This is a genomic window from Pseudarthrobacter sp. NS4, assembly GCF_024758005.1.
Classification (GTDB): Bacteria; Actinomycetota; Actinomycetes; order Actinomycetales; family Micrococcaceae; genus Arthrobacter.
On the sequence record NZ_CP103288.1, the window covers coordinates 2,452,108 to 2,909,782 of the forward strand.

Below are 457,675 nucleotides of genomic sequence, written 5' to 3' on the forward strand. Positions count from 1 at the left end.
GAGGTTGACCCGGATGATGCACTCGTCGGCAGATCCACGCGGCACGGCGTCCAACGCGTCCTCGAACAGGGGCCGGGCCGCTGCATAGTCCCCGGCGAGGACCTGGGCGTCGCCCGCGGCGAACGGAGCCTTGTGAGGTTCGACGACGTTGGCCAGGCCCAGTCCTTCAGCTGCCGTTTTGGCCTCAGCGGCGTCCCCGGCAGCAAACGCACTGGCCGCCTGCCCGGCGAGGAGTCCCACACTCAGCAGCTTTCCGGCCAAGCAGAGCAGAAGCAGCACCGGCAACGCAGACCAGAGCAGGAGACGCCGGCGCCGTGGCGTTTCCCTGCTGTTCACGCCTGCTTTCGTTCGGCCGCGCTTCGTGCGGATCATCTGGCCTCCTCCGTTGCGGTACCAGAGGGGGACGCAGAACGGGAGTCAAGTCGAGGCGCGGTACGAGGGGCGGCACCCGGCAGTTCACGGAGCCGCCGAAAGACCACGCCCGCCTCCACCAGGCCCAGGGCGAAGGCGCCGGCAGCGAAGATCAAGTAGAGCTCTGCCCGGCCCGGCAGGGATCCGGCGTCCTGGATGTGTTCCAGCGCACCGGGGCGGGCCTGCTGCATCATCGCCGCCACCGGATCACCGGCTGACCGGTGGACGTACGGCACACCCAGCTGCCCCGCAATGTCCCGGAGCCGTGCTTCGTCGATCCTGGACACCGCGTCCCTGGTGGTTCCCCCGCTCCCGTCCCGGACGTACGGCGCGTCCGGGGCGCCGTCGTCGGACTCGAGGCCCGTGTTCTCCTTCATCCGGCCGCCTGCCGCAGTGCCATAGCCCAGCACGGCTCCCCCGGCCACCAGGCCGTTGTCCAGTTCCAGGGGTTGGGGCTCCCTGGCACTTGTCTGTTCGCCGTCGCCCAGGTAGTAGACGAGGCGTGGCCGTTCCGGGTAGCTGTCCCGTGCTCCGGCGAGGCGTTCGGCCAGCACCTGCCGGGCAGCGGTGATGCTGCTTCCCTTGGCATAGGCGGTCACCTCCGGCTCAAGGACTGACGTGATGGTTTCCAGGGCGAGGGTATCGGTGGTCAGCGGCATCCGGACGTGTCCCTTGGTGTCAAAGGTGATCAGCGAAAACCGCGCCCCTGGCAGCTCTTCGGCGATGGCCATAATGTCCTGCCGCACGCCTTCCATGCGGGGCGCCCCGTTGTCATAATCCTCGGCCACCATGCTGGTGGTGGTATCCACCACGAAGAACACGTTGAGGTCTGCGGTGGCCGCCTGCACCGAGCCGCCGGGCAGTCCCGGCCGAACTACGGCGACGGCAAGGAGCACCACCAGCAGGCCCCGCCGGAGCCAGCGGGCTTTCACCATCCGGGGCCGGATTCTGCGCAGGATCATCATTCTGCGACCGGTCATAGCCGCAACCGCCACAGCGCTGCGCACAGGGCGAGGCCGGACAGGAGGGCAAGGATCAGGGGCAGAGCGGGCTCGTCCGAAACGACGGCACGGGGCGCACCCTCCAACACTGCTGTTTCGGTTTCCTCCACCGCCGCCACAATGCCCGGGATGGCCTCCGGGTTGTCCAGCGCGTAGTAGGCGCCGCCGGTGGACTCGGCGGCCGCCCTCAGCTGTGCTCCCGGCTGCTCCGGACCGGAACCATAGTCGAGGTCGCCCGGGTTGAGGGCGTAAACGTGAACCGCCCTGTCCTTCGCCACAGCCGCCGCCTCCGCGAGGCTCATGATCGGTTCACCCGACAGGAAATTGTCTGTGGCCAGCACCACCGACCGCGAGCGCTGTGGGGCCTCTCCATCCTTGGCTTTGCCTTCGCCAGTGCGCTGTGCCGGGAAGCTGTTGAGGCATGAGGCCAGGCCATCCCCGATCAAGGATGAGCCGCGGCCGCTCCAGGTCCCGTCGAGGAACCCGGAACTGCCGGGTTTTCCGCTGAAAGCGTCCCGTGCCAGCTTCAGCTGTTCCTGGGCGTAGCCGTAGTCGTCGGTGAGCGGAAAGACCTGGATGGCCGTACTGTCGAAAATCGTCAGGCCGATCCGTTCGCCGTCGAACCCGGCGGCCAGCCCGGCAAAGACGTCAACCACCGCCGCATCGGTGTTGCTCATCGAGCCCGACGCGTCCAGGCACAGCATGATGTCCCGGTTGTGCTGCTCCGGCCGGGTTGTGGTGACTTCCACCGGCCGCGCCGCGGCCACCGCCGTGGACACCAGCAGCGAGGCGCAGGCGAGGGCGGCAACCGCAAGCCACCGCCGGTGCCGCCGCAGCGCCGCCTGGTATTCCGGCAGCATGGTGAGCCGGTCACCATGCGCTGCGGGCCGCCGTCGGGCGTTGGCGTTTCCGCCGGCGCGGAACGCAGCCCAGGCGCATCCGGCCGTGGCCAGGACAGCCGGCGGAAGAACCCACCAGAACATCAGCTCCATGTCCGCACCGCCTGCCGGGCACTGGCGGCCGATGCGGAAACGGGAGGCAACGGCTCCGTGCCGAACTCGGCCGGGTACAGCAGCCCGACGGCGGCTGCGGCCGCAGGAAGGGGGTGCCGTTCCAGGTCCTGGCGGGTCATCCGGAGCGCGTCCACACCGGTGGCGTCGCGGACGAACCTGCGGAGCAGCAGGCTGATTTCCTGGTGGGAGGCCCGGAGGCCGAGGTGCCCGGCAGCTGCGTCCCGCTCGACGTCGTCAATGCGTTGCAGGTAGGCGGCTCTGAGTGCGGAGAGATCCGTCAGGGCGGCCGGTCGCTGGACCGGCTCCACCGTAACCGGTTGCCGTGTGGAAACGAGGACGAAGACGTACCAGCCTGCCACCAGGGCCAGGAGCGCGGCGCCCGCCCACATCCAGAGCGGGTTGTACTGGAGTGGGCCGTAAAAAGCGGGATCAGCCTGCACGGCGGTGCCTTTCCAGGAGGGCGAACAGTGCGGTGACCACCTCGTGGCTGCCGTCCACCTCGCCCATGGTGATGCCTGCCTGGCGCAGCATGGCGTGGCGCGCGGCCTCGCGTTCCGCGTTTGCCTTCGTATATGCAGCCGCCACAGCTGCGGACTGCGCCAGGTTTCCGGGGAGGAGGGCAAAATCGGCCACGCTGTAGAAGTCTCCCGCGGTGCCGGCTGCGTGGTCATCCGGTGAGGAGGCCAGCTCCGCGTCGCGGACGGTGAGCCAGAGAATTTCGTGCTGGGCGCGAAGCCGGCGAAGCAGCCGGCTCATTTCGGAACTTGCGGCTACCTCGTCGGCCACGACAAAGAGCAGGTTGCGTCCCTTGACGGTCCTGGCCACGTGCTCCAGCTGGTCCTCAAGCCTGCTGGCGGGAGCTTCCAGGCGGACACCCTCATTGACGTGCCGCAGGAGCCGCTCCAGGTGGGCTTCGCCGGCCTTGGCCGGAATGGTCCGGGTACCGGCAGAGTCACCACTGACCAGCCCCACCACATCCCCGTGCCGGTGGGCCAGGTACCCCATCACCCCCAGCGCCATGACGGCGATGTCCTTCTTGGGCTCCCCCGCCCGGGAAACGGCCGCCATGTTTCGCCCGGTGTCGGCCACGAGGATGAGCGTCTGGCGGCGGACTGCCACGTACCGCCTGATGAGCGGGGAACCGTGGCGCGCCGTGGCCTTCCAGTCGATGTCGCGCACTTCGTCACCGGGCACATAGGCGCGGAGATCATCGAAGTCCAGGCTGCGGCCCCGGAAAACGGAACCGTACTCGCCGTCGAGCATACCGCGGGCTTTGCGGTGGGCGAAGATGGCCATCTTCGACTTCACGCGCAGGAGGAGGCTGGTCACGCCGGCCTCAGGGGGTCTGGACCGCGGCCACGACGGCGTCGATCACCGACTCCACCGGCACCTGTTCGGCCACCGCGTCAAAGTTGAGGATAAGCCGGTGGCGCAGCACCCGGTGGGCCAGCGCCTTGACGTCCTCCGGGAGGACATGGTCCCGGCCGTCCAGGAGGGCCACCGCGCGGGCGGCCTGGCTGAAGGCGATGCTGGCGCGCGGGCTGGCGCCGAACTCAACGAAGCTGGCCAGCCGCGGATCGATGTACTGGCGGGCATTCCGGGTGACGCCGACCAGCCCAACGATGTAGTTGATGATGGACGGGTCGATATAGATGCGTCGGACAATCTCCTGGACCCCGGCGACCGCATCCAGGGACGCGGCGGCGGCGGGCGCCTGTTCAGGGGTGAACACTCCCGCGTCGATGCGGCGGATGACCTCCGCTTCCTCAGCCGGCGACGGGTAGTCCAGTACGTCCTTGAGCATGAACCGGTCCATCTGGGCTTCCGGGAGCTGGTAGGTGCCCTCCTGCTCGATGGGGTTCTGGGTAGCCAGCACCAGGAACGGCGACGGCAGCCGATAGTCCTGGCCGCCGATGGACGTCTGCCGTTCCTGCATTGCCTCCAGCATGGCGCTCTGGGTCTTGGCGCTGGAGCGGTTGATCTCGTCCAGCAGCACGATGTTGGCGTGGACGGGGCCCAGCTGGGTGACGAAGGTTCCCTTGGCGGCGTCGTAGATCTGGGTGCCCACAATGTCGCTCGGCAGCAGGTCCGGCGTGCACTGGATCCGGCGGAACTCGGCACTGACCGCTTCAGCCACCGCCTGGGCCGCTGTGGTTTTGGCCAGGCCCGGCACGCTCTCCAGGAGGATATGGCCCCCGGTCAGCAGGCCCACCAGCAGGGATTCCCGCAGCCGGGCCTGCCCTACCACCTTGGCCTCAAAACTCCGGCTGATACTGGCCACCACCTGTTGTGCCCGGGCCAGCTCCGCCGGTTCGATCCTCGCGGACGCGCTGGTCTGGAGCACTGTCATTCCCCCTGATGGCTGTTCGTGGCTGTGCGGGCCGGCCGGCTGCACCCCGCCCGCCATCCTATCCAAGACCAGGCCTGCCAGTCCGGCAATGGGGACCCCTCCCCTTCAACGGCGGGCAGGTCTATTCTTTTGACATGAGCGAGCTTCCAGCCAGTTACAAGGAGTTTCTCGCCGACAAAAGCGAGATGTTTATCAGCACGGTCAAGCCTGTCCTGCAGCAGTCCGCAGCGGAGAGGCTTCACGGGGTCCGGGTTGTCTACAACCCCGGCTCCACCGGCCACCAGGCCCACCTTGACGACAGCATCCCCTTCGGTGTGGTGGTCGAAGACATCGACTAGCCCCTGACGGCTCCGGACAGCGCAAAAGATCCGCCTGCGCCCTTGGCCACAATGACGTAAAGGGCCAGCACAGGCAGTGAATACAGGACCGAGAACGCGGCCAGCTGGCCGTACGCCACTGCACCGTGCTGTCCGAAGAAGCTGTAGATGGATACGGCCGCGGGCTGCCGGGCCTCGGACAGGAGCAGCACGAACGGAACGAAGAAGTTTCCCCAGGCCTGGATGAACACGAAGATGAACACCACGCCCAGGCCCTGCCGCATGAGCGGCAGCACGATGGTCCGCAGGGCGGTCATCCTCGACGCTCCGTCCACCCATGCGGCTTCCTCAAGGGCGGCCGGGACGCCGTCCATGAAGTTCTTTGTCATCCAGATGGCCATGGGCAGTGTTGTGGTGGCCATAAAGAAGATGGTGGCCGGCATGGAGTCCAGCAGCTCCAACTGGACGAACAGGCCGTATACGGGAACCATGATGGCGGTGATGGGCAGGCAGGTCCCGAAGAGCACCGCGTACAGGAACGGCGTGTTGAACCGCGAGCGGTACCGGGAGAGCGGGTAGGCGGCCAGCACGGCGGCTACGAGTGTGACCGCACCGGTACCGGCCGACAGCACCATGCTGTTCCACAACGGCTGCAGCAGCAGTTCGGGGGTCAGGATCGCGGCGAAGTTCTGCAGGCCGGGCTGCCGCGGCACTTTCGTTTCATGGCCGGCTTCGGGGTCCAGGGAACCCAGCACGAGCCACAGCAGGGGCAGCAGGAAACAGGCGCCCACCAGCAGCAGGACCAGGTCCGCCGGGGCGGTGCTGCGCCGGAGCGGTACTGCCGGCCGGACCGGGGCCGGCCACCGTGTCCTGACGGGGGCGGTCATGGCCGGGGCTCCCGGAGCATCCGGATATAGGCCCCGCCGAACGCGGCGCCGATGAGGATCAGCACCGTAGCCACGGCGGTGCCGTATCCGATGTCGCCGAACTTGAAGGCCTCCTGATAGGCCAGGATGGGCAGGGTGGCGCTTGCGTTGGCGGGGCCGCCCGCCGTCATCACCCAGATGAGCGTGAACACGGCCAGTGTCTGCAGCGTGATGAGCATCAGGTTTGTGGCGATGCTCCCACGGATCATGGGTAGCGTAATAAAGACCAGCCGTTGCCAGCCGCCGGCACCGTCCATCTGCGCCGCTTCGGCCACCTCCGCGGGAACGTCATTCAACGCCGCCCGGTACACCAGCATGGAAAACGCGGTGCCGCGCCATACGTTTGCCAGCATCACCGCCACCATCGGGAACGTGTACAGCCAGTCCGTCTGGCCAAGGCCCAGCCCGCGCAGCAGCTGGTTCAGGGTTCCGTCCCTGCTGAAGTAGGCGTAGGCGGCAAAAGCGGCCACGATTTCCGGAAGTACCCAGGCGGCCACCACGGCAATCCCCACAAGGGAGGACACTGCCGGACGCGCCCGGCGCATCAGCACGGCGATGGCAAGGCCCAGCAGGTTCTGGCCCAGCACTGCCGACCCTCCCACAAACAGCACGGTGAGCACCAGGGAGAGCGGAAAGGCGGGATCTGCAAGCAGCCGCTGGTAGTTTTCCAGCCCCACCCACTCGGGGTTCCTGGCGCTGCGGCCGGTCAGCCCGGCGTTGGTGAGCGAGGCCTGGAACGCCCAGAGCACTGGGCCTGCGAGGAACACCAGCAGGAGCAGGACGGCAGGGAGGACCGGCAGGTAGCGGACCAGCTGCCGCGCCCGGTGGCTAAGCAGCACAGGTTACTTTCGGACGGTCTCGTCGCCGCCCACAATTTCGGTGACCGCTGCGTCGTAGTCGGCGGCAGCCTCCTCCGGTGTCCTGCTGCCGGTGATCACCGCCTCCGTTGCCTCCTGGACTGCAGCCGAGATCCGGGGATAGTCGGAGGTTGCGGGCCGGTAGCGGGTCACGGAGACGAGGTCCGAGACGTCTTTCACGAACGGGTTGGCATCCAGGTAGCCGGGCTCGGCAGCGACATCAGTCCGGACGGCAATCTGCGAACTCTCAACAGTGAACGCGAGGGAATTCTTCTGGTTGAGCGCTGTGGTGAGGAACTTGAACGCCAGGTCAGGCTCTTTCGTCTCCGCGCCCACTGCCAGGGTCCAGCCACCGGACATGCTCACGGCACCGGGATCCCCGCCGTCACGGGTGGGAAACGGTGCCACACCCATGTCCTCTTCGTAGCCCGGCCACTCGTAGCTCCCGCCTTCCTGCCAGAACGACGGCGCGTAGGAACCTTCCACGGTGGCGCCCAGCTTCCCGTTGGGGAACCATTCGCCGAACACCTTCTTCCAGACGTTGGCGTCCAGGGCCTCAGCCGGTGACACAGCGAGTTGCTCGTCGTACAGAGTCTTGAGGAAGGCCAGTGAATCCGTGAACCCGGCCGAGCCCACAACCCACTTCTTCGAATCCTCGTCATAGAGCCTGGACCCCGTGCCGTACAGCAGTTCATAGAAGCCCTGCATCACGGTGCCCTCGCCGGTGCCCTTGCCCGCGTACATGTTGAATGGGACCACGGTGGGATCGTTGGCTTTGATTTTCCTGGCTGTGTCCAGGATGTCCTGCCAGCTGCGCGGCTGCCAGGGGTCACTGATCCCGGCGGCGGCGAGGACTTTCTTGTTGTACCAGATGGCCCTGGTATCGGTGCCCAGCGGCACTGCGTACGTACCGCCGTCGTCCGCTTTTCCTGCTGCCTTGGCGGCGTCATTGAATTTGTTCCAGTCCTCCCAGCCCTCAAGATGGCTGTCCAGCTTCAGGAGGTACCCGGCGTCAACGTCGGATCGGACTTTGAAGGTGTCCTCGTAAAACACATCCGGCGCCGTGGATGGGGAACGCAGGGCGAGGGCCAGCCTGGTTCCATAATCGTCGTCGTTGCCCTGGATGGGCTGCAGCTCAACGGAGACTCCCTGGTTTGCCGCCTCGAACTCCTGCTTGGCGGCCTGGAACATGGTGTCCAGGGCAGTGAAGGAATCGGTCTTCTGGTAGGCCACCTTCAAAATCTTGGAACCACCGTCGTCGGGGCTTCCGGGGGTGCAGGCCGTCAGCGCAACAACAGCCGAGGCAATCAGGGACATGGTCTTGAGGGCCCGGCGACGCATGGTGCTCCATTCGGTCTAGAGCTGCGGACCCCTTTGTCAGCGGATCCCCAGCCGCGGCAATATGCACATGCTAGATGGCTGCGCTGCGGCAAGCAAGGCACCCGTCCAATGCGTCAGGTCAGCTCTCCAGCAGGAGCCGTTGGGCCCGGGGGGCAAGCGCGTGTTCAAGGACCAGCGAGGCAGCACCAATGGCGCCCACGTCCTCCCCCACTCCGGTGCCCACCACCTCGATGGGGTGGATCAACCGGGCAGCACTGTGGGCATCCAGCAGCGGCGGCACCTTCTCGAGGAAGCGTTCCGCCATGCCGCTCCAGAACGGTCCGCCGAAGACCACCCGTTCAACGTCCAGCGTGTTGGTGACCACTGATACCGCCCGGGCAACCAGCACGGCAGACTTGTCCATGATGGCGGCGGCGCGTTCGTCCCCGCCGTCCGCCAGTTCGCACAGCCGGGCAAAACTTTGCTGGATTTCGGCTCCGCTGTTTCCGGAACGTGAGCCGTCCAGGATTCCCGCCGCCTCGGCTTCCGCCACCAGCACCTGTGGAATGCAGGAGGATTTCACGCAGCCGCGCAGTCCGCAGTCGCACGCTGGCCCGTCCGGGTCCACCACGATGTGGCCGATTTCGCCGGCGTTGCCGGACGTTCCACGCACCACTTCGTCGTTGAGCACGATGCCGCAGCCGATGCCGGTCCCCATGTACATAAAGACGAAGCTGCCGGCGCCGCTGGGGCCACCGGCCCAGGTTTCGGCGACGGCGGCGCTGGTGACGTCCTTGTCCACCAGGACTGAGTAACCGGTTGCCTCGGACAGCGCGTTGCGCAGCTCCACCCGGTCCCAGCCGGGAAGCAGCGGAGGATCCACCACCGTGCCGTTGTCCAGGTCGATGGGGCCCGGGGCTGCGACCCCCAGTCCGGCGATCCTCTCCAGGTCCACCCCCGAGTCCGCCACGAGCTGGGAGATCTCGTCGGCGATGGTGCTGATGACGGCGGAGGGATCGTTTCCGCCAGGAGTCCTGATCTGCGAATGCTGCACCACCGCGCCCACGAGGTCCAGGACCACGAAAGTGCTCACCGCGGGGTCGAGATGGACGCCCAGGGCGAACATGCCTCCGGGGTTGAGGCGAAGGATGGTGCGGGGTTTGCCGGGGCCGCTGCCTTCCTTCCCGGCTTCGACGATGAGGTTCTGGTCCAGGAGGCGGCGGGAGATATTCGAGATGGTCTGCGGCGACAGGCCCACGATCTGTGCGAGTTCCACCCGGCTCAGCCCGCCTGAGGACCTGCGGATCGCATCGAGGATCACAGTGAGGTTGAAGTCCCCCATCCGGGGCAGGTTGGTTCCGCGCCTCGGTGAGGACTGGCGGATCTCAGTCACGGTCTCCCCTAAACATCTTGGGCCACGTGGTTGTGGTGATGCTTGAATCGTACGTTACGCATGGGCCCAGACACATAGGTACGGCGCCGTGGCGCGGTGTGGCACAGACCGGCGTTTATCCGGGGCCGCGCCGGACGCTGCACGTCACAGTGAACTTGGGATTCTGGCCTTTCACGGCGGTGGGTCCCACGTACCGCTCCAGTGCGGGCAGGTAGGGCAGGTGCCGGTTGAAGACAGTCCACAGCTCCCCGTTTGGCTCGAGCACCCGGCCCGCGGCTTCGATCATTTTCAGCCCGGCCCCTGCGTGAACGCCGGCGCCGACATGGAACGGCGGATTGAGCAGCACCAGGTCCGCGCTGCCGGCCTCCACGGTGCTGAGGGCATCGTCCTGCAGGACCGTAATGCTGTCCTGCAGTCCGTTGACGCGGGCAGTTGCCTGCGCAGAGGCCACGGCAGCAGCCGATTGGTCCGTGGCCGTGACAGCGGATCCCGGAGAGTGCCGGGCATACATCGCCGCGAGGATCCCGGTGCCGCAGCCCAGGTCGATCGCGTGGCGGGCCGGCTTCATCGACGGCAGGAAGGTCAGCAGGAACCTGGTGCCGATGTCGAGTTTCGGGCCGGCAAAGACCGCCCCGTGCGCGGCCACATCGAGGTCCAGTTCGGCAAGATGTTCGACGACGGGAAACCGCTCCGGTCCGGTGCCCGCTTTTGCGCCGCTGGCAAGGATGACGCGGGACTTTCGCCGGGCCAGCTGGGGCTGCAACGAGTGGAAGAACCGTTCAAGGACAGTGTTCATGCCGAGCGACATGTGCTTCACCCTGCCGCCCGCCAGAAGGACAACATCGTCAGGCGCGTACCGGGCTACGGCCGCCGCGGTCTGCTCCAGCTCGGCCAGGGTCTTGGGCAGCTGCAGGAGCACCGTTTGTGCTTCCGCCAGGAGTCCGGGACCGAGCGGCAACTGCTCAAAGCCTGCCAGGCCCGCCGTCGCGCCGTCGCCTGCCCCGGGGGCGCTCCCCTTCGTGGCCGCAGTCCGTAGTTCTTCCGCGTTGAGGCGCAGGGCCCGTTCTCCGGTGATCAGGTCCTGGTGCACGCGCACGGTGCCGGGGCTGAGCACCGCGAGCGCACCCAGGGTCAGCGCGCCGTAGCGGTCGCCGATGACCGCCACCGTGCTGCCGGCCTCCACATGTTCCGCTGCCGTTTCAAGGAGCAGCCGGTCGGTGGCGTCCCACGCCTGGAGGTTGGGCGCTTCCACGTCGGGCCGCCGCCGAAGGGTCCGGAAGACGTCCTCAAGACTGTTTGATGCCACCTGTTGCCTGCCGCTTTCTTCCGTATCCATTGCTCCCGCGCTGCGTGGCGCGTTCCCGCGGCGGGTCAGCCCCACGTTACCGTTTCCGCGGCGGGGGCGATCCCCGGCAGCTTCAGGACCGCCGCCACCGCCGCACGGCCGGCCCGGTTGGCGCCGATGGTGGACGACGACGGGCCGTAACCCACCAGGTGAACCCGCGGTTCGGCTGCGACCTGCGTCCCGTCCATCACGATGCCCCCGCCCGGCCGGCGCAGGTGAAGCGGCGCAAGATGTTCGAGCTCCGCCCGGAACCCCGTGGCCCACAGGATGACCTCCGCCTTCAGGAGCCGCCCGTCGGTGAGCCGGACGCCGTCGGGCTCTATGGCGGTGAACATGGGCTGCCGGTCCAGCGCGCCGCGTGCTGCCGCCGCCCGGAGGGCAGGCGTCCAGACCAGTCCCGTCGCAGAAACCACGCTCTGCGGCGGAAGTCCCTTGCGGACCCGTTCCTCAACGAGTGCCACAGCATCGTGGCCGGCGCGGGAGTCGAACTCCGCGTCGCGCCACACCGGCTCACGCCGGGTGAACCAGCTGGTGGAAGTGACCTGGGAAATCTCGTCCAGGAGTCCGACGGCGGAGATCCCGCCGCCCACCACGATGACGTGCAGGCCCGCAAACTCTTCGGCTGCCACGTAGTCGGCAACGTGGAGTTGCCTGCCGCGGAAGGTGGACTGGCCCGGGTAGATGGGCCAGAAGGGCCGCGTCCAGGTTCCGGTGGCGTTGATGACAGCCTTGGCGGCCCACTTCCCGCGTGAAGTGGTGATCCCCAGCCTCCCTGCCGGGTCGCTGTCCTCCCGGCTGACAAACTGCACCTTCACGGGGCGCAGGACGGACAGGCCCAGCTCCTCCTCGTACTCCCGGAAATAGCGTGTGAGGAACTCCGAGCTGGGCTCCCTCGGATCAACGGCAGGCTTCGCAATGCCGGGAAGATCACTGATGCCGTTGACGGTAGCCATCCGCAGGCTCTTCCAGCGGTGCCGCCACGCACCCCCGGGGCCTACTTCGGCGTCGAACACCACATAGCCCAGGCCGCGGCGCTGGAGATGGTAGGCGGCCGACAGGCCAGCCTGGCCGGCGCCAATCACGGCCACGTCAACGTCAGTTGGTTCCATGGGAGCGGGCCCGTCCAGGCCGTTCTTACGATTCGGAGGAAAGGGCGGCAGTCACTCCCCCATGATAATCGCGCCGGGAAGGCCGGCCGCCGGCACGGCCTTTCCCCGGGCTTGGGCCATTTGCCGGGCGGTGACGGCTTGGCGCCGGCACCTTCAGGCAAATTTGTGCATGCTGATGCCTGACAGCAGGGCGCGCCGGCCTTAGGGTGGGGCCATGGGACCGGCCCGGGAGGGCAACGGATCCAGGGTGCCCCGCATGGGGCGGCCTGGGTGGGAGAAAGGCAGCCATCATGACCACAGAACGCGGCGCAGCAGCCAAACTCGCCACTGCCCTGGGCATTGTCCTGGGCACGGAACAGATACCCCTGCGCCTGCGCGCCTGGGACGGCTCGGAAGCCGGACCGGAAGGGGCTCCGGTCCTGGAGTTCCGTTCCCGCCGGGCCCTGCGCCGGATGATCTGGTCCCCGGGACAGATGGGGCTAAGCCGGGCATATGTTGCAGGAGAGATCGATGCCCCCGGTGACATCTTCGAGGCCTTCTCTGCGTTGAGTTCCGCCGGGAAGCTTGCGGAGCCGGGTCCCTTCCTGCCGCCCACCCTGGCTGAGTTCTGGACCCTGGTGCGTATTGCGATCCGGTTGGGAGCCGTGGGGCCCAACCCGGCTCCGCCCCCGGAAGAGGCGCGGATCGGCAAAACTGGCAGGCTGCATTCCCGCCGCCGCGACTCGGCCGCCATCTCCCACCATTACGACGTTGGCAACGACTTCTACGGACTGGTACTGGGACCGTCCATGGTCTACTCCTGCGCGGTGTGGCCGGAAAACGGCTTCGAAACGCAGGGTCCCGGCTCAAGCAGCCGGCTCGTGGAAGGGCTGGATGCGGCGCAGGAAACGAAGCTCGACCTGGTCTGCCGCAAACTGGGGCTTAAGCCGGGGATGCGTGTACTGGACGTGGGCTGTGGCTGGGGCAGCTTCGCCCTCCACGCCGCGGGGACATACGGCGTCACGGTGGTGGGCGTGACGCTTTCCTCCGAGCAGGCCAACCTGGCACGCAAGCGCGCCGCCGAAGCGGGGTTAACCGAGAAGGTGGACATCCGGGTCCAGGATTACCGGGACGTCGCCGACGGACCCTTCGATGCCATCAGTTCGATCGGAATGTCCGAACACGTGGGCCGGGATCAGACCCCCGGGTACGCCGCGGCCCTGTTCGCGCTTCTCCGCCCGGGTGGCCGCCTGCTCAACCACGCCATCTCCTGGAACGCCGGCCCCGCCAAACCGGATCCCGATTCTTTTATCCCCCGCTATGTCTTTCCCGACGGCGAGATGATCAGCCTGGGTGAGATCGTCACGGCTTTGGAGCGTGCCGGCTTCGAGATCCTTGACGTTGAAGCATTGCGGCGGCACTACGCCCTGACCCTGCGTGCCTGGGTCAGGCGGCTGGAGGACAGCTGGGACCACGCCGCCAGCCTGACCAGCCTGGGCCGGGCACGGGTGTGGCGGCTGTACATGGCATCCAGTGCGCTGGGTTTCGAGAATGGCCTGACGGGCGTCAACCAGGTTTTGGTACAGCGCCCGGGCGGGGAAGAGCCTCCGCTGCGCCGTACGGCCTGGGTCTAGCAGGCCCTCCGGCGCTCAAGCGGGCCCCGACCCTGCACGATGCAGCTTCGGGGCCCTTAAACAAGAAGAGGAACCATCCTTGGCGGATGGTTCCTCTTCTGCTCTCCCGCTGGAGATACCCGTGGAGCTGAGGGGACTCGAACCCCTGACCCCCTGCATGCCATGCAGGTGCGCTACCAGCTGCGCCACAGCCCCGGACTTTCGCTGTTCCGGGCGATTCCCCCGGAGCAACCTGATCAGCTTAATGCACTTTGGCCCGATACGCCAATCGGAGAGGAACCCCTGGTTGCGGGTGGAGGCCCTGTGCTGGATGGCTCCCTGCAGTGTGGGTACGGGCACGCAGGAAAAACAAAATCCGCCGGAATCACATGATTCCGGCGGATTGTCCGGTGGAGCTGAGGGGACTCGAACCCCTGACCCCCTGCATGCCATGCAGGTGCGCTACCAGCTGCGCCACAGCCCCGAATTATTGCTGCTCCTCAGAGCTTTTCCGGGCTTCCCCGAAGCAACTCAAATATCTTAGAACAGCAATTCCGAAAATTCCAAATCGGGAATATTCGGGATGTTTCCGTGGATTTACTCGCTCTCGGACGACGCCGTGGCCTTCGCCGAGGCGTCGTCCCCCAACTGGAGGTCCACTACCGGGCAGTCCTTCCAGAGGCGTTCGAGGGCGTAGAACACCCGGTCTTCTTCATGCTGGACGTGGATGACAATGTCCGAGTAATCGAGCAGGACCCAGCGGCCGCCGGAGCGTCCTTCGCGGCGGACGGGCCGCAGGTCCTGCTTGGCGAGCTCTTCCTCAATGCCGTCCACAATGGCGTTGACCTGGCGTTCGCTGGGTGCGGACGCAATGAGGAAGACGTCGGCCAGAGCGAGGCGTTCACTGACATCGAGGGCAACGATGTCCTGGGCAATCTTGTCCGCAGCTGCCTTTGCGGCTGTGCGGGCAATGGTGATGGATGAATCTGATGCAGTCACGGGACTCCTTGTTGGGTTAAAAAGTATTGCTGCTGACCGGTCAGCTGGACATGCCGCTGATGATCAGGAAAACGCCGGCGACGAGCGCCGCTATGCCGAAGATCAGGATGCAGAGCTGCAGGACCTGGTTCCGCTGTGCCCTGGCGAGTCCGGCGGTCGCCGCATCCAGGGGGTCGAGCCCATAGGCCGAGCTTGCCGGAACCCTGGGAAGCTCCTCGAAGAGGTCCTCCGACTGGTTCTCCGGAAATACCACGGGTTTAGGACGGGCAGCTGCCCTCGCGGCAGCCTCAGCACGCGCGATAACCTGGGAACGGCCCGGCGCAGCGTCCGCAGCATCAGGGCTGGTCCCCCTGGTGGGGCGCCGCTTGCCGGAACCTGCCGGCTTGACCTTTGTACCGGGCCGCGTGGCCACGGGAACATGGGAGGTTGCGGGCGGTTTCATCACCGGACGGTCAACGCCAGGAACCTGCACAAACTCCAGCGGGGTCACCATGGCCAGATTGTTGGCCGTAGAGGGGGCTGGCCGGTCCTTGGCCTCCTGTTCCTTGCCTGGTGAAGCGGGAGACCCGGCCTGCTCCGCCAGCTTCTGTTTGGCCATCGCCCGGCGGTTCATGACAGCAGCGCGTTCTGCCAGGGCGATCTGTTCGGCGAGGATGTCCGGATCAACTGCCTCCGGGTCCATGGAAGCTATGTGCTCCATCTTGGCGATCTGGTTCTTCGCCTGCTCCGCAATCAAAGACCGGGCGGCCAGGGCCTGTTCAACAGTAATCCCCTCGGGGACAGCGGGACGGTGACCGGCCGCGGACTCATTTTTGGCATCAGCGGTCCTGGCCTTGGGGCCGGCAGGGTCCTTGGCAGCCTTGTTTTCGGATTTCGCCGGGGCGGATGGCCGGGGATCAGCAGCTGACGGTCCGGCTGCCGGCCCGACTTTTACGGTGGGATCGGCTGCGGGCGGCACAATGGCGGTGGCCGCTGTCAGGGTCTGTTCCTTGAGCTGCTGCAGGCGCAGCTGGCGACGGGTGGGGGCACCGCCGCTGGCGAGCTGGCCCTCTTTTTCTTCCAGTTCCTTGATGGTGCGCAGGGCTGCACGGTCGCGGGCGCGGATCTGTGAGGACCGCTGGGTGTGGGTCTGCTCGGGGGCGGGGCTGGAGCCGCGGCCCGGCTGGCTGGGTGCCGCCTGGCTTGCCGGTGTCGGTTTGGCAGCCTCACGATTGATGGCAGGGGAAAGCTGGTCCGTGCCTGTGGACACGGACGCCTGTTGAGCATCCCTGGCCTTCCGGAGTTCCCGGCGGCTGCGGATGGGGGGCTGTTCCTGACTCATTGAGAACTCATTCAGTACTGGCTGGTTCACGTGCTTCGGAAGATGACTGGTTCCCGCCTGCCGGCGCGTGGGCGTAGAGACCGTACTTGGCGATGTACTGGACCACGCCGTCCGGTACCAGGTACCAGACGGGGTTGTTCGCGGCCACGCGGGTCCGGCAATCCGTGGAAGAGATGGCCATGGCCGGAACCTCGAGGAGGCTGACGTCGTCCCGTCCCATCCCGTCGAGGATGTGGCCGGGCCGTGTCACGCCAACGAAATGGGCCAGCGACCACAGCTCGTCAATGTCCTTCCACGACAGGATTTGCGCCAGGGCATCCGCCCCCGTGATGAAGAACAGGTCCGCGTCCGGGCGCTGCACCCGCAGGTCCCGGAGCGTGTCAATGGTGTACGTCGGTCCGGGGCGGTCCACGTCCACCCGGCTCACGGTAAAGCGCGGATTGGAGGCCGTGGCGATAACTGTCATGAGGTACCGGTGTTCGGGCTCACTGACCTGCTTGTGGGACTTTTGCCACGGCTGGCCAGTGGGTACGAAAACCACCTCGTCCAGGTCGAACTCGGCAGCCACTTCACTGGCGGCGACCAGGTGGCCGTGATGGATGGGATCGAACGTCCCGCCCATCACGCCCAGCCTCAGCCTGCCATTGGCACCGCTGTGGTGCAGAACGCGGGAAATGTTAGTGGCCCTGCCCGTGATCGTGCTTGTTGGGGTGCTGGCGGTGCGGGTCCGCGTGCTCCTCAGTGGCAACGTGGCGGTTGCCCAGGTTGGAGTAGGACAGCGTGATGAACATCAGCACCAGCAGGACGGCGAAAATGACCACGCCGAAGACCCACGGCTCAGCCCACAGCGGCGCGAGTTCGTGTTCTTCGCCTTCGGCGATGGTCGTGGCGATCTGCTGGAACAGCATGTTCTCCCCTAGGGTTCAAAGGTTTTTGGCAGCGGAAGTTCCCGCTGCTTTCTGGCGTCTGGTCTATGTTACCGCGTTGCTACCCGCGGACCTGGCCCTCGCCCTGCACGATCCATTTGGTGGTGGTGAGTTCGGTCAGGCCCATGGGGCCGCGGGCGTGCAGTTTTTGCGTGGAGATGCCCACCTCAGCACCGAGGCCCAGTTCCCCGCCGTCCGTGAACCGGGTGGACGCGTTGACGATGACGGCAGCGGAATCCACTTCCGCTATGAACCGCTCGGCGTTGGACAGGTCGTTGGTAAGGATCGCCTCGGTGTGGCCTGTGGACCAGGTGCGGATGTGCTTGACGGCCTCGTCCAGGCTGTCCACCATGGCCACCGCGAGGTCAAGGTTCATGTACTCGGTACCCCAGTCCTCGTCCGTGGCCGGTTGGGACTCAATGGAGGCCGGCAGGGCGGCACGGATGCGCTCATCGGCGTGCAGCCGGACCCCGGCCTTGCTCAGGGCTGCGGCGACGGCCGGAAGCACGGAGGATCCCGAGTGGACCAGGAGCGTCTCCACCGTATTGCATACGCTGGGCCGCTGGGTCTTGGCGTTGAGCAGGATTTCCACGGCCATGTCCTCGTTCGCGGACTCGTCGATGAAGATATGGACGTTCCCCTCCCCCGTTTCAATGACCGGCACGGCGGAATTGGTGACCACTGTCTGGATGAGGTCGCGGCCGCCGCGGGGAATCAGCACGTCCACCCTGCCCCGGGCACGCATCAGCACGTTGGCGCCGGCCCGGCCGTACTGGTCAACGGTCTGCACGGCGTCGGCAGGCAGGCCTACAGACTCCAGCGCTTCACGGAGCACTTGTACAAGGACTTCATTGGTGGCCTCGGCCGCACTTCCGCCGCGCAGGATCACGGCGTTGCCGCTCTTGAGCGCCAGCCCGGCAATGTCCACCGTCACGTTGGGGCGGGCTTCGTAGATGGCGGCCACCACGCCCATGGGGACGTTGACCTGGCGCAGGCGCAAGCCATTGGGGAGGGTTTGGCCGCGGACCACGTTGCCGACGGGGTCCGGCAGGTTTGCCAGGTTTTCCAGCGCAGCCACCAGCCCGGCGATGCGGGTTTCATTAAGAGTGAGCCTGTCCAGCAGGGCGGTTGAGGTGCCGTTGGCCTTTCCGGTGGCCACGTCCCTGGCGTTGGCAGCGAGAATCGCCTTGCTGTTCTCCTGCAGGGCCACCCCCACCGCGCGCAGTGCTCTGTCTTTCCAGGCCCGGTTGGCCATGGCTATCCGGCGGGCCGCATGGCGGGAACGGTCGGCAATAGCGTGGACGGCAGCTTCAACGTCAGCCCCGGACAAGGGGACGTTGGCTGATTCCGGCGCTGCTGCGGGCGCTGGCTGCTGCGCCCCGGGCGCGGCAGCAGTATCTCCGGAGTTTTCAGCAGTCTGGTGAATCAGGGCCTCAGTCATGTTCCAAGTTTAGGCGAGGCTGGAGCTCAGACCAGCACCAGGTCATCTACATGAACAACTTCGCGGTCGTAGCCGGTGCCGAGTTCCTCACCCAGGTCCCGGGTGGACCGGCCCAGCATGCGGGGAAGCTCCTCCGACGAGTAGTTCACCAGTCCGCGGGCTACCACGGTTCCGTCGGCACTGACGATCTCGACGGGGTCGCCCGCCTCGAAAACGCCGTGTACCGCTGATATGCCGGCAGGCAGCAGCGACGTGCGATGATGACGCACAGCCCTTACGGCGCCGTCGTCCAGGACCAGGCGGCCCTGCACCGAGGCGACGTGGGCAAGCCAGAGGAGGCGGACCGGTTTCCGGGCCCCGTTGACCGTGAACCAGGTGCCCACGTCCTCGCCGTTCAGTGCCGCGGCAGCGTTGGGCGTGGACGTGACCAGGGCGTGGATGCCGGAGCCGGCGGCCATGGTGGCGGCCTCCACCTTGGTGAGCATGCCGCCGGTGCCGACGCCCGCCTTGCCGGTTTTTCCGATGGACACGCCCTCGAGGTCGTGGGGGCCGGCAACCAGCGGGATCCGCTTGGCGCCAAGGGCGGGCGGGCCGTCATAAAGGGAGTCCACGTCGGACAGCAGCACGAGCGCATCGGCCCGCACCAGGTGTGCCACCAGGGCCGCAAGGCGGTCATTGTCGCCAAAACGGATCTCGTGCGTGGCCACCGTGTCGTTTTCGTTCACGACAGGGACCACGCCGAGGTTCAGCAGCCGGTTAAGGGCGCGGAAAGCGTTGGTGTGCTGGCTCCGCCGCATCAGGTCATCAGCCGTGAGCAGCACTTGGCTGACTGTTACACCGTGGGCGCCGAATGCATGGGTGTACCGGGCCATCAGCAGGCCCTGCCCCACACTCGCGGCGGCCTGCTGTGTGGCCAGGTCGCGGGGCCGCTTGGCCAGGCCAAGCGGCGCCAGGCCGGCGGCGATCGCACCGGAGGAGACCAGGATGATCTCCGTCCCGGTGTTCCGCTTGGCGGCCAGGGCGTCCGCGAGGCCGGTCAGGGATTCTTCCGAGATGCCGCCCTTGATGCTGGTCAGCGACGAGGAGCCTACCTTCACCACGATCCGGCGGGCGTTGGCGAGCACGCTTCTGTCCACGGTCCGGGGCAGCGGCTCCGCGGCCATGGCCCTAGAACTCATCGTCTGCGCCCAGTCCACTCTCCTTGAGCGGCTTGGCAACGCGGCGGCTGCTCACGGACTCGGTCCAGATGCCGGCCTTCCGCTCCGCTTCGAGTTCGGCACGTGCGGCGGCCTTTGCGTCCTTGCGTTCCTGCTGTTCGTCGCGCTTCTGGCCACGCGTGGGGCGGTCGCCGATATCGGCGAAACGGACGTCGGTGCCGCGCGGCGACGCCAGGAGTTCGGCGCCGGCCATCATGGTGGGCTCCCAGTCGAAGACGACGCCGTCGTCCTCGCCGATCACCACGGTGTCACCGGGCTTGGCGCCCTGCTTGAACAGTTCGGTCTCCACGCCCAGCTTGGCCAGGCGGTCAGCCAGGTAGCCGATGGCTTCCTCATTGGTGAAGTCGGTCTGCTTGACCCAGCGCACCGGCTTTTCACCAAGCACGCGGAACAGCGGCTCGAGACCTTTTTCCTCCCGGCGGATCTTGAACCCGGCTTCGTTGACCGCGCGGGGCTTGATGACAACGGGCTGGACCTTGGGCGGGGCAGCAGCTACAGCATCACGGGCGGCTTTGACGATCTCGGCCATGGCGAAGCCCAGCTGGCGCAGGCCTTCGTGGCTGGTGGCGGAAATTTCGAAGACGCGGTAGCCGCGGGATTCAAGTTCAGGGCGGACGAACTCCGCCATGTCCTTGCCGTCGGGCAGGTCCACCTTGTTCAGTGCCACCAAGCGGGGGCGGTGGTTCAGCGGAACCACTTCGCCGTCCTGGCCGGCGTAGCTCATGTCCACAGCGTACTTCTCCAGCTCGGCCTCGATGACGGCGAGGTCCGAAAGCGGGTCCCGTTCCGATTCCAGTGTTCCGCAGTCCAGGACGTGCACCAGTGCAGCGCACCGTTCCACGTGGCGCAGGAAGTGGTGGCCCAGGCCCTTGCCCTCGCTGGCGCCCTCGATCAGACCGGGGACATCGGCGATGGTGAAGCGGACGTCGCCGGCCTGGACCACACCAAGGTTGGGGATCAGCGTGGTGAACGGGTAGTCGGCGATCTTGGGCCGGGCCGCTGACATGGCGGCGATGAGGCTCGACTTTCCGGCGGACGGGAAGCCCACCAGTGCAATGTCGGCGATGGACTTCAGTTCCAGGACGATGTCGCTGGATTCGCCCTCGATGCCGAGCAGGGCGAATCCGGGAGCGCGGCGCTTCTGGGAGGAGAGTGCCGCATTGCCAAGTCCGCCGATGCCACCGGCGGCCGCGACGTATTCGGTGCCTTCCCCCACGAGGTCCGCCAGGACTTTTCCGTCCTTGGACTTGACCACTGTGCCGTCGGGAACGGGCAGGATCAGGGTCTCGCCGTTTTTGCCGCCGCGCCAGTCACCCATGCCGGGGCCGCCGTTGGTGGCGTGGCGGTGGGGGGCGTGGTGGTAGTCAAGGAGGGTGGTGGTCTGGTGGTCGACGCGCAGGATGACGTCGCCGCCATTGCCGCCGTTGCCGCCGTCGGGACCGCCCAGCGGCTTGAACTTCTCGCGGTGGACGGAGACGCACCCATGGCCGCCGGTACCGCCGGCTACGTGCAGTACTACCCGGTCTACAAAGCTGGCCACGTGGATCTCCTCAGTGCTGTTTTTCGAGACGCCCAAGGGCGTCAAGTCGATTGTAATGCTGTTAAAAGAACAGTGGAGCGGGCCATCAGGCCCGCTCCACCGCTTTAAGACTTGTTGTTACTCTGCAGCTGCAGCAGCAACGATGTTGACGACGCGGCGACCGCGGCGGGTACCGAATTCAACGGCTCCCGGGGTCAGTGCGAACAGGGTGTCGTCGCCGCCACGGCCAACGCCGGCGCCCGGGTGGAAGTGGGTGCCACGCTGGCGGACGATGATTTCGCCTGCGGAAACTACCTGGCCGCCGAAGCGCTTAACGCCGAGGTACTGAGCGTTGGAATCACGACCGTTGCGAGTGGAGCTCGCGCCCTTTTTATGTGCCATCTGATGTGCCTGCCTCTAAATTCTGGGGAATCTGCTGAAAAACCTGAACAGTAACCGGTGGTTACTGAATGCCAGTGATCTTGACCTTGGTCAGTTCCTGGCGGTGACCCTGGCGCTTCTTGTAACCGGTCTTGTTCTTGAACTTCTGGATGACAATCTTAGGACCGCGGAGGTCCTGGAGGATCTCAGCCGTGACAGTCACCTTGGCCAGGTCGGCAGCGGCGGAGGTGACCTTGTCACCGTCTACCAGGAGCAGCGCGGGCAGCTCAATGGTGCTGCCAGCTCCACCGGCGACGCGGTTGAGGGTAACGAAGTCTCCAACGGAAACCTTCTCTTGGCGGCCGCCTGCGCGGACAATCGCGTACACCACTTGGGAACTCACTTCTCTCGACGTTTATTACAAAATTTGCGTGCGGCGCCCGGCTCTGTAGTGGCTGGGCTTCCGCTGTGCCTCAACGCCGTGGGTTCGCGGGGGAACCCGTGAGCTATCCCCGAAGGGGTCATAACCCAAGTGTTGGCGTAAGCACCGAAGAACTAGACTACGCTAATTTCGTCTTCGGCCGCAAATGAGGCTGGTTCCGGCGCGTTGGCTGTGATAGTAACCACAGGACAACCCGGCGGCGGGACCGCGCCTCACCATACTACCGGCGGAACGGCCCGCAGCCGCTCAGGAGTGGAGCCGCGGCGCGTCGAAGAAGTCCACTTCCAGGCGGCAGGACTGTTTGAAGGCAGTCACCATCTCGGCCCGCTCATCATCCGACGCCTTGCGGCCGGCTCCGTCCACGATGGCGATGGCCTTGCGCGTGGCTTCGGCAAAGTCTGCGTCAGCGTAGGTGCGGAGCCACTCGGCATAGGGGTGGCCCGCCGGTTCGCCAGCGGCAACGAACTGGGCGTGGAGGGTTTTGCCCACTTCGGCATAGAGCCAGAAGCACGGCAGGACCGCGGCCGCCAGCACCGCGTAACTGCCCGATGAGGATGCCGCCAGCAGGTGGTCCACGTAGGACTTGGTAACCGGGCCCAGTTCGGGCCGGACGGGGCGGGTGCTCAGCCAGGACCGGTGCAGCTCAGACTCCACTTCGAGGCACTGCCGGGCGGAGGCAGCCCAGAACAGCTGCTCTGCCTCCGTGGGTGCCAGGGCGCTTGCCCGCGCCAGCACCCGCGAGTACCCGTTGAGGTAGATGGCGTCCTGGGCGAGGTAGTAGGCGAACTCCTGCTCGGGCAGGCTGCCCGAGGCGAGTCCGCGGATGAACTCCAGCGCGTAGATCGCGTTGAGGTCCTCGTCGGCTTCGGCCCGCAGCCGTGCAGCGAAACCTCCGGAATGCGGAACCGGGCGCAGGTGGTGGAAGTGGTGGACGGGCCCGTTGCCTGTTCCCACCTCCAGACCTTCGGAAGCTTCGAGCGCGGCTGCCAGCCATGGCTTCACTTCCCGCAGCGACGCCTCCCAGTCCCCCAGCCGCGCCTGCACCGTTGCCATCGCCGATGAGAGGGAACAGCCGGTGCCGTGGCTGTTGCGCGTTGCCACCCGCTCCCCCGGCACCTCGACTACTTCGGCGCCCAGCATGCCGGTGGTGTTGACCAGCGCATCCGGGCATTCCGTCCCGTCCAGGTGGCCTCCCTTGACCAGCACTGTAGTTCCGGTGGCTGCAGCGAGGCGCCTCCCCTGCTCGAGCGCCCCTGCCCAGGAGTCCTGCAGGTCTTCGCCTACCAGCATGGCGAGTTCGGCCAGGTTGGGGGTAATGAGGTGGGCGAGCGGCAGCAGGTCGCGCAGCGCCGCTTCGGCGGACTCCTGCAGCAGCCGGTCACCGCTGGTGGCGACCATCACCGGGTCGAGGACCACGACGGCGGGGCGCACCTTTTCGAGCCACTTGCGGACAGCTGCGATGACATCGGCGTCGCCCAGCATGCCAATTTTTACCGCGTCGATGCTGATGTCATCACTGATGGCGTCCAGCTGTCCTGTGAGGAAGGACGCCGGCGGGACGTGGACCGCCGTCACGCCGCGGGTGTTCTGGGCCGTGAGGGCGGTAATGGCGGCCATGCCGTATCCCCCGTGCGCGGCAATGCTTTTCAGGTCCGCCTGGATACCGGCGCCGCCGGACGGGTCCGATCCCGCAATGGAAAGGACACGGGGCACGTCCCGGCCCGTTCCCGGTTGGGCAGGCGTGGCCTGGAGAGCTTCCACGGGCATAACAAGAGTTGTAGACAAGAGACATCCCTTCGCCGGTACTAGCCGGACAGGTTCAACGGGTGTGGATCTCAGCCGGCCCTTCGCGCGGCACCCCGTGTCGGTTCCCCAGCCTAGCTTTTTTCGCGGTGGCAGGCGCAAGGTGACACATTGCGACCGGATGCCCTGCCCTTAAGTCCCGATGCCGTTTGACCCTTTGTTGCCGTTTAACGCAGGATGCCCGGCCTGCCACTGCTTGTGGCTGGCCGGGCATCGACGGGTTCCCCTAAAGCTCGGAGGCAGGAACTCCAACCCCCAGGATGATGGGCGCCTCGGCCGGCTTGGCGGCAGCGGCCTTGTCGGCACCCGAGGCGGTGGCCGGTTCCGGCGCCTTGGCAGCGTGCGAGTGTCCTGTGCTTGGTGCCGGTGCCTTCTCGTGCTGCTGGACGGACGTCTCGTTGGCGGCACCCTGCGCCCGGCTTGCGCTGCGGTTGCGCCGCGGCCTGCGCTGACGGGACTGCTCAACAGTGTGGTCGGACCAGTCCTTCTCCACTGCTGCGGGGACGGACTGCTGCTGGGCCTTGGCCGGTTCCGGTGTGGAAACCTGGGATTCCGGCTGTTCTGCCGGGGTTCCGACGGCGGGAGCAGGCTCGCCCAGATGGGCAAACGCTTCTGCCAGCCGGTCCAAAGTGAGGGCCGGTTCCGCCTGCTGCCCTTCCGCGTGCTCGACGAACGGCAGGACTACCTTCTCTCCGCCAAACGTCAGGACAGCAGCGGGCCGTGAGGAGGCATCGGCGTCGTGCTTCTCCGCTTCAGCCGGCGTGGCAGGCTGGACAGGCTGCACCTGCCGGGCAGCCGCCACCTCGTCGTCGTGCAGGTGCGCCGCGTGGGCAGCGGCAGCAATGTTGGCCAGCGCCAGCCTGGTGGCTTCCGCTTTTGCATGGCGTTCGGCGTCTGACGGGTCCGGGTGGACGGTGTGCACGTGCACGGCGGCGGCAGCCGGGGCAGCATCAGGCTGCTGGCCGCCGCGTCCGCGCCGGCGCTTGCGGTCCTGACGGACACCGGGCTGGTTGCTGTCGGTCCGCTGGCCCTCGCTGCGGTGTCCTTCAGCACGGGCATCAGGGCGGCTGTCGGTACGCTGCACGTGGTGCTCGGCTGCAACGATGTTGGCGCGGCGGTGCTCCACCGGATCATCGTGGGTGACCACGCCGCGCCCGGCGCAGGCCTCGCACTGCTCCCCGAAAACCTCCAGGAGCCCGGTACCCATGCGCTTGCGGGTCATCTGGACCAGGCCCAGGGACGTGACTTCGGCAACCTGGTGCTTGGTGCGGTCGCGGCCCAGGCATTCGACCATGCGGCGCAGGACCAGGTCCCGGTTGGATTCAAGGACCATGTCGATGAAGTCGATCACGATGATGCCGCCGATGTCGCGGAGGCGGAGCTGGCGCACCACTTCCTCGGCAGCTTCGAGGTTGTTCTTGGTGACTGTTTCCTCGAGGTTGCCGCCGCTGCCGGTGAACTTGCCGGTGTTCACGTCCACCACTGTCATGGCTTCGGTCCGGTCGATGACCAGCGAACCGCCGGAAGGCAGGAAGACCTTGCGTTCCAGAGCCTTGTGGATCTGCTCGTCAATCCGCCAGGCCGCGAAGATGTCCTGGTCCTTGGTCCACTTCTCGAGGCGGCCCACGAGGTCCGGGGCCACGTAGGTGACGTAGGCCTCGATGGTGTCCCAGGCTTCTTCGCCGGAAACGATCAGCTTGGAGAAATCCTCGTTAAAGACGTCACGGACCACCTTGATGGTGAGGTCGGGTTCGCCGTACAACAGTTCCGGGGCCAGGACCTTGGTGGAGGTGGACTGGCTTTCGATGCCTTCCCACTGGGCACGCAGCCGGTTGATGTCGTGCGTCAGCTCTTCCTCGGACGCTCCCTCGGCGGCGGTGCGGACAATGACGCCTGCCTGCTCCGGGAGACGGTCCTTGAGGATGCGCTTGAGGCGGTTGCGTTCGACGTCGGGCAGCTTCCGGGAGATGCCCGTCATGGAACCGCCGGGAACATACACGAGGTAGCGGCCCGGCAGCGAGATCTGGCTGGTGAGGCGGGCGCCCTTGTGGCCGACGGGGTCCTTGGTTACCTGGACCAGGACGGTATCGCCGGATTTGAGGGCGTTTTCGATGCGGCGCTGCTTACCTTCGAGGTTGACGGCCTCCCAGTTCACCTCGCCGGCGTACAGGACGGCGTTGCGGCCACGTCCGATGTCAACGAAGGCTGCCTCCATGGAGGGCAGCACGTTCTGGACCTTGCCCAGGTAAACGTTGCCGATCAGCGAATCCTGCTGGGTCTTGGACACGAAGTGTTCGGCCAGGACGCCGTCCTCAAGGACGGCAATCTGGATTCTGTCGTCGCGCTGCCGGACGATCATCTGGCGGTCAACCGATTCGCGGCGGGCCAGGAACTCTGCCTCGGTGATGACGGTGCGGCGGCGTCCGGTGTCGCGGGACTCGCGCCGGCGCTGCTTCTTCGCCTCCAGGCGGGTTGAACCCTTGACGCTGGTGACCCGGTTGCTGACGGCAGGTTCGCTGACCGCGCGCGGCGCGCGGACACGGGTCACGGTGTTGGGCGGGTCGTCATTCCCGCCGCCGGTCAGCTCAAGGTCCTGGTCGCCACGACGGCGGCGGCGACGGCGGCGGGACGTGACGCCTTCTTCCAGCTGCCCGGCCTGCTCTTCGTCGGCCTCGTCAGCGGAAATGTCTTCAGTATCGCTGTCGGTTCCAGCCTCCACGTCACGCTCGTCGGCGCGGCCGCGGTTCCGGCGGCCACGGCCCCGGCGCCTGCGGCGGCTGGCGGAATCCTCGGCGTCGCCGTCTTCGGCGTCGTCCTCTTCAGGCTCTTCGGCGGCGGCTGCCGCGGGGCGCACCACGGTACTGAGGTCCGGGGCCTGGAACAGTACGGAGGTGGGGGAAGCAGGTTCCATGAACAGGGAGCCGAACGGGCTGGCGGCCGCGGGCGCCGCTGCGGCAGGTGCGGTTTCCTCTTCGGCCCCGGGATCTTCTTCGGCCCCGGCTTCCGGGGCGCCGGCCTCGGGGGCAACGGCTTCCGGGGCAGTCTTCGACGGCGCCTGGCCGGCTTCAGGGGCTGCAGAGGCCCCGGACGGCACCTCCACTGCCGGAGCGGCATCCGGGGCTTCCGTCACCGCGTCCGCCACGACGGGCGTTTCCTGCTCCGCGGGAACGGCATCAGCCGCTGCCGTGTCAGCTTCCCGGGCCGGTGCGGAGGTTTTGCGGGTGGCAACACGACGGCGGCGGACCGCCTTGGTTTCGGCTTCCGCCTCGGGGGCAGCCACGGGCGGCGCGCTCTCTTCGGCTCCGGCGGCAGTATCTGCAGGGCCGCCGGTTCCTGCTGCTTCGTCTCCTGCTCCTTCGTCGGCGAAGGCCGGGAGCGGCACGGCGTCCGCTTTCTTGCGCGAGCGGGTGCGGCGGGCGGGTGCCTTGGTTTCGGCGGCGGCAGCTTCCACGTTTTCGGCGGTCGCGTCGTCGGCAGGTCCGTTCTCCGCAGCGTTCTCTGCGTCCGTGTTCCCGGTTTCTCCGGTCAGGCCGTCGTCGGCCTTCGGTGCTGCTTTGCGGCGGCTCCTGGCAGCCCTCTTGGGTGCAACAGCGGCGTCCGCAGCCGCAGCATCATCATTAACGGCCAATTCTTGTTCATTTTCCATATGCAGCAGCGCTCCTGCCCCTGATGTACCGCCACATCCGGCACCCATTGGGCACATATTGTCAAAACCCGCAGGCGTTGACAGAAGTCAAGTGGATACTCCCAGGTTCGCACCGGCGTTGGGGTGCGGCAGCCCGTGGGAGCCGGCGGGATGTCCTGAAACCCGTTGTTCTGCGTGCTACAACCAGGTGCCGCCCAATGGAGTCGCGGGAGTCTGGATCGGAAGCATCCGAAGCCTGCCCTGCTCGTCATTGGCGGTCTTGAGAACAAGCCACCGGACCGGAGTCCGAATGTGGATCGGCTTCCAGCCACGTTTATTCTCTCATACCCCGGCTAAATCCCGGCGGAAGCGGGAGCTGTAGTCGCCTGCCTGGGGATGGCTTCCAGCCGCCGGCGTTACAATCGGGCAAGGAGCACCGGACGAAAAGGACGCCATACCAATGCCCAGCATCTCCCCCGCCAGCAGCACCCATGCCGCGGACCGGACCCTCGGCCCGGACAGCACCACAGCAGCTGTCCCCACGATGACCCGCGACCGTCCTTTCGGCTGGCTGCTGGTGATCACCGGCGCCATCGGCTGGCTGGCCTCCGGAACCCTTGTCCTGGAAAAACTCGCGGTGCTCCAGGATCCCAACCACAGCACAGTGTGCGACGTTAATCCGTGGATCTCCTGCGGCGATGTCATGAAGACCTGGCAGAGTTCGCTGTTCGGCTTCCCCAATATGTTCATCGGGATCGTGGCGTTCGCCGTCGTCATCACCGTGGGCATGGCGCTGCTTTCCGGGGCTGCCTTTGCCCGGTGGTTCTGGGTGGGCCTGCAGACAGGCGTCACGCTCGGTTTCATCTTCGTTGTGTGGCTGTGGTCCCAGGCCCTCTACGACATCCGCATCCTCTGCCCGTTCTGCATGATTGTTTGGGCGGCCATGATCCCCCTCTTCGTCTGGGTGACCATCCGGAACATCACCGCCGGCGTCATCCCCGTCCCGTCCGGCGCCGCCCGTGTCCTGGGCGACTCCGGCTGGATCATCACCGCGCTGCTGTACGTTGCCGTCATCGCCACCATCTTCTTCGCATTCATCCAGGTGTTCGCAGGAACATCAGGGTACTAATCTTCGCTGCAAAGATGAGTACTCATTACTCGTGCCGCAGCAACCCTCTCAAGATCTAATGGAAGCGTGGACTGTGGAAAGACCGGTCCAGAGCGGACGGCAGTCCCTCTAAAGAAATGCCTTCAGAGAGAGGATCAGTTGCAATGAGGAAATATGGTCTTGGGGCAGCACTACCGATGGCGCTCGGGCTCTGCCTGGCCGGTGCGATCGGTACGCCCGCCGTCGCCGCAACTCCGCCGGCCGCGGAACAGTCACCAGTGGGCGGAACCAATGCCCACCCGCACTTCGTCATGACAGGCAGTGGCTGCGTGGACATTGACCAGGTCCGGTTTGAACCCGGCGCAAGGGGACTGCATCGTGGCGCGCAGGAATCGGGACCGTCCCAGGGACCCTGGCACGGTGCCTGCCCTAATCCTTAGTTGGAACAACACCACAGCAACACTGCCGGCTAACACCCTCCAGGCCGGACCACCGTCAAAGGAGAACAGTGAGGCCCCGGTTGCCCGGGGCCTCAACTGTCCGTTCACGCCATTGTGGGAGCACCAGGGGCACGCCCGTGCCTGATTGATTACAGGCTGTCCTGGAACCAGATCTTGATCTCGCGTTCGGCGGAGTCAGTGGAGTCCGAGCCGTGCACCAGGTTCTGCTGGACCTTCACGCCCCAGTCACGGCCGAAGTCGCCGCGGATGGTGCCCGGTGCCGCCGTCGTCGGATCCGTGGTGCCGGCCAGCGAGCGGAAGCCCTCGATGACGCGCTGGCCTTCAAAGATGGCCGCCACGACGGGGCCGCTGAGCATGAACTCCACCAGGGGCTCGTAGAACGGCTTGCCCACGTGCTCTTCGTAGTGCTGCTCCAGCAGGTCGCGGGTGGCCTCCACCTTCTTCAGCTCAACCAGGGTGTATCCCTTGGCTTCGATCCGGGCCAGGATGGCCCCGGTGAGGTTACGGGCGACGCCGTCGGGCTTGATCAGGACGAGGGTGCGCTCAGTGGTCACAACTGCTCCAATGCGTTGGTGTGGGTTTCGGGACAAGTCTACGGGGGCTGTGTGTCAGGGTGTCTGCAGCTGCCCGGGGCCGGCCGGGTCATCGGGGTGGGCGGCTTCCCATTCGGTCTGTTCGCGGGCGCGCTGGGCAGCTTCACGGTCCAGCCGGATGCCGGTGCGGATGCCGTACCACCAGGCCACGGCGAACAGGCCCCCCACCAGGAACATGGCAGGCTCGAAGATGCCCGTCAGGACCAGGACGATCTGCAGGATCCAGCCGAGCCCGATGCCCCAGGGTTTGCTGAGGAACGCGCAGGCAACGATCATCACGACACTGAGCGCGATCCCCACGCCCAGGATGAGCGCCGGCGGGAACTCTCCCCGGCGGAGCCCGAAGACGGTCAGGGTGGCGAAGAACATCACGAAGGCCTCAAGGAGCAGCACGGTGGAGGCAAACATGACTTTGGTGGAACGGCGCTTTTTGGGCATGCCCGGACGCCACTCGCGCTGGGCTTTGGTCAGTCTGGCCATCCCCTACGCCTCCGTCTTTCCGAGCAGGATGCGGGCTTCGGCCACAAGGGTGATGGAACCGGTCACCAGCACGCCGCCGGAAAGGTCCTCGTTTGCTTCGGCCCGTTCCACCGCCCATTCCAGGGCGTCGTCGAGCTTCTCGGCGATGTGGACGTTGTCCTCGCCGAAGCCCAGGTCAACGGCAAGCTCGGCGAGTTCGGCCGCAGGGACCGCGCGCGGCGAGTTCGACTGGGTGAAGCAGTATTCCTCGGCCATGCCGCCCAGGGATTCCTTGAGCTGGCGGAGGATGTCCTCGGCGTCTTTCTCCTTCAGCACGCCCACCACGGGAACAAGCCGGGTGAAGGTGAACGCCTCCTGCAGTGCGGCGGCTGAGGCCTTGATGCCGTCGGGGTTGTGGGCGGCATCCACCACGATGGTGGGCGCGGTCCGGACAACCTCCAGCCGGCCCGGCGACGTCACAGCGGCGAAGCCTTCCTGCAGCACCTCGAAATCGAGTTCCTTTTCGCCGCCGAAGAAGGCCTCGAGCGCGGCCACTGCCACGGCGGCGTTCTGCGCCTGGTGGGCGCCGTGCAGCGGCACCAGCAGCTCCGGGTAGCGGCCGGCGATGCCCTGGATGGTGACCACCTGGCCGCCCACGGCCACTGTCCGGGATTCGACGCCGAACTCCACTCCTTCGAAGCGGAAGGGCACGCCAACGTCCTTGGCCTTCTCCAGCAGGACCTGTGCGGCGTCCAGGGGCTGGGCAGCGCTGACGAGGTAGCCGCCCGGCTTGATGATGCCGGCCTTTTCGTAGGCGATCTCCTCGGTGGTGTCCCCCAGCAGGTCGGTGTGGTCCAGCGAGATCGGCGTGATGACCGATACCTGCCCGTCACCCACGTTGGTGGCGTCCGTAATGCCGCCCAGGCCAACCTCGATAACTGCCACGTTGACGGGCTGGTCCGCGAAGATGGCGAAGCCCAGGATGGTGATGCACTCGAAGTACGTCAGGCGGGGCTGCCCGTCCGCTTCCAGTTCCGAATCCACAATCTGCAGGTACGGGCGGATCTCGTCCCAGATCCGGACAAACGTCTCATCGGGGACGGGGTGCCCGTCAATGCTGATCCGCTCGGTGACCTTGGACAGGTGCGGGCTTGTGTACCGGCCTGTGCTGAGACCGTGGGCGCGCAGGACGGACTCGATCATGCGGGATGTGGACGTCTTACCGTTGGTCCCGGTGACGTGGATGATCGGGAACGCCTTGTTGGGTTCACCCAGGACGTCCATGGCCCGGAACAGCGGTGCGAGCCGGGGCTCCATCTTGTTTTCCGGCGCCCGTCCCAGCAGCTCGGCGTAGACACTCTCCACGGAAAATGCGTCGGTCATGTCTAGGCCTCAACTTTCTCAACGGCAACGGCCGGTTCGGCAACGTCTGCCGGTTCTGCCGCAAGGTGCATGGTGAGTGTCTCACCTTTGACCAGGTCGGCGTTTGCCAGCAGCGCGTCAACGACATCCTGCCTGGCGCTGACGGAGGTCCGGATCCGGTCGCTGACGTTGAGTCCGGCGTCCTTGCGTGCCTGCTGGATGGCACGGACCATGTCGCGGGCCAGCCCTTCGGCTTCAAGCTCCGGAGTCACCTCGGTATTGAGGACCACGAAGCCGCCGCCGGGCAGCACGGCCACGGAGGCGGACCCGCCCGCGGATTCCGCCACCACGGTCTCCAGGGTGTATTCCTGCGGTTCCAGCTGGAGCCCGCCCGCGGTGACCACTCCGTCGTCGTCCACTGACCACTCACCGGATTTGGAGCCCTTGATGGCGGCCTGGACGTTCTTGCCCAGGCGCGGCCCGGCTGCGCGGGCGTTCACCACCAGCTTCTGCTGGATGCCGAACTCCTCGGGGGCCGCGGTGGCAGCGTCGAGCAGCCGGACGGAGCGGAGGTTGAGTTCGTCCGCGACGACGGCGGCGAAGCCTTCCAGCGCGTCGGCGCCGGGTGCCACAACGGTGAGCTCCTGCAGCGGCAGGCGGACGCGCAGGTTTGCGGCCTTGCGGAGGGAGGAACCGGTGGAGCAGATCTGCTGGACCCGGTCCATGGCCTGGACCAGGCCCGGGTTGGCCGGGAACAGCCCGGCGTCAGGCCAGTCGGCCAGGTGCACGGAACGGCCGCCGGTGAGCCCGCGCCAGATCTCCTCGGACACCAGTGGCAGCAGCGACGCCGCGGCCCGTGAAACTGTCTCCAGCGCGGTGAACAGTGCGTCGAAGGCGTCCTGGTCTTCGTCGAAGAAGCGCTGGCGGCTGCGGCGGACGTACCAGTTGGTGAGCATGTCCAGGTAGCTGCGGAGCTCGTCACAGGCACCGGAGATGTCGTAGGTGTCCAGCTGCGTGGTCATGTTCCGGACCAGGTCGCCGGTGTTGGCCAGCAGGTACTGGTCCAGCGTGTCCGTGTACCCGTCGTAGCGCAGCTTGGCGTCGTAGCCGGCACCGCCGTTCGCGGCGTTGGTGTACAGGGTGAAGAAGCTGTACACGTTCCAGAGCGGCAGGATGACCTGGCGGACGCCGTCGCGGATTCCCTGCTCGGTGACCACCAGGTTGCCGCCGCGGAGGATGGGGCTGGACATCAGGAACCAGCGCATGGCATCGGAACCGTCACGGTCCAGTACCTCGGACACGTCCGGGTAGTTCCGCAGGCTCTTGGACATCTTCTGCCCGTCGGAACCCAGCACGATGCCGTGGCTGATGACGTTGCGGAACGCCGGCCGGTCGAACAGTGCCGTGGAAAGGATGTGCAGCATGTAGAACCAGCCACGGGTCTGGCCAATGTACTCAACGATGAAGTCTGCCGGGTTGTGGGTGTCGAACCAGGCCTCGTTCTGGAACGGGTAATGAACCTGGCCGTAGGGCATGGAGCCGGAGTCGAACCAGACGTCCAGGACGTCCTCCACGCGGCGCATCACCGACTGCCCCTCTTCCGGCGTGCGGGGATCGTCCGGGTTGGGCCTGGTCAGCTCGTCGATGAACGGGCGGTGCAGGTCAACCTGGCCGTCCTTGTTCAACGGCAGGCGGCCGAAATCCGCCTCGATCCCGGCCAGGGAACCGTAGACGTCCGTGCGGGGGTATTCCGGGTCGCTGGACTGCCACACCGGGATGGGGCTGCCCCAGTAGCGGTTGCGGCTGATGGACCAGTCGCGGGCGTTTTCCAGCCACTTGCCGAACTGTCCGTCCTTGACATTGCCGGGGATCCAGTTGATCTCCTGGTTCAGCTCGGACATGCGGTCCTTGAACTTCGTTACCTCCACGTACCAGGACGAGACCGCGCGGTAGATCAGCGGGTTGCGGCACCGCCAGCAGTGCGGGTAGCTGTGCTCGTAGCTGGCTTGGCGGACCAGGCGGCCCTGGGCGCGGAGGACCTGGGTGATGGGCTTGTTGGCTTCGAACACCTGCAGTCCCACGATGTCGTGAAGGTCGCCGTGCTTGAAGAGCGGCAGGAATTTAGCGCCCTCGTCAACGGAGAGGATCACCGGGATTCCGGCCTCTTCGCAGATCTTCTGGTCATCCTCACCGTAGGCGGGTGCCTGGTGCACGATGCCGGTGCCGTCGGTCGTGGTGACGTAGTCCGCCACCAGGATCCGCCAGGCATTTTCCATGCCGTACTTTTCGTTGTCGCTGAAGTCCCGCCACAGCGGCTGGTAGGCCAGTCCCTCCAGTTCAGCGCCGGTATGGGTGGACACCACCGCGGCCTGGGCAGCCTCGAAGCTGTCGTAGCCCAGGTCCTTGGCGTAGCCGCCTACCAGATCCGCTGCCAGCAGGAAGCTTCCGGTGACGGGGGCTTCGGCCGAAGCGGCTTTGATGCCGTTGGGTCCCGCGGGGAGCACGGCATAGGTGATGGAAGGCCCGACGGCGAGCGCGGCGTTCGTGGGCAGCGTCCACGGGGTGGTGGTCCAGGCAAGCGCCTGGACACCGGCGAGCTGCCTGGACAGTTCGGATTCCCCTGCGGTGATGGGGAACGTGACGGTGACGGTCTGGTCCTGGCGGTTCTTGTAGACGTCGTCATCCATGCGCAGCTCATGGTTGGACAGCGGCGTCTCGTCCTTCCAGCAGTAGGGCAGCACGCGGTAGCCGTTGTAGGTCAGGCCTTTTTCGTGCAACTGCTTGAATGCCCAGAGGACAGACTCCATGTACTCCACGTTGAGTGTTTTGTAGTCGTTGTCGAAGTCCACCCAGCGGGCCTGGCGGGTGACGTAGTTTCGCCATTCATCGGCGTACTTCATCACGGACGCCCGGCAGGCGTCATTGAATTTATCGATGCCCATGGCTTCGATCTGGGTCTTGTCCGTCATGCCCAGCTGCTTCATCGCTTCCAGTTCAGCGGGCAGCCCGTGGGTGTCCCAACCGAAGCGGCGTTCTACGCGCTTGCCGCGCTGGGTCTGGTAGCGGCCCACCAGGTCCTTGGCGTAGCCCGTGAGCAGGTGGCCGTAGTGCGGCAGGCCGTTGGCGAAGGGCGGGCCGTCGTAGAACACGAACTCGTTGCTGCCGGGTTCACCGCCGGGGGCATCGGCGCTGCGCTGGTCGATGCTGGCCTGGAAGGTGCCGTCCTGGTCCCAGTACTTCAGGATGCGCTCTTCGATCTCCGGGAACCTCACGGAGGCGGAAACGCCTGCCCCGCCGTTGGAGGAGGCGCCGTTGATGGAGGCTGAGGCCTTGGGGTAATACGTCATTCTCGACATCCTGGGTTGAGCGTGGCGAATAGCCGGCAGGTGCCGGACATATTCCGTTCAGGATGCGAGGACGGCTTCCGTGCCGTCCAAGGACTGCACGCTCACCGCGGTACCACCTCACTTACCGGCGCTGCGCGTTCCTGGGGAACGGGCGCTGCCCCGGCCTCTCATTACTGCTGTGACGGGCTTACCCGTCCGGTTCTACTGGCGCTGGCCGCCACGGTTGGCAGTTTGCGTGTTCTTCCGGAAGCTCACCGGTGATTGCCGGGTCATAGCCACTTTCGAGTCTACTATCGCCGGAGCCTCCATTGCCATTCCCGGTCCGGGGCTCCTGATAATGGTCCATGCAGAAGTACGGACGGGCCGTTGCCGTAATGCTTGCACTGCCTGGCACGGCCCTGCTGGTGCTGCGCCTCCTTCCGTGGGACGTCGGTACGCCATGGGTGCAGCTGCTGGCCTTCTTCCCGGTGACGCTGATGCTTACGGCTGCTGCCCTGGCCTGCGCGGTCCTGGCCATGTGCTTTAGTCCCAGCGGGAGCAGGATCCTCCTCGCCGGTTCAATGACTGCGCTCCTGGCGGTTCAGGCAGGCATGGTCCTGCCCCGCGCCCTCCACGTGTCGGGGCCGGTCCCGGCAGCGGCTGCCGGCGCCGATGGACAATCCGGCCGGATGCTGACCGTCATGGCACTTAACGTCGGTTCCACCGGCGTCGACGCCGAAGCCCTGCTGGCGGAAGTCCGGAATCGGAGCGTGGATGTCCTCGCCCTGCCTGAGCTGGCACCCGAAGGCCTTGAAGACCTCGACGCCGCGGGGTTGGCAGGCCTGCTGCCCGGCAGGTCTTTGAACGTGGAGCGGACCGGAACGGGCAGCGCGCTGTTCTCGCGGTTTCCTCTCCAGGCCCAAAAACACGTTCCGGGCTCAAGATTTTCCCAGAGCCGGGCCGAAGCGACTGTTCCGGGGCCCAACCAACCGGTGCAGCTGACGGCCGTCCACGTGGACTCGCCGCGTCGCGGCGAGATACCGAGGTGGCGCGCTGAGTTGGCGCAGCTTGGCAGCCTGACGGCAGACCTGCCCGCAGGCACTTCCTGCTGGGCGACTTCAATGCAAGCATGGACCACCGCGAATTCCGGGAGCTTCTCGGGACGGGACTGACAGACGCTGCCGGGGCCGCGGGAAAGGCGCTCACCCCCACGTGGCCGGTCAACTCGCCTGTCCCGCCGTTTGTCGCCCTTGACCACGTGCTGGTCAGCGGGGGTATCACGGTGGCCGGGTTTGAGCGGGTCCTGGTTCCCGGCAGCGACCATGCTGCCGTCGTGGCCCGCCTTGTGCTGCCTTAGCCGGAGTCAGCCTTTCCTGATCAGCTTGTGGTTGGCTGCCTGGGCCACCGGCCGGATGACGATCTGGTCAAGGTTGACGTGGTGCGGGGCGGTCACCGCGTAGCGGACCACGTCTGCGACATCTTCGGCCGTGAGGGGTTTCTCCACCCCTTGGTAAACCTTCTCCGCGGCCTGCCGGTCGCCAAGCCGGTTCAGGGCAAATTCCTCGGTGTAAACCAGCCCGGGCGCAACCTCGATGACGCGGACGTTGTGTTCGGCCTCCTCCAGCCGTAGAGCGCCGGTCATGGCGTGCTGGGCGAACTTCGCCGCGTTGTAGCCGCCGCCTCCCTCGTAGGCAGCCAGGGCCGCGGTGGACGTCAGGTTGAGTACCGTCCCTTCTCCGGTGGCACGCAGCATGGGCAGGAATGCCCGCGTCAGTTTCATGGTCCCCAGGACGTTGACGCGGTACATCCATTCCCAGTCTTCGGTACTGGCCGTGCCGATCCTGTCGGCGCCCCTGGCGCCGCCGGCGATGTTGATGAGCGTATCGACGCCACCGGCTTCGGTGACCTGGGAGAGCAGCCGGGACACGTCGTCGTCCTCGGAAATGTCGGCAGGAATGGCAACGGCGCCGGTCGCCGCTGCCAGCGCTGCCAAGCGGTCCGCCCGGCGTGCCACCGCGAAAACGGTCCATCCCCCGGCCCGCAGCGCCCGTACCGTTGCCTCCCCGATGCCGCTGCTCGCACCGGTCACCAAAGCTGCCTTCTTCTGCACGTGATCAGTCATGGCACCACCCTAACCGGGGCCGGGGTAAGCCAAAGGTTCCGCGGGACCCGCCCGCACGGCGCATGCTAGTCGCGCCCGCGTTCTCTGCAATGGAACAGAGCATGAAAGAATTGCCGAATGGCTGAAGACAATCAGGGTACAGACACGCCCACCACCGCCCCCATCAACGTTCCGGACAAGCCGGCCCTCGAGGGCCTTGAAGCTGCCCTCACGCAGCGCTGGCTCGCCGAAGGGACCTACAAGTTCAACCCGGACACCAGCCGGGAGCAGGTCTACTCGATCGACACTCCCCCGCCCACGGCGTCGGGCTCCCTGCACGTGGGGCACATGTTTTCCTACACCCAGACCGACGTGCTGGCCCGCTACCAGCGGATGACCGGCAAGAACGTCTTCTACCCCATGGGCTGGGACGACAACGGTTTGCCCACCGAGCGCCGGGTGCAGAACTACTACGGTGTGCGCTGCGACCCCGCCATCCCCTACAACGCCGACTACCAGCCGCCCGCCCAGCCGGCGAAGAACCAGCGCGACTTCGACGTTGTCTCCCGCCGGAACTTCATCGAGCTGTGCGAGGAACTCGCGGTCGAGGACGAGAAGGTTTTCGAGAACCTTTTCCAGACCCTTGGACTCTCCGTGGACTGGGAGCTTACCTACCGGACCATCGACGACAACTCGCGGGCAGTCTCGCAGCGGGCGTTCCTAGCCAACCTGGCTGCCGGAGACGCGTACATGGCCGAAGCGCCCACCCTGTGGGACGTGACGTTCCGTACCGCGGTGGCCCAGGCGGAGCTTGAGGACCGCGACGTGGCCGGCGCGTACTACCGCTACCCGTTCTTCACTGAGGACGGGGACAACGTCTACATCGAGACCACCCGCCCCGAGCTGCTGGCCGCCTGCGCCGCGCTGGTGGCGAACCCCGACGACGAACGGTACCAGCCGCTGTTCGGCAAGAAGGTCACGTCCCCCGTGTTCGGCGTCGAGGTTGAGGTTAAGGCCCACCCGCTCGCCAAGGCGGACAAGGGCTCCGGCATCGCCATGGTGTGCACCTTCGGTGACCTCACCGACGTGACCTGGTGGCGCGAACTTCAGCTTCCCACCCGTGCGATCGTGGGCCGCGACGGCCGTATTGTCAGTGAGACTCCCGAGTGGATCACCACTGACATCGGCCGCGAGGGCTTCGCCGCAATTGCCGGCAAGACCGTTTTCAGCGCCAAGGAAGCGGTGGTGAAACTCCTGGAAGCCGCTGACCTGCTCGAGGGCGAGCCCAAGAAGATCATGCACCCGGTGAACTTTTACGAAAAGGGCGACAAGCCCCTTGAGGTTGTCACCTCACGCCAGTGGTACATCCGTAACGGCGGCCGGGACGAGGACCGCCGCGAACGCCTGATCGCACGCGGGCATGAGATCGACTTCCACCCCGCCTTCATGCGCTCACGCTACGAGAACTGGATTTCCGGCCTGAACGGCGACTGGCTGGTGTCCCGGCAGCGCTTCTTCGGCGTGCCCATCCCCGTCTGGTACCCGCTGGACGCCGACGGCAACCCGGACTACGACGCGCCCATCGTGCCCTCCGACGAGCAACTGCCCGTGGACCCCGCCGCCGATGCCGCACCCGGCTACGATGAAGCCCAGCGTAATGCCCCGGGCGGCTTCACCGGTGACACCGACATCCTCGACACCTGGGCCACGTCTTCCCTGACCCCCAAGATCGTTGGCGGCTGGAAGCGTGACGAGGAACTGTTCGCCAAGGTCTTCCCGTTTGACCTCCGTCCGCAGGGCCACGACATCATCCGGACCTGGCTCTTCTCCTCAGTGGTGCGCGCGGATGCCCTGGAAAGCAGTGCACCGTGGAAGCACGCCGCTATTTCCGGCTGGATTCTGGACCCGGACCGCAAGAAGATGTCCAAGTCCAAGGGCAACGTGGTGGTACCCACGGACGTGCTGGAGGAATACGGCTCGGATGCTGTCCGTTACTGGGCGGCGTCGGCCCGGTTGGGGGCAGACACGGCCTACGAGATTGCCCAGATGAAGATCGGGCGGCGCCTGGCCATCAAGCTCCTGAACGCGTCCAAGTTCGTGCTCAACCTCGGCGCCACCGAGGCGTCGGTGCTTTCCAGCGACCTCTCCGTCCTGACCAACCCGCTGGACCGGGCGGTCCTGGCCCAGCTGGCCGAAGTTGTGGCCCAGTCCACCAAGGCGTTCGAGAACTACGATTACGCCCGCGCACTGCAGATTACGGAGAGCTTCTTCTGGCAGTTCACCGACGACTATGTGGAGCTCATCAAGGACCGCGCCTACGGTGCTGCCGGTGACGCCGGGCAGGCCTCGGTACTGGCGGCACTGGCCACCACCCTTGACACCCTGCTCCGGCTGTTCGCCCCGTTCCTGCCCTTCGCCACCGAAGAGGTCTGGAGCTGGTGGCGCAACGGCTCGGTCCACCGCGCCGAGTGGCCCGCGGGACTGGAGGTTCCCGGCGGGGACACCACCATGCTGGCAACCGTGGGGGTTGCACTCAGCGGGGTCCGGAAGGCGAAGTCCGAGGCGAAGGTCAAGCAGCGCACGGAGGTGCTGTCCGCGACCATCACCGCTCCTGCGGCACTGACCGCGCAGCTTCAGGCTGGCCTGTCCGATCTGAAGACCGCTTCCAATGCCAGGGAGATCACCCTGGTGGCCGGCGAGGGCGACCTTTCCGTGAGCGATGTGGCACTGGCGGCTTCGGATGAGCCTGCAAAGGCCTAATCCAAACCGGCTTGGGCCGGCCGTTTCCTGGCAGCCCCGGTTTTAGGGCAAAGGGGAAGCCCCATCAGCGTTTTGCCGTTGGTGGGGCTTCGACTTTTCGGCCATCTGGTGACGTCTTGATGGTCTGGCAGGATCCTCGGATTTTCAGGTCTTCCTACCTCGTCACTGGTAGCTTGTATCCGGCTTTGCCGATGGCTGCGTCAGATACATATCACTGAATCTTTGGTTCCTGCGTCCCTCTTCTTTCGAAGTGGGTAAGAACCATTGTTGTCCCGTGCAGGGTGAAGCGCAAGGGCCCTTGGCGAACTACAAGCAAGTAGTTCGCCAGGGGCCCTTTCCCGTTGAAGCAGGAGGGTTCAGCTGAATTCCGGGCGCTCCGTGCGGCTGCGCTTCAGCTCAAAGAAGTGCGGGTAGGCGGCAAGCGCCGTGGTGGCGTCCCACAGCTTGCCGGCTTCCTCGCCACGGGGAATCCGGGTGAGGACGGGACCGAAAAACGCTGTTCCGTTGAAGGCCACGACCGGGGTGCCGACGTCCTGGCCCACCAGGGAAATGCCTTCCCCGTGGCTTGCCCGGAGCTCGGCATCATAGGCGTCGCTGGTGGCGGCTTCAGCCAGGGACTCGGGAAGGCCGCATTCAGCCAGTGCCTTGGTGATTACGAGGTCGCGGTCCTTCTCGCCGCCGTCGTGGATCAGTGTGCCCATGGCGTCATACAGTGCCTTGACCGTCTCCGGGCCGTGCTCCTGCTGCGCGGCGATGATGACCCGGACAATGCCCCAGGCGTTGTCCATGGATTCGCGGTAGGAGGGTTCCAGGTCGCGTCCCTCATTGAGGACAGCGAGGCTCATGACGTGCCAGACAGTTTCGATGTCGCGGACGCCTTCCACCTCGCCGATCCAGCGCGAGGTGATCCAGGCGAAGGGGCACAGCGGATCAAACCAGAAGTCGGCCTTGTTCTTGACGGTTTCAGACATAGCGGATCCTTCAGGTGTTGGCGGCTGCGCAGGGGGCAGCCACGGCTGACAGGGAGAAGCGGCAGGTTGCTAAGCGGACTTCTTGCGCTTGGCGGCGTGCGGGATCATGGTGGGCTCCGCGCCCCTCAGGACGACGTCCTCGGTAATGACAACGCTCGCCACATCCTCGCGGCTGGGAAGGTCGAACATCACCGGAAGGAGCACTTCCTCAAGGATTGCCCGGAGGCCACGGGCACCGGTGCCGCGTTCCAGGGCCTGCTCGGCGATGGCGTCGAGAGCGGCCTCATCGAACACGAGTTCCACACCGTCGATCTGGAACATCTTCTGGTACTGCTTGACCAGCGCATTCTTGGGAGTGGACAGGATCTGGATCAGGGCTTCGCGGTCAAGGTTGGAGACCGTCGTGATCACGGGAAGCCGGCCAATGAACTCGGGGATCAGGCCGAACTTGAGCAGGTCTTCCGGCATGACTTCGCCGTAGGAATCCACCTTCTTGCTGGCTTCGTTGAGCGGGGCACCAAAGCCGATCCCCTTCCGGCCGGAACGGGATCCGATGATCTCTTCCAGGCCGGCGAAGGCGCCTGCCACGATGAACAGGACGTTGGTGGTGTCGATCTGGATGAATTCCTGGTGCGGGTGCTTCCGGCCGCCCTGGGGCGGTACCGAGGCAACGGTCCCCTCCAGGATCTTCAGGAGCGCCTGCTGGACACCTTCCCCGGAGACGTCACGGGTGATGGAGGGGTTTTCGCTCTTGCGCGAGATCTTGTCGATTTCGTCGATGTAGATGATGCCCTGTTCGGCCTTTTTGACGTCGTAGTCTGCAGCCTGGATGAGCTTGAGGAGGATGTTCTCCACGTCCTCGCCCACGTAGCCGGCCTCGGTCAGCGCGGTTGCGTCCGCAACGGCGAAGGGTACGTTAAGGCGGCGCGCCAGGGTCTGGGCCAGGTAGGTCTTGCCGCAGCCGGTAGGACCGATCAGGAGGATGTTCGACTTGGCGATTTCGACGTCGTCATGGTGGCCGCCATCAGCGAGGCTGCCGGACTTGGGTGCGTGGCCTGCCTGGATCCGCTTGTAATGGTTGTAGACGGCGACGGCGAGGGAACGCTTGGCCGGTTCCTGGCCGATCACGTATTCCTGCAGGAAGTCGAAAATTTCGCGGGGCTTGGGCAGTTCAAAGCTCCCCAGATCGGCGACTTCCGCGAGCTCCTCTTCGATGATTTCGTTGCACAGCTCAATGCACTCATCACAGATGTAGACGCCGGGCCCGGCAATGAGCTTGCGCACCTGCTTCTGGCTCTTTCCGCAGAAAGAGCACTTCAGCAGATCCGTGCTCTCGCCAATCCGAGCCATATGTGAACCCCTTAGTATCTTGCTGCCAGGCAGCCTTGCGCCGTTGCTGGAATCTCCACCAGCCTGCGAGGACCGGTTGTGACAACATCCACTCTAGGTCACATTGGCGCCCAAGGGTGGAAGGAAAAGGCCGGTGGGGCCAAATGAACTGGCCCGCACCGGCGCTTTACGTATTGCTACCTCGTAATTGCCTGAGGCTTGATCTTGCGTGAATCCAGGACCTGGTCGATCAGCCCGTATGCCTGGGCCTCGTCCGCAGTCAGGATCTTGTCGCGCTCGATATCGTTGTTGACCTGCTCCGACGTGCGACCCGAGTGGTGGGCCAGCGTGTCCTCAAGCCATGACCGCATCCGCATGACTTCCGCAGCCTGGATTTCCAGGTCGGAAGCCTGGCCGCCCTGGCCGCCGGACAGGGCCGGCTGGTGGATCAGGACGCGGGCGTTCGGGAGTGCCAGGCGCTTGCCCGGGGTGCCGGCCGCGAGGAGTACGGCGGCGGCGCTTGCAGCCTGTCCCAGGCAGACGGTCTGGATCTCCGGCCGGATGTACTGCATGGTGTCGTAGATAGCCGTCATGGCGGTGAAGGAACCGCCGGGTGAGTTGATGTAGAGGGTGATGTCGCGGTCCGGGTCGGTGGACTCGAGGACCAGCAGCTGGGCCATGACGTCATCAGCCGAGGCGTCATCCACCTGCACGCCGAGGAAGATGATGCGGTCCTCGAACAGCTTGGTGTAGGGGTCCTGGCGCTTGAAGCCATACGGCGTGCGCTCTTCAAACTGGGGCAGTACGTAACGGCTGGTCGGAAGATTACCGGCAGTCGATCCGAAGTTGTAGTTCATGTTCATTGCTCCTGATCTAAGTGTTTTTGTGCCGGTTTAGTTCTGCGAGGCAGTCTCGCCGGAGGTGCCGTTGGCGGTGCCGCCGCCGCCGGCCACGGAACCGGCGTGCGCGGCGATCTTGTCAAAGAAGCCGTACTCCAGAGCCTCCGAGGCAGTAAACCACTTGTCGCGGTCGTTGTCCTTGAGGATGGTGTCAACGGACTGGCCGGTCTGCTCGGCGGTCAGCTCCGCCATGACCTTCTTCATGTGGAGGATGAGTTCGGCCTGGATCTTGATGTCCGAGGCTGTTCCGCCAATGCCGCCGGAAGGCTGGTGCATCAGGACGCGGGCGTTGGGGGTGGCGTAGCGCTTGCCCTTGGTGCCGGAGGACAGCAGGAACTGTCCCATGGAGGCCGCCAGGCCGGTTGCCACGGTGACGACGTCATTGGGGATGAACTGCATGGTGTCGTAAATGGCCATGCCGGCCGTCACAGAGCCGCCCGGGGAGTTGATGTAGAGGTAGATGTCTTTGTCCGGGTTCTCAGCGGAGAGGAGGAGCAGCTGCGAGCAGATGGCGTTGGCGTTATCGTCGCGCACCTCCGAACCCAGCCAGATGATCCGCTCCTTCAGCAGGCGGTTGTAAATGTAGTTGTCCTGGGCTGCAGGATCGACGGTCGCCATCCGGGGGGCCTCTGGGTGCTGTGACATGGTTACTTACCTCTCGCTGGTGACGGTGACATCACTGAAAATCACTACTTGGACACTAACCGGTTTCACCGACATTTTCTTCGCGCCCCGACGGCTGTTCGCTGACGGCGCACGATCGGCGAACCAGGCGCACCACAGGCCCGCTCTAACGCAAACGGCCCCCGGATCCTGCGATCCGGGGGCCGTTCAGTGCGTGTCAGGGACTAGGCCTTTGCCTCGGCCTTGTCGTCCTCGGCAGCGGTGTCAGCGGCTTCGGCGTCGACGGCCTCGGCGTCAGCTGCTTCTGCTTCCGCAGCCGGAGCTTCCTCTTCGCCGCCGGGGCGGACGAAGTCGCTCAGGTCCACAGCCTTGCCCTCGGTGTCGGTCACCGTGGCCTGGCCCAGGACGACCGCCAGCGCCTTGCGGCGGCGGACCTCGGAAACCATCATGGGGACCTGGCCGCTCTGGTCGATGATCTGGGCGAACTGGTTCGGGTCCATGCCGTACTGGCCGGCCGTGGTGACGATGTAGTCGATCAGCTCGTTCTGGCTGACGTTGACTTCTTCCTTTTCCGCAATGGCGTCGAGGATGATTTCGTTCTGGAAGGCGCGGGCGGTGTTGGCCCGGACCTCCTCACGGTGCTCCTCGGTGTCGTGCTCGCCCTCGCCGTGGCCGTTGCCCTCCTTGAAGTGGGCTTCGAGCTGCTCTTCGACGACGGAGTCCGGCACGGGAACCTCGACCAGCTCAACGAGCTTGTCCAGGACCTTGTCGCGGGCCTCCACGCCCTGCTCCACAACCTTGGAGTCTGCAGCCTGCTTGGCCAGGTCCTCGCGGAGTTCCGCGAGAGTGTCGAACTCGGAAGCCAGCTGGGCGAAGTCGTCGTTCGCTTCGGGCAGCTCGCGCTCCTTGACGGCCTTCACAACGACCTTGACCTGTGCTTCTTCGCCGGCGTGGTCGCCGCCCACCAGGGTGGTGTTGAAGATGGCGTCCTCGTCCGTGGTGAGGCCGGTCACGGCTTCGTCGAGGCCTTCGAGCATGGTGCCCGAGCCGACCTGGTAGGAGAGGCCGGACGCGGAGTCCACCTCTTCGCCGTCGATGGTGGCGGTGATGTCGATGGTGAGGAAGTCACCATCAGCAGCCGGGCGTTCCACGGACTTAAGCGTGCCGAAGCGTCCGCGCAGTTCGTCGAGGGCCTTGTCCACGTCTTCGTCAGACGACTCGGCGGCGGCAACTTCGACCTCGATGCCTGCGTAGTCGGGCAGTTCGATCTCGGGGCGGACGTCAACCTCGGCGGCGAACTTCAGGCCGCCGTCGGTGGCGGAGGGGTCCGGAACCTCGGTGATCTCGACCTCGGGACGGCTCAGGGGGCGGATGCCGGATTCCTGCACGGCAGCCTGGTACCAGCCGTTGAGGCCTTCGTTGATAGCCGTCTCCAGCACGTAGCCGCGGCCGACGCGCTGGTCGATGAGCTTTGCGGGCACCTTGCCCTTACGAAACCCAGGAACCTGGATCTGCGAAGCAACAGTCTTGTAAGCCGAGTCGATGCTGGGCTTCAGTTCCTCAAAGGGAACCTCAACGTTGAGCTTGACCCGCGTGGGGGTGAGGTTCTCGACAGCGCTCTTCACGGTCTAAGTACTCCTGGGTTTGTGGGATGGGTTTCTGCAAACGCAATGTTTTGTCCAGGCCGAGTGGTCCGGGCCGCAGAGTCGGGGTGACAGGATTTGAACCTGCGACTTCCTGCTCCCAAAGCAGGCGCTCTAGCCAAGCTGAGCTACACCCCGTTAGTGCACAGGCAAGTCTACGGTGATACGCGCCAAGTTTGCACATTTGACACGTGGCACTTCGATTAGGTTTAGTTGTATCCGGCTTGAACAGCCAGCCCGAAGTTTCCAGCTGCTAGTGTTGCAAATGGATCCTTTTCGGGGACGTAGCTTAATGGTAAAGCCTCAGTCTTCCAAACTGATTACGCGGGTTCGATTCCCGTCGTCCCCTCCACGGAACACATGGAAAAGGCCCCTCATCGAGGGGCCTTTTCCATTTTTCCCAGACCGGCTGCCAGGCAGTAAGGACTGCCGGGTCGTCAGGACTGCTGGCAGTAGGGGCACCAGTAGAGCTTGCGCGCCACCAGTTCGGCCATCAGCACCGTGTTGCCGCAAACCCTGCACGGCAGCCCGTTGCGCTTGTACACAAAATGGGCATCCTCCCGGGCGGGGAAATTATCGGTCTTGATGGCGGAGGCCGCCGTGCCGTTGCCCGCCTTGGGGTTGCCCACCTTCCCGTTGCCTGTCCAGTACTTCGGCGGGGTGGTGATGATCCGGCCGTCGGTCACGCCGTCGTTCATGAGGGCCACGACGTCGCGCCACAGTTTCCGGGCAGCAGTGTCTGTCACGGCCGATCCCGGCAGCCACGGGTCCAGGCGCAGGCGGAAGAGGACCTCGGCGCGGTAGACGTTGCCCACGCCGGCAATGATTTTCTGGTCCATCAGCAGGGCGGCCACCGGCGTTTTCCGGCTTTGCAGGTTGGCGGCAAAGCGGCCGGCATCGCCCCGGCGGTTACGCAGCGGGTCTGGGCCCAGCCGGTCCAGTACTGCGTCCGCTTCGGCGGCCGTGATGGTTTCGCAGGTTGTTGCGCCGCGCAGGTCCGCCCAGCCATGACGGCCGGCCAGCCTTACCCGGACCGCGCCCACAGGGGCCGGCGGCCCGGCGTAGGGGGCATCGGCGTCGTCGTCCCCGTCAGCGGAGGACTCCTGCTCGCCTATCCGGCGCGGCGCACCGATACTGGAGGACCCGGTGAAGGTGCGGTCGCCGCCGAAGCTCCAGGCACCGTACAGCCCAAGGTGGACGTGCAGCACCAGCGAGTTATCGAAGTGCAGGAAAAGATGCTTCCCGTGGGCTTCGGCAGCGAGCAGCGTGTGGCCGTCCAGCAGCGCCGCTCCCCCACTGAACCTGCCCTGGGGGCTGGACACGGCCAGCCTCCCGCCGGCGAAAACGTCCCCGAACTGGCGTGCCAGGCGCCGGAGTGTATGCCCTTCCGGCACTACTCGATGACCTCGCCGGTGGCCTCGTAGGCAGCGACCTTGCCGATCCTGCGGACGTGCCGCTCGTCGTTGCTGAAGGGCTGGGAAAGGAAGGCTTCTATGAGCTCCGTTGCTTCCTCCACCGTGTGCTGGCGCCCGCCTACGGCCACCACGTTGGCGTCGTTGTGCTCGCGGGCCAGGGTTGCCGTGGAGTGGTTCCAGGCGAGGGCTGCCCTGACGCCCTTGACCTTGTTGGCAGCAATCTGCTCACCGTTGCCCGAACCGCCCAGCACGATGCCCAGCGCGTGAACTCCTGCCTGCTGGTCAGCCACCACCGCAAGGGCGGCGTTGATGCAGAAGGACGGGTAGTCGTCCTGGGCGTCGTAGACCTTGGGTCCGTGGTCCACCACTTCATAGCCCTTGGCGGTCAGGTGGGACACCAGGTGGGCGCTGAGCTCCATGCCTGCGTGGTCGGTGGCGATGTGGACCCGCGGGAAGGCAGGGGAAGAGGTCACGAGCAGAATCCGTTCGGTTGGAGGCGCTGGCGGCCGGTCCGGAAGGCGCCGGCCAGGGGAACAACACGGACAAGAATACTAGGACTCCGGATGGCCGCCGGCCGCTGGTGCCGGTCCTCCGCCGCGCCGTGCCCTGGCTGCCACCCGCGTGAGGACTTCGGCCAGCCGGGCGGCCGAGGCCGGGCTCCCGCTGCTCACCGCGAGGCGCTGGCCGTCGGTCTTGCTGACGACGACGGCGGGGCCGCTGCTGACGAGCATGGCGGCGGTACCGCCGTGGTTCCGGTAGCCCCACCCGCCATAGTCGGCGGCCCGGACGTCCGCAGGGCTGGCGGCCGAGATGCTTCCTGCCGGAATGTCCATGACAGGCACGACGCCGGCCAGCAGGACTTTCAGGCCGGCCCGGTCCGCCTTGATGCGCGCGAACAGGAAGGCTGCGCCAAAGAAGGCCAGGACTACGAGCAGTATGCCCAGCCAGGGCACGGCAATGGCAATGAGTGACGCCGGGAACACCGAAGCGATGGCGATCATGATGAAGACGGAGCTCCTTGCGTGGACCCAAAGGCGCATGCTGTCCCGGGTCAGGTCCGGGTCGAGTTCTTTGGCAATAGCGACCTGGAGTGCCCTGTCGTCCTCCATGGACCACTGCTGGTCCGCCTTGTAGACGAAGGCCATGACCACGCCAAGGGACAGCGCAGCACCGCTCCCGAGCGCGAGGACGGTCACGTCTACCCTGGACTCGCGGGCGTCGGCAACACCTGCCTGCCCGACGAGGCCGGCGGCCAGGGCACTGGTGATGAAGAGGTCCAGGGATAGGCCGGCGCCCATCATGATCCGCCGCATCAGGACCGGCCTGCCCAACGGCACAGCCTGGTAGAGGAACAGCCAGCCGAAAACCATGATGACCAGCGCTCCCCCGCCCACGTAGGCACCGAAGGGTGCGAAGGCGGCACCGCCGTCGTCCGTCCAGCGGATGGCGAGCGGCTCGGGGAGGTCCCGGCGCAGCAACGACGCGCCGAAGACAAAAGCGCCGGCCAGGACGACGGGAAAACCGATGGCAAAGCGCAGTGCCTTGGCATCCACCGAATCCAAAAACTTTCCCATGACTTAACGCTACCCCTGGGGGGGCGGCCGTAACCCGGATACCCATGCCAGGCGGCGGCCGTGAGCCGCGCAACTTGCCACGGGGTCAGGCAATGCAAGAATTATCAGTGCCGGGGCTGGGTACCGCCAGCCCGGCAGCCGCAACTTCTCTGGAGGTCCACTTGCCAGGCATGAACCTGACGCGCGCCGAGGCCCGCGAACGCGCCGAACTGATCACCGTCGAGTCCTACGACGTCAACCTGGACCTCACCAGGGGCGGGGAGGTTTTCGGGAGCACCACCACAGTGAAGTTCAGCGCCAGGCCCGGTTCCTCCACGTTCATCGACGCCGTGACCCGCACCGTGCACAGCATCACGTTGAACGGCCGCAGCCTCGATCCTGGCGCGGTGGCGGACGGCGTGCGCATCCAGCTGCCCGGCCTGGAGGAAACCAACGAGCTCACGATCGTTGCCGATGCACCGTACATGAACACCGGCGAAGGCCTGCACCGCTTCGTGGATCCGGTGGACAACGAGGTCTACCTTTACACGCAGTTCGAAGTACCTGATGCACGCAGGATGTTCGCCGTCTTTGAGCAGCCGGACCTGAAGGCAACGTTCGCGTTTACCGTGACCGCCCCGTCCCACTGGGACGTCATCTCCAACTCCCCCACGCCCCAGCCGGCCGGGGCTCCGCCGGCTGAGGACGGCGGAGCCCGCTCCGTCTGGAAGTTCGCCGCCACGCCGCGGCTGTCCTCCTACGTCACCGCTTTGATTGCGGGCCCTTACCAGTCCGTCCGCAGCGAGGTGACCAGTTCCGACGGGCGGGTGGTTCCGCTGGGCGTCTTCGCCCGGAAGTCCCTGATGCAGTACCTGGATGCGGAGAACATTTTCGAACTGACCCGCCAGGGCTTCACGTTCTTCGAGGCGCAGTTCGGCTGCCCCTACCCGTTCGGGAAATACGACCAGCTGTTCGTCCCGGAATTCAACGCCGGTGCCATGGAAAACGCCGGGGCAGTGACAATCCTGGAAGGCTACGTCTTCCGCAGCAAGGTCACCGGTGCCCAGATTGAGCGCCGTGCCATAACCGTCCTCCACGAGCTGGCACATATGTGGTTCGGGGACCTGGTCACCATGCGGTGGTGGAACGACCTCTGGCTCAACGAGTCATTCGCCGAGTACATGTCCCACCTGGCCGCGGTGGAAGCCACGTCCTTCACCAGCGCCTGGACCACCTTCGCCTCGGTGGAAAAGTCCTGGGCCTACCGCCAGGACCAGCTGCCCACCACCCATCCGATCTTCGCCGAGATCAACGACCTGCAGGACGTTGAGGTGAATTTCGACGGCATCACCTACGCCAAGGGCGCGTCCGTTCTCCGCCAGCTGGTGGCCTGGGTGGGCCCGGAGCAGTTCATGGCTGGTGTCCGGGAGTACTTCGCAAAGCATTCATGGCAGAACACGGAGCTGAGCGATCTCCTGGTGGAACTGGAGAAGGCGAGCGGGCGGGACCTGGACGACTGGGGCCGGCAATGGCTTGAAACCGCCGGTGTGAACACCCTGAGGCCGGAACTGGAGGCCGACGCCGACGGCACCCTGCGCTCCTTCACGATTGTGCAGTCGGCCGTGGAGGAATGGCCCACCATCCGCCCGCACCGGCTTGCAGTGGGCTTCTACAACCTCAACAGCACGGGAAAACTGGAGCGGGTGCACCGCGAGGAACTCGACGTCGACGGCGAAAGGACCGAAGTTCCCGCGCTGGTGGGCCTGGCGCAGCCGGACCTCATCCTGGTCAACGATGACGACCTGGCGTACGCGAAAGTTCGGCTGGACCAGAAGTCACTGGATACGGCGACGGCGCACCTGAAGGACTTTGGGCAGAGCCTGCCGCGGACCCTCGTCTGGAATTCCGCGTGGGATGCGGCCCGCGACGGAGAAACGCCGGCACGGAAGTACGTGGAGCTGATCCTGGCCAACGTCGCGGCGGAAACCGACTCCTCCGTGATCCTGGTGCAGCTCCGCCAGCTGGCCACCACCCTGAACTTCTACGTGGCCGAGGAGCACCGGGAAGCAACGGCGGTTGCTGCCGTGGACAGGCTCTGGGACCTTGCCTCCGAGGTTCCCGGCGGGTCCGACGCGCAGCTGCAGTTCGTGAAGTCCTTCGCGCTGCTTGCCCGCAGCGAATCCCAGCTGGACCGGGTGGCAGGGCTGCTGGATGGCTCATCACCCTTGGATGGGGTGACAGTGGACCAGGACCTGCGCTGGGAGCTGGTGGCTGCACTCGTTGCCGGCGGCCGGATGGGCCAGGACGGGATCGATGCCGAACTCAGCCGCGACAACACCTCCAGCGGCCAGAACGCCGCGGCACTGGCGAAGGCCGCCATTCCCACCCCGGAGGCGAAGGCCGCGGCATGGGACTCGATCGTGGTCAAGGGCGAGCTGTCCAACGCGCTCCAGGGATCCGCCGTGACCGGCTTTATGCGGGTCCTGGACCGGTCGCTCCTGGAACCCTACGCGGAGAAGTACTTCGAGGCGGTGCCGGGGATCGTCGAGAACCGCACGCACGCGCTCGCCCAGCAGATCGTCGTCGGACTTTACCCTGCGCTGCTGACCACGCAGGCCACCGTTGACCGTACGGACGGCTTCCTGGCGGCCCTCCCGCCGCAGAGCGCCGCCCTGCGGCGCATGATGCTGGAAAACCGCGACGGCGTTGCGCGGGCACTGCGGGCGAGGGCCGCCGATGTATAGCAGCAAGGATGCCAGGGGGAACGGATGAGCCTTTCTGAACACCGCTACGCCCTGGCCGTGCACTGGACCGGCAACCTGGGCGAGGGGACAACGTCCTACCGCGGCTATTCGCGGGACCATGACGTGATCATTCCGGGACTGCCGGTCCTGCAGGGATCGGCTGATCCGACGTTCCACGGTGACCGTGAGCGCTACAACCCCGAGCAGTTGCTCCTGGCGGCCCTGGCACAGTGCCATCTGCTGTCCTACCTGCACGTGGCGGTCAAGCATGGAGTGGTGGTTACGGCCTACCGGGACGAGGCGTCCGGGCTGATGCGGCTCAACCGGGACGGCAGCGGACAGTTCGAGCGGGTGACGCTGAGGCCCAGGGTCACAGTTGCCGACGCCGGGCACGTGGAGCTGGCAGCACGGCTCCACCACGAAGCGAACCAAGTGTGCTTCATTGCCCGCAGCGTTAACTTTCCAGTTGAGCATGAACCGGAAACGGTGCTGGCTTAGGCGCCCAGTTGCTGACCAGGGGCGCCTCGGCAGCAACTGCCTGGCGGACGGTTGCTGCTGACGGGAAGGCGCTTCCGCCAAGGACGAGGATGCGCGTTGGTCCACGCTGCGGCGCTAGGGTTAAAGCAGAACAGAGACTTCCGCGCCGGGCATAACCGGCGCGGAGGCACATCCTCCCGGCTGAGGCCGAAACCCCAAGGAGCATTTCTTCCCGATGATCAGCATGTTGTCAGTCCTCCCTTCCGCCGCCACTGACCCCGACGGGATCAGCGTCCCGGGGATCGTGATCAGCCTGGGCGTCGGGGTTACGGTCTGGCTCGTGGCAACGTTCATCATTTCCCGCATCACGGGGCGTGTAGCGGCGGGCAGCAATTTCTTCAAGAAACCCACCTTCAAGTGGGCAGCCCCTGCCTTCAGGGCGCTGGATCATGAACGGCGTGTGCAGCGCGCGGAAACCATAGGTTCATTGCTGAACAGCATCGTCGGAGTACTGGTGGTGGTCATCACCGGCATGTACGTCCTCCAGAACCTGGACATCAACATTGCACCCCTCCTGACCAGCGTGGGCATACTGGGTGTGGCCATCGGTTTCGGTGCGCAGCAGCTGATCCGCGACTTCCTGGCAGGTATCTTCATTACCATTGAAGACCAGTTCGGCATCGGCGACGTGATCGAAACCAGCGAGGTGGTTGGCGTGGTTGAATCCATGGGGCTGCGGATTACCCGGGTGCGGTCCGACGACGGCGCCATCTGGTATCTCCGCAACGGAGAGATCCTGCGGGTGGGAAACCGCTCCCAGGGCAACTACGTGCCGCTGCACGAGACGGCAGACGGCACCACGGACCAGAGCTCGGATCACGGCGCCGAGAATACGAAAACCGAGCAGAAAGCCGGAGAATAGCGATGACGATTCCCGTAGAGCCGCAACGGCCACGCCAGCTGATGCAGAACGATCCCTTCAGCCAGCCCGGCTACACGGATAACTTTTACGACGCAGTGGGCGGGCACGAAACGTTCGTCAAACTTATCGATGTCTTTTACGACGGCGTGGCGACCGATCCCCTGCTGCGTCCCATGTACCCGGAAGAGGACCTGGAGCCCGCGAAGCGCCGTTTCCTGATGTTCCTGGAGCAGTACTGGGGCGGACCAACAACCTACGGCGAAGAGCGCGGCCATCCCCGCCTCCGGATGCGGCACATACCGTTCAAGGTCACACCGGAGGCCAAAGACCGCTGGCTGTTCCACATGCGCAAGGCTGTGGACTCCCTGGAGCTTCCGCCCCTCCACGAGGCGACGCTGTGGGACTACATGGAGCGCGCGGCGTTGTCCATGGTCAACAGCCCGTCAGGCGCCTGAAACAAGCAGCTTCCACCCCCGGCCGTTGCTAGGACAGCCCGCTTCCAGTCCGCACGAGGACGTGGCCGCGGCTGCCTGAAAGGCGGAACCACCGGCCGGCGCGGTACAGCTTCTGGTCACCGTCTGCGAGGAAACCCAGGGCAAGGGCGGCGAAGGCAGCGCCGGCAGGCAGCCCGGAACCGTCCAACTCCCGGCCCCAGACCGCGGCCCGTGCATTGTTCACGATCAGCGCACCGGGCTTGTCCGGCACGATCCCGGCCACTTCGGTGATGCCGGCCTCGGCTGCCTGCCGCAGCCCGGTATCGCTGAGCGGCCCCACGAGGTCCCAGCCGCTCCTGGGCGCACCAACTCCCGTCCAGGACTCGGTGACGGTGGTGGGCGGAACCGGCAATTCGACGTCGCCCTCCCCTGACCGGGCGAGGCGGTCGAGGACCGCCGACAACGGGACTGTAACGTCCGTTTCCGAGGGTGCCGCCAGCGCCATGGTGCGCAGGCCGAGGATGGTAGGGGTGGATTCCCCCAACAGCCGGGGCCGCAGCACGCACACGTACGCGGCGAGGACGGAACCTGCCGCCTGCAGCCGGATGGCGCCGTCGTCGATAGCCTTGGCGCGCGTGGCGTAGGTCTTAAGATCAGCGAGATCGCGCGGATCGGCGAAACGGAAGGACGAAGTGAGAAGATCAGACACACCAAGAACACTACCGGTTGCACGCCCGTGGGGCGGTGCCGGGCCGGTTGAGCAGTGCCGGGGCGCCGTCTAGAGTCAAACCATGACTGAAGCCGAAGCCGGACTCCTGGCACCTCCCAGCGGTGACCCCACCGCATCGCTGATCAAACTTTTGGACCTCGGCCAGTTGGAGGGAGCCCGCACGGACGAGGACATCTTCCTCGGACCCTCGCAGCAGCAGCCCCACCACCGGGTTTTCGGCGGCCAGGTGCTCGCCCAGTCTCTCATCGCCTCCATCCGGACTGTGGACGCGGAACGTTTTGTCCACTCCATGCACGGCTATTTCCTGCGGCCGGGCGACGCGAACAAACCCATTACCTTCGGCGTCCAGCGCCTCCGCGACGGCCGGTCCTTTTCCGCCCGGCGCGTCCACGCCTACCAGGATGGGGTGCCCATCCTGTCCATGATCGCGTCCTTCCAGGGCGGGGATGAAGGCATCGAACACGGGTCCGAAATGCCGGCAGGGATTCCCGACCCGGAATCCCTGCCCAGCACGGCGGACCTGCTGGGGAAGTTTGACCACCCGGTGGCCCGGCACTGGGCCTACGAGCGGCCCTTCGACATCCGGCACGTTGACCCGCCGCTGTACGTTTCTGCGAGGGGCAGGAAGGAAGCCCGGAATGCCGTCTGGATGAAGACGTTCGGGCCGATGCCGGACAACGCCAACCTGCACCGCGCAGCCCTGGCCTACGCAAGCGACTACACCCTGCTCGAATCCATCCTGCGGCGGCACGGGCTGAGCTGGATCACGCCGGGCATGAATGTTGCCAGCCTGGATCACGCGATGTGGTGGCACCGCCCGGCGCGGGTGGATGAGTGGCTGTTGTACGTCCAGGAGTCTCCGAGCGCGCAGGGTGCCCGGGGGTTGGCGACGGGCAAGATCTTCAACCAGGCGGGGCAGCATGTGGCCTCGGTTGCCCAGGAGGGCATGGTCCGTGTGCCCACTGACCTGAAGAACAAGGTGGTGGGCGCCTTCCAGTCCAAGGTCATGGAGCACCAGATCCGCAAGGCTGTCCGGGACTAGCTGAAACAGCAGGCACGAAAGAGGCAGGCACCCGTTTGGGTGCCTGCCTCTTTGCTGCCTGATAGGTCGACGCTCGGCTGGTGCTGCGAACCTAGTCGCGGGTCAGGCGGCGGTGGGTTACCCGGTGCGGCTTGGCAGCATCAGGGCCCAGGCGCTCGATCTTGTTCTCCTCGTAGGATTCGAAGTTGCCCTCGAACCAGTACCACTTGGAGGGGTTCTCTTCGTCACCTTCGTAGGCCAGGATGTGGGTGGCTACCCGGTCCAGGAACCAGCGGTCGTGCGAGACCACCACGGCGCAGCCGGGGAATTCAAGGAGCGCGTTTTCCAGGCTGCTGAGGGTCTCGACGTCGAGGTCGTTGGTGGGCTCGTCAAGGAGCAGCAGGTTTCCGCCCTGTTTGAGGGTCAGGGCGAGGTTCAGGCGGTTGCGCTCACCACCGGAGAGCACACCGGCCTTCTTCTGCTGGTCCGGGCCCTTGAAGCCGAAGGCCGCAACATAGGCGCGGGACGGCATTTCAACGTGCCCCACCTGGATGAAGTCGAGCCCATCGGAGACGACTTCCCACAGGGTCTTGTTGGGGTCGATGCCGCCGCGGCTCTGGTCGGCGTAGGAGATCTTGACGGAGTCGCCGATTTTCAGGTCGCCGCCGTCCAGGGGCTCCAGGCCGACTATCGTCTTGAACAGCGTGGTCTTGCCGACGCCGTTGGGGCCGATGACGCCGACGATGCCGTTCCTGGGCAGGCTGAAGGAGAGCCCGTCGATCAGGGTCCGGTCTTCAAAGCCCTTTTGGAGGTTCTTCGCCTCCAGCACCAGGCCGCCCAGGCGGGGTCCCGGCGGGATCTGGATTTCTTCGAAGTCCAGCTTCCGGGTGCGGTCCGCTTCGGCGGCCATTTCCTCGTAGCGGGCCAGACGGGCCTTTGACTTCGTCTGGCGGCCCTTGGCGTTGGAGCGTACCCACTCGAGTTCCTCGGTGAGGCGCTTGGCCTGCTTGGCGTCCTTCTTGCCCTGGATCTCCAGGCGGGCGCGCTTCTTCTCCAGGTAAGTGGAGTAGTTGCCTTCGTAGGGGTACAGGTGGCCCCGGTCCACCTCGGCAATCCACTCGGCCACGTGGTCGAGGAAGTACCGGTCGTGGGTTACGGCCAGGACTGCGCCGGGGTAGTTGGACAGGTGCTGCTCAAGCCACAGCACGCTTTCCGCGTCAAGGTGGTTGGTGGGCTCGTCAAGGAGCAGCAGGTCCGGCTTCTGCAGGAGGAGCTTGCAGAGTGCGACACGGCGGCGTTCACCACCGGAAAGGTTGGTGACGTCCGCGTCGGCCGGCGGGCAGCGGAGGGCGTCCATGGCCTGTTCCAGCTGGGAGTCGAGGTCCCAGGCGTCGGCGGCGTCGATGGCTTCCTGGAGCTTGCCCATTTCCTCAAGGAGGGTGTCGTAGTCAGCGTCGGGGCTGGCCATTTCCTCGGAGATGTCGTTGAACCGCTGGATCTTGCCGTAGATCTCGCCGACGCCTTCCTGGACGTTGCCCAGGACGGTCTTCTCTTCGTTAAGCGGGGGCTCCTGCAGCAGAATCCCGACGCTGTATCCGGGGCTGAGCCGCGCCTCGCCGTTCGAGGGGGTGTCCAGTCCGGCCATGATCTTGAGGATGGTGGACTTACCGGCACCGTTCGGGCCCACAACACCAATCTTGGCACCGGGGAAGAAGGACATGCTTACGTCGTCAAGAATGAGTTTTTCGCCAACGGCTTTACGGGCCTTGGTCATTGTGTAGATAAATTCCGCCATGGTTCCAAATCTAGTGGGTTGGCGGGCATATCTCACATTTGCGGCGTACTCAGGACCCTACAAAGCACTTGCCGCTATCCAGCACTGGGAGGACCGTGACGGCCACGGCTCCTTCCCGGACCTGGCCGATGATGCAGTCCTTACCTTGCAGCACTGCCGCTTCGATGGCGTCTGCTTCAAGGCCTGTGGGGGTGCGGCTTTGCGAGACCTGCAGGACTGCAGGTGCAATCCCGGCGCCGGTCAGCGCATCGGTCACCTGGGCGGTGGCGGGCTTCGGAGCGGCCGCAGCCAGCTGGGTCAGTGCGGTTGTGACGGTCTGTTTGACCGTTTCAGTGGCAGCCGCGTCAGGGTTTGCGGACGGCGTGGCCGCAGTATTTGCCGGCTCTTCCCCGCTTCGGGCGCCGCTGTCCCGGGTGGGCGCCTGCGTTCCGGTTGGGGCTTCGGTTGCCTGGGTTTCAGTTGCCGGCGCCGGCGAAACAGTGGCGCCCGGGGTGCAGCCGGCCAGGACGGCAGCGAAGGCTGCACCTATGGTCAATCGAAGCAGTAAGGAGCGGCATTTCGTGGCTGCCGAAGAATCGTCCGATGAGGCACCGGCCCGATGATTCTGCCGATGGTCAGGGAGGTGCCTCATGCTGTCATTCTGCCATGGGTCCCGGCGACGGCTTTGCAGCCTGGACGGGCAGGTCGCGGCCGGGGGGGTGCCAGTGCCCTGCCCGCCCAGGAACTTGAGGGGGCGTTGAGAACAGCTCTTAGACTTCGGACTTGGCGAGTTCCCCTGTTTCCAGGTCCAGCACCACCAGGTCGCCATCGCTGTCCTCAATGAACACGGAACCATGTGCTTCATCGCCCTCGGGCCGTTCATCGTCATTGTCCTCCGGCTCGTCGAATGCCCTGTCCATGCCGGCCTGGGGCTCTCCTTCGGCAGGAGGATCCTGCTCGACGAGGGACAGGACCGGTTTGGAGGACGTGCGGATGAAGTTTGCCGAACCCCACATCAGGTCGTGCCCCACAGACTCGGCATCGATGACGGTGGAATAGTAGATCCGGCCTTCCTTTTCCCAGCTGCGGATCTTCAGCTTGCCCACCACAATGACGGGCTGGCCTTTCCGGATGCTGCAGCCCATGCTTCCCGCAAGCTGGCGGTAGCCCTGAACCGTGAACCAGTTTGTGTGGCCATCCACCCAGGTGCGGGACTCTTTGTCGAACCGGCGGGAGGTGGAACCCATGCGGAAGGAGGCTGTGGCCACTCCCCCTGGTGTGGTGGCGCTCTTGATCTCGGTTGCAACGAAGCCCCGGATCGTAATGGTGTCGCTCATCTTTACGTCCTGTCTCAGTAGTGATGCCCTAGCAGGCATGACCAGCATCGTCCGGCCGGACAGCAGTGAGGAGGGCAGGCCAGTGCTATGTGGACAACCTGCGGCCCCGGTCCCTTGTTGAGGAGAAGTCAGGCGTTGCCCGGCTGTGGCACCACAAGCAGTCCGGCAATGTAAACTTTTTGAGGCGTCGGGCTTCAGGCCCGGGTGCACCCGCCTCAGTAGCTCAGGGGATAGAGCAGCGGCCTTCTAATCCGCCGGTCGGGGGTTCGATTCCCTCCTGGGGCACCGGAAGAAAGGGCTCTGGCCTGCGGAAACGCAGTTCAGAGCCCTTTTTGCTTTGCCTTGCGGTGAGCTGATGCACGGCTTTCGCCCGGCAGCGGCCGTGTGAGCCGGCGCAACGCCTTCAGCCTCTGCGCGGAATGAGGCCATAACAAATGGCGGTGGCCCGTTCCGCCCCCAAAGAAGCGGAGCGGGCCACCTACCGCCGCCATAGATCCCGTGAGGGCCGTTACAGCACCGGTTCCCGGACGATACTCCCGGCACGTTAACAACCGACAAACGTCTTGCAACGACTCATCGTCGGCAGCGAATCCGCTTGCGGCCCTCAAGGGCTGCATGCATAACAGAGGGGATCCCTGTGCCAGTCGGTTGCTTCGTCAGTCAAGGCCTCGTGATCATCAGGAGCACGCTCTTCTGCGGCCTGATCGCTATGGACCTTCCTGGGAAATTTGCCATCAACGCCAGCAGGCACAGGCGGGTTCTTCTCATCATCGGTGGACATGGCCCGAGCATAAGCTGACGGCATTTGATGTCCTTTGTTGCTATGACTGCAACAGGTATGGCGCTTCGACAAGCGAGCGGACCACGCTGCCAGCCGCGCCCAGCAGCGCTCCGGCTTGCCCCACAGCCGAGAGGGACACCTGCTCCGGCGCGATTCTGCCCGGTGCGTACTTCTCAAGGCCCGCCAACAGGGGCACCCGGAGCCAGCGGTCAAGGACGGCGAAGTGGCCGCCGAGCACTACCGAGTTGATGTTCGACACCCTGGCGGCAGATGCAAGGGCAACACCGAGATACCGGCCGGCCCGGTCAACAGCGAGCAGTGCGCCAGGTTCCCCAGCTGCGAGGGAATGAACCAGCGCGGACATGTTGGCGGAGCGCGTCCCGCGGTCTGTTATCCCTGCGGCAGCAAATATGGCGTCCTGGCCGGCCAGGGTTTCCAGGCATCCGGTTCCACCGCAGGAACAGGGACTGCCGTCAGGGTCCACCACCACGTGTCCGACTTCCCCGGCGTGGCCTTCAGGGCCGGTGAACAGTTCGGCTCCGATGACCAGCCCACCGCCGACCCCCACCTCGCCGGAAACAAAGAGAAAGTCGGAGCCACCACTGGACCGGTGGCGCAGTTCGGCCAGGGCGGCGGCGTTGGCTTCATTGAAGAGGGAAACACCCAAGGCCGCGCCGGGCAGCAGTCCGGCCAGGTCAAGATCAACGTCCGTCCAGCCCAGGTTGGGGGCGGTGATGACCCGTGCCGCGGCAGCGTCCACGAGCCCGGGCACGGCCAAGCCGCCCCCAACGATCTGCACACCGCGCTCCCCCGCCGCACCGCTTACCTTGGCCGCCAACAGGGCAAGGGCCGCCATGACAGGGCCGCTGCTGCTGTCCCGGTTATCGCGCTCCAGGGTTTCCTGCAGCAGAAGGGCTCCCGACAGGTCGGTGACTCCGGCCGCAATGTAGTCGACGTTGATTTCCATGCCCATGACAGCGCGATGCGGGTTGAGTTCCAGCCCGACACCGGGCCTGCCACGCTCACCCTGCGGGTTCAGCCCTATCTCACGGACAACTCCGGCTTCCAGGAGTTCCAGTACCAGACTCGAGACGGATGCCTTGGTCAGGCCCGTGGCTGCGGCAACCTGCGCGCGGGTCAGGTGCCTGTCAGCAGGGGCCTTCGCGATCTTCCCCAGAACCAGTGCGAGGTTACTCCTTCGAACGTCGCCCATGCTGCCGGGCGCAGCGGTTTCGGTTGGGGCAGCAGCCGGCACCGGCATCACCATCGGGAGGCTCCTTGCTGAAAATATCGCCGGCAGCAGGCCGGAATTGTTGACCCCAGCCTACGTCCGCCCATATAGTTTAGGCAATAAACTAAAAGCCGCGCCACAGCGGCCCTGACTGCGAGGACGCATGATGACTCTCTCCCCCACCCCCGCTGATAAGTTCACTTTTGGCCTCTGGACCGTGGGCTGGACCGGTGCGGATCCCTTCGGCGTCGCTACCCGTGCAGCGCTTGATCCGGTGGAGGCGGTACATCGGCTGGCTGAGCTGGGCGCCTACGGCATTACCTTCCACGACAACGACCTGGTCCCCTTCGATGCCACTGCCTCGGAGCGCGACCTTATCCTGAAGAACTTCCGGGCGGCGCTGGCCGAGACGGGGCTGAAGGTACCAATGGTGACCACCAACCTGTTCAGCCACCCGGTATTCAAGGACGGCGGCTTCACCTCCAACGACCGCTCCGTCCGCCGCTTCGCCTTGAGCAAGGTGCTGCGGAACATCGATTCCGCAGCAGAGTTCGGCGCCGAAACCTTTGTGATGTGGGGCGGACGCGAAGGCAGTGAATACGACGGCTCCAAGGACCTGTCCGCCGCCCTGGACCGGATGAAGGAAGGCGTTGACACGGCCGCCGCCTACATCAAGGACAAGGGCTACAACCTGCGGATCGCACTCGAGCCCAAGCCGAACGAACCCCGCGGCGACATCTTCCTGCCCACCGTCGGGCACGGCCTGGCCTTCATCGCCCAGCTCGAACACGGCGACATCGTGGGCCTGAACCCCGAAACCGGCCACGAGCAGATGGCCGGGTTGAACTTCACCCACGGCATCGCCCAGGCCCTCTGGTCCGGCAAGCTCTTCCACATCGACCTCAACGGCCAGCGCGGCATCAAGTACGACCAGGACCTCGTCTTTGGCCACGGCGACCTCACCAGCGCCTTCTTCACCGTCGACCTGCTCGAAAACGGCTTCCCCAACGGCGGCCCCCGCTACGAGGGTCCCCGGCACTTTGACTACAAGCCCTCCCGCACCGACGGCTACGACGGCGTCTGGGAATCGGCCAAAGCCAACATGGCCATGTACATGCTGCTCAAGGAACGCGCCACCGCGTTCCGCGCCGACCCCCAGGTCCAGGAAGCCCTCGCCGCCTCCGGCGTCTTCGAACTCGGCGAACCCACGCTGGCTGCGGGCGAGAACGCCGCCGACCTGCTCGCCGACACCGCCGCATTCGATGACTTCGATGCCGACAAGGCCGCCGAACGCTCCTTCGCATTCGTCCGGCTCAACCAGCTCGCCATCGAACACCTCCTCAACGCCCGCTAGGCCATGGCTCTCGTAGCAGGCATCGACAGCTCCACCCAGTCCTGCAAAGTAGTCATCCGCGACGCGGACACAGGAGCACTCATCCGCCACGGCCGTGCCGCCCACCCCGCGGGCACCGAAATCCACCCCGACCACTGGTGGACCGCGCTGCAGGAAGCCATCACCCAGGCAGGAGGCCTGGACGACGTCGCCGCAATTTCCGTGGCCGGCCAGCAGCACGGCATGGTCTGCCTTGACCGGAACGGCAACATCATCAGGCCGGCGCTGCTCTGGAACGACACCCGGAGCGCCGGTGCCGCTGCGGACCTGATCAAGACCGCCGGTGCCGGCGACGCTGTAGCCGGGGCACGCTACTGGGCCGGTGCAACCGGCACCGTCCCGGTGGCCTCACTGACCATCACCAAGCTGCACTGGCTGGTCAGGGAGGAACCGGAGAACGCCGCACGCGTGGCTGCCGTCTGCCTCCCGCACGACTGGCTGACGTGGCGGCTGATGGGCTATGGCCCGGGAAGCGGCACCGCTGGGCTGAAGGCCCTGGTCACTGACCGCTCGGATGCCTCAGGCACCGGGTACTACTCGGCGGCGGGCGGACAGTACCTCCCCGAGGTACTCTCCGCCTCGCTCGGCCATGTGCCGTTGCTGCCAAGGGTGGTGGGTCCCCTTGAAGCGGCAGGGAGGACTCCGCAGGGCTGCCTGGTGGCGGCCGGCGCCGGGGACAACGCTGCCGCGGCGCTGGGGGCCGGCGCCGGGCTGGGCGACGTTATTATGTCGCTTGGCACGTCCGGCACGGTTTTTGCCGTCTCGGACACACCGGCCGCCGACGCCTCCGGGCTCGTTGCCGGCTTTGCTGATGCTGCCGGACACTATCTGCCCCTGGTCTGCACCCTGAACGCAACCCGCGTTTTCGATGCCACCTCGGCGCTGCTGGGGGTGGACCTGCAGGAGTTCAACGAGCTGGCCCGTTCCTCGGAGCCCGGCGCGGGCGGCCTGACCCTGGTGCCCTACTTCGACGGCGAGCGGACTCCGAACCTGCCCGACGCCACCGGCTCCCTGCACGGCATTACCCGGGCGAACTACACGCCTGCCAATTTGGCGCGGGCCGCCGTCGAGGGCGTCCTGTGTTCGCTGGCCGACGGCCTGGCGGCACTGCAGGATCAGGGCGTGGCGGCGGAGCGCATCGTCCTGGTGGGTGGCGGCGCCCAGTCGGCGGCGGTTCAGGAGGCCGCGGCACAACTGCTGGGTATCGATGTCACCGTGCCGCAGCCGGGCGAATACGTGGCCGACGGCGCCGCACGCCAGGCGGCAGCGGTCCTGACCGGCCGCTTCCCCGGCTGGGCGATGGACGCCGTCGAACTTCCCGCACAGGCGTCCGACGGCGGGGTGCTGGCCCGGTACCGGCGCTCGGCCGCCCTGCACGGCTAGTCAGGCGAAAAAACAGGACCCGGACCGCATGCGGTCCGGGTCCTGTCATGTGGGGCGCAGGCTCCTGCCGTGACGTAGCAGGAGCCCGCGGTCTGCACCAGGTCAGGCGTACGGGAGGACAAGCTCCGCGTAGCGCTCCTTCACCGTGGCCAGGACGGTGTTGCCGTCCGTGTCCCAGATTCCCTGGTTGAAAATTTCCACTTCGATGTCACCGGTGTAGCCGGCGTCGCGCACCCAGGTGCCGATGGTGGCGAAGTCCACCACGCCATCGCCCATGTAGCCGCGTGAGAGCAGCGGATCAGCGGCGATGGGCATGTTGAAGTCGCAGACCTGGTACGAGGCGATCCGGTTTTCCCGGCCGGCGCGTTCGATCTGGGACTTCAGTTCCGGGTCCCACCAGACGTGGAAGGTATCGACGGCGACGCCCACAGTCGATGCATCGAACGGTGCCGCAAGGTCCAGCGCCTGCCCCAGGGTGGAGATCAGGGCGCGGTCCGCGGCGTACATCGGGTGCAGCGGCTCCAGCACCAGGCGGACGCCGTTTTCCTGCGCGAAGGGAACGAGGTCGGCGAGGCGGTCGGCAACGCGCTGGCGGGCCGCGACCACGTCCTTCTCCCCCAGCGCCAGCCCGCCCACGACAAGGAACAGGTCCCTGGTGTCCAGGGCAACGGCCTCCAGGATGGCTGCCCGGTTGTCCGCGAGCGCCGCGGCCTGGCCCCCGGCGTCGGCTGCCGTGAGGAAGCCGCCGCGGCAAAGGGACGACACACGGAGGCCGGCGTCCTTGATCAGGCGTGCCGCCTTATCCAGTCCGGCTTCCTCCACGCGGTCCCGCCAGGGGCCGATGGCGGGAATGCCTGCGTTGACGCAGCCCTCGACAACCTGCGCGAGCGTCCACTTCTTGGTGGTGGCGCTGTTGATCGAGAGGCGGGAGAAGTCGCTCATACTCCCACCCCATTGATGCGCAGGTAGTCGGACATCCGGAATGCAGCCAGTGCCGGGTCCTTCAGCAGGCCGGCCTGGTCGGCCAGTTCGAAGGTTTTGGCAAGGTGGCATACCGAGCGTCCCGAGTGCAGGCCGCCCACCATCTGGAAGCCGGGCTGCTTGCCGTTGAGCCAGGACATAAACGCGATGCCCGTTTTGTAGTAGAACGTGGGGGCGCTGAAGATGTGCTTGCCCAGTTCGCGGGTGGAGTCCAGGATTTCCCGTGCCTTTGCGGCGTTGCCGGCGTCGTAGTTCTGCAGGGCCACCGAGGCGGCCGGGTAGATCGCCGCGAAAATCCCCAGCAGGGCGTCGGAGTGGTGGCTGCCGTCGCCGTCAATAAGCTCCGGGTAGTTGAAGTCATCGCCGGTGTAGAGCCGCACGCCTTCAGGCAGCGCCGCACGCAGGGCCACCTCGTGGCTGGCATCGAGCAGCGAGACCTTGACGCCGTCGACCTTGTCCGCGTTGTCCTTGATGAGGTTCAGGAACGTCTCGGTGGCGGCCGCGACGTCATCGGAACCCCAGTAGCCTGCGAGGGCGGGATCGAACATAGTGCCCAGCCAGTGCAGGATGACCGGCTGGTCCACTTCCTGCAGCAGGGTGGAGTACACGTTCAGGTAGTCCTCGGGGCCACTGGCAACTTTGGCCAGGGCACGTGATGCCATGAGGATGACTTTGGGTCCGGCTTCGGTGATGACGGCGATCTGCTCGCGGTAGGCCTCAAGGACAGCCTTGATGCCCGCCTCGCCGACGGGCAGGGAGTCGATGTCCAGCTGGTCCGTGCCTGCGCCGCAGGACACGAGGTCACGCACGGATTTTCCGGCCGTGGCCGCGTTTCCGGCGGAAACCACCGAGGCTGCTTCGACACCGGTCCGCTTGATGAGCTGCTGGGTTGCTGCCCAGTCAAGGCCCATGCCGCGCTGTGCGGTGTCCATTGCATCGGCAACGCCGAGGCCGTAGGACCACAGCTCGTGGCGGTAGGCCATGGTGGCGTCCCAGTCGAGCCTTGCAGGCGCCCCGGGGGTGTTGTCAGCCAGGACTTCGGGGATGACATGTGCCGCGGCGTAGGCGCGCCGGGCGGTCAGCGGGGCGGTGGGGCGCGCCCAGGTGGTGCCGCCCTGCAGGCGGTACTCCCTGGTTCCGCCGTCGTGGGAAGGAAGGATAAGAGAGGTCATTAGAGGGTGATCTCCGGGATGTCGATGGTGCGGCGTTCGTCGTTGGACTGCAGGCCGAGTTCGGCAAGCTGGACGCCACGGGCGGCTGACAGCAGGCCAAAGCGGTGTTCCCGGCCGGCGACGACGTCGCGGAGGAATTCTTCCCACTGCAGCTTGAAGCCGTTGTCCAGTTCCGCGTTGGCGGGAACTTCCTGCCACTGGTCACGGAAGGATTCGGTAACGGGAAGGTCCGGGTTCCAGACGGGCTTGGGGGTGTGGGCGCGCTGCTGCGCAACGCACTTGTTCAGGCCGGCGACGGCGGAGCCGTGGGTACCGTCCACCTGGAACTCAACCAGTTCGTCACGGTATACGCGGACGGCCCAGGAGGAGTTGATCTGGCCAATGACTTCGTCCCCGCCGGGTGTCTCGAGCTCGAAGATGCCGTAGGAGGCGTCATCAGCGGTGGCCTTGTATTCCTTGCCGGCCTCGTCCCAACGGGCGGGGATGTGGGTGGCGGTCTTGGCGTTGACGCTCTTGACCTTGCCGATGATGCCTTCAAGGACGTAGTTCCAGTGGCAGAACATGTCCGTGGTCATTCCGCCGCCGTCTTCCTTGCGGTAGTTCCAGGACGGGCGCTGCGCGGCCTGGATGTCGCCTTCGAAGACCCAGTAGCCGAACTCGCCGCGGATGGAGAGGATGCGGCCAAAGAAGCCTTCGTCCACCAGGCGGCGCAGCTTGACGAGGCCGGGGAGGTACAGCTTGTCGTGGACAACGCCTGCGGTGACGCCGGCTTCCTTGCCGATGCTGGCCAGTTCGATGGCCTCCTCGAGCGTTTCCGCAGTGGGCTTCTCAGTGAAGATGTGCTTGCCTGCCTGCATTGCCTTCTTCAGGGTGGCCGCGCGGAGGCTGGTCATGGAAGCATCGAAAATGACATCCACGGTGGGGTCGTTGATGACCGAGTCCAGGTCCGTGGTCCATTCCGCAACCTTGTGCTTTTCGGCGAGCTCCCGGATCTTGGCCTCGTTGCGTCCCACCAGGATGGGCTCCACCTGGACGCGGGTGCCGTCCTCCAACGTGAAGCCGCCGGCATCGCGGATGGGGAGGATGGACCGCAGCAGGTGCTGGCGGTAGCCCATCCGGCCGGTGATGCCGTTCATGGCGATGCGGATTGTTTTCGTTTCGAAGCCCATGTGTCCTCCACGGTGAGTGAGCAGTATTACTCAAGCTGACTGGGAAAGCGCATTCCCACTCCTTCAATAATGCACCTCCCGCGCTTACTTGGCAAGCGCTTTCCGAAAGGAACTTTCAACTGCCATAATGTGATGACCGCTTTATTGGCCTTCGACGCCCAGGAGATGCTGTGGCTGCAAGTACCCTTACCGAGGTTGCCCGGCTGGCCGGGGTATCTCCCGCCACGGCCTCCCGCGTGCTAAATGGCTCCGCGCGCAAGCCCGGAAAGGACATCGCAGAGCGGGTCCGGCAGGCGGCCGATTCACTGGGCTACATTCCCAATGCCCAGGCCCAGGGGCTGGCAAAGTCCAGTTCCGGGCTGATCGGCCTGATTGTCCACGACATCGCAGACCCCTACTTCTCCGCCATCGCCCGCGGAGTCCAGGAAGCAGCAAGGGAGCAGCGCAAGATGGTCCTGCTGGCCACGACGGGAGGCTCCCCCGCAGACGAGAAGGAGGCGGTGGCAGCGTTTGCTGCCCGCCGCGCCGACTCGATCGTCATTGCCGGTTCCCGTTCAGCCAGGACTGAGGACCAGGAGGGAAATGCGGAACTGGCGGCGGAACTGGACCGGTACTGCCGCAACGGCGGGCAGGTTGCCGTAGTGGGACACCCCGTAGTGGGTGCTTCGGCTCCCGAGGGTTACCACGTGGTGGCCGTCCCCAACCAGGAACTTGCCGATGCCCTGGCAACCCAACTCGCCGGCGGCTGGGATGGCGAATTCGTGATCATCGGTGGCCCGGAAGGGCTCTTTACGTCCGATGACCGGATCCGCGGTTTCCAGGAGGGGCTGGCCCGTGCCGCACGCCCGCCTGCGGAGATCCTCCGCAGCTCCTTCAACCGCTCCGGCGGATACGAGGCGGGCCTGAAGCTGGCAGCCCGGATCAAGGCTGCAAGGGATGCAAACGGGGAACCGAACGGCCTCCGGCTGTGCATCTTCGCCGTCAATGATGTGATGGCCATCGGGGCCGCCGCGGCATTGCGTGCGGAGGGGCTGCGGATCCCCCGGGATGCAACGATTGCGGGTTTTGACGATATCGAGACACTGCGTGACTTCCGCCCCGCACTCTCCACGGTGCGCCTGCCGTTGGAGGACATCGGCCGGCTCGCTACACGGGCCACGGTGCCCGCTGCGGACGACAACGAGGACGCCGATGGCGGCCAGCCGCAGCCGATAACCGGTGAGGTCGCGCTGCGCCGCAGCACCCAGGTGGTGGTCTGATGCCTGCCATCAACCTGACAACTGTGCCCGCGCGTTCCGGATCCCCCGACTCCCGACCGGCAGTGCTGGTCCTGCCGGGAGGTGGCTACGCCAGGCAGGCAGACCACGAAGCTGAGCCGGTAGCGGAGTGGCTTGCCGCGGAGGGCATCCACGCCTTCGTGCTCAGGTACCGCGTTGCCCCGGACCGGCACCCGGCGCCGTTGGAGGACGCCAAGGAAGCCATGCTGTACATCCGCAGCGGTGAACACGGCCTCGCCGTTGACCCCGACCGCGTCGGCGTGCTGGGATTTTCCGCCGGCGGACACCTCGCGGCAACCCTCTCCACGGCCGCCGCGACCGGCAGCACGCGCCTGGACGTCCGCGAAGCCGTCCCGGATCTCACCGTGCTCTGCTACCCGGTGGTGTCCTGCACAGAGGCAGTGCACCAGGGTTCGGTTGACAACCTCCTCGGCGACGCGCCGTCGTCGGACCTCCTGGCCGCACTGTCAGCGGACCGGCAGGTCAGCTCCGACACGCCCCCGGCGTTTCTGTGGCACACTGCGGACGACGCCGCCGTCCCGGTCAGCCACAGCCTGCGTTACGCCGGTGCCCTGCTGGAAGCCGGGGTGCCGGCTGAGCTGCATGTTTTCCCGCATGGCCGCCACGGGCTGGGCCTGGCCGGCGGGGAGCCCGGGGCTGAACAGTGGCCTGCCCTCTGCGCCGATTGGCTCGGGCGTGCGGGCTGGACATTCCCATCCGGTCCGGTTCCCCTGGCCGGTGCGGCGGCCGTCAGCGCCGGCTAGAACCCACACAGGGGCACGGGCGTGGTTTCATACGGACTGCCCACGGGGCCGGTCTAAGCAGGCTGGCCCAGCGCCCGGATGGTCCAGGAGGCTGTATGTGATTCGCCCGGCTGAAGGTGGATCAGGTCCTTGCCTGAATTGAAGGCATCCGGCGGACAGGTCATCGGCTCGACGGCCAGTCCCAGACGGTCCGGACCGATGGGTTTGTCTGCTGTGTGGATCTGGACCCAGGGCCACTCTGCGCCCCATTCCAGTTCAACCCCCGTTCCGGCCGGGTCCTTCACCCGGACCCGGGCCAACCCGTCAGGGTCCCTCGAGATGCGGGTGAATGCATGGTCGACTTTCAGCGGCCCCACACGGCGCGGGCTGCGGAAATCGAAGGCGTGGCCCTCAACACTGCGCATACCTACCGGAAGCAACCGGTCCGGTGTCACCTCAAGGAACTCCCCTGCCGGAACCTCAACGGACCAGTCGTCCAGCGGTGACGGGCCGGCCACCAGGTAGGGATGGGGGCACACGCCGTAAGGGGCCACGTTGCCGCCGGTGTTAATGGCGCGCACCGTGCTGTGCAGGCCATCGGACGACAGGGAGTAGCTGACCGTAAGCTCCAAGTCCCCGGGGTATGCCTCGCCCGCCTCGACGCGGCAGCCCAGCACCACAGTGTTGCCCGTTTCCTGCCGCACCTCCCAGGTTTTCCCGGTTGCAAGGCCATGGAGTGCCGAGCCACGTTCCGGCTCGTTGAGGGGTGCGGCATGGGAATTGCCCGCATAGGTATAAGTTCCGTCCGCAAGCCGGTTGGGCCACGGAGCGCAGATCACGCCGCGGTAATCGGGGATCCTGCCGTCCGCGCCAAAGGGGACCACGAGATCGCGGCCGTTGTAGCGCAGTTCCCGAAGTGCTCCGCCGCGTGGCGTCACCACGGCAGAGTAGGGACCATAGGTGATGCTGGGTTCCGTGGCTGTCATGGGTGCTCCGCGTGTTGATGTTGTTTTTACTGGATCTTTGTTAGCGCTAACCACCCTACCGGAATACGGCAAGAGGAGCGCCACCTGATGAAGCGGGGTACAGCTGCCGTACAACCCATGCCGCCGCTGGCCAGAGTTGCCCCATGCATCCTGCCCCGGTCAACGATGAGATAGTCAGGGCCGACGGCGTGGCCGGCCGCATCTGCGGCCTGCTGCAGGCCATCGCCAGCACATGACGGCGGTGCTCCTTAATTGGAGCACGGATGCCGACCTCTGGGTCAGGCGGGCGTCCATTACCGTCCAGCTGAAGGCGAAAAAGGCTACCGACACCGCCCTCCTGGGCCGGGTGATCGAGGCGAACCCGGCAGACCCGGAATTCTCCATCCGGAAGGCGATCGGCTGGGCCCTGCGGGAGTATGCCAAGACCGACCCGCACTGGGTGGTCGCATTCGTGGCGCAGCATGCGACCGCCATCAGCCCTCTCTCCCGCAGGAGGCACTGCGGCGGGTTTCGCCCGGCAGGTCCGGACAGCTAAATGACCGGACGTTCGACGACGGTTTCGTCGGTCTTTCGGAACAGGCTCCGGGTCTGGGGGTCCCAGAAAATCAGGTACAGGCCGAACAGCAGGCCGGTGACCGCCGCCGCAACCCTGGCCATTGCCAGCGCGAAGCCAAGGTCATCCGTCAGGAGGTAGGGAAAGACCTCCAGCTGGTCCGAAATGGCATAGATCATGAAGAAGGAAACCACGAAGTAGAGCGCCTTCACCTGCCAGTCGTTCCGGATGCCGGTGACGGCGAAAAGCGGAATGAGCCACACCACGTACCACGACTGGATGATGGGAGCCAGCAGGACCACGGCCGCGAGCCCCAGCGACAGGCGCCGCATCAGCCGGTCATAATCACCCCGGAAAATCTGCCACGCGACGACCCCCAGCGCCAGCAGTTTTCCGGCGTCGAACACCCAGCCGGCGAGGACTGATCCTTCCAGCCCGAACGCGTTGGCCAGCGACGCAACCACCATGCCTATCAGGCCCACGGGCGCGTACCAGATGGAGATGCTGCCCGGGGCAGAGAGCCCGTTGATCCAGCCAAAGCCGAAGCCATTCACCAGGCTCATCAGGATGAGGATGCCCAGGCTCAGCCCTCCTGTCATGGCCCAGAATGCAAACTTCCGTGCCCAGCCCGCGTCCCTGCCCGCCCATAGCAGCCCGATGAACGGAAGGAAGAGAATCGTAATGGGTTTCACCGCGATGGAAAGCGTCACCAGGACCACGCCGCGGACCACCCGCCGGGTGGCAGAGTAATACAACCCGGCCAGCGCCAGCCCGATCATCAGCGCATCGTTGTGGACACTGGCGATGAAGTTTGTCAGGAACAGCGGGTTCGCCGCCGTGAGCCAGAGGGCCCGGTGCGGGTTGACGCCGTGCAGTTCCGCAAGCTTGGGCACATAGATCACACACAGGAGAATGCCGGCCAGAGCCACAAGCCGGAACAGCATCACGCTGGCCTCCGGCTGGACGTCGGTGACCCACACCACGAACTGCTCAATCCACAGGAAGAGCTGCCCGTACGGAACAGGCGCCTCGGTCCACATTTTGTCCGCGCCGAGCTGGAAGTAGTTGGACAGTGCGGAGATGCCATTCTCGTAAGGATTGAAGCCTTCCACCATGAGGCGGCCCTGGCCTATGTACGCGTAAACATCACGGCTGAACAGCGGAACGCTGAACATCATCGGCAGGCCCCAGGACACCACAGCCATCAGGGTGACATTGCGCGCCTGGTCGCCCCAAACCCGCACTTTTTGGCCCAGGCGAAGCCAGGCACGGACCAGGAGCATGCCGCCCACTGCCAGGAGGACGATGGACAGGGCAACACCGATGGCTTCGGTGCGCATCCAGATGAACAGGGGCATCCGGCGCAGTTCCGAGACGGGAGCAAGCCAGCCCACGCCCAGCGAACCGATGAGCATAAACATGGAGCCCACAAAGCCGGCAATAAGCGGCGAGCGGGGATCGTCCACCTGGGCACCGCCTGCTGCGGCAGTGGCGGCGTCCGCCATCTCCCGAGTCGCGGGCAAAGGCGCCGTCATGTCAGGATCGTCCAATCTTTTGCGTTTGCGCGGCTTATGCCGGCGGGCCGCACAGCCGGCCGGGGGCGCGATTCCTCGACAGCAGGGGGACCCGCCGCACACCCGAAATCCTAACACCGGCCGGTTGCCGGGACGTGTAACGGTAGGCTGGTCCGGTGCCTATATCTAACGAACGAATCGTCTGGATCGACTGCGAAATGACCGGCCTGGACATCAAAAATGACGCCCTGATCGAAGTCGCAGCCCTGGTCACGGACTCCGAGCTGAACATCCTTGGCGACGGGGTGGACGTAGTGATCAAGCCAGATGATGCCGCCGTGGCCCAAATGAACGACTTCGTCCGGGACATGCACACCAAGTCGGGGCTCCTGAAGGAACTTCCCGCGGGAAAAACCATGGCAGAGGCAGAGGCAGCTGTCATGGAGTACATCGCCGAATGGGTGCCGGACCCGCGGAAGGCCCCGCTGGGCGGCAACTCGGTGGGCACGGACCGGGTCTTCCTCTCACGGGACATGCCCGCAGTCGTGGAGCACCTGCATTACCGGGTGATTGACGTGAGCACCATCAAGGAGTTGTCCCGCCGCTGGTTTGCCCGGGCCTACTTCCAGTCGCCGGCGAAAAAGGGCGGTCACCGCGCACTCGGTGACATCAAGGATTCCATTGACGAACTCCGTTACTACCGGGAAGCAGTGTTTGTGCCCTCCCCCGGACCGGACAGCGTGACGGCGCAGAGAATTGCCCGGCGCATTACCTTCGGCGAAACAGCCGGCCTGCAGGAAGCGTAATCTGCGCCACGTTCCGCAGGAATTTTTCCTGAAAAGGCCGAAAGTGGACAAAGCACACCTGAAGAGCAGGTAAGCTATTTGAGTTGCCTTTCCAGAGAGCCGGTTAGCCGGTAAATCTGCAGGGCACATGGTGGGCTTAGCTCAGTTGGCAGAGCGCCTGGTTGTGGTCCAGGAGGTCGCGGGTTCAACCCCCGTAGCTCACCCTCACAGGATGGTATTGCCGCCGTCCAGCAAGGAGGCCGCACCGGATATCCGGTGCGGCCTCCTTTGTTTTGCCCTGTTGCTGTTGCACGAGACACCGCCGAAGGACCGTGACATGACTGTTCTGCCAATCACCATCTGGGGAGAGCCTGTGCTGCACCACAGAGCATCCGAAGTGGAAGTGTTCGACGACGAACTCCGGACCCTGATTGCCGACATGTTTGAAACGAACGACGCCGCCAACGGCGTTGGCCTGGCGGCCCCCCAGATCGGGGTGGGCAAGAGGATCTTCGTCTACAAGTACGCCAATGACGACGGCGCTCCCCCCACCGGCGTGCTGGTCAATCCTGTCCTGACTCTGTCCAAGATTTCCGGTGCCGTGCCTGATCCGGATGAGGAGGAAGAGGGCTGCCTGTCCTTTCCCGGGGAAGTGTATCCACTAAAGCGTGCCGACTGGGCGCGCGTTGAAGGCTTTGACGAATTTGGGGAGCCGGTGAAATTCGAGGCCACGGGCTGGTTCGCAAGGGTCATCCAGCACGAGTACGACCATCTTGACGGCAAGCTGTACGTCAACCGGCTGCTGGACCGCTACGCCCGCAAGGCCATGAAGCAGGCGAAAAAGAACGGCTGGGGGGTGCCGGGGCTGACCTGGATGCCGGGAGTTGATCCAGACCCCTTCGGGCATTAGCCGGCCGGCAGCTGCCCGTCAGCGCGCCATGACCGTCTGCTGGTCCGGACAGGACCCAAGCACGCGCCTCATGGCATCCTTCTCAGCCTCCGTTACCCAAAGGCTGTAGGCGGCCTTGACGGAAATTTGTCGTGCGACGTAGTGGCACCTGATTGTCTTGTTCTTCGGAAGCCAGGTGGCGGCGTCGGCGGCGCCTTTCTGCTGGTTGGCGGGACCGTCCGCCGCAATAAGGTTTAACGGATCATTGGCGAGGCTTTGGCGCTGGCTGGGAGTCAAGTGCTGGGCGCCCTTCTGCCAGGCATCGGCCAGGGCCACTACATGGTCGATCTGCACTGCCCGGCTGCTTTCGGAGCCGCGGCGGAAATCGACATGCTGTGCTGTGTACGGTTCGTGGAAGCGCCCGGCTGCAATCCCGCAGTTGGAGCCCTCCGTGAACACCACGCCGGCCAGGTCCCGCCGCAGGATGTCGTTGCGGGTATCGCAGCCGTTCCGGTCCACGTCCAGCCAGGCCTGGCCGAAGGCCTCGCGGTGGTAGTTGTCCTTGCCTGCCCGCCCCTTGACGGCGAGGAGCTCCAGCGCGTCGAGCGCGCGGCCTTCAGGGATGTGGTTTACGGCAACCACGGGCTTCATCCAGGCAGGATCAAAAACAGGGGCCTCGCTGGGGCCGGCCGCAGTTGGTTCTGCTGCCGCAAACTGGCCTGCCGTGAAGAACCAGAGCAGGCCTGCGACGACGGAAACAGCGGCAAGTGCCAGCAGCGTCCACGCCTGGCGGGACCGGCGGCGCGCCCGCCGGTAAGCGGACCAGCTGACGGTCACCCGGCACCTGCCCCGGGGCTGAATTCATGCACCCAAAGAGCCTAGGACACGCGCCGGAGCCCTTCGCTGTTTTCCACAGTGTGGAGGGCGGGTGGCAGGTCACGCGGGGGCAGTCACTGCTCCCGCATCACTCTCCGGAGGTCTTCCTCCGCTATTGCCAAGAGGCCCTCAAGCTGGCGGACCCGGTCCTCCCCCACATCCCCCGATGCGTAGCCGGCGCGGGCGTGTTCAACCAGCCGGAGGGCTTCCTTGTGATTGGCCTTGGCGACGTCGAGGGCGTGTTCCAGGGTGGTGTCGTGCTGGAGCGTCGAATCTTTATCCATGCCACCAGTGTGGTCCCGTTTCCCGGCTGATTCCAGAGAATCAGCCGGGAAATCATAGACCGGCGGCACGGGACTAGACGGCGATTGCCGCCAGGGCCGCGGCGGTTTCCTTTGCGGGGAACGACGGCGGGTTCACGCCGGCCATCTCCTCCATGACGCGGACCACCTGGCAGCTGTAGCCAAACTCGTTGTCGTACCAGACGTAGAGGACCAAGTTCTTCTCGTTGGAGATCGTGGCCAGGCCGTCCACAATGCCGGCGCGCCGGGAACCGACGAAGTCGGTGGATACCACCTCGGGTGAGTCGATGTAGTCGATCTGCTTGCGCAGGTCCGAGTGCAGCGACATCTCCCGCAGGTAGTTATTGACCTCGTCCTTGGTGGTCCCGCTTTCCAGGCTCAGGTTCAGGATGGCCAGGGAAACATCCGGGGTGGGGACGCGGATGGAACTGCCGGTGAGCTTACCCAGCAGCTCGGGCAGGGCCTTGGCAACGGCCTTGGCAGCGCCGGTTTCGGTGATCACCATGTTCAGTGCCGCGGAGCGGCCGCGGCGGTCGCCCTTGTGGAAGTTGTCGATCAGGTTCTGGTCATTGGTGAAGGAGTGGACGGTTTCCACGTGTCCGTGGACCACGCCGAACTTGTCGTTGATGGCCTTCAGCACCGGGGTGATGGCGTTGGTGGTGCATGATGCCGCGGACACGATCTGGTCGGTGTCTTCGATGGTGCCGTGGTTGATGCCGTGGACGATGTTCTTCAGGTTGCCCTTGCCCGGAGCGGTCAGGAGGACGCGCGCGACACCCTTGCTCTGCAGGTGCTGGGACAGTCCTTCGGCGTCACGCCAGCGGCCGGTGTTGTCCACCACCAGGGCGTTGTTGATGCAATAAGCGGTGTAGTCGATGGTGGCGGGGTTGTCCGAGTAGATGACCTGGATCTCAACGCCGTTGGCAGTGATGGTGTTGGCTTCCTCGTTCACCCTAATGGTGCCTTCGAAGGAACCGTGGACCGAATCGCGGCGCAGGAGGCTGGCGCGCTTGGACAGGTCGTTATCGGAGCCGCGTCGGACCACGATGGCGCGCAGGCGCAGGCCGTGGCCGCCGCCGGCCTTTTCGATCAGGAGGCGGGCCAGGAGCCGGCCGATCCGGCCGAAGCCGTAGAGCACCACGTCGGTGCTGGTGCGGTCATCGCCGCCATGCTTTCCCACTACATCGGCCAGTTCCGCCCGGAGGAATTCCTCCAGGGTGGCGCCATTGCCCTCTTCCTTGAACTTCTGGTTCAGCCGGGCGATGTCGATCGCTGCCGCGCCGAGCTCCAGCTGCGCCAGGGTGTTCAGCAGCGGGGCTGTTTCCTCCAGGAGCAGTTCGTCCTTGCTCATGCGGCGCGCGAAGCGGTGCGCCTTCAGGATGTTCATGGTGGACTTATTGATCAAACTCCGGCCATGGATGCTGGTGACCACGTTGTTTTCGCGGTACAGCCGGCCGATCACCGGAATCATGGCCTCGGCGAGGGCCTCCCGGCCCATCCACGTATCAAGACAAGAATCTGACGTCTGGCTCACAGAAATACCTTCCTCGGTTCAGCCGCATACGTCGTCGTACGCGGATGTCGGCCACCTGATGATGTCCAGGGGCACCGCGCCTGCAGGGGTCGGCCCCCAGGCGCCTGGATCGCGTGCAAAGAAAAACCGCCGGCTGCGAACGCAACTCCGGCGGAAGAACTCCCGCGTCCGGATCCATTCTAAGTTGGCTGGCCTCCGGAAGACGGCCCCAGCTGAGTGAAATCACTCACAGGGACCTTTGTTACTTCATATTTGTCAGTCAGTTGTGGATGGCCGAATAGACATTGAGGCTGGCGGAGAACACCACCCATGAAAAATACGGGAGCACCAGCAGTCCGGCGGCCGTGCTTACCGGCCCGAACCGCAGGACGAGGAGGACCAGGACAACTGCCAGTGCCCCGATCACCGCGAGGGCAATCCATAAAGCGGCCACCCCGAGCATTGGATACATTCCAAAGAACGTGAAGGGCCAGGCCAGGTTGAGCAGCAGTTGTGCCGCGTACATCCAGGCGAGGCGTCCTGCCAGCGCTCCCCTGCGCCAGACCAGCCAGGCGGCTACTGCGATGCCGCCGTACAGCGAGAGCCACGCCGTGCGGAACATCCATCCTGCCGGCATCCACGGCGCCTGGACGGAATCGGCAAACCAGCCGCCCCTGTTCAGGATGATCGGAACCGACGCCAGCATGCATAGGGCATAGGAGAGTGCCAGGAATCCGGCCAGGGCAACCACCTGCCGCTGTTTGCTCCGCACCGGTACGCGCAGATGTGCGGCCAACCCGGAGCGGGAGCGGTCATCAGGAATTGCAGGCACGCTACAGCATCTACACCATGGCTTCCAAAGGTCAAACCAGGCTCTTAATGATACGGACGGGACAGCCGATACGCCGGGTTCTGTGCCTCCCCTCCCGTTGCCGGAAAGGGAGCGGCGGCCATCCATCTACGAGTACCGTTGCCGGCACCCTCCAGCGGCCTACCCGGACACTCGGGCGGGCAGCCCTCAAACGTGTCCTGTCTGGCCTTGCTCCGGGTGGGGTTTACCTAGCCTTCCCGGTCACCCGGGAAGCTGGTGGTCTCTTACACCACCGTTTCACCCTTACCTGTTTCGTGCCGCTTTCAAACCGGCGCGACCCAGGCGGTCTGTTTTCTGTGGCACTGGCCTGCGGGTTACCCCGAGTGGGCGTTACCCACCACCCTGCCCTGTGGAGCCCGGACGTTCCTCGAGCCACTTGCGTGACGCGCGGCCGCCTGGCTGTCCCATCCGCATCCAGTCTACCGGCGCGGGGCGCCCTGCCTCACCGCCGGTAGGATCGGACGGTGCTGATTCTCCTTCCCCCTTCCGAAGGCAAGACACCGGCGGTCCGTGGATCCGCCGTCGACTGGCCTTCCCTGAGCTTCCCGCTGCTGAACACCTACCGCGCCAAGGTCCTGGATGCGCTGGGTACGGTAAGCGCCCATGAGGATGCCCTCGCTTTGCTGGGGGTCGGTGCGTCACTGAAGGACGACGTCGACCGCAACACCCGGCTGCACGCTGAACCGGCGGCTCCGGCGCACCAGATTTATTCAGGAGTGCTCTACGACGCCCTGGGCTACAAAACACTTACTGCCGGCCAACGCCGCAAGGCAGACGAGTCCGTACTCGTCATTTCGGCACTCTGGGGCGCCATCCGCTTCGGAGACAGCGTGCCTGCCTACCGGCTGTCCATGGGAACTGCCCTGCCCGACGTCGGACGGCTCGCCTCATTCTGGAAACCGCAACTCTCCGATGCGCTGGCCGGGGCCGTCGCCGGGCACCTGCTGGTGGACTGCAGGTCCAGCACCTACGCAGCCGCGTGGGCGCCGCCGTCGGACCAGACTGTCGCGGTGAATGTGTTGACCGAAGCCGCCGGCGTGCGGAAGGTGGTCAGCCATTTCGCAAAGCACACCCGCGGTGAGCTTGCACGCCACCTGCTGGTGCGCCGCGGGAAAGCCCCCACCACGCCTGAACAGCTCCTCAAGGCCGCCCGGGAGAAATGGGAGGCCGAGCTCGTGCCCGGCTCAACGCGGAAGCCTCACGCACTGAACATCATCCTGCCGGGCTGATTACCAGGGCGTCAGGCCCACTCTTCGGAGCGGACCAGGATGGCGCCGGAATCGGGGCAGAAGACGACGTCCTCGGCAGAAGCGGCCTTGATCACGGCGAGGTCGCCGGGGCTGAGCTTCATCCCCGAGGCTTCGGATGTGCCATGGAACAGCCGCGCAGCACCCACTCCCCGTTTGGCCAGCGTTTTTTCGTAGACGGCAAGCAGCCCGGCGTCCAGCCCCTGTGCAAATTCTGCCCGTTTTGCCCCGACCTCGGCCGCCTCCGCGTCAACCGCGGCAAGGGCTTCGTCAAGTTCAGCGCGGATGGTGCCGAAGGACCCCTGGATATCGTCCACAATCTGCTGCTGGGCAGCCTGCCGGGCCCTGAGGGTGTCCAGCCGTTCCAGGATTTCCAGCTCCACGTCCTCCAGGTCCGAGCGCCGCCTGTTCAGCGACGCGATGTCCTTCTGGAGGGCAACCAGGTCCTTGGAAAGGCCCGTGCCGCTGTTGAGCCGGGCCTCATCGCGTTCGATGCGCGTGGCAACCTGTTCCACGTCCGCTTCCGCGCGCTTCAGTTCGCCCTCGGCATCGTGGACGGCAATCTTAGCTGAGCCCAGCTCTCCGTTGGCGACCGAAAGGGCGGCCTCCAGGTCCTTGATCCGGGGGTCGTTTTCCAGCGAGCGGCGGCGGTTGGCGAGGGACTTCAGCTTGGCGTCCAGCCCCTGCAGTTCGAGCAACTTCAACTGTTCCGCGGGTGCTGCCTTCGCCACTGTTACCTCCGTTTGATCCCTGCCGGCCGGAGCCGGGCACCTGAAAGGCGCTCCCTCGACTCTAGCGCCTGGCCTGCTCCCAAACCTCGCTCCGCTCGGCTTAGCCAGGGGTGAGTATGAAGTCCCACGGGTCGCTGTTGGTGGCACTGACCTGGATTTCGACGTCGTGGCCCTGGTCGGTGAGGACGTTGCCCAGGGCCGCCGCCGCGGCAGGCAGCCACAGCCACTCACTGGCAAAGTGGGAAACGTCCACCAGGTACGGCCGGCCGTTCAGGGCTGCCTCCCTGGCCTCGGACGCCGGGTGGTGGCGGAGGTCGGCCGTTACGTAGACGTCGGCGTTGCTGGCCCGGACCTCATTGAGGAGCGAGTCCCCGGCGCCGCCGCAGACCGCGATCCGCCGGACCAGGCCGTCCTTGTCACCGGACACCCGGACTCCCCCGGCCACCGACGGCAGGATCCCGAATACACGGGCGGCAAAATCCCCAAGGCTCATGGCGTCCGCGAGGTCCCCGACGCGTCCGATCCCTTCTTCCGGCAGCCCGTTGGCGGCGACCGTGAGGGGAGCGACGTCCTGGAGCCCCAGCGCATCCGCCAGGACATCGGAGACGCCCCCGACGGCGGAATCGCCGTTGGTGTGCACGGTGAGGAGAGCCGTACCGGACTCGATGAGCCGGTGAACGGCGCGGCCCTTCGCCGTAGTGGCAGCAACCGATGTGACACCCTTGAGGAGCAGCGGATGGTGCGTAATGAGAAGCTCGGCACCCCACTCCACAGCCTCTTCGATGACCTCGAGGGTCGGGTCCACCGCAAACATCACCCGCCTGACCGGAGCGGAAGGGTGGCCTGCCACCAGCCCCACCTCGTCCCAGTTTTCGGCAAGGGATTCGGGCCAGAGTTCCTCGACGGCGAGAAGCAGCTCACCCAGCGTGGGAGCATCCGCGGGGCCCGCCCCGGCCGGCCCGCCCGAGGGGGCATCGCCGTCGTGATTCTTAGGGCCGGTAACGTCGGTGTCCACAGGTTCCATAGTCTTAGTTTTACCCCATCGTCCGGTGGCAGCTGCCATAACCGGGCTGGGCCGCCGATGCCCGGGGAATCATCCGGAGCCCTCAACCATTGAAGAGGTCATGAAAACTTTTGTTCTTGGCGGAGGCTGCTTCTGGTGCCTTGACGCCGTCTACCAGAAGACCAAGGGCGTCACCTCGGTGATTTCCGGCTACACCGGCGGGCATGACCCGCATCCGGACTACTACTCGGTCTGCAGCGGAACCACCGGTCACGCGGAGGTGGTGGCCGTGACGTTCGACGAGGAAATCATCCCGGCGGAGGTCATCCTTGATATGTTCTTCGCCCTGCACGACCCCACGACACTGAACCGGCAGGGGTACGACGTCGGCACGCAGTACCGCTCGTCGATGTTCTACGAAACCACGGAAGAAAAGATCCTGTTCGAAGATGCGATCGACCGGAACCAGGCTCTGTGGGCGAATCCCATCGTCACAGAGGTCAGCCGCCTCCCCCGGTTTTATGTTGCCGAGGAAGCCCACCAGAACTTCTACGCCAAGCATCCCGAGCAGGGGTATTGCCAGGTGATCATCAATCCCAAGCTCGCAAAGGCCAGGAAATATTACTCTGCATGGCTTAACGCTTAGCCACCGTTACGCCGCCTCGTTAGGCTGACCTCAGTATTCACCCCTCATCAGAGATAGGCGTATGTACATGGCACGGATTTATGACGACGTAACGCAGCTGGTCGGCGGAACCCCGCTGGTCAAGCTCAACCGGCTCAGCGAGGGGCTGGACGCCACCGTTGCCGTGAAGCTTGAGTTCTACAACCCGGCCAACAGCGTCAAGGACCGCATCGGCGTGGCCATCGTGGACGCCGCCGAAAAGTCCGGGGCCCTGAAGCCCGGCGGCACCATCGTCGAAGGCACCTCCGGCAACACCGGAATCGCCCTGGCCATGGTGGGTGCGGCCCGCGGCTACAAGGTCATCCTCACCATGCCCGAGACCATGTCCACCGAACGCCGGGTCATGCTGCGCGCCTTCGGTGCCGAGATCGTCCTGACCCCCGGTTCCGAGGGCATGCGCGGCGCCGTGGAGAAGGCCCAGGAGATCGTGGCCAACACCGAGAACTCCATCTGGGCCCAGCAGTTCGCCAACGAGGCAAACCCCGAAATCCACCGCAACACCACGGCCGAGGAAATCTGGACCGACACCGACGGCGCCGTGGACATCTTCGTCGCGGGCGTGGGCACCGGCGGCACGGTCACCGGCGTCGGGCAGGTCCTGAAGGAGCGCAAGCCGGGCGTCCAGATCGTCGCCGTCGAACCCAAGGATTCCGCAATCCTCAACGGCGGCGCACCCGGTCCGCACAAGATCCAGGGCATCGGCGCGAACTTCGTGCCCGAGATCCTGGACACCAATGTGTACGACGAGGTCCTGGACGCCACCCTGGAGGATTCAGTGCGCGTGGCACGCGAGCTCGGTGTCAAGGAAGGCATCCTGGGCGGCATCTCCTCGGGCGCCATCGTCTGGGGCGCCCTGGAACTGGCGAAGCGTCCCGAAAACGCGGGCAAGTTGATCGTCGCTGTGGTCTGCGACTTCGGCGAGCGTTACATCTCCACCGTGCTCTATGACGACATCCGCGGCTGATTAGAACCGCCATCCGCCCGTTTCCTGTAGAAAGAACTTTGTGGGCTTTTTCGCAAGACTAAAGGAAGACCTCGACGCCGCCCGGTCCCACGACCCGGCGGCTCGAGGTTCTATCGAGAACTTTTTTGCCTATTCCGGCCTGCATGCCATCTGGATCCACCGGTTGACGCACCGTCTCTGGCAGAACCCGGGCCTGCGTTTCCCGGCACGGCTGATCTCCCAGCTGGGCAGGTTCGTGACCGGCATCGAAATCCATCCCGGCGCCACGATCGGCCGCCGGTTCTTTATTGACCACGGCATGGGCGTGGTGATCGGGGAAACCGCGGAGATTGGCGAGGACGTGATGATTTACCACGGCGTCACTCTCGGGGGCCGCTCCCTCGCGAGGATCAAGCGGCACCCCACCATCGGTGACCGGGTGACAATCGGCGCCGGCGCCAAGATCCTGGGACCGATCACCATCGGCCGGGACAGTGCCGTGGGCGCCAACGCGGTGGTGGTGAAGGACGCGCCGCCGGAATCCATCGTCACCGGGGTTCCTGCAAAGTGGCGACACCGGGACGCGCAGCGGGAGACCAAGCCCGCTGTGGACCCTGCTGAGTACGAGATCGAATACCATCTCTGACCCCGGGATCATGGCCCCGGGCCGTTACATCAAGCACTGAAGTGAAAAGGCGGGCAGTCCCGGTTATCCGGGAACTGCCCGCCTTTTCGCGTCTTTGCAGCAGGATCAGTGCGTGTCTACCGCTTCGATCTCTGACTTGTCCTCGCCCCAGAGGGTGTGGAAGGTGCCTTCAGCGTCAACACGGCCGTACGTGTGGGCGCCAAAGAGGTCGCGCTGGCCCTGGATCAGGGCGGCCGCAACACGCTTGCGGCGCAGGCCGTCATAGTAAGCCAGCGAGGAGGAGAACACCGGCACCGGGATGCCGAGCTGCACGGCAGTGGCAACCACGCGCCGCCACGCCGGAAGCGCGTCCCCAATGGCTTTGGTGAACGCAGGTGCGAAGAGCAGGTTGGCCGGCTTCTCATCTGCGGCGTAGGCCTTGGTGATGTCCTTCAGCAGTTCAGCCCGGATGATGCAGCCTGCGCGCCACAGTGATGCGATTTCGTCCAGTTTCAGGTCCCAGCCGTATTCCTTGGCCGCCGAGGTCAGCATGTCCAGGCCCTGCGCGTAGGACACGAGCTTGGAGGCGTAAAGTGCCTGCCGGACGTCCTCGACGAAAGTCTCGGGGATCTCAACGGATGCCTCGTTGCCGGCCAGCAGTTCCTGGCCCAGCTTCCGCTGCCCCGCCTGCGAGGACAGTGCACGGGCGAAGACGGACTCGGCGATGCCGGAGACCGGCGAGCCCAGTTCCAGGGCCGAGATGACCGTCCAGCGGCCGGTGCCCTTCTGGCCGGCGGCATCGACCACAACGTCAACGAACGGCTTGCCGGTCTTGGCGTCGACGTGGCCCAGGACCTCTGCGGAGATTTCGATCAGGAACGAGGACAGCTCGCCCTTGTTCCACTCGGAGAAGATCCTGGACTGTTCAGCGGGCTCGATGCCCGCACCGGAGCGCAGCAGGTCGAAGGCCTCGCCGATGACCTGCATGTCAGCGTATTCGATGCCGTTGTGGACCATCTTGACGAAGTGTCCGGCGCCGTCGGTGCCCACCCAGGCGCAGCACGGTTCGCCGTCCACCTTCGCGGAGATCTTTTCCAGCAGCGGGCCCAGGGCCTCGTAGGACTCCTTGGAACCGCCGGGCATGATGGAGGGGCCGTTCAGGGCGCCTTCCTCGCCGCCGGAAACGCCGACGCCCACAAAGTGCAGGTCCTTCTTCGCCAGCGCGGCCTCGCGGCGGCGGGTGTCCTCATAGTGCGAGTTGCCGGCGTCAATGATGATGTCTCCTGCTTCCAGGAGCGGTTCGAGCTGCTCGATCACAGAGTCAACCGGCTTGCCGGCCTTGACCATGATCAGCACCCGGCGGGGCTTCTCCAGCGAGTCCACGAGTTCCTGCAGGGTTTCGGTCCGGACAAAGTCGCCCTCCGAACCGTACTTTTCCAGCAGTGTGTCCGTCTTCTCCACGGACCTGTTGTGCAGGGCGACCGTGAAGCCGTTCCGCGCGAGGTTGCGGGCCAGGTTGGCGCCCATCACGGCGAGGCCGGTGACACCGATGTGTGCAGTCATCAAAACTCCAATTCATTTCTGTGCGACGGATGCGCAGCGGCGTTCCCGTGCAGGAGACGCTGTGGCATTTTTCAGGGTCGGAATAAAGCATATATATTCAGAGCGGTCACAGGAAAGTAACGCCCACCTGATGGGACCATTTGTGTCGCTGCCCTCCCGGGACGGCAGCCAGTCCACGTCCACCTTCGCACTAGGCTTAGCTGCATGACCAGCAGCCTGCACCACCGTGCCATAGAAAATCTTGGCACCCGCATCATCTCCGGGGACCTGCCTGCTGGCCATGTGATGCTTGCCGAACAGCTCGAGGACGAGCTCAAGGTTTCCCGTTCGGTGATCCGCGAAGCGGTCCGGGTGCTGCAGTCGCTTGGCCTCGTGGAGACCACAAAGCGGGTGGGCATCCGGGTGCTGCCGGCCAGCCGCTGGAACCCCTTCGACCCGCAGGTCATCCGGTGGAGGCTGGCCAGCGACGCCCGCGGAGCCCAGCTGCGGTCCCTGGCCGAACTGCGTGCAGCGGTGGAGCCAGCCGCCGCCGAGCTGGCGGCCCAGAACGCGCCGGCTCCCTTGCGGCTGGAGTTGGTGGATGTCGCCTATGCCTTGCGCGAGGCCGGGCACAACGGCGAAGTGCCCCGCTTCCTGGACCTGGACATCCAATTCCATTCCCTGCTCCTGTCCGGCTCGGGCAACGAGATGTTCGCAAACCTCATGGGCCAGGTGGCCGAAACGCTCACCGGCCGTACCGTGCACGGCTTGATGCCTGACCATCCGCACGAGGCTGCCCTCCAGTGGCACGTTGATGTGGCGGAAGCCATCGCAAGGGGTGACGCGGTGTCCGCCCGGGACGCTTCGGACCGGATCATGCGTCGGACCATGTCCCGGATGTCGGATACCTGGACCGAGCAGCCGCGGGTTTTTATCCCCGTGCACCGCTGACTTCCGTTCCCGGACGAATGTCCAGCAGCACCTTGCCGGATTGATTACCCCGCCAGTTCAAGGCTTGCTAAAAGCGCCCGTCATAGAGTGGCGGCGACTTTTTGTTTCCTGGAGTTCACGGTATATTCATTTCAGGCCCTCCACCGCGGCATCCCCCAATAGTCGCGGTGGAGGGTTTTCCAATGCCCTGGCAAAGCCCGGTGGCCCCCCCGATGACACTCAGCCGGGCCTTTTCACGCCGCGTCGGCAGCCGATACCCTCAGGCGCCAGCCGCCACCCAGCCCGTCCCGCTCAAGGAGCATGGTGGTCAGGGCAGAGTTCCTGTTGCGTCCCAGCCTCACCTGAACCTGCAGGATCTCGACATCCACCCGGCTGCTGCCCTTCGGCATCCTCCGGTGGGTCTCCCACCAGTTGACCCGCTCGAACCATCTGACCGGCTCGGCACCCACCGCCCATTCCCTCCCGCGGCTAACCACCGCCGTCGGCATTCCGTTCTTGCCCGTGCGGACTATTACGTGTTCCATTCCTGAAAGCTATGGCAGGGGTACGACATTTACGGCCTTGGCCGGGGACAACAAAAAACCCCGCAATTCCTGCCGTTGCCGGACAAAAATTGCGGGGTTTTACTGGTGGGTCCTACCGGGATCGAACCGATGACATCCACGGTGTAAACGTGGCGCTCTACCAGCTGAGCTAAAGACCCAAGACGCTGAATCCGGCGTTCACGCCGCAACCAACGAACATAGACTCTACCCGACCACGGGCCTCAAACGCGAATCGGCCCGGAAAGCCCTCAGGCAGATCCCTGCAGGTCACAGCGGCGGCAGCTCAGCCGCAAGCCAAGTGAGTGATTCGGAGACACCGGCTTCAAGCTTGATGGTGGCCTTGTCGTCCCCACGGGTGACTCCCCTGTTGATGATGACAACGGGCTTGCCGTCCTTCGCGGCATGGCGCACGAAGCGCAATCCGCTCATAACGGTCAGCGATGAACCGGCCACCACCAAGGCGGCGGCTTCGTCAACCATGGCATAGGACCTCTCCACCCTGTCCTTTGGCACGTTTTCGCCGAAGTACACGAAATCCGGCTTCAGGGTGCCGCCGCAGGCCGGGCAAACGGCAACAACAAAGGTGGCGATCAGAACCTTGTCCTCCACGGTGGAATCAGCATCAGGCGCCATTTCCACCAGCCCAGTCTCCTCCGCCCGTTTCAGGAAATCCGGGTTCAGCTCCTCCAGCATTCCGGCCAGCAGACGGCGAGAGTAGGTACGGCCGCAGCCGAGGCAGATCACCTGGTCATACCTGCCGTGGAGATCGATGACCTTGCGGCTTCCCGCATCCTCGTGCAGGCGGTCCACGTTCTGCGTTATCAACCCTGTGAGATAACCCCGCCGTTCGAGTTCAGCGGCTGCGTAGTGTCCCTGGTTGGGGTCAGCATGGCGGAGGTGGGACCAGCCAATATGGTTTCTGGCCCAATAGCGCTGCCGGTTTGCGGCGTCCCGGACGAACTCCTGGTAAGTCATGGGCGTCCGCGGGGGCGAACCCGGGCCACGGTAATCCGGGATGCCCGAATCGGTGCTGAGTCCCGCACCGGTCAGAAGGGCGAAAGGGGCCCCGGCCAAAGTGTCCCGAATTCTGGCCAGGGCCTCAAGGTCGCGGTTGGAAGGATGCGCCCGGGGCGTGGGCGGCATGCTGGCAAACCCTGTCAGGCCTACCCCGTGCCGCTGCCCTTCCATGGCACGTCAGCCCTGCTCCAGGCCGGCAATTGCGGCGCGGTATTCCTGAAAGTCCCTGGCCTGGCCCCGCGGATTTACTACCTTGTAACGAACCTGCCCGGTGGCATCGATGATGAACGTCCCGCGCTTGGCCATTCCGGTATCCGGATCGAAAACACCATACGCGCTGGCTGCGGCCCCGTGGGGCCAGAAGTCCGACAGCAAATCGAAACTGTACCCTTCCTGCACCGCATAGGCACGGAGGCTGAACTTGCTGTCAACGGAAACGGCCAGCACCGTGGCGCTTGCGTCCTCGAACACAGCCAGGTTGTCCCGTATCTCGCAGAGTTCCCCGGTGCAGATGCCGGAGAAGGCAAATGGATAAAACACCAGGACAACGTTCTGGCCCCGGAATGAGGACAACCGGACCGGCTCGCCAAACTGGTTGGGGAGTTCAAAGTCAGGTGCTGTTTCGCCTACTTCGGGGACATGAACGGAGGCAGCGGCAAGCGCTGCCGTCACTTGTTCTTCCTGCTCACCAGCCGGGCAGCGCTCCAGTCCTTGGAGACGCCGGCTGATGTGGTGACGTGCAGTCCGGCCGTGGGTGCAGCCTCCTGGATATCGGCCGGTGAGACGTACCCGGCCCTTCCGGACTTCGGGGTGAGGACCCAGACGACGCCGTTTTCACTCAGGGTTGTCAGCGAGTCCATCAGGCTGTCCACCAGGTCGCCATCGCCGTCGCGCCACCAAAGGATCACGGCGTCCGCAACGTCATGGTCGTCCTCATCCAGCAGCTCTGAACCGGTGAGGTCCTCAATATCGTCACGCAAGTCGAAATCGACATCGTCGTCGTAACCGAACTCCTGAATCAGATCCCCGTTCTTGAAACCCAATTTTTCCGCCACATTTACCGAAGTGGCGGCGTCGGCCTCGCTCACGTGTTCCTCCAATGCCTCATACATGCGTTGCGCATAGTGATTTCCATTACTCCCAGCCAACACCCTTTGTGCCTGCGCTTCAAGCTGCCGCCCCCATGGAACGGCATATTCTGCGTCACATCGGGTGAGGCCAGCCCGCTTCGCAGCGGCTTTTCGTCACACAACCAGTATGACTGCGAAATACAACTGAGGTGCCCACGGTGCGGCTACGCATCGTCTTGTTGTGAGGGCTAGAGTGGCTGGTGACAACTATGCCTGCGGGACAACAACCTTGTAACTCCATGCAGACATAGGAGCGCTAGGACCCTGCCCGGCACACATGCCCGGGCTGTTGTAACCGATACGTCGCACACGGCGTATATACGCCGGGCAGTCACCCTGCCTGGCCTGAGTGCGCCGATTCATGCGCGCAAAGAGAGGTTGGACGTGGCTGCAGGAGAAGATACCTCCCATATCCTCAGCGGGTTGACTAACCAGCTGCCTGATCGTGATCCGGAAGAGACTGCCGAGTGGGTTGAGTCCCTGGATTCGTTGATCAGGGAACAGGGCACCGAGCGTGCCCAATACATCATGCGGAGCCTGCTGCAGCGTGCGGGTGCGCAGAGTGTCGGGGTGCCGATGGTGACCACTACCGATTACGTGAACACGATCCCGGTGGACCAGGAAGCGGAGTTCCCGGGCAATGAGGAGTACGAGCGCCGGTACCGGGCGTACATGCGGTGGAACGCCGCGGTGATGGTGCACCGGGCGCAGCGGGCCAACATCGGGGTCGGCGGGCACATTTCCACTTACGCCGGCGCGGCGACGCTGTACGAGGTGGGTTTCAACCACTTCTTCCGCGGCAAGGACCATCCCGGCGGCGGGGACCAGGTGTTTTTCCAGGGCCACGCGTCCCCGGGCATGTACGCCAGGGCGTTCATGGAAGGCCGCCTGTCCGAGGAGGACCTGGACGGGTTCCGGCAGGAAAAGTCCCGGGAAGGCCATGCCCTCTCCTCCTACCCGCACCCACGGTTGATGCCGGAGTTCTGGGAATTCCCCACGGTCTCGATGGGTATCGGGCCGATGAACGCGATCTACCAGGCCCAGTCCAACCGGTACCTGCACAACCGGGGCCTGAAAGACACCTCGGACCAGCAGGTCTGGGCGTTTTTGGGTGACGGGGAAATGGATGAGCCCGAGTCCCGCGGCCTGCTCCAGCTCGCCGCGAACGAGAACCTGGACAACCTGAACTTCGTGATCAACTGCAACCTCCAGCGCCTGGACGGGCCGGTGCGCGGCAACGGCAAGATCATGCAGGAACTCGAAGCGTTCTTCCGCGGCGCGGGCTGGAACGTGATCAAGGTCGTCTGGGGCCGGGAATGGGACGAACTGCTCTCCCGCGACGCCGACGGGTCGCTGGTGAAGATCATGAACGAAACCCCCGACGGGGACTACCAGACCTACAAGGCCGAATCCGGCGGGTTCGTCCGCGAACACTTCTTCGGCAAGGACCCGGCCACCAAGGACCTGGTCGCTGACCTGACCGATGACCAGATCTGGAACCTCAAACGCGGCGGCCACGACTACCGCAAGGTCTACGCCGCGTACAAGGCAGCCACCGAATTCAAGGGCAAACCCACCGTCATCCTCGCCAAAACCGTCAAGGGCTACGGACTCGGACCCCACTTCGAAGGCCGCAACGCCACCCACCAGATGAAAAAACTCACCCTGGATGACCTGAAGAAGTTCCGGGATCACCTGCGGATCCCCATCACGGACGAGCAGCTCGAAAAAGACCTGTACCAGCCGCCGTACTACCACCCCGGCACCGACGCTCCGGAAATCAAGTACATGATGGAACGCCGCGCCGCGCTCGGCGGGTCGGTTCCGGAGCGCCGCTCCAAGCACCAGTCCATCGAGCTGCCCGATGCCAAGTCCTACGAGGTCGCCAAGCGGGGCTCCGGGAAGCAGCAGGCTGCCACCACCATGGCCTTCGTCCGCCTGCTCAAGGACCTGATGCGGGATAAGAACTTCGGCAAGCACATCGCTCCGATCATCCCGGACGAGGCGCGCACGTTTGGTATGGACGCGTTCTTCCCGACGGCGAAGATCTACAACCCCAAGGGCCAGAACTACCTGTCCGTGGACCGGGACCTGGTCCTGGCCTACAAGGAATCCGCCCAGGGCCAACTGATCCACCCCGGCATCAACGAAGCCGGCGCCGTGGCAGCGTTCACCGCCGCCGGAACCGCGTACGCCACCCACGGCGTGCCCCTGGTCCCGGTCTACGTGTTCTACTCCATGTTCGGCTTCCAGCGCACCGGCGACGCCTTCTGGGCAGCCGCGGACCAAATGACCCGCGGCTTCATCATCGGCGCCACCGCAGGCCGGACCACCCTCACCGGCGAAGGCCTCCAGCACGCCGACGGCCACTCCCCCCTGCTGGCCTCCACCAACCCCGCCGTGGTCACCTACGACCCCGCCTACGGCTACGAAATGGGCCACATCATCCGCGACGGCCTGGAACGGATGTACGGGCCCGACTCCACCGACCGGAACCTCATGTACTACCTCACCGTGTACAACGAACCGATCACCCAACCCGCCGAACCCGAAGAACTGGACACCGAAGGCGTCATCAAGGGCATCTACCTGCTCGCCCCCGCCAAAATCGACGGCCCCCGCACCCAGATCCTGGCCTCCGGCGTCTCCGTCCCCTGGGCCCTCGAAGCCCAGCGGATCCTCGCCGAAGACTGGTCCGTCTCCGCCGACGTCTGGTCCGTCACCTCCTGGAACGAACTCCGACGCGACGGCCTCGCCGCCGAAGAAGAAGCCTTCCTCAACCCCGGCGAACCCGCACGCGTACCCTTCGTCACCCAACAACTCGAAGGCGCCACCGGACCCGTCGTCGCCGTGTCCGACTACATGAAAGCCGTCCCCGACCAAATCCGCCAATTCGTCCCCAACGAATTCGCCACCCTCGGCGCCGACGGCTTCGGCTTCTCCGACACCCGCGCCGCAGCCCGCCGCTACTTCAAAAACGACACCCACTCCATCGTGGTGCGTTCCCTGGAGATGCTGGCCCGCCGCGGTGAGGTGGACGCACAGGCTCCCATCAAGGCGATCGAGAAGTACCGGCTGCACAACGTCAATGCCGGGACCACCGGCAACGCCGGAGGAGAGGCTTAACAACCTGTCCCGGAATTTGTCCGGTCACGGATCTCGAAAGCATTTCGAGGGCGGATCCGGATAAATTTTCGAAAAGCAGCATCAGCGACGGCGGCTCCCTCCGAAAGGTGGGGGCCGCCGTCGTTTATTCCAAGGAGCCTTGGTTGTGACGCAGGACAAGGCGGATTGTAGCCTTTGCACAAATGGAGGTTGGAGGGCGCTGCCCGTATGCTCAAAGAATGCCAGCACCAGCCACCCCGTCCGCGAAGCGCAATCCGACCCAGACCAGGGTTACTCCGGAGAAGTCCGAAACCCTCAAGAAGCTGCGCGCAAATGTGGGACAGCTCTCCACCACCACCATGCGTGAGCTGGAAAAGAACCTCCCCTGGTACAGCCGGCTCAGCTCCGATGAACGGTCAGCCCTTGGCATGGTGGCGCAGAACGGAATTGCAGCATTCGTCACCTGGTACGAGAGGCCGAGCTCGCCGTCCTGGATACTGACGGACGTCTTCGGCACCGCACCCACCGAACTGACCCGCTCGATCAGCCTGCAGAAAGCCCTGCAGCTCATCCGGATCGTGGTGGAGGTTGTCGAGGACCAGGTCCCCGTTATCGCGCCGGAAGCCGACCAGCCGTCGCTTCGGGAAGCTGTCCTGCGGTATTCGCGGGAGGTGGCGTTCGCCGCTGCCGATGTTTATGCGCGCGCCGCAGAATCCCGCGGTTCCTGGGACACGCGCCTTGAGGCACTGATCGTGGATGCCATACTCCGCGGCGAAAACACCGACGCCCTCCGCTCCAGGATCGCTGCGCTCGGCTGGAAAGCACAGGAACGGTTCACGGTCATGGTGGGCAATTCGCCCTCCGAGCCCAGCGCCAGCTATGTCAGCGAGCTCCGCCGGATGGCCGGACGCTATGCGGAAGACGCGCTCGTGGGCATCCAGGGTGACCGGCTGATCCTTATTCTCGGAGGGCTCCAGGACCGGGAAACAGCCTATGTGAAGCTCAGCGAAATGTTTGCGCCAGGGCCCGTAGTGTACGGCCCCGAGGCAGGCTCCCTGCTGGAGGCCAGCGGATCGGCGCAGTCTGCCTTCGCGGGCCTCACCGCGGCCAAGGCGTGGCCCTCCGCTCCGCGGCCCGTGGCCGCCGACGACCTGCTCCCGGAGCGTGTCATCTCCGGGGACGATGCCGCCCGCCGCTCCCTGGTCAAGAACATCTACCGCCCCCTCCTGGCGGCCTCCAACGGCCTGGTGGAGACCCTTGGCACCTACCTCGAACTGGGTCACTCGCTCGAGGCCACAGCCCGGGAACTCTTCGTCCATGCCAACACTGTCCGCTACCGGTTGAAGCGGGTCTGCGACGTCACGGGCTGGGATCCGCTCCTCCCCCGGGAGGCGTTCGTCCTGCAGGCAGCGCTCGTTGTGGGCCGCCTTTCCGCCCCTCCCAAAGCCGCCACGGAGCGTCAACCGTCGCGGAATCAGTCCTGAGGCGTTGTAGACTTCCTACAACCTGACCCCGTGAGCTTGGTGCGGACAAACACCGCTGGATCACACAGTAATTTGGAAAGCTGGATACGTGCTTGCAATAGTCTGCCCTGGACAGGGCTCACAAACCCCGGGTTTTCTGGCCCCTTGGCTGGAACTGCCCCCGGTGGCAGGCCAACTGGCCTCCCTGAGCGACATCGCCGGGATTGACCTGATCGCCCACGGAACCACCTCCGATGAGGAAACCATCAAGGACACTGCCGTAGCGCAGCCCCTGATCGTTGCCGCCGGGCTCGTCGCCGCGGCTTCCCTCTTCGACGTCGAACTCAACTCCCTGCCGGTGATCCTGGCCGGCCACTCTGTCGGTGAAATCACCGCCTCCGCCCTTGCCGGCGTCCTGACCGAGCAGGAGGCCATGACGTTCGTCCGCGAACGTGCCAACAGCATGGCAGCCGCTGCCTCCGCCACGCCCACCGGCATGAGCGCCGTGGTTGGCGGCGACCCGGCCGAAGTCCTTGCAGCCATCGAAGCGTCCGGCGCTACGCCCGCAAACGTCAACGGAGCGGGGCAGACCGTGGCTGCCGGAACCTTCGATCAGCTGAAAGCCCTCGCCGACAACCCGCCCGCAAAAGCACGGGTTATCCCGCTCAAGGTTGCCGGCGCCTTCCACACCTCCCACATGTCCCCCGCAGTCAGCGCCCTAAAGGCACTTGAGCCGCAGCTGAAGCCGCAGGCCCCTGCCGTTCCCCTGCTGTCCAACCACGACGGCGGCGAAGTCACCGACGGCCCTGCCGCCGTCGGCAGCCTGATTGCCCAGGTGTCCCGCCCGGTCCGCTGGGACCTGTGCATGGAAACCATGGTCCAGCGCGGCGTCACCGGCGTCATTGAACTCGCTCCCGCGGGTACCCTCGCAGGCCTGGCAAAGCGCGGCATGCCAGGCGTCAAGACCGTCGCAGTGAAGACCCCCGATGATCTGTCCGCCGCCCTGGCGCTCTTCGCAGAACTGGAGGGCAACGCATGAGCGTTCCCACACTGAAACAGGCTCCCCTCCAGGAGCACACCCGGATCCTCGGACTGGGCGCGTACCGGCCGGACGTCATCGTCACGAACGAGGACGTCTGCCAATGGATCGACTCCTCGGACGAGTGGATCCGGCAGCGGACGGGCATCGTGACCCGCCACCGCGCCACCGCCGATGTGAGTGTCATTGACATGGCCGAGGGCGCCGCCCGTGAGGCGATGGAGAAAGCCGGCATCCAGGCCTCCGACCTTGGCGCCGTCATCGTCTCCACGGTGACCCACCCGTACGCCACGCCGTCCGCCGCAGCCAGCCTGGCCGACCGGCTGGGAGCCACCCCGGCCCCCGCCTTCGATATTTCTGCCGCCTGCGCCGGCTACTGCTACGGCATCGCCCAGGGTGACTCGTTGGTCCGGTCCGGAACGGCCAAGTACGTACTGGTGGTTGGCGCTGAGAAACTCTCCGACGTCATTGATAACCGCGAACGCACCATCTCCTTCCTGCTTGGTGACGGTGCCGGCGCCGTCGTCATCGGCCCGTCCGACGCTCCGGGCATTTCACCGTCGGTGTGGGGTTCGGACGGCAGCAAGTGGGACGCGATCGGCATGACACGCTCCATGCTGGACGTCCGCGATCTCGGCATGGCTGCCCGCCAGTCCGACTCAACAGGCGACCTGGCACTGCTCGAAGAAGCCCAGGACCTGTACCCCACGCTCCGCCAGGACGGCCAGACGGTTTTCCGCTGGGCCGTCTGGGAAATGGCCAAGGTGGCGCAGCAGGCCCTGGAGGCTGCCGGCGTCGAGGCCGAAGACCTGGTCGCCTTCATTCCGCACCAGGCGAACATGCGCATCATCGACGAGATGGTGAAGAAGCTCAAGCTGCCGGAGACGGTTACAGTGGCACGGGACATTGCCGATGCCGGCAACACGTCCGCCGCGTCCATCCCGCTGGCAACACACCGCCTGCTGCAGGAAAACCCGGAGTTGAGCGGCGGCCTGGCCCTGCAGATCGGTTTCGGTGCCGGGCTCGTTTTCGGCGCGCAAGTAGTTGTCCTCCCCTAGCAACGCCCATGGGCCGCATCCGCGGTCTGAACCATTGCCGGCAGCCCCTGCCGGCAAACACAAGAAAAGGAGCCACTAATGGCTAGCAACGAAGATATCCTGGCCGGCTTGGCTGAAATCGTCAACGAAGAAACCGGCCTGGCCCCGGAGGCCGTCGAGCTGGACAAGTCCTTCACCGAGGACCTGGACATCGATTCCATTTCGATGATGACCATCGTTGTCAACGCTGAAGAGAAGTTCGGCGTGCGCATCCCGGACGAAGAGGTCAAGAACCTCAAGACCGTTGGCGACGCTGTCAGCTTCATCGCCGGAGCACAGGCCTAGCCAAGGCTTCCGCCGTTCCGACGGCTTGGCAGGGCTGCCGGTCCGGATGACCGGACCGGCAGCCCGCCGCATTCTCCGCCCTATTGCTTCATCCGGCACAGCGCCGGTATCAACACGCGGGACCCTCCGGCAGACGGAGACGGATTCCCACCGACAGAGAGTGATCCCATGACACGCAAAGTAGTCATTACCGGTCTGGGTGCCACCACGCCCATCGGCGGCGATGTACCCACGATGTGGAACAACGCGCTCAAGGGGGTCTCCGGTGCCCGCACCTTGGAAGACGACTGGGTTGCCAAATATGAGCTTCCCGTCCACTTCGCTGCCCGCTGCAGCACCCCGGCCACGGACGTGCTCAGCCGCGTCGAGGCCAAGCGGATGGACCCCTCCACCCAGTTCGGCGTCATCGCAGCCCGCGAGGCCTGGGCCGACTCCGGCATCATCGAATTCGACAAGGACCGCCTGGCCGTTGCCTTCGCCACCGGCATCGGCGGCGTATGGACCCTGCTGGACGCCTGGGACACGCTGAAGGAAAAGGGTCCCCGCAGGGTCCTTCCCATGACTGTTCCCATGCTCATGCCCAACGGTGTTGCCGCAGCCGTCAGCCTGGATCTTGGCGCCCGTGCCGGTGCCCACACGCCTGTGTCTGCCTGCGCATCCGGCACCGAAGCCATGCACCTGGGACTGGACCTGATCCGCTCGGGCAAGGCAGACGTGGTGATGTGCGGCGGTGCAGAGGCCGCCATCCACCCCATGCCCCTGGCAGCCTTCGCCTCCATGCAGGCCCTCTCCCGGCGCAACGATGACCCCGAGCGCGCTTCCCGTCCCTACGACACTGCCCGCGACGGCTTTGTGATGGGCGAAGGCGCGGGCGCCCTTGTCCTTGAGGCCGAAGAGCACGCCCTGGCCCGCGGAGCACGGATCTACGGTGAACTCGCCGGCACGTCAGTGACCGCCGACGCCTACCACATCACCGCGCCGGACCCGGAGGGCCTCGGCGCAACCCGTGCCCTGAAGGCTGCGATGTTCGACGGCCGGATCCAGGCGGAGGACGTGGTGCACGTGAACGCCCATGCCACCTCCACCCCCGTGGGTGACAAGCCCGAGTACACCGCCCTCCGTGCTGCGCTCGGCAACCACGTGGACAGCGTGGCCGTCTCCGCCACCAAGTCCCAGATGGGCCACCTCCTGGGTGCGTCCGGTGCGGTTGAAGCCGTGCTCACCGTGCTGGCGGTTTACGACCGCAAGGCACCGGTCACCATCAACCTCGAGAACCAGGACCCTGAGATTCCGCTGGACGTAGTCACCTCCGCACGGGACCTGCCCGCGGGCAACATTGTCGCGCTGAGCAACTCCTTCGGATTCGGCGGCCACAACGCCGTCATCGCTGTCCGCAGCGTCTAGCACCCCCGGGCATTGCCCCGGAGCACAAAGAGGAGGCCCCGCCGGCTGGCGGGGCCTCCTCTTTGCTATGGAGTAGTTACTGCAGAAAAAACGTACGACGGCGGTCAGCCCACCTGGTGGAGCCAGCGCACGGGAGCGCCTTCGGCGGCGTGCCGGAAAGGCTCAAGTTCCTCGTCCCAGGCCTCACCGAGGGCAAGGGACAGCTCATGGTAGACCGCTGCGGGATCGCCGGCGCCGGACTCGTAGGCGTAGCGGATCCTGTCCTCGGACACCATGATGTTGCCGTGGACGTCGGTGACGGCATGGAAAATACCCAGTTCGGGGGTGTGGGACCAGCGTCCGCCGTCCACGCCCTGGCTGGGTTCTTCCGTGACCTCGAACCGGAGATGCGCCCAGCCGCGCAGTGATGATGCCAGCTTGGCTCCCGTGCCGGGGGTCCCGGTCCAGGACAGCTCGGCACGGAACATTCCGGGCGCGGCAGGTTGCGGGGTCCACTCAAGGTCCGTCCGCTTGTCCACCACGGAGCCAATGGCCCACTCAACATGTGGGCACAGCGCCGTAGGGGCCGAGTGAACGAACAGCACACCACGGGTCATTGCAACAGACATTCCATCCTCCATAGCTCTAGGTACGTCTTCCCCAACGACCTGTGCCTGGATGGAACTGCTGTGCACGTCCTGCGGCAGTTTCCTGCCTGATTATTCAGATGTATCAGATAAAGCTCTGTCCGGACTTGCCGCGCCGCATCAAGCTCTGGAGCTTCAAGCGGTACTTGAAAGTTGCCGGACGTGACTCTTATTGTGCCGTACCCCGTCGAATTACGCCAGTGCGATTCGCCACACTGCGTCTTAGGCCCGGGGATGCGCCTGCTGGTAGCTTGCGCGGAGCCGGTCCACGGAAACATGGGTGTAGATCTGTGTGGTGGCAAGGCTGCTGTGGCCCAGGATTTCCTGCACCGCACGGAGGTCAGCCCCACCGTCCAGCAGGTGTGTTGCTGCTGAGTGGCGGAGGGCGTGGGGTCCTGACGCTGACGTATCCCCCAGCGCCTCGAAGAGACCACTGACAAGGGACCGCACCTGCCGCTGGTCCACCCGGCCGCCGCGGATCCCCAGGAACAGCGCCGGCCCGCTGGTGTCATTGGCAAGCAGCGGGCGGCCACGGCGCAGCCAGTCGTCCAGCGCCAGGGCCGCCGGAACGCCGTAAGGAACTGTGCGTTCCTTGTTCCCCTTTCCGATGACGCGCAGCGTCCGCCGGTCCGGGTCCAGGTCATCGATGTCCATGCCAGCAAGTTCGCCGACCCGCATGCCTGTGGCGTAGAGGAGTTCAACAATGGCACGGTTGCGGACAGCTACGGGTTCGCCGGTGCCTGCCGCTTCCTCCATTCCTGTCAGCAGCCGCGTCAGCTGGGAAGTTTGCAGGACACCGGGCAGGGACTGCTCGCGTTTCGGCGCCTTCAGCCGGAGGGCGGGGTCGGCTGCAATGCGCTCCTCCCGCAGCGCCCATGCTGTGAAGGCCCTTACGGTGGCGGCCCGGCGTGCCAGCGTTGCCCGCGCAGCACCTGACTGGCTCTGTACCCCGAGCCAGCGGCGAAGCGTTCCCAGCTCGAGATCCTGGAGTCCTGCCGCGCCTTCGGAAGCAGCGTGGGCCAGGAGGCTGCGCAGATCGCCCAGGTACGCGCGGCGGGTGTGGTCGGATACGGCCCGCTCCCCTGACAGATAACCGGCGAACGCGTCCAGGGCTTCCTTGAGCCCCTTAGGCAATCCGTCATTTTCCACTCCTCTACTGTCTCAGTTGTGGCCCGGGAACCGCTCGATGACACACGGCGATGCCGGGTGTCCTGTGACCTCGTCGCCGGTGCTGTGGTCACACCGATGCCTTGCCGCGTTTCCATCCGCCCCGTTCCGATACCGCAAGCCCGAGCAATCCCAGCCGACCGAGCCCGGCACGCACCGATTCCTGCCCCAGGCCGGCGACGGCGGAGAGTTTCTCGACTGAGGTGGTGGAGCGCAGCGGCAGCGCATCCAGGAGGATCAGGTCCTCCAGGGTCAGCCCGTCCTGGACCTGGGCAGTGCCATGGCGTTGTTCGGGCAGGGACGAACCACTCGGTGATGCCAGTTCCGCTACTTCCGCCGCGTCGGTGACGCAGACTGCTCCCCCATCCCGCAGCAGCCGGTGGCAGCCCGCCGAGTTGGCGCTGTGCACCGATCCGGGAACCGCGCCGACGGCACGGCCCAGGGTCTCGGCGTGGTGGGCGGTGTTGAGGGCGCCGGACCGCCACCTCGCCTCCACCACCACGGTGACCGCGGAGAGGGCGGCAATCAGGCGGTTCCGCTGCAGGAACCGGTAACGGGTAGGCGCAGAACCCGGAGGAACTTCGGCAAGCACCGCACCCTGGTTGCAGACTGCCCGCAGGAGGTCCTCGTTTCCGGACGGATAGAAGCGGTCCACGCCGCCTGCCATGACGGCGATAGTGGGAACGGCACCGGAGCCTCCGGCCAACGCGGCCCGGTGGGCGTGGGCATCTATTCCGTACGCACCACCGGACACCACCGTGAACCCGCGCTGCGCGAGAGAGTACGCGAGATCACCCGTAACAGCGGCACCGTAGCTGGTGCTGTCCCGGGAGCCCACCAGGGCAACGCAGGTTTCCGCGGAGGGCAGCGGCTGCTCCTGGCCGCGCCACCAGAGGCAGATGGGTTCCTGGATCCCAAGGTCGGCCAGCTGCCCCGGCCACAGCTCGTCCGACGGAATAATGAGCCGCCCGCCCAGACGGGCCATGGTGGCGAGGTCTCGTTCCGGAGCCAGGTCCGGGATCCGTGGCTGCCAGCGTTTCAGCGCAGCGGCCAGTCCGGCCCAGCTGGTGGCCGGGCCGCTGCCGGCAAGCAGTACGGTGATGTCCTGCTCCACCTCAGGCCCGGCCGTCAGCTTGCCGGTGGCGATCCTGAGGGCATCCACTGCACCCGTCACCTGGACGAGGGCGAGTCCTGCAGCGTCCTGCGGCTCCATCAGCCGGGAAAGCGCCGCGCGCGCCAGCCGTTCTGTATCCATGGCCGCTTCCCTCATGCCACTGCCGCGGCAGCCTGCCGCAGGCCCAGCGCCTGCCCAATGTCGTTGGTATCGGGAGTACCCCGGTGCCCCAGGTCCGCCAGGGTCCACGCCAAACGCAGGACCCGGTCGTAGCCGCGGGCGGTGAGGACGCCGCGTTCCAATGAATGGTCGAGGATGCGGGTGGCGGCCGATGGAAGCCGCAGCTCGCCCCGCAGGATGCGGCCGGGGACTTGGGAATTCGTTTCCAGTCCAAAAGTGTTCAACCGCTCGGACTGCCGTGAGCGCGCGTCCCGCACCCGTTGGGCAACCGATGCCGTGTCCTCCTCTTCCCCGGCCTGTCCGAACTCGGCCAGGGAAACCCGTTCCACCTGCAGCTGGATGTCCACCCGGTCCAGCAACGGCCCTGACATCCGGGCGAGGTACCGCCGCCGCATCATGGGGGTGCACGTGCAATCAAGTCCTTTGCCGGAGGCCTTGCCGCAGGGGCACGGGTTGGCAGCAAGCACCAGTTGAAAACGTGCGGGGTAGGCGGCAGTTCCTGCCGACCGGTGGATTACCAGCTCGCCACTTTCCAGCGGCTGCCGGAGGGCGTCCAGCACCCGGCGTTCGTACTCGGGAGCCTCGTCCAGAAACAACACCCCGCGGTGTGCACGCGATGCTGCGCCCGGCCGGGGCAGCCCCGAACCGCCGCCGATGATTGCAGCGGCGGTGGCCGAATGGTGTGGGTTTTCGAACGGCGGCCGGCGCAGGAGCTGGACAGAGGAGGAAGGCAGACCGCACAACGAGTGGATGGCTGTTACTTCCATGGATTCATGGTCCCCAAGATCGGGCAGCAGGCCGGGGAGGCGTTCTGCCAGCATGGTTTTACCGGCGCCGGGTGGGCCGGTGAGCAGCAGGTGGTGGGCTCCGGCGGCTGCGACCTCCAGGGCGCGGCGGGCGTCCCCCTGGCCTGAAACATCCGCCATGTCGGGACAACTGGCGGCATCGGATGGAGCGTCGCCGCGATCCCCGGTGTCGTCCGGTTCGAAATCCAGCGCCAGCTCCTGCGGATCTGCGCCGAAATCGAGTGCCAGCCTGGCAAGTGTGCTGTACCCGCGGACGTTGGCGCCGGGAACCAGGGCTGCCTCAGCGAGATTGGCCTGCGCCACCACGATCTCCGGGTACCCGGCCTGCACCGAGGCCATTACGGCTGGAAGGATTCCCCGGACGGGCCTGAGCCTCCCATCCAGCCCAAGCTCGGAGATAAAGACTGTGCGCCCGGTGGGCCTGATGTCATTGGCAGCGCGGAGCACAGCCATGGTGACTGCGAGGTCGAAGCCGGAGCCTCTCTTGGGAAGCGAGGCCGGAATGAGATTGGCCGTGATCTTCCTGCGGCTGAGCGGGATCCCGGAGTTCTTCGCCGCGGACCTGATGCGCTCTTTGGCCTCATTCAAGGAGGCGTCCGGCAGCCCGAGGATCACAAAAGCCGGGAGGGTCTGGCCGATATCGGCCTCAACCTCCACCATGTACCCGTTCAGCCCCACCAGGGCGATGGAGTAGGTGCGGCCCAGCGCCATTCACCCCACCCCCTTGAGGTGTTCGACGATGGGGTGGCCGCCGCCGTCATCGACCACGGCGACCACGTCCACCCGCCGCAGCGGCATCCGCAGTTCCCGGTCACGGCACCACGCCGAAGCCAGCCGGTGCAGCCGGGCGAGCTTTTCAGGGCCTACGGCCTCGAAGGGATGGCCGTAGTCAAGGGAACGGCGGGTTTTTACTTCTGCGATGACCAGGGCGTCACCGTCAAGGGCCACAATGTCGATTTCGCCCTCGATACAGCGCCAGTTGCGCTCCACCACCAGCATGCCCAGGGATTCCAGGTAACCGGCGGCGAGTTCCTCACCGTGCCGGCCCAACAGGTCTTTGGATTTCATTTTCTACCTCCGCAACCAGCCTGTGGCCGGGAGTTGGCGGAGGTAAGGCGGTTTCTTCCCTATGTGCACCCGGGGGTGCTGTGGAGGAGAAGTGCGTTGCGGGCCCTGCTAGTTGCCCAGGTCCACATCCTTGGGCATGGCCAGCTCCTCGTTGCGGGGAAGTTCTTCCACGTTGACGTCCTTGAACGTGAGGACCCTGACGCTCTTGACGAACCGCGCCGAGCGGTACACGTCCCACACCCAGGCGTCATGCAGTGTCAGGTCGAAGTAGACCTCCCCGTCGGCGCTGCGGGCCTGAAGATCAACGTGGTTGGCCAGGTAGAAGCGCCGCTCGGTCTCGACAACGTAGCTGAACAGACCGACGACGTCGCGGTATTCACGGTAGAGCTGCAGCTCCATGTCGGTTTCATAGTTTTCAAGATCCTCAGCACTCATGCTTCCATCTTGCACCATCTCCACTGCCGCGGGAGCCGCGGCATGGAAGGAGTCAGTCCTTGGCGGATTCTTCCCCGCCGGGCAGTTCTCCGCCCGGCTCCCCCTCCACCGGTTCCGCGTCCAGCAGTTGCCCGTCCAACTCTTGCCCGTCCAACAGTTCCCCGCCGAGGAGGCGCCAGCTCACCCGGTGGTAGGGAGTGGGTCCGGCCGCGCGGAGCACGTCACGGTGCAGCGCCGTGGCATAGCCCTTATTGATGTCCCAGCCGAAGTCCGGGTACTCGGCATGCAGCTCCCGCATGGTCCGGTCCCGCTCCACTTTGGCGATGACGCTGGCAGCGGCGACGCTCAGGCACTGCATGTCGGCCTTGACTTTGGTGTGCACCGGGGCGTCACACGCCTCTTCGAGCACTGGCGCGTCGAACAGCGAGGGCTGCCCGGCCGGGGAGAGCCAATTGTGGCTTCCATCCAGGAGCACCATGTCCGGGGTAACGCCTCCGGCCAGGACGTCACGCCAGGCGCGCGTTCCGGCGAGGCGCAGCGCGGCAATGATGCCCAGCGCGTCAATCTCCTGTGCCGCGGCATGGCCTACCGCGGACGCCACGCTCCACCGCCGCACCAGGGGCTCCAGCCGCTCCCGCTCCGCAGGCGCCAGGAGTTTGCTGTCCCGCACCCCGGCCAACGGCTTCTGGCGCTCGAGGTCAACGACGGCGATGCCCACACTCACCGGACCGGCCAGTGCACCGCGCCCCACCTCGTCCACCCCTGCGAGGTAACGGACGCCCTGCGCCTTGAACGAGCGCTCGTGGCGCAACGTCGGTGCTTTGGCGCGGCCGGAGGGCACCTTAGTGGATCCGGACCGGGCCTTTGCAGGAGCTGCTTTTGCCGGGCTGGTCTTTACTGCAGGGGACATGTCAGGGTGCCGCCGGAACTTTCCGGAACACGTCGGGATAGTTGTCCAGGGTGGTGATCCGGTTCAAAGGCCAGGCGATGACTGCCGCCTTGCCTTCAAGGTCGTCGAGGTCGATGAAGCCGCCGTCGGCGTCCATGTGGGCGCGGGAATCGGCGGAATGGTTCCGGTTGTCACCCATCACCCACACCTTCCCCTCGGGGACAATCACATCGAAGTTCCGGACCTGCGGGACCTCGGCGGGATTGACATAGGTTTCGTCGAGGGCGGTCCCGTTGAGAGTAATTTTACCGCTGGCGTCACAACACACCACATGGTCACCAGGCAGCCCAATGACCCTCTTGACGAGGTGCTGCTCCGAGTTGTCCGGCAGCAGGCCAACGAACGTCAGCCCGTCCTGCACCCAGGTAAACGGCCCCTCGGTCTTCGCCGGCGCCGGAGGAAGCCAGCCCTTGGTATCCCGGAAGACCACGACGTCACCGCGGTTGAGCGAGAAGGGTTCCGGCACCAGGAGGTTGACGAAGATCCGGTCGTCGACATCAAGCGTGTGGACCATGGATTCGGACGGAATGAAGAAGGCGCGGAAAAGAAAAGTCTTGATGAGGAAGGACAGCACCACGGCGATCACCACCACGGTGGCTACTTCCTTGAGCCAGGCAAACACCGGACTGGCCGCCGACTTGTCGGCAGCCTTGGCCGAGGAACGGCTTTGCAGCGGCGCGGGAGGCGGCGCGTCCGGGACCGGGACCGCTCCACCGGAGGCCGCACCGGCCGGAGTATCCGGAGTGCCGTCGTGGCCCGGGTCCGGTGTCCGCGCATGGTTCTCGGGCATCTACTGTCCGTTCTCTGTGGTGGGTTCCGCCGCAGGCGGCCCTGGTATTGGACCAAATCTATCAAGCGGCCAGATGATCTGGACGGGCCGGCCGATAACCCGGTCCAAAGGAACCATTCCGCCGCCGGGAGCGCCCAGCAGGCTGCGGGAGTCGGCAGATAGCGAGCGGTGGTCGCCCAGCAGCCATACCCGTCCGTCCGGAACCATCGCGCTGAATTTTTGGATGCTGGGGGCGTCGCCCTCAAAGATGTAGGGCTCGTCCAGCGCATCGCCGTTGACGGTGATCTTCCCGCCGGCATCGCAGCAGACCACGGAGTCGCCGGGGAGTCCGATGACCCGCTTGACGTAAGTGGTGTCGCTGCCGGTGAGGCCGAGCCATTGGGTGATGCCGGACGCGGCATCCACGACTGGGCCTTTGCCGCTGTTCAGCGGTGCAAAGGTTCCCCGGCCGTCGAACACAACAATGTCGCCCCGCCGTATGGGTTCGGCCTGGAAGCTGGTCCGGGACACCAGGATCCTGTCCCCGCCCTGCAGCAGAGGTTCCATGGATTCGGACGGGATGTAGTACACATCAATCCAGAGCGACCGGACCAGGCCACTGACCGCAACGGCCAGCAGAAGCGCCAGGAAAACAAAACGCCAGCCCGTTTTTGGGGGCTGGCGTTTTGTCTGGTCCATGGTCCGTATCCTGGGCGCTGGTGCTGAAATGGCTCCGGCGCTGGCCGGCTACGGCGGCGGCCCAGCCTTCGCAGGTCCGAAAAGGACTTACTTGCCGGTGCTGAAGTCGCGCTTTTCCTTGATCTTTGCAGCCTTACCGCGCAGTGCACGCATGTAGTAAAGCTTGGCGCGGCGAACGTCGCCCTTGGTGACAACTTCGATCTTTTCGATGATCGGGGAGTGTACCGGGAAGGTACGCTCAACGCCGACACCGAAGGAGACCTTGCGGACCGTGAAGGTCTCGCGGACACCGTCACCCTGGCGGCCCAGGACGAAGCCCTGGAATACCTGGACACGGGTGTTCTTGCCTTCGATGATGTTCACGTGAACCTTGAGGTTGTCACCCGCGCGGAACTCGGGAACATCGGTGCGCAGCGAGGCTGCATCTAAGGAATCGAGAATATGCATTATTGCACTCCTGGTGAACGCCACAGGTCATTCACTTTGGGTCACGGCAGGAGAGCCCGGCGCCCGGCAGGGCACTGGAAATTGCTGCCGAAAGTTAAGTGGTCCGGCCGCCTCAATGGTTGACGAGGCCGGTTGTCAGGCTGTTGGTTGCGCTCCCCCTGTGGCAGGTGCGGACCCAGCAGACACAATGTCTAATTTTGCCACAGCGGAGCGGTTACGGCCAATCCTCAGCGGCAGCTGCGGGCAGGACCCGTGGAGCAAGGTACATCCCGCGCTTGCGTTACGTCGCCTCCGGCCGGCGGACGAGCTTCCCGTCGACGACGTCGTACCCCAGGTTGTGCAGTTCGGTGCGGTCGGCGCGGGGGAGGCTTCCGGCGTCGAACCCTTCCAGCAGGTCCGGGCGGCGTGACGCCGTCCGGCGGAACTGCTCGTGCCGGCGCCATTGGGCGATCTTGCCGTGATTGCCGCTGAGCAGCACGGCAGGCACTTCCCGTTCCCGCCAGACAGCAGGCTTGGTGTAGACCGGGTATTCCAGGAGCCCGTCGGAATGGGACTCCTCCACAAGCGACTCCGGGTTGCCCACTACGCCGGGCAGCAGCCGGCCAATCGCCTCCACCATGGCCAGGACGGCCACTTCCCCGCCATTAAGGACATAGTCCCCCAGGCTCACCGGCCGCACGTCGAAGTGCTCGCGGGACCACTCAATCACCCGCTCATCGATGCCCTCGTAGCGCCCGCACGCAAAGGCCAGATGACTTTCTTCCGCGAGCTCGTAGGCAAGCGCCTGGGTAAACCGCTCCCCTGCCGGCGACGGGACAATCAGGACAGGCTTGCCCGCTCCTTCGGGCCGCTCTTCGGCAATTGAGGCCAGGGCCTGCGCCCAGGGTTCCGGCTTCATCACCATGCCCGCGCCGCCGCCGTAGGGGGTGTCATCCACGGAACGGTGCTTGTCAGTGGTGAAGCTGCGGAGGTCGTGGACATGGAGGTCCAGGATCCCGTCCTGCCGGGCCTTGCCGATCAGCGAGAGTTCAAGCGGTGCCAGGTACTCGGGAAAGATGCTGACGACATCGATCCGCATTTAGGGCTTGCCTTCCGGTTCGGCATCGGCGGCATCGTCGGAATTCAGTTCGAAGAGTCCGTCCGGCGGGGTGAGGAGGATGTACCCCTGCTCGACGTTCACCTCCGGCACGATCTGTTCCACAAAAGGAACGAGGATCTCTTCACCGTCCGGGGTGGTCACCATCAGCAGGTCCTGGACGGGCATGGTGGTAAGGGCAGTGACCTTACCCACCACCGTGCCGCCGACGCGGGCCTCGAGTCCGACGAGCTCGTGTTCGTACCAGCCTTCATCGTCGTCCTCATCCAGCTCTTCGGTTTCGATGAAGAGCTTGACGCCCCGAAGGGTTTCCGCCTCATTGCGCGTTTCAATCTCTTCAAAGCCGAGCAGGAGGATGTCCTTGTTCCAGCGGGCACTGCTCACGGTCAGGGGCCCCGCGGCCGCGGGTTCGACCACGAACTCGGTGCCGGGGACGAACCGGTCCTCAGGGGCGTCGGTCAGGACCTGGACCGTGACTTCCCCGCGGATGCCGTGGGGCTTGCCAATGCGGGCCACCTGAAGCTGCATGTGTTCCTCTGTTCCAATGTGTGGATTGCGGTTGTTCGGGAAAAGCACTCCGGCCCCTCCACCTGGTGGTGGAGGGGCCGGAGCAAAAACTGATGTTGCCGAGCGCTCAGCGGCGGCGGTCGGTGTCGACGACGTCGACCCTTACCGGCTCACCACCGGCCAGGGCAGCCACCACGGTGCGCAGCGCGCGTGCCGTACGGCCCTGGCGGCCAATCACCCGTCCCAGGTCATCCTGATGAACACGCACCTCGAGGGTATCCCCGCGGCGGTTGCTCTTCGAGCTGACCTTGACATCATCCGGGGAATCAACGATTCCCCGGACCAGGTGCTCCAGCGCGTCTGCCAGCAATCTACTCAGCCTCGGTAGTCTCTGCTTCGGCCTGGGCGGCGTCAGTCTTGGATGCCTTCTTGGTGATGGCTTCCGGAATGATCACGGAACCCTTTTCGGGGGCCACGAAGGCTTCCTTCCCGGCTTTGGTCTTCAGGGTGCCTTCCTGACCCGGCAGGCCCTTGAACTTCTGCCAGTCACCGGTGATCTTCAGGATCGCGGCAACCTGCTCGGACGGCTGGGCGCCGACGGACAGCCAGTACTGTGCACGCTCGGAGTTAACCTCGATGTATGAGGGCTCTTCGGTGGGGTGGTACTTGCCGATTTCTTCGATGGCGCGGCCGTCACGCTTGGTGCGTGAGTCGGCGACAACGATGCGGTAGTACGGTGCGCGCATTTTGCCAAAGCGCTTAAGGCGAATCTTTACGGCCACTTTTGTGGTCACTCCTGTTTCAGAAAAGGGGGTGAACCCGGCTTTCTGCACCCGTGGGGCGGGCCGTACTTGCGGGTTCGAAGGACAGGATCCGGACGCGGAGAGAGGGGCCACGCAGATCGAGTACCTGTTTATTGTGCCAGATCAGCGTCGGGATTTCGACTTGACACGGCGGCGGCCCAGGGACGGCCGGCCCCGAACGCTCAGGCCGACCAGACGTAGAGGCCGGTCCGTTCAGAATCATCGACGCCGCCGGCCAGTTCAGCGACCTGTTGGACATAAGTCCGCGCCTGGACCGCATCGAAGGGCATGTCGTCCTGTGCGGCCCACTGCTCGGCAACGTCGTCAAGGACATTGCCTTCACCTTCGGTTTCATAGGTCAGAAGGTCGGCAAGCGCGCGGACCATGGCCGGCGGTACCGCCAGCAGGGAATCGCTTGCCACGTCCACCATGGTCAGCTCGTAGTCGGCGCCGCCGGCGTGCACCGCAGTGCCTGCAAGGTCCCCTAGCTGTTCAACTTCGAAATCGCTGATGCCCGGGATCCGTACCGCCTGCCCGGCTGGCGCACTGCCGCCTTCGTCAAGGACGCCGGCGCGCTTAAGCGCGGCATCATGGGTGGCGACAAAGATCTCGGTGAAGCCCATGGGAAGTACCCTTCTTCCGTTGACGGTGCGGCCGGGAGCAGTGCCTGCCGCCCGGCCGTTCGGCTTCAGCCTAGTACGGGAATGCCGGGGTCAGCGCACTGCCACCCGGATGCTGTTGCGCCAGGGGTCCTCAAACCGCAGCTCGGCCCCGGTGTGGCGGGCCGGCACCCCGGCGACTTTGAGGCGGTCTGCCAGCGCGCCGACGTCGTCCCCCGCGGGCACCTCGATGAGGACCTCGCCGAGGCCCAATGTGTCCTTTCGGGGCCCGGCGCCGCGGCTGTTCCAGACGTTCATGGCCATGTGGTGGTGGTAGCGGCCCGCGGAGACGAACAGTGCCTGCCCGTGCCAGCCGGCGGTCTTTTCGAACCCGAGGATTCCCACGTAGAAATCGCGCGCGGACTGCACGTCACCTACCTGGAGGTGGACGTGGCCCACTCCTGCCGCGGTCTGTCGCTGCCCCTCGAGGGACTTCTCAGTGAGGTGCTGCTCGAGGTACCTCTGCGGAGGCAGGGCCAGGCTGTCCATCACAACGTCGGTGCCGTTCCAGGACCAGTTGCTGCGCGGCCGGTCCCAGTACAATTCGATGCCGTTGCCTTCGGGGTCGTTGAAGTAGAAGGCTTCGCTGACCAGGTGGTCGGCGCTGCCGGTGAAGGACCTGGGTTCATATTGGGCAGCGGTGGCGATGGTTGCGGCGAGGGAAGCCTGGTCTTCGAAGAGCAGTGCCGTGTGGAACAGGCCCGCTTCCCCCCTGCCCGGAAGGTTCAGTCCGGGCGCAGGTGCCAGGTGGACCAGCGGCTTCTGCAGGCGTCCGAGGTACAGCCCGCCGTCCTGCTCGGCCACAACCTCAAGGCCGAGGGCACGCTGGTAGTAATCGGTCATGAGCTTCATGTCGCCAACCTTGAGCATCACTGTGCCCATGGTGAGGTCGGCCGGAAGAAGATCCTGGCTGGTGGCTTCTGCAGTCATCGAACGCTCCCTGTGCTGGAGGCCGTCCGGAATAAGGCGGCCTGTCACTATTAAAATTACTTGAAGCTTCAATTTATTCCAAGTGCTTTCGCCAAGTGCATGAGGTCAGCGGATGACGCGGCCTCCCAGCACCACGTGGGCGGGTTCGCTGATGGTCATCGGAGTCGTCCGGGGATCCTCGGCAAACAGGACGACGTCGGCGCGCGCCCCCTCCTGCAGGCTGTCGGCGCCAAGCCACTCCCGGGCGGACCAGCAGGCGGCGTCCAGGGCTGCAGTCATCGGCAGTCCAGCCGTATGCAGGGCCAGGATCTCGTCCGCGATCCTGCCGTGGCTGATAACGCTGCCGGCATCCGTACCTGCAAAAATTCTCACGCCGGCGTCGTAGGCCTCTGCCACGCGCTCCATGCGCCGCTCCCAAAGCGCCAGCATGTGGGCCGCGTAGCGCGGAAACCTGGGCTGTGCCTGCGCGGCGATGGCCGGAAACGTGGCGATGTTGATAAGCGTCGGGACAATTGGCACTCCCTGCTCAGCGAACCGGGGAAGGTGCCGTGGCAGAAGCCCGGTGGCGTGCTCGATGCAGTCGATGCCCGCATCCAGCATCTGGTCCAGCGTGTCCTCCGCGAAGCAGTGGGCTGTCACGCGGGCGCCTTCGTCGTGCGCCGCCTGGACCGCGTCCCGGACGACGGCGGCAGGGAACGAGGGTGCCAGGTCACCGGCGCCACGGTCGATCCAGTCCCCCACGAGCTTGACCCAACCGTCGCCGTCACGGGCCTGCTTCCGCACGGCCTCCACGAGGTTTTCCGGTTCCACCTCGTCCGCGAAACCGCGCAGGTACCGGCGTGTCCGGGCTATGTGCCGTCCGGCGCGGATCAGGACGGGGAAATCCCGTCCGCCCTGCATCCAGCGGGTGTCGGCCGGGGAGCCGGCGTCCCGGATGAGCAGGGTGCCCGAGTCCAGGTCGGCCCGGGCCTGGTCTTCTGCGGCAGCGGCGTCCACCGGGCCGCCCGGCCCGAGTCCGATATGGCAGTGCGCGTCCACGAATCCGGGCAGGACCCAGCCATCCAGCACTCGGTCCGGCGCCTGCTGCGGGCGGGTAAACGTCAGCAGCCCGCCAACGGACCACAGGCCCCGCCGCTCGCTTCCCGGCCCGGTCAGCACGGGGCCGCTGAGTTCTATAATCTCCGGCATTCGACTCCCTCTTCCTCGCCAGTCAGGCTAGCACCGGCTATGTGACAAGGCCCTCACGGAAGGCTGTGGTAGCTTTCTTCCTGACCACACGGGTGCCCCTGCAGGGGCTGAGATCGGGCTGATGCAGCCTGCGACCGTTGAACCTGTCCGGGTAATGCCGGCGAAGGAAGTGAGTATTCCTTGAGTACACCAAAAGAACAGCTGAGCCCTGCCCAAGATGAGCCCGGGAAAGGGCTGCCCGGTGAAAGCCCGGCAGCTCCGGTCACCCGGTCGCTGAAGTCGCACTCATTGGCCTTTATCGAAGATGCGGCGTCAGGGATCCGGGTCCCTGTGACCGAAATAGCCCTTGAGCCCTCCCCCAATGGGGAAGCCAACGCCCCTTTCCGGACGTACCGGACCGCCGGACCCGGCAGCGACCCGGTGCGCGGCCTGAGCCCCTTCCGGTCGGAATGGATTCTGGGACGGGGAGACACGGAAGCCTACAGCGGCAGGGAGCGGAACCTGCTCGACGACGGCCGGTCGGCTGTCCGCCGCGGCGCCGCCTCCGCGGAATGGGAGGGCGCCCGGCCGGTGCCCCGCCGCGCCCTCGAAGGCAAAACCGTGACCCAGATGCACTACGCCAGGCAAGGCATCATCACGCCGGAAATGCGGTTCGTCGCGTTGCGCGAGAGCTGCGACGTGGAGTTGGTCCGCAGTGAGGTGGCCGCCGGCCGCGCGATTATTCCCAACAACATCAACCACCCGGAGTCCGAACCGATGATCATCGGGAAGGCGTTCCTGGTGAAAATCAACGCCAACATCGGCAATTCAGCCGTGACCAGTTCGATTGCCGAGGAAGTGGACAAGCTGCAGTGGGCAACCCAGTGGGGCGCCGACACCGTAATGGACCTGTCCACCGGCGATGACATCCACACCACCAGGGAATGGATCATCCGCAACTCCCCGGTTCCGATCGGCACGGTGCCGATTTACCAGGCGTTGGAAAAGGTCAACGGGGAAGCCAACGCGCTGACTTGGGAAATTTTCCGCGACACCGTCATTGAGCAATGTGAGCAGGGCGTCGACTACATGACAGTCCACGCAGGAGTCCTGCTCCGGTATGTTCCGCTGACCGCCAACCGCGTGACGGGAATCGTATCGCGTGGAGGTTCCATCATGGCTGGCTGGTGCCTGGCGCACCATGAGGAAAACTTCCTGTACACACACTTCGACGAGCTGTGTGAAATCTTCGCCAAGTACGACGTCGCGTTTTCCCTCGGCGACGGGCTGCGGCCGGGGGCGACGGCGGATGCCAACGACGCCGCGCAGTTCGCAGAGCTGGACACCCTCGCCGAGCTCACGCAGCGGGCCTGGAAATACGATGTCCAGGTGATGGTGGAGGGTCCCGGCCACATTCCCTTCCACCTGGTGCGGGAAAACGTGGAGCGGCAGCAGGAGCTGTGCAAGGGAGCACCCTTCTACACGCTGGGGCCACTGGTCACCGATGTGGCTCCGGGATATGACCACATCACGTCAGCGATCGGGGCCACGGAGATCGCCCGGTACGGTACCGCCATGCTGTGCTACGTCACACCCAAGGAACACCTTGGCCTGCCCAACAAGGACGACGTGAAGACAGGCGTGATCACCTACAAGATCGCCGCGCATGCGGCAGACCTCGCCAAGGGCCACCCTGGTGCGCACGAACGGGATGACGCGTTGTCCAAGGCACGGTTCGAGTTCCGCTGGCGGGACCAGTTCGCCCTGTCCCTGGACCCGGTAACGGCCGAGGCTTTCCATGACGAGACGCTCCCCGCCGAGCCGGCCAAGACCGCCCATTTCTGCTCGATGTGCGGACCAAAGTTCTGCTCCATGCGAATCAGCCAGGATATCCGTGACGAATACGGGTCCGCGGAGTCGCAGGCAGCACTGGCAGAGATGGCGGCCGGGATGCGCGAAAAGAGCCAGGAGTTCATGGCCGCGGGCGCCAAGGTGTATCTGCCGGAACCGGCCGTGCCGTCAGCCGGAGGCCGTTAGCCGCCATCAGTTTCCCGTCCGGCCGGCTATTGGGGGCCGTCCGGACGGGGGAAACTCCGCATTGGCCGGGTTCAGGAGGCCCTGGCAGGCTGGCTCCTGCTGACCTCACTGATGAACGCCCGGATGGCGCGGTCGCCGTCCGGGGAATCGTGGGGGCGGTGTCCTCCCGCGGCAACGCGGTGCAGGGCGCCGGTCTCACGCAGGTAACCGGCAATCTCCTCATAGAGTGGCTCCCATCCCCCGGTCAGGACCAGGGTGGGGACGCCCGGAACGATGTGCAGCGGAGCCTCCCACGTGGGCGACTGGAGCCGCAGTCGCCTGGCGGAGCGCCTCTCCTCGACGGTGGCCGGCTCCTGCAGGTCCGTGGCGTAGACCCGCCGTACAAACTCCCGCTGGAAGTCCTCGTCGCTGAGCTGGTGCCGGACATCGAACAACGGCTGCATGAGCCCGATATGCGCCGCCGTGGCCGGCAGCTCCGCAGTCAGGGAGAGGCACGCCGGCTCCACGAGTGTCAGCGAATAGACGAGGTCGGGGCGTTCGACGGCAGCCATCATGGCGGCGATGGCTCCCTGGGAGTGAGCCACAATGTGTCCGCCGGCGGCGCCGCGGCCGTCGTCGGCCAGGGACCGCAGCACGATGGAGGTGTCCTCTGCAAAGGAGGATTCAACCGGTTCGGCGATGGGATCGTAACCGTGGCGGCGCAGGAACAGTGCGTCGTAGGCCAGTGCCATGCCGTGCTGGCGCGGCCAGGCCGCGGCGCCGAAGCTTCCGGCGCCGTGCACGAACACTACCCTCTGCTTGAACATGTCCCAACCCTATTCCACGGTACCGACAACCCAAGTAAGCAGCAGCAGGTGTCGTTTTGAGGCTTCAAAACGACACCTGCTGCTACTGGGTTGGGGATGCTGTTACTTGCCGAGGAACTTGTCGAAGCCCTTGGGCAGGTTCAGCTGCGACGGATCAAAATCGCCCGACTGCTGGCCGAAGGCGGCGCCGGTGGGCAGCGCCTTCGCAGCGTTGGCACGGCGTGCCTCGGCTTCCTTGCGCTCCTGTGCTGCCTTGGCCGGGTTGCCCGACTTTGCCTTCTTCTTCGGGGCGTTCTTGGCGTTCTTCCGGGCCCCGCCGCCCGCACCGGGCATTCCTGGCATCCCGGGCATTCCCGGCATGCCTCCCTGGGCCATCTTCTTCATCATCTTCTGGGCCTGGGCGAAGCGCTCCAGCAGGCCATTGACCTCGGAAACATGCACGCCCGAACCGCGGGCGATGCGGGCGCGGCGCGAACCGTTGATGATCTTGGGCGCAACGCGCTCGTGCGGCGTCATGGATCGGACAATCGCTTCGACGCGGTCGATCTCGCGTTCGTCGAACTGCTCCAGCTGCTGGCGGATGTTCTGCGCACCCGGCATCATCATGAGCATCTTCTTCATGGACCCCATGTTGCGGATCTGCTGCATCTGGGCCAGGAAGTCATCGAGGGTGAACTCCTCCTGGTCGGCGAACTTCTTCGCCATCCGGGCGGCTTCGTCCTTGTCCCACGACTTTTCCGCCTGCTCAATGAGCGTGAGGACGTCACCCATGTCCAGGATGCGCGAGGCCATCCGGTCAGGGTGGAACAGCTCGAAGTCGTCCACGCCTTCACCGGTGGACGCGAACATGACCGGTTTGCCGGTGACCGACGCGACGGAAAGCGCGGCACCGCCGCGGGCGTCGCCGTCGAGCTTTGACAGGACGATGCCGGTGAAGTTGACGCCTTCATCAAAAGCATGCGCCGTGTTCACAGCGTCCTGGCCGATCATGGCGTCGATGACGAACAGGACTTCGTTGGGCACGATGGCGCGGCGGATCTGGCGCGCCTGCTCCATCATCTCGGCGTCGACGCCAAGGCGGCCGGCGGTGTCAACGATGACGACGTCGTGCAGCTTCTGGCGCGCTTCCTCGACGCCTGCCCGGGCCACTGCGACGGGGTCGCCGGCCGGCTGGTCAAGTTCGGACGAAGTGGCTCCGGGATGCGGCGCGAACACCGGCACGTTCGCCCGCTGGCCCACCACCTGCAGCTGGTTGACGGCGTTGGGGCGCTGGAGGTCACAGGCCACCAGGATGGGGCTGTGCCCCTGCCCTTTGAGCCACTTGGACAGCTTGCCGGCCAGGGTGGTCTTGCCGGCACCCTGCAGGCCGGCCAGCATGATGATCGTGGGGCCGTTCTTGGCGAGCCGGATGCGGCGGGTTTCGCCGCCGAGGATCTCCACGAGCTCCTCGTTGACGATCTTGACGATCTGCTGGCTCGGGTTAAGTGCTGCCGATACCTCGGCACCCAGGGCGCGTTCCCGGACCCGCCCGGTGAATTCACGGACTACGGGAACGGCAACGTCCGCGTCCAAAAGGGCACGGCGGATCTCGCGGACTGTTGCATCGACATCGGCCTCGGTGAGGCGGCCCTTGCCGCGGAGATTCTTGAAGGTTGCTGTCAACCGGTCAGAGAGTGAATTGAACACGCGCCGTGCACTTCTTTCAGTGGATGATCGGGACTCGACTATCTAGGGTACCAAGTCGGGCACCCAAGATGGCATGCTGGCAAAATGACGAGCCAAACAACTGTAAGAACCCTGCTCATCCTCGGCGCCTCCGGCGACCTCACCGGCCGTCTCCTCCTGCCCGGGCTGGCCCGGCTGGTGGCGAAGGGCCGGGCGGCGGGCCTCCGGCTCGTCGGCGCCGGTTCTGATCCCTGGACCCCGGAACAGTGGCGCGAGCGGGTGCAGTCGTCTTTCGCGGCAGCTGCTGAAGCGGCGGACGCCGAAGGGAAAGAAGCGCTCGAGGCCCTGGAAAAGGAAACGGTCTACCATCAGCTGGACGTCACCGCCGCCGGCGCCCTCGCTACCCTGCTGGGCAGCCTCGAAGGGCCGGTCGCCGCCTACTTTGCCCTCCCGCCGAAAATCAGCCAGCTCGCCTGCGAGGCCCTGCGGCCCGAGGACGTCCCGCAGGGCACCCGGCTGGTAATGGAGAAGCCTTTCGGGTCCAGTGAAGCGTCGGCGCGGTCGCTGAACCAGACGCTGGTCCGCCTGGTTCCGGAGGAACATATCCACCGGGTTGACCACTTCCTGGGCAAGGCCACCGTACTGAACATCCTGGGCCTGCGCTTTGCCAACAACTTCCTTGAGCCCGTCTGGAACCGGCACCACATCGAAAAGGTGGAAATCATCTTCGACGAGGATCTGGCCCTGGAAGGGCGTGCCCGCTATTACGACGCCGCCGGAGCCCTCCGCGACATGATCCAGAGCCATTTGCTCCAGATCATGGCACTTATGGCCATCGAACCTCCGGCCACCGTGGGTGAGCGGGACCTGCGGGACGCCATCTCCGCCGTCCTTCGTGCCAGCAGCGTCCCCGAGCCCCTGGCAGCCTCCACCCGCCGGGCACGCTACACCGCCGGTTCGGTGGCGGGGAAAGCGGTACCCGATTATGCCGGGGAGGAGGGAGTGGACGCCGACCGCGCGACGGAAACCCTTGCGGAGATCCAGGTCGGAATCGACAACTGGCGCTGGAAAGGCGTCCCTTTCATCCTGCGTTCAGGCAAGGCCCTCGGCGCCAAGCGCAAGGAAGCCGTGGTCACCTTCCGTCCCGTCCCCCATCTGCCTACAGGCTTCACCGGTGTGGACTCACCGAACCAGCTCCGGATCGGCTTCGGCCCGGACACCCTGGAATTCGACGTCGATGTCAACGGCCCGGGAGACCTCCTCAGCCTGAGCCGGACCACCCTCCAGGCAGAGCTGAGTGCCTCCGAGCTCCTCCCCTACGGAGAAGTCCTCGAGGGCGTGCTCGCGGGAGACCCGCTGCTTTCGGTCCGCGGTGATACGGCTGAGGACTGCTGGCGGATTGTGGAGCCCGTGCTGATGGCCTGGCAGCGCGGTGAGGTTCCGTTGGAGGAGTACGACGCCGGTTCGGCCGGGCCCGCTTCCTGGCCCGCCGCGCGTCCCGGCGGCCGGTCATAGGAGCCAGGCAGCCGTCTTCCGGGGGCTTCTGCAGCAACAACAGAGCAGAGCGGGCAGGATACCTTCCGGTTTCCTGCCCGCTCTGCTCTTGCTGTGTCTTCACCTTCCCCCTGGGGGACGGCATGCCCTAAATGGCGGCGACGCCCCGTTCGCCGGTCCGGACCCGGACGGCTTCGAAGACATCCACGGTCCACACCTTGCCGTCGCCCGCCCGGCCGGTGTTGGAGCTGGCGATGATGACATCCAGGATGTCGTCAGCCTGCTCATCCGTGGCCAGGACCTCCACCCGGATCTTCGGCAGGAGATCCACGTTGTACTCCGCGCCGCGGTAGACCTCGGTATAGCCGCGCTGCCTGCCGTAGCCGCTGGCCGCGCTGACCGTCAGGCCCTGCACGCCGTAGGCCTCCAGCCCTTCCCGGATGGCCTCGAGCTTTTCCGGCCTGACGATTGCCGTGATCAGTTTCATGCCCCCACGCTTTCCTTGCCTGTTGCTGATTCGCTCTTCTGGTCAGCCGGTGTTGCGTCCGAAGCCTGGGCGGCTTCCGGCTGGGTCTTGCCGGTGATCATGTCGTGCAGGGGATGGAAGCTTCCGCCGTGTCCCCCAACACCGAACTCGTAGGCGGTCTCGGCGTGCAGGCTGAGGTCAACACCCACCGTTTCCTGTTCCTGCGAGACCCGGAAGCCCATGGTCTTGTGGATGGCCAGGGCGATGATCGTCGTCAGGATTGCGGAGTAGGCGATCGCAATGCCCGCCGCCGCCAGCTGCGCCCACATCTGGGCCATGCCGCCGCCGTAGAAGAGCCCGCCGCCTGCACCGTCTTCGGGAAGGGCGATCAAGCCCAGGGCCACGGTGCCGATGATGCCGGAGACAAGGTGGACACCCACGACGTCGAGCGAGTCATCGAAGCCCCAGCGGAACTTCAGTCCCACTGCCAGGGCGGAGGCCACACCCGCCACGATGCCCAGGCCGAGGGCCCCGACCGGGCTGACATTGGCGCAGGCGGGGGTGATGGCAACGAGGCCTGCAACGACGCCGGAGGCCGCACCCAGTGAGGTGGGATGCCCGTCGCGGATCCGTTCGGTGACGAGCCAGCCCAGCATTGCAGCTGCCGGTGCAGCGAGGGTGTTGACCCAGATGAGCCCGCCCTGTTCCGCGGTGGTGGCGGCGCCGCCATTGAAGCCGAACCAGCCGAACCACAGGATGGCTGCACCGAGCATGACGAAGGGGATGTTATGGGGCCGGTGGTTGGGGTCCTTGCCGAATCCCTTGCGGTTGCCCACGATAAAGACGAGGATCAGCGCGGCGACGCCGGCGTTGATGTGGACCACGGTGCCACCGGCGAAGTCAATGGCTTCGCCGAGGGCCGAGCCCACAGCCCCCTCTTCGCTGAAGAGCCCGCCACCCCACACCATGTAGGCGAGGGGACAGTAAACCAGGGTGACCCACACTGGGACGAACACGCTCCAGGCACCGAACTTGGCCCTGTCTGCAATGGCGCCGCTGATGAGGGCCACCGTGATGATGGCGAAGGTGGCGCCGAAGCCCACCATGATGAGCCCGTCAGGGGTGTCGATGCCTTCAAGGCCGAAGTGTGCGAACGGGTTTCCCACCATCTGCAGGAAGCCCTCGCCCGAGGACATCGAGTAGCCCCACAGTATCCACACGACCCCGACCATGGCGACGGAGATGAAGCTCATCATCATCATGTTCAGTGCAGCTTTGGCCCGTGTCATGCCGCCATAGAAAAATGCCAGACCAGGTGTCATCAGCAGCACGAGCGCTGCGGACACCATGACCCAAACGTGACCTGCGGTAAGTTCCATGGTGCACGTCCTCTCTGATCGAAACTGCGGAGATGATCCGCCTGCCAACGCCCTTTGCGTCCTGTAACGAGTTTGTCGGCGGTGTGTTTCGCCCGCGGAGGATTTAGATTGCCGGCCTGTTACAACAACCTCCAGGAAGTAAATGGTGCATATCCGCCTTGTTACGGTTATGTTTCAGCACTCCCGCCGGTACCCGGCGCCCCATTCAGCAAGGAACTTCCCCTCATGACTGCAGGACCCCGCGTGAGCGGCGCCACTTCAAGGATCCTGGCGCGGCTGCGGCCAAAACGGGACAGGTTCCCGCGGGACATCAAGGTGATGATCGCCGCCGCGTTCCTGATTGCGCTCGGCTTCGGGCTTGTTGCGCCTGTTTTGCCGCAGTTCGCCACAACCTTCGGAGTGGGAAACACAGAGGCAGCGGTGATCGTGGCGATCTTCGCCTTTATGCGGCTCATCTTCGCTCCGGCCGGCGGGACCCTGATCGGCCGGCTGGGGGAACGGCCCGTCTACGTTGCGGGGCTCCTGATCGTGGCACTCTCCACGGCGGCCTGCGCCTTTGCCCAGGATTACTGGCAGTTGCTGCTCTTTCGCGGGCTGGGCGGTGCCGGCTCTGTGATGTTTACTGTCGCGTCCATGGCGCTGGTGGTCCGGCTGGCACCGCCGGAGAGCCGCGGCCGCGTTTCCGGCGCCTATGCGTCCGCATTCCTCATCGGCAACGTCTGCGGTCCGATCGTGGGCGGACTGCTGGCCGGATTCGGCCTGCGGATCCCGTTTCTGGCCTACGCCGCGGCCCTGATTATTGCCGCGCTGGTGGTCCAGACCCAGCTGAGCCACCAGCGCCGGAGCCCTGCTGAGTCGCGGGAGCGGGCGCCCGACATGGGTTTGGGGGAGGCTCTGGGTATCGGAGCCTACCGATCGGCGCTGGTTTCCAGCTTTGCGAACGGATGGGCTACCTTCGGGGTCCGGATGGCCACCGTGCCCTTGTTCGCTGCGGCTGCCTTCGGCTCCGGTCCCGAAGCCGCGGGGCTGGCCTTGGCCGTTTTCGCCGCGGGTAATGCTGCCGCGCTGACGTTTTCGGGCCGGCTGGCTGACAGCATGGGGCGCAAACCGATGATGATCTGGGGCCTGCTGGTGGCGGGTTTGGCGACGGCCGGCATCGGCTTCACCGATGGTCTCGCCTGGTTCCTGGCAGCCGCGGCGCTTGCCGGCGTCGGATCGGGACTTTTTGGACCTGCCCAGCAGGCCGCCGTCGCCGACGTGATCGGCAACGGGCGGTCCGGCGGCAAGGTGCTGGCCGTCTACCAGATGACGTCCGACGTCGGCGCGATTGTGGGGCCGGTCCTGGCCGGCATTCTTGCTGACCGGCTTGGCTTCGGCTGGGCTTTCGGAGTGACCGGCGGAGTCATGGTGGTGGCGGCGTGCGCCTGGCTTGCCACCCGTGAGACCCTTCAGTCCGCCAGGCCGCAGGACCTGCCAGGCCCGGGTCCCCGCTAGAAGGCCTGCATCAGTTCAGCAGCGCGTCAACGAAGCCCTCTGCCTCGAACGGGGCAAGGTCGTCAGCGCCCTCTCCCAGCCCGATCAGCTTCACGGGGACGCCCAGGCTCTTCTGGATGGCGACCACTATTCCACCCTTGGCCGTACCGTCCAGCTTGGTCAGGACGATGCCGGTGATGTTGACAACCTCAGCGAAAACACGGGCCTGGTTCAGGCCGTTCTGGCCCGTGGTGGCGTCCAGGACGAGCAGGACCTCGTCCACTTCGGCCAGCTTCTCCACGACGCGCTTGACCTTGCCCAACTCGTCCATCAGGCCCACCTTGTTCTGGAGCCTGCCGGCGGTGTCGATCATGACCACATCGACTTCCTGGTCAATGCCGGCCTTGACAGCTTCATAGGCCACTGAGGCGGGGTCGGCGCCGTCGATGTCCGACTTCACTGTGGGGACGCCGACACGCTGGCCCCAGGTTGCCAGCTGCTCGGCGGCGGCGGCGCGGAACGTATCAGCGGCGCCCAGCAGGACGTCCTTGTCCTCGGCGACCAGTACGCGGGCCAGCTTGCCCACTGTGGTTGTCTTACCCACGCCATTCACTCCCACCACCATCACGACGGCGGGCTTGTCGGCATGGCGCTGGACATTGAGGCTGCGGTCCATCGTGGGGTCAACGAGCTTGATGAGTTCCTCGCGGAGCAGCTTCTTGACCTCCTCCGGGGTCCGGGTGCCCAGTACCTTGACCCGCTCGCGCAGGGCGTCCACGAGCTGCATGGTGGGCTCGGTGCCAAGGTCCGCGAGAAGGAGCGTTTCCTCTACCTCGTCCCAGACGTTTTCGTCGATCCTGTCGCTGGAGAGCAGCGCCAGGAGGCCCTTGCCCATGATGTTGTTGGAGCGGATAAGCCGCTCCCGCAGGCGCATGAGCCGGCCTTCCACGGGCAGCGGGGTTTCCACCGGGATGACTTCCAGCCCCGCGGCATCGTCGGGAACCGTGGCGGTGTCGAGGTCCTCGACGTCAACGCCGGCGGGCACTTTCCGGTCCGTCACCGCCGCCGACCCGTCAGCGACCAGCGTGCTGCCGCCGGACCGGATTTCCGGATCGTTGGCGTCGCGCGTGTCCGGGTACTGGGTGATGTTCTTCCGAGTCTTCAGCAGGACGGGAATCAGCCCGCCGATAATCGCCAGGGCAGCAACAATGGACAGAATAATGGGAAGGATGTCATTCACTCCCCTAGCTTCTCACAAACGCAGCAGCCGTTTTCGGCGGCCGGCGCGCCCTTGACCTGCCGTGACGCCGCATGGATTGCTGCGCCTATACCTGGGCACCGAGGCGTTGGCTGATGACGGTGGAGACGCCGTCGCCCCGCATTGTGACGCCGTAGAGGGCGTCCGCCACTTCCATGGTGCGCTTCTGGTGGGTGATCACGATGAGCTGGCTGGATTCCCGCAGTTCCTCAAAGATGGTGAGGAGCCTGCCCAGGTTCGTGTCATCCAGGGCGGCCTCCACCTCGTCCATCACATAGAACGGGGACGGACGCGCTTTGAAGATGGCGACCAGCAGGGCCACGGCGGTCAGTGACCGTTCGCCGCCGGACAGCAGTGAAAGCCGCTTGATTTTCTTGCCGGCGGGTCGGGCCTCCACTTCGATGCCCGTGGTGAGCATGTCTGTGGGGTCCGTAAGGACGAGGCGTCCTTCACCGCCGGGGAACAGGCGTTCGAAGACCCTGACGAACTGCGCCTGGGTGTCTTCGAAGGCCTCTGTGAAGACGCGCTGGACCCTGTGGTCCACTTCCTTGATGATGTCCAGCAGGTCCTTGCGGCTCGCCTTGAGGTCCTCAAGCTGGGTGCTGAGGAACTGGTGGCGCTCCTCCAAAGCGGCGAATTCCTCCAGGGCCAGCGGGTTCACTTTCCCGAGGCTGGCAAGGTCCCGCTCGGCTTTCCGCAGCCGCTTCTCCTGCTCCTGGCGCACGTACGGCTTTCCCTCCAGGAGTTCTTCCCCGCCGGCATCCACGGGCGCACGAAGGGCGGCCCATTTGTCGCCGCTTTCCTCCGCGGGCACCGGAACAGGAAGATGGGGCCCGTACTCGCTGACCAGCGCGTCAGGGGTGATCCCCAGTTCATCAATGGACCGGCTCTCCAGGGCCTCGATCCGGGCGCGCTGCTGGGCGCGGGCCAGCTCGTCGCGGTGGACGTTATCCGTAAGGTCGGCAAGCTCCCGAGCGAACGCCTCATTGGCGTCCCGGATGTCCCTCAGGCCCCGGTCCCGCAGCTCGCGGTTTTCTTCGGCGAGGTCACGCTCATGCCTGGCCAGGTCAACTGACACGTCAACATGGCGGAGGGCCAGGTCCACGGCTGCCGAAACTGCCGCTGCCCGCCGGGCCTGGATACGCCGGCGGCGGGCACGTTCGGCCGCTTCCTCGCGGGCCCGGCGTTCCGTGGCGGCAGCACGTTCCAACGACGCCACGCGGTTCCGGATGGCCGAGAGCTGCTCCTCGGCGCTTCGCAGGGACAGCCGGGCTTCCACCTCGGCAGCACGGGCCTGTGATGCGGCCCGGGCCAGGGCGTCACGCTGTTCAGTGGACGGCTCCTGCTCCAGGGGCACCTCCTGGGCTGCGGCCAGACGCGCGGCAACAGCGGCCAGCGCTTCTTCCTCCGCCACCACATTTGCCTCGGCCCGGACCAGCGACGCCGCCAACCTGTCGCTTTCGCCGACGGCGCTGCGGAGTACCGAGTTGAGATGGCCGAGGCGTTCAGCCACTGCCGCCAGCCGGGCGTCGGACTCGTGCAGCCTGTCCAGGGCCGCGTCGGCCCGCTCCTGTGCCTCGCTGCGCCTGGCTTCGGCGCCGGCAAGGGCAAACCTGTTCTGCTCCAGCGCGGCGGTAACGGCGGAAAGCTGCTGATCGGCGTCGTCCACGGCGGCCTGCACCTCAAGCAGTGACGGCGCCTTTGCCGAACCTCCCGTGGCTGACACCGCGGTGAAGATATCCCCCGCGCGGGTAACGGCCGTGAGGCCGGGCCGGCTCGCCACCAGGGCTGCTGCACTGTCAATGCCAGGAACGACGGCGGTTCCGGACAGCAGGTGCCGGACCAGTGCAACGGATGTGCCGTCGCCGGACACCAGCGCCCCGGCCCAGCGGGCATCGGCGGGCAGGTTTCCCGCGTCCGTGTCCTGCAGGCCGTCGGCCGCTGCGGACCCAACGAGAACGGAAGCCCGGCCGGCGTCGTCGTCCTTCAGCCGTTGCAGTACAGCTGCCGCCGCGGCCGGGTCCTGTACCAGGACCGCCTCGGATGCCTCCCCCAGGGCGGCAGCGATGGCTGCTTCGAAGCCGGATTCCACCGTGAGTTCCCCGGCGAGGCTTCCCTGTACACCGGAAATGCCGGATTGCAGGACATGCCGGGCTCCGTCCTTGCGGTCCAGGCCAAGCTTCAGCGCGTCCCGCCGTGCTGCCAGGGCATCGCGCTTGCGGATTCCTTCGTTGACGGCTGCCTTGAGGTCGGCGATCTCCCCGAGCACGCCGTCCAGGACGGCACTCGCGGCCTCGTAGTCGGCGTCGAGCGATTCTTCGCCCTCTTCCACTCCTGCCACCTGGTTTTCCAAGGCTGTGAATTCGGCCTGGGCGCGGGCACGGCGCTCGGTGCCGGCGGTAACCGACTCCCGAAGCCTGCCCAGCTCGGCCTGCGCGGATTCAACCCGCGACCTGGCCGCCGCCACCTGGCCGGCAAGGCGGGCCAGGCCCTCGCGCCGGTCGGCCACAGCCCGAAGCTGCGCGGTGAGCCGCTGGTCCTCGGCGTGGGCGGCCCGTTCGGCCTCTGCCTTGGCAGCCGTGGCGGATTCGAGGGCGCTGCGCCTGTCCAGGATGGAGCGTTCGAGTTCGGCCAGTTCCTCGCGGACACGGGCCGCCTGCCGTTCCAGCTGCTCCGGATCCCGCCCTGATGATGGTGCGGAATCAACGGAACCGAGGAGGCGGCTTCGCTCCTGGGCCAGCGATCCCAGGGAACGAAGGCGTTCCCTGGCGGCCGTCAACCGGTACCAGGCGTCCCTTGCGGCGTTCAGTTTTGGCGTGGCCTCTGCCGCCAGTTGTTCAAGACCTGCCTGCTGCCGGCGTCCTTCTTCCAGCTGTTGGCTGACTACAGCCTTCCTGGCCTTAAGGGCGGCTTCGTCTGCCACGTCCTGTTCAAGGGCAAGCTGCAGCTGGACGAGGTCGTCAGCCAACAACCGGGCGCGGGCGTCCCGGACGTCGAACTGGACGCGCTGGGCCCGCCGGGCCACCTCGGCCTGCTTCCCCAGAGGAGTGAGCTGGCGCCGGATTTCACCGGTGAGGTCGGTGAGGCGCTGCAGGTTGGCCTGCATCGCCTCAAGCTTGCGGACAGTCCGTTCCTTGCGCCGGCGGTGCTTGAGGATGCCGGCAGCTTCCTCAATGAAGCCGCGCCGGTCCTCGGGTGTGGCGTGCAGGACGCGGTCCAGCTGCCCCTGGCCAATGATGACGTGCATCTCCCGGCCAAGGCCCGAATCGGAAAGCAGTTCCTGGATGTCAAGCAGGCGGCAGCCGGCGCCGTTGATGGCGTACTCGGACCCGCCGGTGCGGAACAGGGTCCGTGAGATCGTGACTTCGCTGTATTCAATGGGCAGGGCGCCGTCGGTGTTGTCGATGGTCAGCGAAACATGCGCCCGGCCCAGGGGCGGCCGGCCGGACGTCCCGGCGAAGATGACGTCCTCCATCTTGCCGCCGCGGAGCGTTTTGGCGCCCTGCTCACCCATGACCCAGGCCAGTGCGTCCACGACGTTGGATTTGCCGGAGCCGTTCGGACCCACGACGGCGGTGACGCCGGGCTCGAAGTCGAAGGTGGTGGCAGACGCAAAAGACTTGAACCCCCGGACGGTGAGGCTTTTGAGGTGCAAGGCTTTTGGATCTCCTGCTCGGCGGACGCGGATGGTGGGGACAGCCACGGGTACCTACAATCTACTGCGGGGCAGGGACAATTTTGTGCAGAACCCCGGCAGGGCCGGCGCGGATGTACTGATCTGCAGATGCAGGAATGGATCGGCGCCGGGCATAGTTAGCATTTGGACTTGTGCATGAAGGGGCGGTTAACGGCCGAACCGCAGGACGGACACGAACAGAGGCTTGAATTTGATAGGGAATGCAACGTTCCGCCACCGCAACACGGCTCTGCTTTCGGTGATCGGCGTCCAGGCTCCAAGGATCATCAGTTCCACGGAATTCGACCACAGGTTGGCCTCGACCCTTCGCCGGTTGAAATTCCCGCCGAAGCTGCTCGAGCGGGTGGCCGGCGTCACGCACCGGCGGTGGTGGGCCCCCGGGACCTCGTTCGACGACGCCGCCATCGAAGCGGGAGCAAAGGCATTGGCCGATTCCGGCATAGAAGCGTCCGAGGTGGGCCTGCTGATCAACACGTCTGTGACGCGGCGGAACCTCGAACCGTCTGTTGCGGTGAAGATCCACCACGGGCTGGCACTGCCATCGTCCGCCATGAACTTCGACCTCGCCAACGCCTGCCTCGGATTCGTAAACGGCATGACGCTGGCTGCCAACATGATCGACTCCGGCCAGATTAAGTACGCGGTGATCGTTAACGGCGAGGATGCGCAGGCCACGCAGGAGGCCACCCTGGCCCGGCTGCAGAGGCCGGAGACAACCCGTGAGGACTTCAACCGCGAATTCGCCACGCTTACCCTCGGTTCCGGTGCGGCTGCGGCCGTCCTGGGACCGGCTGACGAGCACCCGGGGGCGCACCGGATTCTTGGCGGCGTGATGCGCGCCGGGACGGAGCACCACGAGCTGTGCGTGGGCGGCATTGACGGCATGGACACGGACACGAAGGGCCTTCTCGACGGCGGCCTGCAGCTCGTCGTCGACGCCTGGCATGAGGCCCAGCCGGAGTGGGATTGGGGCTCGATGGACCGCTATGTCACGCACCAGGTGAGCACGGCATACACCCAGGCGATCGTCGACGCCATCGACCTGGACCCGGAGAAAGTTCCCATCACGTTTCCGCACTGGGGCAATGTGGGCCCGGCTTCCCTCCCCATGACCCTGGCCGCCGAAGCGCAGACCCTCGGAAGCGGGGACCGGGTGCTGTGCATGGGGGTCGGTTCCGGCCTCAACACAGCCATGGTGGAAATCGTTTGGTAGCCGCCGACTGGCCCGGCGTCGACCGGGAATGGTCACGCACGGTTGATGTGCCGTCCACCTCAGCCGCGGATGCACCCGGAACCGTCCGCCGCTGGCATCTGCTCGACAACGGCGCCCAGCTGTCCCGCCGCAGCCTGGCTCCTGCCGGCACCCTGCTGTGCGTGCACGGCAACCCCACCTGGTCCTACCTGTGGCGAACCCTGCTGGCCGCAGGCTCCGACCCCGCCCGGCCGTGGCGGGTGGTGGCCGTGGACCAGCTGGACATGGGCTTCTCCGAGCGGACCGGCACGTTCCGGCGCCTGGCGGACCGTATCAACGACCTGGGCGACCTCACGGCCGCACTGGGACTGGACGGCCCGGTGGTTACCGTGGGTCACGACTGGGGCGGCGTGATCAGCCTTGGTTGGGCCCTGGCACATCCGGAGCAGCTCGCCGGGGTGGTGCTGACCAACACGGCCGTGCACCAGCCTCCCGGCTCCCCCATCCCCGCGGCGCTGCGGCTTGCCCTGCACCCGGCCGTGCACCGCTGGGGCACCACGACGTCGGATGCTTTCCTGCGGGTGACGCATTCCCTGGCCCACCCGCCGCTGTCCCGCGCGGTCCGCCGTGCGTTTATGGCCCCCTACGTGGGCCCCGGCCGCCGCGAGGGCGTCGGTAACTTCGTGGCGGACATCCCCGCCGACGCGTCCCACCCCAGCTTCCCCGCGCTCAGCCGTGTCGCCGAAGGGCTGGCAGGGCTGCAGGTCCCGGCGTTGCTGCTCTGGGGACCAAGGGACCCGATCTTTTCGGACCGGTATCTGAAGGACCTCATCGGCAAGCTGCCGTCCGCGAAAGTGCACCGCTTCGAGGGTGCCGGCCACCTGGTCGCCGAAGACCGGGATATCGCCGCGCCCGTTTTCGATTGGCTCGCCTTGTGCGGCCGCGGCAGTGGACCGGCCGGCGCCCGGCCTGTTTCGGCGGCTGCTTCCCCGACGCCGGAGCCCGGCAGTGAGTTTCCGCCCCTCTGGGCGCCGCTCACGGAACTCGCGGCAGGACCGGCCGGCGGGGACACCGCCGTCGCGGAAATGGCCTCCGACGGGAACGTCGCACGCTCGCTCAGCTGGCTGGAGCTGGAGCAGGACATCGCCGCCCTCGCCGTGGGACTCCGGCAAGCCGGTGTCCGGAAAGGCAGCCGGGTAAGCCTGATGGTTCCACCAGGCGTGGACCTGACCGTGGTCCTCTACGCCTGCCTGCGGCTGGGCGCAGTGGTGGTCGTCGCCGATGCCGGCCTCGGCACCCGCGGCCTGAGCCGCGCAGTCAAGGGCGCCACCCCGGATTTCCTCATCGGCATCGACAAAGCCCTCGCCGCCGCAGCGCTGCTCGGTTGGCCGGGACAGCGCATCAGCGTACGGGACCTGCCGCCCGCCCGCCGCCGGGTCCTCGCCGTCGAGACCTCCCTCCCTGCCCTGGTTCGCTGGGGAAAGCTGCAGGCAGGGGCTGCACCGTCCCCGCAGGACCCGGACCCGGACGCGCCCGCTGCAGTGCTCTTCACCTCCGGCTCCACCGGCCCTGCCAAGGGCGTGGTGTATACCCAGCGGCGGCTGGCTGCAATGCGGGACGCCGTTGCCGGGACGCTGGGGATCCGTCCGGGCGCCCGCCTGGTGGCGGGGTTCGCGCCATTCGCCCTGCTGGGACCAGCCCTGGGGGCCGTCTCCGTGACGCCCGCCATGGACGTAACGGCTCCGCGCACCCTGACGGCCCGCGCCCTGGCAGAGGCCGCCGCGGCCATCGGCGCCACCGTGGTCTTCGCCTCCCCCGCCGCGCTCCGCAACGTCCTGGCGACCCGGAAGGGTCTTGGCCCCGCCGGTCACCAGGCCCTGGGACGCGTGGAGCTGCTCCTCTCGGCCGGCGCGCCCGTCGCCGAATCCCTCCTGGCGGACGTGCAGCGGCTGCTGCCGGGGGCCTCCTTGCATACCCCGTACGGGATGACCGAGGCGCTGCCGGTCACTGACATCAGCCTCGGGCAGATCCAGGCCGCCAGGGCCGACGCGGCCACCGGAAGCATGGCAGGGGCCGGCAACGGAGTGTGCGTGGGCCAGCCGGTGCACGGCGCCAGTGTCGCCGTCATCCCCCTCGCCGCAGATGGCACCGCCCCCGGGAACCACCCCGTCACGGCGCCGGGAGTCACCGGCGAGATCCTGGTGAGCGCTCCGCACGTGAAGGAAACCTACGACAGGCTCTGGTTGACCCAGCATGAGAGCGCCCGCACTGCCGGCTGGCACCGCACCGGAGACGTGGGACACTTCGACGCGGCCGGCCGGCTCTGGGTGGAAGGACGCCTCGCGCACCTCGTGACCGCACCGGATGGCGTGGTCACGCCGGTTGGCGCCGAACAGGCCATCGAATGCCTGGACGGCGTCGGCCTGCCCGCCGTCGTCGGTGTCGGCCCTTCCGGCACGCAGGCCGTCGTCGCCGTCGTCGAGACGGTACCGCCCGCGCGCCGGGCGGGCCCCGCCGCGCCCGAACTCGCTGCCCGGGTACGGGAGGCGGCCCGGAAGGCAGGTGTCAGCGTTTCCGCCGTCCTGGTTGTTTCCGCCCAGCCGACCGACATCCGGCATAACGCCAAGATCGACCGGTCCCGCCTGTCCTCGTGGGCGTCAGCGGTGCTGGCCGGCGGACGGGCACGCACGCCATGAGGGTCCTCGTCACCGGTGCGAGCGGCCTGCTTGGCCGTGAGGTAGCCAAGCTGCTGGTGCGCCACGGCCACGACGTCACCACCTTCCAGCGCCGTCCCGCCGGCGTTGACGGCGCCAGTGACCTGACCGGGACCATCACGGACGGCGACGCCGTCCACCGTGCCGTCGCAGGCGCAGAGGGCGTGCTCCACCTGGCCGCCAAGGTCTCTTTTACCGGCCGGGCGGCGGAATTCCACGCGGTGAATGTGGAAGGCACGCGCCGCCTGCTCCGTGCGGCCCGCGAGGCAGGCGTGCGGGACGTCGTGTTCGTTTCCTCGCCATCGGTGGCCAACTCCGGGGCCGCGATCGCCGGGCTGGGCGCCGAGCCCGCGGACCCGTGCCGAGCACATGGGAACTATTCGCGCACCAAGGCCCAGGCCGAACTGTTTGCGCTGGCTGCGGACTCGCCGGAACTCCGGGTCACGGCGGTGCGCCCGCACATCGTCTGGGGTCCCGGGGATGCGCAACTGGTGGAACGGGTACTGGACCGTGCCCGCCGCCGCAGGTTGCCGGTGCTGGACGACGGGGCTGCCCTGATCGACACCACCTACGTGGACAACGCAGCCTCGGCCATCGTCGCCGCGCTGCACCGCATGGAGCACATCCACGGCCGGGCGCTCGTGGTCAGCAACGGCGAACCACGCCCGGTGGGCGAACTGCTGGCGGGCATCTGCGCCGCGGGCGGCGTCCCGGCACCGTCCTGGTCTGTGCCGGGCGGGCTGGCACGGGCGGCAGGATCCTTGGTCGAAAACCTGTGGACCTGGGCCGGGCGGGCGGAGGAACCGCCAATGACCAGGTTCCTCGCCGAACAGCTCTCCACCGCCCATTGGTTCGACCAGCGCGAAACCCGCGAACTCCTCGACTGGGTTCCCGCGGTATCCCTCGATGAGGGCCTGGCGAGGCTGGCCAGGCACTATCGCGTCGCGTAGGCCCCCGGATGTGCCGGCGCCGCGCCGCACATGGCCTCCCCTACCAGCGGCCGTTCCGCGGCCGGGGCTGGCAGACCGGGCAGGTGTGCGATGAGCGGTTCATGAACTGTTCACGGCGGATCGTGGCGTGGACTCCCGCTGCGGCACACCGCTTGCAGGGCTGTCCATCGCGCCCGTAGGCGTTGAGGGACCGGTCGAAGTAGCCGGACGCGCCGTTGACGTTGACGTACAGCGAGTCGAAGCTGGTGCCACCTGCCGCAAGTGCGTCGAGCATGACCTCACGGGCGCTGTCGATGACCCGTTCGGCTTCGCCCCTGCGCAGGGTCTCAGTGGGCCTCGCATAGTGCAGCCGCGCACGCCACAGGGCCTCGTCAGCGTAGATGTTGCCGATGCCCGATACCAGGCCCTGGTCCAGCAAGGCGCGCTTCAGCCCGGTTTTACGCTTCCGGAGGCGGCGGTAGAAAAGGTCGAAGGAGAATGCCGGATCCAGCGGATCCCGGGCAATGTGGGAGGCCTCTTCCGCAATCAGCGGCAGCGGCGACTCGGCCAGGCCGCCGGGACCGCCGTCGTCCGTCGGCACCATGGCCGTCACGAAGAGACCTCCAAAGATCCGCTGGTCCACGAACCGCAGCTGTTCGGGCTTACCGTCCGCCGGGCTCAGGCGGATCCGGACTTTGAGGTGTTTCTCGTCCGGCACGTCCCGGTCCTGCATCAGGAGCTGTCCGCTCATGCCAAGGTGTGCCATCAGCGCCACCGCAGGACGTACCGGTGTACCCGACGTTCCCGGGTCCTGACTAAGGTACGCGTCCAAAAGCGGCAGCCAGAGGAATTTACCCCGGCGCACCACGTCAGTCACCGTGGCACCTTCGAGGTTACCGATGAAATCCGCGGCTCCGAGGGCGTGACGGCGGACAGAGCGCGGGTCCACGACCTCAACGCCCTGGATGGTCCGGCCGCGGACCCAGCTCACCAGGCCGCGGCGGACCACTTCCACCTCGGGGAGTTCTGGCATGCCGCCTACTTGGCTGCTACGGAACCGGTGGACTTCCCGGACGCGTCCGAGGGGCCGGTTCCGGAAAGGACGCGCCAGGCATCGGCTGCGGCTTCCTGCTCGGCTTCCTTCTTGGAATGGCCGGAGCCCTTGCCGTAAGCCGTGCCGCCAATGTTCAGGACAGCCGTGAACGTACGCGCGTGGTCCGGGCCTGCGCCGTCCACCGCGTAGTGGATGGTGCCCAGCTGGCGGCTGGCGGCAAGCTCCTGGATGCTGGTTTTCCAGTCCGTCCCGGCGCCCAGCACGGCCGCATCCTTCAGCATTGGTCCAATCAGCCTCATGACCAGCTGGCGGGCGGTCTCGATGTCGTTCGAGACGTACGTGGCACCGATCAGGGCCTCCATCGTGTCAGCCAGGATGGACGCCTTGTTCTTGCCCTCGGTGAGCTTTTCGCCCTGTCCGAGGTAGATGTAGTCGCCAATGCCGAGGCTGCGTCCGATGTTCGCCAGCGCGCGCGTGCTGACCACTGCTGAACGGCGCTTCGCCAGATCTCCCTCAGGAAGGTCCGGGTTGTCGCGGTAAAGGGCATCAGTCACGGAGAAACCCAGGATGGAGTCGCCGAGGAATTCCAGCCGCTCATTCGTGGGAATGCCGCCGTTTTCGTAGGCGTAGGAACGGTGTGTGAGCGCAAGACGAAGCGTCCCGGCGTCAATATTGACACCGAGACGCTTCAAAAGCTCTTCAGTTGAAGACATCATGTCAGCCTGAGGGGCCGATTAGACGTCCGCGACCTTGCGGCCCTTGTACTCAAGGAACAGCGCGGTGCCGGCCGAGTCGGTGACGACCTTTGCCTGGTGCGGCAGGCTGTAAGTGACCTGGCCGTTCTCCACGGTCTTCACCAGGTGGGGGGCGGTCGCCTTCCACTGCGAGCGGCGGGCGCGGGTATTCGAGCGAGACATTTTCCGCTTGGGAACAGCCACGGCTAACTCATTTCTCTCTAGACAAACACGTACAAATCAATTTTGCCGGTCAGGCTTAGCCATATCAGCTAGGGCAGCCCAGCGAGGATCCAAGACCTCGTGGTGGTGCCCCGGCTCGTCTTCCAGGCGAACTCCGCATTCGGAGCAAAGGCCCTGGCAGTCTTCCCGGCACACCGGCTGGAACGGCAGATTGGTGACAACCGCGTCCCGCAACACCGGTTCAAGATCGATTACATCGTGCTCGACTCGACGTTGCTCTTCATCATCTTCTCCGTCCGAAAGCTCTGCGCCCTCATAGAAGAAAAGTTCCTGCACATTGACCTCAAGGTCATACGCAAGGGGATCCAGGCATCGTCCGCATTCGCCGGTTACTTCGGCGACCGCGGTTCCAGATACCAGAATTCCTTCGTGTACGGCCTCAAGCCTCAGATCCAGCTCGATCTCCGAGCCTTCCTGAACACCAATAAGCGCCACACCGAGATCACCCGGTGCGGGTACATGTTCCGTCAGTGTCCGCATGCTTCCCGGACTGCGTCCGAGGTCCTTGACGTCGAACGCCAAGGGCGAACCAGCATCTCGTTTAATGAGAACTCCTGTTGAACATATGACCGACGTACCATCTTAGCCTGAAGAGCCACAGGGACTCAAACCAGGCAGCCGGCGGCGCCGAAGTACCTGACTACCCTACCCTCTTGGCTGCTGTTCGGGCGCCAACTCGCCGGCAACCATCCTCCGATGCACCGACCGGGGAACGTAGTCCGAGACGCTGCCGCCCAGGCCCGCAACTTCCTTGATCAACGTGGAGGACAGATGCACGTAGTGTGCCTCGGCCGGCAGGAACACTGTTTCCACGCCGCTCAGCTGGCGGTTCATGGTGGCCATGGGAAGCTCGTAGTCGAAGTCCGAGGAGGACCTCAGGCCTTTGACGATGGCTGAAACGCCCCGCTGGCGGCAATATTCGGCGAGAAGTCCTTCCCCCACAGGTTCCACTACGATTCCCTTCAGCAAGGCCAGGGTTTCACGGGCCATTTCGAGGCGCTCATCCACGGTGAACCTGTACTTCTTGGCCGGGTTGGTGGATACCGCAACGATCACCTCATCAAAGAGGCCGGCAGCCCGCGCAATAACCTCAAGATGGCCGTTGTGGATGGGGTCATAGGATCCGGGGCAGACAGCTCGTCTCATGCTCCGAACCTACCCCATGAAAAGGCCGGGATACCATGACTGGATGCATCCACGACGGGAAGTTTCCACCCCCATGGCCACTGCCCCCTGGCAGCGGGCCGCGCTCGGAGCCAACCTCCTGGGGTCCGACGGCGGGCTTGGAGTCACCATCTTCGAGGAAATGACCGCCCTTGCGGTCCAGACCGGCGCCATCAACCTTGGCCAGGGATTTCCGGATGAGGACGGTCCGCTGGAGATCCGTGAGGCAGCCCGTGCTGCCATTTCCGCCGGGGCGAACCAGTACGCCCCGGGCAAGGGCATTCCGGAGCTTCGGGAAGCAGTGGCTGCCCACCAGGAAAGGTTCTACGGCCTCACCCCTGACCCTCAGACCGAGGTCATCGTAACGACCGGCGCCACCGAAGGCATCGCCGCTTCCCTGCTGGCCTTTGCAGGACCCGGGGACGAGGTACTGACCTTTGAGCCTTTTTACGATTCCTACGGTGCGGTGATTGGCCTCTCGGGAGCCACCCACGTGACGGCCCCGCTGCTGGCTCCTGATTTCCTGCCGGATATGGCCGCCCTTGAGGCCGTCTTCAATGAGCGGACCCGCGTGGTGCTGCTGAACAATCCGCACAATCCAACCGGCGCCGTCTTTCCACGGAACGTGCTGCAGCGCGTCGTTGACCTCGCCCGGAAACACGACAGCATCATCGTTACCGACGAGGTCTATGAGCACCTCACCTTCGGTGTTTCCCATATACCCGTGGCGTCCCTGCCGGGGGCAGCGGAGCGCACCATCACCATTTCCTCCGCCGGGAAGACATTCTCCCTCACCGGCTGGAAGATCGGCTGGCTCTCTGGCCCCGAAGACCTTGTTTCTGCTGCCCGCACCGTAAAGCAGTTCCTCACCTACAGCTCCGGCACCCCCTTCCAGTCAGCCATCGCCACGGGGCTGTCACTGCCGGATGCCTTCTACGAAGGCATCGCCGCGGACCTGGAGCACAAACGGGACATTCTCAGCCAGGGACTCCGTGCGGCCGGGTTCGACGTCTTTTCCCCGCAGGGAACCTACTTCGTCAACGTGGACACCGCACCGCTGGGTATCAGCGACGCCGTTGACCTGGCCAGGCGGCTTCCCGCCCTGGTCGGGGTGGCCGCGATCCCCGTTCCAGTGTTCTGCCATCCGGAAGGGGCCGCCCGGACGCGCAGCCTGCTCCGTTTCGCATTCTGCAAGAAAACCGGGGTCCTCGAAGAAGCTGCGGAACGGCTTGCCACGCTCAGCGGAAGGCTCTGATGCCCGCCGGAAGCAAGGGGCAGGCCGCACGGTTCCTGCGGACCACCGGCCAGCACGCCTCGATCGAACCGGATGCCTTCACCGAGGGCAGCTACGTGCTCAGCATCGGCGGCTCTGAGCAGTCGCACGTGAACCTTGCCCACCCTGAAGAGATTTTCTACGAGTATCTCCGGAGGATCGGGCACCTGGTAGACCTTGCAGCCCCTCCCGGTGCCCCCATCAGGGCGTTGCACCTCGGTGCCGGGGCACTGACGCTGGCGCGCTACATCCAGGCGACCCGGCCGGGATCGGAGCAGCACGCCGTGGAGCTGGAGCGGGAACTGCTGGACTTTGTCCTGCGGCAGCTCCCGCTTCCGGAGGGAACGGACCTGCACACCATCACCGGTGATGCCCGGGAGGCACTGGGTGACCTTGATCCCGGCGTCACGTTCGACGTCGTCATTTTGGACATCTTTTCCGGGCCGGAAGCGCCGGCCCATATTGCCAATCCCGGGTTCTACCGGGAAGTGCGGGAGCGGCTTGGCCCGCAGGGCGTACTGATCGTCAACGTGGGCGACGAGCCGGGGCTGACGCTTGTCCGGAGCCAGGTGGCGGCGATGCGGCAAGCGATGGCCGATGTGGCAGCTTTCGGCGAAGCAGGAATGTTCAAGGGCCGCTATCCGGGGAACATCATCCTGATTGGAACGCAGGTGCCCTGGACGGAAAAGTGGTCGGCCGAACTCGAAGCCCGCGGCCCGCACCCGGCAAAGGTGGTTGCCGGAGTGGATCTTGACCCGCTGGCAGGATGACCGGCTGGAGTGACGGCCGGGCTCCCCCGCCTCCCGCGTTAGTACCCGGAGCCGTCCGGCTCTGCCACCGCTGGGACGTCATCGCCGTCAATGGCATCCGGTACGAACGGCTCAGCGAACCAGAGCCTGGTTTCGCCATATTTCTTCTCCGCGAACCGTGCCAGGCTGCCGGGCCACTGCGGTTCCGGCGAACGGGACGAGCGTTCCACCACCACCACCGCCGCCGGTGCCAGGTGGGCGGTGAGCTTATTGAGGACGGCCGCCAGTGCCGCTTCCTCCAGTGGATACGGCGGGTCCAGGAAAACGAGGTCCCAAACGTCTGTTAAGGCCGCGCGGTCCAGGAACGGCTCAACCTTGGAGCGGTGCACCGTGACCACCTTGCGGCCGACGACGCCGTTGATGAGGTCTGCGTTCCGCTGGCACACTGCGCTTGCCTTGGCGTCGAACTCCACGAGGTCCACTGTCTGGGCTCCCCTGCTGCCGCTCTCCACGCCCAGTGAACCGGAACCCGCGTAGAGATCCAGCACGCGCGCCCCGGCAATGACGTCAAAGGCATCAAGGCGGGAGAACAGGGCTTCCTTCACCCGGTCGGTGGTGGGCCTCGTCAGGGAACCGGGGACCGCTGACAGCGGCGTACCGCCGGCGGCACCGGCAATGATCCGGCTCATCCGCTGCACCCGAATCCACGGCCGCACACTGCGGCGTCCTTCTTAACCGCGTTCAAGGAACGCCTCCTTTTCGGGGTTGAGGTACTTGTCGATGGCGTCCGCGAGTTCCGGGTGGCCGGACAGGAAAGGATCCCGTCCAACAATGTCCTGCGCATCCTCCCGGGCCCGCGCGATAACCTCTTCGTGCTCCAGGACGCGCAGCAGCTTCAGGGTGGAACGCCCGCCGGACTGGGAGGCTCCCAGGATGTCACCCTCCCGTCGCAGCTTCAGGTCCTCCTGCGAGAGGACGAACCCGTCGGTGGTCGCGGCCACCGCCTCCAGCCTGCGGCGGCTGGGATGCTCCGGCTCGAGTGCCGTAACAAGCAGGCACGTTCCGGGCAACCCGCCGCGGCCCACCCTTCCCCGGAGCTGGTGCAGCTGGGAGATGCCAAACCGATCGGCATCCAGGATCACCATGAGCGTTGCGTTGTGCACGTCCACCCCCACCTCGATCACGGTGGTGGAGACCAGCAGCTTGATGGTGTTGGCCACGAACCCTGCCATGGTGGCTGCTTTCAGCTCGGTTTCCTGGCGCCCGTGGAGGGGAGCGAGCGGGACGCCGGAGAGGGATGGCTCACCCATCAAATGCTCGACGACGGACGTCACCGATGCGAGTTCGCGTGCGGCGTCGTCTGACTCGAGTCCCGGCGGTTCCGCTTCCCCCGGACTGAAGTCGCCGTCGTCGTCCGTGCCGATTTTCGGGCAGACGACGTACACCTGGTGGCCGGCGTCAACCTCCTCGCGCGCGCGGGCCCAGATGCGCCCGGCCCAGGCCGGGTTCTCCGAGAGCCCCACGAGGTGCGTGGTGATGGGCGCCCTGCCTTTCGGCAGCTCGTCGAGAGTGGACGTTTCAAGGTCACCGAACACGGTCATGGCGACGGTGCGGGGAATGGGCGTGGCGGTCATGACCAGCAGGTGCGGCGGTTTCCGGGCTTTGGCGCGAAGCGCGTCGCGCTGCTCAACGCCGAACCGGTGCTGCTCGTCCACAACAATCAGGCCGAGATCGTAAAACGACACATTGTCGCTGAGCAGTGCATGGGTGCCGATGACAATGCCGGCGGTCCCGGACGCGGCGTCCAGCATGGCTTGCCTGCGCGCCGCCGTGGGCATGGATCCGGTCAGCAGCGTGACCTGGACGGACGCGCCGTCCGACCCGCCAAGCCCGCCGAGCAGTCCATCCCGGGACAGTGGTCCGAGGGTGCGGCGGATGGAATCGTAGTGCTGCGCGGCAAGGACTTCCGTGGGAGCCAGGAGTGCGGCCTGTCCCCCGGCATCAACCACCTGCAACATGGCCCGCAGCGCCACTACCGTCTTGCCGGAGCCCACTTCGCCCTGCAGCAGCCGGTTCATGGGAGTGTCCCGGGCCAGCTCCGCAGCGAGTGTTTTCCCGATGGCGGCCTGCCCGTCCGTGAGCGTGAAGGGGAGGCTTTTGTCGAAAGCGGCCTGGACGCCGCCGGCTGCGGGACGCCGCGCCGTGGCTTCTTCCGCAGCAAGCTGGGCCCGGCGCCGGGCCAAGGCGGACTGGAGCACCAGGGCTTCGTGGTAGCGGAGGCGGTCCCGGGACCGCTTCCAGTCCACAGCGGTTTCCGGTGCATGGATAAGCCGGTATGCCTCGGCGAGCGGCAGGAACTTTTCGCGTTGGGCTACTGATGGCGGGACCGGGTCCGGCAGCGAGGCGAGGTCCACCGTTTCGAGCAGGGTTGCAATGACCTGCTGGATTTTCCAGCTGGGAAGCTTAGCGGTGGCCGGGTACACCGGGATGGGCATGGCGGCCAGCTTTTCCGGATCCTGGCCCCCGTCGCTGAACGGATCATCGTCCAGGACGTGGTAGTCGGGGTTCGTTAAGCCCAGTGCTCCGTTGAAGGTGGTGACTTTGCCTGAGAAGAGGGCGCGGCGTCCCGGCAGCAGTTCGGCTTTCGCCCGGTACCCGTTGAAAAAGCTGATCTTGAGCGTACCGGGGACCTTGCCGCGGTAGTCCGTGCCGCCGACTACGCGGAGGCCCGTCTTTCCGTCGTCGTCCGAAACCACGACGTCGGTGATGCTGCCTCGGCGTGCCCGCATGGTGCGGGTGCTGCTGGACAGCACGCGCGCGATCAGGGTGACCTCCTCATCGCGCGGGATTTCGCTGATCGGCGTCAGTTCCCCACGGGTCAGGTAGCGCCGGGGAAAGTAATTAAGGAGCCCTTCCACCGTGGTGATGCCCAGATGCTTTTCGATGACGGCGGCGGAACGCTTGCCGATCCTGCGTTCCAGCCCCAGATCCAGCTCAGCGTTCATGCCCACTGGAGTTCACTGCATCCGTGCCCGGATCCCGGGGCAGCGCCAGTTCGCTGATGCTGATCTGGGAGGGCTCACCCAGGGACCGTATGATGGCGACGGCAGGATCCGGATCGGGAACATGGACGTGCACCCGCCATCGGTAGTTGCCGTCCCCATCGGGCCCGCTCCCCACCTGGCTCATGATGACGGATTCACCGATCTCATCCAGCCGTTGCCGGAGCGTTGCGGCGTTCAGTGGGGAAAGGTTGATGGTGCACATGACCTCCACGCCGTCGTCATCCGGCATGTCGGTGTGGATGTGCGGATCGGCGACGTCATAGCCGTGGAGACCGTCGAGAAGTTCGCTCTGCAGTTCTTCGCCCAGGACAGCGGAGCGGAGGCAGTCAAGGATCAGGAGCATCCCCACGCCGCCCGCGTCCACCACATGCGCGTTGGTCAGGGCAGCAAGCTGGTCCTCTGTGTGGATGACGGCGGTAAGCGCCGCCTCAACGGCGGCGTCCAGGGCAAGCCCAAGGGCGTGGTTGCTGTCGTCGCCGTTCTGCCCCGCGTCCACAGCCGCCGCTGCACGTGCTGCAGCTTCCATGACCGAAAGCATGGTGCCCGGCACAGGATCGCTAAGGGCAGACCAGGCACGGATCTGGGCCCGGTTCAGCGCCGCGGCCAACAGTGTTGACGTCAGCCGGGTATGGCCCGCCAGCGGCTCGGCTGCGGCGCACAGGAACACGGAGAACAGGGTCCCGGAATTTCCCCTTGCTTCTTCAAGGGCGGCCTGCCCGGCAGTGGCCAGCACGGCGCCGACGTCCATCTGGACGGGCTGGTCTCCGTTCGCGGCCAGGGAGCGGGCTGCCGCGCGCACAGTCAGGTAAAGGTTCGTTCCTGTGTCCCCATCCGCCACCGGGAAGATATTGATGGCATTCAGGCGGTCGCTGTGGTTCCCCAGGGCCGTTTCAGCCTTGCCCAACCACCTCTTCATCGCTTGCGCGTTGGCGGCAACCTTAGTGTGCAAAGTGATCCCATCCCCCGGTGTCCGCGGACCGGCCCGCAATCTTGACGCCCGGGCTTTCGTCGATTCCCAGTGCTTGTATCGAGCCTATCGCAGTGAATCCGGGAGGCAGCTGAAAGCCGGACGGGAAAGTGGCGAGCAGCCCATGGTCCTCTCCGCCGCCCAGCACCCACCCTGCTGCATCAACCCCGAGCAACTCCGCGGCCGGCCGCAGGACCGCCGCCGCCCGCGCCAACTGCGCGGGGTCGAGATCAATGGCTGCATTGCTGGCAACTGCCAGCCGCTTGCCGTCGCGAAGCAGGCCGTCCGAAACGTCCAGCATGGCCGTGGCGCCGCCTGCCCTCGCTGCGGGACCCGCCCCAAGCGGCGGCCGCGGCCTGCATTGCAGGTCCAGGAATACGCGCTGCTCCGGGCTGAGGAGGTCCACGTCCACCTGGGATTCGAGAAGGGCCAGGCCTGCGGCGGCATGGCCGGCAGTGCCGGCCAGCGCCAGGACGTCACCCGGCCGGGCACCGGAGCGCAGGACCGCTTCTCCGCCGTCGAGGGTGCCCAACACGGCCACTGTGACAGAGATTTCGCGGCCGCGGCCCAGGTCGCCTCCGGCCACCGAGCAGCCATCCGCGCCCAGCTCCCTGATGCCCGCGGTCAGGCCGTCGGCCAGTTCTTCAACCCAGCCGACAGTGGTGTCCGGCGGCAGGGTGAGGCTTACAACCATGGACGTTGCAGTGGCACCCATGGCGTTGATGTCACTGAGGTTTTGGGCGGCTGCTTTCCATCCCACGTCAAAGCCGGTGGTGCGGTAGCCGTTGGACCATTGGAGGCGGAAGTCCTGGTCCTGGACCTGGGTATCAATGCTGATGACGGTTTTCCCGTCCGGGGCAGCCACCACGGCAGCGTCGTCCCCGGGCCCCAGGAGCGTAGCTGCGGAGTGGGCACCTCCCATGGAAAGCCGCGGAAAGATCCGGGCCAGCAGTTCCGCTTCGGAGAGGGCAGCCACGGCTTGCTGACCGCCGCCGCGAAGACGGTCGGCGCTGGTCCCGCCAGGGCCGGACCTGACGGATTGGATCTCGTCGGCGCGGGTCGGCTCGCTGCTGTTTATGGGCTTTTCTGGCACGGCTCTACGCTACAGCGCGGCACCGACATTGGGGATTTCGGGTTGCGGGCTGGTCCGGCAGCCGGCAACGACGGCGATAGGCTTGAGTGATGCACCGTCCCCAGCTTTCCCTGCCCGCCCATGCCGCCAGGATGGCGCTGATCGGGGCCCTGGGCGTTCTTCCCCTGGCCGCATGCTCTCCCCCCGTGGACGTGACGGCTGCCAGGGACGCGGCGAATCCTGCCTGTGCACCCATGATGGTGGCACTGCCGGATGCCATCGGAGATGCCCGCCTGCGGAAGACAAACAGCCAGGCCACCGCCGCCTGGGGTGATCCGTCCCTGGTCATCCTTCGCTGCGGCGTGAACGTGCCGGGACCGACGACGGACCGCTGCGTGACAGTCAACGGGATCGACTGGGTCATCAAGGAAGGTGACCCCGTATGGACCCTCACCACCTACGGGCGGGAACCGGCGACAGAGATCCTGATGGACCCGAACAAGATCAGTTCAGCTACTGTGCTGGCTGACCTCGCTGTGGCAGCCGGCAAAGTACCGGCTGCCCGGAATTGCGTGGGCCAGGAAGAGCTCCAGAACCTGCCCCAGAGCCAGTAAGTGCCGGTGGTGGGCCCACGCCGGCAGGGTTCCCTGACCGAAGCGGAGCGAGGTCAGGGTGCCGGTGGGGACTAGCGCAGTCCGGTCTTCCGGTGCAGTGCGAGGTAGATGAGCTCATCGATCAGGTCGGCGTAGTCCAGCCCGGACGCGGCCCACATCTGCGGATACATGCTCTTGGGGGTGAAACCGGGCATGGTGTTGATCTCGTTAATGATGAGTTCGCCGTCGGGCGTGTAGAAGAAGTCCACCCTGCTCAGGCCTTCGGCACCCACGGCATCAAAGGCGGCCGCCGCCAGCTCACGGACCCTGGCGATGGCTTCCTCCGGGATGTCCGCAGGGCAGCTCAGGGCTGCGGCGTCATCCTCGACGTACTTTGCGTTGAAGTCGTAGAACTCGTGGCTGCCCCCGGCCACGGAAATTTCGCCCGGCATGGATGTCCTGGGAGCGTCGGTACCCCGGCCTTCCAGCACTGCGCATTCGATCTCGCGGCCCACGATTCCGGCTTCGATGACCAGCTTGAGGTCGTGCCGGCGCGCTTCCTCGATGGCGGCGTCCAGTTGTTCGAGGGAGTCCACCTTGGAGATTCCCATCGACGATCCGGCCCGTGCCGGCTTGACGAAAACGGGGAATCCGAGCAGGTCCACGTGCTTCCGGACGGCTTCCGGATCCTTGCGCCACTGCCGGTCGGTGACTGCAATGTATGGACCAACGTGGAGTCCGGCAGCCTCAAAAACCACCTTCATGAAGTGCTTATCCATGCCCACTGCGGAGGCCAGGACCCCGGCTCCCACATATCGCGTGTCCGAAAGCTCCAGGAGCCCCTGGATGGTGCCGTCTTCACCGAACGGTCCGTGAAGCAGCGGGAAGACCACGTCCACGGTTCCCAGTTCCCGCGGGACTTCATTCGGTGACGCCACGATCAGCTGGTGTTGCCCGCTGATTTCGGCCAGGGTCACGGTGTCGGATGACGGTGCCACTTCCGGGAGGGATGATGCAGCGAGGGACCACTGTGCGGTGTCGGTGGAGGCGAGCACCCACTGTCCTGATTTGGCAATCCCGATGGGAATCACGTCGTATTTGTCTTTGTTGATGGCGCCGAGCACCCCGGCCGCGGTCACGCAGCTCACGGCGTGTTCACTGGAACGGCCCCCGAAAAGTATGGCTACCCGGGGCTTCGCCGGGGCTCCTGCAGTCAGGTTGTCGTGGGACATCGTCAGTAATCGCCTTCAGGTTTCAGTTCCCGGGACAGCAGGACTGGTCCCAGTTGGTCAACGGACAGCTTGCCTGCCAGCACCGCCACGACGGCGGCCGTGATGGGCATGTCCACGCCCAGCTTGCCTGCCAGTTCGTGCACGGCCTGCCCGGACTTGATGCCTTCGGCAGTCTGGGTCATTTTCTGGCCCACTTCCTCCAGCGTAAGGCCTTGGCCAAGCAGGCGCCCGGCGGTGTGGTTCCGGGACAGCGGCGAGGAGCACGTTGCCACCAGGTCGCCGAGGCCGGCGAGCCCGGCCATGGTTTTCACGTTTCCGCCCAGCGCCAGCGCAAGACGGGAGGTTTCCGCGAGTCCGCGGGTGATAACGGAGGCCTTGGTGTTATCGCCCATCTGCTTGCCCTCGCAGATGCCGACTGCCAGCGCAATAACGTTCTTGACAATTCCGCCGATTTCGACGCCCACTACGTCTGAGGTGGTGTACGGCCGGAAATACGGTGCCGTGCAGCTCCTTGCGAGCCAGCCGGCAACGGCTGAATCCGCGCACGCCACCACGGAGGCTGTGGGCTCTTCCCTGGCGATTTCCATCGCCAGGTTTGGGCCGGAGACGACGGCGATCCGTTCAGCAGGAAGGTGGAGTTCCTCGCTGATGACCTCGCTCATGCGGGCATCAGTGCCGAGTTCCAGTCCCTTCATCAGGGACACGACGACGGCACCGGGAGCGATCATGTCCTTCCACTCCCGCAGTTGCGGCCGCAGCGATTGGGCCGGTACCGCCAGGACCACCAGGTCAGCGCCGTTGAGTACCTCGTGGACGTCAGTGGACGCCGTGATGTTCTCCGGGAGCGCTATGTCTTTCAGGTACTGCACGTTGCGGTGGATGCTGTTGATTTGCTCCACTACTTCACCACGCCGGCCCCACACCCTGATGGCGCGCGGGGAATCGGCGGCGATGGCGGCGTCAGCAAGGATCTTTGCGAAGGTGGTGCCCCAGGACCCCGCGCCGAGCACGGCGACGGAACGGGCGGAACCCGTCATGTTTCCGTCAGAGGTCACAGAGCATCCGCTCCGTTGCCGGGCTGCTGCTTTTTCGGTCCGCGCTCCACGACGCGCCCGTGTTTTGCCTGCTGCTTCCGCGCAGGATCCCAACGTTCCGCCGGCGGCTGCTCTCCCCTGATCTCCGAAAGGAGGTTGGTGATGGCATCCATGATCGCGTCGGTGGCCCCGCTCAGCGTGGCCTTGTCCAGGGGGCGGCCCCTGAACTCGCTGAGATCAACAGGCTCACCGACCACTACCCTTGATTTCTTGCGCGGGAACAGGTGGAACCGCTTGCCGTAACGCGGGAAGACCTCGTGGGCTCCCCAGTGTGCGATGGGAACCACCGGAATCCCGCCCTCAAGGGCAAGCCGTGCTGCCCCGGTGTGTCCCTTCATGGGCCACATATCGGGGTCACGCGTCAGCGTGCCCTCCGGATAGATGATGATTGCCCCGCCCTCGGCCACGATTTCCTGGGCGAGCTGGAGGGAGCGGTTCGCTCCCGCCGTCGAACGCTCCACGGGGATCTGCTTGGTGGCCCGCAGGACCCAGCCCAGGACCGGAACCTTGAAGAGCCCTGATTTTGCCAGGAAGTGCGGAGCACGCTTGTGGTTGTAGAGGATGTGGCCGATGATCAGGGGGTCGATCTCGGTGCAGTGGTTGGGTGCGGCGATGAAGCCTCCGGCAGGCAGCTTTTCAGTGCCTTCCCACTTTTTGTCCATCATCAGGTTAAACAGTGGGCGAACTATCGCGGCGACCACTGCCAGGGTTGCGCGGCTCTTGGCCGATTCCTTCACGGTCCGTCCCGCTACTTTGCAGTGGTGATGTCGAAGTCGGCACCGAGTCCGGCAAGCTTTTCGGTGAAACGCTCGTATCCGCGGTTGATGATGTCGATGCCCGTCACGCGTGACGTTCCGGTGGCTGCCAGGGCGGCGATCAGGTGGCTGAATCCGCCGCGGAGGTCAGGCACGTCGATATCGGTTCCCTTGAGCTGGGTGGGTCCGGAAATCACTGCCGAATGCAGGAAGTTCCGCTGGCCGAACCGGCACGGGACGCTGCCCAGGCATTCGCGGTGGACCTGGATGCTGGCACCCATCCGGATCAGGGCGTCGGTAAAGCCGAAGCGGTTTTCGTAGACCGTTTCATGGACGATCGAGACGCCTTCAGCCTGGGTGAGCGCCACGACGAGCGGCTGCTGCCAGTCCGTCATGAAGCCGGGGTGCACGTCCGTTTCCAGGACCAGCGGGTTGAGCTTTCCGCCGCGGTGGTAGAAGCGGATGCCGTCCTCACCGATATCCATCCCGCCGCCCACCTTGCGGTAGGTGTTGAGGAAAGTCATCATGTCCCGCTGCGAAGCACCCTCGACGAAAATGTCGCCACGGGTGACCAGGGCAGCGGACGCCCACGACGCCGATTCGTTGCGGTCCGAGAGAGCCCTGTGGTTGTAGCCGCCGAGGTCGCGGACACCTTCGATCCGGATGGTGCGGTCCGTCTGGACGCTGATGATGGCGCCCATCTTCTGCAGCACAGCGATGAGGTCGATGATCTCCGGTTCGGTGGCGGCACCGGAGAGTTCGGTGATGCCCTCGGCGCGGGTGGCGCTCAGCAGCACCTGCTCGGTGGCCCCAACGGACGGGTATGGCAGGGAGATCTTGGCGCCATGAAGTCCCTTGGGTGCGGAGATGTGGATTCCACCGGGGCGCTTTTCCACGACTGCGCCGAACTGGCGCAGGACGTCCAGGTGGTAGTCGATGGGGCGGTCGCCGATCTTGCAGCCGCCAAGGTCGGGGATGAACGCCTCCCCGATAGCGTGGATCAACGGCCCGCAGAGAAGGATGGGAATCCGCGAGTCACCCGCGTGTGCATCGATGGCGGTACTCGGCGCCGTCTTGGCAGCCTTGGGATCGAGCGTGAGGTCACCATTGACCGGGTCCTTGACCACGGTGACGCCGTGCAGCTGCAGGAGGGAGGTGACCACCTCCACGTCCTTGATCTCCGGAACGTTCCGCAACACCGACGGTTCGTTGCCCAGCAACGCTGCCACCATGGCCTTGGGGACCAGATTCTTTGCCCCGCGGACGCTGACGCGGCCTGTAAGCGGGACTCCGCCGCGGATTGTCAGAACACTACTCATATACCGGTTTCCTCACGATTACTCGCCCCCAAATCCTTGCAGAGGCTCCAACCAAGCATAGGAGGTCGTGTTACCGAACCGAAATACGCGGGCCCGGCAGGCAGGGTGTGGCGGGCCCGCGCCGGCCGGAATGCTGCTTGAACGGGGGCTAGGAAAGCCGTGCCGGCAGGGTTTTCGGCTTGAAAGCAGGGCGCGTGGCTTCGTAGGCCGTGATATCCGCCTCGTGCTGCAGGGTGAGGCCGATGTCATCCAGGCCTTCCAGCAGGCGCCACCGCGTGTAGTCGTCGATTTCGAACGGTGCAACGATATTGCCGCACACCACCGTCTTGGATTCCAGGTCCACCGTGACTTCGGTGCCGGGAGCGTTTTCGAGCTCTTTCCAGATCAGTTCGATGTCATCCTGTGCAACCTGGGCCGCAAGGAGTCCCTGCTTGCCGGAGTTGCCGCGGAAGATATCGGCAAAGCGCGATGAAAGGACGGCTTTGAAGCCGTAGTCCTTCAGCGCCCACACCGCGTGTTCCCGCGACGAGCCGGTGCCGAAGTCCGGTCCTGCCACCAGGACAGAACCGGTGTTGTAGGGTTCCTGGTTCAGGATGAAGGAAGGGTCCTTGCGCCAGGCGGAGAACAGTGCGTCTTCGAAGCCGGTGCGGGTGATCCGCTTGAGGTAGACCGCGGGGATGATCTGGTCCGTGTCAACGTTGCTCTGGCGAAGCGGGACGCCGATGCCTGTGTGCTTGGTGAACTTTTCCATGGTGTGTCCTAGGCTGCGTCGGTGCGGATGGCTGCGGGTTCGGGCGCCGGCTCAAGGTCGGACGGCGAGCTGAGCGTGCCGCGGACGGCCGTGGCCGCTGCCACCACCGGGGAGACCAGGTGGGTGCGGCCGCCCTTGCCCTGGCGTCCTTCAAAGTTGCGGTTGGAGGTGGAGGCGCAGCGCTCCCCCACGTCCAGCTGGTCCGGGTTCATGCCCAGGCACATGGAACAGCCGGCGAAACGCCACTCCGCGCCGAAATCCTTGAAGACCTTGTCCAGGCCCTCGGCCTCGGCTTCGAGGCGGACGCGCGCGGAGCCGGGGACCACCAGCATCCGGATGTTCGGGTCCTTTTGGCGCCCGCGGACAATATCCGCAGCGGCGCGCAGGTCTTCCATGCGGGAGTTGGTGCAGGAACCCAGGAAGACGGTGTCCACGCGGATGTCCTTCATGGGGGTCCCTGCCTCAAGTCCCATGTACTGCAGGGCCCGCTCAGCGGCGGCCTTGGCGTTCTCGTCGCCGAAGTCCTCCGGTGACGGCACGGACTGGGACAGCGAGACACCCTGGCCGGGGTTGGTGCCCCAGGTGACGAACGGCTCCAGGGTGTTGGCGTCGAGGTCCACTTCGGCGTCGAAGGTGGCGTCGTCGTCGGTGCGCAGGGTGTTCCAGTACTCGACGGCGGCATCCCACTCAGCACCCTCGGGGGCATGCGGGCGGCCCTGCATGTACGCGTAGGTGGTGTCGTCGGGTGCAACCATTCCCGCGCGGGCGCCGGCCTCGATGGACATGTTGCAGATGGTCATCCGGGCTTCCATCGACAAAGCACGGATCGCCGAGCCGCGGTATTCGAGCACGTAGCCCTGGCCGCCGCCGGTGCCGATCTTGGCAATGACGGCCAGGATGATGTCCTTGGCCGTGACGCCGGGACGAAGCGTCCCCTCGACGTTGATGGCCATGGTCTTAAACGGCTTCAGCGACAGCGTCTGGGTAGCCATGACGTGCTCCACCTCAGAGGTACCGATCCCCATGGCCAACGCCCCGAAGGCTCCGTGCGTGGACGTGTGGGAGTCGCCGCAGACCACTGTCATGCCCGGTTGGGTGAGTCCCAGCTGCGGACCGACGACGTGCACGATGCCCTGTTCGGCGTCGCCCAGGCTGTGCAGCCGGACGCCGAACTCGGCGCAGTTGTTGCGCAGCGTCTGGATCTGGGTTCGGCTGGTCAGGTCGGCGATAGGCTTATCGATGTCCAGCGTCGGAGTGTTGTGGTCCTCCGTGGCGATGGTCAGGTCAGGACGGCGGAGCTTGCGCCCCGCCAGGCGCAGCCCTTCGAATGCCTGCGGGGACGTGACCTCGTGGACCAGGTGAAGGTCGATGAAAAGAAGGTCGGGCTGGGCATTGGCACCTTCGCCATCGCCTTTGCGCACCACATGTGCGTCCCAGACTTTCTCGGCCAATGTCTTTGCCATGGCCATCTCCCTTCACTGCTGTTTGGCTGATTGGTTTAACTGAATCAGGATGGCTCCATCCTGCGCCAGCGGAAAGATTTGCATCTCAGATAATGAGACGGCAATATCATTACATGGACAATTCTAGTGGAGTCGGTGTCATTGATAAAGCGGCCCAGGTGCTTGATGCACTTGAGGCCGGCCCCACCACCCTGGCGCAGCTGGTGGCGGCAACCGGCCTGGCCCGGCCCACTGTCCATCGCCTCGCACTGGCATTGGTTCATCACCGCCTGGTCAGCCGCGATATCCAGGGGCGGTTCGTGCTGGGCAGCCGGCTGGTGGAGCTGGCATCGGCCGCCGGCGAGGACCGTTTGATTGCCTCCGCAGGACCGGTCCTTATGCAGTTGCGCGACGCTACAGGCGAGAGCGCACAGATCTTCCGCCGCCAGGGCGACTGGCGCGTCTGCGTGGCATCCGCCGAGCGTCCCATCGGCCTGCGCGACACAATTCCCGTAGGCACCCAGCTGTCCATGAAGGCAGGTTCGGCGGCGCAGGTACTGCTCGCGTGGGAGGACCACGACCGCCTGCTTGAAGGCCTGCAGTCCGCGCGCTTCACGCCCACTGTCCTGGCAGGCGTACGACGGCGGGGCTGGGGCCAGAGCCTCGGCGAACGCGAGCCGGGGGTCGCCTCCGTCTCGGCACCGGTGCGCGGCCCGTCCGGCCGCGTGATCGCCGCCGTCTCGATTTCCGGGCCCATCGAGCGCCTCACCCGCCAGCCCGGCAGGCTGCACGCCGAGGTGGTCTGCAACGCCGGCCGGATCCTTACCGAAGCCCTCCGCAAGAACAACGACTGACGGCATCAGCCGACGGCCCGGGAACTAAGCTGTGGCCATGGGCAGCTACGCAGTGTTTCTTCGCGGCATCAACGTGGGCGGCATCAATATCAGGATGGCGGACCTCAAGGAAGCGCTGAAGGCCTGCGGTTTTGCGGATGCCAGGACTCTCCTTGCCAGCGGAAACGTGGTGCTTACCAGCACCCTTGACGCCGCTGCCGTCAAACAGGAATGTGAACAGTGCCTCCGAAGCGCCTTTGGCTACGAAGCCTGGGTAGTGGTCCTGGACGCCGGCAGGGTGGCGGAGCTGGTGGCCGCATGCCCGTATCCGGAAGACAACAAGTCCACCCACACCTACATCACACTGTCCTCGGACGCAGCGGTGCTTGATGAGCTGGATGCGGCCGGGGCAGCCCTCGAGGGCGCTGCACAAAAGCGGCTGGGACCCGAGGCACTGGCATGGCTGGCACCGGCCGGCGGAACACTGGACAGCCCTTTCAGCAGGGTTTCCGCCAAGGCAAAGTTCAAGGCAGCCACCACAACCCGCAATCTGCGGACCCTGATCAAAGTCCGTGACGCCGCTGCTGCCCCCTAAGCAGGCGGCACGCAGGCACCCGTAGCCGGTGCCGTGGTGCTACCCGGCCGCTGCCTTCTTCAGCGCGGCATTGAAGGCGGCAAGCCTGCTGACTTCCACCTCAACGGGTTCCACCACCAACTCCTCAGCCACGGCGGCCACGGCAGCATTGAGCCGCTTCCGCGCCCTGCCCGCGCGGGCGTTCGCTGCAGCCGCCGCGATGAAGCGGCCGGTTATGGCAAGGAAGATTCCCAACACCACTCCCAGGGCGATCATCAGCGTAGGCACCGGCCAGCCCTCAACCCGAGGCACCTCGGGCACCGGCATCTGGAAATAGCCCAGGGCCGCCAGGACACCGAGCCAGCCAAGGCCGCCCACCACCGTGAGCAGCGCCAGCCACTGCACCACATTGAAGACTCCCCACCACCAGGATTTGCGGTTCGCGGAAAGGTCCGTTCCGGCGATAGCCTGGTCAAGAGCGTCAGGCAATCTTTCCCTGCCTTCCTTGGCCGCGCCCCGAATGGCAGCCCGCCAGGGACCAGGTGCTCCCTCGCTGGCGGCGTCGGCAAATTCCCGCACCGCAGCGTCCGTGCGGGCGCGTTCCGCTGCTCCGGCAGGAGGCAGGGAGGTCCGACTCAGCTCCGATGGGGCCGTGCTGCGCAGGTTAAGCCGGCGCAGCGGATCCGCCCGGAACCTGGAGAGCCAACGGGTCACTGGCCAGCCGGTACGCCTGACAGCCTCCAGCCGGTAGGACTGGCCTACCGCCCGAACTACAACCGGCACATTGGCAGCCACCGCGAGTTCGTTGGTCAACCGGGTTTTTGCCCCCGCCCGGACGCCGGCGGCCTCTCCCTCACCGGAAGCCCCGCCCAGTTCCGCAGAAGCCTTGGTGACGTCGGCAGCGAGCCGCTGCGACTGGGCCTTGCGTTGGGAGGCGACGGTGCGGATGGCAGCCCGGACGTTCTCGACGCCTGTCCCGGTCAGTGCCGACGCCGCAAGTACCTGGACCTTGCCGAGTCCGTCGCGGGCCAGGATGCTCCGCAAGGATTCAAGCACAGGCTGCACGTCACGCTCAGGGAGCCTGTCCACCTGGTTGAGGACCACCAGTGTCACCGCACCGTGGGACGCCAGGCGCGACAGGAAGTCGTTGTGGACTGCTGCGTCCGCATACTTTTGTGGGTCAAGCACCCACACCAGTACATCAACGAGGCCAACCATCCGCTGAACGACTTCCCGGTTGGCTGCCTTGGTGGAGTCGAAGTCCGGCAGGTCCAGCAGGATCAGGCCGGTGTCCTCATCGGCGAATCCGTTCACGGCTCCGGCGTGGTGCCGGTTACGGACCTCCAGCCAGTCAAGCAGGGGGTCGCTGCCCTCGGCCCCCCACACCCCCGCCAAAGGTTCGGACGTCGTCGGGCGGCGGGCGGCCGCCGTCGCGATTTCAGCTCCGCTGACCGCGTTGAAGAGGGAGGACTTGCCGCTGCCGGTAGCGCCGAAGAATCCAACCACCGTGTGGTCGCCGGACAGCGACCTTCGCGAGCTGGCACGCTCCAGGACAGTGAACACTTCCTGAAGGGACTCATCCGGAAGGACACCTTCGCCGAGCTGCCGGGCGTCATCAAGGGCGGAAAGCCGGCGGTCAAGCCGGGAAGAATCCCGGGTGTCGCTGTGGCGGCTCATGCGTTGTCCGCCAGCCGTGCCAGCGCAGCTGCGTGGGTGGCCAGGGTCCGCTCGGTGTCATCATTGCGTTCCGGCAGCCGGTCCAGGAACTTTTGCCGCTCGGTTTGCAAGAGCAATTGGCAGCGGGCATGGAGGTCCTGCCGGGCTTTTTCAGCCATCCGCCGGACGGCGTCCTCACCGAAGACTGCTTCGAGCACCCGCTGGCCCACAATGGCCGTCCCGCCGGCTACCCCGACCTCGAGCCCGGTCAGTCCTGCGGTCATCGAGAACACGACGATCATCAATGCCGCGCCCAGCCCGTTAATCCCGAAGGACAACCAGCGCGCCTGGGTTCGCTTTCCCTGGCCCTCGGTGCGAATCAGATCCATGAGGGCTTCCTGCCATGCCCGGATTTCAGCGGCTGCCCGGTTCTCAAAGCCCGGAGTGGTTCCGGACAGGTCGTCCGTTCCCAGGAGGTGGCGTCCCGCGGGGTCTGAGCGCCAGCGCTGGTCGGTCTCCTCGGACGCGTTCGCCGCTTCGTCAACGATTACTGCCTGCAAACCTGTTTCGATGGCTGCTTCGACACTAACGGCGGGGGCCGGTTCACCTCGGAAGAAGGCTCCCACGCGGTCACGGAACCGCCCCACGTTCTGCTCCAGCGTCCGGAAAAACTCGCCTGTGCCCACAAAGTCCTGCCAGCGGGCCAGCACCTCTCCCCGCAGGAGCGCGCCATCTTTTGTCGCGTCCAGAATACGGTGTGCCGCATCCCGGTAGGCGGCAACGGCAGCCGCTTCAAGATGGTCCGCTGCCCGCTGCTGCTCCCGGGCAGCCTGGGCTACAGCGGAAACACGGCCCGCCAGGGCCCTGACAGTCCCATTCAGCGTGCGGCGGGCGATGTCCGAACGGCCTGCGGCATCGGCAGCCAACTCCCCCAGCCAGGTGCGCAGCGGGAGGACCGCACCGGGAGGCAGCATGCCCAGCTCATCCAGGGCGACCTCCGGGATGATGAACAGCTGGGCGCTTCCCAGGCCTTCCCGGTCAAGGAGGCTGCGAAGATCATCGCTCACCTCAATTTCCGCCCCGGGCGGGACACGGTCCAGTACCACCGCCACCATGATGTCCCGTGAAGCCGCATTTAAGAGCAGCTTCCAGGGAACGGCGTCGGCATACCGATTCGCGGTGGTGACAAATACCCAAAGGTCCGCAGCTGCAAGGAGCTGCGCTGCCAGCGCGCGGTTATCGTCTGAGATGGAGTCGACGTCGGGCGCGTCCAGGACGGCGATTCCCGCGGGGACCGCCGGATCTGCAACCAAGACCAGGGAGTTCATTGCGCCGGCGTCCGGGAGCGCCCCTGCCCGGCTGGCGGGAACCGGACTGCTGGAAACGGTTCCCCTGATCCGGCTCAGATTCGGCAGGACCCGCTGGCCCTCAAACCATGCTGCCTCCGACGGATGGTGCAGGAGGATTGGTTGGCGGGTGGTGGGACGGATAGCCCCCGAACGGGTCACCGGGTGGCCTACAAGGCCGTTCACCAGCGTGGACTTTCCAGCACCGGTCGAGCCGCCGACGACGGCCAGGAGCGGGGCATCGAGGCTGCGGTAGCGCGGGAGGATGTAGTCATCGAGCTGGGCTACGGCACTCCTGGCCTCCAGCCGTGCCTGCTCCACCTGCGGCAAGGCAAGCGGCAGCTCGGCGCCGGCCAGATCAGCGCGCACCTCTTCGAGCAACGTCACTGCTGCCAAGGCCGGCGGCACCGATTGTGAATCTTGCGGGAATTCCTGCTCGTTCCGGGAGGTCACAGAAACATCATGCCAGTTGGGGCCGGCCGTCAGGCGCTGTTCAGACCGGTTCCCCCTAAATCAGCACAGCATTTGCCGGCTCAACAAAAAAGGTCCCGGGCGTTTGCCCGGGACCTTTTCCTTGGTGACCCCAGCGGGATTCGAACCCGCGTTACCGCCGTGAGAGGGCGGCGTACTAGGCCGCTATACGATGGGGCCGTGTACTTCCAGACCGCGTTTCCGCTGGTCAAGCTCAGTGATTGTTTCACACACTTCGCTGCGGTTTCAAATCGGCGGACCGCCTGAAACCTTCCTGCCTTGAGGCGATACAGGCCCTCAAACCAGAGCTGGGATACCAGGACTCGAACCTAGAATGACGGTACCAGAAACCGTAGTGTTGCCAATTACACCATATCCCAATGATACTTTCGGGCCGGTTTTCAGGGCTTTTGCCCCGCTCCGTGCCCCTCAGCACGAGAAATTACTTTACCCGAGACTTTCGGCTCGCACAAATCGGCGCGGTGTGACCTAGCTGACCAGTTGGTCCAGGGAGGTGACCATGCCGCCGTCGAACCCCTCCCCCGGCTCGCCCGTCCGGTTGAGCCAGACACCCAGGAGCCCCGCCGCCGTAGAGCCTTCAGCATCAAGAAGCCGGTTGTCGCCCACGTAGAGGGTCTGGGACGGGAGGGTCCCCAGGAGGCGGACACCTTCAAGGTAGATCGCAGGATTAGGCTTGGCCACGCCGAGGGTGTCCGTGCCAACCAGCCGCGAAATACGGTCCAGCCCGGCGCTGTCGAGCTTGGCCCGCTGGTAGTCGTGGACATTGTTGCTGACCGCCCCGTAGGGGATGCCTGCGCGGTCCAGGACATCGAGCAGGGGCAGCACGTCGGGGAAGGGCTTGACGTAGGCAGGCTGCTTCTCTATGTACGCATTGAGCCACTGGTGCGATTCAGGGCCCTCGCCAAGTTCAACACCGAAGTGCCCCAGGGCAGCACGGCCCCGGAGCAGGCGCTGTTCGTTGAAGGTCAGTTCACCGGCAAGGTACTGGTCGTAGTAGTGCGTGGTCTCGTGCGTGAAGATGCGGCCAAACCGCTCCCACCCGGTCTGGTCAAGGCCGGGCAGGAGGTGCTCACTGACTTCCCGCAAGGCGGTTGTCATCGAATATTCGAGGTCCACCAGGGTGTCATCGATGTCGAAAAGGATGCCCCGGACGGTCCCGAAGGGCGTTTCCAGGAAACCAGTGCGTGCCTTACTGGGAGCAGTCATCAGCCGCGGAAGGTCCGGAGCCGGCGCAGGGATGATTCCTTGCCCAGGATCACCATTGACTCAAACAGCGGCGGCGAGATCCGGCGTCCGGAAACCGCTGTGCGGACGGGGCCGAAGGCGAGCCGCGGCTTGATCCCGAGGTCCTCCACCAGCGCCTGCTTGAGTGCCGTCTGGATATTGTCCGGGGTCCACTCATCAACTGGCTCGAGCGCCGTGATTGCCGCATCGAGTACTTCGGCCAGGTTCTCCGGCAGTCCCTTGCGGGCGTCATCGGCGATGTCGATGGCGTCGTCGGACTTGAAGAGGAACGCAAGCATTTCCGGGGCCTCGCCGAGCAGCGTGATGCGCTCCTGGATCAGTGGAGCGGCCTCGGTGAGTATCTCTTCCTCTCGGTCAGTCAGAATCTCGCCCACCAGATCCGCGGCGCGCAGGTAGGGTGCCAGCCGTTGACGGAACACCTCCGGAGCGAGCATCCGTACGTGGGTTCCGTTGATCGCCTCGGCCTTCTTCAGGTCGAAGCGCGCCGGGTTGCCCAGGACGTCGTGGATGTCGAAGTGCTCCACGAGCTGGTCCACGGTGAAGATGTCCTCATCAGCGCTGAGTGACCAGCCCAGCAGGGAAAGGTAGTTGAGAAGGCCCTCGGGGATGAAGCCGCGTTCGCGGTGCAGGAACAGGCTGGACTCGGGGTCGCGCTTGGAAAGCTTCTTGTTGCCCTGGCCCATTACATAGGGAAGATGGCCGAATTCAGGCATGTACCGGGCAACTCCCACCGCGTGGAGGGCCCGGTAGAGGGCAATCTGCCGGGGGGTGGAGCTGAGCAGGTCCTCACCGCGCAGTACGTGGGTGATGCCCATGAGTGCATCGTCCACGGGGTTGACCAGCGTGTACAGCGGAGCGCCGTTGGCCCGCACTACTGCGAAGTCGGGCACGGAGCCGGCGCGGAAGGTGATGTCGCCGCGGACCAGGTCGTTGAACGTAATGTCCTCGTCAGGCATCCGGAAGCGCAGGACGGCCTCACGGCCCTGGGCCTTGAACTCCGCGATCTGCTCGTCTGTCAGCGTCCGGTCAAAAGCGTCGTAGCCAAGCTTCGGGTCCCGTCCCGCGGCGCGGTGGCGGGCCTCGATCTCCTCCGGCGTGGAGAAGGACTCGTAGATGAACCCGCCGTCACGAAGCCGCTTGATGACGTCCTGGTAGATATCGCTGCGCTGCGACTGCCGGTACGGCTCATGCGGGCCGCCCACCTCCACGCCCTCGTCCCAGTCAATCCCCAGCCACTTCAGCGCGTCCAGCAGCTGGTGGTAGCTTTCCTCGCTGTCACGCGCCGAATCGGTGTCCTCGATCCGGAACACCATGGTGCCTTTGGTGTGCCGGGCGTAGGCCCAGTTGAAAAGGGCCGTACGGATCAATCCAACGTGCGGGGTTCCCGTGGGCGAAGGGCAGAAGCGGACGCGAACGGGGGTGTCCGGGGTGACGGGCGGGATGGAGGCAGCAGGCGACGCAGAAGCAGTAGTCATAGTGGCTTCAACTTTACCGCCTGGCGCCAAACCGTCAGGGCGCGGCCAGGGGTCAGCGGCGGACGACCGGGTTGGACAACCGCCCGATGCCTTCGATCTCCACTTCAAAACGGTCACCGGCATTGACCAGGCCGACGCCCGCCGGGGTGCCGGTCATAATGACGTCACCGGGAAGCAGGGTGAAGGCCTGCGAGACAACGGACACGAGTTCCCTGACCCCGCGGATCATCTGGCTGGTGCTGCCGTCCTGGCGCAGTTCGCCGTTGAGGCGGCCCTGGATCTGGAGGTCCTCGGTGTCCAGCTCAGTCTCGATCCATGGACCGAGCGGCGCGGAGGTGTCAAAGCCCTTGGCGCGCGTCCACTGCAGATCGGTCTTCTGGACGTCCCGGGCGGTGAGGTCGTTGCCGCAGGTGTACCCGAAGATAACGTCGTCCACGCGTTCCTCGGGGACGTCCTTGCAGATCCGGCCGATCACCACGCACAGTTCCGCCTCAAACGAGACTTCTTCGGAGAATTCCGGCAGCACAACCGGATCGTTGGGGCCAACGACGGCGGTGTTGGGCTTCAGGAAGAGGAGCGGCTGCGCGGGCACTTCGTTGCCGAGTTCATGCGCGTGCTCCACGAAGTTGCGGCCGACGCCGATGACCTTGCTGCGCGGGATGATGGGCGCAAGCAACCGCACGTCTTCCAGCTTGTGGCGGACGGACGTGCGCTCCACGCCATTGAAGAAGGGATCTCCGTGGATGACAGTGATTTCCTCACTGCCCGTTTCACCTTCGACAACGCCGTAGAGGGGATCAGAATCGACGACAAACCTGACAATACGCATGGTTCCTACCCTACCGTCCCGTCTGCTGCTGCCGATTCCGGCCTCCCGGGTCCGTGCCACCGGAAGGGTCAGCCCTGCCCGCCTTCTTCGCGCAGGTAGTGAAGCTGGGCGGCCACTGACGTTTCAGCCGCCCGCCGGACGGAAGGGTCGACGTCGGCATACACCACGTCAGCCACCTCACCCGCGGTGGCGTCCCGGCCGAGCTGGTCCAGCGCCGCCCGGATCTGGCCGAGCCGCTCCTGCCGGTGCAGGCGGTAATCCCGGGCAATGGACTCCACAGAGGGCAGCACCGGCCCGTGTGCCGGCAGGACGGTGGCCGCACCGAGCGCCTCAAGCCTGTCCAGGGTGGCGAGGTAGTCCCCCAGGGTGCCGTCCGGGTAGTCAAGCATGGTGGTGCCCCTCCCCAGGATGGTGTCGCCGGTCAGCACTGATCCGTGGGGGCCGTCGTCGGGAAGGAGGAAGCACAGCGAATCGGACGTGTGGCCGGGCGCGGCCAGCACGGTGATGCCCACTCCGGCAGCATGGATCACCACACCGTCCTGCAGGGGTTCGCCGCCGCCGTGGCAGTGCTCGGGATCGGCAGCACGGACCGGGGCAGCTGTCAGTTCATGAAGGCGGGCAGCACCTGCAGTGTGGTCCGCGTGGCGGTGGGTAATGAGAATCAACTCCACCGGGCCGGCGGCAAGTGCCCGCAGGTGGGCGTCGTCCAGAGGTCCCGGATCCACTACGACAGCACCGGGATAACCCGCCGCGCGAAGCACGTACGAATTTGTTCCCTCCAGACTCATCGGTCCGGGGTTGGGGGCCAGGATGAACTGCGTCAGGTCTGAGCTGCGTTGCAGGATGGGGCCGGAAGCTGGGGTCACCGGTCCATCTTTGCATTGACCCCTGCGTCGGCAGCAAGACAGGCTTTGGACTAACGCTCACGCAAACGGCGCCTGCCGGGCAAAAGCCCGGCAGGCGCCGTCGTTCTTCGTGGATGTGAAGCCCGGCTAGGCCAGGCGCGTCAGCCACCCGTGGGTGTCCGGGACCGCGCCTGTCTGGATGCCCAGCAGCCGTTGGCGGATGGCCATGGTGGTCTCCCCTGCCGTGGCGTCTTCGGAGCCGATGAATTCAGTGGCGTCCTTCAGCACCCCGATGGGCGTGATGACGGCAGCCGTACCGCACGCAAAAACCTCTGCGATCTCACCCGAGGCAACGCCTTCACGCCACTCATCAAGGGTGATCTTGCGCTCGGTGACGTCGCGGCCCATGTCCTTGGCCACCTGAATGACGGACATCCGGGTAATGCCTTCGAGGATGGTGCCGGTCAGCGCAGGGGTGACCAGCGAGCCGTCCTTCATCACGAAGAAGACGTTCATGCCGCCCAGTTCCTCGACGGCATTGTCGTTGAACTGGTCAAGGAAGAGAACCTGCTTGCAGCCGTTGGCTTCGGCCTCCTGCTGCGCGATGAGCGAAGCGGCATAGTTGCCGCCGCACTTGGCATCGCCGGTCCCGCCGCGGCCGGCCCGGGCGTACTCGCGCGAGATCCAAATGGACACCGGCTTGAGTTCGCCGCCGAAGTAGTTGCCGGCGGGCGAGGCGATCACGCGGAAAGAAACTTCGCGGGCGGCACGGACGCCCAGGAAGGCCTCGGTAGCGATCATGAACGGCCGCAGGTACAGGGCTTCGCCGTCGCCGGCCGGAACCCATTCCTTGTCTGCGGCCACCAGTTCGCGGATGGCTCCAAGGAAGTACTCTGCCGGCAGTTCCGGAAGGGCCAGCCGCCGGGCGGACTTGTTGAGGCGGGCGGCGTTGGCTTCCGGGCGGAAACTCCAGATGGAGCCGTCGGCGTGGCGGTAGGCCTTGAGTCCTTCGAAGATCTCCTGGCCGTAGTGCAGCACAGCAGCGGATGGGTCAAGGGTGATGGGGCCATAGGCCTCAACCCGGGGATTGTGCCATCCGCCGTTGCCGTTCGCGTCCACGCTGTAGTCGACGATGGCGGTGTGGTCGGTGAAGTGGTCGCCGAATCCCGGGTTTGCCAGGATGGCTGCACGCTCTTCAGCAGACTTCGGGTTGGCCGAAAGCTGCTGGCTGAATTCGACGCCATGGGCGGTCTGAGTCATGGTTCCTCCACGATCGGCCGCCCCGGGTTCAGCGCTGAACGGCAAGGCGGCATTTGGTGATTCGACACAAGCTTACGCCCGTTGCCCGCGGCCCTAGCGCGGGTTAGAGCCCAGCTGCGATGGCATCTCCCACGGCACTCGTGGTGCGGGGGCCGCCGTCGCGCTTTTCGACGTCGGCCACCACTGCCGCTTCGATCCTGCGGGCCGCCGTGGTGTAGCCGAGGTGGTCCAGGAGGAGGGCAGCGGACAGGATGGCGGCTGTGGGGTCCGCCTTGCCCTGGCCGGCAATGTCCGGCGCCGAACCGTGGACCGGCTCAAACATGGAGGGCGCTGTGCGGTCCATGTTGATGTTCCCTGAAGCTGCCAGTCCAATGCCGCCGGTGATGGCTGCGGCGAGGTCGGTGAGGATATCGCCGAAAAGGTTGTCGGTGACGATCACATCGAAGCGGGACGGATCCGTGACCATAAAGATGGTGGCGGCGTCCACGTGCAGGTAGTCGTGGGTGACGTCCGGGAATTCGGTGGCCACGGCCTCCACCGTGCGCTTCCACAGCTGTCCTGCGAAGACCAGGACGTTGTGCTTGTGGACCAGGGTGACGTGCTTGCGCTCCCTTGCGCTGGCACGGCGGAACGCGTCCCGCACTACCCGCTCCACGCCGTGGGCCGTGTTTAGTGACACTTCGGTGGCAACTTCGTGGGGAGTGCCGGCACGCAGGGTGCCGCCGTTGCCCACGTAGGGGCCTTCGGTGCCTTCCCGGACCACGATGAAGTCGATGACACCCGGATTGGCAAGGGGGCTGCCCACCGTTCCGTAAAGCCGGGAGGGCCGCAGGTTGACGTAGTGGTCCAGGCTGAAGCGGAGCTTGAGCAGCATCTCGCGTTCGATGATGCCGGAGGGGATCCTGGTGTCTCCCGGGGCTGCACCTACTGCACCGAACAGGATCGCGTCGCGGGTCCGCAGGTCCGCCAGGACTTCGTCCGGCAGGGTCTCCCCGGTGGCCAGCCAATGCTCGGCACCGAGCTTGTAGTGCGTCTGCTTGAGCTCGACGCCCTGCGCCACCACGGCTTTCGCGAGGACCTTGACTGCCTCGGCAATCACCTCGGGGCCAATGCCGTCGCCGGGAATAACTGCCAGATCGATGGAAGATGCGCTCATGGTTTCAGGGTAGCCAAGTCATCCATATGCTGGTCAAGCCGTCTCAAGATGCGAACGCCTCGGGGACGCCCTCTCACTTCCTGCAGGAAAACAGCGAATGCTCTCTCACCATCGGTCCAGGGGTGAGAGAGCGTTCGCGAAAAACCTACAGAAAGTGAGAGAGGGTCAAGGGCTAAGCCTCCGCGGGCTCCTCATACTTGGGGAACACCGGTGACGGTGCCGGCAGCGTTGTCCCGGCCACGATGGGCGTCGCGATTGCCGGGAACTGGCGTGCTTCCCCTTCAGGCTGGCCCAGGCTGTCCAGGAGCGCGGCCGTGGCGGTGGGCATTACCGGCTGGGCCAGGATGGCCACGATCCGCAGCACCTCAAGCGTCACGTACAGCACGGTGTTCATGCGTTCGACGTCGGTCTTCCGCAGCACCCAGGGCGCCTGTTCCGCGAAGTAGGCGTTGGTGTCACCCAGGACGCCCCAGATGGCTTCGAGGGCACGGCTGAATTCCTGCTTCCCGAATGCCGACCGTGCGGCCTCCAGCAGCCCGCCGGCCTGCGCCAGAATGGCGTGGTCCGCTGCGGTGAATGCCCCGGGCGTGGGAACCATGCCGCCGCAGTTCTTGGCCACCATGGACAGGGAACGCTGGGCGAGGTTGCCGAAGTTGTTGGCGAGGTCCGCGTTCATCCGGCCTACGATTGCGTCATGGTTGTAGCTGCCATCGGCACCGAAGGGAACTTCGCGGAGGAAGAAGAAGCGCACCTGGTCCAGGCCGTACTGCGCCACGAAGTCCGCCGGGGACACCACGTTGCCAAGTGATTTGGACATCTTCACGCCGGCGTTGTGGAGGAAGCCGTGGATCATCACCCGCTTGGGCAGGTCCAGCCCGGCACTCATGAGGAACGCCGGCCAGTAGATGGCGTGGAAGCGCGAAATGTCCTTGCCGATGATGTGGACGTCGGCCGGCCAGTACTTCCGGAACTTCTCCGATTCAACGTCCGGGTAGCCGACGCCGGTGAGGTAGTTGGTCAGCGCGTCAACCCAGACATACATTACGTGCTTGTCGTTGCCGGGGACGGGCACGCCCCAGTCAAAGCTGGTGCGGCTGATGGACAGGTCCTCCAGCCCGCGCTTGACGAAGCTGATCACTTCGTTGAACCGGTAATGGGGGGCACCAAATTCAGGCTGTGTCTCGTAGAGGGCCAGGAGCTTGTCCTGGTAGGCGGAGAGCCGGAAGAAGTAGCTCTCCTCCGCCGTCCAGGTAACCTCGGTGTCGCTCTCTTTCGTGTAGCGCACGCCGTCGTCCTTGACCACGGTGTCGTCCTCGCCGTAGAACGCTTCGTCCCGGACGGAGTACCAGCCCTCGTACTTCGACAGGTAGATGTCGCCGTTGGCTTCCATCTTCTTCCAGATGGCCTGCGACGCGGCGTAGTGATCCTCATCAGTGGTCCGGATGAAGCGGTCATAAGTGATCCCCAGGGCGGCATGTGCTGCCTTGTAGACCTCCGCGTTCCTGTCCACCAGCTCCTTGGGCGTGATGCCTTCCTTCTCGGCCGTCTGGGCGATCTTCATGCCGTGCTCGTCCGTGCCGGTCAGGAACATCACGTCATAGCCGTCGAGCCGCTTGAAGCGCGCCATGGCGTCGGTGGCAATGTACTCGTAGGCGTGCCCGATGTGCGGCACGCCGTTGGGGTAGGTGATGGCCGTGGTGATGTAGTACGGCGTTTTCTCTGAAGCAGTCACGTGCGGACAGTTACCTTCGGTGCGGAGGGACGGGCTAGATCAGTTCAGTCAGGGTATCGCTGAGCCGGACAAGTTCGTGGTCGTGTGACGCCACCAGCACGGCAATTCCGTCGGACGTGGTGTCTTTCAGGATGCTGATGATGCGGTTGGCGGAAGCGCGGTCCAGGCTGGCGGTCGGCTCGTCCACCACCAGCACCCTGGTGCCCAGGATCAGGGCACGTGCGATGGCGACCCGTTGGCGTTCACCGCCGGACAGCTGGGCGGGACGGTGCCGCATCCGGCGGCCGAGGCCCACCAGGTCCAGCAGGTCCTTGGCCATGTCCCGCCGCTGGTCCACTTCGCCGTCGGGAACGGCCGGCAGGAGCACATTCTCGAGGGCGCTCATGCCGTCAATCAGGGCGCCGCCCTGGTCCACATAACCGATCAGGGCACGACGGCGGTCGGCGATTTCGTCGTCGCCCATGCTTTCAAGGGAATCGCCTTCCCAGAAGACGCGCCCCGAGGTCGGCAGCGTGAGGCCTGCGCCGACGGTCAGGATGCTTGTCTTGCCGGAGCCGCTCCGCCCGGCGACGCAGTGCATTTCGCCGGCGTGCAGGGTGAGGTCGAAATCCTCAACAACGCTGACTGCTTCAGCACCGCCCTTGCCGCCGCCATAGCGGATGGTGATGCCGCTCAGTTCCAGCGGGGTGGCGTGGTCGGCCGCCTTGACGATGGTGTTGGCGCGGGTCTGCAGGGGAACCTCACCGGAGCCGCCCCGGCGGCTCCGGTGGACATTGGTCGGGTTTGTCATTGGACCACTTTCGTTGCAATCGGTATCCAGCAAAGTACAGCCACGAGGCCGGCGACGGCTGCCCACAGGGCGGCATAGGGGGCGAGCAGGAGGCCGATGCCGAGGGCGCCCAGCACGCCCAGCGGCAGGGCCACGGTTCCCACCAGCGCGTTTTCAAAGAGCCGGACCTGGCGGAGCATGTCCGGGTTCCATCCCATGGCTTCAAGGATGCTCAGGTACTGCCGCTTGGCATTCAGTTCAAACCGGCCGGTCACGAGTGTCAGGACCAGGCCCACCACAACCCCGGCCAATGCCAGCAGGATGCTCGGCAATGCCACGCTGGCGGCGGCCAGGCCGCTCAGCGCGCTGGCACCTGCTGCGCGCGGGATGTCGATCAGCAGGGCGATCAGCCCGCCCACGGCGGCACCGAAGACGCCGACGGCGACGGCCAGGGACAGCGTGTTGAACTTGTTGGTGCCCAGCTGGCGGTTGGCGAAGGTCAGCGGCGAGTCCACCGGAATAAGCCGCTCGTCGTGCTGCGGCTCCTGGTCAATGACGTCGCGGTGGCGAAGCTGCTGTGCCGCGAAGAGGGCCGCGCCTGCGTAGAGCACCAGCACGGCGACAGACACCAGGGCCGTTGAAAGGCTCCAGCTGACCAGGCTGAGTACAATGCCCGCCACTGCCAGCAGTACTGCTCCGACGCCGAATTCCTCCAGCACCCAGCTGCGGATGCGCCGCTGCGTCCAGCCCATGGCCCGCAGGGTGCCCGCCTCGCTTCGGCGCTTGCGGATGTAGCTCACCGTTGACGCTCCGGTCAGCAGTGCTGCGCCGCACAGGGTCAGGAAGAGCAGGGTGACGTTGGTTCCGGACAGCGATCCCGTGACCGCCTCCGCCGCGTTCTGCCGGACCCAGGACTGCTGAACAGTACCCAGGGCGGATTCCTTGCCGGCGTCGTCCTTGGAGTAGCCGGGGACGAAGATGCTGGCGTCCTCACGCGCCGAGCCGGCCACGATGGTGGCTTCCAGGCCCATCGCGCGGATGTCGTTGGCGAGCTTCTCCACGTCCGGCTGCGCCTGCTTCCAGCTGCCCGGCGCCTTGGCCCGGACACGGACGGCGTCGATGACGTCCGCGTTCTCGGTGTATCCGCGTGCAGCGGCCAGTCCGTAGTAGTCGGTGATGGCGCCGGCGGACTGGCTGGCGAGGCCGGTGGCGCTCAGGGAGGGCTCCAGTTCCGTGGCGGGTACGTCCTTGCCGTCAGCATCCTTGACCAGCGTGAAGGGAGTGGGATCGTAGCCGCCGAGGGGCAGCTTGTTGACGTCACCGGCGGCCTCGGCCACGGCGGCGGGATCAAAGGTTCCGTAGACCATGGCAAGCGGAGCTGCCGCCTGCTCCCCCGTGGACAGGTTTTCGCGGTAGGACCGCTCGTCCACGGGTTCGCGCTGGGTCTGGTCAACAGGGGCGCCGTTGGCGCTCTTTTCGGGCAGCCGGTTTACGGTGACCCACTCGCCGGGAACAGCAGTCTTGTCCACGGCGCCGTTGGCTGCGGTCTCCCCGTCGGTGTATTTTGGGGCGGCAGCAAAGTCGGTGCTCCACTTGGCAGGGGTGTAGAGGCCCTGGTTGAAGTTGCCGCTGCTGCCCAGGAGGGACGAGTGGTCGGTGGAGCCGGGCCAGGACAGCACGAACGGATCCTTGGACACGAACGGCAGGTAGTCCTTGTCCAGCGACCGGGACACCGTTCCGACCTCTTTGACCACCTTGCCGGCGTCGTCGATCTCTTCGATCTTGACGTTGTATTTCAGGTCCAGGGAAGTGCCCGAGCGGACGATGAGCGGAATCGCCTGCGAGTCGGCCGTCAGCTGGCCGGTTCGCTTTGCCTGCTGGTACTGGGTCATCAAAGGTGCCCAGTACTTGAGCTTGACGCCCAGGAAGTCCGGCCCCTCCTCCAGTTGGTCGAGGCCGATGCCGTTGGTGAACAGGCCTTCGAAGTAGCGGCCAATGGCTCCTGCATCCCGGGCATCGGCGGGCGGGGCCTTTTCCAGCGGGGCCAGGAAGTCACCGGCCGAACCCAGCAGGGCACGCTCGGCGGCGGGGTCCACGGCCACCACCGATTCGGTCACCTCGGGGGCAAGCGGCAGGGACACGGACAGGTTGAAGAGGTTGTGTTCCGAGCCGCCGGCCGGGGCGGGGAACTTGATGCCTGTTTCCCCAGCGGGCGCGGCGATCCGGATGCTGCTGCCGCCTACGGCCTTTTCCTCCACAAGCTTTGCCTTGCCGAGGCTCCCTTCGGCAGTGGACTTGAACAGCGTCTGTTCGGAGACGCCGTCGGAGCTCACGGCGCTGGCAGTGAGGCGGTACGTCTTGGTTTCGTCGCTCAACACGGATTCGGCTGCGGGCCATTTGTCCGGAGCAGTGGCGCCGGCGGACTGGTCTGCCGTTGCGGTCCCGGCCAGCCCGGCGTTGTAGCCGAGGTAGTCCATGGCGTCAAGGCGGGGGGCCTCGAGGTTCTGGGTTACGCGGGAGACCAGGCTGATCGGGGCGGCCACCGACGTTCCGGAAAGCTTCCTGATCGAGTCCAGCTGCTCGAAGCTGATGCCGCCGGTGCCGTTGGCGATTTCGGGCTGCAGCAGTGCCGCGGAGGGCGCCTTCGCCTGGACCAGGACGTCATAGAGTCCCCGTGAATTTTCATCCACTGTCCGGTTGAGTGCAGCCTGCGACTGGCTTTGGACGAGGACCGACAAGCACATGGCTGCGATCAAGATGGCCGCGGTCAACAGCAGCACTTTGCTTCTGATGAACCTCTGGACGGCGTTCATTGAACTCCCTGAAACCTGGATTGCGTGCGCACATTCGTGTCCGGCGGGGGCGGACATGGGCGATTAGCTAACGGATGTGCAAAAGGTATTGGCCGGCCTGCCGGCACTGTCCTGAACCAGGACGAAGCCATTGTAAGCAGACCGGCCAATCATACGTGGCCCCGGCGGGGCGCGCCGAGCGGAGGCCGTTGGTACGGCGTTTCCCGGACCTGGGGCTAGTCCTCCAGGTCCACTTCCCGGACCAGCTCGGCACCGATGCCTGCCTTGATGGCGTCGAGTACCTGCTGCGGCACGGAGCTGTCGATGGTCAGCAGAGCGAGCACCTGGCCGCCCTGGTCCGTGCGCGCCACCTGCATGCCGGCGATGTTGATGTTGTTCATGCCCAGGATGTGGCCAATGGTTCCGATGACGCCGGGACGGTCGGTGTAGCCAACCACCACGAGGTGCTCGCTGATGGGGATTTCAACTTCGAAGCCGTTGATGCCCACCAGTTTCTGGATCTGCTTGGGCCCGGTCAGGGTGCCGGCCACGGAGATCTGGCTGCCGTCGCTCAGGGCGCCGCGCAGGGTCAGGACGTTGCGGTAGGACTCGGTTTCCGGCGTGGTGATCAGGCGGACGTTGATGCCGCGCTGTTCGGCGATGACCGGGGCGTTGACGTAGGAGACCTGCTCGGTCACGACGTCGGCGAAGATGCCCTTCAGTGCGGCCAGTTCCAGGACTTTGACGTCGAGCGAGGAAATTTCACCGGCTACCTCGACGTCGAACTGGGTCAGGGAGTCGTGGGTCAGTGCAGTGAAGATGCGGCCCAGCTTTTCGATCAGCGGGATGCCCGGGCGGACATCGGGGGCAATGACGCCGCCGGCGACGTTGACAGCATCAGGTACCAGTTCCCCTGCCAGGGCGAGCCGGACTGACTTGGCCACGGATACGCCGGCCTTTTCCTGCGCTTCGTCGGTGGAGGCACCGAGGTGCGGGGTCACCACTACGTTGTCCAGCTTGAAGAACGGCAGGTCGGTGCTGGGCTCCTTGGCGAAAACGTCAACGCCGGCGCCGGCAATTTCACCGGCCTGCAGGGCCGTGTAAAGGTCTTCCTCGTCAACGAGGCCACCGCGGGCAACGTTGACCACGTAGGCGGTGCTCTTCATCTTCCTGAAAGCATCGGCGCCGAGCATGCCCACCGTCTCCGGCGTCTTTGGCATGTGGATGGTGATGAAGTCGGACTGGGCCAGGAGTTCGTCCAGGGTGACCAGCTGCACGCCGAGCTGCGCTGCGCGGGCGGAGGTGATGTAGGGGTCGTAAGCAAGGATCTTGGTGTCGAAACCCTTGAGGCGGGCCGCAACGAGCGCACCGATCCGGCCGAGGCCGATGATGCCGATCTTCTTTTCGAACAGTTCGATGCCGGTGTACTTGGAGCGCTTCCATTCGCCGTCCTTGAGGGCGGCGCTGGCCTGCGGAATGTGGCGGGCCAGGCTAAGGATGTGGCCCACGGTCAGTTCGGCCGCAGAGACGATGTTGGACGTGGGGGCGTTGACCACCATGACGCCGGCCTGGGTGGCGGCTTTGATGTCCACGTTGTCCAGTCCCACGCCGGCGCGGGCAATGACCTTGAGGTTCTTGGCGGCGGCGATGGCTTCAGCATCGACCTGGGTCGCGGAACGGACCAGGATGGCGTCAACGTCAGTGATCGCCGAGAGCAGCTGTGAACGGTCGGAACCGTCGGTCTGGCGGATTTCGAAATCCGGGCCGAGGGCATCGACGGTGGCGGGGGAAAGTTCTTCGGCGAGCAGTACTACGGGTTTTGACACGGCTGATCCTCTGCGTTGCAGTCCTGGGGATGGAAACAAGTCTAGGCCGACGGAAAGGCCGGGCTCACATTGTTAAGTGTGAACCCGGCCTCACGTTGCCCTTTATCGGGGGAAGGAACCTGCAGCCTTAGCGGGCTGCTGACCCTTCAACGTAGTCCACGTCCTGCTGCTGCCAGGAGAACAGGGAGCGCAGCTCGCGGCCGACTCCCTCGATGGGGTGCTGCTCGGCCTTGGCACGCAGCTCCTTGAACTCCACGCCGCCGTTGTCCTGGTCCTCGATGAAGCGCTTGGCGAAGGCACCGGACTGGATGTCAGCCAGGACTGCCTTCATGTTTTCCTTCACCTCGGGGGTGATGACGCGGGGGCCGGAGACGTAGTCGCCGTATTCCGCGGTGTCGGATACGCTCCAGCGCTGCTTGGCAATGCCGCCTTCCCACATGAGGTCAACGATGAGCTTGAGCTCGTGGAGCACCTCGAAGTAGGCGATCTGCGGCTGGTAACCGGCTTCGGTCAGGGTTTCGAAGCCGTACTGGACCAGCTGGGACACGCCGCCGCAGAGGACAGCCTGCTCGCCGAAGAGGTCGGTTTCGGTCTCTTCGGTGAAGGTGGTCTTGATGACCCCGGCGCGGGTACCGCCGATGGCCTTGGCGTAGGACTTGGCCAGGTCCCAGGCGGAGCCCGAAGCGTCCTGCTCGACGGCGATGATGTCGGGGATGCCGCGGCCGGCCTCGAATTCGCGGCGCACGGTGTGGCCCGGAGCCTTCGGGGCGACCAGGATGACGTCAACGCCTTCCGGTGCCTGGATGTAGCCGAAACGGATGTTGAAGCCGTGGGCGAAGGCCAGGGCCTTGCCGGGGGTCAGCTTGTCCTTGATGGAGTCGTTGAAGATCGAGCGCTGGTGCTGGTCCGGCGCCAGGATCATGATGACGTCGGCCCATTCGGCGGCGTCGGCAACGTTCTTGACCGTGAAGCCTGCGTCCTCGGCCTTGGCGGTCGACGTTGAGCCCTCCTTGAGGGCGATGGCAACCTCGACGCCGGAATCGCGCAGGTTGAGCGCGTGGGCATGGCCCTGTGAGCCATAGCCAACGATGGCGACCTTGCGGCCCTGGATGATCGACAGGTCGGCGTCGTCGTCGTAGAACATTTCAGTCACTTGCGTAACTCCTCTTGAGTGGTTTCTAGATAGGTGTGTTGGTGGTGCGGTTGCGGGCGCGGAGGTTCCGCCAGGTGATGTTCCTAGGCGGAACGCAGCGCCCGGTCACTCATGGAGCGGGATCCCCGTCCAACGGCCAGGGTGCCGGACTGCACGATTTCGCGGATGCCGAAGGGCTCCAGCACTGAGAGCAGTGCCGTGAGCTTTTCGGGGTGGCCGGTTGCTTCAATGACGACGGAATCGGTGGATACGTCGACCACTGAGGCGCGGAACAGGTCTGCAGCCTGGGTCACCTGCAGGCGTGTTGCGGCATCCGCACGTACTTTAACCAGGATGTGGTCGCGTTGTACGGAAGATTCGGGGGTCAGCTCAACGATCTTGATGACGTTGATCAGTTTGTTGAGCTGCTTGGTGACCTGTTCGATGAGGTCGCCGTCTGCGTCGACCACCACGGTCATCCGGGAGATGCCCGGGACTTCGGTGGGGCCAACGGCCAGGGAGTTGATGTTGAAGGCGCGGCGGGCGAAGAGGCTCGCAACCCGGGTCAGGACGCCGGGCTTGTCTTCAACCAGAACGGAAAGTGTGTGGCGGCTCATGGTCAGTCCTCTTCTTCCCATTCCGGGGTCATGTTGCGGGCAACCTGGATCTGGTCGTTGCTCACGCCGGCGGGCACCATCGGCCACACCATGGAGTTGGGGCTCACCACGAAATCGATGACCACGGGGCGGTCGTTGATTTCCAGGGCCTTCTGGATGGTGGCGTCGATGTCCTCGTCGCGTTCGCAGCGGAACGAGGCGCATCCGTAGGCCTCGCCCAGCTTGACGAAATCCGGAATGCGGACGGTGTCGTGGCCGGTGTTGAGATCGGTGTTTGAGTAGCGGCCCTCGTAGAAGAGGGTCTGCCACTGGCGCACCATGCCCAGGGAGGAGTTGTTGATGACTGCAACCTTGATGGGAATGTTGTTGATGGCGCAGGTGGCCAGTTCCTGGTTGGTCATCTGGAAGCAGCCGTCGCCGTCGATGGCCCAGACCACGCGGTCCGGCTCGCCCACCTTGGCGCCCATGGCTGCCGGTACGGCGTAGCCCATGGTCCCGGCGCCGCCCGAGTTCAGCCAGGCGTGGGGGCGCTCGTACTTGATGAACTGCGCCGCCCACATCTGGTGCTGGCCAACGCCGGCAACGTAGACGCCTTCCGGCCCGGTGAGCGCACCGATGCGCTCGATGACCTTCTGCGGCGCGGTCAGTCCGTCGTCCGGCTCGGTCCAGCCCAGCGGGTACGTTTCCTTGAGGTTGTTAAGGAAGGCCCACCATGTGGTGAGGTCCGGCGTGCCGGAGGCCTCAAACTGCGTGCGTACTGCCTCTGTCAGTTCCGGAATGATTTCCTTGACCGATCCCACGATGGGAACGTCGGCGGTGCGGTTCTTGGAGATCTCCGCGGGGTCGATGTCAGCGTGAATGACCTTGGCCAGCGGCGCGAACGTCTTGAGCACGCCGGTCACGCGGTCATCGAAGCGTGCTCCCAGGGTGATCAGGAGGTCGGCCTGCTGCAGGGCGGTTACGGCGGAGACGGTGCCATGCATGCCGGGCATCCCGACATGCTGCGGATGGGAATCAGGGAAGACGCCCTTCGCCATCAGGGTTGTCACCACGGGGGCGCCGGTGGCTTCAGCGAGGGCCCGCAGCTCTGCGCTTGCATGCGCCTTAACCACGCCGCCCCCGACGTACAGGACAGGTTTGGTGGACGCGGCGATGAGCTTCGCGGCCTCACGAACCTGCTTGTTGTGGCCGCGGGTGACAGGACGGTAGCCCGGCAGGTCCACCTTCGGCGGCCAGGAGAACGTCATCTGCCCCATCTGTGCATCCTTGGCAACATCCACCAGGACGGGACCGGGACGGCCAGTGGAAGCGAGGTGGAACGCCTCAGCCATGACATGCGGAATGTCGTTGGGGTCTGTCACCAGGAAGGAGTGCTTGGTGATGGGCATGGTGATGCCCACGATGTCGGCTTCCTGGAAGGCATCGGTGCCGATCACGCCGCTGGATACCTGGCCGGTGATGGCCACCAGCGGAACGGAGTCCATGTGGGCGTCCATGATGGCGGTGACGAGGTTGGTGGCACCCGGGCCCGAAGTGGCGATGCAGACACCAACCCGTCCGGTGACCATGGCATAGCCTTGCGCGGCGTGGCCGGCTCCCTGTTCATGACGGACCAGCACGTGATTCATGCTGGAGGCCATCAAGGGGTCGTAGGTGGGCAGGATCGCGCCACCAGGCAAACCGAAAATATCGTCCACGCCGAGTTCTTCGAGCGAACGGACAATAGCTTGCGAGCCGCTCATCACCGTTGGGGGTACAACGTTGTTCGGCCCAAGGACAGGAGAGGCGGCAGCAAGGTCGGCGACGACGGCGGCCTGCTCAGCCGTCCTGTCGGCGCGTTCCGGAGCCTTGGTGGCTCCAGCGGACTTAGTAGCCATCAGCGAGGGGCTGATCGGCGATCCTTTGCTCATCGGACTCTTCCTTGTGGATCATCTGTGGTTCATGGAAACTGCGGGAAATAAAAAAACCCCTCAGCCTGGCGGCTCTTCGAGGGGTTTGCGCGTGACGGTTCGTTACCAGAGGAGGCTAATGTGCCACGCGCTTGGTAAGGACGACGACGGTGCCGGCGGTAACGAAAGTCATGCGTTCAGTTTTCCCTCTGGTGAGATACGTGTCAACGAGCCGCTAGCCGATCTCACCATGTGGACGCCATTGTCCACTTTTTGATCCTTCCAGCGGAAGGGATCAAACCTTCAGCTAATCACCCGGGCCGGAAGGGCTTAATAAGGGTGACGCCGAGGGTCCCCTTGCGTGGGGCGCTCAGCGCCCCACGCAAGGGGAAGGTATCACCCGCAGTATGCGCCCGTGGAGGCGCTGTGCACCAGCTTGGCGTACTTGGCCAGGACGCCCTTGGTGTACCTGGCCGGCAGCGGCTCCCACCCCACCTTGCGGGCCTCGAGCTCCGCCTCGTCCACCAGCAGGTCGAAGCTGCGGGCTGCGATGTCCACGCGGATCCGGTCGCCGTCCTTGACGAACGCGATGGGGCCGCCGTCGACTGCTTCCGGGGCCACGTGGCCGATGCACAGGCCGGTGGTGCCGCCGGAGAAGCGTCCGTCGGTGAGGAGCAGGACGTCCTTGCCCAGGCCGGCGCCCTTGATGGCGCCTGTGATGGCGAGCATTTCGCGCATGCCGGGACCGCCCTTGGGGCCTTCATAGCGGATAACAACAACGTCGCCTGCATGGATCTGGCCGTTGTCCAGCGCATCCAGGGCACCCTGTTCGCGTTCAAAGACGCGGGCGGTACCTTCGAACACGTCGGCGTCGAAGCCGGCGCTCTTGACGACGGCACCTTCGGGAGCCATGGAGCCGTGGAGGATGGTGATGCCGCCGGTCTTGTGGATGGGGTTGTCCAGCGCGCGCAGGATCTTGCCGTCCACGTCCGGAGGGTTGATCGCCTCGAGGTTCTCCGCCACGGTCTTGCCGGTCACGGTGAGGCAATCGCCGTGCAGCAGGCCGGCGTCGAGCAGTGCCTTCATGATCACCGGAACACCGCCGATCTTGTCGACGTCGGTCATCACGTAGCGGCCGAAGGGCTTCAGGTCGCCAAGGTGCGGGATCTTGTCGCCGATGCGGTTGAAGTCGTCCAGGGTCAGCTCAACTTCGGCCTCGCGGGCAATGGCCAGCAGGTGCAGCACGGCGTTGGTGGATCCGCCGAACGCCATGGTGACGGCGATGGCGTTCTCGAAAGCCTTTTTGGTCATGATGTCCCGGGCGGTGATGCCCTGGCGAAGCAGGTTAACCACGGCTTCGCCGGACTTGCGCGCGAACTCATCACGACGGCGGTCTGCCGAGGGCGGGGCGGCCGAACCGGGCAGGGACATGCCCAGCGCCTCACCGATGCAGGCCATGGTGTTGGCCGTGTACATGCCGCCGCAGGCGCCTTCGCCCGGGCAGATGGCCTTTTCGATGCGCGTCAAGTCTTCCAAGCTCATCTTGCCGGCAGCACAGGCACCCACAGCCTCGAAAGCGTCAATAAGGGTGACTTCCTTTTCGGAGCCGTCCTCAAGCTTGACCCAGCCCGGCATGATGGAACCGGCGTACAGGAAGACGCTGGAAAGGTCCAGGCGGGCAGCGGCCATGAGCATGCCGGGCAGGGACTTGTCACAGCCGGCAAGCAGCACCGAACCGTCGATGCGCTCGGCCTGCATCACGGTTTCCACGGAGTCGGCAATGACTTCGCGGGAAACCAGCGAGAAGTGCATGCCCTCATGGCCCATGGAGATGCCGTCGGAGACCGAGATGGTGCCGAACTGCATGGGGAACCCGCCGCCGGCGTGGACGCCTTCCTTGGCACCCTGGGCAAGCCGGTTCAGGGAAAGGTTGCAGGGAGTGATTTCGTTCCATGAACTCGCGACACCAACCTGGGGCTTTGCGAAGTCGTCGTCCCCCATGCCGACCGCCCGGAACATGCCACGTGCCGGTGCAGCGTGGATTCCGTCGGTAACGACCCGGCTCCGGGGTTTAATGTCAGGCTTGTTCTCAGTTGCGATCTGGCTGTCACTCATAAGGGAAAGTCTATGGCTCCGCGCGGGGGCGGAACGACCGCGAGGCTGCTGTTATGGGCAAAATCGGCATAATTTCCATCAGCTAATGGACTGCCGTCTCGCATTTTGAGACGGACGGCGGCACCCCAACCGTCCACCGGGCTGTACGCCGCATTCCCGGCTGCTTGGCGCCGCCCCCCTGCTTCCCCTTCCAGCATCCGCCGCACTCCCGGTTGGATCCCTGACAGGGCCGCAATGCGCCGCGGTGCCGATGGCGGTGCAGCACGGCATGAACGACCCGGGCCACTGCTGCCGGCAATGCTGGACAGCAGTAGGGACCCGACGTAGCGTCGGTGGCAGGACACCTTGCCATCCTGACTGAAGGGTTTGCCATGGATACAGTTTTCTGGATCATTCTGATCGTTGCCATCGTGGGTGTTGTCTGGTGGTTGCTGAACCGCAAAAGCACCGCCAAGTCCCCCGGAAGGCCGGCAGGGACAGATGCTCCCCGATCTGACGGGGCACTTTCCGGCGGCAGTGCTGCGGCTTCCGCTGAAGCAGCCGGCACTACCGGCATTGCCACTGCCGCGGGCTTTGGGCGGCCGGCCGAGCCCGCCGTGCCCACGACAGCAGACGAGCCTGCCGAATCATCGGCTTCGGTGGAGGCCCCCCGTCCGGAACGTACCGGATCAGGCTCCTCCGTGGCGTCTTCCGCTGATGCAGCGGGACCGGACGTGGACACACCGACTGGCTCTTCCGGAGACGATCGGCGGCGCCAGGACCAGACTGAATGGGAAACGCAGTGGTCCGAGGCGGGCGGCGGCTCCTCCGCGCGGCCAAGCGAAGCTCCGGCGGCGCCGCGAGAGCAGGTTGCACAAGCTGCAGGGGTGCAGGCACCGGACACTGCGGCTGACGCAGCCCCCGTCCATCACCCCGAGTACACCGCACCGCAGGCCCCTACGCTTCCCGGCGCCGAGACGGCCGCAGTGGAAGAAGGGGACGACGACGGCACGGCCGCCCCTTCCGCCACGCCGGCCACGCCCGCCACGAGCCAAACCCCCGCCCGGGCACAGGCTGCCGGCGCCGCCGGTGGCCCGGTCCCGTCCGGAGCGGCCGCAGTTGAAACCCAGGACCGGGCACAGTCCTCCGCCCTCGTGGAGGCAGGGGCCGACCATCGCACGGAGGGCGGGGCGGGCACCGGCCGGCACCCGGCGGAGGCTTCAGGCCACCTCGCGGCTGACGAACCGTACGGCGCAGGTTCAGCAGCCGCCGGGGCGGATGGCAGCGGCCCGGCGGATTACGGCGTCAAGGGCGACGCCGGCGGCATGGTCTACTACGAGGAAGGGCATCCGGACTACGGGCAGACCAGGGCCGACGTCTGGTTTGAATCGCCGGCCCATGCGGAAGCCGCCGGCTTCCAGGCACCGCGGCGCAAACGCCTGTAGCAGGAAATCCTGTGGCCCATTTCACACGCGAACACGGGCGGAGCAGGGGCGGGATCCGGGCCCTGGAGGGCGGACTTTGACTGCTTACCACCACGGAAAACCCTGATTCCGCGCTGGTTTTGCCCACGCCGGACTTAGCCCCCGCCCTACCGGCCGCCCGATTTCACATGCACCTAAAGTTCGTGTAGAGTTTCATGTCGTTGCGGAGATCAACGGGGAAAGAAAAGCCCCGGAAGATTGAAACAAAAAGATGCACCTCTAGCTCAATTGGCAGAGCAATTGACTCTTAATCAATGGGTTCCGGGTTCAAGTCCCGGGGGGTGCACCACTGGGAAAACAGCCTCTGGCTTGCGGAAACGCAGGCCGGGGGCTGTTTTGTTATGCCCCTGTTCCACGCTGCATAAAAGCGTGGGCAACCGCGGACAACAAAAAAGCGTGACCCGGCTTCGGGTCACGCTTTTCGCCACCGGCAATGCCGGCCCTGGGTTTCAGCTTTGCGAGTTTTCCACGAACGCGGCAGCATTACCCGGGGTGGTGGCGAACTGGCTTGCGAGCTCACGGACAACAGCCTGCAGCTCCTGGCGGAGCACTTCAGGGTCTATGGACGCAGAAGCGAGGACGGAACGTTCCATCTCCACTGCAGCGGCCACAGCTTCCTTGCCCCGTTCCGTGAGAGACACCACGTGGCTCCTGCGGTCGGACGTGCTGCGGACACGGGCAATGTGCCCGTGCGATTCCAGGCGGCTGAGTGTCTTGCCCATGGTTTGGGCCTGCACGCGTACAAATTGGGCAAGTTGCGCTTGGGTCATGGGGCCCTGCGCGTCCAGAACCTCGATGGCGATCACGCCGGCGTGGGTCAAACCGATGGCACCAAGTTTTTCGTTCCAGGAGTGTTCTACGAGGCGCGCAGCAGTGGACAAGAGGCGCCCCGTGGGCCAGTGATCCATATCAGGCATAGCAGCAAGTATAGCCAAGTAGCGATTAGCACTGGTCCCTCCCCCTTACTAGGCTGTTGTGACCCGCCTGCAACAAGGAGAAAAACATTGGCCAACAGACTCGTTACCGGCGACCCGGCGCCCGCGTTCACCCTGAAGGACTCAACCGGCGGGGACATCAGCCTGTCCCCGGGCAACGGCCGCCACACCATCGTCTACTTCTATCCCGCCGCTTCCACTCCCGGCTGCACCAAGGAGGCCTGTGACTTCCGTGACAGCCTGGCTTCGCTGCAGGCGGCCGGGTACGACGTCCTGGGAATCTCACCGGATCCTGTGGACAAACTGGCAAAGTTCGCCGCCAATGAGGAGCTGAGCTTCCCCCTGCTCTCGGATGAGGACCACGCCGTATCAGAGGCCTACGGCGCCTGGGGTGAAAAGAAGAACTACGGCAAGACCTACGAGGGCCTGATCCGGTCAACCATCGTGGTGGATCCCGAGGGCAAGGTTTCGCTGGCCCAGTACAACGTCCGCGCCACCGGCCACGTAGCCAAGCTGCGCCGCGACTTGAAGCTGGATGCCTGACCGTTCCACCGCTGCCCCGGGTCCTGCCGCGGCGACGCTACAATAAAGACTGGCATCCGCCGTCGTACGTTTTTGCGTTACTGCGGCAGGACGCCCTGCGCGAGTGGTGAAATTGGCAGACACGCAGGATTTAGGTTCCTGTGCCTTCGGGCGTGGGGGTTCAAGTCCCCCCTTGCGCACAAGTAAACACAGAGATCCCCCGGTTCCTGGCCGGGGGATTTCTGTGTTTAAAAGGGATTGTCCATGCCCACGTGGCGAGCGGGTAACGGCCCCGGAAAGCCGCCGGTTTCGTACGCCGCCGAAAAACTCCTTGGAATCCACCCATCCGGACACGTGGACCGGCCGAATACCCATTGAGACACCAGCCAAGGCAGGTGGCCACCAGCCAGACAAGAAATACGCCGTGAACATCAGTCCCCGGCGGGCACAACGCCACAATCCAAGGAGAACTGAAATGCAGACCATCAAGCGCACAACCTTCACCGTCGCAGGCGTTGCAGCCGCAGCTCTGCTGAGCCTGACCGCATGTGGCGGATCCGCCAGCACGTCGGGGACCTCTGCGCCGGCTGAATCCCCTTCCGCCTCCACCATGGCCCCGTCGGCCAGTCCCTCCGCGGCAGCCATGGACCCGGCGGCCAACCTGGTCGGCCCCGGCTGCGCCGCCTACGCAGAGCAGGTCCCTACGGGTGCCGGTTCCGTTGAGGGCATGGCCCTCGACCCGGTGGCCGTTGCGGCCTCCAACAACCCGATCCTGACCACCCTCACCGCCGCGGTTTCGGGAAAGCTGAACCCCAAGGTTGACCTGGTGGACACGCTCAACGGCGGCGAGTTCACCGTCTTCGCCCCGGTGGATGATGCCTTCGCCAAGATCGACGCCGCAACCATCGAAACGCTGAAGACCGATGATGCCCTGCTCAGCAAGATCCTGACCTACCACGTTGTTCCGGGCCAGATCACCCCTGACAAGATCGCCGGCACGCACGCAACCGTCCAGGGTGGCTCGGTGACAGTAACGGGCAGCGGCGACGAACTCAAGGTTGACGACGCCAGCGTCATCTGCGGCGGCGTGCAGACCAAGAACGCCACGGTCTACCTGATCGACTCGGTGCTGATGCCCAAGTAAGCCAGGGAACCCCGAAATTCCGGACAAATACTGAAGCCGGGCCCGCGCAAGCGTGCCGGGCTTCAGTACTGTCCACCGGGAACCGCCTCCCGGGGACGCCGGCGCTAGTCAACTAGACTGGGTCCCGGCCCGCATGCGGCGGAGCCGGCAGAACCCAGAGGTGATCAACGAGTGCCCAGCAGTACATCGCGGCGGGCGGTCCTTAAGACCGGCGCCGTCCTCCTGGCGTTGGGGGCGACCTCGTGCACAGCCGCACCGTCCCCCTCGCCGTCGTCGGATTCGCCCAGCGCCACCATCCCTGCCGAGCCAACAGCCACCTTCAACTTCGGCACCGCAGCCCAGCCACTGGGGCTGGATCCAGCCCTCTCGAATGACGTGGAGTCCCAGCGCATCACCCGCCAGATCCTCGAAGGACTGGTGGGCGTGGACCAGACCACAGGCAAACCCACGCCACTGCTGGCCACGGAATGGACCGAGTCCAACGAGGGCCGCTCCTACACCTTCAAACTCCGCACCGGCGTCATGTTCCATGACGGCACGCCGTTCAACGCCGAGGCCGTCTGCGCCAACTTCAACCGTTGGTTCGCCTTCTCTCCGGACCTGCGCCGGCAAGCACCCGGCATCTCCTTTAAGGGAGTCTTCAAGGCCCACTCGGACGAACCCGGGCTGTCCATCTTCAAGAGCTGTACCGCCCTCGCTGAAGACACCGTGCGCATCGACCTCACCCAACGGTTCACTGCGTTCCTCCAGGCGCTGACCCTGCCCGCCTTCGCCATGGCTTCTCCTGCGGCCTTGGCGTCCGGCACCGCGGACGTCCTCGACCAAAACAGGGGCGGTCCCCCGGTCTCCGCCTTCGCCACAAACCCTGTAGGCACTGGCCCCTTCAGCTTCAAGTCATGGGATGAACAGAGCGTTACCCTGGTCAGCAACAACGCCTATTGGGGTGACCGGGGCCAGATAGCGACCATCAACTTCCTGGCCTACAACCATCCGCAGACCCGTCTCCAGGCCCTGCTCGACGGCAAAATCGACGGCTATGACGCCGTGACGGTGGGCAATTTTGATCAATTGGTCAAACGCGGCAAGCAGATCGTCCAGCGCGACCCGTTCTCGGTGATGTACGTGGGCATTAACCAGGACATCCCGGTGCTGCAGAACCTGAAGGTCCGGCAGGCGATCGAAATGGCGATCGATAAGGAAACCCTGATCCGCAGATTCTTCATCGACAACACCGCCAAGGCCACCCAGTTTGTCCCTCCGAAAATCAGCGGCTTCAACAACGACGCCCCGGAACTGGGCCATGATCCTGTAAAGGCCAAGGAGTACCTCAAGGAAGGCGCATACGCGGGCGAGGAACTGAAGTTCTACTACCCGCTGAACGTCACGCGGCCCTACCTGCCAACTCCTGAGAAGGTCTATGCCGAGATCAGCCGGCAGCTCACAGCCGTCGGGCTCAACATCCGGCCTGTCCCGGTGGATTGGTCGGATGGCTACCTCCAGAAGGTCCAGTCCCCCGGTGACCACGCACTGCACCTCCTCGGCTGGAACGGTTCGTACTCCGACGCCGACAACTTCGTGGGCCCCCTCTTCGGTGAAAAGAACGGCGAGTTCGGCTACCAGGACCCGCAGGTCTTTTCGAAGATCAACCGTGCCCGCGGCCTGCCCGAGGGCCAGGAACGCGACGAGCAGTACCACACCATCAATGCCCAGATTGCGGCCACTGTTCCTGCGGTTCCCATCGCCTTTCCCATCTCGGCGCTGGCCCTGTCCGACCGCGTCGTGAACTATCCCGCATCACCGGTCTTAAATGAAGTTTTCACGAAGGTGCAATTAAAGCCTTGACGGACCCGTCCAATTTCAGTATGTCGGCTGCCCGGGGATATTCTGTGACAGCCAGAGCCGCTGCAATCGGAGACTGATCGTGACCTTCATTTCCAAGACCCCACATGCCGACGTCGTCCTGATTGGCGGCGGCATCATGAGCGCCACGCTGGGGGCATTTCTCAAGCAGCTGGAGCCGAACTGGACCATCTCCCTGTTCGAGCGGCTGGACCAGCCCGGACTGGAGAGCTCCGGCCCGTGGAACAACGCCGGAACCGGCCACGCTGCCCTCTGTGAACTCAACTACTCCCCTGCAGCCAAAGACGGCTCAGTGGACCCCTCCAAAGCACTGCTCATCAACGAACAGTTCCAACTCTCCCGCCAGTTCTGGTCCCACCTGGTGGACCGGAACCTGATCGGTTCTCCCAAGCGCTTCATCAACACCGTGCCGCACATGAGCTTCGTGATCGGCGAGGACCACACCAGGTTCCTGAAGACCCGGCATGAGGCGCTGAAGCCCCACACCCTGTTCCGCAGCATGGAATACTCCGAGGACCGCGGCCAGATCGGCAAGTGGGCACCGCTCATCGTCAAGGGCCGCGACCCGAAACAGCGCATTGCCGCCACCCGCGCCGCCGAGGGCACCGACGTCGACTTCGGGGCACTCACCCGTGAACTGACCACGTACCTGGGGAACAACGGCGTCGAAATCAACTACGGCCATGACGTCACGGGAATTTCCCGGGCTTCCGACGGCGGCTGGAACCTCTCCCTGAAGTACCCGAAGTCCGGAGAACACGGCAAGATCCACGCCAAGTTCGTCTTCGTCGGCGCCGGCGGTGGGGCCCTGCACCTGCTCCAGGCCTCCGGCATCCCCGAGAGCAAGGGTTACGGCGGCTTCCCCGTTTCCGGCCAGTTCTTCCGCTGCACTGACGAAACCATCGCCGCCCAGCACAGCGCCAAAGTCTATGGCCAGGCGTCCGTGGGTGCCCCGCCCATGTCCGTGCCGCACCTTGATACGCGGTATGTCAACGGCAAGCGTTCGCTGTTGTTCGGCCCCTACGCCGGATTCTCCACCAATTTCCTGAAGAACGGCTCCTACCTGGACCTCCCGCTGTCCATCCGCCCGGGCAACATCATCCCGATGCTGGCAGTGGCCAAGGACAACATGGACCTCACCGCTTACCTGATCAAGGAAGTGGCCAAGCGCCACGGGGACAAGGTCGAGGCGCTGCGTGAGTACTACCCGGAGGCAAAGGACGGCGACTGGGAACTGATCACCGCCGGCCAGCGTGTACAGATCATCAAGAAAGACCCACACAAGGGCGGCATCCTCCAGTTTGGAACTGAAGTGATCGCCGGCCGTGACGGCTCCATCGGTGCGCTCCTTGGCGCCTCCCCTGGAGCTTCAACCGCTGTCCCCATCATGATCGAACTGCTGCAGAAGACGTTCCCGAAGAACTTCAAGGGCTGGCAGTCAAAGCTCAAGGACATGATGCCCGGCTACGGGGTGAAGCTGGATGAGAATCCGGACCTCGCCATCGAGCTCGAGCAGGCTACGGCCAAGTCCCTCCAGCTGGAGAGCGTTTCCGCCAGCCGCTGACCCTGCGGGGGCCGGCGGCCGGCACCAGCGGGTCCGCACCAGTTCCTCAACCGCACAGGAGACCGCGCGATGTTCCGGCTGGCAAACCTTTCACTGGCAAACCGGGCGCTGATCGCACTGATCACTGTTTTCGCTTCCGTTTTCGGTGTGATCACCATGTCGTCGCTGAAGCAGGAACTCATTCCCTCGATTGAGTTCCCGCGGATCACGGTGCTGACTGCCATGCCGGGCGCCTCTCCGGAGGTAGTGGACAAGCAGGTCAGCGGGCCGCTTGAGACAGCGCTGAATGGCGTGGAGGGGCTGGAATCCACCTCCTCCACGTCCCGCAACGGCGTCTCCCAGATCACCATGGTGTTCACGTACGGGTCGAACCTTGACCGTGCGCGGAACCAGATTGACCGGGCCATCTCCAACGCCAAGAGGTCCCTGCCGGAGGACGTGCAGCCGCAGGCCATCGCCGGCAGCATCAGCGACTTTCCCATCGTGTTCCTTGCCGTGTCATCGGACAAGACGCTCAGCGAGTTGAACGCGGACCTCCAGCGGCTGAGTGTGCCCCGGCTGCAGAAGATCGACGGCGTCCGGGGCGCCGATGTCACCGGCGGCGCCTCCCAGCACATCGAGATCCTCCCCCGGAGCGACGCCATGGCTGCGGCAGGTGCCAGTGTCACGTCCATCCGTGATGCGCTGGCGAACAACGGCGCGCTGGTGCCGGCCGGAACGCTGGAGGAACAGGGCAGGACGCTCTCCCTGCAGATCGGCAGCCCGGTGGATTCGCTCGACGCCATCAAGGCCCTCCCGCTGTCCGGAGCGAAGAATGCTGCCACCATCGGCTCGGTGGCAGACGTGTCCCTTCAGGATGACGAGCGCACCTCCATCACCCGCACCAACGGCACCGAAACCCTTGCCGTGTCCGTCACCAAGAAACCCGAGGGCGACACGGTGGGCATTTCGCACGCGGTGCGGGACACCCTGGATGAACTGGAGGCCGAACTCGGCTCGAACGCGAAGTTCACCCCTGTGTTTGACCAGGCACCCTTCATCGAAAAGTCCATCAAGGACCTCACCGTCGAAGGGCTTCTGGGACTGGGCTTTGCCGTCGCCGTCATCCTGGTCTTCCTGATGTCCGCCCGCTCCACCCTGGTGACCGCGGTGTCCATCCCGCTGTCCCTCCTGATTACCTTCATCGGACTTTCCGCCACCGGCTACTCGCTCAACATCCTGACCCTGGGCGCACTCACCATTGCCATTGGCCGCGTGGTGGACGACTCGATCGTCGTCATCGAAAACATCAAGCGCCACTTGACCTACGGGGAGGACAAGGTCACCGCCATCCTCACCGCAATCCGGGAAGTCGCCGGGGCCATCACCGCGTCCACCCTGACAACTGTTGCGGTGTTCCTCCCCATCGCCTTCGTGGGTGAGCTGGCCGGTGAACTGTTCCGGCCGTTCGCCCTGACTGTCACCATTGCCCTGCTGGCCTCCCTGCTGGTCTCGCTGACCATCGTTCCTGTCCTCGCCTACTGGTTCCTTCGAAACCCCGGTGCCACCGCCGAACGTCTCCAGGCGGATTCCGCCGCGGCCCGGGCCTTCGCCGCCGAAGCACGTGCCAAGGCACAGGAAGCCGAACAGCGCAGCAGGCTGCAGCGGGGTTACCTGCCCATTCTTAACAAGACACAGAAACACCCCGTCATTACCCTGGTGGCCGCAGTCCTGGTACTCGGCGCCACCGCTGCCATGACTCCACTGCTGGCCACCAACCTCCTGGGCAACTCCGGCCAGAACAGCCTGACGGTCCGCCAGGTGCTCCCGGCCGGAACCAGCCTGGCGGACACGAGCGCCGCGGCCATCCGCCTCGAAGAGGTGCTCCGCGGGATCGACGGCGTCAAGGACGTCCAGGTGACGTCCGGCAACGCGCAGGCCGGCTTCGCCGCCCTCACTTCCACCGGCTCGTCCAATTCGACGTTCACCGTGGTGACGGATGAAAAGGCTGACCAGGAGCAGCTGCAGGACACGGTTCGCTCAGAACTGGCCAGTGTGCCTGGTTCCGGCAAGGTCACCGTGGGTACCCAGCAGGGCGGCTTTGGTACGTCCTCCACCGTGGACATCACCCTCAAGGCCGCCACCACGGCCGACCTCCAGTCAGCCAGCGACACAATGGTCTCCGCCATGACCGGCGTACCAGGCACCAGTGAGGTGGAAACCAACCTCGCCGCCACCCAGCCGGTGGTGCAGGTCAGGGTGGACAGGGCCAAGGCCGTCGCCGCCGGCCTCAACGAAGAACAGGTGGCCGGAGTCCTCGCCGCCACCATCAGCCCCATCCCGGCGGGGGAAGTACGGATTGACGCCGACGACTTCCCCGTCCGGATTGGCCAGGGCACCAGGTTCACCAGCATCGAGGCAGTCCGCAGCATTCCGCTGCCTGCAGGTGGTGTCCCTGTCACCCTGGGCAGCATCGCCTCCGTGGAGCAGGTGGACGTGCCTGTCTCGATTACCGCCAGCAATGGCCAGCGCACCGCCCGGGTGTCCGTCACGCCGTCGGGCTCCAACCTGGGAGCTGTCAGCGCAGAAGTCCAGAGGCGACTGGCCGAAGTGCAGCTCCCGCCAAGGGTCACAGCCGAAATCGGCGGCGCGACAACCCAGCAGGCAGAATCCTTCCGGCAGCTTGGCCTGGCCCTGCTGGCGGCCATCGCCATTGTGTACGTGATCATGGTGGCCACCTTCAAATCCCTCATCCAGCCGCTGATCCTGCTGGTCTCCGTACCGTTCGCTGCCACAGGAGCCGTGGCGCTGCTGCTTGTGACTGGCGTCCCCCTGGGCCTGCCGTCCCTGATTGGCATGCTGATGCTCGTGGGCATTGTTGTGACCAACGCGATTGTGCTCATCGACCTCGTTAACCAGTACCGGCAGCCGCGGGACGGGCGGCCGGGCATGAACGTAGCTGATGCCATCACCCACGGAGCACGGCAGCGCCTGCGGCCCATCCTGATGACCGCCCTGGCAACCGTTTTTGCCCTCACGCCCATGGCCATGGGTCTCACCGGCGGGGGCGGCTTCATCTCGCAGCCGCTGGCGGTGGTGGTCATCGGCGGGCTCATTTCGTCCACCGCCCTGACGTTGGTCCTGGTCCCCGTCCTGTACCGGCTCGTGGAGGGCCGGCGCGAGAAGAAGGCGCTGCTCCGGGAGCTTCAGGAGCGTCCCGAGTTCGCGCCGGCCACCGATATGGATGAGGAATTCCAGGACTGGACCACCGGCATGGTCCCAAAGGTCAGCGGACGCCGGGCTGCTCCCGACGCCGAATAGGAAACTGGGGAATATTTCCGTACTGGGTGCGTTTTAGCCCACGATAGATGCACATGCATCTAGATTGGTTTAGACTGGAACCAAGCCAGCAACTCCAGGAAACGGAAGGCACACCATGCAGATCGGTGTTTTCAGCGTCAGCGACATCACCACGGACCCCACCACAGGCCGGACCCCCACCGAGAATGAACGCATCAAGGCTTCAATTGCCATCGCCAAAAAGGTCGAAGAGATCGGCATGGACGTCTACGCCCTGGGTGAGCACCACAACCGGCCCTTCTTCTCATCCTCCCCCACCACCACCCTCGCCTACATTGCAGCGCAGACCGAACGGATCACGCTGTCGACGGCCACCACGCTGATCACCACAAATGACCCGGTGAAAATCGCCGAGGACTACGCGATGCTCCAGCACCTTGCCGACGGACGGGTGGACCTGGTGCTGGGCCGCGGCAACACCGCGCCGGTCTACCCGTGGTTCGGAAAGAACATCCAGGACGGGGTGGAGCTGGCCATCGAAAATTACAGCCTGCTGCGCCGGCTCTGGGACGAGGACACCGTGAACTGGTCCGGGAAGTTCCGCACCCCGCTGCAGAACTTCACCTCCACGCCGCGCCCGCTCGACGGCGTCGCCCCCTTCGTCTGGCATGGTTCCATCCGCACCCCGCAGATCGCGGAAGTGGCCGCCTACTACGGCGACGGCTTCTTCGCGAACAACATCTTCTGGCCCAAGGAGCACTACCAGCAGCTGATCGGCCTCTACCGCGAACGCTACGAGCACTACGGTCACGGCAAGGCGGACCAGGCGATCGTCGGCCTGGGCGGCCAGTTCTTCATGCGGAAGAACTCGCAGGATGCGGTCAAGGAGTTCCGTCCCTACTTCGACAACGCTCCGGTCTACGGCCACGGTCCGTCGCTGGAAGACTTCACCTCGCAGACGCCGCTGACGGTGGGCAGCCCCCAGGAGGTCATCGAAAAGACCCTCACGTTCCGTGAGTACTTCGGCGACTACCAGCGGCAGCTGTTCCTGATCGACCACGCCGGCCTTCCGCTGAAGACCGTGCTGGAACAGCTGGACCTGTTCGGCGAGGAAGTCCTCCCCGTCCTGCGCAAGGAGTACGCTGCCCGCAAGCCGGCACACGTCCCCGACCCGCCGACGCACGCAGCCCGGGTGGCCACACTGCTGGCCTCGCAGGACGCCGAGAAGACCTCCGCGGAGGCATGATGGCTGCCGGAGGATCGGAATCGCCCGTCCGCCTCGCCGCGGAGACCTGGGAGTCGCTGTTCCGGGCGCAGGTGGCCGTCATGCGCAAGCTGCAGTCGGGCCCGGCCTTCCGGAAGCTCGCGGTGAATGAGTATGACGTCCTGTTCACGCTCTCCCGCTGCCCGTCCGGTTGGCTCCGGCTCAACGAACTCAACGACAATGTCCTCTTGAGCCAGTCAAGCCTGAGCCGGCTGGTGGAGCGGCTGGAGAAGCGCGGACTGGTAGCCAGGATGCCGGCCCCGGACGACGGCCGCGGCGTTTTGCTCAAACTGACCGACGAGGGACGGGAACTCCAAAAGGAGATTGGCCGCGAGCACGTCAGGGACATCTCCGCGCTGGTGGGCCCGGCGCTGACCCCGGCCGAGCAGAAGGAACTCCGGCGGCTGACCGACAAGCTCCGGAGCTCCCTCGGCCCGCGCCCGCCCCGCTAGCGGGGTTCCAGCACGTTAGCCCAGCTGCATCGGCCGGGCAGCATCTTCGCCGGGCAAGTCGCCGTTCACCACGGCGGTGACCCGGAGCTGGTGCAGGACCAGGCTTCCGCCCACGGTGGAGAGGAAGGCGGTATCGGAGGAGTCCCTGCCGGCCGTAATGCGCAGCATCGACTCCCGCGGGGCGAGCCCGGTGGGGTCGATGACATGCCAGGCTCCGTCCACATAGGCCTCGACCACGGCATGGAAGTCCATGGGACTCAGGCCGGGAGCATAAACAGCCGCCAGGCGCGCCGGGATGTCCTTGGAACGGAGCAGGGCGATGGCCAGGTGGGCGAAGTCCCGGCACACGCCGCGCCGGCTAAGGAGGGTCTCCACGGCGCCGTCAGTACCCCTGGATGATCCGCTGAGGTAGCGCAGTTCCCCGTGCACCCAGTTCCTTACCGCCTGCAGCAGGTCGCTGCCGTGGACCTGGTCGAATTCTGCGTAGGCGGTGGGCAGCAACCGGTCCGATTCGGCGTACCTGCTGGGGCGCACGTACCGGATGCGGTCGGCCAGGGCGGCCTCCTCCGGCTCTGCCCTGCCGGCTACGGTGGCGGAGTATTCCACGGTCACCTCGGCGGGCTCGGTGAACTCCATGTAGTGGAGCCGGCCTCCGTGGTGGTCCGGGACTTCGGTCAGCGGGACCTGTTCTCCGCCCGCCACCACGGACAGCGACTCTTCGAACGATGAGTAGCCGCTGTCCCTGGCTACGGCAATGGCCATGGCCACCTTGGTATTGGCTATGGTTCGAAAGGCCAGGCGTGCGGAAACAGAGCGTTCCATGAATCTCCGTGGGTATCGGCGTCGGAAGGAAAGCCGCCGTCAGTCCCGGCTCCTGTGGGGGCCGGCGACGCGACTAGTTCTTGATCTCCAGAGACATTAGCATCCGCTGGACGTTGGCGAATTCCGGGCTCTCATCAACGTACTGTGCGGCCTGGCCAAGGGTGTCAAAGGCCTTGGCGGGAGCCACCTTCTCGTCGGGCGCGAAAGCCTTGAGGGAGACCAGGTCTCCGAAGGACCAGTCACCTTTGCCGGCCAATCCGCGGACGATGTTCCGGAGTTCGCAGGCCTGGTTGTCTGCGCCGCCCACCACGTTGGTAATGCCGTAGGACCCGAAATACCGGTAGCCCTGGATCACCCGGAAGACCACGCGCGGCGGGATGGTTCCCTCTCCGCCCTGGGCGGAGACCTCCACGGGGAGGCTGCTGATCACCGTATAAGCCCGGCGTGAGCCTTCCGGACATTCAGTAGACGACGGCGGCAGTCCCGTGCGCAGGGCGGCCATGAATGTGCCGTCGGGCTTCTTCACTTCAATCTTCAGTGCGCCCGGCAGGGTGCCTTCCTCGGGCGCCACGGACTGGGCAATCCAGTCCTGCGGCAGCTCGAAATTTACGGTCTTGCCGGGGTCCGAGAAAGTCTTCCAGGCCGTTGCGGTGGCAGCAGGCTGCGGCCCGGACGGTTCGGTGGAGGCAGTGGCGGAAGCATCACCGGCAGCCGGTGCAGCCGGGCTCCCGGTACCGGATGTGTCCGGCTGCACTGTTGCACTGGGCTCTGCGGTTGTACCCGGCTGTGCGGTCCAGCCTGGACCGCTGTCCTGCTGGCCGGAGCAGCCCGCCAGGAGGATGGCGGCCGCCAGCAGTGATGCCCCGGACTGGAGTGTCGTCGATGCCTTGCCTCTCATGCAGCCAGCCTAGCGGCGCGGCCGGGCGGGGCCGGTGATCCGGCGGGTGTTTCCTGTCCCGCCCGGCGGGGACGAAACGGCGCACCGCGTGTGACGCCGTCGGACGGCTATACCTGCGCCGGGGACTAGGCTGGTGGCTATGGCGGAACAGTACGGCACGGCCGAAGAAAACCCTGCGGACATCTCCGCCGTCGATATTGCTGACTGGCGGCTGCGGACGTTTGCCCTGTATGACAACGTCCGGAAGCTTTCGCTGGAGGACCCGGCGGAGGCGCATTCCTACTGGCGGCACCAGCGGGACCTGATGTTCGCCACGCACCCGGCCTCCGCGCTCACCAGCGCAGACAAGGCACGCTTTTCGGGATTGAAGACGGCTGACTACGATCCCATTTACCGTTTCCATGTGCCGCTCACCAAGGAGGGTGCCGGCCGGGAAATGTCCGTGGACACGGGCACCGACGGCGTGGTCCATTTTGTCCGGCTGGGGACGTTCGACCTGCCGGAAATGGGACAGCTCGCGGTCTGGAAGCTCCACGGGTACGGCGGCGGGATCTTTGTGCCGTTCCGTGATGCGACCGCCGGCCAGCCGGGCGGAACCTACGGAGCCGGCAGGTATTTGCTCGACACCATCAAGGGCGCCTTCCACGGTGTCCAGGGCACCGGCCCCGGGTCCACCTTCGTCCTGGACTTCAACTTTGCCTACAACCCCTCGTGCGCCTACAACGAGGCCTGGGCCTGTCCGCTGCCGGGCCCGTCCAACAGGCTGGCCGTGGACATTCCGGTAGGCGAGCTTTACTGACCTCATGGCTGGCCTCCCCCGGCGACGAGGTAGCGTGCCGGGTCCATGCCATTGGCGGGCTGGTAAATCCGGTCAGGGAGTCGCCGTGGCCGGGGTGCCGGGCAGGACCCGGCCTGCCGTTGGAACCGGGTGAGGGACGGGCGGGTCCACACTAGCCCGTTCCCAGTGTCCTGACGCTTGCGACAGCCGTTGTGACGGCGCGGGCGGCCGACTCCAGGTCCTCGTTCGTCACCGACGTGTCGAAGCTGAACCGCACTGCTGTCTGCGCAACTTCAGCGGGAATCCCGAGGGCCGTCAGTACGGGTGACGGCGCATCGGAGCCCGCGGCGCAGGCCGAACCGCTTGAGCACACCACCCCCTGGCGCTCCAGTTCCAGGAGCACGGATTCGCCGCTCGTACCGGGGAAGCAGAACGATGCCACGGAAGGAAGCCGGTCCGCGGGGTGGCCCGTGAGGATGGCCCCGGGCACAGTGGACAGCACCGTGCTGATGAACGTGTCCCGGAGGGCCGCTACCCTCGCCTGCTGATCCCGCTGCCGGGCCTGGGCAAGCGCCAGGGCCGTGGCCAGGCCAACGGCGCCGGCCACGTTTTCCGTCCCGGACCGCCGGCCCCGTTCCTGGCCGCCCCCGTGAATGACCGGCTCAAGCCTGACCCGGCTGCGGACATACAGCAGGCCGCAACCCTTGGGCGCACCGAGCTTGTGGCCTGAAATACTCATGGCATCGACGCCAAGTGACTTGGTGTCGAGCGGCAGCCAGCCTGCAGCCTGGACTGCATCCGTGTGGAAGGCGATGCCCCGCTCCCGTGCCACGGCGGCCAACCGGGCGATGGGCTGGATGGTGCCCACCTCGTTGTTGGCATACATCACGCTGACCAGTGCCGTTTCCGGCCGAAGGACTTCGGCGAGCGCCTCCGGCGTGACCTGGGCGGTGCTGTCCACCGGAACCACGTCAACGGTGAAACCGTGGAAGCGCTCCAGGTACCGGGCTGATTCCTCCACCGCAGGATGTTCGACGGCGCTGATCACCACCCTGTTGAGTTTCGGATCCGCAGCCTGCCGCGCCAGGGCAACACCCTTGACGGCCAGGTTGTCCGCTTCCGTACCACCAGAGGTGAACGTCACCTCGCCGGGCCGGCAGCCCAGGACGGCAGCTGCCGAGGCCCGGGCATCCGCGAGCGCCCGCGCGGCCGACTCGCCAAGGCTGTGGTGGCTTGAGGGGTTTCCAAATTCGCCCGTGAGATAGGGCCACATGGCATCCAGCACCTCACGGCGGACGGGGGTGGTGGCGGCGGCATCAAGGAAGATCACGGTGCTTCACCCCACGGTCAATTCGACATCCAGGCCAAGGTCCAGGGCGGCCACCGTGTGCGTGAGGGCGCCGATGGAGATGACGTCCACCCCTGTGGCGGCTATCGCTGCGACGGTTTCCAGGTTGACGTTACCGCTCGCTTCCACCCGTGCCCGTCCTGCAACCAGGGCTACACCGGCTTTCAGCTCCTCCACCGTGAAATTGTCCAGCATGATGGTGTCCACGCCGGCCGCCAGGACGTGTTCGATCTGGTCCATGCTGTCCACTTCCACTTCGAAGTGTGTGGTGTGCCCCAACTGGGCCTTGGCCGCCAGCAGGAGTTCCGTGAGTCTGGCCGGATCTCCGCCGGTCATCACGGCCAGGTGGTTGTCCTTGGCGAGCACGGCGTCGGAGAGGCTGTAGCGGTGGTTGGCCCCGCCCCCGCAGCGCACGGCGAACCGTTCCAGGACGCGCAGTCCGGGGGTTGTCTTGCGGGTGTCGGTAATCCGCGCGGGGGTTCCCTCGGTGAGCTGCACGAACGCGGCTGTTTTGGTGGCGATGGCGGACATCCGCTGGACCAGGTTGAGCGCAACCCGTTCGGCAAGCAGCACCGACCGCGCCCGTCCGCTGACCCGTGCAAGGCGAGTGCCGGCGCCGAACCTCCCGCCGTCCGCCACCAGCAACTCGACGGAGGTGCCGGGGTCCACCAGCTGCATGGCGTCCCGGAACACTGTTGCCCCGCTCAGGACGCCGGGGACACGCGCGTTCAGCACAGCGTTGGCGCGGGCGTCCGCCGGGATCAGCAGCTGCGAGGTGATGTCGCCGGCAGGCGCGTCCTCGGCGAAGGCGCGTTCGAGGATCTCCCGGACGGGCGCTGACGGCAGCGTCAGATCGAGTCCCGGGCCTTTGCCGGTCACTGGTTCGATCAAGGAGTGTTCAGTCACGGACAAGGCTCGCTTTCGGGGTGGTCGGGCAGGAATCTTCCAGTACTTCGACGTCAGTATCGGCAGGGTTTCCGGGCAGGTCATTATCGCTGCGGTAGTGGGCGCCAAGGGAACCGCGGCGCCGGCGGGCGGCAGATACCAGCAGCTGCGCGGCGAGCAACAGATTCCGGTCCTCATGCGCGAACAGGTCCGCTTTCCCGTTGCCTGCAACAGTTTCAGGGCGTACGACGGCGGCCCACCCCTCCAGGGTGTCAGCCGCCGCAGCCAACAGTTCCCCGCTGCGCAGTACCCCGGCGTGGGACGTCATCAACCGGCGAAGGGCATCCCGGGAGAACGGCTCCCCCGTCCCCCGGAAGTTGGCAAACGGACTCCCATCCGAAGCACCTGATGTGGCCGCCGCGCCTTCTAAAGCAGCAGGGAAGGTGACGTACGTACGGTCGGCCGAGGGTGTTCCGGAAGCGAGCGTCAAGGGGAGGCCGTCCGCGGCCGAGACAGCGAGCGGAGGAACAGCGTCGGACGACGCCCAACCAGGGGCACCAGAGAGGAAGTTTTCAACAGCGCGGCGGCCGAAGACAAGTCCTTCGAGGAGGGAGTTGCTGGCCAGCCGGTTAGCCCCCTGGACGCCCGTGCACGCGGCTTCGCCGGCTGCATAGAGGCCAGGGATGCTGGTGCGGGCGTGGAGATCGGTGGTGATGCCGCCCATCCAGTAGTGGGCCGCGGGTGCTACGGGAACCAGTTCACGGGTCCAGTCAATGCCGGCATCGCGCGTTTTCCGCGTGAGGGTGGGGAAGCGGCTCTCGAGGAATCCTGCGCCACGGGTTTCCTCGATCACCCGTGCGTCCAGGTAGACGTGGCCGTTGGGGTCGCCGAGCTTGGCCAGGTGCAGGGCGATGCTGCGCGACACCACATCGCGCGGGGCGAGTTCGGCGTCCGGGTGGTAGGCACGCATGAACCGGCGGCCGCCTGCGTCCACCAGGATTGCTCCTTCCCCACGGACTGCTTCGGAAATCAGCAGGGGCCCGTCGAGCCGGCCCGGGTGGGCAGTGGCCGCGTTCACCAGGCAGGTGGGGTGGAACTGGAAGAATTCGAGGTCTGCCACGGCGGCGCCTGCACGGACCGCGAGCGCCAGTCCGTCGGCGGTGGCGACGGCGGGGTTGGTGGTTTGGGCAAACAGCTGGCCTGCTCCCCCTGTTGCCAGTAGGACGGCGTCCCCCTCGATGCTGGCGGCAAGGCCGTCCCGCAGGTACTCCAGGCCGGTGACTTTGCGGCCCTGTTGCCGCAGGGCGGTGGCGTGGGCCCCCGCCAGGACGGTGAGCCTTCCCTCAGCCTCCCGTGCCAGCACCGATCGGATCAGCGCTTCAGCTACCCTTGCCCCGGTGGCATCGCCCCCGGCATGCAGGATGCGGGGGGCACTGTGTGCCGCTTCCAGGCCCAGGGCCGGGGCGCCGTCGTGCCCCAGGTCGAAGCGCACGCCGAAGCGCTGCAGTCCTGCGATGTCCTGGCGGGATTCCGTGCACATCAGGCGGACGGCATACTCGTTGCAGTGCCCGGCCCCGGCCTGGAGGGTGTCGGCGATGTGAGCGGCCACGGTGTCCCCGGGTGAGGGGTCGGTGAGTACCGCCGAGATGCCGCCCTGCGCGTACCAGGTGTTGCTTTCGCCCAACTGGCCCTTGGTCAGCAGGACAACCTCAGCATCGGCTTCTGCTGCCAGCAGTGCGGCGTACAGGCCGGCGATGCCGCTTCCGACGACGATCAGCCGCCGCCGTGCAGTGCCGCCCCCGTTCCCCGGTGGCAGGGTTGCCGTCCCCTGCGCGGGCATGTCCGGCTGCCTCTTCATTACGGCCTTGCGGCGAGCATGCGCTCGAGTGCGGTCCGGGCGTTGGCCTGCACGGCATCGTCAACGGTGATCCTGTTGACCACCCGCCCGGCAACCAGTTCCTCGAGCACCCAGGCGAGGTAGCCGGGGTGGATCCGGTACATGGTGGAGCAGGGGCAGATGACGGGGTCCAGGCAGAAGATGGTGTGCTGCGGGTACTCCGCCGCCAGCCGGTTCACCATGTTGATCTCGGTGCCGATGGCGAACGTGGTGGGCTCCGTGGCTCCGGCGATGGCCTTCTTGATGAAGTCCGTGGAGCCGGCCGAGTCCGCTGCGTCCACGACTTCCATGGGGCACTCGGGGTGGACGATTACCTGGACGCCGGGGTAGTCGGCGCGGGCCTTGTCGATCTGCGCCGTGGTGAAGCGCTTGTGCACGGAGCAGAATCCGTGCCACAGGATGACCCGGGAATCCAGCAGCGCCTGCTCGTCATTGCCGCCGAGGTCCTTGCGCGGATTCCACATGGGCATCTGCTCCAGCGGGACGCCCAGGGCCTTCGCAGTGTTGCGTCCCAGGTGCTGGTCCGGGAAGAACAGCACGCGCCGGGCCCGCTGGAAGGCCCACTCCAGGACGGTCCTGGCATTGGACGACGTGCACACAATCCCGCCATGCTCGCCGCAGAAAGCCTTGAGCGCTGCGGAGGAGTTCATGTAGGTCACGGGGATGACCGGGACCCGGCCGTCGGCGTCGGGCTCGGTGCCGAAGATCTCCTCAAGCTGTTCCCAGCACTCGGCCACCGAATCAGCGTCAGCCATGTCCGCCATGGAGCATCCGGCCGCAAGGTTGGGCAGGATGACGGCCTGCTCCGGTGTGGAGAGGATGTCCGCGGTTTCGGCCATGAAGTGGACGCCGCAGAAGATGATCGCCTCCGCGTCCGGCTTGGTCAGCGCCGCGTTGGCCAACTGGAAGGAGTCACCTACGAAGTCCGCGTACTGGATCACTTCGTCCCGCTGGTAGAAGTGCCCCAGGATGACGGCGCGGTCGCCCAGTGCAGCCTTCGCCGCGAGGATACGTTCGGCAAGCCCGGCATCGCTGGCCAGCTTGTATTCCTCGGGCAGCTGGCCCTGGCGGGGAGTGGCTGCCGGGGCAACGTCGGCGCTGGAGGCTCCGGGGCCATAAGCGGGAATGCCGGCAAGGGCCTCGGCCAGGTCATAGTCCCATGGGCCTTTGGCGAGGGCCGGGCTGCAGGTGCTGCCCTTCGCGGCTGCGCCTTTTTCTGCCTGTTCGCGCGTGATCAGCTGAATTGCTGTGTTGACGCTGCTCATTCTGTGCTCCTGTTGTCTGGGTCAAGGCCGGGCCGGCCGGTAAAGCGGTAGAGGCGTGGCGGACGGTGTTTGCCGCCCTGGAGGAATTCGTCCGTTTCTTCGATTTCAGGGGTGGCCTTGAGCTGCCGCCGGAAGTTTGCGGGATCCAGTTCCCGGTCCAGCACGGCCTCGTAGACTTCCCGGACCTGCGCCAGGGTGAAGTACTCCCCCAGCAGGTGGTAGGCCACCGAACCGTAGGCCAGTTTGTTGCGCAGGCGCCAGAGGGCGTAGTCCACGATGGCGTTGTGGTCGAACGCGAGGTCCCCGAGCCGGTCCGCCCGGAACCAGCTCACGTTTTCCGAGACATCGGCCAGGGCCGCTTCCGTCGGCTTCACCAGGGCCCAATAGACGATTGAGACCACGCGCTGGGTGGGTGACCGGTGCAGCCCCCCGAAGGCGTACAGCTGTTCCAGGTAGCTGGGGGCCAGGCCGGTTGTCTCCCGGAGGTTCCTCGAGGCCGCATCCTGCAGGGACTCGCTGTGGCTGAGCGGTCCCCCGGGCAGCGCCCAGAGTCCCTTGAAGGGTTCCCGGATGCGCCTCACCAGCGGCAGCCACAAGGTGGGCCGGCCGGACGTTTCGCTGGGCCGGAGCGCGAAAATGACGGTGGAGATGGCAAGGGACGGCGGCGCGGCCTGGCGCTCCGAGACATTTGCCGAGCTGTAGTACACGTTCCACCGCCTTCCGGCCCGTCCGGCCCCGAAGGGCGCCCGTCCTAGTTATAGTCATAATGACCAAAACTAATTCTACGGGCAGGTGTCCGGGAAATGGAAATGTTCCGGCTTTGCCGGGTCTGCGGGGGTGTGGGTGCCGGGTTCGGCGGCGGCATTTCACACGGTAAATTCAGATGGTCCCACGAGGATCAGATCCCCTAGACCCCAAGAAGGTTTGTCCAGCATGACAACGAAGTCCGCCATCGCACCACCGCAGCCCCACCTTGGCCACAGCATGAAGCCCCGCCAGCTCACCATGATGGGGCTGGGCAGTGCCATCGGCGCCGGGCTGTTCCTGGGTTCGGGCGCCGGCGTCCGGCGGCTGGCCCGGCCGTGCTGGTCTCCTACCTCGTGGCCGGAACGCTCATCATCCTGGTGATGTGGGCACTTGGCGAGATGGCTGCGGCGAACCCGAACAGCGGCGCCTTCTCCGTCTACGCCGAACGGGCCCTGGGCAAGACCGCGGGCGCCACCATCGGCTGGCTTTGGTGGCTGCAGCTGGTGGTGGTTATCGCCGCCGAAGCCCTTGGAGCGGCAGGGCTTCTCGTCTCCGTGTGGCCGGTGGTTCCCGTCTGGGCGCTGGCACTTGTGTTCATGCTGGTGTTTACGGGCATCAACCTGGCCGGCGTGCGGAACTTCGGCGAATTTGAGTTCTGGTTCGCCATCCTTAAAGTCGCGGCAATCGTGCTGTTCCTGGCGGTGGGCGCCGCCCTGCTCCTGGGCATCCTGCCGGATGTCGCATCCCCGGGCCTGACCAACCTCACCGCAGACTTCGCACCGCAGGGCCTGGGGGGCATCGCTTCGGCACTCTTCGTGGTGATCTTCGCTTTCGGCGGTACGGAGATCGTCTCGGTGGCGGCCGCTGAGACCGAGGACCCTGAACACAGCGTGGGGAAGGCCATCCGCACCGTGGTGTGGCGCATCCTCGTTTTCTACATCGGTTCCGTCTTTGTCATTGCCGCCGTGCTTCCCGCCACCTCGGAAGGCCTGGCCTCACCCTTCGCCGGCGTCCTTGACGCAGCCCGGATCCCGGGGGCCGCAACCGCCATTACCCTGGTTGCCGTCGTCGCCCTCCTGTCTGCGCTGAGCGCCAACCTGTATGGCGCGTCCCGCATGGTGTACTCCCTGGCGGAACGGGCGGAGGCGCCGCGTTTCCTGTCCCGGCTAAGTGGTGCGAGCGTCCCGATGCTGGCGGTCGGAGTGTCCGTGGCCTTCGGCTTCATCGCCACGGTCCTGGAACTGCTGTTCCCGGGACGGATCCTGCCGGCCCTCTTCCAGCTGGTGGGGTCCACCTGCCTGGTGGTGTGGGGCAGCGCACTGGTGTCCCAGCTGATCCTGCGGCGGCGGGCCGACCGGGACGGCACTCCCCTGCCGCTGCGGATGAAGGGGTTCCCGGGCCTGACCGTCCTGGGCCTGGTCCTGCTGGGCCTGATTTTCGCGGTTGGCTTCAGCGCTGACAGCAGCCGCGTGCAGCTCTTCAGCACGTTCGCGCTGATTGCGGGCATCGCGCTGGCCTGTTCAGTGGGAGCCCGGGTGACCAACGCAGCGCGAGCCCACGCGGGCCGCGAATAACAACCCCGAAAGGCGGTTTTTCGCAGCGCTGACCCGGAGCAGGTTGGGCGGCTTCCTGTTGTACAAGGGGCCGGTCTTGGTGCCCCCTGCCCCCTCCCGCGTGAGGTTGATTTTCCCGGTCCGCCGGCAGGTAGAGTGGTGCGTACCTTCGGCGGGAACGGCGGCAGGGGTACTGCCGGTGGACCGCTGGCCGTGTTCGGATTCGCGGTAACCCGCCGGGACCGCGGGCACGTCACCGAAGAATGAGGCACCGAAGCGCCGGGTCCGCCTGGGCGCCGTACTGATGAGGACTGACACCATGAGCGGCAGGCACACCGGGCAACAGCAGATGCACACCGTGGAGGGCACCGACCCGCAGCTGTACGTGGCGGTGCACGATCCTGCGGTGGACGCCGGGCTCCGGCCTGTCCTGCTGCTCCACGGCTTCTCCTCGTCCTCCAAGCTCAACTGGGAGGACACTGGCTGGGTGTCGGCCCTGCTTGAGGCCGGACGGCGCGTCATTACCGTGGACCTGCCGGGCCACGGCCGCAGCGGCGCCCCCGAGGACCGCGATTCCTACTCCCCCAGCAGGATCCGCGCGGACCTCCTGCAGACAGCGTTCGACGCCGGCGTGCGGCCCCTGCAGGACGGTGACCCTTCCAGCGGACTGGACGTTGTGGGTTACTCGCTGGGTTCCCGGCTCGCCTGGGAGTTCGGTGCAACCCAGCCGGAAATCGTCCACCGCCTGGTCCTGGGCGGGCCGAACCTCGCCGACCCGCTGGCTGACTTCGACCTTGTGGCTGCCCAGGATTACCTGGCCGATGGCACGCCGATCGCCGATGAGTCCACGGCAGGGCTGCTGAAAATGGCCCTGCTGCTGCCCAGCAACAACATCTTCGCGTTGCTCTCTTTGGTGGAGGCGATCAAGGCCGAGCCCTACGACCCCTCCGAAGCCGTCCCCCACGTGCCGATGCTCCTGGTGGCCGGTGACAAGGATGAACGCCTCGGCAGCCTGCCGCAGCTGGCGGAGCTGGCACGAAGCGCCGGTTCAATGGCCGAGCAGCTGGTCCTGCCGGGGCGGAACCACACCAACGCCGTCACCAGCAGGGCCTTCAAACAGGCCGCCATCTCGTTCCTGTCGGTTTGAGGGCCCGGTTTTCCCGAGCGGCCAAAGCGCGCACCGATGCTTCCTCAGCCAGGCCAAGGGCGATACCCCGGGCTCCCTGGCGGTAGGCTGAAAGCAGGTGCCGGGAAAGCCTGGAGGAGCAGATGGGTACGCTTTTTGAAGACCGCACGGAGGCCGGTGAGCGCCTCGCCGCGGTGCTTCCGCAGTTCCGGGAGCGGCGGGACACCCTGGTTCTGGGGCTGGCCCGCGGCGGTATCCCCGTGGCCGCGGCCGCTGCCAAGGCCCTCTACCTTCCCTTCGGAACCGTGCTGGTCCGCAAACTGGGAATCCCCGGCCATGAAGAAACGGCCTACGGAGCGTTGGCGTGGGCACGGGGCCGCACAGTACGCCTGATCAACAAGCCACTCCTTGACCGCGTCCTGGAACACGGCGTCCGCCGGGAGTGGCTGGATGAGGTGGAGAAGCGCGAGCGCGCTGAACTGCTCCGCCGTGTGGACCTTTATCCCGGAACCGATCATGATCTCGCGGGTAAGACTGTCCTGCTGATGGACGACGGCCTTGCAACCGGCGCCACCATGAGGGCCGCCGTCGAGGCCGTCCGCGAGGGGGGGGCGGCCGCAGTGGTTGCCGCCGCCCCCGTGGCCTCCATTGACGCCGAAGCTTCCGTGGAGCGGGTCTGCGATGGCGTGCTGTGCCTCCACATACCGGGCAAGTTCCGCGCGGTGGGCAGCTTTTACCGGCATTTTGAACAGCTGTCCGACGACGATGCCATCAGTTTCCTGAAGCAGTAGCGGCGCCGGAGACGCGACTCCCAATGCCACGACGGCGGGCCGGACCGAGTGGTCCGGGCCCGCCGTCGCCGCGGAATGGTGGGCCCACGCCGTCAGGGGGACGGGTGGGGACTAGTGGTGGCTGACGCCCAGCGGCCGGCCCTTGGTTTCCTTGGCCAGCACCACGCCGATGGCCGAAATGACGCACAGGACCATGATGTAGATGCCGATGGACCCGGTCCACTTGGTGGCCTGCAGCAGCGTTTCGGCGATGGTCGCCGCGAACGCTCCGCCCAGGATGGCGCCAAAGGCGTACCCGATGGAGATGCCGGAATACCGGACGTTGGCCGGGAACATCTCGGCGTACATGGCCGACATGGGGCCGTAGGACAGGCCCAGGCCGATGGTGAGGACAAACAGCGCCAGACCGTAGAGCCAGATGTTCCTGGTGTCGATGAGGGCGAACATGGGAATCATCCACACGAAAATAATGGCGTAACCGGTAAGGAACGTCTTGACCCGGCCGATGTGGTCCGAGAGCCAGCCGCCCGTCAGGGTGAAAATCAGCCAGCCGAAGGATGCCAGGGTGGTGGCCAGGAGGACCTGGGAAGTGGGCATCTGCAGCGTCCTGGTGGCGTAGGCGATGAAGAAGGCGATCAGCAGGTAGCCGGCGGCGTTGTTGGCAATGAAGATCATGGTGGAATACAGGACCGGCTTCTTGTGGCTGCGGATAAGTTCCCCCAGTGGGGCCTTGCTTTCCTTCTTCCTTGCAGCCATTTCCTGGAAGACCGGGCTTTCGGCTACGGCCCGGCGGATGAGGTAACCGACAATGATCAGCACGATGGACAGCAGGAACGGCACGCGCCAGCCCCATGACGTGAAATCTTCCCGTGACATGCCGGCGTTCAGCAGGAAGAGCAGCCCGGTTGCCAGGATCATGCCGATCGGCACCCCGATCTGCGGGTAGGCGCCGAACAGGCCGCGCTTGTTCAGGGGTGCGTGTTCTACCGCCATGAGCGCCGCGCCGCCCCACTCGCCTCCGGCCGAGAAACCCTGGAGGATGCGGAGGATGATCAGCAGAACCGGCGCCCAGGCGCCGATCTGGGCATAGGTTGGCAGCAGGCCGATCAAGGATGTGGCGGCACCCATCATGACCAAGGTCATAACCAGCACTGCCTTGCGTCCCAGGCGATCGCCGAGGTGGCCGGCAACCACTGCGCCGAGCGGGCGGAAGAGGAAACTGATGCCGATCAGCGCAAAGGCGAGGATCTGCGCCAGGCCGGGGTCGGACTCGTTCAACGGCGCCAGGAAAAGGGGTGACAGCAGCGTTGCTGTCAGCTGGGCAAAGATGAAGAAGTCGTACCACTCGATGGTGGTTCCGACGAGGGTGCCGGCGAGGACTTTGCGTTCCTCCTGGCGGGTGCTGGGACCGGCAAGGGTGTCCACCTTGGAAGGTGTGGTCATTGAAACTCCATTGTTTATCGGCAGCAGTACCGCCGGGACGCCTTCAGGATTACCGACAGAACGGTCAGTTAGTTAGTAGGGTACTACGAAAATGTGAGGCGGAACACGTCTTCGGAAAACTTTCGCGGCTATGGACCGACCGCGCACGGAAATTCTATATTTGAACTGTCAGTTCGGAATCAGGAACAACACTGCGAAACGGCCAAACAAGAGCCGCGGCCCCGTGTCGGACAGCAATCTAGGATGGACATCATGACTCTCCCCGCCGCAGCCCCGGCCGGAGCAGCACCGGCACAGGCTTCTCCGTCCCAGACCCTCTCCCGCGGGATCCGCGCCCTGGAAATCCTTGCCGCCGCGCCCGGACCGCTGACCATCGCAGAGCTCGCGGATGCCATGGGCGTGCACCGTTCGGTGGCCTACCGGATCCTGCGAACCCTTGAGGACCACTCCCTGCTGGTACGGGACGACGCCGGCCGGGTCCAGCCTGGACCGGGGCTTGCGGTGCTCGCACGGGGAGTTTCCCGTAACCTCCAGACGGCCGCTCTTCCCGAGCTGACACATCTGGCGAACACCCTGGACATGACAGCGTTCGTGGCGGTCTGGGACCATCACGACTGCATCACCCTTGTCACCGTGGAGCCCCGCCATTCAGGAGCAACGGTTGCCCAGCATCCCGGCACCCGGCATCCCATCAACGCCGGAGCACCGGGGATCGCCATCCAGTCCGCGCTCACGGAAGCCGAATGGGACCGGCTGAACACCGGTGTCCCATACCGCACGGAGGCAGGCGAGGCCCGCCGGAAGGGATATTCCGCCAGCCATGACGAAGTGATCGCGGGGGTATCCTCGCTGGCGGCCCCGGTCAGGGTGCCGGGTGGACGGCCGGCAGCGCTCGCGGTGGTCTACATCCGCTCTTCCCACGCTCCGGAAACAGTGGGCGCGGCACTGGCCGAAAGTGCGGCCCGCATCGAGCGTCAACTGGCCTAGCGGCAGCGTCCGCAGCCCTGTTGGAGTGGCTGCGCGGGTCAGGCCCGGGCGGTGTGGTGAAGTTGGCGGCGGAGGACGACGGCGGCCGCGCCTCCCAGCAGCGCCAGCGCCAAGGCGGCACAGACAGGAACCAGGAACGCCTCATGGTGGCCACCGGTTTCTGCCAGGTGGCCGCCGATGGACGAGCCGAGCGCCGTGCCCGCCACGATGCCGCTGGCCAGTCCCGTCATGACCGTCCCGAGACGGCCTGCAGGGGCAACTGCACCGCCGACGGCGAAGACAGTGACCATAACCGGCCCTACCGGGAGCCCCAGGATCAGCAGCACCGCCACCATGGAACCCAGCGACGACGGCACCAGCAGGAGCCCTGCGAGCGCCGCCATCAGCCCGGCAGAGAGGATCCATCGCCAGGACAGGCTGAACCGCCGGGGCCAGTAAGCTACCGAAAGTGCTGCCGCAGCTGAGCTCAGGCCCATGGCGGCATACAGCAGCCCGGCGATTTCAGAACCGGCGAAGCCGGCCGAGAAGGAACTCAGGGCGGCCTGCGTTGAGCCGAAGAACGTCCCCATGCAGACCATGGCAAACACGGGCAGCGCCACCGCCGGCGGGATTTTGCCTAAAGCCTTGGTGCGCGGTCCGTCGCCTGCCGGCCTTCGGCTGGGCCGTACAGCCCGGTGGGTAGGGTGGGCGGCGAAGGCCGGTACCAGCGTAATGGTCATGGCGGCTGCCAGCGCCAGCGGAAGCCATGGTGCCAGGAGGCTGGCCAGGATCCCTACCAGTGCCGGGCCCAGGACAAATGTCACCTCATCGGCTGTCCTTTCATAGGAGAGCGCTGTGTCCAGGTCCCGCTCCCTGTCCATGGCTTGGCTCCGCGATGTCAGGGCCATCCACCGGACGCGGGCCAGCGGGCCCACCTGCGGGCAGCTGGCACCGGCGGTGAAGGCGACGGCCAGGACCGTGGCCTGGATGCCGCCCGACGTTCCCATACCGGTCGCTGCGAGGATCAAGCCCAGCACCGCTGCGGCGTTGATGATGGCGGCGGTGATCAGTACGGGCCGCTGCCCCTGCCGGTCGGCCAGGGCGCCCAGCAGCGGAGCGCCCAGTGCGGAGCCGATACCGACCGCTCCGGCCGCTGCCCCGCCCGCGGCGTAGGATCCGCTGACGGAGGTGACCATGGTGAGGGTTCCCACTGTCAGCATTGCCAGCGGAAGCCGGGCAAAGAGACCAATGGGGATGAAGCTGCGGCCGGCAAGTGCCGGAAGCCGGGTGAAACGCCCGCGCCGGGCAGTATCCCCTGCGGCGGAAGACCCGGGGCGAGTCCCGTTGCCGGCGGGAGTGGCCAAAGACGTGGTGCCCGGGCTGTCGGGGTTTGATGCGCCGGGGCCGGTGACGCGGTGGTGATGGAAGGGGAGGTTGATGATGTCAATTCCGGGCTCGTTCAGTCATGCGCACCGTCCCTCCTCCCGATGCGCGCAACCCGGTAACTGCACAAGTATATCGCCTGTCGCAGGACAGTCTCATCGTCACACCAGCACATCCAGGGCCTCGGAAATCCGCAGCGTGGATCCGCTGCGGCCTTTCAGCACCTGAAGCTGGGTGCCGATGCGCTGCTTCATTTCGCCAACGTGGCTGACCAGTCCCACCACGCGGCCGCCGTCGCGCAGCCCTTCGAGGGCGTCCATGACCTGTTCCAGCGATTGCTCGTCCAGGCTCCCGAACCCTTCGTCCACAAAAAGGGTTTCGATTTCCACCCCGCCCGACTCCTGCTGCACGACGTCCGCCAACCCGAGTGCCAGGGACAGTGAAGCCATAAACGACTCACCGCCGGACAGGGTGGACGTGTCTCGCCGGTAGCCCGTCCACTGGTCCACCACTTCCAGGCCAAGCCCCGACTTCGCACCACGCGCGGCTTTGGCATCCGTGTGCTGCAGCAGGTAGCGGCCATCGCTCATGGCCACAAGGCGTTCGGACGCCGCGAGGGCAACCTGCTCCAGCCGCGCCGCCAGGACGTAGGTGTTCAGACTCATCCGGTAGTTGTTCTCACCGCGGCCGGCAGCGGCATCCGCCAGTCCTGCCAGCATCCGGGCCCTCTCAGCCGGTTCCCGCGAGGACCCCGCGAGTGCCTCGTACTCTTCGCTGATGGCAGTGAGTGAGGACAGGCACCGCCTGGCCAGGCTGGCAGCGAGGTCTGCTTCACGCGCTTCGTCCCTGGCCGCCGCAGCATGGTCGCGCAACAGCGCCAGCCTCTGCCCGTCCACCTCAAATCCGGCGGATTTCTCCTCGAGGGCGTGCACGATGTCTTCCGAGGCAAACAGTTCGGCGACACGGGCGGCCTCGTCCTGGGCGGCACGCAGCTCACTTTGCAGCCCGGCTACCTCCGCGCTGCCAAGCAGTTGGAGGCGGGCTTCATCGGCAGAAGTGAACCCGGCCTTGGGCAACGCCAGCGCCAGCTGTTCCCGGGCCTCGGCCGCCCGGGCGTGCGCAGCTTCCAGGGATGCCTGCGCTTCCACCGCCTTGTCCAGCACAGCCACCGCGTTTTCCAGGGCACGCAACCGCTGCGCCAGGCTGCGGTGGCTTCCCCTGAGCCCGGACAATGACTGGTCCAGCGCGGCTGACTGGTCGGACACATCCTCGAGCGTGGCCACGGCCTGTGCCAGCTCCGCTTCCGTACCTGCTTTGGCGGCCTGGGCGGCAGTGATGGCGGCGTCCAGCTTCTCAAGCCGAAACCGGACCGAGGTAAGTTCCTTGACGGCCTGTTGTGCGTTGGCGGCTGCAGCACGCGCCTGTTCGGCAGTAGCGGCGGCCTCTACTTCGGGGGTGTTTCCGCCCTGGCCAGCGAGGACCGCCACCAACTGGTCGGCGTTGGCCAGTTCGCCGCTGATCCGGCTGAAGGTGTCTTCGGCTGCTTCAAAAAGTGAATGTGCTGCTTCCTCCTCCTGGGCAAGCCCGGGACCTCCGGTGCCGGCGGCGGCAGGGGCAGGATGGTCTCCACTTCCGCAGACAGGGCACGGCTCCCCCTGCTCCAGCTGCGCGGCGAGTTCGGCGGCAGCATTGGCCAGCCGCTCCTCCCGGAGGTCCAGCCAGCGGCGCTTGGCCTCCAGCTGGTCTTCCCGGGCCCCGTCGTAGCGCAGCTTTACGGTGTCGCGGTCTGCAACCGCCGAAGCATAGCGCCGCACGACGTCCAGCAGCTCCCCGGCTGCTACGGCTTCCTTGCTGAGCAGGGCGGCGGTACCAGCGCGCTGCTCCAGCTGCTCCAGCCCCGCCTCGATGCCCGTTTTCTCCTCCTGGAGCAAACCTGCACGGCTGTTCAGCTCCACGAGGGCCGCAGCCAGGTCCTCCCGCTTTTTCACGAGCCCGCCGTGCCGTTTCCGGAGCGCCTGCAGCCTGTCCTCGTCCGGCAACCTTGCCTCAACGACGGCCAGGAGCGAACGGAGCCGGCCCAGTTCGTCGGCGGCAGCGCCGGCCGTCCCGGAACGGTCCTGCCCCAACCCCACGTCAAGACGGGCCGGATCAAGACCGGCCGCGTCAAGACCGGACAGGTCCAGTTGGTCCAGCTCGGCGTCCTCAGCGGCGGCAAGGCGAAGCAACGTGAAGGCAGACTCCGCGGCGCCGGCCGCGCTGCGGACCTTGGCTGCAGCAGCGTCGACGCTTCGCAACTGCCCGTCCAGGACCTCCGCCTGCCGGTGGCGGGCAAGGCGTCCGGTCAGTTCCTCAAGGCGGGGGGCTGCTTCCGCGACCGCATTCTGCCTTGCCGTTGCTGCCTCAAGTTTGCGGCGCCTGTCCTGGCGGGCTGTTTCTTCCTCGACCTCTTCATCACGCCGGCGGCTTGCGGACAGGGCAGTCTTCGCGTGCTCCGTCAGCTCTCCCAGCCGTTCAGCCACTGCACTCCGCAACCACTCAAGCCGGGCGGGGACGTGCTCCACGGAAGGGGCACCGGTTTCATCAAGCCCGATTGCGGACGCTTCAGACTCTGCCCGCGCTGCCAGAAGCTCCAGCTGCCCGGCCAAAAGGGATACATTGTCCCCGGCGTCCTGCGCCTGGCGGGAAAGCTCCTGCTCGAGTGCTTCGAAACGCTGGGTACCGAAAAGCTTCTGCAGCAGTTCCAGCCGGTCCGGAGCCTTCGACCGCAGGAACGCAGCAAAGTCCCCCTGCGGCAGCATCACCACGCGGGTGAACTGCTCGCGGTCCATCCCCAGCAGGGCCATGATTTCGGCTCCGGCTTCATCGTTCCGGGCAGACTTCTCCAGCCACGTGCCATCCACCCGCTCGCGCAGGAGCGTCTTGGCCTGCTGGGTGGTGAAGCCGTTCCTGCCGCGGGCGCTGGGCTTGTCCCAGGCAGGCGACCGGGTCACTTCGAACCGCCGCCCCTGCGCGGAGAATTCACAGGTCACGGACGGTTCCTGCGCCGGCTCCGCATGGTCGCTGCGGAGCCGCTTGCCGTCCTGGCGGGCACCGGGAACGGATCCGTACAAGGCGAAGCAGATAGCGTCCAGAACGCTGGTCTTGCCCGCACCGGTGGGCCCGTTGAGGAGGAAGAGTCCGTGGGCGCTCAGCCGGTCAAAGTCGATGTCCTCAGTACCGGCGAAGGGGCCGAACCCGGAAATCCGCAGATGGTGGATCCTCATCGCGAGGCCTCCAGGAGGCGGACGTTCTCCAGGGCTGCGGCGAAGGCCGCCCTTTCGGCGTCGTCAGGCATGCGGCCGCGGACGTGCTCCAGGAAGCCGCAGCACACGGAGAGGTCGTCCGGGGCCTCGGCCAGCCTGCTGCTGTAAGTGGCAGCCGTGGAGGCAGACCCACCCTGCGGATCGAATCCAAGGACCAGCGTGTTGGGGAACCGCGTACGAAGCCGTTCCATGGCCCGGGCCGGGCGCTGGGCATCCGTCAGCGTGATCTGGCAGTATGCGGCTTCAGCCCATTCGTGCAGCGGCGACTCCAGGAGGTCTGACAGTGAACCCCGCAGCACCGCCAGGGAGCGGGGGGCATCCCACAGGATTTCCTCCACTCGGGTGATTCCGTCTCCGCCGATGTCCACCAGCCATGCGCCCTTCCGGTGCTTGGCTTCCGAGAAGGAGTAGGCCAGCGGCGACCCTGAATACCTGACCTGCGGCGACAACGACTGCCGGCCATGCAGGTGGCCGAGTGCCGTGTAGCTGAAGCCGTCGAAGAGGTCCAGGGGGACTGCCCCCACGCCGCCGATGCTGAGATCGCGTTCGCTGTCCGAACTGATGCCGCCGCTGGCGAAGGTGTGGGCCAGGACCACCGAGTGGATCCTGGACGAGGCAGCCCGCCGTTCGATGTCCCGCCGGATCAGGGCTGTCGCGGCCCGGGTCACTTCGAAGTGGCTGGCGGTCGGAACGCCCAGCTGCTCGGCGACGAGCCGGGGTTCGAGCCATGGGATGCCGTAGATGGCAGCCACTGCTTCTTTCCCGGCCTGATCCTTGCCCAATGGCAGCAGCAGCGGCTGGTCCAGGCTCTCCACCCTGGTCCGGAGGTGCACTCCCCCGCGCTCCAGCAAACGGGCGGCGAAGCCCAGGCGGATGGCCGAGTCATGGTTTCCGCTGGTCAGCACCACTGTGGCCCCGGCCGAGGTCAACCGGACCAGGGCGTCGTCGAGCAGGTGAACCACGTCCACCCCCGGCAATGCGCGGTCATAGACATCACCGGCAATCAGGACTACGTCAACGTGGTGTTCTGCCACCGCATCCACGAGCTGGTCGACGAAGGCGCGCTGGGCGTCCAGCATGCCCACGCCGTGGAAGGAACGGCCCAGGTGCCAGTCCGATGTGTGAAGTAACCGCATATTTCTAAGCTATCGGCTGCCACTGACAGTTTGCGTAACCGCCGCAGTTGCCGGAATCAGCCCCGCTTGCCTTCGAAAAACTCCTGCGCCTCGTTGGCCGTGCCATCGCCCACTCCGCGGACGCTGTCTTTCCGCCCTTCGCCGCCGGCGTTGCCGGTAAGCATTTCCGGCGCCGGTTCGAGGTCAACGCCTGTGCCGCCATGCGCGGGAGACACGGCAAGGAAGCTGCGGGACAGCAACCCGGCGATGGCTGCACCCACCAGCGGCGCGGCAAGGAAGACCCATACCTGCTCCATCGCCCAGCCGGAGCTGAACAGGGCGGAGGCAGCGGCCCGTGCCGGATTGAACGGCAGGTTGCCCACTGACTGTCCCAACTGCAGAAGGGCAGCGAACGCCAATCCGACGGCAACCGGCGCGGCGATGCCGCCGGTGCGGTCCCTGGCGGCCGCACCAAGGAAGACGGCCACAATTATGGCTGCACCCAGCACCTCGAGGAGCAGAACAGCGGTCAGGGGTGCCTGGATAATGGAGTGTTCACCGAAGCCGGCCGTGACGGTATCAAATGCAGTCCGGCTGTCGGCGATGCCGGGAAGCGTGCGCAACACCGCATAAAGGACCAGGGCGCCCGCCGCCGCCCCTGCCAGCTGTACAGCCGCGTAGGCGGCTGCCGCGCCGGCATGGATGCGGCCGGCCAGGAGGTGGCCCAGGGTGATGGCGGGGTTGAAGTGGCCGCCCGAAACGTGGCCGAAGGCAAGCATCGCGGCGGTCACGGCAAGGCCTGCGGCGAGCGCCGCAGGCAGCGGGCTGGACTGCGGGATGCTGAAAAGGGGCACGCCCAGTCCGGCAACTGCCAGGAACATGCTCCCGACCCCCTCGGCAGCCAGCCGGGGCAGAAGTCCGGGGCGGACAGCTGCCGGACCTCCCGGCAGCAGGGCGTCGCGTCGGGCTGGATTGGGGGTGCTCATGGTGGAACCTTCAGGTAGGTATGGGTACAGGCGCAGCGGCCCGGCAACCAGGACATCATTCCAGCCCAGGCTGTGCGTTTGCTGGACTGTCGTTGACTGGTAAGCGCATGCGGCGGGCCGCACTCATCGACGCGTGGCCTGTCCTGCGCATGCCGGGCAGGCCGGCGCTGCTCCCCCGCCACGGTAAATTTACTGCATGAGCATCGAGACCGGCGTTTCCGCGCCCACCCTGAAGTCCCGCATCCACGGCTGCCTGCTGGGTGGCGCGCTGGGAGACTCGCTGGGCTACGAGGTGGAGTTTGATGCGATCGACGTGATTCGTCGCCGCTTCGGCCCGGACGGCCTGACCGGCTTTGCTGCGTTTTCCGGCGGCAGCCATTTCTCCGACGATACACAGTTGACCCTCTACACCGTGGACGGGCTTGTGGAAGCACTGGAATGGGCGAACTCGGGTGTAGGCGCGGACGTCAACGCCTGCCTCTGGCTGGCATACCTGCGGTGGCTCAGCACCCAGGGCGAGGCTGCGGGACCCTCTGCGCCGACGCCGCAGGCCCGCTGGATCGACGGGAACACGGTGCTCCACCAGCGGCGCCATCCCGGGAAAGCCTGCATCTCCGGCCTGGCAACCGGCGAAATGGGTACCTCCGTGCGCCCCGTGAATCCGGCGTCGAAGGGTTGCGGGACGGTGATGCGTTCCGCCCCGTTCGGGCTGATCCCGCACATCACGCCCGACGCCGTCTACAAGTTGAGTGCCGATGCGGCCTCGTTGACGCACGGCCACCCGTCGGCCCGCCAAAGCGCTGGGATCTTCAGCCTCCTGATCCACCGCCTGGCCTCAGGCGAAGGACTGCGTGAAGCGGCCGCCGGCGTGACGGCCCACGCGGCCAATATCACTGACGTGGCGCCGGAACTGCCGGAGCGGCTCCAGGCAGCCCTCGCACTGGCTGACAAGGGCGTTGTGCCGCCGGAGGAACTGGTGCGGACGCTGGGTGAGGGCTGGGTTGCCGAGGAGGCGCTCGCCGTCGCGCTTTATGCGGTACTCGCCACCCTCCCGGACGATTCCGCCGCAACCGGCCCGGACACCCTTCCCGTCCAGCACTTCCGCGCAGCCGTGGCCCTGGCCGTCAACCACAGCGGTGACAGCGACTCCACCGGCTCGGTGGCCGGCAACATCCTGGGGGCCCACTACGGGGAGGACTGCCTGCCCGGCGATTGGCTTAAAGCATTGGAAGCTCCTGAGGTCATCCGGGGCATGGCGGACCAGTTGGTGGGGGTCACTACCGGCGAAGGCTGATGTTGTTGCAGGCCTCGCAGACTTCTTCCGGAATAAGCCCGCGCCGCTGCAGGAACCCAAAAATCACGCAGCCCAGGCAGAAACCGAGAAATGCTTCCAGCGAGGCCGCGACGATGAGGATGCCCAGAACCGTCCAGGCCGCCGGTACGGCACCGGCGATGAACAGCAGCAGGGCTGCGGTGGAGACGAAGGCTCCCATCCCCTGGGCAAAGCGCTTGGGCGGACCCGGCACCAGCTTCACCTTTCCCAGCCTGGGCGTGATGACTTTAACGGACAGCAGGGCCAGAGGTGAGATCCGCGGGCCGAACAGCACGCGCAGCCAGAATCCGACGGCGATGGCCAGCAGTCCCCATCCAGAGCCGGTCGCAGCCGTGACCAGCGCCAGGAGCACAACGAGCCCTGCCGTCACGCGGGCGGCATATTCATTGACGGGATTAGGGAACGCAAACAGGGACATGCTGCAAGGCTAGGAGCGGGCGGATGCGCAGGAAAGCTTTATTGCGTCCCATGAACTTCGCGCAGCTTCCCGGCGTGGTTTGCCTTGGCGCTTTAACCTGGCGTAAGCGTCGCCCGGGTGACCCTGCCCGCGCTTGCCAGTGGCGGGGGGACTACGCGCTTCCCACCATCTGCAGGAACTCGCCCTCGGACAGTACCTCAATCCCCTGTCCGCGTTCATGCAGTTCCAGCACACGGCGGGCCTTGCCTGTCAGCCTGCCCGAGCGAAGGTCGGAAGCCACAAACCCGTCGCCCACCACCAGGACGGTGGTGCGGCCGGTCACCCGGCTTTCGGTACGGGCTCCAACCTCGGCGGACCGCACTTTGGCTTCCGGCCGCCCGATGGTCAGCTGTCCGGTGAAGACAAGGGTTTGCCCATACAGCGGATGGCCCGGCTCAGCGAGCGGATTGGGATCGGGATTGATGCCTTCCTCCGGCCAGCCGGACTGGAAGGGACGGACAAGCGCCGCGCCGTTGCCGGAAGCACCGGCGACGGCCGCCAGGCTGGGTTTGGACAGCGTGTCCACGGCCGGGTCGAATGCCTGCTGGCGGGGCATCACCAGGCCGAGCGAGAGGTAGAGCTCGGCAAGGCTGTTGGCACCGTTACGCCTGGCGATGTCCATCAGGATCCCGGCGCATGCCCGGGCGTCCTCGGCGGCGTCGTGATGATTGACCAGCGGCACACCGGCTTCCTCGGCGGCAAACGGCAGGGAGTTGGACACCAGCGAATAGCAGCGCCGGGACAGCATCACGGTGCACACGTAGTCGTAGGCGGGGCCCGGAAGCCCGGAGACCTCGAGGGCGGAACGGATCACGCCGAGATCAAACGCCGCGTTGTGTGCGGCCAGGACGTCGTCACCGATAAAGGCGCCGATTTCGGCGAAGAGTTCCCCAAAACGGGGCTGCCCGGCCACCTGCGCGGCGCTGATGCCGTGGATCCGGACGTTGTGGTAATCGAAGTGGTCGTAGTTGGGTGGTGGCCTCATCAGCCACGAGGCTTCCTCCACGATGCGTCCGTTCCGGACCTTGGTGAGCCCTACCGCACAGGGCGAGCCCCGGAAGCCGTTCGCCGTCTCAAAGTCGATCGCAGTAAAGTCCAAACCCACGGGCCAACCTTACCGCCGGAAGCCGCCCAAACCTGTCAAGTACCCTTGAGGGGTGAACTTTCCTGTGATGAACGACTTCGCTGTGTCCATGCTGGGGGGTGCAGGACCGGTCCAGCCGCACATGGCATCCTTCCTGCCCGACTGGCTGAACCCCCAGATTTTCCTGGCCGATCCCGCCCTGGCCCCGTGGGTGGTCCTGCTTGTATGCGGCATCGTCTTCGCGGAAACCGGCCTGCTGGTGGGTTTTTTCCTGCCCGGCGACTCCATGCTGTTCACCGCGGGCCTGCTCGTGGCCACGGACACCATCAAGTTCAACATATGGCTGTTTGCGCTGCTGATCATGATCTCTGCCATCGTTGGCAACCAGACGGGCTACCTGATCGGTTCGAAGGCCGGCCCGGCGATCTTCAACAAGCCCAATTCCCGCCTCTTCAAGCGCGAAAACGTCGAAAACGCCCATGCCTTCTTCGAAAAGCACGGCGGCAAGGCCCTGATCCTGGCCCGCTTCGTCCCCATCATCAGGACTTTTGTTCCGGTGATCGTGGGCGTTGCCCAGATGAACAAAAAGAAGTTCTTCCTGTTCAATGTGATCGGGGCCGTCCTGTGGGGCGGCGGCGTGACGCTGCTCGGCTACCTCCTGGGCGACCGTATCCCGTGGGTCCGCGAGAACCTGGACATCATCTTCATCGTTATCGTGCTGGTTTCGGTCCTGCCAATCGGTGTGGAGGTCCTCCGCGGCCTGTCCGCGAAGCGCCAGGCCGCCGCTTATGGCACCGATCCGGTGGATGAATTCATCGAGGAACACGCTCCGGAGGAAGAACACAAGACGCCCCGCGACATCCCGGATACAACGCAGGATGATTCCGCCCGGCCAGTCCGGCCCTCCACGAGGGTCGAAGAATAGTCAAACACGTGTGGCTCCCCGCTTCGGCGGGGAGCCACCTTTTTTGCCCAATCGGCAAACGCGGCAGTGGCGTTAAGCGTCTGCTGCCTGCAGCGCTTCCACGATCGCCGGCAGGAGGGCCCGGAACGCTTTGCCCCGATGGCTGATGGCGTTCTTTTCCTCGGCGGACAGTTCCGCGCAGCTGCGGTGGTCCCCTGCTGGCTGCAGGACTGGATCGTAGCCAAATCCGCCCTCACCGCGGGGCTCGCGCAGCAGGACGCCCTCCAGCTGCCCGTACTCCACCACTTCCCGCCCGGGGGCGCCGTCCGTCCCGGGCACGGCGAGGGCTGCGGCACACACGAACGCCGCCCCACGGTGCTGGTCCGGAACGTCCGAAAGCTGGTTGAGGAGCAGCGCCAGGTTGGCCGCGTCATCACCGTGACTGCCGGACCACCGGGCGGAGAAGATACCGGGCGCCCCGCCCATCACGTCGACGGCAAGCCCGGAATCGTCGGCAATGGCCACCAGGCCGGTGGCATCGGCCACGGCCCGCGCCTTCAGCAGCGAGTTCTCGGCGAACGTCACACCTGTCTCGACAACGTCGGGGGCACCTGCCGCCGCCGCATCCACCACCTGCGTGTCGACGTCGAGCCCTGGGAGCTGTCCACGCAGCAGCTCGCGCAACTCGCGGAGTTTGCCCTTGTTGTGGGTGGCGAGGACCAGCCGTGGGGAGGCACCTGCGGGAGTCACAGGGTGTCAGCCAGGGTTTCGCGCTGGATGGCAGCGAGCTGGGTGGTGCCGAGCAGTGCGAGGTCAAGGAGCTGGTCCAGTTCGGCGCGGTCGAACGGCGCGCCCTCGGCGGTCCCCTGTACCTCCACGAACTTGCCCGCACCGGTGACCACCACGTTCATGTCGGTTTCAGCCCGGACGTCCTCGATGTAGGGCAGGTCCAGCATGGGGACGCCGTCGATGATTCCCACCGAAACTGCTGCGATGGTGTCGATGAGGGGCTGGGCGTTTTTGGCGATCAGCTTGTTGTCGCGGGCAAACCGGATGGAGTCGGCCAGGGCTACGTAGGCGCCGGTGATGGCGGCCGTGCGGGTTCCGCCGTCAGCCTGGAGGACGTCGCAGTCCAGCACGATGGTGTTTTCGCCCAGGGCCCTGGTGTCGATGATTGAGCGCAGCGACCGGCCGATGAGCCGGGAGATCTCGTGCGTGCGGCCGCCGATCTTGCCCTTGACCGATTCACGGTCCGAGCGGGTGTTTGTTGCACGCGGCAGCATTGCGTACTCGGCAGTGACCCAGCCCCTGCCCTCGCCCTTCAGCCAGCGGGGAACGCCGGGTGTCAGGGAGGCGGTGCACAGGACCCTGGTGTTGCCGAACTCGATCAGTGCAGATCCCTCGGCCTGGTTGGACCATCCGCGGGTGATGCTGATGGGCCGGAGCTGATCCGGGGCACGGCCGTCGGCACGCACAATGGGCACTGCAGTTGCTTCAGAAGTCATGCCTTTAGCTTATCCATTGCGCGGCGGCCCTGACGGTGCCCGGTCACGGGCGCCGGCGTGCGGGCTAGATGGTGTAGTGCACTCCGGCAACGGCCACTGCGACGTCGCCGCCGAACGCGGGACGGGCCTCTGCCATCACGGTGGTCTGGGACGTCCACACTGGGATGTGCGTGAGCAGCAGGCGGCGGGCTCCCGCCGCCGCGGCAGCCTCCCCGGCGCGCTTGCCCGTCAGGTGGACATCCTTGATGCCGTCGTCGCGGCCTTCCTCGAAGGCCGCTTCGCACAGGAAAAGGTCAGCGTCCTTGGCCGCTTCCTCGAGCCCGGCGCAGGAATCCGTGTCGCCGGAGTAGGTCAGGGTGCGGGCGATCCTGTTGCCGTCCTTGTCCGGCTCCACCACCTCCACGCGGAGCGCATAGGCCTCCTCCACAGGGTGGTTGACGGCGAACGGCGTGACCGTGAACGGTCCTACAGTCACGGGTTGGCGCTCGGCCCAGTTGGTGAAGTCGAACTCCTCGTGCATACCGGGATCGAGGTCCAGTCCGTAGGCGGTGGCCATCCGGTCTGCCGTTGCCGCAGGCCCCCACACCGGGATTCTGCCTCGGCCCCAGCCGCCAGGCTTCCACCGGACGGCGACGTGCAGGCCGCAGAGGTCCATGCAGTGGTCCGGGTGGAGGTGCGTGAGGAAGATCGCATCAATGTCCTCAAGGTCCGTGTACCGCTGGATGGCGCCCAGGGCTCCGCTGCCCAGGTCCATGACCACTTTCCAGGTCCGTTCGCCGTCGGTGGCGGTCAGGAGGTAGCACGACGCCGGGGAGCCGGGACCGGGAAACGAACCGGTGCAGCCTACGATGGTCAGCTTCACAGGGCGGGACCTCCGCCCCGGCCGGCGTCCGCGAACCCGCTGCCCACAAAATTGGAAATCCGCGGACGGTTCCGGGCACTTTGCGCCGCGGCGATCATTTCAGGCGTGATGCGCGCCAGGCTTCCGGTGGGGTACTGCGCCGCCACATGGTCCACGTGGCGGACGGAGAGCACCTCGGGGCCCAGGAACCTCCTGGCCAGGGCCTCGAACTGGCCGGCGTCGCCAGTGGCCACAAAGTGGTGTTCCGGGGGCGTGCCCGCCCGGCGCTGGAGATCGTGGGTGGCCAGCGCCCGGTACACGTCCTTGGCGGTTTCCTCGGCGCTGGACACCAGTGTGACGTCGGCGCCCATGACGTAGGAGATGACTCCGGTCAGCAGCGGGTAGTGCGTGCAGCCCAGCACCACCGTGTCCACGCCGGCGGCCTTAAGCGGTGCCAGGTATTCCTCGGCAACGGCCAGCAGGGCCGTGCCGGTGGTAATCCCTGCTTCGACATAGCTCACGAATTCGGGACAGGCCACCGAGGTGATCTCGAGGTCCGGCGCGGCAGCGAAGGTGTCTTCGTAGGCCCGTGAGCCAATCGTCGCGGACGTGCCGATGACGCCCACCCGTCCCGTGCGCGTTGCCGCCACGGCCCGGCGCACGGCCGGCTGGATGACTTCAATCACCGGGATGCCGTACTTGGCCGTGTACCGTTCGCGGGCATCCCGCAGCACTGCGGCCGACGCCGAGTTGCACGCAATGGTGAGCAGCTTCACGCCGGAGTCCACCAGTTCGTCCATCACCCCCAGGGCGTTTGCCCGGACTTCCGCGATGGGCAGGGGGCCGTACGGCCCGTGGGCGGTGTCCCCCACATAAAGGATGGACTCGTTGGGAAGCTGGTCGATGATGGAGCGGGCAACGGTAAGGCCGCCAACACCGGAATCGAAGACGCCGATGGGGCGTGCTTCCAGGGCGGCGGCCGGCAGGTCGCTGGCTGTGGCGGCCTGTTCAGCTGCCGCTGACGGGTCCATGCTCGAGGCTGTTGTCATGATTATTCGAGGATAGGTGGTCCCTGAAGCGTCAGCCATCATCTTGTGTCCTGCGACTCATGTCTAATTTGTCACAGGGCACGCAGGTACGCTTGCGGGCACCTCTCAACGTCGGGTTTCCAGCGACTGCAGCATGGCCTGGACCAGGGACTCCTGCAGCCAGGTCGCGAAGTTGTAGACCAGGGCCAGGTAGCTTTCCACGTCCTCGGCCTGGGACCAGTCCTGCATGAGGTGGACGTGTTCGGCATCCTCCTCATCCCTGATGTCCAGGCGCTCGGCCAGGACCAGCCGGACGTCGTTCAACGCCATGGACCAATGCTTTGCACCCTCCGGCGTCAGCACAATCTCATCCTTGTCCAGGTCCAGCGCGGCGGCCCGCAGTGCCCCGATCTTGGTCTCGCGGAGGGACCGCTCGGTGAGCTGGCGGAACTCCAGGGACCCGGCGCCGTCGTCCTTCATGACGTTGGGCAGCAGCCGCTTGACGGCGCGGTCCGAAGGCTCTGCCACGTCCATGTCCAGGCCGACGAGGGCCGCCAGTGGATCCTGTCCGGTACGGTCCTCAGGCTGGAGCATGGATATCACATCGTCAATGAGGCTGCGCAGGAGTTCCCGCTCGGCCGGTTCGAGGTAGCCGGTGATTCCCTTGAGCCCGTATTTGAATGCCTTAGCCACGTTTCCCCTTGCCCTGGCCCGGTCCGCCGGACTTCCCTGAGTTCCCGCCGGGACCGCCGCTGGCCTTTTCCACCGTGGCCCACAGCCCGAAGCCGTGCATGGCCACGGCATGGCGCTCCACCTGTTCCTTGCTGCCGTGCGCAACGATGGATCGGCCCTTCTTATGGACCTCCATCATGAGCTTGTTCGCTTTGCTCTCCGAGTAGCCGAAGTAGCTTTGGAATACATAGCTGACGTAGCTCATGAGGTTGACGGGATCGTTCCAGATCACCAGGTTCCAGGGGATGTCCGGTGCGGTCAGTAAGTCTGTGGACTCCGCTGTTCCGGTCCGGGTGCCCTCCTGTGTATCAGGGCCGAGCGCAACGCTTAAGGTCATCTGTCCATTCTATGGGGAGGATGGGCCCACGCCGGGGCGGGGGCCCCGCGGCGAAGCGAAGCGAGACGTGGGAGCCGGTGGATGGGCCCACGCCGGCGAGGGCCCCGCGGCGAAGCGAAGCGAGACGTGGGAGCCGGTGGATGGGCCCACGCCGGCGAGGGCCCCGCGGCGAAGCGAAGCGAGACGTGGGAGCCGGTGGGGACTAGAGTGACTTTCGTGAGTACCTCTGCCGGCTGGGACCATCCCCGCACGTCCTTTTACACTGACCACTACGAGCTGACCATGCTGCAGGCGTCGCTTCATTCGGGCGCCGCGCACCGCAAATCGGTGTTCGAGGCGTTCGCCCGGCGGCTGCCGGACGGCCGGCGCTACGGCATTGTGGCAGGTACCGGCAGGTTGCTGGAAGGCATCGCGAATTTCCGCTTCGGTGAGGCCGAACTGGACTTCCTGGCCCGTACCAAGGTCGTCAATGAACAGACGCTGGAGTACCTGTCGTCCTACCGTTTTTCCGGGGATATCTGGGGCTATCCAGAGGGTGAAGCGTACTTTCCGCACTCCCCCATCCTGATTGTCGAGGCAACGTTCGCCGAGGCCTGCATGCTGGAGACGTACCTCCTGTCCGTCCTGAACCATGACAGCGCCATCGCCTCCGCCGCCTCCCGTATGGTAAGCGCCGCGGGCGGGCGCCCCTGCATCGAGATGGGCTCCCGGCGCACGCACGAGGAAGCGGCCGCTTCCGCCGCACGCGCTGCCGTCATTGCAGGATTCGACAGCACCTCGAACCTTGAGGCGGGTGTCCGCTACGGCATCAAGACTGTGGGTACCGCCGCCCACTCCTTCACGCTGTTGCACGACAGCGAGCGTGACGCCTTCGAAGCCCAGATTGCGTCGCTCGGGGAGGGCACGTCCCTCCTGGTGGACACGTACGACGTCGAAACGGCCGTGCGTGCGGCCGTGGACCTTGCCGGTTCCCGGCTGGGGGCTGTGCGGCTGGACTCAGGTGACCTGGTCACGCAGGCCCAGTGGGTACGCCGGCTCCTGGACGATTTGGGCAACGAGAACACCAAGATCGTGGTCACGTCCGACCTCGACGAGTACGCGATTGCAGCGCTGCAGTCGGCTCCGGTTGATTCCTATGGCGTGGGCACTTCCCTGGTGACCGGTTCCGGTGCGCCCACCGCGAGCATGGTGTACAAACTGGTGAGCCGCACAGACGACGACGGAAACTTCATCTCCGTCGCAAAGGCCGCCAAGAACAAGGCCAGCGTGGGCGGACGCAAGTACGCGTTGCGGAAGCTGGATGAACGGGGCACGGCCACCGCCGAGATCGTGGGCGTGGGGCACCGGCCTGAGGACGACGGCAATGACCGGCCGCTGCTGCAGCAGTTCATGAAAAACGGCGAGCTGCTGCCGGGGTGGACCGGGCACGAAGGAGTGCTCCGGGCGCGCCAGCGCCACGCCGATTCCATGGCCGAGCTGCCGCCCGTGGTCAACCGCCTGCAGCGCGGCGAGGCCGCCATCCCCACCATCTATGAGGAGAACTGATGTCGCGTGCTCTGATCATCGTCGATGTCCAGAACGATTTCTGCGAGGGGGGTTCGCTCGCCGTCCAGGGCGGCGCCAAGGTGGCCGGCGCCATCAGCGACTATGTGGATGCCCACCACAACGAGTTCGACCACATTGTCGCCACCCAGGACTGGCATATCGATCCCGGTGACCATTTCTCGGACACCCCTGACTTCAAGGACAGCTGGCCGCCGCACTGCGTGGCGGGCACCCGCGGCGCGGAGCTCCATCCGGACCTGGACACCGAGTACATCCAGGCGTACTTCCAGAAGGGCCAGTACGCTGCTGCCTACTCAGGCTTCGAAGGGCTCCTGGCCCCTGAGGATGCCGTGCCCACCGGTGAGCGCCAGCCCGGGGCACTGCCGGGCGGGGACCCTGACAGGTTCGCCCCGGACGAGGACGCCATCGGGCTGGACGACTGGCTGCAGAGCCACGATGTGGAAGACGTCGTGGTGGTGGGAATCGCCACCGACTACTGCGTGATGGCCACGTCCCTCGACGCTGTCCAGGCAGGCTACTCAGTCACCGTCCTCCGCTCCCTGACCGCGGGCATCGCCGAGGACCTCGAAGAGGCCATTGCGGAGATGGAGCTTGGCGGAGTGGATGTCGCGTAAGGCCTGACGAGTGCAGCAGGCAGGCAAACCAGTGGCCCGGGTGCTGTGCACCCGGGCCACTGGTTGCTGGAGCACGTCCGCTTATTTGCGGCCGATGAACCAGTCCTGAAGCTTCCGCAGGCGGGACTGCAGCTGTTCCTCGTTGGCCTGGGCCACGGGCGGCCCGCCACACACGGTCCGGAGCTTTGTGTGCACCACGCCGTGGGGTGTGCCGGTCCGGGCGGACCACGCGGCGACGTTCTTTGCCAGCTCGTTCCGCAGGTCCATCAACATGCGGTGGTCGGGGACGGCCGGAGCCTGGCTTTCAGCCGGCGCCGGTGCCTTCCGGTTCTTCCGGTTCAGCTGCTCGTGCTGCCGCTGCCGAAGGAGCGTACCCACCTGCTCTGCGTCCAGCAGCCCGGGGATGCCCAGGAAGTCCATCTCGTCGTCGGACCCCACTTCGCCGCCCGTGCCGAACTCGCCGCCGTCAAAAAGCACCCGGTCGAACGATGCCTGCGAATCCAGGGCCTCGAACTTGCCCTTGGTGAGGCTGTCCGAGGCTTTATCCTCGCGGTTGGCCTCCTCCATCAGCGAGTCTTCCGGATTGAAGAGGCCGTCGCCGTCCTCCTTCTCCGGACGGTCCAGCGCGTGGTCCCGTTCCGCTTCCATGGAGTTGGCCAGCGCCATCAGCTGGGGAACCGACGGCAGGAAGACCGACGCCGTCTCGCCCCTTTTGCGCGCACGCACGAAGCGGCCCACGGCTTGGGCGAAGAACAGCGGAGTGGACGTGGAGGTGGCGTACACCCCGACGGACAGCCGGGGAACGTCGACGCCCTCGGACACCATGCGGACGGCCACCATCCAGCGGGTTTCTCCTGCCGAGAACTCCTCGATCTTGCTCGAGGCCTTGGCGTCGTCGGAGAGGATGACAGTGGGTGACTGCCCCGTAATCCTCTTCAGCTGGCCGGCGTAGGCGCGGGCGTCCTCGTGGTCGGTGGCAATCACGAGGCCCCCGGCGTCGGGCACCGTACGGCGCACTTCGCTGAGCCGTTTGTCCGCCCCGGCCAGGACGGCAGGAATCCATTCGCCCGCCGGGTTCAGGGCTGTCCGCCAGGCGTGGGAGGTGATGTCCTTGGTGACTGCTGCCTCACCAAGCGACGCGGCCATTTCCTCCCCCGCGCTGGTGCGCCAGCGCATCTGGCCGGAGTAGGCCATAAACATCACTGGCCGGACCACGTGGTCCCGCAGGGCATTTCCATAACCGTACGTGTAGTCGGCCTTCGAACGGCGAATGCCGTCGCGGTCCTCGGCGTATTCAACGAACGGGATGGGCGAGGTATCCGAGCGGAACGGCGTACCTGTCAGGGACAACCGCCGGACGGCAGGATCGAAGGCCTCCCGGAGGCCGTCGCCCCAGGACAGGGCTTCACCGCCGTGGTGGATTTCATCAAGGATGACCAGGGTCCGCGCAGCTTCTGTCTTGGCCCGGTGCAGCAGGGGCTTGCTGGCCACCTGGGCATACGTGACGGCGACACCGATGAAGCCGCGGCCGTGCTGGCCGTCGGAGTTCTTGAAGTTGGGGTCGATGGCGATGCCCACCTTCGCCGCCGCGTCCGCCCACTGCCGCTTGAGGTGGTCCGTGGGCGCCACGATGGTTACCCTGTTGACGGCGCCTGAGTCGATGAGCGTGGACGCCACCCGCAGCGCGAACGTGGTCTTACCGGCACCCGGAGTTGCTACCGCCAGGAAATCCCGGGGACTCTTGCGCAAATACAGGTCAAGTGCTTCCTGCTGCCAGGCACGGAGTTTCGGGGCGGTTCCCCAGGCTGCGCGTTCCGGATAAGCCGGAGGCAGGGTGGGGCCGCCAAAAAGCGTCTCCGTCACTATTTGTTGTTGCCCGAGTCCCCTCCGGGACCCTTGCCGCCGTCGTTGCCCGGGCGGAGGCCCTCATAGACCTCTTTGCACATCGGGCACACCGGGAACTTCTGCGGATCCCGGCCCGGCGTCCAGACCTTGCCGCACAGTGCGATGACGGGGTCGCCGGTCAGCGCGGACTCCATGATCTTTTCCTTGCGCACGTAGTGGGAAAAGCGCTCCCGGTCGCCCGGCTCCACCTCCTGGCGCAGTTCCTCGCGCTCGATGGTGGCTGTGGACGAGCCAGCCCCGGAAAGCTCGCGCATCGGGTCGTTTTCGAGAGGGTCCGTCATGCTAGTCATGCCAACCATCTTAGCTGTTACGGTGGCGGGACGTTCGACGGCGGCACGTCCGGCACCGCCCGCCGTCGGCCCTTTTCGCGGTGCTTCAGCACGGATTCCGCAGGCTAAAGGCCTTGCCAGGCAGGCTTGTTGTCATACGTATGCCGGTAAAAATCGGCGAGCTTCAGCGCCGAGGCCGCCGCCTCGTCCACCAAGACGGTGGCGTGCGGATGAAACTGCAGCAGCGAGGCAGGGCAGATGGCCGAGACAGGTCCCTCCACGAAGTCGCGCACGGCCTGTGCCTTCTGCGCCCCGGTGGCGAGCAGGATCACATGCCGGGCCTCCATGATGGTGCCCAATCCCTGGGTCAGGACATGATGCGGAACCTCGGCCAGGCTGTTGAAGAACCGGGCGTTGTCACGGCGTGTCTGTTCGATCAGGCTCTTGATCCGGGTGCGCGACGCGAAGGAGGAGCCGGGCTCATTGAAGGCGAGATGGCCATCGGTCCCCACTCCCAGGAGCTGCAGGTCTACACCGCCGGCTGCCGAGATGGCTTCCTCGTAGGCCTGGCACGTCGCGGGGATGTCCCCGGCGGAGCCGTCCGGGCCATGGACGTTGTCCGGCGCTATATTCACACGGCTGGTGAACTCCCGGCGGATCACTTCCCGGTATGACTCGGGATGCCCGGCGGGCAGCCCTACATATTCGTCCAGGGCAAAGCCGCTGGCCTGGCTGAAGTCCAGCCCCTGCCCGCACCGCTCCGCCAGCTGGTCATAGACAGGCAGCGGCGAGGATCCCGTGGCAAGTCCCAGCACGGCGTTCGGCTTCCGCCGCAACAGGTCCTCGATGGCGTCCGCCGCCAGTTTTCCGATCTGCCTGCTGCCGCCAAGGATGACTACTTCCATTGCTGTTCCCTCCTGCCGTGCCCGCTTCCGTCAGCGGTTGACTGCCACCTGGGCCAGTAGCTCAGGACCGCGCGCGTCCAGCCATTTTCCGCCCAGCCGCACACCCACCACAAACAGGGCAAGGCCCAGGACGGTTCCCACGGCGAGGTTGATCCAGCCGAAGAGGCTGTTGCCGGTCACCAGTTGCGCGATCAGCAGGGCAGCCTCGGGCAGGACAAGGAGCAGGAGTACCAGCATCCCGCCGAACTGCACCGCCAGGGTCTGCCCGACGTTGCCCGGCGGCTTCTTGAAGGGGCTGTCTCCGGGCAGCGGTACGGCAACGGTGTACCGGGCTGACACTACGGAGGCCAGACCCAGACCGGTGAAGAGGGTTCCCAGGCTCAGCCCCAGCTGGCCCGGCAGGGCTTGCCAGTCGCCCGTGAATGCGGAATGGCCCACGGCGAACACGAGCACCACGGGAAGGGCGAATGCAAGGCACGCCAGGGCGCGGCCCAGCCTGTCGGCCACTCCCGGGACGCCTGTGGCAAGGTGCAGGGCAAATGCCGTGTTGTCGTATGAGACGTCGGCGGAGATGGACCAGGCAAGGATGAAGGCGGACAGCGGGGCCAGCACGGCAAGGCTGGAGTAGTCCCCCATTTGAGCGCCCTGGAATGCCAGCACCACGGGCAGCAGCGGAATGACCACCAGGGAACCCGAGTACCGCGGGTCGCGGAACCAGTACGTCAGTGACCTGGCCATGACTGCTCCGGCCGGTAGTGAAGGCAGGAGCCCCAGCAGTCCCAGGCTGCTGCCCTTGCGTTTGCCGCTGCCGGCGAAGGGCGGCGTGACGAGAGCCCGTTCCAGCAGGAGTTTCCAGCACCACGCCATGGCAGCAAGCGTGCCAACGGAAACAAGGAGCTTCAGTGCGGCCTCATCATACTGGCCGGCATGGACGTCGCCGGCCAGGGACCAGGGTGCACCAAGCGGGGTCCAGGACATTACCCGCGCGAAATCCGGCAGGAAGCCCGTCGAAGCGGAGATTCCCTGGCCAACCCCCGCCACGATCGGCCCCATCAGGACCAGGGGCACCATGAACGCGATTGCACTGATGTCCTTGAAGCGCCGGGAGGCCGCCAGGCTTGCAGTCGCCGTGGTCACCACCTTGGCGAGCACAACACAGGTCATGACGCCCAGTGCCGCACCCAGCAGGGCCGCGAGCGCGGGCAGCACGCCGCGGAACCACGTCACCACGGTGGACAGCGCCACAAGGGCAGTAGCCACGCCTGGAATGCCGATCAATCCGCCGAGTGCCAGGCCCGCGAGCATCTGTTTCATCGGTATGGCGAAGGTGGTGAAGCGGGCAGGATCCAGGGTCATGTCCGTAGCTGAGGCCACCACGGGGATGATCCCCCAGCCGAGGACAGCGGCAGCGCCCCCCAGCACCAGAGCCGTCTGCGCGAGTTCGGGTTCGGCAGTGCGCAGCAGGATCAGGGCCACCACAAGTGTGCCGACAAGGCCCAGCGCGTAGATCCCCGCGAAAGCCAACCCCACCAGCTGCCAGGGGCTGCGGCGGAGCCCGTTGCGCAGCAGCGTCAGCTTCAGCCTCAGAAGGTGCGCAACCATTCCAGCCCTTCCGTGTGGCTCCGGCCGCCCACAAGCTGGACGAACCGGTCTTCCAGGGATGCGCCGCCGCGGACCTCGTCCACCGTCCCGGCGGCCAGCAGCCGGCCGCCCGCCACCACGGCCACGTGGTCGCACATCCGCTGGACGAGGTCCATCACATGGCTGGATACGATCACCGTGCCGCCGGATGCCACATAGGTGTCCAAAATGGAGCGGATGTTGGCCGCAGACACGGGATCCACCGCTTCGAAGGGTTCATCCAGGACGAGGAGGCGCGGTGCGTGGATCAGGGCGGAGGCGAGCGCAATCTTCTTGGTCATGCCGGCCGAATAGTCAACCACCAGCGTTCCGGCGTCCTGCGACAGGTCCATGGCTGCCAGCAACTCCCCCACCCGCGACGCCACAACGTCTTTCTGCATGCCCCTCAGGAGGCCGGAATACGTGATCAGCTGCTCGCCCGTCAGCCGGTCGAACAGCCGCACGCCGTCGGGCAGGATGCCCATCAGCTTCTTGGCTTCCAGCGGCCGGGTCCAGACATCCACGCCGTGCACCACCGCCGTGCCGAAGTCCGGACGCAGAAGCCCGGTTGCCATGGACAGCGTGGTGGTCTTGCCGGCACCGTTCGGGCCGACAATTCCGAAGAAGGAGCCCGCGGGAACGTCGAGGCTGATTCCGTCCACCGCGATCTTGTCGCCGAACCGTTTGGCAAGGCCTCGGATGGACAGCGCCGGCACAGGTCCTGCATGGGGTGCCGGGTCTGGTTGCTGAGCAGTCATGAAGCCAGACTAGCCCTCTGGTTGCGGCAGCGGGGTCCTCCTGCAGGAGTAGCAAAAAAGGCGTACGAAGGCATTCCTGCCAACGGCAGGACCGCTGGCTCCTACCGCACCTTCCGGATGCGGATCGGGCCCTTGGCATTGGAGGGATCAACCACAGAACCGCGCTGGGTGATCTGGACTTCCCCCGCATCTACCAACCGCCGCGCAGCCCGCCGGGCCGGCTCCATGAGGTCGCGCCAGTTGTCACCGCCCACGGCACGTGCTGCCTCCGAGGGGCAGATGGTGGACGCCGCGGCCCTGGCGGCCAAAAGCTCCAGGATGGTGGCTTCCAACTGCTGGTCGATCCTGTTACCAGGGACTTGCGCCTTTTGGCGCTGGGGACCGGTCATCACTGATGCGGCGGTCAGAAGGTGCGCCGCGGCAGGGCCCGCTCGTACTGGGGCGCCCAGCTGACCTCGTGGCCAAGTTCGAATGCGGCGCGCAACCACCAATGCGGGTCCCGCAGGGCTGCCCTGGCAATGAACACGGCATCGGCCTGCCCTGTGGCGATGGCGTGCTCGGCCTGTCCTGCCGAGGTCAGCAGGCCAACAGTTCCGGTGGGAACACCCGATTCCTTCCGGATGGCGGCAGAAAATCCGGTCTGGTATCCGGGGCCTGCCTTGATCTGCTGATGGGCCACGGCTCCGCCGCTGGACACGTCGATCAGGTCCACCCCGTGCCCCGCGGCCTCGCGGGCAAGGCGGACCGAGGCCGGCAGGTCGATTCCGCCTTCGGCCCAGTCGCTGGCGGAGATCCTCAGCAGCAGCGGCATGGAGTCCGGGATGACGGCCCGCACAGCATCGATAACGGCAAGCATCAGGCGGTTCCTGCCCGCCTCATCCCCGCCCCATGCGTCGGTCCGGGTGTTGATCAGCGGGCTCTGGAACTGGTGCAGGAGGTAGCCGTGCGCCCCGTGGATTTCGACAGTGTCGAAGCCGGCGTCAACTGCCCGGACGGCGGCGGCCGCGAAGTCCCTGATGACCCCCGCGATCTGTTCCTCATCCATCGCGGCGGGCGCGGCATAACCGTCAAACGGCGCCGGCGAGGGCCCCACCGTGGTCCAGCCGCCGTCGGACTCCGGAACGCTGCCGTGCTTGGCGGAAAAGGGCCAGTACGTCGATGCCTTCCGGCCCGCATGGGCCAGCTGGACGCCAATTTTGGTGTCCGCCGCCCCGTGGCGGTGCACGAAGTTGGTGATCCGCTGCCAGCCTTCGGCCTGGACGTCATTGTAGAGGCCGGCATCGCGGGGGCTGATCATGCCTTCGTGGTTGACGGCTGCGGCCTCAGTGAGAATCAGCGCGGCGCCGCCGGCGGCGAAGGAACCCAGGTGCATCAGGTGCCAGTCGTGCGGAACGCCGGGCGCGTCGCCGGGGTCACAGCTGTACTGGCACATGGGCGACACCCAGCCACGGTGCTGGAGCTCCAGGGAGCGCAGCTTCAGCGGCTCGAAAAGCGCCGGCACTAGAAGAGGACCCTCGCAAGGGCCTGCCGCGCCTTGCCAACGCGCTCGTCCGATGCGCCCACCACGTCGAAGAGTTCCAGGAGCCGGACCCGTGCGGTCTCACGTTCCGGACCGAAATTCCTGCCGATGAATGTCACCAGGCGGTTCAGGGCGTCTTCCACGTGCCCGCCCGCAACATCCAGGTCCGCAACGCCCAGCTGGGCCTCCAGGTTGTCCGGCTCGTTGGCGGCGAGCGTACGGAGGGCTTCGCTGTCCTGCTCAGACAGCGGCTGCAGCCTCGCCATGAGCTCCACCTGGGCAAGCCCGGCCTTGGCTTCGTGGTCGGCTGGCATTTCCTTCAGTGCCTGCCGGTAGGCATCAGCGGCAGCTTCGTAGTCGCCGGCCTCGATGGCATCGAAAGCGGCCTGGTGCAGCGGCGGAAGTGGTGCGGGCTCCGGTTCTTCACCGGCCCCGCCGTTCAGGCTGCCGGTCACGCCGTTGGCGGCAGCCACTTTCAACAGTTCGTCAAAGAGGCTGCGCACCTGCTGCTCCTCCGCGCTGCCTTGGAACAGCGGCACGGGCTGGCCCTTGAGGACCGCGACGGCGGTGGGAACGGCCTGCACCTGGAATGCCTGCGCAAGTTGCGGGAAGGCGTCGATGTCTGCGGCACCGAGGACCAGCCGGCCGCCATAGCTGGCCACCACCCGGTCAAGGGTGTCCACCATGCCGGTCGATTCCGGAGAGTACGGGGCCCACAGCGCGAAGACCACGGGCACCTGCATGGACAGTTCCACGAGCTGCTGGAAGTTGGCCTCGGTCACGTCGACCCTCAACTCGGGCCCGCCGCCGGACTGCGCCCCTTCCGGTGCTTTGGCCGACGGTGCTGCCGTCCCGGCCGGTGTACCTGTCCCGGGCGGCGTACCTGTCCCGGCGGGTGTTCCTGTCCCGGCGGGTGTTCCTGTCCCGGCGGGCGCCGCCGGCCTTTGCTTCAGGGTGGACAGGTCGACGGCGCCACGCAGGTTAAGCAGGTTGGCAGCGGCTGGAGGGACTGGGCGGGAAGCTGGCGAACTCATGCTTTCCACTTTAGCCACTCCGGCCGCTGCCGGAAGTACTGGGGTAACCGGGTTACTTGAAGCTGGCACCCACCAGGCCACGGGTTGCCGCCACAAGCTTCATCGGATCGGTTGATCCTGCGGGCGGGACGTACACCGCCATGGATTCGACGAAGCTGAGTACCATGCCGGTGGTTGTTTCCTTGCCGCCGGCAAGGGCCGCGGCGTCGTCTCCAATGCTGAGCTTGTCGCCCGCGGCCTTCGGCGTGCCTTCAAAGCCGAAGTTGATCCGGCCCAGGACCAGCGCGCCGCCGTCTTCGGTCCGGAAGACAACAGTGCTTTCCGGAACCACCTTGTGGGTGAAGGAGAAGTTGCCGTTTTCGCCGGCCTTCACCACTTCAGCCTGGTAGGACAGCGTGTCCGCGATGTACGGCGAGGACTCGCCCTCCACCAGCTTGTCCTTGAATGCGGATTCCGGAGTGGTGAGGCGGTCAGCGAGCCCGGACAGGGCTTCTTCACCGCTGTACAGCAGGCCGGTCTTGTCCCCCGGCGCGAGCGTGTCGGTGCCTTCACGGCTGATGGTCGGGAAAGTGGTGCCGGGCTGAAGCGGAGTGGTCTCCACCAGCTTGTAGTTCTCGCGCGGCGACTGCTGCACAAGGGTCAGCAGCTGCGGGACCACATTGCCGTCGCCCTGCGTCACTGCCAGGACCGAGCGCGGCCAGTCGCGGTCACTGGTGACAACAGTCGTGAGCAGCTTGGTGGACCGTACGGGCATCCTTGGCTCGTAGGAGCCCACCTGCGAGCGGATCTTGTAGTTCTGCGTCCGGACTTCGAGTTCGGTGCCGCCTACCCGCTCGGCAAGCAGGGCTGCGTCCTTTGCCGCGTCGCCGGCGTCCGTGGCGCTGGAAACCTGCTCCAGGACGCGGCGGAACTGGGCATCCAGCAGCACGGGCAATGCCGCCTCTTCCTGGGCAGCCGGTGCCGATGAGGAACCGGACGGCTCGGGGGCGGGGGTGGCGGCGTTCGCGGCTGTACCGGAACCGAGCAGGGCAGCTGCGGTAATGCCGGCGGCAACCATGTTGACACGCGAGGACGCCCGGGCCTCGCTGTTGGCACGCGCACGCTGGGCAAAGCCGCTGCCCTGGCCGTCGCCCTTTCCGTTGCGCTTACGGGCTGAAAGCAGTGCCAGCAGGATGCCGCCAAGGATCAGCAGTGCACCCAGGACCATCAGTGGGATGGCCCAGGGGGTGGACGTGTCATTGGGGAACGTCATGGAGACGGAAGCGGGTGCGGGCTTGGTTCCGTCGGACGCGAGCAGGAGGGCCCAAGCACCGTCAGCCGGGGGCGTCCAGGAGTACTCAAGTTCGCCGCTGGCGTTCTCTGTGGAGACCCAGAGATCGGAACCTGCGGGGTTGGGTGCGGCGGCTTCGCCGTCGGCATGTTCGACCTGCAGCGACTTGCCGTCTTCCGAAACGCCGCTGATGGTGTTGTGTGCCGCCTGGCCCACCCACGCGTCCACATCATCCGGGCGGCCGGCGGCGAGCAGGAAGTTCCCGTCACCCTCGATGTTGATCTTGACGGTGCCGCCGTGCAACGTGCGCAGGTTCTGGTCAATGACGGTCAGCGGCGCCTCCGCGGCATCGGACGGCGCGGAGGCCGTGAAAGTCTCGGAAGGGGCCCAGATGGTTCTCTGGCCGATGCCGGCCAAAAGTGTCAGGAGGCCGAGCAGCACAAGTGCGACTGCAGTCTTTAAACGCAAGGGAACACCAATCATCAGCGGGGGTTTACCTTCAATAGTAACGGTTGCGTTACCACGCACCCGGATCGGGGGCCTGCGCAGCCCCGGCAGCGGGTCCGGATTCGGGCTGCTCCACGGCTGTTGACAAGGCTGCTGATAGTGTTTGCGATGATCATCACACCGGCCCGCCGACGCGGTGCCACGCACGGAACAGGCCCGAAAAACCAGTGACAGACAAGACGGACGAGTCCTCCACGGCCTCCGGGAATTCTCGAAGCCAGGAGCCTTCGCCAGCCGTTCCGCCGGGACCGGCAACTGTCCGACGGAGAGGCTCCGCGGCGGCCGCCCTTGGCCTGGTGGCACGCCGGCTGCGCCAGCCGCTGCCCGGCGCCCAGCCGAGGCTCCGGTTCGAAATGCCGCCGGAGTACGTGCATGAGGACCAGTCCGGGGCTGACGCGGACCGGGACCGCGAGGTGCGGCCGCAGTTCGGCAGTCCCGGCCCCCGGATGTCTCCGCAGCATCCCCTGTATATGGGGTTCATGGGAACCGTGGGCGTAGGGCTTGCCCTGCTGGTTTACTGGATCGGTTCCAACACCACCCAGTTGCTGCTGTGGATCGTGGCGGCACTGTTCATCGCCCTGGGCCTGGAACCGGTGGTGGGCTGGCTGGAGAACCGCAAGATCCCCCGTCCCGCGGGAATCCTGGTCTCTGTCACGGTCCTGGTGAGCGCCGTCGTCGGCTTTTTCGCCACCCTCATTCCCACCATCGTCGGGCAGGTGACGGAGATCGTGGAACAGGCACCCGTGTGGATCCGGGATTTTATCAACTCCGAGTTTTTCCGCAGCCTCGATGACCAGTTCGGCGTGCGGGACCGGATTGCGGAGGAACTGGACAAGTTCGTCAACGACCCCGCAGCGGTGGGCGGGATCTTCGGCGGCGTGGTGGGCTTTGGTTCCACCATTGCCAACGGGTTGTTCGGGACCCTCATTGTCCTGGTGCTGAGCCTGTACTTCCTGGCCGCCCTTCCGGCCATGAAGAAGTGGGGGTACCGGCTGGCGCCGCGCTCCCGCCGGAGCAGGGTGGAAGCCCTGTCCGAGGAGATTACCCGTTCGGTGGGCAACTACGTGATCGGCCAGGCCTGCGTGGCGCTGCTCAATGCCACCTTTGCCTTCATCGTGATGTCCATCCTGGGCATCCCGTTCGCCCTGCTGCTGGCATTCGTCGTGGCCCTGCTGGCCTTCATCCCGCTGGTGGGCGGAATGATCGCAGGCATCGTGGTGCTGCTCGTCTCCCTGACCGAGGGCTGGCAGACCGCCGCAATCTACGGAATCTGCTATTTCGCCTACCTGCAGTTCGAGGCCTACTTCATCTCACCGCGCATTATGCAGAAGGCCGTGGCGGTTCCCGGCGCCGTTGCGGTCATTTCCGTCATAGCCGGCGGCAGCCTGCTGGGGGTCCTCGGCGCCCTGATCGCCATTCCCACCGCTGCCGCCGTCCTGCTGCTGGTCCGGGAGATCTACATCGTGAGGCAGGACCAGCACTAACGGCGCGCCTGCCTAGGCCGGTGCTGCAGCCGACGGGCCGTCCCACTCCTGCGCCAGTCCGGCGGCACCCGAGCCAGATTCGGTGACTTCATCGACGATCTCGTTCAGGACCCTGGCGGCGTACTTTTCTCCCACCCACAGGTGTTTGGCGCCATCCACTCCCACCACCCTCGCCTGGGGCACCAGGCTGAACCGCGCTGCTGCTTCCGCAGGCTGCAGGAAATCGTCGTGCTCGGGAACCAGGACCGTGAGCGGCTTGCCTGATTCCGCCCACTGCAGCAGGTGTTTGTCAGTGGCACGGTGCAGCGGCGGCGACAGCAGGACCGCCCCCTCCACCTGGGACGCCACCGGTTCCACTGCCCCGTACATTAGAGCCAGTTCGGTGCCAAAAGACCATCCCACGAGCCACCGGTTGGGCAGGCCCCGCTCGACGGCGAAACGGACGGCGGCCTCGACGTCGTACCTCTCGCCGATGCCCTCCTCAAAGGCACCGCTGCTGGTACCGCGCGGGGAGGCAGTCCCGCGTGTGTTGAAGCGCAGGACAGCGATGCCCGCCAGGGCCGGCAGACGGTAGGAGGCTTTGCGGTAGACGTGCGAGTCCATGAATCCGCCGTGGGTGGGCAGCGGATGCAGGGTGATCAGCGTGGCATTGACAGGCCCCGATTCCGGCAGCGCCAGTTCGCCCACCAGCGTATGTCCGTCATCCGTCTGCAGCTCCACGTTTTCGCGCCGCGCGGGCAGGACCGTAGAGGCGCGGATGGGAACAGGGCCTTCGGAGGAGGTGAAGTGGTACGACGCCGGATCAAAAGTCATGCCTGCCAGCTTAGCGACAGCAGGGGTCCTGGCGCCCACGGAAGTCAGCGGTAACGGTAACTGCGCGACATCCAGCAGTTGGTGTGCCAGTGGCGCCGTTCCGCCAGGCCCGCTGCGGCCCCGAAGAGGTGGTCATCTTTCCAGACCACAAGATGTGCGACGCCGGGTAACACAGCCGTGGAGCATTCCGGGCAGATATAGGTCTTTTCAGCGTTCTTCGCGGTCATGGTGCGGACCATCCATTCGCCGTCCGGCGCGCTTTCCCGCCGGGCAATCCCGGTGCGGGCCCGTTCCAGATCAAGCTCGGGAACATCCCCGTTTCCTTTTCTTGCGGCACCGCGGCCGGAAGAAGCACCTTTCCCGGAAACAGGACGGCGGGGACGGTTGGAGCGCGGCATGCATCCATTCTGCCCCAGCCGCCTGCCCGACGCCGCACGGCGGGCATGGCTTGCAGGGCGGCGCCCGGGGTCAGCGGTGGCAGCGGCACGGGGTAGTCTGTACGGCGTGCGACTTGTCATAGCCCGATGCTCCGTTGATTATGTTGGCCGGCTCAAAGCCCATCTCCCCCTCGCCACCAGGCTCCTGCTGGTTAAGGCGGACGGCTCCGTGCTCGTCCACTCGGACGGCGGCTCCTACAAACCGCTCAACTGGATGAGCCCGCCGGCCACCCTCCGGGTTTCATCCCCCGAGGACGTCGACCTTGAACTCGGCGTTGTGGAGCAATGGACCGTCCAGTCAGCCAAGACCGACGACCGGCTCATCATTAACATCCACGACAAACTCAGCGAGTCCTCGCATGACCTCGGGGTGGATCCGGGCCTGATCAAGGACGGTGTCGAGGCGGACCTCCAGCGGCTCCTGGCGGAACAGATCGAAACCCTGGGCGCGGGATATTCACTGATCCGCCGCGAGTACTTCACGGCTATCGGGCCGGTGGACATCCTGGCGCGCGACGCTGACGGAGCCACCGTGGCCATCGAGCTCAAACGCCGGGGCGATATCGACGGCGTGGAGCAGCTGACACGCTACCTGGAGCTGTTGAACCGCGATCCGCTCCTGGCCCCCGTCCGCGGGATCTTTGCAGCCCAGCAGATCAAGCCGCAGGCAAAGGTGCTGGCTGCCGACCGCGGGATCGACTGCATCACCCTCGACTATGACGCGATGCGCGGCGTTGACGACAGTGAATCCCGGCTCTTCTAATCGGTACGTTTCCGGCCGGGTTTTAGGGAATTGTCCTCTGACAAGGCATTTAACCCTGTCTTTACCTAAATTTTGTCTCTTTCGCCGTCCAAACCGTTGACCTGCGGGAACGGGCATGAAATTCTTATCTCAGTCTTTGTGTAGGTGTTTTTCATGCTCGCAAGACGTGTTGCGAGCGTGAAGCTCCTGCGACGCCGGGCCCTAATTCGGGCAGGCAATTCAGGATTCTTCTCGCGGAGTAACCAAGGCCGGCACGAAGTGTGCCGATCTTAAAAAGTTCCATAATGAGGAGAAATAAATGGCACAGGGAACCGTCAAGTGGTTCAACGCTGAAAAGGGCTTCGGCTTCATTACCCCGGATGACTCCGACGGTGATGTCTTCGTTCACTACTCGGAAATCCAGACCGGTGGCTTCAAGACCCTCGACGAGAACCAGCGCGTTCAGTTCGAGATCGGCCAGGGTGCCAAGGGCCCCCAGGCTACCGGCGTAACGCTGGTCTAGTCCCCCGCCGTTGAGCCGTACGCGGCTCTCAGCGAAAGAATGATCCCCGGCAATTTTGCCGGGGATCATTCTTTTTTAGGTTATTCCCGGGTCGGCGGGGGCGCTGCCCGGTTACGCATCGCTTCACGGACACTTCCGCCGTCCCCAGGCAGGCCTAGTTGACCAATTTCCGGACCAGGCGGGCTCCCTGCGGCAGGGAAAGGCCGGGCAGGTAGGCGCGGGTCAGGGCACGGCCTATTGCCGGCAGGTGCAGCGGGTCCTGGTAGTAGAGGTACAGCGCGCGGTACTCCGGCTTGAACCGCGACTTGAACGCGGCCAGGGAACGGAAACCGTACACCGGCTCCAATGCATGCCCCACCAGATCCAATATGCGGACCAGGTTCTCGGCCCCATCCTCCGCACTGTTGTCGCGTGGTTCTGCCGGTGCCCCCGGAGGCTGACCATCCCGGTCCTCCGGGCGGCTGGCAAGCGGAGAGCCGGACAGGGAGATAACTTCGACCGACCCGCGCAGCTCCAGCACGGCGGAGGCGATCAGGAACTCCATCACGCCCGGGAAACCGTCGGCGCCACGCCGCATGACGTCCAGCGTCCTGCTGACCAGCCGCCCGTCGTCGTACACCGGAAGCCAGCTGGTCACCCCGTGGACTGATCCGTTGCCGTCCACGGCCAGGCAGCACAGCACTTCCTCGTCGTCGAGTTCGTCCACCCCGCCCAGGGTGAAGCCCATTTCAGGAACGGACTTGTTGGCCGCCCATTCCTCCGACACCTCGTTCAGCCGGGACCGCAACGACGCCGGCAACGCGTGGTAGGGGCCCCAGACCGCCTTCACCCCCAGCTTCGCCGCACGGTTCAGCGCCGTCCGGACGTTCTGCCATTCCTTGCCCTTGAACTCAAGCTCCCGGACTGCCAGCCGTGTTTCCTGTGCCACGGCCACCCGGGCGAACCCACGGTCCCGCAGCTCCGGCCACATGGAGTCGTCGCAGGAATACAGCGCCGGAACCAGCGCATGGCTGCGGCAGTACGCCAGGAACCCATCGGTGACCGCCTGCTGCGCCTGCCGGGGCCCGAAGGCTCCCCCCAGGGTCAGCGCCACGCTGCCGTGCTGCTGGTAAGCCACAGCTCCCTGCCCATCCGGGCTGAACCAGTAGGTGTTCGGTTCCCAGAGCGCCATCCAGGAGAGCGGGCCGCCGCCCTGGTACAGCAGTTCCCGCGCCCTCGAGCGGTCCTGCCGGCCGGAATCGTGGCCATAGTGGCCCCCGATCAGCACCCACCACACGGCAACAAGTGCGATCACCCAGAAAACGGGTCCGGAGTAGGCAAAGAGGACAGCTTCCACGCTGTTCCGGTCTGCAAACACGCGGTGGTAATGCTGCGGGATGGGTACCGGGACGTACTGGCGTGCCAGTTCGGCGAAGAGTCCCAGCAGCCCGCCGTCGCGTTGCAGTCCGCCGGACCAGAACCATGCGGCAGCGTAGGCGCTTGCCAGGACCGCCCAGGAACCACACACCACCACCCCCAGCGTCCGCCGGGCGACGGGCATCGTCTGCACACGGAATTGCCGCCGGTTGAGCCAGAGGACCACCGCGAGCAGCAGCGGTACGACGACGAGGGGAAGCACATGTGCGAAGGCTGACCCCATCGGTGCCGCGTCCGGACCCTGCGGACGTGAAGGAACCAGTGCGAACAGTGCAAGGTATACGGCCGCCAGTGCCATGACGGCAAGCTGGATTGCGATGGCGATGTTCAAGGCCAGCCTCCGGCCGCGGCGCATCCCGTCCGCACAGATCAGCAGCAGGACCACCGGTACCACCGCCAGGGCAAGCCCGAACGGACCGGCAAATCCCGCGCGTCCCGCTTCAAGGCATGACGCTTCGACGGTTGCGCCGCAGTTAAAGGCCAACTGGCTCAGGGTGGGCATTGGGTTGAGGACCATGTCGCGCAGCAGTGCCAGCGGTCCGGTGGGAGCCCGTGCGATCCCGGTGAGGATGGGTCCCACTGCGAAGACGGCAACGGTAAGGGCCAGGAGGTTCCTGGTTTCCCGCCCCGTGGAACGGTGCCGGTGCAGGTGACCCTGGTCACCCTGGATCCACCACCCCACCAGGAGGCCAAGGAGGGCGCCCAGCACCCCGATGACGGTTTCGGCGTGCCCCACGTACAGAACCAGCAGGAGCGAGATGGAAACTGCTGCTGTCCGGAGCCGGCGCTGCCACAGCACCGGCAGCCGGGCGCTTCCGGCCAGGCCCGCGGCCAGGACCGGGCCATAGGGGCCGATCAGGATGTCATCTGCCATCCGGTCCAGCCAGCCGTCACCGGCGTACCCGGCCAGCTGGGTGATGAGCAGGAACAGAGTGACGGCTGCGAACTGGCCGCCACAGAACAGCGCCGCGGCGGCCCGTGGCCCCAGCTTCCGCTCTGCAAGCCCCAGCAGCACGATGATCATGAGCGACGCTGCCAGGTAGGCCAGGGGGTTGGTGGCGAAAAAGAGGCTCGTGAACAGCGACCACCAGCGGCCCTCGCGGAGCCCCTGGCCACTCACACCGGCCAGCTCCAACAGGTGTTCCGGCGGCCCGGCCAGGAAGCTGCCGGTAACAGCGCCGGTTCCCAGGAACAGGGCCAGAACCGCCAGCGTGAAGGGCACCGACTTCAGCTCGGCCATGATCCGGACCAGCGCCGGGCGGGCCACGGTGTCCCACGCGAGGGCGGCCGTCCGGACCTGCCTTTCGGAGCTCACTGCTGCAGCCCCCATCTGTCGGCCAGGAAGTGCAGTGCATCTGAAATCCGGCGGGAGGACGTATCCCAGGAATGGCCTGTGTGTTCCACCTCGTAAGACCGCACCGTGAAGCCGGCATCTTTCGCCGCTGCCGCCAGTGTCCGCAGATACCCCACGAACTCGGGATCGTCCTGCCCGGCGGTCAGGTACAGCCCGCTGCCGTCAAACCTTTGCTGTTTCATGATGGCCAGCGGGGTTTGCCGGTTAAAGGCTTCGGGATCTCCGGGAAAGGACGCTTCAATGGTTTTCTGGCGTTCCTTGGCGATGGCTGGTTCGGCCTCGGCAGAGAAGGCGAGAGCGGCCGGAAACAGCTCCGGATGCCTGGTGGCCAGCTGCACGGCGCAGGTACCGCCGAAGGAGAAGCCGCCGGCCGCCCAGCGGCTGTGGTTGGTGTCCACCGTGAGTGTGGTGCTGATCCACTGGGCGACATCCTGGGACAGGTAGGTGTCAGCCCGCGCTATCCGGCTGTCCATGCACATCGTGTTGGCGGATTGGGAACCGTTAGGGTCGGGGACAACCACCACAGGCGCCACCCCGCCGTGCGATGCGGCGAAGGAATCCAGGTGTTCCTGAAGCGAACCGCCGGTGAGCCAGTCCGCCGGCCCGCCGGGTTGCCCGGCGATGAGGACCAGTACCGGAAGCGCGGGACGGTTGGGGGCAAAGTAGGCGGGCGGGAGGTAGATGTAGGCTTCGCGGCTGTCCATCCCCGAAGCGGTGCCCGGAATCGCGGACTTGCGCAGGACTCCCCCTGCCGGCAGTTCGCCCTGCGGGCTCCATCCCAGGAGGGGAGCGCCGTCGGACCCGCCTGCCTGGCGCATCAGCGCCGGCTCCAGCGTTGGAATCCGGGACAAGGCCGTGCCCAGCAGGTCGCTCACCGTTCGGTTGAGCCCGAAGTAGGCATTGATTTGGACTGAGGACAGAGCCACCACCAGGAGGGCTGCAATGATGCCGGTTCCGCGGCTCCGCCAACTGCTCCGTGGCAGGCGCATCAGCCCCAGGAGCACAGCGCCGACGGCGGGGACCACCCAGAGCAGGACGGTGTCGGGAATGTTTTCCGGGAACACCGAAAAGACGTTGATGAGGGCCCAGTGAATGCCGGCCACCAGTGCGAAGGCGGCAGCAGAGGCGGCCGTGACCCGGAAGATCCAGCGCCTCCCGCCGCTCTTGGGAGGAGGCAGCAGGAGATAGGCGGCGCCCGCCAAACCCAGGACAAGGGCTGTCCAGTACAGCGGGCCGTCGGTCAGCCGGACGTCAAGAAACCAGTCCACGCCGGCTAGCGCCAGGTCCCCACGCCGATGACCGGGCCGGCTTCCAGCCAGGACGACAGGCCTGTATAGGCGTCGAACTTCATGGCGAGCCGCAAGTCCTGGCCTTCGTAGCGGAGTTCCACAATCACGACGTCGGGCTGGACCTTGACTGCCTCAGCTTCGGTTGGCTTGCGCCGGCCGAGAAGCTCAAGGGAATGCCGCTTGAACGTGTGTTTGGGACGGACACTGAGCGAGATCAGCCGGAACCACTCAAGGTCGTTGTCCTGATAACGACAAACCCCCATCTGCCAGCTGTTTCCAGCCATGCAAATGGAGGCGTCCACCGTGCCGAGGGCACGCCGCAGGTTGAAGCGGCGCACCCCCGAAAGGCACAGTGCAAATATCAGCAATCCAAAGAGGATTGCCAAGGCGATGAACGGAAGACTCGGTGCGTCCATCAAGGTAGTGCTAGCGGATCCCAGCGGTAGCCGAGCCGCCCAGCTGGGCGTTGTCAGCAACAATCACCACGCGGTTGTTGTCAACGGAGAAGAATCCGCCGTCAACGTCCACGGCAATACGGTCACCGGACACCGGCTGGATAGCCAGTTCACCTTCGGCCAGGATCGCCAGCAGGGGCGAGTGGCCGGGCAGGATTCCGATTTCACCATCGCTGGTGCGGGCCTTGACCATCTTGGCCGCTCCGGACCAGATGAACCGGTCCGCTGCGACAATCTCAACCTCAAGCTCAGCCATATTACTTGGTCTGTTCCTGGATCTTGGCCCACTGGCGCTCAACGTCATCGAGGCCGCCGACGTTGAAGAACGCCTGCTCAGCGATGTGGTCGAGCTCGCCGTCGCAGATGGCCGAGAAGCCTTCAACGGTGTCCTTGATGGAAACCGTGGAGCCCTCCACGCCGGTGAACTGCTTGGCGGTGTAGGTGTTCTGCGAGAGGAACTGCTGGATACGGCGTGCACGCGACACGACGATCTTGTCCTCTTCGGAGAGCTCGTCAACACCGAGGATGGCGATGATGTCCTGGAGTTCCTTGTTCTTCTGCAGGATCTGCTTCACACGGACAGCCGTGCTGTAGTGATCCTTGCCGATGTACTGGGGATCCAGGATTCGGGACGTGGACGTCAGCGGGTCAACGGCCGGGTACAGACCACGGGAGGCGATTTCACGGGAAAGTTCCGTGGTCGCGTCGAGGTGTGCGAAGGTGGTGGCCGGTGCCGGGTCGGTGTAGTCATCTGCGGGGACGTAGATGGCCTGCATCGAGGTGATGGAGTGGCCCTTGGTGGACGTAATGCGCTCCTGCAGGAGGCCCATCTCGTCAGCCAGGTTCGGCTGGTAGCCCACGGCTGAAGGCATACGGCCGAGAAGGGTGGAAACCTCGGAACCTGCCTGCGTGAAGCGGAAGATGTTGTCGATGAAGAGCAGCACGTCCTGGTTCTGCACATCGCGGAAGTACTCCGCCATGGTCAGTGCGGACAGGGCCACGCGCAGACGCGTTCCCGGCGGCTCGTCCATCTGGCCGAACACAAGGGCGGTGTCCTTGAGGACGCCTGCCTCTTCCATTTCAACCCAGAGGTCGTTACCTTCACGGGTACGCTCGCCAACACCGGCGAATACCGAGGTACCACCGAAGTTGCGGGCAACACGGGTGATCATTTCCTGGATCAGGACGGTCTTGCCCACGCCGGCGCCGCCGAACAGGCCAATCTTTCCACCCTTGATGTACGGGGTGAGAAGGTCGATGACCTTGATGCCGGTTTCCAGCATCTCGGTGGAGCCTTCGAGCGACGCGAAGCTCGGAGCCTTGCGGTGGATGGGCCAGCGTTCGCTGATGTCCAGTTCCGACTCGGTAACGTCCAGGGGCTGGCCCAGGACGTTGAAGATGTGGCCCTTGACGCCGTCGCCGACGGGCACGGAGATCGGGGCACCGCTGTCCACCACGGACGTACCGCGGACGAGTCCGTCGGTAGCCTGCAGGGAGATGGCGCGGACGAGGTTGTCACCCAGGTGCTGGGAGGTCTCGAACGTGATGGTCTTGGTTACACCGTTGAGAGTGATCTCGGTGGTGAGGGCGTTGTAAATCGAGGGGATTGCGTCAGCCGGGAATTCGACGTCGACAACCGGGCCGATAACACGTGCAATACGGCCGGTGGCACCGGACGTTGCGGCTACGTGTTCGGTAGCAGTGGCAGTCATCTCTCTCACTTCACTCAGTAGATGGCGTGGGTTTAAGTTTATCTGTGGTGGTGCAGGTCCAGCGGAATCCGAAAGCGGTGCGGTCTAGGACGCAAGGGCGTCGGCGCCGGCAACAATCTCGGAAAGCTCCTGCGTAATCTCAGCCTGGCGGGCCGTGTTGCGCAGACGCGTGTACTTCTTGATGAGGTCCGTGGCATTGTCGCCCGCGGACTTCATGGCCCGCTGGCGTGCAGCGAGCTCGGAAGCCGCCGCCTGCAGCATGGCCGCGAAGATGCGTGATTCGATGTAGCGCGGGAGCAGCGCGTCAAGAACGCGCTCCGTTTCCGGCTCGAACTCATACAGCGGCAACAGGTCCGATTCAGAAGCTGCCTGCTCTTCCACTACTTCCAGGGGAAGAAGGCGGATGACCGTGGGCTCCTGGGTGACCATGGACTTGAAGCGGGTGTACACCACGTGGATTTCGTCCACGCCGCCCTCTTCGTAGTCGGTAGCGAAATCTGCCAGCAGCGCATCGCCGACTTCGCGTGCGGTTGCGAACTCGGGTGCGTCGGTCCCTCCGGTCCAGACCCGCGCGTATCCACGGTTCCGGAATTCGAAGTAGGCCTGCGCCTTGCGTCCGACGAGGTACGTCTTGACTTCCTTGCCTTCAGCGTGGAGCAGCTCGTTGAGACCCTCCACCTGCTTGAGCACGCTTGCCGAGTAGGAACCAGCCAGGCCGCGGTCCGAGGTGATTACCAGGACGGCGGCACGGCGGATCTGCTCCGGCTCAGTGGTCAGCGGGTGGTCGACTTCGGTTTGGCTGGCGACAGCAGAAACGGCGCGCGTGATCGCGTTCGCGTAAGGCAGTGAAGCTGCTACGCGCGCACGGGCCTTGCCGATGCGCGAGGTAGCGATCAGTTCCATCGCCTTGAAGATCTTGCGCATCGACGTGGTCGAGCTGATCTTCTGGCGGTAGACCCGAATCTGGGCTCCCATACTTATCCTTTCCTAACATTCCGTAAACCGGGTGGCCGGGCCCTTTCAGGCCCGGCCCACCCGGTCAGTGGAATTAGCGCTTCTGCTTGACGATTTTTTCCTGGTCAACGTCGCCCTCGGAGATGGCGTCGTGTTCCTCGTGGCCGGCGCCTACCAGGTGGTTGTCGCCTTCGCCGAAGAAGCCCTTCTTGAAGTCAACAATTGCCGACTTCAGAGCAGCTGCGGTGTCATCGTCCAGCACGTTGGTCTGCGCCAGCGTGGTGAGGATCGAAGACTTCCGGCTCAGGTGGTCCAGGAAGTCGCTTTCGAAGCGGCTGATGTCCTCGACCGGAACGTCGTCCAGGTAACCGTTGGTGCCGGCCCAGATGGAAACAACCTGGTTCTCGACCGGGAACGGCGAGTACTGGCCCTGCTTCAGCAGTTCCATCAGGCGGGCGCCACGGGTCAGCTGCTGGCGGGATGCGGCGTCCAGGTCCGAGGCAAACATGGCGAAAGCCTGCATGTCGCGGTACTGCGCCAGGTCCAGCTTCAACGTACCGGAGACCTTCTTCATGGACTTCACCTGTGCGGCACCGCCCACGCGGGATACGGAGACACCCACGTCAACCGCGGGACGCTGGTTGGCGTTGAAGAGGTCCGACTGGAGGAAGATCTGGCCGTCGGTGATGGAGATGACGTTGGTCGGGATGTAGGCGGAAACGTCGTTCGCCTTGGTCTCGATCAGCGGCAGGCCCGTCATGGAACCGGCACCCAGCTCGTCGGACAGCTTTGCACAACGCTCCAGCAGGCGGGAGTGCAGGTAGAAGACGTCGCCCGGGTACGCTTCACGTCCCGGCGGGCGGCGCAGCAGCAGCGACACTGCACGGTAGGCCTCGGCCTGCTTGGACAGATCATCAAACACAATGAGGACGTGCTTGCCGCCGTACATCCAGTGCTGGCCGATGGCCGAACCGGCGTAGGGTGCCAGGTACTTGAAGCCTGCGGGGTCGGAAGCCGGAGACGCCACGATGGTGGTGTACTCCAGTGCGCCGTTGTCCTCGAGGGTCTGGCGGATGGCGGCGATGGTGGACGCCTTCTGGCCGATTGCCACGTAGATGCAGCGGACCTGCTTGGTCACATCGCCTGAAGCCCAGTTGGCCTTCTGGTTGATGATGGTGTCGATCGCAATGGCGGACTTGCCGGTCTGGCGGTCGCCAATGATCAGCTGGCGCTGGCCGCGGCCGATCGGAATCATGGCGTCGATTGCCTTGAGTCCGGTCTGCATCGGCTCGTGCACCGACTTGCGCTGGGTCACGCCGGGAGCCTGGAGCTCCAGTGCGCGTGTGGTCTCGGCCTTGATGTCGCCGAGGTCGTCGATGGGCACGCCCAGCGGGTCAACAACGCGGCCAAGGAAGGCGTCACCCACGGGTACAGACAGAACCTGTCCCGTGCGGTGGACTTCCTGGCCTTCTTCGATGCCGGTGAAGTCGCCGAGGATGATAACGCCGATTTCGCGGACGTCGAGGTTCTGGGCCAGGCCCAGGGTACCGTCCTCGAAGCGCAGCAGCTCGTTCGCCATGACCGAGGGAAGGCCCTCAACACGGGCGATGCCGTCACTAGCGGTGGTTACGCGGCCGACCTCTACGCGCTCTGCGTTTCCGGGTTCGTAGGACGCCGCGAACTCGTTCAGCGCATTACGGACGTCGTCGGCGTTGATGGTCAATTCGGCCATCTGCAGTCCCTGCTCTCCTGTTTTGTGATCACCGTAACGGTGACCGGGGTTTCTATCAGTTGTGGTGTGCTTGTCCGGCTAGCCGGCCAGCTGGCGTTGCAGCGAGCCCAGCCTGGTGAGAACCGAAGCGTCAAGCACTTCGTCACCAACCTGGACGCGGATGCCGCCAATGAGTGCCGGGTCAACGTTGACGTTGACCTTCAGTTCCCGCCCATACATTGCATTCAGGCCCGCCTGGAGGCGTTCAAGCTGCGTTTGTGTGAGAGGACGGGTCACGCTGACCGTTGCAATCCAGCGCTGCTGCCTTTTTGCCGCCAGTTCGGCGAACCGTTCCACAAGCCGCGTGGGCTTGATGCCGCGGGGCTGGGTGACTGCCTGCGTGATGAGGACCTTTGCTTCCTCGCTCGCGCCGGGCAAAAGCCTCTCGGCAAGTGTTGCCTTTGCGGCAGCACTGGCCTGCGGTTCGGACAGAGCACGTTGTACCTCGTGGCTGGAGGCAACAGCCTGGTTGAAGGAGAACAGATCGTTCTCCAGCTCTTCCAGGCCAGAGATTCCGGAGGCAGAAACGGCCGACTTGTTTTCAGCAACGGAAATGACCACCGTTGCGGCAAGGGTCTCGAGTGCATCGCCGATATCCCGGGCGTTTGCCCAGCGTGAGCTGGCCAGTCCGCCCGCGATCTCTGCAGCATCAGCGGAGACTTTCCCGCCAACCAGCTGCCTGACCAGCGCCGCCTTCTCGTCACCGGAGCGGGACGGGTCAGTCAGGGCGCGGCGCAAGCCAGCCGAGCTGTCCACCATTCCCAGAATTCCGAAGAGTTCCTTTGCCAGCTGCAGCGACGCCGTCGGAAGTTTTGCTTCCAACTCGGCCAGGGCTGTTGCCAGCGATTCGCTCGATACGCCTGCCATTACTTAGCTGCACCTGCGTTCTGGGTCTCCAGATCTGCCAGGAAGCGGTCCACAACACGCGCTGAACGCTCGTCATCGTTGAGCGATTCGCCCACGATGCGGCCGGCGAGAGTGGTGGCCAGGGTGCCCACTTCCGAACGCAGGGACACAACGGCCGCCTGGCGCTCGGATTCAATCTGTGCGTGAGCCTGCGCGGAGATGCGGGCAGACTCTGCAGCTGCCTTCTCCTTGAGATCCGCGAGGATCTGGGCACCTTCGGCGCGGGCTTCCTCACGGATGCGGTTGGCTTCGGCGCGGGCGTCGGTCAGCTGCTGCTTGTACTCTTCGAGTGCAGCAGACGCCTCAGCCTGGGCCTTTTCAGCCTTTGCAATGCCGCCTTCGATTGCCTCGGACCGCTCGGCGAAGGTCTTTTCGAACATCGGGACAACGAACTTGTACACGATGAACATGAGGATGGCAAAGCCCACGAGGACAACGCCCATTTCCCAGAGGTTGGGAACCAGGGGGTTGACGTCGCCCTCAGTGGCGGCTGAGATGATCAGCTGATTCATATTTCACCCGTCCTTTTCTACTCGGTTCTGTAAGTTCGCTTCGCTCTAGGACTAGAGAACGAAGGCGAAGACCAGGCCGAGGATGGCGAGGGCTTCGGTCAGCGCAAGGCCGAGGAATGCGATCGGCTGCAGCACGCGCTGTGCTTCAGGCTGGCGTGCTACGCCGTTGATGTAAGCAGCGAATACGAGGCCAACACCGATACCACCGCCGATTGCGGACAGACCGTAACCTACGAGGTTGAGATTGCCTTCCATTTTTCTTCCTTTCAAGATGCCACCCATGTGGCAGGTTGTTTGGGTTGCTTCATCCCCGCGAGGGGAAGTCTCTTTGTGCCTGCCGGCGCTGCGTCCGGCGGCGGTGCCTAGTGGCTGTCGGCGTGCAGTGCGCCTTCGATGTAGATCGCAGTCAGCAGGGTAAAGACGTAAGCCTGCAGGACCATGATCAGGGCCTCAAGCATGTACATGGCGATGGCGCCTGCGAGGACCAGGAGCGACGTTCCCTTGAGCAGGATGTTCTCCTGCATGATGAGGAACTCGATGCCGTAGCCGGCGATCATCACGATGAGGTGTCCTGCGAGCATGGTGGCGAACAGACGGAGGCTGTGCGTCACGGGCCGGACCAGGAAGTTGGAGATGATCTCGATCGGAATCACGATCGGAAGGATGAACCACGGAACACCCGAGGGCACGGTGGCCAGCTTGAAGTAACGGAGTCCGTTCTTCTTTACGCCGATGGCGATCCAGGTGAAGTAGACGATGCCCGCCAGCACGTAAGCGCCGCCAACGTGCGAGAACGTGGGGAGCTGGAAGAACGGGATGGCGCCGTAGATGTTGTTCACCAGGATGAAGAAGAACAGGCTGAACAGCAGCGGGACGTACTTGATGAAGTCCCTGCCGCCGATGATGTCCTTGGCGATTCCGTTGCGGACAAAGCCGTAGGCGGCTTCGCCGGCGAACTGGAGCTTGCCTGGTACCAGCTGCTGCTTGCGTGCGGCGAGCACGAAGAAGACGGCGATAAAGACAACAGAGAGGAGGACCAGCAGCATCTGCTTGGAGAATCCTTCTGCGGCACCCCACGGCAGGATTGCCGGCAAATGCATTTCGTTAATACCAGGAGGAGTGAACTCTCCTGAATCTTGGGCCGGGAGCGCAAGCGCGATCAACGCGTTTCCTCTCTGCAGTGTCCATCATTGGGCGTTGGGCGGGGACCGGCGGCCTGACGGCCTGCTGCTCCCCCTGTGAAATTATTTGGCATTAGTGTCGCCGTCCGTGGACGGCCCGCTGGCAGCATGACGCTCCCCAGCATTTTTTCGAGAACTGGTGAGGCCATGCATGTGGGAAAGGTAAAAACCTCCGACGGCTCCAAGCAGAGCGCCTGCGAGCACAATCCAGCGCGTTCCCCACAAATAATCCAGTCCCCACCCTATCAAACTCCAGACGATGATTCCGCCAATGATGTAGCTGAAGACGGCCATTCCGGCGTTGTATCCGCCGTCGGTCCTGTCCCCTGATTCACCGGCAGCAGAACCGTTTGATCCACGGCTGCCGCTGGGGCCTTTTCCGGGCTTCTTCGGGTCACTCATCAGGATTGTTCCTTGTTTTCTGGATCGTTGTAGATCTGCAGGCGGGCTTTGCTGAAACCGAAGATTTCTGCAGCCTGCCATAAGACCACGGCGGTGACGGCCCCGGCCACGAACCAGTGCGCGTGCAGCCACTGGGGAGCACCCAGGACGAACAGGACGGCAGCGAATCCCACAACTTTGATGAAGTAGGTGGCCACGAACACGCCGATCGCCCCGGAGGGATTGCTCCGCCCCACGAAGTGGCCAACCAGGAGGCTGATTCCGAAGAAGACCATCACCAGCAGTCCGCCCGCCAAAGCGGAGAAGGCGCCGCCTGCTCCGTCCAGCAGTCCTGCCGCAACTGCGCACAGCACAAGGCCTGCAGCCGCGGCTGCGGAACTGAATTTCAGGAGGTGCAGCCAGAGGGACCGCGTGGGACCGGAAGCACCAACCTGTCCGTTGCCGGACACGCGTCCGGACTCGGCGTTGGAGGTCATTCGATCCCAATCGTCGGCGCCAAAAGGCAGGGTGTGAGGGGCAGCTTGGGCTGCCCCTAAATTCTACATGAGATAGAAATAATTCTGTACGGCATTACGCCCGCGTTTCCCCGCCCCTGCGGGCCAGGTAGGGCCAGGCTGTGACCAGCCCCATGACCAAGGTGGCGAAGAGGTCCACCGAGAGGACAATCTGCCAGGGGAAAATCGCGAACGCGAGGCCCCCGAAGGACAGGATGGCGGTCCAGAGGTACATCAGGATCACTGCGGTCCGGTGCGAGTAGCCGATGTCCAGGAGCTTGTGGTGCAGGTGGCCGCGGTCGGCGGACCAGGGCGACCGGCCCCGGGCTGTCCTCCGGACCACCGCGAGGCCAAGGTCAAGCAGTGGGAGGAACAGCACGGCAAACGGAAGCAGAATGGGGATCACCGTGGAGATACCGTTTGCACGGTCGTACAGCCCGGAAGTGATCTGCCCGGTCGAGACCACACCGGCTGACGCCATCAGCAGTCCGATCAGCATGGCGCCGGAGTCCCCCATAAAGATCTTCGAGGGGAACCAGTTGTGCGGCAGGAAGCCCAGGCAGCTTCCCACGAGCACAGCCGTGATGAGGGTGGCCAGGTCCGAGTAGTCGAGAAGGACGGCGTTCCGGTGCACCCAGTACGCCGTGAAGAAGAACGCGGTGCCGCCGATAATGGCCACGCCGGCGGCCAGTCCATCCAGTCCGTCGATGAAGTTGAAGGCGTTCATCGTAGTGACGATCAGCCCCGCGGTCAGCACCACGCGGATTGTCTCGTTTTCCAGGTGGATGGGTTCAGGCACCCAGGGCACGATGGTCATCTGGACTCCCCAGAGAGCCACCGTCAGGGCGGCGACGCTCTGCCCGATGAGCTTGACCCACCAGCGGATGTCCAGCAGGTCGTCCGCCACACCGACCAGGACGATTACGGCCGCGCCCGCAAGGACGCCCCACGGCGAAAAGTTGTTCCGGTAGATGTCCTTGACGAAGAAGGACTGGCTCGCCACGATCAGCGCCGTCATCACGCCGAGGAAGATGGCCACGCCGCCCAGCCGGGAAACGGGCGTGGAGTGCATGTCGCGGCTTCGGATGGGCAGGTGAAGCTCGAGCCGGTGGCCCACCACACGGGCGCCCCAGGTGGCGGCATAGGACACGACGGCAGCCGTCATGCCCATGAGCAGGTACATAATCATGGGGTTTTGGCCATTGGGACAGTGTTGGGGGTGATGCAGGGCAGCCTGGCCGGCAGGTGCTCCGTGGTTTGTGGGCTCACTGGCCGGGAATCTGTTCTTCGATAAATGAAACTTCTCCGTCGCCGAGCGCGCAGCAGGCAGTGCTTGGTGCCTTACAGGGCTGTATTACAGTGGACTCTAGTCAAAGATACTAGCGCCACCGGCTTCATGGCTTCGCGCCACACGGGCGCATTACGAGCGGGGAAATCCCTCACAGCCATGCTGAAAGGACCCCCATGACACCCCGCATTGCAGTTGCCGCCGTGACTTTTAACCGGCCCAAAGAACTGGCCGTGCTGCTGGATTCCATCAACGCCCAGACCGCAGCGGTGGACACTATTTGCCTTGTCGACAGCGGCACAACGCCGGCAGAAGACGTCGCGGGTCACCATGCCAACGTTGATTACGTCCGCTCGGAGGCCAACCTGGGCGGAGCGGGTGGATTCGCCCTCGCTGCCCTGAAGGCAGTAGCCAGCGGCGCCAGATGGATCTGGATGATGGACGACGACGCCGAGCCGGCTGATCCCGAATGCCTTGCCACGCTGCTGCGGGAGGCTGAGGCACGCGACCTCGAAGCCGTGGTCCCGCTGGTGACGGCGCCGGGCCATCCGGACCGGCTGTCCTTTTTCTTCCGCCTGGACGGCAAGGTCACGCACGACCGGGCGGAGGTGGAGAAGCTTGGCTTCCTGCCGAACGACGGGCACTTCTTCAACGGCGCGCTGATCCGCTCCGATGTCTTCTTCAAGGTCGGCTTGCCCGACATGCGCCTTTTCATCCGCGGCGATGAAGTGGACTTCACCATCCGCCTCCGCAAGGCGGGAATCCGGTTCGGGACCGTAACCACGACGGCCATTACCCACCCGCATGCATTTTCCGAGACACAGCACGTTTTTGGTGCCCGCTGGCACGTCATTGTTCCGGAGTCGGCATTCAAGCGGTACTACTACTACCGCAACCGCGGCTACCTGATCCGCCGCTACTTCCGGGTACGTTCCCTTGTGGCCGACGTCGGCGGCTACCTGGGCTATTTCCTCCAGCGCCGCGACCTTGCCGGGCTCCTGGGCTGGGCCAAATCCTTCAGCGCAGGCCTTCGGGGCAAGGGCTTTGCGCCGCTGGAGGACCAGAAGTTCTAGCTCCGGGCAGCAGGGCCCGTGTCAGGCCCGGCGGTTTAACCGCCGGGCGGCAAGGAGCCACAGCAGGACCCACGGCTCGCCGAACACCCGGTACGCCACGCGCCGGGGATGCAGGAGCAGCCGCCAGGCCCACTCGAGGCCGAGCCGGCCCAGCCAGCGGGGGGCGAGCTTCTGGATTCCTGCCAACTGCTCGATGGCACCGCCCACTGCGCAGTAGACGGCAGGCGGCATGGACCCAAGCCTGCGCAGCAGCACTTCCTCCTGCAGGGGCATGCCAAGGCCCAGCAGGACCAGTTGAGGCTGTTCCCGGTGAAGCCATTCAACCGCGGCTTCCTCGAGCCCCGCATCCCAGCCTTCGCCCGGGAATCCCGTGACACGGGCACCGGGAACAATAGCCTTCAGCCTGCTGACGGCTCCTGCGTTGGCTTCTGCGCCTGCTCCGACCACGGCAATCCGCTCCAGGCCCTGCACCTGCTCGAGTGCCGGGAGCCAGTCGGTGGAACCCAGGCGGTAATCCATGACCGGGCCTTCGGCGTTGCCGGTCCTCCCCCACAGCCAGAGCACCGGGGCCCCGTCCAGGAGCACCACGTCGCTGCGCTCGTACAGTCTCCGGAAGCCGTCGTCGGACAGGGCGAGGGTGACGCTGTGCAGGTTGTGGCCGAGCACGGTCCGGGTGGATCCTTCCCGGATGTAGCGGCTCAGTTCCGCCACCAGCTCGGGAACCCGCAGCGGAGTGGCATCAACCTCCAGTACGGGAATCCGCTGGCGCTCCAGTGTCATCAAGGCTGCGGATTCCGGGCCGGGGTGCCGGGTTCCGGTGCTGCCGGCTGCACTGCAGAAGATCCGGAGGCGGCAGGTTCAGCGGGCAGCGCCCCAGCCGGCGTGGCCTCGTCAGCGCTCTCCCCTGCGGCAGGTTGCGCCTGGACTGGTTCCTCCTCCGCGGGTTCTTCCTCCGCCATGGGAATTTCCCCCAACCCCAGCACACCGGGCACGTGTTCGCGCAGCTGGTCGAGGCTGACGGCGCCATTGCGCACCACGCGGAGCCGCGGCCCGGTGGCATCCACAATCGTGGACGGAACCGCGGCCTCACCTTCGGCCGGGCGGAAGCCGCCTTCGAGGTAGACCTCCACGGAGTCGGCCAGCTGCTCCCGGGCCGCTGCGGCGGTCTGCGCAGGAGCATGTCCGGTACGGTTTGCGGAGGAGACGGCCAGGGGACCCGTGAGGGTCAGGAGCTCCTGGGCAATTTCGTCCGCGGGCATCCGCAGCGCAACGGTTCCCTTGGTTTCACCGAGGTCCCAGTCCAGCGAGGGCTGGGCATGCAGGATCAGGGTCAGGCCGCCGGGCCAGAAGGCCTCGGCCAGCTTCCGCGCGTCCGCCGAGACGTCCGTGGCCAGGCCGTCCAGGGCATTGATGCGTGGAATCAGCACCGGCGGCGGCATGGTGCGGCTGCGCCCCTTCGATACCAGGAGCATGGTGACAGCCTGCGGCGAGAAAGCGTCCGCGGCAATTCCGTAGACCGTATCCGTAGGGAATACCACGCACTTTTTCTCGCTGATGGCTCGCTGGGCGTGCTCCAGTCCCGAGGCACGCTGATCGTCGGTGGTGCAGTTATAGGTTGTGGTCACTGGCCTATTCTTTCATTCCATGGTGTCCGGAGCGGCGAGCACGGCGCTGGTGGCGCGCTCCTTGCCGTTAAGGTCCAGATGCGTCGTGATCCTGGTCCACTTCCCGGCGCGGCCCATCATGGCCGCGATCCACGCGGCCTGGACTTCCGCGTGTTCCATCACAAAGTAGCCGCCGGGGTGCAGCAGCCGGGCAGCGGAGGCTGCTGCCGCCGTCGGAAGTTCCATGCCGTCCGCTCCCCCGCCGTACAGCGCCTCCGGCGGATCATGCAACGCAACCTCGGGCTCGTTGGGAACAGCCTCAGCCGGAATGTACGGCGGATTGGAAACCACGACGTCGAACGTTCCGTTGAGTTCCGGCAGTGCGGTGCGCAGGTCCCCCAGTACGAGGTTGACGCCCAGGGGCGCCAGGTTTTTCGCCGCCCATGCGTGCGCAAGAGTGCTGTATTCGACCGCGTGCACTTCGGCACCGGGGACCTCATGCGCGATGGATCCCGCGATTGCTCCGGATCCTGTTCCCAGGTCGACGACCCGGGGAGATTGGATGCCCTTGACGTGGTCGATGACCAACTGGACCACCGACTCGGTCTCCGGCCGGGGAATGAACACGCCAGGCCCGACAGCCAGCTCAAGGTAGCGGAAATACGCCACCCCGGTGATGTGCTGCAGCGGTACCCGGCCGGCGCGCTCTGCCACCAGCCCGGCGTACCCCTCTGGAGCCGGCGAATCACCCAGCATCATGGCGCGCAGCCGGCCCAGGCCCACCTTGAGGAGGTGGTCGGCGAGCAGTTCGGCGTCAACCCGGGGGCTGGGCACGCCGGCGTCGCGAAGAATGGCAGTAGCCTCACTGACCGCAGCCGCGAGGGACTGGCCTGGCCCGATGGTCATCCGCTGCAGGAACTAGTCGCCGATGGCGTCCAGGCGGGCCTGTTCGTCCATCTCAATGGCGGACTGGATAACAGGCTCGAGGTCGCCGTTCATGACCTGGTCAAGGTTGTACGCCTTGTAGCCGGTGCGGTGGTCCGCAATACGGTTTTCCGGGTAGTTGTAGGTGCGGATGCGCTCCGAGCGGTCCATGGTGCGGATCTGCGACTTCCGCTGGGCCGAGTTCTCGGCGTCGATCTGTTCCTGCTGGTGAGCCAGGATGCGGGCGCGGAGAACGCGCATGCCTGCCTCGCGGTTCTGCAGCTGCGACTTTTCATTCTGCATGGCCACAACGATGCCGGTGGGCAGGTGGGTGATGCGGACAGCTGAGTCTGTGGTGTTCACGGACTGGCCGCCGGGACCGGACGACCGGTAAACGTCGATCTTCAGGTCGTTCTGGTTGATTTCGAGCTCTTCCGGCTCATCCACTTCGGGCAGGACCAGCACGCCGGCAGCGGACGTGTGGATGCGGCCCTGGGACTCGGTCACCGGGACGCGCTGCACGCGGTGCACACCGCCTTCGAACTTCAGCCGCGCATAGACGCCCTCGGCGGGATCGTTCGAGTTGCCCTTGACGGCCACCTGGACATCCTTGTAGCCGCCGAGGTCGGACTCGGTGGCCGAGATGATTTCGGTCTTCCAGCCCCGGGATTCGGCGTAGCGGGTGTACATCCGCAGGAGGTCACCGGCGAACAGCGCGGCTTCATCGCCGCCTTCCCCGCCCTTGACCTCGAGGATCACGTTCCGTGCGTCGTCAGGATCGCGGGGAATGAGCAATCGGCGCAGTTTCGCCGCAGCAACTTCAAGCGAAGCCTCCAGCTCAGGCACCTCGGCCGCGAACTCGGGATCCTCCGACGCCATCTCCTTGGCAGCAGCAAGATCGTCCCGCAGCGCTTCCCACTTGTGGTAGGCCTCAACGATGCCGTTTAGTTGAGCCGAACGCCGCCCCAGCTTCCGGGCAAGCCGCTGGTCAGCATAAACAGCAGGATCCCCCAGCTGCGCCTGGATGGAATCATGCTCATCGAGCAGGCCCTGTACGGACTCAAACATTTTTCAAAACCTTTCGTTCTGCACCAAGTTTAGTCAGGCACAGGAATTCGTCCCCAAGCCGACCGGGCACAAGGTAAGCCGGGCGACCGACGCGCGGGTTTTCCGCCCCGGGAGTGGCATCGGGCCTGCCGGAGCGTGGTGGCCGAGTCCGTCAGGACATGGCCACCACGCGAAGGGGCGGGGGCGGAAAACCCGCGCGGCGAACCACGCGAGGCATCCGCACCCCGCCCCGAAAACAGCTACTTGTCGTTATCCGACTTTGCGCCAAGCGTCGTCTTCTGGACCTGCATGAGGAACTCGACGTTGCTCTGGGTTTCCCGGATCTTGTTGGTCAGCAGTTCAAGGCTCTGCTGGGTCTCGAGTCCGGAAAGGACGCGGCGCAGCTTCCACATGATCTTGACTTCCTCGGGCGAAAGCAGGTTCTCCTCGCGGCGGGTACCGGACGCGTTGACGTCCACGGCGGGGAAGATGCGCTTGTCTGCCAGCTGGCGGGACAGGCGCAGTTCCATGTTGCCGGTGCCCTTGAACTCTTCGAAGATGACCTCGTCCATCTTGGATCCGGTCTCGACGAGTGCCGTGGCCAGGATGGTGAGCGAGCCGCCGTTTTCGATGTTGCGGGCGGCACCAAAGAAGCGCTTGGGCGGGTACAGGGCTGCGGAGTCCACGCCTCCGGACAGGATGCGGCCGGAGGCCGGTGCTGCCAGGTTGTAGGCACGGCCCAGGCGGGTCATGGAGTCCAGCAGGACCACCACGTCCATGCCCATTTCCACGAGTCGCTTGGCGCGTTCGATGGAAAGTTCGGCCACCGTGGTGTGGTCGTCGGCAGGACGGTCGAAGGTGGAGGCAATGACCTCGCCCTTGACGGTGCGCTGCATGTCCGTGACTTCTTCGGGACGTTCGTCAACCAGCACCATCATGAGGTGGACCTCAGGATTGTTGGTGGTGATGGCGTTCGCGATCGACTGCAGGATGAGCGTCTTGCCTGCCTTGGGCGGGGAGACGATCAGGCCACGCTGGCCCTTGCCGATGGGAGCCACCAGGTCGATGACGCGGGGGCCGATCTTCTTGGGATCAGTCTCCAGGCGCAGACGCTCCGACGGGTACAGCGGCACCAGCTTTGCGAACTCGACACGGTCCTTGAGCTCTTCTGAGGTCTTTCCGTTGACCGAAGTGACGCGCACCAGGGCGTTGAACTTCTGGCGGGCGGACTGCTGGCTGCGGTCCTCCCCGTCCCGGGGTGCGCGGATGGCGCCCACAACGGCGTCGCCCTTGCGCAGGTTGTACTTCTTGACCTGGGCCAGGGAGACGTAGACGTCGTTGGGGCCGGGCAGGTAGCCGGAGGTACGGATGAACGCGTAGTTCTCCAGGACGTCCAGGATGCCGGCGACCGGCAGCAGGACGTCATCGTCGGTGACCTCGACGTCGTCGACGTCGGGTCCCTGGGAGCGGCCGCGACGGCGGTCGTTGCGGTCGCGGAAGCGGTCATTGCGGGAGTTGTTGTCCCGGTCCTGGCTGCCGGAGCGGTCATTGCGGTCGTTCCGGTCGTTCCGGTCACGGCGGTTGCGGCGGTTCCTGCGGCTGCCGCCGTCGGCGTCGTCGCTATCGCGGTTGTCGTCGCGGCGGCTGCTTTCGCGCTGGCCCGCCTCGCGGCTGCCGGCGTTGTCACGGCCGCTGTCGGAATCCCGTGCTGCATTGTCCCGGCCACCGCGGGTGCGGCCTTCGCGGCGGTCGGTGCGCTGGCCGGCGTCCGCGGTGTCAGCGGCAGGGGCCTCGGCACGCTGTTCGGTGGAACGCTGTTCTGCGCCCGCCTGTTCTGTTGCAGGCTGCTCTGCCGGGGCCTCTGCAGAGGCTTCCTGGACAGTGGCTGCTGCTTCACCGCGGCGGCGGTTGCGCGTCCGGGGCTGGCGGCGCTCGGGTGCGCCTTCTGTCTCCGCGGATTCCGCAGCGGCAGGAGCCTCAACCTGGGCAGGTGCGGCAGGGGCCTCCGCGGCGGCAGTTTCGGTGGTTCCCGGGGCTATCACGCCGTCGCTGACAGCACGGCGGCTGCGGCCGCGGCCACGGGCACGCGTTCCTTCAGCAGCAGGTGCTTCTGCGGTTTCGGGCGCTGCAGTGGCAGGCGCCTGGTCAGCCGGAGCAACCGCGCTCTCGGCAGCCTTTTCCGCTTTCCTGGCGGGAGCCTTGGTAGTGGGGGTGCCGGCGCGATGGGCAGAAATGGCCGAAACCAGGTCTCCCTTGCGCATGCGGGAACCGCCTGAAATGCCGAGCTGGCTGGCAAGCGCCTGCAGCTGGGCGAGCTTGAGGCCGGCCAGGCCGCTGCTCTTGGCGGGTGCTGCCGGTGATTCTGCAGCAGAAGATAGTTCCACAGCTGGCGACAGCTCAGTGGTTTCGGTCACGAAGGATCCTTCCCCCTCGACGGCGTCCAGACTGGGAGCTGGACGCGATGATTTGATCTGGGCTGCAGGTTCAGATCTGCAGCCGGGAATTCGGCCTTGCCGGTTGGATTTCGGCCAGCAGGGCCGGATAATGATTCACCTTCCGCTCCGCCCATGGCGGAACGCCGGACTGACGCTTTCGGGGCAGTTGGATGCTGCAGATTCCTGCGACAGACCAAGCAGGCGGCACCGGAATACATTCGCAGTAGGAGATCAAATAGCAACTGAATGCAGAAGCAGATCAGATAGGCGGAATTATCGCCGGTGCAAGTCCACCTTAGCACCTTCATCGTCCACTGCCAGCTTCAGCACACGCCAGGCCACGTCCGGCGTGTTGGCGGCTGTGAACACCTCGATGAACTCCAGCGCGTCCGTTGCTTCGGTTTCACCATTAGCCAGCACCAGGACGGTGGGCCCGGCACCGGAGACCACTGCTGCGTGGCCGGCACCGCGAAGGGCGGCAATCAATGCTGCACTGGGCCGCATGGCTTCCGCCCGGTAGCTCTGGTGCAGGTAATCTTCGGTGCCGGCCAGCAGGAATTCCGGCTTTTGCGTCAGTGCGTGGATCAGCAGCGCGGCGCGCCCGGAGTTCATGGCCGCGGCGTGGTGCCCCACGGAGGCCGGGAGCAGCGCGCGGGCGGCTTCGGTGGAAAGCTCGAAATCCGGAACAGCCACAATGGGAATGACGGAGTCCGCAACCGTGGCGCTGGTGCTGCTGTACTGGTCACTGTCCTGCCATGACAGCGCCAGTCCGCCGAAAATGGCTGGTGCGACGTTGTCCGGATGCCCCTCCAGCTCGCTGGTGAGCTGGAGGATCCATTCCTGCCCGCGCTGGCTTTCGGCAGGCACCATGGCGTTTGCTGCCGAGACGGCGGCCACCACGGCGGAGGCGGAAGAGCCCAGCCCGCGGCCGTGCGGATTGACGTTTTCCGCTGTCACCTTGAGGCCGCCATGGCGGAAGCCCAAACGCTCGAAAGCGGCGTCCATGGCCCTGATGACCAGGTGGCTGGCATCCCGGGGCAGCGTCTCCGCACCTTCACCGCGAAGATCGAACAGGAGATCGTCGGTGTCCAGGCTTTCCACGGTCAGGGTGTCATGCAGGGCCAAGGCAAGCCCCAGGCTGTCATAGCCGGGGCCGAGGTTGGCCGTGGTGGCCGGGACCCGGACCGTAACGCGCTGCCCGGCTTCGATGAGTTGCAGTCCGACGGCGGCCTGCGAGGTGGTGTCCAAGGTTATTTTTCTTCCAGTCCCAGTTCGGCAGCAACGGTAACCACGTCGTTGGAAACCTTGACCGGCTGCACGTCGCTTCCGTCCTCGGTACGCAGGGCCCACTGGGGGTCCTTGAGGCCGTGGCCCGTGACGGTGATGACAATAGTCTTCCCGGAAGGAACCTCGCCTGCGGCATGCTTCTTCAGCAGGCCAGCTACACCGGCGGCGGAGCCGGGCTCGACGAACACGCCCTCGCGGGAGGACAGCCAGCGGTGTGCGTTCAGGATCTCCTCGTCGGTGACGGCGTCGATCAGGCCGCCGGACTCGTCGCGGGCGCCGATCGCGCCATCCCAGGAAGCCGGGTTGCCGATGCGGATAGCCGTGGCAATGGTGTCGGGTTCCGTGATGGGGTGGCCGGCAACGAAGGGTGCAGCGCCTGCTGCCTGGAAGCCCCACATTACCGGCGTTTTGGTGGACACGGCGGGAAGCGTGCCGGCCGTCGTGGACTCGAACGGAGCGGAGTACTCCTTGTAGCCCTTCCAGTACGCGGTGATGTTGCCGGCATTGCCCACCGGAAGCACGTGGATGTCCGGGGCGTCGCCCAGCGCATCCACGATCTCGAAGGCGCCGGTCTTCTGGCCCTGGATGCGGGCAGGATTGACGGAGTTCACCAGGAAAACCGGGTAGGACTCCCCCAGCTTCCGGGCGATATCGAGGCAGTTGTCGAAGTTGCCGTCCACCTGCAGGAGCGTGGCGCCGTGCGCAATGGCCTGGCTGAGCTTGCCCATGGAGATTTTGCCTTCGGGTACCAGGACGGCGCACTTCAGCCCTGCTGCCGTTGCGTACGCCGCGGCGGAGGCGGAGGTGTTGCCGGTGGAGGCGCACACGACGGCCTGGGCCCCGGACTCGACGGCGGCCGTCATGGCCATGGTCATACCGCGGTCCTTGAAGGAGCCGGTGGGGTTCATGCCCTCCACCTTGAGGTAAACCTCGGAACCGGTGAGCTCAGACAGCTTCTGCGCATGCACCAGCGGAGTGCCGCCCTCACCCAGGGTGATCACCCTGGTGGATTCCGTCACGGGCAAACGGTCAGCGTATTCGCGGATAACGCCGCGCCATTGGTGAGCCACTTAGACTCCTTCTACCCGCAGAACGGATGTAACTGAATTGATGACGTCCAGGCCCTTTACGGCCTCGACGGTGGCCGCAAGGGCAGCCTCTGACGCTCTGTGGGTGACGATCCGCAGTTCTGCGGATTCGACCTTGGACTCCGCATCACGGTGGATGGTCTGCCGCATGATTTCGATGGAGACCCCGTTTTCGGCGAACAGCTGCGCGATCCTTGCCAGGACACCCGGCTGGTCGGCAACATCCAGGCCGATGTAGTAGCTGGTCACGGCAGCGTCGATGGGCAACGCCGGAACGTGGCCGGTGGTTGTCTCGGTACGTCCCGGACCGCCCAGCACCAGGCGGCGGGCCGCGGAAATAAGGTCTCCCAGGACGGCAGAGGCCGTCGGGGTTCCGCCGGCACCCTGGCCGTAGAACATCAGCTCACCGGCGTTTTCCGCCTCGATGAACACGGCGTTGAAGGCACCGCGGACGGCGGCCAGTGGGTGCTCACGCGGCAGGAGGGTGGGGTGGACGCGCACGGATACGCCCTCGTTGCCGTCGGCGTCGGCCAGTTTCTCGGCGATGGCCAGCAGCTTAATCACGAAGCCGGCGTCCTTGGCAGCGGCGATGTCCGAAGCGCTGACGGACGTGATGCCCTCGCAGTGGACGTTCTCCAGGGCGAAGCGGGTGTGGAAGGACAGCGATGCGAGGATGGCGGCTTTTGCGGCGGCGTCATGGCCTTCGACGTCGGCGGTCGGGTCCGCTTCCGCGTAGCCGAGTCGCTGTGCTTCTGCCAGCGCATCCGCGAACTGGGCACCGGTGGAGTCCATCTGGTCAAGGATGAAGTTGGTGGTGCCGTTGACGATGCCAAGGACGCGGGTGATGCGGTCGCCGGCAAGGCTGTCACGGATGGGCCGCAGGATGGGGATCGCTCCGGCGACGGCGGCCTCGTAGGACAGCTGCACCTGGGCCTTGTCGGCCTCTTCGTAGAGGGTGGGGCCGTCCTGGGCCAGGAGCGCCTTGTTGCCGGTGACAACACACGCTCCGTTACGCAGGGCGGACAGGATCAGCGTGCGGGCAGGTTCGATCCCACCCATCAGCTCGATAACCAGGTCGGCGTCCTTGACCAGGGTCTCGGCGTCGGTGGTGAACAGTTCCTGCGGCAGGTCAACGTCGCGGGGCGCGTTGACATTGCGCACGGCGATGCCGCTGAGCTGCAGGCGGGCTCCGGTCCGGGCGGCAAGGGCGTCGGCATCCTCAATGAGAATCCGCGCAACCTGGGCCCCAACGTTGCCACAGCCCAGCAGGGCCACTTTCAGGGTTCGCATTTCCGTCATTCAGGCTCCCATGTCGCGGTTTAGCAGATCTTCTTCGGTTTCCCCGCGGACAATCAGCCGGGCAGATCCGTCGCGCACCGCGACAACGCCCGGCCGGGCCAGATAGTTGTAGTTGCTCGAGAGGGCCCAGCAGTAGGCGCCGGTTCCCGGTACAGCAAGCAGATCACCGGCTGCCACGTCCTCGGGCAGATATACATCTCTAACAACTATGTCGCCGCTCTCGCAATGTTTGCCCACCACTCGGGACAGTTGCGGGGCGGCGGCTGACGTTCGGGACGCCAGAATCGCTGAGTAATCCGCGTCGTAGAGCACCGGGCGGGCGTTATCGCTCATGCCGCCGTCCACTGAAACATAGCGGCGCGGATACGTAACGTTGTTATCGCCGTCACTGGCACCGGAACCGGCCGGGGCGTCGACGCGCACCGTTTTGAGCGTGCCCACCTCGTACAGCGTGAACGTGGTGCTGCCAACAATGGCGCGTCCGGGTTCAATGGAGATGCGGGGCGCGTCAATGCCCAGCTCGGCACAGGTGGAGCGCACGACGGCGGCCATCGCCTGCGCGATCTCAGCCGCGGGGCGGGGGGTGTCCACCGGTGTGTAGGCGATCCCGTAGCCGCCGCCGAGATCCAGTTCGGGCATAACGATGGAGTACTTTTCCTGCATGGCCGCGAGGAAGCGCAGGAGCTTCTCCGCAGCCAGCGCAAAGCCGTCCGGCTCGAAGATCTGGGAGCCGATGTGGCAGTGCAGTCCCAGCAATTCGATGCCGGGATGGGCGGAAGCCGCAGCCACTGCCTCCTCGGCAGCGGACAGGCCCACCTGGTCGGTGGTGTCAGCCGCCATGGAGAGGCCGAACTTCTGGTCCTCGTGGGCGGTTGCGATGAACTCGTGGGTGTGCGCGTGGACACCCGGCGTGAGCCGCAGCATGATCTTGGCCTGCCCGCCACGCGCCTGGGCTATGTCGCCTACCCGGACAAGTTCGGAGAGGCTGTCCACCACAATCCGGCCGAGGCCCATGTCAAGGGCACGCTTGATCTCGCCGTCGGACTTGTTGTTTCCGTGCAGCGCCACCCGCTCCCCCGCGATTCCGGCACGGGCCGCAACGGCCAGCTCGCCACCGGAGGCGGTGTCCAGGTGCAGCCCTTCCTCTTCCACCCACTTCACCACTGCGGTACAGAGGAAGGACTTTCCGGCGTAATAGACGTCCACTCCGCCGCAGATGTCAGCAAACGCAGCGTCGAAGGAATCCTTGAAGGCTCTGGCCCGGGCCCGGAAATCCGCCTCGTCCATAACGAAGAGGGGTGTGCCGAACTGTTCCTTCAGCGACTGGACGGTGGTTCCGCCAACGGTGAGTTCACCGTCGTCGTTCCGCTGTACGCTGCCTGCCCACATTGGCTCCTGCAGGGCATTCAGGTCAGCGGGAACAGCCAGCCATTCCGGCGCGAGCGGCGACGCGCTGTTTCCGGTCTGTACAGACATTGCCATCACATCCGTTCCGGCGCGGAAACGCCAAGCAGGTCAAGGCCGTTGGCCAGCACCTGGCTGGTGGCATCGTTAAGCCACAGCCGCGTGCGGTTGACGTCGGTCACTGGCTCATCGCCCATGGGTGCGATGCGGCAGGCGTCGTACCAGCGGTGGTAGGCGCCGGCGATCAGTTCCAGGTGCCGGGCCACGCGGTGCGGTTCGCGCAGCTCCGCAGCCTTGGCGACGATCGAGGGGTAGCTGCCCAGGTACGAGAGCAGTTCGTTTTCCGTTGCATGGTCAAGCAGCGAGGCTTCGAACGCGGAACGGTCCACGCCGGCAGCGACCGCGTTGCGGGCTGCGCCGCGGGAGCGTGCGTGTGCGTACTGCACGTAGAACACGGGGTTCTCGTTGCTGTGCTTCTTCAGCAGCTCCGGGTCAAGGGTGAGCGGTGAGTCTGCCGGGAAACGGGCCAGGGAATAGCGGACCGCGTCCTTCCCCAGCCAGTCGATCAGGTCCTTGAGCTCGATGATGTTTCCGGCGCGCTTGGACAGCTTGGCGCCGTTGACGGATACCAGCTGGCCGATCAGCACTTCGATGTTCTTCTCGGGATCGTCCCCTGCGCAGGCTGCAATAGCCTTCAACCGGTTGATGTAGCCGTGGTGGTCGGCGCCGAGCAGGTAAATCTTCTCGGTGAAGCCCCGGTCCTTCTTCGAGAGGTAGTAGGCGGCGTCCGCCGCGAAGTAGGTGGGCTCGCCGTTGGCGCGGATCATCACCCGGTCCTTGTCGTCACCGAAGTCGGTGGTCCGCAGCCAGACTGCGCCGCCCTCGTCGAACACGTGGCCCTGCTCGCGAAGGCGGGCCACGGCACTTTCGATGGCTCCGGCGTCGTGCAGTTCCTGCTCTGAGAAGAACACATCGAATTCGACGCCGAACTCCGCGAGCGTCTTCTTGATGTCCTTCATCTGTGCCTTGTAGGCGGCCGCCCGGATCACCGGGACTGCCGCAACTTCGGTGAGTTCGCGGATATCGGGGTGCTCGGTCATGACCTCGTGGCCCAGGTCTGCAATGTACTGGCCGGGGTAGCCGCCGTCGGGAACGGGGAGGCCGTGCAACCGGGAGTACACGGAGTTCGCGAACACGTTCATCTGGGTGCCGGCGTCGTTAATGTAGTACTCGGCCGTGACATCTGCACCTGAGGCGCGCAGCACACGGGCGATGGAGTCGCCCAACGCAGCCCAGCGGGTGTGCCCGATATGGAGGGGCCCGGTGGGGTTGGCGGAAACAAATTCCATGTTCACCGTGTGGCCCGCGAGCGCCGAGTTGGTTCCGTACTGCTGCCCGGCTTCGACGATGACCTTCGCGAGGGCGCCGGCGGTGGCGGCGTCTACAGTGATGTTCAGGAACCCAGGCCCGGCGATATCGACGGCAGAGACCCCATCGATGGACTTCAGCCGGGCGCTGAGGACGGCGGCGAATTCCCGCGGGTTGGTGCCTGCCTGCTTGGCCAACTGCAGTGCGATGTTGGTGGCCCAGTCGCCGTGGTCCCGGTTCTTGGGTCGCTCCACGCGCACCTCATCAGGCACAGCTGATGCTGAAAGGGCGATGTCACCGGCGGCGACGGCGTCTTTCAGGCAGGCGGATATGGCGAGGGAGAGTTCTTCGGGAGTCACCCCTCTAGCCTACCGGGGGCCAGTGACAGCAAAGAATTTGCGTGCTCAAGGGCACAGGGCATCCACAGCGGACGGCGTAACGAACCACAGGGTGAACCAATAGTCTGGGTTCAGCGTTGACAACACCGTAACCACTGCTTGAACCACGTGGCCCCTAGAACGAAACGAGAGCCTTGATGAGACCCTCAGTACGCAAGAGTGTTTACGCCGGCATCGCCGGCCTGTCCCTGGCCGGAACGGTGGCCGGCTGTGCACCGTCCGCCAATGAAAGCGCCCCTGCTTCAACCGGCGGCAGTGCTGCGGAAACCTCAGCTGCCGCCCCTGCAGCGGGTGAGTCCCCGCTTGCCACCAGCGGCTCCGAATACAAGGACGGCACCTACAGCGCCGATGGCAACTACGTGTCGCCCAACGGCACCGAGACTGTAGGCGTCCAATTGACTTTGGCTTCGGGCACTGTGACGGACGTCCAAATCACCCAGCACCCCTCCAACCCCAATACCCGCAAGTTCCAGGGCGAGTTTGCCGGCGGCATCGCCGAGCAGGTGGTGGGCAAGAACATTGACGACATCAACGTCTCCAAGGTTGCCGGTTCATCCCTTACCAGCGGTGGCTTCAACCAGGCTTTGGAACAGATCAAGTCGGAGGCGCAGTAGGCAGTGCCGGACGGGGGCTGGCAGGATTTCTCATTCGACGGGATCGGAACACGCTGGGACATCTCCACGCCTGTGCTGCTCGGGCCGTCCCTGCAGGCACGCCTCCTTGCAAGGGTTGAAAAGTTCGACGCCGACTGGTCCCGTTTCCGGAGCGATTCCCTGGTCATGGCGATGGCACGGACTCCAGGCCGCTATCACTTCCCGGCAGAAGCGGACCAGCTCGGGGAGCTGTACCGGACTCTGTACGGAATCACCGGCGGTGCAATGACGCCGCTGGTCGGCGCCAGCCTGGAGCGCCTGGGCTACGACGCTGCCTACTCGCTTCGCCCGGCAGGTCCCCCGCTGCCGGCGCCGGCTTGGGAGGGGGTACTGGACTGGTCCGGCACCACCATCACTGCCACGGCTCCAGTTGTGCTCGATATTGGCGCTGCCGGCAAGGGCCTGCTGGTGGATCTGCTGGCCACTGAATTGGCGGCTGAAGGCGTGGATACCTTCGTTATTGACGGCAGCGGCGACCTGCTGGCGCGGGGACCTCAGTCCATTCCCGTGGGCCTGGAGCACCCGTACCGCCCGGAGCAGGCCATCGGCGTGGTGCCGCTGTCTGGGCGGGCGCTGTGCGCTTCTGCGGCGAACCGGCGTGCCTGGGGTGACGGGCTCCATCATGTGCTGGACGGAATGACCGGCCAGCCGGTCCGGACCGCAGTGGCCACGTGGGCACTTGCAGACACTGCCGTTTTGGCCGACGCCCTGGCCACGGCGCTCTTCTTTGTGCCCGGCGCCGAGCTCCAGGAAACATTCCAGTTCTCGTGGCTGACGGTATTTTCCGACGGCAGCGCCGCCTATTCCGAAGAATTCGAAGGGACACTCTTCACATGAGCCCTGTTGAAACACCGAAGGCCGGTCCGGCTCCGTCCGTAGCCGGGCGCCTGGACACCATGCTTGGCCGGTTCACCATGTACCGGCTTATCCTGCTTGTCCTCGCAGCCCTTGCCGCCTACAGCCTGCTGTTGGATGTCCTCGGCTGGCTCACTTTCGGGATCCCCGAGATGCTGGCGCACCTGGCCCTGTGCCTTGGCCTGACATACGCCTCCAACCGGGCACTGGCAGCACTGTTCCGCGTACGGCCACACTCCGAGTCCTCCTTGATTACCGGGCTGCTGCTCTACTTCCTCTTTTGGCCGACCTTCCAGGCCATGGACGTGGCTGGAGTTGCCTTGGCGTGCGTGCTGGCTTCGGCATCTAAGTATGCCCTTGCCTGGCGCGGCCGGCACATCTTCAACCCCGCCGCCATTGGCGCCTTTGTCACCGGCCTTACCGGACTGAACATCGCCACGTGGTGGGCGGCCACGCCGGCAATGTTATGGCTGCTGGTTCCGGGCGTACTGCTGGTCATCTACAGGACCAGGAAGCTCCTGATGGCCTCGGTGTTTACCGTTGTTGCCACATCGATCATCACCGTTGAGCTTCTTCGGGCCGGCATGACCGCAGGGATGGGTGTCTACCAGGCGCTGGCCCAGCGGCCGGTGCTCTTCTTCGTGGGATTCATGCTCACTGAACCCCTAACGCTGCCACCGCGCCGGTGGCAGCAGTTGGCGCTGGCAGCTGTAGTGGGTGTGGTGTTTGCAGTGCCGTACAACCTGGGCTTCGTCGCCAATTCACCCGAGGCCGCATTGTTGCTGGGCAATCTCCTGGCTTTCCTGGTGGGCCAGCGCGGAGGCGTGAAGCTGCGGTTCGCAGGGAGCCGGGTGCTGACGCCAAGCACCACCGAGTTCTCGTTCGAGCCCGCCAGGCCGGTGCGGTTCCTCCCGGGGCAATACATGGAGCTGGACCTGCCGCATGCCAAGTCGGACGGGAAAGGCCGACGCCGCGTGTTCAGCTTGACCGGTTCGCCCAGGGAACGCCTTCTGAAGTTCGGAGTTCGGACCGCCGAACCACTGTCCGCCGCCAAAAAAGCGCTGCTGGCACTGAAGCCTGGCGACGAGCTGACGGCCACGTCAGTGGGCGGAGACTTCGTCCTCCCCCGCGATCCCCAGAAGCCAGTGTTGCTCATTGCGGCCGGGATTGGCATCACGCCCTTCCTTTCGCACCTGTCCTCCGGCGGACTCCGGGAACGCGACGCCGTCCTCCTGCTCCTGGCCAGGAGTGCCGACGAGGTGGCCTACGCGGACGAACTCCGGACGTCGGGCATCCGTGTCCTGGTCCGGCTCGCCGACGGATCGGCACCCCCACCAGATCTGGCCGCTGCTCCGGGTGAAGGGTCAAGGGTGGACTCGGAAGCGCTGAAAGCACTTGTTCCGGACATAGCCGACCGCGAAGTGTATGTCTCCGGCTCACCTGCCAGTGTCGCTGCACTGCGCCGTGCCGCCCGCAAAGCGGGGGCGGGCCGGGTACACGTTGATTCTTTCTCCGGGTACTGATCTCGTGTCGACGACTACTGGTGCCGCACGAATCGAACTGCCGGACGCGGACTTTGGGGTGACGATTTTCCCTTGCGGGCCACCTTACTGCTAAGCTCTAGGACGTCCCGCCAGCAACGGCAGGAACCCCGGATTGCCCTCGTAGCTCAGGGGATAGAGCGTCTGCCTCCGGAGCAGAAGGTCGTAGGTTCGAATCCTATCGAGGGCACCACGTGAAAAGCACCCTGATCTGTTGATCGGGGTGCTTTTCTTTTGCCTCTGCTTTCCTTTGCTCTGCATTGGCGAAGTATGCGGATTTTTGCGCTTTGCAAGTAACTCTGCACCCCGGTTCTGCCTGCTACGCGTTGCACTCGTCAAAGGCCCCCCACAGCTGCCAGTCCGGGAAAGGGTCCCGTGGCAGCTCGCTTTCCGGAACCCACGGATCTTCAGGCACATCCAGGTCTTCCGGCAGTTCCAGCCCATTAGGCATGGCGAAAGCTTCAGGAAAGTCCAGATTGAACACACCGTCCAGGTCCGCGGAATCAGATTCTGGCCACAGTTCACTCAGCGATGCCGGCCAGTGTGGTGGTTCCCGGTCCTGGTGTTCGCTGGTGTAGTGCCGGCCGGTGGGGGAGGTCCAGCCTGGTGGTTCGTTTTTGGTGGCTGGGGTGGGGGTCCAGGTGCTGGCGTGTTTGAGCCGGTGGTGTTTGGGGCAGGCCTGGCCGAGGTTGCTGACCCCGGTGGTCCCGCCGTGGTGCCAGGCGAGGAGGTGGTCGGTTTCGTTGTCCAGGGTGTGGTTGGTGCAGCCGGGGAAGGTGTATTTTCCGTCCCGCATCCGCAGCCAGCGCTTCACAGCTTCGGGCAGCCGGTAGTTCTTGCGGCCGATCTCCAGCGGTGCCCCGTCTCTCGGGTCAACCAGGACCCGGTAGAAGGAGTTGGTTCCGTCCGTGACCAGTTTCCGGGCCATGGAGGCGGGGATGGGTCCGTGCCCGTCGAGTATGGCGGGTTCGTCGGTGAGGCCGAGCAGGGAAAACACCGGAACGGTGACCAGCACGTCCGCCCTTGGTGCGGGGACCTTTCCGGGATTCGGACGCGCGCCGTTGCCTGCAGTGCCCGCGGCGCAATCAGGGCCCGGGTTCTCATGTACGTCCCCGGCTCCTGCCAGTGAGGCCAGCCCGATCATGTCGTCGGATCCGCGCTCCCCGCCCCGGGGGCCGCTTTCCCCTGCCCGGGCGTTGAGTGCGGGTCCTGGCCGGAGGAGCATGGTGGCGAATTCGTCGGCGCGCAACTGGGTGAGGGTGCGGGTTTCGTCCGGGCCCTGCTTGCCGCGGGCGAGGGCGTTGGTGCGGTTCCAGATGGCCGATGCGGTGTCGGCCGGGAGGTAGGCGGAGATCCAGGCCGTTCCGTCACGGTCCGGGCAGTGTTCGACCCGCCGGTCGGTGACGGCCTTGGTGTGGCGTTTTTCGAGGGATTCGGGGTGGTGGCGTTCGCGCCAGGTCCGCACCTTTGCCCGGAACCGTGAGGGCACCAGCTCACCGGGTGCGGCTCCGCGTGCGGGGTTGGGTGCGTCCGGGTCCAGGAAATGCGCCACCAGGGCGGCCGCGCCGGCGGGACCGAGGCCCTCGGTCTCGTCGGCGATGATCCTCGCGTGCTGCCACGACACCGCCCCGGAAGCGAGTGCGTCCAGGGCTGGCGGCAGCGAGCACAGCCGGCGTGACTGGTGGACGAACGCCCCGGCGGCTCCTGAGCTGATGGTCAGTACGCCGGCGATCTCCTCAACCGCTGACATTTCGCCGTAGGCCCGGTCCTGCGCGGAGGCCTCCGGCGGGGTCATGGCCTGGTGCAGTTCGATGCTCTCCGCCGCGTCCCAGGCCTTGATTGCGGCGACCTGCGCTTCCAGCGGGGGTGTCAGATTGTTTGTGTAGGAGAGCTGTAGTCGCTGGATGATTGGAGAATCATTGTGGCTATGACGAAACCCCGTGAAGAGCTGGCGGAGGACCTGGCCCGTCGTGCAGCGGCGGCCGGCAGCATGGATGCGCTGAAGGCTTCCGGCGCGTTTGATGAGCTGATGGCGCAGATCGATTCCGGCCAGCTCGAACTCGATGGCAAGGACGGTTTCATCCAGCAGCTGATCAAGGCCTCCCTGGAATGCGGATTGCAGGCCGAGCTCTCCGGGCATTTGGGCTATGACAAGGGCGATCCGATCGGCCGTTTCCTGCCCAACTCCCGGAACGGGTCGTATGCCAAGACGCTGGGGACCTCCGCCGGGGACGTGGATCTGGCCGTGCCAAGGGACCGCGACGGGTCGTTCACTCCGCGGCTGGTCCCGAAAGGTGCCCGCCGCACCGGGAGCCTGGATGAGATGATCATCAGCCTTTACGCCGGTGGGATGACGGTGCAGCCGCAGCTCGTACTGCCGCTGCAACACATCAATACCGGCAGCAGCGTCAGTCCGCAGCGACGCATCCTCAAGGAACAACGCACCAAGGGCGGCAGCGGAGGCATGAATGCCCTCCATCACCGCTGCTCCACCGTTGCCGATTCCCATACTCACAGCATCACAGCACCCACTGACATTCCCGATTGCGTGCGCCTGCCAATGATTGTCGGCGCCCCCTCGTAGTCTGAAAGTCACCGAGTTGAGGGGGCACGCCATGCACGTTCCGTTCTGTTCCATCGTTCCGCCCTACCTGCTGAGGCGGCTGGCCAGGCAGCATGAGCCACAATTTTCTGCTGCCGCCAGGGCTGCGAGGGAAGCCCTGGGCCATGTCGAGTCCTTCCACTCATCACGAATGCAGGCCATGCCGGACGTTCCTTCCGGTCTTCGCCATGCCAAACCGGGCCCGTCCAATCGCACCATCTATGACGCGGGCGGCTCCGAAACCCTTCCCGGAAAACTTGCGCGGAAGGAGGGCGAACCTGCTACCGGTGACACCGCAACGGATGAAGCGTACGACGGGCTGGGGCACACCCACCGCCTCTATGCCGACGTCTTCGGCCGGAATTCCATCGACGGCCGGGGGCTCCGGCTGGATGCCACGGTGCACTTCGGCAAGCTGTATGACAACGCCTTTTGGGACGGGACCCAAATGGTCTTCGGTGACGGCGACGGCGAGGTCTTTGAGCGGTTCACAGCGTCCCTCAGCGTTATCGGCCACGAGCTGGCCCACGGCGTGACGCAGTATTCGGCTGCCCTCGCCTACCGGAACCAGGCAGGCGCCCTGAACGAATCAATGTCGGACGTGTTCGGCGCGCTGGTTGAGCAGTACGTGAAGAACCAGGCCGCGGCGGAAGCCAGCTGGCTCATTGGTGAAGGCCTTTTCACCGCCGAAGTGGAAGGGGACGCCCTGCGTTCCATGAAGGCTCCAGGAACCGCTTACGACGACGATGTGCTGGGCAAGGATCCGCAGCCGGACTCCATGGACTCCTATGTCCGGACCAGTGCGGATAACGGCGGTGTCCACATCAACTCCGGCATCCCCAACCGCGCCTTTTACCTCGTGGCGGAGTCGCTGGGCGGGAACGCCTGGGATGCCCCCGGCCGTATCTGGTACGAAACCCTGACCGGCGGTTCACTGCCCGCTACAGCAACTTTCAGCGTCTTCGCACGGGCCACCGCCTCTGCTGCCGTGGAGCTCTTCGGTTCAGATTCAAAAGAGCATGACGCCGTGCGGCAGGCGTGGGAAACTGTGAAGGTCAAGCTGTAACGGATGCCTGGCTGCCGGACTTCAAGCCGCCAGGCTGCATGGAAGCCCAGGAACCAGGCAATGAAAATCAGCGTGGAACGCACCGGTGGTATTGCCGCGATGACGAGGGTATGGACCGTCGACGCCCAGTCGGAAACCGCCATCAACCAGTGGCAACCGATCGTCGAAGCATGCCCGTGGGATGCCGTGCCCAGGACGCCCCGGGCGGCGGCCACAGAGTTTGCCGGCAACCAGCCCGACAGGTTCATCTACTCAATCCGTGCCGGAGAGCGCAGGGCAGCACTGCCGGAGAGGGCCGTGACAGGTCCGTGGCGGGTACTCGTGGACCGTACGCGCGCCGCCGCCCAGGAATCCCGTAACGGCCAGGGCAACCCTAGTACGCGCTGACGACAGGGTCTAGGGCAAATGCGCGGGCCTGGTCAGGCAGCAGCAGGCCGCGGCTAACCCACCTCCGCCAGCTGGCCTCGGAAGGCCCGGCGGTAGGACTGCGGGCTGGTGTCGAGGACCTTGGCAAAGTGGTGCCGCAGCAGGACCGGGTGCCCGAAGCCGGCTTCCCTGGCCACCTCATCAATGTTCAGGTCCGTGGATTCGAGCAGCTCCTGGGCGCGAAGCACACGCTGCGAATTGAGCCAGGCAGCCGGAGTGGCGCCTGTCTCCGAACGGAACCGCCTGGCAAACGTCCTGGCGGACATGTGCACGCGGGCCGCCAGTTCGTTCACCGTGTGCTCACGGTCCAGGTTCTGAACCATCCAGCGCAGCAGTTCCTCCATCGGAGCAGAGCCGCAGGTGGGCATTGGACGGTCGATAAACTGGGCCTGCCCCCCGTCGCGGTGCGGCGGGACCACCATATCCCGTGCGATTGCGGCAGCCACATGCGCGCCCAGTTCCACGCGCACCAGATGGAGGCAGGCGTCGATGCCCGCGGCAGTTCCCGCCGAAGAAATGAGGGTGCCATCCTGCACGTAAAGGACGTTTTCATCCACCTGGACGTCCGGATAGGTTACGGCCAGCTCGTTTGAGTAGTGCCAATGGGTAGTGCAGCGACGACCAGCCAGCAGGCCGGCACGGGCCAGCGCGAAGACTCCCGAGCAGATGGACATCACCCACGCTCCCCTGGCATGGGCAGCCTGAAGGGATTCAAGCAATGACTCCGGCAGTTCCTGGTCCCGGCCGAAGGGCGCCATGATGACCAAGTCGGCGTCTTTGGTGGCGTCCAGCCCCAGGCTGACGTTCATCGACAGCCCGGACTTCAGCTGGACGTCGCCCGGGTCAGGTGTGCACACACGGAAATCAAAGGCGGGGACACCCGTGCCCCGCTCGGACCGGTCAATTCCGAACACCTCACAGGCGGTCCCGAACTCGAAGATCGAGAAGTTGGGCACCACGATCACGGCTACTGTTTTCAGCATGCTTCCATTGTGGCAGGAATTATAGCTTTTTGGGCATTTCTGCCACTGTTTAAATAGCCCTGCCAGGAGAAGCATGGAGTCATGGAAATCTTCGCAACCATCATCGTCATCCTGCTCCTCCTCATCGGTGCCGCCACCATCGCAGCACTCCTCCGGGACGGACGCGGGCACACACCCCGCGTCGATTCGCACCAGGACTGGTCCGCCCTGGACCTTCCCAGCACCAACTACACCCTCCGCATTTTCTAGGAACGCAAGGAACGCCGCAGGCAGTCGAACGGGGGTGCCGGCCCAGCCACAGTAGACTGTCTGCAGCCATGACTTTTCATATTTCCTATCCCGCCGAGCTGCCGGTCTCCGAGCGCCGCGAGGACCTGATGGCCGCCATTGCCGCTAATCAGGTGACCATCATCGCCGGCGAGACCGGCTCCGGAAAGACCACCCAGATTCCTAAGATGTGCCTGGAACTTGGCCTGGGCGAGAATGGCCTGATCGGGCACACCCAGCCCCGCCGGCTTGCAGCGCGCACGGTTGCCGAGCGCATTGCCGAAGAACTCGGCGTCGAAATCGGCCAGGAAGTAGGCTTCCAGGTCCGCTTCACCGGCGAGGTCAGCCGCGCCACCAAAGTGAAACTGATGACCGACGGCATTCTGCTGGCCGAGATCCAGCGCGACAAGCTGCTGCGCAAATACAACGCCATCATCATTGACGAAGCCCATGAGCGCAGCCTCAACATCGACTTCATCCTCGGCTACCTCAAACGGATCCTGCCGCAGCGCCCGGACCTAAAGGTGATCATCACCTCGGCCACCATTGATCCGGAGCGTTTCGCCAACCACTTCGGAACCCCGGAGGACCCGGCACCCATTATTGAGGTATCGGGCAGGACCTATCCGGTGGAGATCCGCTACCGGCCACTCTCGCAGCCGAAGACGGACGAGGATGATCCCTCGGACGACGAGCTTGAGGAGGACCGTGACCCGCTGGATGCCGTGTGCGACGCCGTGGACGAACTCGCGGCGGAAGCCCCCGGCGACATCCTGGTCTTCTTTTCCGGCGAGCGCGAAATCAGGGACGCCGCAGAGGCGCTCCAGGCACGGATCCAGTCCAACCGCAGGCTGGCCGGCACCGAAGTACTTCCCCTGTTCGCACGCCTGAGCCTGCAGGAACAGCACAAAGTCTTCCATCCGGGCAACAAACGCCGGATCGTGCTCGCCACCAACGTGGCGGAAACCTCGCTCACGGTGCCCGGAATCAAGTACGTGATCGACACCGGAACCGCGCGCATCTCCCGGTATTCGCACCGCACCAAGGTCCAACGGCTGCCCATTGAACGCGTCTCCCAGGCCTCAGCCAACCAGCGCTCGGGGCGCTGCGGCCGTGTTTCCGACGGCATCGCCATCCGCCTCTACTCGGAGGAGGACTTCGAATCCCGGCCGCGGTTCACGGATCCGGAAATCCTGCGGACCAACCTCGCCGCCGTCATCCTGCAGATGACCGCCATGGGGGTTGCCCGCGGTCCGAAGGACGTGGAGAACTTCCCGTTCGTCGAGCCACCGGAAACACGGGCAATCAACGACGGCGTCACGCTCCTCCGCGAACTCGGTGCCCTGGCTGCCGCCCGGCCCCAGGACGCCGGCCGGAACGCGGAAAGCGACGGGAAAGGCGGCGGCGGGCTCACCGCCGTCGGGCATAAACTCGCTCAACTTCCCGTAGATCCCCGGCTCGGCCGAATGGTCGTGGAGGCCGGCAAGCGCAACTGCGTCCGTGAAGTCATGATCCTGGCCGCGGCACTCACCATCCAGGACCCCCGTGAGCGGCCCACTGACAAGCAGCAGCTTGCAGCGGAAAAGCACAACCGCTTCAAGGACGAGAACTCGGACTTCACCGGATACCTGAACTTGTGGAACTACCTGCAGGAAAAGCAGCAGGAGTTGTCCTCATCGGCGTTCCGCCGCCTGTGCCGCAGCGAATTCATCAACTACCTGCGGGTGCGGGAGTGGCAGGATCTGTTCGCCCAGCTGCGCCAGCTGGCCCGCCCGTTGGGCATCAGCCTGGACAATAAGCGCGTTGCCGATCCTGTCGGCAACCACGACGGAATCCACATCAGCCTGCTGTCCGGGCTCCTCAGCCACATTGGCATCCTGGACGAGCGCAAGCGCGAATACGCCGGCGCCCGCGGCAGCCGCTTCGCCATCTTCCCCGGCTCGGCATTGTTCAAGAAGTCCCCCACTTTTGTGATGGCAGCGGAACTGGTGGAAACGAGCCGGCTCTGGGCACGGGTGGCAGCCAAATTTGATCCGGCCTGGGCCGAGCAGGTGGCGCCGGACCTGGTGAAGCGGAGCTACAGCGAGCCGCACTGGTCCACCCGCCAAGGGGCGGTGATGGCCTACGAAAAGGTCACCCTCTACGGCGTGCCCATCATCGCGCAGCGCCGCATCAACTACGGCAAGGTGGATCCCGCGCTTGCCCGTGAACTTTTCATCAGGCATGCCCTGGTGGAGGGGGACTGGAAGACCCACCACAAGTTCTTCCACCGTAACCGGGCGCTCCTGCACGAGGTGGAGGAGCTCGAAGCCCGCATGCGCCGCCGGGACCTGCTGGTGGACGATGAGACGCTGTTCGAGTTCTACGATGCGCGGATCGGTCCGGACGTGGTGTCGGAACGGCACTTTGACAAGTGGTGGAAGGACGCCCGGAAGCAGAACCCGGACCTCCTGGACTACGACAAGTCGCTGCTCCTCAGCGATGATGCGGATAGCCTGGACGAGGCCGCCTACCCGAAGACCTGGCTGCACAAGGGCTTCGAGCTGCCGCTTAGCTACGAGTTCCATCCTGTGGCTCCCGGTTCCCCGCCCAATCCGTCCGACGGCGTCACCGTGGAAGTGCCCGTGCTGTTCCTCAACCAGCTGGACGATGCCCCTTTCCGCTGGCTGATCCCCGGCCAGCGCATGGAACTGGTGACCGCCCTGATCAAGTCGCTGCCGAAGCAGGTCCGCAAGAACTTCGTTCCGGCCCCGGACGTCGCCCGCCAGGCAGTTGCCGTCCTTGAATCCGATTTCGATCCGGCCACTGATGAACTGGAGCCCTCCCTGGAACTGGCCCTCCGGCGGACCCGCGGCGCAATCATTCCGCCCGGATCCTGGAACTGGGACGCTGTTCCCCCGCACCTGCGCGTCAGCTTCAAGGTAGTGGACAGCAAGGGGAGGGTCCTCGACGAAGGCAAGGACCTTCCCGTGCTGCAGGAACGGCTCGCCCCCGCCACCCGGCGCGCCATCGCCGAATCACTGGGTGCCACCCCCGCCTCGGCCGGCCCCGGCAGCCGGGCGACCGGAGGCAAGGGAGCCCGTGCTGCCGGCAAGGCGAACGACGGCGGCTCCCCCGAGGTGCGGACGTCCGGCCAGGTGCAGGGAACCTCCTCCGCGGGCGGCTTCAGGGAGCAGGACGGCCTGACGGAATGGAGCTTCGGCACCATCCAGCGGGAAGTCAGCAACACGGTCAAGGGGCACACCGTCACCGGATATCCGGCGCTGGTGGACCAGGGGAATTCAGTGTCCCTCCGGGTTTTCCAGAGTCCGGAGGAGCAACTCGACGCGATGCGCGGCGGTGTGATCAGGTTGCTGGCGCTGCGTGTTCCGGCTCCGGACCGCTATTTCCTGGAGCACCTGAGCAACACCGAGAAACTGACATTCAGCCAGAACCCGCATGGCTCTGTTTCCGCGCTCATCGCAGACTGCGCACTGGCGGCGATCGACAAGCTCACTCCCGCAGAGTTGCCCTGGGACCGGAAAGCCTTCGACAGCCTCTACGAGGTGGTGCGGGCGGAACTGATCGATACGGTGTTCAGCGTGACGGCAGTGGTGGAACGTATCCTGGCCAGCACCCGCCGCATCGAAAAGCAGCTGAAGGGGACCACCAGCCTGGCCCTGATCAGCGCGCTCAACGACGTGAAGAGCCAACTGGAACAGCTGGTGTATCCCGGCTTTGTAGCACGCACGGGCTACGCCCAGCTCAGCCAGCTGCCGCGCTACCTGGCTGCCATCGAGAAGCGGCTGGAACGCCTTCCGGGCAACGTGCAGCGGGATGCCCTCAGCATGGCAGTGGTGCAGCGGCTCGAGGATGACTATGACGACGCAGTGTCGGCGCTCCTGCCGGGAAAGCGGGCGGGCCGGGAGTTAACCCAGGTGCGATGGATGATCGAGGAACTCCGCGTGAGCCTCTTCGCCGTCGAACTCGGCACTGCCTACTCCGTGTCCGAAAAGCGCATCCGCACCGTGCTCAACAAAGCCCTGGCACCGGCCTAGCAGTGCTGGGCCGGCAGAAGCGGCCCGGCATGATGTCCCGACGGTTACCGCCGGGACATCATGAAATTACCCGGCCGGGACGAACCCGCCGTAGCCGGCAGCGCGCAGGCCCTGGCGGAGCTTCTCGGCGTTCGCATCGAGCACGGCGGGATCCGGATTCTGGTCGGCAGAGGCGAAATTGAAGTCCGCCATGCTCCGCGAGGGCCACACATGCACGTGGAGATGGTTGATTTCGTACCCTGCCACAATGAGCCCTGCCCGTGCGGCATCGAAGATGTCCACCTGGACCGCGCCGATCCGGCGGGCCACCTCCATGACCCTCGCCAGGGTTTCCGGTGATGCGTCGGTCCAGCGGTCCACTTCCTCGGTGGGGACCACCAGGGTGTGGCCGTCAGCAAGGGGGCCTGTGGTGAGGAATGCGGACACATCATCTTCCCGCCAGACGAACCGGCCGGGGATCTCCCCGTTGAGGATCCTGGTAAAAAGCGTGCTCATGCGTCTGCCTCCTTGGCGGGTGCCTGCAAAGTGCTGGTGTCCAGCACGAACCGGTATTTCACGTCCCCTGCGACCATCCGGTCGTAGGCCTCATTGAGCTTGTCGGCAGATACCACTTCGATGTCCGCCACAACGCCATGCTGCGCGCAAAAGTCCAGCATCTCCTGGGTCTCGGAAATTCCGCCGATCAGGGAGCCGGCATAGGCGATCCTGCGCCTGATGAGGGCGCCGGGGTTCACCGGCGGCATCGCCTCGGAAGGGAGGCCCAGCTGGAACAGCGCACCGTCCACGCGCAGGGTGCGGAACAGCGGGTTCAGGTCGTGGGGAGCCGCGACGGTATCGATGATCAGGTCGATGGTGCGGTTCGCCGCCACCATCGCAGCCTCGTCACGGGACAGGACCACCTCGTCGGCCCCCAGTTCCAGTGCGGCAGGCGCCTTGGACTCGGACGTGGTGAAAACCACCACCTTTGCGCCCATGGCTTTGGCGAGCTTAACGGCCATGTGGCCCAGCCCGCCAAGGCCCACCACGCCCACCACGTCCCCCTCTTCGACGTCGAAGTGCCGCAGGGGTGAGAACGTGGTGACCCCGGCGCACAGCAGGGGTGCCACCGCCGCCGGGTCAAGCGATTCAGGTACCCGAAGCACGTAGCGGTGGTCCACCACGACAGACGACGAGTAGCCACCCTGGGTGATGGCATCCCCGTTCCGGCGGTCCCTGGCACCGTAGGTGCCGGTCATTCCGCTTTCGCAGTACTGTTCGAGGCCGTCCAGGCAGCTTTCGCACACACGGCAGGAGTCCACCATGCAGCCCACTCCCACGCGGTCGCCCACCGCGAACCCTGTGACGTTGGAGCCGACGCGGCTGACGGTGCCCACGATTTCGTGGCCGGGAACCAGCGGGTAGGCCTGGCCTCCCCATTCCCCCCGCGTGGCGTGCACGTCCGAATGGCACAGGCCGCAAAATTCAATGGCGATCTCGACGTCGTCCGCCTTGGGAGTGCGCCGGGCCACTGTCAGCGGCACCAGCCCGCTGTCGTCGGATACTGCGCCGTAGGCGGCGGCAAGGACTCCGGTATCGGAAGCGGGGGTTACTGGTCTGGCGAGGGGCGGCGGTACGGGACGTCCTGGGGTCATAGTCTGACGCTACCCTCGTGGCCGGCGATGTTTCCACCTGGCGGCGGTCCGCCACCGGCTTCGGCGCCGGTGGCCACGGGCAGTTCCGGGTTGTTGGACCACTCCGAGAACGAGCCAGGGTACAACGCTGCCCGGAACCCTGCCACCTCCAGGGCGGCCACCTGATGGGCCGCGGTCACACCGGATCCGCAATAGACGGCAACCGGAGTACCGTCGCGGACGCCCAGCAGCTCAAACCGTCGCCGCAACTCCCCCTCGGACAGGAAGCGCCCGGCTTTATCGACGTTGTCCGACGTCGGTGCGCTCACAGCTCCTGGAATATGGCCGGCACGGGGGTCAACAGGCTCAACTTCGCCCCGGTACCTCTCCCCCGCACGTGCGTCGAGCAAAAGTCCGCTGTCCGGCCAGGTGGCGGCAGCAGCGGCGTCGAGCACGGGCATGTTTCCATCCGTCAAGGTGACGTCCCCGGGCTCCACCCGGACGTGGCCCGCTTCGAGAGGCAGGCCTGCCGCGCGCCAGGCAGCCAGGCCGCCGTCGAGCAGGTAAACGTCGGGAAGCCCGGCGTTCCGCAACATCCACCACGCCCTGGCGGCCGCCATGTTGCCGCTGTCGTCGTAGGCGACCACAACGTCGCCGTTCCTGATCCCCCAGCGCCGCGCTGCAGCCTGGAAATCCGCAGCTTCCGGCAGCGGGTGCCGGCCCCGCTCCGGAACTGCGGGTGCTGCCAGTTCCGTGGAGAGGTCCACGAAGACTGCCCCCGGCAGGTGCCCGCTGAGGTAATGGTCATGTCCGTGCGGATCACCCAGGGCCCATCTGACATCCAACAGCACGGTGCGCAGGCCTTCGGCAAGGCGCGTCTTTAGCCCGGCCACGTCCATCAGGGGATCCATGTGCGCTCCTTCGTGGCAGTAAACCCAATGGATCCCACTCTAGGCGGATACCCGCACGGGCGCAGGTAGGCTGGTCCGGTGATGATCGAGCGCAGCGGCAACGGGCACGGCGGCAACATGGAAGGCGCGGACCGGGCAGGCCGCGAGTGGTCAGACCGGGACTGGGCGGACCAGGCCATCCGCAAGATCAGGGCGGAAAACAACCGCTCGGCGGACACCCACCTCTACTCAGTACCGCTGCCGGAGCACTGGGGAGTCCAGCTCTACCTCAAGGATGAATCGACCCACCGTTCGGGCAGCCTCAAGCACCGGCTGGCGCGCTCGCTGTTCCTCTTCGGCCTGGTCAACGGCTGGATCAGGGCGGACACCACCATCGTGGAGGCTTCCAGCGGAAGCACCGCAGTGTCGGAAGCCTACTTCGCCCAGCTGTTGGGGCTTCCCTTCATCGCCGTCATGGCCCGAACTACCAGCCAGGAAAAAATCGCCCTCATAGAACAGTTCGGCGGCTCCTGCCTGCTGGTGGAGCACGCCTCCGATGTCTACGCGGCTGCAGAAGAGGTGGCCGCTACCTGCAACGGCCACTACATGGACCAGTTCACCTATGCGGAACGGGCCACGGACTGGCGAGGCAACAACAACATCGCAGAGTCGATTTTCGGCCAGCTCGAATTGGAGGAGCATCCTGTTCCCGACTGGATTGTGGTGGGTGCCGGCACGGGCGGTACCAGCGCAACCATCGGCCGCTACCTCCGCTACCACAGCCACCCCACCAGGCTGCTGGTAGTGGATCCGGAGAACTCAGCGTTCTACCCTGGTTGGCTCAAGGGCACGGCCACGCCTCCAGCAGGCCTGCCGTCGCGCGTCGAAGGCATTGGGCGGCCACGGATGGAACCCAGCTTCGTACCCTCCGTGATCGACCACATGGTGCAGGTTCCGGACGCCGCATCTGTGGCGGCAATGCGCCACCTTAGGGTCCTGGCAGGCCTCCACGCTGGCCCTTCCACCGGCACCAACCTTTGGGGCGTCTGGCAGATCATCGCCCGGATGGTCGACGAGGGCCGGCAAGGCAGCATCGTTTCCCTGATGTGCGACGGCGGCGAACGGTACGCCGGAAACTACTACAACCAGGACTGGCTGGCGGCCCAGGGCCTCAACCCGGAGCCGTATGAAGCGGTCATCAGGAAGTTTTTTGATACGGGCCAATGGAACCCGGGCGTCGTTTAGACCTCCACCGACTCCCCCGCGGCCAAGTGGCTGTACTCCGTACCGTACTTGGCACCGATCCTGCTGACATGGCCTTCAACAATCTTCAGGCCGTTTTCATTGAGGAATCCGTCATGGATCTGGAACGCCCGCGGCGCCCGCACGCCAATGACAAAGTCCACCACTTCAGCGGATTTGCTCCACGGTGCGTGCAGCGGGACCAGCAGGGTCTTCACGGTGATCCCGTCTGGAATGACGAACGAGTCCCCCGGGTGGTAGACGTTGTCGTCAATGAGGTAGCCAATGTTCGCCACAACCGGAATTTGCGGATGGATCAGCGCGTGCTGGCCGCCGAAGCTTCGGATCGCGAATCCCGCCACGTCGAAGGACGTACCCGGCGCCACCGCATTAACGCGGGCCACTGCCTCCGGAGCGTCAGTCCGCATCTGGTCTGCTACACCTGCCGGCGCAAAAAGCTCCAGGTGCGTATTGCTGCGAAGTGCTTCAAGAACCGCCTCGGTGTCGATATGGTCGGCGTGTTCATGGGTCACCAGCACTGCTTCCGCACCAGCCAGGGCTTCAGCTGCCTCCGAGAAGTTTCCGGGATCGACCACCAGAACCCGGTTGTCCTTTTCGAGCCGCACACAGGCATGGGTGAATTTTGTCAGCTTCATAGCGCCAGCCTAGGGTCCGGCCGGGAACGGTGTCCACGGCGCTGCGGCTGGTAATCTGTACTTTTGCCACCATCCCACGGAAGCGAGTTCGTCCATGCCGCTCGGCGCCAAGGCAGATTCCACTACGCCATCCCCTGCAACGGGCGGCGGCAAGGAACAGCGCGTCACGAAACAGCGACTGGCCGTGAGCGCTGCCCTGGATGAACTGGACGACTTCGTCAGCACCCAGGAGCTGTACCGGATCATGCAGAACCAGGGAGTGTCGGTTTCGCTCGCCACTGCCTACCGGATTCTCCAGTCGCTCGCCGACGAAGGTCTCGTCGACGTACTGCGCAACGGCGAGGGCGAAGCGGTGTACCGGCGGTGCGCCGTCACCGGGCACCATCATCACCTGCTGTGCAGGAATTGCGGGAAAGCGGTGGAGGTGGAGGCACCCGCCGTGGAAACCTGGGCAGCCCGCACCGCAGCCGAACACGGATACACAGAGATGGCCCACACGGTGGAAATCTTCGGACTGTGCCCGGACTGCACCGCCGTCAAGGCTGCGGGCAAGCTGTAGCAGCGCGGCCCGCAGCACTTACTGCGGCTGCAAAATGCGGCCGTTGATACCCCTCCCGGCCCGGACAGAACCAATGAGGCGGCATACCACGTAGATCAGGAATGAGAGCGTGGTGACGTAGGGACTGATGGGAATCCGGCCGCCCAGGGCCAGCAGGATCCCGCCTACCGTTGCCGTAACAGCAAAGGCCACGCTGAGCACCACCACCGCCACCGGCGAGGACGTTATCCTGAGGGCCGCTGCGGCAGGGGTGATCAGCAGGGCCAGCACCAGGAGGGCTCCCACCACCTGGATGGACAGGGCGACGCTGACACCCAGCAGGACCATAAACACGATGGCAAGCATCCGCACCGGTACACCCCGGGCCTCGGCGAGTTCAGGGTCCACGCTGGCGAAGTTCAGCGGCCGCCATATGGCTATCAGGGCCACCATCACCACCACTGCCGTTCCAGCGAGTGCCTGGAGCTGGACCGTATCTACGGAAACAATCTGCCCGGTGAGCAGGCCGAACTTATTGGCTGCACGCCCTTCGTAGAGGGACAGGAACAGGATTCCCAGCCCCAGCCCGAAGGGCATGATGACCCCGATAATGGAATTCTTGTCCCTTGCCCTGACACCCATCAGGCCCAGTAGCAGTGCCGCCGCCACCGATCCGATCAGGGACCCGAAAACGATGTCCGCGCCGATCAGGAGGGCAAAGGCCGCCCCGGCGAAGGAGAGTTCGGAAATGCCGTGCACGGCGAACGCCAGGTCCCGCTTCATCACGAATGTGCCTACGAGGCCGCCGAGGAGCCCCAATACGGCACCCGCCCAGATGGAGTTCTGCACGAGGACAAGCAATTCGCCGTAGTTCTCGAAATTGAAGATTGCCCCCAGGATGCTGTCTGCGTCCATCAGGCTGCCTCCCCTGCCAGCGCATGCGTCTCGGCGTGGTGATGGTGGGTGGTGGCATCCGGAAGCCCGACCACCACGATGCGCCCGTTGGCGTGAATGACCTCAACATGGCTGCCGTAAAGGTCGGAGAGCACTTCAGTGGTCATGACTTGGTCCGGAGTCCCCACCTTGAACCGGCCTCCGGCCAGGTACAGCACCCGGTCCACATAATCGATGATCGGGTTGATCTCGTGGGTAACGAACACCACCGCGCTCTTCTGCTCGTGGCACTGCTTGTTGATCAGCGCACTGACAGCCTGCTGGTGGTGCAGGTCAAGGGACAGCAGCGGTTCGTCGCAGAGAAGGACCTGGGGATCAGTGGCAAGGGCCTGGGCAACACGGAGCCGCTGCTGCTCGCCGCCGGAAAGCTGGCCGACCGGAACTTTTGCATAGTCAGTGGCGCCGACCAGGTCAAGGAGCTCATCGATCCTGCGGTTTGCCTTGGCAGATGACAGGCGCAGTCCCCAACGGTGCCCATCCACGCCGAGTCCCACCAGGTCCCTGGCCCGCATCGGGGTGTCGGGTGCAAACGACTTCTGCTGGGGGATGTAGCCGATCAGGCTGCTGCCGCGCTCAACCGGGCGCCCGCCAAGCGCAGCCCGCCCCTGATGCAGTTCCTGCAACCCAAGCAGGACTTTCAGGAAGCTGGTCTTGCCGCTTCCGTTGGGGCCGAGCACGGCGAAGAACTCCCCGGGCTTGATGTCAAGGTCCAGGTCCTCCCAGAGCGCCCTCTTACCGAACCTCAGGGACGCCCCGGTAAGGCTGACGACAGGTTTCAACTATTTGCTCTCCAGAACTTTACTGATGTTGTCCACATTGTCCGTCATCCACTGCAGGTACGTCTTGCCCTCGGGCAGGGTTTCATTGAAGTCCACCACGGGAATACCGGCTGTTTCGGCCGCTTTCTTCAGCGACTCCGTTTGCGGGCCTTCGGTTTGCTCGTTGTACGCCAGGAAACGGACCGACTTCGACGCCACCAGGTCGGTTGCCGCTTTGAGCACGGCCGGAGGTACGTCGGAGCCTTCCTCGATCGCAGCAGTGTAGTCCTCGGGGGTGGCGTTAACCAGCCCCGCATCCTCCAGGAGGTAAAGCGGAACAGGTTCGGTAACAGCCACCGTGGCCCCGGCGGCGCCGGACTTGAGCGAGTCGAGCTTTCCGTGCAGTTCCTCCAGGGTGGACGTGAAGGTGGCCGCATTGGTCTGGAAGGTCTGCGCCGAGGCGGGGTCCAGTTCTGCCAGCTTGCCCGAGATTTCTTCCGCGAGCTGCTCCATGGCGTGCAGGCTGTACCAGACGTGCTCATTGAGATCGCCGTGGGCGTGCGCGTGCCCGTCCCCGGTGGTTGATTCGGGGGCGGTCGCTTCGGCTGAGGCCTCCTCTTCCGCGGGGTGGGCAAGCCCCGACAGTTCGACGACGTTCAGCACCTTGCCGTCGTCGAGGTTGCTGTCCGCCGCCAGGGTGTGGATGAAGTCGTCGTAGCCGCCGCCATTTTCGATCACGAGGTCTGCCTTCGACACCGCCAGCCGGTCTTGGGCGGTTGCCTCATAGGAATGCGGATCCTGGCTCGTCTTGTTGATGATGGCGGTGACGCTGACTTTGTCCCCGCCGATGGTCTTGGCGATATCGCCGTAGACGTTCGTGGACGCTACAACGTTGATGCCCTCGGCAGCGTCGGACGTGGGCTCCGCCTGGGGGCTGCAGGCGCTGAGCAGCATGCCAAGGCCGGCGAGGGCGGCTAGGGACGAACGGGTAGCAGCGGAACGGCGCACGAAGAACCTCGGTTCATGGGGAGGGGAAATGACCCCTTGAGTTTATACCTAAATAGGAATGATTCCTATTTAGGTATAAACACATCTGCGCCCTTCCCGTTTCGACCCGGGAAGGGCGCCGGATCCTAACCGCCGTTCGGCTGTCCCAGGCGTCGGATCCCGGTGGCCTGGGTAGCATCCCGGATTTCGCCCACAAGCTGCTCAATAACGTCTTCAAGGAACAGGACGCCCTGGGTTTTGCCGTCCGGACCGATCACCCGGGCAAGGTGTGAGCCGGTCCGCTGCATGACGGACATCGCCTTTTCAATCTCGTCGTTCAACGAAAGATTGGCCAGTGACCTGATCCGGCTTTCCGCGATGGGAAGCCCGTAAGCCTGCTCCGGGATGGACAGGACATCCTTCACATGGAGGTAGCCGTAGAGCATGTCCTCGTCGTCAAGCATCGGGAACCGGGAGAAGCCGGTACGGCTGACAGCCTTCTCAAACTCCACAGGGGTGGTTGCAGCCTTCAGCATGACGAGGTTCTCAAGCGGCACCATGATGTCCTCGGCCGTATGTTCCGAGAATTCAAGGGCACCGTTAATCAGTCCCGCGTCGTCGTCCACCAGTCCGTGGCGGGTGGACTCCTGGACGATGGACTGCACTTCCTCCAGGGTGAACGAGGAGTTCACCTCGTCCTTGGGTTCGATCCGCAATAGCTTGAGGATATGGTTTGCCGACCAGTTCAGGACTGAAATCACGGGGTGGACCAGCCGGGCAATGAATACCAGCGGCGGAGCCAGTAACAGTGCTGCCTTGTCCGCAACCGACACCGAGATATTCTTCGGCACCATCTCGCCGAAGGTCACGTGCAGGAACGTGACCAGCATTAGCGCCACGGCGAAGGCTGCCACATCGGCAACCTCCATCGGCAGGCCCACCATCTCCAACGGGTAGGCCAGCAGGTGGTGGATAGCGGGCTCCGCCACCAGCAGGATCAGCAGGGAGCAAACAGTAATGCCCAGCTGGGCACATGCCAGCATCAGCGAGACATTTTCCATCGCTTTCAGCGTGGTCTGCGCCCGTTTGGAGCCACTTTCCGCCAGGGGCTCAATCTGGCTTCGCCTGGCGGACATCACGGCGAATTCCGCTGCCACGAAAAAGGCGTTGCCGAGCAGGAGGACACCCAGCCACAGGATTCCTGCCCAGTCGCTCATCGTTCAATCCTGTCGTTTGTTTCCGCGGCTTCAGCCTCGGGGCGTACGGGACGGAAACAAATCCGGTCAATCCGCCGGCCATCCATCCTGGTGACGCTCAACGTGCCGCCGCCTACCGGAACCGTATCTCCCACAGCCGCGATCCGGCCGAGCTTGCTCATGACGTAGCCGCCCACTGTTTCGTAGGCTGCTTCGTCCGGGACCGTGAGAGCCGGAATCTGCTCGGACAGTTCGTCGGGACGCAGCAGTCCCGGGAAGTACCAGTCGCCGGATGCGCTTTGCAACAGCCCCGGGCGGACCTTGTCATGCTCGTCCGCCACCTCGCCCACAATTTCCTCCACCAGGTCCTCCAGCGTGGCGATGCCGGCAGTTCCGCCGTATTCATCCAGGACGACGGCGAGCTGCAGGTTTCCCTCGCGGAGTTCAGCCAGCAGGGCGTCCAGGTGGATGGTCTCGGGCACCCGGAGCACCTCGGTCATAATGGCGCCGGCCTCCAGGTTTTGGCGGCGTTCCCATGGAACAGCTACAGCTTTTTTAACGTGGACCAGGCCACGGATATCGTCCGCGGAGTCGCCGATAACCGGGAACCGGGAGTAACCGGTCCGCCGGGCGGCGTCCACGATGTCCGAAACGGGCTGGTCGGCGTCGATCGTTTCAACCCGGATCCGCGGCGTCATAACATCTGCTGCCGTTCTGGTGGAAAAGTTCAACGTGCGGGCGATGAAGTTGGCAGTGCCGGCGTCGAGCGTTCCCATCGCTGCCGAACGGCGGACCAGCGAAGCGAGCTCCGCCGGGGTGCGTGCCCCGGAAATTTCCTCCTTGGCCTCGAGCCCAAAAACATTGAGGACCTTGTTGGAGAAGCCATTGAGCAACACGATGGCCGGCCTAAAGACGGCTGTGAATATCAGCTGCGGCCGGGCCAGGGCCTTGCCCACCGGGAAGGACAGGGCTATCGCCATGTTCTTTGGAACCAGTTCACCCAGGAGCATCGAGAGCAGGGTGGCAATCACCATGGCCAGGACCAGCGAGATGGAGGCCGCCACCACCTCCGGAAGGCCGACGGCGGCCAGCGGGACTTGGAGGAGACGCCCCACCGAGGGTTCCATGACGTAGCCCGTCAGCAGTGTGGTGAGGGTAATGCCCAGCTGGCAGCTGGAAAGCTGCGTTGACAAGGATTTAAGGCAGGCGAGCAGGGGAACGGCGCCTGTGTCGCCGGCGTCGACCGCCCGCTGGACCGTTGGCTGGTCAAGGGCGATGAGGGAGAACTCGACGGCAACAAAGAAGCCTGTACCGGCGATGAGCAGCAAACCCGCTGCGAGGAGAAGCCACTCCATTCAGCATCCCGCCTGGACAGCATTGGGCTGCATAGCGCTGCCCATGCGTGCGGGTGGAGTGCGGAAGCTGGGATATTTGCCCGGCGGAGGATGGTCGGCAGAAACCGACGCTCTTTCCTTGCGGGCCGCTGGCGGGTGATGGGCGCGTGTTCGGGGTTTGCCGGCTCTGCGGGTGGACTGTGCGGCGCTGTTGTTCGTGCTCCGCTGACAGCCCCCAGGCCGGCACCTAGATTTACTGTCCATAAGAATTTCAGTCTACAGGAGCAGGTGCCGGCGCCCCGGCCGCTTTCGCCCGTGGTGGAGCACCCAATTGGCTTACCCAAAAACCCCGCTTTTAGACGCTTCCTTCCGCCATATTTGGCCGATTCCGCGTCACTTCATGATTTGGGTCACCCTTATTGGCAGTTAACACAACATGCTCACTAGACTTGCAAACGTCTGGGTTCAGAGGACGCAGAGACTGGTTCGAACGTAGTGCTGAAGCACCGTGGGGCCGGAGGGAAATCAAACTCATGGAAGAGGCGTATTTCAAGTGCCAGAGCAGCCAAGCCACCGTCTACCAGAGGAATTTGGCGGAAACGAGTGGCTCGTTGACGAACTGTACGAGCAGTACCAGCAGGACAAGAACGCCGTGGATGCCAAGTGGTGGCCGCTGTTTGAATCGTTCGACTCCGGCAGCAGTTCTTCTTCCAATGGAAATTCGGGGCAATCCGTGGCCCACCCTCCCACCCGGGAACTGCCGGTTGTGAACTCGGCTCCAGCAGCTCCGGCACCGTCTCCGGCCCCCGCTCCTGCCGCTCCCCCGGCGGCGCCGCCGGCCGCTCCGGCACCCGCGCCTGCACCGGCGAAGAAGGCTCCTGCCACCGTTGCCCGCGACGGCGGCAAGAAGACCGAGGCAGCCTCCGGATCACAGCCGATCCCGGCCCAGCTGCCCAAGAACGTGAAGGCCCCTACCGCTCCTGAAGAAGACGTCGTCTCCGTCCTCCGCGGACCGGCCAAGGCGATCGCCACGAACATGATCACCAGCCTTGAGGTGCCCACGGCCACCAGCGTCAGGGCCATTCCCGCCAAGCTGCTGATCGACAACCGCGTGGTCATCAACTCCAACCTGGCCCGCGCCCGCGGCGGCAAGGTCTCTTTCACCCACCTCATCGGTTACGCCGTGATCCGTGCGTTGTCCCAGTTCCCTTCCATGAACGTGTACTACGACGAAGTGGACGGCAAGCCCGTGGCTGTCCAGCCGGCCCACGTCAACTTCGGCATCGCCATCGACATGCCGAAGCCTGACGGCACCCGACTGCTGATGGTTCCCAACATCAAGAAGGCCGAAACCCTCAACTTTGCCGAGTTCTGGCACACCTACGAGGACCTCATCAAGCGTGCCCGCAGCGGCAAGCTCACCGCTGAGGACCACCAGGGCACCACTGTTTCACTGACCAACCCGGGCGGCATCGGCACCGTCCACTCGGTTCCCCGCCTCTCCAAGGGCCAGGCCGCCATCATTGGCGTGGGTGCACTTGACTACCCTGCGGAATTCCAGGGCGCCAGCGAGAAGATCATCGCCCACAACGCCATCAGCAAGGTCCTCACGCTCACCTCGACGTACGACCACCGCGTCATCCAGGGCGCCGGCAGCGGCGAGTTCCTCAAACTGGTGCACCAACTCCTGCTCGGTGCGCAGAACTTCTACGATGAGATCTTCGAAGCCCTCCGGATCCCTTACGAGCCGGTCCGCTGGAGCGCGGACAAGCAAGTGGACCCGGCCGACGAGATCAACAAGGTTGCGCGGATCCAGCAGCTCATCCACTCCTACCGCGTCCGCGGACACCTTATGGCGGACACCGATCCCCTCGAGTATGTCCAGCGGAAGCACCCTGACCTGGATGTCCTGACCTATGGCCTGACACTGTGGGACCTGGACCGCGAATGGCCCACCGGCGGGTTCGGCGGCAAACCGACGCTCAAGTTCCGCGACATCCTGGGTGTCCTGCGTGACGCCTACTGCCGCACCACCGGCATCGAATACATGCACATCCAGGAGCCAGCCGAGCGGAAGTGGTTCCAGGACCAGCTGGAGCACCCGTACTCCAAGCCCAGCCGCGAAGAGCAGCTCCGGATCGTCTCCAAGCTGAACGCAGCAGAAGCCTTCGAAACATTCCTGCAGACCAAGTTCGTGGGCCAGAAGCGCTTCTCCCTCGAAGGTGGCGAGTCGCTGATTCCGCTGCTTGACGCAATCATGTCGGATGCCGCCGACGACGGCCTCGACGAGGTTGCCATCGGCATGGCCCACCGCGGCCGCCTTAACGTGCTCACCAACATCGCCGGCAAGACCTACGCACAGGTGTTCCGCGAGTTCGAGGGCACCCAGGACCCCCGTTCGGTCCAGGGATCCGGCGACGTCAAGTACCACCTGGGTACCGAGGGCACATTCACATCGGACAACGGCAAGGAAACCAAGGTCTACCTCGCCGCCAACCCGTCCCACCTGGAAGCCGTGGACCCCGTGCTCGAGGGCATCGTCCGCGCCAAGCAGGACCGCCTGGACCAGGGCGAGTCATTCCCCGTCCTGCCCATCGTGGTCCACGGTGACGCCGCTTTCGCCGGCCAGGGCGTGGTTGCTGAAACCCTCAACCTGTCCCAGCTGCGCGGCTACCGCACCGGTGGAACCATCCACGTCGTGGTCAACAACCAGGTTGGCTTCACCACCGCCCCGTCGTCCTCGCGTTCCTCCACGTACTCCACGGACGTCGCCAAGATGATCCAGGCACCGGTATTCCACGTGAACGGTGACGATCCCGAAGCTGTGGTCCGCATCGGCCAGCTCGCCTACGAGTTCCGCCAGCGGTTCCACAAGGACGTTGTCATCGACATGGTCTGCTACCGCCGCCGGGGCCACAACGAGGGCGATGACCCCTCGATGACCCAGCCGCTGATGTACAACCTGATCGAGGCCAAGCGCTCCGTCCGCAAGCTCTACACCGAGTCACTGATCGGCCGTGGGGACATCACCGAGGAAGAAGCGGAGCAGCTGCTCCGCGACTACCAGGAACGGCTGGAACGCGTGTTCGCGGAGACCCACGCAGCGCAGACCTCACCGATCCCGATTGTCACAGCAGATTCCGCGGCAGTGTCCGACATCGAACGGCCTATTTCCCAGCAGTCCGAATCCGGCATCAACGCCCCGGCCTCCACGGCCATCTCGGCAGAGACGCTGGCCCGGATCGGCAAGGCACATGTGGAAGTCCCCGAGGGCTTCACCGTCCATGCAAAGCTGAAGCAGCTGCTTGAGAAGCGCGAGCAGATGTCCCGTGAAGGCGGCATCGACTGGGGCTTTGGCGAGATCGTTGCCTTTGGCTCCCTCATCATGGAAGGCGTTCCAGTGCGCCTCGCAGGCCAAGACTCCCGCCGCGGAACGTTCGTGCAGCGTCACGCCGTATTCCACGACCGGGCCAACGGCCAGGAATGGCTGCCGCTGGGCAACCTTTCCGATGACCAGGCCAAGCTGTGGATCTACGACTCCCTGCTGTCCGAATACGCGGCCATGGGCTTCGAATACGGCTACTCGGTAGAGCGCCCGGATGCACTGGTCCTTTGGGAGGCCCAGTTCGGTGACTTCGTCAACGGCGCCCAGACCATCATTGACGAGTTCATCTCCTCGGCTGAGCAGAAGTGGGGCCAGCGTTCCTCACTGGTGCTGATGCTTCCGCACGGCTACGAAGGTCAGGGCCCGGACCACTCCTCGGCGAGGATCGAGCGCTTCCTGCAGCTGTGTGCCGAAGAAAACATGATCGTTGCCAACCCCACCACGGCGGCGTCGCACTTCCATCTCCTCCGCCGCCAGGCCTACAGCCGTCCGCGGAAGCCGCTGATCATCTTCACGCCCAAGCAGCTCCTCCGGCTGAAGGCCGCTGCCTCATCCGTCGAGGAATTCACCAACGGCACATTCCGCACCGTCATCGGCGATCATGAGCAGCTGGCGGCAGATGCCGTCGAGCGCGTCCTGCTGGTGTCCGGCCGCCTGTACTACGATCTTCTGTCCACCCGGCAGAAGACCGGTGACAAGACGACCGCCATCGTCCGCGTGGAGCAGCTGTATCCGCTGCCGCATGCCGAGATCGCAGCCGAGCTTGCCAAGTACCCGAACGCGGAGGTCGTCTGGGCCCAGGACGAGCCTGCAAACCAGGGACCGTGGCCGTTCATCGGCCTGAACCTGCCCGACGCCCTGGACCGCCGGGTCCGCCTGGTGTCGCGGTCCGCGTCGGCTTCGACGGCTGCCGGTTCCATGAAGCGGCACGCCGCGGAGCAGGATGTTCTGCTGAAGCAGGCATTTGCGCGGAAGTAGCAGTAAGGCTGCCCGGCCGGACGTCCAAATACCAGACTCCGGCCGGGCAGTTCTGTTTAATGGATGGACAGCGTCGCCCCGTCTCCCCGCATCCGCGGCTGCAACGGTGGCAGCGGCCAGTCAGGACCGAAGTAAAGAGGATCGTGTGGAAGACAGGAAGCTGCGTATAGCAGCTGTAGGAGATGAACTGCTGGCCGGACTGGGAGATCCCCGGGCGCTGGGCTGGCTGGGCCGTGTCCTGGCCCGCACTCCCCAGGACAGCATGCTTTTGGAAAGTTATGCCCTCCCCTGTCCACAGGAAGGGACAGAGGGCCTGGCCGCACGGTGGCTCGAAGAGGCGGGGCGGCGGTTCAGCAACCAGGCCGAGAACCGCCTGGTGATCGGGCTTTCGGGCCGGGATATCGAATTCGGCCTTTCCACCGCGCGTAGCCGGCTCAATCTGGCAAACATCCTGGACTCGGCTTCACAGAACCGGATAGAGGTGTTCGTCGTGGGGCCGCCGCCCACACTGGATCCTGCCCAGAACCGCCGGCTGGATGAACTGAACACCGCCTTTGCCGATGTCACCACCCGCCGCAAGCACCTGTACGTTGATACTTTTTCGCCGCTCCTCAACCACGAACAGTGGCGCCAGGACCTCGCCGCAAACAGTGGGACTCCGGGGCAGGCGGGGTACGGGCTCATGGCCTGGCTGGTCCTACACCGCGGCTGGTTCCAGTGGCTGAAGATGGACGCACCGGCATAGGCCATTCGCGATATATCTTGACCTGCCCTGCCAGCGGCGGTACGTTGAAAAGGACGCACGATATATCGCCTCTGGAGGAACCATGTCTGAGCAGAACTGGACCGTCACCAGCCCCGAAACCATCGACGTCGACGGCGTGACATCCCTGAAGCTGGGCATGGTCCGCGGGAGGTTCGATGTGGTGACCCACCAGGAACCGGTTGCCCGCATTGAGATCTCCGATATCCACGGCGATCCGGTGACGGTGTCGCTTAATGGCGGCCGGCTGGAGGTCCGCCACCAGCTCCACGGACCGCAGGGCTGGTTCAAGAACCTCATGGGAGCCGTGAACCACAACAGCGAAAATTCAGCCGTCATCAGCATCGCTGTTCCCGAGAACGTGGACGTGGAAGCCGGAATCGTCAGCGGCGACGGCCTGGTCTCCGGGGTCACCGGCCACACCCGGCTCAACACCGTCTCCGGATCTGTCATGGCGAACGGCACTGGGGGAGAACTGCACGTCAACACCGTCAGCGGCGACGTTGCCGCCCGCAACCACACCGGCGTCCTTACCGCCAAGAGTGTTTCCGGAGAGGTAACCGCCTCCGGCCGCTTCACCAATGTCCGGGCCAACACCGTCAGCGGAAACCTCAGCTTCGACCTGCACGACTTCACCCACGACTTTGGCTCCAACTCCGTCTCAGGCAACCTCACCGTCCGGCTGCCGCACAACGTCGGGGTGGATATCGTGGCCAAGTCTGCCAGCGGCGCAGTGGTGATTGACGATCAGCACTACGCCCAGGTGGGCGGGAAGGTGGAGACCATCGCGGGGCCCGACGGGCAGCTCATGCTGGTCCGGACCAACTCCGTCTCCGGCAAAACGTCAATCTTCCACAGCCAGATGACCGGAAATGCAGAAGCAGGGCACTGATGCCGCCGGTCTTCGCGCACGGCGCGCTGCGCCTTTACCTCCTGGCGCTGCTTGAGTCGGGCCCCAAACACGGCTACGAACTCATCAAGGCACTCAAGGAGCGCTTCGGAGGTACCTACTCCCCCAGCGCCGGAACCATCTATCCCCGCCTCGGGAAGCTCGAAGAGGAAGGGCTGGTGGCCACAGAATCAGCCGGTCGCCGCACCAATTACCACATCACCGCCGCGGGGCTTGCCGAGCTGAACCGCCGGCGCGACGAGCTTGCAGGTGTGGAGAATGACATTTCCGCCTCCGTGCGCCGGCTGGCTGACGGCCTGCGTGAGGACATCCGCAGCAACATGCGCGGGCTCCGGGCAGACCTGGCCGCCACTGCGGAAGCTGCCCGCGCCACCGCCAAGGCGGCGGACTTCCGGGTTCCCGGCGGCCGGCCAGCGGCAGGCCAGCGGTCCCTCAAGGACGCTGAAATGATGCTCCAGGAGTTCCGCGATGACCTCCGCGCCGAACTGCGTCTCAGCGCCCGCAGCCAGCCGATTGGTCCCGTCACGCTGGAAACCATGAGGACAGTTCTTGAGCAGGCGCGCATCGCCGTCCGGAACTCCCTGCAGCCGTAGGCTCAAGGGCTGTGGTGGGAACCGAGGCGCAGGTCATCGCCCGGTTCCCGGTTCGCGGGCGGTCTGATGATGTGGGAGACTTGAGGGCAGCTCTTTTGAGTACCAACAGTAAGGAGGCCAGCTATGAGCAAGCGTGCACGCAAGCGTCGTGACCGTAAGCGTGGCGGCGCGAACCACGGGAAGCGCCCCAACACCTAGGCAAATGCCAGGGACTACGGTTCACATAAAGGACCCCGGAAACCATTCGGTTTCCGGGGTCCTTTAGTGTTCAGAGGCTGCACTGTTCAGCCGCAGCTGTGCCGGCTGGAAGCGGGCACAGCTTTGGAGGACCTAGGCATCCACCGGCCGGATGGAATGAATCCGGTCCAGGATGGCGTTCTTCAGGTTCTCCGGCGCAGCTTCAGTGCAGGAGCGCTTGACCATGTTGCGGATGACGCACTCGAGGTCGTATTGCTCAGTACATTCCGGGCAGTCATCAAGATGGTTCTTGATTTCCGTAATGTCCTCGCGGGTCAACGCTCCATCGAGGTACTCATAGATGCGTTGCATCCGGGTGTCATCGCAATCGCCCAATCCCTGGCAGTCGCTCATTTCCTGTTCTCCTGTTGTGTGCTTGCAGCCTTGTCCTGTGATTCTGCGGCCGTTTTGAATCCGCGCTCGGCGGCGTATTCCGCGAGCATGTCCCGCAACATTTTCCGGCCGCGGTGGAGCCGGGACATCACCGTACCGATGGGCGTGTTCATGATGTCTGAAATTTCCTTGTACGCGAACCCCTCGACATCAGCGAAGTACACCGCGAGGCGGAATTCCTCCGGGATGTCCTGAAGTGCACGCTTGACGTCGGAGTCCGGAAGGTGGTCCAGCGCCTCTGCCTCGGCGGAACGGAGTCCGCTCGAGGTGTGTGATTCGGCCCGCGCCAACTGCCAGTCCTCGATGGTGTCCGAGTTGGACTGGAGCGGTTCGCGCTGCCGCTTGCGGTAAAGATTGATGTAGGTGTTCGTCAAAATGCGGTACAGCCAGGCTTTAAGGTTTGTACCGGGCTTGTACTGGTGGAACGCAGAGAAAGCCTTGGTGTAGGCCTCCTGGACGAGGTCCTCCGCGTCAGACGGGTTCCGGGCCATCCGCATTGCGGCGGAGTACAGCTGATCAACGTACTGCATTGCATCGCGCTCGAACCGGAGGCGGCGCTGTTCCACGGTTTCCGTTGCAACGTCCACCACGTTTTCTGTGGTCTGTGCTCCGGGGTGCGGGGCGTCAGCCAATTCGGACGGGGACGCCGCGTCCGCGGTGCCCTTCACTTCGCTGTTCGAAGCCTCATACATGGCCGACACGGCCGGATCCAGGGTGCTCATTGCCTTCAAGTCTACTGTCAGGCTGCGTGCACGCGCCGAGCCATACTCCGGGGGTTCGGCCTCCAGTGAGCCGATAGCCACCGGGCCCGCTGTTTCGATTCCGTCCAACACCCGCCTCAAGGCCCAGCTCCGCTCTTGGTTTCACTCTTTGTCAGGCAACCCGGCCATTCCGGACCCGTTTTCCATAACCCTTGGCCTTGGGCAAATATTCCCCAAAAGTGCAAGACTAGGACGGACTCCGCCGCTTACGACGCGGTTCGTCCATACAGGAGGAAATCCATGTCCTTTGTCCGCACGCTCGCACGGCCCATGCTGGCCTCCAGTTTTGTTCTCGCCGGAGTGGATAAGCTCAAGAACGCCGACGATACCGCCCAGCAGCTCTCCCCCCTGCTTCGCAAGGCCGCTGCGTCCCTGCCGTTCAAGGCCGACGAGAAGATGCTGGCCCGCGTGATCGGCGGGACACAGGTGGGCGCAGGTGTCCTCTTCGGGCTGGGGAAATTCTCCCGGCTCTCTGCCACCCTGCTGACGGTCATTTCGTTGCTCAACACCTTCGTGGAATGGCGCAGCGCAGACATCAGCAGCAAGGAAGGCCGCCAGACCCGCCGCAACCAGCTGCTCAAGAACCTGTCCCTGAGCGGAGGCGCCCTGCTCGCCTCCGTGGACACCGCAGGCAAGCCGGGACTGGCCTGGCGCGCCGAGCACCTCGCCGCTGATGCCCGGAAGGGCGCGTCGCACCTCGCCGCGGACGCCAGGAAGACCACGAACAAGAAGCTTCACAAGGCGGACAAAGCCGTGCGCCGCGCGGTTGAACAGGCCACGGGGGCATAGGCAGGAATGACCGCTGCAGCCGCCACCCGGGACACCTCCGGAACTCCTGTCCCCCATTGGCCCGCACCTTTCGCTTCGCGGCCCGTTGATGCCACCGTCACGGTTCCCGGTTCAAAATCCCTGACCAACAGGTATCTTGTCCTCGCCGCGCTGGCAGACGGCCCGTCCCGCCTGCGTGCACCGCTGCACTCCCGCGATTCGGCGCTGATGATCGAAGCCCTCCGCCAGCTCGGGGCCGGCATTACCGAGGTACCCGGCGACGGAGCGTTCGGGCCGGACCTCGAGGTGGTTCCGCTGGGACAGGGCGCGGCGGCGCCGCCCACCAGGATCGACTGCGGGCTGGCCGGCACGGTGATGCGGTTCGTCCCTCCGCTCGCGGCGCTGCGCAACGGGACCAGCGTGTTCGACGGCGACCCGCATGCCCGCAAGCGCCCGATGGGAACCATCATCGAGGCGCTCAAGGCTCTGGGGGTTAACGTTGCGGCAGAAGACGGCGGGACGGCGTCGTCGCTCCCGTTCGTGGTGGAAGGCACCGGAGAAGTCCTCGGCGGCCACTTGGTGATTGATGCCAGCGCGTCCTCCCAGTTCGTTTCCGCGCTCCTCCTGGTGGGGGCACGCTTCACCGAGGGCCTGCACCTGGAACATGTAGGTAAGCCGGTGCCGAGCCTGGACCACATCAACATGACCGTCGCGGTCCTCCGCGGCGCGGGGGTGTCCGTAGATGACTCAGTCCCCAACCACTGGGTTGTTTCGCCGGGCCCCATCCGCGCCTTTGACCAGCGGATTGAACAGGACCTTTCCAATGCAGGCCCGTTCCTCGCAGCAGCATTGGCATCAGGGGGAACAGTCCGGATTCCCGGTTGGCCGGAGCAGACGCAACAGGTGGGTGACCTCTGGCGCAGTATCCTGGCCGAGATGGGCGCCGAGGTGACACTGCAGGACGGTGTGCTGACGGTTACGGGCGGTCCGGAGATCAAGGGCGCGGACTTCGCTGACACAAGTGAGCTGGCTCCAACCGTGGCGGCCCTGTGTGCCTTGGCAACCGGGCCATCCCGGCTCAGCGGCATTGCCCATCTGCGTGGACATGAGACGGACCGGCTGGCCGCCCTCGTAACGGAAATCAACCGCCTTGGCGGGGATGCTGAGGAGACCAGCGACGGCCTCGTCATCCGCCCGGCCCGGCTGCACGCCGGCGTCGTGCACAGCTACGCCGACCACCGCATGGCCACCGCAGGAGCTATTCTCGGCCTGGCTGTCGACGGGGTCCAGGTGGAGGACATTGCCACCACTGCCAAGACCATGCCCGACTTTCCCCAGCTGTGGGCGGACATGCTCGCCCAGGGCGCCGCATCCGAGGAGGAGGCCGACGGCGGGGCGGAAGGTTCCAGCGGTGGCGCGGCGCACTGACTCCTGGGACGAGTCGGACGTCCGGATCCGGCCGAGCAAGAAGGGATCCCGGCCCCGCACGAAGGACCGGCCCAGCCACGATGACGCAGTAACCGGACGCATCATCACCGTTGACCGGGGCCGCTATACCGCTGTGGTGGGCGAGGACTCGGGCAATGAACGCACAGTTATTGCCGCCAGGGCCCGTGAGCTGCGGCGCAACCCCGTGGTGGCCGGCGATTTCGTTTCACTCGTGGGGGACGTTTCCGGTGACCCCGATACCCTGGCCCGGCTGGTGAAGATCCAGGACCGGAAGACCCTCCTGCGGCGAAGCGCCGATGACACCGATCCTGTGGAGCGGGCCGTGGTGGCTAACGCGGACCAGCTGGTCATTGTGGTAGCGGCCGCCAACCCGGAGCCCCGCACCGGGTTCATCGACCGGGCACTGGTGGCAGCGTATGACGCCGGCATCGAGCCGATCCTGCTGGTCACCAAAGCGGACGTCAAGGATCCCGCGGAGCTCCTGTCGAACTACACGCATCTGGACTTCCCGGTGATTATCAGCCGGACCGCGGACGTCAAGGCCTCCGGCATCGACGCCCGTTCCGACGACGGACTGTCCGCCCGGCTGGACAGCACAGCGGTAGCTGAGCTCCGGGGTTACCTGGACGGGAAGGTCACTGTGATGCTGGGGCACTCAGGCGTCGGGAAGTCCACCATGGTCAACGCACTCACCGGGGCGGAACGCGCCACCGGCGGAGTGAATGCGGTGACCGGGCGTGGCCGCCACACGTCGTCGTCAGCCCTGGCGCTGCGTCTGGCGGACGCCCCGCCCGGCAGTTGGATCATCGATACGCCGGGCATCCGTTCCTTCGGCCTGGCGCACGTGGATCCCGACAGGATTCTGAGGTCGTTCCCGGACCTTTCCCCGGGAACTGACGATTGTGAACGCGGCTGCAAGCACACCGCCTCGGCTGTGCACTGCGGGCTCGATGCATGGGTGGCCGGCGGGCATGCAGGCCCCACCGGTGAAGCCCGGCTGGCATCCCTGCGCCGGCTCCTGGGAACGGATCCCCGGATGGAAGCACAGGAGACCAAGGAGCTCGGCAGCGTCAACTGACAAAGCCGATCTCCCAGCAGAAGCGCCTGCAGACGGTAGTTTGGAACCATGATCCAACCCGCTTCGAGCTACAACGATGACCTGCGCCTGGCCCATGTCCTGGCCGACTCCGTGGATGACCAGACCATGAGCCGCTTCAAGGCCCTGGACCTCCATGTGGAGACCAAGCCTGACCTGACGCCGGTCACCGATGCGGACAAAGCCGCCGAAGAAGCCATCCGCGGCCAGCTCTCCCGTTCCCGGCCACGCGATGCGGTTCTCGGCGAGGAGTTCGGCAGCACAGGCCACGGCTCGCGCCGGTGGATCATCGATCCCATTGACGGGACCAAGAATTTTGTGCGCGGCGTCCCCGTCTGGGCCACCCTCATAGCCCTAGTTGATGAGGGCGAGCCAGTGGTCGGCGTCGTGAGCGCTCCCGCCCTGGGCAAGCGCTGGTGGGCGGCCAAGGGCATGGGCGCCTACATGGGCCGTTCCCTTGCCGCGGCTACCCGGCTCCGGGTGTCCGACGTCTCCAGCCTGTCCGACGCCTCCCTGTCCTATTCCAGCCTGGGCGGGTGGAAGGAACGCGGGAACCTGGACGAGTTCCTTGGTCTTACCGAGGACGTGTGGCGGACCCGTGCTTTCGGTGACTTCTGGTCCTACTGCATGGTGGCTGAAGGCTCGGTGGACATTGCCTGCGAACCCGAACTCAATCTGTACGACATGGCCGCACTGGTGCCGATTGTGGTGGAGGCGGGCGGCCGCTTCACATCCCTTGAGGGCGAGGACGGCCCGTTCGGCGGCAACGCACTGGCCACCAACTCCATCCTGCACTCGGAGGTGCTGCAGCGGTTGAACCCGTACCTGGACGACCTGCTGTAACCATTTGAAAGACCGAAGAATCGACGGCGGACCCTCCGAAAGGAGGCGTCCGCCGTCGTTTTCTTCGGCCGACTGGCCGGTTTCCCGCCGTGGCGTAACAAAACCCTTAACAATTGCCCCGGCTTCAAACCTGGCCACCGCATGTTCTACGCTCTTAACCAGGTCACGAGTGCCAGCGCAAAACCCCGGTTTGCTGGCCGGCAACCCTCCTTTCGCGGCGGGGTGCCCCGGGTGACGACCAGGCCGGTCCGGAGTGGATGCGGCAAGCGCGGATTCCCTGTATGCCGGAGTCCTGTCCTGAAGTGAGGTCTCTGTGACAACTGCCACCGTCTCCCCCAACGCCGCCATTCCCGCCGCAACGTCTGCCGCTTTTGACGAGCGCCAGGCAGTCGCCGGCCGTCCCCTTGCCGCCGTCACCGGAGCGGAAATCCAGGCGCCCCTGATCAGCGGCGGCCACGTCCGGTACGCGAACCTCGACTACGGCGCATCGGCCCCTGCGCTGTCAGTGGTGTCCGCCTACCTCAATGAGGTCCTGCCGTACTACGCCAGTGTCCACCGCGGCGCCGGCTACGCATCGCAAATCAGCACATCCGTCTATGAGAATGCCCGCAGCATTGTCCGGGACTTCGTGGGCGGCCGCCCTGACGACTCCGTCATCTTCACCCGGAACACCACGGATTCCCTCAACCTGCTGGCCGGCTGCCTCCCCGCCACCGACGGACGCCCGGCCGGCGACGTCCTGTACCTGGACATCGAGCACCATGCCAACCTGCTGCCTTGGCAGGGCGTTCCCCACCGCAGCATCATTGCCGCCGACACCATTGCCGGAACCATCGAGTCAGTGCGCGCCGAACTGGAGCAGGGCGGCGTAAGCCTGCTGGCCATCACCGGCGCCTCCAACGTCACCGGCGAGATCCTTCCGGTCCGGGCACTTGCCACGCTCGCACACCAACACGGCGCACGGATCGTGGTGGATGCAGCCCAGCTTGCCCCGCACCGCCGCGTGGACATCAGCGCAGACGACGTCGACTACATCGCCTTCTCAGGACACAAGCTCTACGCGCCGTTCGGCGCAGGCGTCCTGGTGGGCCGCCCGGACTGGCTCGACGCCGGTACCCCCCACCTTGCCGGCGGCGGCGCCGTCAAGGAAGCGAGGCTCGACGGCGTCAGCTGGGCCACCGGCCCGGCCCGCCATGAGGGCGGGTCCCCCAATGTACTGGGTGCCGCAACCCTTGCGCGCGCCACCCAGGTGATCGCGGGGTTGGACCAGGGCCGCTGGCATGCACACGAGTCCGCCATCCGTTCCTTCCTGGTGGAGGGCCTGCAGGAGATCGACGGTGTAACGGTCCACCAGATCTTCAAGGACACCAATGCGGACACCGACACCATCGGCGTGGTCAACTTTTCCGTCGAGGGCTACGACGCCGGGCTGGTTGCGGCGTACCTGTCGGCCGAGCATGGCATCGGCCTGCGGGACGGGCGCTTCTGCGCCCATCCACTGCTGAAGCGGCTGGGCCTGCCATCCGGTTCCCTTCGCGCCAGTTTCGGTGTCGGTTCCAGGCTCGAGGACGCAGAGCGGCTCCTTGCGGGCATCAGGAATCTGCGCCGCGACGGCCTGGGGTGGGACTACGTGGTGGACGCCGGCCGTTGGGTTCCCGCGAACGACACGCGCACCTACCCGCACTGGGCTCCGAACACGCCGGGAACCGCGGGTGCTGCCCCCTGCCTTGACGGCTGATCCTCCCCGGCGCTCCCGTCGGAGCCCGCGCTCCGGTCAGAGTCGGCGCTCCAGTCAGGGGTGAATGCGGTAAATTCGAAAGATACCGCAGGCATAAACCGAAGGAGGCCGCGCGTGGTTCGGGGTGGCCCCAGGCTTGATCATGGGCGGCGCCAGGAGCTCGGCCAGAGCTTCCAGGACGGCGGCAGGCACTACCAGCGGGTCCGGCCCGGTTACCCTGCAGAATCTGCGCAGTGGCTCGTGCCTGCCGGGGCCCGCGATGCGCTCGATGTGGGCGCCGGAACCGGCAAATTCACCGAACTGCTGCTGGGCAGCGGGCTGGCTGTGACCGCCGTCGATCCATCCGCTGACATGCTTGACCAGCTGAAAACGCACTATCCGGACGCTACCGCTGTCCTCGGGACCGCCGAGATGACGGGCCTGCCGCCGGCGGCCTTCGACGTCGTCACCGTTGCCCAGGCTTGGCACTGGTGCGATGCCCTTGCCGCGAGCACCGAACTCGCCCGTGTGCTCCGGCCGCACGGAACGCTCGGGCTGGTCTGGAACCAGCTGGACACGTCCGTACCGTGGGTGCACAGGCTCTCCCGGATCATGCACGCCGGGGACGTGTACAAGCCGGACCACCGGCCAGTGGTTGGGCCGGAGTTCGGACAGCCCGAAGGCCACGTGACGCATTGGCAGGACGTAGTAAGCACCACCGACCTGATCGAACTCACCAAATCCCGCAGCTACTATTTGCGTGCCGGTGAAGCCACCCGGGCCAAAGTCCTCGCAAACCTCGACTGGTACCTGCATGAGCACCTTGGCCATGCCGGGGACGAGGAACTCGAACTGCCCTACCTGACGCTGTCCTGGCGGGCAGTCAAAATATGACCTGCCACGCCGTTGCGGCCCACGGGCACCCGCTAGGCTTGGTCCTGTGAAGACCAGCGCGCCCTCCTCCTCCATCGAGGACTACGTCAAGGTCATCTACTCATTCACGGAATGGCAGGACAAGCCCATCACGTCCTCCCAGCTGGCCCTGCGGCTGGGGGTGGCCAATTCCTCCGTGTCGGAGATGGTCCGCAAGCTGAAGGACCAGGGCCTTGTCGACCACAAGCCATACAGCGCCATCACCCTCACCGATGCCGGCCTGCGGTTGGCTCTTGCCATGGTCCGGCGCCACCGCCTGATCGAGACGTACCTGGTCCAGCAGCTGGGCTACAGCTGGGACGAGGTCCACGACGAAGCCGAGCTGCTGGAGCACGCTGTATCGGATACCTTCATTGAGCGGGTCGCGGCCAAGCTCGGCAACCCAAGCCGTGATCCGCACGGCGATCCGATCCCGACAGCTGACGGCAAGGTTCTTATGCCCCGCGCCCATGTCATGGGTGAACTGGATAAGGGCCACACGGGCAGGATCACCCGGATCAGCGATGACAACCCGGATTTGCTCCGCTACTTGTCCGCTGAGGAGATAGACCTCGACGCCGAGGTGGAGGTTGTTGGCCGCAGGCCGTTCGGTGGCGCGCTGGTGGTGCGGATCCGCAACTCGGGGCGGACCAGGGACTATGACCTTGCTGACGAAATCACCTCGGCTCTCTGGGTCCACAGCGATCATCCCCATCCCGGCTGCCTGCTGGGAGAGGGCTGAGTTGGGGCTGCCTTTCGGCCGGCGACCGCCTTGGTGACGGCATGCCTTGGATTAGCGGCGTGAAGCGGCCCGGAATGCCGGCGGGGCGGGCGTGGCTTGCGGTCGCCGTTGGTGGCCTGATCGGCAGTGAACTGCGATATGGCCTGGGACTCGCCTTTCCCGATCAGCCCGGATCAATTCCCTGGGCTATGCTCTGGATCAACGTCACCGGCAGCTTTGTCCTGGCCGCGCTGACCACGGCCTGGATGGACCGGCCACGGACATCCTTCTGGCTTCGGGCGGGACTTGGTCCCGGACTGCTGGGTTCCTTCACCACATTTTCCGCGGTCGTGTTCGCTGTGGACCAGCTGGCACGGGCCGGCGCGCATCCGGCCTGGATTGCCTATCTGGTGCTCTCGCTGCTCCTGGGATTATTGGCTGCCGGTCTGGGCTGGCGTCTGGGGAAGTTGCTCCCCCGGAATCCGGCAGGCGTGGCTGCGGGCGGCCGGCCGTGATCACTGCGGTCCTGGTGGGGGTTTTCGGCGTGTTGGGCGCGCTGCTGCGGTTTGGCATCGACAGCTGGTTCGCGCACCACAGCTCCACGCGCAGCATCCGACTGCCCGGCGGGCAGGAAAAGCTGCACTGGCCGTGGGCAACGCTGCTGGTGAACGTGGGAGGTTGCTTCATCATCGGGGTGTCATCAGGCCTCGCTGCGCAGCTGGGACTGGCCGATGAATGGCACACGGGGCTGGCTACAGGCCTGGCCGGGGGCCTGACGACTTTCAGTTCGTGGACCACCGCCACTGTGCGGCTGGTGAGTGAAGCACGGTTTGGTTCAGCGGCCCTTAACATTGCAGCGAACCTGTTCCTGGGCTTTGCCGCGGCCGCGGCGGGTATTGCAGTATCGTCCTAGCGTTGGGCGCAGGAGGAGCCGATTTGGCGGACTCCCGTATCGTGGATTCTGATGATCAGCAGACGTGACGCAGCAATAGCCCTGGATGTACCGATGGAAATGGCACGGCGCCATGGCCTTCCGAAGTGGATGACCGAGGCAGAACTGGGCGAAATCCTGGACAACCCGCCGGCCTGGCTGGTTCAGTCCCGTGCGAACCGGACGGGCAAGCGTCCGGTCTGGGTCCACTTGGAATGCGCCGTTTGCGGCTACGAGGAGGCGGCCCGCCCCAAGAAGTGGTGGCCGGACTTCACGTACGTGGTGTGCGGCCACCATGGACCCGCTGAGGTGCCGCCCGTGCAGCCCGGCTTCATCCGGAGCGAGTTCGACGGCGTCGGCACGCGTTTCGTCGGCATCGCGGACGTGGCAGCGACTGGCCCGGGGCAATAGCCGCTCCGCCCGGACGGCTCATGTACCGTTGCTGGTCATCTCCTCAGGGACCGCCACCAGATGGATTTCCGTGCCGTCCCGCAACACGGCGACGTCGAGTGGCTGTCCGACGGCATCGGCAAAAAGCAGTCGCTGCAGGCTTTCGGCATTGCTGACAGGCCGGCCGCCCGCTCTCAAGAGGATGTCCCCCGCTGACAGGCCTGCCTTGTCCGCCGGAGAATCCGGCAGCACCTCCACGATCCGGAGCCCGTCCCGCTGGCCGGTCCTGATCACAGCGCTTGGGCTGAGCCGCATCGGGGTGCTGATCAGGCCAAGGTAAGCCCGCCTGACCCGTCCGTCGGACAGCAGGGCGGAGATGATCCGGCGGGTGGTGGCGTTGATCGGAACCGCCAGTCCCAGTCCGGCACCTGCTACGGCCGTATTGATGCCAACGATCCGGCTGTGCGTATCAGCCAGCGCCCCGCCGGAATTGCCAGGGTTCAATGCAGCGTCAGTCTGGATCACGTCTTCGATGACCCTTCGGTTGCCGCCGGACCATACGGGAATGGCCCGGCCCAGGCCGCTCACCACGCCTGCTGTTACCGAGCCCGCGAGTCCCAGGGGATTTCCCACGGCCACAACCAGTTGTCCTACACGCAGGGATTCTGCTGCGCCGAATTCCGCAGGGGCAATCTTAGGACGCCTGCCGTGGACCACCGCAAGGTCGGACAAGGGATCGATACCCACGAGTTCCAGCTCCATCCGGCTGCCGTCGGCGAAGACTGCATGGCCGCTGCGCGTCCCGGCCACCACATGGGAATTTGTCAGGAGGTAGCCATCCTCCGTGAAGAGTACGGCGGAACCCGCACCCATCCGTACCCTTCCGTTGCGGCGCGGCGCTGTCATCTCGATGGCTGCCACGTGCGGTGTGACGGCGGCTGCCACGCGCATGACTGTCTGTGAATACGAATCCAGCGCCTCGGCGTCGTTCTCGGAAAAAGCCGGCTCCCGCGCCTCATCCATGGCGCACCTCCTGGTCGTGCCCGCCCGACCGCCCTTGCCGGGTGACCGGGTCCTATCGGAATCAACGATTCGGGGAGGGGCTGTAGTCCCATACCCGCTACGCCGTTGGTGAACGGCGCGTCGACCATCAAGGCAGGCATAGAAAAACACCCCGGTCCGAAGACCGGGGTGTTATCCGATGGGTGGACTCATCCCTGAGGATGTTTCAACTCATCACAAATGTGGAGATGGGGGGAATTGAACCCCCGTCCGATGTCGTGTTGTCAGGGCTTCTCCGGGCGCAGTTTGCGTCGGATTTTCTCGGCCCCAGCCATGCTGCAAACAGCTGGCTGATCCGGGCCCAGTCATCTAAGAGTCCCGTTCACCCCGATGACGGAGGTGAACAGCAGTGGCTATCTAAATGACGCCAGGATCCGGGGCGATAGCAACCTCGGGCTGACGGACTGTCTTACTGCTTAGGCAGCAAGAGCGAAGTCAGTGCGCTTAGATTCGGCACTTATTGGTTTGCAGAAAGCGTTTACGAGATAATTCTGCATCCTCGGCCCGCTTCACCTGTCGCGACTAACATCGTCGAAACCGATCATCCCCATATTCTTTTACCAAACCGGCGGGCAAGCCCACCGGACTACTTATACTAACGCATGTTCTGCGTCATTCATTCCTAGCGGCGGCGGTTTCGCTCACGCATTTCCCGCTGTGCCTCCCGGTTGTCCTGCTGTTCGCGGAGGGTCTGGCGTTTGTCGTACTCGCGCTTACCTCGGGCCACACCGATCTCCACCTTGGCGCGCCCATCCACAAAGTAAAGCTGAAGGGGAACGATGGTGTAGCCGGATTCCCGTACTTTGTGGGAGATCTTAATGAGCTCCTCGCGGTGCAGCAGCAGCTTCCGGCGGCGCCGGGCCGCGTGGTTGGTCCAGCTCCCCTGGTTGTACTCCGGGATATGGATGGCTTCCATCCACAGTTCGTCATTGTAGAAGGTGCAGAAGCCATCAACCATGGAGGCGTGGCCCTCCCGCAGGGACTTTACTTCGGTGCCCATGAGCGCGATGCCAGCCTCGTAGGTATCCAGCACGTGGTAATCATGCCGGGCCTTGCGGTTGGTGGCCACCACTTTACGGCCACTTTCTTTAGGCAACGGAAAGCTCCTCAGGTCAAGTCGGATGTCTTCCGGGCCAGCCGGCGCGGAGTGATACCAGTGTACGGCAGGGCAATCCGCCCCTACAGCAGGCCCATCGGGTCCACCGGACTGCCGTTGAGCCAGGTTTCGAAGTGGGCATGGCAGCCGGTGGAGTTGCCGGTGTTGCCGGAGTAGGCGATCAGCTGCCCCTGCGAGACCCGCTGGCCGTTCGAGACCACGATGCTGGCGTTGTGGTAATAGATCGTGTTCAGGGTGTTGCCCTGCATCAGGCCGTGCGAAATTTTGACTCGCCAGCCGCCGCCGTCCGCGGAGCTCCAGCCTGAGCTGAAGACCTCGCCTGCCGCGGCAGCGTAGACCGGCGTGCCGCAGGCCGCTCCAAAGTCGAGCCCGGTGTGCATGTAGCCGCCCTGGCCGTAGAAGTCGATGGTGCCCGGCGGTGTGGCCCGCCAGCCGAAGCCGGATGTGATGGGGACGCCGCCGCCAAAGGGGTTCCGGACCCCAAAGGCCGACGGCGATCCCGCCGGCGGCATGAACGACTGAACCGGCGGTGCCGGCGGGGGTGGCTGGTTTCTCGCTGCGGCTTCGGCTGCGGCGGCTGCCGCCGCCGCTGCTGCCGCGGCTTCCGCCTTCCTGCGCTGCTCGGCCTCCCAGGCCTCACGCAGCTTCCGGTCGCGCTCCTGGATTTCTGCCGCAACCGCATTCTGGCTGGCCTGGACCCCGGCCAGCTGTGACTGGATGCCGGGCTTGGCCGCCTGAAGTTCGGCGTCAAGGCGGGTGGTGTCGGCGATCAGCTGGTCGACCTGTTCCTTTTTGGCGGCTGCCTCGTCACGGGCGGCCTTTTCCCGCTCCAGGGCAGCATCCGCCTTGGCCTTGAGGTCCTTGATCTCGGCCTCCACTGCCTGGAGGCGGGCTTGCGAGTTCACGTTGGTGGCGCTCTGCTGCGACAACTTGTCCATGGCAGCGTTCTGGCTGCGCATGGCCTGGTCCGCCAGGTCCATGGTTTCCGTCAGGCTGGCGCCGTTGTTGGAGCCAAAGAAGAGGGACAGGTTTGACGGCACTCCGCCGGATTTGTAGGCCTGGGTGGCGATTTGGCCGATGAGTTTCTTGGTGTCGGCGATTTTTTGCTTGTCCGTTTCCAGCTGCTGCGTGATCTTGGCCTTGTTCTGCTGGGCCATGTCCACACGTGCAGACAGCGCTTCTACCTCTTTGACTGCGCCGGCCACACGGCCCTGTGCTTCAAGGAGTGCCTGCTGGGCGCCGGGTAGCTGGCCCTGGTAGATCACCAGGTCGCTGGCCGCTTTGGCGATGCGGGAATCAACGAATTCCAAGGACTGCTGAACACGTGCGGCTTCGGCCTCGAGCGCTGCCTGCTTGTCTTCCAGCTCGTCGGCGAAAGCCACCGGCGTGGACGAGGCGAGTCCGGCCGCAAGGACAACAGCAAGCACCCCACTGATGACACCTGACCGGCGCGCAGCAGTCCGACGCTCCTGGCGGTGGCGCGGGGAAGTCTGATCGGTAAAGTTCATGGGCATTCCTTGGTCGGTTTGCATAGCCTAAACGCGAAGGTATCTACGTAAGGTCAAGAGGGACGAAATTCCAGCCAAGGATGCGCCAAGGATTAGCAAAGCCGGCGCAAGGATCAGCGCCTGGCCTGAGGAGATAAAGGCGGTATCCGGGTACTGCTGGGCCATGTACTCGCCGAGGAAGAAGTGGGCAACTGCCCACAGCGTGGCGGAAGCCAGGGCAGCACCGATCACGGCAGCGATGACACCTTCCAGGATGAACGGCAGCTGGATGACAGTCTTCGAGGCACCCACCAGGCGCATGATGCCTGTTTCACGGCGGCGGCTGAAGGCTGAAAGCCTGATGGTGGTGGCGATCAGAAGGATGGCGCAGACAATCATGACACCTGCGATGCTCACCGCCACCAGGGAGGCGCCGTTCATGACAGAGAACAGGCGCTCGAGAAGCTGGCGCTGGTCAATGACCGTTTCCACGCCCGGCTGGGAGGAGAAGGTCTCGCTGATGATCTGGTATTTCTCGGGATCCTTCATGTTGATCCGGAATGAAGCCGGCAGCTGGTCCGGCGTCACAGAATCCACGATCGGTGAATTCGAGAACTGGTCCTTGAAGTGCTTGTACGCCTCGTCCTTGGACTCGAACTGGAAGTCGTTGATGTACTGTGCCACCGCCGGCGATTCCAGCAGTGCGTTCAGGCTCTCCTGCTGTTCGGGGGTGACCGGTCCTGCCGCGCAACCGGCCGCCGTCGAGCCTTCACTGCACAGGAAGATGGCCACCTGGACTTTGTCGTACCAGTAGCCCTTCATCTGGTTGATCTGCATCTGCAGCATTCCGGCGGCACCCACAAACGTGAGCGACACAAAGGTGACCAGAATGACCGAGACCACCATCGAAATGTTGCGGCGGAGTCCGCTGCCGATCTCGCCGAGGATGAACGCAAGCCTCATCGCTGCGCCTCGCCTTCGCCGGACAGGCCGGATTCAGGGGTTTCCCTGCCACTGGCGTCCTTGAGCCTGCGCGACTGTCCCACGACAGGAATCATGGAGGTGTACAGCGCTTTGGCTTCGTCACGGATGACCACCCCGTTCTTCAGTTCAACCACGCGTTTACGCATCTCGTTGACGATGTCGTCGTCGTGCGTGGCCATCACCACGGTGGTTCCGTTCTGGTTGATCTTGTCCAGCACGCCCATGATGCCCATGGAAGTGGTGGGGTCCAGGTTTCCTGTGGGCTCGTCGGCGAGAAGGATCCCCGGCCGATTGACTACCGCGCGGGCGATGGCCACGCGCTGCTGCTCACCGCCGGAGAGTTCGTGCGGCATGCGGTGCTCTTTGCCCTCCAGGCCCACCGTCTTGAGGACCTCAGGAACGGTGTCCCTGATGACGCTGCGGCTTTTGCCGATGACCTGCATCGCGAAGGCGACGTTGGCGAACACATTCTTTTGCGGAAGGAGCCGGAAGTCCTGGAATACGACGCCGATGCCGCGCCTCAGCCGGGGGACGCGCCAGCTGGAGATCTTGGCGACGTTCTGGCCGGCCACGTAGACAGCGCCTAATGTTGCGCGGTCTTCCTTGAGCACCAGGCGGAGGAAGGTGGATTTGCCGGAGCCGGACGCGCCGACAAGGAAGGCGAACTCGCCACGGTCGATCTCAAGGTTGACTGAGTCCAGCGCAGGCCGGGTTGTCTGGTCGTAGACCTTGGTGACATTTTCGAATCGGATCATGGCCCTAAGTACCCTGCAGGGCACGGCTGATTATCATGCAGCCCAGTTCTGCAGCCGGTGCACGGGTTTTCGTTTGGGGAAAGTAGGGCCCCGGCCCCTTGACTATACGCAGGAACCCCGGCGTATTACCGGGGTTCCGAGGGCGTGTCGCGGGAACGGGTCCTGACTTGGCCCGGTTGCCGCCCTATTTCGCGGCGTTGCGGTTATCGGTGCGCCAACGGATTCCGGCGTCAATGAAGTCGTCGATTTCGCCATCGAACACTGCCGAAGTGTTGCCCACTTCGTGCTCGGTCCGGAGGTCCTTGACCATCTGGTAGGGGTTGAGGACGTAGGAACGCATCTGGTCGCCCCAGGACGCCTTGACGTCTCCGGCCAGCGCCTTCTTTTCAGCGTCTTCCTGTTCCTTCTTGAGGAGCAGGAGCCTGGACTGCAGGACCCGCATGGCCGCGGCGCGGTTCTGGAGCTGCGACTTTTCATTCTGCATGGACACCACGGTGCCGGTGGGAATGTGCGTGAGGCGGACGGCGGAGTCCGTGGTGTTCACGGACTGGCCACCCGGGCCGGACGACCGGAAGACGTCCACGCGGATTTCGTTGTCTGGAATTTCGATGGAGTCGGTCTGCTCGATGAGCGGGATGACCTCCACAGCTGCGAACGAGGTCTGCCGCCGGCCCTGGTTGTCGAAGGGACTGATCCTGACCAGCCGGTGGGTTCCGGCCTCAACGCTGAGGGTGCCGAAGGCATACGGTGCCTTCACCTCGAAGGTTGCCGACTTCAAGCCGGCCTCTTCGGCGTAGGACGTGTCCATGACCGTTGTGGGGTAGCCGTGGCGTTCAGCCCAACGGAGGTACATACGCATCAGCATCTCGGCAAAGTCAGCAGCGTCCACGCCGCCGGCTCCCGCGCGGATGGAGACCACGGCCTCCCGCTCGTCGTATTCACCGGACAGCAGCGTGACGACTTCGAGCTCCTTCAACGCCTTCTTGATGGACTCCAGTTCAGTCGCCGCCTCCCCCATCGAGGCAGCGTCATCCTCGTCCTGCCCCAGCTCCACCAGGACCTCAAGGTCATCGATCCGTGAAACCAGGTTGTTGAGGCGTTCGAGTTCCGACTGCCTGTGTGAGAGCCTGGACGTGATTTTCTGCGCCGCTGCGGGATCGTCCCAGAGGTCCGGCTCGCCCGCCCGCTCGCTCAATTCAGCGATGTCTTCCTTCAGAGTCTCCACCTCGGAGACCCGTTCGATGGAATCGTATGTGGCGCGGAGCGCGCGGATCTCAGCGGAAAAATCAATATTGGCCATGGTTGTTTAAGCCTACGCTATCCAGCGAAACGCCCAGGTCCGGCGCCCTCTTCCCGGATTATTCAGCGTGTAAGGCGTGAACGGGCGGTGGACGTTGCTTCAATCCGAATGCCGTCGGGCACCAGAAAGTTCACCACGGGCGGGTGCACGGCAGCGGTGAGAACAACGACGGCGGTGGAGCCGTCGGGCGTTCCTGTCGCCCCTGCCACGGCCAAGGAGTCAAAGCGCTGCGACCCCGGGCTCCGGGAGACAAAATCTGCTGCCACATTTCGAACCCTCGCCGAATTCAGCATGGCTGACGGGCTGCCGCCCTGCGAATCGACCTCGCCGAGGGTGTAGCTGTCCGCTGCCGCAAGTGACGCGCCGTCCGCCAGGGACAGCAGCCTCTTGTGTTCCAAGTAGACGGCTGAGATGCCCATGACAACGGTTGCCACCAGCAGGGCCAGCGCAACGTAGCCAAGGATCATCACCATCATCTGCCCTTCCTCATCCGCCTTACCGGTTCTCATCTGAATCTGCCCACCAACTGGGTGGCGGACGCCTCCACTTCAGTGGCAGACAATTGGAAGCCGTCACCGAACGGGACAAACGGCAGGGGAACTGTCAGCCTCACGCTTGCGGTCACCACCGTGCCAGCGGCCTGGCAGTCGGCGGGCATGCAGCTCATGACCAGCCGGGCCTCTTCGGGCCGGTGCCCGAAGTCGGCAAGCGCGATGGCCACTGCCTGTTCCGCGGCCGCTTGCGCTGAGGAAGCGTCAGGCTGTGCGACGTAAACCTTTGCGGCCTGGTCAGCTGCACCGACCACGGCAAAGGAACCGCCCTGGATCTGCCCCACCGTGATGATGAAGTAGACCAGCGGAACCATCAGCAGGAGAGCAAGGAAGGTGAACTCAACAACCGCACTCCCCCGCTCGTGCCCGCTATCGTGCTTTCTTGCCTTTTGTTGCAGGAGACCTGCATTGCCCCATCGGATCTTTAGCGTCTGGCGCCCTCCAACGAAGACGGTACCGGGGTCCATGCAAAGCGCCTCGCGCAGCCGTACCTTCATCCGCCGCTGGGCATCAGGGCTGCAGCGCGGCATGGCCTTTCACCTCCAGCAAGTCCCGGGGACCGATCAGACCAATAACCGGCATTGGCGCCCGCACAGTCACTTCCAGGGTCCGGAGGCCCTGTACCGTCACCTCGCTGGTACTGACCTGCCCGGCAAAGCCGGGATTCAGCGCCGTCACAATGAGGGTGCGGGTCCGCTCTTCCGCGTCGACGGCGCCACGGTCTGCCAGGGATCCGTACCTGGCACCGGAAGCGGCGGCATCGATCAGGGTGTTGCGGACGTGCAGAACGAGCGTGAGTTGGATGATCGCCAGGAAAAACATCGTGAGCAGTCCCCCGACCAGGACAAAATCCACCACGGCCGAGCCCCGTTCCCTTGTTTCCGGCAGTTCGAGCGCACTGTTGGATTCCCGGGCGAACCACGGCATGGGTTTAGCTGCCGACCTTGTCCATCGCCTGGTTAAACATTGCTTCAAGCGCCGGGCCGGCGAGCGCCAGGAGGGCTGCCACCAACACAGCGGACATCAGGGTAATCATGACCCAACCGGGCACGTCTCCCCGTTCCGGGTGATCATTCGCCGTGCGGAGTGAAGCGGTCAGTGCCAGGAACATCACTGTGCAGCGGATTCCCAGGTTTTTCATTTCTTCCTCTTTCTCAATGATTCCAATGTTTGTTTGGTCTTTTGCGTGCTTCGGGTCCCCTTGTTCCCGGTCTCATTTAGAAGCCCAGGCTGATAGCAGCGATCCCGGGAAAGACGGCGAAAACGACGGTCAGCGGCAGCACACCGAAAACGAGTGGGACCCCGGTCGTGCACCGCTAGCGTTTCCCGTTGACGCAAAAAAAGGGGCGATCCCAGAGCATGCGAACGGAAGTCACACAGTTCTGGAATCGCCCCTGCTCACTTAGGGCATGAACGGTCCTACGATGTGCGGGGAAATTATCAGGCGATACCTGCCCGCCCAGATGCGCTCTAGGGTTATCACCTCGTCGACGAAGTTACCCTGCCTGAGAATCTGCGAGAGCGGACCCCAGTGAAGCACTGTCGGAACATTCCCCTGCCCTGCAATACGGTGAGGCGCATGGGAGACGACGATCGGCACCATGCCATAAGACTGCCCATCGATGTAAACGTCGAATTGCACGGACACCTCGGCTACTGTTGGGTCGTTGGGCCTAGGAGCCCATGGCAACCCGCTGAAGAACACCTGCTCGAAGTATGTTTTGTGCTGGATCGGGAACCCTTCCTGGGAGAGTCGAAGATTCCCAGTCGGATTGCTTCGTTCGCTCGGCGGCTGCTGCGCGGCCGTCTTGTCCATCGTCTTAAACCACCTTTTGACCACGAAGGCGGCAGGAAGTTGAGCAGGCATACCGGTAAGTGTTGGGCGCCTACCCGGTCCTTGCGTAGGAACCGGGCTGGCCAACGGTGACCGTGCCCGTGCGGTCGGACCCGAGCCAGGAAGTAACGGCAGCCGTCGCTTCTCAGTGGCACTTCTGCCGAATAGGTCAGGAACAATGCCGTGACTTACGGCGTCGTCGTCCTCGGGTTCATCACCCCTGGATGATGCGGGCCGTCTCGCAATGTCCTCGTCTTGGATGCGTAAGGCAGGGCTCGCGAGGATCTGCGGCATGGTCGAGGCATTCAGGGGTATGCAAACGTTGGTATCTGCTACAAGGTTTTTGTAGTAATCCATGACCGACTGGTACAAAGCTTCGTCGTCGGCCTCGTCGCGATCTAGGTCAATCCAAAGAGCAGCCTCATAGTTCCACGCCAGTCCTCCGGCGGTCATGTTGTTGGAGCCGATAAAGAGGCTGGCTTTCGATGATCCACTTGCAACATAGACCTTTGGGTGGAAGGTCCTTCCAGCGTCATGGAAAACGTAAGCGTCATGTATCGTCGTCGCCAGGATGTCAAGGCCCTGCTCTGACGCCCCGCCTTCGCTAACGCCGACTACCGCATGGGTTTTGTTGCCGGGTCGATTGCCGAAGGAGTGCAACAGCGGTTGGATGCGACCCAGCCCGCTCTTTTTGGCCCAGGCAACCACCATGTGGAACTCTGTATAGGCGCTGCTGACGCTGATGTGGTCAAACCAATCGGCCAAGTTGGATTGATCGGCATATGGCTGAGGAACAAACTTTATCTTCACTGAGGCAGCGTCTCCCGGAGCCGTGGGAATTCATGGGGAGACGCGCCGGGGAGGCTGGGAAAAGACGGCTGGGCCGCTAGTAAGGTGTGCTACTGAAGAAGCTGAAGTGAGGAATCGCGTGATTACATCGGACAAGGTCTCTGCCGAAAAACTAAGGGGCGGGTTCTATACCCCGGCAGGGCTCGTGAAGGTCTGCTTGGACCGTATACAGTCCTTGACTCTTGACGACCTACCCCTGCGATTTCTGGAACCGAGCGCGGGAGACGGTGCTTTTATTGAGGGCCTAAGCGCCCATGCCCTTCGGGATCGCGTTAAGTCGGTAACGGCCGTTGAGCTTGACGAAGCAGAGGCTCAGTCTTGTTCCTCCCGGCTTGCCTCGACCGAATTCGGGGGCGAGGTAGTTGCTGCGAGCGTGCTGGAATGGGCGGAGGCTACGTCTGAACAGTACGACGTCGCGGTTGGAAACCCCCCGTTCGTCCGATTCCAGTTCGTGAGCGAAGCGGACCGGCAGAGGGCCAGCGCAATACTTGCCAGGGCGGGTGTGGTTGCCACGTCGGTTTCTAACCTCTGGCTCTCCGTTTTCATCTCCGCACTCAAGAAATTGGTACCTGGTGGTACCTTCGCGTTCATACTGCCCGCCGAAGCCCTCATGGGTGTCTCCGCTCAGGGAGTGCGTGCGTGGCTTCTGCGGGAATGCGCTCACGTCAATTTGGACCTGTTTCCGCCTGATTCGTATCCCTCTGTACTCCAAGAAGTCGTTGTTCTCAGTGGACGACTGAAAGCAAGCGGGGCGGCTCCTACCCGCGAACTCCGGGTCAGGGAACACCTGGAAGCCCATAAAGTCGATTGGACGCACGTAGCAAATGAGCGGGCACAAACGTGGACCCGCTATCTCTTGTCTCCGGAGCAGGTTTCGGCCCTCGAGGTGGCGACAAGCCTTCCCGAAGTGGTTCCCCTTAGAACGACCGCAGCGTTCTCAGTGTCAACCGTCACCGGGGCTAATGACTACTTCTGTGCCAGTACAGAAGAGGTCGCATACTACGGTCTTGAGGATTGGGCCACGCCACTGCTCCCAAGAACCCGGCATGCCCCTGGGCTCGACTTCACCCTGGAGGAGCACGGCAGCCTGTCGGAATCTAGTGTCAATGCTTGGCTTGTCCATTTTGCAGCGGACAAGCCAGACCCTCGTCGCAGGGCAAAGGCGGCCCGGTTCATTCAGAATGGTGAGGACCAGGGCTTGGACAAGCGATACAAATGCCGGATACGGGAACCATGGTTTCGGGTTCCTGTGGTGACACCGGGAGCCCTCATGATGGCGAAACGCAGTCACAGTTACCCCCGCGTGGTGATGAATTCCGCATCAGTTGTCACTACCGACACCATCTACCGTGGTCTACCGACGCCCGGTTCACCCTTGAGTCCACGCGGCATCGCGACGACTTTCCACAACTCCTTGACCCTTCTGACGGCGGAGATCGAGGGCCGCAGCTTCGGTGGCGGCGTCCTGGAACTCGTCCCTTCGGAGGTTAGCCGCCTCAGCATTCCCGTCAGTCCGGGCATTGAGGAGCATTTCGAGTCGCTGGACACCATAGCGCGGTCCGTCACATCGCCGGATGACCAGTCGGTCGTAGACGCTACTGACCAAATCCTTATTTCCAGAATCCCTGCCTTAGATGCCGATGTCATGGCGTCCCTCCGGTCTTCGCGTCTTGAGCTGTTGGCCCGGAGAAGGAACAGAAACTAGGGAGCTCAGCACCCCCTGGCCCCTGACCAAATCAATACCCCCGAAACCAAAAAGCCCGGGTGGGCCATGAGTCTGTCAGCAGCGCGAAGCAATGGTTGCACTGGAACACTCGTCGCTTGCCGCGCACTTCGTGGAGAGCATGCGGGCCTGGGTTCTCGCATATGTGACACTCCATCATTAAGTACAGGTTGCCTTTGGCGTCCGCTCTGATGGTCACATACTTAATTGTCGCGGGCTATGGCCTAAAAGAGTAACGGGCCACAGAAATTCTCCCCAAAGCTACAGCCCCCTCACCTCACATCAGGGCTGCACCGGGGACGGGCAGGTCCTAGTGGGGCTTGCCTTGGGCAATCACGCCAGGGCCGCTATTACCGCCCACAGATCGCCGTCTGTGGCGTTGGCTTTACGTCGTCAAAGCCTAGGGCAAAGGGAATCCCACCCGCCGTTCCGTCTGTATCGCGGGTGGGACTTCCTTTTCTGGCGCTGGTGGCGACTGAAAGGCATAAAGCTCGCCGACCATCGATCCCCTCGTCCGGGAAAATGGCAGGAAAACCGGACGGCAGGTGACGTTTACGCCATGCCCTCCTTGGTCTTCTTACCGGCGGAAGGCTTGACCGCCCGCCGTCCGGCAGAAACCCCTTCGTTTACGGTTGCCGCACGAGGGCGCACGCGTGCGGCAACCTGCTCATTCTGAACCTCGACAGCCCAATCCGGGAGCGCCTCCCCCGGCACAAAAACAACCTCATTGCCCGTGTCCGGATGGACAGTGTGCAAATAATCCCGCGAGATACGCCCCGCGCCCCCGCCCGTCGTCAACCCGCCGCCGTGCTCCCGAACCGCCACGGCCTCAGCTTCTTCCCGCTCCATGCCCCGGGCCTCCAGTTCCTCGCTGGCCCGGCTCATCACAGTGCCCCCTGGACAGCGCGGTAAACCGCGAACGCTGCCGGGCGGGCAGGCTGAACATCGCCCCGCCAGTGCGCCACAATGCCGATCTGGCCCGTGTCCGCATACTTCTCGGTCAAAACCTGGATGGTGATCGGCAGCCGCTGGCCGATGAGGAGCTGCTTCCAGTCCCCCACGAACAGGTCGGTGGCGCGGTTCGTCATCGTGCCCTGCGTGTAGGACGGGACCTGGTTCGTCATCAGCCGAGGCAGACCCTCAACGTCCGCAGGCAGCCGCAGGGGCTGGCCCGTCGTGTCGTTCGCCCCTGCGTACTGACGGGCGAGCTTGGCATTCCAGATCAGTGCCGTAGGTTCCTCGTTCAGGTAGCGGACCCGGTAGACGGTATCCAGCACCTCAGCGAAGTAGGTCCCTGCGGTCTGCGCGGTTCCGTTGGCGGCACCGCCCAGAACGCTCGCTGGAAGGACTGCGTTGAGTGCCGCCAGAACACCCCTGGGGTTCGGTGGTGTTGGCAAGTTGATTGAGCCGGCCCCGGTGGTGATGCCGCCGTACAGGGCTGCGAGGTCGAGACGCTGGGCCATGGCCTTGCTGATCGCGTTCTTCACGATCTGGTCCGCGTTGTTCGCGTCCTGGAACCACTCCAACGAACCGATCACGAGAGTGCTCATCGTCGTCGCTGTCAACGTCACGTTGTCGAACGTCGGATCGGACGGCGTGATCACCGATGCCTCGGCACGGAAAGCTGCGGTTGGATCACCAGTCAACCGGCCGATCTTCACCACGCCCGCGTCCATCGGAATGATGGAGGCCCCGGCCTGCATCACGGCCGACTTGTTCCTGGCAAGGTCAATCAGTTCCCCGGCCCAAATCGTGGGGACGACAGCCGCGCCACCCGTAGTAGACAACGCCCGGATCATGTTTCCCAGGTTTCCGTACTGCGACTCGGCGTGTTCCTCGTTCGGCTCCTGATGCGCGGCGACCAGTGGGTGCGACCGGAAGGCCTCACCCGGTTGGAGCGCCGCCCGTTCGCCGGTGGCTTCGTACACAAAGTCGCCGCTGGTTGCCTTACCCCGGCCACCAGTTTCAAGGCGACTCAGCACAGCGTCGGCCGTGGCAGCGTCCTCCTGGAACTTATCGTGCTTACGCAACTGCGCGAAGCAGCTTTCCAGGCGTGACTGCACCTCGTCGAACTCCCGCGCCTCTTCGACGGTCAGGTCCCGCTTTTCAGCTTCGGCCCTTTCCAGGATCGCCTGGCCCGCCGCCTTGTTCTTGTCGATCTGTTCCCAGATCATCGTCTTCATTGTCGATGCCATGATGTCCACGGCCTTTCTTGGAGAGACCCGCACGCCAGCAAAATGGCTGCGGAAATGTGAATAAGGGTCCATGCCCGGAAAACAGGCCCTCAACGCCGCCCAATGGGCCTCAGCAGGTGGGTTTCGCCCGGCCTGCGGCGGAGGTCGCTCCGTCTTTACTGCTATCGGCGGTGGATTTCGTCCTGCCGCTCCGCTCGCTTCCACTCACTGCGCGTCAGGTGGGTTGCGCCCTGCCTGCTGCGGTCCGTGAAAGCTTCGCTCACCTTCAATTTTAACTCTCCGGCCTGACTAATTACAGCCCTGTCATTCGACGCGGGACTCCTTATTCGCCCGGCCGTCCAAGCGGCCGCATCGAGCCAAGGAAATCATCATCCTCATCGTCCCGATCCAATTCGGACGACGCAGCAAGGTCCCGCATCAGCTCCCGCCAAGTCCGTGTTGTGGCCGACAACAGGTGCCAGCGGCCTGTCTCCGGGATCGAATCCAGGAGCCGGGCGTGCATAACGGCCACATCCCCCAAGGCCGTCCCAGCGTCATCCAGCGGCCCGCAGACATGAATGAAACCGCGCGTCGAGGCCTCCACCGGACCCACGCCCTCGTCAGACGGAGGAGCGACCTCCTCGCCCCGCTGCTTCGCCCGGAACCGCGCCTGCGCGTCCGCCTTGCCCCGGCGGCACACGAAACACTTGCACCCGTGCCTCTGATACCCCGACTGCCCGTGTTTGATTCCCGGCAGTGGATCATCCCCAGCCATGCTCTCCTCCTCCATCAGACGTGACTACCCCGGCCCAACGCTCCGGGGGGAAATTGTTGCGGACGGCGCGGTCATCTGCCGGGTCTCTTCCCTAAAAAACCGGCCGTGTTGCGTTCCATCCCATCCCGTCATCCATGGAAGAATCGACTTCCGGAACCCCTGCGCATCCCCCCAACGCGCAGGGGTTCTATCTGTTTCCACTTCCGATTCATCCGCACGGGACGGAGGATTAGCCCCATGAACGCAGAGATAGCTGGGAACGCGTTGCTGGTCATCACTGTCGTGATGGCCGTCTGGTTTCTTCTGGGCTGGGCCATCTACGGCGGCGGAAGGGGGAAGGCAAGGAAGGGCGGAATCTTCGAGGCCCTGTACAAGTTCGTGGTCATACCGTGGCTGGTCACCGCCGCTGCAGGCGTGGTCCTTCTCGGAGTCTTCTGGGGATTCCTGGCTGCCACCGGCAGCTTCAACTGATTCCATCACTCTGAGCGCCGTTCCTGGGGTGCTTCAATTGCACCTGCACGAGCGCGTCGATCACGTCTTCGCGCATCTCAGCCAAAACCAGCATGTACCCGGTGGCAGCGATCAGCATGTCCTCAGCCTCTTCCATCGTTGCCGGGCGCAGTGCGGCCATGGCGTCCCGGTCCCCGCGAAGTTGGGCGCGTGCCCATGCTGCCGCCCTCAGCGCCACGTCCTGAGCATGCTCTGGGTTTGTGATCATGTGGGTCCTTCCTTCTCTGGTGTGGACTGGCTCATTTCGGCCAGTCTCTGCTCGGTTCGGCGGCGAGCGCTCGGTTCTGCCAGCGCCGCATCTCGTCGTGTTCCTGGAGAGCCTTGATCCGGTAGGTTTGCACCATCTCCTCCAGATCAGCCCTCGTGGTCCTGATGCTCATGACCCGGCCCCGGGCGATGGAACTGGCATTCCCGCCAGCCACGCCTCGTCCATAGCCGTGGACCAGCCTTGGGGCACGCCGCCAGCCGACCGATCAGAATTTGAGAATTGTGATTCATTAAGGCTTTCTGTCCTGAGCCTGTCCTGTCCTGTCCTGTCCTGAGAGTCAGCACGGTTGTCAGCATGACCGTCAGCACTTGCGGTGGGACTAAGTGGGTCAGCATGACGGGAGCCAACGTTGTCAGCATGACCGTCAGCATGACTGGGCTTTTGTGCTTGGGTGCAGCGATCAGGCAAACAAGTCGCATGGTTCCCAGCTTCATGCGAGCGCTGCCGCCGCTTGGCCTGCTTATTACTTTCCGTCCGGTTCCGGACCCATGCGGGCGGAGCGTGATCTTCTTCCATGCGGTGGACCACGTAGCCACGCTGGTCGGAGAGGATGAGGCCCGCGTTGACCAGATCTTTGAGGCACTTATCTGGGTCCGGTACATCGGAGCAGCGCCTAGCGTCCACGGACCGGATGAACCCGTCAAAGCGTTTTGTCCTTGAACAAAACTGGATCAGGCACAGATAATGCCAGCGGGCTTCGTATGACAGGTCAGCCAGTACCGGCTGCTCGGTCCATCCGTCGTCAAGCCGAGTCCAGCCCACTTAGAGCACCCGCTTGTGAAGGAGCGAGGCGATCCTGTCCAGTTGCTCGTCGCTGAGTGGAGGCGCTTCGGCTACGACCTTGCTGATGTACTGCTCCAGCTTGGCGGCCGCCAGCTTCCGCCGGGCTTCCTCTGCTGGTTTACCGTTACGGACCCTGACGGCCACTTCGGCCCGTGCCCTGTAAACGTCCTTTGACATCCGACTCCTCCAAAATGCGGTATTGCATTTCAGGGCCTATGTCGGGTGCCCCTTTTTCTTACACTTCTAGCGTAAGCAAGGCCTAACAAGCTACAAAGCAGAGGGACCGGGAATAACTGGATTTCCCGAAATGCGGACTTTTAATCCACAGGGGCCTCTTTAGGCCCTCCACTCGATCTGGATCTGCTCCGGATCGAAGCCATGACCCTTGCCTGCTGGCAGCACGGATACATCCAGCAGGGTCCGGATGATCTGCCGCTTAGTACCCAGTGGCAAGTCAGACCACGCCTCCGCGACATTGCTTGCACCGATCACGGCGGCGGCAGGATTCATTTCCTCAGCGCTGCTGATGGCGCTCTCGATTTCGCCAAGTGCCCTGGTCAATTTCCCGGCCTGCTCACGCACTGCTGAAACCGACATGATGCCTTCTGCAAGCAGTGACGCCAGCCCGTCCCTGCGATCCCGCAACTCCTGGGCCTTAGAACGCAGGTCCGTGGTTGTGTCTCCGGTAGCGAACATGCGAGCGGCGTCCGGCATCGCGAGCCGGGTGACGATCACACTTTGAACAAGGGCGTCGATCTGTTCCAGGCTCCGTTGCATGCAGTATCCGCCCAAGCACCGGTAGACCATGCGCTTTCCCCCGGCTTTGTCAGGTACAGGTGCAGCGAACATCTTCGCCCCGCACTTGCCGCAGACCACGATCCCCGACAGAAGGTACTTCGAGTTGAGGTCGTCAGGGGCTGTCCGGCGGCGCGGGTCTGTCAACATTTCCTTCAACCGGCGGGAGGTCTCTTCGTCAAGGATCGCCTCCCACTGTCCGGCCGCCTCCTGCGGCACCCCGTTGTACGTCCGCGTCCCGGCGTAGCGCTCGCTCAGAAGGACGCGGCGAAGTTGAGTGACGCCCCACAGTCCCCCTTCCTTCAGGACGACCGCCCTGTCCTTCTTGTCCCGGCCAACAGCAGTTGTCCGGAAACCTGCTGCATTCCACTTCCGCACGACACTCGACAGGGTCGCTCCGTTGAGCACTAAAACTGCCGCTTCCTTGATGGCGTCGGCTTCCTCTGGCACTGTGAAAACCCGGCCGTCCTCAGACCTGTCGTAACCAAACGGACGACGGGACCAGAAAGCTTCCCCCTTGCCCGCGCGTTGAGCGTTGGCGGCCTTCTGACGATCACCCTTGTGCTTTGTTTCCATGGCAGCAATAGCGGTCAAAATCTGGGCCACGGCCACGCCAGTCGCATCCCCAAGGTCCAGGGAGACTCCGTGTACACACGCGATGTTCACCCGATGCTTTTGCCCCGCGTCGATGATGCGGGAGAGATCCTTCATGGACCGCGTCAGGCGGTCCAGGTGCCAGACGACAACACCAGAAACAAGTCCGCGATCAATGTCCCCCAACAGCCTTTCAAAGGCGGGGCGGGTCTTTCCTGTCGTGGCGCTGATGGAGTTGTCAGCGTACAGAACTGGGCCGTCCCAGCCCTTCGCTTGGGCCATGAGGCGGCAGTCGGCCTCCTGGCGCTGAACGGCCGCTTCGTGGCCGGTTTTATCTTCGGACTGCCTCACATAAACGGCATGTGTGCCCATGTATTGAGAGTACTACTAGACGCTGACAACCGGCACCATCATGGCGATCTCTTTCTTGCCGGCAGCTTCCATCAGGTCCCGTTTGGCGGTGTCACGGACATCCTGCGCCTGGGCCCTAAGCACATCCGCTAAAGGCGTGCCCCGTTCCACCGCAACAATAATTCCGTCTACAAACCTGACCAGCGGTGCCAGATCGGTGCGTGAGGAAAACTCCTGCAGTGCGAGAACGAGTGGCTTGCCCGCCCGCGTCTCGGCGAGGATTTTCGAGAACTCCCCCGCCAGTTCCCCGTTCGCGCTTCTGCAGACCCGGTCCAAGGCGCCGGTGGCACTCTCCCCGGCACTGACGGCCAGTGCCATCAGCTCTGCAAGGCTTGGGAATTCCGCCATCATCTTCGCTTCCCGGCGACGGACCTGGACGCCCAGCCAATAATCACGCAAAACGAAACCAGCCAGCGCACTGCCGATGACGACCAAGGCCGCGAACAGTGGACTAAGTCTTCCGGCAGCGGCCCCAACAACGGTGAGGCCCAATGAGAGTGCAAATCCCGCGGCCGCCCACAGCAACTGTTCGGCTCTGAAATCGATCGCCGACTTCCTCATTCCAGCCTGGGCCAGCCGGCGGACAGTCGCACCCGGGGAAGGGCTCAGCTTGCCCAGGGTCGCAAGGCCATCATGGATGACGGGGCGCAGGATCCTCTCGAGCGGCCCGAAGGGCATCAGCGTCTGCTCTCCTGATCGCAACAGCCGCGACTCAATATTCTGGGACTTGAGCTGCGGCTCGATCCGCTCGGCAAAAGTTGTTGCCCTCATAAAGGGGGACCTGAAGATGACCAGCCACAGTCCAACGCCCAGAGCAACGCCGCAGATGACTGTTGCCGGAGAGAAAAGGGTCACCGAAGTACCCTTTCGTCCTGTGGAAGAGCGCCTATCTTCAGCATGGCTGAGTAGCAAATCAACGAGACCACCAGCCCTCCAAGCAAGACCGCCGCGCCCATTGGTGTGTTGTATGCCTGGACCGCTTCCGGCCGTGTTGCGAGGAGAATCATGACGATCCAGGGCGCTGCTACGGCAAGACGTGCGGCGTTTACCGTCCATGACTGTCTGGCTTCCAGTTCGCTGCGGGTGCGCGCGCTCTCCCGCAGAAACTCAGCCAGGGTTCCGAGTAGTTTGCCCAAATCAGATCCTCCGACCTCCCGCGTCAGGCGCAGGGCTTCCACGATCCGGTCGGCGACTGGGTCTGCCAGCTTGTGTTTGAGTTTGTTCAACGATCCGTCGAACTGTCCCCCGGCACGGTAGTCGGCACCGAACTCCCGAAAGACTGGCCGCAGTTCTTCAGGTCCTTTGTCTCCAAGCTGGATGAGGGCCTCCGGCAGCGGCAGACCGGCCCGTATCGCGGACCGGAGGTGATCGACGACGTCCGGCCAGAGCTGTCGCAGCATGGCACTGCGCTTTTTGGCACGCCATCGCAGGATTGTAATGGGCAGCCAGCCTGCGAAGAGTCCGAAACATGCCGCGATAGGCCAGGTGCGGTTGATTGCATAAAAGACTATGACCACAAAAAGTCCGAGGCCGAGGCATGTGCCCACCAGCCCCGCTGCCGACACTTTGTCAACACCCGCAGCCGCCAGGAGTTCGCCTAAACGGCTCGTCTTCCGCTCCCGCTGCCCCTGCGGGGGCGACTCCCAGAACGACCACCAGATAAGGAAGAGTCCGGTGCCCCCTGCTACTCCCAGTAAGGCCGAGATCATCGGGGGTCCAGCAGCGCAGCAACGTCGTAGCCTGCCCGGGAAAATTTTTCCGCCTCGGGCATTGCGTTAGCGCGTGGCTGCAGGACGCCGTCGACCATGGCGAAGACGGGGGATGATTCAATAATGCCGTTTTCCACGCGGCGTCCAAGGGACAGAATTTCGGTGACCTCCCGCCTTCCGTTCGCGTGACGGCTGCAATGGACCACAAGGTCAATGCAGGATGCGACGGTGGGAACGACGAAGGCGCTGGATATGTTTTCTCCGGCCAACAGAGGAAGCGTGCAGATTTTGGTTACTGCGTCGTGGGCAGAATTTGCGTGGACGGTACACATACCGGGCAGGCCCGAGTTCAAGGCGATCAGCATGTCAAGGCTCTCGGCTTCCCGCACCTCGCCAACCACCAAACGGTCGGGCCGCATACGCAGCGCTTCCTTCACCAGCCGGCGAAGCGGAATCTCGCCTTCTCCTTCCAGGTTCGGCTGGCGGCACTGAAGCCCCACAACGTCCCTCAACGGGAATTGCAGCTCGAAGATCTCTTCAACGGTGATTACCCGTTCCCTGCTTCCGATACTGGCCGCAAGGCAATTGAGCATCGTGGTCTTGCCTGCCTGCGTCGCCCCGGAGACCAGGATGTTAAGGCCGCTGGATACTGCCGCGCCGAGGAACCGGGCGGATTGTGGCGTCAAGGTGCCCAGTTCTACGAGATGCTCGAGCCGGCTGGCCTTGACCACGAACTTCCTGATGTTGACTGCCCAATGCTTGCGGGTCACGTCTGGGATGACCACGTGAAGCCTCGAACCGTCCAGGAGTGCGGCATCGACAAAAGGCGACGACATGTCCAGCCGGCGACCGGAGCTCTTCAGCATCCTCTCGACCAGGTCCCGGACCTGCTGCTCGGTGAGGCTCAGCGAGGTCAGTTCTGATTCACCGTTGCGGGCCACAAAGATTTCGTTGGGGGCGTTGAGCCAAATCTCTTCAATGGAGGGGTCGTCCAGCAGGGGCTGGAGGACCCCGAATCCGGCAACTGCATCGAAGAGGAACTTCCGCGCCGAGTCCAGGGGTCCGAGGGGTGGAAGTGGTGCTATAAGGGCCCGCTCGTCATAGTCCGTTACCGCGGCCTCGACAAGACGGCGGACCTCACCGGCTTGATGCAGCGGATCCAGCCCCCGCCGACGGATAAGCTCGCGGACCTCATCCTCGACAATTCCCAGCGCGTCCATATGTTCCCCAATACAACTGCCGCCCCCGGCGGAGGCAGTGCAACTGGGATAAAGACTAGGGACCACACAAGACGCTGCCAAGTCCCAAGGATCGTCTGTGGATAAGCGCAAGATCACCACAGGATCAACACATGCACCAGCAGCATCACTGTTTCCATCAGCAACACGGTGCTATGGTGAGCGCGTTAAGTGTCAGAAGTCCCTGGCCGGCTGATTCCTGGGGGAACCAGCCGGAGCAGCAACCCAGATGAGCGCTCGGGGGAGCGCCACATTGTCTTCGGAGCAAAAAATGAAGCGGAACCCGTCTCAGTCCCGTCACCCCGTCGTGAAATCCTTGGGCATAGTATTGCTGGCCGCTTCCTTGGTAGCTGGCCCAGGTCTGGCGGGCAACGCGTCCGCTGTTGAGCCTGCACCGGCGCCGCCAACTTCCTCCGCGACGAGCGACACCCCACAACCAGTGCCGTCTACTCCGTCAGATCCGACGTCGACCCCCTCCCCCGAAGAAACAGCAGCTCCGGAAGCGCACGCTGCTACCTCCTCCACAGAGGCCGCAGTGTCCATGGCCGAAGCAGTTGGCATCGGGGGTGCCGAGATGGGGCAGCGGTCCGCTCGCGTCACCGCGACGGCTCCTTCCAATTCCTTCAGGCGGCTAAGCACGGAGTCGCTGTCCACCCAAGGCACTTGGATGCCCACTTTCGGTATCCAGGGACTGGACGTCAGCGGGCACCAACCGAGCGTGGACTGGCAGCAGCAGTGGAACATGGGCGCTCGCTTTGCCTACGTTAAAGCGACAGAGGGCAACTACTACAAGAACCCCTCCTACAGCTCCCAGTACCAAGGCTCCAGGAACATCGGTATGATCCGTGGCGCGTACCATTTCGCTATCCCAAACTGGTCCTCGGGAGCCGATCAGGCCCGTTACTTCGTCCAGAATGGCGGGGGTTGGACTGCCGACGGGTACACGATGCCGCCTGTGTTGGACTTCGAATTCAACCCCTACGAGGGCCGGACCATCAACGGTTTCTACTTCGGCAACACTTGCTACAACATGTCGCCCGCACAGCTGACCTCGTGGGTGCGTGATTTCGGCAACACCATGCAGGCGCTGACCGGCAGATTGCCGGTCATCTACACGAATACGAGTTGGTGGAACCAGTGCCTCGGGAACCCTGCCGGTTTCGGCGACTACCCCCTCTGGGTTGCGGCCTACCCCAGCTCCCCTACCAACAATGCCGGACCGGTCCCAACCGCAAGTTGGAGCACTTACAGCATGTGGCAGTACAGCAGCACCGGCCCCTTCGCTGGGGACTCCAATGTCTGGAACGGCGACTACTCCCAGCTGAAAACCTTCGCAACTGGTTTCGCCCCGCCGGCTCCGACAGACCGGACCCGAAAGCTCGTGTCGCCCGGTGACTTTGACGGTGACGGAAAAGCTGACCTGATCAAGCGGGAAAGGGATGGCACTCTCTGGTTCTACGCCGGCGACGGAACAGGAAAGTTCGGTAGCGGACGTAAAATTGGAGACTTCGGTTGGGACGCGTTCGACCGGATTTTGGGAATCGGCGATTTCAACGGTGACGGCAAAAATGACTTGCTGGCGCGAAAAATTGAAGGCTCTCTGTGGTTTTACGCGGGCACAGGGGCTGTATCTGCTACATCGACCGGTTATGCACGCGGGGTCAAGGTTGGTGATTTCGGCTGGGAAGCTTTCGACAGCATCCTGGGTGTCGGTGACTTTGACGGTGACCTGAAGCCCGACCTTCTTACCCGACTGGGCAACGGCGACCTCCACCTCTACTCCGGCACGGCTACCGGCAAACCGGGGCAAGTCCGGAAAATCGACTTCGGTTGGCAGGTCTTCAATCAGATTTTCCCGCTCAGGGATTTTGACGGAGACGGAACCAATGATCTGGCCGGCCGGAAGCCGGATGGCACGTTGTGGCTGTACTCCAACTCCGGAAGCGCTGTCCTGAAAAACGGCCGCCAAATCGGCACAGGCTGGGACATCTACGATTCCCTCATCGGCACAGGAGACGCCAACGGCGACAGCATGGCGGACTTTGTCGCCAATGATCCTGCCGGAGCGGTGTACTTCTACGCTGGGACGGCCATGAAGGATCTGGGCTACGAGGCACCTAGAAAAATTGGCAACTTCGGCTGGGAAGTGTTCGACGCCCTTGTGGGAACCCAGGATTTCAATGGTGATGCAGTAGCGGACCTGCTTGCAAGAAAACCGGACGGAACGCTTTGGTTCTACCCCGGCACCGGAACCGGAGCGTACGGCGCCGGTAGGCGCGTGGGCGAGTTCGGCTGGGAAACGTTCAACGCACTCATCGGCGTCGGTGACTTTTCCGGCGACGGTAAGCCGGACCTGATCGCCCGCGGCAAGGATGGAACGTTATGGCTCTACACTGGCACCGGAAGCGTTAACTCAACGAGTAACGGCTACTCAGCTCCCATCCGCATTGGCAACTTCGGCTGGAACGTCTTCACCGCCCTGACCGGCGTCGGTGACTACAACGGCGACGGCAAGAACGACATCCTGGGGCGGATGGGCGACGGATCCTTGTGGTTCTATGCGGGTACCGGACGCGTGGACGCAAGCAACACCGGCTACCGGGGTGCGGTCAGGGTCGGCGAATTCGGTTGGGAAATTTTTGACCGGATAATTGGTCCGGGGGACGTTAACGGCGACGGCAGGGCGGATCTTCTCGCGCGTAAACCCGACGGTACGATGTGGCTCTACCCCGGGACCGGCAGCGGCTATCCAGGATCTTCACGAAGGATCAGCACAGAGTGGATGGCATTTGACGCAATTACAGCAGCATCCAACCTGACTGCGGATGCTATTCCAGACCTTGTCGCCAGGAGAAACGATGGGTCACTGTGGATTTTCCCCGGGACCGGGATGCGCCCCACAGAAGGCTACCTGGGCCGCAGCTTTGCAGTCAGCTTCTGATTGACAGCAACAGGTAAAGGCGGACTGCGCGCATAACATCTGAGCAGCCCGCCCTTTCCAGTCGCTGCGTGGCTGGGTACCGCTTTCTTCAGTCCGCTAGGAACAGTAGTTGATGGTAAGTTCAAGAGTTATGCCCTCTACGCTTAGCGGAGTGCGGTGGACCTCTGTTCGCTCACGGCCGTTTTTCCTGCCTGTCTCAATTTTCCTTATACTCGGGGCGCTGACGAGTCTTTGGGCACTCGCATCGCCCCTGATGACTGTTCCGGACGAGCCCGCACACGCCATCAAAGCCGCCGGCGTTGTGCGCGGGCAGGTGCAACCCCAGACCGAAGGACCGCAAGGTGAGCCGGTGACTGTCTGGGTCCCCGCTTATTTTGCGGAATTGGGCGCGCAGACCTGCACCGCCTTCAAGCCCGATCTAACTGCCGCGTGTGCCCCTCCAATCGATCCGGAAAGCACTGCACCTACGCAGGCCAAAACGACGGCGGGCAACTACAATCCGCTCTACTACGTGTTGGCAGGACTGCCGTCCAGGTTTATGGATGGAGCCCCAGCGCTCTACGGCATGCGGATAGTCAGCGGGCTGGTTTCCGCGGCCTTCCTGGCTATGGCGTTTGTAGCAGCCACCCGCCTCCGACACAGCCTGTGGCCTGTAACAGCGTCAGCCGTTGCCCTTACACCAATGGTTCTGTACCTAAGTGGCTCGATCAATCCCAATTCATTGGAGATCGTGACCACGATCGCGTTTTTCCTTAACCTTTGCCTAGTCCTGGATAAGTCCAAATCACTCTCCACCGTGCGTGCTCCCATGGTCGCCGTAGGACTTTCCGGGGTGGCGTTGGCGAACACGCGTTCCCTGTCCCTAATCTGGCTCACAGGGGCCTTCTTTGCAGCATTGATCATTTTCGGTTGGCGTCCGTTTGTTGCGGTGCTGCGGAACAAGTTGGGTTTGTCCATGACCGCGCTCGTGGCTGCCGGGTGTGCAGCAGGGCTGGGGTGGCTTGTAATAGCGGACAGCCTGAAGAGCCTGGGTGGTGCACCCAGCACGACGACGCCTGACCAGGCCTTCGCGCACATGCTTGACTCAACCTTTAATTACGCCAACGGCTACATAGGGATTATGGGGTGGCTGGACACGCCGGCGCCCTCAGGAGTCCAGATTTTCTGGCACCTGACATTTGGGGCGCTTCTACTTGCGGCACTCAGCAGCACTTCCCTCCGCAACTTGGCGGCGATACTGCCTATTGCCGCAGCAGTGGTATTGCTGCCGCCTATTTTGCAATCACAGGCTATCGAAGAGCTGGGTTACATCTGGCAGGGCCGCTACCTGCTCGCGCTGGTGGTTCTCCTCCTGGTGGTTTGCGGGGTAACCCAGCGTGACCAGTCATTCCGTAACTCGCCTAAGGCGCGGTCGTTAGCGGTCTGGGTTCTTTGCGGCGCTGTCGTGGCGCACCTGTACGTCTTCCTGTATGCCCTCCGGCGCTTCACCGTGGGGCTGATGCCACTGCACACAAACTGGACTGAGATGGCGGAGCCGCTTTGGCAGCCTCCGCTCACTTGGCAGGGACTTTCCGCCCTCTACGTGGCAGCGCTGCTTATTGGCGCGGTACTCATCTACCGGCACCTCTTTCCTCCGCGGGGAGTCCCAGTGCCAAGCGCTGCAATTTCGCACTCCAGGGCAGGAGCGGCTGAGCGGGAAAAAGCGCCCACTGGACGAAGAGCAGCGACTTCTTTTCCTGCAGAAGACGCCATGGCCCAGCAGGGATAGTTCAGGAAACAGATGAAAGGCGGGGGCGCATCAGCTGATGCGCCCCGCTTTCCTACTATCCGGGCCGGGTGTCCTTTACCTGCTGCAGGCTAGTGGCCAAATTCCAGAAGCTGCAGCAGGTAAGAACCGTAGCCGCTCTTCACAAGGCCTTCTGCCCTTACGCGAAGTTCATCGTCGCTCAGGAAACCTTGGCGCCATGCGATTTCTTCGGGAGCACCAATTTTAAGCCCCTGGCGGTTTTCTGTCGTTCGTACAAAGTTGGATGCATCGTTGAGGTCGTCAAAGGTGCCTGTATCGAGCCAGGCGGTACCCCTCGGTAGAATCTCGACTTTCAGCTTCCCGCGCTCCAGGTAGGTGCGGTTTACATCTGTAATTTCCAGCTCTCCCCTAGCTGAGGGCTTGAGGTTGCGGGCGACTTCTATGACCTCGTTGTCATAGAAGTACAAACCAGGCACGGCGTAGTGGCTCTTCGGTTCAGCGGGCTTCTCTTCAAGGGAAATCACCTTGCCGGCTGAATCGAACTGTACAACTCCGTAGGCTTTCGGGTCCGCCACCCAGTAGCCAAACACAGCACCGCCGTCGATGTTCTCAAACCGGCGCAGTTGAGTGCCCATCCCCTGCCCGTAAAAGATGTTGTCGCCCAGAACGAGCGCAACAGTGTCGTCCCCAATGTGGTCCGCTCCAAGCACGAAAGCCTGGGCGAGGCCGTCAGGCGAGGGCTGCTGCCTGTAAGTGATGGAAACTCCGAAACGTGAACCGTCCCCCAGCAACCGCTCGAACTGTTCGCTGTCGTGAGGCGTCGTGATAATAAGGATGTCCCGGATACCTGCCAGGATCAGCGTGGAGAGCGGGTAGTAGATCATCGGCTTGTCGTAGACGGGAACCAACTGCTTGCTGACCCCCAGTGTGATGGGGTGGAGCCTCGAGCCGGTACCGCCGGCAAGTATTATTCCGCGCATGTCCCCCATCTTTCCCTTCGCCAAGTGCAGCGGGCAAATCCGGTACCCTTGGGAATTATGCAGCGACTTCTTGTTACCGGCGGCGCCGGCTTCATCGGCTCCAACTTTGTCCACTACGTTTTGGAAAACACGGACTCCCACGTCACCGTGCTGGACAAGCTGACCTACGCCGGCAACCTCGAATCGCTCCGCGGGCTGCCCGAAAAGCGTTTTGAATTCGTTCACGGCGACATCGCTGATGCGGAACTGGTGACCCGCCTGGTGGCCGACACCGACGTCGTAGTCCACTACGCCGCCGAGTCGCACAACGACAACTCCCTGCATGACCCCCGCCCGTTCCTGGACACGAACATCATCGGCACCTACACGCTGATCGAGGCCGCCAGGCAGCACAACAAGCGCTTCCACCACATCTCCACCGATGAGGTGTACGGCGACCTGGAACTCGATGACCCCGAGCGGTTCACGGAGCAGACACCGTACAACCCCTCCAGCCCGTACTCCTCCACCAAGGCCGGCTCGGATCTGCTGGTCCGCGCCTGGGTGCGTTCCTTCGGGTTGCAGGCCACCATCAGCAACTGCTCCAACAACTACGGCCCGTACCAGCACGTGGAGAAATTCATCCCCCGGCAAATCACCAACGTCATCGACGGAATCCGCCCCAAGCTCTACGGCAAGGGCGAAAACGTCCGGGACTGGATCCACGCCAACGACCACTCCTCTGCGGTCATGGCCGTCATCGCCAAGGGCCGGATTGGGGAAACCTACCTGATCGGAGCCGACGGGGAAAAGAACAACAAGGATGTCGTTGAACTGATCCTCAAGCACATGGGCCAGGCCCCCGACGCGTACGACCACGTGGTGGACCGGCCGGGCCACGACCTCCGCTACGCCATCGACTCCACCAAGCTTCGCGATGAGCTGGGCTGGGAACCGCAGTTCTCCAACTTCGACGCCGGCATCGAAAACACCATCGCCTGGTACCGGGACAATGAGGACTGGTGGCGGCCGCAGAAAGCCCAGACAGAAGCCAAGTACAGAGAACAGGGCCAGTAACCGAATGCCTACCGAATTTTCGAAAAAACTGGCTGCACACGAGACACCGATCCCTGGAGTAGTTCTCTATGACCTTCCGGTTCATGGTGACAACCGGGGATGGTTCAAAGAGAACTGGCAGCGTGAAAAGATGCTGGCCCTTGGCCTGCCCGACTTCCGGCCGGTCCAAAACAACATCTCCTTCAACGAAAAGGCCGGGACCACCCGCGGCATCCACGCTGAACCCTGGGACAAGTTCATTTCCGTGGCAACCGGCCGTATCTTCGGCGCCTGGGTTGATCTTCGAGAAGGCCCTACATTTGGTGCCGTCTTCACAGCGGAGCTTGATCCCAGTCAGGCGATCTTCATCCCCAGGGGCGTAGGTAACGCCTTCCAGACCCTTGAGGACAATACGGCATATACGTACCTCGTCAATGACCACTGGAGCGCGGACGCTCAAGGTCAGTACACGTTCCTCAATCTCGCGGACGAGAGCTCGGCCATCACATGGCCCATTCCCCTTGACCAGGCGGAGCTGTCTGACAAGGACAAGGCGCACCCGCGTCTTCAAGAGGTCCGGCCGATGCAGCCCAAGAAGGTACTCGTCCTCGGTGCTGACGGGCAGTTGGGCAAGGCTTTGCGTGAAAAGTTCGACGGCGATTCTTTCGTTGAATTCGCCGGTCGCCGCGAATTTGATGTCACCTCCGATGACGCGTTCGCACGAGTTAACTGGAAGAACTATTCCACTATCATCAACGCGGCCGCCTTCACCTCTGTCGATGCCGCGGAAACGGCCGAAGGCCGGGCAGCCGCCTGGCGAATCAACGTCACAGCAGTGGCGCGCCTGGCGAAATGCGCCGTCGAGCAGGACCTCACGTTGGTCCATGTGTCCTCGGACTATGTCTTTGACGGCGTCCAGGAGGTACACGGAGAAGACGAAGATCTGACCCCCCTTGGCGTGTACGGCCAAACCAAGGCTGCCGGCGATGCCGTCGTGAGCATCGTGCCGCGTCACTACATCGTGCGAACCAGCTGGGTTATCGGCGAAGGAAACAACTTTGTAAAGACCATGGCGTCCCTTGCTGAACGGGGAATCTCGCCCTCTGTGGTCAATGACCAGACCGGACGGCTGAGCTTCACTCAGGACATCGCCGCCGGCATAAAGCATTTGCTGGACACCAAAGCCGAATACGGTGTGTACAACCTCAGTAACGAGGGAAAACCACAATCGTGGGCAGATATTGCCGCCGACGTCTTCGAGCTGGCGGGCAGCAAGCGTGAAGCCGTCACGGGCGTGTCCACGGAAGAATACTTCAGCGGAAAGACGGCCGCCCCCCGGCCGCTTTCAAGCACATTGAGCCTGGCCAAGATAAAGTCAACTGGTTTTGAGCCTGCAAGCTCCAGCAACCGGTTGACGGAATACCTGAAGAATGAGTTGATCAAGCCGTGACAGCGACCAATCGCAGGCCTCAGACCCTTGTTATCATGCCTGCCTGGAACGAGTCCGAGTCCATTGGGAACACCATCAGGGAAGTCTACGAATTTGGTCCGGTATGCGACGTGTTAGTAGTCGATGACGGATCCCGTGACAACACAGCTCAGGTAGCACGCGAAGCGGGCGCGACAGTGCTGGAACTTCCCTTCAATATGGGGGTCGGTGGCGCCATGCGTACCGGCTTCAAGTACGCCAAGAACTACGGCTACAGCCAAGTGATCCAAGTGGATGCTGACGGGCAGCACGATCCGCGGGACATCAAAGCTGTACTCGATGGCCTTCAGCATGCTGACATTGCCATCGGTGCGAGGTTCGCTAACAAGGGCAATTACACGGTGCGAGGACCCAGGAAATGGGCCATGAAAGTACTTGCCTGGACCATTTCCCGCGTCGCCGGAACTAACCTGACCGATGTCACCTCCGGATTCCGCGCGGCAAATATGAAGGCCATACGTCAGTACGTGGATCACTATCCGGCCGAGTATCTGGGCGACACTATCGACTCGCTTGTCGTCGCGATACGCTCCGGGTGCACAGTCAGACAAGTCGGCGTGTCAATGCGCGAACGTCAGGGTGGCACTCCGAGCCATGACCCGATCAAGGCTGCAATTTATCTCGGACGCTCAGGAATGGCTTTGCTGTTCGCCCTGACGCGGAAAAAAACCGAGCCGTCCACCAATTAGGAATTCAACATGTCGCTCCTTATGGGTTCCATCGTCGTCGTGGCGATCCTTTTCTTTGTGTTTGAAATGCTCCGTCGGCAGAAGCTGCGCGAAAAGTACGCGGTGCTGTGGATCGTGATCGGCATCGGCACCCTCATTCTTTCGGCTTTCCCCTCAGTCCTTGAAAAGGCCAGCGGGCTCCTTGGCATCCAGGTGCCAGCGAACCTCCTGTTCATCATGACGCTGGTCCTCCTTGTGGGTGTCTGCCTGCATCTCTCGCGGGAGCAGTCGCAGGCCGAAGACGAGGTCCGGATTCTCTGTGAGGAAGTAGCGCTGCTCAAGGCTGATTTGGCCGCCCTGCGGGAGCGCCTCCAGGTCGACCCGACCGGGAACGATTCCGAACCCAACCGCTGACAACCATCCGGCCAGCATCGCTGTTGGCCCTGGAACGGGAAAAGGACGCCCGTGGGCGTCCTTTTCCCGTTCCAGCCTGGCTAGCTAACGACGTGCTTTGCAAGCCTGGGCAAAGAATCGAATTTGCCCTTACGGACAGACTTCAGAATGAGGGAAGCAGCGTTGAGGCGGGAGGTCGAATGGAAACTTGCCGCACGTGCCGCGCCCTTCCAACCGAGACTGCTGAACCGCTCTGACTGTTGCCGAAAAAAGCGCCTCTCTTCATCAAAGCGCCGTCCGTCCAGCGCCCGGACGGAGGAATCGGATGCAGAATGCCGGCGGTATAGGAATGCCAAAACGGGGTCTACTACCATGGAACCCTGCTCCACGGCGATGTCCAGCAGAAGAGCCAGGTCCTGAACAACGTCGAGGCCCTCCGTGAACCCGATGCGTTTGATCGTCTGCGTCCGCCAGGTTAACGAGGGAAAGTACGCCCAGTCCGCTCGTACAAGGCTTGTCGCCATAGCCTCGCCCTTCAGCTCAACCCGCTCGCTTGCCTTGGGTGCGTAAACCTTTTTGACTGCGTCAACAAGCGGCGTGCAAGCAACACCTCGTTCATCTATAACCTGCACCCCGGGCTGCACGACGTCAGCCTGCGGGTACGCCTCAAAAGCACTGACTACCACGTCAAGGTAATTGGGAAGCATGATGTCATCGGCGCCCATAATGACAACGTAGGGCGCCTCAACCAGCGTCAACGCCTTGCGATAGTTGCCGTTCGCACCCAGGTTCTGCTCGTTTTTCATGTACGTGACACGAGGGTCGGTGATAGTGGAGAACCACCGCTCCGGCTCAGGGTCGGGGTATCCGTCGTCAATAACAACGAGCCGCCAGTCCTGGTTCTCCTGATTCATCACGCTGCGAGCTGCGAGCTTCATCTGATGGACATCGCCGTAGTACGGCAACATTACGTCAACGGTCATGGACCTGAGGTTCCTTCCGTGGTTTCCGCTCGAAGAGCTCGGCGGCTGCATCTCCACGATTATAGTTGACGGGGTGCAGCGTCCAATTCGACAGTGGCGCCTTGCTAGACTGCTGGGGACCTGCCCGCCCCGCTGGCACAGCCCGGAGGCCTGAGGAGAAAAGACTTATGGACCCCGCATTCGGTGCCAGTCCACGTGTAAGCGTGTGCATGGCGGCGTACAATGGCGCCCGCCATATAGAAGAACAAGTTGCTTCGATACTGGCCGAGCTTGGCGCCGACGACGAACTGATAGTGGTGGATGACTGCTCTACTGACGGAACCCCCGATATCGTCGCGGCCATGGGCGATTCCCGCATACGCCTGATTAAAGCCGCACAAAACCGTGGCTACGTGCGTACTTTCGAAAACGCCCTCAGTGAAGCGCGAGGTCACTTCGTGTTCCTATCGGACCAGGACGACGTCTGGCTGCCCGGCCGCGTTGAACTCATGATCGCCGCGATGGATGGCAAGAGCATGGTGGTCAGTAACTGCAAGCACGTTGATGGGCCACTGGGCTCGTTTCACGAGATTCGCTTGCGGTCGAAGGACGAGGATCATACTGTACGCAATATCCTCGGCATCGTGGTCGGGTACCGGCTGCACTGGGGGTGCGCCATGGCAATGCGACGCGAGCTGCTGGAACAGGTTCTGCCCTTCCCTTCCTATATGAACGAATCACACGACCAGTGGATAGCAACCGTGGGCAACGTCAACCGCTCCATCGTCTATTTGGAAGAAGACACCATTTTGCATCGACTGCACGGCGGGAATCTGACGCCTCTCGGAATCCGCTCCGTCTCCAAAATTGTTCGTGCCCGTGTCGCCTTCGTCCGAAACGTTATTGAGGCCGTCATCCGTGCGCGCAAGGCCAGGGTGGCTTGATGGAACCGGTAGAGTCCGAAAGCGTCCAGCCGAGAGAGGGAGTCTGCGGAGTTGTCTCGGCTTTCAACCCGGGACCAGAAAATGTAGCGAACCTCAAGTGGCTGCTGCGCTTTGTTGATCACGTCGTGATAGTGGATGACGGCTCCCCCGGAGATGTTGCCCAGGCGCTGGCGGACATGGAGAAGTTGGGCGCGGTCATCCTCAGACTGGGCACCAATTCGGGTATAGCCCGGGCACTTAACGTTGGAGTCAAAGAAGCAGTGGGCCGCTGGAACCCGGAGTGGGTCCTTACGATGGACCAGGACTCCCGGCTGACCGGCGACTATGTCACCGCCGCACTCGCTACTGCCCATTCCTCCCGCGAGCCGGAAAGCGTTGCAATGGTGTGCGCGGAGTCGCACAACAACATCCCGCTGCCCACCTGGGGCGGACAGGAAGAGCCCCAAATCTTCGATCCCATGACCAGCGGCACGCTGGTACGGACGGAAACGTTCCAATTCGTCGGGTATTTCGATGAGGGCTTCTTCATTGATTGCGTTGATTCGGAATTCAATGCCCGCCTGCGCGAGCATGGCCTGCGTGCACTGGCAGGGCGGGGCTGCAACCTGGAACACAGCTTGGGCAATGCGCGTCCAATGACAATTTTTGGCTGGCACGCAAGAGTTGGCGCAAAGAAGCTCTACGTGTACTACCACGCCCCTTTCCGGGTTTACTACATCACTCGGAACTCTTTGATTTTGGCCCGTCGATACGCGGTGAAGCAGCCCACGTGGGTGCTTCGCAGGATTTACATGGAGATTCAAAGCCACGTTGTCCGTTTTGGGTTCGGCCCCAACAGACGGAAGCATTTCATTGCCGCTACCGCCGGCGTCCGTGATGCCCTGCGGCAAAAGATGGGCAAGATAGACGAATCTCTCGCCGCGCGGCTGCGCTAAGCAGGAACTCCATTATCAGCGGCAGAGCCGTTGGCCCGCCGAAATCGAAAGACTTCACATGACCAACAACTCAGGAACCATATTCGTCCTCTACCACAAGGGACTGAGGACCGGTGGCCCCGAAGCTCTTCACCAGCTTGTCGATATGCTGCGAGAGCTCGGGCAGGACGCTTACCTCGTCCCGCATCCCCACACTGTGCAGAACCACAGGGTGGAACAGTACAACGTGTACGACGCGCCGGAAGCCCCGAAAATCATTGATGCGCCCGAAAACGTAGTGGTGTATCCCGAAACCTACGTCTACGAAATGTCTCACGTAAAGCATGCCCAACGCATGTGCTGGTGGCTCAGCATCGACAATTCCCTCACCTTCATGGCCGAAAGAATGTGGCAGCGCAGCGGGGCGGGTCTATTCCAAAAGACACGGGAGGTTGCTGTCCCCTACGCACGTATGTGGAAAAACGGGGTAGCACCGGCAATGCTCCGTCAGGACAGGGACGTGGTCCACCTAGCCCAGTCTTCCTACGCCTGGGCCTTCATCGCGACCCGATTTGATGTGGTTCCTTCGCTCATCTCCGATTACACGCCAACCGGCGAATTCCAGGCCGTACCGGAAACAACCCGCAACCATCATCTGGTTACGTACAATCCGGCAAAGGGCGGGCATATCATCGACGCCGTGAAGGCCCACAGCCCTTCTTCCCTGGAGTGGCGCCCGATTATCGGCATGACGCGACCGGAAGTTGTCGCCACTCTGCAGGGGTGCGGCCTGTACGTTGACTTGGGCCATCACCCAGGCAAGGACCGTATGCCCCGTGAAGCGACCCTGTCGGGTGCTCTCACTGTGGTTGCGCGGCGCGGCTCCGGGGCTTTCTACGCCGACGTGCCCATCCCGTGGGAGCACAAAATCACCCCCGGTGACGGCGAAGTCTCCACAGCTGCGGCCATGCTTCCGCAACTCATCGAGAACTTCGAAGCGGAAGTGGCCAAACAGGACAGCTACCGTGAAACCATCCTGAACGAGCGTTCGCGCTTCAGGCGCGAAGTTGAAGATGTCTTCGTGAATGGCCACCTGGGCAAGGACGCGTATGACTACGCTTAGCAACACCCGGGCCGGGGCGACGACGGCATGATTAGAAGGATCGCGGCGTTCGCCGGTTTACCCCTGCTCGCCTCCCTCGCCTCCTTCATCCTCCTGCCCATCATTGCAAGAGTTGGCGGAACCCCGGCTTGGAACTCCCTGGCTGTGGGCCAGGCCGTCGGTTCCATCGCCGCCATCGTCATTGCACTGGGTTGGCCACTGACCGGGCCTTCCGCTGTGGCGTCCGCACGGGAAGAAAGGGTACGACGACGGCATTATGCCGTCAGCTTCGTCACCCGCTCATTCATGTTCATCTGCGCTGTCCCGTTAATGGCGCTTGCCCTGATGTTCACCAGTGGAGCGGGTCAATTTTGGATTGCTTTCCTGATGGCCTCCGCTCAAGCGGCTGCAGGCCTTACTCCGGCCTGGTACTGCATCGCCACCGGTCACGCCGGCCGGATCGCCAAATACGACGTCATCCCACGGATGGTTGCCACCCTCGGTGTAATACCCCTGCTGTTCGCAACGGGTGAGATTTACCTCTACCCGCTGGCACTACTGGTTCTTGGCCTCGCCGGAACATTATGGTTCAACAAGGATCACTCGAATCGGCAGGATTACCGTGGGCTGACTCCGGGCGCGGTATTGAAGGAAATCTGGAGGCTGCGGTCAGGTGCGGGCATTACCGTTGCTGCCGGGGCCTACGCGTCCACGCCGATACTTGTAGTGCAGTTCGCCGCTTCGGCGGCGGGACTGGCCGCATTCGTGTCAGCCGAAAAGTTTTACCGCATCGGGCAGCTCGCAACGGCTGCCCTCGGCAACAGCCTTCAGGGCTGGGTCAGCGAATTCGGCACGGATCACTGGCACCGGCGGAAGTTCTCCCTGATGGCCCTCGCTGGGCTGGGCCTTGCTGGCTGGCTGATGCTGGCCTTGCTTGGTCCTTGGGCCAGCGGGCTGCTCTTCGGGTCGGAACGGGCCGCGGATTTCCTGACATGTTTCTGGTTTGGCCTGTCATTCCTCCTTGTATGCGTGACAACTTCTACCGGAGCCCATTGGCTTGTCCCCGCGAAGCGCATGCGAACCGTGTTTGCCAGCACCATCGCCGGTGCTGTGGTGGGCCTTCCGGCCATGGTCATCCTCGCGCACCTCATGGGTGGGCAGGGCGGGGCACTTGGCCTTGCCATAGGTGAAGTCGCAGTAACAGTCATCCAGTTGAGGGCTATCCTGGGTCTCCTCCGCGATAAGGCGTCAGATGAAAAAGTTGAAGGAGTGGCTTCATGAGCTGGGCCGGCGTCCTCCCGGCCGTTGTCCTGGCAGCACTGCTGCTATACGTACCCGGAGCCGTGATTGCGGCCTGCCTTAAATTCAGGTTGGGGGGAATTCTTGGTTTCGCCCCCCTCCACTCGACGGCGGCCGCCGGACTCGCAGGCGTCATAGCTGGTTTGCTGGGCGTCCCTTGGGGCCTCCTGCCGTTTCTGCTGGTAAGTGCCACGCTGGCCGTAGCCGCCCTGCTGGTCACCCGCGGATACCCCTGGCGGATACGCCGCGTGCCCTGGCGTCATGTCCTGCCTTTCATGGCCATTGGCATTGCCACCATCTCGATTGGCTGGCGATTCGTTCAACTGGTCGGTTCCCCCGAGCACCCATCGCAGGTGTTCGACAATGTATTTCACCTGAATGCCATCCGGTTCATCCTTGACACGGGTAATGCCTCGTCGCTCACGCTGGCTTCGATTCAGGGCGTGTCCGGCTTGGACGCCGTCTACCCCGCGGCATGGCATTCCTTCGCTGCCCTCCTCGTGCAACTGACCGGTGTAGACATTCCAGCTGCCCAAAACGCCCTCAACCTGGTCATTGCGGCGATTGTCTGGCCGGCTTCCTGCCTGTTTCTGGTGTCAAAGACCATCTCCCGCAGGCCTGCTGCCCTTATCATCGCCTCTGTAATCTCCAGCACCCAAGTTGCATTCCCCTTCCTCATGATTGTCTGGGGGCCTTTGTTCCCATATGCCATGGCAATAAGCATGATGCCGGTGGTGATAACGTCACTCGCAGGCCTGGCGCGCTTCAGGCGTACGCGCACCGAACCACTCCGCAGTTGGACCTCATCCCTGGTTCTTTGTATGGCTGGCCTTGCATTTGCCCATACGAGTTCGATCAACACCACAATTGCCGTCAGCCTTCCGGTCGCGGCGTTACTCTGGTGGCGCCTCGCCAGGGAACGGGCAGCCAGGCAGTTCAGTGTCTCCAGGAGCTGGCTTTTCATCACAGAAACCATGGCTGTCCTTGTGCTCGGAGCTGCCCTCTGGTTCAAATTGCGTCCCGCGCCCTATGACAACTGGGGACCTTCAGTTAAGCCCGGTGCCGCCGTCGGTGAAATCCTGACTGTGAGCACGATGCAATCGGCCATCCCGGCGGTCGTTGTCTCGGTACTCTCGGTCGTCGGATTACTCACCGTCTTCCAGATGAAGAAGCTGCGATGGGTGGCTGCCGGTTATGGAACTGTTGGGGCACTGTATGTAGTCGCAGCATCGTTTCCCAAGGGTCAGCTTCGGGATGCCCTTGTCGGCACCTGGTACCAGGACACCTACCGGCTGGCTGCCCTATTGCCGCTGTTCGTAACGCCCCTGGCTGTCATCGGTGGGCTTCGTCTCTGGGATTCCTGGCGGCGCTCAGGGTATACGGCCAAGTTGTCCCGGGCACTCGAGGGCCGTGTGCCCGGGCTCAGGGACCGGGGACCAGCCGCTATCTCCGTCGCTGCAGTCGCCATCTTCACACTGCTCGCAACCTTCGCGGGCCCGCTCACGCACTACATCCGCGGCGCATCAACCGTGTACCGGTTCGACGCCTCCTCCGACTTACTGACACCCGATGAACTGGCGTTGCTGGAACGTGTTCCGAATCATGTGCCTGCTGATGCTGTAATAGCGGACAACCCTTGGAACGGAAGCTCACTGGCCTACGCTTATACAGGGAGACGCGTCCTGACAGCCCACCTATTCGCCGCGGAGCACCCGGAGACAAAGACTATTGATCAACGGTTGAAGGATTCACCGGATAGCACTGCTGTCTGTACCGCGCTGAGAAATCAGAACGTGCAGTTCGTATTGGACTTCGGTTCCGATTACCTGATCGACTTGCCCGGCTCGCAAGACTATCCCGGCGTAACTGATATAGGGGACGCCCGGGGATTCACCCTCGTTGACTCGCAGGGCGACAACGCGAAGCTTTACCGGATTACGGCATGCGATATAACCTGACCTGCTGCAGCTGCAGGCCAGCTTCCCAAATTCTGCTTCCCAACAGCACTAGGCTGGAAAGGTGATTCCCGTTTCCCACCGACCTTCAAGACTCCGGACTGCGGCTTTACTGTCAGGACTTCTATGCCTGTCTGCCTGCTCAACCACTCCCCCAGGAACTATTCAAGGAGCCCTTACCGGCATCGGCAGCAGCGCCGGGCGGGGAGCGGTAAGTGCATGGGGCCTTGCATGGGGTAATACAGTCAAAGGCACCTCCGTCAGCTACTCGCCCGACGGTTCCGCCGCCGGCCTTAAGGCTTTCCAGGACGGCCAGGCCCACTTTGCAGTAAGTTCTGCCCCACTGTCAGAGAAGGATGCAGGTGCAGTGCGCGGAATGTGTACTGCCAAAGGTGCGCTATCGATAGCTGCTGGAGTTCTGCCGGTCGGTGTCGCGGTTAAGATCAAGGGTGTTAATGATCTGATTCTGGATGCCCCAACCCTTGCTGCAATTCTTCAAGGCGACATCACACGCTGGAACGATTCCCGCATTCGGGGCCTCAACCCGGGAACTTCTCTACCGGACCTTGCGATTACCGTCATTGTCCAGGAGGGACCTTCGGACACCGTAAGACCGATCAATGAATACCTGAGCCAGGAGCCGGGGGTTCAGTGGGAGCCGGAGGCCCCGGATCGCTGGCCCTCCGCCGTCGTCGGACAAACTTCGTCACCGCCTCTGGATCTTGCCGACAAGTTGGACGACACCAATGGAGGTTTGTCCATTCTCGACGGGAGTATCATCGGCAACCGGTTCCTCGCCGCGCAGATCGTCTTCGACAGTAAACCGAGACGACTGCAGGCTTCCTCCGTGGTCGACGCCGTTACGACCGGTGAAGTGAAAGTATCACCAACCTCCGTTGTTCAGGCCCTTGATGGCCGCTCCGGCTACGCCTTAGGCACAATCATCTACGTGCATCTCTGCCGGGAATACTCTGAGGAAGCCTTGGGTCGCCTTAGCCAGTCCTTTGGTGAAAATGTCCTTGCCGAGGAGTCGCAAAAGAACGCCAACGCATTTGCCTTTGTGATGTCGCCGAGCAAGAAGGCCGTAAGCGAAGGACTGGCACTTGTTGGGACCATTGGAGACGGACAATGAGCATCTTCTTAAATAAAGTTCAACGGCGTGGGCTTCCCCGTCCCCTCCCTACCTTCGGCCTCCTGACCGCAATCTTCTTCCTGCTGTTCGGGCTGTGGTCCATCGCCACACCGTTGATGGGGGTCCCAGATGAACCCGCCCACACCATCAAGGCTGCAGCGGTAGTCCGGGGACAAGTCGTGGTGGAAGAGGGCACATCATTCGGCCATGGCGTTCATGTCCGGGTGCCTAATTACATCGCAAGCCTTCATGCCCAAAGCTGCTACAAATTCAACCGGGCACAGGCGGCCGACTGCACGGCCCCCATCTACGCGGACGACACCTTCACAAACATTGCTGTGACTTCTGCAGGGTCATATAACCCCATGTACTACTGGGTCGTGGGGCTGCCGACTCTGTTCATGTCGGGGGCACCAGCCATTTATGCCATGCGACTGGTGAGCGCCATCTTGTGTGCTGTCTTTGTGGCCGCCGCTTTCACAGCCCTCACTGAATTACGCCGCCCGAAATACCCCGTCCTGGTGGCTGCACTGTCTATGACTCCGATGATCCTGTTCCTCGGCGGGGGCATCAACCCGAATTCCTTGGAAATCGTAGCCACGATGGCGGCATTTTCAGGGTTCGTAGTTGTGCTGGACAACTGGAGGAACACCAAACGCGTGGTCCCTGCCCTGGCCACCGTCGCGGCAGCCACAGTCGTACTCGCCAACGCACGGCAGATTTCGCTGGTGTGGCTGCTTTGTGCCTTGATCGTTGGCGTTTGCTCCTTCCGGTTCCGGCGGACATTGGCGGTTTTTTCAGACAAGCGTGTCTTGGTAGCCGCGGCACTGGCCATTCCGGGCGCCGTACTGGGACTGCTGTGGATGTATATCTCCGCGAACGGACCCGCGAATGTTGGTGTGGCGCCGGAGGGGATTGCCAACCCGCACCCCGATGCACCCCTATACCGGGGGTTCATGATCATGCTTGACCGCACCTACGATTTCTTCCCCCAATACATCGGCATCATGGGCTGGCTGGACACGCCCGCACCCGAGCTGGTGACCCTCGTCTGGGGTGGACTCATGATTGCGGGCCTGGTAATCCCGCTTTGTGTCCGGCCACTGCGTAATTGGACCGGCTACTGGGTGGCGCTGGCCATGCTCTACTTGGTCCCAGCGCTGCTGCAGACCGCCCTCTGGCGCGGTATGGGCTTCATTTGGCAGGGACGCTACACGCTGCCGCTGGTTATCGTTTTGTTTATCAGCGTGGGCCTGGGTTTGCGTAAACTCCGGTTCCCGGGCGGTCCTGTGGCCGTTCACGTTTCAAGGGTCGTCTACTGGCTGCTCGTATTTTGCCATACGCTGACTTTCGTTTACGTCCTGCGCCGGTACGTGGTGGGGATTAGCGAAATCGCCAACTGGCAGACGCTTTTCTCATCACCCGACTGGCATCCACCCCTCGGCTGGCTGCCTTTGACCACGGTCTACTTCCTCGTAACGGCATCAGCAGCCCTGCTCCTGTTCCGCTATCTGCACAATGGACAACCTCTAATACATCGAACCAACTCGCCCGGCAAGCCGGTGCCGCAACCCGCAGGGAGCGAGCAAGTGCGCGACGGTGCAGGCTATGACGCCACACTAGCGCCTGTTCACGCAACCGTGCCGGGGGCGACCCCAAGCGGAGTTTCGGCCGCGCCGCCCCAGCATCCGGTCTAGTTTCCCCAGCAGTAGTTCTCGGTGCAGTGCCCGAAGCAGTAGTCCAGGATGCAACGCTGAGAGAGCTGCGTGCCACCGGCACCAAGTATGAGTACCGGTGGCACGCGCCCAGGGATCCCGCACGGTTGGTTTAACGCCCGTGTCCACTCCCTCGGACCCCGGACGGTCCGACACGCATTGGCGTTCCACTTTCATGGTTGCGCGGACCGGACCGGGGCATTCCACCGGACACCGCCCTGGCGCCCTCACTGAACCGTTGAGCAGCCAGTTATGTGAGCCGTGGGCGCGTCGACAAGAATGCGGGCGGTTGGCTGCGGTTCTTTTCGCGCTCAGCCGTGGGCGGTGCCTTCACTGATACTTAATCAGCCCGATATCCCAAGCGACCAAGGCTGTCCGGCGTCAATGATCCAGTTCTAAAGAATTAGACTGTTTCCGCGGCTTCGGGGGTGCGCTTGAATATCCAGTGCCGGTACAGGAGGTAGTTCCATCCCGTAGTCAGGATGGTAGCGGTGGTCTTGCCTATGACGTAGGACCAACCCAGGGCATCAAAGCCGGTAACAATCACATCACTGACGACGATGTTCACGAGAACCAGCAACAGGTACTTAGCCGCGCTGACGCTTCCCTTATTAGTCGCACGAAAGGTGAAGACCCGCTGCAGCAAAAAGTTGAAGACCAGACTGACAATGAATGCGATCGGAGTGGCAATCCAAAGTGCCACACCGAACGCTTCGTGCAGGAGCGCAAGAAGCCCCAAATCGAGGGCGAATGAAAGGCCGCCGACCAGCAGAAACCGTACAACGGCGTTTTGGTACAAGCCGACCGCGAAGCCCGGCACCGTAGGTGGCAAAACTGCGGACTCCTCAGGGGAAGACGATGCACTGGAAGCAGAACTGCGCATCGTTTTGTATATCCTCCTGGTTGGCTGAAGCATGCGGATTTGACCCGCCGAACTCCAAAGTATTGTTAAACTTATCATGCAAAAATTCATCACCCCGTCGCTGGCGCCCGTGCTCAGATCCTCCCCGACTAGCGGAAGGCGGCCATCCCCGATGCGCGTGTTGTTAGTTGCCTGGCTGCTGTTTGGCTTAATCGGAAGCGTTTGGAGCTTCGCTTCGCCGCTAATGTCAGTCCCCGATGAACCTGCCCACGCAATCAAAGCCGCGGCTGTTGCCCGCGGACAACTGTGGGGAACGAGTTCGGGCGTTCAAGGAGCTCCCTTGACGGTCCAAGTTCCTGGTTATATCGCGGATCTCAACAACCATGTCTGTTTCGCGCAGCGTTCAAACGTAACAGCTGACTGTGCGACCCCGATTGACGCTTCAGACCGCGGCTGGAGAACCGGCAAGACCTCGGCCGGAAACTACAACCCTGTTTACTACGGCATTGTCGGGATGGGCAGCCGGGGCCTAAGCGGTGAGGCGGCAATCTACGCAATGCGGCTTATCAGCGCCTGGATGGTGTCATTCTTCCTGGCAGCCATTTTCTGCGCGGCATCAACCCTCCGGCGCTTCCATCGTCCCGTCATCGCAGCGTCGATTGCACTGACTCCTGCCGTCTTTTTTCTGACCGGGTCCATCAATCCCAATGCTCTTGAAATTGCGACGGCGGGAGCAGTGTTCATGAGCCTCTGCGCAATCTTTGAGCAATCTGCCGGCAAAATCCCCATCAGCAAACTGCTACTGGTCATCGCTGCGCTGTCCGGTACCCTGCTAGCCCATACAAGGCCGCTTTCACTTCTCTGGCTGGCCATTGCTGCTGTCTCAGCCGTCCTGTGCTATGGGATCAGTACGCTCATCCGCACCCTCGCAGTCCGCGGCTTCCAGGTGGCCCTGTTGGTGGTCGCCCTGTCCAGCTTGTTTGCCCTGTGGTGGGTCGTCTCAGCGAAGAGCTTCGACAGCCTCCTCGCCGGCGCCCCCATACCCGCTGAAGATGCTGCTGTGGCAATGCTTGATAAAACTGTCTTTTTTATGGTCGAGTACGTCGGAGTTCTCGGGTGGATCGACACATTGCCCCCGCCTGCAGCCCTTTACACCTGGGTGCTGGGCTTCGGGGCAATGCTTCTGCTGGCTTACACGGCGCGACCTGTCAGGGGACGCTGGGTCATGGCGCTGTTGACGCTCACCGTGATTGTCGTCCCCACCGCACTGCAGGCCGGCTCCAGCGAAAAGTTGGGCTGGATCTGGCAGGGCCGTTACACGCTGGCCATGGTGGTAACGCTCATCCTGGCGGCCGGTGTCAGCACACGATTCCGCCCCTACCGGATTACGCCCTGGACCAAGTCGATGGTGCGCTGGGGGCTGGTCCTCGGGGCCCTCGCACACGCCTACGTTTTCCTCGAAGGCCTAAGGCGCTACACCATCGGAATTCAGGGACACACCAACTGGACTGAGATGTTCGAGCCTGTGTGGCAGCCCCCTGGCACGTGGCAAGTGCTCGCTCTCGCCTACATCCTGCTCCTTTTAGTCGCTGGTGTAGGCCTTTACCGCGTGTTGACTACTCCACAAGCCCCTTATCACCCTGTCGAAGCGGCACGTGCATCGCAGCAAAGGCCGTGAGCCGAGGGATCATTAGGAAATTGCGTCGCTGCCGGCGGCAGAGCCATGCACATGGCTCTGCCCCGGGGCACCTTCCTCGAAAGTACTGCGCCAAGCCTCCATTGACACGAGATCCGCGACAGCTGACCGGTAGTCCTCAACCAAGGAATCCCAGTTCCTGTACAGCCTGGCGTGCTGCATGGCTGACTGCTTAAGCAAGGCCTTTAGCTTACGGGGATCACGCTTGTACCAGGATGCCGCTGTACCCTCGGCGTTGGAGACAACCACGGAGTCGTAGTGCGCGATGCGGAACCATCGGTTGTCGAGGTGAGCAAGGTAGGCCTGGGGACGTTCCAGTGTCTCCCTGGCAGGCTGCTTCAGCAATTGCCGGGCGACTGTGACCAGGCCCCACTTAACCATGTCCTTTTTGGCGGGCATCCCGCTGTCTGCCGTCGTCGAAAGGCCAGCACCAATGGCGGGGGCAGGAAACTCATCCACATCTTCGCGCATTTGCGCATCAGAATAGGACTTGCGGAGCTCGTTGATTGAGCCAAGCTTGGTCCGCAGCGAAGGGTGAAGATGTCCCGGGCCTGTCAAGAGGTCGTCCCTGGCTGCCAGACGGTTGTGTGCAGTGAAGTACTGGAGGGATACAAGGTGCTTGACGTCTTCCTGGAACGACTCCCGAAGAACGTCACCACCCTTCGGGTGAGGGCTGTGCAAAAGCGCAGTGATGAGCCGGTTGCGGTTGTGGAAATATGCTTGCCACCCCACAAGGTCGTCCTTATCGATCCAGGAGATGTGCCAGAGTGCGGCGCCGGGGAGGGACACTGTGCGGACACCGGCTGCCCGCGCCCGCAGTCCGTATTCTGAGTCATCCCACTTGATGAACAGCGGCAGGGGAAGGCCAATATCGCGGATGACAGAGGTGGGTATCATGCACATCCACCACCCGTTGTAGTCCACATCAAATCGCCTGTGAAGCCAAGGTGTCTGCCGCAGATTGGATACGCCAAAATCGTGGCGCATCTGCATGTCCTGGTGGGGCTGGCTCGGGGAAAACCTTCGGGCATCAATGGTTTCACCCATCGAATACAAGGTGCTTCTGCTGTAGAGATCGAACATGTGTCCGCCGACGATCGTCGGGTTTTTGCATCGTCCGGAGAAGGCCAACATCCGCATGATGCTTTCCGGCTCCATGACCACGTCATCGTCCAGCAGGAGAACGTAATCGCTGGAGTTCTCGACGGCTTCGTACATTCCCCGGGCGAATCCTCCGGAGCCTCCGAGGTTCGGCTGGTTGATGATGCGCAGCTTAGAGCCCAGTAGTGCCGCTACTTCCGGAAAAGCAGGGTGATCGGCCACCTTCTGAGAGCCTTGATCGACGATAATGACTTCCCGGGCAAGGTCAAGAGCCTCGGGATGGTTAGCCAGCGTACGGACATTTGCGAGGCAGAAGTCAGGCTTATCCATAGTCGTTATCTGGATGGTCGCCGTCTCCCCGGTGCGCAGCGGCGGGGGCCCCTCCCATCGGGCCTCCTTCAGGACAAGGTCCCCGCGGCTGGACGCGAGATCGAACCAATACCAGCCGCCATCACCGAACGGCTTAATAGATAACTGGAATTCTGTCGAAGCCTCGCCGTCAACACGTGCACCGTCAACGCGCTGTAGGGTGCCGCGGGCATTCGACTTGTAAACGGCCACAGAGCCGTGCCCCGAAGTCTCAACAACCAGCCGAATATCCCTGAGGTGGGTCCAACGGCGCCAATAACTTGCTGGAAAGGCGTTGAAGTAGGTTCCAAGTGAAAGCTGCTCACCTGATCGCACCCTGATGGAGTGGCGGGAGAGCAAGTCATCGAAATGCACCTCGCGCTGGCTAGAGCCTACAAGATGCAGCTTTTCCTCGGCTGGTTTAGGATTCCGGGCGTATTCGTCGCTTTCCTTGAAGCGAACGCCCGTTGCCGGGCCGGCGTCAGCGTAGAGGGACATCGTGTCCACCCCGGACTCCGGGGGGAAAATTACCCGCTGAAGTGTCGCCCAGCCCGGCGCTCCATTCATGCGTCCACGCCTCCGCTTTCCAGCTTGTCGCCGCTTTCATAATGCGGCCGGATCTTGTTGTCGAACATGCTCAGAGCAGCGCCTATGGCCATGTGCATGTCGAGGTACTTATAGGTTCCCAACCGTCCGCCAAACAGAACGTTCTTCTCGGACGCCGCGAGATCGCGGTACTTGAGTAGGCGCTCCCTGTCTGCGGAAGTGTTGACGGGGTAGTACGGCTCGTCGCCCTTCTCGGCAAAGCGTGAGAATTCGCGCATGATGACGGTCTTTTCCGTCTGGTAGTCGCGCTCGGGGTGGAAGTGGCGGGGCTCGATGACCCGGGTGTACGGGACGTCGCCGTCGTTGTAATTTACAACTGAAGTGCCCTGGAAGTCCTCGATATCGAGTACTTCTTCCTCAAAATCAATGGTGCGCCAGGAGAGGTCGCCCTCGGCGTAGTCGAAGTAGCGGTCAACCGGCCCGGTGTACACGACAGGAATCTTGCCCACAACCTTGTTCTTGCTGTACTCGTGCGACTCGTCGAAGAAGTCGGTGTTCAGCCGCACTTCGATGTTCGGGTGTTCTGCCATCTTCTCGATCCACGCTGTGTAACCGTTGGTGGGCAGGCCCTCGTACTTGTCATTGAAGTACCGGTTGTCGTAGTTGTAGCGAACCGGCAGCCGCGAAATGATGCCGGCGGGCAGGTCCTTGGGATCCGTCTGCCACTGCTTGCCGGTGTAGTGCTTGATGAAAGCTTCATACAGGGGCCGGCCAATAAGCTGGATTCCCTTGTCATTCAGGTTCTGGGGATCGGTTCCGGCAAGCTCCCCGGCCTGCTCCTGAATGAGCTCCCGCGCCTGGCCTGGCGTGAGGTTGGCGCGGAAGAACTGGTTGATGGTGGCGAGGTTGATGGGCAGGGAGTAGACCTCGCCCTTGTGCACGCCGTAGACCTTGTGAACGTAGTTGGTGAACGTGGTGAACCGGTTGACGTACTCCCACACGCGCTCGTTGGACGTATGGAACAGATGTGCACCATAGCGGTGCACCTCGATGCCGGTCTGCTCTTCTTTTTCGCTGTAGGCATTGCCACCAATGTGGTGGCGGCGGTCGATGACGACGACCTTCAAGCCGAGCTCGGTAGCGGCCTGTTCTGCGATTGTCAGGCCAAAAAAGCCAGACCCTACAATGACGAGGTCAGCGGTCACAAAATCTCCTGGTTTGAATGCGGGCAGCGCAATGGTGCGCATTGTCTGCTGTTCTAGCCTACCCGAGCGAGCGCAGCGCCCGTCGAATCAGCCGCGGCCGGCACTCCCATACGCATGGTTCACGTTTCGTAGAGCCACGCCCACATTCGTCGTATAGAGCTCCTGTTCGTTGACAAACGGCGCCATCCGGTCGGTGTCTTCGGCGGCAGAGGCAGCGGAACGTGCGAATGGAAGTTGTCCACATAGGCGGTGGGGAAGGGGATGGGAACCGGTACGGCTGTCTAGCGTGTATTCAAAGGCATAAAGGATTTGCACTTATGACACTGCACTGCACATTAGTGGGCGGCCCGGAGTCACGTCTGAAGGGGCAGCCACTTGAGTTATCGATCGATGCTCCCGACGGCGCAGCGGGGGCCGACATTTGCTGTCAGCTCACACAGAAGTTCGGAACGGGGACAGTCACTGTCGATGGGGAGGACCTGCGATCCGTGCGGTTCGGCTCTCCGCCGCTGGTTACGGGCGCCGTTCTCATCGACGGCGGCGTGCCGGTGCGACGAAAGCAGCGGCGCCGCCCGTCCCAGGAACCGGCTGCTCCGATTGCCCTCGCCGTTCACAGCGGTGCGGGCGCCGGAACAGTGGTATCCCTGCGCCGCGGCACCTACACCATTGGCAGAAGCAACGCCGGGATAGTCATCCCGGACGCAGAGTTGTCCCGGCAGCACGCGCGTCTTGTTGTCACCGAAACGAAGATCATCATCATTGATCTGGACAGTGAGAATGGCACTTACGTGGATGGCCAAAGAATCCGGAACGCTGCCGTCTCCACGGGATCAATGATCCGATGTGGAAACTCAACCATGTCCATGGTATTCACCGATAAGCCGGAAAAGGCACTGTCCGACGCCGGAACATCCGTCCAGGAACCCATCCTTGTACAGGGCCGGCCGGAGTCCGGCAGTCGGACAATCCTCGTCGCCACCGCTGGCCTTCCGTTGGTCATCGGCATCGGACTCGCCGTCTTCACCGGTATGTGGATGTTTCTGGCTTTTGCTGCTGCCTCCGCCCTGGCTCTCCTGGTTCCCGTCATTTCGGGCAGGCGCCAACGGCGGGAGACAGTTGCAGCAGTCAGTGCGGCCGTTGACCAGGACACTCAGCGTCGCCGGGCATCCGGGCCATCGCTCGCCACATTGGTGTTGGCTGCGGAGCGGATGCAGAACATACCAGTCATCCCTTATAACGAGACTGATGCGTGGTTGCGGCTCGGCCAGGCGGAACAGCCCGCCAACGTGAGGCTCGAGCCTGTTGGCACAGGCTGGGAAACTCCCTCAGCTGGAATAGTTCCGGTAGTCCTTGACCTTTCACGTCCCCGATGGGCCTTCCAAGGAACATCAACCCTGGTGGATGGAATGATCAGGGCAATTATCATGCAGCTGGTGGTTTATCCCCGGTGCCGCACCTTGCGCCTCATCATTCATGGGCAAGCGGGGCGGCTCCTGTTGAGCGCACGGTATCTTCCGGGTGTGGCCGTCACAGCATCGGCAGATGCCTGCCGGCGCATCATGGCAGAGGGGGCGAGTGCCGGTGGCCGGCAGGGTGTCCTCCTGATCACCGACACGACGGACGAGGACAGAACCAAGGCCCTTGCCGATGATGCACTGGAGCGTGGGTGGCACGTCCTTGAATTCCTCCCCGCGTGGGCCGGAAAACGGGGCGTTGACGTGGAACTCCTTGAGCGCGGAACGACGCTGCGGCGACCGACCGGCGACGTAGTCTTTGTACCGGATCTCGCACCGGAGGAGGTCTTCAACAAATTTTGCCGACACCTAGCCGCCTCCCCTCGACGGCAGGACAACGAGGAACGGTCAATACCTTCCACCTGCCTGTTGGATGATGTGCTGCCGCACTCTGCCGCTCAAACGGCTGCCCGCTGGGCTTTGAGCATCAAAAGCGCCGGCCTTGCGGCTCCTTTGGGACTCGGGCGCGGTGGGGCAAGGGTCCTGGATTTGCAAGCCGACGGTCCCCACCTCCTGGTGGCCGGCACCACCGGCTCCGGCAAGTCGGAGCTGCTCCGCAGCCTCGCTTTGGCGCTGGCCCTTAGCCATCCACCGGACAGGGTGAGTTTCCTCTTCGTGGATTTCAAGGGCGGCTCGGGACTTGGCCCCCTCCAAGGCCTGGTCCATTGCGTGGGGCTGTTAACGGACCTGGCCAGCTACGAACTGGAGCGCACACTCACCTCGCTTCGTGCTGAAATTCGATTCCGGGAAGAAGCCCTCGCGTCGGCTCGGGTGCCGGACCTTGCCGCCTACAGGTCAACGCCTGCTTCCGAGCACCTGGTAATCCCCCATTTGGTCATCATCATCGACGAATTCCGGATGCTCGTTGATGATGCGCCCGAAGTACTTCGGGAACTGATGCGCATAGCGTCCATCGGCCGGTCCCTCGGCATCCATCTGGTTATGGCTACCCAGAGGCCACAGGGTGCGCTAACCGCGGATATCAGGGCCAATGTCACCTCCAGCATCGCACTGCGGGTGCAGTCCGACATGGAGTCCGTCGACATCATCGGCTCCAAAGAGGCGGCAGCGATCAGCATCGATGCCCCGGGACGGGCTTTCCTGGCCCGGGGAACGGAACGGGCCCAGGAATTCCAGGCAGCAACGACAGGCCTAACACCTATGGAGAGCAGCCTGAATGCCGCCATCACCGTCCAACTCGCCACCGACTACCTCGCGCCCGGCACCGCCGCCGGGGCGGACATGGAACCCCGGACGCCAGCGGAGGCCGCAGGTTCAGTGGTGACGTTGATCCATGATCTTTGGGCCGCGATGAATGGGGAATCTCCAAGGGTGCCGGTTGCCCCTCCCCTGCCGCAGGATGTGCAGGAGCCCCGGCGGGACGCCCCTTCCACTGCTGCGCCTGCTGCTCAGGATGGAAAATTGGCCATCACTCTTGGGCTGATGGACCTGCCGGAGAGACAAAAAGTTCAGCCGCTCGAATGGAAACCAGCCCAGGACAGCCACTTAGCCTTGATCGGCGCTCCCACCTCGGGCGCGGGCGAAGCATTGGAGCTGACTGTGCGCCACGTGCTTGTTCATCAAACCGAAACACACTGCTACTTCCTGGACGGCGCAGGAACTTTTCACTACCTGACTTCCCACGTCCGGGTAGGGGCCCACACCGGCCTTCACGACCTTCGGCGCGCCGTGCGGGTCCTTGAACGCCTGCACCTTGAGTTGGCCCGGCGGCTCAGTCAACGGGACGACCACCCCGTTCCTCTCCTTGTGGTGATTTCGGGATGGGGTTCCTGGGTCTCGGCTTTCAGGTCCCGTCCTCTGGCTTGGGCCGAAGACCTCGTGCAAAATCTTGTCCGGGACGGCGCCCGGGCCGGGATTACTGTCCTGATTTCCGGTGATCGGGAACTGGTCAGCGCCAGGTTCTGCGGTGCGCTGCCGAACCGCCTCTACTTCCCTGCCGGCTCCAACCATGAAAACCGGGTGGCATGGCCCCGAATGCCCTCCACTGCGGCAGTGAAGGGAAGGGCCGTGGTGTTCGGTCCCCTTTCGGGCGGCAGTGCGGCGGTGTGTCAGTTGTACCGGATCGCTTCCGACAGCTCCTGGCACAGTGACCCTGTAGACGGCCCGGCTGAGAGCCCGGCGCCCCGTCCCTTCCGGGTGGAAGCGCTGCCGTCGCGTGTTACGGCAGCCGAAATCCGTTCCATGGTGGCACCCCCGCCTGTTTCCGATGTACCAGGCAATGTCACGTCAGGACCTCCGCCACAAAACATGCTCATCGGAGTCGGGGGTGACGAGTTGTCGCCCGCCTCCTTCCGCTTTCCGTCAGGAGGCGTGGTCGCGGTCCTTGGAGGCCCCGGCAGTGGGAAGACCAACGTCCTGCGGGCGCTGCAGGCACTGAATCCGGCGCACCACTGGCTTTGCCCCGACGCCGGGATCAACGAAGATGACTTCTGGAAGGGGCTGCTGTCACAGGCACTTGCCGGTCAGTTGCCCAAAGGAACAGTATTGCTGGCTGATGACGCCGACTTCCTGTCCCCCGCGGCGATGCACAGCCTTTCCGAACTGCAGGCCTTGGGTCAGCCTATTGTCCTGGCGGCGGGCTACAGTCCCCTGCTCCTTCAGCGCATCCCGCTGGTTATGTCCTCACGCGCCGCCGCGACGGGACTGCTGTTGTCCCCGCGATCCGTCTCGGACGGGGACGTTTTCGGGGTGCGGTTCGAGGTCGAGCCGGTTCCAACTCCCGGGAGGGGAGTTCTCATTACCGGTGGGCGGTCCTGCCCCATCCAGGTGGGCTGGGTTGCGGGCAACTGACGCAGGGCGGTCCGGATCGCCAGGGCCGACAGCGGCTTAAGTCCCTCACAGTGTGGGTGGAGGACTTCCCGTGCGATTGGCATAGCTGATCACCTTGCTGTGGAACAGGAGCACGATGGCGGTAACTGCCGGCAGAAGCATCGCCAATCCAGGGATTACAAGTCCGGCGCTCAGGGTAGGAAACCCGATGGTTAAAACGAACAACTGCGCCACGAGCGCGGCCGCCCGGGTCCAGCGATATCCCCTGTAGAGAAATACAGCTACCGCGTAAAGCCAAACCGCGAACGCGAGCAGGAGCCCGAGCGTAAAAACAGCCCCCCAAAAGGACAGGACGGGACTTCCTGCCACCAGTTGATAGCCATACCAGCCGGCTGCAGCCAGGAGGGCGGTGGCCTCGGCCGCAACAATTAAGGCCACAACGGCTGCTGCGGGCGGCGGCACAACGGCCCCTGCCCCCGCATTGTTGCCCGGCCCCGGCTGGGGCCCTTCCGAAGATGATGGGGACTCTGAGGGGTTTACCGGGGGTCTTGACACACTGGCACCCTACCGGACATAGTCGGACATTGGTGAGGGCCAGTGCCGCCAGTGTGATGTATCGCTCAGCGTTCCGGGTATAACAGGCGTTATTACCCCTTGTTTACATGGCGTTAACATGACAGGCTTGATTCAGATGACCAAGGGGGCCCTGCCGGGCCCTTTTCCTTTGTAGCTACTAGTGAATAATTTCACAAATAGCACTTCCCAGAAATGGAGCAACTGATCAGCATGGATTGGCGTAACCGCGCAGCGTGCCTCGAGAAGGACCCGGAACTGTTCTTTCCCGTCGGAAACACAGGGCCAGCCCTCTTGCAGATCGAGGAAGCCAAGAGCGTCTGCCGCCGGTGCCCAGTAGTGGACACCTGCCTGCAGTGGGCACTTGAGTCGGGCCAGGACGCCGGTGTCTGGGGCGGAATGAGCGAAGACGAGCGCCGCGCCCTGAAGCGTCGGGCAGCCCGCGCACGCCGCGCATCCTGATCGCCTAAAGCAAAAGTCTCCGGCCGCAACCCACAAGGTTGCGGCCGGAGACTTTTAACCCTGCCCGGCTCAGTGACGAGCCGGGCAGGGGATCAAGGCAGCAGACGGGCTACTTGCCGGCCAAACTCAGGAGGATCTGCACGGCCGTGCCGCCCCCCTCCCGTGGTTGCCACTGAATGGTCCCGCCCAGTTCACTGGTCACCAGGGTCCGGACGATCTGCAGGCCAAGCCCTTCAACGTGAGGCGTATCGGGCAGCCCCACACCGTCGTCAGCAATCGTCACAGTGAGTTCCTCGCCGTCGTCGCCCTCAGACCGGTCAGCAATAAGCCACACCGTTCCCGCCCTGCCCTCGAGACCATGTTCCACAGCGTTGGTCACCAGTTCGTTAATGACCAGTGCCAACGGCGTGGCCAAGTCGCTGGGCAGTTCCCCGAACGTTCCCGACCTTTCAGTCCTGACCTGCTGGGAGGGTGAGGCAACCTCTGCCGAAAGCCTGAACTGGCGGCCGATCAGCTCGTCAAAATCGACGCTCTGCGTCAACCCCTGGGACAGGGTTTCATGGACCAGCGCAATGGTGGCAACCCGTCGCATCGCCTGTTCCAGACCCTGCTTTGCTTCCTCGCTGACCATGCGGCGGGACTGCATCCGGAGCAGCGCGGCAACGGTCTGGAGGTTGTTTTTAACCCGGTGGTGGATTTCGCGGATGGTCGCATCCTTGGTGACAAGCTCCATTTCCCGCCGCCTCAACTCCGAAACGTCGCGGCAAAGGACAAGCGCACCAAAGCGCTGCTGCTCGTCCCGGAGCGGAATGGCCCGCAGTGAGAGGCTGACGCCCCGTGATTCGATCTCACTGCGCCACGGCATGCGGCCGGTGACCACCAAGGGCAACGTCTCATCCACCATGCGCCGGTCCTTCAACAGGCTGGCGGTAACCTCGGCCAGTGACCGGCCTTCCAGGGATTCCCCGTCACCCAGGCGCCTGAAAGCCGACACTCCGTTGGGGCTCGCGTACTGCACTATTCCCTCGGCGTCGAGCCGTATCAGCCCGTCCCCCACACGCGGCGCGCCGCGGCGGGACCCGGTGGGCGAGGCAAAGTCCGGCCACAATCCGAGCGTCCCCATACGCAAGAGGTCATAGGCGCACTGGCGGTACGTCAGCTCGAGACGGGACGGCATACGGGAACTGGACAAGTCCATGTGCGTCGTGACCACGGCAAGAGTCCTGCCGTTGCGGACCATGGGTACAGCCTCGACGCGGAGGGCCATATCGCTGCTCCAGTTGGTCTCACTGGAACGCTCAATGGAGCGGCTGTTCCAGGCCTTGTCCACGAGCGGCTGCAGGTCCGACCTGATGCCCTCGCCCACGAAGTCCCCGTGGAAAACCGTGTGCGTGGTGGAAGGCCTGACGTGCGCCAGCGCGACATACCCGTGGTCAGGGTGGGGGAACCACAGCGCCAGGTCGGCGAACGCGAGGTCCGCGACCATCTGCCAGTCCCCCACCAACAAATGCAGCCACTCGGCATCACCCGGCCCGAAATCAGCGTGTTCCCTGATGGGGTCCGTAAAGATTGCCACTGCACCTCCAATTGCGACGCATTGCTTGCTAGCGTCGGACGATTGACCTCAAGAGCCTCAATGCTACCGACAGCGACGCCATATCGTCGGTCTCAAGCGCGTTGACCTCGTCGAACATGCTCTTCGCCCGGCCCAACTGCTCCGCATTCTGGCCCTCCCAGTCCTTCAGCCGGGCCTCCGGGGAATCAGACGCAGCGGTCGACTCAAGCACCGCCGTCGTCATGTCCGCAACAGTGGAATACAGGTCGTCGCGGAGCGCTGCCCTGGCCAACGCCTGCCACCGGTCCTGTCGGGGCAGGCTGCTGATGCGCTCCAGGAGGGAGTCGGCGTGGAAGCGGTTGAAGACGGTGTAGTAAACGGCGGCTATCTCCTCCACCGGATCCTTCCGGATCCGGGCGATCTTCGCGATGTCCAGCAGGACGAAGCTCTCGAAGAGTTCTGCCCAGCGCAGGGCGAGTCCTTCCGGAAGTTCCCATTCGCGTGACTGTTCCAGCCAACCGGCCACGCGTGCCCTGTCGTCGCCGCGCAGGTAGTCCAGCAGTCTGGCGCGCATGGGGTCCACCAGGGGCTTGAACTCGGAGACAACATCAGCGATCGGCCGTGAAACGGTGCCCTGGGTGAGAAGCCAGCGGACTGCGCGGTCAAGCAGGCGCCTCATATCGAGGTGTACAGTACTCCAGTGCTCCGTCGGGAACGATGCCGGCAGGCTGTTCAGCTCCCCCACCATGGCGTCCAGCTCGTAGATCTCCCGCAGTGCCACAAAGGCCTTGGCTACAGCAACCTCACTGGCCGACGTTTCTTCCATGACCCGGAAAGCGAAGGTGATTCCGCCAAGGTTGATCATGTCGTTCGCCAATACCGTGGCGATAATCTCGCGCCGCAGGGGGTGGGTGTCCAGTTCAGCGTCAAAGCGCTCGCGCAACTGCTGCGGGAAGTAGGCCCGCAAGGTCTTCCTGAACCAGGGGTCATCGGCGAGGTTGCTGTCCCGCAGCGCGGACGTCAGCTCGATCTTGGCGTAGGCGGCCAGCACCGAAAGCTCGGGCGAGGTCAAACCCTGCCCCTGCTGCAGCCGTTCCCGCAACACTTCAGTAGTGGGCAGGGCTTCAAGATCCCGGTTCAGGTCGGCCGACTTTTCCAGCCGGTCCATCAGCCGCTCATAGCTGGGGCTCCACTCGGCTACCTTTGTCCGGTCGTTCAGCAGCAGGATGTTCTGGTCAATGTTGTCTTCCAGCACCAGCCGACCCACTTCGTCAGTCATTGAAGCAAGGAATCCAGCGCGTTCTTCCGTCGAAAGCTTCCCGGCAGCGACCATCCGGTCCACGAAGATTTTGATGTTGACTTCGTGGTCCGAGCAGTCGACGCCGGCGGAGTTGTCGATGGCGTCGGTGTTGAGGATGACCCCCTGAAGCGCAGCTTCAATACGGCCGCGTTGTGTCATACCAAGGTTTCCGCCTTCACCCACCACCTTCACGCGCAGATCCTTGCCGTCAACGCGGATGGCATCATTGGCCTTGTCCCCCACTGAGGCGTTGGACTCGGTGCTGGCCTTGACGTAGGTCCCGATTCCGCCGTTGTAGAGCAGATCCGCCGGGGCGAGGAGAATTGCCCGCAAGAGCTCCGGCGGGCTGAGTTCCGTAGTATCGGCGGGAAGCCCCAGTGCGGCGCGGACCTGCGGGGAGACCGGGATCGACTTGACTTGCCGGGGAAAGACCCCGCCGCCTTCACTGATAAGTGATTTGTCGTAGTCATCCCAGGAAGACCGCGGCAGCTCAAACAGCCTCTGCCGCTCGACAAACGAGGTCTCCTCATCCGGGTTGGGGTCCAGGAAGATGTGGCGGTGGTCGAAGGCCGCAAGGAGGCGGATGTGCCGTGAGAGCAGCATGCCGTTGCCGAAGACGTCGCCGGACATATCCCCCACGCCAACCACGGTGAACGGCTGGGTTTGCGTGTCCAGGTCGAGTTCGCTGAAGTGGCGCTTCACGGATTCCCAGGCGCCCCGGGCAGTGATGCCCATCGCCTTGTGGTCATAACCGACGGAGCCGCCTGACGCAAACGCATCGCCCAGCCAGAATCCGTATTCAGCGGCCAGGCCGTTGGCGATGTCGGAGAATGTCGCAGTTCCCTTGTCGGCAGCGACCACCAGGTAGGAATCGTCGTCGTCGTGCCTGACGAGGTTCGACGGCGGGACCAGCCGTTCGCTGTCGCCTTCCGTCACGAGGTTGTCGGTCAGGTCAAGCAGACCCCGGATAAACGTCTTGTAGCTCTCGACCCCTTCCGCCATCCAGGCAGAGCGGTCGACGGCGGGATCCGGCAGCCGTTTCGCGAAGAAACCTCCCTTCGCTCCGGTTGGCACGATGACCGCGTTCTTGACGGTCTGTGCCTTGACGAGGCCGAGGACTTCCGTGCGGAAATCCTCCCGGCGGTCCGACCAGCGCAGTCCGCCACGGGCCACCTTGCCGAAACGAAGGTGGACGCCCTCGACCCGGGGCGAGTAAACCCAGATCTCGAACATGGGACGCGGGAAGGGCAAGCCTTCGATCCGGGCCGGATCGAGCTTGAAGCTCAGGTGGGGCTTGTTCTGGTAGTAGTTGGTCCGGAGCGTCGCTTCGATCAGGTTGACGAAGGTGCGCAGGACCCTGTCGGCGTCGAGCGTTGCAACCTTCTCAATGGAAGCGGCCAACTCCTGGCGCACGGACTCCTGGGCGTCCAACCGCTCGTCGTCGCTCAGGGCAGGATCGAAACGGACGGCGAAGAGTGCGCTCAAGCCCCTGGTGACGTCTGCGTTTGCCAGCAGGGTGTCCGCCATAAAGCCAAAGGAATTGGTATTGCCCATCTGGCGCATGTAGCGCGCGTAGGCCCGAAGCACGGTGATCTGCCGCCACTGCAAACCCTCCCGCAGGACCAGCCGGTCGAACGCGTCCGACTCAGCGGCTCCGGTGACCGCCGCTCCGAAGGAGTCAGCGAGCAGTTCGCCGGTGGACAACGGGTCAACTCCGGCGGGGTACTTCAGGCCCAGGTCGTAGAGGAAGAAGTCACGGCGGTCCGCTGTCTCAATCTCGAAAGGCCGCTCGTCCAGGACCTCAAGCCCCAGGTTATGGAAGTAGGGAAGAATCTGGCTGAGACTTTTGGGTTCCAGCATGTAGAGCTTGACGCGGGCGTCTTCCTCGAGCGTTGCGCCGGCTCCTTCCGGGAGGTAGACGTGGACACCTGGCCGCTCCTGGCGTGCGCCCACCGCCCGCTCTGCGGCCGCCCCGTACTTCTCGAAGCGTGCGATGTCCTCCAAGGCATCTTCCACTTCGTAGTCCACCCGGTAGCTCGCCGGGAACGCTTCTGCCCAGATAGCAGCAAGTTCCTTGGCTTCTGCGGGGTCCTGCCCCTCCCGCAGGACCTCGACGATGCCTTCGCTCCAGGAGCGGGCAGCCCGCACGAGCCGCTTCTCAAGCTCCTCAGTGTTGACGTGGCTGACGTCAGCGTTCTTTGGCAGGCGGATGCGGAAGAAGAGCCGGGCAAGTGCCGACTCCGTCATGCGCGCCTCGTAATCGATGGACACGGCCTGGAACGTCTCGCGGAGTTCCTGCTCAATGCGAAGCCGGACATTGGTGGTGTATCGGTCACGTGGAAGGTAGACGACGGCGGACATAAACCGTCCGTAAATGTCAGGACGCAGGAACAGTCGGGTACGGCGGCGCTCCTGCAGTTTCTGGATCCCCAGGGCGGTGGCAGCCAAATCCGGGACTTCGATCTGGAAGAGTTCGTCCCGGGGGTAGGTTTCGAGGATTCCCAGCAGGTCCTTGCCCGAGTGCGAATCCGGCGGAAAACCGGCACTCCGGAGTACAGCGTCGACCTTTTCGCGAACAATCGGGATGTTCCGGACGGAGCCGGTGTAGGCGCTGGTGGCAAAGAGTCCAATAAAGCGGCGCTCCCCGTTGACATTCCCGGCCCCGTCAAAGCTCTTGACCCCAATGTAGTCAAGGTATGCCGACCGGTGAACGGTGGAACGGGAGTTGGCCTTGGTGATAATCAGGGCCCTCTTTTCCCGTGCCTTCTTCCGGCCGGTGTCGGTCAGGTGCTGAATATGCGGCGAGTCGGCGGCCGTCCGCAAAAGGCCCAGCCCGCTGTCCTCGCGGAGCTCAAGGACGTCCTCGCCGTCCACCGTCACCAGGTCGTACTCGCGGTACCCCAGGAAGGTGAAATTGCCGTCGTCAAGCCAGCGCAGGAGGTCCTTCGCCTGCCGCAACTCCGCGATCTGGGCCGGGTTGGCCACCTGGTCCAGGCTTTCGGAGATCTGCCGGGCCTTTTGGCGCATTTTAGGCCAATCCTCAACGGCTGCACGGACATCATTGAGGACGCGCGTAAGTCCTTCAAGCAGGGAGGCTTTGGCTTCTTCGGATACGCGGTTAATTTCGACGGCGATCCAGGACTCCATGTGCGAGGCGTGCTCACCCTGCGCGATGAGGTGGGACAGGCTGGGCATGGCGGCCGTATCACCACTTGAGATCCCCAGGTGCGCGGGGACCCTGTTCACCTTGACCAGTTCGCCGCTTTCCCTGTTGCGCGTGGCTACGAACAGCGGGTGAACCACCAGCTTGATGGCAGCATGCTGGCGGACAAGCTCCGCATTGACGGAATCGACCAGGAACGGCATGTCGTCCGTGACGACGAAGACCACGCTGCTGTCTTCCTCATCCACGATGGCTATTTGCGCCTGGCCGGGGCGCCGCACGCTTGCAACCTCACGGTGGCTGGACGCCCGGGCCACGAGTACTTCCCGGGGGTAGCTCCGGGCATCCTCCTCGGCCAGATGCTGGTAGTAGTCCCCGATAAAGCCTTCAAGGCCTTCAATCGAAAGGGGCTGATCCTCCACGCTGGATCCAGACGACATCGACACACGCCTCCATCACAAGATATTTGCCGCTCCGTTGCAGCTCTTATGGCGAGCCTAGTCCTTTGCCCGGCGCCCTGCTGTGGAAGAAAAGACAGAGGATTTTGCTTTTTGCTGGACGGATGCACAAACAAGCTCGCGGACCGCGAGGCGGAGGGCTGAATCGGGGGCGGCCTCAAGCAGCAGCGAGCCGGCCAACAGGGCGGCGTCCGCGGCCACCGCGTCATGGGGCAGGAAGGCCTTGAGCCCGAAGGCGGGACCATATCTTTCCCAGGCGTCCCGCAACTGCCGTTCCGGGCCCCTGCCGACGGACGAAGCACGAACCTTGTTCATCACCACGATGGGGGACGCCTGGGGCACTGCCGCCTCCAGTTCCGCAAGACCCCGCACAAGTCGCGGCACTCCTACGGGATCGGCGGCGCCGACGGCGTATATCGTATCGGCAAGCTCAAGCGGGCGCAGGGCGGAGGCATTCCGGCGGGGGGCCATCGTGTCGAAGCTCAGTTCTTCATCTGCCTCAAGGCAGAAGCCCGTATCAACGACGACGACGTCAGCAATTTGCCGGGCCCGCTGCAGGACCAGTGCAAGGGCGGGCGCCCGGAGCTCAGTCCAGCGGTCAGCGCGGGTAATGCCGGTAAGCACTTTAAAGGTCCCCGACGCCGTGGCAACAGAAGCCGCAATTTTCTGGAGGGCGGCACCGTCCAGGGTTCCCTGGTCCGCCAGCCGGCACGCCTGCGCCAAACCTGCCGATTCGTCCAGCAAACCCAGCACCGCGGCCATGCTGGCACCATAACTGTCGGCGTCAACGAGGATGACCTGCTTTCCTTCAGCAGCCAGTTCGCCGGCAATATTGGCCGCAAGCATGGTACGTCCCGGGGATCCCACGGGACCCCAAACCGCAATAATCCTTCCCGCGCCGGGTCCGTCAGGAGCGGCCGGGGGTTCAGCGGGGAACGACTTAAGGGCGGCGCCGGTATCAGCCGGTGAGCTCCGCGTGACCGGTTGAGGGCCTGCCCCCGTCAATTGGTTCACCGCGTCGGCGATGCGGTCGGACAATTCTGCAGATTCGACTCCGGTCAGTGCGGAGGAGACGCCGATCTTCCGCAGACGGCCCGCTTCATCGGCGTTATCAGTCAACGCGATGATGGCCACTCCCACTGCTCCCAGCCTGTCCACCAAAGAGGCCGTCAGTCCCTCGGAGCCTTTCGCCACCACGGCGGCACGCGCAAGTCCGCTTTGGCACGCGGCGAGAAGCTCCGGAAGCTCGGCGCACCTCCTGACCACGGTAACCGGTCCATGCAGCCGTTCAAGTCCGCCGACCAGATCCTCCCGGCTTTGACCCACGGTGATTACCGGAATGTTCATCGGGCGCCGCCACCCGGGTTCCAGACAACCGAAATCTTGGCCTTATTCGCCTGCGCGCCGAGCAAAGCGGGCATCCGACTGTCCTCCACCAGGACCATCAGGACAGTTGTTTTGGTGGACCCTAAAGCAGTGGAACCAGCCGTTACCTCAGAGATTTCGGCGCCCGGAAGCAAAAGCTTTGGTTCGCTGAACCCGTTCTTGGCATCGGGCTGTGCAACCCAAACGTCCACCCTCGCGCCCTCTACCGCCTGTGACGGAAGCGTCTCGTCAATGGTCAGCGCGACTGGTTTGCGGTCCAGCTTGTCCACCTCACCAAGACTCCCCCGGGGAACAAGATGGTCCTTGCCGATCCGCTGCACGGCCACTACGCCTTCGGGCAGGCCGGACTCCACGGGAATGTAATGTTGCTCTGCTTCACCCAGGCGCACCTTCGCTCTGACCACATTCTCGGGGGTCAGCGCTTCCCCCACGCCGATGCCGTCGCGTGCCGCATAAACTTCCGTGGTCCTGTCTGCACTGCTGACGAGGAAGATCACTCCGGCTACGGACACCAGGACCAGGAGAACGCCCATCAGCAGCCGGGGATCCCTCCAGGATGGGCGCTTCAGACGTGCCACCCCGGCAGACGAATCAGGAACCATGGCGTTTCTCCCCCTATTTTGCGCCGGCGTGCCCACTGTGACCGGACAACTTATTGTTGCGGCATGGGGGCAGGAACAAAAGTCATTGGAGCAAACGAGCCTAATCTGTGGATAACAACGGCAAACCTGCTCATCTGGTGGCAAAATGAATACATGCCCAGGTTTCTCACACTCGCGGACGTCGCCGAGCAGCTCCAGATCAATTCTCCTGCCGCATACGCCCTGGTGCGAAGCGGCGAATTGAAGGCTATCCAGGTCGGCGGAAGGGGCCAGTGGCGGGTCGAAGAGAAAATGCTGGAGCAGTACATCCAGGAACGGTATGCCGAGGCAAGCCGGATGATCCAGGAGTCCAAGTCCAAGTCCGTCTGACCACACACCGGCCTGCCGGATAGTTCAGCCTTGAGCCTCGCTGCTAAAGGTCGTCGCTGGGCCGCCGTGACCTGACCGCGGCCAGTGCCGCGAACGGGATAGTTGAAACCTGGCTGACCAGGTGGCTGCGTCGAGCCTCACCCGGGATAACGGCAGCCAGATCTATGTAATCCTTTCCTACCCTGTCGATGACGCCTTCCAGGCGGAAGCTGCCGGCGGCCGTCCCCAAGGTAACTGTCAGCTCCGTCCGGTTCCTCGCGAGGCCGCGCAAGGAGTGGGCGAGCCCAATCGCACGTCGCACCGCCGACACCTCGGCAAGCGACAGCCGGCCCAGGCCGACATAGCGCGCTGCCGCCGCATATGGAACGAGGATCTGGTGCTGATCCTCGTCAAGCACCAGTGCGTCCGCACCGGCATGGGACAGCGTCCCCCGGACTGATTCGCCACACACAAGGATGACATCCAGGCGGCAGCCGAGCGCCGCGCGCAGCCTGTCGGCCAACTCGATGTTCACCATTTCGATTCTTGTTCGCTCGCTGATTTCCGCATCGAGCGAGAGCCGGTCCGCTTCAGCGAGCTGGCTTTCCATGTCGTTGAAGAGTGAATCCCAGCGCATTCGGCAAGCGTAAGATCCCGCCCGCTGCCCGGTCAACAGCAGATATTCCTTCTCTCCAGTCTCTGGACAAAACGAAGCAAGCAGGAGCAAACTAGGAAAGACATACACAAACGACATCAAACGGCATCAACGAGGTTCTAATGGCAAACAATGGTGAGAGCGGAATCAGAACTGATGCCATAGTCGCGGGAGGTTTGCTGCTGCTGGGTTTCCTGCTTTCCCTGATCGGAGCAGGACTTGTGGGCCAATGGCAGAACACGGCCGCCCGGAACCAGACGTTCAGGGTGGAGGACCTGCTGGGGGCCGCCGCAGCCACGGCCGGGGCAGGTCTTCTCCTTTGGTGGATCATCTCCCTAATGTGTGCCGCCGCCGGTCTGCTGCTGGAGAAGCATGGTAACGCCAGGGCGGCCGCCGTGACCCGCAGAATGTCTCCAGCCTTCATGCGGCGCCTGGTGGTTGCCGCTGTTTCCGTCCAACTGCTGTCCGGTCCGGCCGCACAGGCAGCAGGCCCAGTACCGGGTCCGCAGTGGTCGCCGACCGGCGGGCAGGAGACCTCCGCGCCTGCCGCAACAGGAAATGAGCCAGCCGTCCCCGCAACCCAGGAACACGAGACCTCTGAGCCTGACAACCCGATTATGGAAGCCTCTTCCCCTGAGGGCCTCAACGGTGGGGCCCTGGAGCTTACACCCGTAACGGGGGACCCGCTGGAACAGATACCGGCGGACCACGCATCGCGCCTTGAACCGGCCCCTGTAGACGGACTTCCCGTATCCGACAAGCTCCCTGCAGCCCGGCCGGCTCCGCGGTCAACAATTCATCCGGGCTGGCAGCCGTCGGCGCCGGTAGTGGAGCCCGGATTGTTGGCCGCACCTCCCGTCCGCAGTCAATCCAGCCTCCATCAGGAGACCGGCCGGCAACCCGGGTTTGTGGCTGTCCTTGCCGGGGACAGCCTGTGGGACATCGTGGCACACCATCTGGGGCCCCAAGCGTCGGACGTGGACATCGCACTCGAGTGGCCGCGATGGTACGAGGCCAACAAAGCCCTGATCGGCCAGAACCCGGACGTACTTCTCCCGGGACAAGTCCTGCTGCCGCCTCCAACCGCGTAACCATCCACCGATGCTCCTGGCGGACGTCCTGCCGGCTGCAAACCAACCAAAGGGGAAATTGATGCCCGCAGTCACGCCCATCCGGTCTGTCCGGGAACGCAACGCCAACGAGCGCCAAACGGCACGGGAGGGGGTCAGGGCAGGTAAACCGGCGGTGGACCGAGGCCGGGCCGGCATCTACAGCCCCGCGAACCCACCAACTCTTCGGCCTGCGGACGAAACGGCTGAAGTGCGGGCCATCACCCGCGGCACAATTCAAGCTTCCATGGAGGTACTGGCCGGGATTCGGCCTATCCACCAGCTGGCACGGCGGCTCGATCCACGGTGCCTGGCGAACCTGCAGCACCGCGCGTCCTTGATCAGGCGGGAACTTACCCGAACGGGAAACCCTGCCCTGGCACGGCTGCACCGGAACTCCATCGTCCGCTCAGTCCGCGTCTGCGAGGTGGCAGAAGGCATCTATGAGGCCAGTGCAGTAGTCGTGGACGATGTCCGTGCACGTGCCGTCGCTGTCCGGCTCGAGCGCAGCAAACTGGTCTGGAGGGTGACTGAACTTGTCATCGGGTGACGAGCAGGAAAAAAGTCAGGGCCGGGAACTGCATCCCGGCCCTGCTCTCTTTCATTGCTGGGTGGCAGCCTAAGCTGTACCCGTCGCCGTCAGCGCCGCTTCTTCTTGGCAGGACGCTTGGCCGCATCCTGGGCTGCCGCCTTTGCCGGGTTTCCCGAACGGCCTGACTGCCGGGTCTCCACCCGGGTCTGGGTTCCGCCACTTTCGCTTGGCGCCGTGTACTGAAGCTGGGCAGGCCTCTCCGGTGCTTCCAGGCCGGCCGCCCGGACCTGGGGCTCCACGTGCTCCGTATGGCCGCCGGCAGCGTCCGCTACCACTACGTCCTGGGCAGGAGTGACTTCCACCTCCAGGTTGAACAGGAATCCCACGCTTTCCTCGCGGATGGCCTCCATCATGCTTTGGAACAGGGTGAAGCCCTCACGCTGGTACTCCACGAGCGGATCACGCTGCGCCATGGCACGCAGCCCAATTCCTTCCTTGAGGTAGTCCATCTCGTAGAGGTGTTCCTGCCACTTGCGTCCTATGACAGACAGCACCACGCGCCGCTCCAGTTCCCGCATGCTCTCTGAACCGATGGCTTCCTCCCGGGCCTGGTAAACCAGTCGGGCGTCAGACAGCAGTTCCTCCTTGAGGAATTCGACAGTCAACCGGGATTTGCCGCCGGCCTCTTCGATGATGTCCTCAGCGGTGACGCTCACGGGGTACAGGGTCTTCAGGTTGGTCCAGAGCTGGTTGAAGTCCCAATCATCGCCGTTACCTTCGGCGGTCGCGTCATCGATCAGAGCGGTAATGGTGTCCTCCACGAAGAACTGCACCTTCTCGTGCAGGTCGTCGCCTTCGAGGATTCGCCGCCTGTCGCTGTAGATGGCCTCGCGCTGGCGGTTCAGGACGTCGTCGTACTTAAGCACGTTCTTGCGCTGCTCGGCGTTCCGGCCTTCCACCTGCCCCTGTGCTGAGGCGATGGCCCGGGACACGAGCTTGGATTCCAGGGCGACATCATCAGGGACCGAGCTGTTCATCAGGCGTTCGGCGGCACCTGAGTTGAAAAGACGCATGAGGTCATCGGTCAGGGAGAGGTAGAAGCGGGACTCACCGGGGTCGCCCTGTCGGCCGGAGCGGCCGCGCAGCTGGTTGTCGATCCGGCGGGATTCGTGCCGTTCGGTGCCGAGGACGTAAAGGCCTCCCAGGTTCAGGACTTCCTCATGCTCGTCCTTGACCGACTGCTTGGCAGCGTCGAGGGCGCCCGGCCAGGCGGACTCGTATTCCTCGGAGTTTTCCTCCGGATCCAGCCCCCGTTTTGCAAGATCTGCGACGGCCGTAAATTCCGCGTTGCCGCCCAGCATAATGTCGGTACCACGGCCGGCCATGTTGGTTGCCACGGTGACGGCGCCCTTCCGGCCAGCCTGTGCAACGATGGCTGCTTCCCGTGCATGGTTCTTGGCGTTCAGCACCTCATGCCGGACGCCCTCCTTGGCAAGGAGGCGCGAGAGGTATTCGCTTTTCTCAACGCTGGTGGTGCCCACGAGGACCGGCTGGCCCTTCTCGTGCCGTTCGGCAATGTCGCGGACAACGGCATCGAACTTAACGGTTTCGTTCTTGAACACCAGGTCCGCCTGGTCAATCCGCTGCATGTCGCGGTTGGTGGGAATGGCCACCACGCCGAGTTTGTACGTGCTCATGAATTCGGCAGCCTCGGTTTCGGCGGTACCGGTCATGCCCGAGAGCTTGTCGTACATGCGGAAGTAGTTCTGCAGCGTCACGGTGGCCAGTGTCTGGTTCTCGGCCTTGATCTCGACGCCTTCTTTGGCCTCGATCGCCTGGTGCATGCCCTCGTTGTAGCGCCGGCCGGCCAGGATGCGGCCGGTGTGTTCGTCGACGATCAGGACTTCGCCATCGAGGATGACGTAGTCCTTGTCCCGTTTGAACAGTTCTTTGGCCTTGATGGCGTTGTTGAGGAACCCGATGAGCGGAGTGTTTGCGGATTCGTACAGGTTCTGGATGCCGAGGTAGTCCTCGACCTTTTCGATGCCGCTCTCCAGGACGCCCACGGTCCGCTTCTTCTCGTCGACTTCGTAGTCATTTCCGGGCTGCAGCCGGAGAACCACCTTGGCGAATTCGCTGTACCAGCGGTTGGTGTCCCCCTGTGCGGGACCGGAAATGATGAGGGGCGTGCGGGCCTCGTCGATAAGGATCGAGTCCACCTCATCCACAATGGCAAAGTTGTGTCCGCGCTGGACGAGCTCGTTCTTGTCCCATGCCATGTTGTCGCGGAGATAGTCGAAACCGAACTCGTTGTTGGTTCCGTACGTGATGTCGGACGCGTATTGCTGGCGCCGGACGGACGGGTCCTGGTTGGACAGGATGCATCCGCTGGTCAGGCCCAGGAAGCGGTAGACGCGTCCCATCAGGTCAGACTGGTATTCGGCGAGGTAGTCGTTCACGGTGACCACGTGGACACCCTTGCCGGTGAGGGCGTTCAGGTAGGCAGGAGCGGTCGCCACCAGGGTCTTGCCTTCACCGGTCTTCATTTCTGCGATGTTGCCCAGGTGCAAGGCCGCGCCGCCCATCAACTGGACGTCGAAGTGCCGCATCCCCAAGGTTCGCGAGGAGGCTTCCCGTACGGCCGCGAAGGCCTCCGGGAGGAGGTCATCCAGCTTTTCGCCGTCCTGGTGGCGTTCGCGAAGCCGGTCAGTTTCCTCGCGGAGCTCAGCGTCGGTGAAGGTCTTAAACGAGTCTTCGAGCGCATTGATGGAGTCGGCATAGTTCCGCAGTTGCCGCAGAGTTTTTTTGTCACCCGTACGGAGTAGTTTTTCGATAAGTGTTGCCACGTGAAGATGCTCCCAGTCTCATGCCGCCGAATTCTGGCGTTTTTAGTCTACGGGAGAGACAACGGGCAGGTACCTGTTTCCCTGAGAGCGGATCCAGTCCTATCCGCGGGCGACGGCCCGTGCGAGGCCCGCCGCAAGGTCACCGACCGGTTGAACCTCCACCTCCTGCAGTCCCAGCCATTCAGCCATGAGGAACAGTTCCGCGGCGAGTTCGACGGCGGTGTCAGGCGGAGCATCCGGCTCACCAAACGCTGACCTCGCCAGCAGCCTCCCGGCCGTGCGGTCAGCCTTCAGGTCCACTCTTGCAACGATCCGGTCGCCGAGGAGGAACGGAAGGACATAGTAGCCGTAGCGCCTTTTGGGCTCCGGCGTGTAAATCTCAATCCTGTAGTGGAAGCCGAACAGTTCCTCAAGCCTGCGTCGTTCGAAAACCAGGGAGTCGAACGGGCTAAGTAAGGCTCGCCCCATGGCCCGCCTCGGCAGGACAGCTTCAGCGTGGCGGTAGACCTCCCTTCCCCAGCCGGCCACGGTCACCGGCTCCAACCTGCCCTGACGCACCAGGTACTCCACGGACTGGGCGGTTGCTTTGACCGGCGTCCGGAAATAGTCGGCAAAGCACCTCACGCTCCCTATACCGTGGGCATGTGCTGCTGCCTCCGTCAGCCGCTGCAGTGCCTCCGCAGGATCGATGCTGCCGGTCCCGGCAGTGACATGCGGCAGCACTCTTTCGGTCAGCGCGTACTTGCGCTCGAACTGGTCGGTCCTGGAAGCAGCCGAGACAAGGCCCTCCTCAAAGAGGTGCTCCAGGACCCGTTTCACCGAGTTCCAGTTCCAGCCCCAGTTCACGCTCTGTCTTTCCTCAACGTGACCGATTTTGGCGGTGATTTCGGAGGCTGTCATCGGGCGGCTTCGTGCGAGCGTCTCCAGTACTTTGTTCGAGACGGCGTTCCGTAGGACGGGATCCATTCGCGCGGCGCCAACCCATGCCCTTTTCTGCCAGAGGACCAGGTCCTGGTAATGCTCGGGCCTGATGTAGCTTGCCTCGTGGGCCCAATACTCCACCATCCTGCGGGGATGGTTGCTGGACATCCGCTGCAGGATGGCCCGGTCGTAGTTGCCCAGTCGGGAGAAGAAGGGAAGGTAGTGGCTGCGCGAGAGGACATTAACTGAATCGATCTGGACCAGCTGGATTTGGGCAAAGGTACGGCCCACCGTCCGTGAAGTTACGGGGCCGGCGGGCCGTCCTTTGTTGAGTCCCTGTGCTGCCAATGCGATCCGCCGTGCCTGGTCCAGGCTCAGCGATGCTGACACATCAGTCCTCTCTGGGGGCGGTTTGCGCCCTAGGCGTTGGCGGCGGCGTCATCCGAGCGGTAGGCAAGGATCTTTTCTTCCACCACGGTGTCTCCGGGCTCGCATTCGTGGTCCAGCGTGATGACGCCGTATGTCCAGCCGCGGCGCCGGTATACAACCGACGGCGTATTGGTGGCCTTGTCCACAAAAAGGTAGAAATCGTGGCCGACGAGCTCCATGTTGTCTACGGCATCGTCGAGGGAGATGGACGCAGCCGGGAAGACTTTGCGACGGATCAAAACGGGAGAATTCCCGGCGGGGATGTCGTTGTCAACATCGTAAGGGGACTTGTCAGCGGGGGCGGCCGCAACTTCATTCCGGTGGCTCGCCTCGAGGTACAGCGGCTCGTGGGTACTGGCCGGTTCGAGCGCTGCGGTCGCCTCACGGACCGCCTTCGGAGTGTGCCGCCCGTGGTGGACCTTCTTGCGGTCCTTGGCGCGGCGGAGACGCTCAAGCAGTTTGTTGTAGGCAAGGTCGAATGCAGCGAACTTGTCGGCAGCGCTGGCTTCGGCACGGATCACAGGCCCACGGCCAAGTACTGTCACCTCAACGGTCAACTGATCGCCGGTCTGCCGGGCATTGGTCTCCTTGGAGACCTTGGCATCGACGCGCTGGACTTTATCTCCAAGCGATTCGATTTTTGAAATCTTCTCCCCGGCATATTCACGGAACCGGTCTGAAACTGTCAGATTTCGTCCGCTGATCATAAACTCCATGGTGCCCTCCAAATGACTTCGGTGACACGACGGCGGCGCTTCCCTGGGCCGAGCTGCCTGACAGTCGAGCCCCTCTCCGAGCCGCCATCGAAAGGTACATTCTGTTCTTGGTACCCACCACCGACGTTAGTTCATAGCCATCCGTTATTCATCTTTTCTTGGTTTATTTTTTTGTAAGTCATGCCTGCTTCCGCTGGTCCACGGGGGAAGCAGCGGCAGCGCCGGCAGCATCCGGCGGGCGTGTCGCCGCCAGGACCACAGCACCCGTGACAATGGCATCCGCGTGGTGCAATGCGCGGGCTGCTTCCGCCAGCGTGGCGCCTGTGGTGAGGACATCATCGATGATGATGCAGCGGTGTCCTGCCACCCTTGCCCGGTCCCGGCACCGGACCGCCATAGAGCCCCGGACCCGCTTTGCGCGGGCGCCCCGGTCGAGGCCCTTTTGTCCGCCCGGCAACCGCAGGCCTGCATTTCCCGTCTTTACCAGTACGTTCGCCACGCCAACCGATGGCAGCTGGCGCGACGCCTCCGCCAGGAGCAGGTGAACGGGGCTGAAACCCCGACTGACATACGCCGCGGAGCTGGTGGGAACAGGGACGAGCAGGGTTGCCTGCCCGTCCCCCACTGCCGCCCGGACGGCACCCGCGAGTGCCCGGCCAAGGCTGTTCTTGAGCTGATGCTGGCCATGCCGCTTGAATGAGAGCAGTGCCTGCGCCAGTTCTTCCCGATAGACGCCGGCTGCTGCTACTGGCAATAAAACCGGTCCACGGATATCCATCAGTGCCGGGGCTCCGCTCTCCGCTCTGAAGGGCTGCCTGGTGAGACGGCGGATGTGGCGCTCACAGGCGTTGCAGAGCGCGCGGTCTTCGGCCCCGCAACACACACAATCCACTGGCACCACCAAGGCCAGGAGGTCGGCAACGGCACGCGTTACTTCCTCGGACAACCTCAGCAGTTTGCTGTGGTGGTCAGAGCGGTGACGGGCAGCCCGGGATGCAGACGGGAAAAGGTCCGGGTCGGAGCAAACTGTCATCCCTTAACGCTCCGGAATGGTGGTCTGGGGCGGAAGACAGCACCGGGCGTATGTGGATATGGTCTGATTTCAATGCCTTGCACCTGCAGGTGCAAGGCATTGATACGAACATCGTGGCGTCAGGCGCGTCGCCGTCTTGGCAACCTGGAAACCGTGCTGGTCCGGGGAACCCTGTGGGTCAGCCGGGGAATGAGGGATCGATCGGCCCCTTGATCTGTGGCGACCATCCGTTGCCCAGCCGTTGGAAAATGCCCTCCGCGGATTGTGCGTAAACCTCCTCTGCGCCGTTTCCGGCGCTGAGCGCCACCAAACCGGGCCATGGAGCCAGCTGCTGCGGCTGCCCGGACGCGAGGGACAGCAGTTCAGGGGTTACGTTGGACGCTGCTGATCCCTTCATTACGGCAACGGTGGTGTCGCTTACCCACGCTCCCTGGTCAGGATTGCTTTCGGTGGCCAAAGTCACGGGCGCGGTCAGCTCCCGCGGCGTGCCGTCACCACCACGGATGATGCCCGCTATCTGTACCCGCGTCTTGCCGTTCTGCTCCGAAATAACGAGCGCGCGGACGCCTTCGCGCGAAATCCGGAATTCCTTCACCGTCCGGCCGGCAAGCCACGCCGGAGTCAGGGTGACCGAAGGGACGGAGGCCCCTTCGGCGACACCTGCCGGGCGGTACGCGACCACCTCGGTGGCGCCGTTCGCTCCGGGGCCCGCAGTCCACACCCAGTCGCTGAGCCCGAAGGACGGCCGGCTCAACGTGCCGCGGGTGGTGAGGGCACGGGCAGGCTGCCCCGGGATGATGCTGTACAGGGTGGTCCGGCTGTCATTGAGGAATGCGGCCGTCTGCGAGACCGGGGATTCTGCCGGGAGCCTCGGGGCCAGGGCGGAGACCGGCTGCATGTCCGGAAGCGGGGAAACCCTGTTGTTCTCGTACCTCACCAACTCGTTGTCGCTGATGGCGATTTGGCGTGACGGTACGCTCTTGTCCTGCACCGGCGGCAGTACTGATCCGTCATCCTCGACCCGCACCAGGTCCTGGTTGGCGCGCAGCTCGACATTGACGACGTCGGGCTGGCTGCGGAAGGTCAGTGTGAGCTGCATCTGCATGCGCAGGCGGTCTGCCGGTGACGTTTCCACCAGTTCCTTCGCCGTCAGGTCCACCTGGGCAGCCCCGGAGACCACCGGGACGGATTCACGGGCCAGCTTGATCCCGGAGGGGAAGGCGCTGGCTACGGCACCGCGCAGGTATGGAGCCGGCCCGGCGAGCAGTGCACTCGTCATGGCTTTCACTGTCTTGTTCCTGATGAACCAGCGGACATCCGGGACGGCGAACGTGAAGGTGGGGTCGTAGAAGTAGATCGGATAGGCCCCATAAATCACCTTGAACGTTTCCTCGGCGATGGCCGTGCCGTCCGGGATGGCGGAAATCCGCCACTCACCGTCCACCTGGGTGACAGTCACCGGAATCTTCTCGATGGTTCCTTCCGGTGACTGGGTGGCGATGCCGTCAGCATCGACGCTATAGGCGACATCCAGCTCGTAATTGAAGACGTTCTCGGTTTCCGTCGACACCACCCGTGCATCACGGTAGACGAGGGCACGCTGGTCGGGTTTCCAGGACACAGATAACGCCTGCGTCAGGTATTGCCGGGCGACGGCGTAGTCGTCCTCATATCCGCTGCCGGCCCGATAGAAGTAGTCGATGATGGTTTCCGGTGATGCCCCCGGTTGCGGGGCTGCCGGAAGGAACACCGGTGCGCTGAGGTTTCCGGCACTGCCTTCGCTGCTCTTCCCCACGGGTCCCGCTGTTGGAATGCGCGCACACCCTGCCAGCAGGACGAGCAGAATGGCCAGCAGGAAGGCAGCGGATTGTGCCCGGCGGTCTCCGCGGCCCGTCATGGGGTCTCCTTCGACATCGGTACCGGTGTCAGCCGTGCGGCACCGGCTTCCAGCACCAGCATGTTCCTGTTGTCTGTTTCCCTGGGGATGTTTCCGGGTTCACCTGGAAACATGACGTCATCCGGTTCGAGCTGCACGGGAGACTTGTCAATGTCCTCCCCCTGGCGCAGCGGCAGTGTGAGCCGGAAGTTGGCGCCGCTGCCTTTCCTGCCCCATGCCTGCAGCCAGCCGTTGTGGAGTTTGGTGTCCTCCATGGCGATGGACAGCCCCAGGCCACTGCCTCCCGTCGTGCGGGCACGGGCAGGATCTGCCCGCCAGAACCTGTCAAAGACGCGCGCGGCTTCCGCGGGCTCCATGCCGATGCCGCGGTCGCGGACGGCCACGCCGACGGCGGTCCCGCTGGCTGCCACAGTGACCGTTACCGGCTTCCCTTCCCCGTGTTCAACAGCATTAAGGATCAGGTTCCGCAGAATCCGGTCAATGCGCCGTGCATCCATCTCCACAACGATGGCGCCGGCAGGAGCACTGAGGACAATCTCTGAACCGTATTCGGCTGCCACGGGCGCTGCCCCTTCAATAACGTGCGCAACGACCTGCAGGATATCCTCAGCCTCCGCGTCCAGTACGGCCACGCCGGCGTCGAAGCGTGAAATTTCGAGCAGGTCCGACAACAGGGACTGGAAGCGTTCCACCTGGTTGTAGAGCAGTTCGGCGGAGCGTTTGTTGATGGGATCGAAGTCGTCACGGGCGTCGTAAAGGACTTCGGCTGCCATCCGGACCGTAGTCAGCGGTGTCCGCAGTTCATGGGACACGTCGGAGACAAAACGCTGCTGCATTTGCGAGAGTGTGGCCAACTGGGTGATCTGCTCCTGCAGGCTTGCGGCCATGTGGTTAAAGGAGGCACCGAGGCGCGCCACTTCGTCTTCACCACGGACCACCATCCGCTCCTGCAGTTGGCCGGCGGCAAGTTTCTCAGACACCATGGCTGCGTGGCTGACCGGGCTGACAACGTTGCGGGTGACGTACCAGGCGACGGCACCGATCAGCAGCACCAGCACGGCGCCGCCTGCCCACAGCACACTCTGGATCTCGTCCAGGGTCTGCTGTGCGGTGTTGAGGTCGTAAATCAGATAGAGCTCGTAAACCGTACCGTTGAACGTCACTTTGTTGCCTACCGCGATACCGGGCCGGTCCTCGGTACCCACCGGAATGACGGTGGACGCCCAGTACTGGTCCTTTCCGGACTCCTGCACGGCTTTCCGCAATTCCGGGGGAATAACGCTGACTGTCAACTGGTCGGAAGCACGGGATTCGACCCACCGGTTCCTCGGTTTAGTCTGCTCAGGCATGGCCTCGAAGACGTACCGGCGCTGGATCACCGAGCCCCGCCCCTCCACCGCGTTGAGCGTGTCGTAGACCAGCGTGATGACGCTGGACTGGTCCGTGACCTGGGCGCCGTCGAACGTGTCCTGGACCTGCTTGACGTGGTACCGCGTCTCCGACTCGGCCTGGGTGAGGCGCTCCTGGAAGAGGTTGTTGGCGATCTGGTTCGAAAGGTAGGCACCGACGACGGCGAAAGAGGTAACGGCAAGCAGCAGTGTGGTGAGCACCGTGCGGAACTGCAGGGACCGGCGCCACCGACGATGCAGGGCCCGCCCGAGGTAGCGCAGGGCCGGAACGAAACGGCGGAACCCCATCCGGACCAGCCGGGCCACGCGCAGGCTGACGATGAGCGCACGGCGGCGCCAGATCCGGGCACGGAACATGATGCGCTGCAAGCCTGGGGTGAGCGCATCGGGATGTTCGCGGGCGGGGCGCGGGCCAGTCTCCCCGTGACGCCCGGGAGAGCCTCCGGCAGCGGGGGTCGCGGGCGGGGGAACGCCCGAATCGCGTCCCCTGTCGGATGCCGCGGGGTCAGGCCCCTGCTTTGTAGCCGACACCACGCACCGTCAATACGACTTCCGGGGCCTCCGGGTCCTGCTCGATCTTGGACCTCAGGCGCTGGACATGGACGTTGACCAGGCGTGTGTCCGCAGCGTGGCGGTAACCCCAGACCTGTTCGAGCAGGAGTTCGCGGGTGAAAACCTGCCATGGTTTGCGCGCGAGGGCCACAAGAAGGTCAAACTCGAGCGGCGTCAGGGAGATCCGCTCGTTTCCCCGGCTTACGGTGTGGCCGGCGACGTCGATGGTGATGTCGGCGATCCGCAGGGTTTCAGGTGCTTTCTGGTCCCCGGGGCGGAGGCGGGCGCGGACCCGTGCCACGAGTTCGGCCGGTTTGAAGGGCTTGGGCACATAGTCGTCGGCGCCGGACTCCAGCCCGCGGACGACGTCCGAGGTGTCCGATTTGGCGGTGAGCATAACGATGGGCACGTCCGACTCGGAACGTATCTGCCGGCAGACCTCGATGCCGTCCACACCGGGAAGCATGAGGTCCAGCAGTACAAGGTCCGGCCTGGATGACCGGAATACGTCAAGCGCCTGGGCGCCGTCGGCGCAGAAGACCGGCTCGAAGCCGTCATTGCGAAGTACAATTCCAATCATTTCGGCCAGCGCTTCATCATCATCAACCACCAGAATGCGTGCCTTCATAGTTATATATTCCCTTATCAGACATGCTTTGTCCTGTTCAGCGGCGTACGGCATGGCGGAACGCTAGGACCGCCGACGCCGGAACTATAGGCTGGGGTCATGCCGGGCCTTCCCGGCGCCCTCCGCGGGCTGCGGTCCGGGCGGCGGGCAGCAGACGGACTGTTACGGGGGGAAGGAACATGGTGTCATCACAGGATTCGGGCCCGGAGGGGCCCCAGCGCCGGGACGGGCACACTGACGGGCCCGGCCCGGACGGCCAAGGTTCCGAAGCCGGCTCCCCCGCCACCCCGCCTCAACCACCGGCCAATCCTGAGCCAGGGAGCGAAGGACCGCCCTGGGAACCTCCAGCCGGACAGCAACCACAGCAGCCAGGACACAACTACTGGGAATCACCCATGGGAGGGCAGCAGCAACAACCGGGACAGCAGCAATCCGGGCAGCAGCCTTGGGGACCGCCGTCCTGGCAGCAGCAGGCTCCCGGACCGGGGCCAGCCTGGGGCCCACCCTCCGGCCCATACCCTCGAGGCGCGTACCCGGAAGCCCCATACCCGGGCAGCGCTTCTCCCGGAACCTCGCATCCCGGAGCACAGTACGGCAGCCCCTACGGCCAGCCGCGTTACGTGGCTCCGCCCAAGCCAGGCATCGTTCCGCTCCGCCCCTTGATGTTCGGGGAGATTCTGGATGGCTCCTTCCAGGCCATCCGGCGGAACCCGAAGGCCATTCTGGGCGCAGCCTTGCTGGCCCAGTCGTTCGCCGCCATCCTTGCCGCAGTAATAACCGCGGTTACGGCAACCTCGATGGGCTCCGTAGAGGCCTGGGCCGAGAGTGCCACCCCCGCTGACCTCACCTCGCTGGGGGCGGGTTTCTTTGCCGCCATCCTGGTGGTTGGCGTCCTGACCCTGTTTATCTCGGCCGTTCTCCAGGGAGCCATGGTGGTTCCGGTGGCACGGTCAATACTCAACCGGCGGACGGGTTTCCGTCAGATGTGGGCGCTGGCGCGTGCAAGGGCAGGCGCCCTGATCCGCCTGGCGCTGCTGCTGATGGCAGCCGTCCTGGTGTCGGTCGGAATCCTCGCCGCGGTGGCCGTGGCACTCGTATCCAGCATGGAAGGAACGGGAGCCCTCCTGCTCATTCCGCTGGTTCTTGCCTTCATCGCGTTGTTCATCGGGGTCACCATCAAGCTGATCGTGGCTCCTGCCGCGGTTGTAATAGAGGAACTGGGAGCCCTGGCCGGATTGCGCCGGTCCTGGCAGCTGACCCGCGCAAACTGGTGGCGGGTCCTGGGAATCACTCTGGTGGTGAGCATCATGGTGGGTGTCATCAGCCAGGTGGTGATGATCCCGGTGAGTTTGCTGACCACTTTCCTCACCGCTTCGCCACACCGCACGCCGGCAGCGAGCAGACAGCCACTGTGGCGGTGGCAGTCGGGGTCATTACGGCAATTATGAGCGCATTGATCGGAGCCCTTGGCTACGCATTCCAGACGTCCGTCATGGCCTTGATCTACATGGACCTCCGGATGCGGAAGGACGGCCTGGACATCACCCTGCTGCGGCTGCTGGAATCCGGCGCAGATCCCCATGGTGTCCCGGGACGCGGCGCCACCGTGGGGGTACCGGGGCCGGATGGCTACGGGTGGCCCACCTCTGGAGCATGGCCGGATGTCCACTGAACCACCGGTCCTGCCAGGTGCGGATGAAGCCCGGCGGTGGGCAGCGGAGGAACTTGCCAAACCCGAGTACCGCGAGGCTGCGCCTTCCTGGCTTGAAACCGGGTGGGAGAACTTTCTGGACTGGTTCTCTTCCCTTGACGGATCCACGGAGTCCGCAGCACCCTTGCCCAGTCCCGTCATAGGCATCGTGATAGCCCTGATCATTGCCGCTGCCGTGATCCTCGCCAGGCCGCGCCTGAATGCAAGTTCGCGGAAAACCAGGGAGGTTTTCGAGCCGGACACCATCCTGACGGCCGCAGACTACCGGCAGCGCGCCGAAGCGTCGGCCGCGGCAGGGAAGTGGGGGGACGCCGTCGTCGACCGCTTCCGGGCCCTGGCCCGCTCCGCCGAGGACCGCACCATCCTGGACCCGCAACCCGGCCGCACGGCGGACGAAGTGGCACACGACCTGACCGCACCGTTCCCCGGGGAAGCCCGGCGGCTGGACCATGCAGCCAGGACCTTCGATGCCGTCCGCTACGGAAACATGGCGCCAACCAGCTCCGACTATCACGACATTGTTGCCCTGGATGCTGCCCTCGAAGCAGGCAAGCCCGAAAGGGACCTGGCTTTGCGACCCCCGGCGGTCCTGCCATGACGGGTGTCCTTCCCGCCGGCACCAAAGACGCCGGCGGGAAAAAGGACGATGCCGGACTGGACGCGACCCCTGCGGCCGGCAGAAATCCCATTGGATGGCTGCGCAGGCACCGCTCCCTCGCCATTCTCGGCGCCGTTATAGCCATCGCGCTGGGCCTGGCTGTGTGGGGGCAGCTCGCTCCCAAGGGTGACGCCGTTCCCCTGTCGATCAGCAACGCAGGACCGGAAGGGGCCAGGGCGGTCAGCGAAATCCTTGGCCGGCACGGAGTTGAGGTGCACAATGCCGGAACCTTCGAAGAAGCCATGAGCGCGCTGGACGAAGGCTCCTCCCCCACTCTTTTGTTATACGACCGGAACGGCATCCTCGACGAACCCCGGCTCCTTGACCTGGCGGCAGCTGCCGGGAGGGTAGTGATGGTGACCCCCAGATTGGAGACGCTGTCCGCCCTGGACAGTGACATCCGGCAAGCCGGTGTGGTGCCCGACGCCTCCCCCGTGCTCTCTGCCGGCTGTTCCCTTCCTGACGCGCAGGCCGCCGGGGAGGTCTCGGGCGAGTCCGGTTTCGTGTACGACGGCGGGGTGTCCTGTTACCGCCCTTCCGGTTCGGCCGCCGGGCTGCTTGCCGTCACCCAAGACGGGCGGCTGGCTGTCCTGGGCAGCACCGCCATTGTGAGCAACGAGCGGCTGGACGAGCTGGGACACGCGGCCCTGGCACTGCGTACCCTCGGCAATTCACCGGACCTGGTCTGGTACCTGCCGTCACTCGAGGACCTGGAAACAACCGGATCACGGCAAACCCTCGACGAACTGGCTCCGGACTGGGTTGGGTACCTGGGTCCCTGGCTCATTGTTGTGGCCCTGGCGGCGATCGCCTGGCGCGGCCGGCGCCTCGGTCCCCTGGTGTTTGAACCGCTGCCCGTAGTAGTCAAGGCAGTGGAAACGGCAGAGGGACGCGCCCGCATGTACCACGACTTCCACGCCATTGACCAGGCACGCGACAACCTTCGGGCCGGAACTTTGGTGCGGCTTGCGGGAAAACTCCGCCTGGGACCAGGGGCAACTGCTGACAGCATCATCGATGCGGCAGCCCGGTTGTTAGGCAGGCCCGCGGCCGAAGTCCGGGATCTCGTCAACCACCAACCCGGCACCGAAGCCCGGCTGGTGGCCTGGGCGCAGGAACTTAACAACCTAGAGAAAGAGGTCAGTAGCCGATGAGCGAACAAGGCGGTGGCCAGCGGGTCCTTGACCCGATGGGGCAAGATTCGGCCCGGCAGGCCCTTTCGGATGTGCGGCATGAAGTGTCAAAGGCGGTGGTGGGGCAGGATGCCACCGTCACCGGCATGTTGATTGCCCTGCTGTCCCAGGGGCATGTACTGCTGGAGGGTGTGCCCGGCGTCGCAAAAACCCTGCTGGTGCGGGCCCTGTCCGCGGCGCTGAACCTGGATACGAAGCGCGTCCAGTTCACACCCGATCTGATGCCGGGCGATGTCACCGGTTCCCTGGTCTACGACTCGCATACCTCCGAATTCACCTTCCGGGAAGGGCCGGTCTTCACCAACCTCCTCCTGGCCGACGAAATCAACCGGACACCACCCAAGACGCAGGCGTCGCTGCTTGAGGCAATGGAGGAACGGCAGGTCTCAGTGGACGGAGTGTCCCGCCCCCTGCCGTCTCCGTTCCTGGTGGCAGCTACCCAGAACCCGGTGGAGTATGAAGGAACCTATCCCCTGCCGGAAGCCCAGCTGGACCGGTTCCTCCTCAAGCTCACCATGCCATTGCCGGAGCGCCGCGATGAGTTCGAGGTCATCCGGCGCCACGCTGCCGGCTTTGACCCGCGTGACCTGGCAGCAGCGGGTGTCCGGCCCGTGGCTGATGCCGGCGACCTGGAGCGGGCACGGCACGCGGTAACCGGTGTGGCCGTCGAACCGGAAATTATTGGCTACATAGTGGACCTGGTGCGGGCCACCCGCGCAGCGCCGTCGTTCCTGCTCGGTGTTTCGCCCCGCGGCGCCACGGCCCTATTGAACACGTCCCGGTCCTGGGCCTGGCTTTCCGGCAGGAGTTTCGTCACCCCTGACGATGTCAAGGCACTGGCCTTGCCCTGCCTGCGGCACAGGGTTGCGCTGCAGCCGGAAGCCCAGATGGACGGGGTCCGCGTGGATGATGTGCTGGGCAGTATCCTGGCGTCCGTTCCCGTTCCACGCTGATGGCCATCTCCGGGCGTTTCGTGCTGTTGGTGCTGCTGGGCCTGGTGCCGGTCCTGCTGCTGCCCGGATGGGGAACCGTGCTTGGCGTTCTTGCCATCCTGGCGGCATTGGCAGCAACTGACCTGCTCCTGGCTGGTTCACCGCGGGCAGTCCAGGTCCTGCGTTCCGAACCCGGAAACGTCACCCTGAACAGGACGGTTGATGCGATACTCACGATCCGGAATGACGGGAACCGGCGCCTGCGCGGCACTCTCCGCGACGGTTGGCAGCCCTCCGCCGGAGCACGCAACCCGGTGCAGGACATTGATGTCCCCGCGTTCGAAAGCAGGCGGATCACCGTCCGGCTCCGACCGGTCCGCCGCGGCGACCTCAAGGCCCGGCACGTCACTCTGCGCTCCTTTGGGCCCTTGCTGCTCGCGGCACGGCAGCGGACCATCGATTGTCCCGGCACCCTGAGGGTCCTGCCTCCGTTCCACTCCCGGCGCCACCTGCCGTCCAAGCTGCGCAAACTGCGGGAGCTCGACGGGAAAGCCGCCGTCCAGATCCGCGGGGCGGGAACTGAGTTCGATTCCCTGCGCGACTACGTCCGTGGCGACGACGTCCGTTCCATCGACTGGCGGGCCACCGCCCGCCGTTCCTCCGTCGTCGTGCGTACCTGGCGCCCCGAACGCGACCGGCGCGTGGTGATGGTCCTTGACACGTCCCGGACGTCGGCAGCAAGGATCGACGACGAGACCCGCCTCGATACCGGCATGGAAGCCGCGCTCCTGCTCGGCGTCCTGGCCGAGCGGGGCGGTGACCGGGTGGACTTCCTGGCCTTTGACCGGAGGACGCGTGCCAGGGCGGGATCAGCCGTGCAGGGCAACCTGCTGGGACAACTGGTCCAAGCGATGGCGCCGCTCGAGCCGGAGCTTATCGAGATGGACTGGCCGGCCATTCCGGCTCAGGTCCGTGCCGTTACCGCGCACCGCTCCCTGGTGGTGCTGCTGACCTCGCTGGACGGCGGGGCGCCGGAGGAAGGGCTTCTTCCCGCCGCGGCGCGGCTGGCCAAGGACCATGTTGTGGTGGTGGCGGCTGTCCGCGACCCTCAGCTGGGCGTCATGCTGAGGGTGCGCGGTGATGCAGCTGACGTCTTTCGTGCCGCCGCCGCCGAACGTGCACTCCTGCAGCGCGATGCGGTGGGCGCAGAACTCCGCCGGTACGGCGTGGAAGTGGTGGACGCGGAACCGCACCACCTGCCTCCCCGGCTTGCAGACATGTACATCCGGCTCAAGGCGGCCGGTAAATTGTGAGGCAACGGTGTTTTGCGAGCAGGAGGAACTTTCATGAACGTACCGATCTACCAACAGGTACTCGGGGCGGACTTTGCCAGGCTGCAGCCTGAACTGCAGGATTATTTCTCCCTTGTGCCGGGCTCCGGCCGGTACGGTGTGGGGGAAGGAACGTTCGACGTCGTGGGCTGCCGGCAGGATTGGCTGCGTCCTTTCCTGCGTCTCACCAGTGGAGAGGAAGCCTTCTTTCCGGAGTACGGTGAGAACATCCCGTTCCGGATCGAAAACCACGCCCACCAGGATCCGTTCGGCCGCTCCAGCCTGACAGCCCGGCGCGAGATCCGGTTTCCCGGCCGGACCCGCATTTTCCAGGACACCACCAGCGTCAGCAGCCGGAAGGGAAGCACGCAACTGGTGGACTACGTGGGCCGCTACCGCCGGATGGTAACTGACCTGAATCTCAGTGTTACCGCGGAGGGAAGGCTGCGCGGAGTATCAGAAGCTTCCCGGCTCTTCCTTGGTCCGCTCCGTGTGCCACTTCCGGCGCCCGTGGATGCCAAGGCCTACGCCGAGCAATGGTGGGATCCGGCAGAAGGCCCAAACGGCCGGCACCACATCCAGGTGAAAGTCATCCAGCCGCAGATCGGCCTGGTCCTGGTGTATGCCGGCAGCTTCGACTACAGGCTGCGCGCCTACACAGGGGGCAGCTCCGCCCAAAGCTTCCTGCCCCGGTACGCCCAGCCGGACCGCTGGGAAAACCGCGTTTAGGCGCTTCGGCTCCCCCGGCTAGCCCAGGGCGAGCTGGTTCAGGCCGTCCGCCACCTGGGTCAACCTCCCCAGGACGGCGGTGGCCTGCGCCGGGCTGTGCTCTGCCAGTCCTGCCGAGGGTGTGACCCGGATGGTGCCCAGGGACGACGCCGGCAGGCCAAGCTGCCGCCAGGGGCGCCACACGGACTCGACGCAGTCCGCCACTTTGGGCAGCGGACTTCCGGCAACGTCCAACGCCCCGGCCCAGAGCCGTTTACCCGATTCAACCGCTCCCGCCAACTGCTCCCACTGGCGGGAAGTGAGGGCTTTGAGTGGCACGGCCAAGCCATCGGCTCCGGCTGCCAGTATCTGGTCGAAGGGGGCCTCGACTTCGGGAACGGACACCACCACTTCGCTGGCACCCGCGGCACGAAGTGCGTCCATCACCAGGCGCCACGATTCCCGTGCTTCTGAACCGGCGACGGCACGCAGGGTGCGGTAGCCGCTGGAAGTGTGGATGGTGCCGGCGAGGACGGCAGCAATATCCGGTTCATCCAGCTGGACCACAAGCCGGGCGCCGGGCACGGCAGCCGAGACCCGGGCGAGGTAGCTGCCGACTCCCGCAGCAAGCGAGGCCGCCAGGTCCCGGCGCGCGCCGTAGTCGATCAAGGCACGCTCGCCGTTATGCAGGTGCAGGCCGGCCGCCAGGGTGAGCGGTCCAACCAGCTGGACCTTGATCTCCCGGGCGGATGCGTCTTCGGTGCCTGCAACGTCGGCCAGTACATTGATGTCTGTGGCGAGTGCTGAGGCCGCACGGCGGAAGTCCTTGCCCGGCCGGTCGACAAGCCGCCACCCGTAGGGTTGGACGTCGACGGCCAGTTCCTCAAGGAGGGACGCGGTCCGGCCCAGTGCGTCGGAACCGACGCCGCGGGCAGGCAGCTCCGCCAGGAACGGCAGGTGCGGGCTGCCGAGCTCGCCACGGATGATCCGGGCCGCTTCAAGAGGGTCCTCCCCTGGCCATGGTCCCAGTCCGGTTGCCGTCACTTCCGCCGGCGGCGCCAGGTGGGGCGCCGCATCGGCGGGGGCGGGTTCGTGCCGTTCGCGCACGGTCATGCGAGTGCTGATGCCTGCGGGTGCTGGCCGGACCCTGCCTGGTGGTCCTCAGCGATCGCTTCGTGATGGCGGATGACTTCCCCGATGATGAAGTTCAGGAATTTTTCTGCGAAGGCAGGATCGAGGTGCGCATCTTCGGCGAGCCTGCGGAGTCTGGCAATCTGCGCCGTTTCGCGTCCGGGATCTCCCGCGGGCAGGCGGTGGGCGGCCTTGAGGAAGCCCACTTTCTGGGTGGCTTTGAAGCGCTCGGCCAGGAGGTACACCAGGGTCGCGTCGATGTTGTCGATGCTGGAGCGGATGGACAGCAGTTCAGCCATCACCGAGTTGTCCACCTGGCCGGCCAACGAACTGGCGGAGGGATCGTAATCGTCGGAGTCAGGAGAGGGAAGGTTGTGCTGCGTCATAATCCCAGTCTATGGGCAGCCGGCGCAATGAACCGGGTGTTAAGCGCCGGTGCCGGGTCGATCGGCACCGGCGCTTATGGGCAAGGTATCCGGCCCTTAAATGCCCAGCAGCGCCCGGTGTTGTTGCCGGCGCCTGGCCTGTTCGTCCGGGTCCGGCACGGGCAGGGACGCAATCAGGCGCCGGGTGTACTCATGCTGCGGGTTGCCCATGACCTGGTTCCCGATCCCCTGTTCCACCAGCTTGCCCTTGTACAGCACGCCCACCCAGGAGGAGAGGATGTCCACCACCGCCAGGTCATGGCTGATGAAGAGGCAGGCGAACCCGAATTCCTGCTGGATGTCCTTGAACAGTTCCAGGACCTTCGCCTGCACCGAAACGTCCAGGGCCGACGTCGGTTCATCCGCTATCAGCAGCCGCGGGTTCAGGCTCAAGGCCCGTGCGAGGGAGGCCCGCTGCCGCTGCCCGCCGGACAGTTCGTGCGGGTACCGGCCCGCATACGACACCGGCAACTGCACTGATTCCAGCAACTCACCTACGCGCTTTCGCGCCTGGGCGGGGCTGGGCCGGGTGTGTATGACCATGGGCTCGGCGATGCATTCCCCGATGGTCAGTTGCGGGTTGAACGATGCAGCCGGGTCCTGGAACACGAAGCCGATGTCCTTCCGCAGCGGCTTGAAGGTACGCTCGCGAAGGTTCAGCATTTCGTAGCCCAAAACCTTGAGGCTGCCGCCGGTGGTCCGGTTGAGCCCGGCAATGGCCCGTCCGATGGTGGTTTTCCCGGACCCCGATTCCCCTACCAGCCCAAAGACCTCACCCCGGGACAGGGTGAAACTGACCCCGTCCACCGCTTTGAAAGCCGGAGTGCCCAACCTGCCGGGGTATTCGATGGTGAGGTTGTTGGCGGCCACCATGACCTCCTCATCCTGGTGGGGACGCACTGCCAGGCCCTGCGATGCCGAATGACGCCCCAGGTGCGGCACCGCGGCGAGCAGTTTTCTGGTGTATTCCTGCCGGGGTTCAGTGAAGAGCTTTTGCGCCGGAGCCTCCTCCACGATGTCTCCCTGGTACATCACCACAACGCGGTCCGCGAGGTCCGCCACCACGCCCATGTTGTGGGTGATCAGGACAATGGACGTGCCGTACTTGTCACGCAGGTCCCGGAGGAGTTCCAGGATTTCCGCCTGGACGGTCACATCCAGCGCGGTGGTTGGCTCATCGGCAACAATCAGGCCCGGGTTCAGCGCCAGCGCCGCGGCGATGACCACCCGTTGCTTCTGCCCTCCCGAGAACTGGTGGGGATAGTGGTTGACGCGGTGTTCAGGATCCGGGATGCCCACCTTGCGCAGGGCCTCTATTGCCCGGGCTTTGGCTTCTTTTGCCGAAACACGCTTTTCACCGTTGTTGCCCGTGTGGGCCCGGATGCCTTCAGCGATCTGCCAGCCCACGGTGAAGACCGGGTTGAGCGCCGTGGACGGTTCCTGGAAGACCATGGCAACGTCACGGCCGCGGATCTGGCGCAGTCGGGCAGCGCTGACGCTGATCACGTCAGCCCCGTTGATCAGCACGGTACCCGAACTGGTGGCAGTCTCCGGAAGCAGCCCCAGGATGGTTTTGGCCGTCACGGTCTTGCCGGAGCCCGACTCCCCCACGATCGCCAGGACCTCTCCGGCTTTGACGGCCAGGCTGACATCCTTGACGGCCTGGACGTCCCCGCCGTCCGTGGCGAAGGTGACTTTGAGATGTTCGATGTCCAGTACGGGCCTGCCCGCCTGCTCCGGGCTGTCCGGGATGCCACCAAGATCGACGCTCATGATCCTCTCACTTCCACTTCAGTAGCGGCCTGCGCCGCGGCAGGTGAATCCGGGGTGCCTTTGGCTGCTGCCTTGCGGCCGCGGAGGCGCGGATCGTTCAGGTCGTTGATGCTTTCGCCCACCAATGTCAGGCCCACCACGGTGAGCACGATGGCCAGGCCGGGGAACAGGCCGGTCCACCAGATTCCGGAGGTGGTATCGGCGAGCGCCTTGTTCAGGTCAAAGCCCCATTCGGCAGCTGAGCTGGGCTCGATGCCGAAGCCAAGGAAGCCCAGGCCCGCCAGGGTCAGGATTGCCTCGGAAGCGTTGAGGGTGAAGATCAGGGGCAGGGTCCGCGTGGCGTTGCGGTAGATGTGGCGGCTCATGATCCTGATGTTGGACGCGCCCACCACCTTGGCGGACTCAACGAACGGTTCAGCCTTCAACCTCACCGTCTCGGCCCTGATGACCCGGAAATACTGTGGAATGAATACCAGCGTGATGGCCGTGCCGGCCGCGAAGATGCCGCCGATGAGGCTGGACTGGCCACCGCTGATCACGATGGCCATAACAATTGCCACCAGCAGTGACGGAAACGCATAGACGGCGTCGGCGATCACTACCAGGATCCGGTCCAGCCAGCCGCCGAGGTATCCGCTCACCAGGCCCAGGACCACGCCAACCACAATCGACATGGTTACGGCCACGACAATCACCAGGATGGCTGTCTGCGCGCCCCAGATTACGCGGGACAGGACGTCGTATCCGCTTACTGTTGTGCCGAGCAGGTGCTTCCCGCCCGGGGCCTGCTGGGTGGGAAAGTTGCCATCGCCGTCGGACAGCTGGGCAAAGCCGTACGGGGCGAGCAGTGGTGCGAACAGTGCAGTCAGCATAAAGGCGCCGGTCAGGACCAGCCCGGCCACCAGCATGCCGCGCTGGAGTCCCACGCTCTTGTTGAAGTGGGAGATCACCGGAAGCCTCCGGTACAGCGGGGCCCTGGAATTTGCGACCGGAACGGGCACGTCGGGGATGCTCATGGTCAGTACCTCACGCGGGGGTCAATCAGCGCGGCGATGATGTCCACGATGAAATTGGTCATGGCCACAATGATCGCCAGCAGCACCACGATGCCCTGGACGGCGACAAAGTCGCGCGCGGTGAGGTAATTGGCCAGCTGGAATCCCAGCCCTTTCCATTCGAAGGTCTTCTCGGTGAGCACGGCGCCGCCGAGCATCACTGCGATCTGCAGGCCCATCACGGTAATGATCGGGATCAGGGCTGGTTTGTAGGCGTGCTTGGTGACCAGGCGGTATTCGCTGACTCCCCTGGACCGGCCGGCTTCCACATAATCCCGGCCGAGAGTACCAATGACGTTGGTCCGGACGAGGCGGAGGAAAATCCCGGCCGTCAGCAGTCCGAGGGCAACTGCCGGCAGCACGGAGTGCGCAACCACGTCAGCCAGCGCGGCCATATTGCCGCTTCGCAGGGCGTCCAGCCAGTAGATGCCTGTTGGGGCCTGGAGCGACGTCAGCGCGAGCTCGCTTGAAGTCTTTGCCCTGCCCGCCACCGGCAGCCAGCCCAGCCAGACCGAGAAAGTCAGCTTCAGCAGCATTCCCGCAAAGAACACGGGCGTGGCGTAGCAGAGGATCGCGAACACCCGCAGCACGGCGTCCGGTGCCTTGTCCCTGCGGTGGGCGGCGACCATGCCAAGGGGAATCCCCACCACCAGGGCGACGAGCAGTGCGTTGATGCTCAGTTCCAGGGTGGCGGAACCGTATGTGGTCAGCATTTCGACGACGGCACGGTTGTCCGTGAGGGTCCGGCCGAAGTTGCCGGTAGCCAGCTGCCCGAGGTATTCGAAGTACTGGACCAGAATGGGCCGGTCGTAGCCGGCAGCCTGGATCCGCTCCTGGAGCTGGTCAGCTGGCAGCCGACCGCCCATCGCAGCCGTAATGGGGTCTCCCGTGATCCTCATCAGGAAAAAGACCATGGTCACGAGGATAAAAATTGTGGGGAAAATCAGCAGGAACCGGACCAGGATGTATTGTCCCAGTCCGCCGCCGGCGGATTTCCTGGTGGCAGGGAGTATTCCGTCCGCGTCGCTGGGCGGCGCGTCAATCAAAGTCGTCATGCGTACCTCAAAGTTCTCGTGGCACAGGCTCCTGCCCGCACCAGTAACCAGCACATGGGGCGGGACGCCCCTGCGGGCGCCCCGCCCCGTGTGCGGTTTATCGTCGGATGGCAGGACCTACTTGGACATCACGCCAAGTCGGGTCTTGAACGACGGGTCAAGGGTCTTTTCAACGCCCTGTACATCCGTTCCGGCAACCATCACCTGGGCGCCCTGCAGCAGCGGCAGCGTGGAGAGGTCCTTGGCAACGGCCTCCTGGGCCTGGCCCAGCAGCTCGCTCCGTTCCGCCTTGTCTGTGGTGACCAGCTGCTTTTTGACGATGTCGGTCACGGCCGGGTTCTCGTAGTGGTTCCCGAGGAAGTTTCCCGGAATGAAGAACGGCGTGAGGTAGTTGTCCGCGTCGGAGTAATCCGGGAACCAGCCGAGCTGGTAGACGGGGTAGGCGTCGGCCCGGCGTTCCTTGGTGTAAGTGGTCCATTCCGTGGACTTGAGGTCAACGGTGAAAAGACCAGACTTTTCGAGCTGTTCCTTCACCAGGGCGTATTCGTCCGCGGCGGACGTGCCGTACCTGTCGGTGTACTGCAGCTTCAGGTCGACGACGGAGGTCACGCCGGCATCGGCGAGGACCTTCTTGGCCTTGTCCAGGCTGGGCTTGCCGCTGCCGTCACCGTAAAGGCTCTTCAGCGGCTCGGTTGCGCCTTCGAATTCCTTTGGAACGTATGAGTAGACAGGGGTGTAGGTGTTCTTGAAGACCTGGGACGCAATGACGTCCCGGTCCACCAGGTGCGCAATAGCCTGCCGGACGGCCAGCGCCTTGGAGGGGTCGGCGTCGGGCGTCTTGGTGCCGAAGGGCATGGTGTCGAAGTTGAACACCATGTAGCGCAGTTCCCCGCCGGGGCCCTTGTGGACCTTTACATTGCTGTCGGACTCAAGGTCAGCCACGTCAGTTGCCGTCAGGATCCTGCCGGCAACGTCAATGTTGCCTTGCTGGACGTCGAGTTTAAGGTTGTTCGGGTCGGCGTAGTGCTTGAGCGTTGCACCGTCGTTCGCCGCCTTGCCCAGCAGGCCCTGGTAGTCGGGGTTGGGCTTGAAGCTGACCAGTTCGTTCTTCTTGTAACTGTCAATGGTGTACTGCCCCGCGAAGGGTTTCGCCGCAACGATGGCGTCGTCGTCCAGGACCTTGTCCGCAGGGAAGACTTCCTCGTCCACGATGGGGCCGGGGTTGGACGCCAGGACCCCGGGGAAGACCTGGTCGTTGCCGGCCACGAGCGTGAAGACCACGGTGTTGGGGTCCGTGGCCTCGATCTTTTCCATGTTGGACAGCAGGGAGGCAGGGCCGTTGGGATCGTCGATGTTCTTGACCCTGTTGAAGGAGAAGACGACGTCGGAGGAGTCGAGCGTGTTGCCGTTGGCAAACTTCAGGTCCGGCTTCAGCTTTACCGTGTATTCCGTGGGGCTGGTGAAGGAAGCCGATTCTGCGATATCCGGGGTGGCGTCGGCCGTCCCCGGCGCGTAATTGAGCAGGAAGGGATAGATCTGGTTCATCACCATAAAGGACCCGCCGTCGTAGGAGCCGGCGGGGTCGAGCGTGACCACCTTGTCAGTCGTACCGTAGGTGATGGCGCCACCTGCTCCCTCGGTTGCCGTTCCGCCGCCGCCTGAGGGGCCCGTGCAGGCAGTCAGTGCAAGGGCGGAGATGCCTGCCAGCGCGATGGCGCCGTGCAGTGCTTTGTTGCTCTTCGTCATCTGTGAACTTTCTGTTCGATGAGTACGGGCCCCGCCGACCACAAGGGTGCTCCTGCTCAAGCGGGGAACGCAGTGCTGATGGCTAGATTCAATCAGAGAGTCAACCCTCAGGACGGACCATTGTGTGAGTTGAGACACAAAATTTACCTATCGGCCTCGCGGCGCTGTTGCACCGAATGCCCTGTTCAGGCGGACAAAAAACGCCGCCCCGGTGTGACCGGGACGGCGTCTGCGAAGTAGTGGATTAAAGCGCGGCCCTCTGCAGGGAGCGGGCGGCATCGATGGTTGCCTGGCCCAGGACCCGCCTGCCCTGGTAAAGGACCACCGTTTGCCCCGGCGCCACACCCCGAAGAGGGTTCGTCAGCCGGACTACCAACTGGCCGGAGGCAGCACCATCTGCGCCCAGCTCCATATAGGCAGTGGCCGGCACCGGGTCGCCGTGGGCCCGCACCTGGGCGTAGCAGTCGAATTCCGCTCCGGTTTCCACCGCGGCGATGGGCAGGCCCGCCCACGACACCTTGATGGCCCGGATTTCGTCGATGGCCAGGAGCGCCTCCGGACCCACGACCACCTTGTTTTCCTTGGGCCGGATCTCGAGCACGAAACGCGGTTTTCCGTCAGCGGCCGGTGTGCCGAGCTTCAGGCCGCGGCGCTGGCCCACAGTGAAGGCGTTGGCGCCGGGATGCTCCCCCACCTTGGCGCCTGTCTCGTCCACGATGTCGCCAGTTGACATGTCGATCTTTTCCGCCAGCCAGCCGGCTGTATCACCATCAGGAATGAAGCAGATGTCATGGCTGTCCGGCTTGTTGGCCACCGAAAGTCCCCGGCGCTCGGCCTCCGCCCGGACTTCAGCCTTGGACGGCGTATCGGCAAGCGGAAACATTGAGTGCTTGAGCTGCTCGTGGGTGAGGACGCCGAGGACGTAACTCTGGTCCTTGGCCCAATCCGCGGCGCGGTGCAGCTCACGGTTCCCATCGGCATCTTCGATCACCTTGGCATAGTGCCCCGTGCAGACTGCGTCGAAGCCCAGGGCAATGGCCTTTTCCAGCAGCGCCGCGAACTTGATCCGCTCGTTGCAGCGCATGCAGGGATTGGGCGTGCGGCCGGCGGCGTATTCGTCAATAAAGTCCTGGACGACGTCTTCCTTGAAGCGCTCGGAGAAGTCCCACACGTAGTACGGGATGCCGAGGACATCGCAGGCGCGCCAGGCGTCGCGGGAATCTTCGATGGTGCAGCAGCCGCGGCTGCCGGTACGCAGTGTGCCGGGCATCCGGGACAGCGCCAGGTGGACACCGACGACGTCGTGTCCCGCTTCCACGGCGCGGGCGGCGGCAACGGCGGAGTCGACTCCGCCGCTCATGGCTGCTAGAACTCGCATGCTGGCTTTCTGTCGGGGGAAGGCTTCGGCCCATGGCCGGGAACGTTGCGGACCGGCCAGGCAGGCGCCCGGAAACGATCCTCGCCTATCTATTCTACGGCCTTATGCAAAGATCCCGGGCGCCAGACCCGTCAGCGGCTGCCCAGTCCCTGCCGGGCAATGGTGCCGGCAGTCTGGATCGAAGACTCATGCCCTGCCATTCCCGCCTGCCGGGCACGTGAATAAGCGTCAGGAAGGGCAGCCAGCAAGGCATCGACGTCGGCATCCGTGGACGCATGGCCCAGCGTGAAACGCTGGGCTCCCCGCGCTGTTTCCTCGTCCAGTCCCATGGCCAACAACACGTGTGAGGGGCGCGGCACGCCGGCTGTGCAAGCCGAGCCGGTGGATGATTCCACCCCGGCCAGGTCCAGGAGGAAGAGAAGCGAGTCACCTTCGCAGCCGGGAAATGTGAAATGCGCATTGCCGGGGAGCCGCCCGCTCCCAGGGGCGCCGCGGAGGACGGCCTCCGGGACCCGCTCGTGCACACCCTCGATCAGGCGGTCGCGAAGGGCAGTGATCCGCGCTGCTTCTGTGGGCAGCGAGGAAGCGGCAGTCTCCGCGGCCGCGGCGAAGGCAGCTATGGAGGCCGTGTCCAACGTGCCGGAGCGGACGTCCCGTTCCTGACCACCGCCGTGCTGAACGGGCGTCAGCTTGACCGCGCGCCCGAGCAGGAGGGCACCCACCCCTACCGGTCCGCCGATCTTGTGCCCGGAGACGGACATGGCATCCAGACCGGACGCCTTGAAATCCACGGGAAGCGAACCAAACGCCTGCACGGCGTCCGAATGCATCGGAACTCCGGCGGCATGGGCGAGTTCCACGATACGGTGAACCGGCTGGATGGTGCCCACCTCATTATTGGCCCACATCACGGTAACCAGCGCGATGGTGCCGGGATCATTCGAGAGCTCAGCCTCAAGGAACTGCAGGTCCACCACGCCGTCACCGTCAACCGGCAGCCACGTCACGTCGGCGCCCTCGTGCCGCTCCAACCACTCCACCGTGTCAAGCACCGCGTGATGTTCGACGGCGGAACACAGGATGCGCCGCCGCGCGGGGTTTTCTGCCACACGGGCCCAATAGAGCCCCTTGACGGCCAGGTTGTCAGATTCGGTGCCACCGGACGTGAAGATCACCTCTGACGGATGGGCACCGGCGGCAGCGGCTACGGCCTCGCGGGCATCCTCCACCGCCCGCCGTGCCCTGCGGCCGGAACCATGCAGCGAGGATGGGTTTCCGGTGCGCGCAAGCTCACGCGTCAGGGCAGCCAAAGCCTCAGCCGAAAGCGGGGTGGTGGCAGCATGATCGAGGTAGACGGGCACCCTGCAATTCTAGCCCGCCAGCCCCTGCCCGTCCTGGGGCGGAAACGCTGCAACCCGTCGCCTTAGTTAGACGGCGGCAGCACCGGCAAATAGCTGGCCACATCAGCGCGCGCGGCGGAAAGGGAAGCCGCATCCGGGCAGGAAATGGAGACATAGACGGACGAGCCGGCGGTGCTGAACAACCGGGCCAGGACAACTGTTGCCCTCCCGCCGGGCGGAACTGCCTGCTCCAGGGCCAGGACCTCCACCCGGCGCGGCGGCACGTCCGGGGCCGCTCCCCAACGCAGGGTATCCGTCTTCAGGTAGCCCGGCAGGATTGTCGGATCAAGGTACTCAAACAGGGCAACTGTGGATTCCCGGTCGTCGCCGCGTGCCAGCGCCCCCTGGTTGCTGCGGATTCTGGCAGCCACCAGGCAGCCGTCCGCCTTCAGGTACTGGCTCTCCCCCGCCACACTGGTTTTGACCGGTCTCCAGCCCGGCGCATCCTTCAACCCGTCTGACATGCCTATGGGAACGCCGCGGGCCAGGGTCCAGCCTGCGGCCAAGGGAAGATCGCGGGCAGCTACAGCGTCCGCGTCATGGCCAGGTGTGATGGTGGGAGTAGCCAGGACAGGAGTGCTTTCAACGGCTTCCGGAACTGCCGGATCACGGACATCAACGCTGCATCCGCTCATGAAGACTGCGGCGGCGCCGGCTGCCAGCACCGCCCCTTGCCACCCACCACCGGCCGGCCGTACCGTCGTCGGCATTCCCATCCCCCCGCTGTATCAATCCGCTGCCCCTCGGGCCGCGCAAGCACGAGTCTAGACTGCAGCCCCGCGGGAACCCGCGTGACCAGGGCACTCGTTGTCTGGACAGGGCCGGCGGCCGTGCTGGCTAGACTGGGCTGGCCGGGCTCCCCCGCGGGCCCGCCAACAAAGAAAAGGATGAGTGCTTGACCGAGAGCAGCAGCTCCCACTACCAGGTCCTTCGGGTGGCCATCACCGCCACCGAGAAGGAAATCAAGGTGGCCTACCGCCGTGCTGCCCGCACCGCCCATCCGGACCACGGGGGTGACGCTGCGGCCTTCCGGAGGGTAACAGCGGCTTACGAAACCCTCATCGATCCCCAGCGCCGAAAAGCATACGACCGTTCCTATGCCGCAGGCAGTGTCAGGGACAGTTCCGCCGACAATGAACCGCACTTCGATGCTCCTCCTGCAGGCAGCCGGGCGTCCGCCACCGTCCACCGGCCCGGCAGCGCCAGGAGCACGGCCGGGGATCCGCCCATCTACGTGCCGCCGTTCACCCCAGGCGAGGTTCCGCTTATTCCGCCTGCACAGGCCAGCCAGCAGGTTCACGGGATGCCCCGCAAACGCGGCATCTTCGGAGCTGAAGCAAGGATCCAAAGGGAGATGCGCACAGTCCAGCTCCTGACCCGCCAGGTGTTGCCCCCCATTCCGGCAGCCCGGCTCATCAACGGCCTTCAGTCGCCGGCAGATAACAGCCACATTGACCACGCCGTACTTTCCGGGTACCGGCTGGCACTCATCAATTCCATGCTCCTTCCCAAAGGCGCGTACGCCTGGGACGGAAGGACCCTCAACCATGGCGCGCGCAGCATCGCCCCGCCACAGCTGGCCCACCTGGTGCGGGCAATGCAGGACATCTTTCCGGAACTGAACGTCACAGGCTGGACAGTGGTTCTCAGTCCCAGCGGAAACCTGCACGAGCCGGTCATCGACCAGCACCGGCGTTCTGCGGGTGCACTCGAGTCGGTCCAGATTGTCAACGGTGCAGGGATGGTGCGTGGAGTCAAGGAGTTCCTGGCCTCCGGTCCGGCGCCCAATACCGTGAATGTGCCCGTGCTGGCCAGGCTGTTGCGCGGCATGCACTGACTGCGGTCGGTAGGATGGGAACGTGTTCCGCATCCTCTTCCACGCCCCTGAAATCCCCGGCAATACGGGCAACGCCATCCGGCTTGCTGCTATTACCGGGGCTGAACTGCATCTCGTGGAACCCCTGGGTTTCGACTTCTCAGACGCCAAGCTGCGCCGGGCCGGACTCGATTACCATGACCTCGCCGTCGTCACCGTGCACAAAAACATCGACGACGCCTGGCAGCACCTGCAGCCCGAACGCGTCTACGCGTTCACCTCGGATGGGACGGCCAGCTACACGGACATCGCATACCAGCCGGGGGACGTCCTGATGTTCGGGCGGGAGTCCGTGGGCCTGCCGGAGGAACTCAAAACGGACTCCCATGTCACTGCCACAGTGCGGTTGCCCATGCTGCCCGCCCTGCGTTCCCTGAACCTCGCAAACGCGGCGTCCATTGCAGTGTATGAGGCGTGGCGGCAGCAAGGTTTTGCCGGCGCCCGGACCTGAGCCCCCCTGGGCGGCCAAAATGAACTCCCGGCAGCGCCCATCCACCCGCACAGCAGCCCCGAATCACTTCTGAGAACATTCCTCGGGGATCAAGGAGCGGCAAGGTGACACTTCTGGAGGCAGGGTCCAGGATCAGCCACCGCAACCGCAGCGGCACTGCTGAAGATTCACCGCCGGGAGACTTATGCTTGGAGGTAATGGAAACTCCCAACGCGCCGAATTATGAGGCTGCAGCCGCAGTAACCGATTCGCCGACTGACCTCACCCAACGCCTTTCCAACCTCTTGGGAGGCATAGCCCGCGGTGACCAAGCGGCTTTTGCGGAGTTCTACCAACTCACCTCACGCAGGGTGTTCGGCATGGCCCGCCGGGTGCTGATCGATCCTGAGCTTAGCGAGGACACCACCCAGGAAGTCTTCCTGCAGGTGTGGCAGAACGCGGCAAAGTTTGATCCCCAGGCCGGCAGCCCGCTCTCCTGGCTGATGACCATTTCGCACCGGCGTGCTGTGGATAAGGTCAGGTCCTCGCAGTCCTCAACGGACCGCGAGGCGAAATACGGCGCCAGCACGCAGGACATCGATCACGACAGCGTTTCCGATGAAGTGGGCAGCAGGCTGGAAGCCGAAGCAGTAGCCCGCTGCCTTGGAACCTTGACGGAAACGCAACAGGAGTCAGTACGCCTGGCATATTACGGCGGTCTCACATACCGGGAGGTCGCAGAACGGCTGAACGCAGCAGTACCTACCATCAAGTCCCGCATCCGCGATGGACTGATCCGATTGAAGACCTGTCTGGGGGTGAGTTGAGATGACAGACATGAACCATGGACCCAGCGGCCGTTCCGGCTCCTTCGGCGACACTGTTGCCGTGGACCTCGCCTCCGGCCGGGCTGTTGACCTGGCAGAGCTGTATGCCCTGGACGCCGTGACGGACCACGAACGCCAGGCCATCGAGGATTACATCTCGACCGCCCCGGAAGCGGAACGGCTCGCCTTCCAGGCACGGGTCCGCCAGGCGCGCGAGACGCTCGCCCGGACTTTCCGGGTTGAAGAGGAGCCTCCCGCCGATCTGTTCAAGCGCATTGTTGCCCAGTTGCCGCCCAAGGAAGGTCCGAACCAGGACAGCCGGCCCGAGGCCGGCGCTCCCGTTCCCCCTGCTGGCCCGGATGCCAGTCCTGAGGCCGGCGATGAGCTTGCCAAAGCGCGGCAGCGCAGGAAAGAACGGCGCCGGCCCGGTGCCCGCCGCTGGCTTGCCGGAGTGGCAGCAGCAGCAGCCATCGCGCTCGGCGGCGTCGGTGTGGGGTCCTACCTCGCGGACCAGAATGACCCACTGAACCAGGTGGTCCGCGCGGCAGACCTTCGTGAGGCATCCGTGGAGGTCTCCGGGGGCGGCACCGCCACCCTGCTCATCTCCTCGTCCGAGGACGCCGCCGTGGTGAAAATGAACGGCGTCCCGGCACCGCCCGAGGGCAAGGTCTACCAGATGTGGCTGATTCCCAAGGACGGTTCGGCCCCCGTCTCGCAGGGGCTGATGGATGAGGAAGCACTGTCCAAACCCGCAGTAGTGGAGGGTATCTCCTCTGCCGCAGCCCTCGGTATTACCGTCGAACCAGTCGGCGGCTCCGAGTCCCCCACGCTCCCCACCGTTGCGGCCGCACCACTCGGTGCCTGACAGTCAATAAAGTGAACGCCCCGTTTCCGGTAAGGAAACGGGGCGTTCACTTTGGTGGGACCAGACGCTAAAAGCCCGCAATGGTGCCGGGGCCGTTGACCGCAACAACATGGAACGCTTCCGCGCTGCGGCCCTCCGGAAGGCCTGCCCGCACGGCATTCGTGCACATCCCGTGGCGGACAGTTGCCTCCATGGCCTCCACGTCGGGGTGCTGGCTGACGTGGACGTGGATCGCCTTCAGCTTGGCGTCGACGTGGTCCGTGACATCCACAAAGTGGTTCTCCCTGTCCTCGGGCCCGGCGTAAAGCCACAGCCACGGCAGTTTGTAGGCTTCCAGCCCGGCCTCGGCGAGTTCCGGGTAGGCGAACGGATTTTCCACTGCAGGATAGACGGCCCGGGTTACTGCCTCACCCACGGCAAGATGGTCCGGGTGGCTCTTTTGGATCCTTCGCCAGTTCCGTTCCGGATGCATGGACAGTACGACGTCGGGACGGATTTGGCGGATCAACCTCACCACGCCCTTCATCACCTCGTGCGAGGGTTCGAGGTAGCCGTCCCGTTCATGCAGGTAATGGATGTCGGTGACACCCACCAGCTCCGCTGCGCGGCGCTGTTCGGAGTCCCGCAGGGCGATGATGTCCGCCCGGTGGGCCGGGTCGAAGCCGCCGGCGTCACCGTCGGTCATGATGCAGTAGCTGACCTCGACCCCCGCCGCCGTCCACGCTGCGATGGTGCCGGCGGCCCCAAAGTCGATGTCGTCCGGGTGGGCCGCAAAACAGAGCACCCGCCCAATCCGGTTCGTGGCCGGGTTGAACGGGCTCTGTGCCTGCGTGTTGGAGGCAGTCAAAGAATCAGCCTTTTCGCTTCTTGATCTCTGCTGTGGCCTGCGGCAGCACATCGAAGACGTCCCCGATGATGCCGAAATCGGCAATCTCGAAGACCGGCGACTCGGCGTCCTTGTTCACGGCAACGATGACCTTGGAGGTCTGCATGCCTGCCTTCTGCTGGATGGCTCCGGAGATGCCCGCGGAGATGTACAGCTGCGGCGACACGGTCTTGCCGGTCTGACCCACCTGGGCATCGTGGCTGATCCAGCCGGCGTCAGTGGCTGCGCGTGAGGCTCCCACGGCTGCACCCAGGGCATCCGCGAGCTCCTCGACAGGCCCAAAATCGCCGTCCAGGCCGCGTCCGCCGGCCACCACGATCCGGGCGTCCGTGAGGTCGGGCCGGCCGCTGGCCACTTTCTGTTCGCGGGCGGTGATGCGCGCTGCTGCTGCCGTGCTGCCGGCGGGAACCTCCACTGTAACGGTCTCAGGCGTGGATGGAACGGGAGCGGGCTCGGCAGCGACGTTGTTGGCCTTCAGGGTTACAACAGAAACGGGAGTCTTGGCCCGGCAGGCAGTGTTGTAGGAGCCGGCGAGGACGGACTTGTGCGCGGTTCCGTCTGCGTCCACGGCCACCACATCAGTGATGACCCCTGCGTTCAGCCGGATTCCCACTCGTGCGGCGATCTCCTTGCCCTCAGGCGAGTTGTCCAGGAGGACAATGCCGGCGCCGGTGGTTTCCGCGGCGGCCGCGACGTAGGCAGCCTTGGGGGCGACCAGGAAATCGTCGAGATCCTGGGCCGAGGGGCGCACTACGGTGTTGACACCGTATTCGGCAAAGGCGGCAGCGACGCCGTCGGAAAGTTCGCCGTTGAGGGCAACAGCGCCCTCCCCCAGTGAACGAGCCAGGGTCAGCAGCTCAAGGTAGCTCTTCTTGACTGCAGCGCCGGGGTTGTCGATGAATACAAGTACTTTTGCCATGTCTGTGATCCCTCTTAGAGCAGCTTCTGGGCGGCCAGGAAGTCAACCAGCTTGATGCCGGCATCGCCTTCGTCGGTGATGATGGTACCGGCGGTCCGCGGCGGGCGTTCCTCTGCATTGGTAACGGCGGTCCAGGAACCTGCGAATCCCACCTGTGCGGGTTCAACCCCGATGTCGGCAAGGGACAACGTGGTGATGCTCTTGCGCTTGGCCGCGATGATGCCCTTGAAGTTGGGGTACCGGGGCTCGTTGATCTGGTCGGTCACGGAGACGACGGCTGGCAGCGGGGCTTCCACCGTTTCGGAGGACGTATCCGCATCGCGCCGGGCTGTGAGCCGGCCGCCGCTTACCTCCAGCGAAGAGGCAAAGGTGACCTGCGGCAGATCAAGCCGTTCCGCCAGCTGGGCCGGAACCAGGGATGTTTCGCCGTCGGTGGAGGCCATCCCGGTGATAACCAGGTCCACCGTTGAGGACTGGCCCAGGTACCGAACGGCTGCCGCCAGCGCGAGGGACGTGGCCGCCGCATCGGAACCGGAGAGTGCATCGTCCGTGAGGTGGACGCCCTCGGTGGCCCCGATCTGCAGCGCTTTCTTGATGGCGTTGACTGCCCCGGACGGGCCCATGCTCAGGGCGATGACCTGGTTGCCGGCTTTGCTGCCCCCGCGCGCCTCGGCCAGCTGCAGTGCCGCCTCGAGCGCATATTCATCGAGCTCGGACAGGATGCTTTCATCGCGGTCCGTCGTGTACCCCTCCCCGTTGAGGTGACGGTCGAACTGGGCGTCCGGTACATGCTTGACCAGGACGATGATCTTCAATGTATCTTCCACTGTAGTGACAGCAGCCTTCCATGCTTGTGGACAGCCAGCCGGGTGAGGTCATGGCCGCGGAATGCCCGGCATGCGGGTTGCTCCTAGCTAACCATATAGGCGCACCCCTGCGCCCTGTTCCGTTAACGCCTGTGTCAGCGCTGCCTGGGCCTGTCCGCTTCGTGCTTCCAACGACGACGGCGGCGTCCCCTCCATGGTGGGGACGCCGCCGTCGTCGCATTCTCTTGTTCAGCTCGGGCCGGTGCTAGCCGGCGGCAGCGCCGAGGGTGACATCGAGAGTTTGCTCCGAGCCGTTGCGCAGGACGGTGATCTTGACGGTGGCACCGGCGGATTGCTCCCGGACCGCTGCCGTCAACTGTTCCGGCTCGCCAATGGCAAGATCGTTGAATTTCGTGATTACGTCGCCCACTTTGATCCCTGCCTTGGCGGCAGCCGAGCCGGGTTCAACAGTGGCCACATCTGCCCCCACCGAGAAGCCGGTAGCGGCACCGGAAGCAGCCTTCTTCTTTACGCTGACGCCCAACTGGCCGTGCGAAGCCTTGCCGGTGTCGATGATTTCCTGGGCCACGCGCTTGGCATGGTTTATGGGGATACTGAAGCCCACACCGATGTTGCCGGTCGAGGAGGACAGTGCACCGGATCCGGCCGATGCGATGGCCACGTTGACGCCGATGATCTCGCCTCTGCTGTTCACCAGGGCGCCGCCGGAGTTGCCTGGGTTGATGGCAGCGTCCGTCTGGATGACGTTGATGGAGATCTCACCCTGTTCGGCCGGTGGCTGGCCCTGGCCGCCGTTTGGAGGTGCGAACTGGAAGCCGCCCTCGTCATCGCGCTCGGCGTTGTCTCCCTCTTCCGGGGCGGCGGCCGAGGCGACGCTGATGGTCCGGTTGAGCGTTGAGACGATACCGTCAGTCACAGTGCCGGTCAGGCCCAGGGGTGAACCGATGGCGATAACCGTGTCCCCCACGTTGAGCTTCCCGGAGTTGCCCAGGGTGGCAGGTGTCAGACCTGAGGCATTGTCCACCTTTATGACGGCAAGGTCGGACAACGGGTCCGTTCCTACCAGTTTCGCCGTGAGCACCCTGCCATCGCTGGTTCGAACCTCGAGGGCTGCGTTTGCCGTCTCGCCATCCAGCGTGACGACGTGCGTGTTGGTAAGGATGTGGCCCTGGTCGTCCAGGATGATTCCTGAACCTGTCCCACCGGCGCTTCCGCTCGAAGCGCCGATGGTCACCACACTGGGTGATGCCTTCAGGGCGGCTGCCGTTATCGCATTCACATCATCCTGGTTATTAACGATGACGGTTCCGGGCTGGCTGTTGCTGCCGGTGCTGGCCGTGGACCCCGTGTTACCGAACAACTCGGCAGACCCGACAGTGGCCACGCTGCCTCCCACCAGGCCGGCGGCAAGGATGCTGGCTACCAGGGTTCCGACGCCGAAGCTGGCCTTTCGCCGCGGCGCATCCTTGGGATTCGGGGCGAGACCCACCGCTCCTTCCTGGAAAGCGTGCCCATGATTGGCCTGCTGGCCATTGTGCTGGTAGCCCTGGGGACCGTACTGGGGGTACTGCTGCGTATTCTGGCTGCCCTGTCCGTAGTATCCGGACTGACCGTGGAACGGCTGGTGGCGGGGGTAGACCGGCCGGGGGCCCCCGGGAAGTTCCTGGGTGGCGTTGTCCCGTTGCGGCTGGTCCAGCCTTTCCGTGGGGTCCTGCTGTGGTCCCGGCGCGCCGTTGTCGCTGTCTCCCGGGTTCCGGGGTCCCAGGTCATGATCCGCCGCTTCTTCCGCATGCCGAGCCTCCGCGGTATGCTCCTCCGGCTGGGCGGAGTGCTGCCAGGGGTTCCGGCGGCCCGGGCGGTTGTCCTCCGGGCCCTGTCCTGGAGTTTGGTTCTCAGTCATGGGACTTCCTTTCATACTCTTCTGCATTAACTATGAACCGGTTGGCTGGAACAAGCTCGGATGTTTGCTGAGAGCTTCCTGATGGTCCTCCTGCTGCTCGCGGCCCTGCCCCCGGCCGTTTCGCTGGTGGCATATTCAGGCCGATGGACTGACTGTGGGGTGCACCATAGAATCAAGATGAATTGCCACAGCGACCTGCGGCTTCACACCTAGCGTGGGGGCGCTGCTGGATTCTGAGACGACTGATTCGTCCCGAATCGGTGTCAGGCGTGCTGAAGGGTTGCACATGCGGTCAAAGTTCAAGCGTATACTCGCCGTGATCGGCCTTAGCGGTCTGCTGGCGTTGCCCGCCGGCGCGGCCTGGGCCGAGCCGCCGGTGAACATTCCCTCGGGAACCAACATTGTTGACAAGGCCGAGGTCCTTGGGGGTCGGACTGGTGAAGTCCAGGAAGCAATTCAGAAACTTCTGAAGGACCACAAGTACAACCTCTACGTGGTCACTGTGGACTCCTTTACCGACCCAGCCGATCCCGCAGCCTGGGCACAGGCCGTAGCGACGAACAAGAGCATGGGTCGGTCCGACGCCATCCTGGCGATAGCCGAAGAGGGCAAATTCAGCTTCGTCCTGAATTCGGCCAGTCCCATCAAGTCCAAGCAGGGGGCCATCAGCCAAAACGCCGTCACGGCCAACCTGGCTGGCGGTAGCCCAGACTTCGCCCAGGCAGCCATTGACACCGCCGCCGCCATCGGCGATGCGGCTGGCGGTGGCAGCGGGACGGTACCCTCTGACAACGGTGCAGGCGCTGCCGTCCTCGTCGGTACAGGCGTCGTAGCAGCAGGTGGCGCAGGCGCCTACCTGTACTTCCGGAACAAGCGCAAAAAAGCCGCCAGCCAGGCGTCCACCGGCAGTTACGGACCGCAGGGCGCCGAACTGGACCCGCTGGCGTCGCTGAGCGTCGAGGAACTGCGACGGAAGAGCGGCTCTTTGCTGATCGAAGCTGACGATGCCATCAAGTCCAGCGAGCAGGAACTGATGTTCGCCCAGGCACAATACGGTGATTCCGCCGTCGGCAACTTCACCAAGGCCCTCGAAGAAGCCAAGGGCCACATGACGGAATCGTTCAAGCTGCAGCAGCAGCTGGACGACCACATCCCAGACACCGAAGAGCAACAGCGCACGTGGCTGGGCGAGATCATCCGCCGTTCGGAAGCCGCGCTGGCGTCCCTGCAGGAACAGAAAGCGGACTTCGACTCCCTGCGCGAGCTTGAGAAGAACGCCCCGCAGGCACTTGCAACCGTCAATGCAGGAGCCCGGGAGGCCGACACAAAAATTGCCAGCGCCGAGCAATCCCTCAGCACCCTGCGCTCAAAGTATGCGGAGAGCGCCCTGGTACAGGTTTCGGACAACATCATGCAGGCCAAGGAACGCCTGGCGTTTGTCCAGAATGCCTCTGCCACCGCCCAGCAGAAACTTGGTGAGGGCGAAGGCAGCCTGGCCGCTGTAGCCGTCCGAGCAGCGGAGGAAAGCCTGCACCAGACCAACGTCCTCCTTGGCGCCATCGCCAAGGTCTCGTCCAACCTGGATGAGGCCCGGAACAGCCTTGAGGCGGCAGTGGTGGACACTTCCCAGGACCTCGCCCAGGCAAGGGCCATGATCCAGTCCGGTGCCCATCCCGAACTGGCTGGTCCGGTGGCAGCAGTGGAAGCAGCCCTGGGACAGGTCAAAGCGGAAATCCAGGGCGGCAAGATCGATCCGATCGCCACCCTGCAGCGCGTGGAGACCGCCCACCAGTCTCTCGACCAGGCACTGACCGGCATCAGGGACCAGCAGGAGCAGGCCCGCCGTGCCCAGGCATCACTCCAGCAGACCATCATGTCCGCCCAGGCCCAGATCAGTGCAACCTCCGACTACATCACGGCGCGGCGCGGTGGCGTAGGCACCGAGGCGCGGACGCGGCTTGCGGAGTCACAACGCAACCTGGACTACGCGCTCTCCATCGCACGGACCGATCCCGTCACCGCCCTGACTTACGCGCAGCAGGCGCATGCGCTGGCGGCGCAGGCAGCCCAGCTCGCCCAGGCCGACGTGGACCACTTCGACGGCTACGCCAACCAGGGCTACGGTAGGGGCGGCATGTTCGGCGGCGGCGGAGGCGGCGGCCTCGGCGGCGCAATCCTGGGCGGCATCCTGATCAATTCGATCCTCAACGGAGGCGGCGGAGGCGGCTGGGGTGGAGGCCACAGCGACGGCGGCGGCTGGGGCGGCGGCGACTTCGGCGGTGGCGATTTTGGCGGCGGAGACTTCGGCGGCGGCGACTCTGGAAGTTTCTGACACCTACAGGTTATGCACTTGACGGGGTTCCCGGCGGGCGGATAGACGCAGTACACCACTGTTCACGGATTTCAGTGGTCACGATAGAGCAGGACGAAAGGTAACACCATGGTTAAGCAGTCCATTTTCGGCCGTGTCGCACAGCTGGCAAAGGCGAACATCAACTCCTTGCTGGATAACGCTGAGGATCCGCAGAAGATGCTGGACCAGATGGTCCGCGACTACACCAACAACATTGCTGAGGCGGAGTCAGCCGTCGCTCAGACCATCGGTAACCTCCGTATGCTCGAGGACGACTACAACGAGGATGTTAAGAACTCGCGCGATTGGGGAAACAAGGCCCTGGCCGCGTCGCGCAAGGCCGATGAATACCGTGCCAGTGGCAACGTGGCTGATGCTGAGAAGTTCGACAACCTCGCCAAGGTGGCCCTGCAGCGGCAGATGGCCGCTGAGAATGAGGCCAAAGGCGCGGAGCCGAGCATCGCTTCGCAGCGGGAAGTGGTGGAGAAGCTGAAGACCGGCCTGGACCAGATGAAGGGCAAGCTCAACCAGCTGACCAGCAAGCGCAACGAACTGGTGGCCCGGTCCAAGACAGCAGCTGCACAGTCGCAGGTGCACGACGCCATTAAGAGCATCGACATCATGGACCCGACCAGCGAAGTGGGCCGCTTCGAAGAGAAGATCCGCCGCGAAGAGGCCAAGGTCCGCGGGCAGCAGGAACTCGCCTCGTCGAGCCTTGACGCTCAGTTCAACCAGCTCGAGGACCTCGGTGAGCAGGTGGAGATCGAGGCACGCCTGGCGGCCCTGAAGTCGGGTGGCTCCTCAAAGCCTGCCATCGGCGCCGCCGGCTCAGCCGGCTCCGACGAGTCCACCGTGACCGAAATCGATTACGACAAGCTCTGATAATGGGGCAGGGAGCTTCCTCCCAGTAACAGGTAAGAAAGGCCGGGGCCGCTGCCCCGGCCTTTCTTGTACGCGCGTGTGTAGCGTGGTGGCATGCCTTCCTCCGCCGCAACTTCCCTCGTCTGGCTGCGTGATGACCTCCGCCTGGACGATAATCCTGCGCTGACCGAGGCTGCAGGACTTGGTCTCCCCATGGCGGTCGTCTACATTCTTGACGAGGAGTCCGAGGGGCTCCGTCCGCTGGGAGGCGCCGCGAGGTGGTGGCTGCATCATTCACTGTCGGCCTTGTCGGCATCCCTCGAAGCAAAGGGCTCCCGCCTTGTCCTGCGGCGCGGGGCCGCGGAAGACGTCGTCGCGGAACTGGTGTCTGAAACCGGCGCCCAACACCTTTTGTGGAACAGGCGCTACGGCCTGCCGGAGCGCACGGTCGACGCCGCCATCAAGGCCTGGGCCGGTGATAACGGCCTTGGGGCGTCGAGCTACCACGCAAACCTGCTGTTTGAACCGTGGACCGTCCGCACTGGCGCCGGTGGGCCCTACAAGGTCTTCACACCGTTCTGGCGTGCCTGCCTGGCCGGCCGTGAAGTCCGCGATCCCCTGGATCCTCCCCGGAGCCTGCCTTCGCCCGCTTCCCCGCGAGGCAGCCAGCCACGAAGCGACACCCTGGAGAGCTGGCACTTGCTGCCCTCCTCCCCCGACTGGAGCGGCGGGCTTGCCTCCACCTGGATGCCAGGCGAGGACGGGGCCCGGCACCGGCTTGAGGAGTTCCTTGCGGGACCGGCCGGGAACTATGGAACAGGACGGAACCTGCCGGCGGTTGAGGGTACCAGCCGCCTCTCGCCGCACCTGCGCTTCGGCGAGATGAGTGCCTTCCGGGTCTGGCGGGAAATCCGCCGGCGGTTCCCGGAAAAGGTACCTGCCGACGTCGGAATCTTCCGTTCTGAACTCGGCTGGCGGGAGTTTTGCTGGCACCTGCTCTACGCGAACCCGGATCTGGCCAGCCGCAACTACCGGCGCGAATTCGACCGGTTCGAGTGGCAGCCCCCCGGCAAGGAAGAACTGCTCGCATGGCAGCAGGGCCGCACTGGCTATCCCCTGGTGGATGCGGGCATGCGCCAGCTGTGGCAGACCGGCTGGATGCACAATCGCGTCCGGATGGCGGCCGCCTCTTTCCTGGTCAAGAACCTGCTGGCCGACTGGCGCATCGGGGAACAATGGTTTTGGGATACCCTCGTGGACGCTGACGCCGCCAGCAACCCGGCCAACTGGCAGTGGGTTGCGGGTTCAGGCGCCGACGCTTCTCCCTACTACCGGATCTTCAACCCGGTGACGCAGAGCAGGAAATTCGACGCCACGGGAGCATATCTTCGCAGGTTTATCCCCGAGCTCGCAGGCCTTGACGGCAAGGCCATTCACGAGCCGTGGAAAACCGGAGTGCCGGCGTACCCGGAGCCACTCGTTGAATTGCCTGAATCCAGGGCGCGCGCCCTGGAGGCCTACCAGAAGCTCAAGGACGCCTGAGGAGCACTCCAGGCAGGGTCAGCGGCTGACCTTCCCCATGAGGGAGGCAATGGGCCGCAGGAAGAGCGGACGGGCGAGGAACCAGGCCGCCACCATGACTGCCACGGAGGCGAGGAAGATCCAGAAGCCGAACCAGCTGTCGTCGTCACGGACGCCATACATGTGGTTCAGGTTGCGCAGCGCCCCGGTGGCGAGCACCAGGAAGACATGCACCACGATGAAGGCCACGAAGTAGATCATCACCGGGAAGTGGACAGCACGTGCCCACTCGATGGGGAAAGCCTTGTTGAGGCCGGCCGCCTTCTTGGGCCAGGCCGATGACATCCGGAGACCGGTGATGAAGGCAAGCGGCGCAGCGATGAACACCGTGACGAAGTACGCGAGCAGCTGCAGCGCGTTGTAGTTGACCCAGCCGTTCTCCGTGGGCCAGTTGAGCGACGCGTACTGCAGGGCAGCAGAAAGGGCATTGGGGAACACATCCCAGCTGGTGGGTACGATGCGCATCCACTGTCCGGTAGCGAACAGCAGGACCGCGAACACCAGGCCGTTAAGGATCCACAGGGCGTCCAGCGTCAGGTGGAACCAGAGTTCCATGCTGATCTTTGTTGGCGGGTTCTTCGTTTTGATGAGGCCCTTGTTGTTTCGGGTCCAGTGCCCGCTGGGACGCGTCGTGGTGCGCACCTGCCAACCCGTGCGGATGATCAGCAGCAGGAGGAAGGCATTCAGGAAGTGCTGCCAGGCCAGCCAGGCCGGAAAGCCCACCGGGGCATTCTCCGGAAGCTCGGAATGGCCCGGGTAGTCCGCCACAAAAGAGGCCACAGCCGGAAGCCCCAAGAGCCACTTGGCAAGCAGCACCACCAGGACCAGCGCCGCGAGGACGGCCGGAACCCCCCAGTAGAGTCGGGACCGCTTACCCGTGGCGGTGCCGGGCTTCTTCGTGGGTGTGGACATCGAACAACATTCCTCTCGAGAATGAATGGCCAAGTGCTCACGACGTGTGAGGCTCTGCGAAAGAGAATACTAGGAACTACCCGCATCCAAGGAAAAAAGAAGACCCCGTCCGGCTGGTGTGCCGGTCGGGGTCTTCACATAGTTGCGGGGACAGGATTTGAACCTGTGACCTCTGGGTTATGAGCCCAGCGAGCTACCGAACTGCTCCACCCCGCGTCGCTGAACCAACACTACCCTATATCGGCGGCCGCTTTTACCAACCGGGCTTTAGTTCCCCCACCAAGACCATGAGCCACCTTAAGGCGGCCCTGGGAGGATCTGCTTAAACAGGAAAGTCCGGACACTGTTTCCAGTATCCGGACTTTCCGTCAGTTGCGGGGACAGGATTTGAACCTGTGACCTCTGGGTTATGAGCCCAGCGAGCTACCGAACTGCTCCACCCCGCGTCGCAAGAACTACTTTACCGGCCGGTGAACATACAGCCAAATCGAAACGGCGTGATCTCCGTTACGCAGGCCCGGCACCCGCCCCGGAAAGGGACAGGTGCCGGGCCGCCGTCATCGAAGCTAGCTGCTCGGTGAGGGCGAGGGCGTGGATTCCGGCGTGGCGTCGGCAGCAGGAGCCGGAGTCGCCTCGGGAGCGCCTACCGGGATCCTGTTCTCTGCATCCAGGGCCCTCTGGAGGGCGGCAGCAATACGCTTCTGCGCTTCGCCATAGGCTGCGAAGTCACCGGCAGCCAGTGCGTCCTGCCCTGCCTGGATGGCGGCGTTTGCCTCATCCAGCGCCGCCCGCAGTTCAGCCTTGGCATCCGCTCCCCCGGGTGCGGCCGGCGCCCCGGGCTCAGCCGGAGCCTGACCGTTGTTGTCGGAGTCGCCGGCAGCAGCCCCGGAGTCGCCGCCGAACAGCTGCTTCAACGCCTCATCCAGGGTGGGCGCGAAGCCCACCTTGTCACCGAAGGCCACCAGGACGCGCTGCAGGGTGGGGTAGGACGTTTCACCGGTGGACTTGAGGTAGACCGGCTGGACGTAGAGGATGCCGCCGCCCACGGGAAGCGTAAGCAGGTTGCCGTTCAGCACATCCGAGGCTCCCTGGCGGAGCAGGTTGAGGGCCTGCGACACCGTGGGGTCGGAGTTGAACTTGTTCTGGGCCTGGCCGGGACCGGGGACCTGGATTTCCGGCGGGATCTGCAGCAGCCGCAGCTTGCCGTAGCTCTCGGCCTTCACACCGGCCTGGTTGCCGGCATCCGAGTCGGCGGCCAGGAACCCGTAGAGGACGTTGCGCGCGTTTCCGTTGACGATCTGCGGAATAAACGACGACGTCAGCTGGAAGGCAGGCTTGTCCTGGTCCGGCATCTGCAGCGACATGTAGAACGGGGGCTGCTTGACGCCGGTACTCGTATCCACAGTGGGATCATTCGGAACGCTCCAGGCGTCCTTCGTCTGGTAGAAGCTGGACGGGTTCGTTACGTGGTACTCGCCCAGGAGCTGGCGCTGGACCTTGAACAGATCCTCGGGGTACCGGACGTGGCTCATGACGTCTCCCGACATCTCCGAGTAAGGCTTGAGCGATGTGGGGAAGATCTTCTGCCATGCCTTCAGCAGTGGGTCCTGGTCATCCCACGCATACAACGTGACCGACCCGTCGTAGGCGTCAACAGTGGCCTTCACGGAGTTGCGGATGTAGTTGACCGTGCTGTTGGGCAGTGCAACGGCGCGGCCCGACGTGGTCTGGGAATCGGCAGTCGCATCCGAGAGCCGTTCCTGCTGGGAGTACGGATAGTACTGGCTGGTGGTGTAGCCGTCCACAATCCACTTGACGCGGCCGTCCACCACTGCCGGGTAGGCATTGCCGTCCACCGTCAGGTAGGGCGCAACCTTCTCCACGCGTTCCCGGGGATTGCGTTCGTACAGGATCTGCGACTCGGGATTAACGCCGTCCGACAGCAGCAGGTCCGAGGACTGGAACTTGATGGAGTACAGCACCCTGTTGAAGAACGTGCCGACGTTGGGTCCGCCGTTGCCTTCGAAGGTGTACTGGGTCTCTCCCTCACCTGAGGGCCTGTCCTGCTCGCGCGGAGGGGCCCCCTCCGGGGCACCCACGATTGAGTAGTCGGGAGAGTACTCACCGAAGTAGATCCGCGGCTCGTACGACGAATCATCTCCCAGGACGCCGGTGGACGGGATGCCCGACTGCAGGAACTCCGGCTTGCCGTCCACAGTGAACTTGTTGCCCTTGGCTGCCACGACTCCGTAACCGTGGGTGTAGACCACGTGCTGGTTAAGCCAGCCCTGCTGGTTGGTGGCTACGTTTGTGGGGTTCAGTTCCCGGACAGCAATGACGGTGTCCTGGACCTTGCCGTCCACCTCGTAGCGGTCGACATTCAGCGCCTCGGGGAAGCGGTAGTAGGGCCGGTACTGCTCCAGTTGCGCGAAAGCATCGGAAATCAGGTTGGGGTCGAGGAGCCGGATGTTCGCCGTAGTCTGCGCATCCGGGGCGAGGGCGCCGGTGCTGGCTGTGTTCGTGGCCTCGTAGCGGCTCTCCTGGATGGCATCAAGGCCGTAGGCAGCTCGTGTGTTGTCGATGTTGCGCTGGATGAATTCCTTTTCCAGCGTCTCCTCGGAGGGCCGCACCTGGAACTGCTGGATGACCCAGGGGTAGACGCCACCGGCCAGGATGGAGGTGATGACGAGCATCGCGGTTCCGATGACCGGCAGTCGCCAGCGGCCAATCACCGCGGCCACCACGAAGAGGATGGCGACGAGCACGGCCGCGACGGCGAGGATGGCCTTGGTGGGGATGACCGCGTTGACGTCGGTGTACAGCGCACCCGCCCACCGGCCGTTAGTGCTCTGTACAGTAGAGAAGCGGTCCAGCCAGAAGTTCAGGCCCAGCAGCACCAGGAAAGCGGCACCGGTCACGGCGATGTGGATCTGGGCTGCCCGGCTGGTGAAGACGCCGCGTTCCATCAACCGGATGCTGCCATAGAGGTAGTGCGTCAGGATGCCGGCGATGCCCGCAATGACCACCACGCTGATCAGGAAGCCGGTGACGAAACCGAGGAACGGCAGGACCATCACATAGAAGCTGATGTCCATGCCGAATTCGGGGTCCTCCTTGCCGAAGCCCTCCTGGTTGAAGAAGAGCAGGACCTTCTGCCACTGGCTTGAAGCGGCGCTGCCGGCGAAGAGTCCGAAGAGGACAGGCAGGCCCACCATGACTACCCGGCGGACGGGTTCCAGCTGCGCCTGGTAGCGGTTGAGGTTGTCCCGGATGTCTGAGTCCGGAGCGTAGACCGGCCTGGCGTTATACGCGATGCGGATCGCGAAAAACACCGCAGCGAACATGATGGCGAAGCCGGCTGCGAAGATGCCGATCCGGGCCAGGTTCTCGGTGAGGAAGACTTCGATGAAGCCCAGCTGCCGGTACCAGAGGACGTCGGTCCAGACGTTGGCGAAGAAAATGAAGCCCACAACCACGAGGGCAACAACGATCAGGGTGGGCGTCAGCGGGCCGCGCCGTGAAGGGGGTCTGCCTGTGGACATGGTGCTGGCGGGACGGGACAAACTGGGTACCTCATAGCTGGTTGTCAGATATTCGAAGCGTGCGTGCGGGCGACGAACTCCACCGGCCAAACTGCTGGTTTTGTCCGTCATAATTGCCACGAGTGGCGGTAGTGCTTAGTTCCTGTCGAGTCTAGTTGCGCCCAGTCTAGTTGTTTGTGCAGGCAGGCAGGCCGGATGTGTCCTGCCCGCTGCCGGCAAGTTCGACCGCTTCCCTTGCTTCTGCCAGGTTCTCCACCCGGACCACCTGCAGTCCGTCCGGGATTTGCCCTGCGACCTGCCCGCAGTTGGCAGCGGGTGCCAGGAACAGGGTGGCTCCCCCGGCGCGGGCAGCCTGCATCTTCTGCGCGATCCCGCCGATGGGCCCGACGGCGCCGTCCGGGGAAATGGCACCGGTCCCCGCAACGTGCTTTCCGCCGGTGAGGTCGCCGGGGGTGACTGTGTCGATGATGCCCAGGGAGAACATCAAACCTGCGGACGGACCGCCCACCTTTTCCAGCGAGATCTCCACATCGAAGGGGAAAGTGAAGAGGTACTTGAGCATGACACCGAGGATGAAACGGCCTTCACCGTTGTCCTTCGGCGTGATCGTCCGGGTGACTGGCTGCCCCTCCCGCTCCAGGACGACGGTGACCGGGGAGCCCTTGCCTGCGGCCAGTTCCTCCTGGATGACGGCCAGCGAGGTGATGTCCTTGCCGTTGATGGCTTTCAGGATGTCCCCCGGCTGGATCTTGCCCTCTGACGGCGATCCCTCGGAAAGGCCCGCCGCCTGAAGCTGTTGACCGAAGGGAATGTCCAGTTCATTCAGGGCAGAGGCCACCGCGTTGTCCTGCGATGTGGTCATGGCCACCGCGCTTTGTTCTTCAGCTTCCTGCCTGGTGGTGCCCGTCGGATACAGGAGTTCCACCGGATGGACGGCCTTGGCGGGGTCAAGCCATGCGGAAAAGGCACCAAGGAGGTTGACCGGGCCGTTGGGCCCGCCGGCCACGTACACGGTGGTCAGATCAAGGTTTCCGGCCGCAGGGTAGGTTTCCCGGCCGGTGACTTTGATGACCGGGGCCCCGCCGCTCTGCCCCAGGGTGTTGTAGGTGGGCCCGGGTGATTCCACAACATAAGGCACGGGAATGGTACCGACGCCGATTCCGAGCCCCAGCGCCGCCATACCCGCCAGCATCATCGCGGAAACCCTTGGGTCCCTGGGTGCGGCGCCCGCCTCCCCAGCCGGATTCCCGCCGTCGGCCGTCCTGCCGCCGTCCGCCTCCGGGGAAAAGGCATCGCGAGGGAGGTCAGGGGCGTGGTCCTCCGAAGGGTAGCCGCCACGGGTTGTAGTCACCCCATCAACACTACGCGGTGGCGGCAGCGGACAGCTCTTTGCCTACAGCGAACGCCGACGCAGTGCGGCAGACAGCCGACCATGGCCGGGGTACCGTGAAGGTTGATCAACAGTCACACCGACGATCGGCGGGATCATGACCTCCAATCCACTTAATCCGTCCAACGGCGACGATACCCCCAAGGATCCGTTGACCGAGATGCTGCAGAACCTGATGGGCGGCAAGGGGATGGAAAATTTCGATCCCGCCGAGCTCGCCAAGGCCGCCGGCCTGCCGAACGACCCCAACCTGCTGGCCCAGATGTTCTCGCAGGTCCAGGCGATGATGAGCGCCCCTTCCGAGGGACCCGTGAACTGGACGCTGGCCCACGAGAATGCCCGGCGGGTGGCAGCAAGCAGCGCCGATCCCTCAGTGACGTCCCAGCAGTCGCGTGAGGTGGACGAGGCCCTCCGCCTGGCGGAACTGTGGCTCGACCCTGTCACGGACCTGCCGGCAACGGGCCTGATCGGCCGGGCCTGGTCCCGTGCGGAATGGGTCGAGGCCACACTGGGAACCTGGAAGAGGCTCACGGAACCGGTGGCCAACAGCATCGCCAATGCGCTTTCCTCCGCCATGACGGAGCAGATGCCCGAGGAAATGAAGTCCATGATGGGCGGTGCCTCCTCCATGCTCCAGAACATGGGCGGCGCCATCTTCGGCATGCAGTTGGGCCAGGCCATCGGGGCCCTCTCAGCGGATGTGGTCAGTTCCACCGATATCGGGGTGCCGCTGGCCGATCTTGAGATGGCCCTGCTGCCCGCAAACGTTGCCGCATTCGGTGAGGGGCTGTCCCTGCCTGAAAACGACATCCGGCTCTTCCTCGCGGTACGCGAAGCTGCCCATGCCCGGCTTTTTGTCCAGGTTCCCTGGTTGCGCGGGCACCTGCTGGGAGCCATCGAGGCCTACGCCCGGGGCATCCACATCGACACCTCCCGCATCGAGGAATTGGCACGGGATCTGGATCCAAGCAATCCCGAAGGCATCCAGGAAGCCCTTTCGCAGGGCGTTTTCATGCCCCAGCGGACGCCTGCCCAGGAGCAGGCACTGGAGAAGCTGGAAACAGCACTCGCCCTTGTGGAGGGGTGGGTGGACGAACTCACGGCTGCCGCCACCGAAAAGATGCTGCCGTCCGCCGGAGCCCTCCGGGAAACCGTCCGCCGCCGCCGCGCCACGGGAGGACCGGCGGAACACGCCTTCGCATCCCTGGTCGGCCTCGAACTGCGGCCGCGGCGGCTGCGTGACGCCGCCACCTTGTGGGCCGCCCTTAAGGAAGAACGCGGCATAGCAGGCCGCGACGCCATCTGGCACCACCCGGACCTGCTGCCCACCGGGGAGGACCTGGACGATCCCAAGGGCTTCAGCGGACGCCGGAAACTCGCCGAAGCCAGCGACACCGAAGTCGATGATGCGCTGCAGAAACTGCTCAGCGGCGGATTCGACGGCCAGCAGGCCCCGGAGTCCGAAAATGACCGGCAAGACGGGTCAAAGGACGACGACGGCGGGGACAGCCAGCCGAAGGGCTGAGTTCAGCGGTGGCTGCCTGAGCAGGGACTAGTCGGCGTCGTCCGGCCGGCTTTCCTGCCCGGGCCGGCCGCTGGCGGCGGTTTCCCCGCCGGGCCCGCCGCCGTTGTCCGTGAGGCCGCGTGCCGTGGCATACGAGACGCCCTCAAGGAATGCCTTGGCGCGTTGCGTCTCCGGATACGCTTCAAGCAGCTTCCAGAAGGCGGCATTGTGCCCGGCCACCAGGAGGTGGGCGAGTTCGTGGAGCAGGACATAGTCGATGACCCATTGGGGCATGGGGCGGAGTTTGTCCGAAAGACGGATGGTCCCGTCTGCCGGAGTGGCGGACCCCCACCTCGAATTCTGGTTCGTCACCCAGCGCACCGATGCGGGGACAGCGCGTCCGGCCAGGTACTGTCCGGATAGATGGGCGGCGTGGGCCGCGAGGGCGGCATCCGAAACCGGGCGTTTCCTGCCGGCCGCGCTACGGCGTTCCCCCTGGCGCTGCAGCTTTGTGAGCATCCGGTGCACCCATTCCCTCTCCTGTGCAGCGGTGAAACGGGCCGGGATGGCAACAACCGCGGTTCCGTTTTCCCAGAATGCTGCCACTGTGCGGGTACGCCGGGCGGAACGCCTCACCTCCACGGGAGCGCCATCGGCGGTGGTAAGGGCAGCCCCAGGAGCTTGGTCACGGCTGTTCTTCGCCGCGGGGCTCCGCCTCACAGGGCAGTACTTTCAATAAGGACCCGGAGGACGTCTTCCCCATACTTCTCCAGCTTGGAAGGGCCCACCCCGGCAAGCCCGGCGAGTTCTTCCAGCGACGCCGGCCGGGCCTCGGCAATGGCTGTCAGCGTTGCATCCGTAAAAACCACGAAGGCCGGGACCTCGGCGGACAGCGCTACTTCCCTGCGCCAGCTCCGCAGCGCGTCAAAGGTCTGTTCCTCGTAACTTGGTGGACAGGCGTTGCAGCGTCCCACCTTGCGTTCAGCGCCGGTGGCGAGCATGCTTCCGCAGACCCGGCACATGGCGGGGGCCGCCGCTTTCCGGCGGGGAGCCGGGCCTTTGCCCCGCGTGCTCGAGCTTGCAACCGAGTCGGGCCGCAGGCCATCAAGGAACCGGGACGGTTTGCGGTTGGCGCGTCCGCCAGGTGTTCGGGCGGTGCTCCAGGACAGTGACAGATGTTCGCGTGCCCGCGTGATGCCTACATACAACAGCCTGCGTTCCTCGTCGACGGATTCCGGCGAGTCGGCGAAGGAGATGGGCATCAGGCCCTCACTGAGCCCCACCAGGAAGACCGCATCCCATTCCAGGCCTTTGGCGGCGTGCAGGGACGCCAGCGTCACGCCCTGGACCGTAGGCGCATGCTGGGCCAGTGAACGTTCCTGGAGTTCGTTGACGAAGTCGGCCAGGCCGAACTGCGCACCACGGGTCTGCACCAGTTCATCGGCAAGGGCGACAAGTGCAGCCAGGGACTCCCAGCGCTCCCGGAGTGCGCCGCCGCTGTGCGGAGCCGAGTCGGTGTAGCCGAGGGAGGAGACGATGTCGCGGACAAGCTGGCCAAGAGGCTCGGGGGAATCCGTCTCAACCACCGCCCTGGTGGCCGCCCGCAGCTGGAGGATGGCGTCCCGGACTTCCTTGCGGGCGAAGAACCGTTCGCCTCCGCGCAGCTGGTATCCGATCCCTGCCGCGGCGAGGGCCTGCTCGTAGGCCTCGGACTGGCCGTTGGTGCGGAACAGTATTGCCATCTCGCTGGCGGGAGTGCCGGCGTCGAGGAGCCCCCTGATCCTCTGCGCGACGGTGGCGGCCTCCGCTTCGTCGTCGGCGCATTCCGTGAACTGGGGCGGCGGACCAGCCGGCCGCTGTGCCACGAGCTGCAGGGGCGCCGCCCAGGCGGCGTCGGCAACCGGCCCCCCGCTTCGCCTGCCTCCCAGCAGATCGTTCGCCAGCTTCACTACCTGAGGGGTGGAGCGGTAGTCCCTGATGAGCTTAACCACGTTGGCCTGGGGATAACGGGCCTTGAAGTCGAGGAGGTGCCGGGGCGACGCGCCGGTGAAGGAGTAGATAGTCTGGCTGGCGTCACCCACGACGCAGAGTTCGTCGCGGCCCCCCAGCCACAGTTCCAGGAGCCGCTGCTGCAGCGGGGACACGTCCTGGTACTCGTCAACCACAAAGTGCCGGTACTGGTCACGGACGGTGGCAGCAACCTTCTCGTCCTCCTGGAGGATCCCGACAGTAATCAGCAGCACGTCCTCGAAGTCGATCACATTACGGTCGGTCTTGACGTCCTCATAGGCCTGGAACACCCGGGCCACCGCCGTTAGGTCGAAGCCGCCCGGGGTTCCCCTCCCCTGTGCGTTCTCCAGGTAGTTGGCCGGGGTCAGCATTGATACCTTTGCCCACTCAATTTCGGAAGCGAGATCCCGGATGGAGGCCCGGTCCGTGCTGAGCCGAAGCCGCCGCGCCGACTCGGCGATCATCTGCGCCTTGTGGTCCAGGAGGTTGGGCAACGTGCCGCCGACGGCCTGCGGCCAGAAGAACTGGAGCTGGCGCAGGGCCGCAGCGTGGAAGGTGCGGGCCTGAACGTTGCCCGCCCCGAGGTCCCGCAGCCTGCTGCGCATCTCGGCCGCTGCCCGGGCCGTAAAGGTCACGGCCAGCAGCCGTTGCGGCGTGTAGACACCGGAGTGCACGCCGTACGCGATGCGGTGGGTGATGGCACGGGTCTTTCCGGTCCCGGCCCCGGCGAGCACGCATAAGGGGCCGTTTAGGGTACTGGCCACCTCGCGCTGTTCAGCGTCCAGTCCGCCAAGGATGCGGTCCTCGAGGGAGGCTCCGCCGTCAATATTCTCTGTAGTCACTTCTGCTGCTTTGTGTCTCGACTACCGCATGCTTGGAGTCTGGTGGATAGGAGTCTTAGGCGGCGGCGCGGTCCTCGATCCGTCCGCCGAACCAGTGCTCAATGAGCGCCCGCGCGATGGAGAGCCTGCTGGAAATGGTGATGTCACCGCTGAGCACAGCGTCCTGGAGTTCCTCCCGGCTGAACCAGCGCGCCCTGGTGATTTCCACGCCGTCGGGCGTTGCCTCGGCATCTTCGGTGACAGCGGTAAATCCAAGCATAAGGGAGGCGGGGAACGGCCAGGACTGCGAGCCCAGGTACTGGCAGGCGCTGACGCGCACACCTACTTCCTCCAGGACCTCCCGCACCACTGCCTGCTCAAGCGATTCTCCGGGCTCCACGAAACCTGCCAGGGTGGAGTAGTTCTTCGCATCCGCGGGCCCCCCTCCTCCCAGCAGCAGCCGGCCGTCAGGCCCCACAACGGTGACAATAATCGCAGGGTCCGTCCGCGGGTAGTGTTCCGAAGAATCTGCCGGGCACCGGCGCACCCAGCCGCCCGCTTCGACGGTGGTGGGCGTCCCGCACCGCGGACAGTGGGTGTGGCCGGCGTGCCAGTTGACGATAGCGCTGGCCTCTACGAACAAAGCAGTAGCAGTTGCATCCAGGCCGGCTGCAACATCGCGGAACCCTGCCCAATCTGCTTCCGCGGGGATTCCTGCGGTGCCCGGCTCAACAGCCTCCGGCAGGACAAACAGCAGCAGTTCAGTGCCGGCAGGAAGATCGGCTCCGGGCAGGGCTGAACCAAGGTAGATCACCAGGTCGGGTGTGACCGCGGCCGCGGAGAGCCCCTGCAACAGCGCCCGTGCGCCCGCAATGAACAGGCCACCGCCGTTCACCAGTCCCTGCCTCCCGGACAGGACTATGGCCAGCGTGTCCGTTTCGGCCAGGAGTTCATCCACCATGCCCGGCCTGGTCCGCGCCACGGATCCCCGCTCCACCAGGGCCGGCGGGACCGGAAGCAGGGAATCCCGAAGGTGGTTGGCCGGCAGCAGTGCCGGCGCCCCCTGATGGACCGTTGTGGCAGACTCGGCGTGGCTCATGAGTCCACCGTACTGACTGGAACCGACAATTCACATTTCCGGCGGGGCCGCCGGGCCCCTCCCGGGGATACCCGGATTTGCACCTATCTGAAGACTCGCCGCCGGCAGACCGGTCTCTTGGACGACGGGCAATCTACCGTGGAACGGTGAGAAGAAAACCGATTGAACTGGCAGCCGTTGCAACCGCGGCAGTCCCCGGACTGACCCCAACGGCCGTTAGCTCTGCCCCGGACGATCCAGCCGACTTCGACTCCGCCCTGCTCCTGGATTCCGAGGGTAAGCGCTGGCGGGTGAGGTCGCCCCGGCACGCGGAGGCCAGCGCCAGGCTGGAAACCGAATTCCTGGTGTTGCGGGCCTTCGCTCCCGGCATCCGTGCCGAACTTCCGTTCCTGATGCCCACGGTAGCCGGCAGCGTACGGCTGGGAACCCTGAGCACGTTTGTCTACTCACACCTGGCAGGCAGCACCCGCAGCGTGGAGGAACTGACAGCAGGGCCGGAAACCCTGGCCCGTGAAATAGGAGTGGCCCTGGCCGCCATCCACGACCTGCCCCGGGCGCTGGTCAGCAACGCCGACCTGCCCAGCTACACCCCCAACGAGTTCCGGCAGCGCAGGCTGAACGAACTGGACCAGGCCGCCACCACCGGAAAGATTCCACCGGCCCTGCTGCGGCGCTGGGAACACGCCCTGGAGGATGTTTCCCTGTGGCGCTTCAATCCGTGTGTGGTGCACGGCGACCTGCACGAGGACAACCTCCTGGTGGAAGGCCAGCGCGTCACTGCCGTCACAGGATGGACCGACCTTCGGATCGGCGATCCGGCAGACGACTTTGCCTGGTTGGTGGCGTCCAACGAGCAGGACTTCGTGGACGCCGTCCTGGCCGGCTACACGGCCAGCCGCCGGGACACCCCGGACAACCATCTGCTGCGCAGGGCCGCGCTTTCCGCCGAATTCGCCCTGGCACAATACCTCGTGAAGGGGATCGCCGCCGCCGATCCAGGCATGGTTGCCGAAGCTGAGGGAATGTTGGAAACCCTCGCCAGCGATATTGCAGAGCATGGCGGGCAGCCCATCAGCGTGGAGCCCCTTCCATCCCCCGCAGTTTCAGCCGGCCCTGTAACGCCTGTGGCCCCCTCCACCGCGGAAGCTGCCGACGCAGGTACTTCCGCGTCCGACGGCGGCGCGTCCGACGGCGCTCTCCGGGCCGGGGTGCCCGCCGTAACGGTTGTTCCGGTACCGGCGCCTGTCCAGCCGGCAGTCCTTGTGACCCCCATTCCCGTAGAAACCCAGCCCGGAGCTGACAACGTCAAGGATGCGAAGGGACCGGACGACACTTCCACTGCCGCCATCTCGATCATCAACGCCAAGCAGACCTAACCGGGCGGGAGCCCTCAGCAGCCAAACTGCCGCGGCAGGCCTCAGGACGAGCCCAGGGCCGCTGCCACGATTTCCTCCAGCTCTGCCGCGGTTCCAAGATCATGGGGCCGCACCACTTGGTTGTCCGCAACGTAGAAGAAGGCCGCCCGCACGTCTTCCAGCGGGACGTTCTTGAGCCGCGCCCAAGCCAGCCGGTATACGGCGAGCTGCACCGACCTGGCCCTTAGCTGGGCGCCGGAGGGCCGGTGCCCGGTCTTCCAGTCCACCAGGTCCCAGCAGCCGTCGGGATCCTGGAAAACTGCGTCGATCCGCCCGCGCACCACCACCTCCCCAACCCGGGTCTCCACCGGGACCTCCACGAAGGCCGGTGACCGCTCAGCCCACGGTGATGCCCGGAATGTGGCCACCATGGCATCGAGGTCATAGGCCGCATCAATGTGGTCGTCCGAGCCCGGGGCTTCCCCAAGGTCAAGCATCCCGGCGTTACCGAAGTATTCCTCCACCCACGCATGGAATGCGGTTCCCTTCCGGGCTGACATTCCAGGTTCCCGAGGAACCGGCCGGCGCAGCCTGGCGAGCACTTCTGCCGGGTCCTGCCCCAGATCTACGAGTGTGGAAGCGGAGATGTGGCTCGGCAGATGGACGTCGTGGCCATTGGACCTCCTGGCTCTCCGTTCCAGCAGCAAGGCCGCTTCCCGGGCCCAGCCAGCCGCCGTACCGCCAACTCCGGCACCGTCGCCGGGCAGAAATTGGGGTTCTGCTTTTGCAGGAATTATGGGCTGCAGGTCACCTGTCCCGGACTCCAGCGCGGCCAGCACGCGGGCAGCAGCCATTTCCATGGCGACCCTGCGTCCGCGGGCGAGCCGGAGGCGCCCGCCCGTCCGGGGGTCCACGGGGCCCTCCAGTGGGTCGTACGGCCACCCGGCGACCTCGGTTTCGGCTGTCAGCGGGCTGCTCTCGGGAAGAGCGGCTTCGTCCAGCGACCGGGGATGGACCGTGGCCTGAGCCGGCGATGCCGGTGTTGGATTCACCAGGCCTTCAAGCTCGGCCAGGAAAGGTGACATGTCAGCGCGCCCGGCCCGGGATCCCACCCATGCTGCACTGGAAAGCCACAGGACATGCTTCGCCCTGGTGTAGGCAACGTAGGCGAGGCGTCGCTCCTCCGATTCCCCGTGGGCCTGGACCGCCGCCCTGAAGTCCTTTTCGGCGTCCAGCCAGCCTTTCTGGTCCGGCTGGTCCAGGTCCCATTGCGGCAGGTCCGCGCGGTCCCCCCGCAGTGGCCACGGCAAAGCGGCCGCCCCGCTGCTCCAGCGGGAGTCCTTGTCGCTGGGAAACGCTCCGGCGTTCAGCCCGGGCACAAAGACGACATCCCACTCAAGGCCCTTGGAAGCATGAACGGTAAGGAGTTGGACGGCCTCCCGGTTTACATCGCTGGGCGGCGCCTCCAGTCCGTTTTCCTCGGCAGCAGCTGCTTCCAGCCATGCCAGGAAGGCGAGAATGTCCACCCGTTGCGACGTCCGAAGGAATCCGGCAGCGGCGTCCTGGAAGGCGTCCAGGTTGCGGCGGGCCTGGTGGATGCTGGCGCCTGGGCGCGCAGCAACCTCGATATCCAGGAGCATGGCCCTTTCCACTTCGCCCAGGAGCGTGGTGAGATCGTCGCCGAGGTAGCCCCGCAACTGCCGCAGCTCCGCGGACAGCCGGCCCAGGCGGCTGCGCGCTTCTGTACTGAGGGACCTGCCGTTTGCCGACATCCACCCGTCCCGTGGCAACCAGTCCAGGGCCTCCACGAGGCTCGCGCCATCGGTGAGGTCTCCCTCCAGGATGGTCGCCTCCGCGTCCGGGGAATCATCATCGGACCGTTCCGCGACCTGGCCCCGCCTGGCTGCCAACTGCCTCGACCAGTCGCGCAAGGCCATCAGGTCGGCCGGGCCTATCCGCCATCTGGCGCCGGCCATGAGCCGCATGAGTGAGTCTGAACGGCCGGGGTCGGCCAGGACGCGCAGGGTGGCGACGAGATCAACAACCTCCGGCGTGTCCAGCAGACCGCCAAGGCCCACGATCTCGTAGGCGATGCCCCTGGCCTCAAATTGGCCCCGGATGGTCTCCATCTGTGCACGCCGGCGGCACAGAACAGCGATTGCCGGCGGCACGGGAGCGCCATCAGGCTTCAGCTCGAAGTCGGTCACGCGGTATTTCAAAACATCGTCCGCGAGCGCCGAGGCTTCCTCCACATCACTGGCAAAGCGCCCCAGCACTACGGCTCCCTGGATAGCGTGGGGGCTGGGCTGCAGCGGCGGCACATCCGCTGGTGGAGCTCCCCCGCCGCCTGCCGGTCCCCCCCGCGCCTCGGTCTTGCCCAGCGCTTCCGACATTACATTCGCCGCCGCCAGGATGGACCGCCCGTTCCGCCAGGCCGTGGTCAGGTAGGAAGTGGGCGCAGGTGCCCAGCTTCCTGGCTCCGCCGCCGGCCCCTTCAGAACGGGGAATTCACGAACGAAGTGGAACAGCTGACCGGCCGACGCTCCACGGAAACCGTAGATGGACTGGTTGGGATCGCCGACTGCCGTCACGGCATGGCCGCCGCCGAACAGGCGCGAAAACAGGACCAGCTGGGCGTACGACGTGTCCTGGAACTCGTCGAGCAGTACCACCTTGTAGCGCTGCCGCTCCATCTGTGCAGCCAGCGGGACGTCCTGGGCCACCTTGGCCGCGAGGGCCACCAGGTCACCGAAATCAAGGGCGCCGCGTGCCCGCTTCGCAGCGGTATACCGGCCCACCATGTCTGCGACGCTTGCCCTGGTCCTCAGCATGGCGGCAAGCTCGGCGGCGGCCTGCGGCGCGTTCTTTTTCTTGTCGGCCAGGTAGGGCAGCGACTCAAAGTCCGAATGGCGCGCCATCAGCCAGGCCTCAACGTCCTCTGGCTCCTGGAGGTGCTCGGCACACTCGCCGGCGAGCTGAATGACTGCTTTCACCAAGGTGGACTTGGCTGCACGGAAGTGGGCGTATTCGCCGTCGTAGGCCTCAACCACTTCGCTGGCAAGCTGCCATGCCTGTGCACCGCCGAGCAGGACCACGTCCCGTTCCACGCCCAGGCGCAGCCCGTAGTCGGAGACGATTCCGCTGGCGAACGAGTGGTAGGTGGACACCTTCGGTTCCAGCGCGTCACTGCTGAGCAGGCCTTCGGGGAAGACCTTGTTTGCAGTGTCCCCTGCGACCAGGCGTTGCAGGGCCACCAGCTTCGCCCGGATCCGGGAGGCCAGTTCGCCGGCTGCCTTCCGCGTGAACGTCACGCCGAGGACTTCCTCGGGCCTGACCCAGCCGTTGGCAACAAGCCACACCACGCGGTCGGCCATGGTGGCTGTTTTTCCCGAGCCTGCCCCGGCAATCACCAGCCGGGGCGTCAGTGGTGATGAGATGATGGCGGACTGTTCGGGGGTGGGTACATTCTTTTCGCCGAGCAGCCCTGACAGCTGTTCAGGGGTGAACCGTGCCTCCGAGGGCAGTGAAGGCCCGGGGGGAAGGGCAGCACCGGGTGCTGATTCGAGGTGTTGGAGTATCTGGAGGTTGCCGCTCATTCCGTCACCTGCCTTCCGCGCACGCACAGCGGGCAAACTTCGGGAAGTTTGCACCCATGGCCTCCATGGCTTCCCTTTGTTGGATCATGCCGTGCTTCAAACCCGCTCCCGCCCATCAACTTCGCCGCGTCCTTCACCATGTCGAGGGCCCAGTTTTCCTGCGGATCGAGCGCATCCTGCTGCTGGACGGCCGGGCTTTTCGCGCCTGTTCCGAGCTGGGCCAGCACCGCCCCGCCAGGCAGCGTGGCATCCCGGTTGTCCGGGCTGCCCGTGAAGCCGCCCGCCAGGACTGCGGCCTGGTATGCGCCCAACTGGGGGTGCCGGGAGAGTTCGCCCTTGCTGGGCTGCCGTTTCCCTGTCTTGAGGTCGACGATGACCAGCCTGCCCTCGCCGTCGATCTCCAGACGGTCCACCTGGCCGCGCAGGATGGCTTCGCGCGGTGGGGCATCGTCCACTGCCACCTCGCCGAGGGCCACCTCGAAATCCTGCTCCACTCCCGCCAGGCTGCGGCCTTCGCTCCGCATGACCAGGACGTACTGGGCGAGCTTGCGCACCATCGACTCGGCGCGCTGGAAATCAAGCCTTCCCTCCCAGTTGTCCTTCATGCCCAGTGTGGGCCAGCGCCGGACCAGCTCGGCAACGTACTCGGATCCTGAGGCGTCCGGCATGTCCTGGGCAATGGCGTGGACCAGTGTTCCCAGGCTCCGCGCAAAGTCTGCGGCCGCTTCGCCCCCTGCTGCCTGCACGAACCAGTCCAGCGGCGATTTCTGTACGGTTTCGACTTTCGACGGGGAGACGGAGATGGTGCCGCCGGGCGGGACCACGGCTGCGTCGGACGTCAGCGGGGCGAGCCCCCACCAGCTTGAGGGGTGGGCGCCCGGGACGGGCGGCTGGGCCACCGCCAGATGGGCGAGCACCCTGGCCGCTTCGCGTGCCTGTGCAGCTTCGCTTCCGTCCAGCTGGGCATGTTGCCGGAGTTCGGCAACGAGGGCCCGCAGCGTCATGGGACGTTCCACCGGGGTGAAGCCCCTGTGTTCCTGGTCCCGCTCCAGCGGTGAAATGTAATCAAGGAACGACGACGGCTGGTCGTCCTCGGACGACACAGCGGTGCAGATCAGCAGTTCCCTGGCCCGCGACACTGCGGTGGAGAAGCTGCGCAGCTCGTCATACCGGATATCGCGCAGCCGGCTCAGGGGATCGCGTTGCACTGCATAGTGCGTGCCGTGCTCCACGGCGTCGGCGTAAAGGGTGCTGCCCAGGAGCTCACCGCGAAGCCGGGTGTTGGGCCAGACTCCCTCCTGGAGCCCGGCGACGATAACGACGGGCCATTCCCGTCCTGCTGCGCTGGCCGGTGTCATGAGCTCGACGGCGTCGTCCACCTGGGCCCGTGCGGCAAGGGTATCCATGGGCAGTTCCTGGTTCAAAAGGTACTCCAGGAACTGTTCAGGCCCGGCACCGGGCATCTGGTCCACATACCGCTCTGCGGTGTGGAACAGCGCCATCATCGCATCGAGGTCACGGTCAGCACGGGCTCCGTGCGGTCCGCCGGCCAGCGCGGTTGCTGTCCAGGCCGCAGCCAGGCCGGTGGAACTCCACAGGGCCCAGAGCACTGACTCTGCGTTGGCGCCGGGCTGGAATGCTGCTTCCCGCCCGGCGTGGATCATCCGGGCGGTGCGGCGTGCAGCGCGCCCCTCAATACCAAGGGTGGCGAGGGCGCCGGGCTCCAGCAGTGCTTCGACGAGGAGTGCGTCGCTGGTGCGCCCGCCGCCTCCCAGGAGTTCTTCGCGCCGCAGTGACTGCCTGAGCCGGCGCAGTTCGATAGAGGTGGCACCCCCGATCCGGGAAGTGAGGAGGGACACTGCGGCTTCAGGCGTCAAAAGGGTCGGGTCGAGGGCGATGGCAAACGCGTCCAGGAGGGGACGTACGGCCACCTCGTCCCGGACAGCGGACTCTGCCACCGGGACCCGTACGGGAATTCCCTGCCCCGAAAGATACCGCTGGAGCTCGCTGACCTGGCCGCCGTTGCGCACAACGACTGCCATGTCCGTCAGATCCCGGCCGTGATTGATGTGCTGGTCCAGTAACCGTTGGGCCACGTACCGCAGCTCATGCACGGCAGAGGGAACCAGGTGTGCCTCAACGGCCCCACGGGGGCGGGGTTCCTCCGGCTGTTCGAGGCGCCTGGCCAGCTGCCCGCCCGCCCGCTGCGAGATCCGCCCGGCGACGTCGAGCCAGGCGTCCGACAAACCCGGCGCCAACCGGTGGGAATGCGAAAGCGGCCGCTCCAGGACCGGGGCTTCCGGGGACAGCAGCCGGGGCAGCTCGGCGACGAGGTCAGGCCGGGCTCCGCGGAAGCCCTGAACGACCGTGTCCGGTGAGGAGGCCACATAGCAGTCCTGTCCCCCGGCGATGTCTGCCAGCAGCTCGAACACGGCCGGGTTCGCTTCCTGGATGTCGTCCACGAGGATCAGTTGCAGGCGCGCGCGTTCAGCGGCGAGGAATTCAGGAGCGTCCTGAAAAATCTGGCGTGCCGCCGTGATGATCCCGGCGGGGTCGAAGGCCTCCGGCATCCGCAAATCCAAAACATCCCGGTACTCGCTGTACAGGGCAGCAGCAGCAATCCAGTCCGGCCTGCCGCACTCCCTGCCGAGCTGCACAAGGTCTCCGGCGGTCCGCCCCGACTCAATGATCCGGTCGAAGAGCTGCCGGACCTCCTGGCGGAACCCGCGGGTCTCCAAAGCGCCATCCAGGTCCCCGGGCCAGGGAAGTTCCAGACCGGGTAAGCGGTGGCCTTCAAGGAGTTCCTTGATGATGAGGTCCTGCTCAGGGCCGGACAGGAGGCGCGGCGGCCTGGACAACTGCATGACGCCCTCGGCCTTCGCGCGACGGATCAGGTCGAAGGCGTAAGATGCCCACGTCCGCGCAGGTGTGGTGCTGAGGCTCCTGTCCAGCCGGGCGGTGAAACGGTCACGCAGGAAATCCGCCGCGAGCCGGCTGGGGGCCAGGATGAGCATACGTTCGGGGTCCACGCCGTCCCGCAGTACCCGCTTGACGGCAGCTTCGATGAGGACGGTGGTCTTGCCCGTGCCGGGCGCCCCCGGAACAAGCACGGGTCCGGCGCCCTGCGGAACGTCAACTGCTGCCTGTTGATCAGCAGTAAGGGAAGGCGCCGCAGCGTGAATATGGCGCGGCGGAAGCAGGCGCAGGACGGTGGTCGCCGTCCGAACGCCGTGCCCGTCCGGGCTGCCCCCCGCGCTGTCCGCCGCTGGGGTAAAGCCGGACGCCACGTCTGACTGCGGCGCCTGACGGTATTCGTCGCGTGGTTCCGTGAAGGGAAGTGTTACTGTCACACCGACATTCCATCATCAGCCACCGACAATCCATGGAGCCGACGCTCCAGTTGCCCGGCAATGGCATCCACGCAGTCAGAATCCTCGTCTGTCGGCGACCACCGGGCAGCAGGAAGATCCACGCGCCAACGGCCCTCCCCTGTTCGCAGAAAGGCCTCGTAGGCACCGACGAGCGGGGTTCCTTCCCCGAGGTAGTGGCGCAGGGCTTCGGCTTCATGTCCTTCCGGAGCGTGTCCGCTCGCCTTAAGGACACGCCACCAGGAGACGCCACTCCCGTAATGGCTCATGGCTGACCCGACCTGGCGTGGCCCGCCCGATCCGAGCAGTTCGGCGACGTCTCCATAGGAAACCGCGGACCCTGCCGGTACCAGCCTCACAATGGCCAGCACCGCCTTCACATACTCGATCCGCATTGATCCAATGTAGCCGCAGTGGCGCTCCCAGGATTTGTCGGAGGTGCCCGTTAGCGTTGAGGGATGAGCACCTGGAACACCCTCCCCCGAGCAGCCTTCGATCTGGAAACCACCGGACGCAATTCGCGCGCGGCGCGGATTGTCACGGCCTCGGTTACCGTGGTGGACCATAAGGGCGACGTCATCAAAGAGCATGAATGGCTGGCCGATCCGGGAGTTGAAATTCCCGCTGAGGCCAGTGATGTGCATGGCGTCACCACCGAACAGGCCCGGCGGGACGGGCGTCCTGCCCATGAGGTAACCAAGGAGCTCGCCGCGGTCCTGCAGGACCTTTTCGACGACGGCGTCCCGGTTATCGCGTTTAACGCCAGCTACGACTTCACCGTGCTGGCCGCCGAGTCCGCGCGGTACGGAGTGCCCCAGCTCACCCGGTTCCCCGTCCTTGATCCCTACGTCATGAACAAGCAGGTGGACCGTTACCGGAAAGGCAAGCGGACCCTGACGGCGCTGTGCGAGGAGTACGGCGTGGTCCTGGACAACGCGCACACCTCTGCCGCTGATGCCCTGGCCACGTTGAAGGTCCTGGACGCCATGGCGGGAAAATTCCCCAAGCTGATGATGCCAGCCAGCCAACTCCACCAACTGCAGGTTGACTGGGCCGTCAGCCAGGCGGCAGACTTCCAGGGCTATCTCCGCAAGACCAAGCCGGCAGCGGTTATTGAGGGCGATTGGCCCGTCCTCCCTCCACAGGACGCAAGCACCGGCGGCTTCTAGGACTTACGCCACCACATGATGCGAGGCATGTCACACTGCTTCGCCTTTTACGCAGGACGGGGAACGGCGTCCACCCATTCGCTTGATCAGGCCCTAGTCCAGCAGTCTGGACCACGCAGGAGGGCTCCGGCCGAAGTTTCTTCGGCTTTTGCCCCGATGTCCGCATCAGATTCAACTCCCTGCGCTATGTACCCGAGGTGAGAGAATAAAGTTTTGCGGTCACCCCTGCCCTGGCCATGCTTGACCAGCACGGGGCAGGTGCCAGGCGCCACCCGCGCAGCCTTGCGGCCCGGTTGACTTATGACTCAATGAAAGTGACAACCTGATGAAAATCAAAGCGATGAAGTGGTTCACTACCGCTCCCGTTGCAATCGCCCTCGCTGTTTCCCTGGCAGCCTGCGGCTCAGGATCCTCGCAGCCCAGCGGTACCCCTACTGATGCCCTCGCCGGCAGCGACCAGCAGACGCTGGACAAGTACACCACCGCCGACGTCACCCCGATCGACGAGATCGACAAGACCAAACTCGGCCTCAACACCGAAGGCACGCTCGAAGTGGGCACCCTCTCGGACGCCCCGCCCAACATCTTCATCGACCCCTCGGGCAAGTTCACCGGCTACGACAACGAACTGCTGCGCGCCATCGCCGGCAAGCTCGGCCTCGAGGTCGAATTCGTTGCCACCGACTTCTCGGCCCTCCTCTCCCAGGTACAGACCAAGCAGTTCGATGTCGGGTCCTCTTCCATCTCCACCACCGAGGCGCGCCGCCAGAATGTTGGCTTCACCAACGGCTACGACTTCGGTTTCATGGCCGTTGTTGCCAAGTCCGACGGCGACGTCAAGGGCTTCGACGACCTGACCTCCGACCTGCGTATCGGCGTGGTCCAGGGCACCGTGCAGGACGACTACGTCACCAACACCCTGGGCATGGAGCCGATCCGCTTCCCGGACTACGCCACCGTTTATGCCAACGTGCGCAACGGCCAGGTGGACGCCTGGGTGGCACCGTCCCAGCAGGCCGAGGGCCAGGTAAAGGAAGGCGACGGCACTTCCATCGTCGAATCCAAGGTCAACACGGAGAACTTCACCGCCTACGCCGTGGCCAAGGACAACCAGCCGCTGATCGATGCTTTGAACTCCGGCCTTGACGCGGTCATCGCCGACGGGACCTGGTCCAAGCTGACCAAGGAATGGTACCCGGACCGTGAGATGCCGAGTGACTGGAAGCCGGGCAGCAAGGCCGCCACGGTTCCCCAGAGCTGATTGAGCCGGGACGTTCATGGATCTCCTGGATCAGCTTGCCGACACCTTCTTCAACTGGGAGGAAATGGCGAAAGTCATTCCCGCCCTGCTCATGGTGGGCCTGCCCAACACCCTGATTCTGGCTGTGGCATCGGGCATCTTAGGCTCCCTCCTGGGGTTGCTGCTGGCGATGATGGGTATCTCACGCAATGCCGGAGCCCGCTGGGCTGCACGCATCTATACGGATATTTTCCGGGGTCTCCCAGCCATCCTCGTGATTCTGGTGATCGGCATCGGGCTGAGCCCGATCGCCCGCGAAATCACTGGGTCACGGAACCCATATCCGTTGGGCATCCTGGCCCTGACCTTGATCGCCGCCGCCTATATCGGCGAAATTTTCCGGTCAGGTATCCAGAGTGTTGAAAAGGGACAGTTGGAGGCCTCCAGGGCGCTCGGATTCAGCTACGGCAGTTCCATGCGCCTGGTGGTGGTGCCGCAAGGCATCCGCCGGGTTCTTCCGGCCCTGGTGAACCAGTTCATCTCGCTGTTGAAGGATTCCTCGCTGGTGTTCATGCTGGGCCTGGCCGCCTCCGACCGGGAAATCTTCCGGATCGGAAACGACGCAATGGCCAACACAGGCAACCTCTCGCCGCTGGTAGCGGCAGGCGTCCTGTACCTGATCCTGACCGTCCCGCTCACCCACTTCGTAAACTTCATCGACCACCGGCTGCGTACCGGCAAGCCGGAGAAGAAGGAACCCGATGAGCTGGCGGCACCTATCGGCAAGGGGGCACACGCATGACGGAATTTGCTTCCGGAACCCTGACCGGGAAAAACCTGCACCTCTCCTTCGGCCACAACCACGTTCTCCGCGGCATTGACCTGCATGTGGAGAAGGGGACCACGGCTTCGGTGATCGGCCCCTCCGGGTCCGGGAAGTCAACCCTGTTGCGGGTCATGAACCGGCTCATCGAACCGGATCAGGGTGACATCCTGCTGGATGGCCGTTCGGTCCTGAAGGACAACCCGGACGGGCTCCGGCAGCGGATTGGCATGGTGTTCCAGCAGTTCAACCTGTTCCCGCACAAAACGGTGGTGGACAATGTTTCGCTGGCCCTTCGCAAGCTCCGGAAGTTGCCCAAGGACCAGGCACGTGCCGAAGCCCTGGAGCAGCTGGACCTTGTGGGCCTGAAGCACAAGGCCGATGCCCGCCCCGCCAATCTCTCCGGCGGCCAGCAGCAGCGCGTGGCGATTGCCCGTGCACTGGCCATGAAGCCGGAGGTCATGTTCTTCGATGAGGCCACATCGGCACTGGACCCTGAGCTGGTCAAGGGTGTCCTGGCACTGATGGCGGACCTCGCGAAGGGTGGCATGACCATGGTTGTGGTGACCCACGAAATGGGCTTCTCCCGCAACGTGTCCGACACTGTAACGTTTATGGACGCCGGCGTCGTTGTGGAGTCAGGGCCTCCGGAGCAGGTGTTCACGGCACCCCGCACGGACCGGCTCAAGGGCTTCCTCTCGGACGTCCTCTAGGCACACAGACAGAAATCCCCGCCTTTCAGACTTTCCCCCTCATATGCAGCGGGGATGTGTCCGGAAGGCGGGGATTTTTTGTGCCGGGGTGAGTGCCCGGCGTCCGGGCTAGCCTTGGGCGGCCGCGGCTGCCTTTGCTGCCGCCGGAAGGGCGTCGAAGATCCGGTTCATGGCGGCGTCGTCGTGCGCAGCAGAGAGGAACCATGCTTCGAAGACCGACGGCGGCAGGTACACGCCTGACTCCAGCATCGAGTGGAAGAAGGGTGCGTAGCGGAACGCCTCCTGGGCCTGGGCGTCCGCGTAATTGTGGACACCGTGCACCGAGGTTCCGAACGCCACCGAGAACAGGTTCCCGGCGAACTGGATGGAGTGGTCCACCCCCGCCGCATCAAGGGCTGTGGACACGGCGGACGAGAGTTCCAGGGACCGGACGTCGATGAACGAGTACACGTCGTGGGTGGCGTGTGTCAGCGTGGCTACACCGGCTGCCATCGCCACCGGGTTTCCCGAGAGCGTTCCGGCCTGGTAGACCGGTCCCGTCGGGGCCAGGTGATCCATGACGTCGGCGCGTCCGCCGAGTGCCGCCGTCGGCATCCCGCCGCCGATGACCTTGCCGAAGGTCAGCAGGTCCGGGGTCCAGGGTTCCGCGGCGTCCGATGCGCCGCCGGTGAGGCCCCAGTAGCCGGAGTAGCCGGTGCGGAAGCCGGTCAGCACCTCGTCCACGATGAGCAGCGCGCCATGCTCGCGGGTGATGCGGGAGAGGCCCAGGTTGAAGCCATCCTCGGGAGTCACAACGCCCATGTTGGCCGGTGCGGCCTCGGTGATGACTGCCGCAATATTGGGCCCGTGGGTAGCGAAGGCTTCCTTGACGGCCGCGAGGTCGTTGTACGGAAGCACCAGGGTTTCGGCCGTGGTGGCCTCGGTGACACCGGCTGAGCCGGGAAGGGCCAGCGTGGCCACGCCCGAGCCTGCTGACGCCAGGAGGCTGTCCAGGTGGCCGTGGTAGCAGCCGGCGAACTTGATGATCAGGTTGCGTCCGGTGAAGCCGCGGGCCAGCCGGACGGCGGTCATGGTGGCTTCGGTGCCGGTGGACACCATCCGCAGGCGCTCGACGGCGGGAACGCGCTCCTGGACGATGGCGGCCAGGTTTGCCTCATCCGGCGTGGAGGCGCCAAAGGAGAGGCCGCGGTCCACGGCGGCGTGGACCGCGTCCAGGACAGCCGGGTGCGCGTGCCCCAGCAGCGCCGGGCCCCAGGAGCAGACCAGGTCCACGTATTCCTTGCCGTCGGCGTCCGTCAGGTACGGCCCCTTGGCGGCGACCATGAAGCGCGGGGTCCCGCCCACGGATCCGAAAGCGCGGACCGGCGAATTGACCCCGCCCGGCATCAGTTGGCGGGCGCGGTCGAAGAGTGCCTCGTTGCGAGGGTTGCTGGAAGTCATGGTTCCTATTCTCTCAGTCAGCCGGCCGGTTAGTTGCCGAGCAATTCAGACACCTTGGGCGCCACAGCAGTACCCATGAGCTCGATGCACCGCATCATGGCAGCATGCGGCAAAGCCCCGCTGCTGTACTTGAGGTCGAAGCGGTCAACCCCAAGGTTCTGCTTCAGCAGGACGATCTTTCGGGCCACTGTCTCCGGTGATCCGACGTAGAGGGCTCCTTCCGGGGCGCACATGGCGTCGAACTCCGGCCGTCCGGCCGGTCCCCAGCCGCGTTCGGCCCCGAGCCGGTTCCGCAGCTTGAGCCAGTGCGGAAAGAACTCTTCCCTGGCCTCTTCGTCGGTGGGGGCAACGTGCCCCGGGGAATGCGTGGCCATCGGCTGCATCGGGTGCCCGTACTTGGACATCGCCTCGCGGTACAGGTCTGCCAGCGGTTGGAATGCCCGCGGCTGGCCGCCGATGATCGCGAAGATGATGGGATAGCCGTACTGCGCGCAGCGGAGCACGGACTCCGGGGTTCCGCCGACGCCGATCCACGCAGGCAGCAAGTGGTGTTCCAGGGGCGGGTAGACGCTGAGTCCGTGGAGCGGGGGCCGGGTGCGGCCTTCCCAGTGCACCGGCTTCTGCGCCCGCACCTTGTCGAACAATGCGAGCTTCTCTTCGAACAGCAGCTCGTAGTCGGCCAGGTCCAGTCCGAAGAGCGGGAAGGATTCAACGAAGGACCCGCGGCCCAGCATCGCCTCGGCCCGGCCGTTGGAGATGGCGTCCAGGGTTGAGAAGCGCTGGAACACGCGGATGGGATCGTCGGAGCTGAGGACGGTGACCGCCGAGCCGAGCCGGATCTGCTGCGTCCGGGCGGCGGCTGCGGCCAGGAAGACCTCCGGAGCGGAGACTGCGTAGTCCTTGCGGTGGTGCTCCCCCACCCCAAAAGCGTGGAGTCCGACGGCGTCCGCCAGCTCAGCCTGTTCCAGCAGCTGGCGCAGGACTTCGGCATGCGGCTGCGGGCTGCCGTCGGGTTTCTCACCTACGTCGCCGAAGGTGTTGAGGCCGAGCAGGATCCGGTCCTTGCCCACGGGCGCGATGGGGTTCTGCCAGTGAACTCCCGGGGAGGCTTCGCCGTCCCCCGGGGCCGCCTCCCGGCTCATCTGGATTCCTTCAGCCAGCCGGCCAGCTCCGCCGCCCAGTAGGTCAGCACCATGTTGGCGCCCGCCCGGCGGATCCCCAGCACCGACTCGGTAATCGCTGCCCGCCGGTCGATCCAGCCGTTGGCCGCTGCCGCTTCGATCATGGCGTACTCGCCGGAGATTTGATAGGCCGCGACCGGCACAGGGCTCATCGCGGCAACGTCGGCCACAATGTCCAGGTAGCTCATGGCCGGTTTGACCATCACGATGTCAGCGCCCTCGGCCAAGTCCAGCTCCACCTCGCGCAGGGCCTCTGTGCGGTTGCCCGCGTCCATCTGGTACGTCCGCCGGTCGCCCTTGAGCTGCGAATCGACGGCCTCACGGAACGGGCCATAGAACGCGGATGCGTATTTCGCGGCGTAGGCGATGACCGACGTGTTGGTGTGGCCGGCCTGGTCCAGCGCGCTCCGGATGGCCGCGATCTGTCCGTCCATCATGCCGGAGGGACCCAGCATGTGGGCGCCGGCGTCCGCCTGTGCCACGGCCATCCGGGCGTAGATATCCACGGTCCGGTCGTTGTCCACGTACCCGTCGCCGTCCACCACCCCGCAGTGGCCGTGGTCGGTGAATTCGTCCAGGCACACGTCGCTCATGATGACCAGGTCGTCTCCTACCTCCGCCCGAACGTCCCGGATGGCCTTGTTCAGCACACCCTCCGGGTCAAGGGAGGCCGAGCCTTCGGCGTCGCGGGTTTCCGGGATGCCGAACAGCATGATCCCGCCCAGTCCCAGCTCAACAGCCTCAGCGGCCGCCCGCTTAAGGGTGTCCGTGGTGTGCTGGACAACGCCCGGCATGGAGGAAATCGGGTTTGGCCCGGCCAGGCCTTCCCTGATGAAAGCCGGAAGGATGAGCTCGGCCGGTGCCAGGCGTGTTTCAGCGGTAAGCCGGCGCATGGCAGGAGTGGTGCGCAGGCGGCGGGGGCGCTGGCTGGGATATGTCATGGTCCTGTCCTTCACGTTGTTTCAGGTTGGGGTGCTTGTGCCGGGATTCGTGCACGGAGGTCAGTGCGGCGCCGCGCGGCCGTCCGGCTCTGCCGGGAAACGGGCTGTTGCAAGGGCGGCTTCGACGGCGGCTACAAGTCCTTCCGGGGTAGGCTCGGCGGCCACCGCGGCCACCTTCAGGCCAAGCGCGGCGGCCTGTTCCGCCGTCGAACGCCCGATCACCACCAGGCGGCAGCCGTGCAATGGCGAGAGGCCGGCGATGCGCCGCACGGCGCTGGGTGAGGCTGCCAGTACCGCGTTGATGCTTCCGTCCGAGATCCCGGCGCTGGCTGCGGCCGGCGAGAGCAGCGAGTACGACGGCGTAACCTGGCCGGCAGCACCGTCTTCCGCGGGCACAGCAAGCCTTCGCTCAGCGGCCGCCGGGTAATCGACCGTCCGGTAGGCCGTCACCACCGTGACGTCGCTGCCCGCCGCCGACAGTCCCTGGGCCAGCCGGGGGGCCGCAATATCGGCCTGCGGCAGCAATACCCTGCCTCCGCCTGGCCAGGTATCGAGCATCCCGGCGGCGGACTGCTCGTCCGAAGGCGTTAAGTGCACGGTCAGCCCGTTCGTTTCCAACAGCCTGCAGGTGGCAGGCCCGACGGCCGCGATCCGGGTGCCTGCTGGAACCAGCTGGTTCAGCGCAAGGCCGCGTTCCTTAGCCTTGCCCAGGAGTACATGGACTGTGGTGGCGCTCGTAACCATCAGCCAGTCGAAAGCTCCGGCCCCCAGCGCGTCGCAGGCAACATCAAGGGAATGCTGGTCTGCCGCACGCTCGAAGTCGATGAGCGGCAGGAGAAGGGCGCTGGCTCCAGCCTTCTCCAGTGCAGCCACAAGCGCCAGTGAGCGTTCGGGGCTGCGCGTGATCAGGACCCGGGCTCCGTCCAGCGGACTGCCCGGCCCTGCTGCACGGGAGACCAATCCCATGGGCAGGTCAGGAGGCCTGGAGGTCGGCGATGTCGGCGGCCCCGGCGGCAAGGAGGATTTCGGCCAGTTCGATGCCCAGGAGCGTGGCACCCACTTCGGTGAGGCCGTCCGTTGCGCGATTGTCCCGGACGGACGCCGTGCCGTCCACGGCACACACCACTGCCTCGAGGTGAAGCATGCTGCCCTTCCGGTAGGCATAGGCGCCCACCGGAGCTGCACAGCCGGCTTCGAGCCGGGCCAGCAGGGCCCGCTCGGCCGTGACGGCGAGCCGGGTGTCCCGATCATCGAGTGCGGCCAGGGCCTGGGCCAGCACTTTCCGCGATCCGTCGCTTGAACCGGGCCTCGGAGGTGCATCTGCTGTGCGGCATTCGATCGCCAGGGAACCCTGCCCGGCCGCTGGCAGCATGATGTCCGTCTCCAGGAATTCGCTGACCGCGTCCAGCCTGTTAATTCGTTCCAGGCCGGCGGCTGCCAGGACAACAGCGTCAAGGTCGCAGGACTTGCCCGGAACCATCTGGTCCGTGGTGTTGCCGGGGAGCCCGGGTACCCGGCCCAGGCGCGTGTCCACGTTTCCGCGGATGTCCAGGATTTGCAGGTCGGGCCTGGCCGCGCGGAGCTGGGCGGCGCGGCGGGGCGAACCCGTGCCCACGGTCGCCCCGGCGGGAAGGTCGGCGAGCTTCAACCCGTCCCGCGCACACAGGACATCGCGGACGTCAACCCGCCGCGGGGTAGCCGCGAGGCTCAGCCCAACTGCAGCACCCGTGGGCAGGTCCTTGAGGGAATGGACTGCGACATCGCATTCGTTCCTCAGGAGTGCGTCGCGCAGCGCGGCCACGAACACGCCGGTACCGCCCATTTGCGACAGCGATCCGGTGAGCACGTCGCCGTCGGTCCTGACGTGGACGAGCTCCACGGAAAAACCTCCGACGGCGGCAAGCTGGTCCGCGGTCTGCTGCGTCTGCGTCAGCGCGAGTTTGCTGGCGCGGGTTCCGATCCGGACGGTCACTGCTGTGCTGCTCCCTGGGATGGGCCGGGCCGGCCGGAAGGCACGCCCACGGGATAGGGGTCGTGGCCGGTGCCGACGGTGGTGTCAGCCCCGGCGATGGTGGGCTTTTCGCCCCGGAAGTTGGCGCAGCACCCGGGCCGGCACACGTCGTACCACGGACCCAGTTCCGTCACCGCCGGCCGGTCGCTGATGTTGTTGGCCACGGTGCGTTCGGAAATCAGGTCCACCATGCCGTTGACGAACTTGCGGTGCGTTCCGGGCGTGGGGACACGGGTGGCGGCCAGTCCCAGGTTGGCGCAGGTCTCCAGGGCCTCGGTGTCCAGGTCCCAGACAACTTCCATGTGGTCGCTGACGAAGCCCAGGGGCACGATGACAATGCCCTTGATGCCCTGGCTGCCAAGCTCCTCGATGGCGTCGTTAATGTCAGGCTCAAGCCACGGCACGTGCGGGGCGCCGGAGCGTGACTGGTACACGAGGGACCATGGCGCGGTGAGGCCGGATTCCTCTTCGACCCGCTGGATGACGGCCGCGGCCGTGGCGAGGTGCTGGGCGACGTAGGCCGAGCCTTCCTCGAACCCGCGCGGTTCGCCTTCGGACCTGCCCGCGGCTTCGGCATCCCGGGTGGGAATGGAGTGGGTGGCGAAGAGGATTTGGATGGGAGCATCCGGGGTGCCGGCTTCGGCCAGCTTCGCACGCACCTCGGCGATGCCCGCCGCTGTGCCTTCCACGAAGGGCTCCACAAATCCGGGGTGGTCGAAGTACTGGCGCACCTTGTCCACCTCAAGGCGGCCGTCCAGGCCGGTTTCGCTCAGCGCCATGCCGATGTCCTCGCGGTACTGGCGGCAGCTGGAGTAACACGAGTAGGCACTGGTGGTGATCATGAGCAGGCGGCGGTGGCCGGCGTCGTACGCGTCCTGCAGGGTCTGCGGGATGTACGGTGCCCAGTTGCGGTTGCCCCAGAGCACCGGAAGATCGATTCCCCGCGCGGCCAGCTCGGCTTCAAGTGCTGACTTGAGCTCGCGGTTCTGCTGGTTGATGGGGCTGATGCCGCCGTTTGCACGGTAGTGGTGGGAGACTTCCTCGAGCCGCTCGTCCGGGATGCCGCGGCCGCGGGTCACGTTCCGGAGGAACGGGATGACGTCTTCCTGGCCTTCCGGGCCGCCGAAGGAGGCAAGGAGGACGGCGTCGTAATTCTTGGGAGCCATGCGGCCGACTTCGGTGACGGGATTGACGGCAGTGCCTCCGTGGGGGCCGAGGGGGCTCATGCGAGGACCTCGGCTACCTCGTCGGCGGAGATGCGGCGTCCGGTGTAGAACGGGATTTCCTCGCGGACGTGGTTGCGCGCCTCGGTGGCCCGCAGGTGGCGCATAAGGTCCACCAGGTCAACGAGCTCGGGAGCCTCCAGGCCGAGGATCCATTCCCAGTCACCCAGGGCGAAAGCGGAGACGGTGTTGGAGATGACCTGCGGGAAGTCGCGGCCCAGCAGGCCGTGGTCGCGGAGCATCTTTCCACGCTCGTTCTCGGGCAGGATGTACCACTCGTAGGAGCGGACGAACGGGTAGACGCACAGCCATTCCGCCGGGGCGACGCCGCGGGAGTAGGCGGGCGTGTGGTTCTTCGCGAACTCGGCCTCGCGGTGGACACCCATGGCCGACCAGACGATTTCCGTTCCGGCGAAGAGGGTGCTGCGGCGAATGTCACGGATGGCCTGCTGCAGGGCTTCCGGCTTGGGGCCGTGGAGCCACACCATGATGTCCGCGTCGGCGCGCATGGCCGAGACGTCATAGCTGCCGCGGTGCGTCACGCCTGCCTCGGCAAGCCGTTCCAGCAGTGCCTCGAAGTCAGCGGCGGCATCCGCGCTGCGGACCACTGCCTCGGACCGCTTGAAGACCGTCCAAAGGGTAAAGAACTGCTCGGCTGATTCTTCGGTTTTAGTGACAGATTCGGCAGAAGTGTGGCTCATGGTTACAAGTTTGCCCTTTAGTACCCGTCAAGTCGAAACCAACAAGTTCTACAACTCGTAGAAGTGCGCAATGTCACACTGGGACCGGCTGTTCCCTCGCAGCTAAGGCGTCCGGCCTACGGGTTGCGCAGCCGGAACCAGACCACGCCGGCGGCACCTGCCACGCCAACCAGTCCTGACCCGAGCCACACCAAGGCGCTTCCCAGATCCGGCTGCGGGCTCAGTACGGCACTGCTGCGGACACTGGCGCCCGGTGCGTACGGCGTCCATCCCACGCGTGCCTGCGGTGTGGAGTACAGCGGTGCACCGGAGGCCTTGCCCTCTGCTGCCGCGGCGGGAGGGGCCTCCCCTGCCGCCACGGCGGACCGTGCCTGGTCTTTCGCTTCGGCCGGAGAATCCATGGCCCCAGCGGATCCGGGTTCATCCGGATTTGCTTCCGCTGTGCCGGCTGGGGCGGCGGGAGTTTCCGGCCCGGCCGAAGCTCCTGTGGCTGCAGCTGCCGGCGCTGAAGCACGGGCCGGAACGGACGAGGACGAGGACGGCGCGGTTCCCGTCGGCGCCGGGGCGGGTTTTGCCGGGAGGGCGGCTGCGGGGGCGCTGGCAGCCGCGGTATTGGCGGCCGGAGTGCCGGCAGCCGGCGCGCTTGCAGTCGAAGCGGCGGGCGGCGCCGCACTGGGTGCAGGTACCGCCGTGGCGGTAGGGGTAACGGTCGCGGTTATTGCCGGAAGGAGTGCCGGCGGAACTGCAGTTGCGGAAACGGAGGCCGTTGCAGACGGGCTGGGACTGGCCGGCTGCCTGGAATCAGCCTGTTTGCCGCTCCTGCTGCCGGCGGCCTCCTTGCCCTTGGCTTTCTTCCCGCCACCGTCCTGGCCGGGAGCATCCTGCCGGGCGGCCTCCGACTTGCCGCGCAGTGAGGCCTCCGCTGGAAGGGCCTGTTGGGTCGCCGGCGCCGCCGGGTCGCCCGGACGGGGCGCTCCCTCGGTGGCTTGGGACGCCGGGGCGCCCGTGGCTAGAACCAGTACCACTCCGATTGCCGCAGCTGCTGAGCCGCGTCGGATTCCCCCATGGATACCGGTCCGGGACATTGAAAGCTCGGACCTGTGTTGAAACATAGTTATCGACACTAACCAGTTGACAGGGGCAACTGAAAACCGGCCGAACCGGAAACACCCGCCCCTGAGCGACGGTCACGGCCCTTCCGTCCCGCTGACCAGCGACGACGTTCAGCCGGTCAGGTTCCGAATTTGCTGCCGCGTGTCGGACACCACGGCTGCCAGTCCGTTGCCGGCCACCCAGCCGCCCACGACGGCCAGGCCTCCGGCCGCGGCGCAGGACTCCCGGATTGCAGAGACCCTGGCGCGATGGCCGACGGCGGCAAACGGCAGCGAGCCGGGCCAGCGGACCACGTCCCAGTCCACCACGCTTTCCCTGCTGATGCCGATGCCCAGCAGTACAACTGCATCCCGCAGCGAGGCGGCCAGGAGATCGTCATCCGTACCCGGCCCTCCGGGTTGCTCCCCGGCGCCGTCCACCCTGCCGTAGGAGAGCCGGAGGACATGCCTGCCAGGGCCTGCGGCAGCAGCCAGCCAGTCCCACTTTGCGGTGGCGTGCGTCAGCGCCTTGGCTTCTATGCCGGGGGTTTGCGGCGCCACCAGGACGCCTGTTCCGCGGGGGCGGCTGTCCAGGCCCGGGTTGTCCAGCACCAGGGTGACCAGCTTCACGTCAGGCCCTGAAGCGGGCTTCTTCCCGGCAATCGCAGGTACTGGCCCTTCCAGCAGTTCGACGGCGGTGGGGCCGTCCACCGCCACCACCAGCAACCCGGCGTCGAAAGTTCCATTGACGGACTTGACCCGCCACCCTTCGGCAGTGCGGGCAACGGACAATGCGGGCGTCCCCGGCAGGAGCGTGACCGCCCGGCTGCGGAGGTCCTCAACCAGCGCGTCCACCAGCGTGTGCATGCCGCCTTCCAGTCCTGCGACGGAGGATCCCGCTTTGGCGGTTTGGCCGGAGGCGGGTGAAGGCCCGCCAGCGACGGGCGCAGGATTGCCGGCACCGCGGCGCTGGGCAGAGACGGCGGCGGCCAGCGAGCCGTGCTGCCGGATCCGGTCACGGAGCCCGGGAGCCACCATGTCGACATCCAGCAGCCCTGGATCGGCCGAGTGGACTCCCCCCACCACAGGCGCGACGAGTCGTTCCAGGACGCGGCTGCCCATCCGGGCCCTCACGAGCCCGGAGACGCTGATGACGTCTGCTGCCGTACCCACCGAAGCGGGCAGGAACCGGTCCAGGGACGCACGCAGGGAGCCCAGGAGGCCGAGTGAGCGCCGGACCTCAGGATCCCAGGGGCTGGCCGGAATCCCCAATACCCCGGTTTTGGGAAGTTCCCGCGGGCCTTCCGGGAGTTGCACCCACGCACCGCCGGGCCGGGGACTCACAATTTTGGCAGCCAGTCCAAGTTCGGCTGCCAGGCCGGAGACGGCGTCGGACCGGGTGGCAAAGGATTCGGCGCCGCTGTCCAGGGTCAGCCCGGCCACTGCATGGCTGCCCACGCAACCGCCCCACTCGCTGCCGGCCTCCAGGACTGTGACGTGATGCCCTGCGGCGGCCAGCTCCCGTGCAGAGAGCAGTCCGGAGATCCCCCCGCCCAGCACCAGCGCGGCGCCGTGCTCCAGTGGAGAACTGCCCACCGGTTACTCCGGGGAGATGGAGTGGATGAGCTCAACTACCCGGGTCAGGACCGTGGGGTCCGTCTCGGGCGGCACTCCATGCCCCAGGTTGAGGACGTGCCCGGGCGCGGCAGATCCGGCGGCGATAACCTCGCGGACGTGCGCTTCAAGAACTTCCCAGGGCGCCGAAAGCAGGGCGGGATCGATATTGCCCTGCAACGGAACGGCGCCACCCAGCCGCCGGTTCGCTTCATCGAGCGGCAGCCGGTAGTCCACGCCCACAACGTCGACGCCCACATCGCGCATCGCCACGAGGAGCTCGGAGGTTCCGGTGCCGAAGTGGATCAGCGGCGCGCCGAGGTGCCGGACGTGGTCAAGGGCGCGGGACGACGCCGGAGCCACAAACCGGGTGTAATCGGCCAGCCCCAGCGAACCGGCCCACGAGTCGAACAACTGCGCGGCGGAGGCACCTGCTTCGAGCTGCGCCTGAAGGAACATGCCCGAGGCGTCGGCAGCCCAGTTGGCCAGGGCGTTCCAGGTTTCCGGGTCGGCGTGCATCATGGTGCGGGGCCCAAGGTGGTCACGCGAGGGCTTGCCCTCAACCATGTAGGCCGCCAGGGTGAAGGGCGCGCCGGCAAATCCGATCAGCGGGGTCTTTCCGAGTTCCGCCACGGTTAGCCGTACCGCTTCACGGATTGGTTCCAGGGCTTCCCAGGTCAGCTGCGGCAGGGCTGCGACATCCGCGGCAGTGCGGACAGGCTTGTCCAGGACCGGGCCCACGCCGGGAACGATATCCACGCCCACGCCGGCGAGCCTGAGCGGAATGACGATGTCGGAGAAAAAGATGCCCGCATCGACATCGTGGCGGCGGACCGGCTGCAGGGTAATTTCGGATGCGAGTTCAGGCCGGAGGCACGAATCCAGCATGGCGATGCCTTCGCGCACCTTGAGGTATTCCGGCAGCGAGCGTCCTGCCTGCCGCATGAACCAGACGGGACGCCGGGACGGCTTGCCGCCCCGGTAGGCCGTGATGAGCGGAGAGTCCGCGGTGCGGCCGTCCAGCAGCGGATGGTCTGCGGCAAGTGCGCCGGCAGCGGAGACGGCAGGGCTAGGAGTCATGCCTTGATTGTGCCGAAAATCAACGCTAAAAGATAACGACAGCCTGTCATCAGGGGGCGCCTTCCGGCCGCCGTGGCAAGAATCACAAGCCCGCCGGCGCCCGGCGCGGGGTGGGAGTTGTTCTACCGCGGAACGAAAAAGCTATGATTGGTCTGCTGTGGTTCTTTTTTCATTGGTGGCTACACACGCCGACATCGATCTTGAGACCGTTGCTCAGTTGAGCAACGGTTCCTCGGGGATCGCCACATCCGCTCTCTCCGGATCGCCGGCAGTGACGGGTGCGGTTGTCCTTGCCACCTGCAACCGCTACGAAATCTACGGCGAGGCCCCCCACCCGGACGATGTCGAGGCGGCCCGCGCGGCGCTTGTCGCCCAGATCAGTGAAGTCAGCGGCCTCAGCGAACCGCTCGTCTCCAGATCCTTCAGCACCCGCACGGGCCCTGAAGTAAGCCAGCACCTCTTTGCCGTGAGCGCCGGACTGGACTCCGCCGTCGTCGGTGAGCGCGAAATCGCCGGGCAGGTAAGGCGGGCATTGATCACGGCCCAGCACGAAGGCACCGCCAGTTCCGGCCTTGTCCGGCTGTTCCAGGCCGCCTCCAAAACAGCCAAGGACGTCGGCGCCCAGACAGCACTCGGATCGCGCGGCCTGTCCATTGTGTCGGTGGCGCTGGACCTGGCAACTGACCTCTCCGAGAACCCTGACTGGTCCACAAAGAAAGTTGTGGTCTTCGGAACCGGGGCCTACGCCGGGGCCACCATGGCGCTGCTGCGCGAACGGGGCTGCACGGACGTCTCGGTTTTCTCTTCCTCCGGCCGGGCCGAAGGGTTCGTCGCAACCCGGGGCGGCACCGCCCTCGACGCCGAATCGCTGTACCCCGCCGTCGCTGCGGCGGACGTCATGATCGGCTGCAGCGGTTCGGACACCCGGGTGGAGGCTGATGAACTGGCCCAGGTCCGCGCCAATTCCCCGCAGCCGCTGATCGCCATTGACCTGGCCCTGACCCACGATTTCGATCCCGCGGTCGGCGAGCTCGAGGGCGTGGAGCTCCTTACCCTGGAGTCGGTGCGCCTCGCCGCACCGCAGGAGCAGGCAGAGTCACTGACGCAGGCAAGCGGCATTGTCAACGGAGCCGCCAAGGCTTTTGAGCAGGAGCGTGAGGCCCGCTCCGTGGATTCGGCCATTGTTGCCCTCCGCCGGCACACGATGAACGTCCTGGACGCAGAAATGGAAAAAGTCCGGGCCCGGCACGGCTGCACCGCCGCTGCCGAGGAAGTGGAATTCGCACTCCGCCGCATGGTCAAGCAGCTCCTGCACGTGCCCACAGTGCGCGCCCGCGAGCTGGCGGCCAACGGCCAGCAGGATGAGTACGTGGCGGCCCTGGAAGCCCTTTACGGCATCACGGTGGAGCAGCCTGCAGCCGCCGCAGCCGCCCAGGCTGAATGCCCCGTGGAGCACAGGGGCCTCGAGAGCGCCTGACCCGCCTCCCCGGAGGGCAACCCTCTCTCACCTTTCGCGCACTTCCAGGCAACCCTCTCTCACCTTTCGCGCACTTCCGGGCAACCCTCTCTCACGTCGTGAAACGGAAGTGAGAGAGCGTCGCTGAAGTGGCGGCAGAAGGTGAGAGGGCGTCGCCGAAGTGGCGGCAGAAGGTGAGAGAGCGTCCTTTGAATTTGCGCGGGAGGTGATAGAGCGTTGCAGGTGCGGGCAGTCGCTCAGTAGACGGGCTTGTGCGGTTCCACGTCGCGCACCCAGGAGAGAATGCCGCCTTCGAGATGGCTGACGCGCTGGTAGCCCGCCTTCTGCGCGGCCGCCAGGACATTGGCCGACCGCGTCCCTGCCTTGCAGTGGAACACGATCTCCCTGTCCTGCGGGATCTCCGCCCAGGCCTCCCCCGCGAGAATCCGGCCCTGCGGGATCAGGACGGCGCCGTCGATCCGAACGATGTCATATTCGCCCGGTTCCCGGACATCCACCAGCTCAAAGTCCTTGAGCCCAGCCTTCCGCGACGCCAGCATGGTGGCCAGCTGCGTGGCAGTAACGGTGTGTTCGGTGTCGGCCTGGGCTGCAGGCGTGACGCCGCAGAATGCCTCGTAGTCCGTCAGCTCAGTGACAGGTTCCGCCGCCGGATCCTTGGACACCCGGATTTCCCGCCAGCTGCCGCCGAGGGCATCGAAGAGGGCCACACGGCCCAGCAGGGACCGCCCGACGCCGGTGATCAGCTTTACTGCCTCAGTCACCATGAGTGACCCTACGGCTGCGCACAGCATGCCGAAGACGCCGCCCTCGCCGCAGGAGGGAACAGAACCCGCAGGCGGCGCCTCGGGGTAGAGGTCGCGGTAGGTGGGCCCATGCTTCTGCCAAAAAACGCTGACCTGGCCGTCGAACCGGAAGATGGAACCCCACACGTACGGCTTGCCCAGAATGGCGGCGGCGTCATTCACCAGGTAGCGGGTGGCAAAGTTGTCCGCCCCGTCAAGGATTAGGTCGTAGGCCGCGAACAGCTCCAGGGCGTTGGACGCATCCAGGCGCATATTGTGGAGCCGGACATCCACCAGCGGGTTCAGCGCGGTGATCGCATCCCGTGCAGACTCGATCTTGGGCCTGCCCACGTCCGCAACCCCGTGAATGACCTGGCGTTGCAGATTGCTGAGGTCCACGGCGTCGTCATCGATGATGCCGATGGTTCCCACGCCGGCGGCGGCAAGGTAGAGCAGCGCGGGGGACCCCAGCCCGCCTGCACCAATTACCAGCACTTTGGCGTTTTTGAGCCGCCGCTGTCCCATGGACCCGATTTCTGGAATGATGAGATGCCGCGAGTAGCGTTCCACCTCGTCCGGAGTGAGCCCGTCTGCCGGTTCCACCAACGGATCCAGTGAAACAGGTGAAACATTTGCGGTGAAAGTCGAAGCCATACTTCAATGTATGCCCCGGGATACCGCCGGGTCATATTACCCCGCAGTAAAGTGGAGGTAACTGCAACGGAAAGAAGGACAACCGTGGTCCATGAAGCACGGGCTGACCGCCCGCCCGCCACCGAACCGCAATCTTCCCCCCGTCCAGCAGGCCAACGTTCTGCCAGGCTTCCCCGCGATGAGCGGCGCGCCCAGCTCCTTTCCGCAGCGCAGGAAGTCTTTGTCGCCAACGGCTACCACGGCGCCGCAATGGACGAGATCGCCGAGACCGCCCACGTCAGCAAGCCCGTCCTGTACCAGCACTTTCCCTCGAAACGGGAGCTCTATCTGGCCCTGCTGGAAAGCCACCTTGCGTCCCTCACCGAGCTGATGCTGGGGGCACTGGATTCCACCACGGACAACAAGGAACGCGTGAAGGCCGTCATGCGGGCCTACTTCCGCTTCATTGCGAATGATGACCAGGCCCACCGGCTTGTGTTCGAATCCGACCTCATCAACGATCCGGACGTCAGCTCACGCCTTGAGACGTTCAACCGGACCTTTGCCGACGCGATTGCCCGCGTCATTGCCGGCGACACCAAGCTCCCCCACCTTGAGGCGGAGCTTCTGGGGCGTGGACTTGCCGGGATGGCGCAGGTCAGCGCCCGCTACTGGCTCGAAACCGACGGTAACCTTGACCTCGATGTGGCCAGCGACCTCATCTACCGTTTAGCTTGGCGCGGAATCTCTCGCTTCCCCAAAGAGACCTAGACTACAAATAAGACATCACCAACGAACTTTGACTGGCTGGGAGGCCCCCTGTGGAAATTAAGATCGGCGTTCAGAATGTTGGCCGCGAGATTGTGCTCGAATCCACGCAGGACGCAGAGACGGTGGCCAAGGTTGTGGGCGAAGCCATCAATGGCGGCAGCGAGCTGCGCCTGACGGATGAAAAGGGACGCCTGATCATTGTTCCCGGTACTGCCCTGGCATATGTGGAGATCGGCGCCGAAGAGGTCCGCCGCGTAGGATTCGGGCAGTTCTAGCACAGGCCTGCACTGCCCGGTATTCCAAGGAGATCCATGCTGTCCCTGACCATCGTTGTGCTGGCCACCGCCGCCGCGGGCTTCATTGTCTGGGCGAATGACAAGCGGCACACCAAGTACGGTGCCGGCCTGCCCGCCGGCGTCGCCGTGGCTGTGGGGGCCCTCACCTGGATCATCCTGATGGCGGCCGGGTTCGGCTACCTTCCCGGGCTGACCTGGCTTCCCTGGGTCCTGCCCATCGTTGTGGGCGCCGCGGCCGCCGTCGCCGTTGTTCTCTATCTGGGCCGCAGCCGCGCCCGGCAGGACGCCCGGCGGCTTACGGCAATCCTTCGTCGCTGAGAGGCCGGAGACCGGGGCGCTGTGAGTCAGTGGCCGCCGCCCCGTTGGGTGGCGGCCACTGCTGTTTATTGCCCGGGCACGTATTTCGCCGGCTCCGCCATGGCGCCCGCCGCTGCCGCAGCTTCACTTGCCCCCGCGGCTGCCGCCACGTCCCGCCCGGTCACCTGGCCCCCGGCGTCGTGGGAGGTGTAGCGGATGAAGACCCGGTTGTAGCGCCAGTCGAGGTCCGGATGGTGGTTCTGTTCCTCGGCCAGGCGTCCGACGGCGGCAATCAGCTCGAGTGCGGCAGCCGCCGTCGGCGTCTTGAAGACGGTGACCAACCCGCCGTTGCCAAACCGCCAGTCAGGGAGCCCGGCCAAGGCCTCGTCGATGCGTTCCGGGGAAAGGGCGTCTTTACCGGCCACTGCTGCTCCTTGCATCAGGGCGCCGGCCGGCGGAAAGCGGGCCCTACAGGAACTCGGCCCGGCCCTCCATCGCCGACGACGCCAGCGCGTGTTCACGGCGGGGTATGCGACCGGCCGCTTTCGCCAGCCTACCGGCGATAACGGCGTGTTTGAAGGCCTCCCCCATCAGTGCCGGATTCTGTGCCCGGGTCACAGCCGTGGCCAGCAGCACGGCGTCGCAGCCAAGCTCCATCGCAAGGGCAGCGTCCGACGCCGTGCCGATGCCGGCGTCCAGGACGACCGGGACGGAGGCGCGGGACACGATGAGCTCGATGTTGTGCGGGTTGAGGATGCCAAGGCCGGTGCCGATCGGGGACCCGAGCGGCATCACTGCGGTGGCTCCCAGATTTTCCAGCCGCAGGGCAAGGACGGGATCGTCGTTGGTGTACGCGAACACCTTGAAGCCGCGGTTGACCAATTGCTCCGTAGCATCCACCAGCTCCACGGCGTCCGGCAGGAGGGTGTGCTCATCGGCGATAACCTCAAGTTTCACCCAGTCGGTTTCCAGGGCTTCACGGGCCAGTTCCGCGGTGAGGACGGCATCCCGGGCCGTAAAGCACCCGGCAGTATTGGGCAGCACCCGGATGCCGTGGTCCACCAGCAACTGGAAAAGCGAGCCGGTCTCGGCCGTCGAATAGCGCCGCATGGCCACTGTGGTGAGAGAGGTGCCCGACGCCAGGAGCGCCGCGCCCAGGCCGTCAAGGCTGGGGGCACCGCCGGTGCCCATGATGAGCCGGGATGCCAGGGGCACGCCGTCGATGACCAGGGTATCGTCCAGGCCGGACGTGCCTGCGGAAGCGTTGGTGATGGTTTCGGTCATGGTGTCAGCCTCCCTGTACTGCCGTGACAAGCTCGACGTCGTCGCCGTCGGCGAGCGCTGTTGCGGACCACTGGCTGCGGGGCACCACCTGCGCATTGTGCGCCACTGCCACGCCGAGTTTTCCGCCATCCGTGGCCTGGCCGTCAGCGGCGAGCAGGCGGCCGGTAACCTGGCTGACGAGCATGGTGATGGAGGCCCCGTCAGCCACCGTATGTTGAGTTCCGTTCAGGGTGATGTTCATGCTGTCTCCTTGATGTTGAAGCTGGTGGCGGCTGGTTCCCGTCCCGAAAACCTGGCCGGGTCGAACGGTTTCCAGCGGACATCCGCCGTGCCGTCCATCAGGTCCCGGCAGATGGCGGCCGCTGCGGGTGCCAGGAGGACGCCGTGCCGGAAGAATCCGGTGGCAATGATGAGGCCCGGTACGTGCCCGTGCCCTTCGGCTGCGGGTCCGCCGGCCGTCGGCACCCGCCCGAGCAGCGGGGCATTGTCCGGGGTTCCGGGCCGTGCCCTCGCCGTGCATTCAAGCAGCTCAAGTTCCGCGACGGCAGGCACCAGGACCTGGGCATCCCGGAGGAGCTGATAAACGCCGCCTGCGGATACTGCGCCGGCATCGGACCGGGCGCCTGTCGACGACGGGTTGGTCCTTCCAGCCAGCGCATCCTCCCGCTGGGTGGCCCCGATCACCACCGTCCCGTCCTCCCGCGGGACGATATATACCGGAACGCCGTGGACCAGGCCACGGACGGTAGACGTCACCAGGGGCTGGAGCTGCCGCGGCACCGCCAGGCGCAGGATATCGCCGTGGACCGGCCGCAGCGGCAGGTGCAGCCCTTCGGGCAGGCCGGCCAGGGCTGCAGCGTCCAGGCCGTTGGCCACCACTGTTTCCCCGGCAAGGACGCTGCCGCCGCCGGCAAGTCGGGCACCCGCAACGGCTCCGTCGGCCCACACAAGCCCGACAGCCCTGTCCCGGACTGCATAACCGTCCTCAGCGCCTGCCACGGCCGGTCCGTTGTCATTGCTTTCGGAGTTATGCGAGGCCAGGGCGCGCCGCAGGCAGGACACCAGGAGCCGGGGATCCACCTTATGGTCGGCGGGAGTGTCGAGTGCGCAGGCAATGGCAGGGCTCAGCAGGGGTTCCCGACGGCGGGCCTCCCGGACAGTCAGCGGCTCCACGGTCAGGCCGTTGGCCTGCTGCACCCCGCGCAGGTCCATCAGTGCCCGGCGGTCGGCGGCGTCGGCACCCACGGCGAGGGTCGGCGTCGCAAGGTATCCGGAACTTTCACCGGAAGCGGCGGCCAGGTCGGCGGCAAAGCCGGGCCAGCGGGTGGAGGATGCAAGCATAAGTTCCAGGAGATCCTCCTCCTGGTAGTGCAGCTCGCTCACGGGGGCAAGCATCCCGGCGGCGGCCCAGCTGGCACCGGAGCCGGGGGCTTCGTCGATCAGCACTACGGAGCGCCCGGAACGGCTCGCCTCCCAGGCGATGGCGTGCCCGATGACTCCCCCGCCAATCACCGCGACGTCGGCACGGATGGTGCCGTTCTGAGCCCCGGGAGGGGCAGGGTCTTGGCTGCCCATGTGTCTCCTTCCCTACGCCGGCATTAACCGGATCAGGTCAAGCGGTCGGCTCTGACGCCCTCTCAGCCCGGCGCTTTATGACAGCTGCCGCGGGCTCCCGCAGTACGAGGCCAGTGTAGAGGAACTAGGCTTGCAGCCATGAATGTGTCCCACTCCCCTGTTCCCGCTGCTGCAGTTCCCGGTACCGATGCCTTTACGAATGCTGAAGGCACCTCCGGTTTGAAGGCTGCCCGCCTCTACCTCTGCACTGATGCACGCAGGGACCGCGGGGACTTCGCGGAGTTCGTGGATGCGGCGTTCGCCGGAGGCGTGGACATCATCCAGCTGCGCGACAAGACCATCGAGGCGGCCGAGGAGCTGGAGCTGCTGGCGGTCCTGAAGGAAGCCGCAAAACGCCACGGCAGGCTGTGGGCCGTAAATGACCGCGCTGATATCGCCGTGCTGTCCGGTGCACCGGTTTTCCATGTTGGCCAGAAGGACCTCCCCCTGGCCGCGGCCCGCACGCTGCTGAACGGCAACGCTGCCATCGGGCTTTCCAGCCATGCCCCCGGGCAGGTGGACGCTGCCCTCGCTGCCGCGGAAGGTCCGGCCGGGCTGGACTATTTCTGTGTGGGGCCGGTCTGGGCAACCCCGACCAAACCCGGCAGGGCCGCCGTCGGACTGGACCTGGTCAAGTACGTTGCGGCAGCCGGGGCCGGGAGCCAGGTGCCCTGGTTCGCGATCGGCGGCATCGACCACTCCAACGTGGACCAGGTGGTGGAGGCCGGGGCAGGCAGGATCGTGGTGGTGCGCGCCATCACGGAAGCCGACGACCCCGCTGCCGCCGCGGCAGCCCTCCTCGCCGCTTTGGACGGGACTACCTCCTAAGTCACATCTACAACACGGAGCAGCCGCAGGGACATAGATTCCATGCATAACCCGTGTTCTTCGGGCTAGGCTGATTTTCGTGTCACATCATCGGCTGGCTCCCAACATCCACGAGCACAACAACGCCCTCGAGGAAGCCCTGAGCGCGCTGCGGACCGAGCTGGAACTGCCTGGCCCGTATCCGGCAAAAGCGGTCCAGGACGCGGAAGCAGCTGTGGCCTCCCTGCAGCTGCCGGCCTATGACCTGACCGATGTCGGGTTCATCACCATCGATCCGGCGTCATCCACCGATTTGGACCAGGCCCTGTTCATCGAACGCGACGGCGACGGCTACCACGTGCTGTACGCCATCGCAGACGTGCCCTCCTTTGTGACGCCCGGCGGGCCCCTGGACGCCGAAACCCGGCGCCGGGGGCAGACGTTCTACGCCCCTGACGGCAGGATCCCGCTGCATCCGGAAATCATCAGCGAGGGGGCCGGGAGCCTGCTGCCGGAGCAGGACTGTTCCGCCTTCGTCTGGGACTTCCGCCTGGATGGGGACGCCGAAGTCACTGCCGTGACGGTGAGGCGGGCGCGAATTCGCAGCCGCGCCAAGCTCAGCTACAAGGGAGCGCAGGCCGAACTGGATTCGGGCAACGCGCCGCCCGTCCTGCAACTGCTCAAAGAGGTGGGCCTCAAACGCGTGGAGCAGGAACGCGCACGTGACGGAGCCAGCCTCAACATGCCGGACCAGGAGATTATCCAGCTTCCCGACGGCGGCTACCGGATCGCCGCCGCCCCGCAGCTTCCCGTGGAGGACTGGAACGCGCAAATCTCGCTCATGACGGGCATGGCCGCCGCCCAGCTCATGCTGGCCGGCAAAGTAGGAATCCTGCGCACCATGCCCGCCCCCGACGAACGCTCCCTGAACCACTTCCGGCTGCAGACAGAGGTGCTGGGCAAGCCATGGGACGGCGAAGTCAGCTATGGCGAATACCTGCGCACACTGGACCCCACAGATCCGCGCCAGCTTGCCATCATGCATTCCGCAGGAATGCTGTTCCGCGGGGCCGCCTACACCGCCTTCGACGGCACGGTCCCCGAAGACGCAGTGCAATCCGCCATCGGCGCCGCCTACGCCCACACCACCGCTCCGCTGCGCCGGCTGGTGGACCGCTTTGTGCTGGTAATCTGCGAGGCCCTGAGCAACGGCGGCCATGTACCCGCCTGGGCGCGCGAGGCGCTTCCATCGCTGCCCGAGATCATGGCGGGGTCGGACCAGCTGGCGTCGCGGATGGAGCGCATGGCGCTGGACACTGTGGAGGCGGCGCTGCTGGTGAACCACATCGGCCAGGAGTTCGAGGCAATCGTCATCTCCGGGTCCAAGCCGCAAAAGGACAACGGCAACGGCAGCAACGGGAAAAATGGAAACGGCAAGAACGGTAACGGCAACGGCGGCTCCGGAATCATCCAGGTGGCCGAGCCCGCAGTGACCGCCCGCTGCGCCGGTGAGCTGGCGTCCGGCACCAAGGTCCGCGTCCGCCTGGTTTCCTCGGATATTGCCACCCGTGAGGTCCACTTCGAACTGGTGGAGTAATCCGTCCGGCCGGCGCACCGCAGGGCGGGACAGGCCCGAAACCGGTAATCGGGCCCCGTACGGCTAGACTGGAGAAGTAGATATGGATGCCCGGTCGTTGATTTCCTTGATTTGAAACCAACAAGCCCGCCCCTACGCGATCTTGAGATTTGCCCGCTGGTCACCAGTGCCAGCATTTAGATAGCCCGCGATCGGCTTCCACTGGAATTGCTTGCGCGCCCGAGCGTGCTCCGGATCAGCCTTCCCGGCCGGCCCGTTGAGCAGGCAGCGCCATTGCCCAAATGAATAAGGAAACTCCCTGTGAGTGAATTGCATACCCACCAGCTTCTGACGGATGACACCGGCACCGAGACCATCGAGCCCGAAGAAACGATCATCTCGGACGAGAAGCCGCACGAGATCGTGGAAAAGTCCTTCGCTGACTACAACGTCCGCGAGGACATCGTGGAATCGCTGGCCGACGCCGGGATCACCCACCCCTTCCCAATCCAGGCCATGACCCTTCCGGTGGCCCTGTCCGGACACGACATCATCGGACAGGCCAAGACCGGCACGGGCAAGACCCTGGGCTTCGGCATCCCGGCGCTTCAACGCGTTGTTGGACAGGACGACCCCGGCTACGCGAAGCTGGCCGTCCCCGGCGCGCCGCAGGCCCTCGTCATTGTGCCCACGCGTGAACTGGCCGTGCAGGTGGCAAATGACCTGCAGACCGCGTCCCGCAAGCGCAATGCCCGCATCACCACCATCTACGGCGGCCGCGCCTACGAGCCGCAGGTGGAAGCCCTGAAGCAGGGGGTGGAGGTTGTGGTTGGCACCCCCGGCCGGCTGATCGACCTCTATAAGCAGAAGCACCTGAGCCTCAAGAACGTCAAGATCGTGGTGCTGGACGAGGCCGACGAGATGCTGGACCTCGGCTTCCTGCCCGACGTGGAGACCCTCATCGCCGGAACCCCGGCCGTCCGGCAGACCCTTCTGTTCTCGGCCACCATGCCCGGTCCCGTTATCGCCATGGCGCGCCGGTACATGACCCAGCCGACGCACATCCGCGCTGCTGACCCCGAGGACGAGGGCCTGACCAAGCGGGACATCCGCCAGCTGATCTACCGCGCCCACAGCATGGACAAGATCGAAGTAGTGGCCCGCATCCTCCAGGCCAGGGGCCGGGGACGCACCATCATCTTCACCAAGACAAAGCGCACCGCCGCGAAGGTGGCCGAGGAACTGGTGGACCGCGGCTTTGCGGCTGCCGCCATCCACGGCGACCTCGGCCAGGGCGCCCGCGAGCAGGCACTGCGGGCCTTCCGCAACAACAAGGTGGATGTCCTTGTGGCGACGGACGTTGCCGCCCGCGGCATCGACGTCGAGGACGTCACCCACGTCATCAACTACCAGTGCGTGGAAGACGAAAAGATCTACCTGCACCGCGTAGGCCGCACCGGCCGTGCCGGCAACAAGGGCACGGCCGTGACCTTCGTGGACTGGGATGACATGCCGCGCTGGGGACTGATCAACAAGGCCCTGGGACTCAGTGTGCCGGAGCCCGTAGAGACATATTCGTCCTCCCCGCACCTTTACGCGGACCTCGATATCCCCGAGGGCACCAAAGGCCGCCTGCCGCGTGACAAGCGCACGCTGGCCGGCGTTGACGCCGAGGTCCTCGAGGACCTGGGTGAAACCGGCAAGAAGAACAGCCGCACCCCCCGGAGCGGGGACGGGCGTGACCGCGACAGCCGTGGGCGTCCCGCCAAGAGCGGCGGACGTGAAAATGGCCGCGAAGGTGGCCGCGGCGGCGAGTCCGCGGGCCGCTCGTCAGGGGAGCGCCGCCGTCGTTCTTCCGACGCTGCCGCAGCCTCCGCACCGGCGAACGACGTTGCTGCCCCCGCAGCCGAGGGTGAACAGCCCTCACGCGCGCGCCGCACCCGCACCCGCACGCGCCGCCGCAACGGCGAAGTGGTGGCGGGCGCCGACAATGGCACGCAGCCTGGCAGCAGCGAGGGCTAACTGCCCCGATGACTGACACCGTCTGGGCGCCGGACGGCGGCAGTCTGGTGGTGCACGCGGACAACGCGGAGTACCTCCCGACGCTGCCGGACGGCGCCTTCACACTGATTTACGTGGATCCGCCCTTCAACACGGGCAGGCCGCAGCGGCGCCAGGAAACCCGGATGGTGGTCAACGCCGAGGGCAGCGGGGACCGGGTGGGCTTCAAGGGGCGCTCCTACGACACCATCAAGGGCGCCCTGCACCGCTACGACGACGCATTCAGCGACTACTGGTCCTTCCTGGAACCGCGGCTCGTGGAAGCCTGGCGCCTGCTGGCAGATGACGGCACACTGTACCTGCACCTCGACTACCGCGAGGTGCACTACGCCAAGGTGATGCTGGATGCCATTTTCGGCCGGGAGTGTTTCCTGAACGAGATCATCTGGGCCTATGACTACGGCGCCCGGGCCAAGAACCGTTGGCCTACCAAGCATGACAACATCCTGGTCTACGTCAAGAATCCCGCGAAGTACCACTTCGACAGCGCGGAGGTGGACAGGGAACCTTATATGGCTCCCGGCCTGGTGACCCCGGCCAAGCGGGAGCTGGGCAAGCTGCCGACGGACGTCTGGTGGCACACTATCGTCTCCCCCACCGGCAAGGAAAAAACCGGCTATCCCACGCAGAAGCCGGAGGGCCTGGTCCGCCGTGTGGTGGCCGCCTCAAGCCGGCCTGGAGACTGGTGCCTGGACTTCTTCGCCGGGTCCGGAACACTGGGCGCGGTGGCCGCCAAACTGGGCCGAAGGTTCGTCTGCGTGGACCAGAACCAGCCGGCTGTGGACATCATGGCCAAGCGGCTGGGTGCGCACGCCACCTTCGTCGCCCACCAACCAACCAGGTAGCGCAGTTTCCTAGGGGCGGACGACGGTGGTCCCGGTCCCCAATTCCTCAATGCGGGCCAGGACTTCCGGTGCCGTCAGGTTCTCCCCGAGCAGGTTGGGTTTGCCGGTGCCGTGGTAGTCGGAGGATCCGGTGATCAGCAGGTCGTGCTTTGCCGCGAGCCGCCGCAGGAAACCGCGCCCCTCTTCCGGGTTGTCGCGGTGGTCGATCTCCAGGCCTGCCAGACCGGCGTCGATCATCTCCCGGTAGGTGCGCTCCCCCACGATCCTGCCCCGGGCCGAGGCAACCGGATGGGCGAAGACCGGGACTCCCCCGGCGGCGCACACGAGTTCGACGGCGGTGGCCGGGTCCGGGGCATAGTGCTGGATGAAGTACCGTGACCGCGAGGTGAGGATGGAGGCGAACGCTTCCGAGCGGTCCTCCACCACGCCGGCAGCCACGAGGGCATCGGCGATGTGGGGGCGGCCAAGCGTGGCACCGGGAGCCACATGGTGGATGACGTCGTCCCAGGTCAGCGGATAGTCCTCCGCGAGGAGCGTGACCATCCGCTCGGCGCGGGTCAGCCGTGCGTCCTTGGCCTTGGTGATCTCTTCCAGCAGCCCGGCGTGCCCGGGGTCATGCAGGTAGCTGAGGAGGTGGACGCTGATGCCTTCTTCGGTCCGGCAGGAAACCTCCATTCCGGGCACCAGGGCAACCCCGTGCTCCCCGGCGGCAGCAGATGCTTCCACCCAGCCGTCCGTGGAGTCATGGTCGGTCAGGGCCACCACATCCAGTCCGGCCCGGGCAGCGGAAGCCATGACGTCGGCGGGTTTCTCCGTGCCGTCGGAGACATTGGAGTGGGCATGCAGGTCAATCCTCACGTATCCACACTAGTAGACCGCGCGTCCGCCCCGCCGGAAGTCCCGTTCGCATCGCCGCGATGCTGGTGAGACGATGGTCGCGTGAACGATGCCGAAAACACCCCGAACTCTGCTTCCCAGCCGCTGGAAGAGCGCGTCAACAACCGCTCGCAGCGGCCCAGTTCCGACGCTTTCAAGGCCTTTATGGCCAGCAACTGGGCGCCGGCAAACCAGGAACTTCCCGGCCGTGACGCCGTGGCCGGTTATGCCGCAACCCGGCGCAAGGCCATTTCGTCCCTGTTCAAAGGCGAACGCCTGGTCATCCCCGCCGGCCCGCTCAAGGTCCGCTCCAACGACTGCGACTACCGCTTCCGCCCCCACTCCGGCTTTGCGCACCTGACTGGCCTGGGCCTGGACCACGAGCCGGACGCCGTGCTGATCCTGGAGCCCGTTGAGGAAGGAAAGGGCGACGACGGCGGCCACCACCGCGGCACGCTCTACTTCCGTCCCCTGGCGGGCAGGGACACGGAGCAGTTCTATGCTGACTCGCGGTCCGGGGAGTTCTGGATCGGCCCCCGTCCCACCCTGGCCGAGTTCGAGGCCAGGCTGGGCCTGGCAACGGTGCACATCGACCAGCTGGAAACGGCCATCACCAAGAACGTCGGTGCCCCGGAGATCGGTGGTATCTCCATCCGCCTGGTGCGCAAGGTGGACGAGAACATCGACGCGCTGGTGGACACTGCGCGGTACAACACCGCAAAGGACCCGGACAACCTGGACCTGGGTGTCCTCGATGCCCTCGATGAAAAGCTCAGCGAGGCCCTCTCCGAGCTGCGCCTGCTCAAGGATGACTGGGAAATCGAGCAGATGAAGATCGCGGTGGCGGCCACCGTTGAAGGTTTCGAAGAGGTCGTGAAGGCGCTGCCCCGGGCACTGACCCATGCCCGGGGCGAGCGGGTGGTGGAAGGCGCATTCTTTGCCCGTGCACGCGAGGCGGGCAACGAACTGGGCTATGACACCATCGCGGCGTCCGGGAACAACGCCACGGTGCTGCACTGGACCCGTAACACCGGAAGGATCAAGGCCGGCGAACTCCTGCTGCTGGACGCCGGTGTCGAGGCTGATTCGCTCTACACGGCCGACATCACGCGCACCCTTCCGGCCAGCGGAGTTTTCAGTGACGTGCAGCGCAAGGTTTATGAAGCGGTACTGGAGGCGGCCGACGCCGGGTTTGCAGCTGCACAGCCCGGAACCCGGTTCCGCGACATCCATACGACGGCGACCACCGTTCTGGCCGAGCGGCTTGCCGAGTGGGGCCTCCTTCCGGTCAGTGTGGAGGAAGCCATCAGCCCTGAAGGCCAGCAGCACCGCCGCTGGATGCCGCACGGTACCAGCCATCACCTTGGACTGGACGTCCACGACTGTGCGCAGGCCAAGCGGGAGCTCTACCTGGACGGCATCCTGACCGAAGGCATGGTGTTCACCATTGAGCCTGGCCTTTACTTCAAGGAGGAGGACCTGGCGATCCCGGAGGAGTACCGCGGGATCGGCGTCCGGATCGAGGACGACATCCTGGTGACTGCCGACGGTCCCGTGAACCTGAGCGCCGCCCTGCCGCGGAAGGCGGAGGACGTGGAGGACTGGATGGCCGGCATCTACCGTGAGGCTGACGCCGCCGGCTAGCCCCGGCTGGAGAGCCCGAAGCAGACGAAAGCGGGACCACCGGAAGTGTCCGGTGGTCCCGCTTTCTTCTGCGTAAAACCGCTACTGCCGGGAATCGCCGGGGCGCTGCCGGCCGTCTGCGCCACGGTCCTCCTGCGGACCCTGTCCGTTATCACCGTGCTGCTGGTCTGCAGGCTGTGCAGGCTCGCCGGTGGGGCCCTGGGGCAGCCGGATGCCGTACTGGGGCCGGCCGTCCGGCAGGTCCGGGAAGCGGACCGTGCGTGCCGGTGCGGGCGCCGGCTCCTGGGGCGCGCCGCCGTCGTAATTCTGGCCGTCGTAAGGCTGTCCACCCTGCTGCTGGCCGCCGGCAGGATACCCGTTGTCCTGCACGGAAGACCCGGAGGACTGGCCGTAAGGATCATTCCACCCCGACGGGCGGGCCGGGCCCTGGCCCGGCTGCTGGAAGGGCTGGTTCTGGTAGTCACGCTGCGGGTAAGGGCCACTGCCTGCGGCAGCGTCGGAGCGGTTCATGGGCAACTGCTGCAGGAGGCGCCGCGCCTCGTGCGCCGCCTCGGGCGAGACCACGACGTCGTAGCTGGTGGCAACTACCTGGCTGGTGGAGGTGAAGTCCCGCTTTCCCCGCTGCATGGCGTAGGTGACGATGCCGAAGAGCATAAAGAACGCGGCGCCCATCAGCACGGAGGTGAGGATGGAGAAATACCCCGGCGACGGCGCGAAAAAGGACAGCAGGACACCGACGAACAAGCCGAACCACATACCGCTGAGCGCCCCGGAAAGAGCGACGCGGGGGTAGCTCAGGCGCCCCGTGACCCTCTCAACCATCTTCAGCTCGTTGCCCACGATGGAGACCATGTGCACCGGGAACTGCTGGTCTGCGAGGTAGTCCACCGCCTTCTGGGCATCCAGGTAAGAGGTGTAGGAGCCGACGGTGTCGCCGGTGGGAACGGCCCTGGCTTCGTCCATGCCGTTGGGGCCACCTGCCTTGGGAGCACCAAAAATGTTTGCCATACCCCCCATTGTTGCCCATCATGATGGACACTGACTGTGAATTCAGCTAAAAGAGAGCAGACTCGGTAGCCTGTAGGAGTGAGCACAACACCTACCCGCGTCTTCGTGGCGCGCCTTCTGGGCCTCGATGTCTTCGACCCGCTGGGCGACCGGCTGGGCCGGCTGCGCGATGTTGTTGTGCTGTCCCGCGGTACACAGGGCGCCCCGCACGTGGTGGGCATCGTGGTTGAAGTGCCGGGAAAGAAACGCGTTTTTGTTCCCATGACGCGCATTACCTCTATCGACCAGACGCAGATCATCTGCACGGGGCTGGTGAACCTGCGCCGTTTCGAGCAGCGGGGTGCGGAGACGCTGGTGGTGGCCGAAATGTTCGACCGCCGGGTGACGTTGCGTGACGGCAGCGGCGACGCCACCATCGAAGACATTGCCATGGACCAGAGCCGTTCCGGCGACTGGTTCGTCAGTAAGCTCTTCGTCCGGCGCGGACACTCATTGTCTCCGCTGAGCCGGTTGCGCCGCAACGAGACGCTGATCATCGACTGGGCCGACGCGCTGCAGGGACCGCGCACGGAACCGCAGGCAGCCACCCAGTTCGTGGCCAACCATGAGGACCTCAAGCCTGCCGACTTCGCCGAGGCCCTTCAGGAAATGAGCGACAAACGCCGTTTCGAGGTGGCCAGCGAGCTTCAGGATGAAAGGCTGGCCGACGTCCTCCAGGAGCTCCCCGAGGATGACCAGGTGGAAATCCTCTCCGCCCTGGATGTCCAGCGTGCCGCTGACGTGTTGGAAGAGATGGACCCGGACGACGCCGCCGACCTCCTCGGCGAGCTCCCCTCCGCCCAGGCGGAGGAACTGCTCCAGCTCATGGAGCCCGAGGGAGCTGAAGACGTCCGGCGCCTCCTGGAATATGACGAGGACACCGCTGGCGGCCTGATGACGCCGGTGCCCGTCATCCTCCCCCCGGAAGCAACCGTGGCTGAGGCCCTGGCACACGTCCGCCGTGAGGAACTGTCACCGGCGCTTGCCTCCTCCATCTTCATCGCCCGCCCGCCGCTGGAAACACCCACTGGACGCTTCCTGGGCGTGGTGCACATCCAGCAGCTCCTCCGGTTCCCCCCTTATGAGCCGCTGGGGAACCTTGTGGATAAGAACCTTGAGCCGTTGTCTGACCAGGCCCACATCAGCGAGGTGGCCCGGACCCTGGCAACGTACAACCTGAACTCCCTGCCCGTGGTCAATGGCACCGGCCGTCTTGTGGGGGCGGTGACTGTTGATGACGTCCTGGATCATCTGTTGCCGGACGATTGGCGCGCCCACGATGGCGAAGCCCCGATAAGAAAGCTCGGTGGCCGCATTGGCTGACAACGGCGCTCCAAAGAACCCCAACCAGAGGATCCCCGGCCGAGGTGCGGCGAAGGGCGGCAGCCTGGACACGCCACTGAGCGGCCGGCAGCGGATCCTGCCCAAGTTTTCCCCGGACCCGGACGCATTTGGCCATGCCACCGAAGGGTTTGCCCGCTTCATGGGTACGCCGCAATTCCTGGTGTACATGACGGTGTTCGTCGTGGTCTGGTTGGCGTGGAACACGTGGGCACCAATGGAGTGGCAGTTCGATTCCCGCGCCCTCGGCTACACCCTCCTGACGCTTATGCTCTCGCTGCAGGCGTCCTACGCCGCACCATTGCTGCTGCTGGCGCAGAACCGGCAGGATGACCGGGACCGCGTCTCGCTGCAGCAGGACCGCCAGCGCGCCGAACGCAACCTGTCCGACACCGAATACCTCACCCGGGAACTGGCTTCGCTGCGGATCGCGCTGCGTGAGGTGGCCACCCGCGACTACGTCCGGGCAGAGCTGCGTTCGCTGCTCGAGGACATGCTGGAGGCCCAGGAAGAGCTCCGCACGCATGATCCTTCCGGGCAGGGTCAACACGAGTCCCAGCGGGACAAGGTCAAGGAAAAACTCAAGGAACAGCGTGACCGGCAGCGGAATCCCCGGACGCAGCAGATTCCCAGGATCAAGCCCGGGCATTCCAGCCAGGACCGGTAAGCCCCGGATCGTGAACCCCAGACCGGTGAGCCCCTGACCGGTAAGCCCAGGACAGATAAGTTCAGGACACATCAATGAGCACACCCATCGTCAACTCCGCCCTGGTGGAGGCCGTCAACGCCGCCTTGGCCACGGTCATCGACCCTGAGCTGCGCCGCCCTATCACCGAACTGGGGATGGTGGAGTCAGTCAGCGTGTCCGGCGACGGCAGGGTCAGCCTGGCCGTGTTGCTTACTATCGCCGGCTGCCCGCTCAGGGAAACGATCACGTCGGATACCCGGAAGGCCCTCTTCGCCGTACCGGGCGTCACCGCCGTCGACGTAGACTTGAAGGTGATGAACCAGGCGCAGCGGGATGCCCTCAAGGAGAAGCTGCGCGGCGCCGGCGGGCAGCGCGGCATCCCGTTCAACCAGCCCGATTCGCTCACCAAAGTCTTTGCCGTAGCCAGCGGAAAGGGCGGTGTGGGAAAGTCCTCGGTAACCGTGAACCTGGCGTGCGCACTGGCCGCACAGGGTCTCCGGGTAGGGATCGTCGACGCCGACGTGTACGGCTTCTCCGTGCCGGCCCTGATGGGGATCACCCAGGCGCCGACCCGGGTGGATGACATGATCCTGCCGCCGGTCGCCTACGGGGTAAAGGTGATCTCCATCGGCATGTTCGTCAGCGGCAACCAGCCCGTGGCCTGGCGGGGCCCCATGCTGCACCGGGCCCTTGAACAATTCCTCACTGACGTGTACTTCGGGGACCTGGACGCGCTGTTCCTTGACCTTCCGCCGGGCACCGGTGACATTGCGATCTCAGTGGCCCAACTGCTGCCCAAGGCTGAAATCCTGGTGGTCACCACGCCGCAGACGGCAGCCGCGGACGTCGCCGAACGCGCAGGAGCAATTGCCACCCAGACGGGCCAGAAGGTGGCCGGTGTCATCGAGAACATGTCCTACCTGGAGATGCCCGACGGCGGCCGGATGGAGCTGTTCGGAAGCGGCGGCGGGGCGGTCCTCACCGAAAGACTGACGGCTGCTGTGGGGGCGGATGTTCCGTTGCTGGGACAGATCCCGTTGGATATCCGGCTCCGTGAGGGCGGCGACAATGGGGTTCCGATCGTGATCGGACAGCCTGGCACTCCCGCCGCTGCCTCACTTACAGGGATTGCATCCCGGCTGGCAGCAGTACCCCGCGGCCTGGCGGGCATGAAACTGGGCTTGCAGCCGCGCTGACACGGCCGGGCGACGCTCTGAGCTGTCGTGCCTGGGAAGCCGTGATCTGCAAGCTGTGGTCAGGTGGCTTCAGTGTCGAACGGAGCGGCCTCGCCCGGCGGCAAGGTCTGCACCGCGCGTTGGGGCCGCGATGGCCCCGGGTGTGAGGCCGCAACGGCTGCCGCGCCGGAAACAGCTGCGACTGCGGCAGGCGCACCTGCGCTGACAGGTTTGGGATCGTCGTCGAGGAGTGCTTCCTTGATGATGCGGCGGGGATCGTACTGACGGGGATCGTACTTCTTCCAGTCGACATCGTCGATGTCGATCCCCACTTCTTCCTTGATCTGCTCACGGGCGCCGGACGCCATGCGCCGGACTTCCTTCACCAGGTTCGCCAGCTTCTGGGTGTATTCGGGCAGCCGCTGGGGACCGATCACCAGAACGCCAATGATCAGCAGAAGAAAGAACTCCGGGCCGTTGATTCCAAACACTTTACGAAGATTACCCTTTCCGGGCTGCCAGTGACGATTCGCGGCCGGCGGGGGCGGAATCTAGCTGCCTCAGTGGCTGAAACGGGCCACGATGTTGTTGATTCCGCGCTGCAGCCGGGTACCCAGGGACTCTGCACGCGCTGCTTCCTTGGCCCCGCTGACCGCGGCCGCCACGCCTTCCCCTGCCTGGTTGCCCAAGCGCTGCAGGATCGGCACGGCGTCATCAGCACGCTCGGCAGGGAGGTTGGACTCATAGGTAAAGGTACGACCCGGTGTCCGGTACGTGACGGACCACGGCGAGGAGCCCAGCAGCTGCAGCGCGTTGGGATCCTGGCCGCCCACGTCCTTGGTGGTGGAGTGCTGCTCGATAACGGTCGCGTAGTGCGATCCGTCAGAGAGGCGAAGGGAAACCGCGGGCTGCCCGTCGATGACCACGGCTTTTGCCGACTCCAGGTGGAAGCCCATCGCTTCCAGTTCCGGGCAGGCCCAGCCCTCCGTTCGGAGCTTCCTGAGCTGCTCCGGGCTCAGCGCCCGGCCGTCCGCAGGTGTCTGCGAGGAGACCTGCGCCAGCGCGGCTGCTGTGTCAGCGCCCGTCCCGATGACTGGATCACCGGCCGCAGCAAAGGCACCAACAGCCAGTACGCCGGCGGCGGCCACAGTGCTGCCTGCCGTCATGGCCAGGACACGGACGGCTGTGCCCGCCGCCGCGGGCTGGTTGGCCGCCGGCTGGGACGCCGATGCCAGCTCGGAGGTGCGGGCCAGCAGCCGGGCGGTCAGGTCATCACTGGCGGGCGGGATGGGGGCTTCCCGGAGCCGCTCCAGGTACTGGCGTTCCCGGCGCACTGCGGAAGCGCACTCGGGGCAAATGGAAAGATGTCCGGGGGTTCGCTGATGCTTGCCGCCCAGGGGAAAACGGGACCTCATGCGCCGTTCAGAGGATGCCGGCGATGCGCGGCATGGACAGCTTGCGCCGTGACTGCTGCGGGCGCGGATCCCGGTGGGCCAGCTTCTCCCGAAGCATGGTCCGTCCACGGTGGATCCGTGAGCGGACAGTTCCCAGCTTGACGCCCAGGGCCTCCGCCACCTCGTCGTAGGACAGTCCCTCCAGGTCGCAGAGGACCACGGCGGCCCGGAAGTCCGGCGGGAGTTCCTCCAGGGCAGCCTGGACATCCAGGTCCAGGTTATTCAGCTCAAAGCTTTGTTCAGGGCCCGGCTCCCGCCCCGGCAGCCGCGATTCCGCATCCTCGGCAAGGGCATCGAACCGGATACGGGTCTTGCGCCGCGCCTGGTCCAGGAACAGGTTGGTGGTGATGCGGTGCAGCCAACCGTCCAGTGTGCCGGGCTTGAAGTTTTCGAGTGAGCGGAAGACGCGGACGAACACCTCCTGGGTGAGGTCCTCGGCGTCGTATTTGTTACCGGTCAGGCGGTAGGCCAGCCGGTACACCTTTGCCGAGTGGTTGGTCACCACTTCTTCCCAAGTAGGACGGACCCACTCAGCGTCGGGATTATTTGTTGCAGGGACAGGTGCCACAACTGAAGATGACATCGTCCACTCCCCTCGTGGAATTGCTAACGCCCGGATACTGTTGACATCTCTGATTCGGCGCCGATCACCTTTTGGATGAGCGGATAATAATCATTTCAAACTTGGCTGGGAATTTCCTGACCGCGGCGAAGTTCAGCCGTGGGCGCAACAGCCTGCCTCCGCTGCAGGTTCCCCCTGACACAGTAGGCTGTAGAAGACACTCCCCCTTCCGCCCAGAAAGCGAATATTCATGAGCGCCGACAAGTCCATCAGCTGGTCCTTTGCAGAAGATCTGCCCGCTGAGGATGAGGTCATGCTTCGGGCACGGGAGCGCTCATTCGAGCTTGGTGTGACTCCCATTGGACCGGGGGTAGGTGCCGTCCTCACGGTCCTTGCCGCCGCTTCCAAGGCGCAGACCGCCGTCGAGATCGGGACCGGCGCCGGGGTGTCGGGCGTATGCATCCTCCGCGGACTTGGCCCGCAGGCCGTCCTCACCACCATCGACGTCGACGTCGAACACCTCAAGGCTGCGCGTGAGGCTTTTTCGGAGGCCGGCAGCCCCGCAAACCGCACCCGCACCATTTCCGGCCGTGCGGGCGATGTCCTGCCGCGGCTCACCGATGCTGCCTATGACCTGGTGTTCATCGATGCCGACAAGCCCGGCCTGCCCGGCTACGTGGAGCAGGCCATCCGGCTCCTGAAGCGGGCCGGCGTGCTGATTATCAACGACGCGCTGGACAAGGACAAAGTGGCAAACCCGGCTGGCCGTGAGGCCACCACCGTGGTCCTCCGCCAGGTTGGCAAGTCCATCCGTGACGACGACAGGCTCGCTTCGGCCATGCTTCCCACCGGAGACGGCCTGCTGGTGGCCGTCAAGAAATAGCGTGGGGCAATAAAGAGGACTGCAAAAACGAAAGGACAGGATCCACAGCCGCAGGCCGCGGATCCTGTCCCGCACGATTATTCGGTAACGCCTACGAGGCATTCCCTGAGGTTCGCTGCCTCGGCAGCGTTCAGTTCGACCACAAGACGCCCGCCGCCTTCGAGCGGGACGCGCATGATCAGGCTGCGGCCCTCCTTGGTGACTTCCATTGGGCCGTCGCCGGTGCGTGGTTTCATCGCCGCCATGAGGAATTCCCCTCCAATTTGTCCCAGGACTGATCAGCCCGGGCGGGCTGTGTCCGCATGTCGATCAAGCCGCTATGGCGGCGGTACTTTACCCCGCCAAGGCTGCGCGTATTCTGAATGCTTTTTGTCCTTGCTTACTTATCATTATCGCGGAATTACCCGTACGTAGCTAATCGATGGACATTTCCGGCGGGCCGGTATTCCTGTTTTGACCTGCGCGGAAGTTCCAAAAACTACGGCGGGTAATCGCCGCCGCCGGGCAATTGCGCCCAGGCCCACAACCACACGATCCACACGATCTGCAGCAGCAGGAACATGGTCACCACCGTGCCCCGGTACGCCTTGGACCGGGACACCAGCACCGCCCCCAGCGCCAGCGGAAACAGCGGCAGCAGCATGCGGAAGGTACTGGTCTGCGGGTGCAGGAACACCACCAGGTACCCCATGTAGCAGGCGCACCACAGGCGGAGTTCGACGCCGATCCGCACCACGGGCGGAAGGAACAGCATCAGCCCGAAGAGGGCCACAAAGATGAATGGCGCCAGCACTCCCAGCACTGGGCCGAAGAGGTCGACACCCGTATCGAACCAGGGCTTGAACGGCACCAGGTCCTGACCCCGCCACACCGTTTCGGTCTTTGTATAGGCCTGGAAGTCACCGGTCGCGGCCCACGCCGCAGCCGGCCAGGCCAGGGCGGAAACGCCCGCGACGGCGGTGAGGCCGGCCAGCGCCGCAAGGTCGCCTACGGTGAGGTTTCCCCCTGTCCGGCCGGTGATTCCGCTGCTGCGGAAGCGCTCCAGCAAACGGTGGACCAGGATGAGCCCGAGCATGGCTGCGAAGGGAACACCCACAGGACGTGACAGGCACAGGAGCACCACCACCGGCATTGCCCACAGGTATTGCCGGCGGACCACCAGCAGCAGGGCCACCGCCAGGAGCAGGAGCGACAGCGACTCGGCGTAGGGCACCTGGAGTACTGCCGACACCGGGAAGGTGGCAAAAAAGGCAACTCCCCACAGTGCCGGGGCGTGCGGCACCTTGTGCCGAAAGAGGGCATAGACCACCAGCGCTGCTCCCCAACCGGCCAGCATCGCAATGACGGTGAGAGAGGCGGCCGGATTCAGTCCCGTGAGGCTGCTGAGCCCGCCCGCCAGCGCCGGGAACAGCGGGTAGAAGGCCCAGGCATTCTCCTGGACGTTGCCGGCGTCGTCCGTGGGGAGGACTGACGGGTAACCGTTGGCGATGACCCGGCCATACCAGCGGGCATCCCAGATGTTGATGAAATTCCAGTAATCGGGCTTAGGCGGGAACCAGGGGTTAGGGCCCTGGTGGAGGGCGGCAGCCATGAAGATGCAGGCGCTGGCCAGCCTCGCTCCAACGTAGATAGCCGAGACCTGCACCCACCAGGGCCAGCTGCGGATAGCTGAGGCGGCCTGCCCGGCCAAAGCCTGCGCGGTTGAGGCGAGGCTGCTTCGGCGCCGAGCCACGGTACTCACTGGCTGCCCTTCCCGGGCAGCGCATTCCCGCCGTCGCCCACCTCGGCGCGTTCGCCGTCGGAGTCCCCGCCGGGACTGCCTCCACCCGGTTCCTCAAAGGCCAGCAGCCGGGCGCGCAGCTCCTCCACTTCCTGCCGCCTGGCAGCCAGCTGGTCCCTCAGCACATCAAGGACCTGATCCACCTGGTCCATCCGGTAGCCGCGCAGGCCCAGGGAGAAGCGCACGCGGTCCACGTCCTCCGGAGCAGCGTTTGCCGGAAGCAGTACCGGGGGGAGGTTGGCCGGCGGCTGCTCGAAGCCGCCGTCAAGCAGGGCGGGCAGCGGGCGGTGGCCCGACCGCCGGGGACGCCGCCCAAGGCTTGCCCAGAGAACCGCCCCGACCAGCACGATGGCGAGGAAAACCAGAAAAAAGCTCACGGTTCCATCGTGCCAGACCGGGCGGTGATGCTACTCCGGCCGCTGCTCGCCGTTCAGGGACGGCGTGACAGCCGCGTGGAGCACGCGGTCCACGGCTTCGGCAGGATCATCAACGACCTGGATGAGGTCCAGGTCCTTTTCGGAGACCATGCCTTCAGCCACCAGCGTTCCCCTGATCCAGTCGATCATGGGTCCCCAGAAGTCGACGCCGAGCAGCACGATCGGGAACGACGTCACCTTCCGGGTCTGCACCAGCACCATCGCCTCGAACAACTCATCGAGCGTGCCCAGCCCCCCGGGGAGCACGATAAACCCCTGGGCGTACTTCACGAACATGGTTTTGCGGGCGAAGAAGTATCGGAAGTTTATGCCCAGGTCCACCCACTGGTTGAGCCCTTGTTCGAAGGGAAGCTCGATGCCAAGGCCAACGGACACGCCGTTGCCCTCGACGGTGCCACGGTTGGCTGCCTCCATCGAGCCGGGCCCGCCGCCGGTAATGACCGCGACACCGGCTTCCGCCAGTTTCCGCCCCACCTCGACGCCCATTTCGTAGTAGGGGCTGCCGGGTTTGGTGCGGGCAGAACCAAAGACACTGACGGCCTTGCCGATGTCCGCGAGCGCGCCGAAACCCTCGACAAACTCGCTTTGGATCCTCAGTACGCGCCACGGATCGGTATGGACAAACTGTCCCGGGCCTTTGGTGTCAAGCAGATGCTGGTCGGACATTTCCACGGCTGCCTGTTTGCGGCGCAGTTCAAGGGGCCCCTTACGGCGCGGCTGGGAGTTTTTGGCCGGATCTGCATTGATGCTCATTCCCCTAGGCTAACCTCCCGCGGCAGGTATCTCTTGAATCACGATCCGCGGGAAGTTGGGGTGATTCCCGTCATAGGGACCCGTTGTTCGCTAGATTCTTCCTATGACTACTCATGTGCCCGGCGATGCCCTCGTCTCCCTGAACGCCGTCAATAAACATTACGGCCAGCTGCACGTTTTGAAGGACATCAATCTGCAGGTCCGCAAGGGCGAGGTTGTTGTGGTCATCGGGCCTTCCGGCTCCGGTAAGTCCACCTTGTGCCGCGCCATTAACCGCCTTGAAACCATCGAAGGCGGCACCATCAGCATCGATGGGAAGGTCCTCCCCGAAGAAGGCAAGCAACTGGCACAGCTCCGGGCCGACGTCGGAATGGTCTTCCAGTCATTCAACCTCTTTGCGCATAAAACCATCCTGGAAAACGTCACGCTCGGCCCCATCAAGGTCAAGGGTGTCGCCAAGTCCACCGCTGATAAGGACGCCATGGCGCTGCTCGAACGGGTAGGCGTTGGACACCAGGCGCCCAAGCTGCCGGCACAACTCTCAGGCGGCCAGCAGCAGCGTGTGGCGATTGCCCGTGCCCTGGCCATGAAGCCAAAGGTCATGCTGTTCGATGAGCCCACCTCGGCCCTCGACCCCGAAATGATCAACGAAGTCCTGGACGTCATGATCCAGCTCGCCAAGGAAGGCATGACCATGATCGTGGTCACGCACGAGATGGGCTTCGCCCGCAAGGCTGCAGACCGTGTTGTCTTTATGGACGGCGGCCAGATCGTCGAGGACTCCTCTCCGGAGGAGTTCTTCACGAATCCCAAGAGTGACCGCGCCAAGGATTT

General features: G+C 64.8%; 403 protein-coding genes, 14 tRNA genes, 2 other RNA genes, 3 pseudogenes and 4 riboswitches (2 of these 426 running past the window's edge). Of the genes and pseudogenes, 148 read left to right on the forward strand and 274 right to left on the reverse strand.

The features are described 5' to 3' along the window. The 6 genes in view from NXY83_RS11560 to NXY83_RS11585 are tightly spaced (at most 7 nt apart) and all read right to left on the reverse strand, a layout consistent with a single transcriptional unit that may run on beyond the window. A protein-coding gene (locus NXY83_RS11560) for a hypothetical protein (protein ID WP_258802388.1) crosses the window boundary here: on the reverse strand, positions 1-372 show its beginning. It extends 387 nt beyond the left edge of the window; the window shows 372 of its 759 coding nt (coding positions 1-372); it begins with the start codon at positions 370-372; the stop codon falls past the left edge of the window. Continuing rightward, a complete protein-coding gene (locus NXY83_RS11565) occupies positions 369-1,391 on the reverse strand; it encodes a vWA domain-containing protein (RefSeq protein WP_258802389.1) in 1,023 nt (340 codons plus the stop codon). The genes NXY83_RS11560 and NXY83_RS11565 overlap by 4 nt, the downstream gene beginning before the upstream one ends. Further along, a complete protein-coding gene (locus NXY83_RS11570) occupies positions 1,388-2,404 on the reverse strand; it encodes a vWA domain-containing protein (RefSeq protein WP_258802390.1) in 1,017 nt (338 codons plus the stop codon). The genes NXY83_RS11565 and NXY83_RS11570 overlap by 4 nt, the downstream gene beginning before the upstream one ends. After that, positions 2,395-2,865, reverse strand: coding sequence for a hypothetical protein (locus tag NXY83_RS11575; protein ID WP_258802391.1), 471 nt, complete (start codon positions 2,863-2,865; stop codon positions 2,395-2,397). Before NXY83_RS11575 ends, NXY83_RS11570 begins: the two co-directional genes overlap by 10 nt. Next, on the reverse strand, positions 2,855-3,754 hold the full coding sequence (locus NXY83_RS11580) for a DUF58 domain-containing protein (RefSeq protein ID WP_258802392.1): 900 nt from the start codon (positions 3,752-3,754) through the stop codon (positions 2,855-2,857). Before NXY83_RS11580 ends, NXY83_RS11575 begins: the two co-directional genes overlap by 11 nt. 7 nt (positions 3,755-3,761) lie before the next feature. Further along, on the reverse strand, positions 3,762-4,769 hold the full coding sequence (locus NXY83_RS11585) for an AAA family ATPase (protein ID WP_258806180.1): 1,008 nt from the start codon (positions 4,767-4,769) through the stop codon (positions 3,762-3,764). Positions 4,770-4,909: 140 nt separating this feature from the next. Here NXY83_RS11585 and NXY83_RS11590 point away from each other — a divergent pair, with 140 nt between their 5' ends. Continuing rightward, a complete protein-coding gene (locus tag NXY83_RS11590; RefSeq protein ID WP_258802393.1) occupies positions 4,910-5,113 on the forward strand; it encodes a hypothetical protein in 204 nt (67 codons plus the stop codon). On the opposite strand, the gene NXY83_RS11595 is transcribed toward NXY83_RS11590, so the two are convergent. The 6 genes from NXY83_RS11595 to NXY83_RS11620 form a co-directional block, all read right to left on the reverse strand. Further along, positions 5,110-5,979, reverse strand: a complete 870-nt coding sequence (locus NXY83_RS11595) for a carbohydrate ABC transporter permease (RefSeq protein WP_258802394.1) — start codon at positions 5,977-5,979, stop codon at positions 5,110-5,112. The genes NXY83_RS11590 and NXY83_RS11595 overlap by 4 nt on opposite strands. Further along, positions 5,976-6,857: a carbohydrate ABC transporter permease gene (locus NXY83_RS11600; RefSeq protein ID WP_258802395.1), complete on the reverse strand. Its 882-nt coding sequence runs from the start codon at positions 6,855-6,857 to the stop codon at positions 5,976-5,978. The genes NXY83_RS11595 and NXY83_RS11600 overlap by 4 nt, the downstream gene beginning before the upstream one ends. A gap of 3 nt (positions 6,858-6,860) precedes the next feature. Continuing rightward, complete coding sequence (locus NXY83_RS11605) at positions 6,861-8,216, reverse strand: extracellular solute-binding protein (RefSeq protein ID WP_258802396.1); 1,356 nt, start codon at positions 8,214-8,216, stop codon at positions 6,861-6,863. 118 nt (positions 8,217-8,334) lie between these two features. Continuing rightward, positions 8,335-9,537: an ROK family transcriptional regulator gene (locus NXY83_RS11610; protein WP_258806181.1), complete on the reverse strand. Its 1,203-nt coding sequence runs from the start codon at positions 9,535-9,537 to the stop codon at positions 8,335-8,337. Positions 9,538-9,703: 166 nt separating this feature from the next. After that, positions 9,704-10,924, reverse strand: coding sequence for a class I SAM-dependent methyltransferase (locus NXY83_RS11615; RefSeq protein WP_258802397.1), 1,221 nt, complete (start codon positions 10,922-10,924; stop codon positions 9,704-9,706). A gap of 35 nt (positions 10,925-10,959) precedes the next feature. Continuing rightward, complete coding sequence (locus tag NXY83_RS11620) at positions 10,960-12,042, reverse strand: FAD-dependent oxidoreductase (protein WP_258802398.1); 1,083 nt, start codon at positions 12,040-12,042, stop codon at positions 10,960-10,962. Positions 12,043-12,332: 290 nt separating this feature from the next. Here NXY83_RS11620 and NXY83_RS11625 point away from each other — a divergent pair, with 290 nt between their 5' ends. Further along, positions 12,333-13,655, forward strand: coding sequence for a class I SAM-dependent methyltransferase (locus tag NXY83_RS11625; protein ID WP_258802399.1), 1,323 nt, complete (start codon positions 12,333-12,335; stop codon positions 13,653-13,655). A gap of 122 nt (positions 13,656-13,777) precedes the next feature. Here the strand turns inward: NXY83_RS11625 and NXY83_RS11630 are convergent. The 13 genes from NXY83_RS11630 to NXY83_RS11690 form a co-directional block, all read right to left on the reverse strand. Next, positions 13,778-13,850, reverse strand: a tRNA-Ala gene (locus tag NXY83_RS11630). Between the two features lie 195 nt (positions 13,851-14,045). Beyond that, positions 14,046-14,118, reverse strand: a tRNA-Ala gene (locus NXY83_RS11635). 113 nt (positions 14,119-14,231) lie between these two features. Next, positions 14,232-14,633: a ribosome silencing factor gene (gene rsfS, locus NXY83_RS11640; protein ID WP_258802400.1), complete on the reverse strand. Its 402-nt coding sequence runs from the start codon at positions 14,631-14,633 to the stop codon at positions 14,232-14,234. Positions 14,634-14,673: 40 nt separating this feature from the next. Then, positions 14,674-15,954 (reverse strand): hypothetical protein, encoded by a 1,281-nt coding sequence (locus tag NXY83_RS11645; protein WP_258802401.1) that lies wholly within the window; start codon positions 15,952-15,954, stop codon positions 14,674-14,676. A 7-nt stretch (positions 15,955-15,961) separates the two neighbouring features. Continuing rightward, entirely contained in the window at positions 15,962-16,576 is a 615-nt protein-coding gene (nadD, locus tag NXY83_RS11650) for a nicotinate-nucleotide adenylyltransferase (protein WP_258802403.1), read from the reverse strand. 55 nt (positions 16,577-16,631) lie between these two features. Next, a complete protein-coding gene (locus NXY83_RS11655) occupies positions 16,632-16,862 on the reverse strand; it encodes a hypothetical protein (protein ID WP_258802404.1) in 231 nt (76 codons plus the stop codon). 79 nt (positions 16,863-16,941) lie between these two features. After that, entirely contained in the window at positions 16,942-18,321 is a 1,380-nt protein-coding gene (locus tag NXY83_RS11660) for a glutamate-5-semialdehyde dehydrogenase (protein ID WP_258802405.1), read from the reverse strand. 26 nt (positions 18,322-18,347) lie between these two features. Beyond that, the gene (gene proB / locus NXY83_RS11665; protein ID WP_258802406.1) at positions 18,348-19,499 is read right to left on the reverse strand and encodes a glutamate 5-kinase; all 1,152 of its coding nucleotides are present in this window, start codon (positions 19,497-19,499) and stop codon (positions 18,348-18,350) included. Further along, the gene (obgE, locus tag NXY83_RS11670; protein ID WP_258802407.1) at positions 19,489-21,078 is read right to left on the reverse strand and encodes a GTPase ObgE; all 1,590 of its coding nucleotides are present in this window, start codon (positions 21,076-21,078) and stop codon (positions 19,489-19,491) included. Before obgE ends, proB begins: the two co-directional genes overlap by 11 nt. 117 nt (positions 21,079-21,195) lie before the next feature. Then, positions 21,196-21,459, reverse strand: coding sequence for a 50S ribosomal protein L27 (gene rpmA / locus NXY83_RS11675; RefSeq protein ID WP_009372867.1), 264 nt, complete (start codon positions 21,457-21,459; stop codon positions 21,196-21,198). 61 nt (positions 21,460-21,520) lie between these two features. After that, a complete protein-coding gene (rplU, locus tag NXY83_RS11680; protein WP_079596325.1) occupies positions 21,521-21,829 on the reverse strand; it encodes a 50S ribosomal protein L21 in 309 nt (102 codons plus the stop codon). A 297-nt stretch (positions 21,830-22,126) separates the two neighbouring features. After that, the gene (gene thiD, locus NXY83_RS11685; RefSeq protein ID WP_258806185.1) at positions 22,127-23,647 is read right to left on the reverse strand and encodes a bifunctional hydroxymethylpyrimidine kinase/phosphomethylpyrimidine kinase; all 1,521 of its coding nucleotides are present in this window, start codon (positions 23,645-23,647) and stop codon (positions 22,127-22,129) included. 7 nt (positions 23,648-23,654) lie between these two features. Further along, a riboswitch (TPP riboswitch) is annotated at positions 23,655-23,752 on the reverse strand. A gap of 157 nt (positions 23,753-23,909) precedes the next feature. Beyond that, positions 23,910-27,329, reverse strand: a complete 3,420-nt coding sequence (locus NXY83_RS11690; protein WP_258802408.1) for an Rne/Rng family ribonuclease — start codon at positions 27,327-27,329, stop codon at positions 23,910-23,912. A gap of 439 nt (positions 27,330-27,768) precedes the next feature. On the opposite strand from NXY83_RS11690, the gene NXY83_RS11695 reads away from it, so the two are divergent. Next, positions 27,769-28,437: a vitamin K epoxide reductase family protein gene (locus NXY83_RS11695; RefSeq protein WP_258802409.1), complete on the forward strand. Its 669-nt coding sequence runs from the start codon at positions 27,769-27,771 to the stop codon at positions 28,435-28,437. 143 nt (positions 28,438-28,580) lie between these two features. Then, positions 28,581-28,856 (forward strand): hypothetical protein, encoded by a 276-nt coding sequence (locus NXY83_RS11700; protein WP_258802410.1) that lies wholly within the window; start codon positions 28,581-28,583, stop codon positions 28,854-28,856. Positions 28,857-29,005: 149 nt separating this feature from the next. On the opposite strand, the gene ndk is transcribed toward NXY83_RS11700, so the two are convergent. Genes ndk through ileS form a run of 4 tightly spaced genes read right to left on the reverse strand, consistent with a single transcriptional unit; the run spans position 29,006 to position 34,638 of the window. Beyond that, positions 29,006-29,431 carry a nucleoside-diphosphate kinase gene (gene ndk, locus NXY83_RS11705; RefSeq protein WP_258802411.1) on the reverse strand — a complete coding sequence of 142 codons (426 nt, stop codon included), beginning with the start codon at positions 29,429-29,431 and terminating at the stop codon, positions 29,006-29,008. 54 nt (positions 29,432-29,485) lie between these two features. Continuing rightward, a complete protein-coding gene (locus NXY83_RS11710) occupies positions 29,486-29,950 on the reverse strand; it encodes a DUF4233 domain-containing protein (protein ID WP_258802412.1) in 465 nt (154 codons plus the stop codon). A gap of 3 nt (positions 29,951-29,953) precedes the next feature. After that, entirely contained in the window at positions 29,954-31,312 is a 1,359-nt protein-coding gene (locus tag NXY83_RS11715) for a bifunctional folylpolyglutamate synthase/dihydrofolate synthase (protein ID WP_258802413.1), read from the reverse strand. A 2-nt stretch (positions 31,313-31,314) separates the two neighbouring features. Beyond that, entirely contained in the window at positions 31,315-34,638 is a 3,324-nt protein-coding gene (gene ileS, locus NXY83_RS11720; RefSeq protein ID WP_258802414.1) for an isoleucine--tRNA ligase, read from the reverse strand. Positions 34,639-35,318: 680 nt separating this feature from the next. On the opposite strand from ileS, the pseudogene NXY83_RS21085 reads away from it, so the two are divergent. Then, positions 35,319-35,974, forward strand: a pseudogene (locus tag NXY83_RS21085) (endonuclease/exonuclease/phosphatase family protein). A 6-nt stretch (positions 35,975-35,980) separates the two neighbouring features. On the opposite strand, the gene NXY83_RS11735 reads toward NXY83_RS21085, so the two are convergent. Then, on the reverse strand, positions 35,981-36,739 hold the full coding sequence (locus NXY83_RS11735; protein WP_258802417.1) for an SDR family oxidoreductase: 759 nt from the start codon (positions 36,737-36,739) through the stop codon (positions 35,981-35,983). 117 nt (positions 36,740-36,856) lie between these two features. Between NXY83_RS11735 and valS the strand changes: the two genes are divergently transcribed. After that, complete coding sequence (valS, locus tag NXY83_RS11740; RefSeq protein ID WP_258802418.1) at positions 36,857-39,478, forward strand: valine--tRNA ligase; 2,622 nt, start codon at positions 36,857-36,859, stop codon at positions 39,476-39,478. A 356-nt stretch (positions 39,479-39,834) separates the two neighbouring features. Here valS and NXY83_RS11745 read toward each other — a convergent pair whose 3' ends face one another. From NXY83_RS11745 to NXY83_RS11770, 6 genes are all read right to left on the reverse strand, one after another. Then, positions 39,835-40,449 carry a DsbA family protein gene (locus NXY83_RS11745; protein ID WP_258802420.1) on the reverse strand — a complete coding sequence of 205 codons (615 nt, stop codon included), beginning with the start codon at positions 40,447-40,449 and terminating at the stop codon, positions 39,835-39,837. Between the two features lie 69 nt (positions 40,450-40,518). Continuing rightward, entirely contained in the window at positions 40,519-41,799 is a 1,281-nt protein-coding gene (gene clpX, locus NXY83_RS11750) for an ATP-dependent Clp protease ATP-binding subunit ClpX (RefSeq protein ID WP_258802421.1), read from the reverse strand. Between the two features lie 176 nt (positions 41,800-41,975). Continuing rightward, positions 41,976-42,635, reverse strand: coding sequence for an ATP-dependent Clp protease proteolytic subunit (locus NXY83_RS11755; RefSeq protein WP_258802422.1), 660 nt, complete (start codon positions 42,633-42,635; stop codon positions 41,976-41,978). 36 nt (positions 42,636-42,671) lie between these two features. Then, complete coding sequence (locus NXY83_RS11760; RefSeq protein ID WP_258806187.1) at positions 42,672-43,295, reverse strand: ATP-dependent Clp protease proteolytic subunit; 624 nt, start codon at positions 43,293-43,295, stop codon at positions 42,672-42,674. Positions 43,296-43,525: 230 nt separating this feature from the next. Continuing rightward, positions 43,526-44,926 carry a trigger factor gene (gene tig, locus NXY83_RS11765; RefSeq protein ID WP_258802423.1) on the reverse strand — a complete coding sequence of 467 codons (1,401 nt, stop codon included), beginning with the start codon at positions 44,924-44,926 and terminating at the stop codon, positions 43,526-43,528. An 81-nt stretch (positions 44,927-45,007) separates the two neighbouring features. Beyond that, positions 45,008-45,082 (reverse strand) — tRNA-Pro (locus NXY83_RS11770). Positions 45,083-45,222: 140 nt separating this feature from the next. Here NXY83_RS11770 and NXY83_RS11775 point away from each other — a divergent pair. Beyond that, a tRNA-Gly gene (locus NXY83_RS11775) sits at positions 45,223-45,296 on the forward strand. A gap of 85 nt (positions 45,297-45,381) precedes the next feature. On the opposite strand, the gene NXY83_RS11780 is transcribed toward NXY83_RS11775, so the two are convergent. The 3 genes from NXY83_RS11780 to NXY83_RS11790 all read right to left on the reverse strand — a co-directional run bounded on the left by NXY83_RS11780 (position 45,382) and on the right by NXY83_RS11790 (position 47,933). Beyond that, positions 45,382-46,338: an Fpg/Nei family DNA glycosylase gene (locus NXY83_RS11780; protein ID WP_258802424.1), complete on the reverse strand. Its 957-nt coding sequence runs from the start codon at positions 46,336-46,338 to the stop codon at positions 45,382-45,384. After that, on the reverse strand, positions 46,338-46,832 hold the full coding sequence (locus tag NXY83_RS11785) for a ribose-5-phosphate isomerase (protein WP_258802425.1): 495 nt from the start codon (positions 46,830-46,832) through the stop codon (positions 46,338-46,340). The genes NXY83_RS11780 and NXY83_RS11785 overlap by 1 nt, the downstream gene beginning before the upstream one ends. A gap of 78 nt (positions 46,833-46,910) precedes the next feature. Then, positions 46,911-47,933, reverse strand: a complete 1,023-nt coding sequence (locus tag NXY83_RS11790) for a hypothetical protein (protein WP_258802426.1) — start codon at positions 47,931-47,933, stop codon at positions 46,911-46,913. Between the two features lie 170 nt (positions 47,934-48,103). Between NXY83_RS11790 and pepN the strand changes: the two genes are divergently transcribed. The 4 genes from pepN (at position 48,104) to NXY83_RS11810 (ending at position 52,510) form a co-directional block, all read left to right on the forward strand. Then, positions 48,104-50,656 carry an aminopeptidase N gene (pepN, locus tag NXY83_RS11795; protein WP_258806188.1) on the forward strand — a complete coding sequence of 851 codons (2,553 nt, stop codon included), beginning with the start codon at positions 48,104-48,106 and terminating at the stop codon, positions 50,654-50,656. A gap of 24 nt (positions 50,657-50,680) precedes the next feature. Continuing rightward, positions 50,681-51,154 (forward strand): OsmC family protein, encoded by a 474-nt coding sequence (locus tag NXY83_RS11800; RefSeq protein WP_258802427.1) that lies wholly within the window; start codon positions 50,681-50,683, stop codon positions 51,152-51,154. Positions 51,155-51,368: 214 nt separating this feature from the next. Beyond that, the gene (locus NXY83_RS11805; protein ID WP_258802428.1) at positions 51,369-52,055 is read left to right on the forward strand and encodes a mechanosensitive ion channel family protein; all 687 of its coding nucleotides are present in this window, start codon (positions 51,369-51,371) and stop codon (positions 52,053-52,055) included. Between the two features lie 2 nt (positions 52,056-52,057). After that, complete coding sequence (locus NXY83_RS11810; RefSeq protein ID WP_309484071.1) at positions 52,058-52,510, forward strand: globin; 453 nt, start codon at positions 52,058-52,060, stop codon at positions 52,508-52,510. Between the two features lie 28 nt (positions 52,511-52,538). On the opposite strand, the gene NXY83_RS11815 is transcribed toward NXY83_RS11810, so the two are convergent. Next, a complete protein-coding gene (locus NXY83_RS11815) occupies positions 52,539-53,198 on the reverse strand; it encodes a hypothetical protein (RefSeq protein ID WP_258802429.1) in 660 nt (219 codons plus the stop codon). 82 nt (positions 53,199-53,280) lie between these two features. On the opposite strand from NXY83_RS11815, the gene NXY83_RS11820 reads away from it, so the two are divergent. Further along, positions 53,281-54,261, forward strand: coding sequence for an acyl-CoA thioesterase (locus tag NXY83_RS11820; RefSeq protein WP_258802430.1), 981 nt, complete (start codon positions 53,281-53,283; stop codon positions 54,259-54,261). A 91-nt stretch (positions 54,262-54,352) separates the two neighbouring features. On the opposite strand, the gene ettA is transcribed toward NXY83_RS11820, so the two are convergent. From ettA to NXY83_RS11835, 3 genes are all read right to left on the reverse strand, one after another. Then, the gene (ettA, locus tag NXY83_RS11825) at positions 54,353-56,035 is read right to left on the reverse strand and encodes an energy-dependent translational throttle protein EttA (protein ID WP_258802431.1); all 1,683 of its coding nucleotides are present in this window, start codon (positions 56,033-56,035) and stop codon (positions 54,353-54,355) included. 49 nt (positions 56,036-56,084) lie between these two features. Further along, positions 56,085-56,570 carry a DUF6993 domain-containing protein gene (locus NXY83_RS11830; protein WP_258802432.1) on the reverse strand — a complete coding sequence of 162 codons (486 nt, stop codon included), beginning with the start codon at positions 56,568-56,570 and terminating at the stop codon, positions 56,085-56,087. A gap of 214 nt (positions 56,571-56,784) precedes the next feature. Continuing rightward, positions 56,785-57,351, reverse strand: a complete 567-nt coding sequence (locus NXY83_RS11835; protein WP_258802433.1) for a single-stranded DNA-binding protein — start codon at positions 57,349-57,351, stop codon at positions 56,785-56,787. 212 nt (positions 57,352-57,563) lie between these two features. Between NXY83_RS11835 and NXY83_RS11840 the strand changes: the two genes are divergently transcribed. Further along, positions 57,564-57,636: transfer RNA gene (locus NXY83_RS11840), tRNA-Arg, on the forward strand. Between the two features lie 536 nt (positions 57,637-58,172). On the opposite strand, the gene NXY83_RS11845 is transcribed toward NXY83_RS11840, so the two are convergent. Next, on the reverse strand, positions 58,173-59,399 hold the full coding sequence (locus NXY83_RS11845) for an ROK family protein (RefSeq protein ID WP_258802434.1): 1,227 nt from the start codon (positions 59,397-59,399) through the stop codon (positions 58,173-58,175). 130 nt (positions 59,400-59,529) lie between these two features. On the opposite strand from NXY83_RS11845, the gene xylA reads away from it, so the two are divergent. Further along, the gene (xylA, locus tag NXY83_RS11850; protein ID WP_258806192.1) at positions 59,530-60,717 is read left to right on the forward strand and encodes a xylose isomerase; all 1,188 of its coding nucleotides are present in this window, start codon (positions 59,530-59,532) and stop codon (positions 60,715-60,717) included. Between the two features lie 3 nt (positions 60,718-60,720). Further along, entirely contained in the window at positions 60,721-62,139 is a 1,419-nt protein-coding gene (xylB, locus tag NXY83_RS11855) for a xylulokinase (RefSeq protein WP_258802435.1), read from the forward strand. 102 nt (positions 62,140-62,241) lie between these two features. On the opposite strand, the gene NXY83_RS11860 is transcribed toward xylB, so the two are convergent. From NXY83_RS11860 to NXY83_RS11870, 3 genes are read right to left on the reverse strand one after another with little or no spacing between them, the layout of a single operon-like run. Continuing rightward, positions 62,242-63,081, reverse strand: a complete 840-nt coding sequence (locus tag NXY83_RS11860; RefSeq protein WP_258802436.1) for a sugar phosphate isomerase/epimerase family protein — start codon at positions 63,079-63,081, stop codon at positions 62,242-62,244. After that, positions 63,078-64,292: a dihydrodipicolinate synthase family protein gene (locus NXY83_RS11865; RefSeq protein WP_258802437.1), complete on the reverse strand. Its 1,215-nt coding sequence runs from the start codon at positions 64,290-64,292 to the stop codon at positions 63,078-63,080. The genes NXY83_RS11860 and NXY83_RS11865 overlap by 4 nt, the downstream gene beginning before the upstream one ends. After that, entirely contained in the window at positions 64,292-65,461 is a 1,170-nt protein-coding gene (locus tag NXY83_RS11870) for a Gfo/Idh/MocA family protein (RefSeq protein ID WP_258802438.1), read from the reverse strand. Before NXY83_RS11870 ends, NXY83_RS11865 begins: the two co-directional genes overlap by 1 nt. A 170-nt stretch (positions 65,462-65,631) precedes the next feature. On the opposite strand from NXY83_RS11870, the gene NXY83_RS11875 reads away from it, so the two are divergent. Next, positions 65,632-66,720, forward strand: coding sequence for a LacI family DNA-binding transcriptional regulator (locus NXY83_RS11875; protein ID WP_258802439.1), 1,089 nt, complete (start codon positions 65,632-65,634; stop codon positions 66,718-66,720). Next, positions 66,720-67,502, forward strand: a complete 783-nt coding sequence (locus NXY83_RS11880; RefSeq protein WP_258802440.1) for an alpha/beta hydrolase — start codon at positions 66,720-66,722, stop codon at positions 67,500-67,502. The genes NXY83_RS11875 and NXY83_RS11880 overlap by 1 nt, the downstream gene beginning before the upstream one ends. A gap of 53 nt (positions 67,503-67,555) precedes the next feature. On the opposite strand, the gene NXY83_RS11885 is transcribed toward NXY83_RS11880, so the two are convergent. Continuing rightward, the gene (locus NXY83_RS11885; protein ID WP_258802441.1) at positions 67,556-68,467 is read right to left on the reverse strand and encodes an aldose 1-epimerase family protein; all 912 of its coding nucleotides are present in this window, start codon (positions 68,465-68,467) and stop codon (positions 67,556-67,558) included. Between the two features lie 232 nt (positions 68,468-68,699). Here NXY83_RS11885 and NXY83_RS11890 point away from each other — a divergent pair, with 232 nt between their 5' ends. Then, complete coding sequence (locus NXY83_RS11890; protein ID WP_309484072.1) at positions 68,700-69,002, forward strand: DNA alkylation repair protein; 303 nt, start codon at positions 68,700-68,702, stop codon at positions 69,000-69,002. Here NXY83_RS11890 and mptB read toward each other — a convergent pair. Further along, entirely contained in the window at positions 68,999-70,555 is a 1,557-nt protein-coding gene (gene mptB / locus NXY83_RS11895; protein ID WP_258802442.1) for a polyprenol phosphomannose-dependent alpha 1,6 mannosyltransferase MptB, read from the reverse strand. The genes NXY83_RS11890 and mptB overlap by 4 nt on opposite strands. Before the next feature lie 197 nt (positions 70,556-70,752). Here mptB and orn point away from each other — a divergent pair, with 197 nt between their 5' ends. The 3 genes from orn to def all read left to right on the forward strand — a co-directional run bounded on the left by orn (position 70,753) and on the right by def (position 72,229). Continuing rightward, entirely contained in the window at positions 70,753-71,340 is a 588-nt protein-coding gene (orn, locus tag NXY83_RS11900) for an oligoribonuclease (protein ID WP_258806194.1), read from the forward strand. A gap of 130 nt (positions 71,341-71,470) precedes the next feature. Next, positions 71,471-71,543: transfer RNA gene (locus tag NXY83_RS11905), tRNA-His, on the forward strand. Between the two features lie 113 nt (positions 71,544-71,656). Next, the gene (def, locus tag NXY83_RS11910; RefSeq protein WP_258802443.1) at positions 71,657-72,229 is read left to right on the forward strand and encodes a peptide deformylase; all 573 of its coding nucleotides are present in this window, start codon (positions 71,657-71,659) and stop codon (positions 72,227-72,229) included. A gap of 18 nt (positions 72,230-72,247) precedes the next feature. Here def and NXY83_RS11915 read toward each other — a convergent pair whose 3' ends face one another. From NXY83_RS11915 to rnpB, 5 genes are all read right to left on the reverse strand, one after another. Continuing rightward, complete coding sequence (locus tag NXY83_RS11915; RefSeq protein ID WP_258802444.1) at positions 72,248-73,045, reverse strand: HNH endonuclease family protein; 798 nt, start codon at positions 73,043-73,045, stop codon at positions 72,248-72,250. A gap of 113 nt (positions 73,046-73,158) precedes the next feature. Further along, on the reverse strand, positions 73,159-73,368 hold the full coding sequence (locus NXY83_RS11920; protein WP_258802445.1) for a hypothetical protein: 210 nt from the start codon (positions 73,366-73,368) through the stop codon (positions 73,159-73,161). A 73-nt stretch (positions 73,369-73,441) separates the two neighbouring features. Further along, positions 73,442-74,884 (reverse strand): glyceraldehyde-3-phosphate dehydrogenase, encoded by a 1,443-nt coding sequence (locus NXY83_RS11925; RefSeq protein WP_258802446.1) that lies wholly within the window; start codon positions 74,882-74,884, stop codon positions 73,442-73,444. 295 nt (positions 74,885-75,179) lie between these two features. After that, complete coding sequence (locus tag NXY83_RS11930) at positions 75,180-75,731, reverse strand: TspO/MBR family protein (RefSeq protein WP_309484073.1); 552 nt, start codon at positions 75,729-75,731, stop codon at positions 75,180-75,182. Positions 75,732-75,784: 53 nt separating this feature from the next. Next, positions 75,785-76,177, reverse strand: an RNA gene (gene rnpB / locus NXY83_RS11935) — RNase P RNA component class A. A 57-nt stretch (positions 76,178-76,234) separates the two neighbouring features. Here rnpB and NXY83_RS11940 point away from each other — a divergent pair. After that, entirely contained in the window at positions 76,235-76,999 is a 765-nt protein-coding gene (locus tag NXY83_RS11940; protein ID WP_258802447.1) for a YaaA family protein, read from the forward strand. 11 nt (positions 77,000-77,010) lie between these two features. Here NXY83_RS11940 and NXY83_RS11945 read toward each other — a convergent pair whose 3' ends face one another. Together NXY83_RS11945 and NXY83_RS11950 are read right to left on the reverse strand one after the other, a co-directional pair. Continuing rightward, entirely contained in the window at positions 77,011-77,748 is a 738-nt protein-coding gene (locus tag NXY83_RS11945; RefSeq protein WP_258802448.1) for a zinc ribbon domain-containing protein, read from the reverse strand. 100 nt (positions 77,749-77,848) lie between these two features. Beyond that, positions 77,849-78,772, reverse strand: a complete 924-nt coding sequence (locus NXY83_RS11950) for a Nif3-like dinuclear metal center hexameric protein (protein WP_397427125.1) — start codon at positions 78,770-78,772, stop codon at positions 77,849-77,851. A 100-nt stretch (positions 78,773-78,872) separates the two neighbouring features. On the opposite strand from NXY83_RS11950, the gene msrA reads away from it, so the two are divergent. The 3 genes from msrA to epsC all read left to right on the forward strand — a co-directional run bounded on the left by msrA (position 78,873) and on the right by epsC (position 81,025). Further along, complete coding sequence (gene msrA / locus NXY83_RS11955) at positions 78,873-79,397, forward strand: peptide-methionine (S)-S-oxide reductase MsrA (RefSeq protein WP_258802449.1); 525 nt, start codon at positions 78,873-78,875, stop codon at positions 79,395-79,397. 67 nt (positions 79,398-79,464) lie between these two features. Then, complete coding sequence (gene cysK, locus NXY83_RS11960; protein WP_258802450.1) at positions 79,465-80,400, forward strand: cysteine synthase A; 936 nt, start codon at positions 79,465-79,467, stop codon at positions 80,398-80,400. 40 nt (positions 80,401-80,440) lie between these two features. Then, positions 80,441-81,025 (forward strand): serine O-acetyltransferase EpsC, encoded by a 585-nt coding sequence (gene epsC, locus NXY83_RS11965; RefSeq protein WP_258802451.1) that lies wholly within the window; start codon positions 80,441-80,443, stop codon positions 81,023-81,025. 105 nt (positions 81,026-81,130) lie between these two features. Here the strand turns inward: epsC and gndA are convergent, their stop codons facing one another. Next, positions 81,131-82,567 carry an NADP-dependent phosphogluconate dehydrogenase gene (gene gndA, locus NXY83_RS11970; protein ID WP_258802452.1) on the reverse strand — a complete coding sequence of 479 codons (1,437 nt, stop codon included), beginning with the start codon at positions 82,565-82,567 and terminating at the stop codon, positions 81,131-81,133. A 204-nt stretch (positions 82,568-82,771) separates the two neighbouring features. On the opposite strand from gndA, the gene NXY83_RS11975 reads away from it, so the two are divergent. Then, positions 82,772-83,497, forward strand: a complete 726-nt coding sequence (locus tag NXY83_RS11975) for a FadR/GntR family transcriptional regulator (protein ID WP_258802453.1) — start codon at positions 82,772-82,774, stop codon at positions 83,495-83,497. 233 nt (positions 83,498-83,730) lie between these two features. Here the strand turns inward: NXY83_RS11975 and NXY83_RS11980 are convergent, their stop codons facing one another. From NXY83_RS11980 to NXY83_RS12000, 5 genes are all read right to left on the reverse strand, one after another. Beyond that, positions 83,731-84,021 (reverse strand): hypothetical protein, encoded by a 291-nt coding sequence (locus NXY83_RS11980; protein ID WP_258802454.1) that lies wholly within the window; start codon positions 84,019-84,021, stop codon positions 83,731-83,733. 103 nt (positions 84,022-84,124) lie between these two features. Next, positions 84,125-84,200: transfer RNA gene (locus tag NXY83_RS11985), tRNA-Val, on the reverse strand. Between the two features lie 109 nt (positions 84,201-84,309). Continuing rightward, on the reverse strand, positions 84,310-85,230 hold the full coding sequence (locus NXY83_RS11990; RefSeq protein ID WP_258802455.1) for a Sir2 family NAD-dependent protein deacetylase: 921 nt from the start codon (positions 85,228-85,230) through the stop codon (positions 84,310-84,312). Between the two features lie 6 nt (positions 85,231-85,236). Next, positions 85,237-85,731 carry a peroxiredoxin gene (locus NXY83_RS11995; protein WP_258802456.1) on the reverse strand — a complete coding sequence of 165 codons (495 nt, stop codon included), beginning with the start codon at positions 85,729-85,731 and terminating at the stop codon, positions 85,237-85,239. Beyond that, a complete protein-coding gene (locus tag NXY83_RS12000) occupies positions 85,728-86,147 on the reverse strand; it encodes a DUF3052 domain-containing protein (protein WP_258806201.1) in 420 nt (139 codons plus the stop codon). Before NXY83_RS12000 ends, NXY83_RS11995 begins: the two co-directional genes overlap by 4 nt. 426 nt (positions 86,148-86,573) lie before the next feature. Here NXY83_RS12000 and aceE point away from each other — a divergent pair, with 426 nt between their 5' ends. From aceE to NXY83_RS12030, 6 genes are all read left to right on the forward strand, one after another. Further along, on the forward strand, positions 86,574-89,315 hold the full coding sequence (gene aceE, locus NXY83_RS12005) for a pyruvate dehydrogenase (acetyl-transferring), homodimeric type (RefSeq protein ID WP_258802457.1): 2,742 nt from the start codon (positions 86,574-86,576) through the stop codon (positions 89,313-89,315). A 218-nt stretch (positions 89,316-89,533) separates the two neighbouring features. After that, a complete protein-coding gene (locus tag NXY83_RS12010) occupies positions 89,534-90,778 on the forward strand; it encodes a PucR family transcriptional regulator (RefSeq protein ID WP_258802458.1) in 1,245 nt (414 codons plus the stop codon). A gap of 88 nt (positions 90,779-90,866) precedes the next feature. Beyond that, the gene (locus NXY83_RS12015) at positions 90,867-91,796 is read left to right on the forward strand and encodes an ACP S-malonyltransferase (RefSeq protein ID WP_258802459.1); all 930 of its coding nucleotides are present in this window, start codon (positions 90,867-90,869) and stop codon (positions 91,794-91,796) included. Then, the gene (locus NXY83_RS12020; RefSeq protein ID WP_258802460.1) at positions 91,793-92,854 is read left to right on the forward strand and encodes a beta-ketoacyl-ACP synthase III; all 1,062 of its coding nucleotides are present in this window, start codon (positions 91,793-91,795) and stop codon (positions 92,852-92,854) included. The genes NXY83_RS12015 and NXY83_RS12020 overlap by 4 nt, the downstream gene beginning before the upstream one ends. Positions 92,855-92,932: 78 nt before the next feature. Then, positions 92,933-93,178, forward strand: a complete 246-nt coding sequence (locus tag NXY83_RS12025) for an acyl carrier protein (protein ID WP_258802461.1) — start codon at positions 92,933-92,935, stop codon at positions 93,176-93,178. 168 nt (positions 93,179-93,346) lie between these two features. Next, complete coding sequence (locus NXY83_RS12030; RefSeq protein WP_258802462.1) at positions 93,347-94,582, forward strand: beta-ketoacyl-[acyl-carrier-protein] synthase family protein; 1,236 nt, start codon at positions 93,347-93,349, stop codon at positions 94,580-94,582. A 104-nt stretch (positions 94,583-94,686) separates the two neighbouring features. Here the strand turns inward: NXY83_RS12030 and NXY83_RS12035 are convergent, their stop codons facing one another. The 17 genes from NXY83_RS12035 to NXY83_RS12115 all read right to left on the reverse strand — a co-directional run bounded on the left by NXY83_RS12035 (position 94,687) and on the right by NXY83_RS12115 (position 108,025). Beyond that, positions 94,687-95,190, reverse strand: a complete 504-nt coding sequence (locus tag NXY83_RS12035) for a DUF3145 domain-containing protein (protein WP_009359312.1) — start codon at positions 95,188-95,190, stop codon at positions 94,687-94,689. 240 nt (positions 95,191-95,430) lie between these two features. Continuing rightward, the gene (locus tag NXY83_RS12040) at positions 95,431-96,357 is read right to left on the reverse strand and encodes a tyrosine recombinase XerC (RefSeq protein WP_258802463.1); all 927 of its coding nucleotides are present in this window, start codon (positions 96,355-96,357) and stop codon (positions 95,431-95,433) included. An 88-nt stretch (positions 96,358-96,445) separates the two neighbouring features. After that, positions 96,446-97,630 (reverse strand): DNA-processing protein DprA, encoded by a 1,185-nt coding sequence (dprA, locus tag NXY83_RS12045; protein ID WP_258802464.1) that lies wholly within the window; start codon positions 97,628-97,630, stop codon positions 96,446-96,448. A gap of 11 nt (positions 97,631-97,641) precedes the next feature. Continuing rightward, positions 97,642-99,186, reverse strand: a complete 1,545-nt coding sequence (locus tag NXY83_RS12050) for a YifB family Mg chelatase-like AAA ATPase (protein ID WP_258802465.1) — start codon at positions 99,184-99,186, stop codon at positions 97,642-97,644. Then, positions 99,187-99,543 carry a YraN family protein gene (locus NXY83_RS12055; protein ID WP_258802466.1) on the reverse strand — a complete coding sequence of 119 codons (357 nt, stop codon included), beginning with the start codon at positions 99,541-99,543 and terminating at the stop codon, positions 99,187-99,189. A gap of 108 nt (positions 99,544-99,651) precedes the next feature. Further along, positions 99,652-99,978, reverse strand: coding sequence for a DUF2469 domain-containing protein (locus NXY83_RS12060; protein ID WP_258802467.1), 327 nt, complete (start codon positions 99,976-99,978; stop codon positions 99,652-99,654). A gap of 52 nt (positions 99,979-100,030) precedes the next feature. Further along, the gene (locus NXY83_RS12065) at positions 100,031-100,888 is read right to left on the reverse strand and encodes a ribonuclease HII (protein WP_258802468.1); all 858 of its coding nucleotides are present in this window, start codon (positions 100,886-100,888) and stop codon (positions 100,031-100,033) included. A gap of 1 nt (position 100,889) precedes the next feature. Then, on the reverse strand, positions 100,890-101,717 hold the full coding sequence (gene lepB, locus NXY83_RS12070) for a signal peptidase I (protein WP_258802469.1): 828 nt from the start codon (positions 101,715-101,717) through the stop codon (positions 100,890-100,892). Next, complete coding sequence (gene lepB, locus NXY83_RS12075) at positions 101,718-102,395, reverse strand: signal peptidase I (RefSeq protein WP_258802470.1); 678 nt, start codon at positions 102,393-102,395, stop codon at positions 101,718-101,720. Positions 102,396-102,482: 87 nt separating this feature from the next. Further along, complete coding sequence (gene rplS, locus NXY83_RS12080) at positions 102,483-102,842, reverse strand: 50S ribosomal protein L19 (protein WP_258802471.1); 360 nt, start codon at positions 102,840-102,842, stop codon at positions 102,483-102,485. 280 nt (positions 102,843-103,122) lie between these two features. Further along, complete coding sequence (gene trmD / locus NXY83_RS12085) at positions 103,123-103,920, reverse strand: tRNA (guanosine(37)-N1)-methyltransferase TrmD (protein ID WP_258802472.1); 798 nt, start codon at positions 103,918-103,920, stop codon at positions 103,123-103,125. Next, positions 103,921-104,466 carry a ribosome maturation factor RimM gene (rimM, locus tag NXY83_RS12090; RefSeq protein ID WP_258802473.1) on the reverse strand — a complete coding sequence of 182 codons (546 nt, stop codon included), beginning with the start codon at positions 104,464-104,466 and terminating at the stop codon, positions 103,921-103,923. It abuts the gene before it with no gap. Positions 104,467-104,572: 106 nt separating this feature from the next. Further along, positions 104,573-104,815: an RNA-binding protein gene (locus NXY83_RS12095; protein WP_009359302.1), complete on the reverse strand. Its 243-nt coding sequence runs from the start codon at positions 104,813-104,815 to the stop codon at positions 104,573-104,575. Between the two features lies 1 nt (position 104,816). Continuing rightward, on the reverse strand, positions 104,817-105,227 hold the full coding sequence (rpsP, locus tag NXY83_RS12100; RefSeq protein ID WP_258802474.1) for a 30S ribosomal protein S16: 411 nt from the start codon (positions 105,225-105,227) through the stop codon (positions 104,817-104,819). 203 nt (positions 105,228-105,430) lie between these two features. After that, positions 105,431-105,871: a hypothetical protein gene (locus NXY83_RS12105; RefSeq protein ID WP_258802475.1), complete on the reverse strand. Its 441-nt coding sequence runs from the start codon at positions 105,869-105,871 to the stop codon at positions 105,431-105,433. Positions 105,872-105,961: 90 nt separating this feature from the next. Further along, a complete protein-coding gene (locus NXY83_RS12110) occupies positions 105,962-106,837 on the reverse strand; it encodes a VOC family protein (protein WP_258802476.1) in 876 nt (291 codons plus the stop codon). A 105-nt stretch (positions 106,838-106,942) separates the two neighbouring features. Further along, positions 106,943-108,025: an amidohydrolase family protein gene (locus NXY83_RS12115; RefSeq protein ID WP_258802477.1), complete on the reverse strand. Its 1,083-nt coding sequence runs from the start codon at positions 108,023-108,025 to the stop codon at positions 106,943-106,945. A gap of 78 nt (positions 108,026-108,103) precedes the next feature. Continuing rightward, positions 108,104-108,211, forward strand: a riboswitch (TPP riboswitch). Between NXY83_RS12115 and thiC the strand changes: the two genes are divergently transcribed. Next, positions 108,206-110,041: a phosphomethylpyrimidine synthase ThiC gene (thiC, locus tag NXY83_RS12120; protein WP_309484074.1), complete on the forward strand. Its 1,836-nt coding sequence runs from the start codon at positions 108,206-108,208 to the stop codon at positions 110,039-110,041. Its footprint overlaps the riboswitch before it by 6 nt. 71 nt (positions 110,042-110,112) lie before the next feature. Here the strand turns inward: thiC and NXY83_RS12125 are convergent, their stop codons facing one another. Continuing rightward, a complete protein-coding gene (locus NXY83_RS12125) occupies positions 110,113-110,847 on the reverse strand; it encodes an alpha/beta fold hydrolase (RefSeq protein WP_258802478.1) in 735 nt (244 codons plus the stop codon). A gap of 102 nt (positions 110,848-110,949) precedes the next feature. Continuing rightward, entirely contained in the window at positions 110,950-112,533 is a 1,584-nt protein-coding gene (ffh, locus tag NXY83_RS12130) for a signal recognition particle protein (RefSeq protein WP_258802479.1), read from the reverse strand. A gap of 84 nt (positions 112,534-112,617) precedes the next feature. Between ffh and NXY83_RS12135 the strand changes: the two genes are divergently transcribed. Next, on the forward strand, positions 112,618-114,027 hold the full coding sequence (locus NXY83_RS12135) for a glucose-6-phosphate dehydrogenase (RefSeq protein ID WP_258802480.1): 1,410 nt from the start codon (positions 112,618-112,620) through the stop codon (positions 114,025-114,027). 127 nt (positions 114,028-114,154) lie between these two features. Here NXY83_RS12135 and NXY83_RS12140 read toward each other — a convergent pair whose 3' ends face one another. Both NXY83_RS12140 and NXY83_RS12145 read right to left on the reverse strand, forming a co-directional pair. Then, positions 114,155-114,493, reverse strand: a complete 339-nt coding sequence (locus NXY83_RS12140) for a P-II family nitrogen regulator (protein WP_255768384.1) — start codon at positions 114,491-114,493, stop codon at positions 114,155-114,157. Next, entirely contained in the window at positions 114,490-115,851 is a 1,362-nt protein-coding gene (locus NXY83_RS12145; RefSeq protein WP_258802481.1) for an ammonium transporter, read from the reverse strand. Before NXY83_RS12145 ends, NXY83_RS12140 begins: the two co-directional genes overlap by 4 nt. 225 nt (positions 115,852-116,076) lie before the next feature. Here NXY83_RS12145 and NXY83_RS12150 point away from each other — a divergent pair, with 225 nt between their 5' ends. Then, the gene (locus tag NXY83_RS12150) at positions 116,077-117,345 is read left to right on the forward strand and encodes an MFS transporter (RefSeq protein ID WP_258802482.1); all 1,269 of its coding nucleotides are present in this window, start codon (positions 116,077-116,079) and stop codon (positions 117,343-117,345) included. Between the two features lie 10 nt (positions 117,346-117,355). On the opposite strand, the gene ftsY is transcribed toward NXY83_RS12150, so the two are convergent. Both ftsY and smc read right to left on the reverse strand, forming a co-directional pair. Further along, the gene (ftsY, locus tag NXY83_RS12155; protein WP_258802483.1) at positions 117,356-118,564 is read right to left on the reverse strand and encodes a signal recognition particle-docking protein FtsY; all 1,209 of its coding nucleotides are present in this window, start codon (positions 118,562-118,564) and stop codon (positions 117,356-117,358) included. Positions 118,565-118,649: 85 nt separating this feature from the next. Continuing rightward, entirely contained in the window at positions 118,650-122,237 is a 3,588-nt protein-coding gene (gene smc, locus NXY83_RS12160; protein ID WP_258802484.1) for a chromosome segregation protein SMC, read from the reverse strand. Positions 122,238-122,469: 232 nt separating this feature from the next. On the opposite strand from smc, the gene NXY83_RS12165 reads away from it, so the two are divergent. The 3 genes from NXY83_RS12165 to NXY83_RS12175 are packed head-to-tail and all read left to right on the forward strand — an operon-like array spanning position 122,470 to position 127,135. After that, complete coding sequence (locus NXY83_RS12165) at positions 122,470-123,492, forward strand: 3-oxoacyl-ACP synthase III (protein WP_258802485.1); 1,023 nt, start codon at positions 122,470-122,472, stop codon at positions 123,490-123,492. Next, positions 123,486-126,167, forward strand: coding sequence for an alpha/beta fold hydrolase (locus NXY83_RS12170; RefSeq protein ID WP_258802486.1), 2,682 nt, complete (start codon positions 123,486-123,488; stop codon positions 126,165-126,167). The genes NXY83_RS12165 and NXY83_RS12170 overlap by 7 nt, the downstream gene beginning before the upstream one ends. After that, the gene (locus NXY83_RS12175; RefSeq protein WP_258802487.1) at positions 126,164-127,135 is read left to right on the forward strand and encodes an NAD-dependent epimerase/dehydratase family protein; all 972 of its coding nucleotides are present in this window, start codon (positions 126,164-126,166) and stop codon (positions 127,133-127,135) included. The genes NXY83_RS12170 and NXY83_RS12175 overlap by 4 nt, the downstream gene beginning before the upstream one ends. A 40-nt stretch (positions 127,136-127,175) precedes the next feature. On the opposite strand, the gene mutM is transcribed toward NXY83_RS12175, so the two are convergent. From mutM to coaD, 5 genes are all read right to left on the reverse strand, one after another. Further along, positions 127,176-128,147, reverse strand: a complete 972-nt coding sequence (gene mutM / locus NXY83_RS12180) for a bifunctional DNA-formamidopyrimidine glycosylase/DNA-(apurinic or apyrimidinic site) lyase (RefSeq protein WP_258802488.1) — start codon at positions 128,145-128,147, stop codon at positions 127,176-127,178. A gap of 5 nt (positions 128,148-128,152) precedes the next feature. Further along, complete coding sequence (gene rnc / locus NXY83_RS12185; protein WP_258802489.1) at positions 128,153-128,881, reverse strand: ribonuclease III; 729 nt, start codon at positions 128,879-128,881, stop codon at positions 128,153-128,155. 21 nt (positions 128,882-128,902) lie between these two features. Next, complete coding sequence (gene rpmF, locus NXY83_RS12190; protein WP_009356569.1) at positions 128,903-129,106, reverse strand: 50S ribosomal protein L32; 204 nt, start codon at positions 129,104-129,106, stop codon at positions 128,903-128,905. A 36-nt stretch (positions 129,107-129,142) separates the two neighbouring features. Continuing rightward, positions 129,143-129,667, reverse strand: a complete 525-nt coding sequence (locus tag NXY83_RS12195) for a YceD family protein (protein WP_258802490.1) — start codon at positions 129,665-129,667, stop codon at positions 129,143-129,145. 123 nt (positions 129,668-129,790) lie between these two features. Continuing rightward, positions 129,791-130,291, reverse strand: coding sequence for a pantetheine-phosphate adenylyltransferase (coaD, locus tag NXY83_RS12200; protein WP_258802491.1), 501 nt, complete (start codon positions 130,289-130,291; stop codon positions 129,791-129,793). Between the two features lie 43 nt (positions 130,292-130,334). On the opposite strand from coaD, the gene NXY83_RS12205 reads away from it, so the two are divergent. Together NXY83_RS12205 and NXY83_RS12210 are read left to right on the forward strand one after the other, a co-directional pair. Further along, entirely contained in the window at positions 130,335-131,564 is a 1,230-nt protein-coding gene (locus tag NXY83_RS12205; protein ID WP_258802492.1) for an aminotransferase class I/II-fold pyridoxal phosphate-dependent enzyme, read from the forward strand. Further along, entirely contained in the window at positions 131,564-132,352 is a 789-nt protein-coding gene (locus NXY83_RS12210; RefSeq protein ID WP_258802493.1) for a spermidine synthase, read from the forward strand. The genes NXY83_RS12205 and NXY83_RS12210 overlap by 1 nt, the downstream gene beginning before the upstream one ends. A 38-nt stretch (positions 132,353-132,390) precedes the next feature. Here NXY83_RS12210 and rsmD read toward each other — a convergent pair whose 3' ends face one another. The 4 genes from rsmD to thiL are packed head-to-tail and all read right to left on the reverse strand — an operon-like array spanning position 132,391 to position 137,285. After that, entirely contained in the window at positions 132,391-133,020 is a 630-nt protein-coding gene (gene rsmD, locus NXY83_RS12215) for a 16S rRNA (guanine(966)-N(2))-methyltransferase RsmD (protein ID WP_258802494.1), read from the reverse strand. A gap of 42 nt (positions 133,021-133,062) precedes the next feature. Continuing rightward, a complete protein-coding gene (locus tag NXY83_RS12220; protein WP_258802495.1) occupies positions 133,063-135,336 on the reverse strand; it encodes an ATP-dependent DNA helicase RecG in 2,274 nt (757 codons plus the stop codon). Next, complete coding sequence (locus NXY83_RS12225) at positions 135,326-136,312, reverse strand: DAK2 domain-containing protein (RefSeq protein ID WP_258802496.1); 987 nt, start codon at positions 136,310-136,312, stop codon at positions 135,326-135,328. The genes NXY83_RS12220 and NXY83_RS12225 overlap by 11 nt, the downstream gene beginning before the upstream one ends. A gap of 22 nt (positions 136,313-136,334) precedes the next feature. After that, complete coding sequence (thiL, locus tag NXY83_RS12230) at positions 136,335-137,285, reverse strand: thiamine-phosphate kinase (protein ID WP_258806203.1); 951 nt, start codon at positions 137,283-137,285, stop codon at positions 136,335-136,337. 260 nt (positions 137,286-137,545) lie between these two features. On the opposite strand from thiL, the gene NXY83_RS12235 reads away from it, so the two are divergent. Further along, on the forward strand, positions 137,546-138,049 hold the full coding sequence (locus tag NXY83_RS12235) for a DUF3515 domain-containing protein (protein ID WP_258802497.1): 504 nt from the start codon (positions 137,546-137,548) through the stop codon (positions 138,047-138,049). 71 nt (positions 138,050-138,120) lie between these two features. Here the strand turns inward: NXY83_RS12235 and NXY83_RS12240 are convergent, their stop codons facing one another. The 6 genes from NXY83_RS12240 to leuC all read right to left on the reverse strand — a co-directional run bounded on the left by NXY83_RS12240 (position 138,121) and on the right by leuC (position 144,642). After that, positions 138,121-139,260 carry a D-alanine--D-alanine ligase family protein gene (locus NXY83_RS12240; RefSeq protein ID WP_258802498.1) on the reverse strand — a complete coding sequence of 380 codons (1,140 nt, stop codon included), beginning with the start codon at positions 139,258-139,260 and terminating at the stop codon, positions 138,121-138,123. A gap of 2 nt (positions 139,261-139,262) precedes the next feature. Next, entirely contained in the window at positions 139,263-140,297 is a 1,035-nt protein-coding gene (locus NXY83_RS12245) for an NAD(P)H-dependent glycerol-3-phosphate dehydrogenase (RefSeq protein WP_258806204.1), read from the reverse strand. A 14-nt stretch (positions 140,298-140,311) separates the two neighbouring features. Continuing rightward, the gene (locus NXY83_RS12250; RefSeq protein WP_258802499.1) at positions 140,312-141,091 is read right to left on the reverse strand and encodes a lysophospholipid acyltransferase family protein; all 780 of its coding nucleotides are present in this window, start codon (positions 141,089-141,091) and stop codon (positions 140,312-140,314) included. 11 nt (positions 141,092-141,102) lie between these two features. Continuing rightward, positions 141,103-142,428, reverse strand: a complete 1,326-nt coding sequence (gene murA, locus NXY83_RS12255) for a UDP-N-acetylglucosamine 1-carboxyvinyltransferase (RefSeq protein ID WP_258802500.1) — start codon at positions 142,426-142,428, stop codon at positions 141,103-141,105. 148 nt (positions 142,429-142,576) lie between these two features. Beyond that, the gene (gene leuD, locus NXY83_RS12260) at positions 142,577-143,179 is read right to left on the reverse strand and encodes a 3-isopropylmalate dehydratase small subunit (protein WP_258802501.1); all 603 of its coding nucleotides are present in this window, start codon (positions 143,177-143,179) and stop codon (positions 142,577-142,579) included. A gap of 8 nt (positions 143,180-143,187) precedes the next feature. Then, a complete protein-coding gene (gene leuC / locus NXY83_RS12265) occupies positions 143,188-144,642 on the reverse strand; it encodes a 3-isopropylmalate dehydratase large subunit (protein ID WP_258802502.1) in 1,455 nt (484 codons plus the stop codon). Between the two features lie 113 nt (positions 144,643-144,755). On the opposite strand from leuC, the gene NXY83_RS12270 reads away from it, so the two are divergent. Both NXY83_RS12270 and NXY83_RS12275 read left to right on the forward strand, forming a co-directional pair. Beyond that, positions 144,756-145,475 (forward strand): IclR family transcriptional regulator, encoded by a 720-nt coding sequence (locus tag NXY83_RS12270; RefSeq protein WP_009356552.1) that lies wholly within the window; start codon positions 144,756-144,758, stop codon positions 145,473-145,475. Between the two features lie 37 nt (positions 145,476-145,512). Further along, positions 145,513-146,049, forward strand: a complete 537-nt coding sequence (locus NXY83_RS12275) for a DUF1697 domain-containing protein (RefSeq protein ID WP_258802503.1) — start codon at positions 145,513-145,515, stop codon at positions 146,047-146,049. Positions 146,050-146,088: 39 nt separating this feature from the next. Here NXY83_RS12275 and NXY83_RS12280 read toward each other — a convergent pair whose 3' ends face one another. From NXY83_RS12280 to ilvD, 18 genes are all read right to left on the reverse strand, one after another. Beyond that, positions 146,089-147,705, reverse strand: coding sequence for a GTPase (locus NXY83_RS12280; RefSeq protein WP_258802504.1), 1,617 nt, complete (start codon positions 147,703-147,705; stop codon positions 146,089-146,091). Then, positions 147,702-149,483: a dynamin family protein gene (locus tag NXY83_RS12285; protein WP_258802505.1), complete on the reverse strand. Its 1,782-nt coding sequence runs from the start codon at positions 149,481-149,483 to the stop codon at positions 147,702-147,704. The genes NXY83_RS12280 and NXY83_RS12285 overlap by 4 nt, the downstream gene beginning before the upstream one ends. 122 nt (positions 149,484-149,605) lie before the next feature. After that, positions 149,606-149,681, reverse strand: a tRNA-Glu gene (locus NXY83_RS12290). 128 nt (positions 149,682-149,809) lie between these two features. Continuing rightward, a tRNA-Gln gene (locus NXY83_RS12295) sits at positions 149,810-149,881 on the reverse strand. Between the two features lie 109 nt (positions 149,882-149,990). After that, entirely contained in the window at positions 149,991-150,728 is a 738-nt protein-coding gene (locus tag NXY83_RS12300) for an HAD family hydrolase (RefSeq protein WP_258802506.1), read from the reverse strand. Beyond that, positions 150,728-152,242, reverse strand: coding sequence for a glutamate--tRNA ligase (gene gltX / locus NXY83_RS12305; protein ID WP_258802507.1), 1,515 nt, complete (start codon positions 152,240-152,242; stop codon positions 150,728-150,730). Before gltX ends, NXY83_RS12300 begins: the two co-directional genes overlap by 1 nt. Positions 152,243-152,294: 52 nt before the next feature. After that, on the reverse strand, positions 152,295-153,071 hold the full coding sequence (locus NXY83_RS12310) for a fumarylacetoacetate hydrolase family protein (RefSeq protein ID WP_258802508.1): 777 nt from the start codon (positions 153,069-153,071) through the stop codon (positions 152,295-152,297). A 68-nt stretch (positions 153,072-153,139) separates the two neighbouring features. After that, on the reverse strand, positions 153,140-153,937 hold the full coding sequence (locus tag NXY83_RS12315; protein ID WP_258802509.1) for an MBL fold metallo-hydrolase: 798 nt from the start codon (positions 153,935-153,937) through the stop codon (positions 153,140-153,142). A 126-nt stretch (positions 153,938-154,063) separates the two neighbouring features. Further along, complete coding sequence (locus tag NXY83_RS12320; protein ID WP_258802510.1) at positions 154,064-155,176, reverse strand: branched-chain amino acid aminotransferase; 1,113 nt, start codon at positions 155,174-155,176, stop codon at positions 154,064-154,066. Between the two features lie 103 nt (positions 155,177-155,279). Continuing rightward, on the reverse strand, positions 155,280-156,332 hold the full coding sequence (locus NXY83_RS12325) for a 3-isopropylmalate dehydrogenase (protein WP_258802511.1): 1,053 nt from the start codon (positions 156,330-156,332) through the stop codon (positions 155,280-155,282). Between the two features lie 172 nt (positions 156,333-156,504). Next, positions 156,505-158,064, reverse strand: coding sequence for a methionine--tRNA ligase (metG, locus tag NXY83_RS12330; protein ID WP_258802512.1), 1,560 nt, complete (start codon positions 158,062-158,064; stop codon positions 156,505-156,507). Between the two features lie 34 nt (positions 158,065-158,098). Continuing rightward, on the reverse strand, positions 158,099-158,854 hold the full coding sequence (locus NXY83_RS12335) for an ABC transporter ATP-binding protein (RefSeq protein ID WP_258802513.1): 756 nt from the start codon (positions 158,852-158,854) through the stop codon (positions 158,099-158,101). Further along, on the reverse strand, positions 158,851-161,646 hold the full coding sequence (locus NXY83_RS12340; RefSeq protein WP_258802514.1) for an ABC transporter permease: 2,796 nt from the start codon (positions 161,644-161,646) through the stop codon (positions 158,851-158,853). Before NXY83_RS12340 ends, NXY83_RS12335 begins: the two co-directional genes overlap by 4 nt. 215 nt (positions 161,647-161,861) lie before the next feature. Beyond that, entirely contained in the window at positions 161,862-163,451 is a 1,590-nt protein-coding gene (gene serA, locus NXY83_RS12345) for a phosphoglycerate dehydrogenase (RefSeq protein ID WP_258802515.1), read from the reverse strand. A 127-nt stretch (positions 163,452-163,578) separates the two neighbouring features. Further along, positions 163,579-164,604, reverse strand: coding sequence for a ketol-acid reductoisomerase (gene ilvC, locus NXY83_RS12350; RefSeq protein ID WP_258802516.1), 1,026 nt, complete (start codon positions 164,602-164,604; stop codon positions 163,579-163,581). Between the two features lie 83 nt (positions 164,605-164,687). Continuing rightward, entirely contained in the window at positions 164,688-165,200 is a 513-nt protein-coding gene (gene ilvN, locus NXY83_RS12355) for an acetolactate synthase small subunit (RefSeq protein WP_079597732.1), read from the reverse strand. Between the two features lie 2 nt (positions 165,201-165,202). Then, on the reverse strand, positions 165,203-167,110 hold the full coding sequence (locus NXY83_RS12360) for an acetolactate synthase large subunit (protein WP_258802517.1): 1,908 nt from the start codon (positions 167,108-167,110) through the stop codon (positions 165,203-165,205). A 375-nt stretch (positions 167,111-167,485) separates the two neighbouring features. Further along, positions 167,486-169,204: a dihydroxy-acid dehydratase gene (gene ilvD / locus NXY83_RS12365; protein ID WP_258802518.1), complete on the reverse strand. Its 1,719-nt coding sequence runs from the start codon at positions 169,202-169,204 to the stop codon at positions 167,486-167,488. 371 nt (positions 169,205-169,575) lie between these two features. On the opposite strand from ilvD, the gene NXY83_RS12370 reads away from it, so the two are divergent. Beyond that, a complete protein-coding gene (locus NXY83_RS12370) occupies positions 169,576-170,628 on the forward strand; it encodes a hypothetical protein (protein ID WP_258802519.1) in 1,053 nt (350 codons plus the stop codon). Positions 170,629-170,880: 252 nt separating this feature from the next. Further along, positions 170,881-170,956 (forward strand) — tRNA-Lys (locus tag NXY83_RS12375). A 160-nt stretch (positions 170,957-171,116) separates the two neighbouring features. On the opposite strand, the gene NXY83_RS12380 is transcribed toward NXY83_RS12375, so the two are convergent. Further along, positions 171,117-171,575, reverse strand: coding sequence for a MarR family winged helix-turn-helix transcriptional regulator (locus NXY83_RS12380; protein WP_258806205.1), 459 nt, complete (start codon positions 171,573-171,575; stop codon positions 171,117-171,119). A 96-nt stretch (positions 171,576-171,671) separates the two neighbouring features. Here NXY83_RS12380 and bcp point away from each other — a divergent pair, with 96 nt between their 5' ends. The 8 genes from bcp to NXY83_RS12420 all read left to right on the forward strand — a co-directional run bounded on the left by bcp (position 171,672) and on the right by NXY83_RS12420 (position 181,687). Continuing rightward, entirely contained in the window at positions 171,672-172,145 is a 474-nt protein-coding gene (gene bcp, locus NXY83_RS12385; RefSeq protein WP_258802520.1) for a thioredoxin-dependent thiol peroxidase, read from the forward strand. A 97-nt stretch (positions 172,146-172,242) separates the two neighbouring features. Then, positions 172,243-172,324 (forward strand) — tRNA-Leu (locus NXY83_RS12390). 275 nt (positions 172,325-172,599) lie between these two features. Further along, entirely contained in the window at positions 172,600-173,268 is a 669-nt protein-coding gene (locus tag NXY83_RS12395; RefSeq protein ID WP_258802521.1) for a fasciclin domain-containing protein, read from the forward strand. Positions 173,269-173,439: 171 nt separating this feature from the next. Next, on the forward strand, positions 173,440-175,110 hold the full coding sequence (locus tag NXY83_RS12400) for an ABC transporter substrate-binding protein (RefSeq protein ID WP_258802522.1): 1,671 nt from the start codon (positions 173,440-173,442) through the stop codon (positions 175,108-175,110). Between the two features lie 79 nt (positions 175,111-175,189). Next, a complete protein-coding gene (locus NXY83_RS12405) occupies positions 175,190-176,692 on the forward strand; it encodes a malate:quinone oxidoreductase (protein WP_258802523.1) in 1,503 nt (500 codons plus the stop codon). A 69-nt stretch (positions 176,693-176,761) separates the two neighbouring features. Then, a complete protein-coding gene (locus NXY83_RS12410; RefSeq protein ID WP_258802524.1) occupies positions 176,762-179,992 on the forward strand; it encodes an efflux RND transporter permease subunit in 3,231 nt (1,076 codons plus the stop codon). A 115-nt stretch (positions 179,993-180,107) separates the two neighbouring features. Beyond that, complete coding sequence (locus NXY83_RS12415; protein WP_258802525.1) at positions 180,108-181,217, forward strand: LLM class flavin-dependent oxidoreductase; 1,110 nt, start codon at positions 180,108-180,110, stop codon at positions 181,215-181,217. Then, positions 181,217-181,687, forward strand: coding sequence for a MarR family winged helix-turn-helix transcriptional regulator (locus NXY83_RS12420; RefSeq protein WP_258806207.1), 471 nt, complete (start codon positions 181,217-181,219; stop codon positions 181,685-181,687). The genes NXY83_RS12415 and NXY83_RS12420 overlap by 1 nt, the downstream gene beginning before the upstream one ends. Positions 181,688-181,702: 15 nt before the next feature. On the opposite strand, the gene NXY83_RS12425 is transcribed toward NXY83_RS12420, so the two are convergent. Next, positions 181,703-182,509: a transglutaminase-like domain-containing protein gene (locus NXY83_RS12425; RefSeq protein ID WP_258802526.1), complete on the reverse strand. Its 807-nt coding sequence runs from the start codon at positions 182,507-182,509 to the stop codon at positions 181,703-181,705. A 73-nt stretch (positions 182,510-182,582) separates the two neighbouring features. Next, positions 182,583-183,407, reverse strand: a complete 825-nt coding sequence (locus NXY83_RS12430) for a hypothetical protein (protein WP_258802527.1) — start codon at positions 183,405-183,407, stop codon at positions 182,583-182,585. A gap of 139 nt (positions 183,408-183,546) precedes the next feature. Between NXY83_RS12430 and NXY83_RS12435 the strand changes: the two genes are divergently transcribed. Continuing rightward, a complete protein-coding gene (locus NXY83_RS12435; protein WP_258802528.1) occupies positions 183,547-184,206 on the forward strand; it encodes a DUF1684 domain-containing protein in 660 nt (219 codons plus the stop codon). 151 nt (positions 184,207-184,357) lie between these two features. Here the strand turns inward: NXY83_RS12435 and NXY83_RS12440 are convergent, their stop codons facing one another. Genes NXY83_RS12440 through NXY83_RS12460 form a run of 5 tightly spaced genes read right to left on the reverse strand, consistent with a single transcriptional unit; the run spans position 184,358 to position 190,287 of the window. Continuing rightward, complete coding sequence (locus NXY83_RS12440; protein ID WP_258802529.1) at positions 184,358-185,515, reverse strand: cysteine desulfurase family protein; 1,158 nt, start codon at positions 185,513-185,515, stop codon at positions 184,358-184,360. Positions 185,516-185,521: 6 nt separating this feature from the next. Then, entirely contained in the window at positions 185,522-186,439 is a 918-nt protein-coding gene (nadC, locus tag NXY83_RS12445; RefSeq protein WP_258802530.1) for a carboxylating nicotinate-nucleotide diphosphorylase, read from the reverse strand. After that, positions 186,432-188,258, reverse strand: coding sequence for an L-aspartate oxidase (nadB, locus tag NXY83_RS12450; protein WP_258802531.1), 1,827 nt, complete (start codon positions 188,256-188,258; stop codon positions 186,432-186,434). The genes nadC and nadB overlap by 8 nt, the downstream gene beginning before the upstream one ends. A 17-nt stretch (positions 188,259-188,275) precedes the next feature. After that, complete coding sequence (nadA, locus tag NXY83_RS12455) at positions 188,276-189,580, reverse strand: quinolinate synthase NadA (RefSeq protein WP_258802532.1); 1,305 nt, start codon at positions 189,578-189,580, stop codon at positions 188,276-188,278. Beyond that, on the reverse strand, positions 189,577-190,287 hold the full coding sequence (locus NXY83_RS12460) for an NUDIX hydrolase (RefSeq protein ID WP_258802533.1): 711 nt from the start codon (positions 190,285-190,287) through the stop codon (positions 189,577-189,579). Before NXY83_RS12460 ends, nadA begins: the two co-directional genes overlap by 4 nt. A gap of 226 nt (positions 190,288-190,513) precedes the next feature. On the opposite strand from NXY83_RS12460, the pseudogene NXY83_RS12465 reads away from it, so the two are divergent. The 3 genes and pseudogenes from NXY83_RS12465 (at position 190,514) to NXY83_RS12475 (ending at position 193,797) form a co-directional block, all read left to right on the forward strand. After that, a pseudogene (locus tag NXY83_RS12465) lies at positions 190,514-191,901 on the forward strand (amino acid permease). 298 nt (positions 191,902-192,199) lie between these two features. After that, positions 192,200-193,027: an alpha/beta fold hydrolase gene (locus tag NXY83_RS12470; RefSeq protein ID WP_258802534.1), complete on the forward strand. Its 828-nt coding sequence runs from the start codon at positions 192,200-192,202 to the stop codon at positions 193,025-193,027. 122 nt (positions 193,028-193,149) lie between these two features. Next, positions 193,150-193,797 (forward strand): phosphoribosyltransferase, encoded by a 648-nt coding sequence (locus NXY83_RS12475; protein WP_258802535.1) that lies wholly within the window; start codon positions 193,150-193,152, stop codon positions 193,795-193,797. Between the two features lie 111 nt (positions 193,798-193,908). Here the strand turns inward: NXY83_RS12475 and NXY83_RS12480 are convergent, their stop codons facing one another. Beyond that, positions 193,909-195,240 carry an MFS transporter gene (locus tag NXY83_RS12480; RefSeq protein WP_258802536.1) on the reverse strand — a complete coding sequence of 444 codons (1,332 nt, stop codon included), beginning with the start codon at positions 195,238-195,240 and terminating at the stop codon, positions 193,909-193,911. Between the two features lie 252 nt (positions 195,241-195,492). Here NXY83_RS12480 and NXY83_RS12485 point away from each other — a divergent pair, with 252 nt between their 5' ends. Next, entirely contained in the window at positions 195,493-196,227 is a 735-nt protein-coding gene (locus NXY83_RS12485) for an IclR family transcriptional regulator (RefSeq protein WP_258802537.1), read from the forward strand. A 38-nt stretch (positions 196,228-196,265) separates the two neighbouring features. Here NXY83_RS12485 and NXY83_RS12490 read toward each other — a convergent pair whose 3' ends face one another. The 4 genes from NXY83_RS12490 to NXY83_RS12505 all read right to left on the reverse strand — a co-directional run bounded on the left by NXY83_RS12490 (position 196,266) and on the right by NXY83_RS12505 (position 202,992). Then, positions 196,266-197,570 (reverse strand): MFS transporter, encoded by a 1,305-nt coding sequence (locus NXY83_RS12490; RefSeq protein ID WP_258802538.1) that lies wholly within the window; start codon positions 197,568-197,570, stop codon positions 196,266-196,268. Positions 197,571-197,750: 180 nt separating this feature from the next. After that, a complete protein-coding gene (locus NXY83_RS12495) occupies positions 197,751-200,852 on the reverse strand; it encodes an AAA family ATPase (protein WP_258802539.1) in 3,102 nt (1,033 codons plus the stop codon). After that, on the reverse strand, positions 200,849-202,027 hold the full coding sequence (locus tag NXY83_RS12500) for an exonuclease SbcCD subunit D (RefSeq protein WP_258802540.1): 1,179 nt from the start codon (positions 202,025-202,027) through the stop codon (positions 200,849-200,851). Before NXY83_RS12500 ends, NXY83_RS12495 begins: the two co-directional genes overlap by 4 nt. A 56-nt stretch (positions 202,028-202,083) precedes the next feature. Next, the gene (locus tag NXY83_RS12505) at positions 202,084-202,992 is read right to left on the reverse strand and encodes an aquaporin (protein ID WP_258802541.1); all 909 of its coding nucleotides are present in this window, start codon (positions 202,990-202,992) and stop codon (positions 202,084-202,086) included. Between the two features lie 196 nt (positions 202,993-203,188). Here NXY83_RS12505 and NXY83_RS12510 point away from each other — a divergent pair, with 196 nt between their 5' ends. Next, positions 203,189-204,286, forward strand: coding sequence for an ADP-ribosylglycohydrolase family protein (locus tag NXY83_RS12510; RefSeq protein ID WP_258802542.1), 1,098 nt, complete (start codon positions 203,189-203,191; stop codon positions 204,284-204,286). Here the strand turns inward: NXY83_RS12510 and NXY83_RS12515 are convergent. Next, positions 204,270-204,743, reverse strand: a complete 474-nt coding sequence (locus NXY83_RS12515; RefSeq protein ID WP_258802543.1) for a DUF4395 domain-containing protein — start codon at positions 204,741-204,743, stop codon at positions 204,270-204,272. The genes NXY83_RS12510 and NXY83_RS12515 overlap by 17 nt on opposite strands. Before the next feature lie 151 nt (positions 204,744-204,894). Beyond that, positions 204,895-205,887 carry an exonuclease domain-containing protein gene (locus NXY83_RS12520; RefSeq protein WP_258802544.1) on the reverse strand — a complete coding sequence of 331 codons (993 nt, stop codon included), beginning with the start codon at positions 205,885-205,887 and terminating at the stop codon, positions 204,895-204,897. A gap of 67 nt (positions 205,888-205,954) precedes the next feature. On the opposite strand from NXY83_RS12520, the gene NXY83_RS12525 reads away from it, so the two are divergent. Further along, complete coding sequence (locus NXY83_RS12525; RefSeq protein WP_258806208.1) at positions 205,955-206,791, forward strand: DedA family protein; 837 nt, start codon at positions 205,955-205,957, stop codon at positions 206,789-206,791. Between the two features lie 72 nt (positions 206,792-206,863). Here NXY83_RS12525 and rdgB read toward each other — a convergent pair whose 3' ends face one another. The 6 genes from rdgB to clpS all read right to left on the reverse strand — a co-directional run bounded on the left by rdgB (position 206,864) and on the right by clpS (position 211,213). Continuing rightward, a complete protein-coding gene (gene rdgB, locus NXY83_RS12530; RefSeq protein ID WP_258802545.1) occupies positions 206,864-207,520 on the reverse strand; it encodes an RdgB/HAM1 family non-canonical purine NTP pyrophosphatase in 657 nt (218 codons plus the stop codon). Then, positions 207,517-208,275, reverse strand: a complete 759-nt coding sequence (gene rph, locus NXY83_RS12535; protein ID WP_309484075.1) for a ribonuclease PH — start codon at positions 208,273-208,275, stop codon at positions 207,517-207,519. Before rph ends, rdgB begins: the two co-directional genes overlap by 4 nt. Before the next feature lie 64 nt (positions 208,276-208,339). Beyond that, positions 208,340-209,137, reverse strand: coding sequence for an MBL fold metallo-hydrolase (locus tag NXY83_RS12540; RefSeq protein WP_258802546.1), 798 nt, complete (start codon positions 209,135-209,137; stop codon positions 208,340-208,342). Beyond that, positions 209,134-210,147, reverse strand: a complete 1,014-nt coding sequence (gene murI, locus NXY83_RS12545) for a glutamate racemase (RefSeq protein ID WP_397427602.1) — start codon at positions 210,145-210,147, stop codon at positions 209,134-209,136. The genes NXY83_RS12540 and murI overlap by 4 nt, the downstream gene beginning before the upstream one ends. A gap of 123 nt (positions 210,148-210,270) precedes the next feature. Further along, a complete protein-coding gene (locus tag NXY83_RS12550; RefSeq protein WP_258802547.1) occupies positions 210,271-210,837 on the reverse strand; it encodes a DUF2017 domain-containing protein in 567 nt (188 codons plus the stop codon). Continuing rightward, on the reverse strand, positions 210,830-211,213 hold the full coding sequence (clpS, locus tag NXY83_RS12555; protein WP_258802548.1) for an ATP-dependent Clp protease adapter ClpS: 384 nt from the start codon (positions 211,211-211,213) through the stop codon (positions 210,830-210,832). Before clpS ends, NXY83_RS12550 begins: the two co-directional genes overlap by 8 nt. Before the next feature lie 216 nt (positions 211,214-211,429). Between clpS and NXY83_RS12560 the strand changes: the two genes are divergently transcribed. Both NXY83_RS12560 and NXY83_RS12565 read left to right on the forward strand, forming a co-directional pair. Next, positions 211,430-212,758 (forward strand): nicotinate phosphoribosyltransferase, encoded by a 1,329-nt coding sequence (locus tag NXY83_RS12560; RefSeq protein ID WP_258802549.1) that lies wholly within the window; start codon positions 211,430-211,432, stop codon positions 212,756-212,758. Further along, positions 212,758-213,393, forward strand: a complete 636-nt coding sequence (locus NXY83_RS12565; RefSeq protein WP_258802550.1) for an isochorismatase family protein — start codon at positions 212,758-212,760, stop codon at positions 213,391-213,393. Before NXY83_RS12560 ends, NXY83_RS12565 begins: the two co-directional genes overlap by 1 nt. A gap of 81 nt (positions 213,394-213,474) precedes the next feature. Here the strand turns inward: NXY83_RS12565 and NXY83_RS12570 are convergent, their stop codons facing one another. From NXY83_RS12570 to NXY83_RS12610, 9 genes are all read right to left on the reverse strand, one after another. Further along, positions 213,475-215,256, reverse strand: coding sequence for a DEAD/DEAH box helicase (locus tag NXY83_RS12570; RefSeq protein WP_258802551.1), 1,782 nt, complete (start codon positions 215,254-215,256; stop codon positions 213,475-213,477). Then, a complete protein-coding gene (locus NXY83_RS12575; RefSeq protein ID WP_258802552.1) occupies positions 215,256-215,597 on the reverse strand; it encodes a DUF3039 domain-containing protein in 342 nt (113 codons plus the stop codon). Before NXY83_RS12575 ends, NXY83_RS12570 begins: the two co-directional genes overlap by 1 nt. Positions 215,598-215,692: 95 nt before the next feature. Then, a complete protein-coding gene (gene nagB / locus NXY83_RS12580; RefSeq protein ID WP_258802553.1) occupies positions 215,693-216,472 on the reverse strand; it encodes a glucosamine-6-phosphate deaminase in 780 nt (259 codons plus the stop codon). 30 nt (positions 216,473-216,502) lie between these two features. After that, positions 216,503-218,074: a transporter gene (locus NXY83_RS12585; protein ID WP_258802554.1), complete on the reverse strand. Its 1,572-nt coding sequence runs from the start codon at positions 218,072-218,074 to the stop codon at positions 216,503-216,505. Then, a complete protein-coding gene (locus NXY83_RS12590) occupies positions 218,056-218,850 on the reverse strand; it encodes an ABC transporter ATP-binding protein (protein ID WP_258802555.1) in 795 nt (264 codons plus the stop codon). The genes NXY83_RS12585 and NXY83_RS12590 overlap by 19 nt, the downstream gene beginning before the upstream one ends. A 101-nt stretch (positions 218,851-218,951) precedes the next feature. Continuing rightward, positions 218,952-219,182 carry a DUF3253 domain-containing protein gene (locus NXY83_RS12595; protein WP_258802556.1) on the reverse strand — a complete coding sequence of 77 codons (231 nt, stop codon included), beginning with the start codon at positions 219,180-219,182 and terminating at the stop codon, positions 218,952-218,954. A gap of 71 nt (positions 219,183-219,253) precedes the next feature. Beyond that, complete coding sequence (locus NXY83_RS12600; protein WP_258802557.1) at positions 219,254-220,351, reverse strand: NADH:flavin oxidoreductase/NADH oxidase; 1,098 nt, start codon at positions 220,349-220,351, stop codon at positions 219,254-219,256. After that, complete coding sequence (locus NXY83_RS12605; RefSeq protein ID WP_258802558.1) at positions 220,351-221,403, reverse strand: tetratricopeptide repeat protein; 1,053 nt, start codon at positions 221,401-221,403, stop codon at positions 220,351-220,353. Before NXY83_RS12605 ends, NXY83_RS12600 begins: the two co-directional genes overlap by 1 nt. 52 nt (positions 221,404-221,455) lie before the next feature. Beyond that, positions 221,456-223,156 (reverse strand): hypothetical protein, encoded by a 1,701-nt coding sequence (locus NXY83_RS12610; protein WP_258802559.1) that lies wholly within the window; start codon positions 223,154-223,156, stop codon positions 221,456-221,458. 191 nt (positions 223,157-223,347) lie between these two features. Between NXY83_RS12610 and NXY83_RS12615 the strand changes: the two genes are divergently transcribed. Next, a complete protein-coding gene (locus NXY83_RS12615; RefSeq protein ID WP_258802560.1) occupies positions 223,348-224,664 on the forward strand; it encodes an AI-2E family transporter in 1,317 nt (438 codons plus the stop codon). A 12-nt stretch (positions 224,665-224,676) separates the two neighbouring features. On the opposite strand, the gene NXY83_RS12620 is transcribed toward NXY83_RS12615, so the two are convergent. Together NXY83_RS12620 and NXY83_RS12625 are read right to left on the reverse strand one after the other, a co-directional pair. After that, positions 224,677-225,477 (reverse strand): alpha/beta hydrolase, encoded by an 801-nt coding sequence (locus NXY83_RS12620; RefSeq protein WP_258802561.1) that lies wholly within the window; start codon positions 225,475-225,477, stop codon positions 224,677-224,679. 44 nt (positions 225,478-225,521) lie between these two features. After that, the gene (locus tag NXY83_RS12625) at positions 225,522-225,875 is read right to left on the reverse strand and encodes an ATP/GTP-binding protein (RefSeq protein ID WP_258802562.1); all 354 of its coding nucleotides are present in this window, start codon (positions 225,873-225,875) and stop codon (positions 225,522-225,524) included. Positions 225,876-225,981: 106 nt separating this feature from the next. Between NXY83_RS12625 and nucS the strand changes: the two genes are divergently transcribed. Together nucS and NXY83_RS12635 are read left to right on the forward strand one after the other, a co-directional pair. Continuing rightward, on the forward strand, positions 225,982-226,677 hold the full coding sequence (nucS, locus tag NXY83_RS12630) for an endonuclease NucS (protein ID WP_258802563.1): 696 nt from the start codon (positions 225,982-225,984) through the stop codon (positions 226,675-226,677). Positions 226,678-226,975: 298 nt separating this feature from the next. Beyond that, entirely contained in the window at positions 226,976-227,179 is a 204-nt protein-coding gene (locus tag NXY83_RS12635) for a cold-shock protein (protein ID WP_011692441.1), read from the forward strand. Between the two features lie 154 nt (positions 227,180-227,333). Here NXY83_RS12635 and NXY83_RS12640 read toward each other — a convergent pair whose 3' ends face one another. The 14 genes from NXY83_RS12640 to NXY83_RS12705 form a co-directional block, all read right to left on the reverse strand. Next, entirely contained in the window at positions 227,334-229,925 is a 2,592-nt protein-coding gene (locus tag NXY83_RS12640) for a bifunctional lysylphosphatidylglycerol flippase/synthetase MprF (protein WP_258802564.1), read from the reverse strand. Continuing rightward, complete coding sequence (locus tag NXY83_RS12645) at positions 229,907-231,217, reverse strand: alpha/beta hydrolase (protein ID WP_258802565.1); 1,311 nt, start codon at positions 231,215-231,217, stop codon at positions 229,907-229,909. The genes NXY83_RS12640 and NXY83_RS12645 overlap by 19 nt, the downstream gene beginning before the upstream one ends. A 5-nt stretch (positions 231,218-231,222) precedes the next feature. Next, positions 231,223-231,654 carry a DUF2550 domain-containing protein gene (locus tag NXY83_RS12650; RefSeq protein WP_258802566.1) on the reverse strand — a complete coding sequence of 144 codons (432 nt, stop codon included), beginning with the start codon at positions 231,652-231,654 and terminating at the stop codon, positions 231,223-231,225. A gap of 10 nt (positions 231,655-231,664) precedes the next feature. Continuing rightward, positions 231,665-231,949 carry a F0F1 ATP synthase subunit epsilon gene (locus NXY83_RS12655; protein WP_258802567.1) on the reverse strand — a complete coding sequence of 95 codons (285 nt, stop codon included), beginning with the start codon at positions 231,947-231,949 and terminating at the stop codon, positions 231,665-231,667. Between the two features lies 1 nt (position 231,950). After that, positions 231,951-233,405 carry a F0F1 ATP synthase subunit beta gene (gene atpD, locus NXY83_RS12660; RefSeq protein WP_258802568.1) on the reverse strand — a complete coding sequence of 485 codons (1,455 nt, stop codon included), beginning with the start codon at positions 233,403-233,405 and terminating at the stop codon, positions 231,951-231,953. A gap of 84 nt (positions 233,406-233,489) precedes the next feature. After that, entirely contained in the window at positions 233,490-234,380 is an 891-nt protein-coding gene (locus tag NXY83_RS12665) for a F0F1 ATP synthase subunit gamma (protein WP_258802569.1), read from the reverse strand. Between the two features lie 73 nt (positions 234,381-234,453). Continuing rightward, positions 234,454-236,091, reverse strand: a complete 1,638-nt coding sequence (gene atpA, locus NXY83_RS12670; RefSeq protein WP_258802570.1) for a F0F1 ATP synthase subunit alpha — start codon at positions 236,089-236,091, stop codon at positions 234,454-234,456. Between the two features lie 78 nt (positions 236,092-236,169). Continuing rightward, positions 236,170-236,997, reverse strand: coding sequence for a F0F1 ATP synthase subunit delta (locus NXY83_RS12675; protein WP_258802571.1), 828 nt, complete (start codon positions 236,995-236,997; stop codon positions 236,170-236,172). Continuing rightward, on the reverse strand, positions 236,997-237,548 hold the full coding sequence (locus NXY83_RS12680; protein WP_258802572.1) for a F0F1 ATP synthase subunit B: 552 nt from the start codon (positions 237,546-237,548) through the stop codon (positions 236,997-236,999). Before NXY83_RS12680 ends, NXY83_RS12675 begins: the two co-directional genes overlap by 1 nt. A 51-nt stretch (positions 237,549-237,599) precedes the next feature. Continuing rightward, on the reverse strand, positions 237,600-237,803 hold the full coding sequence (gene atpE, locus NXY83_RS12685) for an ATP synthase F0 subunit C (RefSeq protein ID WP_009356484.1): 204 nt from the start codon (positions 237,801-237,803) through the stop codon (positions 237,600-237,602). A gap of 107 nt (positions 237,804-237,910) precedes the next feature. Then, positions 237,911-238,711 (reverse strand): F0F1 ATP synthase subunit A, encoded by an 801-nt coding sequence (atpB, locus tag NXY83_RS12690; RefSeq protein ID WP_258802573.1) that lies wholly within the window; start codon positions 238,709-238,711, stop codon positions 237,911-237,913. An 81-nt stretch (positions 238,712-238,792) separates the two neighbouring features. Next, positions 238,793-239,131: an AtpZ/AtpI family protein gene (locus tag NXY83_RS12695; RefSeq protein ID WP_258802574.1), complete on the reverse strand. Its 339-nt coding sequence runs from the start codon at positions 239,129-239,131 to the stop codon at positions 238,793-238,795. After that, complete coding sequence (locus NXY83_RS12700; protein WP_258802575.1) at positions 239,131-239,607, reverse strand: hypothetical protein; 477 nt, start codon at positions 239,605-239,607, stop codon at positions 239,131-239,133. Before NXY83_RS12700 ends, NXY83_RS12695 begins: the two co-directional genes overlap by 1 nt. A gap of 94 nt (positions 239,608-239,701) precedes the next feature. After that, positions 239,702-240,814, reverse strand: a complete 1,113-nt coding sequence (locus tag NXY83_RS12705; RefSeq protein ID WP_258802576.1) for an MraY family glycosyltransferase — start codon at positions 240,812-240,814, stop codon at positions 239,702-239,704. A 275-nt stretch (positions 240,815-241,089) separates the two neighbouring features. On the opposite strand from NXY83_RS12705, the gene NXY83_RS12710 reads away from it, so the two are divergent. Then, entirely contained in the window at positions 241,090-241,986 is an 897-nt protein-coding gene (locus NXY83_RS12710; RefSeq protein WP_258802577.1) for a glycosyltransferase, read from the forward strand. 21 nt (positions 241,987-242,007) lie between these two features. On the opposite strand, the gene NXY83_RS12715 is transcribed toward NXY83_RS12710, so the two are convergent. The 10 genes from NXY83_RS12715 to argS form a co-directional block, all read right to left on the reverse strand. Then, positions 242,008-242,766, reverse strand: a complete 759-nt coding sequence (locus NXY83_RS12715; RefSeq protein WP_258802578.1) for a WecB/TagA/CpsF family glycosyltransferase — start codon at positions 242,764-242,766, stop codon at positions 242,008-242,010. Next, positions 242,766-243,611: an L-threonylcarbamoyladenylate synthase gene (locus NXY83_RS12720; protein ID WP_258802579.1), complete on the reverse strand. Its 846-nt coding sequence runs from the start codon at positions 243,609-243,611 to the stop codon at positions 242,766-242,768. The genes NXY83_RS12715 and NXY83_RS12720 overlap by 1 nt, the downstream gene beginning before the upstream one ends. A 12-nt stretch (positions 243,612-243,623) precedes the next feature. Continuing rightward, the gene (gene prmC, locus NXY83_RS12725) at positions 243,624-244,496 is read right to left on the reverse strand and encodes a peptide chain release factor N(5)-glutamine methyltransferase (protein ID WP_258802580.1); all 873 of its coding nucleotides are present in this window, start codon (positions 244,494-244,496) and stop codon (positions 243,624-243,626) included. 12 nt (positions 244,497-244,508) lie between these two features. After that, positions 244,509-245,582, reverse strand: coding sequence for a peptide chain release factor 1 (prfA, locus tag NXY83_RS12730; RefSeq protein ID WP_258802581.1), 1,074 nt, complete (start codon positions 245,580-245,582; stop codon positions 244,509-244,511). Between the two features lie 239 nt (positions 245,583-245,821). Further along, a complete protein-coding gene (rho, locus tag NXY83_RS12735) occupies positions 245,822-247,975 on the reverse strand; it encodes a transcription termination factor Rho (RefSeq protein ID WP_258802582.1) in 2,154 nt (717 codons plus the stop codon). Positions 247,976-248,269: 294 nt separating this feature from the next. Then, positions 248,270-249,244, reverse strand: a complete 975-nt coding sequence (gene thrB, locus NXY83_RS12740) for a homoserine kinase (RefSeq protein ID WP_258802583.1) — start codon at positions 249,242-249,244, stop codon at positions 248,270-248,272. 2 nt (positions 249,245-249,246) lie between these two features. Continuing rightward, complete coding sequence (thrC, locus tag NXY83_RS12745; protein ID WP_258802584.1) at positions 249,247-250,353, reverse strand: threonine synthase; 1,107 nt, start codon at positions 250,351-250,353, stop codon at positions 249,247-249,249. Beyond that, entirely contained in the window at positions 250,354-251,670 is a 1,317-nt protein-coding gene (locus NXY83_RS12750; protein WP_258802585.1) for a homoserine dehydrogenase, read from the reverse strand. Beyond that, positions 251,671-253,146 carry a diaminopimelate decarboxylase gene (gene lysA, locus NXY83_RS12755; protein WP_258802586.1) on the reverse strand — a complete coding sequence of 492 codons (1,476 nt, stop codon included), beginning with the start codon at positions 253,144-253,146 and terminating at the stop codon, positions 251,671-251,673. A gap of 5 nt (positions 253,147-253,151) precedes the next feature. Then, the gene (argS, locus tag NXY83_RS12760; RefSeq protein WP_258802587.1) at positions 253,152-254,801 is read right to left on the reverse strand and encodes an arginine--tRNA ligase; all 1,650 of its coding nucleotides are present in this window, start codon (positions 254,799-254,801) and stop codon (positions 253,152-253,154) included. A gap of 176 nt (positions 254,802-254,977) precedes the next feature. On the opposite strand from argS, the gene NXY83_RS12765 reads away from it, so the two are divergent. The 4 genes from NXY83_RS12765 (at position 254,978) to NXY83_RS12780 (ending at position 258,082) form a co-directional block, all read left to right on the forward strand. Beyond that, positions 254,978-255,454, forward strand: coding sequence for an FMN-binding protein (locus tag NXY83_RS12765; protein WP_258802588.1), 477 nt, complete (start codon positions 254,978-254,980; stop codon positions 255,452-255,454). Positions 255,455-255,457: 3 nt separating this feature from the next. Continuing rightward, the gene (locus tag NXY83_RS12770; protein WP_258802589.1) at positions 255,458-256,330 is read left to right on the forward strand and encodes an FAD:protein FMN transferase; all 873 of its coding nucleotides are present in this window, start codon (positions 255,458-255,460) and stop codon (positions 256,328-256,330) included. Continuing rightward, positions 256,327-257,871 (forward strand): ferredoxin--NADP reductase, encoded by a 1,545-nt coding sequence (locus tag NXY83_RS12775; RefSeq protein ID WP_258802590.1) that lies wholly within the window; start codon positions 256,327-256,329, stop codon positions 257,869-257,871. Before NXY83_RS12770 ends, NXY83_RS12775 begins: the two co-directional genes overlap by 4 nt. A gap of 135 nt (positions 257,872-258,006) precedes the next feature. Next, positions 258,007-258,082, forward strand: a tRNA-Arg gene (locus tag NXY83_RS12780). A 126-nt stretch (positions 258,083-258,208) separates the two neighbouring features. Here the strand turns inward: NXY83_RS12780 and NXY83_RS12785 are convergent. Next, on the reverse strand, positions 258,209-259,798 hold the full coding sequence (locus NXY83_RS12785) for an HNH endonuclease signature motif containing protein (protein WP_258806211.1): 1,590 nt from the start codon (positions 259,796-259,798) through the stop codon (positions 258,209-258,211). Positions 259,799-259,879: 81 nt separating this feature from the next. On the opposite strand from NXY83_RS12785, the pseudogene NXY83_RS12790 reads away from it, so the two are divergent. The 3 genes and pseudogenes from NXY83_RS12790 to NXY83_RS12800 form a co-directional block, all read left to right on the forward strand. Beyond that, positions 259,880-260,251: pseudogene (locus NXY83_RS12790) on the forward strand (transposase); the annotation flags it as partial. Between the two features lie 253 nt (positions 260,252-260,504). Then, positions 260,505-261,557 carry a M4 family metallopeptidase gene (locus NXY83_RS12795; RefSeq protein WP_258802591.1) on the forward strand — a complete coding sequence of 351 codons (1,053 nt, stop codon included), beginning with the start codon at positions 260,505-260,507 and terminating at the stop codon, positions 261,555-261,557. 60 nt (positions 261,558-261,617) lie between these two features. Beyond that, entirely contained in the window at positions 261,618-261,944 is a 327-nt protein-coding gene (locus NXY83_RS12800) for a protealysin inhibitor emfourin (protein WP_258802592.1), read from the forward strand. A gap of 53 nt (positions 261,945-261,997) precedes the next feature. Here NXY83_RS12800 and NXY83_RS12805 read toward each other — a convergent pair whose 3' ends face one another. Then, a complete protein-coding gene (locus NXY83_RS12805; RefSeq protein ID WP_258802593.1) occupies positions 261,998-262,966 on the reverse strand; it encodes a GlxA family transcriptional regulator in 969 nt (322 codons plus the stop codon). 81 nt (positions 262,967-263,047) lie between these two features. On the opposite strand from NXY83_RS12805, the gene NXY83_RS12810 reads away from it, so the two are divergent. Both NXY83_RS12810 and hrpA read left to right on the forward strand, forming a co-directional pair. Beyond that, positions 263,048-263,215 (forward strand): hypothetical protein, encoded by a 168-nt coding sequence (locus tag NXY83_RS12810; protein WP_258802594.1) that lies wholly within the window; start codon positions 263,048-263,050, stop codon positions 263,213-263,215. A gap of 68 nt (positions 263,216-263,283) precedes the next feature. After that, positions 263,284-267,270, forward strand: coding sequence for an ATP-dependent RNA helicase HrpA (gene hrpA, locus NXY83_RS12815; RefSeq protein WP_258802595.1), 3,987 nt, complete (start codon positions 263,284-263,286; stop codon positions 267,268-267,270). A gap of 66 nt (positions 267,271-267,336) precedes the next feature. Here hrpA and NXY83_RS12820 read toward each other — a convergent pair whose 3' ends face one another. The 3 genes from NXY83_RS12820 to NXY83_RS12830 are packed head-to-tail and all read right to left on the reverse strand — an operon-like array spanning position 267,337 to position 269,791. Beyond that, positions 267,337-267,765, reverse strand: coding sequence for an HIT family protein (locus tag NXY83_RS12820; protein WP_258802596.1), 429 nt, complete (start codon positions 267,763-267,765; stop codon positions 267,337-267,339). After that, entirely contained in the window at positions 267,762-268,901 is a 1,140-nt protein-coding gene (locus NXY83_RS12825; RefSeq protein ID WP_258802597.1) for an NAD(P)-dependent alcohol dehydrogenase, read from the reverse strand. Before NXY83_RS12825 ends, NXY83_RS12820 begins: the two co-directional genes overlap by 4 nt. Further along, positions 268,898-269,791: a sulfurtransferase gene (locus NXY83_RS12830; protein WP_258802598.1), complete on the reverse strand. Its 894-nt coding sequence runs from the start codon at positions 269,789-269,791 to the stop codon at positions 268,898-268,900. Before NXY83_RS12830 ends, NXY83_RS12825 begins: the two co-directional genes overlap by 4 nt. A gap of 117 nt (positions 269,792-269,908) precedes the next feature. On the opposite strand from NXY83_RS12830, the gene NXY83_RS12835 reads away from it, so the two are divergent. Further along, the gene (locus tag NXY83_RS12835; protein ID WP_258806212.1) at positions 269,909-271,015 is read left to right on the forward strand and encodes a PLP-dependent cysteine synthase family protein; all 1,107 of its coding nucleotides are present in this window, start codon (positions 269,909-269,911) and stop codon (positions 271,013-271,015) included. On the opposite strand, the gene NXY83_RS12840 is transcribed toward NXY83_RS12835, so the two are convergent. After that, on the reverse strand, positions 271,012-271,668 hold the full coding sequence (locus NXY83_RS12840; protein WP_258802599.1) for an MBL fold metallo-hydrolase: 657 nt from the start codon (positions 271,666-271,668) through the stop codon (positions 271,012-271,014). The two genes, NXY83_RS12835 and NXY83_RS12840, sit on opposite strands and share 4 nt — an antisense overlap. Positions 271,669-271,762: 94 nt before the next feature. Here NXY83_RS12840 and NXY83_RS12845 point away from each other — a divergent pair, with 94 nt between their 5' ends. Beyond that, positions 271,763-272,227 carry a Fur family transcriptional regulator gene (locus NXY83_RS12845; protein ID WP_258802600.1) on the forward strand — a complete coding sequence of 155 codons (465 nt, stop codon included), beginning with the start codon at positions 271,763-271,765 and terminating at the stop codon, positions 272,225-272,227. A gap of 18 nt (positions 272,228-272,245) precedes the next feature. Here the strand turns inward: NXY83_RS12845 and NXY83_RS12850 are convergent, their stop codons facing one another. From NXY83_RS12850 to NXY83_RS12870, 5 genes are all read right to left on the reverse strand, one after another. Further along, on the reverse strand, positions 272,246-273,121 hold the full coding sequence (locus NXY83_RS12850; protein WP_258802601.1) for a metal ABC transporter permease: 876 nt from the start codon (positions 273,119-273,121) through the stop codon (positions 272,246-272,248). Next, on the reverse strand, positions 273,121-273,939 hold the full coding sequence (locus NXY83_RS12855; RefSeq protein ID WP_258802602.1) for a metal ABC transporter ATP-binding protein: 819 nt from the start codon (positions 273,937-273,939) through the stop codon (positions 273,121-273,123). Before NXY83_RS12855 ends, NXY83_RS12850 begins: the two co-directional genes overlap by 1 nt. Next, positions 273,940-274,926, reverse strand: a complete 987-nt coding sequence (locus tag NXY83_RS12860) for a metal ABC transporter solute-binding protein, Zn/Mn family (RefSeq protein WP_258802603.1) — start codon at positions 274,924-274,926, stop codon at positions 273,940-273,942. 125 nt (positions 274,927-275,051) lie between these two features. Further along, positions 275,052-276,122: a hemolysin family protein gene (locus NXY83_RS12865; protein WP_258802604.1), complete on the reverse strand. Its 1,071-nt coding sequence runs from the start codon at positions 276,120-276,122 to the stop codon at positions 275,052-275,054. Beyond that, positions 276,119-277,456, reverse strand: coding sequence for a hemolysin family protein (locus NXY83_RS12870; protein WP_258802605.1), 1,338 nt, complete (start codon positions 277,454-277,456; stop codon positions 276,119-276,121). The genes NXY83_RS12865 and NXY83_RS12870 overlap by 4 nt, the downstream gene beginning before the upstream one ends. A 532-nt stretch (positions 277,457-277,988) precedes the next feature. Between NXY83_RS12870 and NXY83_RS12875 the strand changes: the two genes are divergently transcribed. The 5 genes from NXY83_RS12875 to NXY83_RS21090 all read left to right on the forward strand — a co-directional run bounded on the left by NXY83_RS12875 (position 277,989) and on the right by NXY83_RS21090 (position 284,262). Beyond that, positions 277,989-281,798: a multifunctional oxoglutarate decarboxylase/oxoglutarate dehydrogenase thiamine pyrophosphate-binding subunit/dihydrolipoyllysine-residue succinyltransferase subunit gene (locus NXY83_RS12875; RefSeq protein ID WP_258802606.1), complete on the forward strand. Its 3,810-nt coding sequence runs from the start codon at positions 277,989-277,991 to the stop codon at positions 281,796-281,798. A 145-nt stretch (positions 281,799-281,943) separates the two neighbouring features. Beyond that, a complete protein-coding gene (locus tag NXY83_RS12880) occupies positions 281,944-282,543 on the forward strand; it encodes a GDSL-type esterase/lipase family protein (RefSeq protein ID WP_258802607.1) in 600 nt (199 codons plus the stop codon). A gap of 82 nt (positions 282,544-282,625) precedes the next feature. Further along, positions 282,626-283,453 (forward strand): DUF4097 domain-containing protein, encoded by an 828-nt coding sequence (locus tag NXY83_RS12885; protein ID WP_258802608.1) that lies wholly within the window; start codon positions 282,626-282,628, stop codon positions 283,451-283,453. Next, positions 283,453-284,064 carry a PadR family transcriptional regulator gene (locus NXY83_RS12890; RefSeq protein WP_258802609.1) on the forward strand — a complete coding sequence of 204 codons (612 nt, stop codon included), beginning with the start codon at positions 283,453-283,455 and terminating at the stop codon, positions 284,062-284,064. The genes NXY83_RS12885 and NXY83_RS12890 overlap by 1 nt, the downstream gene beginning before the upstream one ends. Positions 284,065-284,187: 123 nt before the next feature. Beyond that, a complete protein-coding gene (locus NXY83_RS21090) occupies positions 284,188-284,262 on the forward strand; it encodes a 50S ribosomal protein bL37 (protein WP_369299106.1) in 75 nt (24 codons plus the stop codon). A gap of 132 nt (positions 284,263-284,394) precedes the next feature. On the opposite strand, the gene rsrA is transcribed toward NXY83_RS21090, so the two are convergent. Together rsrA and NXY83_RS12900 are read right to left on the reverse strand one after the other, a co-directional pair. After that, the gene (rsrA, locus tag NXY83_RS12895; RefSeq protein ID WP_258802610.1) at positions 284,395-284,655 is read right to left on the reverse strand and encodes a mycothiol system anti-sigma-R factor; all 261 of its coding nucleotides are present in this window, start codon (positions 284,653-284,655) and stop codon (positions 284,395-284,397) included. After that, complete coding sequence (locus NXY83_RS12900) at positions 284,652-285,416, reverse strand: sigma-70 family RNA polymerase sigma factor (RefSeq protein ID WP_258802611.1); 765 nt, start codon at positions 285,414-285,416, stop codon at positions 284,652-284,654. The genes rsrA and NXY83_RS12900 overlap by 4 nt, the downstream gene beginning before the upstream one ends. Before the next feature lie 279 nt (positions 285,417-285,695). Here NXY83_RS12900 and NXY83_RS12905 point away from each other — a divergent pair, with 279 nt between their 5' ends. The 10 genes from NXY83_RS12905 (at position 285,696) to NXY83_RS12950 (ending at position 294,303) form a co-directional block, all read left to right on the forward strand. Further along, positions 285,696-286,244, forward strand: coding sequence for a DoxX family protein (locus tag NXY83_RS12905; protein WP_258802612.1), 549 nt, complete (start codon positions 285,696-285,698; stop codon positions 286,242-286,244). Between the two features lie 6 nt (positions 286,245-286,250). Further along, entirely contained in the window at positions 286,251-287,651 is a 1,401-nt protein-coding gene (gene aroA / locus NXY83_RS12910) for a 3-phosphoshikimate 1-carboxyvinyltransferase (RefSeq protein WP_258802613.1), read from the forward strand. Next, entirely contained in the window at positions 287,635-288,750 is a 1,116-nt protein-coding gene (gene rsgA, locus NXY83_RS12915) for a ribosome small subunit-dependent GTPase A (RefSeq protein WP_258802614.1), read from the forward strand. The genes aroA and rsgA overlap by 17 nt, the downstream gene beginning before the upstream one ends. A gap of 48 nt (positions 288,751-288,798) precedes the next feature. Beyond that, the gene (gene hisN, locus NXY83_RS12920; RefSeq protein WP_258802615.1) at positions 288,799-289,611 is read left to right on the forward strand and encodes a histidinol-phosphatase; all 813 of its coding nucleotides are present in this window, start codon (positions 288,799-288,801) and stop codon (positions 289,609-289,611) included. Positions 289,612-289,772: 161 nt separating this feature from the next. Beyond that, positions 289,773-289,886, forward strand: a riboswitch (SAM riboswitch). A 38-nt stretch (positions 289,887-289,924) separates the two neighbouring features. Further along, complete coding sequence (locus NXY83_RS12925; protein WP_258802616.1) at positions 289,925-291,349, forward strand: aminotransferase class V-fold PLP-dependent enzyme; 1,425 nt, start codon at positions 289,925-289,927, stop codon at positions 291,347-291,349. Between the two features lie 114 nt (positions 291,350-291,463). Then, positions 291,464-292,222: a class I SAM-dependent methyltransferase gene (locus tag NXY83_RS12930; RefSeq protein ID WP_258802617.1), complete on the forward strand. Its 759-nt coding sequence runs from the start codon at positions 291,464-291,466 to the stop codon at positions 292,220-292,222. Between the two features lie 46 nt (positions 292,223-292,268). Further along, positions 292,269-292,982, forward strand: coding sequence for a metal-dependent transcriptional regulator (locus NXY83_RS12935; protein ID WP_258802618.1), 714 nt, complete (start codon positions 292,269-292,271; stop codon positions 292,980-292,982). Between the two features lie 41 nt (positions 292,983-293,023). Next, on the forward strand, positions 293,024-293,476 hold the full coding sequence (locus tag NXY83_RS12940) for a fluoride efflux transporter FluC (protein WP_258802619.1): 453 nt from the start codon (positions 293,024-293,026) through the stop codon (positions 293,474-293,476). Continuing rightward, on the forward strand, positions 293,473-293,874 hold the full coding sequence (locus NXY83_RS12945) for a fluoride efflux transporter FluC (RefSeq protein WP_258802620.1): 402 nt from the start codon (positions 293,473-293,475) through the stop codon (positions 293,872-293,874). Before NXY83_RS12940 ends, NXY83_RS12945 begins: the two co-directional genes overlap by 4 nt. Before the next feature lie 51 nt (positions 293,875-293,925). After that, on the forward strand, positions 293,926-294,303 hold the full coding sequence (locus NXY83_RS12950; RefSeq protein ID WP_258802621.1) for a hypothetical protein: 378 nt from the start codon (positions 293,926-293,928) through the stop codon (positions 294,301-294,303). An 18-nt stretch (positions 294,304-294,321) separates the two neighbouring features. Here NXY83_RS12950 and NXY83_RS12955 read toward each other — a convergent pair whose 3' ends face one another. The 12 genes from NXY83_RS12955 to NXY83_RS13010 all read right to left on the reverse strand — a co-directional run bounded on the left by NXY83_RS12955 (position 294,322) and on the right by NXY83_RS13010 (position 304,182). Then, positions 294,322-295,305 (reverse strand): S1C family serine protease, encoded by a 984-nt coding sequence (locus tag NXY83_RS12955; protein WP_258802622.1) that lies wholly within the window; start codon positions 295,303-295,305, stop codon positions 294,322-294,324. 219 nt (positions 295,306-295,524) lie between these two features. After that, positions 295,525-295,893: a transfer-messenger RNA gene (ssrA, locus tag NXY83_RS12960) on the reverse strand. Positions 295,894-295,966: 73 nt separating this feature from the next. Then, positions 295,967-296,440: an SsrA-binding protein SmpB gene (gene smpB / locus NXY83_RS12965; RefSeq protein ID WP_050054575.1), complete on the reverse strand. Its 474-nt coding sequence runs from the start codon at positions 296,438-296,440 to the stop codon at positions 295,967-295,969. An 83-nt stretch (positions 296,441-296,523) separates the two neighbouring features. Beyond that, positions 296,524-297,969 (reverse strand): peptidoglycan DD-metalloendopeptidase family protein, encoded by a 1,446-nt coding sequence (locus tag NXY83_RS12970; RefSeq protein ID WP_258802623.1) that lies wholly within the window; start codon positions 297,967-297,969, stop codon positions 296,524-296,526. A gap of 27 nt (positions 297,970-297,996) precedes the next feature. After that, the gene (ftsX, locus tag NXY83_RS12975) at positions 297,997-298,911 is read right to left on the reverse strand and encodes a permease-like cell division protein FtsX (RefSeq protein ID WP_258802624.1); all 915 of its coding nucleotides are present in this window, start codon (positions 298,909-298,911) and stop codon (positions 297,997-297,999) included. After that, positions 298,908-299,687: a cell division ATP-binding protein FtsE gene (ftsE, locus tag NXY83_RS12980; RefSeq protein ID WP_258802625.1), complete on the reverse strand. Its 780-nt coding sequence runs from the start codon at positions 299,685-299,687 to the stop codon at positions 298,908-298,910. The genes ftsX and ftsE overlap by 4 nt, the downstream gene beginning before the upstream one ends. A 184-nt stretch (positions 299,688-299,871) precedes the next feature. Further along, positions 299,872-300,987 carry a peptide chain release factor 2 gene (gene prfB / locus NXY83_RS12985; RefSeq protein ID WP_258802626.1) on the reverse strand — a complete coding sequence of 372 codons (1,116 nt, stop codon included), beginning with the start codon at positions 300,985-300,987 and terminating at the stop codon, positions 299,872-299,874. A gap of 62 nt (positions 300,988-301,049) precedes the next feature. Then, on the reverse strand, positions 301,050-301,496 hold the full coding sequence (locus NXY83_RS12990) for a pilus assembly protein TadG-related protein (RefSeq protein WP_258802627.1): 447 nt from the start codon (positions 301,494-301,496) through the stop codon (positions 301,050-301,052). Next, entirely contained in the window at positions 301,493-302,005 is a 513-nt protein-coding gene (locus NXY83_RS12995) for a hypothetical protein (protein WP_258802628.1), read from the reverse strand. The genes NXY83_RS12990 and NXY83_RS12995 overlap by 4 nt, the downstream gene beginning before the upstream one ends. A 43-nt stretch (positions 302,006-302,048) precedes the next feature. After that, on the reverse strand, positions 302,049-302,465 hold the full coding sequence (locus tag NXY83_RS13000) for a TadE family protein (RefSeq protein WP_258802629.1): 417 nt from the start codon (positions 302,463-302,465) through the stop codon (positions 302,049-302,051). Between the two features lie 4 nt (positions 302,466-302,469). After that, positions 302,470-302,679, reverse strand: a complete 210-nt coding sequence (locus NXY83_RS13005; RefSeq protein WP_397427201.1) for a hypothetical protein — start codon at positions 302,677-302,679, stop codon at positions 302,470-302,472. A 261-nt stretch (positions 302,680-302,940) separates the two neighbouring features. After that, positions 302,941-304,182 carry a phospholipase D family protein gene (locus tag NXY83_RS13010; protein WP_258802630.1) on the reverse strand — a complete coding sequence of 414 codons (1,242 nt, stop codon included), beginning with the start codon at positions 304,180-304,182 and terminating at the stop codon, positions 302,941-302,943. A 118-nt stretch (positions 304,183-304,300) separates the two neighbouring features. Here NXY83_RS13010 and NXY83_RS13015 point away from each other — a divergent pair, with 118 nt between their 5' ends. Then, positions 304,301-305,926 (forward strand): Eco57I restriction-modification methylase domain-containing protein, encoded by a 1,626-nt coding sequence (locus tag NXY83_RS13015; RefSeq protein WP_258802631.1) that lies wholly within the window; start codon positions 304,301-304,303, stop codon positions 305,924-305,926. A 570-nt stretch (positions 305,927-306,496) separates the two neighbouring features. Here NXY83_RS13015 and NXY83_RS13020 read toward each other — a convergent pair. Both NXY83_RS13020 and NXY83_RS13025 read right to left on the reverse strand, forming a co-directional pair. After that, positions 306,497-306,829 carry a hypothetical protein gene (locus NXY83_RS13020; protein WP_258802632.1) on the reverse strand — a complete coding sequence of 111 codons (333 nt, stop codon included), beginning with the start codon at positions 306,827-306,829 and terminating at the stop codon, positions 306,497-306,499. After that, on the reverse strand, positions 306,829-308,127 hold the full coding sequence (locus NXY83_RS13025) for a phage major capsid protein (RefSeq protein WP_258802633.1): 1,299 nt from the start codon (positions 308,125-308,127) through the stop codon (positions 306,829-306,831). Before NXY83_RS13025 ends, NXY83_RS13020 begins: the two co-directional genes overlap by 1 nt. Before the next feature lie 1,003 nt (positions 308,128-309,130). Between NXY83_RS13025 and NXY83_RS13030 the strand changes: the two genes are divergently transcribed. Then, positions 309,131-309,364 carry a hypothetical protein gene (locus NXY83_RS13030; protein ID WP_258802634.1) on the forward strand — a complete coding sequence of 78 codons (234 nt, stop codon included), beginning with the start codon at positions 309,131-309,133 and terminating at the stop codon, positions 309,362-309,364. On the opposite strand, the gene NXY83_RS13035 is transcribed toward NXY83_RS13030, so the two are convergent. From NXY83_RS13035 to NXY83_RS13065, 7 genes are all read right to left on the reverse strand, one after another. After that, positions 309,357-309,611: a hypothetical protein gene (locus tag NXY83_RS13035; RefSeq protein WP_258802635.1), complete on the reverse strand. Its 255-nt coding sequence runs from the start codon at positions 309,609-309,611 to the stop codon at positions 309,357-309,359. The genes NXY83_RS13030 and NXY83_RS13035 overlap by 8 nt on opposite strands. Positions 309,612-309,642: 31 nt before the next feature. Further along, the gene (locus NXY83_RS13040) at positions 309,643-309,825 is read right to left on the reverse strand and encodes a hypothetical protein (protein ID WP_258802636.1); all 183 of its coding nucleotides are present in this window, start codon (positions 309,823-309,825) and stop codon (positions 309,643-309,645) included. A gap of 608 nt (positions 309,826-310,433) precedes the next feature. Further along, complete coding sequence (locus NXY83_RS13045; protein ID WP_258802637.1) at positions 310,434-310,631, reverse strand: hypothetical protein; 198 nt, start codon at positions 310,629-310,631, stop codon at positions 310,434-310,436. Positions 310,632-310,790: 159 nt separating this feature from the next. Next, positions 310,791-312,215, reverse strand: coding sequence for a recombinase family protein (locus tag NXY83_RS13050; RefSeq protein ID WP_258802638.1), 1,425 nt, complete (start codon positions 312,213-312,215; stop codon positions 310,791-310,793). 15 nt (positions 312,216-312,230) lie between these two features. Continuing rightward, positions 312,231-313,109 carry a type II secretion system F family protein gene (locus NXY83_RS13055; protein ID WP_258802639.1) on the reverse strand — a complete coding sequence of 293 codons (879 nt, stop codon included), beginning with the start codon at positions 313,107-313,109 and terminating at the stop codon, positions 312,231-312,233. After that, positions 313,106-313,963, reverse strand: coding sequence for a type II secretion system F family protein (locus NXY83_RS13060; protein WP_258802640.1), 858 nt, complete (start codon positions 313,961-313,963; stop codon positions 313,106-313,108). Before NXY83_RS13060 ends, NXY83_RS13055 begins: the two co-directional genes overlap by 4 nt. Beyond that, on the reverse strand, positions 313,960-315,183 hold the full coding sequence (locus NXY83_RS13065; protein WP_258802641.1) for a CpaF family protein: 1,224 nt from the start codon (positions 315,181-315,183) through the stop codon (positions 313,960-313,962). Before NXY83_RS13065 ends, NXY83_RS13060 begins: the two co-directional genes overlap by 4 nt. A gap of 685 nt (positions 315,184-315,868) precedes the next feature. Between NXY83_RS13065 and NXY83_RS13070 the strand changes: the two genes are divergently transcribed. Beyond that, complete coding sequence (locus NXY83_RS13070; RefSeq protein WP_258802642.1) at positions 315,869-318,142, forward strand: GH25 family lysozyme; 2,274 nt, start codon at positions 315,869-315,871, stop codon at positions 318,140-318,142. 253 nt (positions 318,143-318,395) lie between these two features. Beyond that, positions 318,396-319,910: a DUF2142 domain-containing protein gene (locus NXY83_RS13075; protein WP_258802643.1), complete on the forward strand. Its 1,515-nt coding sequence runs from the start codon at positions 318,396-318,398 to the stop codon at positions 319,908-319,910. Positions 319,911-319,999: 89 nt separating this feature from the next. Here the strand turns inward: NXY83_RS13075 and rfbA are convergent, their stop codons facing one another. Further along, complete coding sequence (gene rfbA, locus NXY83_RS13080) at positions 320,000-320,869, reverse strand: glucose-1-phosphate thymidylyltransferase RfbA (protein WP_258806224.1); 870 nt, start codon at positions 320,867-320,869, stop codon at positions 320,000-320,002. Positions 320,870-320,926: 57 nt separating this feature from the next. Between rfbA and rfbB the strand changes: the two genes are divergently transcribed. The 4 genes from rfbB to NXY83_RS13100 are packed head-to-tail and all read left to right on the forward strand — an operon-like array spanning position 320,927 to position 324,475. Then, a complete protein-coding gene (rfbB, locus tag NXY83_RS13085; protein WP_258802644.1) occupies positions 320,927-321,925 on the forward strand; it encodes a dTDP-glucose 4,6-dehydratase in 999 nt (332 codons plus the stop codon). Positions 321,926-321,929: 4 nt separating this feature from the next. Next, the gene (locus NXY83_RS13090) at positions 321,930-323,354 is read left to right on the forward strand and encodes a bifunctional dTDP-4-dehydrorhamnose 3,5-epimerase family protein/NAD(P)-dependent oxidoreductase (protein WP_258802645.1); all 1,425 of its coding nucleotides are present in this window, start codon (positions 321,930-321,932) and stop codon (positions 323,352-323,354) included. A gap of 35 nt (positions 323,355-323,389) precedes the next feature. Then, complete coding sequence (locus tag NXY83_RS13095; RefSeq protein WP_258802646.1) at positions 323,390-324,082, forward strand: glycosyltransferase family 2 protein; 693 nt, start codon at positions 323,390-323,392, stop codon at positions 324,080-324,082. Between the two features lie 9 nt (positions 324,083-324,091). Continuing rightward, complete coding sequence (locus tag NXY83_RS13100; RefSeq protein ID WP_258802647.1) at positions 324,092-324,475, forward strand: DUF2304 domain-containing protein; 384 nt, start codon at positions 324,092-324,094, stop codon at positions 324,473-324,475. 80 nt (positions 324,476-324,555) lie between these two features. On the opposite strand, the gene NXY83_RS13105 is transcribed toward NXY83_RS13100, so the two are convergent. After that, positions 324,556-325,437, reverse strand: coding sequence for a glycosyltransferase family 2 protein (locus NXY83_RS13105; protein WP_258802648.1), 882 nt, complete (start codon positions 325,435-325,437; stop codon positions 324,556-324,558). A gap of 209 nt (positions 325,438-325,646) precedes the next feature. Here NXY83_RS13105 and NXY83_RS13110 point away from each other — a divergent pair, with 209 nt between their 5' ends. The 7 genes from NXY83_RS13110 to NXY83_RS13140 all read left to right on the forward strand — a co-directional run bounded on the left by NXY83_RS13110 (position 325,647) and on the right by NXY83_RS13140 (position 334,459). Continuing rightward, a complete protein-coding gene (locus NXY83_RS13110) occupies positions 325,647-326,360 on the forward strand; it encodes a glycosyltransferase (RefSeq protein ID WP_258802649.1) in 714 nt (237 codons plus the stop codon). Then, positions 326,360-327,295 (forward strand): glycosyltransferase, encoded by a 936-nt coding sequence (locus tag NXY83_RS13115; RefSeq protein ID WP_258802650.1) that lies wholly within the window; start codon positions 326,360-326,362, stop codon positions 327,293-327,295. The genes NXY83_RS13110 and NXY83_RS13115 overlap by 1 nt, the downstream gene beginning before the upstream one ends. A 58-nt stretch (positions 327,296-327,353) precedes the next feature. Further along, complete coding sequence (locus NXY83_RS13120; RefSeq protein WP_258802651.1) at positions 327,354-328,397, forward strand: hypothetical protein; 1,044 nt, start codon at positions 327,354-327,356, stop codon at positions 328,395-328,397. Between the two features lie 27 nt (positions 328,398-328,424). Further along, complete coding sequence (locus NXY83_RS13125; protein WP_258802652.1) at positions 328,425-329,657, forward strand: lipopolysaccharide biosynthesis protein; 1,233 nt, start codon at positions 328,425-328,427, stop codon at positions 329,655-329,657. Continuing rightward, positions 329,654-331,633, forward strand: a complete 1,980-nt coding sequence (locus NXY83_RS13130) for a DUF6541 family protein (protein ID WP_309484076.1) — start codon at positions 329,654-329,656, stop codon at positions 331,631-331,633. Before NXY83_RS13125 ends, NXY83_RS13130 begins: the two co-directional genes overlap by 4 nt. A gap of 61 nt (positions 331,634-331,694) precedes the next feature. Beyond that, positions 331,695-332,762 (forward strand): substrate-binding domain-containing protein, encoded by a 1,068-nt coding sequence (locus tag NXY83_RS13135; protein WP_258802654.1) that lies wholly within the window; start codon positions 331,695-331,697, stop codon positions 332,760-332,762. 116 nt (positions 332,763-332,878) lie between these two features. Next, positions 332,879-334,459, forward strand: coding sequence for a DUF2142 domain-containing protein (locus tag NXY83_RS13140; protein WP_258806225.1), 1,581 nt, complete (start codon positions 332,879-332,881; stop codon positions 334,457-334,459). A 421-nt stretch (positions 334,460-334,880) separates the two neighbouring features. Here the strand turns inward: NXY83_RS13140 and NXY83_RS13145 are convergent, their stop codons facing one another. Further along, positions 334,881-335,360, reverse strand: a complete 480-nt coding sequence (locus NXY83_RS13145) for a GtrA family protein (protein ID WP_258802655.1) — start codon at positions 335,358-335,360, stop codon at positions 334,881-334,883. A gap of 76 nt (positions 335,361-335,436) precedes the next feature. On the opposite strand from NXY83_RS13145, the gene NXY83_RS13150 reads away from it, so the two are divergent. After that, positions 335,437-337,017, forward strand: coding sequence for a DUF2142 domain-containing protein (locus NXY83_RS13150; protein WP_258802656.1), 1,581 nt, complete (start codon positions 335,437-335,439; stop codon positions 337,015-337,017). A gap of 12 nt (positions 337,018-337,029) precedes the next feature. Here the strand turns inward: NXY83_RS13150 and NXY83_RS13155 are convergent, their stop codons facing one another. Then, positions 337,030-339,051 carry a glycosyltransferase gene (locus NXY83_RS13155; RefSeq protein WP_258802657.1) on the reverse strand — a complete coding sequence of 674 codons (2,022 nt, stop codon included), beginning with the start codon at positions 339,049-339,051 and terminating at the stop codon, positions 337,030-337,032. Continuing rightward, positions 339,048-340,235 (reverse strand): UDP-galactopyranose mutase, encoded by a 1,188-nt coding sequence (gene glf / locus NXY83_RS13160; RefSeq protein WP_258802658.1) that lies wholly within the window; start codon positions 340,233-340,235, stop codon positions 339,048-339,050. The genes NXY83_RS13155 and glf overlap by 4 nt, the downstream gene beginning before the upstream one ends. 488 nt (positions 340,236-340,723) lie before the next feature. On the opposite strand from glf, the gene NXY83_RS13165 reads away from it, so the two are divergent. Beyond that, positions 340,724-344,560, forward strand: a complete 3,837-nt coding sequence (locus NXY83_RS13165) for an FtsK/SpoIIIE domain-containing protein (protein WP_258802659.1) — start codon at positions 340,724-340,726, stop codon at positions 344,558-344,560. A 45-nt stretch (positions 344,561-344,605) separates the two neighbouring features. Here the strand turns inward: NXY83_RS13165 and NXY83_RS13170 are convergent, their stop codons facing one another. Next, positions 344,606-344,977, reverse strand: coding sequence for a hypothetical protein (locus tag NXY83_RS13170; RefSeq protein WP_397427213.1), 372 nt, complete (start codon positions 344,975-344,977; stop codon positions 344,606-344,608). A gap of 348 nt (positions 344,978-345,325) precedes the next feature. Here NXY83_RS13170 and NXY83_RS13175 point away from each other — a divergent pair, with 348 nt between their 5' ends. After that, positions 345,326-345,574 carry a WhiB family transcriptional regulator gene (locus NXY83_RS13175; protein ID WP_015937605.1) on the forward strand — a complete coding sequence of 83 codons (249 nt, stop codon included), beginning with the start codon at positions 345,326-345,328 and terminating at the stop codon, positions 345,572-345,574. A gap of 109 nt (positions 345,575-345,683) precedes the next feature. Here NXY83_RS13175 and NXY83_RS13180 read toward each other — a convergent pair whose 3' ends face one another. The 4 genes from NXY83_RS13180 to NXY83_RS13195 are packed head-to-tail and all read right to left on the reverse strand — an operon-like array spanning position 345,684 to position 354,038. Beyond that, positions 345,684-347,150 (reverse strand): sensor histidine kinase, encoded by a 1,467-nt coding sequence (locus tag NXY83_RS13180; protein WP_258802661.1) that lies wholly within the window; start codon positions 347,148-347,150, stop codon positions 345,684-345,686. Between the two features lie 28 nt (positions 347,151-347,178). Next, positions 347,179-352,032: an NAD-glutamate dehydrogenase gene (locus NXY83_RS13185; RefSeq protein WP_258802662.1), complete on the reverse strand. Its 4,854-nt coding sequence runs from the start codon at positions 352,030-352,032 to the stop codon at positions 347,179-347,181. 57 nt (positions 352,033-352,089) lie between these two features. Beyond that, a complete protein-coding gene (locus NXY83_RS13190; protein WP_258802663.1) occupies positions 352,090-353,397 on the reverse strand; it encodes an AAA family ATPase in 1,308 nt (435 codons plus the stop codon). After that, positions 353,394-354,038 (reverse strand): hypothetical protein, encoded by a 645-nt coding sequence (locus NXY83_RS13195; RefSeq protein ID WP_258802664.1) that lies wholly within the window; start codon positions 354,036-354,038, stop codon positions 353,394-353,396. Before NXY83_RS13195 ends, NXY83_RS13190 begins: the two co-directional genes overlap by 4 nt. A 153-nt stretch (positions 354,039-354,191) precedes the next feature. Here NXY83_RS13195 and NXY83_RS13200 point away from each other — a divergent pair, with 153 nt between their 5' ends. Beyond that, positions 354,192-354,407: a helix-turn-helix domain-containing protein gene (locus NXY83_RS13200; RefSeq protein WP_138132165.1), complete on the forward strand. Its 216-nt coding sequence runs from the start codon at positions 354,192-354,194 to the stop codon at positions 354,405-354,407. A gap of 43 nt (positions 354,408-354,450) precedes the next feature. Here NXY83_RS13200 and NXY83_RS13205 read toward each other — a convergent pair whose 3' ends face one another. Beyond that, positions 354,451-355,023 (reverse strand): hypothetical protein, encoded by a 573-nt coding sequence (locus tag NXY83_RS13205; RefSeq protein WP_258802665.1) that lies wholly within the window; start codon positions 355,021-355,023, stop codon positions 354,451-354,453. A gap of 140 nt (positions 355,024-355,163) precedes the next feature. On the opposite strand from NXY83_RS13205, the gene NXY83_RS13210 reads away from it, so the two are divergent. Together NXY83_RS13210 and NXY83_RS13215 are read left to right on the forward strand one after the other, a co-directional pair. Further along, complete coding sequence (locus NXY83_RS13210; protein ID WP_258802666.1) at positions 355,164-356,132, forward strand: LysM peptidoglycan-binding domain-containing protein; 969 nt, start codon at positions 355,164-355,166, stop codon at positions 356,130-356,132. Positions 356,133-356,193: 61 nt separating this feature from the next. Further along, positions 356,194-356,700, forward strand: coding sequence for an Rv3235 family protein (locus NXY83_RS13215; RefSeq protein ID WP_258802667.1), 507 nt, complete (start codon positions 356,194-356,196; stop codon positions 356,698-356,700). A gap of 89 nt (positions 356,701-356,789) precedes the next feature. Here NXY83_RS13215 and secA read toward each other — a convergent pair whose 3' ends face one another. From secA to mtrA, 7 genes are all read right to left on the reverse strand, one after another. Further along, positions 356,790-359,528, reverse strand: a complete 2,739-nt coding sequence (gene secA / locus NXY83_RS13220; protein WP_258802668.1) for a preprotein translocase subunit SecA — start codon at positions 359,526-359,528, stop codon at positions 356,790-356,792. 99 nt (positions 359,529-359,627) lie between these two features. Beyond that, on the reverse strand, positions 359,628-360,839 hold the full coding sequence (locus NXY83_RS13225; protein ID WP_258802669.1) for a winged helix-turn-helix domain-containing protein: 1,212 nt from the start codon (positions 360,837-360,839) through the stop codon (positions 359,628-359,630). A 29-nt stretch (positions 360,840-360,868) separates the two neighbouring features. Further along, positions 360,869-361,594: a ribosome hibernation-promoting factor, HPF/YfiA family gene (gene hpf / locus NXY83_RS13230; RefSeq protein WP_258802670.1), complete on the reverse strand. Its 726-nt coding sequence runs from the start codon at positions 361,592-361,594 to the stop codon at positions 360,869-360,871. Between the two features lie 178 nt (positions 361,595-361,772). Next, on the reverse strand, positions 361,773-362,627 hold the full coding sequence (locus NXY83_RS13235) for a ComF family protein (RefSeq protein ID WP_258802671.1): 855 nt from the start codon (positions 362,625-362,627) through the stop codon (positions 361,773-361,775). 178 nt (positions 362,628-362,805) lie between these two features. Continuing rightward, the gene (locus NXY83_RS13240; protein ID WP_258802672.1) at positions 362,806-364,524 is read right to left on the reverse strand and encodes an LpqB family beta-propeller domain-containing protein; all 1,719 of its coding nucleotides are present in this window, start codon (positions 364,522-364,524) and stop codon (positions 362,806-362,808) included. Next, positions 364,521-366,290 carry an MtrAB system histidine kinase MtrB gene (gene mtrB / locus NXY83_RS13245; protein WP_258802673.1) on the reverse strand — a complete coding sequence of 590 codons (1,770 nt, stop codon included), beginning with the start codon at positions 366,288-366,290 and terminating at the stop codon, positions 364,521-364,523. Before mtrB ends, NXY83_RS13240 begins: the two co-directional genes overlap by 4 nt. 148 nt (positions 366,291-366,438) lie before the next feature. Continuing rightward, positions 366,439-367,113 (reverse strand): MtrAB system response regulator MtrA, encoded by a 675-nt coding sequence (gene mtrA, locus NXY83_RS13250; protein ID WP_258802674.1) that lies wholly within the window; start codon positions 367,111-367,113, stop codon positions 366,439-366,441. Positions 367,114-367,733: 620 nt separating this feature from the next. On the opposite strand from mtrA, the gene NXY83_RS13255 reads away from it, so the two are divergent. The 7 genes from NXY83_RS13255 to NXY83_RS13285 are packed head-to-tail and all read left to right on the forward strand — an operon-like array spanning position 367,734 to position 373,667. After that, positions 367,734-368,561, forward strand: coding sequence for a hypothetical protein (locus NXY83_RS13255; protein ID WP_258802675.1), 828 nt, complete (start codon positions 367,734-367,736; stop codon positions 368,559-368,561). Further along, the gene (locus NXY83_RS13260; RefSeq protein WP_258802676.1) at positions 368,558-368,785 is read left to right on the forward strand and encodes a hypothetical protein; all 228 of its coding nucleotides are present in this window, start codon (positions 368,558-368,560) and stop codon (positions 368,783-368,785) included. Before NXY83_RS13255 ends, NXY83_RS13260 begins: the two co-directional genes overlap by 4 nt. Further along, positions 368,775-369,422 carry a DUF4129 domain-containing protein gene (locus NXY83_RS13265; protein WP_258802677.1) on the forward strand — a complete coding sequence of 216 codons (648 nt, stop codon included), beginning with the start codon at positions 368,775-368,777 and terminating at the stop codon, positions 369,420-369,422. The genes NXY83_RS13260 and NXY83_RS13265 overlap by 11 nt, the downstream gene beginning before the upstream one ends. Next, positions 369,419-370,636, forward strand: a complete 1,218-nt coding sequence (locus NXY83_RS13270; RefSeq protein ID WP_258802678.1) for a DUF4350 domain-containing protein — start codon at positions 369,419-369,421, stop codon at positions 370,634-370,636. Before NXY83_RS13265 ends, NXY83_RS13270 begins: the two co-directional genes overlap by 4 nt. Then, the gene (locus tag NXY83_RS13275) at positions 370,633-371,628 is read left to right on the forward strand and encodes an AAA family ATPase (protein ID WP_258802679.1); all 996 of its coding nucleotides are present in this window, start codon (positions 370,633-370,635) and stop codon (positions 371,626-371,628) included. The genes NXY83_RS13270 and NXY83_RS13275 overlap by 4 nt, the downstream gene beginning before the upstream one ends. After that, complete coding sequence (locus NXY83_RS13280; protein WP_258802680.1) at positions 371,628-372,920, forward strand: DUF58 domain-containing protein; 1,293 nt, start codon at positions 371,628-371,630, stop codon at positions 372,918-372,920. Before NXY83_RS13275 ends, NXY83_RS13280 begins: the two co-directional genes overlap by 1 nt. Positions 372,921-372,953: 33 nt before the next feature. After that, positions 372,954-373,667 (forward strand): DUF4166 domain-containing protein, encoded by a 714-nt coding sequence (locus NXY83_RS13285; RefSeq protein ID WP_258802681.1) that lies wholly within the window; start codon positions 372,954-372,956, stop codon positions 373,665-373,667. 18 nt (positions 373,668-373,685) lie between these two features. Here the strand turns inward: NXY83_RS13285 and NXY83_RS13290 are convergent, their stop codons facing one another. The 9 genes from NXY83_RS13290 to NXY83_RS13330 form a co-directional block, all read right to left on the reverse strand. Next, a complete protein-coding gene (locus tag NXY83_RS13290) occupies positions 373,686-374,759 on the reverse strand; it encodes a hypothetical protein (RefSeq protein ID WP_258802682.1) in 1,074 nt (357 codons plus the stop codon). Next, positions 374,756-375,163, reverse strand: coding sequence for a chorismate mutase (locus tag NXY83_RS13295; protein WP_258802683.1), 408 nt, complete (start codon positions 375,161-375,163; stop codon positions 374,756-374,758). Before NXY83_RS13295 ends, NXY83_RS13290 begins: the two co-directional genes overlap by 4 nt. A gap of 96 nt (positions 375,164-375,259) precedes the next feature. Beyond that, positions 375,260-376,975 carry an ABC transporter ATP-binding protein gene (locus NXY83_RS13300; RefSeq protein WP_258802684.1) on the reverse strand — a complete coding sequence of 572 codons (1,716 nt, stop codon included), beginning with the start codon at positions 376,973-376,975 and terminating at the stop codon, positions 375,260-375,262. Further along, positions 376,972-377,991: an ABC transporter permease gene (locus NXY83_RS13305; RefSeq protein WP_258802685.1), complete on the reverse strand. Its 1,020-nt coding sequence runs from the start codon at positions 377,989-377,991 to the stop codon at positions 376,972-376,974. The genes NXY83_RS13300 and NXY83_RS13305 overlap by 4 nt, the downstream gene beginning before the upstream one ends. A gap of 2 nt (positions 377,992-377,993) precedes the next feature. After that, positions 377,994-379,085, reverse strand: coding sequence for an ABC transporter permease (locus NXY83_RS13310; protein ID WP_258802686.1), 1,092 nt, complete (start codon positions 379,083-379,085; stop codon positions 377,994-377,996). A 117-nt stretch (positions 379,086-379,202) separates the two neighbouring features. Beyond that, complete coding sequence (locus NXY83_RS13315; RefSeq protein WP_258802687.1) at positions 379,203-380,831, reverse strand: ABC transporter substrate-binding protein; 1,629 nt, start codon at positions 380,829-380,831, stop codon at positions 379,203-379,205. 244 nt (positions 380,832-381,075) lie between these two features. Continuing rightward, positions 381,076-382,209 (reverse strand): tRNA 2-thiouridine(34) synthase MnmA, encoded by a 1,134-nt coding sequence (mnmA, locus tag NXY83_RS13320; protein WP_258802688.1) that lies wholly within the window; start codon positions 382,207-382,209, stop codon positions 381,076-381,078. Between the two features lie 131 nt (positions 382,210-382,340). Then, the gene (locus tag NXY83_RS13325; RefSeq protein ID WP_258802689.1) at positions 382,341-383,570 is read right to left on the reverse strand and encodes a cysteine desulfurase family protein; all 1,230 of its coding nucleotides are present in this window, start codon (positions 383,568-383,570) and stop codon (positions 382,341-382,343) included. A gap of 62 nt (positions 383,571-383,632) precedes the next feature. Beyond that, entirely contained in the window at positions 383,633-384,319 is a 687-nt protein-coding gene (locus tag NXY83_RS13330) for a hypothetical protein (RefSeq protein ID WP_309484077.1), read from the reverse strand. A gap of 185 nt (positions 384,320-384,504) precedes the next feature. On the opposite strand from NXY83_RS13330, the gene NXY83_RS13335 reads away from it, so the two are divergent. The 4 genes from NXY83_RS13335 to NXY83_RS13350 all read left to right on the forward strand — a co-directional run bounded on the left by NXY83_RS13335 (position 384,505) and on the right by NXY83_RS13350 (position 387,607). Continuing rightward, positions 384,505-385,446 carry a J domain-containing protein gene (locus NXY83_RS13335; protein WP_258802691.1) on the forward strand — a complete coding sequence of 314 codons (942 nt, stop codon included), beginning with the start codon at positions 384,505-384,507 and terminating at the stop codon, positions 385,444-385,446. A gap of 22 nt (positions 385,447-385,468) precedes the next feature. Next, on the forward strand, positions 385,469-385,936 hold the full coding sequence (locus NXY83_RS13340; protein WP_258802692.1) for a tRNA (cytidine(34)-2'-O)-methyltransferase: 468 nt from the start codon (positions 385,469-385,471) through the stop codon (positions 385,934-385,936). Between the two features lie 197 nt (positions 385,937-386,133). Continuing rightward, positions 386,134-386,742: a sigma-70 family RNA polymerase sigma factor gene (locus NXY83_RS13345; RefSeq protein ID WP_258802693.1), complete on the forward strand. Its 609-nt coding sequence runs from the start codon at positions 386,134-386,136 to the stop codon at positions 386,740-386,742. A gap of 1 nt (position 386,743) precedes the next feature. Beyond that, entirely contained in the window at positions 386,744-387,607 is an 864-nt protein-coding gene (locus NXY83_RS13350; protein WP_397427226.1) for an anti-sigma factor, read from the forward strand. Between the two features lie 67 nt (positions 387,608-387,674). Here the strand turns inward: NXY83_RS13350 and NXY83_RS13355 are convergent, their stop codons facing one another. The 4 genes from NXY83_RS13355 to NXY83_RS13370 all read right to left on the reverse strand — a co-directional run bounded on the left by NXY83_RS13355 (position 387,675) and on the right by NXY83_RS13370 (position 392,139). Beyond that, positions 387,675-388,454, reverse strand: a complete 780-nt coding sequence (locus tag NXY83_RS13355) for a PIG-L deacetylase family protein (RefSeq protein WP_258802694.1) — start codon at positions 388,452-388,454, stop codon at positions 387,675-387,677. A gap of 4 nt (positions 388,455-388,458) precedes the next feature. Further along, positions 388,459-389,412: an electron transfer flavoprotein subunit alpha/FixB family protein gene (locus NXY83_RS13360; RefSeq protein ID WP_258802695.1), complete on the reverse strand. Its 954-nt coding sequence runs from the start codon at positions 389,410-389,412 to the stop codon at positions 388,459-388,461. Positions 389,413-389,426: 14 nt separating this feature from the next. Further along, positions 389,427-390,227, reverse strand: a complete 801-nt coding sequence (locus tag NXY83_RS13365) for an electron transfer flavoprotein subunit beta/FixA family protein (protein WP_258806229.1) — start codon at positions 390,225-390,227, stop codon at positions 389,427-389,429. 256 nt (positions 390,228-390,483) lie between these two features. Continuing rightward, the gene (locus NXY83_RS13370; protein ID WP_258802696.1) at positions 390,484-392,139 is read right to left on the reverse strand and encodes a S1C family serine protease; all 1,656 of its coding nucleotides are present in this window, start codon (positions 392,137-392,139) and stop codon (positions 390,484-390,486) included. Positions 392,140-392,425: 286 nt separating this feature from the next. On the opposite strand from NXY83_RS13370, the gene NXY83_RS13375 reads away from it, so the two are divergent. The 3 genes from NXY83_RS13375 (at position 392,426) to NXY83_RS13385 (ending at position 396,895) form a co-directional block, all read left to right on the forward strand. Continuing rightward, positions 392,426-394,471: a TPM domain-containing protein gene (locus NXY83_RS13375; RefSeq protein WP_258802697.1), complete on the forward strand. Its 2,046-nt coding sequence runs from the start codon at positions 392,426-392,428 to the stop codon at positions 394,469-394,471. A 108-nt stretch (positions 394,472-394,579) separates the two neighbouring features. Then, positions 394,580-395,374: a PspA/IM30 family protein gene (locus NXY83_RS13380; RefSeq protein ID WP_258802698.1), complete on the forward strand. Its 795-nt coding sequence runs from the start codon at positions 394,580-394,582 to the stop codon at positions 395,372-395,374. 93 nt (positions 395,375-395,467) lie between these two features. Then, complete coding sequence (locus NXY83_RS13385) at positions 395,468-396,895, forward strand: cryptochrome/photolyase family protein (protein ID WP_258802699.1); 1,428 nt, start codon at positions 395,468-395,470, stop codon at positions 396,893-396,895. Between the two features lie 18 nt (positions 396,896-396,913). Here NXY83_RS13385 and NXY83_RS13390 read toward each other — a convergent pair whose 3' ends face one another. The 5 genes from NXY83_RS13390 to NXY83_RS13410 all read right to left on the reverse strand — a co-directional run bounded on the left by NXY83_RS13390 (position 396,914) and on the right by NXY83_RS13410 (position 402,739). After that, on the reverse strand, positions 396,914-397,846 hold the full coding sequence (locus NXY83_RS13390) for a cytochrome b/b6 domain-containing protein (RefSeq protein ID WP_258802700.1): 933 nt from the start codon (positions 397,844-397,846) through the stop codon (positions 396,914-396,916). A gap of 142 nt (positions 397,847-397,988) precedes the next feature. After that, a tRNA-Met gene (locus tag NXY83_RS13395) sits at positions 397,989-398,062 on the reverse strand. Positions 398,063-398,218: 156 nt separating this feature from the next. Continuing rightward, a tRNA-Met gene (locus NXY83_RS13400) sits at positions 398,219-398,292 on the reverse strand. Positions 398,293-398,412: 120 nt separating this feature from the next. Further along, positions 398,413-401,388 (reverse strand): UPF0182 family protein, encoded by a 2,976-nt coding sequence (locus NXY83_RS13405; protein ID WP_258802701.1) that lies wholly within the window; start codon positions 401,386-401,388, stop codon positions 398,413-398,415. Between the two features lie 166 nt (positions 401,389-401,554). After that, positions 401,555-402,739, reverse strand: coding sequence for a YlbL family protein (locus NXY83_RS13410; protein ID WP_258802702.1), 1,185 nt, complete (start codon positions 402,737-402,739; stop codon positions 401,555-401,557). 136 nt (positions 402,740-402,875) lie between these two features. Between NXY83_RS13410 and NXY83_RS13415 the strand changes: the two genes are divergently transcribed. Continuing rightward, positions 402,876-404,303: a zinc-dependent metalloprotease gene (locus NXY83_RS13415; protein WP_258802703.1), complete on the forward strand. Its 1,428-nt coding sequence runs from the start codon at positions 402,876-402,878 to the stop codon at positions 404,301-404,303. A gap of 27 nt (positions 404,304-404,330) precedes the next feature. On the opposite strand, the gene NXY83_RS20910 is transcribed toward NXY83_RS13415, so the two are convergent. Genes NXY83_RS20910 through nudC form a run of 3 tightly spaced genes read right to left on the reverse strand, consistent with a single transcriptional unit; the run spans position 404,331 to position 408,212 of the window. Beyond that, positions 404,331-405,002 (reverse strand): M48 family metallopeptidase, encoded by a 672-nt coding sequence (locus NXY83_RS20910; RefSeq protein ID WP_309484078.1) that lies wholly within the window; start codon positions 405,000-405,002, stop codon positions 404,331-404,333. Next, positions 404,999-407,134 carry an ATP-dependent DNA helicase UvrD2 gene (locus NXY83_RS13425; protein WP_258802704.1) on the reverse strand — a complete coding sequence of 712 codons (2,136 nt, stop codon included), beginning with the start codon at positions 407,132-407,134 and terminating at the stop codon, positions 404,999-405,001. Before NXY83_RS13425 ends, NXY83_RS20910 begins: the two co-directional genes overlap by 4 nt. A 55-nt stretch (positions 407,135-407,189) precedes the next feature. Continuing rightward, positions 407,190-408,212 carry an NAD(+) diphosphatase gene (gene nudC / locus NXY83_RS13430; RefSeq protein WP_258802705.1) on the reverse strand — a complete coding sequence of 341 codons (1,023 nt, stop codon included), beginning with the start codon at positions 408,210-408,212 and terminating at the stop codon, positions 407,190-407,192. A 146-nt stretch (positions 408,213-408,358) separates the two neighbouring features. On the opposite strand from nudC, the gene NXY83_RS13435 reads away from it, so the two are divergent. Beyond that, on the forward strand, positions 408,359-409,588 hold the full coding sequence (locus tag NXY83_RS13435) for a macrolide 2'-phosphotransferase (protein ID WP_258802706.1): 1,230 nt from the start codon (positions 408,359-408,361) through the stop codon (positions 409,586-409,588). Between the two features lie 41 nt (positions 409,589-409,629). Here the strand turns inward: NXY83_RS13435 and NXY83_RS13440 are convergent, their stop codons facing one another. The 3 genes from NXY83_RS13440 to NXY83_RS13450 all read right to left on the reverse strand — a co-directional run bounded on the left by NXY83_RS13440 (position 409,630) and on the right by NXY83_RS13450 (position 416,926). After that, positions 409,630-413,163, reverse strand: a complete 3,534-nt coding sequence (locus tag NXY83_RS13440) for an ATP-dependent helicase (protein WP_258802707.1) — start codon at positions 413,161-413,163, stop codon at positions 409,630-409,632. Next, a complete protein-coding gene (locus NXY83_RS13445; RefSeq protein WP_397427603.1) occupies positions 413,160-416,369 on the reverse strand; it encodes an ATP-dependent helicase in 3,210 nt (1,069 codons plus the stop codon). Before NXY83_RS13445 ends, NXY83_RS13440 begins: the two co-directional genes overlap by 4 nt. A gap of 140 nt (positions 416,370-416,509) precedes the next feature. Then, positions 416,510-416,926, reverse strand: a complete 417-nt coding sequence (locus NXY83_RS13450) for an MGMT family protein (protein WP_258802709.1) — start codon at positions 416,924-416,926, stop codon at positions 416,510-416,512. Positions 416,927-416,989: 63 nt separating this feature from the next. On the opposite strand from NXY83_RS13450, the gene NXY83_RS13455 reads away from it, so the two are divergent. The 4 genes from NXY83_RS13455 to NXY83_RS13470 all read left to right on the forward strand — a co-directional run bounded on the left by NXY83_RS13455 (position 416,990) and on the right by NXY83_RS13470 (position 420,476). Next, on the forward strand, positions 416,990-417,700 hold the full coding sequence (locus NXY83_RS13455; protein ID WP_258802710.1) for a 3'-5' exonuclease: 711 nt from the start codon (positions 416,990-416,992) through the stop codon (positions 417,698-417,700). Between the two features lie 325 nt (positions 417,701-418,025). Beyond that, positions 418,026-418,961 (forward strand): ABC transporter substrate-binding protein, encoded by a 936-nt coding sequence (locus NXY83_RS13460; RefSeq protein ID WP_258802711.1) that lies wholly within the window; start codon positions 418,026-418,028, stop codon positions 418,959-418,961. A gap of 16 nt (positions 418,962-418,977) precedes the next feature. Then, positions 418,978-419,742, forward strand: coding sequence for an amino acid ABC transporter permease (locus tag NXY83_RS13465; RefSeq protein WP_258802712.1), 765 nt, complete (start codon positions 418,978-418,980; stop codon positions 419,740-419,742). Next, positions 419,739-420,476 (forward strand): amino acid ABC transporter ATP-binding protein, encoded by a 738-nt coding sequence (locus NXY83_RS13470; RefSeq protein ID WP_258802713.1) that lies wholly within the window; start codon positions 419,739-419,741, stop codon positions 420,474-420,476. The genes NXY83_RS13465 and NXY83_RS13470 overlap by 4 nt, the downstream gene beginning before the upstream one ends. 108 nt (positions 420,477-420,584) lie before the next feature. On the opposite strand, the gene hemL is transcribed toward NXY83_RS13470, so the two are convergent. The 8 genes from hemL to NXY83_RS13510 form a co-directional block, all read right to left on the reverse strand. Next, the gene (gene hemL / locus NXY83_RS13475; RefSeq protein ID WP_258802714.1) at positions 420,585-421,916 is read right to left on the reverse strand and encodes a glutamate-1-semialdehyde 2,1-aminomutase; all 1,332 of its coding nucleotides are present in this window, start codon (positions 421,914-421,916) and stop codon (positions 420,585-420,587) included. Positions 421,917-421,945: 29 nt separating this feature from the next. Then, positions 421,946-423,058 carry an LLM class flavin-dependent oxidoreductase gene (locus tag NXY83_RS13480; protein WP_258802715.1) on the reverse strand — a complete coding sequence of 371 codons (1,113 nt, stop codon included), beginning with the start codon at positions 423,056-423,058 and terminating at the stop codon, positions 421,946-421,948. Beyond that, entirely contained in the window at positions 423,055-424,038 is a 984-nt protein-coding gene (hemB, locus tag NXY83_RS13485) for a porphobilinogen synthase (RefSeq protein WP_258802716.1), read from the reverse strand. The genes NXY83_RS13480 and hemB overlap by 4 nt, the downstream gene beginning before the upstream one ends. A 60-nt stretch (positions 424,039-424,098) precedes the next feature. After that, positions 424,099-425,004 (reverse strand): uroporphyrinogen-III synthase, encoded by a 906-nt coding sequence (locus NXY83_RS13490; RefSeq protein ID WP_258802717.1) that lies wholly within the window; start codon positions 425,002-425,004, stop codon positions 424,099-424,101. A gap of 7 nt (positions 425,005-425,011) precedes the next feature. Beyond that, the gene (gene hemC / locus NXY83_RS13495) at positions 425,012-426,010 is read right to left on the reverse strand and encodes a hydroxymethylbilane synthase (protein ID WP_258802718.1); all 999 of its coding nucleotides are present in this window, start codon (positions 426,008-426,010) and stop codon (positions 425,012-425,014) included. Further along, a complete protein-coding gene (locus NXY83_RS13500) occupies positions 426,007-427,275 on the reverse strand; it encodes a ferrochelatase (protein ID WP_258802719.1) in 1,269 nt (422 codons plus the stop codon). Before NXY83_RS13500 ends, hemC begins: the two co-directional genes overlap by 4 nt. Then, positions 427,272-427,973 carry a hydrogen peroxide-dependent heme synthase gene (gene hemQ / locus NXY83_RS13505; protein WP_258802720.1) on the reverse strand — a complete coding sequence of 234 codons (702 nt, stop codon included), beginning with the start codon at positions 427,971-427,973 and terminating at the stop codon, positions 427,272-427,274. The genes NXY83_RS13500 and hemQ overlap by 4 nt, the downstream gene beginning before the upstream one ends. 116 nt (positions 427,974-428,089) lie before the next feature. Beyond that, on the reverse strand, positions 428,090-428,374 hold the full coding sequence (locus tag NXY83_RS13510; protein WP_258802721.1) for a hypothetical protein: 285 nt from the start codon (positions 428,372-428,374) through the stop codon (positions 428,090-428,092). On the opposite strand from NXY83_RS13510, the gene NXY83_RS13515 reads away from it, so the two are divergent. Next, positions 428,373-429,080, forward strand: coding sequence for a hypothetical protein (locus tag NXY83_RS13515; RefSeq protein WP_258802722.1), 708 nt, complete (start codon positions 428,373-428,375; stop codon positions 429,078-429,080). The two genes, NXY83_RS13510 and NXY83_RS13515, sit on opposite strands and share 2 nt — an antisense overlap. A gap of 116 nt (positions 429,081-429,196) precedes the next feature. Here NXY83_RS13515 and hemG read toward each other — a convergent pair whose 3' ends face one another. Continuing rightward, complete coding sequence (gene hemG, locus NXY83_RS13520) at positions 429,197-430,660, reverse strand: protoporphyrinogen oxidase (RefSeq protein WP_258802723.1); 1,464 nt, start codon at positions 430,658-430,660, stop codon at positions 429,197-429,199. Positions 430,661-430,663: 3 nt separating this feature from the next. Next, complete coding sequence (gene hemE / locus NXY83_RS13525; RefSeq protein WP_258802724.1) at positions 430,664-431,758, reverse strand: uroporphyrinogen decarboxylase; 1,095 nt, start codon at positions 431,756-431,758, stop codon at positions 430,664-430,666. A gap of 157 nt (positions 431,759-431,915) precedes the next feature. On the opposite strand from hemE, the gene NXY83_RS13530 reads away from it, so the two are divergent. Further along, positions 431,916-433,235, forward strand: coding sequence for a glutamyl-tRNA reductase (locus NXY83_RS13530; RefSeq protein ID WP_258802725.1), 1,320 nt, complete (start codon positions 431,916-431,918; stop codon positions 433,233-433,235). Positions 433,236-433,471: 236 nt separating this feature from the next. Here the strand turns inward: NXY83_RS13530 and moeB are convergent, their stop codons facing one another. Then, positions 433,472-434,671, reverse strand: coding sequence for a molybdopterin-synthase adenylyltransferase MoeB (moeB, locus tag NXY83_RS13535; RefSeq protein WP_258802726.1), 1,200 nt, complete (start codon positions 434,669-434,671; stop codon positions 433,472-433,474). Positions 434,672-434,755: 84 nt separating this feature from the next. Between moeB and NXY83_RS13540 the strand changes: the two genes are divergently transcribed. The 3 genes from NXY83_RS13540 to NXY83_RS13550 are packed head-to-tail and all read left to right on the forward strand — an operon-like array spanning position 434,756 to position 436,035. Further along, entirely contained in the window at positions 434,756-435,421 is a 666-nt protein-coding gene (locus NXY83_RS13540; RefSeq protein ID WP_258802727.1) for a TetR/AcrR family transcriptional regulator, read from the forward strand. A gap of 50 nt (positions 435,422-435,471) precedes the next feature. After that, positions 435,472-435,696, forward strand: coding sequence for a DUF3107 domain-containing protein (locus tag NXY83_RS13545; RefSeq protein WP_258802728.1), 225 nt, complete (start codon positions 435,472-435,474; stop codon positions 435,694-435,696). A 36-nt stretch (positions 435,697-435,732) separates the two neighbouring features. Next, positions 435,733-436,035, forward strand: a complete 303-nt coding sequence (locus tag NXY83_RS13550) for a hypothetical protein (RefSeq protein WP_258802729.1) — start codon at positions 435,733-435,735, stop codon at positions 436,033-436,035. A 65-nt stretch (positions 436,036-436,100) separates the two neighbouring features. On the opposite strand, the gene NXY83_RS13555 is transcribed toward NXY83_RS13550, so the two are convergent. From NXY83_RS13555 to thiO, 4 genes are all read right to left on the reverse strand, one after another. Beyond that, positions 436,101-436,439, reverse strand: a complete 339-nt coding sequence (locus tag NXY83_RS13555) for a 4a-hydroxytetrahydrobiopterin dehydratase (protein ID WP_258802730.1) — start codon at positions 436,437-436,439, stop codon at positions 436,101-436,103. Between the two features lie 43 nt (positions 436,440-436,482). After that, positions 436,483-437,298 (reverse strand): thiazole synthase, encoded by an 816-nt coding sequence (locus NXY83_RS13560; protein ID WP_309484079.1) that lies wholly within the window; start codon positions 437,296-437,298, stop codon positions 436,483-436,485. 4 nt (positions 437,299-437,302) lie between these two features. Beyond that, positions 437,303-437,539 carry a sulfur carrier protein ThiS gene (thiS, locus tag NXY83_RS13565; protein ID WP_258802731.1) on the reverse strand — a complete coding sequence of 79 codons (237 nt, stop codon included), beginning with the start codon at positions 437,537-437,539 and terminating at the stop codon, positions 437,303-437,305. Continuing rightward, the gene (gene thiO / locus NXY83_RS13570) at positions 437,536-438,873 is read right to left on the reverse strand and encodes a glycine oxidase ThiO (RefSeq protein ID WP_258802732.1); all 1,338 of its coding nucleotides are present in this window, start codon (positions 438,871-438,873) and stop codon (positions 437,536-437,538) included. Before thiO ends, thiS begins: the two co-directional genes overlap by 4 nt. Continuing rightward, a riboswitch (TPP riboswitch) is annotated at positions 438,866-438,984 on the reverse strand. It overlaps the preceding gene by 8 nt. Before the next feature lie 27 nt (positions 438,985-439,011). Between thiO and thiE the strand changes: the two genes are divergently transcribed. The 4 genes from thiE to NXY83_RS13590 all read left to right on the forward strand — a co-directional run bounded on the left by thiE (position 439,012) and on the right by NXY83_RS13590 (position 444,201). Then, the gene (gene thiE / locus NXY83_RS13575; RefSeq protein WP_258802733.1) at positions 439,012-439,740 is read left to right on the forward strand and encodes a thiamine phosphate synthase; all 729 of its coding nucleotides are present in this window, start codon (positions 439,012-439,014) and stop codon (positions 439,738-439,740) included. 79 nt (positions 439,741-439,819) lie between these two features. Next, positions 439,820-441,316 carry an RNB domain-containing ribonuclease gene (locus NXY83_RS13580; protein ID WP_258802734.1) on the forward strand — a complete coding sequence of 499 codons (1,497 nt, stop codon included), beginning with the start codon at positions 439,820-439,822 and terminating at the stop codon, positions 441,314-441,316. A 300-nt stretch (positions 441,317-441,616) separates the two neighbouring features. Then, complete coding sequence (locus NXY83_RS13585; RefSeq protein WP_258802735.1) at positions 441,617-443,317, forward strand: DEAD/DEAH box helicase; 1,701 nt, start codon at positions 441,617-441,619, stop codon at positions 443,315-443,317. Between the two features lie 8 nt (positions 443,318-443,325). Continuing rightward, positions 443,326-444,201 (forward strand): DNA-methyltransferase, encoded by an 876-nt coding sequence (locus tag NXY83_RS13590; RefSeq protein WP_258802736.1) that lies wholly within the window; start codon positions 443,326-443,328, stop codon positions 444,199-444,201. Positions 444,202-444,210: 9 nt separating this feature from the next. Here the strand turns inward: NXY83_RS13590 and NXY83_RS13595 are convergent, their stop codons facing one another. Continuing rightward, positions 444,211-445,059, reverse strand: coding sequence for a PHP domain-containing protein (locus NXY83_RS13595; RefSeq protein ID WP_258802737.1), 849 nt, complete (start codon positions 445,057-445,059; stop codon positions 444,211-444,213). Positions 445,060-445,140: 81 nt separating this feature from the next. On the opposite strand from NXY83_RS13595, the gene NXY83_RS13600 reads away from it, so the two are divergent. Next, positions 445,141-446,721, forward strand: a complete 1,581-nt coding sequence (locus NXY83_RS13600) for an aminopeptidase P family protein (protein ID WP_258802738.1) — start codon at positions 445,141-445,143, stop codon at positions 446,719-446,721. Between the two features lie 81 nt (positions 446,722-446,802). Here the strand turns inward: NXY83_RS13600 and NXY83_RS13605 are convergent, their stop codons facing one another. After that, positions 446,803-447,729, reverse strand: coding sequence for a general stress protein (locus NXY83_RS13605; RefSeq protein ID WP_258802739.1), 927 nt, complete (start codon positions 447,727-447,729; stop codon positions 446,803-446,805). Between the two features lie 78 nt (positions 447,730-447,807). Between NXY83_RS13605 and NXY83_RS13610 the strand changes: the two genes are divergently transcribed. The 3 genes from NXY83_RS13610 to NXY83_RS13620 all read left to right on the forward strand — a co-directional run bounded on the left by NXY83_RS13610 (position 447,808) and on the right by NXY83_RS13620 (position 450,993). Next, positions 447,808-449,091 carry a magnesium transporter MgtE N-terminal domain-containing protein gene (locus tag NXY83_RS13610; RefSeq protein WP_258802740.1) on the forward strand — a complete coding sequence of 428 codons (1,284 nt, stop codon included), beginning with the start codon at positions 447,808-447,810 and terminating at the stop codon, positions 449,089-449,091. After that, positions 449,075-449,776, forward strand: coding sequence for a DUF1003 domain-containing protein (locus tag NXY83_RS13615; protein ID WP_258802741.1), 702 nt, complete (start codon positions 449,075-449,077; stop codon positions 449,774-449,776). Before NXY83_RS13610 ends, NXY83_RS13615 begins: the two co-directional genes overlap by 17 nt. A gap of 74 nt (positions 449,777-449,850) precedes the next feature. Next, positions 449,851-450,993 carry an Mrp/NBP35 family ATP-binding protein gene (locus tag NXY83_RS13620; protein WP_258802742.1) on the forward strand — a complete coding sequence of 381 codons (1,143 nt, stop codon included), beginning with the start codon at positions 449,851-449,853 and terminating at the stop codon, positions 450,991-450,993. A gap of 59 nt (positions 450,994-451,052) precedes the next feature. On the opposite strand, the gene NXY83_RS13625 is transcribed toward NXY83_RS13620, so the two are convergent. The 3 genes from NXY83_RS13625 to sigE all read right to left on the reverse strand — a co-directional run bounded on the left by NXY83_RS13625 (position 451,053) and on the right by sigE (position 453,009). Beyond that, positions 451,053-451,463 (reverse strand): Sec-independent protein translocase TatB, encoded by a 411-nt coding sequence (locus NXY83_RS13625; RefSeq protein ID WP_258802743.1) that lies wholly within the window; start codon positions 451,461-451,463, stop codon positions 451,053-451,055. 69 nt (positions 451,464-451,532) lie between these two features. Beyond that, complete coding sequence (locus tag NXY83_RS13630) at positions 451,533-452,306, reverse strand: anti-sigma factor (protein ID WP_258802744.1); 774 nt, start codon at positions 452,304-452,306, stop codon at positions 451,533-451,535. 88 nt (positions 452,307-452,394) lie between these two features. Beyond that, positions 452,395-453,009, reverse strand: coding sequence for an RNA polymerase sigma factor SigE (sigE, locus tag NXY83_RS13635; RefSeq protein ID WP_258802745.1), 615 nt, complete (start codon positions 453,007-453,009; stop codon positions 452,395-452,397). Positions 453,010-453,238: 229 nt separating this feature from the next. Between sigE and NXY83_RS13640 the strand changes: the two genes are divergently transcribed. Continuing rightward, positions 453,239-453,871 (forward strand): O-methyltransferase, encoded by a 633-nt coding sequence (locus NXY83_RS13640; RefSeq protein WP_258802746.1) that lies wholly within the window; start codon positions 453,239-453,241, stop codon positions 453,869-453,871. A 77-nt stretch (positions 453,872-453,948) separates the two neighbouring features. On the opposite strand, the gene NXY83_RS13645 is transcribed toward NXY83_RS13640, so the two are convergent. From NXY83_RS13645 to NXY83_RS13660, 4 genes are all read right to left on the reverse strand, one after another. Beyond that, complete coding sequence (locus NXY83_RS13645) at positions 453,949-454,116, reverse strand: DUF3117 domain-containing protein (RefSeq protein ID WP_083435355.1); 168 nt, start codon at positions 454,114-454,116, stop codon at positions 453,949-453,951. 233 nt (positions 454,117-454,349) lie between these two features. Beyond that, positions 454,350-455,612 carry a hypothetical protein gene (locus tag NXY83_RS13650; RefSeq protein WP_258802747.1) on the reverse strand — a complete coding sequence of 421 codons (1,263 nt, stop codon included), beginning with the start codon at positions 455,610-455,612 and terminating at the stop codon, positions 454,350-454,352. Beyond that, positions 455,609-456,028 carry a DivIVA domain-containing protein gene (locus NXY83_RS13655; protein ID WP_258802748.1) on the reverse strand — a complete coding sequence of 140 codons (420 nt, stop codon included), beginning with the start codon at positions 456,026-456,028 and terminating at the stop codon, positions 455,609-455,611. Before NXY83_RS13655 ends, NXY83_RS13650 begins: the two co-directional genes overlap by 4 nt. A gap of 30 nt (positions 456,029-456,058) precedes the next feature. Beyond that, positions 456,059-456,841 carry a TIGR00730 family Rossman fold protein gene (locus NXY83_RS13660; protein WP_258802749.1) on the reverse strand — a complete coding sequence of 261 codons (783 nt, stop codon included), beginning with the start codon at positions 456,839-456,841 and terminating at the stop codon, positions 456,059-456,061. A gap of 103 nt (positions 456,842-456,944) precedes the next feature. Here NXY83_RS13660 and NXY83_RS13665 point away from each other — a divergent pair, with 103 nt between their 5' ends. Further along, positions 456,945-457,675, forward strand: partial view of an amino acid ABC transporter ATP-binding protein gene (locus NXY83_RS13665; protein ID WP_258802750.1) — the 5' portion only. The gene runs 25 nt beyond the window's last position; the window shows 731 of its 756 coding nt (coding positions 1-731); its start codon is at positions 456,945-456,947; its stop codon lies beyond the right edge, outside the window.

Coding starts and splice junctions, on each gene's coding strand:
- NXY83_RS13460 (WP_258802711.1), top strand. CDS start 418,026: ATGAAAATCAAAGCGATGAAGTGGTTCACTACCGCTCCCGTTGCAATC.
- NXY83_RS13645 (WP_083435355.1), bottom strand. CDS start 454,116: ATGGCGGCGATGAAACCACGCACCGGCGACGGCCCAATGGAAGTCACC.
- NXY83_RS12885 (WP_258802608.1), top strand. CDS start 282,626: ATGTCTGAGCAGAACTGGACCGTCACCAGCCCCGAAACCATCGACGTC.
- NXY83_RS12480 (WP_258802536.1), bottom strand. CDS start 195,240: ATGACCACACCTTCCAAGGTGGACACCCTTGCCGGTCCCAGCACCCGC.
- NXY83_RS11920 (WP_258802445.1), bottom strand. CDS start 73,368: ATGGATAAAGATTCGACGCTCCAGCACGACACCACCCTGGAACACGCC.
- NXY83_RS12800 (WP_258802592.1), top strand. CDS start 261,618: ATGAAAATCAGCGTGGAACGCACCGGTGGTATTGCCGCGATGACGAGG.
- NXY83_RS12270 (WP_009356552.1), top strand. CDS start 144,756: ATGGACAATTCTAGTGGAGTCGGTGTCATTGATAAAGCGGCCCAGGTG.
- atpE (WP_009356484.1), bottom strand. CDS start 237,803: ATGGAAGGCAATCTCAACCTCGTAGGTTACGGTCTGTCCGCAATCGGC.
- coaD (WP_258802491.1), bottom strand. CDS start 130,291: ATGAGACGAGCTGTCTGCCCCGGATCCTATGACCCCATCCACAACGGC.
- NXY83_RS11565 (WP_258802389.1), bottom strand. CDS start 1,391: ATGACCGGTCGCAGAATGATGATCCTGCGCAGAATCCGGCCCCGGATG.
- NXY83_RS13465 (WP_258802712.1), top strand. CDS start 418,978: ATGGATCTCCTGGATCAGCTTGCCGACACCTTCTTCAACTGGGAGGAA.
- prfA (WP_258802581.1), bottom strand. CDS start 245,582: ATGTTTGAGTCCGTACAGGGCCTGCTCGATGAGCATGATTCCATCCAG.
- NXY83_RS12835 (WP_258806212.1), top strand. CDS start 269,909: ATGGAAGGCGCGGACCGGGCAGGCCGCGAGTGGTCAGACCGGGACTGG.
- NXY83_RS11625 (WP_258802399.1), top strand. CDS start 12,333: ATGACCACAGAACGCGGCGCAGCAGCCAAACTCGCCACTGCCCTGGGC.
- NXY83_RS11890 (WP_309484072.1), top strand. CDS start 68,700: ATGACGGCGGTGCTCCTTAATTGGAGCACGGATGCCGACCTCTGGGTC.
- NXY83_RS12695 (WP_258802574.1), bottom strand. CDS start 239,131: ATGAGTGACCCGAAGAAGCCCGGAAAAGGCCCCAGCGGCAGCCGTGGA.
- NXY83_RS13190 (WP_258802663.1), bottom strand. CDS start 353,397: ATGAACATTCCGGTAATCACCGTGGGTCAAAGCCGGGAGGATCTGGTC.
- NXY83_RS13490 (WP_258802717.1), bottom strand. CDS start 425,004: ATGGGATTGGTCTCCCGTGCAGCAGGGCCGGGCAGTCCGCTGGACGGA.
- dprA (WP_258802464.1), bottom strand. CDS start 97,630: ATGGATACAGAACGGCTGGCGCGCGCGGCGCTTTCCCGGCTGATGGAG.
- rsmD (WP_258802494.1), bottom strand. CDS start 133,020: ATGAGCCGGATCATTGCCGGTGCCGCCGGCGGTACGCCGCTGTCAGCG.
- NXY83_RS12850 (WP_258802601.1), bottom strand. CDS start 273,121: ATGGACGCAGACAGCATCCTGGGGGCAATCTTCAATTTCGAGAACTAC.
- NXY83_RS12715 (WP_258802578.1), bottom strand. CDS start 242,766: ATGACACTGGAGCGCCAGCGGATTCCCGTACTGGAGGTTGATGCCACT.
- NXY83_RS12825 (WP_258802597.1), bottom strand. CDS start 268,901: ATGACCCCAGGACGTCCCGTACCGCCGCCCCTCGCCAGACCAGTAACC.
- hrpA (WP_258802595.1), top strand. CDS start 263,284: ATGACTTTTCATATTTCCTATCCCGCCGAGCTGCCGGTCTCCGAGCGC.
- rplS (WP_258802471.1), bottom strand. CDS start 102,842: ATGCATATTCTCGATTCCTTAGATGCAGCCTCGCTGCGCACCGATGTT.
- NXY83_RS11605 (WP_258802396.1), bottom strand. CDS start 8,216: ATGCGTCGCCGGGCCCTCAAGACCATGTCCCTGATTGCCTCGGCTGTT.
- NXY83_RS13560 (WP_309484079.1), bottom strand. CDS start 437,298: ATGACCGAAACCATCACCAACGCTTCCGCAGGCACGTCCGGCCTGGAC.
- NXY83_RS12750 (WP_258802585.1), bottom strand. CDS start 251,670: ATGACGGAAATGCGAACCCTGAAAGTGGCCCTGCTGGGCTGTGGCAAC.
- NXY83_RS12680 (WP_258802572.1), bottom strand. CDS start 237,548: ATGAATCAGCTGATCATCTCAGCCGCCACTGAGGGCGACGTCAACCCC.
- NXY83_RS11615 (WP_258802397.1), bottom strand. CDS start 10,924: ATGGATACGGAAGAAAGCGGCAGGCAACAGGTGGCATCAAACAGTCTT.
- moeB (WP_258802726.1), bottom strand. CDS start 434,671: ATGGCTTCGACTTTCACCGCAAATGTTTCACCTGTTTCACTGGATCCG.
- NXY83_RS12340 (WP_258802514.1), bottom strand. CDS start 161,646: ATGAACGCCGTCCAGAGGTTCATCAGAAGCAAAGTGCTGCTGTTGACC.
- NXY83_RS13470 (WP_258802713.1), top strand. CDS start 419,739: ATGACGGAATTTGCTTCCGGAACCCTGACCGGGAAAAACCTGCACCTC.
- NXY83_RS13115 (WP_258802650.1), top strand. CDS start 326,360: ATGGAACCGGTAGAGTCCGAAAGCGTCCAGCCGAGAGAGGGAGTCTGC.
- NXY83_RS13390 (WP_258802700.1), bottom strand. CDS start 397,846: ATGTCCACACCCACGAAGAAGCCCGGCACCGCCACGGGTAAGCGGTCC.
- NXY83_RS13260 (WP_258802676.1), top strand. CDS start 368,558: ATGAGCGCATTGATCGGAGCCCTTGGCTACGCATTCCAGACGTCCGTC.
- NXY83_RS13605 (WP_258802739.1), bottom strand. CDS start 447,729: ATGGCAAACATTTTTGGTGCTCCCAAGGCAGGTGGCCCCAACGGCATG.
- NXY83_RS12300 (WP_258802506.1), bottom strand. CDS start 150,728: ATGACTGCTCCCAGTAAGGCACGCACTGGTTTCCTGGAAACGCCCTTC.
- NXY83_RS13290 (WP_258802682.1), bottom strand. CDS start 374,759: ATGACCGTGCGCGAACGGCACGAACCCGCCCCCGCCGATGCGGCGCCC.
- NXY83_RS13330 (WP_309484077.1), bottom strand. CDS start 384,319: ATGCCGACGACGGTACGGCCGGCCGGTGGTGGGTGGCAAGGGGCGGTG.
- NXY83_RS13285 (WP_258802681.1), top strand. CDS start 372,954: ATGAACGTACCGATCTACCAACAGGTACTCGGGGCGGACTTTGCCAGG.
- rph (WP_309484075.1), bottom strand. CDS start 208,275: ATGACTTCTGAAGCAACTGCAGTGCCCATTGTGCGTGCCGACGGCCGT.
- NXY83_RS13305 (WP_258802685.1), bottom strand. CDS start 377,991: ATGAGCATCCCCGACGTGCCCGTTCCGGTCGCAAATTCCAGGGCCCCG.
- NXY83_RS13375 (WP_258802697.1), top strand. CDS start 392,426: ATGCGGTCAAAGTTCAAGCGTATACTCGCCGTGATCGGCCTTAGCGGT.
- leuC (WP_258802502.1), bottom strand. CDS start 144,642: ATGGCAAAGACATTGGCCGAGAAAGTCTGGGACGCACATGTGGTGCGC.
- msrA (WP_258802449.1), top strand. CDS start 78,873: ATGAAAACTTTTGTTCTTGGCGGAGGCTGCTTCTGGTGCCTTGACGCC.
- NXY83_RS13235 (WP_258802671.1), bottom strand. CDS start 362,627: ATGACAGTTTGCTCCGACCCGGACCTTTTCCCGTCTGCATCCCGGGCT.
- NXY83_RS12320 (WP_258802510.1), bottom strand. CDS start 155,176: ATGACTCAGACCGCCCATGGCGTCGAATTCAGCCAGCAGCTTTCGGCC.
- mptB (WP_258802442.1), bottom strand. CDS start 70,555: ATGACGGCGCCTTTGCCCGCGACTCGGGAGATGGCGGACGCCGCCACT.
- NXY83_RS12280 (WP_258802504.1), bottom strand. CDS start 147,705: ATGAGCCGCCACAGCGACACCCGGGATTCTTCCCGGCTTGACCGCCGG.
- valS (WP_258802418.1), top strand. CDS start 36,857: ATGGCTGAAGACAATCAGGGTACAGACACGCCCACCACCGCCCCCATC.
- atpA (WP_258802570.1), bottom strand. CDS start 236,091: ATGGCCGAATTGACCATCAACGCCGACGACGTCCGTAATGCGCTGAAC.
- NXY83_RS13275 (WP_258802679.1), top strand. CDS start 370,633: ATGAGCGAACAAGGCGGTGGCCAGCGGGTCCTTGACCCGATGGGGCAA.
- NXY83_RS11610 (WP_258806181.1), bottom strand. CDS start 9,537: ATGGGGGACTTCAACCTCACTGTGATCCTCGATGCGATCCGCAGGTCC.
- NXY83_RS12325 (WP_258802511.1), bottom strand. CDS start 156,332: ATGAGCGCATCTTCCATCGATCTGGCAGTTATTCCCGGCGACGGCATT.
- NXY83_RS12420 (WP_258806207.1), top strand. CDS start 181,217: ATGGCTGCCGGAGGATCGGAATCGCCCGTCCGCCTCGCCGCGGAGACC.
- NXY83_RS11980 (WP_258802454.1), bottom strand. CDS start 84,021: ATGGAACACGTAATAGTCCGCACGGGCAAGAACGGAATGCCGACGGCG.
- NXY83_RS11805 (WP_258802428.1), top strand. CDS start 51,369: ATGATCAGCATGTTGTCAGTCCTCCCTTCCGCCGCCACTGACCCCGAC.
- NXY83_RS12870 (WP_258802605.1), bottom strand. CDS start 277,456: ATGGAGTGGCTTCTCCTCGCAGCGGGTTTGCTGCTCATCGCCGGTACA.
- NXY83_RS12150 (WP_258802482.1), top strand. CDS start 116,077: ATGACTGCAGGACCCCGCGTGAGCGGCGCCACTTCAAGGATCCTGGCG.
- NXY83_RS12505 (WP_258802541.1), bottom strand. CDS start 202,992: ATGAGCACCCCCAATCCAGCCCGACGCGACGCCCTGCTGCCGGGAGGT.
- cysK (WP_258802450.1), top strand. CDS start 79,465: ATGGCACGGATTTATGACGACGTAACGCAGCTGGTCGGCGGAACCCCG.
- NXY83_RS12495 (WP_258802539.1), bottom strand. CDS start 200,852: ATGAGGATCCACCATCTGCGGATTTCCGGGTTCGGCCCCTTCGCCGGT.
- NXY83_RS13195 (WP_258802664.1), bottom strand. CDS start 354,038: ATGGTTCCTGATTCGTCTGCCGGGGTGGCACGTCTGAAGCGCCCATCC.
- NXY83_RS12135 (WP_258802480.1), top strand. CDS start 112,618: ATGACGAGCCAAACAACTGTAAGAACCCTGCTCATCCTCGGCGCCTCC.
- proB (WP_258802406.1), bottom strand. CDS start 19,499: ATGAGTTCTAGGGCCATGGCCGCGGAGCCGCTGCCCCGGACCGTGGAC.
- mutM (WP_258802488.1), bottom strand. CDS start 128,147: ATGCCAGAACTCCCCGAGGTGGAAGTGGTCCGCCGCGGCCTGGTGAGC.
- rfbA (WP_258806224.1), bottom strand. CDS start 320,869: ATGCGCGGAATAATACTTGCCGGCGGTACCGGCTCGAGGCTCCACCCC.
- NXY83_RS13550 (WP_258802729.1), top strand. CDS start 435,733: ATGCTGTCCCTGACCATCGTTGTGCTGGCCACCGCCGCCGCGGGCTTC.
- NXY83_RS11885 (WP_258802441.1), bottom strand. CDS start 68,467: ATGACAGCCACGGAACCCAGCATCACCTATGGTCCCTACTCTGCCGTG.
- NXY83_RS13090 (WP_258802645.1), top strand. CDS start 321,930: ATGCCTACCGAATTTTCGAAAAAACTGGCTGCACACGAGACACCGATC.
- NXY83_RS11695 (WP_258802409.1), top strand. CDS start 27,769: ATGCCCAGCATCTCCCCCGCCAGCAGCACCCATGCCGCGGACCGGACC.
- NXY83_RS12970 (WP_258802623.1), bottom strand. CDS start 297,969: ATGAACTTTACCGATCAGACTTCCCCGCGCCACCGCCAGGAGCGTCGG.
- NXY83_RS13590 (WP_258802736.1), top strand. CDS start 443,326: ATGACTGACACCGTCTGGGCGCCGGACGGCGGCAGTCTGGTGGTGCAC.
- NXY83_RS12765 (WP_258802588.1), top strand. CDS start 254,978: ATGAGACCCTCAGTACGCAAGAGTGTTTACGCCGGCATCGCCGGCCTG.
- NXY83_RS12310 (WP_258802508.1), bottom strand. CDS start 153,071: ATGCGTATTGTCAGGTTTGTCGTCGATTCTGATCCCCTCTACGGCGTT.
- NXY83_RS12775 (WP_258802590.1), top strand. CDS start 256,327: ATGAGCCCTGTTGAAACACCGAAGGCCGGTCCGGCTCCGTCCGTAGCC.
- NXY83_RS13270 (WP_258802678.1), top strand. CDS start 369,419: ATGACGGGTGTCCTTCCCGCCGGCACCAAAGACGCCGGCGGGAAAAAG.
- NXY83_RS13185 (WP_258802662.1), bottom strand. CDS start 352,032: ATGTCGTCTGGATCCAGCGTGGAGGATCAGCCCCTTTCGATTGAAGGC.
- NXY83_RS13145 (WP_258802655.1), bottom strand. CDS start 335,360: ATGCGCAGTTCTGCTTCCAGTGCATCGTCTTCCCCTGAGGAGTCCGCA.
- NXY83_RS12430 (WP_258802527.1), bottom strand. CDS start 183,407: ATGAGAGGCAAGGCATCGACGACACTCCAGTCCGGGGCATCACTGCTG.
- NXY83_RS13295 (WP_258802683.1), bottom strand. CDS start 375,163: ATGACGCAGCACAACCTTCCCTCTCCTGACTCCGACGATTACGATCCC.
- NXY83_RS12010 (WP_258802458.1), top strand. CDS start 89,534: ATGCCAGCACCAGCCACCCCGTCCGCGAAGCGCAATCCGACCCAGACC.
- NXY83_RS11810 (WP_309484071.1), top strand. CDS start 52,058: ATGACGATTCCCGTAGAGCCGCAACGGCCACGCCAGCTGATGCAGAAC.
- NXY83_RS13385 (WP_258802699.1), top strand. CDS start 395,468: ATGCCTTCCTCCGCCGCAACTTCCCTCGTCTGGCTGCGTGATGACCTC.
- thiE (WP_258802733.1), top strand. CDS start 439,012: ATGAATGTGTCCCACTCCCCTGTTCCCGCTGCTGCAGTTCCCGGTACC.
- NXY83_RS12990 (WP_258802627.1), bottom strand. CDS start 301,496: ATGAGAACCGGTAAGGCGGATGAGGAAGGGCAGATGATGGTGATGATC.
- hemL (WP_258802714.1), bottom strand. CDS start 421,916: ATGACTTCCAGCAACCCTCGCAACGAGGCACTCTTCGACCGCGCCCGC.
- ilvD (WP_258802518.1), bottom strand. CDS start 169,204: ATGAGTGACAGCCAGATCGCAACTGAGAACAAGCCTGACATTAAACCC.
- NXY83_RS13100 (WP_258802647.1), top strand. CDS start 324,092: ATGTCGCTCCTTATGGGTTCCATCGTCGTCGTGGCGATCCTTTTCTTT.
- NXY83_RS11790 (WP_258802426.1), bottom strand. CDS start 47,933: ATGGGAAAGTTTTTGGATTCGGTGGATGCCAAGGCACTGCGCTTTGCC.
- NXY83_RS13280 (WP_258802680.1), top strand. CDS start 371,628: ATGGCCATCTCCGGGCGTTTCGTGCTGTTGGTGCTGCTGGGCCTGGTG.
- NXY83_RS12955 (WP_258802622.1), bottom strand. CDS start 295,305: ATGGATGAGGCGCGGGAGCCGGCTTTTTCCGAGAACGACGCCGAGGCG.
- ileS (WP_258802414.1), bottom strand. CDS start 34,638: ATGACGTATTACCCCAAGGCCTCAGCCTCCATCAACGGCGCCTCCTCC.
- NXY83_RS12830 (WP_258802598.1), bottom strand. CDS start 269,791: ATGGATCCCCTGATGGACGTGGCCGGGCTAAAGACGCGCCTTGCCGAA.
- NXY83_RS12890 (WP_258802609.1), top strand. CDS start 283,453: ATGCCGCCGGTCTTCGCGCACGGCGCGCTGCGCCTTTACCTCCTGGCG.
- NXY83_RS13360 (WP_258802695.1), bottom strand. CDS start 389,412: ATGGCAAAAGTACTTGTATTCATCGACAACCCCGGCGCTGCAGTCAAG.
- NXY83_RS12105 (WP_258802475.1), bottom strand. CDS start 105,871: ATGGGCTTCACCGAGATCTTTGTCGCCACCCATGATGCCGCGCTTAAG.
- clpX (WP_258802421.1), bottom strand. CDS start 41,799: ATGGCTCGGATTGGCGAGAGCACGGATCTGCTGAAGTGCTCTTTCTGC.
- NXY83_RS12700 (WP_258802575.1), bottom strand. CDS start 239,607: ATGACCTCCAACGCCGAGTCCGGACGCGTGTCCGGCAACGGACAGGTT.
- NXY83_RS12035 (WP_009359312.1), bottom strand. CDS start 95,190: ATGTCTGTTGCAATGACCCGTGGTGTGCTGTTCGTTCACTCGGCCCCT.
- murI (WP_397427602.1), bottom strand. CDS start 210,147: ATGGACCCGTCAGCGGCAGCTGAACAGGCCGCCACAGCCAGCGACCTG.
- NXY83_RS11595 (WP_258802394.1), bottom strand. CDS start 5,979: ATGACCGCCCCCGTCAGGACACGGTGGCCGGCCCCGGTCCGGCCGGCA.
- NXY83_RS12240 (WP_258802498.1), bottom strand. CDS start 139,260: ATGTCCCACGACAACCTGACTGCAGGAGCCCCGGCGAAGCCCCGGGTA.
- NXY83_RS13640 (WP_258802746.1), top strand. CDS start 453,239: ATGAGCGCCGACAAGTCCATCAGCTGGTCCTTTGCAGAAGATCTGCCC.
- ilvN (WP_079597732.1), bottom strand. CDS start 165,200: ATGAGCCGCCACACACTTTCCGTTCTGGTTGAAGACAAGCCCGGCGTC.
- NXY83_RS13240 (WP_258802672.1), bottom strand. CDS start 364,524: ATGACGGGCCGCGGAGACCGCCGGGCACAATCCGCTGCCTTCCTGCTG.
- NXY83_RS12905 (WP_258802612.1), top strand. CDS start 285,696: ATGTCCTTTGTCCGCACGCTCGCACGGCCCATGCTGGCCTCCAGTTTT.
- mtrA (WP_258802674.1), bottom strand. CDS start 367,113: ATGAAGGCACGCATTCTGGTGGTTGATGATGATGAAGCGCTGGCCGAA.
- gltX (WP_258802507.1), bottom strand. CDS start 152,242: ATGACTACTGCTTCTGCGTCGCCTGCTGCCTCCATCCCGCCCGTCACC.
- NXY83_RS13140 (WP_258806225.1), top strand. CDS start 332,879: ATGGGGGTCCCAGATGAACCCGCCCACACCATCAAGGCTGCAGCGGTA.
- rfbB (WP_258802644.1), top strand. CDS start 320,927: ATGCAGCGACTTCTTGTTACCGGCGGCGCCGGCTTCATCGGCTCCAAC.
- NXY83_RS13050 (WP_258802638.1), bottom strand. CDS start 312,215: ATGGGCACACATGCCGTTTATGTGAGGCAGTCCGAAGATAAAACCGGC.
- NXY83_RS13125 (WP_258802652.1), top strand. CDS start 328,425: ATGATTAGAAGGATCGCGGCGTTCGCCGGTTTACCCCTGCTCGCCTCC.
- NXY83_RS11800 (WP_258802427.1), top strand. CDS start 50,681: ATGAGCCTTTCTGAACACCGCTACGCCCTGGCCGTGCACTGGACCGGC.
- NXY83_RS11620 (WP_258802398.1), bottom strand. CDS start 12,042: ATGGAACCAACTGACGTTGACGTGGCCGTGATTGGCGCCGGCCAGGCT.
- NXY83_RS13210 (WP_258802666.1), top strand. CDS start 355,164: ATGGCAAACAATGGTGAGAGCGGAATCAGAACTGATGCCATAGTCGCG.
- NXY83_RS12115 (WP_258802477.1), bottom strand. CDS start 108,025: ATGCCGGAGATTATAGAACTCAGCGGCCCCGTGCTGACCGGGCCGGGA.
- NXY83_RS11820 (WP_258802430.1), top strand. CDS start 53,281: ATGACTGAAGCCGAAGCCGGACTCCTGGCACCTCCCAGCGGTGACCCC.
- NXY83_RS12435 (WP_258802528.1), top strand. CDS start 183,547: ATGGCGGAACAGTACGGCACGGCCGAAGAAAACCCTGCGGACATCTCC.
- clpS (WP_258802548.1), bottom strand. CDS start 211,213: ATGACCTTAAGCGTTGCGCTCGGCCCTGATACACAGGAGGGCACCCGG.
- NXY83_RS12380 (WP_258806205.1), bottom strand. CDS start 171,575: ATGGATCACTGGCCCACGGGGCGCCTCTTGTCCACTGCTGCGCGCCTC.
- NXY83_RS13065 (WP_258802641.1), bottom strand. CDS start 315,183: ATGGACGCGCTGGGAATTGTCGAGGATGAGGTCCGCGAGCTTATCCGT.
- NXY83_RS12605 (WP_258802558.1), bottom strand. CDS start 221,403: ATGAGTTCGCCAGCTTCCCGCCCAGTCCCTCCAGCCGCTGCCAACCTG.
- NXY83_RS12225 (WP_258802496.1), bottom strand. CDS start 136,312: ATGAAGAGGTGGTTGGGCAAGGCTGAAACGGCCCTGGGGAACCACAGC.
- NXY83_RS11755 (WP_258802422.1), bottom strand. CDS start 42,635: ATGAACTACAACTTCGGATCGACTGCCGGTAATCTTCCGACCAGCCGT.
- NXY83_RS13000 (WP_258802629.1), bottom strand. CDS start 302,465: ATGCCGTGGTTCGCCCGGGAATCCAACAGTGCGCTCGAACTGCCGGAA.
- NXY83_RS12525 (WP_258806208.1), top strand. CDS start 205,955: ATGAACGACTTCGCTGTGTCCATGCTGGGGGGTGCAGGACCGGTCCAG.
- NXY83_RS13300 (WP_258802684.1), bottom strand. CDS start 376,975: ATGAGCGTCGATCTTGGTGGCATCCCGGACAGCCCGGAGCAGGCGGGC.
- NXY83_RS12055 (WP_258802466.1), bottom strand. CDS start 99,543: ATGAAATCCAAAGACCTGTTGGGCCGGCACGGTGAGGAACTCGCCGCC.
- nadD (WP_258802403.1), bottom strand. CDS start 16,576: ATGGGCGGGACGTTCGATCCCATCCATCACGGCCACCTGGTCGCCGCC.
- NXY83_RS12950 (WP_258802621.1), top strand. CDS start 293,926: ATGATCAGCAGACGTGACGCAGCAATAGCCCTGGATGTACCGATGGAA.
- rsrA (WP_258802610.1), bottom strand. CDS start 284,655: ATGAGCGACTGCCAGGGATTGGGCGATTGCGATGACACCCGGATGCAA.
- murA (WP_258802500.1), bottom strand. CDS start 142,428: ATGAGTAGTGTTCTGACAATCCGCGGCGGAGTCCCGCTTACAGGCCGC.
- NXY83_RS12845 (WP_258802600.1), top strand. CDS start 271,763: ATGCCGCTCGGCGCCAAGGCAGATTCCACTACGCCATCCCCTGCAACG.
- NXY83_RS11950 (WP_397427125.1), bottom strand. CDS start 78,772: ATGGAACCTGTGGACACCGACGTTACCGGCCCTAAGAATCACGACGGC.
- NXY83_RS12500 (WP_258802540.1), bottom strand. CDS start 202,027: ATGCGGTTACTTCACACATCGGACTGGCACCTGGGCCGTTCCTTCCAC.
- NXY83_RS13405 (WP_258802701.1), bottom strand. CDS start 401,388: ATGTCCACAGGCAGACCCCCTTCACGGCGCGGCCCGCTGACGCCCACC.
- NXY83_RS11925 (WP_258802446.1), bottom strand. CDS start 74,884: ATGGGCCGGGAGGCCCTCGCCGAGGCCATGATTCCGGTGATCGGCCGG.
- NXY83_RS13110 (WP_258802649.1), top strand. CDS start 325,647: ATGGCGGCGTACAATGGCGCCCGCCATATAGAAGAACAAGTTGCTTCG.
- NXY83_RS12370 (WP_258802519.1), top strand. CDS start 169,576: ATGGATACAGTTTTCTGGATCATTCTGATCGTTGCCATCGTGGGTGTT.
- NXY83_RS12610 (WP_258802559.1), bottom strand. CDS start 223,156: ATGATTGGTGTTCCCTTGCGTTTAAAGACTGCAGTCGCACTTGTGCTG.
- NXY83_RS13415 (WP_258802703.1), top strand. CDS start 402,876: ATGACCTCCAATCCACTTAATCCGTCCAACGGCGACGATACCCCCAAG.
- NXY83_RS12205 (WP_258802492.1), top strand. CDS start 130,335: ATGCATCCACGACGGGAAGTTTCCACCCCCATGGCCACTGCCCCCTGG.
- gndA (WP_258802452.1), bottom strand. CDS start 82,567: ATGACTGCACACATCGGTGTCACCGGCCTCGCCGTGATGGGCGCCAAC.
- NXY83_RS13105 (WP_258802648.1), bottom strand. CDS start 325,437: ATGACCGTTGACGTAATGTTGCCGTACTACGGCGATGTCCATCAGATG.
- NXY83_RS13480 (WP_258802715.1), bottom strand. CDS start 423,058: ATGAGCCGGGAGGCGGCCCCGGGGGACGGCGAAGCCTCCCCGGGAGTT.
- NXY83_RS11975 (WP_258802453.1), top strand. CDS start 82,772: ATGACCAGCAGCCTGCACCACCGTGCCATAGAAAATCTTGGCACCCGC.
- NXY83_RS12110 (WP_258802476.1), bottom strand. CDS start 106,837: ATGACTGCAGAAGCCACCAGCCAGGATCTTCTTCCGGCCGACCTCACC.
- NXY83_RS12650 (WP_258802566.1), bottom strand. CDS start 231,654: ATGGACGCACCGAGTCTTCCGTTCATCGCCTTGGCAATCCTCTTTGGA.
- NXY83_RS12510 (WP_258802542.1), top strand. CDS start 203,189: ATGAGCATCGAGACCGGCGTTTCCGCGCCCACCCTGAAGTCCCGCATC.
- NXY83_RS11715 (WP_258802413.1), bottom strand. CDS start 31,312: ATGACCGACGCATTTTCCGTGGAGAGTGTCTACGCCGAGCTGCTGGGA.
- NXY83_RS11570 (WP_258802390.1), bottom strand. CDS start 2,404: ATGGAGCTGATGTTCTGGTGGGTTCTTCCGCCGGCTGTCCTGGCCACG.
- NXY83_RS12710 (WP_258802577.1), top strand. CDS start 241,090: ATGACACCCCGCATTGCAGTTGCCGCCGTGACTTTTAACCGGCCCAAA.
- NXY83_RS11990 (WP_258802455.1), bottom strand. CDS start 85,230: ATGGAAGGGCAGCGGCACGGGGTAGGCCTGACAGGGTTTGCCAGCATG.
- hisN (WP_258802615.1), top strand. CDS start 288,799: ATGATCCAACCCGCTTCGAGCTACAACGATGACCTGCGCCTGGCCCAT.
- NXY83_RS12245 (WP_258806204.1), bottom strand. CDS start 140,297: ATGACGGGTTCCGCCCGTTCCGTCGCCGTGCTCGGCGCGGGGTCCTGG.
- pepN (WP_258806188.1), top strand. CDS start 48,104: ATGAACCTGACGCGCGCCGAGGCCCGCGAACGCGCCGAACTGATCACC.
- NXY83_RS12335 (WP_258802513.1), bottom strand. CDS start 158,854: ATGACAAACCCGACCAATGTCCACCGGAGCCGCCGGGGCGGCTCCGGT.
- NXY83_RS13350 (WP_397427226.1), top strand. CDS start 386,744: ATGACAGACATGAACCATGGACCCAGCGGCCGTTCCGGCTCCTTCGGC.
- NXY83_RS12795 (WP_258802591.1), top strand. CDS start 260,505: ATGCACGTTCCGTTCTGTTCCATCGTTCCGCCCTACCTGCTGAGGCGG.
- atpD (WP_258802568.1), bottom strand. CDS start 233,405: ATGACTGCCACTGCTACCGAACACGTAGCCGCAACGTCCGGTGCCACC.
- hemE (WP_258802724.1), bottom strand. CDS start 431,758: ATGACTCCTAGCCCTGCCGTCTCCGCTGCCGGCGCACTTGCCGCAGAC.
- NXY83_RS12125 (WP_258802478.1), bottom strand. CDS start 110,847: ATGTTCAAGCAGAGGGTAGTGTTCGTGCACGGCGCCGGAAGCTTCGGC.
- ettA (WP_258802431.1), bottom strand. CDS start 56,035: ATGGCGGAATTTATCTACACAATGACCAAGGCCCGTAAAGCCGTTGGC.
- NXY83_RS11590 (WP_258802393.1), top strand. CDS start 4,910: ATGAGCGAGCTTCCAGCCAGTTACAAGGAGTTTCTCGCCGACAAAAGC.
- NXY83_RS13620 (WP_258802742.1), top strand. CDS start 449,851: ATGAGCACACCCATCGTCAACTCCGCCCTGGTGGAGGCCGTCAACGCC.
- rpmA (WP_009372867.1), bottom strand. CDS start 21,459: ATGGCACATAAAAAGGGCGCGAGCTCCACTCGCAACGGTCGTGATTCC.
- NXY83_RS11760 (WP_258806187.1), bottom strand. CDS start 43,295: ATGGCGACCGTCGATCCTGCAGCCCAGGACAACTACATTTACAACCGC.
- NXY83_RS12145 (WP_258802481.1), bottom strand. CDS start 115,851: ATGGAACTTACCGCAGGTCACGTTTGGGTCATGGTGTCCGCAGCGCTC.
- NXY83_RS12805 (WP_258802593.1), bottom strand. CDS start 262,966: ATGCTGAAAACAGTAGCCGTGATCGTGGTGCCCAACTTCTCGATCTTC.
- NXY83_RS12360 (WP_258802517.1), bottom strand. CDS start 167,110: ATGAGCAAAGGATCGCCGATCAGCCCCTCGCTGATGGCTACTAAGTCC.
- NXY83_RS11860 (WP_258802436.1), bottom strand. CDS start 63,081: ATGAGCGACTTCTCCCGCCTCTCGATCAACAGCGCCACCACCAAGAAG.
- NXY83_RS13315 (WP_258802687.1), bottom strand. CDS start 380,831: ATGACGAAGAGCAACAAAGCACTGCACGGCGCCATCGCGCTGGCAGGC.
- NXY83_RS13035 (WP_258802635.1), bottom strand. CDS start 309,611: ATGATCACAAACCCAGAGCATGCTCAGGACGTGGCGCTGAGGGCGGCA.
- hemB (WP_258802716.1), bottom strand. CDS start 424,038: ATGACATATCCCAGCCAGCGCCCCCGCCGCCTGCGCACCACTCCTGCC.
- NXY83_RS13310 (WP_258802686.1), bottom strand. CDS start 379,085: ATGACGACTTTGATTGACGCGCCGCCCAGCGACGCGGACGGAATACTC.
- NXY83_RS12515 (WP_258802543.1), bottom strand. CDS start 204,743: ATGTCCCTGTTTGCGTTCCCTAATCCCGTCAATGAATATGCCGCCCGC.
- NXY83_RS13215 (WP_258802667.1), top strand. CDS start 356,194: ATGCCCGCAGTCACGCCCATCCGGTCTGTCCGGGAACGCAACGCCAAC.
- thiL (WP_258806203.1), bottom strand. CDS start 137,285: ATGGGAGGTGCCCACTCCGCAGCTACGCTCCTGGGGCCCGGGGACGAC.
- ftsE (WP_258802625.1), bottom strand. CDS start 299,687: ATGATCCGATTCGAAAATGTCACCAAGGTCTACGACCAGACAACCCGG.
- NXY83_RS12020 (WP_258802460.1), top strand. CDS start 91,793: ATGAGCGTTCCCACACTGAAACAGGCTCCCCTCCAGGAGCACACCCGG.
- NXY83_RS12395 (WP_258802521.1), top strand. CDS start 172,600: ATGCAGACCATCAAGCGCACAACCTTCACCGTCGCAGGCGTTGCAGCC.
- sigE (WP_258802745.1), bottom strand. CDS start 453,009: ATGTCATCTTCAGTTGTGGCACCTGTCCCTGCAACAAATAATCCCGAC.
- NXY83_RS12840 (WP_258802599.1), bottom strand. CDS start 271,668: ATGAAGCTGACAAAATTCACCCATGCCTGTGTGCGGCTCGAAAAGGAC.
- nadB (WP_258802531.1), bottom strand. CDS start 188,258: ATGCCCGCGCAGGGGACGGCAACCCTGCCACCGGGGAACGGGGGCGGC.
- NXY83_RS13150 (WP_258802656.1), top strand. CDS start 335,437: ATGCAAAAATTCATCACCCCGTCGCTGGCGCCCGTGCTCAGATCCTCC.
- NXY83_RS12050 (WP_258802465.1), bottom strand. CDS start 99,186: ATGGCGCTGGGCCGCACCTACTCCATCGCCCTGGTGGGGCTGAACGGG.
- NXY83_RS12820 (WP_258802596.1), bottom strand. CDS start 267,765: ATGAGCACGCTTTTTACCAGGATCCTCAACGGGGAGATCCCCGGCCGG.
- NXY83_RS12060 (WP_258802467.1), bottom strand. CDS start 99,978: ATGAGTGCTGAGGATCTTGAAAACTATGAAACCGACATGGAGCTGCAG.
- NXY83_RS12900 (WP_258802611.1), bottom strand. CDS start 285,416: ATGAGCACCCTGGATCCGGCCGTGTCGGCCATGTATGAGGCTTCGAAC.
- NXY83_RS13440 (WP_258802707.1), bottom strand. CDS start 413,163: ATGAGCGGCAACCTCCAGATACTCCAACACCTCGAATCAGCACCCGGT.
- NXY83_RS12485 (WP_258802537.1), top strand. CDS start 195,493: ATGACTCTCCCCGCCGCAGCCCCGGCCGGAGCAGCACCGGCACAGGCT.
- NXY83_RS12030 (WP_258802462.1), top strand. CDS start 93,347: ATGACACGCAAAGTAGTCATTACCGGTCTGGGTGCCACCACGCCCATC.
- NXY83_RS13025 (WP_258802633.1), bottom strand. CDS start 308,127: ATGAAGACGATGATCTGGGAACAGATCGACAAGAACAAGGCGGCGGGC.
- NXY83_RS13075 (WP_258802643.1), top strand. CDS start 318,396: ATGACTGTTCCGGACGAGCCCGCACACGCCATCAAAGCCGCCGGCGTT.
- trmD (WP_258802472.1), bottom strand. CDS start 103,920: ATGCGGATCGATGTCGTCAGCATCTTTCCCGAGTACCTGGCACCGCTT.
- NXY83_RS11660 (WP_258802405.1), bottom strand. CDS start 18,321: ATGACTGAGGCCCTGATTCACCAGACTGCTGAAAACTCCGGAGATACT.
- mnmA (WP_258802688.1), bottom strand. CDS start 382,209: ATGCGAGTTCTAGCAGCCATGAGCGGCGGAGTCGACTCCGCCGTTGCC.
- NXY83_RS11835 (WP_258802433.1), bottom strand. CDS start 57,351: ATGAGCGACACCATTACGATCCGGGGCTTCGTTGCAACCGAGATCAAG.
- NXY83_RS11700 (WP_258802410.1), top strand. CDS start 28,581: ATGAGGAAATATGGTCTTGGGGCAGCACTACCGATGGCGCTCGGGCTC.
- NXY83_RS11880 (WP_258802440.1), top strand. CDS start 66,720: ATGCCTGCCATCAACCTGACAACTGTGCCCGCGCGTTCCGGATCCCCC.
- NXY83_RS13380 (WP_258802698.1), top strand. CDS start 394,580: ATGGTTAAGCAGTCCATTTTCGGCCGTGTCGCACAGCTGGCAAAGGCG.
- thiO (WP_258802732.1), bottom strand. CDS start 438,873: ATGGGCAGCCAAGACCCTGCCCCTCCCGGGGCTCAGAACGGCACCATC.
- NXY83_RS12865 (WP_258802604.1), bottom strand. CDS start 276,122: ATGAGCGACTGGGCAGGAATCCTGTGGCTGGGTGTCCTCCTGCTCGGC.
- lepB (WP_258802469.1), bottom strand. CDS start 101,717: ATGCCCGAGAACCATGCGCGGACACCGGACCCGGGCCACGACGGCACT.
- NXY83_RS13515 (WP_258802722.1), top strand. CDS start 428,373: ATGGCCCCAGCGGATCCGGGTTCATCCGGATTTGCTTCCGCTGTGCCG.
- NXY83_RS11735 (WP_258802417.1), bottom strand. CDS start 36,739: ATGACTGATCACGTGCAGAAGAAGGCAGCTTTGGTGACCGGTGCGAGC.
- NXY83_RS13510 (WP_258802721.1), bottom strand. CDS start 428,374: ATGGATTCTCCGGCCGAAGCGAAAGACCAGGCACGGTCCGCCGTGGCG.
- NXY83_RS12655 (WP_258802567.1), bottom strand. CDS start 231,949: ATGGCTGAGCTTGAGGTTGAGATTGTCGCAGCGGACCGGTTCATCTGG.
- NXY83_RS11865 (WP_258802437.1), bottom strand. CDS start 64,292: ATGACCTCTCTTATCCTTCCTTCCCACGACGGCGGAACCAGGGAGTAC.
- NXY83_RS13045 (WP_258802637.1), bottom strand. CDS start 310,631: ATGTCAAAGGACGTTTACAGGGCACGGGCCGAAGTGGCCGTCAGGGTC.
- NXY83_RS12065 (WP_258802468.1), bottom strand. CDS start 100,888: ATGTCCCCTGCAGTAAAGACCAGCCCGGCAAAAGCAGCTCCTGCAAAG.
- NXY83_RS12175 (WP_258802487.1), top strand. CDS start 126,164: ATGAGGGTCCTCGTCACCGGTGCGAGCGGCCTGCTTGGCCGTGAGGTA.
- NXY83_RS11655 (WP_258802404.1), bottom strand. CDS start 16,862: ATGCTGTTCCAGCAGATCGCCACGACCATCGCCGAAGGCGAAGAACAC.
- NXY83_RS12025 (WP_258802461.1), top strand. CDS start 92,933: ATGGCTAGCAACGAAGATATCCTGGCCGGCTTGGCTGAAATCGTCAAC.
- NXY83_RS12620 (WP_258802561.1), bottom strand. CDS start 225,477: ATGACTTTTGATCCGGCGTCGTACCACTTCACCTCCTCCGAAGGCCCT.
- NXY83_RS11745 (WP_258802420.1), bottom strand. CDS start 40,449: ATGTCTGAAACCGTCAAGAACAAGGCCGACTTCTGGTTTGATCCGCTG.
- NXY83_RS13070 (WP_258802642.1), top strand. CDS start 315,869: ATGCCCACTTTCGGTATCCAGGGACTGGACGTCAGCGGGCACCAACCG.
- mtrB (WP_258802673.1), bottom strand. CDS start 366,290: ATGTTCCGTGCCCGGATCTGGCGCCGCCGTGCGCTCATCGTCAGCCTG.
- hpf (WP_258802670.1), bottom strand. CDS start 361,594: ATGGAGTTTATGATCAGCGGACGAAATCTGACAGTTTCAGACCGGTTC.
- NXY83_RS12640 (WP_258802564.1), bottom strand. CDS start 229,925: ATGGGGGCTGCAGCAGTGAGCTCCGAAAGGCAGGTCCGGACGGCCGCC.
- NXY83_RS12410 (WP_258802524.1), top strand. CDS start 176,762: ATGTTCCGGCTGGCAAACCTTTCACTGGCAAACCGGGCGCTGATCGCA.
- nagB (WP_258802553.1), bottom strand. CDS start 216,472: ATGGAAGTAGTCATCCTTGGCGGCAGCAGGCAGATCGGAAAACTGGCG.
- NXY83_RS11645 (WP_258802401.1), bottom strand. CDS start 15,954: ATGAGTCAGGAACAGCCCCCCATCCGCAGCCGCCGGGAACTCCGGAAG.
- NXY83_RS12425 (WP_258802526.1), bottom strand. CDS start 182,509: ATGGAACGCTCTGTTTCCGCACGCCTGGCCTTTCGAACCATAGCCAAT.
- NXY83_RS12940 (WP_258802619.1), top strand. CDS start 293,024: ATGCCTTGGATTAGCGGCGTGAAGCGGCCCGGAATGCCGGCGGGGCGG.
- NXY83_RS13030 (WP_258802634.1), top strand. CDS start 309,131: ATGAACGCAGAGATAGCTGGGAACGCGTTGCTGGTCATCACTGTCGTG.
- NXY83_RS12140 (WP_255768384.1), bottom strand. CDS start 114,493: ATGAAACTGATCACGGCAATCGTCAGGCCGGAAAAGCTCGAGGCCATC.
- NXY83_RS12275 (WP_258802503.1), top strand. CDS start 145,513: ATGGGCAGCTACGCAGTGTTTCTTCGCGGCATCAACGTGGGCGGCATC.
- NXY83_RS12565 (WP_258802550.1), top strand. CDS start 212,758: ATGTCGCGTGCTCTGATCATCGTCGATGTCCAGAACGATTTCTGCGAG.
- orn (WP_258806194.1), top strand. CDS start 70,753: ATGACCGGCCTGGACATCAAAAATGACGCCCTGATCGAAGTCGCAGCC.
- aroA (WP_258802613.1), top strand. CDS start 286,251: ATGACCGCTGCAGCCGCCACCCGGGACACCTCCGGAACTCCTGTCCCC.
- NXY83_RS12470 (WP_258802534.1), top strand. CDS start 192,200: ATGAGCGGCAGGCACACCGGGCAACAGCAGATGCACACCGTGGAGGGC.
- NXY83_RS12810 (WP_258802594.1), top strand. CDS start 263,048: ATGGAAATCTTCGCAACCATCATCGTCATCCTGCTCCTCCTCATCGGT.
- thiD (WP_258806185.1), bottom strand. CDS start 23,647: ATGCCCGTGGAAGCTCTCCAGGCCACGCCTGCCCAACCGGGAACGGGC.
- hemQ (WP_258802720.1), bottom strand. CDS start 427,973: ATGAGCCACACTTCTGCCGAATCTGTCACTAAAACCGAAGAATCAGCC.
- NXY83_RS13020 (WP_258802632.1), bottom strand. CDS start 306,829: ATGAGCCGGGCCAGCGAGGAACTGGAGGCCCGGGGCATGGAGCGGGAA.
- NXY83_RS12635 (WP_011692441.1), top strand. CDS start 226,976: ATGGCACAGGGAACCGTCAAGTGGTTCAACGCTGAAAAGGGCTTCGGC.
- NXY83_RS12995 (WP_258802628.1), bottom strand. CDS start 302,005: ATGGACCCCGGTACCGTCTTCGTTGGAGGGCGCCAGACGCTAAAGATC.
- NXY83_RS11710 (WP_258802412.1), bottom strand. CDS start 29,950: ATGGCCAGACTGACCAAAGCCCAGCGCGAGTGGCGTCCGGGCATGCCC.
- rnc (WP_258802489.1), bottom strand. CDS start 128,881: ATGTCTTCAACTGAAGAGCTTTTGAAGCGTCTCGGTGTCAATATTGAC.
- thiS (WP_258802731.1), bottom strand. CDS start 437,539: ATGAACATCACCCTGAACGGAACTCAACATACGGTGGCTGACGGGGCC.
- NXY83_RS13130 (WP_309484076.1), top strand. CDS start 329,654: ATGAGCTGGGCCGGCGTCCTCCCGGCCGTTGTCCTGGCAGCACTGCTG.
- NXY83_RS12585 (WP_258802554.1), bottom strand. CDS start 218,074: ATGGTTGCGCACCTTCTGAGGCTGAAGCTGACGCTGCTGCGCAACGGG.
- NXY83_RS12705 (WP_258802576.1), bottom strand. CDS start 240,814: ATGATTATGTACCTGCTCATGGGCATGACGGCTGCCGTCGTGTCCTAT.
- NXY83_RS12220 (WP_258802495.1), bottom strand. CDS start 135,336: ATGAACGCTGAGCTGGATCTGGGGCTGGAACGCAGGATCGGCAAGCGT.
- NXY83_RS13370 (WP_258802696.1), bottom strand. CDS start 392,139: ATGACTGAGAACCAAACTCCAGGACAGGGCCCGGAGGACAACCGCCCG.
- NXY83_RS13265 (WP_258802677.1), top strand. CDS start 368,775: ATGTCCACTGAACCACCGGTCCTGCCAGGTGCGGATGAAGCCCGGCGG.
- xylB (WP_258802435.1), top strand. CDS start 60,721: ATGGCTCTCGTAGCAGGCATCGACAGCTCCACCCAGTCCTGCAAAGTA.
- NXY83_RS12210 (WP_258802493.1), top strand. CDS start 131,564: ATGCCCGCCGGAAGCAAGGGGCAGGCCGCACGGTTCCTGCGGACCACC.
- NXY83_RS11690 (WP_258802408.1), bottom strand. CDS start 27,329: ATGGAAAATGAACAAGAATTGGCCGTTAATGATGATGCTGCGGCTGCG.
- lysA (WP_258802586.1), bottom strand. CDS start 253,146: ATGTCTGTACAGACCGGAAACAGCGCGTCGCCGCTCGCGCCGGAATGG.
- NXY83_RS13155 (WP_258802657.1), bottom strand. CDS start 339,051: ATGAATGGAGCGCCGGGCTGGGCGACACTTCAGCGGGTAATTTTCCCC.
- def (WP_258802443.1), top strand. CDS start 71,657: ATGACTGTTCTGCCAATCACCATCTGGGGAGAGCCTGTGCTGCACCAC.
- NXY83_RS13200 (WP_138132165.1), top strand. CDS start 354,192: ATGCCCAGGTTTCTCACACTCGCGGACGTCGCCGAGCAGCTCCAGATC.
- xylA (WP_258806192.1), top strand. CDS start 59,530: ATGACTCTCTCCCCCACCCCCGCTGATAAGTTCACTTTTGGCCTCTGG.
- leuD (WP_258802501.1), bottom strand. CDS start 143,179: ATGGAAAAGTTCACCAAGCACACAGGCATCGGCGTCCCGCTTCGCCAG.
- lepB (WP_258802470.1), bottom strand. CDS start 102,395: ATGGACCAGACAAAACGCCAGCCCCCAAAAACGGGCTGGCGTTTTGTT.
- NXY83_RS12590 (WP_258802555.1), bottom strand. CDS start 218,850: ATGACTGCTCAGCAACCAGACCCGGCACCCCATGCAGGACCTGTGCCG.
- NXY83_RS13205 (WP_258802665.1), bottom strand. CDS start 355,023: ATGCGCTGGGATTCACTCTTCAACGACATGGAAAGCCAGCTCGCTGAA.
- NXY83_RS13500 (WP_258802719.1), bottom strand. CDS start 427,275: ATGAGCCCCCTCGGCCCCCACGGAGGCACTGCCGTCAATCCCGTCACC.
- NXY83_RS12665 (WP_258802569.1), bottom strand. CDS start 234,380: ATGGGAGCCCAGATTCGGGTCTACCGCCAGAAGATCAGCTCGACCACG.
- NXY83_RS11870 (WP_258802438.1), bottom strand. CDS start 65,461: ATGGGCTTCGAAACGAAAACAATCCGCATCGCCATGAACGGCATCACC.
- NXY83_RS13120 (WP_258802651.1), top strand. CDS start 327,354: ATGACCAACAACTCAGGAACCATATTCGTCCTCTACCACAAGGGACTG.
- NXY83_RS12475 (WP_258802535.1), top strand. CDS start 193,150: ATGGGTACGCTTTTTGAAGACCGCACGGAGGCCGGTGAGCGCCTCGCC.
- nadA (WP_258802532.1), bottom strand. CDS start 189,580: ATGAGCAGCGTCAACACAGCAATTCAGCTGATCACGCGCGAACAGGCA.
- NXY83_RS13005 (WP_397427201.1), bottom strand. CDS start 302,679: ATGAAAAACCTGGGAATCCGCTGCACAGTGATGTTCCTGGCACTGACC.
- NXY83_RS12415 (WP_258802525.1), top strand. CDS start 180,108: ATGCAGATCGGTGTTTTCAGCGTCAGCGACATCACCACGGACCCCACC.
- NXY83_RS12575 (WP_258802552.1), bottom strand. CDS start 215,597: ATGGTTGGCATGACTAGCATGACGGACCCTCTCGAAAACGACCCGATG.
- nudC (WP_258802705.1), bottom strand. CDS start 408,212: ATGAGCCACGCCGAGTCTGCCACAACGGTCCATCAGGGGGCGCCGGCA.
- rimM (WP_258802473.1), bottom strand. CDS start 104,466: ATGCAGCTTCAGGTGGCCCGCATTGGCAAGCCCCACGGCATCCGCGGG.
- NXY83_RS12625 (WP_258802562.1), bottom strand. CDS start 225,875: ATGCCGCGCTCCAACCGTCCCCGCCGTCCTGTTTCCGGGAAAGGTGCT.
- NXY83_RS13060 (WP_258802640.1), bottom strand. CDS start 313,963: ATGATCTCGGCCTTACTGGGAGTAGCAGGGGGCACCGGACTCTTCCTT.
- ftsX (WP_258802624.1), bottom strand. CDS start 298,911: ATGAGGCTTGCGTTCATCCTCGGCGAGATCGGCAGCGGACTCCGCCGC.
- NXY83_RS13660 (WP_258802749.1), bottom strand. CDS start 456,841: ATGAGCATCAATGCAGATCCGGCCAAAAACTCCCAGCCGCGCCGTAAG.
- NXY83_RS11845 (WP_258802434.1), bottom strand. CDS start 59,399: ATGGTGATGCCGGTGCCGGCTGCTGCCCCAACCGAAACCGCTGCGCCC.
- NXY83_RS13095 (WP_258802646.1), top strand. CDS start 323,390: ATGCCTGCCTGGAACGAGTCCGAGTCCATTGGGAACACCATCAGGGAA.
- NXY83_RS12675 (WP_258802571.1), bottom strand. CDS start 236,997: ATGGCAGGCGTATCGAGCGAATCGCTGGCAACAGCCCTGGCCGAGTTG.
- prmC (WP_258802580.1), bottom strand. CDS start 244,496: ATGACCATCGGGCCAGGCCAGTCCCTCGCGGCTGCGGTCAGTGAGGCT.
- NXY83_RS13450 (WP_258802709.1), bottom strand. CDS start 416,926: ATGCGGATCGAGTATGTGAAGGCGGTGCTGGCCATTGTGAGGCTGGTA.
- NXY83_RS13455 (WP_258802710.1), top strand. CDS start 416,990: ATGAGCACCTGGAACACCCTCCCCCGAGCAGCCTTCGATCTGGAAACC.
- NXY83_RS13345 (WP_258802693.1), top strand. CDS start 386,134: ATGGAAACTCCCAACGCGCCGAATTATGAGGCTGCAGCCGCAGTAACC.
- NXY83_RS13175 (WP_015937605.1), top strand. CDS start 345,326: ATGGATTGGCGTAACCGCGCAGCGTGCCTCGAGAAGGACCCGGAACTG.
- prfB (WP_258802626.1), bottom strand. CDS start 300,987: ATGGCCAATATTGATTTTTCCGCTGAGATCCGCGCGCTCCGCGCCACA.
- NXY83_RS12235 (WP_258802497.1), top strand. CDS start 137,546: ATGCACCGTCCCCAGCTTTCCCTGCCCGCCCATGCCGCCAGGATGGCG.